The following is a 461,373-nucleotide window of genomic DNA, read 5'->3' as shown; positions in this document are numbered from 1 at the left end:
TCGAAGGCGAACTGCTGCCGGGCGTGCGCGTAGAAGAAGATCAGCATACCCACACCGGGCACGCGATGCCGGAATTTCCCGGCTACTGCGGGGAGGCTAACCCCTCCTTACCGGTAATCAAAGTGAAGGCCGTCACGATGCGTCATCAGGCGATCCTGCAAACCCTGGTAGGACCGGGCGAAGAGCACACCACGCTGGCCGGTTTGCCAACGGAGGCCAGCATCCGTAATGCGGTGGAAGAAGCCATCCCCGGTTTTCTGCAAAACGTCTATGCGCATACCGCTGGCGGCGGCAAGTTCCTTGGCGTATTGCAGGTGAAAAAACGCCAGCCCTCTGACGAAGGGCGTCAGGGTCAGGCGGCTCTCATTGCGTTAGCCACCTATTCCGAGCTTAAAAACATTATTCTCGTCGACGAAGATGTGGATATTTTCGACAGCGACGACATCTTGTGGGCGATGACGACCCGTATGCAGGGCGATGTCAGCATCACCCATCTGCCGGGGATCCGCGGACACCAGCTCGATCCGTCTCAGGCGCCGGACTACAGCCCCTCCATTCGTGGCAACGGGATCACCTGCAAAACGATTTTCGACTGTACGGTGCCCTGGGCGCTGAAGTCCCGCTTTGAGCGTGCGCCCTTTATGGAGGTAGACCCAACGCCGTGGGCACCTGAACTGTTTAAAAAATAGCGTTAACCGGAAAATCTTCTTCACCCTTCACGGGTGAAGAACCTCACGCTGAAATTGCCGCGTCCCCTGCTTTCTTGTAACCTTTGAGCGTTTATCACATCCCCATAAAAAATGAGACTACCGGACGCCTATGACAGCACATGTTTCCAACGATCCTTTGCATGGCGTAACCCTCGAAATGCAGGTTAACGCGCTGGTTGCGCGATATGGCTGGAATGAACTGGGCAACCGAATCAAAATCAACTGTTTTCGCAAGGACCCGAGTGTTAAATCGAGTCTGAAGTTCCTGCGCCGCACCCCATGGGCGCGGGCGGAAGTTGAAGCCCTCTACCTCGACTCCCTTCACGATGACGGTAACGGGGAACAGGACGAACCGGCGTTTAATCCCTGGACGGATAGCCGGACACCCAGGAGCTAACACGCAAATGATGCGACACGTAAAACGGACTGGCGCGCTGCTTGGCTGCGCGCTTTTACTGGTAAGTTGCACTTCCAAACCACCTAAATCACTCGTAACCCCTCTGCCGCAGGCGAAACCTGTACAGCAGACTAAAGAACCCATGCGCGGGATCTGGCTGGCGACCGTCTCCCGTCTCGACTGGCCTCCCGTTTCATCGGTGAATGGCCGTAGCGCGGACCAGCGCATCGCCCAGCAACAGCGGGCGCTGACGGACAAGCTCGATAAGCTGAAAAATCTTGGGATCAACACCGTCTTCTTTCAGGTAAAACCGGACAGTACGGCGCTGTGGGCTTCTAAAATACTGCCCTGGTCAGATACCCTGACGGGGACTATCGGGGAAGATCCCGGTTACGATCCGCTTCAGTTTATGCTGGATGAAGCGCACAAGCGTGGGATGAAGGTTCATGCCTGGTTTAACCCATACCGCGTTTCCACCAAGACGAAGCCGTCGACCATCGCCGCGCTTAACCGCACCTCGTCGCTTCATCCTTCGAGCGTGTACGTCCTGCATCCGGAGTGGATCCGCACCTCGGGGGATCGTTTTGTTCTCGACCCGGGCATTCCCGAGGTGCGGGACTGGATAACCCAGGTGGTGATGGAAGTGGTAAATCATTACCCTGTCGACGGCGTTCAGTTCGATGACTATTTTTACACCGAGACGCCGGGCTCCCCCCTGAATGATGCCTGGACCTTCAGGCGCTATGGCGAAGGATTTGCGTCAAAAGCGGACTGGCGTCGACACAATACGCAGCAGTTGATTGTGCAGGTCTCCAGGGCGATCAAGCAGGCTAAACCTGAGGTCGAATTTGGCGTCAGCCCGGCGGGGGTCTGGCGCAATCGCTCCTTCGACCCGGCAGGCTCGGACACGCGCGGCGCCGCAGCCTATGATGAATCCTACGCTGACACGCGCAAATGGGTACAGCAGGGATTACTGGATTACATTGCGCCGCAGATCTACTGGCCCTTCGCCCGCGACGCGGCACGTTACGATGTGCTGACAAAATGGTGGGCTGACGTGGTGAAACCAACCCATACCCGTCTGTATATCGGGATCGCGTTCTACAAAGTGGGCGCGCCTTCCAGAAACGAACCGGACTGGACGGTGAACGGCGGCGTACCGGAGCTGAAAAAACAGCTCGACCTCAATGATTCACTGCCAGACGTTAAGGGCACCATCCTGTTCCGTGAAGACTATCTTAACCAGCCGCAGACGCAGGAAGCAGTAAATTACCTCCGGGGACGCTGGGGTAGTTGACTGAAAAAAGGCAGAAACGTCCTGTTTCTGCCTTTCTTTTTACGGCTTCGGTCCGAACATTGCCTCAAGCTGTTTTGCATCTGGCATACCCACGACCTGTTGCAGTTCGTTTTGCTCATTCAGGTAATAAATAGCCGGTGTGGCATTCGCGCCGAGACTGTCCATGAGCGTCTGGTGATTTTGCAGGATCTCAACGGTTTCCCGGGACGCCGCTCCTTCAGGTTTCGGCAGCTTTTTACCGCCGGACAGCTCGTACGCTTTCCAGGCCGACACCGGATCTTTCGCATTCAGGATCGCGGAGGCGTTACGCCCGCTGTTCGGGTTAAGAAACGCAACCAGCAGCGTGTTGAGCTGGACCTTGCCAGCCTTCACCCACGGCTGCGCTTCAGCCCAGAACTGCTTGCAGTACGGGCAGAACGGGTCGGCAAAGACGAAGACTTTGCGCGGGGCACTCTCCGCGCCCTCCTTCAGGGGATGCGCCGCATTGAGCTTTTTCCACATCTCGCGGCCCATCGGGGCGTAGATCTCTTTCTGGAAAAAGGCCTCGCTGAGGTTGGTTCCCTTCTCATCATACAGATAGCCAGACACGACGTGCTTTCCGTCAGGGGTCAGAAAGAGCGTCACGCCCATGTCCTGATATTGCCCCAGCCACGCTGGCGCGCCGCCGGGGGCGTCAATTTTCTTAATGATCTTGATGTCCTGCTGTTCACTGAAGTGCTTCACCACATCCGGAAGCGACTCCTCTGCCCTGACCAGCCCCGAAACCATCAGAGCAGAGAGTAACAGCACCTTTTTCTTTGCTAACCGTTGAAGCATAACGACCCCTCTAAAATATTGTTTTTCAGAGTGGTCGAAGTTTATTGCCCTGTCAACGCTTCATAAATATCCTTGAGGCGACTACGCAAAAATCGCACGGCTTTGTGTTTGCGGGATAATAACGCCTGCACACTGTCGCCTGTTTCCTCTGCCAGCACCTTCATGCTGTAGCCCTCAAATTCCGTTTTTTCAAACACCTCGCGCTGAGGTGGCGGCAGTTCCGACAGGGCTTGCCCCAACTCTTCCCATAGCAGCATGTTGAGATACTCCTCCTCCGGCGTTTGCGGTACGCCGAATAACGTTTCTGCAATCTCCTGCTCCGGAAAGTCCTCGTCATCTGCTGTCAGGTACCCCGGCAGTGAAACCTCGTGCTTTTTTCGCGCCCGGTCGATCATCTCATTTCGTGCGGCGCGAAACAGCCAGGCGGCGACGTTCTCGACCGGTTGTTCCACTTTCATCAACTGCCAGGTCACTTCCTGAAGAATATCATCGACATCATCACGAACCGCAGTCCTTCCGCGAATGAAGGCTTTTAGCCGCGTGCGGCAGGCATTGAGTGCCGAGATCAGTAATGATTCCCCCGCCTCACCGGCTTTCATATCGCTCACTCGGCTTCCGGCGCTTTCGCACCGTTATCATCTCGTTTTTCATCCCGGCCATCGTGCCACCGGCAATGACCGTGGCGCCCAAATCCCGCCCGACGCTGCTGAATGAAGGCCTCACGTTGTTCGGGGCTCATATTCATCCATTGTTCGTGCATACGGCGGTGCGCACCGAACATACCGGGACGGAAACCCAGCCCACCGAAAAGAATGCGGCTCAGCAGCAGGATCCCCAACGCCTGCCAGAAGCCAATGGCTTTAACCCCCAGGATGGCCGGGAGCAACGCGTTCCACAGGGACATGACCAGCAGGCCAAGCACCACGAACAGGACTGCGCCAATCACGATGCCCTTACCCATACGATGGCGGCCCAAGCCACGCCCGTGACCTTTTCCGTGCATATCAAAATTTCTCATGTGTGCCTCGTTTATGTTGAATGATTATGGTCTCTGATGAGGTAGACGGATGAGAAACAGAAATATTGCCGGGGAAAGAGAAAATTTATGTGATAGCGGCGTTGTATGGATAACAGTATTGGCTGAAGGAGATTGTGCAGCGGCTGAATACAAACATCAAAAAGGCTCCCTCGGGAGCCTCTCTGAACATCACGCCGTAGCAGGCAAACTAAAGCGCGAGATACTTTGGGACAGCTGCTGCGCCTGCTCCTCCAGCGAGGCCGCGGCGGCGGCGGATTGCTGCACCAGCGCCGCGTTCTGCTGGGTCACACCGTCCATCTCCGTTACGGCCTGCCCAACCTGACCAATCCCGCGGCTCTGCTCTTCTGAGGCAACCGAAATCTGTTCCATCAGCATATGCACTTTATTCACAGAGCTGATAATAGAATCAATCACCTCTCCCGAACGATTCACCAGTTCCGCACCGTTTTTCACGCTGGAAACAGACTGGGCGATGAGGCTTTCGATATCCTTCGCCGCCACCGCGCTTTTCTGGGCCAGTGTGCGCACTTCACTTGCTACCACGGCAAATCCTCGCCCCTGCGTGCCAGCACGCGCCGCTTCAACGGCCGCGTTTAGCGCCAGAATATTAGTCTGGAAAGCAATGCTGTTGATGACGCTGGTGATGTCCTCAATACGCTTCGAATTGGACGCGATAGTATTCATCGTTTCGATGACTTCACGGGTTACCGCTTCACCGGTATGGGCATTTTTCACGGCATCCTGCACCAGCTTACCGGCCTGGAAAACGTTGTCGGTGTTATTCGCCACCGTCGCGCTCAGCTCTTCCATGCTGGCGGCCGTCTGGGTCAGGGCCGAAGCCTGTTGCTCGGTACGGGAGGCCAGGTCGATATTGCCGGAGGCAATTTCCTGCGCCGCATGCGTCACAGTGTGGCTGGCATCGCGCACCTGAGAAATGGTGGAGAGCAGCGCCTGGCGCATCTGCTCCATCGAGGACATCAGGTGATTGATTTCATTCCCGGAATCACGCTTGATCGGTACCGGTACGTCCAGCTTCCCGGCCGCAATCTGGCGACAGTGCTCGCGCGCCAGGTTCACCGGCGCAAAGACCACGCGTTTCATCAGCAGGCTGACGGCGAAAATCACCACCACGAACAGCACCGCAATGCTGGCGATAATAACCAGACCCGACACAAAATTATGGCTCGCCTCCTCGTTCAGCGTTTTGGCGTACTTCTGGTGAACGGAGAGAACCTGATCGAGCACAATTTCATATTGGCGATCGAGTTGAGACACCACGGGAATAAGAGCGTTGAACCGCGACACATCGTGAGCGGCGGCAGCGGCAATCAGCGGTGCCAGTCCCTGATTACGGTAGTTTTGCCACGCCTCCTGGTAGGCAGTGACCAGCGGGGCTTCTTCCTGCAAACGCGGCGAGGCCATAAACGCCGAAAATGCACTATCGGCTTTGGTCAGCGCCTCTTTAACCGAGGCCAGTTTCGCAGACGGGTCGGTAGCGTCCCCCGCTTCCACCATTTTCACATACTCCATAACCCTGACGCGCAGGGTTCGGCTGTGGTTAATGGGATCAATAATGGACAGAACCACCTGAATTTCTTTGTTCACATTATCCAGCGAAGTATTACTTTTAATGATGAGCCCAACGCTGGTGATAGTGCTGGCCACAAAGAAGAAAAGCAGGGAAAACAGGATAATCAGGGATGATTTTTTCAACGACATAACACACCTCAGGGATATAATTTCCCTTTGGTTATCGGCTGAATCCAATCTTTAATTAATTAAAGTTATAGATGTACCTCTCATACGTTACCCTGTCACTCCACGGCCTTGTATCGCCGTTGCAGGGTGGCATCCAGCTTACGCTGGATCGGCTCCGGCGTTTCCCCTTCAATCAGTTTGCCAATCAGATCAAAGCAGTGCCAGGCGAGCTGGCGGTTATCCTGACGAACGGTATCGACAGGAATGGTCAGAGAATCATAGAGATAGTGATCGTCAAAGCTGGCCAGACGCATATCGCTTTGCAGCAGATTATGTTGCCCCATATAGCGCAACACCCCTTCCAGCAGACCGCAGGCGGCGGTAAAAAGGGCTTTTGGCGGGCGGCCCAGGCGTGCGCAAAGCTCGGCAAACATTTCGTAGCCGGAGCTCGGATGGTAATTACCATGAATGATCCACTCCGGACGTAACTCGACGCCAGCGTCACGCAGCCCCTGCTTAAACCCTTCCAGACGGTCACGCGTCGGGGAAAGCCGCGGCTGGCCGCCGAGGAAGTAGAACTCATCCGGATGCTGGCGCGCGATGTCGGCCACCAGTGTGGCGGTTGGGGTAATTGAATCGGTGAGGACCAGCGGCAGAGTACTGTCGTTCATATGACGGTCAAAAAGCACAACGGGCAACTGTTCGCTCAGCTTTTGATAGTCCGCGTCGTTGAGCATGCTGGAGGCGACAATCAGCCCGTCCACCTGGCGGGCCACCATGTTATTGACCACCACCGTCTCCTGGCCCGGATTTTCATCGCTACAGGAGATCAGCAGCTGAACACCCGCCTCGCGGCAGAGGGTCTCCAGCTCATGAGAAAAAACGGCAAACCCGTAGTTGGTGATTTCCGGCACCACCAGACCAATGGTGTGGCTGCGGTTGTCCCGCAGCGAACGGGCGTGAATACTGGGCTGATAATGATGTTCTTTGGCAATCGCCAGCACGCGCTCGCGTGTCTCCTCCGCCACCCGAAGCTCTTTGCTGCGGCCGTTCAGCACCAGGCTGGCGGTGGCTTTTGATACCCCCGCGAGCTCCGCGATATCTTTAATGGTGACGCGTTTTGTTTTTCTCACAACGACTTAGATCCGGCTGCCAAAACCTCTATTCTATCATGCAGCTGCGCAGCGACCAGTAGCGTAATGTGATGTCGGACGCACCTTCGAAGCGTACCTGGGCCGGATGGTCAGGAAAATAGCGGCTGCTCATGACGCCTTCACCGTGATTGATGAAAATTTCGACGCTGGAACGGTCACACAGCACGCGTAAATGATGAACAGTGCCCTGCCAGTAGCGGGTCAGCGTGTCTGCGGTTTTCAGACTGGCGCGTTCCAGACGGATCCCCGCATCATCCACAATCAGTCGCAACGCGCCGGCAAAATCCACGTTCACGCACGAGGCGCTCAGTTCGAACTCAAGACGCGCTCCCACCAGCACCGGGGCATCGCTGGCGCGTCCCTGCCAGTGGTGTTCATCCTCGCGCAGCGTTTCCAGCTCACGGACCGGGGTCTGCCAGAGCTTACCGTCGCGGTAGCGCAGCTCGCGAGGACAGGTCATCTGGTGGATCCAGCCGTGCGCCCGCGTAGGCTGGAGCATCTCTTCGCCGTCCGGCACGCCCATCCAGCCGATGAGGAGGCGGCGGCCATCTTCTGCCACCGTGGTTTGCGGCGCGTAAAATTCGAATCCGGCGTCAAGCTCATGCAGCTCGCCGTGCGTAAATGCAGGGGTTTGATAATCAAATGCCCCGCTCATCCAGACGGCCGGATAGGTGTTGAGATAGCGATGCGGTTCGCGCGCCAGCCCCTGCGGGCAGCAGATCAAGACGTGTGTGCCATCAAGCTCAAACAGATCCGGGCACTCCCACATATAGCCCGCGTCCGTGAGTCCGTTGACGCCGTGACCGGCGATTTCGCCGCAGGACGCCCAGGTGTGTAAATCGGCTGACGTAAACAGCAGCACCTTGCCGCGCTTATGCCGATCCTGCGCCCCGAGCACCATGTACCACTGCCCGTCATGGCGCCACACTTTCGGATCGCGGACGTGCCCGGTATACCCGTCCGGCAGAGGCAACACCGGTCCCAGTTTGGCAAACGTGCCGTCGTCATTTTGCACCGCCAGACACTGCCAGGCGGTGCGGCCGCCATCGTCAAACTTAACGTTGCCGGTATAGCACAGGGTTAGCACGCCGTTGTTATCCACGGCGCTGCCGGAGTAACAGCCGTTGCGGTCATACTCTTCGTCAGGCATCAGCGCCATTGGCTCGTGCTGCCAGTGCACCAGATCTGCTGAGCTCCAGTGTCCCCAGCACTTGTAGCGATGATCGCAGCCCAGCGGGTTCCACTGATAAAACAGATGATAGCGTCCGGCAAACCAGATAAAGCCGTTCGGATCGTTCATCAGCCCCGTCACCGGCGCGGGATGCCATTGCGGATAGTGGCTGTCCGCCAGCGCACGCGGCTGGCCTTGCATCACGGCCTGCAACACGGCAGGCCAGCGGGAAGTTAAGGTCATTATTCAGAGTCCGTCTTATATTTCAGCAGCAGAGAGACGGTGAACGCCACGCCAAAGGCAATCACCATGCCGATAATATAGTTGAGCAGCGAGCTGGCCTGGACAATCGCCATGCCGGGAAGCGCGGTCAGGCCAACGGCGGTCATGTAGACATGCACCGACACCACCCAGGCACCGCCCGCCGCACCACCGATCAGCGCCGCGATAAACGGCTTCACAAAACGCAGGTTGATGCCAAAAATTGCCGCTTCGGTGATGCCCAGCATCGCGGAAAACGCCGACGGTAAGGTAATGGCTTTGATTTTAGCATCGCGGGTTTTGAACCACACCGCCAGACACGCCCCGCCCTGCGCCACGTTCGCCATCGCCCAGATCGGCAGCAGGAAGTTAACGCCAATCGACGGATTACCCAGCAGTCCGGCTTCAATGGCGTGGAAGCTGTGATGAATGCCGGTAATGACAATCACCGAATAGAGCCCACCAAACAACAGCCCGGCCAGCCAGCCCGCGTGGGCAATCAGGGTGCTAAGAATGAAGGAGATCCCGTCGCCCAACGCGCGTCCCGCCGGGCCAATAATCAACAGCGCGATAAAGCCGGAGATAATGACGGTCAGGAACGGCGTCAGGATCAGATCTAACGCATCCGGTATTGCCCGGCGCAGCTGTTTTTCCACAATGCTCATAAACCACACCGCCAGCAGCACCGGGAAGACGGTTCCCTGATAGCCAATCATGGCGATTTCAAGACCGAAGAAGTTCATGGTGTGGAAGCCGGACGCTACGCCCCAGGCGTTGGTCAGCGCCGGATGAGTCAGGATGCCGCCGAGCGTTGCCCCCAGATACGGGTTGCCGCCAAACTCCCGCGCGGCGGTGAAGCCAATCAGGATCGGCAGAATAATAAACGCCGCCGAGCTGCACATATCCAGCATGATATAGAGCGCGTTATCCGGATTAACCCAGCCGTAGGTTTTAACCATCCCCAGCAGGCCCATCAGCAGACCCGAGGCCACGATCGCCGGGATAATCGGCACGAAGATGTTGGAGAGCAGACGCGCGATACGCTGGAACGGGTTCAGCTTGCGGGCCGCAATATCCGCCGCTTCCGATTTACTGGACTCGCTAATTCCTGCCGCCTGAATAAACGCGGCGTAAACCTTATTCACCACCCCGGTGCCGAAGATCACCTGCATCTGCCCGGCGTTGCGAAAACAGCCTTTCACGCCTTCAACCTTGCCGATAGCCTGCTGGTCGGCAAGCGCATCATCGACCAGCACCAGACGAAGGCGCGTGGCGCAATGTGCCGCGCTGGCAATGTTCTCTTTGCCACCGAGCAGCGGAATCAGCTCGCGCGCAATATGATTAAAATCCATAGATATCTCTTCCTGACCTCTTTTTATGGTGTTCGAAACGCCCCCGCGATGCGGGAGCGTGAAGGGTTAAAACCAGGTTTCCATCTGCACCCCAAAGTTCCATTCCCCGCCCGCGTTAAAGCCGCTGCTGCCAAAGGCGTCATCGCTGGCGTAGTTATCCAGCTTGCTGCTCCAGTCCATCCAGGTGGCGAACAGACGCAGCTCCGGACGGCTGAAGAAATCGCCAATCTTGCCCGCCTTTAACGTCGGGGCGAAGGTCAGCTTGTAGAAGCTACCGTTAACCGCATTGCGATCCTTGTAGCCTTCCGGGCTTAAATCCATGTACTGATAGCTGCCCTCGAACGCGAGGGCGAAATTCTGGGTCACCTCTTTGATCAGACGCGTGTTGAGCGTGACCCACTCATAGCTGTCGCCCTTCACGTAGCGGTCCTTACTGCTTTGAGCCAGCACGGCGGGCGCAATGTGCCAGCCACCGCCCAGAGGCGTGACACCGTAACTAGCAAAACGCCAGGTATCGGCTTCTGACAGCAGCGCGCCGTCTGAACCAATGCTTTTCACCTCGGCGCCCAGACCGTGGCCGTAAAGGAGCGCCGTTTTGGCGGAACCTTCCCGCAGGCCGTAGAAGCTCTCGTTATGCAGACCAACCAGCGCATGTACTCCGTTATTGGCCGCGTCGGTTTTAATCGGATCGCCGTTGCTGTCCTTACGGTCGTCGTTATCTTTTGCTCGTAAGCCGCTGACCATCATCTGCACCGGCCCGGCGAAGTGATTCATGCTGAGGATGTAGTTCTGAACGTTGTTGTCGATCTCCTCTTCGCTGCCGAAGTTACGGCCATAAAGGGAGAAGTTACTGCGCAGCGTATCGTTCCACTTCACGTCGTAGACGCCGCCACCGGTCCCGGCGAGAAATACCACGTCGGAATCCAGCCAGTGAATGTCGAAGTTGTCGCGGTCAAAACGCTTACCCGCCCAGAAGGTGCTGCCCTTCAGCGCGCCGGTAAAGTCCGGCAAATCGCCCAGCTCGGCAAAGGCCTGACGAATGTTCAGGTCGCTGCTGTCTGCCGACCAGTCGTTATAGGTTTTCTGACCGTCGGCCAGCATCGCCTTAAAGCGCGTCGTCGCGCCATTCTCCAGCGTCTGTTTGTGCTCAACATTCAGCTCAACGTAGGTATCCGCTTCGTTCCCCAGACGCCCGATGGCCCCGCCCGTTTCCCCGGCGGGCGTCAGATAAGGGCCGCTTTTGCTGCTGGAGGCCGCGTCGTTCATCAGCAGGCCGGAACGGGCGTAACCGTGAAATTCAAAACCGCCTGTCCGGTCGGCTTTTTCTTCCAGCACCGTGGTGCGTTGCGCCACCGCCTGTGTGGAGGTTTGCGCTTCGTGCTGCGCAGCCACCAGCAGCTGCGTTTTCTGTTCCGCTGCCGTGGCGCGCTTTTCAGCAACCTGCGCGCGGGTTTCCGCCTCCTGCAAACGCTGCTCCAGCGCCGCCAGGCGCGCTTCGATACGGGTCATATCCGTCTGGGCAAAAACAGAGGTACTGCCGGCCAGCATGCCTATCATCACGGCAAGTCTGCGTTTTTTATACATTTTGTCGCATCCCTAATAACTATCGGTGAAAGTGCTAAATTGCTAAACCGGTTTAGGCTGGTGATACTAAACCGTTGAATTTTAGATCGGCAATGTTTTTTGCTAAACCGTTTTAGTAAGTGTGATCGAGGCGACAATTCAGGCCGCCGAATGGTGGCCTTGAGAGGTGAATTACAGTTCGTGATGATAAGGCAGCGCGGTCATTGCCCCTTTTGCGGTTGTCGCCAGCGCCCCACAGCGCTGCGCCAGCGTGATGACCTCTGAGAGACGGGCCTGGCCATAACGTGCCAGACCGAACAGTAGCCCGGCGACGAAAGCATCCCCCGCGCCAGTGGTATCAATGCATTCCACGGGTGATGCAGCATAGTGTGTCAACACGCCTTCCTGCCAGGCGGTGACGCCCTCTTTTCCCTGCGTTACCAGCACCAGCCTGGCCGGACAGGTGCGCATCAGCGCCGCCAGCCCCTCATGGACCTGCGCATTTCCGGTTAAGAACGCCAGTTCTTCCTCCGAGATTTTCACCACATCTGCACAGGCTAATGCCCGCTCAAGACACTGACGCAGCTCGACTTCATCGTGCCAGAGATCGGCGCGAATATTGGGGTCAAAGCTGACGAATCCCCCCGCCTGTCTGATCGCGGCCATCGCCAGAAACGTCGCGGAACGGCTGGGTTCGGCGCTGAGCGCGATAGAGCAGACGTGCAGCCACTCCCCGGCGCGGAATGGCGGGAGATCGGCAGCGTCGAGGAATAAATCAGCGCTCGGGCGAACCATAAAGGTAAAGGAACGTTCACCGTCGTTATCGAGATCCACCACCACCGTGGAGGTGCGATGCTGCGGGTCCAGCCGCAGCCATTTTGTATTAACCTGCTCATCTGCAAGCGTTTTTTGCATAAAACGCCCGAAGGGGTCGTCGCCCACCCGGCCTATAAAGGCGCTTCTGCCGCCCAGACGCGCTACCCCTACCGCGACGTTGGCCGGTGCGCCGCCAGGACATTGCAGCAGTTTGCCCTCTCCGTCGGGCAACAGATCCACCACTGCATCGCCAAGTACCCAGATCGTCTCCATATCACCTTCTTAGCTAAATCATGTTAAACCGGTTTAGCTATTTAAGCACAGGCAGGGTGTCGGGGAAATATGGCGAGGGAAAATTTGCTTAACCCACCCGATGGGGCCAGTGGATATCACCCACGCCATTGAGCTGCGGGCGGGCGAACAAAAAGCCCTGGAAGCGGCGAATACCGGCGTATTCAAGCCAGCACCACTCTTCTATCTTCTCAATGCCTTCTGCGACCAGCGTAATCTCCAGATCGGTGCAGCAGCTGATTATCGACTTCACAATCGCCTGCTTGGGCCCGCTCAGGTGGATATCGCTGACGATCTCTCTGTCGATTTTGAGTTTATCCGGCTGGAACCGCGTGAGCAGCGAAAGACCAGCATAGCCGGAACCAAAATCATCTATCGCCAGCCCAACCCCTTCCGCCCGCAGCTGTTTAATCGCGCTGTTAAACTGGTTGAAGCCTGAAATCATCTCGTTCTCAGTGACTTCAATGATTACCTGCTCCGGCTGTAGATTGTGCTTTTTGATCTGCGTTACCAGGAACTCTACCGCGCCCGGCACGTTAACCAGCGACATTGGCAGCAGGTTCACCGCCAGTTTGTGGCTGCCGATGCCGAGCTTTTGCGCCAGCGCAAAGGTCCAGGCTTTGGTTTGCAGGTCGACTTCGTAAATCAGTTCACGATCGAGACTACGGAAGAAATGCTCCGGGCTGCCGCCGTCGTTTCCGCGTATAAGCGCTTCGAGAGAACTGATCTTGCCTTCGGACGGCTCGACAATGGGTTGCAGCGCAAACTGGCAGGGCTGTCCCGCCAGCAGACCTAACCCTTTACCAAACGGCGCGCGCTCTCGCGAAAGCGTCCATTTATCGGGCTCATAGTCCGAAGCGGGTGGGATAGCGGTTTTACCGGTGATAAAGGTCTGAATGAATTTGAAGACCCGATCCTCAGAAGTCAGATAACTTTCCAGCTTGCTGTAATGCAGAACCGACGCCAGAACCGCTTTCGGGGTCTGAACGTCCAGGTCAAACAGCAGCATTCCCACGTCTTCGAAACGTCTGCGCGGGCCGTAATCGCGCATCAGCTCCACTACGCCGGTATGCCGGTCATCAGCACGGATGGAGTTAAAAAGCGCGACGACGCGCTGTTCCGTGCCTTCGAGAATTTGCAGAACGTCACGTCCACGGGAGAGAAGAATGCCTGAGATGCCCTGCTCCGTGTTACGGATCCTGGCCTGTTCAACCAGCGCGCTTAACGCTGCGGAGGTGCAGGTTAAGCTCAGCTGGCTTCGATAAATGAGAGTTGTCAGCACAGAAACGGGGTCCGGTATGGGGTATACGCCTGAACGGTACTGTTTAACACAGTTCCCCGGTGTGACCTAATCTATTCCACGTTGGGCTTAATTATCACCGATACGGCTGTCGATCCGCGTCTGCATATAGTCGTAGAACGGATTCGACGTCACGCGCATCAGCGCATCTTTGCCGACGCTCAGAACCGATGTTTCTCCCCACAGGGCTATCGTCCCGAGGCTGATACCGTAGCGGTTTTTCACCGCAGGATGGCGGCCATACAGATCGTCATCAGGCGGGAACGGAATAGCAACATGTGACAGGGAATAAACCTCCTGCGGATACGCGACCGACAGCGGCATCACCGTTTCCCGGGTGCTGCCCGCTGGCGTTGTCTTTGCCACCATATCAAACCTGTCGGGGCTGGCATTGGTCACAATTGTGACACTGTAACGTCTTTTTGCCTCCGGCAGCAGGTCAGCCACCGCCGTCCAGGATGATGGCCTGAACAGTGGACGGAAACTCCCGGCCTGGTTGATATCAAAAACCACCAGTTCGCTGCCGTTTGCCGGAAGCTGGTCAAACAGCCCGCTGACCACGGCGCGGGTACTGACCGTTGAATCCATGACCGACTGGAAAGCAAGTATCGGCGGAAGCTGCGCCAGTTTGTGATCATGAACACCGCGATTTATCTGCTCATGCAGCGCCTGGGTAAGCAGCCAGGACTGACGTGCCGCATTCACCGGGAACGAATTGTATTTATAAGGATTATATTCTGGCGAAATGTTGAGCCACGCGGCTTTGGCAAACGCCGGTAACATAGCCGGTAGCCCGGCGAATCCGGCAAAGCGCGCAAACGCCGTGACGCCAATCATCGGTGAGAGCAAAACGATCTGCTCAGGTTGACGCAGTGCAGGCGCATCAAGGGCGTCGAGGGCATATTTCATCGCCAGCGCCCCGCCGTTGGAGTAGCCCACCAGATGCAGGGGGAGATCGTTCCCCGTCAGGCGTGTCGCTTCACGAACCGCGAGGCGCGTTGCCGCCAGCCACGCCTCCCAGTCAACGTCTGTCAGCGCGCCCGGTGCCGTGCCGTGTCCGGGCAAACGAGGCACTACGGCCACAAAGCCGTGCTGTTGATAATTCTCTGCCAGATGCCTGACGCTGTAGGGCGAATCCGTCAGACCGTGCAGCAATACCACCCCCCCGCGCGGCTTTCCGGCAGGCATCAGCACGAACGACCGGTTTGCATCCGGGGAAAAGTGTCCTGGCCACACCAGGCTCTGGCGGTAATAACGGTTCAGCGGCGTGCGCTCTGCGGGGGTGACTTTCGCCGTCACCTCAGCGTCGAGAGCGGTGAAGATGGCGTTTTCCCGCGCGACATACGCTGCGAAGGTCGCGTTATCCATCTCCTGCACAGACATTTCATCAGCCCGCCAGGTGTGCCAGTGATGCAGGGCTGGCCCCTGCTGCGAAAGATAAACCCGCACCGAAAGCAGAACGAGCACAATGATCCCGATGACCATCGCTATTTTTTTTGCGAGAGCCATCAGGCGCACGCTGACCCGCCAGGGCAAATTCGCCATGTAAGGCTCCCTCTTTTTTCCCCAGAGCTTTCATCTTACCAAAAAATGTGAAGAGGCTGACGTATTCACCAAATAGATACCCTTCAGCCTGCACACTGCACCAAAAGTGAACTACGCTGCACAAAAGTTGATCACCTGTTAAACAAATATTGCATTAACTTTGCTGCACAGCGCGTTTTCGCCGCAATGTGAACATGGCACGCGTCCTGCATTGTTAATCCGGTAACAGAAACCCGGCCTTTGACAGCCAGTTAACAGCGAGGCGGTATGACGACCAAACCTGAGGTGTTGAGCCGTATCGAAGCGACCTTTAGCCAGCTCACCCCAAGCGAAAAGCGGGTGGCAAGCTGGATGCTGGCGCACGTCGGGCAGATCCCCTTTGAAACGGCAGAGAGCGTGGCGCTGGCCACGGCCACCAGCGGGATCACCGTCGGACGCTTTCTGCGCAAGCTGGGCTACCGCAACCTGGACGACGCCAAAAAAAGCCTGCGCGATCCCCACCAGCCCTGGGGCATTAACGAGCGTCTCGACTCCTGGAAGCAGCAACAGCCGCTGTCGGATCGCCTTCAGAACTCCCTGTCGCTGGAGGTGGACGCCATTGCCCATGTCTACCAGTTGGCGCAAAGCGAAACGTTCAGGCAGGTGGTCCAGCAACTTACCCATGCCGACGCCGTTTTCGTGCTGGGGATCCAGTCCACGCGCGGGATCGCCAATGCGTTCTTCAGCCATCTGGAGTATCTGCGCCCGCGGGTGAGCTATTCAGAAGGGCTCTCCGGTAGCTGGGTGGAGTCGCTTAACTCCGGCTTTGCGAACCCGTATATCGTGCTGACGGATACCCGCGCCTACTCCGCCATTGCCCGCCAGTACTGCCGCGTGGCGAGCGAAAAAGGCCTGGCGATGGCGCTGATCACCGATATCTGGTGCCCGTGGGCGCGGGATTACCCGATTGATTTACTCCAGGTGAAGACCGATACCGGCCATTTCTGGGATTCGCTGGCGCCGGTGAGCTGTCTGTTCAACCTGCTGCTGTCGGGCGTTGTGGAGGCGCTGGGGGATGCGCTGCCGGAACGTCTGGCAATCAACCGACAACTACAACAAGAGTTTGGTCAATTTGAACGCTAAAGGAGCGGAGCTATGCCTGAAGAGAGTCAACTGATTGATGTGGCGAAAACCTTTCCCACGCTGCATATCGATCTGAAATACGCGACCGCCGATAACATCACTGGCCGCCCGATCTACCAGCACGCTGCGTGCCTGTTGCATACGGATGCCGCCACCGCGCTGGCGAAAGCGATCGGCATCGCCGCGCTGGCCGGTCTGAAGCTGGTGGTTTACGACGCCTACCGCCCCCAGCAGGCGCAGTCGCAACTCTGGGATGCCTGCCCCAATCCGGAATACGTGGTGGATGTCGCAATTGGCTCTAACCACAGCCGGGGCACCGCCATTGACGTCACGCTGATGGATGAACACGACAACGTGCTGGATATGGGCGCCGGGTTTGACGAAATGCACGACCGTTCTCATGCCTGGCACCCTTCCGTTCCGCCTGAGGCGCAGCGAAATCGTCTGCTCCTGAACGCCGTTATGTACGGCGGCGGTTTTGTGGGCATCAGCAGCGAATGGTGGCATTTCGAACTGCCGAATGCCGCCAGCTACCCGCTGTTAGATGACCAGTTCGCCTGTTATCCGACCACACACTCACTGTAATTCTGGAGCCCCGCCATGAAAACAACGCTGCTTACAACCCTGATTGCCGCTACGCTCACCCTGAGCGCCCCTCTCGCGCTGGCGGCGGTGCCAAAAGATATGCTGGTGATTGGGAAAGCTGCCGATCCGCAAACGCTGGATCCGGCGGTCACTATCGATAACAACGACTGGACGGTGACCTACCCCTCGTACCAGCGTCTGGTGAAATACAAGCCTGGCACCACGGAGGTGGAAGGCGATCTGTCGACGGGCTGGAAGGCGTCTGACGACCAGAAAGAGTGGACGTTCACCCTGGCAGATAATGCAAAATTCTCCGACGGCACGCCGGTGACCGCCGAAGCGGTCAAGCTGTCGTTTGAACGTCTGCTGAAAATTAACCAGGGACCTTCCGAAGCGTTCCCGAAAGATTTGAAAGTGGACGCGGTGGATGAGCATACGGTGAAATTCACCCTCAGCCAGCCGTTCGCCCCGTTCCTCTACACGCTGGCCAATGACGGCGCGTCGATCGTCAACCCGGCGGTGCTGAAAGCCAATGCCGCCGACGACGCACGCGGTTTCCTGGCGCAAAACACCGCGGGTTCCGGACCGTTTATGCTGAAAAGCTGGCGGAAAGGTCAGCAGCTGGTGATGGTGCCCAACCCACACTGGCCGGGTGAAAAGCCGCACTTCAAGCGTGTCTCGGTCAAGATTATCGGTGAAAGCGCCTCGCGTCGCCTGCAACTTTCCCGTGGCGATCTGGATATCGCCGACGCCCTGCCGGTGGATCAGCTTGCCGCTCTGAAGCAGGAAGGCAAAGTGGCCGTGGCGGAATACCCGTCCCTGCGGGTGACCTACCTCTATCTGAACAACAGTAAGCCTCCGATGAATCAGGTGGATTTGCGCCGCGCGGTCTCCTGGGCGACCGATTATCAGGGGATGGTGAAAGGCATTCTCAGCGGGAACGGCAAGCAGATGCGCGGCCCGATCCCGGAGGGCATGTGGGGCTTTGATGCGAACGCCATGCAGTACAGCTTTGACGAGGCCAAAGCCAAAGCGGCGCTGGAGAAAGTCAACGATAAACCGGCCAGCCTGACGTTCCTCTACTCCGATAACGACCCGAACTGGGAGCCTATCGCCCTCTCCACGCAGGCGAGCCTGGGCAAGCTGGGGATTAACGTCAAGCTCGAGAAACTGGCGAACGCCACCATGCGCGACCGCGTCGGCAAAGGTGATTATGACATTGCGATTGGTAACTGGAGCCCGGACTTCGCTGACCCGTACATGTTCATGAACTACTGGTTCGAATCGGACAAAAAAGGGCTGCCGGGTAACCGCTCATTCTATGAGAACAAAGAGGTCGATGCGCTGTTGCAGGCGGCACTGAAAACCACCGATCAGGCGGAGCGCACCAAAGATTACCAGCAGGCGCAGAAAGTGGTGATTGACGAGGCGGCTTACGTTTATCTGTTCCAGAAGAACTATCAGCTGGCGATGAACAAAGAGGTCAAAGGCTTCACCTTTAATCCGATGCTTGAGCAGGTCTTTAACATCGCCACCATGAGTAAGTAACGGCCCACGCCGGGGGGAAGTGTATGACGTTCTGGAGCATTGTGCGCCAGCGCTGCTGGGGGTTAATCCTGGTGTTGGCCGGTGTCTGTATTATTACTTTTATTATTTCACACCTGATCCCCGGCGATCCGGCCCGCCTGCTGGCCGGTGACCGCGCCAGCGATGAAATCGTGCAGGGCATCCGCCAGCAGCTGGGGCTGGATCAACCGCTCTATATTCAGTTTGGCCGCTATGTAGAGGCGCTGGCGCATGGCGATCTGGGCACATCCATTCGCACCGGTCGCCCCGTTGCGGAAGATTTGAAAGCCTTTTTCCCCGCCACGCTGGAACTGGCCTTCTGCTCTTTGCTGCTGGCCCTGGTGATTGGCGTGCCGCTGGGCATTTTATCGGCGGTGTACCGTAACCGCTGGCTGGATCACCTGGTGCGACTGATGGCGATGACCGGCATCTCGACGCCTGCCTTCTGGCTGGGACTGGGAGTTATCGTTCTGTTCTACGGGCAACTGCAAATTCTGCCCGGCGGCGGCAGGCTGGACGACTGGCTCGATCCGCCCGCCCACGTTACCGGTTTTTATCTGCTGGACGCTCTGCTGGAAGGCAACGGCGAGGTGTTTTTCAACGCCCTACAGCACCTGATTCTCCCCTCCCTGACCCTGGCCTTTGTGCATCTGGGTATTGTGGCGCGTCAGGTACGTTCCGCGATGCTGGAGCAACTGAGCGAGGATTATATTCGTACCGCCCGCGCGAGCGGGTTGCCGGGGTGGTACATCGTGCTGCGCTACGCCTTACCCAACGCCATGATCCCCTCCATTACCGTGCTCGGGCTGGCGCTGGGCGATCTGCTGTACGGGGCAGTCCTTACCGAAACCGTGTTTGCCTGGCCGGGAATGGGAGCCTGGGTGGTGACCTCCATTCAGGCGCTGGACTTCCCTGCCGTCATGGGCTTCGCGGTCGTGGTATCGCTGGCCTATGTCTTCGTCAATCTGGTGGTGGATCTGCTGTATCTGTGGATCGACCCGCGAATCGGGCGCGGAGGTGCCGAATGATGTTAACTCAGGAAACGCCCGTCCCTGTCAGCACCGCTAAACAGCGCATTAACTGGGCAAAGCTATTCTGGATGTTACGCAAAAGCCCGCTCACGCTGATCGGCGGGGTGATTATGATCGTGATGCTGTTGATGATGATGGTCTCGCCGTGGATAGTCCCGCACGATCCGAACGCGCTGGATCTGACCGCGCGATTGCAGGCGCCTTCAGCCCAGCACTGGTTTGGCACCGATGAGGTGGGCCGTGATCTGTTCAGCCGCGTGCTGGTGGGCAGCCAGCAGTCCATCACGGCGGGGCTGGCGGTGGTGGTGATTGCGGGCGGCATCGGTTCTCTGCTCGGCTGTTTGTCCGGCGTACTCGGCGGACGCGGCGACGCCATCATTATGCGTATCATGGACATTATGCTCTCCATCCCCTCGCTGGTGTTGACGATGGCGCTGGCCGCCGCGCTCGGCCCAAGCCTGTTTAACGCGATGCTGGCGATTGCGATTGTACGCATTCCGTTTTACGTGCGGCTGGCACGCGGGCAAACGCTGTTGGTGCGCCAGTTCACCTACGTGCAGGCCGCCCGCACCTTTGGCGCATCGCGCTGGCACCTGATCAGCTGGCATATCCTGCGTAACGCCCTTCCGCCGCTGATCGTACAGGCGTCGCTGGATATCGGCAGCGCCATTCTGATGGCCGCCACGCTGGGCTTTATTGGATTAGGCGCGCAGCAGCCGACCGCCGAATGGGGCGCGATGGTGGCCGTGGGGCGTAACTACGTGCTTGACCAGTGGTGGTACTGCGCGTTTCCGGGGGCGGCAATTCTGATCACGGCGGTTGGGTTTAATCTGTTTGGCGATGGTCTTCGCGACCTGCTGGATCCCAAATCAGGAGGGAAGCAGTCATGAGTGATTCCGTATTATCGATTGAAGATTTGCATCTGAGCTTCCCCATTTTTCGCGGTGACGTCCACGCGCTCAACCACGTCTCGCTGGAGATTGGCCGGGGTGAAATTGTCGGCGTGGTGGGCGAATCCGGCTCGGGAAAATCGGTCACCGCGATGCTGGCGATGCGCTTGCTGCCGGAAGGCAGTTACCATGTTCACCATGGCCGGGTCACCCTGCTCGGGGAAGATGTCCTGAACGCGTCGGAAAAACAGCTTCGTCAGTGGCGCGGCGCCAGGGTGGCGATGATTTTTCAGGAGCCGATGACGGCGCTTAACCCTACGCGCCGGATTGGCAGACAAATGGTGGAGGTGATCCGCCAGCATCAGTCGCTTTCCCGCCGCGACGCGCAGCAGAAGGCGATCGCCCTACTGGGCGAGATGCAAATCCCGGATGCGGCACAGGTGATGGATCGCTATCCGTTTGAGCTTTCCGGCGGCATGCGTCAGCGGGTGATGATCGCCCTTGCCTTCTCCTGCGAGCCGGAGCTGATCATTGCCGATGAGCCGACCACCGCGCTGGACGTGACCGTTCAGCGTCAGGTGCTGCGGCTACTGAAACACAAAGCGCGCGCCAGCGGGACGTCGGTGCTGTTTATCAGTCACGATATGGCGGTGGTGTCTCAGCTTTGTGACCGGATGTACGTTATGTACGCGGGCAGCGTGATCGAAAGCGGCAGCACGCAGACTTTGATCCACCATCCTGTACACCCCTATTCGATTGGCCTGCTGCGGTGTGCCCCGGAAAATGGTGAACCGCGCGAGATCCTCCCGGCCATTCCCGGCACGGTACCTAACCTCAGCCACCTCCCGCGCGGATGTGCCTTTCGCGAACGCTGTTTTGCTGCCGGGGCGAAATGCAGCGAAACGCCGCGCTTAATTTCCACGGGCGCAGAAGGCCAACAGGCTGCCTGCTGGTACCCACAACAGGAGAGACGCCATGTCTGAGGTACTGCTGGAACTGGATAGCGTGCATGTGAATTTTCCTGCGCGCAAAAACTGGCTGGGGCGCGTGACGGAGCAGGTACACGCCCTCAACGGCATGGATCTCCGGATCCATCGCGGCGAAACGCTGGGCGTTGTGGGGGAATCCGGCTGTGGAAAGAGCACGCTGGCGCAACTGCTGATGGGCATGCTCAAACCGAGTACAGGTGCCTGTCAGCGCGCAAATGCGGCAGGCGGTATGCAGATGGTATTTCAGGACCCGCTCTCGTCCCTCGATCCGCGTTTACCCGTCTGGCGCATCATCACCGAGCCGGTGTGGATACAGCAACGCCGCAGCGAACGGGAGCGTCGTCAGCTGGCTGAGACGCTGGCGCAGCAGGTGGGCATTCGAGCAGAATATCTTGACCGCCTGCCGCATGCGTTTTCGGGCGGACAGCGCCAGCGCATCGCTATCGCCCGGGCGCTCTCTTCAGATCCGGACATCATCGTGCTGGATGAACCCACCAGCGCGCTGGATATTTCTGTCCAGGCGCAGATCCTCAATTTGCTGGTTGCCCTGCAACAGCAGCGAAATCTGACCTACGTACTGATCTCGCACAACGTCTCGGTGGTCCGGCACATGAGCGACCGGGTGGCAGTGATGTATCTGGGGCAGATCGTGGAGCTGGGTCCGGCGGACCAGGTGCTGAGTCAGCCGCGGCATCCGTATACGCAGCTGCTGCTTGACTCCGTTCCCCGTACCGGAGAACCGCTGGACGAAGATCTGGCATTACGCAAAACCGATCTTCCCGGTAATCGCCACCTGCCCGATGGCTGCTACTTCCGCGACCGCTGCCCGCTGGCGATGCAGGGATGTGAACGGCCGCAGCCGCTTCAGCCCGCAGCCGAAGGCCGAAGCGTACGCTGCTGGCGTAACCGCTAGATTTGCGCCATCCCGCCATCGACAAACAGCTCCGTGGCGTTAATAAAGCTGGCGGCATCGGACGCCAGAAACGCCACGGCTTTCCCGACTTCGCCCGGCGCGCCCAGGCGACCCAGCGGTACCTGGGCCGCCAGCGCATCGTATAATCCCTGACGCTGTTCTTCGGGAACCAGATCGCCAAGACCGGGCGTTTTCACGGGGCCAGGGCTGACGACGTTGACGCGTATCCCGCGGCCCTGTAAGTCCAGCGCCCAGGAGCGGGCAAAGTTACGCACGGCGGCTTTACTGGCGCTGTAGACGCTAAAATTCGCCGTCCCCTTAATCGAAACCGTCGATCCGGTGAGGATAATGGATGAACCAGATGAGAGCAGCGGCAGCGCTTTCTGGACGGTGAACAGCACGCCGCGCACGTTGGTGGCAAAAATCCGGTCAAACTGCTCTTCGGTGATAGCGCCCAGCGGCAGCATGTCGCCGCCCCCGGCGTTGGCGAACAGAATATCGAGTCGTCCTTCTTCTTTAGCAATCTGCGCGTAAACCGCATCCAGATCGGCCATTCTGGAGACGTCCGCGCGGATAGCTACCGCCGCGGCGCCAATGTCTGCCCGGGCAGCATCCAGTTCGGCCTGACGACGTCCGGTGATATAGACCTTCGCTCCCTGCGCCGCCAGCTCCTGTGCCGTTGCGAGACCGATACCGGTGCTGCCACCGGTCACCAGAGCGATTTTTCCTGCAAGCGTTGTATTCATACTCATAACCTTTTGTTGTGATGTAAAAGAGGAGCGTTTGCCCGCGTCAGGCAGACTTTAGACCTTGCGGGATTAGCGATAAACGGGCAAAAATGAAAATGAATTTTCACAGCAGGAAATAATCAGAGGAGATCTATGTGGATCAGCTAATGGCAATGCGTGCCTTTACGCGGGTGGTTGAATCCGGAAGCTTTACCCGAGCGTCAGACTCCCTGAACATGCCGATAGCCACGCTGAGCAAGCTGGTAAAATCACTTGAAGCGCACCTGGAAACACGGCTGCTGCATCGCACGACGCGCCGGGTGGTCACGACGGCAGAAGGCATGGAATACTACGAGAAAGCGCTACGGGTATTAATTGATATAGAGGACATTGATACCGCCTTTCGCGCATCGTGCTGCACGCCCAAAGGCCATTTGCGTATTGACGTGGGGGGCTCAACCGCCCGGGACGTGCTGATCCCCCTGCTGCCGGATTTTTTTCAGCGCTACCCGGATCTGCGCATTAACCTGGGGGTAGCCGATCGTCCGGTAGATTTAATCAGCGGAAACGTGGACTGCGTGATCCGCGGCGGCCCGCTGGATGACTCTTCGCTTATCGCGCGGCATATCGGTGATGCCGGGATGATCGCCTGCGCGGCGCCGGGCTATCTTAAAGCTCACGGCATCCCTGCCTATCCGCAGGAGCTGCGCAACGGCCATAAGCTGATTAGCTACCTTTCCCCGGTTACCGGACGCGCATTTCCGTTCCGCTTCCTTGACCGGGGTGAGCCCCTGGAGATCAGCGTTCCGCACCACCTTGGGGTCAATGAAAGCAACGCACATCTGGCCGCGGCGCTGGCGGGTTTAGGGATTATTCAGACGTTTGGCTATGCTGCGAGAGCGCATCTGGAAACGGGCGCGCTGGTAGAGATCCTGAGCGACTGGCGTCCTAAGGCGTATCCTTTTCACGTGGTCTATCCCCAGAGTCGGCATTTAACGCATCGCCTGAGAGTGTTTATTGCGTGGCTTGCCGAGGTTTTCCCTGCGGCAGTGAAAGGTTAGCCGGGCATTTGCCCGGCCTGATATCAGTTCAGTTTGTAATCCAGCGTGATTTCGGCTTTCAACAGCTGCGATACCGGACAACCCGCCTTCGCTTTCTGAATAATGCCGTCGAACTGCTGCGGATCGATACCCGGTACCGTCACCTTGCTTTGTAGCGCCACTTTGCTGATGGCAAAACCGCTGTCGGTTTTATCCAGCGAGACATCCGCCGTGGTATCGATGGAATCGGCAGTATAACCCGCTTCGCCCAGCATTAGAGACAGGGCCATAGAGAAACAGGCCGCGTGCGCTGCGCCAATCAGCTCTTCCGGGTTAGTCCCTTTTTCGCCCTCGAAGCGGGTGTTAAAGCCGTAAGGTTGCTGGTTAAGGACGCCACTCTCTGTTGAGACCGTCCCTTTGCCGCGTTTGATGTCGCCAGACCAGTGTGCTGAACCGTGCTTATGAATCGTCATTCTTGCTCTCCTTTTGGCTTACAAAGGGATAAGTATAGGACGCATAATCCATTTTGCAGGGAAGACAGACTAGTCCGAGCGCGTGGCAAGGTGGTTTGCAAGTGCATCCAGGAACACACGCTGCGCCGCAGGCTGATAGTCTCGCGACTGATAAATACCAAAAATACCGATCGGTTTTGGCGTAAAGGCGCCGAGCACCGGCACCAGGCTGCCCTGCCGTAGCGCCGCGTCGGCCTCGCGCTCGGGCAGCATGGCAATACCACAGTGGTTTATCGCCGCCTCCATCAGCAATGACGAGATACTGGCGCTGAGATTGCCGCTGACCGCCGTCGTGACCGACTCCCCTTCTGGCGTCAAAAAACGCCACGACTGACCGGCAAAAAAGCTGTAATGCAGGCAGTTGTGCCGGGATAAATCCTCCAGCTGCACTGGAACGCCCCGACTGGCAAGGTAGTGCGGCGAGGCGCAAAGTACGGACCGACACTCTCCCAGTCGGCGGGCGATCATGCCCGGTTCAGGGTTATCGGTGATGCGGATCGCCACGTCAATTCGCTCGCCCACCAGACTTACCGGATGATTGTTAACATCCAGCTCAATGCGCAGCTGAGGGTAACGCTGCAACAGATCGGGCAGCACCGGAACGATAATATGCATCGCCGTAAAGTGCGCGCAGGCGACACGAAGCGTGCCTGAGGGTAAATCCTTCACTGACTGATCTTCAATTTCCTGAGAAATTTGCGAGAGCGTGCGGGTCTTTTGCAGGACCTTCTCCCCCGCCGCCGTCAGCGTCAGCTTGCGGGTGGAGCGGTTCACCAGCCGCGCCCCGGCCCACTTCTCCATTTGCTCCAGATAACGGCTCACCATCGGACGGGAGATCCCCAGCGCCCGCGCCGCCGCGCTTAAACTCCCCAGCTCACAGATGCGGTTGTACACCTGGGCGGCAATAACGCGATCCATTTTGACCTCCATTTGCTCGATTTATGAAACTAAGCATCTCCTGTTTCAGGAATTCTGGCAAATGAAGAGATCCGTACAATAGAGACTTTCCTGAAGAACAGAGACATGACCATGACTATCGCCCGCCTTGCTTTGCTGACAACCCTTTTCACTCCGGCCGTCTTTGCCGCGCCGTTGACCGTTGATACGTACAACCCGCAGGAAAAAGGCATTTTTGCCGTCTCATCCACCATGGTATCTGGGCCGAAAGAGGCAGTGCTGTTTGACGCGCAGTTCAGCGTGAAGGATGGCGAAGCGCTGGTAGAAAAAATTCGCCACAGCGGTAAAACGCTGAACAAAATCGTGATCACCTCCGGCGATCCGGATTTCTATTTCGGCCTGCAACCGCTGGTGAAAGCCTTCCCTAATGCCAAAGTTGTCGCCACGCAACAGGTGGTGGACCATATCAGGGCCACAAAAGACGCGAAGCTCGCCTTCTGGGGGCCACAGATGAAAGACGGCGCGCCGTCACAGCTCTACGTGCCGCAAGTGCTTGCCTCAACCACCTTTATGATTGATGGTGAAAGAGTGAATATTGAAGAGCCTGAGAGCTATGCGGCGTACGTCTGGATCCCATCCGCAAAAACCATCCTCGGCGGCACGGGCGTCTCGTGGGGTATTCACGTCTGGACGGCGGATACCCAAACGCCGGAAAGCCGCAAACAGTGGCAGCAGACGCTGGATAGCATGGCAGCCCTTAAGCCCGAACACGTTATTCCGGGCCACTACCTTGGGACACCGCCAGCGGGTACCGGCGCTATCGACTTTACCCGTCGCTATCTACATCAGTTTGAACAGGCCCTCATGACACATAAAGCGTCAACCGGCGTCATTAGCACGATGAAAAAACAGTGGCCGAATCTGGCGGAAGCCAGTTCGCTGGAATTGAGTGCCAAAGTGAATACCGGCGAAATGAAGTGGTAATATCCTGATTATCTCCTGCTATATTTAAATTTTTTATAGCAGGAGTTTACTATGCCATCGTCAGTAAGGGGCATCGACCATATCGGTATTACGGTGCCCGACATTGAAAAAGCCACCCTATTTTTTGAACGCGCTTTCGGCGCACAGGTTTTATATCATTCTGTCGATGCGGAAACCGATAATATTGATCAGGCCGCCCAGCAGCACACCTTAAAATTATTTCCCGGCACAAAAATTCACGCCATTCGCATGCTTGTTATGCCCCATGGACCCGGCATTGAACTTTTCGAAATGCATGGCCCTGAACAGGGAATGCCCGCCCGCGCCAGCGACTTTGGCCTCCAGCATTTTGCTGTTTATGTTGATGATTTTGATAAGGCGATAGCCGCTTTCACCGCTGCCGGCGGGGAGATGTTTACCGCGCCAAAGCCGCTCACGTTTCCGGATGAGCAAGGTGAAGGGAATGCTTTCTGCTATGGACAGACCCCCTGGGGCAGTATTGTGGAATTGATCTCCTGGCCGACGCCCATGCCTTATGAAAAAACGACAAATTTACGCCGCTGGAAACCCTGAATTTTATTTGTGTGCCAGGAGAGATGATATTTTTATTTCCAGGACGAATCTGAACCACAACGACGAAAATATTTGCCAATCTGAATGTGAATTACGATTTTGCACGCCGTAACATTAAACAGACAACGACACGGAGGCAGCATGTTTACTTATTACCCGGCACATACCACAGCAGCACAACCCGAACTCGTTAACGCGATTGCGCAGGGTCTTCAGGCAGAGCACGGTGTTGTTACCGAAGATGACATTTTGATGGAACTGACCAAGTGGGTGGAAGCCACAGACAATGACATCCTCAGTGACATCTACCAGCAAACCATCAACTATGTGGTCAGCGGGCAAAATGCACCTTTGTAAAAACCTGCTAAGCTGGATCAGCAACCTAAGGGGTTACATTTCGTTTGCGTGAGCAAACTTGTCCTTAAAACTATCAACGGGATTGAGGAGTTAAAATGAAATCGAACCGTCAGGCACGCCACATTCTGGGACTGAACTACAAGCTCTCTAACAAGCGTAAAGTGGTTATTGAGGAGGGTAGCGAAACGCAGGTTACCCACGCTACCGGCAGAAAACGCCCTTCCGGCAAGTAAGTTCCGGCACGATATTCACAACACCATCGGTAATCCCGATGGTGTTTTTGTTTATGTGTTGCGGTAATTAATATTCAGCTCCTTTATAATACCAACCGACCGCACCCCGTAGCACAGGCCAGAAAGATGACAAACAGCAGTGTCAGGGACGGATCTTCTTAAAAAGAGTGAGTGACATGGACAACAAACTGAAAAAACATCGTTCCCTTTATATTCCTTACGCCGGTCCGGTTTTACTGGAGTTTCCCCTTCTGAACAAAGGCAGCGCCTTTAGCATGGAAGAGCGCAGCAGCTTTAACCTGCTGGGCCTGCTGCCTGAAGTGGTTGAAACCATTGAAGAACAGGCGGAACGCGCCTGGATCCAGTATCAGGGTTTTAAAACCGAAATCGATAAGCACATCTACCTGCGTAATATCCAGGACACCAACGAAACCCTCTTCTACCGCCTGGTGCAGAACCATCTCGAAGAGATGATGCCCGTCATTTACACCCCAACCGTCGGCGCGGCATGTGAACGCTTCTCGGAGATCTACCGTCGTTCCCGCGGCGTGTTCATCTCTTATCAGAACCGTCACAACATGGATGACATTCTGCAAAACGTGCCGAACCACAACATCAAGGTGATCGTGGTAACCGATGGCGAACGTATTCTGGGCCTTGGCGACCAGGGCATTGGCGGGATGGGTATTCCCATCGGTAAGCTCTCGCTGTACACCGCCTGCGGCGGGATCAGCCCGGCCTACACCCTGCCGGTGGTCCTGGACGTGGGGACCAACAACCAGCAACTGCTGAACGATCCGCTGTACATGGGGTGGCGTCACCCGCGCATTACCGACGACGAGTACTATCAGTTTGTGGATGATTTCATCCAGGCCGTGAAGCACCGCTGGCCGGACGTGCTGTTGCAGTTCGAAGACTTCGCACAGAAAAACGCCATGCCGCTGCTGAACCGCTACCGCGATGAGATCTGCTCGTTCAACGATGACATTCAGGGCACTGCGGCAGTGACCGTCGGTACGCTGATTGCTGCGAGCCGTGCGGCAGGCAGCCAGCTCAGCTATCAGAAAATTGTCTTCCTGGGTGCAGGCTCCGCGGGCTGCGGCATCGCCGAGCAAATTATTGCCCAGACCCAGCGCGAAGGCTTAAGCGAAGAGCTCGCCCGCTCCCGCGTCTTTATGGTGGACCGTTTTGGCCTGCTGACCGACGGTATGCCAAACCTGCTCCCGTTCCAGACCAAACTGGTGCAGAAGCGCGAGAACCTGAAAAACTGGGATACGGATAACGAGGTGCTCTCGCTTCTTGATGTGGTGCGCAACGTGAAACCGGATATTCTGATCGGCGTATCCGGGCAGACCGGCCTCTTCACGGAGGAGATCATTCGCGAGATGCATAAGCACTGCGAACGCCCTATCGTGATGCCGCTATCGAACCCGACCTCACGCGTGGAGGCGACGCCGCAGGATATCATCGCCTGGACCGAAGGCAATGCGCTGGTCGCGACCGGCAGTCCGTTCGATCCGGTGGTGTGGAAGGACAAGCTCTACCCCATTGCGCAGTGCAATAACTCCTATATCTTCCCGGGTATTGGTCTGGGAGTGATCGCTTCCGGCGCGTCCCGCATCACCGACGAAATGCTGATGTCCGCGAGCGAAACGCTGGCAGGTCACTCACCACTGGTGAATAACGGTGAAGGCCTGGTACTGCCGGAGCTGAAAGACATTCATAAAGTGTCCCGCGCAATTGCCTTCGCGGTAGGCAAAATGGCGCAGCAGCAAGGCGTCGCGGTGAAAACCTCTGCCGATGCGTTGCAGCAGGCGATTGATGATAATTTCTGGATGCCGGAATACCGTAGCTATCGTCGTACTTCGATTTAAGCATCGCCCCTCACCCAGCCCTCTCCCCAAAGGGGAGAGGGTAAAACCGCACCGGACAGTCCCCTCGCCCCTTTGGGGAGAGGGTTAGGGTGAGGGGAATATACGGCACTTCCCACTAGCCAAACCCATTTTCCCCCGCTACACTCCCTTCATCCATTAACCTACTGAATATATAAGGAGGCCAATTATGCTGTACTGTGAAATTTTCAATGTTTCACATACATTTGGTGATCGCACCAGCTCAAGCGTTATCGGTATCGTGCTGCGATAACTTCCGCTTGAGCGAAGACACTAACCCCTGAAATCCCTTCTCTCGGGCTTACTGAGTTATCGTCAGCGATGTTTGACGAGGCATAAACATGCCTGTAACTCCTGGGTAAGCAACAATGAGCACTCTACTCACTGCACATTCTTTACGTGTTGATACCGCGTTTGGCACGCTCTTCGACTCTCTCTCCTTTACGTTGAAAAAAGGCGACCGCATTGGCCTGCTGGGTGATAACGGCTGCGGAAAAAGTACGCTGCTGAAAATCCTCGACGGGACGCAGTCCCCTGCTGCCGGAACCGTTTCACTGGCGGGACATTGCCTGCTGGCGCGCGTGGAACAACATCTGCCGGAGACCCTTTATCCCCTGACCATGCTGGATGCGGTGCTGGCGCAGCTGCCGACCGGTGAGCGCGACAGTCTTCGCTGGAAGGCCGAGACGCTGCTGGCCGGAATGGGCTTTACGACGCAGGAAACGGCGCTGCAATCCGCCACGCTGAGCGGCGGTCAGCATACGCGGTTGCTGCTGGCGCGGGCGTTGATAAGCGATCCGGATCTGCTGCTTCTGGACGAACCGAGCAACCACCTCGACCTGCCGACACTGCTGTGGCTGGAGCAGTTTTTACAGAGCTGGTCCGGCAGCTTTGTGCTGGTTTCACACGACAGGCAACTGCTGGACGCGGTAACCAACGGCAGCTGGATCCTGCGCGATAAAACATTGCACTACTTCGCCCTTCCCTGCACTGCCGCCCGTCAGTCGCTGAAGGCGAAAGACGAAAGCGATGCGCTGCGGCATAAGGCAGAGCAAAAAGAGATCGACCGCGTCACGGCCAGCGCCAAACGCCTCGCGACCTGGGGCAAGGTCTACGACAACGAAGATCTCTCCCGCAAGGCTAAGCAGATGGAAAAACAGGTCGAACGGCTTAAAGAAAACCAGACGGAACTGACGGCGGGAAGCCCGTGGACCTTAACCCTGCGCGGGGACGCGCTTCGGGCCGACCGCCTGCTGGAAATAACCGACCTCGGCGTCCCCCCGGCGCCGGGTCTGCCAGACCTGTTTACCCTCGTCAGCGCGCGGCTGAAGAGCGGCGATCGCGTGGCAATTGTGGGTCGTAACGGCTGCGGAAAATCGTCGCTGCTGAAGCTTATCTGGCGACATTTTTGCGACGAGATCTCGGACGAGCGGCTTAAGCGTCATCCGCGCGTCTCACCCGGCTACTACGACCAGACGCTGCATCAGTTGCCAGACGATACGGCGCTGCTGGATGCGCTGGAACCTTTCGCGCCAGATCCGCAAACCCGTAAAATGGCGCTCATCAGTGCCGGCTTCTCGTGGGCGCGGCACGGGCAAAAAGTCAGTACGCTCAGCGGCGGGGAACGTTCGCGCCTGCTGTTCGTCGGCCTGACCCTTGCCCGTTATAGCCTGCTGATCCTGGATGAACCGACCAACCACCTGGATATGGAGGGCAAAGAGGCGCTGGCGGAAACGCTGCAACAGTTTGAAGGCGGAGTGCTGCTGGTGAGCCACGATCGTCAGTTAATTAGCCAGTGCTGTAACCGCTTCTGGCTGATTGAGGACGGCAGGCTGAGCGAATGGCACGATGCGGAGGCGGTCTTTGAGCGCCTGCGTGAGGACGCCGGTCCGGTTGTACCTGAGGCATCGAACGCCGCATTGAAGGCACCCTCTTCAGCGTCAGACGATCTGCTCGAACGCCTTGTCGCCCTGGAAACGTTGCTGGAAGAAGATTTGGCGCGTAAGCCCAAACATCAAAAACCGCAGTTGCAGGCGCAATGGCGAAAAGAGATTGAGGAGATAGAAGCCCAACTGTAAGTCTGTACCCGGCGGCCATTACGCCGGGTCTTTTTTACGTCAGTGTTTTTCCCTACTGATTATTAGAGGATCGCCGTATTCTTAATCTGAAACTGAGCTAAATGATGACATTATGTTGCGGTTGCCTTGCATTACAGCGTCAAAGTATTAATCCTTAATGGGTATTACACCTGCTATGCAGATACTCATCATGAAAGGAGAAACACATGAAGGCTGCTGTTGTCACTCAGGATCATCAGGTTAATGTTACAGAGAAAACCTTACGCGCGCTTAAACATGGTGAAGCGCTGCTGAAGATGGAGTGCTGTGGCGTGTGCCATACCGATCTCCATGTTAAGAATGGTGATTTTGGCGACAAAACCGGGGTGATCCTCGGCCACGAAGGGATTGGTATCGTCAAAGAGATTGGTCCTGGCGTCACGTCGCTAAAAGTAGGCGACCGTGCAAGCGTGGCGTGGTTCTTTGAAGGCTGTGGCCACTGTGAATATTGTAATACCGGCAACGAAACGCTGTGCCGTGACGTGAAAAACGCGGGTTACTCCGTTGACGGCGGCATGGCGGAAGAGTGCATCGTAACCGCGGATTACGCGGTTAAAGTCCCGGACGGGCTGGACTCCGCGGCGGCCAGCAGTATCACCTGCGCCGGGGTCACCACCTACAAAGCGGTAAAAGTCTCTGACATCAAACCCGGCCAGTGGATTGCGATCTATGGCCTGGGCGGTCTGGGCAACCTCGCGCTGCAATACGCCAAAAATGTCTTCAATGCGAAGGTTATCGCCATTGACGTGAATGACGAGCAGCTGAAGCTCGCTGCCAGCATGGGCGCAGACTTAACCGTGAACTCCCGCAGTGAAGATGCGTCAAAAGTGATTCAGGAGAAAACCGGCGGTGCGCATGCGGCGGTGGTGACGGCAGTAGCGAAAGCGGCCTTCAACTCTGCCGTTGACGCAGTTCGCGCCGGAGGCCGCGTGGTGGCTGTTGGCCTGCCGCCGGAAGCGATGAGCCTGGATATTCCACGTCTGGTCCTGGATGGGATTCAGGTGGTGGGCTCTCTGGTGGGTACCCGTCAGGATCTGCTCGAAGCCTTCCAGTTTGCGGCTGAAGGTAAGGTGATTCCGAAAGTCACGATGCGCCCACTGGAAGATATCAACGCCATCTTTAAAGAGATGGAACAGGGCCAGATCCGTGGCCGTATGGTGATTGATTTACGTTCTTAACCGCGGCGGCCGGGTAGCGGTTTTCCCTGCCCGGCTTTTCACGTGGACGAACGGCGATCGGAAATCCACTCCTGAACTTCGATCTGGAACGTGTCAGGCGCTTTTCGATACATCTTCCGTGCCAGATCCAGGATGGTATGGCGCCCTAACTCCTCTTCCATCCGCTGCTGCGCGCTGTCCATGACCGAGCGCACCCCACACGGGCCGTCACAGACCCAGGCAGGTGGCGTTTCATCAAACACCGCCAGGCGCTGACGCACTTCCCGACACTCAAACATATTCTTCTCGCCGTCGATGGCGTGCGCCACGTCCAGCACGCTGATCAGCTCGGCCGGACGCGCCAGCCGGAAGCCTCCCCCTTTGCCTTCGGTGCTGATAACCAGCCCCGCGCGTGATAAACGGGTGAAGATTTTTCCAAGATAGTCGTAGGGCACGCCCTGCAAGGCCGCCATCTCCCGGACGCTCATCTCACGTTCATTGCCTTTTGCATCCACCATACACATCAGGCTATGAATGCCATATTCCACACCAGAACTGTAAAACGCCATGGCTCACTCCGGGTCATTGTTCGCTGCATTATAACGATTTTTAACTCAGAAAGAAGTTGTCGCAGTTAACTCCGACAAGTATAGTGGCAGTTATGTCAGACATACAGCCTGACGCACTAAAGGATCGAGTATGAAAAAGCAGATTTTAATTGTGGGTAGTGGGTTTTCCGGTATGTGGGCTGCGGTCAGCGCCGCGCGCCTTTCTGCTCTGGCGGGTAACAATAGCCTCAGCATTGCCGTGCTGGCCCCTGTTGCGGAGCTACGCGTTCGCCCACGCTTCTATGAAGAGAACGTGTCGACGATGGTCGCGCCGCTGACCGAACTGTTTGCTGAGCTGGGCATTACCTTTATTGCGGGCGAAGCACAACGTATTGATACCTCGTCTAAAACCGTTTTATATCGCGATTCAAACGGCGTGATTGCTGAAGTCGTCTGGGAACGTCTGATCCTCGCAACCGGTAGCCAGACTAAACGCCCCCCGATTGCCGGTCTGGCTGAATACGCCTTTGATATCGACCAACTCGACTCCGCCAGGTTATTCGAGCAACATCTTGATTCGCTGGTTTCGCGCCCCTCCACCCCGGAGCGTAATACTGTGGTCGTGTGTGGCGGCGGCTTTACCGGCATCGAGCTGGCAACGGAACTCCCTGCCCGGCTCCGCACTCGCTTCGGCACCCATACAAAGACTAAAATAATCGTAGTTGAAAGGGGTGCAACCATTGGCGGGCGTTACAGCGAGGCGCTGAGAAACAACATTGAAGAAGCAAGCAGCGCGCTGGGCGTTGAATGGCGTTTAAACAGTGAAGTTGAAGCCATCGATGCCAGCGGCGTAACGCTGAAAAACGGAGAACGCATTGCCAGCGCCACTGTAGTGTGGACGGCAGGGGTAGAAGCTAACCCCCTCAGCCTGCAAATTGACGGGGAACGCGACACTCAGGGACGCCTTATCGTCACCGACACATTGCAGGTTCCTGCGCATCCGGAGGTTTACGCGACGGGTGATATGGCGCATGCCAAAACGGACGATGTGGGCAACACGGCGCTGATGACCTGCCAGCACGCGATCCAGTTGGGAAAATTCGCCGGACACAACGCAGCGGCCAGCCTGTTAAATGTGGAGCCGTATCCTTACCGTCAGGTGAACTACGTCACCTGTCTGGATTTGGGTAGCTGGGGTGCGGTATACACCGAGGGCTGGGATCAGCGCATTAAATCCGTGCGCGAGGAAGGCAAAAAGATCAAAGTCGCCATCACCAACGAACTGATTTACCCGCCAGCAGCAGACAAAGCGGTTGCTTTTGCCGCCGCTGACCCGCTGGCGAAATTCGTGTAGTCCACTCCAGCACCCGCGACCAGCGGGCAACATGTGGAATCAGGCCAGCGCTCCTGCGTTGGCCTGACGCTTTTTGGCACATAAATAACCATACATCAACAGAGAGGTCATCGCTGAGAAGGATAAGATCGCTGCCGGCAGCGTGACATAACTCCAGCTAAAGCCGAGCGTAATCATCATTCCACCGAAATACGCGCCAATTGCGCTGCCGAGGTTAAACGCCATTTGTCCGCCTGCGGCCCCCAGCATCTCGCCGCCTTTCGCATTTTGCAGCAGCAGTATTTGCAGCGGCGCAGAGAGCGCAAACAGCCCGGCGCAGCACACGAACCCCATTACCAGTGAAGCTGTTTTAAGCTCGCCAAAGGCGAACAACGCCAGCAGCGAAGCCACAATCACCAGGTCGGTGGTGGCAGCAATGCGCAGCGGGCTAAAGCGCGACGACAGCTTGCCGCTGAAGACATTTCCCAGCACCATGCCCAGCCCCATCAGCATCATGATCGCGGTCATCACGCCCTCGGAAAAGCCTGACACGTTGACCATAAACGGCTTCACGAAGCTAAACCAGGCAAACACCCCGGCATTGCCAAACATCGTAGCGGCAAAAATCAACCACGGTTCCGGTTTCTTCAGGAAATGGAATTGTTCTGTCAGCCGGGTGGTTGTCGTGTCGTGAATGTCTGGCACCCACAGCAGAACAGACAGGATCACCAGCGCGTCAAAGACCGCAATCAAAAAGAAGGTGTAACGCCAGTTAAATTCATGTCCCAGCCACGTCCCGAGTGGCACGCCAAGCAGGTTGGCAACGGTCATCCCGGCAATCATCCCGGCCACAGCGACCGTCACTTTACCCGGCGGTGCGATTTTTGACAGGATTATCGCCCCCACGCCGAAAATCGCGCCATGCGGAAAACCAGAGATTAAGCGCCCCGCCGCCAGCCCCACGTAGGAGTCAGAGAAGGTAAAGAGTGTGTTACCAACGACGCACATCGCCACCAGAAACAGCAGCGTTGTTTTCAGCGAAAATTTGCTGGAGAACAGCGCCACAATCGGCGCGCCGATCACCACGCCAAAAGCGTAAAACGAAATCATATTTCCGGCAGAGGGAATCGAAATGCCCGTATCATGGGCCAGTTCTGTCAGCACGCCCATGATGCCAAATTCAGCCATCCCCAGGCCAAAGGTAGCCAGTGCTAACGAAAAAATTGTCTTTTTCATACCGCGACCACTGTTAAAAAATACGCAGCGTGCATTATTGATTAAACTTGTATGGTGAACCAGTTCAAATCAGCTTTCTGACACATTAATCCATTCATTCAGGCCGATTACACGCTTAGTACGCCCTCGATCCCGCGACCGGACCCATAGGGAGACCCGCCATGGTCAGTAAGAAGAAAACCCGTGTTGTTGATGATGTCGTTAAAAACGCGCCGCTCAAAACCAAAACGTACGAGCAAGAGCTGCGCCGCCTCCATGTTGAACTGGTTAAGCTCCAGCAATGGGTGGTCGCCAAAGGGTTAAAAGTCTGTATTGTTTTTGAAGGGCGAGACGGCGCCGGTAAAGGCGGCGTCATCAAAGCCATCACCGAACGCGTCAGCCCCCGGGTGTTTCGCGTTGTTGCGTTACCGGCCCCCACCGATAAAGAGAAAAGTCAGCTCTATTTTCAGCGTTACGTTCCTCATCTGCCCTCTGCCGGGGAAATCGTTATTTTTGACCGCAGCTGGTACAACCGCGCGGGGGTGGAAAAAGTAATGGGTTTCTGTACTGAAGAGCAGGCCGAAAAATTTCTTGATGGAACGCCGGTAATGGAAAAAGCGATGGTCGATGCCGGGATCATATTGTTGAAATACTGGCTTGAAGTAACGCCAAAAGAGCAGGAACGCCGCCTGCGCGATCGCATTAATGATGGTCGCAAGATCTGGAAGCTTTCTCCAATGGACATAAAATCTTTTAATCTGTGGGATGAATATACCCTCGCCCGTGACGCGATGTTTAAAGCGACCGACACCGCCTGGGCGCCGTGGTTTGTGGCGCGCTCAGAAGATAAAAAACGGGTGCGGCTGAATATTATTTCGCATCTGCTTTCACAGATCCCCTATAAAGAAATTCACGTAGACAAAGTGGATTTACCGAAACGCAAGATCGGCAAAGTGAAGCCTACAAAATATCCCTTCCGGTATATTGCAGAGCGATTTTGATACGGGGAAGCAGGCCAGCACAAGCGCAGCGCCGCCGGACAATGCCGACGGCGCAAGGTTTACTTCAACCCTTCCGAACTCTCTTTTTGCGCTTCAAGACGCTCAACGTCGCGGTACCAGCGCGGATGGTGCTTCTGCGCCCAGCGGCGGCTCACCTTCCCTTCAATCATGCCTTTAATCGATCCTTTCACCCAGAAGGCCATATACATATGGATCAGAATGGCGTGGATCAGAATAATGGCCGAGGTCGCGTGGATCAGCAGCGCATAACGCACTACCTGAATCGGGAAATAGTGCGCAAAATACGGACGCCAGATGATGACCCCGGTCACCAGCAGCACAAAAATCATGCTCATGATGGTCCAGAACATCATCTTCTGCCCGGCGTTGTATTTCCCCACCTTCGCGACTTTATGCTCGTTGCCTTTCAGAACCTCAACAATCCCTTTTAGCCACGGAATATCCTGCTTGTCAGGGATGTTGTGATGAACAAAACGCACGAACATAAACATCAGCACCACGAAAATCAGCACGCCGAAGAACGGATGCAGAATGCGCCCCATCTGCGGTGTCCCGAAGGTTTCCGTGAGCCACTGTAGCGTCGGGAAGAAGAACGATATGCCGGATACCGCCACCAGGAAGAAGCAGATGACTACCGTCCAGTGACAGGCGCGATCGACAAATTTTGTGCGCACTATCATTTTCGACTTACTCATGATGCTCCTCCTCGTCGTCATCCACCTCTTTATTCGGCCCGATACCGATGTAGTGATAAATCAGCCCGGCAAAGGTGGCGATAAAGCCCGCCGCTGAAAGCGGTTTAAGCGCCCCTTTCCACAGGTTGATTGATGTATCGATCGCCGGATCTTTCGGCAGATTATGATACAGCTCCGGCTGGTCATTGTGGTGCAGAACATACATGACGTGCGTGCCGCCCACGCCCTGCGGGTTATAAATCCCGGCCTTGTCATAGCCGCGCGCTTTGAGCTTATCCACCCGCTGCTGCGCCACTTCCAGCATCTCTTTTTTGGTGCCGAAGTGGATCGCCCCGGTAGGACAGGTCTTCACGCAGGCAGGCTCCTGGCCGACGCTGACGCGATCGACGCACAGGGTGCATTTATAGACCCGGTTATCCTCTTTATTGAGACGCGGGATATTAAACGGACAACCCGCAATACAGTAACCGCAGCCGATGCAGTTATCCTGCTGGAAGTCGACGATCCCGTTGGCGTACTGAATGATTGCCCCGGCAGACGGGCATGCCTTCAGGCAGCCCGGATCTTCACAGTGCATACAGCCGTCTTTACGGATCAGCCACTCCAGCTTGCCGTTCTGGTCGGTTTCGCTAAAGCGCATCACCGTCCAGGACTTGGCGCTCAGATCAGCAGGATTGTCATAGACCCCTACGCAGTGCCCCACCTCGTCGCGGATATCGTTCCACTCCGAGCAGGCCACCTGGCAGGCCTTACAGCCCACGCAGGAAGAGACATCGATCAGCTTGGCGACTTCTGCCTTGTAGTCCCGCGCACGAGGCGCGGGCGTTATCGGGTTGGTCGCGGAGCGTTTAATAATGTCTTGTGTTTCCATCGCCATTTAATCGCTCCTTACGCTTTCTCGATGTTGACCAGAAACGCTTTATACTCCGGCGTTTGCGAGTTGGAATCGCCGACGTTTGGCGTCAGGGTATTGGCGATGTAGCCTTTCTGCGCTACCCCTTCAAAGCCCCAGTGCAGTGGTATGCCCACCGTTTCCACCTGCTGGCCGTGCACGTTCAGCGTTTGCAGACGACGGGTGACCACCGCCACCGCGCGAATAAAGCCGCGCTTGCTGCTGACCTTCACGCGATCGCCATTGGCAATGCCTTTCGCCTTCGCCAGGGTTTCGCTTATCTCCACAAACTGTTCCGGCTGCGCGATGGCGTTAAGCCGCGCGTGCTTGGTCCAGGTATGGAAATGCTCGGTCAGGCGGTAAGTAGTGCCGACATACGGGAACTTGTCTTTTTTACCTAAACGCAGCACGTCGTCTTCGTAGATGCGTACCACCGGGCTTGACACCACGTTCGGGTGCAACGGGTTAGTGCCGAGCGGCGTTTCCATCGGCTCGTAGTGTTCAGGGAACGGCCCTTCCGCCAGTTTGTCGATAGCAAACAGACGTCCCAGCCCTTCCGGCTGCATGATAAACGGCCCGGTGTTGCTACCCGGCGCGGCGGTGTTGAAGTCCGGGATATCGTTCCCCGTCCACTTCGTGCCGTTCCACTCGATCAGCATGCGTTTCGGATCCCACGGCTTACCGTTCACGTCTGCGGAGGCACGGTTGTACAGTACGCGGCGGTTTAACGGCCACGCCCATGCCCAGCCCAGGGTGTTACCCAGGCCTGACGGATCGGCGTTATCGCGGTTGGCCATCTGGTTACCCTGCTCAGTCCAGCTGCCGGTGTAGATCCAGCAGGACGAGGCGGTGGTACCGTCGTCACGCAACAGCGCGAAGCTATTGAGCAACTGGCCTTTCTTCGCCACCAGATTGCCGTTGGCATCGTACAGGTCGGCCAGCGCCACACCGTTGTTCTCTTTTGCCACCTCTTCGGACTCAGGATGATCCGGCTGCTTGTAGTTCCAGCTCATCTTCAGAAGCGGCTCAGCGCCTTTGCCGCCTTCTGTGCGGTACATCTCGCGCAGACGATGGTAAATCCCGGCCAGAATTTCGCCGTCATTACGCGCTTCACCTGGCGCATCCTGACCTTTCCAGTGCCACTGTAGCCAGCGGCCAGAGTTGGCAATAGAACCGTCCTCTTCCGCAAAACAGGTCGATGGCAGGCGGAACACCTCGGTCTGAATGGATGCCGGATCGACATCGTTTGATTCACCGTGGTTCTGCCAGAACGTAGACGTTTCGGTGACCAGCGGATCGATAACCACCATGTACTTCAGCTTGCTCAGGCTGCGAACGACTTTGTTTTTATCCGGGAATGACGCCACCGGGTTAAAGCCCTGGCAGATATACCCCGTGACGTCGCCCTTATCCATCATATTGAAATACTTGATGACATCGTAAGCCTGGTCCCATTTCGGCAACCACTCAAAGCCCCAGTCATTCTCTTTCTGCGCCGCGTCGCCGTAGAACGATTTCATCAGACTGACGGCAAACTTTGGATAGTTACTCCAGTAGTTCACCTGGTCCGGACGCGTCGCTTTTGGCGTGTTGGCGTCAAGCCAGCTTTGCCAGTCGGTCTGCTTCTCGGACGGCAGGGTCAGGTAACCCGGCAGGCTGGTCGACAGCAGGCCTAGGTCAGTTAAGCCCTGAATGTTAGAGTGCCCGCGCAGGGCGTTCACGCCGCCACCGGCCATCCCCATGTTGCCGAGCAGCAGCTGGATCATCGCCATGGTGCGAATGTTTTGCGCGCCCACGGTATGCTGCGTCCAGCCCAGCGCGTACAGGAAAGTAGTGGTTCTGTCGGCGGCACTGGTGGAGGCCAGCACTTCACACACTTTCAGGAAGTCCGCTTTCGGCGTACCGCAGATGTTTTCCACCACGTCCGGCGTATAGCGGGAAACGTGCTGTTTCAGCAAGTTCCACACGCAGCGCGGATCGCTCAGGGTCTCATCGCGTTTCGCGTAGCCGTTTTCGTCGAACTGATAGTTCCAGGATGATTTATCGTACTGACGTTTCTCGGCGTCATAGCCGCTGAACAGACCATCTTCGAAGGCGAAATCTTCCCGCACCAGCAGGCTGGCATTGGTGTAATGCTTAACGTATTCCGCGTTAATCTTATTGTTTTCGATCAGGTACAACAGCACGCCGGAAAGGAACGTAATATCCGTACCGGAGCGGATCGGCGCATAGATATCAGCCACCGATGCCGTACGCGTAAAGCGTGGATCGACGACAATCAGCGTCGCATCGTTGTTGTTTTTCGCTTCCATCGCCCAGCGGAACCCCACCGGATGGGCTTCAGCGGCGTTACCGCCCATAACCACCACGACGTTTGCGTTTTTGATATCAACCCAGTGGTTGGTCATCGCACCGCGACCAAATGTTGGAGCAAGACTTGCTACCGTTGGTCCGTGTCAGACGCGCGCCTGGTTATCAACCGCCAGCATGCCGAGGGAGCGCACAAATTTTTGCGTCAGCATGCCGGTCTCATTACTTGCCGCAGAGGCACACAGCATCCCGGTGGAGGTCCAGCGGTTTACCGTGATGCCCTGCTCGTTCTTCTCAATAAAATTGGCGTCGCGATCCGCTTTCATCAGTTTTGCAATTCGGGAGAAAGCGTCGTCCCAGGAGATACGCTGCCATTTGTCAGACCCCGGCGCACGATATTCCGGGTAGCGCAGACGGTTTTCACTGTGGACGTAGTCCAGCAGCCCCGCCCCTTTCGGGCAAAGCGCCCCGCGGCTCACCGGATGGTCCGGGTCCCCTTCAATATGATAAATCGCTTCTTTGGCGTTCTTCGCGCCATCACCCAGGCTATACATTAATAGCCCACAACCCACGGAGCAGTATGTGCAGGTGTTACGGATCTCTTTCGCGCGCAGCAGTTTATAGTTGCGTGCCTGAGCCAGCGCCATTTTGGGAGCGAATCCCAGCATCGCGGCTGTTGTTCCGGCCATACCGCCCGCGCAGATTTTAAAAAATTGTCTGCGGCTGACGTCCATTGTTGTCCTCTTTATCTGATAAGACTTCGCGCGGCAAACTAACAGCAAAGCCCCTTTTTTTATTGCGTCAAATCAAGGTCGCTATACTTAGCCCCCCAAATAGTCACCGCTGGTACGATTTGCTACTCTTTTCGGGGTATCTCCCCAGTAGAAAATTCGCCAGGTGTAGCGGATAGATGCTATAAGTTTTCCCTTTGATTTTTTGAAGACTGGCAGGGTAATGGACAGAAAAAGAGCAACGCTGACAGGCCTGGCGGCCATATTGCTGTGGAGCACCATGGTGGGTCTCATCCGCAGCGTCAGTGAAGGACTGGGCCCGGTGGGCGGCGCGGCGATGATTTACACCGTCAGCGGGCTGCTGTGTCTGGTAACGGTGGGTTTTCCCGATCTTCGGCGTTTTTCCAGGCGCTATCTTCTTGCGGGCAGCATCCTGTTTGTCAGCTATGAGATGTGCCTGGCCCTGTCGCTGGGATATGCCGCGACGCGCTCACAGGCGATTGAAGTCGGTATGGTCAATTATCTGTGGCCAAGCCTGACGATTGCCTTCGCGATTTTGTTCAACGGGCAAAAATCCACCCTGTGGGTCATCCCTGGGCTTCTCATCTCGCTGTTGGGGGTGTGCTGGGTTTTAGGTGGCGAAAACGGTCTGCAACTGAATGACATCATGCAGAACGTCGTTTCAAGTCCGCTGAGTTATGGGCTGGCGTTTGCTGGCGCTTTTATCTGGGCCGCCTACTGCACCGTCACCAGCAAGTATGCCAAAGGGCAAAATGGCATTACCCTTTTCGTCCTGCTGACCGCCCTGAGCCTGTGGGTCAAATATGCCGTCAGCGATCAGCCCGAAATGGTGTTCAGCGTCCCGGTTGTGGTGAAGCTATTGATGTGTGGGGTTGCGCTTGGCTTTGGCTACGCCGCCTGGAATATCGGTATTCTTCACGGTAACGTCACGGTGCTTGCGGCTGTCTCTTATTTCACGCCCGTTCTTTCCGCCGCGCTGGCGGCTATTGTGCTGAGCTCTACGCTTTCATTCTCATTCTGGCAAGGGGCATTAATGGTGTGCGCCGGATCGTTACTGTGCTGGTATGCCACGCGCAAATAGTATTTTTATTTTTTGCCGGGTACCCAATATGCCCGGCACAAAATTAACAATTATTTAATGCGTGATCACACCCTCGAATATAATTGGTAACATTCGAGACAACTAAAATTTCTGTATAGAATGCCCACAGATAGCCAGAGCCGTTGTGGAAGTTGACATAAACTGACAACACAGGTAATTAGTTCAGCGCCAATATTACCGCGCTATATAGCACAAAGTGCAATAGTTTATTTCTGAATATTTCACTTAGAAAACAGACACTGGCTCACCGGAAAATTCATAATCCGCTGTTTTATAATATGTTATCGCGCCCCACACGTTGATACTCTCTGTCAAATTCCTTTAATTCCCCAGAAAAACTAAAACGTCCAGAAATTATTTACAGCCATATTATCGTGCTTTGTTAATAATCAATTTATGTCTATATATTAACCTGATTGAGCGATTTAAGGGCAATTTACCCGATCGGGATCACACTAATTGAAATTATCTTTAATATTTTGAAACTTATTATTGAAAGCAGTCTACGGAATTTTAAAAATAGTCTGCCATTGACGATAAGCCTCGTTTAAAAATCGCTCAGGTGGCTTAGGAAATACCTAAATAAAATTATAAGGATTATTTAAGATGAAACTTAAATTAGTTGCAGTGGCAGTGACTTCCATGTTGGCAGCTGGCGTTGTTAACGCGGCTGAAGTTTTTAACAAAGACGGTAACAAACTGGATCTGTACGGCAAAGTTACTGGTCTGCACTATTTTTCTGATGATGCTGGTAGCGACGGCGACAAAACGTATGTTCGTCTGGGCTTCAAAGGTGAAACTCAGATCAACGATCAGCTGACCGGATACGGCCAGTGGGAATATGAGTTCAAGGGCAATCGCTCCGAAGCTCAGGGTTCCGACGGCAACAAAACCCGTCTGGCCTACGCTGGTCTGAAATTCGATGAATTCGGTTCCTTCGACTACGGTCGTAACTACGGTGTGGCTTATGACATCGGCGCATGGACTGACGTTCTGCCAGAGTTCGGTGGCGATACCTGGACGCAGACTGATGGCTTCATGACCGGCCGTACCACTGGCGTTGCAACCTACCGTAACACCGACTTCTTTGGTCTGGTTGACGGCCTGAACGTGGCTGCTCAGTACCAGGGTAAAAACGACCGTTCAGAGATCACCGAATCCAACGGTGACGGCTGGGGTCTGTCTTCTACCTATGAATTCGACGGCTTCGGTGTGGGTGCGACCTACGCGAAATCTGACCGTACTGACCGTCAGGTTCGTGCTGCAAGCAACCTGAACGCCGGTGGCGAAAACGCAGAAGTGTGGGCTGCTGGCCTGAAGTACGATGCGAACAACATCTACCTGGCAACCACCTACTCTGAAACCCGCAACATGACGGCGTTCGGTAACGGTCACGTTGCCAACAAAGCGCAGAACTTCGAAGTTGTGGCGCAGTACCAGTTCGACTTCGGTCTGCGTCCATCCATCGCTTACCTGAAATCCAAAGGTAAAGACATCGGTTCTTATGGCGACCAGGATCTGGTTGAATACGTTGACGTTGGCGCGAGCTACTACTTCAACAAAAACATGTCCACCTACGTTGATTACAAAATCAACCTCGTGGATGACAGCCAGTTCACCAAAGATGCCAAAGTGGCTACCGACAACATCGTGGCTGTGGGTCTGACCTACCAGTTCTAAGATCTGTTAGTTCAAAAGGCCAGCCCTCGCGGCTGGCCTTTTTTATTACTGCTGCCCTCCGACCTTCGCCAGACTAAACCAGATCCCGACCGCCAGAATCAGCAGCATGCCTCCCGCACTGCCCAGGGCCACGCTGTGCGAGGTGATGAACGCAGTTTTCGCCGCCGTCATCACCGGCTCGGCCAGCGACGGCGTCAGCTCCTGCGCCACCTTCATCGCTTCACCGATGGACGACGAGGCTTTATCGGTCAGCGACGCGCTCAGCCCCTGCGGCAGTACAATAGACGCCGAAAAGCTGCGGGTTAACAGCAAACCGAAAATGGCGATCCCCAGACCAGCGCCCAGCTCGTAGGACATGGTTTCGATCGCGCCTGCGGCGGCCGCTTTCTCTTTCGGCGCGGCAGCCATGATCGCTGACGTCGATGCCAGCAGTGCGCTGGCGGCACTGAAGCCCAACAGCACCATCAGGCTCCACGCCTGCCACTGTTGGGTGCTGAAATCAAGCATCGACAGGCCGATAAAACTGACTGCGCTTAGCCCCATGCCTCCGGCCGCGACAATGCGCAGCCCCAGACGCCCGACCAGCACGCCCGCGATCGGCCCGCTAAATCCGCTCGCCACCATCACCGGCAGCATAAATATCCCTGCTTCAAACGGCGTAAAACCATGCACAAACTGCAACTCCTGCGCCATCAGCAGTTCAAAGCCCACCAGCGCAATCATGGCGGTCATCGCCATGACCACGCCGCTTAAAATAATGCGATGGCAAAACAGACGCATGTCGATCATCGGTACGCGCGCGCGCAGCTGGATACGGACGAAGATAAACAGCATCACCGCCCCGGTAAGCAGCGTAATGGTCACCATCCACGGCGACAGCACCCCTTTCAGGGCGGTTTTGGCGCTATAGACCAGCAGTAAAATCGCCACAATTAGCATAATGGCATGGCTGATATTGAGCGGCTGCTCGGGCCGCCCCTGCTGAGCAGGCACAAAGCGCGCAGCAAGCGAAACCACCATCAGCACGATCGGCACATTAATCAGGAACACCGAACCCCAGTAAAAGTGCTCCAGCAGCATGCCGCCAATCAGCGGGCCAAACGCCGCGCCGCCCGACCCAACGGCAGCCCAGACGCCGAGGGCGATATTACGGTGCCGCGCATCAATAAACAGCGTGCGGATCCCTGCAAGCGTAGCCGGAATAATCATCGCCGCGCCTATCGCCAGCGACGCGCGGGCGGCAATCAGCCAGCCCGCGGACGGCGCAAAAGCCGCCGCTAACGATGACAGGCCAAACAGCACGCTGCCGATCATCAGCAGGCGCTTAAAACCTATGCGATCGCCCAGCGCGCCCATCGGCAGCACCATCCCCGCCATCACCAGCGAGTAAATATCAATAATCCACAGCAATTCGTTGCCGCTGGCACCCAGCGTCATGCTCAATGTTGGTGCCGCCACGTGCAGCACCGTCGCGTCAATCGCCACCGGGATATATACCAGCACGATAATCACTAACGCTAACCACTGACGAAACATAAATTTCCTTTTCAGTTAAAAACTGGACACATGTCCAGATTGCGATCCTACGTAAAGTTGAACACTTGTCCAGCTCTTTGTTACACTCGTTTCGTTGCCATTGAGAGTGAGAAATTATGCGTTATCTGAGCAAGGACGAGCGGCGGGAAGAGATCCTCCAGGCCGCGATGCGCGTGGCGCTGACCGAAGGATTCGCTGCAATGACCGTGCGCCGCATCGCCACCGAAGCGGGCGTCGCCACCGGGCAGTTGCATCACCACTTTGCGTCGGCGGGCGAGCTTAAGTCGCTGGCGTTTGTCCGGCTAATCCGCGATTTGCTGGATGCTGAAATCGTTGGCGAAAACGCTGGCTGGCGCGAGCGCCTGCATGCCATGCTCGGCAGCGATGACGGCGGGTTTGAGCCCTACATTCGGCTGTGGCGAGAGGCGCAAATTCTCGCCAGCCGGGATAGCGATATTAAAGGCGCCTACGTTTTGACTATGGAGATGTGGCACCAGGAAACGGTTGCGATTATCAGGGCCGGGGCGGAGGCCAACGCCTTTACGCTTGCTGACCAGCCGGAAAATATCGCCTGGCGTTTAATTGGTCTGGTATGTGGCCTGGATGGCATATACGTATTAAATATGCCTGAAATGGACGACGCGGCCTTTAATAAGCATCTGGATAAACTTATCTCCCTCGAATTGTTTTAATACTCCCATCGGGGTATTAATTTCCGCAAAAAGTTACAATTAGTAACACATAAAGCGAACCCAGATTCCCATTCCAAACTCAGGGATTCGCTTTTTTATCTATCCTTTCAGATGTATCCCATAACATCCAATAATTCCTACAAGCTATCGACAGGTATCTTTCTGTTTTTATTTAATTTTTTCTCTCCACTTGGGTAAGCAAGAGGGTGATATGTCACATCAAAGCGAGAAGAGTAACCAGCATCTGTTGAGTAACTGGAAACCGGAAAATGCGCAATTTTGGGAGAATAAAGGGAAACATATCGCACGAAGAAACCTGTGGATTTCCGTGGCGTGTTTGCTTCTCGCGTTTTGTGTCTGGATGTTGTTTAGCGCTATTGCGGTAAACCTTAATAAGGTCGGATTTAATTTCAGCACCGATCAGCTTTTTATGCTAACGGCATTACCTTCTCTCTCCGGCGCGATATTGCGTGTCCCCTACTCTTTTATGGTGCCGATATTTGGCGGGCGTTACTGGACCGTGTTAAGCACCGTTATCCTGGTCGTACCCTGTGTCTGGCTTGGGATCGCCATCCAGAATACCGCCACGCCTTACTGGGTCTTTATCATCATCGCACTGCTGTGCGGTTTTGCCGGCGCCAACTTCGCTTCCAGCATGGGAAACATCAGTTTCTTCTTCCCGAAAGCCAGACAGGGCAGCGCGCTGGGCATTAACGGCGGGCTGGGTAACCTGGGTGTGAGCGTGATGCAGCTGGTTGCGCCGCTGGTGATTTTCCTGCCGATGTTTACCTTTCTCGGCGTTCATGGCGTCCCCCAGGAGGATGGCTCGACGATGTGGCTGGCGAACGCGGCGTGGATCTGGGCGCCGCTGCTGATTCTGGCCACCCTTGCGGCGTTTTTTGGCATGAACGACATCGCCAGCTCGAAAGCATCCATTGCCAGCCAGCTTCCGGTACTTAAGCGCTTTCACCTCTGGCTGCTGAGCCTGCTTTATCTGGCAACCTTCGGCTCGTTTATCGGTTTCTCGGCAGGCTTTGCCATGCTGTCGAAAACCCAGTTTCCGGACGTAAATATCCTCCACCTCGCCTTCTTTGGCCCGCTGATTGGCGCCCTGGCGCGTTCGGCTGGCGGGATGATTTCAGACAGGCTGGGCGGCGTACGGGTGACGCTGATCAACTTCGTCTTTATGGCCATCTTTAGCGCCCTGATTTTCCTGACACTCCCCGGGTCTGGTTCAGGCAGTTTTATCGCCTTCTATCTGGTCTTTATGGGTCTGTTTCTGACCGCAGGCCTGGGCAGCGGCTCGACCTTCCAGATGATCGCGATTATCTTTCGCCAAATCACCCTCGACCGCGTAAAAAAACAGGGCGGGAGCGACGAACAGGCACAGCATGAAGCGGTGACCGAAACGGCTGCCGCGCTGGGCTTTATCTCTGCCATCGGTGCGGTAGGCGGGTTCTTTATTCCCAAAGCCTTTGGCACATCCCTGGCGATGACCGGATCCCCGGTGGGCGCCATGAAAGTCTTCCTCGTGTTTTACATCGTCTGCGTGCTCGTCACCTGGCTGGTGTACGGCCGCAAATCCTCACAAAAATAATAACTACATCTTCGCCGGAGCGTGATGCCTCACCCTCCGGCCATGCTATCGAAGCAGGAGAAATGTCATGAGCAAACTGTTGGACCGCTTCCGTTACTTCAAAACAAAAGGCGACAGTTTCGCCGATGGGCACGGGCAGGTGTACCACACCAACCGCGACTGGGAGGACAGCTACCGTCAACGCTGGCAGTTCGATAAAATTGTGCGATCCACCCACGGCGTTAACTGCACCGGCTCCTGTAGCTGGAAGATTTATGTCAAAAATGGCCTGGTGACCTGGGAAACCCAGCAGACCGACTACCCGCGTACCCGCCCTGACCTGCCTAACCACGAACCACGCGGCTGCCCGCGCGGCGCAAGCTACTCCTGGTATCTCTACAGCGCCAACCGCCTGAAATACCCGCTGGTGCGCCGTCGGCTGATCGAACTCTGGCGCGAGGCGCTGGCGCAGCATACCGATCCGGTGCTGGCCTGGGACGCCATTCAGAACGATCCGCAGAAAGCGCAGAGCTACAGGAAGGCGCGGGGTAAAGGCGGTTTTATCCGCTCAAACTGGAAAGAGCTTAACCAGCTGATTGCTGCCGCCAACGTCTGGACCATCAAAAACTACGGCCCGGATCGGGTAGCCGGTTTTTCCCCCATCCCGGCCATGTCGATGGTCTCTTATGCCGCCGGTACGCGCTATCTCTCCCTGCTCGGCGGCACCTGCCTGAGCTTCTATGACTGGTATTGCGATCTGCCTCCGGCGTCGCCGATGACCTGGGGCGAACAGACCGACGTGCCGGAATCGGCGGATTGGTACAACTCCAGCTATATCATTGCCTGGGGCTCGAACGTGCCGCAGACGCGCACCCCGGACGCCCACTTCTTTACCGAAGTGCGTTACAAAGGCACCAAGACCGTCGCCATTACGCCGGACTTCTCGGAGGTGGCAAAGCTCAGCGACCAATGGCTGGCCCCCAAACAGGGTACCGACAGCGCCCTTGCCATGGCGATGGGGCATGTGATCCTCAAAGAGTTCCATCTTGATAACCCGAGCGATTACTTCCTCAACTATTGCCGCCGCTACACCGACATGCCGATGCTGGTTCTGCTGGATGAACAGGCTGACGGTCTCGTGGTGCCGGGCCGCATGCTGCGTGCATCGGATCTGGCCGACGGGCTGGGTGAAACCAATAATCCGGAGTGGAAAACCATCGCCTTTGACGTGGCCGGAAATCTGGTGGCGCCGAATGGTTCCATCGGCTTCCGCTGGGGTGAAAAAGGCAAATGGAACCTGGAGTCGCTGGCCGCGGGACAGGAAACCGAGCTGACGCTTTCCCTGCTCATCACCCACGACAGCGTGGCAGACGTGGCCTTCCCTTACTTCGGGGGCAACGAGAACCCGCATTTCCGCAGCGTGAAGCAGGAGCCGGTGCTGACGCGCCGAGTACCGAGTAAAACCCTGACGCTGGCCGACGGCAGCCAGAGACGCGTGGTTAGCGTGTACGATCTGGTGCTCGCAAACTACGGCCTCGATCGCGGTCTGGAAGACAGTAACGCGGCGACAAACTACGCCGAGATAAAAGCCTACACCCCGGCCTGAGGCGAACAAATTACCGGCGTCCCCGCTTATCTGATAGAAAAAATCGCCCGTGAATTTGCCGACACGGCGCATAAGACCCACGGACGGTCGATGATCATTCTCGGGGCCGGTGTGAACCACTGGTACCACATGGACATGAACTACCGCGGGATGATCAACATGCTGGTCTTCTGCGGCTGCGTCGGGCAGAGCGGCGGCGGCTGGTCGCACTATGTCGGCCAGGAAAAGCTGCGCCCGCAAACCGGCTGGCTGCCGCTGGCCTTCGCGCTGGACTGGAACCGTCCGCCGCGCCAGATGAACAGCACATCGTACTTTTACAACCACGCCAGCCAGTGGCGCTATGAGAAGCTCACCGCAAGGGAATTGCTTTCTCCCCTTGCAGACGCATCGAAGTTTACCGGTCATCTGATTGATTTCAACGTCCGCGCCGAGCGTATGGGCTGGCTCCCTTCCGCGCCGCAGCTCAACCTCAACCCGCTGCACGTGAAAGCTCGCGCCGACGCCGCCGGGATGTCGCCGCAGGATTACACCGTGCAGGCGTTAAAATCGGGTGATATTCGCTTCGCCTGCGAACAGCCGGACAACGGCAAGAACCACCCGCGCAACCTGTTCGTCTGGCGTTCTAACCTGCTCGGTTCGTCCGGGAAAGGCCATGAATACATGTTGAAATACCTGCTTGGCACCGAGAGCGGTATTCAGGGTGAGGATTTAGGTTCAACGGACGACGTGAAGCCTGAGGAAGTAGAATGGCAAACCGCCGCCATTGAGGGCAAGCTGGATCTGCTGGTGACGCTTGATTTCCGTATGTCCAGCACCTGCCTGTTCTCGGATATCGTCCTGCCCACCGCCACCTGGTATGAAAAAGACGATATGAATACCTCGGACATGCATCCGTTTATTCACCCGCTCTCCGCCGCCGTTGACCCGGCGTGGGAGTCCCGCAGCGACTGGGAGATTTACAAGGGCATCGCCAAAGTCTTCTCTGAAGTGTGCGTCGGACATCTCGGCACCGAAACTGACGTGGTGCTACAGCCGCTACAGCATGACTCCCCGGGGGAGCTGTCGCAGCCTTTTGATATTCTGGACTGGCGCAAAGGCGAGTGCGATCTGATCCCCGGCAAAACCGCGCCAAACATTGCAGTCGTCGAGCGCAACTATCCGGAAACCTACGAGCGCTTTACGGCGCTTGGCCCGCTGCTGGACACGCTCGGCAACGGCGGAAAAGGCATATCGTGGAACACCCAGAATGAGGTCGATTTCCTCGGCAAGCTCAACTACGTCAAGCCCGACGGCCCGGCGAAAGGCCGTCCGCGCATCGAGACCGCCATTGATGCTTCAGAGGTGATCCTCGCCCTTGCCCCGGAAACTAACGGTCAGGTCGCGGTCAAAGCCTGGGAAGCCCTCGGCGAACTGACCGGGCGCGATCACACCCATCTGGCGCTGAACAAAGAAGACGAGAAAATCCGCTTCCGCGATATTCAGGCGCAGCCGCGCAAAATCATCTCCAGCCCGACGTGGTCCGGCCTTGAGAGCGAGCACGTGTCGTATAACGCAGGCTATACCAACGTTCACGAGCTGATCCCGTGGCGCACGATTTCCGGCCGCCAGCAGCTGTATCAGGATCACGCCTGGATGCGCGCCTTCGGGGAGAGTCTGGTGGCCTATCGTCCACCGATTGACACCCGCAGCGTTACCCATATGCGCGAAATCCCGCCGAACGGATTCCCGGAAAAAGCGCTTAACTTCCTGACGCCGCACCAGAAATGGGGCATTCACTCCACCTACAGCGAAAACCTGCTGATGCAGACCCTGTCGCGCGGCGGGCCCATCGTCTGGATCAGCGAAACCGACGCGCGCGAGCTGGGCATTGAGGACAATGACTGGATTGAAGCCTTCAACGCCAACGGCGCCCTCACCGCCCGCGCGGTGGTCAGCCAGCGCGTGCCGCCGGGCATGACCATGATGTACCACGCTCAGGAGCGAATCCTGAACATTCCGGGTTCAGAAGTAACCGGACGGCGCGGCGGGATCCACAACTCGGTTACCCGCGTCTGCCCGAAACCGACCCACATGATCGGCGGCTACGCGCAGCTGGCGTACAGCTTCAACTATTACGGCACCGTCGGCTCGAACCGCGACGAGTTCATCATGATCCGCAAAATGAAAAACATTAACTGGCTGGACGGCGAAGGTCGGGATCAGGTACAGGAGGCGAAAAAATGAAAATACGCTCACAGGTTGGCATGGTACTGAATCTCGATAAATGCATTGGCTGCCACACCTGCTCGGTCACCTGTAAGAACGTCTGGACCGGGCGCGAAGGGATGGAGTACGCGTGGTTTAATAACGTCGAAACCAAACCCGGCATCGGCTATCCGATAAACTGGGAAGATCAGGATGAGTGGCAAGGCGGCTGGATCCGCGGTATTCACGGCAAGCTGACCCCACGCCTCGGCGGAAAAATGGGCGTGCTGTCGAAAATTTTCGCCAACCCCGTGTTGCCGCAGATTGACGATTACTATGAACCTTTCACCTTCGATTACCAGGATCTGCACCGCGCCCCGGAGGGGGATCACCTCCCCACCGCCCGCCCACGTTCGCTGATCGACGGCAAGCGAATGGATAAAATCAAATGGGGGCCCAACTGGGAGGAGCTGCTGGGCGGCGAGTTCGAAAAACGCGCCCGCGATCGAAACTTTCAGAAGATCCAGAAAGAGATGTACGGCCAGTTCGAAAACACCTTCATGATGTACCTGCCGCGCCTGTGCGAGCACTGCCTGAACCCGAGCTGCGTCGCCACCTGCCCGAGCGGTGCGATTTACAAACGCGAAGAGGACGGCATTGTGCTGATCGACCAGGACAAATGCCGCGGCTGGCGTCTGTGCATTAGCGGCTGTCCGTACAAAAAAATCTACTTCAACTGGAAAAGCGGCAAGTCAGAGAAGTGCATCTTCTGCTATCCACGCATCGAGTCCGGCCAGCCGACTGTCTGCTCGGAAACCTGCGTCGGACGCATCCGCTATCTCGGGGTGCTGCTGTATGACGCAGACCGCATTGAAGAGGCGGCCAGCACCGAGCATGAAACCGATCTGTATGAGCGCCAGTGCGACGTGTTCCTTAACCCGAACGATCCGGCGGTGATTGAGGAAGCGCTGAAACAGGGTATTCCGCAGAACGTCATCGACGCAGCGCAGCGTTCCCCGGTTTACAAAATGGCGATGGACTGGAAGCTCGCCCTGCCGCTACACCCGGAATACCGCACCCTGCCGATGGTCTGGTATGTGCCGCCGCTGTCACCGATTCAGTCCTACGCGGACGCGGGTGGTCTGCCGCAGAGCGACGGCGTACTGCCTGCGGTAGAAAGCCTGCGCATCCCGGTGCAGTACCTGGCAAACATGCTCAGCGCGGGCGATACCGGCCCGGTGCTGCGCGCCCTGAAGCGCATGATGGCAATGCGTCACTACAAGCGCTCCCAGACCGTGGAAGGCGTGACCGATACCCGCGCCATTGAAGAGGTCGGCCTGACCGAAGCGCAGGTTGAAGAGATGTACCGCTATCTGGCGATTGCCAACTACGAAGACCGCTTCGTGATCCCCACCAGCCACCGCGAAATGGCACGCGACGCTTTCCCGGAGAAAAACGGCTGCGGCTTCACCTTCGGCGACGGCTGTCACGGCTCCGACACAAAATTCAACCTCTTCAACAGCAGCCGCATCGACGCGATCAACATCACCGAAGTGCGCGATCACGGGGAGGGAGAGTAATGCAAATCCTCAAAATCATCGCGCTGCTCATTGAGTATCCCGATGAGCTGCTGTGGGAAAACCGTGACGAAGCGCTTTCCCTGGTGGAACAGGATGCGCCCATGCTGCTGCCGTTTGCGCAGCAGCACCTGAGCGCCCCGCTGCTGGATAAGCAGGCCGAATGGTGTGAAGTCTTCGAGCGGGGACGCGCAACGTCGCTGCTGCTGTTCGAGCACGTTCACGCCGAGTCACGCGATCGCGGTCAGGCGATGGTCGACCTGATGAGCCAGTATGAGAAAGCCGGGCTGGAGCTGGATTGCCGCGAGCTGCCGGACTATCTGCCGCTCTATCTGGAATATCTCAGTATCGTCAGCGACGACGAGGCACGTGAAGGGCTGCAAAACGTCGCGCCTATACTGGCGCTGATTGGAGGCCGCCTGAAACAGCGCGAGGTCGCGCATTACCAGCTGTTTGACGCCCTGCTGTCGCTGGCGGAAACACGGCTTTCCAGCGACAGCGTGGCGAAACAGGTATCCGGTGAAAAACGGGATGATACCCGTCAGGCGCTGGACGCCGTGTGGGAAGAGGAACAGGTCAAGTTTATCGAAGACAACGCCACATCGTGCGACAGTTCGCCGATGCAGCAATATCAACGACGCTTTAGCCAGGACGTCGCGCCGCAGTACGTGGACGTCAGCGCCGGAGGCCCAAAATGACTCATTACCTGAACGTGTTTTTCTATGACATTTATCCGTACATCTGCGCCACCGTCTTTTTCCTTGGCAGCTGGCTGCGCTACGACTACGGGCAGTACACCTGGCGCGCCTCGTCGAGCCAGATGCTCAGCAAGCGCGGGATGAACTGGGCTTCGAACCTGTTTCATATCGGCATTCTGGGGATCTTCTTCGGGCACCTGTTCGGCATGTTAACCCCGCACTGGATGTACGCCTGGTTTTTACCCATCGCGGTTAAACAGCAGTTAGCCATGATTGCGGGGGGCATTTGCGGGGTGCTAACGCTGATTGGCGGCTCTATGCTGCTGATCCGCCGCCTGTTCAACCAGCGGGTACGTGCCACGTCCACCACGCCGGATATTATCATCATGAGTATCCTGCTGCTTCAGTGCATCCTTGGGCTGTCGACCATTCCTTTCTCCGCCCAGTATCCTGACGGAAGCGAGATGATGAAGCTGGTCGGCTGGGCGCAGGGGATCGTGACGTTCAAGGGAGGCTCGTCGGAAATGCTGAGCGGCGTCGCGCCGATCTTCCGCGTGCATCTGGTGCTGGGGATGACGATCTTCCTTATCTTCCCGTTCACCCGCCTGGTGCACGTGTGGAGCGCGCCGTTTGAGTATTTTACCCGTCGCTATCAGGTTGTGAGATCGCGCCGTTAATTTTGTCGGGTGGCGGCTACGCCTTATTCCACCTACGTTCACACTCCCGTAGGCCCGGTAAGGCGTAGCCGCCACCGGGCTATTTCCCCGCCTGCGGATGCGTATCAAACCCCGCCATCACGGCCGTCAGCTCTGCCAGGGTAAAGCCGTGCTTCGGGTCATCAACGCCCAGGCCAAACCGCGCCTGCATCAGCTGATACAGCGCCTCCGCATCCGGCAAATGGATCTGCTCTTCCACATGACCGTTCTGCCAGTGGGTAAAATTAAAGTTGGTCAGCGTTAGCTTGCCCCCGTCCGGCAGGTGGCGACACATCAGCAGGTGATGACGGAAATGGGACTGCGGCCAGTGCGCCGACCAGAAGTTTCCCATCACGTAATCGTTGAAGTACTGGGTCGCCAGGTCAAAATGGTACATCGACTGCCAGTGGTCGTGATGGCGGAATTGCAGTATCCAGTCGTTACCCTCGCTCAGCAAACGATAACGCCCGTGCGGGGTTTCCTGTTCCTCGTTGGCGATCAAACGAATCGGCGCCGTCAGCGTTTGTCCGCCAAATCCCACATCGGCGATCCAGCGCTCGCCGTTCAGCTCAACCAGCAGCAACCGGTGCGTACGCGGCGGCATCTGCGACGGATTGGCCAGCACAACCCGCCCCAGCACGCTGCGCACCGTAAACCCGACTTCGCGCAATACCCGCTCAAACAAGCCGTTTTGCTCGAAGCAATACCCCCCTCGACGTGCGGTGACCAGTTTATCCACCAGACACCCGTCGTCCAGATGGATTTCCCGCGGCAAAACGACGTCGATATTTTCGAAGGGGATCGCGCAGTTATGGTGTAAATGCAGCCCCCGCAGGGTATCGATATTAACCTGTACGGGCTGCTGCCAGCCCGTGCGGGCAAAATAAGCACTCAGAAATGGGGACATGATTTGCTCCAGGAGGTGATATCCCCTGTTTATAAACTATTTTCCCTTTTGCATATGCGTAAAAGTGCTTTTTCGTCATACTCATCGTGTACACGAGGAGATCCTATGAGCCACTTTCGCCCTGTTGAATTACGTCACGCCAGCCGCCTTCTGAATCACGGTCCAACCGTGCTCATCACCAGCCGGGATGAGACCATCGATCGTCGCAATGTCATGGCCGCCGCATGGTCTATGCCGGTGGAATTTGAACCCCCGCGTATCGCGATTGTGGTAGACAAAAGCGCGTGGTCACGGGAGTTGATCGAACGCAGCGGGAAATTCGGCATTGTGATCCCCGGCGTGGCGGCAGCCAACTGGACCTGGGCGGTCGGCAGCGTCAGCGGGCGCGACGAGGATAAATTTAACTGCTACGGGATCCCGGTTATTTATGGCCCTGAGCTTGACCTGCCGGTTATAGAAGAGAAATGTCTGGCTTGGATGGAGTGCCGGTTATTACCTGTCACCTCTGCGGCAGAGAAATATGACACTCTGTTTGGCGAAGTGGTTTCCGCCGCGGCGGATGAACGCGCATTTGTCGCCGGACGCTGGCAGTTTGACGGGGATAAGCTGAATACGCTGCATCATCTGGGAGCGGGTACGTTTGTCGCGAGCGGGAAAATGGTGAAGGCGCTGGAATGATTTTTTAATTATACCCATATGAATTATATAAAATTTCAATGGCATTTTATGTTTATCATGACGATGTTAAACGGAGGATATTTCAGAAGCTGTTGTATAAACAATCTTTCGTAAAGGAAATATCCATGTCATGGAACAAAGATGGCGCAATATCATATGCGAAATCACACGCGCAGCCCAGCAGCACGGGTAATTGTGCTCGTTACGTAACAGAAGCGATCAGAGCGGGTGGTCGATTAAAACTCCCCAACACGCGTCTGGCAAAAGATATGGGGCGCACATTAGTCAATGCAGGCTTTCACCTGGTATATGATCAACCCCATGCTGGTGACGTCGCAGTTATCCAAAATATAGTTGGTCATGATAGCGGTCACGTTTGTATATACGATGGTCAACAGTGGATCAGCGATTTTGTGCAACGCACCATGTATCCTGGGCAGGCTTACCGCAACATACAACCTCATTACGAACTGTTCAGGCATGATTAATGAAACCACTCTACTTTTTACTTTTCGCCCTGTCTCCGCTCGCGGCCGCAGAAAATATTTATGCACCGGGTCAGGCGGCGCTTAAATTCAATCAATGGTATATAGCGCAGTTAGATCAGAACAAACCACCCGTACTCAATCCAGACATTATGAACGAGTACGTAGCCTCAGGGACCATTGCAGCAATTAAAGAAATGTACTCTGGCGACAGTAACGATAAAGATATGCCCGATGCGGATATGTTTATCAAAGCGCAGGACTGGGATGATGACTGGAATCAGATAACCGTCTTACATTCTGATTTTGACGCCGTTTGCACAAACGTCTATGTCGCATTTGGTAAGAAGCAAGATCATGTTATTGCAGATTGTCTCGTTGAAGAGCAAGGAAAATGGAAAGTGCGATCGGCGACGCTAATTAAGTAACAGGCATAAACTCCCTGTCGCGATAATAAAGACACATGGTAGCCAAATGACTACCATGTGCAATTAATTAACTCTTCACACGCTTCGCAATAATCTCATCCGCCACATTCCGCGGAGCTTCCGCAAAATGATGGAATTCCATCGTATACGTCGCGCGCCCCTGGGACATCGAGCGCAGCGTGGTGGCATAACCAAACATCTCAGCCAGCGGGACGTCAGCGCGAATAATCTGGCTGCCGTACTGCTCTGCCATCCCCTGCACCAGGCCGCGACGGGAGGAGAGATCGCCCATAATGTTCCCGGCATACTCTTCCGGCGTTTCCACCTCAACGTGCATGACCGGCTCAAGAATAACCGGGTCCGCCCGCCGTGCGCCCTCTTTGAAGCCGAGGATCGCCGCCATGCGGAAGGCCATCTCCGAGGAGTCAACGTCATGGTAAGAACCAAACGTCAGGGTCGCTTTCACATCCACCACCGGATAGCCCGCCAGCACACCCGTATTCATGGCTTCTCGCAACCCTTTTTCCACCGACGGGATGTACTCTCGCGGCACCACCCCGCCTTTGGTGGCATCTTCAAACACAAAACCACACCCGGCTGCTAACGGCTCAAGGCTCAGGACCACATGACCGTACTGCCCTTTCCCGCCGGACTGTCGGACAAATTTACCTTCAATATCCTTCACCGCTTTACGCAGGGTTTCACGGTAGGTGACCTGCGGACGACCAATGTTCGCCTCAACGCCAAACTCGCGCTTCATGCGGTCGACGATGATCTCCAGATGCAGCTCGCCCATCCCGGAGATAATCGTCTGACCGGACTCTTCGTCCGTGTGCAGGCGGAACGACGGATCTTCCGCCGCCAGGCGCTGTAGGGCGATCCCCATTTTCTCCTGATCGGCCTTGGTTTTCGGCTCAATCGCCAACGAAATAACCGGATCCGGGAACTCCATCCGTTCAAGGGTGATCACCGCATTCGGGTCGGTCAGCGTGTCACCGGTGGTGACGTCTTTCAGCCCGACACAGGCTGCGATATCCCCTGCGCGCAGCTCGTCCACCTCATGGCGATCGTTGGCATGCATCAGCACGATGCGCCCGATACGCTCTTTCTTGCCCTTCACCGGGTTGTACACCGCGTCGCCTTTACGCAGTATGCCGGAATAGACGCGGATGAAGGTCAGCTGGCCGACGTACGGATCGCTCATCAGCTTGAAGGCCAGCGCCGAGAACGGTTCATCATCGCTTGGGTGGCGCTCGGCGTGCTGTCCGTCTTCGTCTACCCCATCAATAGCGGGCACGTCCAGTGGAGACGGCATCAATTCAATCACCGCGTCGAGCATGCGCTGCACGCCCTTGTTCTTGAAAGCGCTGCCGCACAGCATGGGCTGTATTTCACCGGAGATAGTCCGGATCCGCAGTCCTTTGATGATTTCCGCTTCATCCAGTTCGCCCGTCTCAAGGTACTTATCCATAAGCTCATCGCTGGCTTCTGCCGCAGACGAGACCATTTTTTCTCGCCACGTCTGGGCGGTACTCAGCAGATCGTCAGGCACCGGCGCGTAGCTAAATGCCATGCCCTGCGTCGCATCGTCCCACAGAATGGTGCGCATCTTGATGAGATCCACCACGCCGGTGAAGTGTTCTTCTGCCCCCACGGGGATCACAATCGGGACAGGATTGGCTTTCAGCCGCTCCTGCATCATCCGCACCACGCGGAAGAAATCTGCGCCCGGGCGGTCCATTTTGTTGACGAATGCCAGACGCGGAACATGATATTTATTCGCCTGACGCCAGACGGTTTCCGACTGCGGCTGCACGCCACCGACGGAGTCATAGACCATTACCGCGCCGTCGAGCACACGCATGGAACGTTCCACCTCAATGGTGAAATCCACGTGCCCGGGGGTGTCGATAATATTGATGCGGTGCGGTTCAAAGCCTCTGTCCATACCAGGCCAGAAACAGCTTACCGCCGCCGACGTAATGGTGATCCCGCGCTCCTGCTCCTGCGCCATCCAGTCGGTGGTTGCCGCGCCATCGTGTACTTCACCCAGCTTGTGGCTCATCCCGGTGTAAAACAGGATGCGCTCAGTGGTGGTTGTTTTGCCCGCATCGATATGCGCGGAGATACCGATGTTGCGATAACGTTCGAGTGGAATGGGTCGGGGCATGTTATTTCCTTAAGTCTTCAAGACTGGTTTGTGACGACCGGGATGGTCGCGTATTCGTTCGTTTGTTATAATAGTCCCATTGTACGAGTATTATCGAACTATATTTTAACGGTTGACCTATTGTTGATATAGCTCAATCTCACGCGAGACGCAGGAAAACGATGATCCCAAACCACCCGGAACCTGAACAAATAGTGTTGGAAAATGTGCTGTTCGCCCTCGGCAACCCGCTGCGATTAGCGATTATTCGCAGGCTGGCCGACGGCAGCGAACTGAGCTGTAACGCGCTGCGCCCGGAAGAGGTGGTGAAATCCACTATGACTCACCACTGGCGCGTGCTGCGCGACAGCGGCGTGATCTGGCAGCGCCCGCAGGGGCGCGAGAATATGATCTCACTGAGAAGAGAGGATCTGGACGCCCGCTTTCCGGGACTGCTGGCGATCCTGCTCCAGGCTAAGTAGCGGCAGCGTCCTCAAGACGATAAACCGGAATGCGCCGTGTTGTTCCGGTAAGGGTGTCGAACACCTCCGTATCGGACGTCACTATTCTCATCCCGGTCTTCCTTAACCGCTGCACGTCGGCGGCTATGCGCTGGAGGCCAAACCAGAAAAGCCCGTCAAGCGCGGTGACCGCAAGCCCCTGTTCCAGCGCCAGCTGGAGGCGCTCGCGGGGGGCTTTCACCTGCTGAGCGATTTGCCGGTAAGGCACTTCCGAACCGCCGGACGCATCGTTCCGCTGAATACGGGTCTTCAGGTGGTAGGTAAATTCATCTGGAATGCCGTTCAAATCCTGTTTAAGGCTGTAAACGCAGCCAAACCGCTTGCCGTTGAACAGGACATTTTTTTGACTGAGCTGGAACTCATTTCTGATGCCATCAATCAGCTGCGGTGCACGGGTAAGAAGTAACCGGAAGGGAAGCTCAAAGCTGGTCACATAATCCACGTTCAGCAGCGCGAGACGCAGCCGCTCTTCTGCCCCGGATTTCTGGTCATGACACTCGCGCATCACCTCGGCCCACTGGCGCGTCAAACGTTCGGGCTCGCCGGCTTCGGTAAGGAGGTATTTTTCAAGATGATAATCGACTCTTCCGGTCATGTGGGGCATCCCGTCAATGTGGATGCGGTAATTCTATCCAGCGCGGCAGGATTTATAAAGGGCGGAGCGCACCGGCACCCGCCCTGACCGACTACTGCTGGATACTCGACCGGTCCGAAATATCGCTGGCAGATAAGGTTCTTGCAGTAGACGCGACCTGTTTTTTGCGTTTATACCGGTCCGGCTGGCCTTCAGGGCGGGTTTTGAACCGGCGATGCAGCCACATATATTGCTCAGGCGCCATCATCACGGCGCGCTCAATCGCTCTGTTCATTTGCGTGGCCACCGACGCTTTATCGCCTCCCTGCAAGGTATCGCTGATATCTTCCAGAATAAGCAGCTCATACCCTGTGCCATCTGCTTTTCGGCGCGGTACAAACGGGATCACGGCCGGTCTGGCACTTTTCACCAGCATGTAGCTCCCGGCAGTTGTCGCGGCTTCCGGGACGGCAAAAAACGGCACAAACACGCTATTCGTTTTGCCATAGTCGTGGTCCGGGGCATACCACAGGATCTCGTTTTGCTTCAGTGCGCGGATCATGCCCTTCAGGTCATAGCGGTCAAGCATGGTTTTATTGGAACGCAGACGACCGCGCGTTTGCAGCCAGTCGAGCAACGCATTATTGTTGGGACGATACACACCAATACCCGCGTTGAGCATGCCAAAGATGCGTGCGCCTAATTCCAGCGTGAGAAAATGCATGCCAATGAGCACCACGCCCCTACCTTGCGCCCGCGCCTGTTCCATATGTTCGTAGCCGGTCACGCTGAAGTGTTTCCGCACGCGCCAGTTAGGCCAGAACCACGCTATCCCGGTTTCGATGACGCCCATTCCAACCGATTCAAAATTACGCTCAAGTAAACGCTCGCGCTCGTCCTCTTTCATATCAGGAAAGCAAAGCTCAAGATTTCGTCTGGCGATCTCCAAGCGGCGTGGAAGCAGGCGCATAGCCAGACGCCCAAGCCTGTGACCTGTTTTCAACAGCAGCGGGTACGGAAGCTGAACCGTGCACCAGAGCGCGGCAATGCCTGCCCAGCTGAGCCAGTAACGAGGATGAATAAAGGCGAGTGAAAACTGAGGTAATTTTGTCATGGAAAAATTATCCTTTTACTTATTTGTACTTAATCTGGTGCAGTTGCAGTGCTTACCTGCTGATTTAACGAATATTGTTCGGAAGGATGAATTGTAGCGGAATCGTTATGGTTTTTATTATCGATTTTTGCGAAAGGGAATAAAAGTGGGGATCGCCGGGTGAAATTGCACCACCCGGCAGGCAAGTTACATCGAATAGCCGGGCTTCTTAATCAGTTCATCCAGTTTCGGGCCGATCTCGGTATCCCAGACCTGCGCCTTCCAGTCAGCTTCCTGAACCTCCTGAAGCGCCACGGAGATTGAGCGATCTTTGCTGTTCAGGTGGCGGGCGATCGCTTCGGCGATATCCGCCGCCAGGGCCGTTTTTTGTTCGTCAGTCAGATCGCGTGGAAAACATTTGATATCAACGTGTGGCATGGGCAGGGCTCCTTTTATAGGTGAGCGTTCCACGTTATCAGATTATATCGTTAGCTTTTAGCACCTTGTGCAGTTCCGGCAGCGCGCAGACGGCATCCGCGACGGCGGTAAAATTAGGCGTGTTGGTGGCAAACCACTCATGGCGTGGACCCCAGGTACGCGCAACGGCAATATAGACGTCAAGCAGCGTCAGCTGTTTGCCAAACGCAAACGGCGAGGCGCTGAGCTGGCTGTCGAACCACAGATAAAGCGATTTTCGGTACTCAATGCAGTTTTTCTTCAACTGTTCCGGGGCATCAGGAACCCAGCGTTCCGGGTAATCTGCATACGTAAAGGTGGGATAGACGTTCGCCACAAACCAGATGAGCAGGCGCTGAAACTGCTGGCGCTCGGCCTGCCCAACGGGCGGCGCGAGGTCGGGACGTCTGTCGAGCACCATCAGGGCGATCGCCGCGGTTTCCGTCACGATCGCCCCGTTTTCCAGCTCCAGCGTCGGCACCTGGCACAGCGGGTTCAGTTTCAACAGCAATTCGCGCTGCGGGCCGGGCTGGTCAAACCCGTCCACGTTGACGAACTGATACGGGATGTCTGCCAGAGTCAGCATCACTTCACTGATTGCCGATCCCCAGCCAGGTACGCCATAGAGTTTGATCATGTTGCCCCCTCAGGGATGAAAACCCTAAGTGTAGAGCACCATTAGTAGGTTATCCCGGGCGGATTAACGTCTGAAGACGTCACCGCTTCGCCCGCTTCCCCCCAGCGCGCCAGCACCTTTTGATACTCCCCGCGCTTAATCGCACCGTCCAGCGCAGCCTGCAACGCATACACCAGCCCATTATCTTTTTTGGTTGTGGTGGCGACATAGGCTTTCTTCGGGCCTAAACCCACGACGCGGGTTTTGCCGGTTAACGCGGCTTTATAGGCCGAAACGGACTGCGGTCCAAAGAACACATCCGCCCTGCCGGACTGAATATAAAGATTGCCTGAGGCGTCGTCGGTCAGGTAAACCGGCAACGCAGGCTCGCGCCCGGCCTTTTTATTCTCTTCGTTCCAGCCCAGCAGAATACGCTCCTGATTGGTGCCAGACCCGACAATCACCTTTTTCCCGGCCAGATCTTTCGCACTGGTGATCGACTGTACGTTGCTGGTGGATTTCACCGAGAAGGCCAGGGAATCGACGCGATAGGTCGCAAAATCGAACTTCTCCTTACGTTGCTCGGTGACGGCGATATTCACCAACGCCACGTCATAGCGCCCGGAAGTGATCCCCAGCGGCCAGTCTTCCCACGCCGTTGGCACCAGCTTCAGCTTCAGCCCCAGACTGCCCGCCAGCAACCGGGCGATATCCGGGTCGCTGCCAATACGGGTGCGGTTATCACTGGCCAGCAGCGCCAGCGGCGGAGAATTCAGGGCTGAAATCGCCACCGTGAGGGTACCCGGCTCAACAAATTTATAGTTCGCCGGGATTTTCGCCACTGCCTGTTGATCAACCGTCACCGGCAGCGGCTGTTCGTTGGCCTTTAAATCAATGCTGGCGTGGCTCGCCGTCGTGAAGACCAGCCCCGCCAGGAGTCCATATTTCATCTGCGCTCCTTACAGCACTTTTGAGAGGAACTGGCGCGTTCGCGGATGAGACGGTCGGTTTAACACGTCGTCGCTGCTGCCCTGCTCCACAATTTTACCGTCGACCATAAATACCACCTGGTCCGCCACTTCCCGGGCAAAGCCGATCTCATGGGTGACCACCACCAGCGTAGTGCCGGAACGGGCGAGTTTTTTAATCACGTCCAGCACTTCGCCAACCAGTTCCGGATCCAGCGCCGAGGTTGGTTCATCAAACAGCATCACGCGCGGGCGCAGCGCAAGCGCGCGGGCAATGGCGATACGCTGCTGCTGGCCGCCGGAGAGGTGACGCGACCAGGCATCGGCTTTATCGCGCAGTCCTACCACATCCAGCAGGCTGTAGGCGTTTTCAACAGCCTCTTTTTTACTGAACTTTTTATGCGCGATGGGTGCTTCAATCAGGTTTTCCAGCACCGTGAGATGCGGAAAAAGATTGAAGTTCTGAAACACGTACCCAACGTTGACGCGCTGTTTGAGGATCTCTCTCTCTTTTAGTTCGTAGAGTTTGTCACCCTGACGGCGATAGCCGATGTAATCCCCGTCAATCTGAATAAAGCCTTCGTCTACGCGCTCCAGATGGTTAATGGCGCGCAGCAGCGTCGATTTTCCCGATCCAGAGGGGCCGAGGATCACCGTCACGGAGCCCGGCGGGATCTCAAGCGTGACGTTATCGAGCGCTTTATGTCGGCCAAAAAACTTACTGACGCCGGTAATGGAAATGTGTCCTTCAGGAGAGGCTTGCATGAACAGGCTCCTGTGCTGGCGAAGTGGTGACCGAACGCGAGCGACTCGCCGCCCGGTTCTGGTTTACGGCGGAGCGGCGCTCGCTGCGGGCGAGTCCACGCTCAATAACATGCTGGATGGCAGACAGTACGGTGGTGATCACCAGATACCAGACGGCCCCCACCATCAACAGCGGGATCACCTCCTGGGTGCGGTTGTAGATCATCTGGATCGTGTAGAACAGTTCCGGCATCGCCAGCACATACACCATCGCCGTCCCTTTTGCGAGGCTGATAATTTCGTTAAACCCGGACGGCAGGATGGTGCGCAGCGCCTGCGGGAGAATTATGCGCACGGTGCGACGCCACGCCGGCAGACCTAGCGCAGCGGCCGCCTCATACTGACCGTGGTCGACCCCAAGGAAGCCCCCGCGAATGATCTCCGCAGTATAGGCGCTCTGCACCAGAGTCAGCCCCACGATGGCGGTAGAAAACTGCCCGAGAACGTTGATGGTTTCAAAGCTGCCCCAGGTAATGCCGGTAAAAGGCACGCCGAGAGAGAGCGTGTCGTAGAGATAGGAGAAGTTATAGAGGATAATCAGCACCACGATCAGCGGCAGCGATCGGAACAGCCAGATGTAACCCCACGCCAGGCTGCTCAACAGCCATGATGACGAGAGCCGCGCCAGCGCCAGCATGCCGCCAATCACCACGCTCAGTACAGTGCTTATCAACGTCAGCAGCAGCGTCTGGCCGACGCCTTCGAGGATCACCGGGTCGAAGAACCAGCGGGCAAATACCGCCCACTCCCAGCGCGGATTAAAGGCCACGGACTGGATCACGACCGCCAGCACAAACAGCGCCACCACGGCGCCAGCAGCGCGCAGCGGATAACGTGCCGGGACCACTTTTATGGTTTCAACGTTGCTCATCGTCGCTCCTTATGCGGTTTTGCTGAGCGCTTCGCGGATCAGCGTCTTGGTGAAACGCAGCCGACCGTCGAACGGCGGCTGGCTGTACTCTTCCGGGTCGCGGTTGAGATCGAACTGCGGCTGATACCCCTGGCTGAGATAGAGCCGCACCGCCTCCGGCTGACGAAACCCCGTGGTCAGGTAGATGTGGCTGTAGCCCGCCAGCACCGCCCGGCGCTCCAGCTCCTGTACCACGCGCGCGGCCAGCCCCTGCTGGCGCAGCGTTTTATTCGTCCAGATACGTTTGATCTCTGCGGTATGTTCGTCGAAGGGCTTATACGCCCCGGTGGCGATGATCTCGCCATCGCGCTCCAGTACGATAAACAGCCCCTGCGGCGCCAGGTACCACTCTGTCAGCTCGACTTCCGCATCCTTTGAAAAGTAGTCGCCGTAACGAGCAGCGTATTCACCAAAAAGCCCCTCGATAATGGGCTGAAGATCGGTATCTTCTGGCGAAACGTCACGAAATTGTTCGCGCATAGCGCCTCCTTAATCGCCCAGACCCGCCGGGTTAACTTCGGAACTGGGGATACGCTCCACGCCTTCCCCCCAGCGGTTCAGCACCTTGTCGTAATCTCCGTTCTTGATCGCGCCATTCAGCGCGGTTTGAACCGGTTCGACCAGGCCGCTGCCTTTTTTCAGCGTCACCGCGATATGCGCTGCCTTCGGCCAGCCGCCATCGACGCTGCCGACCAGTTTGGTTTTACCGTTAAGCGCCGCTTTCCAGGCACCGATCACGTTCGGGCCAAAGTAGGCGTCCGCGCGTCCGGACTGAAGTGCCAGCGTTTGGGCCGCGTCGTCTTTGGTGTAGATCGGCATAAAGGGTTTAAGCCCTTTTTTGAGGTTCTCTTCGTTCCATGCCAGCAGGATGGCCTCCTGGTTGGTGCCGGAACCCACGATGATGCGCAGCCCGGCGATATCCTCTGCCTTCACAAGCGAGTTGATCGGACTGGTGGATTTCACGTAGAAGCCAAGTGAATCCTTGCGGTAGGTGGCGAAGTCGAACTTCTCTTTGCGCGCTTTAGTGACGGTGATGTTGCTGATAGCCGCGTCGTATTTCCCGGAGGCAACCCCCAACGGCCAGTCCTCCCAGGAGGTGGGCACCACGTTCAGCTCCAGTCCGAGGCTGTCCGCTACCAGACGCGCGATGTCGACCTCACTTCCCAGCAGAGTTTTGTTGCCGTCGGAAAAGACCGTCAGTGGCGGTTGATTCAGTCCCGCCACCGCCACGGTAAATTTCCCCGGCACGGCAAAACGATAGTCTTTCGGCAGTTGCGCGATCGCATCGCTGTTTTTGGCGGTATTGATCGGCGTTTTATTGGCCTCAATGCTCACGCCGGTGCCGTTAATATTGACGTTCTCTGCCCAGACGGCAGGGGTAAAGGCCAGCGCAAGCGCCAGAATAAGCGATGATTTCTGCATAGCGTTTTTCTCTTTTATTGTTGTGTGAACTGATTTTTGGGCTCGTCTAAGCCCAGACTTTCGCGCAGCGTGGTGCCGGGATAGTCGGTGCGGAACAGGCCACGCGCCTGTAAAACGGGCACCACCTGGTCAACAAAGCGCGGGAAGGTGTCCGGCGTGCCGCCCTGAATGATGAAGCCATCCGCCGCCTTCTCTTCGAACCAGGCCTGTAAACCATCAGCCACCTGCTCCGGTGTGCCGGAAAAACGCGGGCGCGGCGATGCGGCTTCCAGCGCGACCTGACGCAGAGTTAAGTTGCGCTCACGGGCGTTACGCTTGATTTCATCGGTGGTGCTGCGGAAGCTGTTTTTGCCCAAATCGCCAATATCCGGGAACGGCGCGTCGAGGGGATACTGGCTGAAGTCGTGATGCTCGAAATATCGTCCGAGGTAATTCAGCGCATCATTAATGGAGACCAGTGCCGCCGTAGTTTGATACTGGTTTTCTACGTCATCGGCGTCGTTTCCAACAATCACGCTGACGCCCTGGAATATATGTAAATCCCCTGCGCGACGGCCGTGACTTTCCAGCTGCTGTTTAACATCGCGGTAAAAAGCCTGGGCTTCTTCCCGCGTGTCATGGTGGGTAAAGATGGCGTCAGCGTGTTTTGCCGCCAGCTTTTTACCGTCGTCGGACGCGCCAGCCTGAAAGACAATCGGACGTCCCTGCGGCGTGCGGCCAATATTCAGCGGGCCGGAAACCTGGAAGAAATCACCGTGGTGATCAAGAGTATGCAGTTTCGACGCATCAAAGAACTGTCCGCTCTCTTTATTGCGGATAAAGGCATCCCCTTCCCAGGAATCCCACAGCCCCTTCACCACGTCGAGATACTCATCGGCAATGCGGTAGCGCAGCGCATGCTCCGGGTGTTTTTCACGTGAGAAGTTCTTCGCTGACCCTTCCAGCGGTGAGGTCACCACGTTCCAGCCCGCGCGTCCGTTGCTCAGGTGATCGAGGCTGGCGAACTGGCGTGCAACGGTGAAGGGCTCGCTGTAGGAGGTGGACAACGTGCCGACCAGTCCCAGGCGCGAGGTGATACTCGCCAGCGCGGACAACACCGTCAGCGGCTCAAAGCGGTTTAAAAAATGCGGAATGGATTTCTCGTTAATATAAAGACCGTCGGCCACAAATATAAAGTCGAGCTTGCCCTCTTCTGCTTTTAAAGCCGTTTCTTTAACGAAATCAAAATTAATGCTGGCATCCGCGACCGCCGCGGGATGGCGCCAGGCAGACATATTACCGGATGCACCATGCAAAATGGTCCCCAGCCGCAATTGACGATGTGCAGTCATATTCACCTCAAATTAATTAAACGTGTTGCAGGGCTTTTTCCGCGAGCTGAGCAAAATAGCGGGCAGCGGGTTCGATTAATGCTTCGTCCGGGTTAAATGCCGGGTGATGTAACCCAAACGGACTGTTGCTGCCAATGCTGACAAACGCGCCGGGTATGTTTTGCAGATAGACCGCGAAATCCTCCCCGCCCATGTGCAGTTCCGCATACCGGGTTTCATATCCCGCTTCGCGCGCGACCGAGGTGGCAAACACGGCCCAGTGCTCATCGTTCACCAGCGCGGTGGGCCCGGCGTACCAGGTGATGTTGATCTGCGCGCTAAAGGCGCTGGCAAATCCGGCGGCGATTTCACCGACGCGCGCTTTCACGTTCTGCTGCACTTCCGTGCGGTGCGTGCGCAGCGTGCCCTCCAGCTCAACGCTTTCCGGCAGCACATTCCAGGTATTCCCCCCGGCGATGCGCGTCACACTCAGAACAACCGAATCCAGCGTGTTGACGTTACGGCTGGCTACGCTTTGCAGCGCTGTTACCAGCTGGCTTGCCAGCACGATGGCGTCGTTGCCTTCATGGGGACGTGCGGCATGAGCGCCTTTGCCGGTCACGTGAATAACGAAGCGATCAACGTTGGCATAGAACGGGCCGCCGCGCGTGGCAAACTCGCCGACCGGCAGTGACGGCTCGTTATGCATCCCGAAAATCGCGCGTACGTCGCGTAACGCCCCGGCACGCACCATGCTTTTCGCTCCGCCGAAATTTTCTTCCGCAGGCTGGAACAGGATCCGCACGCGACCGTTGAGCGAGGCTTCCCGCTCTTTCAGCTTTAGCGCGGCGCCGAGGATCACGCTGGTGTGAATGTCGTGTCCGCAGGCATGCATCACCCCGGCACGCCGGGAGCTAAACGGCACCCCGCTGCGCTCGTCGATGGGTAACGCGTCGATATCGGCGCGCAGCGCAACCAGTGCGTTGCCCGTGCCGATCTCCGCAACCAGCCCGGTCTGGAGATCGTAAGGCAGCGGCGCAATCCCGGCTGCCGTCAGCCACTCGCGCAGGCGGGCCGTTGTTTCGACCTCCTGACCGGAGAGTTCAGGGTTCTGGTGCAGCTCACGGCGCCAGGCAATCAGTTGTTCGCTAAAGCTCATACGGTAACCTCCCTGTTAAGACGCGCCTCGGCCAGCAGTCGCAGGGACTGCACGCGCGTTGCGCCATCAGCGACCGGCGTGTCGATGATAAATTCGTCAATCCCCCACTGCTGATGCAGCGCGTTGAGCTGTTCATGCACCGACGCCGCCGTTCCGGCCAGCAGAGACTGCGCCCGACGCGCGATGCGCACCGGTTCACTCCCCGCCTGCCGCGCAAAGGCGTAGGCCTGTTCTTCGCTGGCGACGGTGACGCGCTGTCCGTTTGCCAGCTCCACGCCCCACACTTCAACCTTCTGCGCCAGCGCATCGGCCTCAGCCTGGGTTGGGGCAACAATGGCCTGCACGGCCACAATCACCTCCCGGACGCTGTGTTGACGCCAGGCTGTGACGACGTCGCGCAGCAGCTCAGGGTCACCATTCAGATGGGCGGCAAAGACAAAATGCCAGTCGAGGGAGGCCGCCAGCAGCGCGCTTTCGGTACTGGCGCCCAGCAGAAATCCCCGGGCAGCCACCGGCGGCAGCGGCGTGGCGCGAACGTCCTCCTCCGCTGACTGATTTTCAGGGCGGATCCAGCGATCAAGCTGCGTCAGTTGGTCCGCAAAGCTGCCTTTTTCCTGCGGATTTAGGCCGTACTGCAAGGCGCGGGTAGAGAGCGGCAGACCGCCGGGCGCTTTGCCAACGCCCAGATCAACCCGGCCCGGCGCAATGGCGGCCAGTACGTTAAAATTTTCGGCGACTTTGTAGGGGCTGTAATGTTGCAGCATGACGCCGCCTGAACCCACGCGAATACGCTTTGTTTGCCCGAGGATCCAGGCAATCAGCAGCTCCGGCGAGGGGCTGGCAAGCTGCGGGGTATTGTGGTGTTCGGCAATCCAGAAGCGGTGATAACCCAGCGTTTCTGCCTGCTGCGCCAGTGCTAAGGTTCGCGCCAGCGCATCGGCGGCTGTTTCGTGTTCTGCGACGGGGCTTTTATCCAGAATGCTGATTCGCCATGACATGTTGCGTTCTCGTTTGACTTAACATGTCGTCATTATTAAAGGCGGATTTCACCTCTGAGAAACAATTAATTTACATTTGGATTGCCGGAAAACGGCAATAGAGAGTCTGTCATCGGCGTGATTTAAGCGAGGCAATGAGTCTTTCGGCATCCTGCCGTCGGGTAATGCGGAGAAAGCGAATGTGTTTGTACTGCGGGTTTTGCATATCCGCTTGATAGCGTTTGCGGTTGCTGCGCCAGGTTTTGATCGTCCAGATGATAATAGAGTCCTTGCTAAGGAACGACCGACGAAAGCTTTCGCGGTTCCCCGTGCCGGGCCAGAGCTCCTGTTTGTGCCAGGCGCGTCTGGAGGCCCGCGTCACCGCTTGCCAGAGCGTGCGGATAAACCCACGATCTATCCACACCACCAGATCGACGTCGCGCCACTTAACGTCGCGTGTGCGGTTGTAATTCCCGTCCAGGACCCAGTCAGGCGAGGCGGCGAGCGCTTTTTCCAGGGTTGCAAGAAACTCATCGTCCGGTGTTCCCTGCCAGTTCGCTCGCCAGTAAAGCCTGTCCATCTCAATGTAAGGGATAGCCAGCGCCTCCGCGATTCGCCTGCCAAACGTGCTTTTCCCACTTCCGCTGGTACCTATGATATTGATTTTCACCGTTCCGCCTGCAAATGCTGAAGAAAACGGATCGAATCATAACGTTAATAATTTGTTTACGAAACGCCAGACTACTCGTTCGGATACTGCTCGTCGGTGACCTTCTCCAGCCACGCCACCGGACTCCCTTCGACCGCTTCTGCGATGGCGATATGGGTCATCGCCGTCTGCGCGCTTGCGCCGTGCCAGTGCTTCACGCCGGGTGGGATCCAGGCGATATCCCCCTGATTCAGCGGTTCCGCCTCTTTCCCCCACTCCTGTAACCAGCCGCGCCCCTGCGTCACGATCAGCGTTTGTCCAAGAGGATGCGTATGCCAGGCGGTACGTGCGCCGGGTTCAAAGGTGACGGTCGCGCCACCGACTTTTGCCGGTTCAGTCGCCTGGAAAGGCGCGTCAATGCGCACGCTGCCGGTAAACCAGGCCTCTGGACCCTGAACGGAAGGTAACGAACCGCTACGGATAATTTTCATGATTTACTCCTCGTTTGCTGTTGCGTTAACAGTAGCGTAAAGCCATGGGGAGCATTAGAGTGCATAATCAGAAAGGAACCATGAGTTCAATTCATAAATCGAGTAAGCCGCCATGTTAAAAGACAACTTCAACGATCTGCTTTCCTTTATGGTCGTCGCCCGGGAGCGCAGCTTTACCCGCGCCGCGGCGCAGCTTGGGGTATCTCAGTCGGCACTCAGCCACGCAATGCGCAATCTGGAGGCGAGGCTGGAAGTCCGTCTGTTAACCCGCACCACCCGTAGCGTAGCCCCTACCGAGGCCGGCGAGCAACTCTTTAGGCGCTTAAGCCCCCATCTGCTGGAGATCGAGCAGGAACTCACCGCGTTGCGTGATACCCGCGACAGACCTGCCGGGAATATTCGCCTTAACGCCGGGGAACACGCCATGTCTACGGTGCTGTGGCCTGTGCTTAAACCCTTTATGGCGCAGTATCCTGACATCAACGTTGAAGTCACGGTGGACAATGGGCTGACTGATATTGTCGATGGCCGCTTTGACGCGGGGGTGCGTCTGGGTGAGCAGGTGGCGAAAGATATGATTGCGGTACGTATTGCGCCGGACATGCGCATGGCGGTTGTCGGGTCAGCAGAGTATTTGCAACGTTTCGGCATACCGAAAACGCCGGAGCAGCTCGATCAGCACCGCTGCATTAATATGCGCCTGCCCACACGCGGCGGATTATATGCCTGGGAATTTGAACGGGACGGACGTGAGCTGCGCGTGCGGGTTGACGGCCAGCTGATCCTCAACAGCCTGCCGCAGCGCATCGATGCCGCCGAAAACGGTCTGGGGCTGGCGTATGTTCCGCAAGATGCGGTTCAGGACGCCCTTGCTAAGGGCCGGTTAGTGGGTGTGCTTGAAGCCTGGTGTCCGGCTTTTACGGGATACCATCTGTATTATCCGAGCCGCCGCCAGCACACTACCGCCTTTGCATTACTCATTGCAGCCCTGCGGCATAAATAGTCTCTACCTATAAGTAACTATTAAGTAAACCTGATGTTTAAATCAGCATTCGCAGACCTTTTTGCCTAAAAAAACGCCACGATTCAGCGCGTTGTGATCCCCGTCTGCTCTGACCACACGATTTCCTTCGACGTGCATCACTTTCGGCACGGTTATATTTTGCGTCGCTTATCAATTGCGGGTAGGATGCCTCGCCATGTTTTGCCTTATCCATACACAGAATGACTGGAAAGGCAGCATGTGTCTGCGCAGAAGCAATCGTTTGTTTCGGCATCTGCCAGGCAGGACTATCACGTTAATGGTTCAGACAGGCAAACAGGTAACTCAATGAAAACAAGCAATAAAAGCGCAGCCGATCATCATGCTGCGAAACGTCGCTGGTTGAACTCTCATGAAGAGGGCTATCACAAGGCGATGGGCAACCGTCAGGTGCAGATGATCGCCATCGGCGGCGCTATCGGTACAGGTCTGTTTTTAGGTGCAGGCGCACGTCTGCAAATGGCTGGCCCCGCTCTCGCCCTGGTCTATCTGGTGTGCGGGATCTTCTCTTTCTTCATCCTTCGTGCGCTCGGCGAACTGGTACTCCACCGCCCTTCCAGCGGCAGCTTTGTCTCTTACGCCCGCGAGTTTCTTGGTGAAAAAGCCGCGTATGTCGCGGGCTGGATGTACTTCGTTAACTGGGCAATGACCGGTATTGTCGATATCACCGCCGTTGCGCTGTATATGCACTACTGGGGCGCGTTTGGCGATGTGCCGCAGTGGGTGTTCGCCCTCGGAGCGCTGGCAATTGTCGGGACCATGAACATGATCGGCGTGAAATGGTTCGCCGAAATGGAGTTCTGGTTCGCGCTGGTTAAGGTGCTGGCCATTGTGATCTTCCTGGTGGTCGGGACCGTATTTCTCGGCACCGGTAAACCGCTGGACGGTAACGCAACCGGCTTCCACCTGATTACCGATAACGGTGGTTTCTTCCCGCACGGCCTGCTGCCAGCGCTGGTTCTGGTGCAGGGGGTGGTGTTCGCCTTTGCCTCCATCGAACTGGTCGGTACGGCGGCAGGTGAATGCAAAGATCCGCAGACGATGGTGCCAAAAGCCATCAACAGCGTGATCTGGCGTATCGGCCTGTTCTATGTGGGCTCCGTGGTGCTACTGGTTCTGCTGCTGCCGTGGAACGCATACCAGGCGGGCCAAAGCCCGTTTGTAACCTTCTTCTCTAAGCTGGGCGTGCCGTACGTGGGCAGCATCATGAACATCGTGGTACTGACCGCCGCGCTCTCCAGCCTGAACTCCGGACTCTATTCGACGGGCCGTATCCTGCGCTCCATGTCGATGGGGGGCTCTGCGCCGAAGTTTATGTCGAAGATGAGCAAGCAGCAGGTGCCTTACGCGGGTATTCTGGCCACTCTGGTGGTGTATATCTTTGGCGTGTTCCTGAACTATCTGGTGCCGTCTCAGGTGTTTGAGATTGTGCTGAATGTCGCTGCACTGGGCATTATTGCCTCCTGGGCCTTTATTGTGGTGTGTCAGATGCGTCTGCGCAAAGCGATCAAAGAAGGAAAAGCGGCTGACGTCAGCTTCAAGCTGCCGGGCGCACCGGTGACCTCCTGGCTTACCCTGCTGTTCCTGCTGAGCGTGCTGGTGCTGATGGCCTTCGACTACCCGAACGGTACCTACACCATCGCCACAATCCCGCTGCTGGCGGTGCTGTTGATTGCTGGCTGGTTTGGCGTTCGTAAACGCGTGAATGAAATCCACAGTACCGCACCGGTTCATCCTGGAGATGACAAACAGGACGGTCCACTGGTGGAAGAGACGTCGCGTTAATAAAAAAGCCGGGTGGCGGCTTCGCCTTACCCGGCCTGCATTTCATGGTTTTTTTATGCCCGGTAAGCGCACCACCACCGGGCAAATCCCACATCAGAGCGCGATACGAATCACATCGTCAGGCTGGGTCGCTTCCTGCTGACGGGTTGATTTCTGTTTCACCGTTACGTACAGCGTTTTACCGTCCGCGGACAGCGCCAGGCTGTTCGGGTAAACCGGGGTATCGTAGGTCTTGGTCACTTTGTAAGTTTTGGCGTCGATCACGCTCACCTTGCCCGCCTCGCGGTGCGTCACATAGGCTTCGTTACGCGCCGGGTTAAACAGTACGGCCAGCGATTCTGGCGCGGCGATTTTCTGCATCACGCTGCCATCTTTCAGATTCACCACCAGCACTTCTGGCTGTTTTGAATCCGTCACAAACGCACGCTGGCCGGCAGTGTCCAGGCTCAGGTTCAGGTAGAAGTGCTCTTTTCCGTCATCCTGCACTTTTTTACGGCTGAGGATTTTGTTGGTTGCCGTATCAATGGTCACCAGCTCGCCGTCCGCATTGGTGGTATACAGGCGTTTTGCCTTCGCATCCAGCGCCAGACCGGTGCTGAACGTGCCGGTGTTCGTGATAGTGTCCTTCAGCTTCAGCGTTGCGCCATCAACAACCCAGATCACGCTCTCCTTGCCGATGCCGGTAATGTACACCGTATTGGTCGTGTCATCGGCCACCAGCTGGCGCGGCTGAAGCGGCTTCACCGTGTCGCTACGCTTGCGATCGTCCAGCACCAGGCGCCCTCTAACCTCGCTCGTTTTGGCGTCAATCGCCGTCACGGCGCTGTTGACGGTGTTACCGAACCACAGCGTCTGGGTGGCGTTATCGATCGTGGCGCCAAACGGCTTGAGATCGTTATGAATCGCCTGCGTCACTTCCAGCGTGACCGGATCCAGACGATAAACCACGCCGCCCTTATCGGTTTTGCGGCTTTGTGACGTCGCAACCCACAGCGCGTTTTCCTGCTGGCTGACGGCCATTTCATACGCGCCCTTGCCGACCGCTTTGCGCAGCATCTCTTCAGCGGCATGAACCTGGAACGTACCGGCAAACAGTAAAGAGCCCAACAGCAGAGACCCACGCAGGCGCGGCGAGCACAGATGACGTAAAGACATAACAATTCCTTTTTAAATGAGGAGATTTACCGCTGACATCACTTCCGGTGGGCAAAGTCATCGCTTTGCCGTTATTTTAATGAGAATAGTAATCATTAATCAGTTGAATGTGGAGTATTTCTTTCCTTCAAAACCTTACATTCACGAAATGTGCGGTTATAGTTTTCATAACATTTACAAAGGATTTAACATATATACACAGGTTCCAGTTGATTTGGTTCGAATTTTTCTTAACCGGTTTACTCCATGAAAATTATTACTGCCCGCAAGGCATCACTACCCCTGCTGTTCGTTCCCGTCATTTTTGGCCCGCTGAGTGCGATGGCCGCGGATGAACAGACCCTGATCGTCAGCGCCACGCCGCAAACCGTCTCCGAACTGGACACCCCGGCAGCAGTCAGCGTGGTGAGCGGCGAGGATATGCGACATGCCACACCGCGCATCAACCTTTCTGAATCCCTTGGGAGCGTGCCTGGCCTGCAAATCCAGAACCGCCAGAACTATGCTCAGGATCTGCAACTTTCCGTTCGCGGATTCGGCGCGCGTTCAACCTTCGGCGTACGCGGGATCCGCATGTACGTGGACGGCATTCCGGCAACCATGCCCGACGGCCAGGGGCAGACGTCAAACATAGACCTCAACAGCATTGAGAGCGTCGACGTGCTGCGCGGCCCCTTCTCTGCCCTGTACGGCAATGCCTCCGGCGGCGTAATCAACATCAACACCCAGACCGGACAACAGCCAGCCACAATTGAAGCCAGCAGCTATTACGGCAGTTACGGCACCTGGCGTTACGGCATGAAGGCCACCGGTGCGGTGGGCGACGGGACTCAGGCGGGGGATGTGGACTATGCGGTATCCACAACCCGCTTCACCACCCATGGCTATCGCGACCACAGCGGCGCACGGAAAAACCTCGCCAATGCGAAACTGGGCGTACGCATTGATGATGTCAGCAAGCTAACGCTGATTTTTAACAGCGTCGACATGAAAGCCAACGATCCGGGCGGACTGAGTTATCAGGAGTGGCAGAACAACCCACGCCAGTCCCCCCGTGGCGATCAGTACAACACGCGTAAAACCATTAAGCAGACCCAGGCCGGGATCCGCTACGACCGTCAGTTGAGCGAACAGGACGACCTCAGCGTGATGATGTACGCCGGTGAGCGTGAAATGACCCAGTACCAGTCCATTCCGGATACCGCGCAGACTGAAAATCCTGCGCATTCGGGTGGCGTAATTGATATGCAGCGCCACTATCAGGGTATTGATACCCGCTGGACCCACCGCGGTGAGCTGCTGGTGCCGGTAACGTTTACCACCGGCCTGAACTACGAAAATATGAGTGAAAATCGCCGCGGGTATGAAAACTTCGTGATGAACAACGGCGTGCCGGATTTTGGCGTGAAGGGTAACAAACGCCGTGACGAACGTAACCTGATGTGGAACCTTGATCCCTACCTGCAAACCCAATGGCAGCTCACGCAAAAGCTGTCCGTTGAGGCGGGCGTGCGTTACAGCTCCGTCTGGTTTGACTCCAACGATCATTACATTACCCCGCAAAACGGCGATGACAGCGGTGACGCCAGCTACCATAAATGGCTCCCGGCTGGTGCGGTGAAATACGCCGTGACCGACGCCTGGAACCTGTATGCCGCGGCGGGACGGGGATTTGAGACCCCTACCATCAACGAACTCTCATACCGTTCTGATGGCAAAGGCGGCCTCAATATCAACCTGCAACCGTCAACCAACAACACCTATGAGATTGGCAGCAAAACCCGCATCGGCAATGGCATCCTGACGGCGGCGCTGTTCCGCACGGATACCGATAATGAGATCGTGGTAGATAAAGACAATGAACGCCGTACCAGCTATAAAAATGCCGGTAAAACGCGCCGTCAGGGTGTTGAAATTGCGCTAGATCAGCAGTTTGCCGAGAACTGGAAGCTGAAAATGGCGTGGACCTACCTTGACGCGACCTACCGTACCAACGTCTGCGATAAAGCAGATTGTAGCGGCAACCGAATGCCGGGGATTGCCCGTAACATGGGGTATGCGTCGTTTGGCTGGGAGCCTGAGGAAGGCTGGTACGCGGGGGCAGATGCCCGCTACATGAGCGACGTGATGGCAAACGACACCAATACCGCCAAAGCGCCCTCTTATACCGTGGTCGGTCTGAATACCGGGTATAAACTCAATTACGGCAAATGGGGAATGGACATCTTTGGTCGCGTCGATAACCTGTTTGATAAAGAGTACGTCGGTTCAGAGATTGTAAACGCCGGCTACAATCGCTATTACGAACCCGCCCCTGGCCGTAACTATGGCGTGGGCCTGTCGGTCTCTTATCGCTTTGAGTAAAACATTTTCCGGCAGCGCACGTTGCCGGTAAAAAATAACATCATTCCCGGTAGCCTTAAGCGCCGGGAATATACTCAGGGAAGTTTAAAACGAATAAAAAAATAAGTGCGCCAGTGCGATCCTTAACTGTAGTATTGCCGTTGCAGGAGGATATTAGCTTCATCAATGGCTCGGTCGATCGCTTCCCGACTGGCCGTCACGTCCCTTTGCTCAAGCGCAGAAAGCAGATCGGCATAATGGTAAGTCGTTGCAGGGATATCTTTCATCTCTTCGTGCAGGTAGTTGATACACGGACCAATCCGTACCCAGAGCTGCTCAATCAGCGAGTTCAGGGTCGGCATTTCGGCATACTGATAAAGCGTAAACCGGAACACGCGGTTGGCATGGATCGCCTTCTGCACGTCGCCCTGATGCATGGCGGTGCTGAAGTTATCTGACAGCGCGCGTAATGCATCCAGTTTGGTCTCGGTCATATTCTGACACGCCGCCGCAACGGCCATCGGCTCAAGCTGTTTTCGAATGGCGTTAATTTCGTTATAACGCTCCAGCGTAACCTCTGGCACCAAAAACGCCTGAGCAGGCGTGGCCTGTAATGCGCCTGCCGACACCAGGCGCAGCAGGGCTTCGCGCACCGGTGTGATGCTGGTGCCTAATTTATCCGCAATCTCTTTCGTGATGAGTCGAGCCCCAGGTTTTAATGAGCCCGTAATTAACGCTCCCTTTAAACTGTTCTCAACTTGCATCGTCAGACTGATTCTTTGTGCTTTTTCCAGGTTTTCCAAATCAAGCATGTTTAATTCCCGTAGCCAAAACAAAATGCCATTTTCAGCGACTGTTTAAAAAAACATCGCCGGTTTGATATATCCTGTATCGTCATGCCTGGTATGAAGGGCGCGCGTTAAAATAAAAATTGTTCAATTAATATTACGTTTACCACTTCTGGCTCAGCTGGGCCGATGGCGCGCAATGCTTATGGATTAATTAAAGACAATATATCGTATCTTCACAAATAATTATGGCGGACTTTGCCCGCCATAACCGATGCTCTGTTTAGTCCGCCGCCACGCGGATCACGACCTTGCCGAAGTTTTTCCCTTCCAGCAGCCCAATCAACGCCTCCGGCGCCGCGTTCAGCCCTTCGGTGACCTGCTCGCGATAGTGTATTTTGCCTTCCTTCACCCAGCGTCCCATTTCCTGCTGGAACTCGCCGATACGATGACCATAGTCCTGAGCGATGATAAAGCCCTGCATGCGGATGCGTTTTTTCAGGATGGTCCCCATCAGCAGCGGCAAGCGATCCGGCCCCTCCGGCAGGTTGGTCGCGTTGTAGCCGCTGACCAGTCCGCAAACCGGCACGCGCGCGGAGGTATTCAGGAGCGGCAGTACGGCGTCAAAGACTTTACCGCCGACGTTTTCATAATACACGTCAATGCCCTGCGGGCAGGCTTTCGCCAGCTGTTCGGCAAAATCATCCGCATGGTGATCCAGACAGGCGTCGAAACCGAGCACGTCGACCGCATGACGGCATTTCTCCTCCCCGCCAGCCACGCCGATGACCCGGCACCCTTTGATTTTACCGATCTGCCCCACCGTTGCGCCAACCGGCCCCGTGGCCGCCGCCACGACGAGGGTTTCCCCTGCCTGAGGCTGGCCGATATCGAGCAGCCCCATATACGCGGTGAAGCCCGGCATCCCCAGCACGCCGAGTGCCCATGAAGGATGCGACGGGTTTTCACCCAGCTTCACCAGCCCCTGCCCGTCGGACAGTTCATACTCCTGCCAGCCGCTGTAACCCAGCACCCATTCACCCTCTTTATAATCCGGATGGCGGGAGGTCTCGACGCGGCTTACCGTGCCGCCCACCATCACCGCACCAATCTCGACAGGAGGTGAATAGGATGGCGCATCGCTCATACGGCCCCGCATGTACGGATCAAGCGAGAGCCATACGGTGCGTAATAACACCTGTCCCTCTGCGGGCGTGGGGATCGGCTGCTCTTCCAGGCGGAAATTTTCGGCAACCGGCGCGCCGTGTGGACGGGAAGCCAGTACCCAGCGTCGGTTTTGCGTAGTTGATTGATTCATTCTTCGCTCCTTACTGCTGAAAATGTCATTCAAGTCTGGCACGTTATCCTGCGGATCGCCTTTGCATTATGAGCCGGACTGATTAAGCCGCACGACCAGATAGAGGCACGATTCATCCGTTTCGTTGATAAACCGGCAGTCGTTCGGCGGCCCGAGTTCCAGACAATCTCCGGCCTTCATTTCATGGCGGGTATCCCCCTCCAGAAAGACCAGTTCACCTGCCTGCAACCAAATCAGCTGTCGCGCCAGCGCGTAAGAGGAAGCGGGCATCGGCACATCGCTGCCTGCGGGTAGCTCCACCTGGACGAGGTCGATAGGCATATCGGTGCGCGGCGACACATGGCGACGCAAATAGTGGGTTTGCGGATCGCGCCAGACGGGCTGGTTCGCCAGACGTAACAGTTTGCCCTCCTGCATTTCCGCGCGCGCAATGAGCGTAGACATGCTAATACCGAAGGCACCGGATAACCGCGCAAGCAGCGTCGCCGTTGGGCTACTGTCACCCCGTTCAATCTTATGGATCATGGCGCGTGAGATACCTGCCCGTTCGGCCAGTTCGCTTAATGACCAGCCACGCGACTCGCGTTCAAGGCGTATGCGGGCGCTAATGCGTTGATTCATATTGTCTGTCATTGTATTCATGACGTCATACTATAGTGTACGGATGGTTTTTCGGGGGAGTTTTGTGACAAAAAAACAGGGATTTTGTCGTAGCGATGGAATACATGAACTGTGTAATATTGTGACAAAACCATACTACTATAGTGAACAACACAGCCAGAGGTTAACCATGATTGTTCGTCATGCCTGCAAAGAAGATTGTGCCGCTATCGGTGAAATTTATAACCACGCGGTGCTGCACACCGCCGCCATCTGGAACGATACAACTGTCGATACCGATAACCGTATTGCATGGTTTGAGGCGCGCACGCTGTTGGGTTATCCGGTGCTGGTCAGTGAAGAAGAAGGTGTAGTGACGGGATACGCCTCATTTGGCGACTGGCGAGCATTCGACGGTTTTCGCCATACGGTGGAGCACTCGGTTTACGTTCATCCCGATCATCAGGGCAAAGGCATTGGTCGACTGCTAATGACGGAATTAATTAAGGAAGCCCGCCAGATTGGTAAACATGTGATGGTTGCCGGTATTGAGGCGCAGAACCAGGCGTCGATTCATCTGCATGAAACCCTGGGCTTTATTACCACCGGAAATATGCCGCAGGTAGGAACCAAATTCGGTCGCTGGCTGGATTTAACCTTTATGCAACTCCAGCTCGATGAGCGCAGCGATCCGGATGCTCTGCCATGAATCAATCGTTGACGTTAGCATTTCTGGTGGCCGCCGGGATTGGGCTGGTGGTACAAAACACCCTTATGGTGCGCATTACGCAATCCTCTTCCACCATTCTTATCGCCATGCTGCTGAACTCGCTGGTGGGGATTGTGTTGTTTGTCAGCATGTTGCTGGTGAAAAATGGCATGGCGGGGTTTAACGAACTGGCGTCAACGGTGCGCTGGTGGACACTGATCCCCGGCCTGCTGGGGTCATTTTTTGTCTTTGCCAGTATTAGCGGATATCAGAATGTGGGCGCGGCAACGACCATTGCCGTACTGGTGGCAAGCCAGCTGATTGGCGGTCTGGTGATGGACATCCTCAAGAGCAACGGCGTTCCCCTGCGCGCGCTGGTTGGCCCGGTCTGCGGCGCAGTGATGCTGGTGGTTGGCGCCTGGCTGGTGGCACGGCGCCAGTTTTAACCCTTACAGGATAGTCCCACCCTGCGTGAGGTGGGCATGGCGTGCCTCCGCCTCTTCTTTATGTTGCTTGCCATGATGCGCAATCGCGGTACGCAGGCGCTGCTGCTGGGTATAACGATCTTCACGGCTGAGCTCTGCATCGTCGCTTAATTCGATCAGCAGTTCGTTCATGTGGGTAATCACGCTCTCTTCGATGGTGGCATCGACGCGGGCGATAACTTTGTTTAAATGTGACATTGTCACTCCTTATCACGTGCCGGGTGCTAACTGTAGGCCGGGTAAGGCATAGCCGCCCCCCGGCAAGAATACGATCAGTTCAGCTTCGCTTTCGAGAAGTCACTGCCCATCAGACTCACGCTGTACCCGGTCACGTTGCTGCGGGTCGCGTAGAACGTTTTGCCGTTAGCTAACGCAATCCACGGTGCCTGCTGATAGAAAATCTCCTGTGCCTGTCCATACAGCTTCGCACGTTCGTCCGGGTTGCTGGTCAGTTTGGCCTTTTGCACCAGCTCATCATACCCCTTATCACACCAGCGCGCGGCGTTAGATCCGGTTTTGATGCTGTTACAACCCAGCAGCACATCGGCGAAGTTGTCCGGATCGCCATTATCAGACATCCAGCCGAACAGCGCGGAATCATGCTCGCCTTTACGCATGCCGGAGAGGTACTCACCCCACTCGTAAGAGACGATTTTCGCCTTCACACCCACTTTCGCCCAGTCAGCCTGGATCATCTCCGCAATGCGTCGTGAGTTCGGGTTGTACGGACGCTGAACCGGCATGGACCAGAGGGTCACTTCCGCGCCCTTTTCCAGACCCGCCTGCTTCAGCAGCGCTTTCGCTTTTTCCGGATCGTAGCCGTAATCTTTCAGGTCTTTATTAAAGCCGAGCATGTTCGGCGGGATCGGCGATTTAGCGACCGTACCAGACCCCATAAAGACCGCGTTCACAATGGCCTTTTTGTCCGTCGCGTAATTCAGAGCCTGGCGCACCAGCACGTTATCAAACGGTTTTTTCTCCGTGTTGAACGCCAGGTACCCCACGTTCAGCGCATCCACCGAGTGCAGGGTCAGGTCTTTGTTTTTCTTGATCGCTTCAAACTGCACCGGCGACGGCGCAGGAATGATCTGACACTCGTTCGTTTGCAGCTTCGCCAGACGCGTCTCAACGTTTGGCGTGATGGAGAAGATCAGGTGTTTGGTCGGCACCTCACCGTCCCAGTAGTTCGGATTGGCGACGTAGCGGATCAGCGAATCCACCTTGTACTGCTGAAGCACATACGGGCCGGTGCCGATTGGCCAGGTGTCCACATTTTCAGGTGTCCCCTTTTTCAGCATCGCGTCCGCGTACTCGGCAGAGAGGATCGAGGCGAAGTCCATTCCCCAGTCGGCCAGGAACGCCGCGTTGGGTTCGCTCAGCGTGAACTGGACGTGATAATCGTCGATCTTTTTCACATCCTGAATGAGCTTGTCGAGGCCCACGTCATTAAAGTATTCGTAATTACCCTGGGAAACATTGTGATAGGGATGCTTAGGGTCTTTCTGACGCATAACGGAGAAAATAACGTCATCAGCGTTAAAATCACGGGTAGGTTTGAAGTATTTATTGCTGTTGAATTTTACCCCTTTACGCAGGGTAAACGTGTATGTTTTGCCGTCTGGCGAAATGGTCCACGACTCGGCCAGAGAAGGCACCGGCGTGTTTTTTACCGGGTCGAAGTTAATCAGACGGTTATACAGCGTTTGCGAGCTGGCGACAAACGAAGGTCCAGAGCTGGCGATCTGCGGGTTAAACGACTCCGGCGACGCCTCGGAGCAGTAGATAATGGTGTCTTTATTTGCCGCCCATGCGGCGCTTGCCGGTAGCAGCGCGCTCAGCGCGAGGGCGAGCACGGTTTTCCCTGTAGACATGGTTATTACCCTTTCGGTTTTATTATAGTGAGCAGTAATAACAGCACAGACGTATTGGCCTGACAAATAACGAATCACTATCAGGTTATTCTAAAGCCGTACATTTCGCTGGTTTTAGCATCACCCCGCAGAAACCGATTTGCCTTAAGGTTCATTATTCGTCAAGCACAACCATCACGATCAATGCCGCAAGAAATCGTCCCTTTTATCGTCTCCTCCGCCGTTTGCTTGCTTAGCTGTTTCGTTAAAGTAATGGCGTGAAGAAGTCTACAGGACCAAATCGTGGCAAAAACACTTTTACGCAGCGGTAATCTGGATGATTTTCAGGCCGTTGGTGGCGGCGGACAGGCCGTTTTTGAATCAGCGCTGCAAATCCGCGAAGCGCTTCGGTTGCGCAAACAACAGGCTATCGTCGACTGTCTGGCCATCCCCCAGGTCTACGACGGCGGCGATCGCGTTGACTGGTACTCCCCGGTTGAGGGAACCGTCTCCAGCTGGAAGGCGGCGGATGAAGATGATCGTTATCGCGCCCTACGCTATCTGGAAAACACGCTCGCCAGCGTGGAGTCTCTGAGTAAAAAATGCCTTCAGTCACCGAAAACGGCGCAGCAACTGTTTGGCTCTCTGCTCTCAAAAGCCTTTCAGTTTCCCGGTGAAAACTTTGTTTTCCTGGTGGATGGCAAACCGGTGATCTGCTTCTGGGGTTTCGTCAATCTTAACGAGAACGCGCGCGACGACGTGCTGGACTGCCTGCGCGAATCGTTGGTCCCTGAACCTGAGCCAGTGGTGATTAACGAGCCTGAACCTGAACAGGAGCAAGAACCGGCCCCGGTAGTGACCTTTGAGCAGGCCGACGCGCCGCTTATCACGCCTGTGGCTACCGTCCGTATCACCGAAGATGAACTGTATACGCCAGAGCCGGTGCGCATGAACGCCGCGCCGCCAGAGCCCGCACCGGCGGCCATGCAGAAAAAACGTCGCTCCCCCCTGTGGTTGCTGCCGGTTGCCGCCGTCATTATTGCGGCCATTGCCACCCCGCTGCTTTGGCCAAAACAGGCCCCGACCGCAGCGCCTGTTGCCACACCAGCGCCAGTGCCTGTCGCCATTGCTCCGGCCCCCGTAAAGACGGTCGAGCCGCTTGAGCTGAAACTCCCGCTGCACCAGGCCGAAGTGGTAGAGCCGAAGGTGAAAACGCCTGCACCGGCAGCCGAACCAGTGGTCATTACCGCGATACCGAAAGATGCGATGGTGATGGAGGCAAACCAGGTCAAAGCGGGGTTAACGCGCTTCCTGAATGGCACCTGGCGCGCGTTTCTCGATGTGCAGGATCCGCTCACCGGCAAACCGCCGTCGCTGCGCTACCAGATCCAGAACAATAAAGGTTTCGCCCGGGTTGTGCATGGCGACAACATTGTCTGCCGGGTAGACGTCTTTTCCGGATTACACAGCAACGGCGAGCTGTTGATCAAAACGCGCGGAAACGCTCGTTGCACCGACGGTTCACGCTATCCGATGCCGGAAGTGACCTGTAAGGCAGGTGCCAGCGACGTGGCGGAATGCACCGCACGTTACGATGCCAACACCATCGTTCCTCTGACGTTCAAGAAAGCAGGTGTCTGATCCTATGCTGGTTAATCTTTGCGACTATAAACAGAGCGTGACGCTGATTGCTAACAGCGGCGTGCAGTTTCTCGATTTTGGCTTGACTCCGCAGGACACTGCCAGCAACGGGCGTTTCGTGCGTAAAACGGCAAATGGCCCGCTGTTGCGCCTGGATTTTGATCTGGTTAACGGCCGGTACACGCTGCCTGCCACCGATGGCGGGCAGCCGGAAGTGGTCAAGCCTGAAAGCACCATTCCACTGCATAACTCCCTGAACGTGCTGGACGGCGTCTGGCTGCCGCTCCCTTTCCTGCGCTTTAACCCGCCGCGGACGTTTGTTGATGGCCCGGATAACTGGGCGCGCGTCCAGGTACGAAAGCTTTCCACGCCCGACGCGGCTGGCAATACGCACCGGGTCACCGTCGCGCTCGACAGCCAGATTGCAGAGCATGCGACGTCTGCGCTGTCGCCGGTTGAAAACGATATCCTTAACGGCACGCGTTTCGCGCTCGCCTGGCGCGACAGTGAGGTTGAGAGTTTCCTTGACCAGACCTGGATTGACGGCTGGCTGCGCGAAGCCTTTACGCAGTTTGCCGACGGGGTTGAAAAACGCTCCGAGCGGGAGCTGCATCAGGCCATGCGCAGCTTTGAATATCAGGCACACTGGCTCAACCTGCTCTCCATGCTCGGGGAACAACTCACCGTGCCGGAAGTGAAGTTTGTCACCCATACCCTGAGCACCCCTGCTATTCCTGTCGATCTGATCCTTGACGTAGGCAACACCCACACCTGCGGCGTGATTATTGAAGATCATGGTGATGCCAACGACGGCCTGCGCCAGACGGCTGAACTTCAGGTACGATCTCTGAGTGAGCCACAGTTCCTGAATGAGCCGCTGTTTACCAGCCGTCTTGAATTTTCCGAAGCGCGTTTTGGCAAGCAGCACTTCTCGGTGGAAAGCGGCCGGGAGGATGCATTCGTCTGGCCGTCCATTGTCCGCGTGGGTGATGAAGCGCGTAAGCTGGCAATGCAGCGTCTGGGCACGGAAGGCAACAGTGGAATTTCCAGCCCGCGTCGCTATCTGTGGGACGAGACGCCGGTAGTGCAGGACTGGCGCTTTAGCCAGATGAACAGCAAAACCCAGCGCGAACCGCTGGCAACTGCGTTTCCGCTGATGAACCTGATGAACGACGACGGGGAACCACTCTTTACGCTGCCGCAGGATGAGCGTCTGCCGGTGTTCTCTCCGCAGTACAGCCGCAGCACCCTGATGACGCACATGCTCTGCGAGCTGCTGGCTCAGGCGCTTGGCCAGATTAACAGCGTGGCCACCCGCTTGCGGCTCGGCTTCCCGGCCTCTCCCCGCCAGCTGCGGACGCTGATCCTCACCCTGCCTTCGGCAATGCCGAAACAGGAGCGCGAGATTTTCCGTCGCCGCATGTTCGAAGCCATCGCCATCGTCTGGAAAGCGATGGGCTGGCACCCGCAGGATGAAGATTTTGCCAGCCGCAAGCAGCAGGAAAAAAGCGTGGTGCCGGTCCCTGAGATCCAGATGGAGTGGGACGAGGCCAGCTGCGGCCAGCTGGTGTGGCTGTATAACGAAGCCATTTCCCATTTCGGTGGCCAGACCGAGGCCTTTTTCGCCTCCCTCGCCCGTCCGGATCGCGCGCCTGAGCCTGGCGTCCTGCCGGGGCGTGCGCTGCGCGTGGCCTCGATTGATATCGGCGGCGGCACGACGGATATGGCCATCACGCACTATCAGTTAGATGATGGTTCCGGAAATAACGTCAAAATCACCCCGCAGCTGCTGTTCCGCGAAGGGTTCAAGGTCGCTGGCGATGATACGCTGCTGGACGTGATCCAGCGCTACGTTCTGCCCGCGCTGCAAACCCAGCTTCAGAAATCCGGCATAGCCGATGCCTCCCAACTGATGGCATCCCTGTTCGGTGATTCCGGGCGGATCGATACCCAGGCGGTCCTGCGCCAGCAGACGGCGCTTCAGCTTTTTATGCCGATAGGTCACGCGATCCTGGCGGCGTGGGAATCGAGCGATGTTGACGATCCGCTGGCCGGGCTGCATGCCACCTTTGGCGACCTGCTTACGCAAAAACCGACGCGCAACGTGATGAATTATCTCCAGCAGGCGATTGACCATGCGTTGCCTGCCGGCTCAGAACACTTTGATCTGTTCAGCGTACCGCTGCACGTCAGCTTTCGGGAGATGCGGGACGCCATGCTGGCGGGTCAGTTCACGCTTGCCGCCCCGCTTCATGCGGTATGTGAGGCGATCTCTCACTACAGCTGCGATATCCTGCTGATCACGGGACGGCCGGGCTGCCTGCCGGGCGTTCAGGCCCTGATTCGCCACCTGCAACCGGTGCCCGTCAACCGCATCGTCTGGCTGGATAAATATCAGGTTCATGAATGGTATCCGTTCAGCCAGCAGGGACGGATCGGCAACCCGAAATCCACCGCTGCGGTAGGAGCGATGCTCTGTAGCCTGGCGCTGGATCTTCGTCTGCCGCGTTTTAACTTTAAAGCAGCGGATATCGGCGCGTACTCTACGGTGCGCTATCTGGGCGTGCTGGATAACACGATCAATACCCTGCGGGACGAGAACGTCTGGTATCACGATATCGACCTCGATAAACCCGGCGCGAAACTGGACGCCCGTCTGCACTTCCCGCTGCGCGGCAACGTTACGCTCGGCTTCCGGCAGCTGGCCAATGCCCGCTGGCCCGCGACACCGCTCTATACCCTGAGCATCAACTCTGCCGAGCTGGCGAAAGCCATTGCGGGCGACGGCGTACTGAACGTGCGCCTGAAGCTGCGTGGCGGCACTAAGCAGGAAGGTCCGGAATCTTTCGAGCTGAGTGATGCCTGGCTACAGGACGGCACGCCAGTGCCGCCGGATGCCCTGACCTTTAAACTGAATACTCTGGCCGATCGCCGACACAGCGGCAGCCACTACTGGATCGACAGCGGGAGCGTATACCTCAAATGACTGCGACGACTGCCACCACTCAGGCCTTAATCGGGTGGATCAACGAGACGCGACAGCACGCCCCGATGCTGGATAACGAAGCCGACGCCCTGCTTGCCCGCCTTAACGCACTAAGCGCGCGTGAAGAGGCGCTCGATCGCGCCCTTGTCAGCCAGGGCAGTATCGGCCTATATGGCCACTCGCAGGCCGCGAAAGCGCACCTGCTGGCTGCCCTGTGCGGCAGCGGGGACGAACGGCTGAACGTAACGCCGGGTCAACGCACTTTTGATTACTTCTCGCATATTAACCCCGGGCATGCACCGACCAACATGGCCGTGCGTTTCAGCAGAGCGTCCCGCGAGGTCGCAGACGACGCGTTTCCCCTGCGCCTGCGCCTGGTAACGGAGGCCGAGCTGGTGCAGCTGTTTATCGCGCGCACCACGCTGGATCCGCAGATCCGCGCGGTGGATAAATCGGTGATTGAAGCCCGGCTTGAGAAGTGGCGGGTGCTGCGTCAACCGCAGAGCGTGCCGGGAATGACGGCGCGGGAAGTCGCGACCATTGCCCGGTTCTGGCAAAGCGTAGTACCCGGCGCTAAGCAGCATATTGATGATGCCCTGTGGCACCAGTTTGCTCTGCTGGTTCCGTCGCTTGATCTCAGCACCCGCGCCAGCGTCTGGTCTCTGCTGTGGGGTGAGCAGCAGGAGTTAACCCAGCAGTGGCTTAAATTCGCCCAGGTGCTGCATCAAACCAGCCATGCCAGCGCACTTGCGGCGCCGTTGAGTCTGCTGGTGGACAGCTTTGGTCTACCCTGCGAAGGCTTTCTTACTCACGGGGCGTTTACCGTGCCGGAAGCACAGGAAACACTGCTTCATCCGGTAAAAAACGGCGAGCTGCTTAACGCCATTAGCCTGCCAGTTGATGTACTGGCATCTCTGACCCGCGAAGTTGTGCTGCCCGTTGAGAACTGCGTGCTGGATACCGTTGACGTCATTGATATTCCGGCCATTTCTGAGGAAAACACGCCGCTGATGATGCAGGCAAAATGCCTGTGGTTGCTGGAGCATTATCGTCAGCACATTCAGCCGGATGTCCTGGTTATCTGCAATGCAACGGCGCACCACCAGCAGACCGCGAAAACGGCAAGGCTCCTGCAAAACTGGGTCAAAGAGACGCAGCCGGTTGAAGAATCCGCGTTGCCGGGGCTGGTCTGGGCCATTACCCCTCATGATGCGCGGTTTACCACAAAGCAGAATCTGGACGAAGCGGTGCAGCAATTGCTGGGCCAGCCGGGTCTGCGCTGGGGCACGCTTCAGGCGCTCAATAGCCACAGCATGCAGCGAGTGATTGAGTGGCTGTCGCAGGCTACCCTGCCGGCACAGCGCCAGAAGCGTCTCCGCGCGCTGAAAAGGCTGTTACTAGAGTCGCTGTCAACGCTGATGCGCCCATATGTCGCGCCTCTCACTCAGGAGCCAGGCGCAGGGCGGGCAATGGCCGAAAAAATGGTCCGAACGCTGCAAGGCAGTGCCGCTCGTCATGGTGAACTGCTTGAGGGGCTTCTGCCGCCGTTAAACGCGTTTGAGACGCTGCTGACCGTCCACCAGCCTCGTGAGGAACAGGTCAACGGCCTGTTTAACGATGTTATCGATCTGTTTGCGGAAGATACGCAGGAAAATCAAGGCGCGTTGCAGACCAAAGACAAAGCGCGGCTGGCCCATAACGTGTGGGTTAACCATCTTCGTCAGTGGAGTCGCAACGACGCGGCGGCTGCCCGTCTGGGCCTGGACGCAGAGGTATTACAGCAGATTGCGGATGTGCTGATCGTTACCAGCTATCGGCTGGATCTGCCGCTGCAACTGCAACGCATTGCAGAAAAAGATAAAAGCAGCGCCGCGCAGCTGCATGCCGCGACAGGCAATTTCATTAGCTGGCTTGGCTATGAACTGACACCCGTTTCTGAACGGCCTGCAAGCCGGATCCGCAAAGGTGAGCCAATTTTTGTGACGCCCGTTGTGAGCAGCGCTTCACCCCGTCTTACCCGACTTGGCGAGCAGCCTGTCCATGCGGCGACAGCCTATGTTTATGACTGGTTGGTTGCGCTCTACACCCGCGCGATTGAGAACGTGGATTATCAGTGTCCGTATGACGTTCAGCCTGCGGCACGGAAAGCCTTGTCTGCCTTGCTGTCTTAATCATTCCAGCCCGCAACAATGCGGGCTGCCCATTCATGAGCCGTTTATGAAGCCAGACAAAGCCTGAGCCAACGCTGACGGGTTTTCCCAGGACATTGAATGGCCCGCATCAGGGATAATTTTTACAGCAACGCCGTTTTGTTGCAGACGATTAAAATCGTCATCAGGCAGGGATCGCTCACCAAAAACTAACATTACCGGGCAGCGCAATGACAAGAACAGGTGTTCCCAGTCAGGTTTAACGCCCTCGACCAGGCTTGTTGCGCCGCGCCAGACGGCCCAGGGGGCATTACTTTGAAGGCTTCCAGCCCACGGCGACGTTTCCGCCCGCAGCATGTCATCATAGCCCTGAGCCAGAAAATGTTGTTCCGTTTGGGCCGCAATTGCCCGGCTGAACATCCCGCCACCCGCATGAAAATTGGGTTCAGACACTATCAGGCCCTTAACGCGCGACGTTAACAGCGTTGCCGTTTCGATCGCGATACTCCCCCCCATGCTATGACCATAGAGCCATAGACTATCCAGGCCGAGATGGTTTAACAGTTCAACCACCACCTGCGCCTGTTCGCTCGTGCGATAACGGTAGTTGTCAGGTTTGTCACTGTAACCGCTACCGGGAAGATCGATCAGAATGGCTCTGCGCCCCCCGAAACGAGTATCACAGACAATACGAGGATATTCATACGACGATGCACAGCCCAACCCGTGGATAAACACAACCGGGTCACCGAAACCGGGAAGATCCTGCCAGCGCACAGTGCAGCCTGCTTGCTGCGAATAGAAACTGTTCATAAGCACTCCATGTATGACAGACTGTATATTTATACAGCCTCAATGTATGGAATGCTATGTCTGGATGCTGATTCTGGAAGCGTGCTTCAGAAAAGAGAGATCAACAGGGCAACAGGAAAGCTCATCGGCCAGGTAGATCCCACCAGGAATGCGCTCAACAGGCGAATACGTTTACGATCTTTAGACAGGAACCAGGTGATTAATGCGCAGATGGAGGCCATGATTGCGTAGAACACCAACATCTTTTGATACAACGTCATTCTGTTTACCTGAGCCGAAAAATAACCGCACGCAATATGCGTCATATGTTGACACAGATCAAGTTTTTTCGTTACATCATAACCACTTAAATACTATGGATAATAACAACTGAGTACCTTGTGTAACAACGCCGGGTAAAGCAAAACGGTTATTATTGATAACATGCAAATTAAATGCACTTTTTGATAAATCCATCCCCGCAGAAAGCAGTTTAATAACAGCAGGCTTTTAAGGGAGGAAACATGCTACGCATTCCGCAGAGTTGTATTCACACCCGTTCCACGCCTTTCTGGAACAAAGAAACGGCCCCCGCCGGCATTTTTAAACGTCACCTGGATACGGGCACGCGTCCGGGCGTTTACCCTCGCCTTTCGGTGATGCGTGGCGCAGTGCGTTATCTGGGCTATGCTGATGAATTTACACCTGAGCCTGACAGCGAGCTCGTCATTGAAGCGGGTCGTTTCGGCGTTTTCCCGCCAGAGAGATGGCACCACATTGAGGTGATGACCGACGACACCCTGTTCAATATTGAATTCTTTGTTGAACCTGAGGTGCTTAAATCCCTTTAAGCACCCGCCAACATGAAGGAAACTATGATGTTACGTATTCCTGAAAACTTTGTTCATACCCGCTCGACGCCGTTCTGGAATAAAGAGACCGCCCCAAAAGCGCTTTTTACCCATCACAACACCAAAGCCGGCGTGTACGGTCGGTTGTCCGTCATGCAGGGTGCGGTGCGTTACTTTGGCTTTGCCGATGGCGACGCCACCGAGCCCGATCTGGAAGTGGTTATTGAGGCCGGTTCTTTTGGCATCTCCCCACCGCAAAAATGGCACCGCATTGAGCTTCTGACCGACGACACCTATTTTAATATCGACTTTTTCGCGGATCCTGCCGTCACGCTCAGCGGTGCGGGCATCGGTAAAGTGGTCAACACGCATAAGGAGTAAATAATGGGTAAGGCTACCTATACCGTGACCGTCACCAACAACAGCAACGGCGTGTCAGTGGATTATGAAACAGAAGCGCCAATGGAGCTGTTGATTCCGGACGTCGCGGCAGATGTCGTGAAGGATCTGGTGAACACCGTTCGCGCCTACGATACGGAAAATGAACACGAGGTATGTGGCTGGTAAGCTGAATCGCCCGGCACTGCGCCGGGCATGAGGGTTTAGTGTTTAAACATGACATGTCGCACAACCGTGTAATCTTCAAGGCCGTAAACCGACATATCTTTTCCGTAACCGGATAACTTCATCCCGCCGTGCGGCATTTCGCTCACCAGCATAAAATGGGTATTGACCCAGGTGCAGCCATACTGCAACCGTGCGCTGAGGCGATGGGCGCGTCCGACGTCTTTTGTCCAGACGGACGAGGCCAGGCCGTATTGCGAATCGTTAGCCCAGTTCAGCACCTGCGCTTCATCCTCAAATTCTGTCACGCTGACCACCGGGCCAAACACTTCTCGCTGGACGATCGCATCTTCCTGCTTCGCCCCGGCCAGCAGCGTTGGCTGGAAGTAATATCCTGCCCCCTCTTTTTTACTGCCACCGGTGACGACGCGGATATGTCCAAGGGTTTTGGCTTCGTCCACGGCAGCACAAACGCGGGAAAGATGCGCTGCGGAGCTGAGCGGGCCCAGCTCGGTTGAAGCATCGTCCGGCGCGCCCATTTTCAGGCTGGCAACGGCTGCGCCCAGCTTTTCGACCAGCGCGGGGTAAATCCCCTTCTGGGCATAGATACGACAGGCTGCGGTACAATCCTGACCAGCATTGTAGAAACCAAACGTACGCACGCCTTCAACCACGGCATCCAAATCTGCATCGTCAAAGACAATGACCGGCGCTTTTCCGCCCAATTCCATATGGGTACGTTTAACTGAAGATGCGGTATGCCCGATAATATGTTCTCCGGTAGCAATAGAGCCGGTGAGAGAAACCATACGGACTTTTTCGTGACCGGTCAGCGGATCTCCTACGGTTTTGCCGCGACCAAACAGCACGTTCAACACGCCTGGCGGGAAGATATCTTTCGCCAGTTCCGCCAGCTTCAGCGCCGTCAACGGGGTGATTTCAGACGGCTTGATGACGACACAGTTTCCCGCCGCCAGCGCGGGCGCCAGCTTCCACGCGGCCATCATCAGAGGATAGTTCCAGGGCGCAATAGAGGCGACAACGCCAACCGGGTCGCGGCGGATCATCGAAGTATGTCCTTCGAGGTATTCTCCGGCAGCCAGCCCGTTCAGGCAGCGGGCGGCCCCGGCAAAGAAGCGAAACACATCGACCACGGCCGGGATCTCGTCCCCCTGGACACAGTGCAGCGGTTTCCCGCAGTTAAGGGATTCCAGATTTGCGAACGCGTCAGCGTTGGCTTCTATCACATCAGCCAGTTTCAACAGACATTCGGCGCGCGTTTTCGGCGTCGTTTGTCCCCACTCTGTGAACGCGCGATCGGCAGCCTGGACGGCAGCGTCCACCTGTGCTTCCGACGCTTCAGCAATCTCCAGCAGCACTTCACCCGTGGCAGGATTATAAACCGCCTGCTTCTCACCTTCGCCGGCCACCAGTTCACCATTAATCAGCAATTGATTTTGCATAGCATCGTCCTGTTGAAATCGACATTGTTTTCGCTGTCAGCACACGTTCTGGCGGACATGTACGTGACAACGTCACGTCACCAATCCGCACTCCCTTACTAAAGGTAGACCGCGCGTCATGTCGCTTCAGGAATTTTCATCAAGGTGTGACTGGGTGCAGCATCATTTCGCGGATTACCCCCGCCAGCTGGACGACCGCCTGCTCCTCCCGCTCGCCCCATCCCCATGAGGTATTGAAACGGAAAAACGGTGTCCAGATATTGGAGGTGGAAAACATCTTGCCGGGCGCAATGCTGATTTGATGGGTTAACGCCTTCTCACTCAACCGCCCCGCATCCAGCTGTTCAGGCAGTTCCAGCCATAAAAAGTAGCCGCTGTCGTTATGATGGATTTTGACGCCGGCAGGCATATGGCGCAAAAGCGATTGCCAGGCCTGCTGTTTGCGTTCAGCAAGCGTGCGTCGCAGGCGGCGAAGGTGGGCGTCGTAACGTTTGGTCGCCAGGTAATCCACCAGCGCCAGCTGCATGGGAGAACTGGTGGATAACGTACTCATCAGCTGCAACTGCTGAATACGGCGCGCATGTTTTCCCGCCGCCACCCAGCCAATACGAAAACCAGCCACCAGACACTTGGAGAATGAGGAGCAGTGCAACGTCATATCCTGCTTATCCCAGGCCTTTGCCGGAAGCGGCTTTTCGCGGCCAAAGTAGAGTTCGCTGTAAACATCGTCTTCAATCAGCGTGACGTTATGCCGGGTTAATAACGCCACCAGCTGAGCTTTCTTCTCTGCACTCAGCGTGAAGCCGAGCGGGTTCTGACTGTTGGTCATCAGCCAGCAGGCTTTCACCGGATAATCATTTAATGCCTGCTCAAGGGCACTGAGATCGATGCCCTCACGCACGTCAGTGGCAACCGACAGCGCTTTCAGTTTCAGACGTTCAAGCGCCTGGAGTGCGCCATAAAAACAGGGATTTTCAACGATAACCCAGTCCCCTGGTTCAGTCACAGCCTGCAAACTGAGGTTGAGCGCCTCAAGCGCACCCGCGGTGATCACAATTTCATCCGGGGAGATATTCATTCCCTGCTGAGCGTAGCGACGGGCAATGGCATGACGTAAGTCGACGTTACCCGGCGGCAGGTTTTCAATCACGCTCATGGCGGTAGCCGTTTTGCTGACGTTAGCCAGCGATCGGTTGAGTTGCTGAAGCGGGAAAAGGCGCGGATCGGGAAACGCCGAGGCAAAAGGGACAACGGAGGGGTCGCGGCTGGCCTGTAGCACGTCGAAGATATAGGTGTTGATGTCGACCACTTCATCGCGCATCACCTGCGCGGGCGGTGCAGGCTGGTGTGTGGTCGGGCGCGCGGCAACGTAATAGCCTGACTGCGGTCTGGCAACAATGCGCCCCTGACTTTCCAGCATCTGATACGCGTGGCCCACGGTCATAAAACTCATGCCGCTGCTTGCCACCTGCTCTCGCAGAGAAGGTAACTTATCGCCCGGCAACCATACGCCAAGCTCAATCTGCGAGATAATTTGTTGCGCCAGACGCTGGTATTTTTTCATCAGATTCTCCTTATTGCTGACAGTGTATATCAGCAGGAGAAAAAGAGAAGATTTTGCTAACTGTTATGGGAAACGCGGCAGATTACTTGCGGTACTCAGTAATGTGATTCTGAGCCGAACGCGCTGCGGCCAGGTGGTCGAGCGTGATCATTGGCGATTTGCAGAAAATGCATTTCGCGCCGAACGGATTTTTGTCAGACACATCAAAAGCTGAGGTGCGGTACTGCGAGCCATGACAGCATGGGCAGCGGAAATGGATATAAGAAGTCATAGGATTCTCCTGTAAACGTAAAAACGTAAATTACTCATGAGCCGATCAGGCAAAAAATGGTTCGATACAAAACTAATCGGAATGTAGATAAAGACCCAAGAGAGGCTGCGGAGAGGCACAACGTGATGAGAACTGCTTTATAAAACTACGTCAGATATTTATTTGGATTCAAAACCAGAAATCCATTAACTCATGTTGCTGGCGACAAAGCAAGCTGTTTAATGCGTAATAATCATAAAAAGAAATTTTTTATTCTTACTTGTTAGCTATATCAGCCAGATAAAGTTCACCTTTTCACACAACTGTTATAGATAAATTATCAATTTCTGCTTCTGATATCTCATTCCCCCCCTCTTTATCATAACAGTACACCGTTTAACATTGAGGCAATGCATGTTTGGTCCAGATGCGTTTCATCTTGCGCGAATACAGTTCGCCTTTACCGTATCCTTTCATATTATTTTTCCGGCGATAACCATTGGCCTGGCGAGCTATCTCGCCGTGCTGGAAGGGCTGTGGCTGAGAACAAAAAATCCCGTCTGGCGATCGCTGTACCATTTCTGGTCAAAGATCTTCGCCGTCAACTTTGGGATGGGCGTGGTCTCCGGCCTGGTGATGGCTTATCAGTTTGGCACCAACTGGAGCGGGTTTTCGCAGTTCGCGGGCAGTATTACCGGCCCCCTGCTGACCTATGAAGTGCTTACCGCGTTCTTCCTTGAGGCGGGGTTCCTCGGGGTGATGTTGTTTGGCTGGAATAAGGTCGGGCCGGGGCTGCACTTCTTTTCGACCTGCATGGTCGCACTGGGGACCCTCATGTCTACGTTCTGGATCCTCTCGTCAAACAGCTGGATGCAGACACCGCAAGGGTATGAAATCATCAACGGTCAGGTCGTTCCGGTGGACTGGTTTGCCGTGGTGTTTAACCCCTCCTTCCCTTACCGCCTGCTGCACATGTCGATAGCGGCATTTCTCAGCAGCGCACTGTTTGTTGGTGCCTCCGCGGCCTGGCATTTGCTGCGCGGAAACAATACCCCCGCTATTCGCACTATGTTCTCCATGGCGTTGTGGATGACGTTAATCGTGGCCCCAGTCCAGGCGCTGGTGGGGGATATGCACGGGCTTAATACCTTAAAACACCAGCCAGCGAAAATAGCCGCCATCGAAGGTCACTGGGAGAATCCGCCGGGTGAGCCTACTCCACTGCTGCTGTTTGGCTGGCCGGATATGGAGCAGGAACGGACCCGTTTTGGCCTGGAAATTCCCGCTCTCGGCAGCCTGATCCTGACCCACAGTCTCGATAAACAGGTTCCGGCATTGAAGGAGTTCCCAAAAGAAGATCGCCCGAACGCCACCATTGTCTTCTGGTCTTTCCGCATCATGGCCGGCCTGGGGATGTTGATGCTGCTCCTGGGCGTGACGGCAATCTGGCTGCGTTACAAACAGCGCCTTTATACATCACGTTCCTTCCTGTGGTTTGCCCTGCTGATGGGACCGTCCGGGCTGATCGCGATCCTCGCCGGATGGGTAACAACGGAGGTCGGCCGCCAGCCGTGGGTCGTCTATGGACTACAGCGTACGAAGGATGCGGTTTCCGCGCATGGCGATCTGCACATGAGCATCAGTTTGCTGGCCTTCTTCGTGGTTTATACCGCGGTATTCGGCGTGGGTTACAGCTATATGGTGCGTCTGATTAAAAAAGGGCCGCAGCCCCATGAATCCTTCGCGACTGAATCCGATGGCCGCCCTGCTCGTCCGCTTTCTGCCGTCACCACTGAATTTAAGGAGTAACCGTAATGGGTATCGATCTTTCCATTATCTGGTTCGTGATTATCGTTTTCGCCACGTTGATGTATATCGTGATGGACGGTTTTGATCTGGGGATAGGCATCCTGTTTCCGGCAACGCCGAATGCGGACGACCGCGACGTGATGGTCAACAGCGTGGCTCCCGTCTGGGATGGCAACGAAACCTGGCTGGTGCTTGGCGGTGCGGCCCTGTTTGGCGCCTTTCCTCTCGCCTATGCGGTTATCATCGACGCGCTAACCATTCCACTGACAATAATGCTGATCGGGCTTATATTTCGTGGGGTCGCCTTCGAATTTCGCTTCAAGGCCACTCCGGCGCACCGCCCGTTCTGGGATAAGGCCTTTATTGGCGGGTCAATTGTGGCGACCTTCAGCCAGGGCATCACCGTCGGTGCGGTCATCCAGGGGTTCAGCGTCACCGGTCGAGCTTACAGCGGTGGTCCGTTTGACTGGTTTACCGCGTTCAATTTTTTCTGCGGTGCGGGTCTTGTAGTGGCTTACGCGCTGCTAGGATCAACGTGGCTGGTAATGAAAAGCGAAAATGCCCTGCAAAAGCGGATGCGTCAGGTATCGAAAGTGCTTCTGCTCCTGCTTCTGGTATTCATTGCAGTAATCAGTATCTGGACCCCTCTCGCCCAACCAGCTATTGCTGCGCGCTGGTTTACGCTGCCGAATCTGTTTTATCTGCTGCCTGTTCCTGCGCTGGTTGCGATCCTGAGTCTGTGCCAGTGGCGCTGCCTGCACGATCCTGCGAGCCATACCCTGCCGTTTATCATGACGTTAGGGCTGGTTTTTCTTGGCTTTAGCGGGCTTGGGATCAGCATCTGGCCGCATATCATCCCGCCGGACATTACCCTCTGGCAGGCCGCTGCGCCAGCCCAAAGCCAGGGCTTTATGTTAGTGGGTGCACTGTTGATCATTCCCGTGATTCTGGTCTACACCTTCTGGAGTTATTACGTTTTTCGCGGAAAAGTACAGCATGGGGAGGGTTATCACTGATGCAACAACCTGTATGGAAACGTTTGATGTGGCTTGCCATCATCTGGGGCGGCAGCGTCCTGGCGCTGGCCTGCGTAAGTATGCTCTTTAAAATGCTGATGGCCGCAGCTGGATTTAAATCGCACTAACTCGCTGACCGGGCGCGCCGCCGCCCGGTCCCTTCCCGCACTTTCAGATAAACCCCATTAACACTCAGGAGGGTATGGTTACACTGAAAAAATATTTACAGCATTGATAGTTTGAGTAGAAAAATGAAAAAGCTCGCGGCAGTAAGTTTAATCAGCCTTGTACTGGCTGGATGCGTTAATCCTGGTAAAGCCTCCGTTCAGACCGATCAGTTAGAGAATCACCGTTTCGTTCTTGAAAATGTGGATGGCAAAGCAGTCAAAGGCGGGAAAACGCAGCCTGACATTCGCTTCAGTGCGCAACCCAATATCAGCCTGATCAACAACATTGTCGTCTCCGGCACAATGTGCAACGGCTTCAACGGCCAGGGTAAACTGTCCGAAGGAGAGTTGACGGTCAAAACGCTGGCAATGACGCGGAAACTCTGCACCGAGCCGCAGCTAAATGAACTGGATCAGACCATCGCCGATATGCTACGCACAGGCGCACAGGTAGACCTGACCGAAGACCAGTTAACGCTGGCGACAGCCAATAAGACATTGATGTTTAAGCGAGTTGAATAACTCAGTAGCTTCCGCACGAACCAACGGCAAGCGACTGCTCACTACAGCGTTTGCCATTTGGCAACGCGCACATGCCGATGGCTGAGCCGTCGAGCTGACGGGCAACGGAGAGTGAACCGCCGATCATTGCGCAGTTGGCCTGACCTGAACTGGACATAGCCGCTCGCATACCCGGCGTAACGTGTGCCGCTGTCGCCTGCTGTACTGGTTCATTGCTGCATGCCGACAACAGTAACGCGGCACATCCGACCCAAAATGCTGAACGCATACCTTCCTCCCCATAATTAACGCGAAACCTATGCATAATAGGCATCACGCGCAGCATCGTCGAGAGCGGATGTGCGTATTTATGCGCCCTGGTAACAATTTCTCGCAATTTTTTAACGCGAATAGCCTTCGAGTCATTGATACAGCGCATACCAAGGACACAAAAGCGAAAATCGTAAAACCTGAGCTTTGCTAAAATACACAGATAATATTCAGGGTCTGTCGTCGTTTTACAGACCCCTCTTTTTGCGCAATGTAAGGGTGTTGTCCTATGCAAACTATTGACGGCAATGGTGCAGTCGCGTCTGTTGCGTTTCGTACCAGCGAAGTGATCGCCATCTACCCCATCACTCCCAGCTCCACGATGGCTGAACAGGCTGACGCCTGGGCTGGTAATGGGATAAAAAACGTCTGGGGCGATGTCCCGCGGGTTGTTGAGATGCAGTCCGAAGCCGGGGCCATTGCCACCGTGCATGGTGCGTTGCAGACCGGTGCCCTGTCGACCTCGTTTACGTCGTCTCAGGGGCTGCTGTTGATGATCCCCACGCTTTACAAGCTGGCAGGGCAATTAACGCCGTTTGTGTTGCACGTTGCCGCACGCACCGTAGCCACTCACGCTCTCTCTATTTTTGGCGACCACTCAGACGTGATGGCCGTGCGTCAGACCGGCTGCGCTATGCTCTGCGCCAGCAGCGTACAGGAAGCACAGGACTTCGCGCTGATATCGCATATCGCTACGCTGAAAAGCCGAGTGCCATTTATTCATTTCTTCGATGGTTTTCGCACGTCCCACGAGATCAACAAAATCGTTCCACTGCCGGACGACACCATTCTCAATCTGCTGCCGCAGGCTGACATCGATGCGCATCGCGCTCGCGCCCTCAATCCGGAACATCCGGTGATCCGGGGTACCTCTGCGAACCCGGATACCTATTTCCAGTCCCGCGAGGCGACAAACCCGTGGTACAACGCGGTGTATGAGCACGTTGAACAGGCGATGGACGATTTTGCCGCTGCGACGGGCCGCGAATATAAGCCGTTTGAATATTACGGTCATCCGCAGGCCGAGCGCGTGATCGTCCTGATGGGCTCTGCCATCGGCACCTGCGAAGAGGTGGTCGATGAGCTGCTGACGCGTGGTGAAAAAGTTGGCGTGCTCAAAGTTCGCCTCTACCGTCCCTTCTCAGCGAAACACCTGCTCGCAGCCCTACCGGACAGCGCGCGTGCCGTGGCAGTACTGGACCGCACCAAAGAACCTGGCGCACAGGCTGAGCCACTTTATCTGGATGTGATGACCGCACTGGCTGAGGCGTTTAACCGCGGTGAGCGCGAAACGCTGCCGCGCGTCATTGGCGGGCGTTATGGATTGTCTTCAAAAGAGTTCGGGCCGGAGTGCGTCCTTGCGGTATTTGCTGAACTGCGCGAGGCAAAACCGAAGCCGCGCTTTACGGTCGGCATTTATGATGACGTGACTAACCTTTCTCTCCCTTTGCCGGAAAACACCCTGCCCTCGAATGCGAAACTGGAAGCGCTGTTCTACGGTCTGGGCAGCGACGGCAGCGTCTCGGCGACCAAGAACAACATCAAAATTATCGGCAACTCTACGCCGTGGTATGCGCAAGGATATTTCGTCTACGACTCCAAAAAAGCGGGCGGACTGACCGTCTCCCACCTGCGCGTCAGCGAACACCCGATCCGCTCGGCATACCTGATTTCTCAGGCGGATTTTGTTGGCTGTCACCAGCTCCAGTTCATTGATAAATATCAGATGGCCGAGCGCCTGAAGCCTGGCGGTATTTTCCTGATCAACACCCCTTACAGCGCCGACGAGGTCTGGACACGCCTGCCCCAGGAAGTGCAGGCAGTGCTTAACCAGAAACAGGCGCGCCTGTATGTCATTAACGCCGCGAAGATCGCCCGCGAATGCGGCCTGGCGGCGCGCATCAATACGGTTATGCAGATGGCGTTCTTCCACCTGACCAATATTCTGCCGGGCGACAGCGCGCTGATGGAACTCCAGGGGGCGATCGCCAAAAGCTACAGCAGCAAAGGTCAGGAACTGGTTGAGCGCAACTGGCAGGCGCTGGCGCTGGCCCGCGAATCGCTGTTCGAGGTGCCGTTGCAGCCGGTCAATGCCAGCAGTCCGAACCGGCCGCCAGTGGTGTCTGACGCCGCCCCGGATTTCGTCAAAACCGTCACGGCTGCGATGCTTGCCGGACTGGGAGACACCCTTCCCGTCTCTGCGCTTCCGCCTGACGGCACCTGGCCGATGGGCACGACCCGCTGGGAAAAACGCAACATTGCCGAAGCGATCCCTATCTGGAAAGAAGAGCTGTGCACCCAGTGCAACCACTGCGTGGCGGCCTGCCCGCACTCGGCTATTCGCGCCAAAGTGGTGTCACCAGAAGCGTTAGATGGCGCACCGGAAAGTTTGCACTCGCTGGATGTAAAATCCCGCGATATGCGTGGTCAGAAATATGTTCTTCAGGTGGCGCCGGAAGACTGTACCGGCTGTAACCTGTGCGTCGAGGTGTGCCCGGCGAAAGATCGTCAGGACCCGTCAATCAAAGCCATCAATATGATGTCGCGTCTTGAACATGTTGAAGAAGAGAAAGTGAATTATGATTTCTTTCTCGACCTGCCCGAAATCGATCGCAACAAGCTGGAACGCATTGACATTCGTACCTCGCAGCTCATCACCCCGCTCTTCGAGTACTCCGGGGCGTGCTCCGGCTGCGGCGAAACGCCGTATATCAAACTGCTTACCCAGCTTTACGGCGACCGGATGCTGATTGCCAACGCGACGGGCTGCTCGTCGATCTACGGAGGTAACCTGCCGTCCACGCCGTACACTACCGACGCAAACGGTCGCGGCCCGGCGTGGGCAAACTCGCTTTTCGAGGACAACGCAGAATTTGGTCTGGGATTCCGTCTGACGGTCGATCAGCACCGCGCCCGCGTAATGCGTCTGCTGGCACAGTTTGCCGATAAGATCCCGGCAGAACTGAATGATGCCCTGCATGCGGAGGCCACACCTGACGTTCGTCGCGCGCAGGTTGCTGAACTGCGCCACGCGCTTCAGGGTGTTGAAGGGGCTGAACAACTCCTGACTGATGCTGACGCGTTGGTTGAAAAATCTATCTGGCTGATCGGCGGCGACGGGTGGGCCTACGATATTGGTTTCGGTGGTCTTGATCATGTCCTGAGCCTGACCGAAAACGTCAATATTCTGGTGCTCGATACTCAGTGTTATTCCAACACCGGCGGACAGGCCTCGAAAGCAACGCCATTGGGGGCGGTCACCAAATTTGGTGAGCACGGCAAGCGCAAGGCGCGTAAAGATTTGGGCGTCAGCATGATGATGTATGGGCACGTCTACGTCGCGCAAATTTCGCTTGGGGCGCAGCTCAACCAGACGGTGAAAGCCATTCAGGAAGCGGAAGCGTATCCAGGCCCGTCGCTGATCATCGCCTACAGTCCGTGTGAGGAGCATGGCTACGATCTGGCACTTAGCCACGACCAGATGCGTCAGCTCACCGCAACCGGCTTCTGGCCACTGTACCGCTTTGACCCGCGCCGTGCCGATGAAGGGAAATTGCCGCTGGCGCTGGATTCGCGTCCGCCGTCAGACGCCCTTGCCGAAACCTTACTTCAGGAGCAGCGTTTCCGCAGGCTGAACGCCCAGCAGCCTGAAGTAGCAGAGCAGCTATGGAAGGATGCGGCAGCGGATCTTCAGAAGCGTTATGACTTTCTGGCGCAACTGGCAGGAAAAGCCGAAAAATCGACCAGTGAATAACCTGTATGCCCGGCTTGTCCGGGCATTTTTTTGCTATAAAAAAGCCCGATGCACGTGCACCGGGCGAATCCAGAAGATCGGTGAAAATTGCCTCAATGTTCTGAACAATATTCACGTGAATTATGGATGAAATAATCTTAAAGGCATATAACGGCGTGGAGATTACCTTGTTTTCCGCGTAATTAATAATTTTTATTTTGTATTGATTATAATAATTCATTCATGACGTTTATCATTATTTCAACCGCATCATTTAGTTTAGATTTTACTTAACCCGTAACAATTATATTTTATTCATCCGCCGCCAGAGTGATTTAGCATGGGACACCTTTCCAGCCCGGAAAGTTCACTAAGCAATAAAAAAATAACTGCAAAGGAATAATCAAAATGCAAAGAAAAGTACTGGCACTGATGATCCCCGCTTTGTTAATGGCTGGAGCCGCTCACGCAGCTGAAATTTATAATAAAGACGGCAATAAACTGGATCTGTATGGCAAAGTAGATGGTCTGCATTATTTCTCTGACGACGCGTCTAAAGATGGCGATCAAACCTATATGCGTCTGGGTTTTAAAGGTGAAACCCAAATCAACGACATGATGACCGGCTTCGCCCAATGGGAATATAACATTCAGGCAAACAACACCGAAGGTTCTGACAATCAGTCCTGGACGCGTCTGGCCTTCGCGGGCGTGAAGGTGGGCGATTACGGCTCCTTCGATTACGGCCGCAACTATGGCGTCCTGTACGACGTTGAAGGCTGGACCGATATGCTGCCAGAATTTGGTGGCGACTCTTATACTTATGCCGATAACTTTATGACCGGTCGTGCAAACGGCGTGGCGACCTACCGTAACACCGACTTCTTTGGTCTGGTGCAGGGTCTGAACTTCGCGGTGCAGTATCAGGGTAATAATGAAGGCAGCAACTGTGACGAGTATGGCTGCTCTCAGGAAGGCACTAATAACCGTTCAGATAACAACATTCGTAATCAAAACGGTGATGGCTTCGGTATCTCCACCACCTATGACTTTGGCATGGGCTTCAGCGCGGGCGCGGCATATGCGTCATCTGACCGTACCAACGATCAGGTTAGTGCTGGCACTGGCGCAGCATCTCAGTATGCAGGAGGCGATAAGGCGGATGCATGGACTGCCGGCCTGAAATATGACGCTAACAATATTTACCTGGCGGCAATGTATTCCGAAACCCGCAATATGACCCCTTATGGTTCAACCGATAGCCAAGATGGCGGCGGTATTGCAAACAAAACCCAGAACTTCGAAGTCACCGCACAATATCAGTTCGATTTCGGTCTGCGTCCGGCCATTTCCTATTTACAGTCTAAAGGTAAAGACCTGGGCAATGGCCAGGACGATAAAGACCTGGTGAAATATGCTGACGTCGGTGCTACCTATTATTTCAACAAAAATATGTCCACCTATGTTGATTATAAAATCAACCTGCTGGATGAAGATGATTCATTCTACAAAAACAATGGCATCGGTACGGATGACATTGTAGCGTTAGGTCTGGTTTACCAGTTCTAATCCCGTTTGCCCGCAGCGATCTGCGGGCTAGTTTTCATCGCTGTTTCGTCTGTTCTTTACGGAAAGAGAGATAGCCAAATACCCCGCTGTCGCCATCCATAGGGTGATTTACTCCATCCATTACCGCCACTTCCGGGAAGTCGAATGGCGTGACATTTTCCAGACAGGCGACATTCACACCATATTCATTGGGATTGGAACGTCGTTGGTGGAACGTGTAAATACCGCAAATCGAACAGAAGAAATGGCGCGCCGTGCCGGTGTTGAAACGGTACTCTGTGAGCGTGTCCGCGCCCTGCGTCACCTTAATGCCCGTCAAAGGCGCTGAAACCACGACCGCCCCACGCATCCTGCAAAACGAGCAGCTACATCGACGTGCGGTATTCAGGCCGTCCGTCAGCTCAACCGTAAATTTCACCGCCCCACAATGACACTGTGCATGACGAATGTCAGCCATCGCTTATACCCCTTTTCTCACTAACTCAGCCGCTTTTAAAAAGACCTCATCTTCGACACCATCCCCCTTCTGCCTGCCGAGCCTTACCAGTTCATCGACAATACTTTCACGGTTGATGATCTTCTGGGATGAAACCAGCCCGATAACGGCGGCACCAATCGCCAGCCCAACTAATCCTGTCTGCTCGTCTTTATTTTTCATAGAAGCGCTCCCTTGTCCCCCTCAAAAGCGTAGCAGGAGAACTGTAAAACGCGCTGGTACGCGGGAATGAGATCCGTGCTTTATCTCACCCGATCATCCGGCAAAAAAGGGATGGATTCTGAGCGGTTATCAGACGACGTTGATGAGGATAACGTGAATAGCGGTGCGCGTAGAGAGGCCGTAATGGGTGTTAAAACCGCCTTCGTAAAGGCGGTTGGTCATTACTCTGGATCTTTATCGCCTGATTCAGGCGCTGAGCCAGGATCATCTTTCGGTTTTCTTCCATCCTTTTCCGGGTTATCCGGGCTGGGATTATAATCAGGATGGTCACCATGAACGGGACGGTCAGTCATTTTCACCTCCGTTTTTACTGCGTAAGCTGTAAGTGTAGACAACCCTTCAGTCTTAACCAAACTTCTCCTGTGGGGCTCATTTGTAAATCGTGCTGGCATTCGGCGCTGCAATCCGTACCATACACGACACACTTTCGCATGCTGGTTTTTACCGGTAGCCGCAAACCCGTCTTTTATCGCTAACCAGATGGGGCACGTAAATGCGCAGATGGTGTATGAAATCTATGCTACATGGATAGAAGAGATGAACACGAAGCTGACGCTTTGAAATCGTTTTCCTCACCCTGTGCCCCATTTGAGATCTGAGTAACGAATAGATGCAACAAAATCAAGAGATTAACAAGAAAGAACAGTACCACCTGAATAAGCTACGCTGATTTTCCCAACTCATTGATATCATTTATTTTCTCCGCTTATTCAATTAGTTATAGCATAATAACTTCTCCCTAAAGCTACCCAGTAATACATTTTCAGTGCCCTTTTTTTGCCTCTATTCCGCATTTTTGCCCCTAAATTTGCCCCTAACTTTACTCAGTACGTACCTCTTTTTCTCCCTGCCCTATACTTTCAGTCTGACTGACTGGAGGTTTCTATGTGTGGACGTTTTGCACAAGCACAAACCCGTGAAGAATATCTGGCTTACCTGGCCGACGAAGCCGATCGTGACATTGCCTATGACCCGGAACCTATTGGCCGGTACAACGTTGCGCCAGGACCCAAAGTCCTGCTGCTGAGCGAACGAGACGAGCAACTGCATCTCGATGCGGTGTTCTGGGACTACGCGCCCGGGTGGTGGGATAAGCAGCCACTGATTAACGCGCGCGTAGAGACGGCGGCCACAAGCAGAATGTTTAAACCGCTATGGCAGCATGGCCGGGCGATCTGCTTTGCAGATGGCTGGTTTGAATGGAAGAATGAAGGCGACAAGAAACAGCCCTACTTCATTCACCGGGTAGACGGGCAGCCCGTATTCATGGCGGCGATCGGAAGCACGCCATTCGAACGCGGTGATGAAGCAGAAGGTTTTCTCATCGTGACATCGGCAGCGGACAAAGGTCTGGTCGACAATCACGACCGCCGGCCACTAGTTTTGTCGCCGGAAGCTGCAAGAGAGTGGATGCGGCTGGACGCTGGAGGGAATAAAGCGTTAGAGATAGCTTCAGACGGTGCAGTGCCCACCGATAAGTTCAACTGGCATGCGGTAACGCGTACAGTTGTAAATGTAAAAAACCAAGGGAGGAATTTGATAGAGCATATAACAATCAAATCTAATATCAGTTAGACCTGCACTTTTTAGCTAGTCTCACAATAGCATATTTTTAAGAAAGAAATATGTTTGCCGCCATTGGACCACTGAGTCCATTTATACGATAGAACTCAACACGAACACTAGGACTTAACGTTTGGCTTTCGCTATTGTTTAATGCAGAGATGTGTAAGAAAACATCTTTACGCCCATCCGATGGTATAAAGAACCCCTTCCCACTCTTGCAGTCAAAACTTTTGACAACGCCTGTCATTTTACGAGTCAAATAATTTCCTTTCGTGAAATCCAATTTGACTATACAGGAAAAATTTGGATTAGCTAATCTAATTTTCATAGCCTCCCAGATGGCTAAAATAAAATTTGCTAAATAGTTTAACACGTGCCTTAATGATCTGGTTAGTTCGATGCAATGTGAATCTGACTTTTTCTAAGTAATCCTCATAACCAGGTGCTATCTCTGATACTCCTCATCTTGAGTCCATACGTATGCCATTATGCGTTTCTTTTCATGAAGTTGTAACTTCTTAAGTGTTCAAGGGGAGTTTTTATGTCTTCAAAAATGATAGGTCTTGTTAAGTGGTTTAACGAAGATAAAGGTTTTGGTTTTATCTCCCCACTCGATGGAAGTAAAGATATTCTTGTTCACTCTTCTTCACTACAGGGAGAGACATTCAAAACTCTTTTTGAAGGACAAAAAGTGAAATTTGTTATCATTGCCGGTACTAAAGGTCCGACAGCTGCAAATGTTACGCTCTGCGATAAATAACCCCCTCAAGGTCCGTTTAAGCTTATACGAATTAAAAAACAAGAAGAGTCATTTATCGTTTGCGAATATCATTACAACAGGCCAGCATATTTTCAGAACCGTCAAGTTTGCTGACCGATGTGATGAAATGCAGGACTGCTGCATGAATAGTCTCAAAGCAGAAGCTAACTGCTTATAAAATATTAAAGTGCGTAAGAGGTTAGGCAGCCTCCAAAAGCATCACTTCTTATTTATTGTATGAGTTTTTTTAGTAACGTTCAGGGGCTTTGAACAAAGCATTACAGTAAGGGCATACTAATTGAGATCCCTTTTGTACACGATTGTAACTATGCTCCGAATATTTTGAGCAGTTTGGACAAGGGCATTTGACTAAATAATTTCGGCGGAATTGATTGTTTTTACGTGCAGACACAGGCTTCTCCAGTTCAAATGGGCTACTACAGTACACGCTAAGGCAGAATATTGCTTGTTTTAATTTCGAAAAACAAACAATACATAGAAAAAAGCAACACTTACCGAACAGCCACGACCGCTAAAAATCGTTTGAATACATGGTGATATATGAAAAAAGTAATCATTTTCTTTAATGGTAAACCAAGTAAGGTTGTCACTGTGCTTAAAGGCGTAACATCAATACTCGAACAGTACCCTGGTGGAGAAGAGATCAATCTTCAGATAATGTCAGCCGGTTTCCCCTCTTTAACAGGGGACCATGAAGTTGTCTATGTTGCATCAGATCGAGAGCTAACCTCTCAGGAAATTTTTGATGCGGCACGAAAGTATCTATAAGCTTCGGTGTTTTTTACCAACATCGCGGAAGATATTGAACAAGAAGCATTATAAAAATAATTAGAAATCATCAGTATTGCCTACCTGGTGTAGGCTTTTTTTTATATAGCAGAAGATACATTTCTTTAATGTTAAACAATACACATTGTCGCTATTTTAACTAACATACCGTTCACATGGTCTGAACCTACCCATGAGATTTCTATGAAAATCATAAGTTATACGGTGTTGCTAATGTTCGAAAGCAAGCCCTTCAATCAAATGGATAACTCCTTGATTGTAGATTTCTTACGTAGTCGTCAGTATTTGGAAAAATCTGGTAGTGGAGTGAGATTTCCTCAAAACACCTACATCGGAATTGAAAAACAAATGGTTTTAGATTGGGAGTCTGAAAAAGACGGCGCAGCCAAGTTAAAACAGCGACTTTATGGCATTCTTCGTAGGATTAAAAATTTAGAGCCTACGCCTATGGTCATTTTTTTGATGATATCACCAGAAGAAAAAACCCTTACATTTGTGCCCAGACTCAAAGGTAAAAAATGAAATAAATGGTGAGGTAGCTTCAAGGATATGGCCAGACTTTTGCGAATTCGCTGATATTTAAGGACTCTCAATTTTGTATGTATGTTTTCATCCCTCGGGTAATTGCTCATTATGAATTTTGTCCAGCCGATCATACTAACCTAAGTAAGCTAGTTTGATGCGGGATAGCCAGCCGCCGCACTCATTACATTCTATGTAGTACGGCATTCAATACCATCCTAACTTAAGTCACATATTTTTAACTGTTTGGAACATTTTTTGATTCACACAGTCTAAAAAATAAAATCATATAAAGGTCATTTATGATAACGCTCATAATCTCTACTATCGTCGTAATAGTTCTGGCATTGATGATATTCTGTCTGGTTAAAGTTGGGATCTGCACATCTAATAATCCTGATGATCTATAATCATTTACGTTTCGCTGATTCCCTTGAGGGCTGGGAATTTCTTATACAAAGTACATACGGCCACATCATAGATAATTGCCACCTGCTTTCTGTCCACGCCGTTTGAAATCAACCTGCCAGCCTGCGCCCATTGCTCCGGTGTTAGCTTTGGTCGTCTGCCTCCTATGCGCCCCTTCTCACGCGCTGCCGCTAATCCCGCCCTGGTACGTTCCACGATTAACTCCCTCTCCATCTCGGCCAGGGCTGACATAATGTGGAAAATGAAACGCCCCATTGGGCTGGAGGTGTCTATGCTGTCCGTAAGGCTTTTGAAGTGGATGCCGCGCTGCCGGAGTTCGTCCACCAGCAGTACCAGGTTCCGCATGCTTCGCCCGAGGCGATCCAGCTTCCACACCACCAGCGTATCGCCCTCATTCAGCGTTCGCAGAAGCTTTTTAAGCGCTGGCCGGTTCGCTACCGTCCCGCTCATTTTTTCCTCAAAAACCTGTTCACATCCTGCGCGTTCGAGAGCTTGTCGCTGAAGATCTGTGTTTTGGTCATTTGTTGACACCCTTACGTAGCCAATTTGCATATTTTTCTCCCAATATTTTCTGCAAAAAAATCAGGTGAAGTTATCGGCATGGCTGCCGCAGGGCAATCTATAAAACGTCGGTTTGGGAGACAGCGCCACCCCCAACTTCGGAAGCCTCGAAATTGGTGCCAAAAAACCTTCTTCTGCAAGCTTTGTGGATTTCCATTTCCTTGGTACTAACGACTATGACGCGCGCATACTGTGCGGCGGTAATTCTAATGGTGCTATGGGGAAAGGAGACTTCACATTTTACGCTGGGAAATACGTTTTCATCGGTGATAGCTTTGAGTTTCGTAATCCTATTACCTGTCAGAATAGCATCAGCGCATCTGCAAAAATTTCGACTACTTCTGATATGGAATGCAAAACTAAAATCGCTGTTTTGGCCCCAGCTGACAATCAAAATGCTCATGTGTGGTTTTATGGTACAGGTGGGGCGTCCAGAGGAGTAATCTATTCCAGCCAAACAGGGATTATTCAGATCCGCCCTGACAATAATGATAACGGCGGCTCCAATGGATACTCTTTTGCATTTGGGGCTGATGGTAAGTTTACCTGCGTCACGATGAATCAGACCTCAGACGAGCGCGTGAAATTCGATAAAGTGCCCGTCAGTAAAGCACTGGAGAAGATTTGTTCCCTGACGGGTTATACGTTCGGCATTCAGCTCACAGAATCGGAGTCGGTACGCAGCGCAGGCATCATCGCCCAGGATCTGGAAAAGGTTTTGCCCGTTGCTGTGAGTTCTGGAGGGACTGGCACTACACCAGCAGGAGAGGAAATTAACGACCTTAAAACCGTGGACTACAGTGCTATGAGCGCCCTGTATGTTGAGGCCATCAAAGAGCTGGCCGAACGGTTAAAAATCATTGAAAAAGAACTGGCCGACCTCCGCGGTCCGACAGTTGCCTAACTTTCTCCGTCACTTTGCAGACTGTACTGTCCACGCCTGAAAACTGAATCAGCGGGCATATCGAGCCGAACATCGATCCAGCTGTTCACCGGCACGTCCATCGGTTCCCCTTTCGTTTTGATAATCTCCCCTTCATCGCTCAGCATGTATTTTCGCTTAAACAGGCGGATAGTCAGCTCGCCGTCAGCGGTTTGTTCAGCTTCAGCCACACCCAGTTCTCCCATGCCGCCAGGGTCCATTGGCGGCAGTAACTGCCATCCCTCTGACGCCAGGCCTGCCGAACCGGTGAGCACGTAAACCCCAACATCGAGGCGGGAAAGGGTTATTCCCTCCGCCTCAGCGTTCGCCGTACCACAGCCGCACCAGACAAACCCTGCTTCGTCGATATCAGTGCGCTGACATTCCTCCAGGCTTTTCACAATACGGGCAACTGGGGATGCAGCCTTAAGTGTACCGTCGCTGGATTTCGAGGTGTTCTGTGTCGAATAAAGGGTATGCGTAGTAGAAAAGCCAACGTTAGTTAGCCCGGAAACAGTCCCGTTTCCCTGACGATACTTGAGGCCCTGCGACGTAGAGGCTAACTGCCATGACGTGTAGCCGCCCCCTGTTGCATCATGCCATCCCCGCAGCGTTAACATGCCGGTATAGACATCTGCACCACTTCCACCTCCCCATGCATTCGCTCCCAGCTGAATGCCGAAAGACATTCCCAGCGGGTATTGAGTAATCAGATCGTACGAAGCGAGTGTCCGGTAATCGCGATGAACCTGGGCCATAACAGCGGCTCCGTTTATGTACGATGACACCGGGGCAAACTGACTATCAACGTCTCGTGTAGCGCTATTTCCCAAACCGACCTTTATTCACCCGCATCGGCAGTCATGGCCAGCTCTGCTGCTCTGATTTTTTGGTTGTATAAAGAATCGGCAGGCATTTCTACACGAACGGATACAAACTGGTCACCGGGAATGTCGATAGGATCACCATCACCCACGCCTTCCAGCTCGTTCCTGGCGAACGCTGGCGCATCAGGGTGAGTACGGTGATAGGTTTTCACCAGCACAGAGCCATCGGCGTAAACTTCATAATCAAGCCAGATAAGCGGCTGCCTGTTTCGATCGGTAGGGATGTCAAAACCGCCATCGATGCCGCCCCATGCTGCGTCTGAATTCAGCCCCTGACATCCTTCAATCAGATATTCGCCTGTGGCCAGACGGTTTACAGTGCAGCCTTCTGATTCGTCATTGGTCTGGTAGGTACCATCCGATAAAAGCTTAATTACAGGAGATGCGGCTTTAAGCGAACCGTCGGATGCTTTTGTAGTGTTTGCGGTAGTGTACATCTCTATCGGGGCTTGCCACGTACCGCCGACCAGTCCCCGAGCGAAAAATCTTATTGAACCACCCAGCCTAAACCCGGTTACAACTTTATTGGACGCATCATAAAAGTAGGGTAAGCAGGCGTAATTGGCCCCATTAGCAGGAAGACTAGTCCCCGACGCAGGTGTCCTGTACCAGCACCCCTGCTGCACATTAGTAAAATCGCTGATCGTGACTGGGTTTATTGAACCTATACCAAAATCACCAACAGATAGCATATCGCCAGATGAGCTGTAGGCGTTCCTTGTCGCGCTACTTCCCAAACCGAGGTTTGTGCGAGCGTCAGCGGCATTCGTTGCTCCGGTACCGCCGTCAGAAACTCCTACCGCCCCATTGCTTCCTTTCTGGACCAGTTTACCGATCGCCGGAATGGTTACACGAGCGCCGTTGATGGTGACGGTGATGTTCTGGTTTGCTGAGGTAGTGGCGAACGTCTCCCACGCGCCAATGTTCTCGTCATACTCGTTGATGAGCTGAGACATGCTCTGCGCCAGGCCGTCGACCGAGAGACTATCAGTAACAAGAATGCCGTACTTCTGGCCTCTCAACGCCGGAGACGCGGCAGGCGTAACCGTCAGTGACGTCGCACTGTTGATGGCCGTGATCTGAAACATCTGTACCGGGTTAGAAAGAACAAATAACGTCTGGCCAACCCGAATCTGGCTGGCGGGTGCCGTCCAGTTCGTGCCGGTGCCGGTTGCAGTGTTTCCGTTAATGGCGATGGTGCCAGTGTTATAAAGCATATTTTCTCCAGGCAATAAAAAACCCCGCCGGAGCGGGGTTTGTTCAAAACTGAATGGGTTAGTGGCAGGTGGTGCTGGTGAACGTGTTGGCGCTCACCCAGGTCCAGTTAAAGAGATAACCGGCGCGGTACTGTGTCTGATTGTTTTGTTTACGGACTCCGTAGATCTGGACGCTGCTTTCCTGCCCGCCGACCAGGGCTGTTCCGTTGCATACAGGTTGCTGCTTGTCAATAACGCCAGCGCAACCGGAGAGCAATACCGCCACCGCCAGGCAAAGAATCATATTTTTCATAGTGGTTATATCCCAGGGCATTCACGAGGTTACACAATAACAATATGAATCAATGGGATATAATTGATTTAATAGATCGGTTTTATCTTATTGATCGCTGAAAACGATGAATCGTAGTTGGCGCAGTTGATGGCCATAATCACGTTCCTCAGATTTGAATACGCGACGTTTTGAAGGTTGCCGCCGGGGGTTGTCTGCGGCCTGGCAAATATCCGCGTATTGCTTCCCTCAAGTTTTGCCATGCTCTTGTATATGGCCGAGTAGGGCTGCGGCTGACCGCCAGCCGATACAACCCCGGTAATTAGTCCCAGCATGGCAGGCATGCAGGCCCACTTCCCCTCCAGAGTTGTATTGATGTTGTATCCTGAGCTGGCATCCACCCCGGCGGTACCGAGGGTGACAACATCGCTCAGCGTGCGCGTTTCGTTTGTTAAAATCAGCGTCCCTGATGCATCCCATACAGCCAGCCCGTAGTCTGGCTTTGTCTGCGGGAAAATAGAGAAAAAATAAACGTACGCTGTGCCGGTTGCATTCGGTCTGAGAAAATCAATCGTGATGGTGTTCCCGCTTATCGTCTGAGTTATTTCGACCTCAACCGTGCAATGAACGAAGGCGACAACAGGCTGACCTGCGGGGAATGTGTGCGTCACTTTGGTATTGAACCCCGATGTTCCCTGAAGTGCCGCTGTCTTTCGCGCCTGTAGAGCGATTGGCGAGCTGTTCGCGGTCACCCATACTTCCCCGCCCGTTGTCGTCAGTAAAACGCCATACTCCGCCATTTATGCCCTCTCGATCTGGAAAATGAGATAAGCCGCTGCCGCAGGCTCAGTCCCTGCTGAGTAGTCGGTATCGCCTGCTGCTGACACTGTTGCGGTTCCCCCTGAAATGGTGATCTTCCTCCGACTCGTACCAAACTGATCACCGTTCATGCTCTGAAAATAGGTAAGCCTGCAACCCGGTGGAAGCGCTACGGAGTAAGAGCCTGTTTTCTGGTTCTGGGCCAGCTGAAGATAGCCACAAACGCTGACAGGCTTAACGCCATAGTTGTTTACCTTGCCTGAGGCGTCCCATGTCTGGACACCATATTCCGCCATCCAGTCCTCCTGAAAAAAGAGGCCCGTAAGAGGCCTCCCGTTACCATGTTCCCGTGATTCTCCCGATCTGCACCCTCAAAACATTCCTGGAGTCCCGCACGCTGATTGTCTGGTTTGTCTGTTTCATTGCCCCCTCACCAGCTGTCGAACCGTAGTTCTCAAACGTACCGCCCTTATCCAGCCTCCACCCGACTGAGCCAGCGACATAGTTATTGGACTGGATGTAGTTGCCGATCTTGGCGTTGCTGATGGTGCCATCACCTATCAGCGCGTCTCTGATGAACACCTGCCCATTCTGGATAACGAACGGAAGGGTCACCGTAGCTCCGGCCTGGTGCGTTACGGCGAAGCGGTCAGCCAGGAAGATAACCTGCGACTGCATACCAGAAGGCGTATTCTCAACGCCGATCCCCATCCCAGCCGCGTAATACTGACCGTTGCTGGATAACCCGACCTTGATGCTGTACATCGCCTTCAGATCCCCGTTAACGTTCGCGATGGCCTGAGCGTTAGTGGTAATGGCTGAGGTATGTCCGTTGATGGTCGCCGTGATGCCGTTTATCTGCGTGGCCGTGGCCTGCTGGTAATCGGAGAACGTCTGGTTCAGGCTGTTGATGGATGCCTTGTTGCCGTTCACGTCAGTCTGCAAACTCAGCAGCGAACGCGCCGTTGCCTCCTTCTCGTTGACGATCACCTCATCAATGCGATCCAGCTGCGCGCTGTTACCGGCGACCGATGCCGACAGTGTTTTGCGCGCGGCCACCTGCGCCAGCCCGTTCTGGATAATGGCAATGGCCGAGTTCTTCACCCCGCTCGTCATGCCGTCCATAGACACGCTGATGTTGTCGATTCGCTGGCCCAGTGCGGTATCAGCCGTCGCAACGGTCTGCTCAAGCTGACTGAGTGAAGACGAAACATTCCCGACCGTGCTGGAAAGCTCATTAACGCTGGTCTGGACCTTCCCGACGTCCTGGGCATTTTTGGCGATATCCTTCGCCTGCTGCTCCAGTTCGTCGTTGGCCTGTTTGATATCGTTAGCCATGCCAGCAATTTTTTCATTGCTGTCCACTGCATTCTCGATCAGGTCTTTGAACGTATCGGAGTCTTTAATTTCCTCCAGAATCACATCTGTGATGTCGGACACATCGATACTGGCCTGACCGCGCACCCATTCTGTGTAACCTGATTCGTTGCCGCTGCGGTCCACCAGCTGCGCGCGGTACCAGAAAATCTGCCCAGCCTTAAGGCCCATCTGCTGATATTTGCGCTGCGGGTAAGGCACATCGGCCAGCAGCATCGCATCGTCCTCGGTACCGGTCAGGCTGTACTGAATTTCCGTCTTCAGCGTGTCGTCGGTATTCGCCGGGAATCCCCAATTCAGCTCGATACCGAATACCACGTTTTCAGAAGCGATGAAGCCGACCGGCTTCGGTGGATTGCCCACTTTCCCCGTCAGCGTTTTCTCTTCTGAATAGCCCCATCCGGACGAGATTTCTGCGGCATTGATTGCGCGCACGCGCACCAGGTAGCGCCCGGCATAAATCCCCGGGACGTCGAATGATGTGGTGGAACTGCGCGGCACGTTAACCCAGTTCCCGTCGTTGCGGCGCCATTGAGCTTCATAGGCGATAGCGTTCTGCGCCTGGTCCCAGCTCACGCGCATCGTTTCGACGCTGATATTTTGCTGCACCACAGAAAACGAGCTGATGACGATATTCGCAGGCGGCGACTGGTTGCCCGGCGGGATCACGCTCACCGGCCGCTGGTCAATGATGGCTCCGGTATCAATGCGATCGAATTTATCCGGATCGTGATTTGCACCGACGATTGTGAACGTGCCGTCGTTATTATCAGTTACCGTAATAACGCGATACTGCTGTGCGTAGAGCTCATCAGACTCAATGACCCATACGGCCTCAGACACAGGCGTTTCGCTATAAGCGGTCGTAACGGTCACTTTATTGCCCGTAATCGACTGAATGGTGCGTGACTGTGAAACACCCGATGGAAGATTGACAATCATCCTGTCGTCTGCCGAAGCATCCGGCGCCCTGTCCAGCGTCAGCACGCGACCATTCACCGCAGAGATACGGCCGCCCAGGTCGCGCCCGGAGAGATTTCGGTCCGCTACAGCGATTACATAGCCAGGCTGCGGAATGTTGCCATCCTCCCCTACATTGAAAGTAACAACGCGATCTTTGTTGTTGGTGAGGATCCCCCATCGCCCTTTCCGATTCGCTTCCGACTGACGGGTACAACCGATAGCCGTTATCTCAAGTTGATTAAACCCATAACGCGCAACCAGCGCCTGCTCAAAAACAGGCTCCATCGCATCAGAATAAGCGTTATCAGGATCAGACCAGGACACCAGCGCATTGGTGTAACGGTTCTTTGTGGTGCTGCTGGAATAGGTAAAGCGCCCATCAATAACGTTCGCATGCGTGTATGTAAAATCTACATCTCTCGGCATGTCCGCCAGCGCCACAATCTGGTCGTCGCCCCAGTAGGTCATCCCACGGAAGATTGCAGCAAAATCACGCAGGACCGTATAAGCGTCGTTGCGTTCCTGAATGTAGACGTTGCAGGTATAACGTGGTTCGGTACCACTTCCGCCTTTGCCATCCGGAACCATTTGATCGCAATACTGCGCAACCTGGTAGAGCGTCCATTTATCTATGTTGGCCGTTGTAAGACGATCCCCAAGTCCGAAACGGTCGCTAACCACCAGGTCGAAGAAAATCCATGCAGGGTTATCGGTCCAGGCCCATTTAAATGTCCCAGCCCACGTACCGCTATAAGTGCGGGTTTCGGGGTCGTAAGTATCCGGTACGCGGATAACGCGGCCGCGGGGCTCGCAGGAGATCTGCGGGATAGAGCCGTTAAACTGGCTGGAATCGAATTCGATATAAAGCAGCGCTGTGTTTGGATAGCGAAATTTGGCGTCAATTACCTCGGTGAAGCTCTGCAGCATCATCGTGTTGCCGATTTTCGCGCTGTTGGCATCAGACGTAATCTTACGGAGTCGGATTGTCCAGGTGCTGCCAGCCTGAGGTAAATCAATACGGTGGCTGCGCTCGTAACCTGACGTCGTTTTGCCGGTCACGCTGGTATTGAGTACCGTCTGCCATGTGCCGCCGTCCGTCTGCAGGTCAATCGCATAATTAACCGAGTAACCGACCAGATCGCCGTCGTCCTCCTGCTTGAAAAGCGAAGGCCATTTCAGGCGCAGGCGAACAGCTGAAAGTTGCGTGTTGGTAAACGTGCGCGTCCACGCTGTAGCGCTCGTTACCTCAGTTCCCACGTTGATTTCGTTTTCGGTACCGGGTATGCCCTGAATATATTTTTGCGCCTGAGTTCCCGCGCGAAATTCCCACGTAACACCGCTGAAGTTTTGAGAGCCGTCAGCATTCTCCAGAGCCGTTCCGTCCAGGTAGATATCTTTCGCCGTCAGCTGCCCTGCAAATTCCCCCTCTCCTAGTGCAATGAGGATTTTTGCCTTTGCTACAGATTGCAGATCATCAGGCTGTTCGGTAGGGATCCGGGAACTTGAGCTGCCGCCCTTGCGGCCTTTTATAGCGATTGCAGTTGCCATATTGCGCCCATAAAAAAAGCCACCCGAAGGTGGCCTGAAAGAAGGTATTTATTTATTGCTGATCTTCGACATAAATCCCGGCAGAAATAATCGCGCCACCGATTCGCCGGCGGCCATAAAGAAGTGGTACCGGATTTCCCTGGGCTGTCGTGTTTGTTACTCCACCAAAGGCGTAGCTGGCTTGGTTATCCGCAGATTGCTTACTGGCGAGCCCGGTTGTCTGTGGAGAAAGCATCTGGACTACGCCGCCGATCGCCATTGATGCCCCAATCCCCGCCACAGCGCCCCATCCACCAGCGAAAGCGGTACCACCAATCCCGATCGCAGCCCCTCCCGTGACGAACGCAGCAACAGCGACAAGGGCAACCCCGAGGATTGTCTGAAACACCCCGGCTCGCTTACTGCCGATGATCACCGGCGCGATGCGGATTTCCTCTGTGCTCCTGTCCATATTAAGCTCATCGTTTAAGAGGTTTCGTTTCCCGCTGAATACCGCATAAGTTAAACCTCGTTGCTTACTGGTATTCAGGAAACGCTCAAAACCCGGAACGATCACACACAATGCTCGGATAGCTTCTTTGGGTGAGGCTACAGAAAGGTTGAACTCACGGCCAAATGTAGCACCGAGAATCCCATAAAGGCGAATGATACGCTTAGGTTCAGCTGCTAAAATCGACATAGTGTTTCCATAAAAGTATTGGCAGAACAAGACAAACGTTATGATGTAATAAGAAAGGATGATCCATTCACTTTTAACGGCAAAATAATTCCAATTAATTCAACATGGCATTTATTTTTTGTGTCCGCGAGCGAATTCAGGATGCTTGATATTGAAAATAACGAAGCTATCTTGGCATTGCTTTGACACCGTTGAATAATAGACCATACAACCATCAGTTTTCACGTCATCTGAAGAATGGTATACGCTATCAACCAAAGATAACGTAGGAGTAAGATACCTCGCCTTTGCCAGTTCATTACTTAAAGATAAAAACTCTTTTGGGTAAGCAGTTGCACATGACATTAGTGCTTTATTAATAATATTTTTATCACCAATGCAATTTAAGGATGCATCAAGATATGCTTCCTGCAAGTCCATACGCAACTTCATCACTTCCGGCTCAGCAAATTTAGCCCCTGCAAAAACACCTATCAACCCCAAAGCTGTTCCAATTGCTGCAAGGATCGAACCATTATCAAAACATAAGTCTCCCCAGACCCAAAATCTAAAAAGAAAATAAGCTACTGAAAAAGAGGTAACCAACCCCCCTAAACCAGCCCATAAATTGTGAGCCTCACCGAAAACGTTCTTACAAAAAACATACACACCGGTAATTAACGATATCAAAACCATCACTTTTACGACATTGAAAAAAAAACGCACTTATCCTAAACACATGAAAAAACCCAAGTAATATAATTATTATGTAATTATTAAACATTCATAGACAAATGGCGAACAATTTTCATCGTCCTTTCTTGCCAGTAGCCACCATAAGGCACGCGCTGGCTCAGATGACCATACAGATGGTGCAGCAGCATATTGCCCTCCAGCAGAATTCCCGCATGATTCCACTTATCAGCCTGAACCTGCATGATTACCATATCGCCAGGTTTCGGCGGCCCGTCGAATTCACGGAATCCGCACTCGTACCAGCAATCCTGATAGAAGTTGTCCGGATATTCGTTTTCCCACCAGGGATAATCAACCCGGTAATCGTGGAGTTCGATACCATGCGTTTGCCGGAAATAGCTCATTACCAGCCCCCAGCAGTCGAAGTGACCAAGCACAAAAGGACGCTCCAGCAGCGGCAGCTCTCCGCGCGGCTGAATGGTGCGTAAATCCCCCTCTGGCCAGCTCACGATATGCCAGGGTAAAAGCGTTGAGTCGCATTGCGCTTTATCCAGTTCGCTCGGCTGCGTAGTGGCGTCAGGGTGGCTGTGAACGATGGCGATCACCGTACCCCAGTCCTCAGCAGCTGCGTAATCTTCCGGGCAGAGGACAAAATTTTCCTCCGGCACCACGGCAAGATTCCGGCACGGGAAATAACGTTCAACACGACTTTTTTGCGCCACCACACCACAGCACTCACGAGGATATTCAGCGGCAGCGTGCGCCATAATCGCATCAATGGTTTTCTGACGCATATCAACTCCTAATCAACGACGTGCCCGGGAATCCACCGAACGGCAGTTCGTTGCCGTCTCCATGCCGGAGCTTACAGGCCGTAAGCGTGCCGGGGCATTCATCCAGCGACGGATCGCTCACCGGGTTGTTGTTTTTATCGAAATAGCGGGTACCGGCATAGTCGCAGCCGTCGCCGGTGCGGTACTTATTGCGCATGCACCAGGTGCACAGGGAATGAAGCTGGCGCGTGGGGATCATCTTACCCTGCAACGACATCGGGCTATCGAGTACGAATTCGATACTTTCGCCCGGAATTTCGCTGCTTTTGCCATCGATGTAAAAAACTCGTTTTCTGACCTGTTGCGGATCAGCTGTTGCGTTACCAGCGAGGAAGTTCTTCGCATCTAGATAATGTGAATAAGTGTCATGGATAGTAACTTTGGCCTGTAGCATATCGTCATAAGCAAGGCACAGCGCTGTAATCTTGCTATCGATATCTGCAACCGTGAGCGTTGGCTGGGCGCTGTTGCCGTCTGTGGAGGCTTCAAGCCCTTCAATTTGATACGGCCAGGCGGCATATTCTTCTCCCTGCCACCAGATGCTTTTCGCCTTCAGCTTTGATTCATCACCACCAGCAGCGGCGATTTCTTCTTCCGTGTGCGGGAGGTTGTACGCGTGAAATCGCAGTACATCATCCACGCCGAACGTAGAGCCATCAACTTCGATAAGCCGGACTTTATTACCGGGCTCAAGGCTTTGATAGTCTGCTGTGATCATGGTACGTACGCCTGTTTGAATGTTGCGGAAATGGTCAGAACGTTGCTGGATAAGGGCTGTGACTTGATTGATTCGGCTTCAATCCGGTAGAGCCCAGTTTCGCCAACTGGCGATGTCCAGATGAATGACTTTATAACGTGAGAACGAAAGAATTTAAGGGCCTGGAGCATGTCCGTTTTTTTGCCCGTTAGGGTTACAGGCCATGACTGCTTTTCAGGGTTGATGCCTTCCCCTGCAATCTGCTCATAGCCATCGCCAAAGGTTGCAGAGCGGGTTTTATGGCTAAACGTTCCTTCCATTCCCGCCTGTATCTGCGTTCGCCAGGTGAACGTTTCCAGTGCCATGTTTGCTCCATAAAAAAAGCCACCCGAAGGTGGCTTGTTACAATATGAGAAGGAAATTAGCGGGTTTCACAACCAAGCTGAGACTTGTCGATAATCTGCGTGCCTTCAACACGGTAACCATATGTGCCGAACAGAAATGCGTGGTTTAATTGATAAATAACAACATCGCTTAGGCCTACGGAACACTTGTCTTTTTCAATAGCCCGATCCATTGCAGTTTTAACGCTTGGAATGCCCAGCGGGAAAATAACAATTGGAGCTTTGTCTTCACCAGTCACACGTTGACCTTTTTCAAACTTAGCTGCGTTCAGGTTGTAATTTTTAGTACTACCAACGGTCATATCAGCAACACGAACAGTACAGCCAGACAACATTAAAGCCCCAAGAGCTAAAGCCACTACCTTCTTCATTTTAAGTTTCCTTTGATTGCAATCGGAAACATCTTAACATGATGAATAATGTGATAAAACAAACACCATGTCTCTTATCTTGATTTTGTTGCATTCCAGATGAGCCCACCAGGCTGAAGTTGTTTCGCAATACCTGCCCGAACAGATTGATCAATAGTCTGCTTGTAAGCGCGAGAAACAGCATCGTTATTTGCAGAAGTCTGCTGCTGTGAATTTTGGTTTTGAACAACTACGGACGTTTGAATACTTACCCCACCGGCCGATGATGACTGAAGCCCATACATCGGAGCGTGGCCAACATAACCGCCATTTGCATAACCCTGTGCGCTTCGCATAAGTGAATAGAGGTTTCCAACCCCCAGCGCACTTGTTGCCTCTTTGGTGAAGACGAATTCGCCACCATGCACCACGCCTTTTGGCTGATACTTTCCTCCATCCCCTGTGTAGCCGCCAGTATCGAATTCCGGAACTGCGCCGCCACTAGAAAATCCGAAAAATGAACCAAATGATGTCCCCCCAAACGCAGACTTCATTCCGTTAACCAGCGCCAACTGTGTCAGCATCCGGGCTGTTCCTTTCAAAAAGGTCGTCAGGAAATCTGAGAAGTTAGCTTTTCCAGTGGTAAAAAAGTCTGTAAGAGTGCTGGCCATACCGGTGAATGCATTGCTGGTAAGTGTCTGCACTTGTGAGTAAACATTGGTTGCGGAGTCCTCAAATTCAGCCCAGCCCTTTTTCGCCCCAGTCAACCAGTCGCCACGCAACCTGTCCTCTGCGGCATAGTAATTATTCGCCGCTTTGAGCTGCTTCTGATAACCAACGTCCTCCAGAGAACCGCCGGCGTTCACCCAACCTGCGGCAAGCTGACTTTTCGCGAGTTCACGCTGAGCTAACCGATCGCTCATTCCAGCTCCACCGACCAAAGCAGCCTGCTTCTCTGCCATCTGCGTGACGTATTTCTGCGAGGTATCCATTTGCTTGTTCAGCTGTTCCTGTTCGGTAATCTGATCACCTAACAGGGCTTTCTGCCGTGCCAACTGAAGCACCTGGTCTTTACTCGCCAGCAGGGATCGTTCCTGCTTTGTCAGGGAACGTGAACGCGAGGCCTCCTCCAGCACCTGAAATTTTGCTTCAGTCGTCCACAGATCTTTGCGCTGCTGGCTGATAGTGTCGTTCAGCCCTTTATGCTGCTGAAGAGCACGCAACTTCGCCTGAAGCGCCAGCAATTCGGCCTGAGCAGCGTCAGTACTGCGGTCGCCAGCCGATACAGTACCCTGTTTTCCTGTTTTCGTTTTTTTGCCAAAAGCAGCGACTCCTTCCCGATCCTTCTGGGTGGTTGCGGTACTTATCTTTCTGGTCGTATAGAGGTATTTACCTGCACTGATATCAGCGGCATCCCAGTCTTTTTTCAGCTGAGAGATGCTGTCGCCATAAGCACCGGCCATTTTTTCGTTGTAGTCCTGCCATCCCTGCAAAGTATCAGTTTTCGCCCAGTCAGGAACGAGATTAATCGCAGCCGCGATAGAAGAAGAAATAATCTGGTTCAGCTTCTGAAAAACTATCGCGACGCTGTAATAAATCGCGTTAAATTCCTTTAGCGTGTTTGATGCCAGCTCAGCTACCCACTGACCGATGCTCTGCATAGCCTCAGACGCCCATCCCTTGATATCCAGCCACAGGCGACCAAACGGTGTCAGCGAGTCGTAAGCCTGCTCCCCACGTTTTGCCATCGTATCGCCAAACAGGTCCATAGCCTGCGTAACGGCAGCGGTCTGGTCTTTCTGCTTAACTAACTCGTCAATGTGCTTAAGCTGTGAAACGGTGAGAAAGTTGAATTGCTCATTAAGGTTCTGAAGAGCCTTAACCGGATCCTTATCAATATCCTTATAAGCCTTGGTAATGTCCTGAGCCGAAACAATACCAGTTTCAACTGCCAGCGCTGTCGCTTTGGTAGCTTTCTCAAGCTGTTGCTGGGTCATTGAGCCGATACCAACCAGCTCTGTCATCAGACTCTGGACAGTACCCACCGTAGCCCCAGTAGAGGCAGCAATAGACTGAGAGGAAGCCATTATCTGGAGCGCTGACGTGCCGGCAATATTGCCAGTCCTGATAATGGCCTTGTTGATTTCGTCGTAGGCGGTGAAGTAGTCCGATCCCGCTTTGGCCGCAATCAGTACAGCGCCAGCCAGGCCACCAATGGCCACTCGGGCAGGAGTCACCATCGACAACATCGCTTTCAGCGCATTGCCTACACCGCCAAACGAGTCACGGAGCTGACCGCCCTGCTGAATAGCAACCATATAAACCGGCATACCGGAAGCCAGTGAAGTCACAATGTCGGTCATTTGCATCGGGAGATAACGCATAGCATTGCGATATTGGCCCGCGCTGATAGCCCCAGACTTCCATGCTTCTTCCTGCTCTTTCAGCTTTGCGATCATTGGTGCAGCACGATCGGATACGCCGAGTTGAGCAGCTTTTAGCTCTAACAGTTCTGCGCGCGTTTTTCCGATTGCTGTGACCTGCTCCTCCAGCGAATCGATAAAGGTTTTGCCCGCTGCAGCTGCCCGCTGCGCTGCCTGAACCTGCTCAATGCGAGCCCGCCCCTCTGCGGTCTCAGACTCCATTACCTGTGCCAGTTTTGCCCGCGTCGTCTCAAGCACGCTGTTGTAACGAGTAAAATCCTCGTCTCCCACCAGCCCTTTACCACGAAACTTAGCCAGGCTCTCTTGGATAGTGTCCAGCTCATCCAGCGCCTTGTTTACCGGACTAATTTTATTCAGCAGGTTCTGCAGTTCCTGACGCTGCTGCTTCAGGCTTTCGCTGTTCTTCTTCTGGTTATCGATGCCGGTGCGGAACGTACTGTTCAGGTCATCCGCTTTACCTGCAGCGGCGGTCGCGGTCTCCTGAAAGCGATCCAGTGCCTGGTTACCACGCTCCAGCTCAGTGGTATTTACGCGCAGGGAAATCGTGGCGATGTCGTTACTCATTCCGCCCTCTCTTTATGCATAACTTTTAGTGCGGCGCTCTCCATGATTCGGATGTCCGAAAGCGCGGTTGCCTCGTCGTCGACGTGGTGCAGGCGCATCACCCAGGGCAGCACGTTGTAATCAAGCCCTGATGCGCCTCCCATGCCCGTGCGCCACTGCGTGCTGACAGCCTGAAACACCAGGAATGAAGGCCATACATCTGGCCAGACGTCGATGTATTGATCGTCGTAGTCATCCGGCGTAAGCCCATAGGGTGCCAGGTCTGCCGCTGTGGGTTCAGGCGTATAGAATGCAGAGGCAACCGCTATCAGTTTTTTTCGCGCTGCCCCATCAGTTCGCGATAGTAGGTTTCAGGGATAGCCTTCATTGCAGCCGGATAGTTTTCCAGCAGCACCGACAGGTTTTCCGCGTTGAATGCATCGGGAAGTGCCCAGCCAGCAATGATTTCCATCAGAAAATCAGTGGCGGTTTTGCCTTCCATTTTCTCCAGATCCGCCAGTTCTTTGAGTGGCTTGTGATTGAATGTGAACGTCAGCACGCCATCCTCATCGCCGGCTCGGGGGATCGAGACATTGGCCTTAAATGTTGGTTTAGGCTGAAGAGTGAATTTGGTCGCCATCGATACCTCTTAACGAAAAAAAGCCTCCGTGATGGGAGGCATGGAATGGTGAAAGCTCTGACGGGTCAGGCGGCAGCGTCAGTCACCTTGTAGAACGTCATCGCCGGTGACTGCAGGTTCAGCACCACACTCACTGTCTCTACCTCGTTAACCGCAGTAGTCGGCGTGTCGTCAAAAGATGCCGTGGCCGCCCAGTAACGGTTCTCCTTCGCCTTCGGCACGTACATGTAAGCCGCCACGGTCTCTTCGTCTTCGTCCAGCTGGCGCAGCAATGGATATACCGGGAGCGTGGAGTCATGCGCGATCGAGTAGGTCTGCGAGACTGCGGATTTATAGGTGTTCAGGTTGCGCTGGCGATCATCGCTGAGGAACTGAATCTGCGTGGTGTTCTGATCACCACCGGATTTCGATACCTCTGTGATTTGTGGCAGTTCGGTCCATTCTTCAATTTTGCGAATAGAGCCGGAACCGCCGCCCGCCGCGTATTTGTTTTTGTTGGTAGTGTTGATGTTGCGAAGAGTGACAGCATTCTCCGCAATCGCGTCGATTTTCGCGATAACGTTATCAATACCCGACCAGTTGCAGTTCACGTGAACGATATCGCCGACCGCAATATCGTCCGCGGCGCTGACGGTGATCACCGTGTGCTCAGCATTCGTCGCGCCGGTGAAAGTAATGGCCGGGCCGTAGCCCGACGCCAGATAAACATGAGCGCCGTTAGGCAATGCAAAGCCCATAATGGTTTCTCCTTCAGAAACAAGATAATCGGCGTTAAGCCGGTCAGGTGTGGGATGTCAGAGAGGGAATCAGCTGGTAATGTCTGCCCGATAATTCAGGCTGACAGGAACGGTGTAGGACACAGGTGTAGGGACGCCGCGGAATATGCCAGGCGCGCTGCTAATCCAGCAGGTTAAGTCTTTGCCTGCAATTTCCAGTCCCTCGGGGAACAATTCCGCTACTCTGCCCGCCAGGGCAACGACGGAGGTACGGCCGGAGCCGGCTGGCGCCACGACATTAATCTGGTACACGCCAGAATAAGTCCAGCAGCGCAAGCCGAGATCGATTGATCGCGGCGTAACGGGCATATCGTGAACGGCCAGGTACATCTCGCTAGCAGGAGGTGTGAACGGCACGTTCTCCCATGCAACCAAAATGCCCTCAGCATCGGCCCAGGCACCCAGTCTGGCAGCCAGTGCAGATGCAATATCAGGAATCACTTAGTCACCTCCCTGACAGCTTCCTCAAAGAAGCGTTGAAACTCAGCTGCAGTAATGCGGACCATACCGCCCGGAGCCTGTGTGGAATGCCCCATTTCAAGCGGGTAGGCATAGGGCACGTTGTTGCAGAAATAAATGGCCTTCATCCCGACTTTGAAGAGCGACAGCGTGTAGTTCCCGGCAGCTTTTGTCAGGTCGCCGGTCTTGTCTATTCGCCCTGTCTCGTCAGTCGTTGGCACATCAAAGGACACCTGCCAGTTACCGCGAAAGCGTCCGCCCGTATACCCCGGCGGTGCTTTGATATCCATCCCATCCACCACCCGGGCTTTTTTCTTCAGTCGCCCGGTTTTGGTCAGGTTGTCGGGATTTGCCCGCTGCGCTTCGTTATGGTCGTAAACCGCGCGATTATAGGAAACGGCTGTCTGGTTAACTTCCCACAACTCCGGGTTGCCCACTGGGGACATCACCACCAGCTGGTTAAGGATTTTGATTCCGACGGCGCGTACCACTGCCTCCTGATTCGTTTTCGCCTTATTAACGAAAGCCGTGATTTCAGCCAGGAAAGCCGCGTTCTCGCCCATGTTAAGCCCTCAGTTGCGCTTTGTAGCAGAGTATCAGTGCGGCGGGTTTTGCCGGGTTCGGTTTGACAACACGGTAGGCTGTGCCGTCAATATCAACCACATCGCCGATTTTAATTTCCTGCTCTGCCGTAAAAACGATCTGCACATCGCCGTTAACGATGACCGTTCCATCAATTTCGCCTGGCGCGTATTCAGTCTTCACGCCCACAGCAGTAAAACGGACCGCTTCAGTTTTATGCTCAACGCCACCAATAACCGTTACCGAACCTTTACGGGTGACGTTGTACTCCATGCCGTTCTGCCTGAGCATGCGCGTCGTTCTGGCCTGCATACGTTGGTAATCAATCGCCATATCAGGCCCTCTCTGCAAATGCATTGATGGCGTAACCACGACCACCAGCGAGGTCGCCCAGCAGCGCCATAACGGCAGGATAGGAAGGGGTGAAGACTTCACCATCGGCAACCGCATAGGTCATGGTTACGGCGCCTTCGACACGTTCGGTTTTAACCGCGGCCTCACGAACGCTTGAAAGCAGATCGCCCTCAATCGCCTCGATAGCCAGCATGCATTGTGCGGAGGTAACCTGCCGCGGCACCTGGTCGGGTGAGAAATCATGACCATCCAGAATGATATTCGCCCGTGGCCAGGCCAGCGGCTGTCGAGGGTCTGCTTTTGAGCCAACCCAGTCCAGCCCCTCCAGGTAATCCATTGCCTTAATCAGCAAAGGTGTAATCTTGTCAGGCAGTTCAATGCCACGTAATTCCGCAAACGAGGCAAGTTCCTCTTCACTGGCGTAGCTGTTGGCATCAGGAGAGGTGATATCGGTATTGATCATCTAATCATCCTGTTTATGGGGCTTTCGCCCCATTCGTTATTCTCCGGCAGGCGCAGTGAAGGTGATCTCATCAGTGGTTTTCGCCACTCCTTCAATAGTGCCGGTTACCGTGAAGGTACCAGCAACGTCTGATGTGAGTTTCACCGTTGCACCACCAGCAGAGCCGGTTTGAGAACTGGCCGTGCTAAGCGTGCCGCCTGTAGACGTCCACACGACGGTTTTACCGGATACACCGGAGCCGTTCAGCGTGTACTTCAGAGAAACAGTTACCGCATCTGTGCTGTCAGCGGTTGCGGAGGTTTTATCCGCTGACAGCGTTACTCCCCCGCTGCGGATTCCAGTTTGATCAGCACGCCTGCCGTTGATTTGTTGCTGGTGAAGTGCTTCTTCCAGTTGCCCGCAGTGCCGATGGCGGTCAGGTCAGGGTTATCACCTTTGGCGGTATCCCAGCTGTAGCCCAGCAGATCAACGTTCACCACGCCTTCAGCGCGATAGCCAACCGCAAGGTTTTCCTGATCGTTGATATCGTAGGAACGGAAGCCCGGCGCCTGAGACTCGGTAACGGTCACTGCGCCGGCTACCAGCCCAAGGATCGCATCAGCATCCATGGTGTCGGTCACCAGCACAGGTTTACCCAACGTACCCGGCTGCCCGCCGTAAACCACCACGCCAGCTTCTTCGTAAATTTTGTTGGCAATCGCCTCATCCACAATGTCGAAGTAGGTCGCGGAGTGCATCACGAACAGAACCACTCGGTTAAACTTGTCGCCATATTTGCGCAGGCCACGCGTCAGGGTCTTTTTACCGTCGGTCTCAATGTCGGCGGTTACGACCATGTCGGCGTTAGCACCAATCGCCGCAGTCAGCGCTTTCAGGCCATATTTCACATAGCCTTCCAGCGTGGCATCTGCGACATCAACGCCGATCACTTCGGAGAACTCATCAACGGAGCGGCCACGGCGTTTAAAGGCCTCTTCCGTGGTTTCATACGGACCGTATTTCCACGGTGCTTTAACGGATACCGCTTCACCGGCACCGATTTTTTTACCTGTGACTTTATCGACAGAGTTCACATTGCGCGATTCAATGGAACCACCAACTTTGTAGAAGGCGCGTTTACGGAAGTCGCCTTCAATCAGTTCGTTATCCAGCAAAATCGCACCGTTGGAGGAAGCGTTGAACACTTCCAGATTGTCCTGACGACGCTCAAGAAACGCGGTCTGCGCCAGATCGTCATAAATAACCAGGTCGGTATTAACAGTCGTTGCCATGGTTTAAATCCCTTATTTCGGAAGTTTGAGGAAGGCCTGCTGGCCGTGTTTGCGGATATAGTCCGCTTTGTCGCTGGCGCTCATTTCGGAACGTTTCAGGCTTCCACCACCGTTTGGCTTGTGTCCGCCCGCGCCCGTGCCTTCTGCGCGAGGGAACAGATGCGGAGCCGTCTCCTTGAGTGACTCCGCCCACTCAAGCGGGCTTAGTGGGGTTTTGCCGTCTTTGCCAAACAGAACATCGCCATTTGCATCAACCGCTACGGCCTCGCCTTCGTCGTTGAGCTGGAATGTGCCTTTGGCACGCAGAATCAGATCGTCAGAAGCTTCAGGCAGCGCGCCCGCTTTAGAGGCTGCTGCACGGATTGCATCCCCGAGGACCCGATCCCGGAATTTGTTGGAGAACGCTTCAGCTTTGTCGGCGCGTTCATTTGCGGCTTTAATCTGCTTATCAACGTCAGCACGCAGACGCTCGGTGCGCTTATCGAGCACCTCATCAATTTTCCCGGCGGCAATCAGCTTTGCCTCTTCGTCGTCGGAAAAACGCTGGAGGATCCCACGTACAGCATCAGGATCGATACCATCGAAGCGTGACAGGGTTTCTTTTTGCTGCTTGATGGTGCCCAGCAGCTCAGAGTTTTTTGATTTCAGGCCTGTGACTTCGCTGGTCACACGCTCATCAATCAGCTTCTGGATTTCTGGCGTGATTTCGATACCACCGCCACCGCTGCCCTCTCCGCCGCTTTCTGGTGCGTAAAATTTCAAGAGCATGTTTCGAATTAACATAATTTCCCCTTGGGATTTTGCCGGGCCTCGCCCATAAAAAAGCCCCGGCGGATGCCAGGGCATGAAGAAAGTAATGGTTGTTAGTAGTCAGTACCTGAGAGCTGTTTCAGACGTTCCAGGCTGATCCATTCGCCTTTGTCAGTGAACATATCAGCTAGGTCGATTTCACCCGCGCGGAACAGACGGCCACGCTCGGCACCCAGAACCTGATCCTGCCGTTGAGCTGGCTGACGCGCGAGCCATTCAAGATACGTGGTATTAGCAGGTACCTGCCCATCCATGCTGGCGCGTGTACCATCATCCATTTCATCGATATCAATGCCGAGTTCGCGCCAGGATTTAAGGATTAGGGTTTCAGTTGAACGGCAGCAGAAATGAATTTTCCCGGGTCCCTGCAGGTAAGGCACCTTATGCCCGACCGGTTTGTTATCCAGGGTGTAGCGCAGCAGGTCACGAATAATGCAGTCATGGCTTGTTTTATTGTCCAGCGTAGACAGCCACTGTTTGCCTTTCACGATATCGCTGTTGGCACTGGTGAAGCTGTTGCGTGCTGTGGCAGCCAGATGATTCACGGCTGTTTTAGCGATGCTGGCAGCGTTTGCCCTGCTCATCTGCAGCGCGCCGTCGCGATAGTCTTTGTTGGCGTGACCACGAACATTGCGCGCGATAGTTTCTACCCTGTCGCCGGCAAGATAACCCCGACGTATGGCGTTCACGATACGCGCCAGCCTGTCCGATTCCAGATTCTCCGCCCACTCACTTAGTAGCCTCCCCTGAAAGGGTTGCGCCATCGCCGCGGCATAGACCATATCGGCGGTAATGGTCTGTAATGGATAGTGTTCAAGCACCTGAGAAGGAAGAAGAGAATCAAACAGACTGAGCTGGTAACTTACTTCGTTCTGTGCGAGAGACATTAACTCTCTTTCGAGGCCAGTTTGCATTGAAGCAACGGCCTGATGATTAAGTTCGCGTACGCTGCCGAGTAAGCTTTCGAGACGTGTAACCGTGAAGCTATCAGCCGGGAGCCTGTCCAGCGCATCCAGTAGACGTGCCGACAGGTCAGCATCCGTCTCGTTAAGCAACTTCACCATCCGGTTTGCCACGCCGGTAGCGTAGCGGCTTAACCAGACGGAATGTGCGATTGATTCATCGCGCAAGCTTTCGTTTACTGTTGCCATATCAGCCACCGGTCAATGTGGGGGCTTGGTTGCGAAGTGCATCAATCACTTCGTCCGGGCTGTCGGCCGGGTCGATAAGGTCAAGCTTCTGCAGTGCGCGAACCATATCGCTGTCGCGCAGCGCACCGGACTGCCAGGCGTTGACGATTGCCGTCACCATGCCCGACTCGGCAACCTTCGCTATGAATTCTTGGTTGATGGTGTAACTCGTCGTTTCGCCCTTAATGCCGAGGTATTTCGCACACCAGCCAAGCGCCAGCGTATAGGCCTCAGAAACGTTTGAAACGCAGATACCGAGCACGGATGTGGAAGATGTTTGCTCACCACTCGCCTGGGTTGCCGTCTTCGCCGTGGCGTTCTGCTCAATCAGCCGCGCGCCCAGCTGCACCATGTAGTCGCGCTTGCTGTCCATGGCCTCTTTAGCCAGCATGTTAGGCTGCGCCTGGGCGTAACCAAACGAGCCTTCTTTGGGAAGCAAAAGCGGTGATCGGGAACCAATTTTCACGCCCTTCTTCTCGAGGTGGTCGCGCCAGTTGGTATCGAGCCCGGTCATATAAGGCTGCACCTGGCCACAGAACCACACGCTGTCTTCATAGTCAGCACTGTTACGGTAATGACCGTGGTTTATTTCCACCAGCGCGGCCAGCGGAGAGTCATCGATCGTGGGATCGTTGTTCTGAGCGCCGACAAAGGTGAACGGGATTTCGTCCCAGTAGTCCTTTCCTTTCGGCTTCGGATGATATTCGCTGTCGACGCTGTAGGTTCCGCTTGCTGTGCTACCGGCCCGGCGCCATACCCGGCAGATGAACCTCCCTTCTTCCAGCGCCAGTTCGCGGTACTGGACTTCATCCTTGTAAGCGTAACCATCCGGCTCTTCTACGCATTCGCGCAGAACCACCAGCACCAACTGATCGCGTCCGTTAATACGCTTTGTTCTCCAGTTGATGATGTTCTCTGCCGGATAGCGGAGGATGATCGCCTCATCGGAGGCTTCAGCGTAATCGACGTAAATGCCCTCTCGCGCAACCTCCAGCACGTTCTCGGTCACCAGTTGCGACTGCTGATAGATGCTGGTACCGGCCCCGTCAGCATTGTCCAGCAGGTATTTCAGCTTCTCAGGACCGTTAAACGTGGGATCCTTGCGATATGCCATCCCAAGCATGCCGATCTTCGTATTGCCGGCAATGGCATAGAACACAGTGCGGCTCAGATAGTCCTCATTACGCTTTTTATTGCGTAATGATTTATCGGTTGGGTCGAGATACGGCAGATACTTATTACCTGCCGCTTTTACGGCCTCGGCCCCTTTGCAAAAGTCCCTGTATTTCCGCCAGGCAGCAGAAGCCGCCCGGTGTTCTGGTCGAACCCAGGTGATGTCGTCGTTTGCCATATCAGAAAGTGGTGTCCATGGTGATTGAGTATGCCGGTTTCACAATAGGGTAATCCTTCACGATGAAGTACCCACCAGCATCATTGGGGTGATCGTTATCCGCTGATTTATCCGGTTCGCCATTTGCCGCCCAGATTTGCTGCTCGAGGCTCTCGGTATAAACCGGGCAGTTCTGGACGTTGACCAGATAGCGGCGTTCGCCGTTGGCGTTACAGAACATGGCGTTCATCGAATTGATACGGTCCTTAACCGGCGGGTTGGCATCATCAACAATGACGCTGAATCCGGCATCGTTGAGCTGAGCAATATCGGTCTTGCTGGCATTCTGCGATTTGCGGGAGTCGCCAGAGGCATCCGGATAAATGTAAATCTCCCGGTTCTTCACATAACGGCCATCTTCATATCGCCAGAACTCTTCCTGGATACGCTTAATCATCGCAGGTGTGTCGTAGACCTTCACTAACTCACGAACAGCGCGCGGCAGGCCGTTACGCTTTACGTGAACAATCGCGGCCATTTTCCCAACGTTGAAGTCCATGCCGATAAACAGCGGATCCCCATCCTGAACCTCATCAGAACAGTTATTGAGCTTACGGTTGAACGTGTGGTAAATGGTCCCGCTGTTGAGGTTGGTGAATTTGCCGCGCAGATAGGCCTGAATCAGTTCGTCAGGGTATGAGCTCAGAAGCGATGGAATGTAGTCAGGCGGCAGGTTCTTCGCGTTGTCGAACGTGCTGGCCTGTATCAGCCCGTACAGAGCAGAAAGCTCAGGCTTTTCACGCACCGCCTTCACAAACTGCTGGTAGACGAATTTGAAGCCCTCCGGCGTAGTCGTTACATCGATACCGTTACGCAACCCGTCGATCTTGTAACGCATACGGGCGATGATTTTTCGCCAGGCCTGCTGCGCTTTAGCAGCCGCCATGACATCCAGCTCATCCACCATCGCGTTACCGATTTTGAAGCCGACTATCGAGCCGGGTTTTTCCATCGAACGGCAGATGGTTGTCCCGCGGTATCGTCTCCCCTCGTAGAAGTGAACCTCTTTGTTCCCCTCGTTGATTTTGACGTTCAAGCCCCAGTCAAAGGCCACCTCTTCAATCGTCGGGTAGAAGATGTCACGAATCTGCGGGTACGTCGGTGCGAAATAACCCTGGTTGATTTTAGGGTGCTCCCACATCCCCTTACAGATGCCGCCACAACCCACCCACGTCTTACCGGAACCGAACCCGGCAACATAGGCTTTGAATTTGTGCTGCATCGCGAGGAAGCGCGCCTGAGGAATGTTAAGTGTCGGGCTGATCCCCATCTTCCGCCCTCGCGTCCACTACATTGATATTGATCTGAACTGGGGTCGGTTCGTCATCATCACCATCACCGGCCAGCTCTTTGCGGAGTTTTTCCACCTCCAGCAGCCGGCGGTCGATTTCGATCTGCTGGAGACGCTGAGCGAACTCGCTATCCGCCAGGCCGAGCCGCTTCATTACCGCTTCAAACATTCGCTCACGGCTGATGGCTGTGATTTCGACACCATTCTTGCCAACCTTCACGCCTGAATAGGCAAGCCTGGAAATAGCCGGGAGCTTGCGAGTGTCTGGGAAATAAGGCTGGCCGATGCCGTCCCCATTACAGCGCGGGCATTCTGGGTTTGGTTCTCGGTTGTGGTCGTAGCCATAGCCGCCGGAATCTTCGGGTTCACGCCTGTCACGCTCAACAGCCTCGAGTCTTTTCTCTTCAAACTCAACTGCATCCCGCCACTGGTAGTGATGACCGAAGCCCCAGCAATAACGACACGCGCCTCGTCGGTATTGTGAGAGTTGGTTTGCATCGAAGGTGGCAAGTTGCCACATCTGCGCGAGGACTTCATCGGCACTGCCAAGCGTGCGCGCAATGGAGGCTTTCTGCTGTTGTGCAATAGCCTGGGCAACTGAAGTTTTCTGAAGGAGTTGATAACCGATTTGTTCAGCAGATTTTTTGCTGTAACCCGCCCTGATAGCGGCTTGTGTGGCGTTACCATCCTTTAGGTATTCTGCGACAAAACGTCTTTGCTGTGCCGTTAATCCATCATCATCCACCAGCTCTTCTGCGCTTTGTTCTTTTTGCGCAGTGCGCACTTTTTTCTGCGCAGATTTTTGCACAGATTGCGCAGAAGGTTTTTTGATATATCGACGTGCGGTAGCATAGTTCAGTCCCTGCGCTTCACACCATTCCTTTGGTGATACGCCGGTTGCGGCATGTTCGGACAGGAACCGTTGCTGAAGCTCGCCCCAGTCCGGTTTTGCCATATAAACTCCAATAAAAAACCGCCCTTAGGCGGTTAAATTTTGAGATTTAAAATTTTGGTGCTAAACCATACTTAGGCGTCTTTATGTTAGCAGCCCAGACTTTGATATCGTTCTGAAGCAACAAAGTGAAATCTGACTTGAGGTGGTTAACCATCTCATTGACCTTGCTTGCATCATTCACTGCAAAGTGTTCAATCCTGTCTGCTCCGACTGATACACAAGTATAAGTTGCAGGCACATCCTTCCCGTTAGCATTAAGCCGCACCTTCTCATCTCCACAGCCACCATCGGATATATAGGATACGAGCATATTAGCTGACTCCCTCCCCGGTTGAGAGATGCTTATCATGACAGGCAATCCCTCTGAGGTCTGGGTAATGTCGTAGAGTACAGCATCTTTTTGATACCAAGTATTGTATTCTCTTTCCTGAAACGCTGCGTAGGATGGCGAAGAAATCGTCGCCAGCAAGGCGATTGTAATAAAGTGAATTTTCATCGGTTGCTATTGTTTTGTTTAGGCAAAGTTATTATCCATATTGTGCCAACAGCAACAACGACGTAAGATTATTCCTACTATTTTTAGTGGTGCTAAATTCTCTTTTAGCAACCGTTAAGTATCCATATATCTCATATCAATAAAGCATTATAAATCCCGGTAATTTGAATTAAGTAAAAGCTAACTCCATGGTAACGAAAAAAATTTGCAATCACCTCTCAATACATTATCAGCATTCTACAGCATCAACCTTATTTTTGGTGAGCTTTTTCGAATGGCGAACTGGCTGCTATGTTTCGTCCATGATGTCTAATAACAAAGAGTCACTTATTAAACAAATAAGCGAGTATGCCAGGCTTAACGAGCAGGAAGAAATCCAGTTGCGCAAGATAATCAGCTGATTGATTCATCCGCTTAATCTTATAACGATTATCAAGCCCACCAGCAGGTGGGCGTTGTAATGGCTGCCACTACCCGGAGTGGCCACGCTCATGCCCTTGAGTTGCTGTCGCTTCATCGCCGCTTATAACCGGTGCGCGTCTGGCGTTCGCGCTGCTTTACCGGAGCATGTCCCCTTATTTACCCTCACAACGGTCTGCTATACCTGCTCGCCATTACGCGACTCGGGGCAGCATCATGGCTGCTGCATGGCCTTATGGCTGCGGTCAACCCGCTTACTGTTTCAAGGTCTTTAGCCCATCCACCAGTGAAAACAATCTGAGGAATTTCTTAATATCCCACGCTTACGCTTGTTGTTATCTGCCTGGCTGCCAGGCTATACATGACTCTGATGCGGAGAATGCCAACTCCGGGGAACATCAATAAAAAGAGCAACGAAACTGAGACTCCTGTAGCCCTCGCTGAGAGGGCTTTTTTTTCAAAAAAAAGCCAGCTCGGACAGAACTGGCTGGGTCTAGCAGTAAGTAGGTATTACTTCGCACTCATTTCGACGTGTACCCTATTCCTTTAGTCAAGCATTCAGACGCCGGGTGCCTCCCGGTGGACTTGCATCACTCCGCAAACCCGCAACACTACGTCCAGCAGTGACTGGTTGCCCCTCCGCTCAGGGGGATTCATCTGTATGGCAGAGATATCGAATCACTCGTGCCATTAAAATGTAGCTGACAGACAAAATAAAGTTGTGAGCATTGTTGAAATTCTTCGCTAATCATTCATCCCGTATACCCATCAGGCATTAGAAGAAAGCAGTTTTTTGTTCCTTTGCATTATTTATTTAATACACCTTTTTACTTTTGAGAAATGGATTACATTTACATTCTCCTTGTAATGATGACCCCTTTGGTCTCCCTTCCGAATTGCAGGATTTCATTTCGGAAGGGACTTTTTTCCTTTCCCGGCTTGCTAAATATTCATTATTTTCTAGACTCTTACATAGACTTTGCTATGTCAGGTGAAGTCGTCGTTTAGGACTACCCGTGTGCTCAAGGATGAGCCACCCTGATTTCTTCAAGCTTTTCCCTGCTAATTAATCATCTGCGCCCCAAGAATTGTCCATTTGTATAACAGAATTCTCAATATTTGCTACGGTTAAAGTCCAGAGGAGAGACTGTGTCCGAACCTCAGGGATGAGGCTCAATTTTTCCCGCAATTTGCTTTCCATGCTTTGTTATGCGCCAGGATGTCTTTCTTCGTCTGGCGGTCCAGAACGTCGATGTCTTGATCCGTCAGGAAGATTGGCTTCACCCAATCACAACCGGTATCAACCACCGCCGGGACGCTTCCATTCGTCACGCAGCTCGCGATCAACATCGTCGCCAGGCATATGATTAACAGTCTGCTGTACATTGCTGGCCTCTTTCGTTGTTTCTACCCTGCGTTCGGCTGCTGCGACCATTGCCGCTGCGTTATCTTCGGTTCGCTGCTGGTCGGCTTTGGCTTCTGCTTTGCTGGTGCCGCGAATATGGCCCAGGCCAAAAGCGCCGGCGATAGCGGAAATGACCAGTGCGGCCAGCCCGATTATTGTCTCGATACCCACACTCACCTCATACCAGAACTGATTTCGCCAGGTTAAACAGCTCGCGGCGCTTATCCAGCCCGTTGCGGCCGCCATTGATTAACAGTGTCACGCGCTCAACGTCGCCGGAATGAAGCAGGCAACCACGGGAGGCATAGAACCATGCGGCTGAGCGCGCGGCGTATTCATCCTGTTCAAGCAGCTCCGGGTGGGTAACAAGGTCCAGTTTCAACGCGTAGCCACAACTGCGATAGTTACTCAGGCCGGTAACCTGTTTCAGCCCGCGACCACGATATTTCCAGCCATCACCGGCAACTTGATTGCCAAGGTGTTCTTTTCCCCACTCACCACCGTATACCAGATTGGCGATCGCTTTCTGGTTTGCCGGTTGCGTTGCCGTTCTGCCAAGTGCGGCGGCCTGCTGTTGTGTGATGCGGTGGCTACCAAACGTCGGTACCAGGTTTTCAACCGCGTAATTCAGGCTCTCCACCAGCCGGGTAAATCTGGTGCTTTCATGCCCCATCTGGGCAATAAACATCGCCTGATCAAGCGGTGCGGTAATGCCGTATTCCTTCATAGCGGCGTCGATATGCGGAAACCAGCGTGCAGCTAACCCGGCGCTGATACCAGCCGCCTTCTGAAATTGTGCTTTGTCCATTAGTGCCTCAGATGATCAACCAGACGTGCAACGTTGCCTTTGACGGCCACCAGCACTGAAAGGAATATGATATTGGCCGCAATGGTGGCCCATGATGAATGCGGGTAAATCCCACACAGGTACGCCAGCGGTACAGCGCTGTAAGTGACGGTAATCAGCCAGGCTAAACGCGAAATCCATGGCCGATGCCGCGAATCACCACGGCGATAAAACATCAGAGTAATCACAACTCCGGCGCAGAGCAGCGCGTTGATAGTTGCTGTTGGGTCATTTAGTACCACCTGAACCTCCCCGGCGCGTTATTAGCGCCACCAGCGAGCCGATGTCCTGTTTATTCAGGAACGTAAGGATTTGAACGGCTAACGCAGAAGCTATTACGGCACCGATAGCATCCAAAGGCTTCTCGGTGTACCCCGTCCAGGAAGTGAGTTTTGAACCCAACAGCCCCGAACAAAGAATGCCGACGATATACGACACGAAGAAGTATGCCAGGCGACGTAACACACTCAGGTCAGCTGCTGTCGCTATGTAAAATACGGCGCCAGCAAATGCACCAAAAACAACACCGTAGTCAGTTCCGGTCAATAGACCGTAGACACTGGCTCCAGTCAAAGCTAAACCGGCCAGCCCCGTGCCGGAAAATGGATCGGACATCGGCCCCCCTCATATTGCTGTGAATCCTCTCAGTAAATTTGAGGGGAAATAAAAAAGGCCACCCTGAGGCAGCCTGTGTTCTTCGAATTATGTTCATAAAGGTGGGGATATTGGGCCTTCCAGAACGACCGCTTCACCGTTATGGCATAGATCGTAGCCACGAGTTAGATGCCAGACGCCTCTGATTATTTTTCCTGTAACCATATCTTCAGTTTTACCGTGCGAAAAGTAGGCGATCTGGACACAGTCATTGTGTCTAATCCAATAATATCCCTCTTTCATAATTCACCTCTTAAATTGTTTCATTTAGAAGTGTATATGACGATTCAGAACCTGGTGGTCGACAAAACGTTTTTTTGAGGATGTGGCGCCGGGTGCCTCCCGGTGACTTATCTCTGGTCGTCAAAGTCGCGCGCATACCTGCACATAGCAGTTAACCAGACGCCCCATCGCTTAGATGGGATTCACCACTTGCATAACCTACTCAGGATATATTCATGCGGTCAATAGTTTATCTCTCTCGGCAAAAAAAAGCCTGCTCGGACAGCAGGCATAGTTGCTAAGTTGGCAATAGCTGAGAGAGTGGTGCCGGGTTCCTTCCGGTGAGAATTACTCCAGCAAACATTCTCGCGTCTGAGAGGTTTCCTTTTCTGGTAATTGCTGGAACGCCCCTCCGCATAGGGGGATTCACCACCAAAATGCTTTCAGAACCCATACATTCCGCAGGATGCTTAAAAAGCATATGTGCAGTACAAAGAATCTGCCAAGTAATCAGATCAATATATTCATTTAAATGGTACAGGTAGAGGGCCTTCAATCACCTCAGCCTCTCCATTGTGGCAAATGTCGTCTCCCTGCGTCAGATGCCAGATACCAGTTATTGTCTGGCCCGTTTCAAGATCCTCAGTTACACCATTGGTGTAGTAAGCAACCTGCACTCTGCCGTTGTGCTGAATCCAGTAGAAACCTTCTGTCATTGCCATCTCCTCACTGTTATTAGTTCAGTTTATAGCAGCGGCGAGAAGCATGGCGTTAGAAATACTTCAAAATGGATTGAGTCAAACATCCCGCCTGATAACGAGGAGCGTTAAGCTACATTTTATCTGTTGGGCCCAATTATGCCCACTAAGGCATCTCCGAAGGCGTTTTTGAAACCAGTAAGAAGCTCTCCTGGTGCGATTTGTATAAACAATCCAAAAACAATAATGGCGACCAGATAGAGTACAAATCCTCGTTTTTGCATGACACTAACCTCAATGGTAGTTAAGAGGTAGTCATTGTCTCATTTTGAATCTAGAGACTTATTCGTATAGCTATGCTTTTTTACGTCTATTCAGGTTGATTTTTGAGAGTGAAGAGAACATTTGGGTAATGCCATGCTTAGCTTATAAAAAAGCCCCGCGGTGATAACCGCAGGGCTTTAAACGAAGGCAATAACCCATCGTTAGAGCAAAATTACCACAGATTCGGGAAAAGTAAATAGCTCACGATAAAATAATGCCCTACTTTGTTATCTGCTTCAGCTGTGCATCAGCCCAGGCCTCTTCGATGTCAAACTTGGTGATTAGCTGATCGTAAAATGGTTTAACAGACTTCTTCCAGGTATCCAAGCTGATTGTATTCGTTATCTGGCACACCGCGGCGTAAGCCTTAGTTGAGGGGATACGCTCATATCCACGTCCGCCGCAGCGCTTGCAATCAGCTAAAACCGGAACGCCCTGCCGTTCTGTAAGAGTCTGATTAATGGCTTTCCCGCGACCATTGCAATCTCTACAGGCGCAACTTACTACCTTCCTACCCTTACACTGAGGGCACAGAACGCGCGCTATCTCCCTGACCTGTCTGCGAATCTCAAACTCAGAAGGTCGAACATCTTCGACGCCCATGAACAAAGACATCTTCACGAACTTCTTCTCTTTTGCCGGAGTGTGAGACTTCGTGCTGAAAACCTCCGCATCAACAAACCCTTCCCCATTGCAGCCATCGCACTGCTTCACGCTGGCGGCGCTGCGGGAATAGTCCTCGAACGCGAAACTGGCCAGCTGATGCATTACCAGTGGCTTAAGCCCGGCGTCCAGTTTGCGCAGCGCAGCAACCCGATCGCATTTGGTCAGCGCGTACTGGGCCAGTAACTCGATCGCCCTCTCCCGGTCATTGTTGCTGATACCCATCTTCCCGAGAAAGGCGCTATAACCCAATGCTGCCCGTTCCTGCGTCATACCCATAGCGGCCATGATATCCGTTCCGGTTAATGAGTCTGACGCCGTAGCGCGCGGCGAGTCGCTAATCATTGTCGATTTTGCGAAGTGATATTTAAGGGTGTTTTCAAGATTCATGCGGTCTCCAGCTCAGTGATGGTGAGTTCTAATTTTCCGCCTTTAACGACAGGCCTTTTCACAACGCGATAGTCGACAACCTGGCAGTCATCCAGCCAGAACCCCGCCTTAGTTAAAGCGTCAAATGCAGCTTTTTGCAGGTTATCCAGATCGCGGCGCCGACGGTCGGGCATGTGACATTCAATTCGGATTTTGAGTGGTGCGGCCGTCCGGATATTAAGACGGGCGCTTCGAATGATACTGGCCACGGCATAGCGGTACGCGACACCATCAGCGCTAATGTGCGTGCGCCCGCGGTTGTGCCGGTAATACCGGTTATTGCTCGGCGGCCAGGGCAAAGTGATTTGATATGTCTTCACGTTCACCCCCACATCCGGTTTCGCCAGCGACTATCCGGGCGCGCTGGTGTATTTGAGGTCGGCAAGAATGCACTTACAGTCCAGGTCACGTAATCCGGATTAAGGCTACGCTCTACTCGCACGCCGCGCGCTTTGTAACGCTTAACCAATTCGTCGGCCTGTTCGGTGCTGCAGTCGGTGTGATGGAACCAGGTAAATTTCATTCCCTCACCCCGCAAAACCAAGCAGCTGAGCGGCAACATTTTCGGCCTCATCACGCCTGCGGAATGAACGGGACAGGACCCATCGCCAGAGGACATCGAGTGCGGCTTTATATAGTTGCTGGAACTCGAGTTCGTCCATGTTGGCGAATGAGATGCTACGTGGATGCTTTTTAAGTGTTCCGTCAGGTAGCTGAATGGCATCAAAGTGCCCTGCCTCGACGATCACCCAGGAGCGGTAAGCATCAAAGGATTTGCACAGACTAATGCCATTTGTGAGGCGCCGGTAAGCAACCTGCTCAAGGTACTGCTCAGCAGCATCAATCAGCGCACCCTCATTCCCGCCGTAAGATGCCAGGAACTTGGCGTAGCCGCAGATCAGCTTCCGCTCGTTACTAGAGATAGCCCCGCCGGTTGGTTCCCAGTATTCAAAACCGAGATTGAGAAGCGCGAAAAAGCGCCGGTGAAATGCCGGGTTTCGTAACCGCCTGAACTCGGCAACAAGAATATCGCCGAGCCGGGTTTTTGATTGCAGGATATCCCTGGTCTCGGGCGTAGCCGGGATCAGTATTCCTGAATGGTGTTTGATAAGTTGTAATTCTAGCGCCATGGTTCTCTCCGTGGCGCATCAGGTATAGGTTGTTCAGGCCTATGAAAGAATAATATCAGACGGTGGTGTAACTCGGTACCCCAGTCGTTTTGCAAATTGCATAAACCCGTTGAGAGTGAATATTTCTTCCTCTTCGAGCAACGGTCGTAATGAAACTATTCCATTTACTCGATAAACCAGATATCTGCCCTCAGCCGGGAAGCTATAGATAACTGCTTTATCGGCCCTTCTGACCACGTCGTACCATTGATCATCTGCATTAAAGGCATCTGCACTACACACTATTTCCCCCAGAGCGACTTATTGACGCGGTAAACAGTAATCGGGAACAGCCAGGGGAACGCAAACAGCGATACTCTTTGAAACTGCTCCAGTGAAATTCACGCGATTAATAAAACCACTCGTCGGCGCTTTCCCAGGTCTCCTGCACGATTTGCTCAACCTCTTTCTTGTCGCCCCCGAAAACACTCAGACCATCATTGCTGTCACGCTTGATCGTTAGCTGACAATTATCAAACTGCTTGCTGAGCCTTTTGAGCAGTTCTGACTCTAGTGCAGGTATAGCTCCATCAGGAAGTTTCTTCATGCGATCAATGGCTAACTCGATTTTCATTTTTCCCTCCGCAATGAACACCTGTATGCATATACAGTATATTTATAAACGTATCTTACGGATTTTGCAACGATTAAAGAGTGTTAGCACGACGGAGCGCTTGCAGACTTGTAGATATCTGCTTTATGGACGATATGGGAGGAATCTCGGATTTGGTGGTCAAAAATCAATAGTTATGTTGAACAGCTTTAAGTGGAGTTTTGTGCAGTTTTGCTACAAGGTTTTGGTTTTGAGGTGAAATTAATAAAATGAAAATTCGGAAAGGCTATTATGGAGCTTGCTATTATTGAGAAAAAATAAGTCAGCAAGCTCTAAAACGACATGAAGCATTACCAAAGCGTAATGTAATCCAACCGGTTATCGAAATTCACTAAGATGCAGGCACTCTATCATCCTGACGGAAAGCCTCGATCCCGACTTTCTGACCATAAGAAAGTTCAAGTGTATTGCCATCAGGATCAGCGAAGAAGACATAATAACCTACCGGTTCGCCTGCCTGAGCCGGTTCTTTTCGCAAGATGCCTTCCATTCTAGCCATCGCTACCTTATTGTCGATTTCTTCAATGCTTGAACAAGCTACTCCCAAGTGACCAAAATTACCTAAAGGGGTGTCAGTCACAGCATCAACCTGGACAAGGACAAGCGCAAAAGGGCGAATTCGGTCACTTAACCACGCGACTTTACGTGCCTCCGGAAGATCAGGCTCTCGACTATGTACGACTTCCATACCAGCATAACGGCTGTAGAAATCAATACTTTTTTCCAAATCTCTAACAACAAACGCAACGTGCGTAAAACCGACATCAATCTCTTTCATTAGGCTAATCCTTTAACTATATCGAGAATCGCCATCTTAAAAGCTCAAGCTAACTTGAGGTCAAGTGCCTTTCAATCAATGCTTTTGCTGGATTTCTTGCACGTATCGTTCAATGTCGTTGAGGGTTGCAGCCTATGCTAACTAGCTCCAGCAAAATGAAGATAAGGCCCGCTACGCAAAGAAGAAGAGATAAAGTTAAAGCCACAATGAAAACCATTAGAACCTCCATGTGATAATTTTTACTACCGCAATCTTAGAATCAATTTTTACTTTGTCACGTGTGCATACCAAGCAAATTTACGTTGCAGAATCGTGAATTTCTCGCAGGATTAAACCACGTTAATTTAATGGTTTTTTGTGAAGCATTGTACTCTTCATGCACAATTTTAACTTTACCGTACTCGTTTTTGTAAATTTTTCAGTTAAATAGCCCTAACTGACCTTTCGTATGCTACTTTAGAAGAAAATCCTTTAAAGTGTGCAACTATGCTTACTACTATCATCTACCGAAGCCACCTGCGAGCTGATACACCAATTCAATCCATTATTGACATGGTCAGTGAAGCAAATTCCCGAAATGAATGTACGGGGGTAACTGGTGTTTTACTTTTCAATGGGATTCATTTCTTACAGCTTCTGGAAGGTGATGAAGCAGCTGTAATGCAAATCTATGAAAAGATTTGCCTAGATACACTTCACTTTAACATTGTAGAACTCTTATCCGATTATGCCCCCTATCGACGATTTGGCCGCTCAGGCATGGAATTAATTGATATAAGACTATTCAGTAAAGAAGAGTGTCTGGACAGGGTTCTTCAACGTGGAACAACCCAACATAAAATGCTTTACAACGACAGAGCCTTAAGGTTTTTCCGTACATTTATAGATTCTGCTGAGACAGATAGCTATTATGAACTTCCTGATAGGTTCAGTTGGTTTTTTTCATCCGATCAAATAGATGTATCATCAGTTGATCCCGCCATTATCGAAGACATGTATGCAGTTATAGACCCTCTCGCTGCCCAGATTCATTCTTTTGTCTTGAATGCTAAATCAGATAATGACGTTATAAAAGCCAATAATTTACTTTTTGATTTGGAATCGAAGAAAGATTTGTTAAAAATTGCAGGGGGTTTCATTACCTCTTCACAACGAGTATCAATAACACTCCTGCCTTTAACCTTACTGAGGGTGCCGAATGCGATTGAGATTTTGCTCGATTACATCAGAGAAAGTAACTTACACCCAGAACAAGTTTTAGTTGAGTTTTCTGAGAGCGAAATAATCCCTGAAATTGATGAGTTCGCGCATTCCGTGCAGATTCTCAAAAGCTGCGGTTTAAGTGTTGCTATTAATGACTTTGGTGTGGGAAATGCAGGTTTATTGTTTCTTTCGAAATTTCAGCCTGAGAAGCTCAAAATACACCCTCAACTAATCCATAATATACATAAGGACGGCTCTAAGCAGGCGATACTACAAAGTTTAATACGTTGCGGCGAACTTTTAGAGATAAGGATTTGTGCAACAGGTGTCGAACAACCAGAAGAATGGATGTGGCTAGAATCCGCTGGTATATTTTGCTTCCAGGGCAATCTTTTTTCAAAATATGATAAAAATGGATATTTGAAGATCTTCTGGCCAGAATCTAATGAATTCATAGAATGTTAAAAAAAAACTTGTAGACTTATTACTTTTTCATAGGCTTAACGCAGTCATAATCGATGGGTGTCAAGCTGGAAGCGGATAAACTAATATATAGTGAAAAGTCAGCGGGCCCGGCGGGTGCAAAAGCAATGCTTCAGTACTCAGCTAAAATGCGGTAAACGGAGCAGGCTTAGATATTTGGCCTCAATTTCGTTTACGAAGAACCAGTTCATCCCTATACCCTCCTACCAGTTTTCATCCAGTCATATTTGGCTTTTATAGCTCAGCTGGTACCGACCGGTAAGCGATACTTGGGCAGCAAACGCTGCCGCGCCTATACAGTATTGGCTTACCTTTTATCTGAAGTGCTCACGCTTTCATCCTCTTTCCCCTTTCGATGTTAATTCTCTCAACGCATTCCCTTAATGCTTTGACTTGCTCCGAAGATAGGTCAGATTCATCAATTGTGGCCAGAAGAGCGTTGAGGGAGCGCTCAATATCGTTTTTAGTCAATCGTAAACAGATAACCTTAACCCAACGTGGCGAGAACTTGCTGAGGCCGATTGCTCTTGTAATGCGCTGTTTCATGAGATGCCTCTTTACCGCCAGTGGTGGCGATTTGTAACTCGGTTATAACACACGTGGAGAAGACTTATGTGACTATTTCGCCTTAGAAATTTCTAAGGGTCGTTTAGCCAGGGTAACCAGGCTTTCAGTAAACGCCTAAATTGGTTTTCCAGCATGTCACACAAGCGCCTCGTCATAACCCGAAGCGGCTTATCAAGTGAAGGTAGTTTTTACGGTCATGCACAGGCTGGGATGTCATTTGTGTGCCAGAAGCAGACTTTAATATAGCTCCAGAGTCCCTTATGGGAGCTATTTACATCTGTCAAGCTTTAGCAAGCGGCTTCATTCGAAAACTAATACCCATACGATTAATGGCATTCATGGTGGCAATAACAATGGTAAGTTCAACCAAATCTTTTTCACCGAATACAGAAAGCGCTGCGGAATATGCTTCATCGGAAGCATGTGTTTCACTAACACGGGTAACTTCTTCCGCCCATGAGAGGGCAGCTTGCTCTATATCCGAGAATAAATAGGTAGCTTCTCGCCAGACAGGCACCAATACAATCTTTTCGACGGACATGCCACTCTTGATAAGATCGCGAGTATGTATATCTATGCAGTGTGCACAACCATTGATCTGGGAAACTCTTAAAAAAATTAAATGGATCAGCTCGGCAGGTAAACCTGTACCAGTAGTGGCGTAATGATGGAGCGCTGCTATAGCCTTGCCACCTTTATCGGAAACTTGAAACCAGTTTGGACGCTTCATCGTTATTTCCACCTTTTTGAGTTGTTTAAAATAAAAAGATGCCTCACAGAATCGCTACGACTGAATGACAGAATTTAAATTAGTACGTCTGCTCAGACGTTGTAATCTTAACCATTGATGTCATAGATAAAAGAGACAAAAAATGAGTAAAACGGTAGGACAATTATGGGATACCTCATGCAGTAAAACTGGATAACAATTTTTAAAAGCAAACCCTGAGTGTTGATAAAATCCACGGTAGAGTCCGCTTCTCGCTCATAACAGACCATTTCCTCACTATGCCCTGCCATCTGCTTTCATCCGTTGATATTTAGCTTTCAAAAGCTCCGCCGGTGTCGGCCCTTTCGGAGCAACTGGCGCAGCCAACGCCCGACGAATAGGCGGAATCGGCTTCCCGGCTAGCACCCGCTTTTCCCACCTATCAAGAATATCACCGGCCTCACGCTCAAGCTCTTTGTGACTGAGTTGGCCATCAGTTCCGCGACGCCGCAGCTCGAGGCAAATGTGGTAATAAACCGGCTTCGGCCAGGGGTACTGCTCACTGCTCGGGTACCGAAACACCAGCTTGCGCCACTTCCAGTATTCAGCCATCACGTCTGCGGTGGTGACCCCCAGCACGCAGCGCCCTTCCCTGCACCACTTGATGAACTGGCCAGGTGACGGCAGGAATGGACGCTCCTGGCGACGCACCATGCGCATGCCTGCTTCAACCTGCTCCATTGTGGTTATCCCGTTTTCTTTGAACGCCAGCACCCATTGCCGGCGAATCTCGTTCACGTCTTCCTGGCTGCGATTAACCAGGCTTGCCGGAAACGCGGCCGCCAGCTGAACGAATAACCCGTTGATAATCTGCGCCACCTGCTGCGTTTGTTCGCGTTCGGTGTACTGCTCAGGCATGTTGTGCGCCACGCGGCGAACCTGTTCCCGGTCAAAATTGCGAATGCTCTCGGCTAGGTTTTTCATTCCAGCACCCCGTCAATCCAGTCGGTGTTATGCAGATCGATGCTGCCCCGGGAAGGTTTTACCGCTCCGGTTGCACGCAGCCGTTTGGTGGTGAGCTGATCCCACTGCTTTCGCAGACTTGAGGGGCTCAGGATGTTGTCTTTCCAGAACTCGTCCCGGTTAGCCCACTGGAACAAATCACAGATTTCGTAGTGAGTCCGATTGTCCTGGACACGCATCAGCCTGATGGTGTTTGCCCATTCAGCCCAGTTGGGTTCAGATAGCGATGCGTTGACGGTAAGAAGCCTGTCGTAAATCCAGCGAGCGGCCTTGAGGTCGTCAGCGGATCCCCATGATTTACCTGCCGGGGTGTATATCCCGGCGGCAGCTTCTGGATGGCGTGAGAGAAACTTTTGAGTTTTCTGGTTTCGGGATTCGTCAGAATTCCGAGACGAGGATCTTTTAATATTGTTCTTGTTATAGTCTTGGGTGTCTACCGTTTCCGGGAAGATTTTTCCCGTTTTCGGTAACACTTTTCCCGTTTTCGGGAAGGTTTTTCCCGTTTTCGGTTTGTCTAAAATCCAGGCTGAAAGGTCAGTATTTATACCGACCGTTTTCATCACGCCCTGCTTCTGACTGAAGATAATTTTACGTTCTGCGAGTGATTTGAGCGCATCAGAAACATGCGAATCACTCAGCCCTGTAAGCTCGGCAATCACCGTGTTCGTCACGCGGTCCTGCTTCTTGTTCCAGCCGTAGGTAAGCCAGATCACCGCTTCAAAACATTGCCACTCCCGGCCTGACATTCTCAGACGAGGCTTGAGCTGTTGGATCTCGTTAGCGACCTTGGTATACCCGTTCGACAGGTCGGCCATACGACCTCCCGGTTGTTCGTTTCTATGGGGGAAATTGATAATTTCAGCTGTGTTTGACATACTTAGCTCCGCAATTACACTCCGTTTTTGCACCTGAAAGCCGTTGGTGTTCGAGCACCGCGGCTTTCGCCTTTTCTGAAGTCTTCACATTGCCCCCAACATGGTTGTGACCATCGCCAACAGCGGCGCCGTAAGGTCCGGATCGACTCTGAACATTTCGAAAATCCCCTCGCCTAACTCCTTCAGTTTTTCCTTCTTCGGTGCATCGAGCATCAGAGCTTGCTTCGCCTCACTCACCTCTTTTTCCAGTCTGGCCATGCGATACGCGAAAGTGTCGTTCTTTACGACACGGTCGCGATACCGAATCGGTAATACAGACATGATCGCGGGCACCAGCTGTTCGACGTTTCTCCGGTACGATGCGGAGTCTTCTTTGTTGTCGAGCCAGCGGAACAGCTTCACGTTCCAGACATCGGCCTGGCCTGAAAAATCCACGCCAACAACTTGAAGTTCTTCCGCTGCTTCTTGAATTTGAAGCGCAACAGCTACGCGCCCTTCTGCCGCTGCCCACGCCCGGACTGCATTACAAATATCGCGGTGATCAATTTCCTGCTCTGCCGGTTCACTTTGATGACACGGGAATATCAGTGGATTAGAGGATGCTCTGCTACTCTGTTGAAATGAAACAGTTTGCATAGTTAAGGCTCCTGTTTAGGTAAACCGTCTGTTGGGTTTGGGTAGAGATCTGGGCGCAACTCGTGCGGAGTTACGCCGGTAACCCCATAAATTTGCAAAACTCGATCTGCCGGGACGACGCCCTGATATCGATTTCGCCAATGACTAACAGTCATGGCGCTTACGGTTAGCAGTTGGGCTAAGCGCGTAGCAGTTCCTGCTTTAGTAATTGCTTTATCAATTGCTTTCATAAATAGCTCCTGTAACAACAACGCAATTAAACATTTTGTTTATGTTTATGTCAACATTTTGAATATTGAGCTAATAAACATTTGGTTTAGAATTCGTCCATGAAAGAAAAAACTCATCAGATTAACCACCCACAAGTTCAGCGGCTTAACGAGGTTCTTGAGCTCAAGAAGTTGACCAAATCAGACATGGCCCGTATTTGTGGCGTCAGTGCTCAATCGGTCAATAACTGGTTCGTACGCGGGACGATTGGTAAAAGCTCAGCGATTAAGCTGGCGGATGCGCTTGGGGTGAGCCTTGAGTGGCTGCTTGGCCAAGATGTTGGCGAGAAAGATGGACTGAAGCCGGACGAACAACGCCTGTTGGAACTTTACCGTCAGCTTCCCGAAGAAGAGCAACAGAACATGCTTCGCATCTTCGCGCTTCGCCTGAAAGAGCTGGACGAACTATATGATAAGTATATGAAAGGCCGGATTCGTTCGCAGGATGATTGAGTAATCCTTTCAGCAATGATTCGTAAAGATCTACTATAAGAAATGGCCATAAAGTGGCCTTTTTTTATGCGCCTCGAATAACTAGCACATCCCTTGTACTAAGCGTCCATTCCCCGGGCTTCCTGCCTGTACCATTTCGTCGAATTTTTTGCCTCCAAAGAACAAAATTTCACTCTCCATAAGCATCATATAAACATTTTGTTTATTTAAAATTACTCATTTTGTTGACTGCAACTTAAACTTTGTGTTTAATCTAACTCAACAAGACGCATCACGTTCCACCAAGGCAGGACGCCCACGAAGTAGCCGCCGATGGCATACGAATATTCGGATGAGGTGGAGAGATTAACGCGCATCAGGTGTAAACGTTCCGCTGGCCGGCGATAAGGCAAACGAGGGTGAGAATGATTGATTTCGCACGCAAACCAGGACGGCAGCAGGCTGTAAAGCTGAACTTCTTCGAGGTGATTCTTCGCCGCCTGTGCTACCTGCTGGCGCAAAAGGGGAATCCAGATGTGTAACTCAACGAAATGCGGGTACTGCGGCAAGCCGGTTGAACCGGCGAAAGTAGTCAAAAGTACCCTTCTCTATTGCAACGGCGCACAGCTGGCGCGCAAAGAAAAAGAATACTGCTCTGAACGTTGTGCTTCGTACGACCAGATGGCCCACGAGGCATAACGTAAAAGCCGCGCAAGGCGGCCCGTACGTCCGGTGCTCCCGACCAAAGTTACACCGGAAAACTACTTAAAAAACCAAAGTTCACCCAATGGGCGCTTTCTCTGGCCCGGGGATCTTACATCCAAAAAAGAGGATCTCACATGGAATTTTTCTATGTAGTTAAGGCTACGCAGAAATCCGGCAAAGAAGACGCAGTGATTTGGTTCACTGCGAAATCAGAAGCCCGTGCCAACCTGCAGCTCGATGTTGAGCTCGAAGATGCCGGTATTGAAACCGGACGCGGTAAGGATTACGCCAAACCGGTTCGCACCGATTTCCCGGTGTATAACGACCTCCCGAAAGAAAGCACCGTGGATTACACCTGGTGCAAACGTTACAAACTGCAGGACGATGGACGCACCTGGCTGCCAAAGGCTGGTGCTGAGTCTACTGGAGCCATGGACAACACCGCGGCATCGGAAACGTCCGTTAATGTCGAAAATTCCGTCGAGAGTGTCCCGCTTGAAAACCGCACTCCAGCGGTCCGTTTTGCCGTCCACCTGACCAACGACAAATACCAGTCATACATCAGTAAAGAGCAGCAGCTGGCTGCCAGCAAAATGTCACTGGATGAAGGCAACACCTATCTCCAGAACCTGCTGCTGGCGAAAAACGACATCCCTGAAGTTGCCGAACTCAGCCTGAACGCTGAGTGGAAACTGGTTCAGGCGATTAAGCAGGTATTCGCGCCAGATGAAGCGCACGAAACTGAAATTATCGCTGCATTCATGGCTGACTGGGCGAGAGCAGATGCCAGCGATCGCAATCAGTTAATTGAAGAGTGGAGAAGCGGAAAGCTTAATCTTCTCAAATCAGAAAGCGCCAGCGAGACCGGTGTTACAACCGATCAGTTTCTGGAACCTGATAACGGTATCCAGATTGACGAGAATGATGACGAAACCACACGTTATCCAGTCGTTCGTATGCCATTTCGCAAGCAGCTACTCGCTCAGTTCACCGCCGACGAACTGCGCCACCACTTGACCCGCGAAGAATACGAAGGTATCAGCGCGCTGGAAATGGACACAGACAACAGCTATGTCCAGAACCTGCTGCTGGCGGCAGAAAACTGCGAAGAGGTGAAGGGTTACGATACCAAAGACCTGTGGCGCTACACCGACGCCATTCGCAAAGTGTTCAGCCAGGAGAAGCGTCACGAACTCGCTTTGGTTCTCCGATTCACCAGAATCTGGGCGGCGACTGATTACATTGACCGCGGCATTCTCGTTCGCGAATGGGCAGCCGGTAACCGCATTAGTAATGTTCAGCGCACCGATTCTGGTACCAATGCCGACGGCGGCTATGTAACGGATCGCGGCGAAGGCGCGCATCACACTCTGGACACTCTCGATCTTGAGATCGCATGCGCCCTACTGCCTATGGACTTCCACCACTTCGAAATTCCTTCGAGCGTGTTACGACGTGCCAAAGAAATCGTGGCGAAGAAAGAAGAACCATGGAAATCCTGGAGCGCCATCCTGCGTAATCAGCCCGGCATACTGGCGGTTAACCGTGCGGCAATCTTCAACTTGATCCGCATCGCGCCAGATAACATCCACCACACGCCAGCGGCTCATCTTGAGTTTGTGAATAAAACCATGACGGCTGAATTTAACTCTGCTGTGAAATTACTGCCGTTGCCTACTCCTGTAGTTGAGACTGGAGCCCCAGCTGAACAACCGCAGGTTGAAAATCTCGGCAGCGGCGTGTTCTCCATCGATGGCCTGATGGGTGGAAATACCGAACCGGTCGTCAATACCTCCTCAAATGAAGTCGAAAACACGAAATACACAGCGGAGACCACCAGCGATGTGCAGATGGAAACGGCTAAGCCAGAGAAAGACGAAGATGTTGATTCGGTACAACCAGGCGAAGGCGCTTATGCAGCTAATACGCAGACAGATTCCATAGCGCCGGAAGAGCAACAGTCAGAGCCAGTAATCGAATACCCGGCCTACTTCGAACCTGACCGCTACGAAGGTCTGCCGAATGATGTTTATCACGCAGCAAACGGCATCAGCTCAACTCAGGTGAAAGATGCCCGCGTCAGCCTGATGTACTTCAATGCGCGCCATGTAGCTAAAACTATCCCTCGCATAGCATCAAAAGTGCTGGACATGGGAAACCTGGTGCATGCCCTTGCATTGCAGCCGGAAAACCTCGAAGCAGAGTTCAGCTTAGAACCGGAGATCCCGGAGGATGCTTTCACCACCACCGCAACCCTGCGCGAGTTCATCGACGCGTACAACGCCAGCCTGCCGGCGCTGCTGAGTGCTGACGAGATTAAAGCGTTGCTTGAACAACATAACGCATCCCTTCCCGCTCCAGTGCCGCTTGGCGCGAGCCTGGAAGAAACGGCTCAAAGCTATATGGCTCTCCCAGCTGACTACCAGCGTATTGAAGAAGGCCATAAACAGACAGCAACGGCAATGAAGGCATGCATTAAAGAGTACAACGCCACCCTGCCCGTGCCGGTTAAAACCAACGGCAGCCGTGATGCGCTACTCGAGCAATTAGCGATCATCAATCCTGATTTGGTCGCACAGGAAGCGCAGAAACCGACGCCGCTGAAAGTGTCCGGCACTAAAGCAGACATGATCCAGGCAGTTAAGTCGGTTAAGCCCGATGCCATATTCGCCGACGAACTGCTGGATGCCTGGCGCGACAACCCTGGCGAAAAGATTCTGGTTACCCGCCAGCAACTGGCCACAGCGCGGGCAATTCAATCTGCACTCCTGGCGCACCCGACCGCCGGCATGCTGCTGACACATCCAAGCCGCGCCGTTGAAGTGAGTTACTTCGGCTTTGACGACGAAACAGGTTTAGAAGTGCGTGTACGCCCTGACCTTGAGATTGAACTGGACGGCGTGCGCATCGGTGCTGACCTGAAAACCATCAGCATGTGGAATGTGAAGCAAGAAAGTCTGCGCGCCAGGCTACACCGGGAAATCATTGACCGGGACTACCACCTCAGCGCAGCTATGTATTGCGAGACCGCGGGGCTGGACCAGTTCTTCTGGATATTCGTCAACAAAGACGAGAACTACCACTGGATCGCCATCATTGAGGCATCCACCGAACTGCTGGAACTGGGCATGCTCGAGTACCGCAAAACGATGCGTGCCATAGCAACCGGATTCGACACGGGCGAATGGCCAGCGCCGATCACTACCGATTACACCGATGAACTGAACGACTTCGACCTGCGCCGCCTCGAAGCGCTGCGCGCTCAGGCTTAAGGGGGATTTATGCATAACACAAACGTTTCCGTTGCTGACCAGAACACCGTTATTAACTCCAACGTGGCTTTGTTCGATTCCCAGTATCTGAACGCCATCAGCACGTTCGCGCAGATCATGGCGCAAGGCACCGCGACTGTTCCTAAACACTTACAGGGTAATCAGGCCGACTGCATGGCGGTAGCAATGCAAGCGGCACAGTGGCAGATGAATCCCTTTGCCGTGGCGCAGAAGACGCACCTGATTAACGGTGTGCTCGGGTATGAAGCTCAACTGGTTAATGCCGTCATTTCACGCAGCGGCGTGCTTGCCAGTCGTTTTGATTATGAGTGGTACGGTCCATGGGAAAAGGTTGTAGGAAAATTCCACATCCGTAAAGGCGATAAAGGCGAGTACCGCGTCCCGGGCTGGACCCTGGCTGACGAAGCCGGGATCGGCATCATTATCCGCGCAACTCTGAAAGGTGAAGATCAGCCGAGAGAACTTGATTTACTGCTGGCTCAGGCCCGAACCCGAAACTCTACCCTGTGGGCTGACGACCCACGCCAGCAGTTGGCATATTTGGCTGTCAAACGCTGGGCGAGACTGTTCTGCCCGGATGTGATTCTGGGTGTTTATACCCCGGATGAACTGGATGATCGCCGTGAAGAACGAGAGGTAAACCCAGCACCGGCGCAGCACGTAAGCCTTGCAGACATTTCAGGTGACAACGTCACTATGACTCAAACGGCTCAGGAATCAGCTCAAAATATTGATGCACTTGCTGATGATTTCCGTGACCGGATCGAGGCGGCTCAGGATGTGGATAGCGCTAAAGCTCTGCGCGCAGATATTGAAACCGTGAAAGTAACGCTGGGTTCTGCCCTGTTCACTGAACTGAAGAACAAAGCTGTGAAGCGTTATTACCTGGTTGATGCTCGTAACAAGGTGGAAGCGGCAATCAACTCCCTACCATCTCCAGATGAACCCGGTGCGGCAGAACGCTTTGGCGAAGCTGAACGCGTGTTGGCATCTGTGAAACGCCATTTAGGAGAGGAACTACACGATCAGTTCAGCATCACCCTGGCGGATATGAAACCGGAATACGTGGACTAACGAGATCGGGAGGAGAAACCCTCCCTCAAGGAGAAGAAATGCGACTGATTAATCGAGGCAGTAAGCAATCCCCTTTAGCTCGCCAGGCATGTGAAATCGCGCTCGCAGCCCACCAGCAAAGATATGGTGACTATGGGCGCAGCAAGATGAAAGAGACCTATACGGTGAGAGTGGAAGGCGTGAAGGTCTGGGTCGAGGTAGTGAACTGCAAGGCAAGCTACGTGGCCACAGCAATGACCGGCATGCGCCGACTGCGTTCCCTGCCCGGCCAGGCAAACTGAAACTGAAATATCAACGACTGAAGACCGGCATATCTATACTCATGCCGGTTACCTGAGGTGAACCATGTCGCAGGTAATTTTTAACGAAGAATGGGTTGTTGGCGCCAGGCTCACAGAAAAAACAGGCCTGACCCAACGACAGATTGAGAAGTATCGCCAGGGCTGCTGGGTAGAAGGTGTCCATTTTAAACGGATATCGCCTTCTGGGGAAAAAACCTTGCGTGGCACAACCTGGTATAACTATCCGAGAATTAATCAGTTAATAAGGGATGCGTAAGATGGCAGCTTTGCCTACAGGTGTCGAAATCAGAAACAATAAGATTTGTATCTGGTTTATGTACCGGGGAAAGCGTTGCCGCGAAATTCTCAAAGGTTGGATTAACACCCCGGCGAACATCAAAAAAGCCGGGAATCTTCGGGCTGTGATCGTTAGTGAGATCAACCTTGGAGAGTTTGATTACCATCAGCGCTTTCCTTCATCGTCCAGAGCAAAAAAAACCGTAACCACTGTTTCAGTTCAAACCTTTTCAGAGCTGTGTGAGCTGTGGACGAGCATTAAAGAAACCGAAATTAGCGCGAATACCATGCGTAAGACTCGCTCACAACTCGGTACGTTAATGCACATCATTAACGGAGATACGCCTGTTTCAACTATACGCCACAGCGACATTCTGAAATACAGAAAGGAGCTGTTGAACGGTGAGACACTTTACCTGGCAAATCCCAGAAGTAACAAACAGGGACGCACTGTGCGTACCGTGAACAACTATATATCGCTTCTGTGCTCTCTTCTTCGGTTTGCACACAAGTCTGGCTTTATCAGTGGCAAACCCTTTGAAGGGATCAAGAAACTACACAAAGGGAAAGTAAAACCGGATCCTTTAACGAAGCAGGAGTTTAGTTTGCTTGCGGCATCCGAGCGTGGCCAAAGCCTCAATATGTGGACGTTCGCAGTTTATACTGGTGTCCGTCATGGAGAGCTTGCAGCTCTTGCCTGGGAAGATATCGACTGGGAAAAAGGTACGGCTCATATACAGCGCAACCTTAATGCGCTAGGAATGTTCGTCCCACCAAAAACCGATGCAGGTGATCGCGTTATCACGCTTTTAGAGCCAGCACTAGAGGCCTTGAAGGCACAGCGTAAGCTGACTTCGTTACAGCCCAAAACCGAGATTGTGTTTCATCACCGAGAGTATGGTGCGATGGAATATCAGAACCTGCGGTTTGTTTTCATGCCCAGGATGCGCAAGGGCATACAGAAGGCCTACTACTCTTTATCGAGTATCGGCTCCAGATTTAACGCAGCTGTAAAACGTGCTGGTATTCGCCGCCGGAATCCGTACCATACGCGGCATACTTTTGCCTGCTGGCTTTTATCTGCCGGCGCTAATCCGTCTTTCATAGCCAGCCAGATGGGGCATGAAAACGCGCAAATGGTTTATGAAGTCTACGGTGCGTGGATTGAAGAAATGAATGGCGAACAGGTGCTGATGCTTAACGACAAGCTCGCACGCTGAAGAATTTTTGCCCCTATTATGCCCCTATTGGCTCCGAAGGTAGTAATAAATGCAAGAAAATCAATCAAATACAAAGAAAGAGCAATACAACCTGAATAAACTGCAAAAGCGACTGCGCCGTAACGTGGGCGAAGCCATTGCAGACTTCAACATGATTGAAGAAGGCGATCGCATCATGGTCTGCCTGTCGGGCGGTAAAGACAGCTACACCATGCTGGAGATCCTGCGTAATCTACAGCAAAGCGCACCGGTGAACTTTTCCCTGGTCGCGGTTAACCTCGATCAGAAACAACCTGGCTTCCCGGAGCATATCCTGCCGGAGTACCTTGATAACCTGGGCGTTGAGTACAAAATCGTAGAAGAGAATACCTACGGCATTGTTAAAGAGAAGATCCCAGAGGGCAAAACGACCTGCTCGCTCTGCTCACGTTTGCGTCGCGGCATTCTGTACCGCACCGCAACCGAACTGGGTGCCACCAAGATTGCGCTTGGCCATCACCGGGACGACATTCTGCAAACGCTGTTTCTGAATATGTTCTACGGCGGCAAAATGAAGGGAATGCCACCGAAGCTGATGAGCGACGACGGCAAACACATCGTGATCCGCCCACTTGCCTACTGCCGCGAGAAAGACATTGAGCGTTTCTCTCAGGCCAAAGCCTTCCCTATCATTCCGTGCAATCTGTGCGGCTCACAGCCGAACCTGCAACGTCAGGTCATTGGCGACATGCTGCGTGACTGGGATAAACGCTATCCGGGCCGCATCGAAACCATGTTCAGCGCCATGCAGAACGTGGTGCCTTCGCACCTCGCCGACGTTGAACTGTTCGATTTCAAAGGGATTAACCACGGTTCAGAAGTGGTGAATGGCGGGGATCTGGCGTTTGATCGCGAAGAGATCCCGATGCAGCCTGCTGGCTGGCAGCCAGAGGAAGAGGATGCGCAATTCGATGAACTGCGCCTGAACGTGGTAGAAGTCAAGTAACCTGGCAGCGTCTCAGATATTGTTTCTGAGACGCGTTTTAAGCTTACTTCAGCAGTCGAACGCGGCAGGTTTTCCCTTTAATCTTCCCGCCCTGCAACTGTTTCCAGGCCTTATGCGCAACCGACTGGCGAACCGCTACGTAGACATGCGCAGGGTGGACCGTGATCTTGCCAATATCTGCCCCGTCGAGACCCATATCCCCTGTTAACGCCCCCAGAACGTCACCGGGACGCATTTTGGCCTTTTTACCGCCGTCGATGCACAGGGTGGCCATTTCCGCCGCCAGCGGAGCGATGCTGATATTACCTGGGGTATTCACCCAGTTGAGTTTCAGTTGCAGCATTTCCGAAAGAATATTAGCGCGCTGCGCCTCTTCAGGTGCGCAGAAGCTGATGGCGAGACCACTGTTACCCGCACGCGCAGTACGCCCGATGCGGTGGACATGCACTTCCGGATCCCATGCCAGTTCGAAATTCACCACCAGCTCAAGCGATTTAATATCCAGACCACGGGCCGCCACATCCGTTGCAACCAGCACGCGAGCGCTGCCGTTAGCGAAACGCACCAGCGTCTGATCGCGATCGCGCTGTTCCAGATCACCATGCAGCGATAATGCGCTCTGCCCGGCATCATTCAGGGCATCGCACACCGCCTGACAGTCTTTTTTGGTATTACAGAACACCACGCAGGACGCTGGCTGGTGTTGGCTCAGCAATTTTTGTAGCAGTGGAATTTTGCCCTGCTGCGATGTCTCGAAGAACTGCTGCTCAATCGCCGGCAACGCATCGACAGTATCGATTTCAATGGTCAGCGGGTTCTTCTGCACGCGCCCGCTGATCGCCGCAATCGCCTCAGGCCAGGTGGCAGAAAAGAGCAGCGTCTGACGCGTGGCTGGCGCAAAGCGGATCACTTCGTCAATCGCATCGCTGAAGCCCATATCCAGCATGCGGTCAGCTTCATCCATCACCAGCGTTTGCAGTGTATCGAGTGAAACGGTGCCTTTTTGCAGGTGATCGAGCAGACGGCCCGGCGTTGCCACAATGATATGCGGCGCGTGCTGAAGGGAATCGCGCTGCGCACCAAACGGTTGCCCGCCGCAGAGCGTTAAAATTTTAGTGTTAGGCAAAAAACGCGCCAGACGACGCAGCTCACCCGCGACCTGGTCGGCCAGCTCGCGCGTCGGGCAGAGTATCAGGGACTGAGTCTGAAACAGGGTTGCATCAATGTGTTGTAACAGGCCTAGCCCGAATGCAGCCGTTTTTCCACTGCCGGTTTTCGCCTGCACGCGCACGTCACGGCCTTCAAGGATAGCCGGCAGCGCGGCGGCCTGGACAGGGGTCATAGTGAGGTAGCCCAACTCATTCAGGTTAGCCAGTTGGGCTTCAGGCAGAACGTTCAGCGTGGAAAAAGCGGTCACAATATACTCTCGTAGTAATGATTGCAGTCAGATGGCGCGTATCCTCGCAGATCTGCGCTAACGATGCGACAATTTAATCGGCTCTTCATCCGGCGGTGGATCAGGCATCGGCTGCGGACGTGGGACAGGATCGGGTATCGGCGTCGGATCGGTGGGCACCGGATCGGACTGCCAAGTGTTCAGGCGTTGCAGGGCAAGTAGAATACTCATCTTTTCCTCCAGATTAGGGTGCTGACCCCTAAAGGGTAGACGCAGATAATCAGGAGGCAAAAAAAAGCCGACTATGAAGTCGGCGTCGTACGAATCAATTGTGCTATGCAGTAATTCAAAAAAAGGAAGTAAGACAATATGGAGCGCAACGCCCATCGCTTGACGTTGCATTCACCTGCGGGAGTAATATTGCACCTAACATGGTCGGAGTTTATTGACTTCGCTCAATTAAAATGTCGTTTTGAAGCCGACTCTGCCACAGAAAAGCGTAAATTTACAGCCATTTACTACGATGCAACCACCACGCAACACCGCCAATCAAAACCACTAACATGACGCAAAATGTCGTGAAGCCATAGTGATATTCACCGCCGGGGATCCCTCCTAGGTTTACGCCAAACAACCCCGTCAGGAAGGTACTCGGTAAAAAGACCATCGCCATCAGCGACATGGTGTACGTTCTCCTGGCTAACGACTCCTGCATTACCTGGGCTATCTCATCCGCCATGACTGCCGTTCTGGCAATACATGAGTCAATCTCGTCCAGACCACGTCCGAGCCGGTCAGCGATATCCTGCATTCTGCGGCGCTGATCGTCGTTCATCCAGCTCATGCGTTCGCTGGCCAGTCGCGCATAAACGTCGCGCTGGGGGGTCATATAGCGGCGCATCACGATGAGCTGTTTACGCAGCAACGCCAGAAAACCACGTGGGGGGATTTGCTGATCGAGCAAGTTATCTTCCAGATCGATGATTTTATCGTGAAGTTCTTCTATAAACTCGCTGGCATGTTCGGTCAACGCATCACACACATCCACCAGCCAGCTGCCGCAATCCGTTGGTCCCGTGCCCTCTTTCAGATCGTTAATGACGTCATCCAGCGCCAGCACTTTTCGCTGGCGGGTGGAAACAATCAGCCGTTCATCCATATAAACACGCATGGCCACCAGCTGATCCGGACGCTCATCCGTACTGCCGTTTATACAACGCAGCGTAATTAACGTCCCCTCACCCATCCGGCTGACGCGGGGTCTGAGACTTTCTCCCGCCAGCGCATCCCGAACGTTGTTGGGCAATAGCGGCGTGGACGCGAGCCACTCGGCGCTGTCCGGGTGCGTGTAGTTGAGGTGCAGCCAGCATGGATGTTCGTTGTCGATATGATCCTGATCTTCAAGCGGCCTTGCGCCGCCACGTCCATCAAACACCCATGCAAAAACTGCGTCAGGTACGTTAACCTCAGACCCTTTGATGCTCTCCACAGCGCCTCCACCGTTTTATCTCTTTCGGTGTCAGTCTAGCTTTCGCCGAGGGTTAAGCAATAATTATGTGAGGCATCGTCCTGAATACGCTCAGGAATTCACCGCCCATTCGCGGCTTCTTAACGCATTGTCAGCCTGGAGCTCATTTTCCAGACGGAAATTACGTGTTCGTGTCTGGAGCTCAATCACCTGATTGCGCAGCACATCTGACGATCCATTGAGTTCTTCAACCATCGACACGTTGCTCTGCGTTACGCGTTCAAGCTCAGACAATGCCTGCGTAATTTGTGAAATACCTTTTTCCTGTTCTGATGTTGAGGCGGATATTTCATCCATCAGTCTGCTCACATTGCCCGAACCGGTAACAATATCATGCATATTTTTTTCGGCTTCAGAGACCACGTTAACGCCCTGTGTCACGTTATGGCTGGTAACTTCAATCAATGACTTAATATTTTTTGCCGCTTCGGCGCTACGATGCGCAAGGCTTCTTACTTCGCCCGCGACCACAGAAAACCCTTTACCATGGTCGCCCGCTCTTGCCGCTTCAACGGCGGCGTTAAGCGCCAGAATATTGGTCTGAAAAGCGATACCGTCAATCAGCGAGATAATCTCTGTCATTTGCTGGGCGCAGTCGGTAATCGACTGCATATTGTTCGCGACCTGCCCCATTAACTCTCCGCCTTTACGCGCCTGCAACGTCGCGAGATTCGCCTGTTCGCTGGCTAAACGGGTATTGTCGGCATTATTTTTTGTACTTGCAGCCATCTCTTCCATGCTGGCTGCCGTTTGCACCAGCGAAGCTGACTGCTGTTCTGTTTTGACGGAAAGCTGCGCGCTGCGTGAAGAGAGTTGATCTGACAGGGTCATCGCGGTTTGCGAGGAGGCGCGGATCTCACGGACCAGCGTTGCAATGTTGCTGGAGAGACTATTAATCCCCGGGATCAGACGTCCCGCACAGTTGTTGCCAAATTCAGGTATCGACACGCCAAGTTTGCCTGACGTCACTTCTTCAATACTTTTTTTCACAGTATTGATCGGCGTCACAAGATATTTTGTCATGTACGCCCAGAGTAAAAATAAGGCGATGAATTGTACAATTATGACTGCAATAAAAAGCGAAGAATTCCGTGAAAATAGTGCTATAACTCCATCACTTACCAAAAATACACATAAAAGGAAATAGACAATGAACGTTCTGACACTAATATTTCTTAGCATACGTTTTCCTGGGGCATTATATTTTGGTTGGCATTAAGGGTTATAGCATTGCCATACGAATTTGTCCTCACGTTCGTCGCTGGTTTGTTGTTTTGCAGTTTGATATGTGCAGTTTTACTTAAGGCGGATAAAAAACATGTGTTACGGTAAATATCTGGCTTGTCGTTTGGTTACTGATACTCCTTCAATAACGGTAATTATATATTTAAGGAGAGATACTGTAGAGTGCCGATGTTTAGTGGTGCTTAATAAGTTAACGTAGTTAATATATATTAACTACGTTATTGCACGCCCCTTCCGTTAGGGTGGCTGACGTTCAGGCCAGACAGTCGATAGTCTTGAAAAAACAATCCTCAGTCATGAGGATATTCTCTTTTGCACTTTGATGCCCGCGACGAATATACCAGCCTGCTTCAGGCGCCATGCTTAAATGGAATATCCTGGCCCCCGACAGACTATCGGGGACAGTAATACTCATCGTCACACACCCCTTCTCCGCCCCCCTGATCACCTGTTCTGGCATAATGGTGACGCTGCGATCCCCATTTTGCAAAATGATCGTCGTAATAGCATAACGACATATACCGCTACTAAGGCTGTAGCCAACCGTACTTAAATCGGTGATATGTTTTTTAGATAAAAATATTTCAATACCAGAACCTTCAAACCATGTAATGATTTGCTGCGCAAGATCCTCCATCCGCTCACAAAACGCCCTGACTTCGGCCTCAGCCGTATTTACATTGATCGGTTTGTCCCCGATACTCTGTTGCACTTTCTTAAAAAAACGCTCTCTTTCTGACATGTCAACTCCGTGTTTTTCGCCAGTCTCATTATTCTTTTTGGTGCTTCAGCAGAGCATAGCTGGCAATCAACTGCTGAAGATGCTGTTCGGTCTGGTTTAGCTGCGCTGCTGACAGGGGTTGCCCGGCAGGTAAAATAGAAAGCAGACGAAGCTGCTCCTCAAGCGGAACGGTATGGCTGAAGGACTGCGACATGGCAAACACGGCTGATTTCAGTTCACTCACCGTCATGTACTTCCCCTTCTGTTCATCCAGCGCGTTCAGCCTGTTCGTCAACTGCTGTAACTGCGTCATCCCCTGATGCCAGCCATTCAGATCTGACTCTGCAAGCCCGGCAACGCTAATCTGCGTGTGCCACTGTTGCGCCAGGGATTTGGCCTCTTCAGGCCACAGCGTCAGCGCCTGCTGCACCAGACGGTCGCCGTAGCTTACTGCCCAGTCTGGTTTCAGATGTAAAAGCTGCGCTAACATCTGCTGTGTCTTACTGATCCCCGGTTCAGGTGGCGGTGACGTTTGTTGCAGCGCCTGCAACTGTGCTGTAGAGAGTCCTTCAGGTATAGGAGCCAGGGACGCGGCCAGCTGCATTTTCGCCGAATCTGGCGCATGCATCATCTGCCATGCCACTGCGACAACACTGGCAGCCACCAGCATGGACAACATACCCGCAGCAAATGGCTTCCACTGCTTCAGGGATACAGGAGGCTCTTTATTCAGCAACGGCTCGGGCTGAACCACATAAACCCTTTTACAACGCTCTGTCGGTTCTGTGAGGTGGAGTTCCGCGGCCCCCACCGCGTTCCCCGGCAGACTTACGCCCGTATTTTCGCTGTTTTCCAGACGCACTGCTGCGTTCTGCATCATCGAGCGCAGGGCATCAAGCTGAGCAGCATGCTTAAGTTCGAGGCGCTGCAACATGTCACTCAGAGCGTTCAGATTCTCCTCAGCCTGATAAAGCTGCCCTAAATCGGCATACGTCAACGTCAGCGTTCTCATCACCTGTTGCAGGCGTTTGCTCAGTGCGCTGAGGATTTCAACTCGCGCATGAACAGGCTGTGGCCAGAGGCTACCCCACTGACGGACGACCAGGGCAGCCAGTAGCGCCAGCCCTTCATTCATGCCGTAGAGTCCGGCAAGATGCGTGCGGGCGAGCGTATACCAGGCAGCCGTTTGTAGCTCCACACCGTTATGCTCGAACAGTGACAGACAGAGCGTTTCCGCATGTTGCCAGTTAACATCCGGGCGTGCCGGATGGGTGAGCTTGTTCATTTCGTCGCGCAAGGCAGCGTAATCCGCAAGCGTGCGCGGATCCCCGCCGGTTTTAAGTTGGCGTTCAGAATTTATTGTCATAACTGTTTTAACCTGAGTAATAACTAGATGGCGGCTCGTGCATCGAGGTATTGCTGTTGTTTCAGATGACGGATTAATACCCTGCCCTCGGGCATAAATTCCGTGCCGTAGCGCACCAGCCCGACCCCCTTCAGCTCCGCATCAATGGCGTAGCGGAGTTCACCGGGCTGAATCTGTTCCTGCATCACCACATTAATCCGGCTCAGGCGCGGCTCGTATTTCAGCAACACGGCCGACAGTGTAGTGATCAGCTGGTGGGCGGTCCCGGGCATTCCCTGGAGGATTTTTGTCATATCCGGCAGACCGTAGTCCGGCAGGTGGGCCAGCGTACCGGCGCGGCAGTTGAGGATGCGCTGCATGTTATCGAGTACTGATAAAATCACCTGATTCTGTTCGCTGACCTGGCTGAGGCTCAGGCCCCCTGAGAAATTACCGCTCAGCATTTCATAAAGCGATGGCGTGTTGTGTCCCTTTGGCATAAGTCATTATATGAACACATTCCGTTTGCAAAGCATCCATTGTTTAGACATTGACGGGTAGGGTTCAGCATTATTCCTGGCTTATTTGCAGCTATAACGCTGCCAGCCCCAATGTAATTCCCTGACTCACGCCTTATTTCCTTCGCGGCTTTAAGCCCAGTGACTGATTCAGGTGTAGTGAGTCCTGATTTTACCTTTCTTTGTCATTACACTGGCCGCCAGAGCAACCTTTCAGTATTCACCCATTTGTTAAGAGTTTATATTCATCCGTATCAGCGATTAGTGTGACCGGATACTGATATGATGCTTACCGTACTTACGGTAATAAGTCGCTATAGCCCATACTATTTCATTGCCTTAATCGCGTTTCCAGGTCAATTCTGACCAAGGGGGCGGAGCGAATTGGCATTTTAAACGTTAACCACACTCTGGAATTTTCCATCCAGCCCACCCTTCACTTGTTGGATACATTGCATATTGCCCGTGCCATTCTGGTGCAACCGAATCAGAGAACTGAGCTTGCCAAAAGTGCCATGCAGAGCTTTTTATTTTATTCCCATTGGAATCATATACAACAAAAAAAGTTTAATTGGAAAACAACCGTAATACTCTCCCAATACCACAATATGGTCGATAGTCAGGAATATAAGTAGTCAGTTCGCATTTATTATCTCGACTCCATATAGAATCATTCTTGATTGCGTTTTGATAAGCCATGATCTTAATCACCATTAGCAAAACGCAAAAGAAGAAAATTGATATCAACATGAAGCAGCACGTTTTTTTTATAAAGCTATGCATTTATATTCACCTCTTTCCAGTAAATATATTCCTCCATATCTACCTTATTCAAATGAATGATAAGGTAGTGAGACTGGTCCTTTGAGGTAGAAAGCCATTCCAGGCGGGTCACCATGCCGTGCACACGTTTGCCGCTCCGCATCCGGAAGGAGGCATATTTCATCAGCACCTGTTCCGGGGGAATGTTCGCCTGAAACGTTGTGAACTCGATGTCCCAGCGGAATGGTTCGCTCAGTGCTTCCATGCCGTAAAAGCGCAGGACATCCGGCTTCACTTCACAGTCATTAATATCCAGAAAGTAACGGGTCTGTCCGTCAAAAAGCGCTGACCAGTTATCCATCACGTCACTTCTTCACCGGCACGAGGCTGAGCCAGCCATCACCCAGTTCAATCGTGCGCGGTTTGTCCGGGTCGAGATCGTCACGGGTCAGTACCAGGCGCCAGCGGTTGTCCTTCTGATCCGGGCGGTTAAACAGTCCCACCACAGCCACGAACTGAGCATCTTCATCCATGGGCATATTGAGCGTCACGCTGCCTTTGGGCATCACCAGCAGCGATTTTGACGCCAGTACGTCGTCTTTAAGGACCGTATCGGCATTCCGCAACAGCGTCTGGTAATCGGCGGCATCAACTGCTTTACGATCTTTGAGCTGCCAGACACGCACCATCGTCGCCAGCGGTGTCTGTGCGCCATCAGCGTTAATAGCCGTACGCGGGGTAAAATCCAGATGCAGCGTTTTAATTTTCTTGTAGAAGATGGATTTCGTGAGGCTGACCGTACCGTCCGTAACGGTCTTTGTCAGAGCGCAGCCTGTGAGCAGACCACAGGCAATAAGCGTCAGCGCCCGCCAGTGGGTTACTGTTGCCATTCAAAGACTCGTACATTTATTGAATAATAAATGTTATTTTAACTTTCTATTTAAAAAAGATATAAAGAAAGTCAAAGATATAACGCAGGCAATGAATAATGACACATTCCTAAACATTTCCACTTCAAAGAAGAGATATGCAGGATAAACAATTAGCAGAATGTATTTAAGTCGCCTTACCACTTTGGATGCGTATGACCCAGAAGATACTTTTCTCAACTGACTATTTGAGAAGAAAACAAATAGATAAGACAAAGAAGAAGAGAAAACAAACAATAACACCCTATATGGCAAATCAGCTCTGAAGATATCCATCCCCAATAGCAGAGTTGAACTTATTGCTACTGTGACACTTATTACTCGCCTAGGAATAACTGCTGATATGAATATGAAAAACACAAGAAACAAATATACATAAAAGCCATAGAGGTTTGTTGATATGTGAATTTTGTGTGGATTAAAAAAAATTGGCATAAAATAAAGAAATTAAAATGGTTATAATTCTATAGATCATAGAGGCTAGTAAACCGATCAGTAATTTACTATTAAGTGAATTTATATTTTTATTTATTCCAATCCGCATATTTAGCATACTCTTCTGAGGTTATCGGGTTACCTAGTGCATCAGCTGATGTACCATTGTCTTGCTCAACAACATTCACCGCAGGGTAAGTACCACCCCCAGATTTAATGCTATATGTAAATCTTTGGCTTGCATATAAAGCCCCTCGGAGCACAAAGAAATTATCATATGTATTAGTTCTATCGGCAACATCAGTACGTTTACCAGTTCCCCATATCATACCTGTTTCAACTGTTGATGGTATATTTTTTGCCATTCTATATGTGTCTATGGCGAAAGGTATTTGCCCAACCGCATCTGTCTAATATGGGATTTTATTTATCATTACGAGGAGATAACTGTCACCACCCACGCGATTATTTTTCCAGTCACCATCGCCTTTTGGACGAAACGCCAGAGGCGTTCTGTCAATAACGGAAAATTCCGCAATATTATCCCAATTGAATATTTTGTAGGTTTTTTTTTGCGTAATCAGCTTCGTTAACATATAACAATTCCCGATAGTTATCAGCTAACGGTTCAAACCATTGATACTGAAATTTATCATACAGATCTTGAGCTATCATTATTGCAAAAGAATCATTTCCCCCACCTCGCAAAACAAATAATACATCAGCATTTTTCCTTGTAATTATTAATATATTTGGCACGTAGATTTCATGTGTTTCCTCATCTTTTTCAGGCGTAGTATGACCTTTTATTCCCAATTCAGTCTTTTCATCTTTTGTAACGATTAGATAAGATTTCCCATCGACTTCAATACTGATTTTTTTCATTGAATTATCACTCAGCTTAAAAAGACCCAGTACTCAGATTCACTATCACTCTTGTCGATATATCCATTTGTATCCGAGCCAGAAAGTAATTTCTCTCCATCTGACGTTTCAACACGATAGTTGAATTTTTGAAGAGAAACTTAACGTTCTGTCGTAATACTGAGTGATCATTGCCATCTGCTTCAATGACGCAAATGGTAGGTCGTTTGCCCCTGCCGTCATCGTCCTTTTCACTTTGCGCAAATACATCGCTGTCGTACCGTACTCAATCTTCCCTGCCTCCAGCCGCAGATAGCTCCCGCCGCCGATAAGCGTGATACGCTTTTTCCCGGCAAACGAGATGTCACTTGCCGAACTCATCGTCAACTTTTTCTCCGCAAACAGCCGCAGACTGGCGTTCTGCGCCTGGACCTCCACCGGCCCTTCCCCTGACTTGACGCTCAGCTGACCGGTACGGGCAAAGAGCCCCAGCTTCTCTCCGGTAAGCAGGGTCAGATTGTCCATAGCGCCTGTGCTGATATCTCCGCCAGCATTAATGGCGACGTTTTTGCTGGCGGCAATTTGCAGATGCTCACCGCTGGTCAGCGCCATCCCTTCCGGGGCGGACATCAGCAGCGCCTCATTGAGCGGTTTCAGCCGCTGTTCGAACATCCGTATCTGGCTGTCAACATCCGCTTTCAGCGCCTGCGCCTGCTCTGCCGCCATTTCCAGCTGTTGCAGTTGCTGATTAAGCCTGTCGATTTCCTTCAGCGCCGCATCCCTGTCCAGGGCCTCACCCTGCGCTTTCGACTGCACAGCCGTAGCAACCAACAGCCCCTTCCCGGCACGGATAACGCCGTGTTCATCGGTGCGCAGTTCGGCACCCTGACCGCGACGCTGTCCCTGGCTGTCCACCAGATGTCCGCTGTTGAGCTGCGTCTTACCGTACTCCGTGGCGAGCTTGATGTGCTCCTCACCACGCCTGTCTTCCATCCGCAGCTTGTTGTTCGCCGGGGTGCAAAGCACGTTGCGGGTGTGGTTGTCACGGGTGACGGGGTCCGGATGCTCAGAGTCGTGCAGCGCATACGCGATGTACGGCAGGTCAATATCGCCGTAGCTGTACGCAATCGCCACTTCGGTCCCGTCGGTGAGCGGCGTATGCCAGCCCATCGTTTCACCGGCATAAGGCTTCGCCATCCGCAGCCACAGATAGCCGTAACCCGGCTCCGTCCCCTCCCGGTCGAAGTCCGGCTTCACCCGGTAGCGCCCCTGCCCGTCAAGCTGAGCGTAGATATCGTTCTTTTCTCTGCTCTCAATCCGCGCCGGAAGCGTGCCGTGAATTTTCGGACGCGGGATTTCCGCCGGGCGGAAACAGTAACGTTCGGTGTAGGGCATGCCCCACACCGACACGTGCAGGCGGGAATCACGGGCTCCCCGGTAGGTCACCAGGGTGAGGATAACGCCTTCCTTCAGGGCCGAGATAACATCCCCCTGCGGCTCCAGCACCTGCCCGGGCGCAAGGTGTGAGGCGTTGCTGAACAGGTGAATGCGGGCTGATTTATTGAGTTCCCGCTCGTGATGAAGCCGGGCATAAAACGCGCCGGTTTCGGTTTCCGGCTCGGGGTCAGTGTCATCGCCCGCTTCACGATAAGGTGCCGCGTAGCGGTAATGCTCCCCGGTGGTGACCGCATCGTTACGCACGCTGACCGCCGCATTCATCGGCGTAGAGGCTCTCCGGTAGTTGTAATCCCGCGTGGCGACGGTGCCGGTGGCGATGTTGTGCCAGGTCCGCACATCCCAGACCGATTCTGCCGCGCCGTCAAACAGGCCTGATGGTTCGCGGTACGGCAACTGCACATCAAACTGGTAGTTAAGCTGGCTGTCGGCCAGTATGTACGTATCCAGACCGCGCACGTCGTCCATCATCGTGCGCCAGTAAATGCCTACCTCAGACAGAATGCGCAATACGAATTCAATGTCGGAATACGTTAAGCTGGTTGTGTGCGTGGCTGTCGGGATAATTGGATTTGCGTCACAATCCTCAGGTTCTGTGGAACGTCATCAACGTGAAATATCTAGGTTAAGCTCCCCACGCTTCAACATCAGACTCTCGCAAAAAATTCATTAAAAACTATTTTAATCTTCATTAAAAGATATCATTTCGTTCGATATATTTAATCACTCCCTTTTTTGCAAATAACATAAAAAGTAGCATCATAGCACCGGATAATATTAATGGAGTAATATAGACTAGATTGACAACCCCACCATATGTTTTTAACAAAACAACAAAAACATTCAACTCAAAAACGTCATAATAGTTTCGTATGTAATTTTTTATTGCGAACACAAGGCTATTTGTGAAATTAAAAAGAAAATAACCAGTCAGGGTGTAAAATCTAAACTTGAAATTATTATGCTTATTTTTTGACAAAAAAATACAGCTCAAAACCAATAAGGAAAAGTTTAAAATGGCAACTATTAAATCAAATCGAAATAAAGAACTCAAATAACTTGATAGCCCTCCCTCATTAACAAGGTTATAATAATATAACTCCCCACGATAATAGCCTACATTTAACGAATAAAACAAAACAATGCTAAGAAGTGTAAGCAATGAAATATAAATTAAAAATCTCATCTTTTATCCTCAATCCATATTTCTTATCGCAGCTCTCACTGGATGGTATTTTTCATACAGCCTCGTTCCGTAGGCTTGCCCTAAGTTATTAGCCTCCATGTCTGATTTGGTGTCATCCCAGCTCCCTCCATTTATTAAATCATATGCTTCCCCCGCATATTGAGCTGTATCTGTTATAATTTGCATTGTATTATAACTTTTCCCCGCACTATATGTAAAATGTTGAATTTTGTCGTATCCTGGGCTTGTGTGTGTTTTAGGAATAAGCGCCTCATAGATATGATAAAAGGCCAGTAGTTCTGACCTCATGTAACTATCCTCCATATTTGTACCAAATATACTGACAATTTCATCAACAACCGAATCAGGATCTTTTGAGTTCTTTAGGAAATATTCAAATGTTTTCATCATTAAATCTCTGTATATTAGTCTTGAATAATCCCCCTTACCTGCATTACTTTCATTTTTTAAACACTCTAATGCATGCTTAATATATTTATTGGCAATTTCACTCGAGTTGTTTATCTTATTTATTGTTTCCTTCGATGTTTTAGATACACCACCAGATCTTCTTTTTATATAATACCCAAGCGTTAAGTTCCGTTCTTTCGCAATTTTTTCAATCTCACTCAGGCCCAGTAAAATGGCCTGATTGCTCTGCTTGTTTATGGCGTATATATTTAACTTTAAGTTAAATGAACACGTATTATCTTGTTCGGCACAGGTTTCTGATACAGTAGATTTTAAAGATATTTCTTTTGTTTTTACATCATCAAAAACGCTTAAATTTATTTTCTTAAGTTCAATGCCCTGAATGTAAATGATTAGCATTACTTTAACGTGCTTATCATTAATACCAATTGACGCGATCGTTTTTGATGAGTCCAGCTTCCCCGTAAGAGGCATTCCTATTTGGTCCATAAAAACAAGTTTATAATTGATATGTTGTTCATCCAAATACACAGGCAAATCAACAACCTTTACGGCCTCAGTGTAATAATTCTTACTATTGCTCATTTTCATCCTCTTGATTTAAGATAATATGAATACTGAATTTTTTCTTTCCATTTGTATAAATGGGATCAGTGTATCCATTTTCATCAGTTATGCCTGACGTTATCTCCCCTGATTCATCAATTAACAAATATCTTGCATGGGGAACAAAATTTCCGACTGTATTGTTTAACTTAAATTGAAGGTTATAGAGGGAGTGAATTTGCTGAATCATTTTTGATTCTATCGGTATTGTATTCGCTCCCGCAGCCATCGTCCGCTTCACTTTGCGCAAATACGACGCTGTCGTACCGTACTCGACCTTCCCGGCCTCAAGTCGCAGATAGCTTCCACCACCAATTAGGGTGATACGTTTTTTCCCGGCAAAAGAAATGTCACTCGCTGAACTCAGCGTCAGCGTCTTCTCAGCAAACAACCGCATGCTGGCGTTTTGCGCCTGAACATCCACTGGCCCTTCTCCGGATTTCAGGCTCAGTTGACCGGTGCGGGCAAAGAGCCCCAGTTTCTCCCCGGTAAGCGTGGTCAGATTGCCCATCGTTCCGACGCTGATATCCCCCCCGGCGTTAACCGTCAGGTTCCGGCCAGCGGCCAGCTGCATATCTTCACCACTGGTCAGCGCCATCCCTTCCGGCGCCGAGAAAAGCACCGCGTCATTGAGCGGTTTCAGCCGCTGCTCAAACATCCGTATCTGGCTGTCGACATCCCCCTTCAGCGCCTGAGCCTGCTCTGCCGCCATTTCCAGCTGTTGCAATTGCTGATTAAGCCGGTCGATTTCCTTCAGCGCGGCATCCATGTCCAGTGCCTCACCCTGAGCTTTCGCCTGCGCATCCGCAGCGACAAAGAGTCCCTTTCCAGCACGGATTGTTCCCCACTCATCGGTGCGCAGCTCAGTTCCCTGACCGCGACGTTGCCCCTGGATGTCCACCAGGTGCCCGCTGTTGAGCTGTGTCTTGCCGTATTCCGTGGCGAGCTTGATGTGCTCCACCCCGCGCCTGTCTTCCATCCGCAGCTTGTTGTTCGCCGGGGTGCGAAGCACGTTGCGGGTGTGGTTGTCGCGGGAGACAGGGTCCGGATGTTCAGAATCGTGCAGGGCATATGCGATATACGGCAGGTCAATATCGCCGTTGCTGTACGCAATCGCCACTTCGGTCCCGTCGGTGAGCGGTGTGTGCCACCCCAGCGTGTCTCCGGCATACGGTTTCGCCATCCGCAGCCACAGGTAGCCGTACCCGGGTTCCGTCCCTTCCCGGTCGAAGTCGAGCTTCACCCGGTAGCGCCCCTGTTCGTCAAGGTGGGCATAAATATCATTTTTCTCCCGGCTCTCGACCCGGGCCGGAAGCGTGCCGTGGATTTCCGGGCGCGGGATGTCCGCCGGGCGGAAACAGTAACGCTCGGTGTAGGGCATGCCCCACACCGACACGTGCGGGCGGGAATCACGGGCCCCCCGGAAGGTCACAAGCGTGAGGACAACACCCTCTTGCAGGGCCGTAATGACGTCGCCCTGCGGCTCCAGCACCTGCCCGGGCGTGAGGTGGGCAGCATTGCTGAACAGGTGGATGCGGGCTGATTTATTCAGTTCCCGCTCATGGTAGATACGGGCATAAAAGGCGCCGGATTCAGTTTCCGGCTCAGGGCTGGTGTCGTCACCTGCGTCACGGTAAGGCGCTGCGTAGCGGTAATACTCCCCGGTGGTGACCGCCTCATTACGCACGCTGACCGTCGCATCCATCGGCGTGGAGGAAGTCCGGTAGTTGTAATCACGCGTGGCGACGGTGCCGGTGGCAATGTTTTGCCAAGTCCGCACATCCCAGACCGATTCCACCGCCCCGTCAAACAGACCCGATGGCTCACGGTAAGGCAGGCGCACATCAAACCGGTAATTCAGCTGGCTGTCGGCAAAAATGTACGTATCCAGACCGCGCACATCATCCATCTCCGTGCGCCAGTAGATCCCCACCTCAGACAGAATGCGCTGAATGAACTGCAAATCCGTTTCCCGCCACTGGGTGATAATCTCACGCGGAGGATATGTGCGCTCCAGCCGGAATTCAAAATCAGGTCCCTCCAGCCCGTGTCTGCGCAGAACCTGCTCCACCACCTCCGGCACGGACTGGTTCTGAAATACGGCGCACTGCCGGGTGTATCCCAGCAGCGCCAGCCGGGAACTGAGCGTGAGCCGGTAACGGGACTGGTCTTTTGATGTGGACAGCCATTCCAGACGGGTCACTATCCCGTGAACACTTTTGCCGCTCCGCATCCGCAACGACGCATATTTCATCAGCACCTGTTCCGGGGGGATGTTCGCCTGCCCGGAGGTGAACTCAATGTCCCACCGGAACGGCTCGCTCAGGGCTTCCCTTCCGCGAAAGCACAGAACATCCGGCTTCACTGAACTGTCATTGATATCCAGAAAATATCGGGTCTGTCCGTCGAAAAGCGCCAGCCAGTTATCCATCACATCACTCCTTTACCGGCACGAGGCTGAGCCAGCCCTCGCCCAGCTCGATGGTGCGGGGGGTATCCGGGTCAAGGTCATCCCGGCTTAGTACCAGCCGCCAGCGGTTGTCCTGCATGTCGGGACGGTTGAACAGCCCCACCACCGCCACGAACTCAGCGTCTTCATCCATGGGCATATTAAGTGTCACGCTGCCCCCGGGCATCACCAGCAGCTCTTTTGACGCCAGCTCGTCCTCTTTCAGGACCGTATCGGCCTTACGCAGCAGCGTCTGGTAGTCTGCTGCATCAATATTCTTACGGTCTTTAAGCTGGTAGACCCGCACCATCGTCGCCAGCGGCGTCTGTGCGCCATCGGCGTTTATGGCCGTGCGCGGGGTAAAATCCAGATGCAGCGTTTTAATTTTCTTGTAGAAGATGGATTTCGTGATGCTGACCGTACCGTCCGTGACGGTCTGTGTCAGACCGCAGCCTGTGAGCAGACCACAGGCAATAAGCGTCAGCGCCCACCAGCGGGTTACTGTTGCCATTCAAAAGTTCCTTTATTGAGAATGTGAATATGTATTTAGTCGAAGCGGTAATGTCCGTCTTCAGCGGGAGGGAACGCAGAACACCGGATCCCTTCATAGCAGCCCAGACTGACAGTCAGTGTTTCCCGGTTATCGCTGAGTCTGCCGTCCTTCAGTCCGAGCAAGCCGGTGCGCCCGAGCTGAATACGCCTGCCTTTGCCCAGGCGCGGCTCAGGCAACAACCACACGGGTACAGTGAGGCGCAGTCGGGCATTGCTGCGGTAACCAAGATAGACGCGCATCAGGACCAGCAAATCGGTATGGAGGATGCCACCGGGTAACCAGCCTTCGGCTTCGCCGGGATCTTCCGTGACCAGTGTCACCAGCACTCTGCTACAGGCTTCCCTGCCCGTTTTACCCAGCGTGGCCCGCTGAGAAAGACGGATGCGGTTCCCTGCACCCAGCCCGCTACGGTTATCGATATGGACCTTCACCGGATCCGGTTCGGTGATAATTGCCCGGGTATTCGGTGCCAGCAGGCTCACCAGGGCCCGGATGCCTTCTGCATTGCGGGTGGGTAATCGCATGGTGCCCAGCAGGGCCAGAAAGCGGGAAACCGGCGTCGCCACCTGCTCAGCCGTTCCCGGTATACCGAGTCCCACCAGCCCCAGCAGACACTGAGATGTGGCATCGCGGCCACCTGCCTCGAAGGTGGCCGGATAGGCGTATTTTCGCCAGATGCGGTAATACTGCGTGGTGATCCGGTGGCTGAAGATATCCAGAAACGAGGTGACCGCCTCATAGCCTTCCCGGCGCTGCGCAATGTCATCCAGATAAGACGTCGGCAGAGGGGAGTCCACGCCATACATCCCCAGAAATGTCGTGCGGACCGTTGGGGGCAATGTCGGGTTGTCTTCGTCGATCTCCACCGCTTTCAGGGTACTGACCGGGAATCCCATACCAGGCCAGGGCCTGAATCGTACCGGATCGTTGGCCGGATGGCTGGTGGTGCCCAGTTTCGGCGCATCCGGATTTTCCTGCTCCAGCAGCTGGCAGAAACGATAAAAATTGGCCCGCCAGATATCTATGTTCAGGACCAGAGTCAGCCCGGTACGTGCTGGCTGTGATTCTCGCGCCATCTCAGTCGTTTCCCTGTTGGTTGCAGCACCAGCGTGAGCTGGTTAAAGAGGTGAATATCGGCATAGAGCGCGAAGAACCGGTGCAGCGTCTCGCCGAAGAGATTCACATCGCCTTCGCCTGTAAAATTATCCATGTTAGTCGTAAGATTAATAATCATTTTAAAGTTGGGGCTTGATGTGGTTTTATTGACAATGGTGAATAACCATTTATTTTTCTCTTGTACCAAGCGTTATTTCCTGTATGCGACTGGAGTCTATCCAAGAGGAGTAAATTGTCCCGTTCTTTGCTTGATATTTAATATGCGAAGCACTCCCTGAGTTGTCTTCGACCTCTACATACTCCCCTGGCAAAATGAATAAACCTTGACTTGGAATAGATAACTTATCATCTTTATAGAACTGCAATCGAGCAGTACCAATAACTTGGTAGACTGTTTTTTGTTCAAGCAGTTAAGATATACTGAAGCATATCTTTCATCAAATTTTAATTTTTCTGGTTTATCTGGGTCAATAGTAATGTCTTCCAAACTGAATTTGAGATAATCATACTTCATCCATAAAAGAAAACCTTCGCCCGGAGTGTCGACGGATTGCTTGTTATTGAATTGAACTTTAGCATATATATTATCATTACTGACACGGTCGATGTCTGCTGTAATCAGATCTCTGTCCACTTTCAATTCATTTATCAGATTTGCATCGCTGGAAGCCACTATTTTATCTAGATATTTCGAGCAATTATCAAAATCATCATCAGTAACACCTGAAAATGCTGAGATAGAGTATGTTAGTAACAATAGAGGAAATACTTTAAACTTGATCATTGTTTAGTCTCGGAAAATTCGTTAGTAAATTTAGGTATAATCGCCCCACATTCTTTTCTATATAACTTTTGTGCTGAGTCTTGGGTTGAATACCACCGAGCATAGTTTCCGTCGTGTTTATTGATGTAATACACAATATATTCCATAGAGCTTTCAACGGAATCGAATACTACAAATTGCTTTGGTTTATCCGTGACTTGGGTATTACCTCCCTGTCCACTTAATCCTTTTCCTTCTTTTTTACTCCAAATCCCCGTTGGCTGATATTCTGGGTGCTGCGCAAAAAAAATCAGAACTCCATCCATATGCTGACGGAGTGCCATGTACTTCCATTCCTGGAGCACCACAATGCTGGTATTGACCAGAAGTAAAATGTGTCGTCTCAATGCGAAACATTCTTTCAACTATTACAGACATGTCTTTACCATATTTATCATATATCTTACGTAAAGCATCTTTCCCGTCTTGTACAGTAAAAAGTCCCGCATGTTGTTTTTTTATGTTAATAATCGCCCCCAAAAACATTATTGGGTGCATATGCCAAAGTTCGGGTCCCAGTTTCTCAGTCGTGACATCCTGCATCCATACCATCTTATCGAGAAAATCTTTGCTGTACTTCTTCCATTCCGGCGCTTCTTTCTTCAGCGCATTCAGGAACGGTTGCCAGATAGCATCGCCTTTTTTGAAGTACCAGTCGCTGGGATGTTTTACGATAGTTTTCTGAATGACCTCACGATAGTCAGGATTATGTAGAGCTCTCCAGTATTCCATTGGAGAATAACGATCGCTTCCACGGTCTATTTTATCAAGAAGGTGCTGATAATTATGCTTTACCAGGGCGTGACTGGTTCGCGTATCACCGGTCGCGGCCTCGTAAAGTGAGTTGATAAGGCTGCGGAAGAATCCAACAGGCTGATTCTTTCCATCAAGGTAATCAAAGCTGGTCGATTCTGCGGTTTCAGTTCTGAAACCAAGCTTTGCCAGATCATACTGTGACAGAAGCTGCGGTTCTGCCTGGCCTTTGGGTACGTAGGCATTCTCTGGTCGCAACTGCCAGTATTCCTGTCTGGTCGATTTATCGACTTTTGCCTGCACCTGTTTCAGTGGCAGGATCCCTGTTCTGGTCGTCACTCTGGTATCCTTTGTGAATGTACCGGTTGCAACATCCTTTTTGTACAGCGCCAGGCCAGGAGTGTATTTCAGCCAGAGCGGATTCTTTTCTCCCGCCTGTTCGGGATTGGTCAGAAACTTTTCCAGATTGTCATCCATGCTCGTGCATTCAATATGTACCTGGTATCGGGCCTCATATCCCCCGTCCTTAGGTGCCTGATAATATCCCATATGACCAACAGGATCACCGGCAGTGATGGAGAACGGAGACGGACACACAACCTGGTCAAATTTCATGGCCTCTTTGGCTGGAGGCATAAGCTTGCGCCACCATGACGGACCAGCGCCGGGAGCGGGTTTAATATTATTATTATCCACTACCACCCAGTAACGTTTACCGAGGATCAATGAGGTACTGACCTTTTGCTTATCATCTGTATTACCATCGGCATCAGGTAAACTTTTCAACGTCACAAGACCATACCGGCGCTGGTTATACCCCGCCGCGTTAAGACTGGTATCAGAGGAGTTCCATTCAACGCCTGCCCCCACAGGCATATACCCTGCAATCTGAGGCTGAAGTTGTTCAGAAGTCAGTTTTGCCGTGAGCCAGTCCATTTCAGAAAACGCTTTAAGTGTATCCTGAGTAATCCACTGATTTTCCGATTCCGACTCATAAGCAGAATACGGAGCCAGGTGCATATACAGGGTATAGAAATGAAGCCCGCTGGATTCCGTTTCACCCGGCTGAATGTAGTGTTTTACCAGGACGAATGAACCGGAGAAACTCAGCGGTCCGGATTCCCATGCAATCGTCTGATAATCCTTGCAGATACGATAAGCAACCACTTCCCCGTCAGCCATGCATCGAATCGCCTGCACACCTTTAAAGGGAACCGGGAAATCCATCGCTTCAAGAGGAGATTTACCACTGAGTGCGCACCACGGGGTCGTGGCTTCGGTGATATGGATCCCGCCATGCCACATTCCACTGCGGCCTATCGCATATTGTCCGGTAGACTCCCCCGCTAAATGGGAAAGAATATCTTCCTGGTTAATAAATTCCTTCCCCCAGTTGTTAGAGGGAATTGGCCAGACAATTTTGGGTAACACAGACACGATTCACACTCCCTGTCAGTCACTAAACGATTTACAGACGACCTGATTGACATTCATGATCTCAGCCAGGTCGAAAACCGACAATAAATCTTCCGCTGTTAACGAATCAGGTTCATCTTTAGCTGGACTTGGGTTCTCGTCCTCTTCACAAGCTATGTCTGCATCAATATGTGTATTCAAACTCTAAGGCATAAGCTGACTCCATTTTATAATTTAGGGCTAACGTCAGCCCGGTACGTGCTGGCTGTGATTCTCGCGCCATCTCAGTCGTTTCCCTGTCGGTTGCAGTACCAGCGTGAGCTGGTTGAAAAGGTGAATATCGGCATAGAGCGCGAAGAACCGGTGCAGCATCTCGCCAAAGAGATTCACATCGCCTTCGCCTGCAAAATTATCCATATTCAGCGTGACCTCTATGTCCACGCCCCGGAGCATAAAGCCCTTCTCAAAACGGCGGATCAGGGTGTGCTTCACGGCGACTATCGCTTCAAGCCGACGGCGGTTCATTTCATCGTCGGTCCAGTCATACAGGGCCAGCGTTCCCCGCAGGACCTCCGGATTGTCCATCATGCTGAGGAAGTTTGAGCCCAGATGACTCATCACCCGCCAGTGAAAGCGGTCGTTTGCCGGGGGATACAGCGGCATCGTCGGTGCTGTGAGGTTGAGGACCCTGACGGGCACCTTGCCGGATTTGACCACCCTGTCCAGCAAGGTACTTTCCAGTGCCTTACGCGGAAGCTGACCGTTGGTCCCGGTTATTCGCATCGAGAGTGACTCCGGTTTTTCGGACAACTGCTCCAGTTCAAACGAGCGGCCACCGAGAATTAACCAGGTGTCATACAGGCCAGAGGGACCGCGTTTCACGCGGGTGTGGTAATAACGTTCAGGGGCATCGTGGCGCATCATACCGCCCCGGTGTCGGAAGCTGGTGAACGGTACATAAGGATGCTTGCCATTCTTCACCGCGCCGTGAATATTATCGACGCTGTAAATCTCGGTGTGACCATCCTGAAGACGCAATGGCCTGAGCAGGTATTCGTTCTCCAGCGGGTTTAGCGTCAGCGGGTCGGCTTCCAGAGTAAAGAGGTTGATAACCGGCACACAGTGCAGCCGGAAGTTTTCCGTCTCAAAAGGCAGATCGGATGACCAGGCTTCACTGAGTACAATGTCGATTTCAAACCAGGTGCTGGCCGCAGTGAGCCCGATGGTGTCGAGGCCGCGCAGCTCAACAAACATAAACTTTGGACGGAAGCTGAAATACTCCAGCAGCAGCTGGTAACCACTGAAGGCTGTGTCGGCTTTCTTCCACAGGCCGTCATTGTCATCAAAGCCCATGGGTTTGCACCAGCCATCAAACTGATGACGTTCGGTATGCGTCCCGGCATGGCGGGCATACATGGCGTGTACACGACGGGTCATTGCCAGATGCAGCGCAGAACTCACCGGACTCTCTGCGTTAAGGAATATGGCGACCTTGTCGATCCCGGCTTTACTCCAGTCCACTTTTTCAGGGCATTCGAAGCGCAGACGGATAGCAGAGCGGCCATCGGTTTCAGTATGCAGGCGGGCATCTGCAAGGTGCAGCGGTTGTAGCGGAACATCGCGGGTCGTCCGATACTGACAGGCGGTTTTATGCGGCCCGACAGGACGTGACAAAACGGAAAAGCCTTCAGCCAGCATTTCGGCCTGACGCAGACCACGCCAGTCAGGCGAAAACTCAACGATGGCCAGAGACGGGATAGTCCGCATATAGTGCGGCCACAGCAGACTCACCAGTCCTTCAGTCAGTTCCGGCAGATCATCATCCAGCTTTTCTCGCAGACGGCCCATCAGGAAGGCAAAGCCTTCAAACAGGCGTTCCACATACGGGTCCCGGGCTCCGGGCTTATCGAGATTGAGCATTGCCGCCCGGTCCGGATGTGCCCGGGCAAATTCTTTTCCTGCCTCGCGCAGATAGCGCATTTCGGCTTCAAAATAGCGCAGGGTTAAATCATCCATGCTCGGTATTCCTGATAGTTAACAGACAAGATTCAGCCACACAGCACCATGGCACGGGCAGGATCGATGGTAATCAGCCCCGCCAGCAGGGCATCCATCTCGGGCATCAGCCGGATTTTATCGGACTCGCTGCGACCGGCTTTCATGCGCAACAGTTTCAGACGGCGGGCCTGAACTTCGAACATCAGGCCCGGCTCCCAGTCCCCCATCGTCAACTGCGCCGCACCGGATGTCAGTTCAGCCAGCAGATGAAGCGCCATGTCGTTACGCCCGTATTGTTCCGCAACACGAGCCATCAGCAGACGTATCAGCCAGCGATTTCGCGGAGAGTCCAGTCCGGGGCGGGTCTGGAGCCAGGTCAGAGCCGCTTCGGGCCCCTCACTGTCACCCTTCTCCATCGCCTCGGCCTCAAGTGACAGCACCTCATCCCCGTTTACCGCCGCGGACACGACCGGCTCGCTACCGAATGACAGCCCTTCCTCATTCACCTTTTCCGCAATCCATCCAGTTGTCACCTCATCGGCAAACGGGGTACCGTCATTCCAGGCCAGGCTTTCAAGCCCGGGCAGACGCCTGAGGAGGAACCGAAGATCCAGCAGGACTGACTCCGCCAGGTTCTCCCAAGGCTGTCCCGCATGGCTGAGTCCCTGCCAGAGGTACCACTGGAGATCGAGCCAGAAATGATTCACCCCTTCGCAGTACATCTGGCTGGCCTGCTCCACCAGCTCAGCCCAGCTTTTTTGCAGGTACAGACGCTTTAGCTGCGCCCGGTACTCTGGTTTAGGCGGAATCAGCCGGGTACGACCACTGCTGTCCAGCGGTGGAATTTGATCGACGGTATCCCAGCGAACGGTTTTCATCAGCCGGTGAGAGGCCAGCCACCCCTGGGGTTGTTCTCCGAGCCAGCGGGAGAGTATCTTTGCCTGATCCAGCAAATCGCGCCCCGACTTTATGTCCGTCAGCAGTGGCGACGGAGAAAAGACAGCGTCATGCCCGCTATCCTGAGTGCTGCTGTTCTGGGGGATTAGCACTGTCACCCCGCCAGAACGCGCCAGACGGTTTTCCAGCGCGCTACAGAGGCCAGCGAACGCGGGTTTTTCATTTTCAGGCCAGTCTGAGACCGCCTTACTCAGCAGGCTGACCGCTCCGGCCGTCAGGCTGGCATCTTCCCGATCCACTTCCGGCCAGCGCGAGAGCGTATCAAGTACTTTTGTACTGTTGAGCCACTCCAGCGCGGCTTTCCGGGCATTCGGGCGCAGCGGATGGCAGTGTCTGCCGTAGCGGCACAACATCGCGACCAGCAGCAGTATCCCTTCCGCCAGGCCTTTCTCGCCGTCACGGCTCAGCCGGGCCTGGGTATACCAGGTGACGACACGGATATCTTTGGCGCTTTCACACAGTATTTTTTCCGCCAGGGTGCAGAGCAGATCCGGATCGGTGCCCGAGAGTTTGTTGATTTCTTCGCGCATCAGCTGGAAATCGTCGTCACTGGCCGGATCGTCACCCGTTTCCGCCCCGGGGCGGACCGGTTTTAACCAGTTCTCCCAGAGGGACAGGGTGCCGGAGGCGCTTTCAGTAAGGCGCAGCTGCGCCTCGTGGTTTGTGGTGCATGCCGATAACAGGGCTTCCGGTGAACTCATGTTTTTCCTTGTCTTATCTTTATTCGACGTCTTCAACGCTGGCCGCAACCGTAAAGATGGTTTCAGGCAGCGTAAATCCCTGGAGCTTCAGCAGGGCAAGCGGACCGTCACCCAGCTCACTGCGCATAACAAACTTCAGCGGATTACCGTCCGGGGTGATCCAGACCAGCTGCGTGCGGCTTGCATCAAGAGGTGTAATTAATGCCTTATCCAGCAGCCGGATGAATCCCCAGTTCCCCTGATGGCTGGTGTAGAGCTGCATCCCGCTGTTCACGCTGCGCCAGCGAAGGCTGACACCCGGATAATATGTGTTTCCCGGCCAGGTAAAGCTCTGCCAGCTTTCCATCTGGTTAAAGAAGTCCAGGTTCTGCTCATCAAGCGTCAGCTGCATACGGGCCACATCACGGGAAGGACGCGCCATTAATTCAAAGTGAACGCCCGCATCGCCCTGGGCAAAAACGATATCCGACAGTTCCGCCAGCTGATTAATCGCCCGGAGAAAATCCGGACTGACAACCATCCCCTGACTTGCGGAAGGATCAACGACCCAGCGATTCCCTTCCTGGTGGAGGATCCCGCCGAGATTCGTTTTCAGGAAGGTCGTGATTCGACCCGAGTCGCTACGCAGGAACTGAGACAGTAGCGGCAGGGAAGCATCGCTGCCGGTGGCTTTAAACGGGTACCGTCCCGCAAAGGCCTTATTCCACTGTTCGACAATGGTCGTCTGCCAGCGGGCATTGAGACTTCCCGCCGCCGGGGCAAGTACCTGCCGCCAGGCCAGATCCAGCGGTTGCACAAATAACGACTGGCCAAATCCGTTCCACTCCTGCCCCAGGCTTGCCGCAACCAGACTGCCATAATCGCGGGTATCGGTCAGATCGATGGCTTTGCCCTGGAACACGGTCTGGGCCAGCATCTGCGACATAGCCTGTGGATCCGGGGCGCTGGTGACCTGCTGAAGTTTCAGCCGCACCTGGGTTACGCGGGCCAGCCAGGACTGGAAACTGAGGTTACCGTTGGCACCAGTGCCCTCTTTACCTTCCATCAGCCCCATCAGCGGTCCAAACACGCCATCGAGCGGACCTTTAGGGCCCTGTGCCTGTTCAATAAACTGTCTGGCATTTTTTTTCTGACCGATCAGTTTTTTCGCTGAGTCCACTATCGAATCAGCCAGTGCCTCACCCTTTTGCCCTGTTTTTCCCTGCCAGGCCAGCGTGTTCATCAGTGCCACCAGCGGTGACTGGCGGACATCGCCGATCAGATTGAGCTGGGCAATCGCTTCGGAAAGTGATGTGGCTTCCTGCCACTGAATGCTGTTGACCATGTTCAGCCAGGCGTTACCAAAATCGGTAAAATAGCGTTCGGTCAGACGGGCTTTCAGCGCCTCCGGGGAGATATCGCTCCCTGTCTGGTGCGTCTTATCCGTCAGTACCCAGTCAATTTCATCACGGCGGGTTTTGACGACCTCGTTAATCGCATCCTGAACCTGCTCTTCCCAGGCCTGGCGTGTAAACATTCCCGGGACGACTTCGTCAGTGCTGAATACCGTTGAGGCATCGGTGTCGCCGGTCATATCGGCAAGCGTTAAATCAGGCCAGTTGCTGGCCACGCGCTTCAGCATGTCCTGATATAACCCGGACTCAGCGTTCCGCTGGCCAATCTGCTTGAGCAGGATCTGACGGACCGTGCTGATTAATTCAGCGTCAGGCTTAAATTTCCATTCCGGATGAGCCGGGAGGTTCTGCGCATAAAAGCCCAGCAGTTTCGGTGCCAGGTCCTGCCATGTGCCATCCGGCACATTCTGACGCTTCGGCCAGGTGACCAGTACGTTTTTTGCCAGCCAGTCTGCGTCTGCTTTGTCAGGACGGGCCAGCATCAGATAACTTTTGAGTACGTCGTAGGTATGCTGTGTGCCCTGCGTTCGGGCATCACTGGCAGGAGGAAGTTGCACAAACGCATTCAGCTGCTGCCTGAGACTATCTGCTGTGGCATCCCTCATCAACTGTACGTTATTTTTCGCATACAGGGGCCAGAGTGCGGCCAGCGTATCGCTGTCCTGATTAAGACCAAAACGGGTGTACCATGGAGCACCGGTCGCCTCACGATGTTGCAGACGGGCAATCGCTTGCTGGAGGACGAGCTGGTTGTGCAGGCGTTCAGCAAGTGGTTTTGCGGTATCCGCTGCCTGCCTCGCTGTTTCCTGTGCCTCATAAATCTGGGTACGGTTAACGATCAGGGACAGCAATGTACCGGTCCCCCACAGGACAATCAGGGAAAGCAGAATTAACCTCAGCAACTTCAGCCAGTCGAAGCCCAGCTTCCTGCCGCTGACGGCATCACAGTCATCAATGACGGCTTTCCATGTCGGTGTGTCGAGGCGCGTGTTCGGTACCGTTCCGGCAACGGCCAGTTCTGGGCTGAACATGACACCGCGGAAACGCAAGGCCGCAGATCCCTGCATCAACCCACTGAGCAAAACAGTCAGACTGGCTTTCAGTTCGTGTTGCAGACGGGAAGATAACTGGAGCAGGCCGTTATGAGCCGGATTATTCAGTAACTGTGCCATACCGACTTTTTGCAGGCGCTGAGACAGCGTAGTCAATGCCTTATCCGCCTCTTTTACAGTGCCTTCCGGTCCGAATATCACCCCTGTCGCAGCCGTGTCCGCGTCCTGATGAGCACCTTTGGCTTTATCAGCCAGCCACAGCCAGACAGGCGCCTGCCAGCCCAGCTGATGATCGGCTTTCTGACGGCAACGCAAGAAAGCATCCCGTTCGCTATCCGTCGGGAGGGCTGAAGTACTCATCACCTGAATAATGCCATCAACCGGCTGGCCAGATCGCAGACGCTTCAGTTTTGAAAGGAAGATCTCATCCGGGAGTGACTGCGCATCACCGCCATAAATCAGTACGTTGCCGTCACCTTCCTGCCAGAGGTCATAGCACAGACCCGGGGCTGCTTTATGGACGTCGTCCGGGTTGCCCATCACCAGCAGGAGTCGCACCTTACGCTGCCATCGGCGTCCATAGCGAAAGCGCAGGTGTTCGGACACGGCGTCTTCGCTGAAGACCGGTTCGTCGTCATCTTCTTCACTGAGAATGGTGTTCGTCACCGGAGTGATACTCTCAGCCTTTTTCTGGCCCCACTGGAAATACAACCCGGATTTACCGGCGAAGTCGAAAGCCTTCTCTGTCAGCCAGCCGAGTAAAAACATCGCGGCAACCATAATGGCGCAGAAAGTGAGTATGCGCTGGCCGTCATACGGTCCAAATCCGGTTGCCGAGGCCACGTTTTCCGGAAAGGCATAAAACAGAAATGCCACGATGGCTGTCAGAAAAAAAGCGACAGTCACAACGGAGCCGATGAGTGTTTTAACTTTTACCTTAGACATTCTTAGGCGATTCCTTGCGAACTTCTTCTTTGGTGATGACGGCGACCCAGATGTCGTCCTTGTCAGCGGCGGGTTGTGCGGCGATAACCTGCGCCCCTCGTTGTTCAACGTCAGCATTAGCAAGCGTGATGGCCAGCCATGGAGCAGCATGGCCGGTAAATCCCAGCACGGGATCGATACTGGAATTGTCTTCTGAAAGACTAAATTCCACTTCACTCTCTTCGCAGGCATTATTCCAGCCGCTGCCCGACGTCAATGTGGGACCGGAGATCCAGCTTCCTTTGAGTTCATTGGGCAGGGTCTTCGACCAGAGCAGCGCCCGGGTAAGTGTCTTTGTAAGCGTTGTTTCTGTTCCCCTTTCGGGGCGATGAAGGCGAAGCGCATCCGGCCAGGCATGGGCTTTGCGGTTGCTCAATACCACCATTGAGACAGCATCAGCATCTTCTTCCCGGGGAGACGCCGGTAACGACAGCGTGATGGCAACCAAAATGCCCCGGGTGTCCCATCGCTTGTCCAGCCAGGCATCAAACGCCCCCAGCCCTTTTCCGGCCATCAGGCGAAAAATCCTGCCCGTCTTGAGTGAGAGATCGGCTTTAAGCTGCTCTTCAAACAGGGGATACAGATCGTTATCACAATCCAGCACCAGCCAGCATGGCAGCTCGGGCGGAAGCGGCTTAACTATCCCCTCTACACGTGTGGTCAGTTTATTAACCGCTGCATTCAGGGCCTTCGTTAAATCAGTCTGATATTCTGGTAATGCCGCGTATCTGACCGGTTTGTCACATCCTCTTGGGCGAGAGAATTCGATAACAGGAGCTGCGACTTTCATTGCCTTCAGCAGGTCATCGGCTTTGTTTCCGGCCGGAGCCTGGATGTGCGTACCGAGGATCCAGGCGCAGCGCTGACCGCGCAGAATTTCACTGTCAATAAGCGCTTCTCGCTCGACATTACGGGACTCGGCCCCCACCTGTTCGGCTTTGTAGGCAAACCGGCGTAAGCCGAAAATAAGCCCCCAGGTGCAAAACGGGAGGCCCAGCGCGGTGAACCAGAAGACAAATCCGGTTCGCTCTGACGTCCAGCACCATAGCGTGAGCGCTATGCCCCCCAGCATGACAAACGCGAGGAATAGCAGCCAACGACCGGTGCAGGGACGCGCTACCTTAGGAGCCTTTTCAGGGATGGCATCCAGCCAGACGGGCATAATCAGGCAACCTTTGCAGCGGCAAAGGAACTGATCAATGTGCAACCACAGGCGCATTTATGACCGTGAAATGCAACCGGGATACCATGATCAAGATAATCAGGATTGCCTTCTACGATAGTTGTAGGGCCATGTCCCGGAACCGGGCAGGACACTTTGTCGCCTTTGCGGGCAACGCCGATACCACCGAATTTCATCGTATCGGAAGCCGTAAGTATCGAGCCGCCGTGGGTGGTTTTATCGCCTTTACGGATAATCTGGAGCATTGAAAAGATCCTATATCAGTTCTAACTAATTTGTATGTTTCAAAGCATTATTAACAGCATGAGTATTAAATTTAATAATAACTCCCTAATGCCTTAATCAAAATTCAAGGGTGTGATGAAAGTGCAATTTCTTTAAATGAAGCGCCAAAACTTTAGCACATCTATAAATGAGGGTGTTATTTGACGATGTTCTTGGTTATTTACCATAAATCTCAATTTCTTTTGAAAGATTACAACCGTTATCATCCTCTTTAATTATGGTATATTCCTTCCCGTCGAAGTTGTATTTTATCGATCTGCACTCTGGTACTGAAAAAAACCCGTTCGCATCACGTAATGGCGCGTTAACGGCGCGTCCTGCAATGGTTAATGATGTGCGATCTTTGGAGGCAATTACTTTGAATTTGAGGCCGTCTGATGTTCCATTATCAACAGCTTCAGCATAGCTATTACCACCTTCTGGAGACGTTGGTAATGTCGAAACAACTTCACCTGTAGTTTTATCAATGACCCAACCACACACCCAATTATCACGAAGGCATTCTTTACCCTGACCGCCAAAGGCGGTATAGATTCTAAAGTGCCCTGCAAAATTAACAGGCTTTTTTAATTCCTCTTCGACTGCATTTTTCCACTGTGACGAGTAATTTTCCTGCTCTTTATTAAAGTGAATATTCCTTTCAAATGGACCGTTGCTTACGGGAACCAGGTAGTCAGAAAACTGAGGATTAGAACTGTCTTGTGAGTACGCTCCAAACGACAAAAGCATACATGACACAAAGAGCAAAAATTTGTTTGATTTTTTATTGCATCCCATTTTGCGCTCATTTCCTTGTTGATATTTTCGCTGGTTCATTTTAGATTTACTGATTACAAAATTTTGTTGATGAATCTTTGTTAGCCACCAGTATCTATTTCACACTCACCCTCAAAAACATTATGGAATGAGTTGTTATTGAATAAGTAAGCGCTGTTTGAGCATTTTTTATCACCTAGCGATATGTTTCCGATTTTACTTTCGGGGATGTTTTCACCACTAATCCAAATTAAATTGCTGTTGGGATAAAATTCCGCAGAAAATAAGGCAGGAGAAGGAGTGCCATTATCAATAGTGGAGTAATACTTAGTATTGCCATTAAATGCTGGCAGCTCAGAAACTACAGCTCCAGTTATTTTATCAACTACCCATCCGCAAACCCAGCCATTAACACCGCAATCTTTAGGTAATTCACCATTCTCGCTTATGTATAGGCGATAGTGCCCTGCAAAATTAGCTTTCTCGGTGAGCTGTTTCTGCATTATGTTTTTCCAAGTTTCAGACTTTTTTAGCTGCTCATATGTTAAGTGTATCTTTGTCTTAAATGGGCCATGGCTTAACAACACATTATGCTCTTTAAATGCTGGAGCATCTCCTTCATTAGCCAGTGTACAAAAACATACGACAGAAATAAAAAGAAAGGGAAGTTTAGGAACCTTCATTTTTTGACTCCTCAAGTACTTTAACCATATCGTCAGGCTTTATGTGCGCTTTATTTATTCCATCATCAGAGTAGTAAGAAACACCTTCTGTTTTGGCATATCTTCTTTTGTGGATTTTGTTTCCTTTCTTGTCCCTTACGAAGGACCCATCTGGGTTTGTTTCAAATTCAGTTTTGGAAGGGCTTATCTCTTTTCCTTTTCTTACCCCAGCAGAGGCAAATTCTTTTGCCCAATCATAAATAGCATCTTCAACATTCCCATTCCCTTCAAGGAAATTTATGATTGCTGGGCGCTTTATCTTTATAAGGTATTCGTTAAATATTTTGTCTTGTGTTTCTTCATTGTAAGTAGAATTGACATCAAGGTTAAGTTTACTCACAGCATCCTTCAGTGTTTTTGGTACCACTTGGAATCGTCCTGTGGCAAATAGACCATTAGAAGTATTATCCTCTTGAGAAGTCATAACTTCTTTTATTGTCATTCCTGTTAATTTGGTTTTGTAATGCGGTGTATATGTAACATGTACATTATAGGCACTATAATCGTTTTTAGATTCCACCTTACCAAGGAAATAACCAAACTTGCTATGTGCCCAACCTACTTTCACTGATTTGCGAAGTGCACCTAAGAACATAAGAGGGTGCATATGCCATAAAGAAGGCCCTAGTTTTTCTGTTGTGACATCCTGCATCCATGCCATTTTATCGATAAAATCTTCACTGTATTTCTTCCATTCTGGGGCATCTTTTTTCAGCGCATTGAGAAACAGTTGCCACATAGCATCGCCCTTTTTGAAATACCAGTCGCTTGGATGTTTTACGATTGTTTTCTGAATAACGTCACGATAGTCGGGGTTATGAAGTGCTCTCCAGTACTCCATTGGAGAATATCGGTCACTTCCGCTGTCAATTTTATCCAGCAGGCGCTGATAATTATGCTTCACGAGAGCATGACTGGTTCGCGGATCATTGGTCGCGGCCTGGTAAAGCGAATCGATGAGGTTACGGAAGAATCCAGTGGGCTGGTTTTTTCCATCCAGGTAATCAAAGCTGGCTGGTTCTGCGGTTTCAGTTCTGAAGCCCAGCTTTGCCAGATCATACTGCGACAAAAGTTGAGGTTCCGCCTGGCCTTTGGGGACGTAAGCATTTTCTGGTCGCAGCTGCCAGTATTCCTGTTTGGTCGACTTATCGACTTCCGTTTGCACCTGACTCAGTGGAAGGATCCCCGCCCTGGTTGTTGCCCTTGTATCTACTGTGAATGTTCCTGTTGCAACATCTTTTTTGTACAACGTAAGGCCCGGAGCGTACTTCAGCCAGAGTGGATTCTTTTCTCCAGCTTGCTCAGGGTTGGTCAGGAACGTTTCCAGGTTATCATCCATACTCGTGCATTCGATATGAACCTGGTATCGCGCTTCATATCCGCCATCCTTAGGTGCCTGATAATATCCCATATGACCAACAGGGTCACCTGCACTGATAGCAAAGGGAGTCGGGCATACTACCTCGTCAAATTTCATCGCTTCTTTTGCTGGCGGCATGAGTTTCTGCCACCAGGAAGGCTGTACCACCCCATCAGTGCCGGGAGACAGGTTATTTTTGTCCACAAGCATCCAGTATTGTTGCCCTGGTTTCAGGGATGTTTTCTTGCACTTTTTCAACGCCTGTTCTGAGAGGCTAATAAAGGTAACAAGGCCATACTCTCGCTTATTAAATGCAACGGTATGGAGGCTGCTGTCTGTTTTATCCCACTCAACAATAGATCCTTTTGGGATCGTGCCCTTGCGATAGCTTTCACTGGTACTTTTATTGTTGGTACTGGCGGTCATGACCCATTCTGGATCGTAGGCAGTAAGCGTATCCTGGACTGTCCACTTTGTTTCCGCCGGATTGACACTATAGGCTGAATAGGGGGCAAGGTGCATATACAGGGTATAGAAATGCAGCCCGCTGGATTCTTTCTCCCCCGGTTGAATAAAGTGTTTAACCAGAACAAACGAACCGGAAAAGCTCAGTGGGCCGGATTCCCATGCAAGCGTCAGATAATCCTTGCAGACACGATAAGCAACCACTTCGCCGTCAGCCATGCATCGCACAGCCTGCTCACCTTTAAAGGGGACCGGAAAATCCAGTGCTTCAAGAGGAGACTTGCCGCTAAGAGCACACCACGGAGTCGTGGCTTCCGTGATATGGATCCCGCCATGCCACATACCACTTCGGCCAATCATATACTGCCCGGTGGATTCACCCCCGATATGAGAGAGGATCTCTTCCTGATTTTTGAACTCACTTCCCCGGTTATTGGAAGGGATCGGCCAGACAATTTTGGGTAAAACAGACACGATTCACACTCCCTGTCAGTCGTTAAATGACTTGCTGCTGATTTTGATTTCCTGAGTGATATCCGTCAGGCTGAAATTGGGTGTTTCGTTGGGGAGATTTGCGCCTGAACCTGGTACCAGATAGTCCGACGTCTTCATAATGAACTCACCTGATGAACCATGCTCAATGCCGTTCTTATTCAGCCTCAGGTAAGATCCGCCACCGTTCAGCGTAAGCGTTTCCGGGGTGCTGATAATAATTTCGTCTTCACTACTGGTCACCGTCAGCTGCTTTTCAGAAAACAGTGCCATCGTGTTGTGCTGAGCCTGAATCTCGATATCTCCCTGGTTTGCAACCAGCTTCGCCCCGTCTTTATGCACAAACATACCCAGGGCTTTTTCGACCGTTACTGAAAGATTTTTCATCGCACCGATATCAAGATGCTGACCGGTATTGATCATGGTGTTGCGGGTGCTGCTGAGCTGAAGGTGTTCACCTGAGGTCAGTGCCACCCCCTGTGGAGCGCTACCCAGCAGGACCGCAGACTGGAGGTCTTTGATTTTGTCGGTTACGAGACTAATCTGGGTATTGATGTCAGAGGCCAGGGCTCCGGCGGCTTCAGCGGCGCTGTTCAGCGCCTGCATCTGGCTGTTGGCCTGGTTAATCTGACTTATCGCAGGGGCCATTTCCAGCACCGGCCCCTGGGCTTTGGCCTGGGCATCCGCCGTCAGGAACAGGCCTTTTGCCGCACGTACAGCGCCATGCTCATCCGTTCGAAGTTCAAAACCGGCACCGCGCTTTTCACGCTGACTGTTGACCAGGTGTCCCATGTTCAGCTGCGTTTTGCCATATTCCGTTGCGAGCTTGATATGCTCTTCCTGGCGCTTATCCTCCATCCGCAACTTATTGTTCGCCGGCGTGCGCCACACGTTCCGCGTATGATTATCACTGGTGACATGGTCCGGGTGTTCTGAATCATGCAGGGCATAAGCGATGTAGGGACGATCCGGGTCTCCGCCGTCAAAAACAACGGCCACTTCCGTTCCGTCGATAAGCGGTGAGTGGAATCCGTACGTATCACCGGCATAAGGCTTAGCCAGCCGCAGCCACAGATAGGCATAGCCCTGCTCAGCACTGTTGCGGTCAAAGTCCAGTTTTACCCGGTATCGCCCGTCCGGATCGAGCCAGGAATAGGTGTCACCTTTCTGTGTGCTTTCCACCCGGGCAGGCAGCGAGCCGGATATCAACGGTCGATTGAGCAATGCCGGACGATAACAGACAGTTTCACTGTAGGGGATACCCTCAAACGTCAGCGTAAAGCTACTTTTGCGTGAACCACGGGTGCGCACGGTGGTGATGACAATACCTGCCTTGACGGAATCGGGTAACGTGCCGTCCGTTTCCAGTACCTGACCCGGCGCCAGATGGGGGCTGGAGGAATGCCCGCTGACGCGATACTGCGCGTTCAGAATGCGTTCGTGACGCAGACGGGCGAAGTATGCCCCGGTCTCTGTACTTTCAGTATCACCTGCTGACAGGAAGGGTTCCGCGTAATGGTACGTTTCCCCGGTGGTGATCCCTTCCTTGCTGAAAATGCTTTCGGCACTGTCCTGAGGTTGTAGCGCTTCACGGTAGTTGTAGTCCCGGGTGGCCACACTTCCGCTCACCACATTGTATGCGGTCTGAATATCCCAGATACTCTCCTGCCCGCTGTCACTCATCCCGGCCTGGTTGCGCAATGGCAGCGTGATGCCAAATTCATACTGCTGCTGACTGTCCTGAAAAATCACCACGTCCTGTTCAAGTCGGCTGTCCATTTCATAACGCCAGTAAATGCCAACTTCCGCCAGCAGGCGCTGAATAAATTCAAGGTCAGTTTCCCGCCACTGGGTGATGAGCTCCCGGGCCGGGTACTCCCTTGAGAGCCGGAACGCAAAGTCAGGACCTTCCAGGCCGTGTTTACGCAGTACCTGTTCAACCACTTCCGTGACCGACTGGTTGAGGAAAATCTGGCTGCCCTTTGTAAAACCCAAAAGCGCGATACGGGGAACGATCTTCAGTGCGTAACGGGTCTCGTCATTTGACGTGGAAATCCGGCGAAATGAATCCACCACCCCATAAACCGTCCGGACCGGCAGCGCCGGTGCCCCGTCAAACATCGGGGTCTGGAAGGTAAATGACGCCGGTTTCAGCAGTAACGTGTCGCAGGCAATATCCGCAGAAGAACAGGTGACTGTCACATCATACCGCCATGGCTGGCTAAGTGACTCAACCGCATTGTAACGCAGAACATCCAGGAAATCGCCGCATCCATGCACATCAACCCGGTAACGTGACTGGCCCAACAGCAGTTGCAACGCATCGGTTGCCCTGTTGATCAGGGAACTGTTCATGACACCTCTCCTTCCGTTTGTTCATCAAACTCCAGCACGATCCCTTCTTCCTCATCCCAGCCGAGCGTCAGGGTATGTGGTTTCTGTTTCGCGGCCATGTGGGTCAGCAGCTGCTGGCTCAGTACCGGCAGAATCTGCTGGTTCAGCAGGCTGTCAACATTGCGCGCCCCGGTGTCCGGCAGCAGGCAGGCATCGGTCAGTGCGTCGTACAGGCTTTCGCTGATATGGGTAGTCATACCGTAGTGACGGTTGAGGCGTCTGCTCACCTGATTCAGCTTCATCTCCACAATGGTGCGCATCGCTGCCTTTGCCAGCGGACGGTAAATCACCGTCTGGAAGCGCGCCAGCAACGCGGGCTGGAAGTGGTCCCGCAGGACAGGGCGCAGCAGTTCGTGCAGGTCGCCTTCGGTGGCGTCCGGATTTTCATCCAGCATCTGCATGATGAGGTCGCTGCCGAGGTTGGAGGTCATCAGAATCACCGTATTACGGAAGTCAATTTCCCGCCCCTCGCCGTCGCGCATGAAGCCCCGGTCAAACACCTGGTAGAACAGGTTCATCACGTCCCGGTGCGCCTTTTCCACTTCATCCAGCAGCACCACGCTGTACGGGCGCTTACGGACGGCTTCGGTCAGAATGCCGCCCTGGCCGTAACCCACGTAGCCCGGCGGTGAGCCCTTAAGCTGCGAGACGGTGTGTGGCTCCTGGTATTCCGAAAGGTTGATGGTGATAAGGGACTTCTCGCCGCCGAACAGTTCATCGGCCAGCGCCAGGGCGGTTTCGGTCTTGCCGGTGCCGCTCGGCCCCACAAGCAGGAACACGCCCTGCGGGCCGTTCTCCGGCGCCAGACCGGTTTTGCTGGCGCGCAGGCGCTGCGCAATGGCATTCAGTGCACTGTCCTGGCCGACCACCCGTACGCCGAGGTTTTGCTCCAGATTCAGCAGTTCGGTCTGTTCGTCCTTCATTAATGCGGAGAGCGGTACGCCGGTCCAGTCGGCGATAACGGTGGCAACCGTACGCGCGTCCACATCCAGCCCCAGCAGCGGGGTATTCTGCTGCACGGCAGTAAGCTGCATCTGAAGGTCCGCAATCTCTCCCTGGCGGGAGATATCCGTGCGGCAGGCAAGCAGTTCCTGCGTCAGCGCCAGCTCCTGGCCGTACCGGGTTTCCCGTTCGTCGAGCTGCAAAATGATGGCGACTTCTTCCTCTCCGATGGCAGCCAGACGCTCGCCGTGGGCGGTATTGCCCACCGCGATATCCTCCAGCAGCGCCTGCTTTTCCATAGCCAGTGCCGTGAGCTGCGCCTTCATGCGTGTCAGCGGCTCCGGAATAGTGTCGAGGCTCATACGGACACGGGCAGAGGCGGTATCCAGCAAATCCACCGCCTTGTCCGGAAGCTGGCGTCCGGTCAGATAGCGTCTGGACAACGTGACGGCGGCTTTAACCGCTTCATCGGTAATATGCACGCCATGGTGCTCCGCGTAGCGTGACTTGAGTCCGCGCAGCATCAGGCAGGCGGTGTCGTCGTCCGGTTCATCAACTTTAACCATCTGGAAACGACGCTCCAGCGCGGCGTCGCGCTCAAAGTACTGTTTGTACTCACTCCAGGTGGTGGCGGCGATGGTTCTGAGCTCACCGCGGGCGAGCGCCGGTTTCAGCAGGTTGGCCGCATCGGCGCCGCCCGCCTGGTTGCCCGCGCCGATAATGGTGTGCGCCTCGTCAATGAAGAGCAGAACCGGCAGGGGTGACTGCTGCACCGCGTCGATGATGTTTTTCAGGCGCTGCTCGAATTCCCCCTTCACACCCGCCCCGGCCTGTAACAGGCCGAGGTCAAGGGTGCGCACCGAGACCGGCGTCAGCGCGTCCGGCACATTGCCCTCATGAATGCGCAGCGCCAGTCCTTCCACGAGCGCGGTCTTGCCGACTCCCGGTTCGCCGACCAGAATCGGGTTGTTCTTGCGCCGCCGGGAAAGAATGTCCACCATCTGGCGGATTTCATTGTCGCGGCCACAGACCGGGTCGATTCTGCCCTCACGGGCGCGGGCGGTGACGTCGAGGGTGAACCTGTCCAGCGCATTCTGCAACGCCGGGTTCAGCTCTCCTTTTATATCCGCATTCACCGGATGGCCGACAAACTCCACCTCATCCCCCTGCGTAAGCTCCGCTTCCTGCTGCACCTCCGGGCGCTCATCCGACTGCGCATCCAGAAGTCCACGCAGGCTCTCAAGCTGGCTCTGCGCCAGCGTCAGCAGCGGCCACAGGCCGTCGCAGCGCAGCAGTTTCGGTTTTTCCACCAGAGCCATCAGGAGGTGAATGCTGCGGATGTGCTCTTCCCCCGACAGCGAGGCGTGCAGCCAGGCGTCCTGCATCAGTGACTGCACGCCCTCCGAAAGCTGCGGACGGCTGCGCACTGACCGTGGCAGGCTGTCCAGAAAACCCAGCATATCCTGCCATATCGTATCCATATCCCATTCGTAGCGCCGCGCCAGCACCGTCAGGTCGCCCTCACCCTGCTCCAGCAGTTTCAGCAGCCAGTGCTCAGGCAGTATTTCCGCATGGGCGCGGGTCTGGCACAGGGAAGCGGCCCCTTCCATCGCGCGGGCACAGTAAGGGTTAAGACGGCGTAACAGGATGGCTGGATTTTCCATGAGACTCTCTCTTTATCAGTTCCGGGCACGCTACCGCCCGTCGCTGTTCCCTGTTATTCAGGAACCCAAAGCGCATCAGGTCGGGCAGGCAGTTTGTGTTTTTCTTTGCTGAGCACCCGTCAGTGCAGGCGCTCAGCAAAAAAAGCAGACGGCTGACCGTCTGCTCGGGGCTCTTACGCAGTGGCGCGTTCGTTCCAGGAATCGGAATGAATAATGTTGCCGTCCTTGTAGGTCCAGGTGATTTTTTCGTAGCGCAGTTCAATCTGCTCGAGGTGGTTGTGCTTCTCGAAAGCAGGATCCTTGATGTCATGCATCTTCGGATTCACTTTCACCAGCTTCACGTTCTCAAGCTTCGTGTTGAAGTACTCCACTTCCTGGCCTGCGTCATTGATTCTGTACCATTTGAACTCGGCCGATTTCAGGGTCTGGCCGGTCGTCACCGCCTTGTACAGGTACGGGCTGGAGGAGTCGATTTCCTTGGTGAACAGGAAAGGCGTGTGGATACGGGTGCCGGTCAGCTTGCCGGTATTGTTATCGGTCGGGATGTACAGGTTGTGCTCCTGGGCCACCACTTCGATACTGCCTTCACGGTCTTTCACGTCCACGGACCCTTTGATGTCCGCGCCGCCGTCGTCCTTCAGCCACAGATAGACTGGAATTGCCATGTTAATTACTCCGTTACATTGTTATCAGCGCCATCATCCTGCGATGACGCATGGGTCGTGCCCGGCGCCTGGCAGGCATTCGCCTGCGGTACCAGACTGATTTCGACACGGCGGTTCAGCGCACGCCCTTCAGCCGTGTCGTTGGTGGCGACAGGACGGCTTTCACCATAGCCCTGCACCGCAAAACAGCTCTCCGGCACGTCGCCGGTATCCCGCATCCAGTCGCGTACCGACTCCGCACGCTTCAGGGACAGCACCTGGTTGGACGGGTCATCCCCGGTGCTGTCGGTATGGCCCGCCACCACAATCAGCCAGCCGGGCTTCGCCTTAATCCCCACCAGTGAGTTCACCAACAGCTTCGTTGAGGCGGGTTTAAGCGCCCACTTTCCGGTATCGAACAGCGACATGCTGTCGAGGCGGATGATTTTCGGTACCGGTTCCATGGCGGGAGCCGGTGGCGGCACATACGTGTCAATCGCCGTCTGTAACGCCAGCCACAGACTCTGACCAGGGTAATAGCCCAGCGCATACCTGAGCGGTTCCCCCTGCCGCTGCCAGCGCTCCAGCAGAAGGGCGTCCTGTTTCAGTGCGGCAAGTGACTGCGCCTTAGGCTCATAATGGTTCATGGGGATGGCATACCAGCGCTGCAGATTCATTCCCACCTGGCGGATCAGCGCCGCGTTATTCATGGCAGAAAAACCAAGAGCAGCAAGAACGCAGGCCAGGACCCACACAATGAGACGGCGGGTGCGCTTCCCGCCCTGAACAGGTGCACAGTAAGGCTTGAGCAACGGTAGTATCGCATCAGGAAAACGACCGGATGCCTCCGTCATTTCGTCTGTCTGCGGCAGAAGCAGGTGTGTCAAGCGACAAAGCCAGAGTGCCCATAAAGACGTATTGCTGGCTGAAGCGCCGCCGCTTTTCAGAGCCACAGCAAACGGGTGGACCGGCGGAAATAACCGATCCTCTTTAGCCAGTTCATCCATAAGAAGGGTGCGCATAAAAGCAAAGCCTTCCCGCAGTACAGGCATCAGCGCCAGACGATTTGCCTGTTGCCAGTCGTCCGTAGCCTGTGGCGTCTCATCAACAGGGTAAACAACCGGTTTGTCACCATGGACAATAACCCACGGGGTTTCAGGGCCGGAAAACTCACCGCTCAGGATCACCGGCGGTGTGAATCCGGCGATCAGGCTCAGCTGTTTCATCTGCTGGCGCAACGCTTTCAGGGTCGCGCGCAGCACCGCTTCATCCTGGTGCCCGTCGGGGTGGGAGGCATACATAACGGCGATCTGTCCGGCCTGGCGCGGCTGCCGCTCCTGAATATCGCGCACGATATCAGTGAGCCTGCTGACGTCATTCACCCGCAGCCACCAGCCCTGCGCTGTTTTACGCAGAGCATGCTCCCCGAACAGGGCATCCAGTCTGTCTCCGCAGACAAGAACAACCGGACCCGCATCAGCAAGTACCGGCAGATCAAAACCAGACCCGCCATTGCCCTGAGCCTGGCTGAAACGGCTTTTTTGCCGGATCTGCCAGACGGCCAGCGCAACAATGCACAGCGTCATCACGCCTTTAAACAGCGTGCCTGCCGGAATGAAGCCCCACAGAAGCCATAAAAGCGTCGCGGCACCCGCCAGTACGTGGAATATCAGTGAAACCATGACCGATTTACGCATTAATGGGGCAACTCCGGTAACTGCGCGGACAGCAGAGCCTGGAGCCAGAGATGACCGCCCCACCATACGGCACCGGTAATTACCGCCGCCGCCGCGATCCAGAACCAGACAGAGCGCAGCAGGCTGTAACGGTGTTTTCCGGTCCTGCGAACCACCAGGGAAAGGCCAGCATCAAGTGGCGGAACCCGCTCAGCAAGCGCTTTCATTGCCTCTTCACGCTGGGTCTGGCTGACAGACCCCATGCTGTACAACCCCTGGAATCCCAGCGCGAGCACCCGGTGATAGCAGGTCAGAACGGCCATGTTTGGCGCTGGCTGGCGCAATACTTCCGCAATACGATCCCACAGGGCTTCACCGGCGTGCAGCGACCCGAAATAGCGCGCCTGTAGCGGCGCTTTTCGCCAGGCCACCTGGCCCGCATCAGCATTTGCCCCGTCATGCAGTTTTCTGCTCATCACCACTTCGTCAAGCAGCGCGCACTGTGCATAAGAGATATGATCGATGCTGGCTTCATCATATCCTGCACGATCCAGCGCCTCGCGCACGCTTTCCACATGTTTGCAGCAAGTGTCGTACAGCACATTCCCGTCAGGCGTTGTTGCCCCATGCTTAAGCAGGGCGACGGTGAGCCAGGTCTCCGCCATCAGGGCATCGATATCGGTTTCTTTTCTCATGATCGCAGTACCGCAAACAGTTCAAGTTCAAGCTGTCCCAGCAGGGCAGGCACATAGAACATACAGATCCCCTGCTCCAGCATGTCCCGTGCCGCAGCACTTTCCATGTCCAGCGCGAAGTACTGGTTCTCCATCCGCACCGGTAACGCAGCAGGCACGCGATTCACGGCAATGAGTGGGATCCCCTGCAGCGCAACGGTGGAAATCGCATTCACATCATCCGGGGAACCCGCCTTGCATAATGCCGGGAATTTCTCCGCCACTTGCCAGGCCGGAACGTCAGACCGGACAGAGAGCCAGAGATCGGCTTCTTCACGCAGCCGAATGTCGTGCAGCGAGGCTTTCCAGGTCTGGGCGTCAGGTCGGGACATCTCCAGCGCTATCACACGGGACGGCAGGCTGGCTTCCAGTAAACCGGCGATCAGTTCAAACAGCGGTGGAAACGTCATTTCAGGCCGGGCGTGGTCATAGCCAGGGATTGCGTCCAGATCGCTGTCCAGAGAAAACGTCAGCATACTGCCCGCAAGCCGCGCAAGCTCTGCCCACACCTGTTCCGGCTGGCGAGCCGGAAAACGTTCAAACTCGACCAGTACCCTGGCATGAGAGTTAAGCGCATTGAGAAGCCAAAAAAGAGAAACATCCGCCACAGCAAAATCCGCCAGGCGCTCATTACTTTCCCGACGCATAGCCATCAACCGTTGGCGGCGGGAGCGAAGCTGGCGGTTCAGTAACACCAGCCTTTCCCGCATCGCCGGGCTGGCAGAAAACAGGGCCATAGGCGGAATGAATGCCGGATCATGACGCCAGCTCCCCTGTCCGTCCCGGATCAGCCGTGCAACCGGACAGCACTGCCACGACGCGTTATCCTCATGCTCAAAACGGATCGCCAGATTAAAGCGGGCAACAGCGACGGACTCCTCTTCGCTGCCAAACGCATCCTGAACATTGACCCACTCCTCACGATAGCGGAGCGGCCGATCAGCCACTGCCGCTTCCTGGAGCACGTTATTTAACCCGGACTGCATCAACGGCAGGGCAATCACCACCGTAACCGCGTCTGAATGAGGTGATAAATCCAGTTCACGCGGTTCCGGCGGCAGGTCGCTGACTACCGTATCCACCAGCGTGCCATCGGGCAGCCAGAGCCGCAGCTGTGAAATCTGTATCAGACCTGTTTCCAGCAGTCTTTCATCAATTTCAACTCGCTCAACGCCCCATGCAAACGGCGAGGCAAGTGCCGCAACGCCTGTGCTGCGAAAAGTTACCCAGTCGGACTGTTGCTGGAATTGTTGAGGGGACAGTAGTGCCCCCTCGTTCCACAGCGGACGATAAATTTTCATCCCTGCTACCGCCTTACGCTTTCGCTTTCGGCATCTGGCTCACCAGAGACAGGTTCACATCCATGCCTTCCACCTGGAAGTGCGGCACCGCAAACAGCTTCACGCGGAAGAAACCCGGGTTGTCTTCGATATCTTCCACCACCACCTTCGCGTCACGCAGCGGATGAGAAGCCTGCAACTCATCGCCCGGATCGGTCATTTCCGTCACCAGACTACGCACCCAGGTATTCAGCTCCAGCTCCAGCAGACGGCGGTCCTTGGTGGTGCCGATGTTCTCGCGCTGGATGAGCTTCAGGTAGTGCGCAATACGCGACAGCAGGAAGATGTACGGCAGACGGGCGTTGATGCGGCTGTTGGCCGTGGCATCTGCGGTGTCGTAAAGCGCCGGTTTCTGCGCGGAGTTCGCCGAGAAGAAGCAGGCATAGTCGCGGTTTTTGTAATACGAGAGCGGAATAAAGCCGAGGCTGGCAAACTCAAACTCGCGGGTCTCCGGGATCATCACCTCAGACGGAATTTTCACCTGGTTGCCGGTGCCGAGATCGTACAGATGAATAGGCAGATCTTTCACCGCCCCGCCCGCCTGCGGGCCACGGATTTGCACGCACCAGCCGTTATTGATGAAGCTCTTCACCATGTTTGACGCGAAGGAGAACGACGCGCTGGTCCACAGGTATTTCTCGTGATCCGGGCCTTTCACCAGCTCAACGTAGTTAAAGCTGCGTACAGGTACGGTGTCCGGGCCATACGGCAGACGCCCCAGCACGCGCGGCATCACGAGGCCGATATAGCGGGCGTCGTCGGTGTCGCGGAAAGATTTCCACTTGATGTACTCGGCGCGGTCGAAGTAGTTGCCGATATCCTTAATTGCAGCGACCTCTTCCATCGAGTCTTTCAGGAAAAATTTCGGACCGACAGAGCCAATAAACGGCATATGTGCGGCAGCTGATACTTTAGAGATGTTGCGCAGCAGCGCCACATCCTGCGGGCTGGCGTCAAATTCATAGGATGAAATCACGGAACCAATCGGCTCGCCGCCCGGGGTGTCGTATTCGGCGGTATAGGTGTGCCAGTAGAGGCCGCTCTGAATAAGTTCCGGGGCGTCTTCAAAGTCCTGACGCAGATCTTCTTTCGACACATCCAGAATTTCGGTTTTCACATTCTGGCGGTAGTCGGTGCTGTCCACCAGCTGCTTCAGGCCGCGCCACAGGGACTCCACCTTCTGGAACTCCTGGTGATGCATTACGGCATCCAGCTGACGGCTGATCTGGAAATCCAGCTCAGCGATATGGTGGTCAATCAGCGTTTTGTCGAGCTTCTCCACCGGCTGACCGGATTTGCGGATGCAGTCCATAAACACCTGCATCGCCGCCGTCAGGCGTTCACCCGCCGGAGCGTCAGAAAGCGCGGCGTCATCCAGAAACGCATTGATATCACCCAGGCTGGAGGCCGGGGTCAGGTTGATTTTTTCAAACAGGGAGGCGTAAACGCCCTCTTTTTCCAGTACGGTGGTCTGCCCCTGCGCGGAGGCGGTTTCAGTATTCACAGACATCAGCATATTCCCGGTTAATCCATTAAATTACACATGCCGCTTATTTCGGGGCCAGTGCACTCATTTCGTCGCGTAATTCCTGAGACAGCGCCGGGTCTTTGAGAATTTTCTCGAGTTCTTTTCTGAAAGTGGCGTTATCAAGAAGATTGGATTTGAGGTCGCGTAATAAATTACGCATGGCCAGCATGGCGCGGAGCTGGGGGATCTGGCGGGCAACCTGTTCAGGTTCGAAATCCTTAATATCGGAGAAATTCAGTTTTATGCTTTCTTCCGAGCCATCCCCGGCCATTGTGTTAGGAACCGTCAGATTCACTTCCGGGTTAAATTCCGAAAGTACGCTGTTGAAGTTATTTTTATTGACGTTAATTTTCTCCCTTTCCGATAATGGGCGATTCTCTTTTCCATTACTGAAATCACCGACGGTGAGGAGTTTAAGCGGCAGTTCGATTTTCTTCTGCGCGCCACCTGTATGCAGAGCCAGCTTTAAGTTTATGCGTGCCTTGGGCACCTCATTCTGGAATGAATCGGCCATAGCAGTCCCTTTCTTTAAAAGAAATAAATGTTAAGTGAGTGACGTTTCTTTACAAAACCATATTAGAGCAAAAGCCCATTTAAAATCAACTTCTCAGATCAAAGATCTACCATTGGACTTTTCTTAAGAATATTACACTAAATTATTGTACTCATAAATGCCATAGATACATGACATACAGTAAAAATTAACTATTTATTCACATTAATTTGGCAGGAATGACTGCTTAGTTTGGAAATATTGAACTTATTATTCCATGAGGTTGAATAATTGATTTACATCAATGCATTTATTAACACAACTCGTAACAGCGCAGTGAAATAAGGTTTTAATTCAATAAATAGCCTGAATATGAAAAAATCCTGTATCGGACAAATTTAATCTTAAAAACAGTAATGACTATACTGCTACAGGAATGGCGAATAAATGACTACGCGTTTTTCGATAAACGGGAGAAAGAATCTCTCTGAAGATATTCATCATGACAATGAGTGATGGGCTGATATGAAGGGGATATTCGGTAATAACCAGGCTGTAAAATCATGCCCCCTGAGAGCGGGCGCTTATGCAGTTAATGGATGTTTACCATAATCACGTAGCGCCCTGACCTCTTTTTAATGCTTTTCAATATACATTGTACGGCTGTACGCAACATCCTCTGGGTTATTTATCGGATAACCTTTAACCCATGGCTTGATGAGACGTCCATTGGTGTACTGATAAATAGGGGCAATCGGTGCTTTCTCGGTAAGGATCTTCTCGGCCATGTTGTAGTCGGCATTACGCGCTTTTTCAGTGGTTTCGAGCGTCGCCTGATGAATAATCTTATCGTAAGCAGGATCGTTGAATCGTGAGATATTCCCGCTATGGGAGGAGGTCAGCAGCGACAGGAATGTCGACGGCTCGTTGTAGTCCCCTACCCACGATGCACGGATGACGTCAAAATTCCCGGTATTGCGGCTGTCGATGTAGGTTTTCCACTCCTGATTCTGCAACTTAACGTCAACACCCAGATTTTTCTTCCACATGGATGCGACGGCAATCGCGATTTTCTGGTGGTTTTCAGACGTGTTATACAGCAGTGTTAATTTTAGCGGACGCTGAGGGCCATAGCCTGCCGCCTGCAACAATGTTTTCGCCTGCGCATTCAGCTCTTGCTGCGACATCTGCTCAAATGGCGAGGTTTCCGGCGTAAAGCCCGCAGTGACATCGGGAGTAAAATGCCAGGCCGGTTTCTCACCGGTCCCCAGGACTTTTTCCGCCATAATACGTCTGTCTATAGTCATGCTGAGCGCGAGACGTACGCGGGCATCCGCGGTTGGGCCTTTTTGCGTGTTAAACGCGTAGTAATAGGTCCCAAGCTGTGGCGGTGTATAAACCTGTCCCGGAATATCTTTAAGCAGCTTCTGGTACATGTTTTTCGGAAACGATTCTGTGATATCGATATCGCCCGCCAGATAGCGTTTGGTCGCCGAGGACTCCTGGTTGATCGGCACAAAGGTGACTTTTTTAAGCACCGTCCTGGCGTTATCCCAGTAATATGAATTCGGCTCAACCACCAGTTTTTCATTCACCACGCGATCTTTCAGCACATAAGCACCGTTGCCAATGAGCGCGCCAGGGCGCGTCCATTCCTTACCGCTCTCCACATTGGCCTTTTGAACAGGATAAAACGCGAAGTTAGCCGTCAGATTACTGAACCAGGGTAGCGGTTTGTCCAGCTGCACGCGCAGCGTTTTAGCATCGACCGCCGTCACGCCGAGCGTATCCGGAGCAGCTTTGCCGTCGATGATGGACTGGGCATTGTTAATGCCCGCCAGCGCCGCAAACCAGGCGAAAGGTGACGTTGTTTTAGGATCAACCAGACGACGCCAGCTATAGACAAAATCTTGTGCCGTCACTGGGGTACCGTCAGACCACTTAGCGTTATCCCGCAGCGTGAACGTCCAGACGCGGTTGTCATTGCTCTGCCAGCGCGTCGCCACGCCGGGAACTAACTCCCCTTTTTCGTTCTGATTTACCAGCCCTTCATAGAGGTCGCGAATCACCTGTATCTCGGGCAATCCCACCGCTTTTGCCGGATCGAGCGAAGCGGGCTCATCTTTGATATGTCGAACCAGCTCCTGCTTTTGCGCCAGAACCGTTCCTTCGGGAACCTCCGCGGCATATGAAAGTGAAGAAAGCCCGCACAGCCACAGCGCAGTACAAAGAAGCGAAACAGGATGCTTCATACGATCCCCTTAATGATGTCAGGTAACAGGCAGATGCGTAATTATTTGTTTCGAAACGGAGAAATGCAAATGCTTCCTCTGGAAAGTTGATGTCAGGCAATTTTCCACACACACGGAAACTATTTGATTAAGCGCGGCTTTTGCACAACACTGCCAGAAGTGACTTTATCATCAGGGTTTACTATGGCAACTACCCGACCAAGAACGGAACGCGGTGCCTTCCCGCCAGGAACTGAACATTATGGACGCTCATTTTTAGGCGCGCCGCTGATCTGGTTTCCGGCCCCCAAGGCCGATCGCAATAGCGGCTTAATCATTGCAGGCACGCATGGCGATGAAAACTCGTCTGTCGTGACGCTCTCGTGCGCGCTACGTACGCTGGCCCCCGATTTACGACGTCATCATGTGATTTTGTCCGTCAACCCGGACGGTTGTCAGCTTGGATTACGGGCGAATGCACGCGGCGTTGACCTGAACAGGAACTTCCCGGCGGCAAACTGGCGCGCCGGTGAAACGGTGTATCGCTGGAACAGTTCGGCGCAGGAGCGAGATGTGGTCCTGCTCACAGGAGACAAACCCGGTTCCGAACCGGAGACTCAGGCGCTGTGCCAGCTTATTCATAAGATCCACCCGGCCTGGGTTGTCTCTTTCCACGATCCCCTCGCCTGTATTGAAGATCCTCGTCATACGGCGCTCGGGCAGTGGCTGGCGGATGCGTTTGCTCTACCTCTGGTGAGCAGCGTTGGCTATGAAACACCCGGGTCGTTTGGCAGCTGGTGCGCAGACCTCAGCCTTCACTGTATCACCGCAGAGTTTCCGCCCATCTCCTCGGATGAAGCGAGCGAAAAATACCTGCGGGCGATGACAGATCTCCTGCGCTGGCAGCCTCAAAGATGAAGTACGCCGGAGGTAAAATTCAGCGCGGGTGAGACGTCAACCGCCAGCCAGGTTGGGCCGTCCAGATCGGCAAAGCGCACGCTGTTCACCAGCGGGAGCGCAGCGCCGATCGCTCTGGACGTACACAACATACAGCCCAGCATCAGAGCAAAGCCTTGCGCCTGCGCATCTTGTGCCAGAGCCAGAGCCTCGGTTAATCCACCTGTTTTATCCAGCTTAATGTTCACCATTTCGTAACGTCCCTTGAGGGCTGACAGGCTCTCACGGGTATGACAGCTTTCGTCTGCACAGACGGGAAGCGGATGAATAAAATTCGCCAGCGCGGCATCGTCTTCTGCCGGGAGGGGTTGCTCCAGCATGGCAACGCCCAGATCGGCAAGCAGCTGACAACGGGCTGCCAGCCCTTCGCTGTGCCATGATTCGTTCGCATCGACGATAAGAGTGGCATCAGGCACCGCCGCACGAATGGCGACCATGCGTTCGCTAATCAGACGATCGTCGAGCTTCACCTTTAATAATGTTGCACCGGTGGCATACAACGCCTGAGCGCTGGCGGCCATTTGCTCTGGTTCACCGATGACCACCGTTTGCGCGGTGACGATCGATTGCGGCAGCGCAACGTCCAGCAGCGCAGGCAGCGGTTTTTGTTGTTTCGCCGCTTCCAGACTCCAGAGTGCGCAGTCAATCGCGTTGCGTGCCGCGCCGGCCGGCAACCGAAGCTGAAGAGCCTCACGCGTCAGGCCCGCCTGCAACTCGGGCACTACCGTCATAATTTGCGCCATGACTGACGCCAGGCTTTCTCCGTAGCGAGGATAAGGGGTACATTCCCCGACGCCTTTTACGCCGTCCTCTTCACATTCAACCACGACCACGCAGGCCTCATTACGGCTGCCGCGCGAGATCACAAACGGGGTGTGCAATGGCCAGGCTTCTTCATAGACCTTAACGCTTCTCATCACTGACTCCTTGCAGGCCGGAAAGGCAGAAAATTGGTTTGCCGTGCTAACTGCGGATGACATACACTAGCCACGACGTTAACTATTTGTAAACAGGAAGATATCTATGTCACAACTCGTTCATTTCCAGGGCAACCCGGTTGCTGTTGCAGGTTCCATCCCACAGTCTGGCAGCAAAGCGCAGCCTTTTACTCTGGTGGCTAAAGATCTGTCTGACGTCACGCTGAGCCAGTTTGCTGGCAAACGTAAAGTCCTGAACATTTTCCCAAGCATCGATACTGGCGTTTGCGCTGCATCAGTGCGTAAATTCAACCAGCTGGCGACCGAAATGGACAACACCGTAGTGCTGTGCATTTCTGCTGACCTGCCGTTTGCCCAGTCCCGCTTCTGCGGCGCTGAAGGCCTGAGCAACGTCATCACCCTTTCCACTCTGCGCAGCCCGGATTTCCTGGAGAAATACGGTGTTGCCATTTCCGAAGGCGCGCTGAAGGGTCTGGCTGCTCGAGCGGTGCTGGTGATCGACGAAAACGACAACGTTGTTTTCAGTGAGCTGGTCAACGAAATCACTACCGAACCGGATTACACCGCTGCACTTGAGGCGCTTAAAGCCTAAACGTAAAAAAGCCTCTGCAAAGAGGCTTTTTTATTTATTCGTCACCCTTCTTCTGATTTAACCCATACTCGCGCAACTTATTCGCAATCGCGGTATGTGACACCCCAAGACGTTTAGCCAGCTTGCGCGTGCTCGGATAGCTGCGATATAGCTGCGTTAACACCGAACGCTCGAAACGGCTGGTGATGTCATCCAGCGAGCCTTCCATTGCCTCTTCGCCTACCGAGACCGTCCCGGCATCGTAATCCGGCAACAGAATATCCTGAGGGCGCAGTTCGTACCCTTCAAGCTGAGTTAATGCGCGATAGACCGCATTTTTAAGCTGACGAATATTGCCCGGCCAGCCGTAACGCGTCAGCACGGTGCCCAGGTCGGCAGAGAGCTTCGGACGCGGCACGCCCTGCTCATCGGCAAAACGGGCCACGAACAGTTCTGTCAACGGCATGATGTCCTGTGGGCAATCGCGCAGCGGCGGAATATTGAGCGTCAGAACGTTGAGACGATAGTAGAGATCTTCGCGGAATACCCCTTTCTGCACCAGCTCCACCAGGTTTTTCTGGGTGGCGCAGATGACGCGCACGTCCACGTGAACTTCATGATCTTCCCCCACGCGGCGGAACGTGCCGTCATTGAGGAAACGCAGCAGTTTCGCCTGCATGCGTGGCGACATTTCGCCAATCTCGTCCAGCAGCACCGAGCCGCCATTCGCCTGTTCAAAGAAGCCTTTTTTACCTTCCGGCGCATGCCCGAACAGCTCACTTTCAACGGCATCTTCAGGAATAGAGGCGCAGTTCAGCGCCAGATACGGTTTTGCCGCACGCGGGCTGGCCATGTGCACAGCATGCGCCAGCAGATCTTTCCCCGTACCGGTATCCCCGGTAATCAGCAGCGGCGCCGTAAGATTTGCCAGCTTGCGCGCCTGGTCGATCACATGACGCATCTTCGGGCTCACCGCAATAATCTGGCTGAATGCGCCGACGTCCTGGCTGGAAAGGTTCTGTAACTGACGCCCCATTCGCACCGTGGAGCGCAGCATGATCACTGCGCCGGTCAGCACCCGCGCGGCATTTTCCCCTTTCAGGTAGACCGGCGTGATCTCCATCAGGAAATTCTGTCCGTTGATGACGACATGCTCGCTATGGGTATTTTGCGGGTTGCTGTCCAGCCAGCGCTGGAAATTAAAACCGGTGATCAGTTGCGTGGCGTGGTGCCCGATAAGTTTTTCCTGAGTCTGCGCAAACAGCTGGCAGCTGGCCTGGTTAACGCGCTCGACTTTATTTTTCAGATCGAGAGAGAGAAACGGCTCCGGCATTGCTTCCAGCAGCGCGCTCAGCGCAAGATGTTCCCGCTCGGACGGCATCCAGGGGATGGTACGTACATCCGTAACGCCAGCGATACGGCGGATTTCCGCCATCAGGCTACTGAAGGTATTAAATTCAATTTCGGCAAAATTGAGGTAAATTCGCCCGACAGGGTCGATCTCTATGCCACGTAAATCAATGCTACGTAAAACAAGAAGATCGAGTAACTCGCGGGTCAGACCGAGACGGTCCTCACAAAAGACTTCCAGACGCATGGGAAATTCACCGTTTAAGCCAATAACAGTAAAATGATATGTCAGATCACGGTGTTCGGGAAGGTGGCTGTCAACAAATATTGACAGCCCGCACGATTAGTAAACAAAACCTCACTGAGCAGGTTTTTTATTGAGCGTCTCTTTAAGCTGGCCAATCAATTCGCGACGGAAATCCCCCAGCCGCGGCTTATCGCCATCGATCCAGGGGAGTGGACGACAAACCTCCATCGCTTTGATACCCAGGCGTGCCGTCAGCAGACCGGCACCAATCCCCTGCGCCGCCCGGGCAGAGAGACGCGCCGCAAGATCCTGCGACATCCAGTCCATCCCGACCTCCCGTACCAGTTCGCTTGCCCCGGCGAAGGCGATATTCAGCAACACCAGTTTGAACAGGCGCAGTCGGCTGTAATAGCCAAGCTCAATGCCGTACAGCCTGGCGATGCGGTTGATCAGACGCAGGTTGCGCCAGGCGATAAAGGCCATGTCCACCATTGCCAGCGGACTGACGGCGATCATCAGGGTAGATTCCGCCGCCGAACGGCTGATCTCACCACGAGCCTGCGCATCCAGTACCGGCTGAACAATGTGCGCATAGAGCGTGACCACTTCCTGGTCATTCTGGGTTTCGTGGATCGCCGCATACCAGCGCTGAAGCGCCGGGTGAGAGTGATCTATCCCGGCCTGAGCCGCAAGCTTTTCACAAAAAGCACGCCCTTTTCCTGTGCCGTGACTGTGCAGCAGATCCCGCGCTTCATCGCGTTCGTGGGCACGCTGACGCAAACGCCAGAGGCGACGCCACTCGCTGACGACTGAGCCAACGCCCGCACCAACAATCAACGCCCCGGCGGCGCATCCCCCCAGCGCCACCCAGTCCTGCGTTTGCCAGGCATTGACGCCCCACTGCACGCCCTGGCCGATTACGCTCACACCAAAAAGGGCTAACCCGGCGGTCACCATCTTACGCCACAGGCTGCGTTTCGGGCGCAGTGCCGCATCAACCACCGCTTCCGCCTGCCCCTCTTCAACCATCGGCTCGTCTGCCAGCACGGGAGCAAAGTTGTCAGCCTGCGGGCCGCTGAAGGTTTGCGCCGTTTTAAACGCCTCATGGGGCGTCTGCTCAAGCTGGCCGGTAAAATCAATGCGAGGTTTTAACGGTTCCGTCATCGCAATTTATCTCCAATTAAAAACTCCAGCGCAGCATCCAGACGGATATGCGGCAATGGCTGATCAACGTTCATGCTCTGCGGACGGAAGGCTTCGAACTGAAAACCCTGGCTTTGCCAGAAAGCCTGGCCCGGCAGACGCGCCGGAACTTCCCCCGGATAGACCGTGAGCGGCTCACCGTCGCTGAGACGGTTGCCCCGCAGGGCCGGAATTTTCTCGCCATTCAGGTCAATCAACCCACTCTGCGTAGCCTGTACGGACGCCAGCCCCAGACAGTCCATGCTGATCCCTTCGAAGGCCGCATTCTGCCAGGCATCCTGCACCAGCTGTTGCAGCAGGGATACCATGTTGGCGTGCTGATCGACCGTCACATGGTCAGCTTTTGTGGCGACAAACAGCAGCTTGTCGATGACCGGCGAGAACAAACGGCGAAACAGCGTACGCTGGCCATAATGAAAGCTTTGCATCAGCTGCGTCAGCGCCAGCCGCATATCATTGAACGCCTGCGGCCCGCTGTTGAGCGGTTGCAGGCAGTCCACCAGCACGATCTGGCGGTCAAAGCGTAAAAAGTGATTTTTATAAAAGCCCTTAACCACCTTCTCACAGTAATAATTGTATCGCTCGCGGAGCATACCGGCGTTGGTGGTCTTGTCCGCCTGCGCCAGTTTCGATTCGCCGATGCTGTCAACGTCCGGCCACGGGAAAAACTGTAGCGCGGGAGCACCGGCTAAATCACCCGGCAGAACGAAGCGGCCCGGCTGAATGAAATGCAACCCCTCCTGCTTGCACTGATGCAGGTAATCCGTCCAGGCTTCGGCTATGACGGCCAGACGGTTTTCATCCGCCGGCGCCAGCGGGTCCAGCCCTTCGCAAAGCTGGCGCCATTTGGTCGACCACTCTGCCCGCTGCCCCTGCAACAAACCGGTCATCTGTCGGGACCAGTTCAGGTAATCCTGCGCCAGCATCGGTAAATCGAGCAGCCATTCTCCCGGATAATCCACAATTTCGAGATAGAGCGTGGACGTTTCTTTGAAGTGACGCATCAGGGATTCATTCGAGCGGAAACGCAGCGCAAGACGGATTTCGCTCACGCCACGCGTCGGGGTGGGCCAGGCGGGAGGTTCCCCGTATAACTGCGCCAGACCTTCATCATAGGTGAAACGGGGGATGCCAAAATCACGTTGCGGTACGCGTTTCACCCCCAGCAACCGCTCCTCGCGCACTGCGCTAAGCAGTGGCAGGCGCGCCCCTGCATGCAGGTTCAACAGCTGATTGACCATCGCCGTAATGAATGCTGTCTTACCGCTGCGGCTCAGCCCCGTCACGGCAAGACGCAAATGGCGATCAACGCCACGGTTCACCAGAGAATTGAATTCGTTTTTAAGTCGCTTCATCGCCGTCCTTCATTGCCTGGAACCCTGAAAAAAGTCACTTCAGAATACAGTAAATTGGGGCAGATCGTTGATTATCAATTCTTAATTATTGCTATTGCCGTTTTCTCTCCAGTAAGATGGGCGCAATTGCTGTCCGTCTGGAGTGAGTAAGGTGTATGTCACCCACCATCTATGATATTGCCCGCGTTGCTGGCGTTTCGAAATCAACCGTGTCGCGCGTTCTGAATAAACAAACGAATATTTCTCCTGAAGCGCGCGAAAAGGTGTTGAAGGCGATAGAAGAATTAAATTATCAACCGAATAAACTTGCCCGCGCACTCACCTCTTCTGGCTTCGACGCCATTATGGTTATTTCGACCCGTTCAACCAAAACCACCGCAGGGAATCCGTTTTTCTCTGATGTACTGCATGCCATAACGGCAAAAGCAGAAGAAGAAGGTTTTGATGTTATTTTACAAACGTCCAAAAGCAGCGAAGATGATCTGCAAAAATGCGTGGGTAAAATAAAGCAGAAGATGATCAAAGGGATCATCATGCTAAGCTCGCCGGCGAACGAGTCTTTTTTCGCGACGCTGGACGAATACGGTGTGCCCGTGGTCGTTATTGGTAAAGTGGAAGGCAATTACCAGAATATCTATTCTGTCGACACGGATAATTTCCACGACAGCGCCATATTAACCGACTCATTTATCAAACATGGTCGCACTAAAATTGCCTGCCTGCATGCCCCGCTCGATTATCACGTTTCTATCGATCGCCTGGCGGGCTATAAATCGAGCCTTGAGAAGCACGGTATTGCGATTAATCCGGACTGGGTTATTGATGGCGGATATACCCATGAAAGCGCGCTTCAGGCGGCCTGTCAGCTACTCTCATCAGACAACCCGCCTGATGCAGTTTTTGCGACGGACAGCATGAAATTGCTAAGTCTTTATCGTGCCGCGGATGAGCTAAATCTGACGATCCCGGAACAGGTCGCAATGGCAGGATACAGCGACCCGATGCTATCTCTCATTTTAACCCCTGCACCAGGCGGTTTTGATATCCCCACAAGAAAGCTGGGCGAAGAGAGCTGCGATTTGTTGTTCAGGTGCATTGCGGGTAAACCTGCCCCGCATAAGGTATTGGTTGAAACGCATTTTTCAGATGCGGCTTCATTACGCTAAAAACCAGGGGCAAACGCCCCTGGTGAAGTGTTATCAAAACGCGTAATTCACGCCGATCCCCGCATAGTGGAAGCGATCGTTTTTACCTTCGTCATGGTTTTCCCATTCGTAGGCATATTCCAGCGTCATGGAAAGGCCATTCGCAAAGTCATAAGCATAGAGCAATCCCAGACGATTGAAATCATGCCCTTCACGTGTCGGATCGTCCTGCCAGTCCCAGTTTGTCCAGCGGTCAAGCCCAAGACGAGTATACGGCGTCAGGGTTGTCTGTCCTAATGAAACAGGCATATACGCACGGATTTCCTGAGTGGAGAATTCACCGTTATTACGTGAACTGTCCATATTGAAACCCCGCTCTAAATAGTAATTAACTTTTGCAGAGACGGTTTCGTTAATTGTCCAGGTAAAACCGGTTTCCGTTTCAACACGGCTGTCAGAATAACCGGTTTTTGCCAGGTCATTCGCAAACTGGTACATGGCAAACCATCCGCCAAAACGCCAGTCATCGGTTAATTTTACATCCCAGTCCGGTTGAATTTTATAGCGCTGCATATTTGCGCTGCCCGCTTTCGCGCCATCCTCATCTTTGAAATGATAGCTGTAATTACGGAAACCACCCGTCAGTCCCAGCGTGAAATCATCGGTACCAATAATACGATAGCGTAATTCTACTTCGGGACGATCGAAATAGGTGCCGCGCGTCATGCTACTGTAATCAACCGGCCCTTCCTGATACATAGCCAGCGAAATGGTCCATGCATCCCAAGTGGCATTAAACCACACGGAGGGTTCATATAATCCATCTTTATCGTCGGCCTGACCTTCGACGTTTTCAATTTCATACATGGCGCCAATATTAAATTCCCACTGTTTGGCTGATTCAGTTGCTTGCGCGCAGCTCACCCCTGCGCACAGGACGAGCGCAGCACTTCTTAGTAGAGTACTCATTAAAATATTCCTTTATAATTAACATACAAAAACCGAAACTTTCATTTCCGGCGAACACCTTTCTTATCTAATAGCTGTTTCAGTATCAGCATCGAAGAAATGGCACTTATTCATGTCGAACTGGATGCCGATATTATCTCCGGCAACGTAATCATCCGCCGCTCCCGCACGGACAACCAGTTCATGCCCACCCACGGTGGCATAAAGCATAAATTCAGCCCCGGTCAGCTCAGCAACGCTGATCTTCGCCGTGATGTTTTCGCCGCTTCGCTGTACGGTGAGAATATCTTCCGGACGGATCCCAAAGACAACCGCTTTACGCTGGTAACCTTGCGCATTCAGTACGGCCAGCTTGTCCTCCGGGATCTCCAGACGCAGCGTTTCCGTCACAAAATAGCGGTCGTCGATTGCGCCACGAATGAAGTTCATCGCCGGTGAGCCAATAAATCCTGCAACGAACATATTCGCCGGCTCGTTGTAGACCTGCTTCGGCGCGCCCACCTGCTGAATGATGCCGTCCTTTAAAATCACGATGCGGGTCGCCATCGTCATGGCTTCCGTCTGATCGTGCGTCACGTAAATCATGGTGGTATTAAGCTTCTGATGCAGCTTGCTGATTTCAGCGCGCATCTGCACACGAAGTTTGGCATCGAGGTTGGATAAGGGCTCATCCATCAGGAACACCCCCGCTTCGCGCACTATCGCCCTGCCTAACGCCACGCGCTGACGCTGACCGCCGGACAACGCGCCAGGTTTACGCTGGAGATAATCGCGCAAGCCCAGGATCTGTGCCGCCCAGGTAACGCGTTCTTCAATGACGGAGGGCGCAATTTTTTGCATTTTCAGGCCAAACGCCATGTTGTCGTAGACCGTCATATGCGGATAGAGCGCATAGTTCTGGAAGACCATCGCGATATCACGGGACTTGGCGGGAACATCATTCATGCAAACCCCGTCAATAATCAGTTCACCCGCGCTGATCTCCTCGAGGCCGGCAATCATTCGCAGCGTCGTGGATTTCCCACAACCCGATGGACCGACGAAGACGATAAATTCTTTGTCTTCAATTTCGAGGTTGAAATCCTTCACCACGTGGACCTGGTTATCATAAATTTTCTGAATGTGTTTCAGAGACAGTTGAGCCATTATTAATTCCTTATCAATACGCCCGGGATGCCCAGAACGCCGTCAGGCGTTCCCAGGTCAGTTCCTGCGTTGAATGAAGTTGTAATCCCGCATGGTTCAGGCCAGGCCCAATCCCGACCGACAGCATTCCTGCGTCGTTGATCGCATCTACCCCTGCGGCGGCATCTTCGATACCAATGGCCTCTTCAGGACGCACGTTCAGTCCTTTACAGGCCGCAAGGAAGATTTCCGGGTCCGGCTTTGAGCGGCTAATACGCGAAGCATCGGCGCAAAAATCGAAAGCCTGATGAATACCCAACGCGTGCAAAATCCCAGGAACATTAAGCGATACGGATGCCAGGCCAATTTTGACCTTCGCGGCGCGAATATCCGCCAGCACGTCGCGAATACCCGGCAGCAGCGAATCCTGCGTCAGTGATGCCAGCGACTGGACGTAAAGCGCGTTTTTTTTCGTCGCCAGCGCCAGGCGCTGCTCGTCACTGAACATCCCCTCTTTCCCGCCATGTATCAGAATGCGCTGGAGGGAGTCCATACGGCTTATTCCCTTCAGCTGTTCGTTAAATACTTCGTCGAAGGTGATACCAATCTCCTCCGCCACGGCGCGCCAGGCCAGAAAGTGAAGATGCGCGGTATCGGTGATCACCCCGTCCAGATCGAATACAACAGCGTTAAGCGTCATGGCGCCCCTCCGTGGTAGCGGTCCCATTAACAGGTACAAGAAAGTCCTTACGCTCACAGACCTTTCGCCCTGAAACATGCAGCGTTTTACCCCACAGCGTCAACGTGACAGGTGCGGTGGTTTCAATGGTTAACTGGTCATCTTCACAGGTAATGTGCATTGTTGCGCCCCGCCACCGCAGCGGGAAGGCGAGTTTCTGCCAGTGAGCAGGCAGCTTCGGCGCAAGATGCAGCTCCCCTTCGCTAATGTGCAGGCCAGCAAATCCCTGAATGGCGCCCAACCAGATCGCACCGGTGGCGGCGGCATGAATACCGTCATCACTGCTGTGCGGGTCGTCCCCCAGGTCGATGGCAATCCCATCGCGCCAGAAGGCATACGCCCCCTCGGTGTCACCGCAGCGTGCGAGCACAATGCCGTGAATGGCTTTACTCAGGGATGAATCATGGATCGTGCGTGGCTCGTAGAACGCCAGATTGGCGGCACATTGCTGCGGCGTAAACCGTTCCGGCAGCAGGTAGTTAAGCATCACCACGTCGGCCTGCTTCAGGATCTGCATCTCGTTCACTTCCGCGCGAGAGTAATCAAGCAGAATGGTTTGCTTACCCGCTTTGGCTTTATAGCGGCTCAGATCGATGGCAGGTTTTGCCATGAAGGTATCATCCTGCGGGATCACACCCTCTGCGTCGGCCTCTGGCAGCCACAGGCGCGCCAGGAACTTACCGGCATTCTCCGTAAAACGCGCATCTTCACGCCCAAATTTCGCCATAAACTGACGCGCGCAGGCCACGTTGTGCCAGGCCAGATAGTTGGTGTAAGCGTTGTTGTTGACATGCTCGGTGTATTCATCCGGTCCGATCACGTCATGGATCTCAAGACGACCATTAATTTCCGTCGCGCGTCCCATCCAGAACGAAGCGGTTTCCATCAGCAGCGTCAGACCCTCATTGCGCATAAAGGCATCGTCGTGTGTTGCCTGCCAGTAAGCGACAACGGCCCAGGCAATATCAGCCACGATGTGGTGTTCAGCGAGTGCGGAGGCGACCTTCTGGCGAACCCCGGTGCGGATGTTAATGGCTGCGAATTCTGGCGTCTCTTCCTCTCCGCTGGCGGCGCTTTCCCACGGGAACAACGCGCCCGGCCAACCGTTACGGCGTGCTTTTTCACGCGCGCCAGAAAGATTCAGCCAGCGATAGCGCAGCAGGCTGCGGGCAATCTGTGGACGGGTAAACAGATGGAACGGCAACAGGAAAATTTCGGTATCCCAGAAGACGTGCCCTTTGTACCCTTCCCCCGTCAGCCCTTTCGCGGCAATGCTGCTTCTTTCGCTATGGGCTGGCGTCATTGTCGTCAGGTGCCAGACGGCATAATCCAGCGCAAGCTGATCCTGCTGTTCTGCACAAGTCACTTCCACCCGAGCGTCACGCCATACCGCTTTCCAGGCGTACGCTGAGCTCTCAAGCAACGCATCGTAGCCTCTTGCCGCGCAGACTTTGAGATCGGCCAGCGCGTTGCGGGCGAAAGACTCCTGTGAGAGCGCTTTATCGCTGCGATGGGTCAGCCAGACGATCTTCTCAAGCGTGACAGTGTCACCTTGCAAGATAGTCAGAGAATGATGAACGCTGAGGCGACGATTTTTGGCGGTGAAGCAGCTGTCGCTCTGAGCGGAGAGCTGACAAAACGCCGAAACAACAACTTCAGACGCCCGGTCCTGCGTTTCATACACACCCTGCATGTAGTGCTGGTCAAAAACCCTGACCGAGATTTCATCCAGATGCTGCCTGCCGCTGTTCGTCTGTGTCGCATCTATGCCGGTTTTCAGCACGGCCTGAGCGGCGCCATCAAGCGGTGTAATCGAGAGCTGCATTGCTACTAAGGGCAACTGGTCCAGCGAAACAAAACGACGGCTCTCGAGGCGATAGCGTTTTCCGTCCGGCGAACGCCAGACAACGTTACGATGCAGTTCGCCGTTAGCAAAGGCCAGCTCGCGTTGCCACTCAAGAATTTCGCCTGAAAGGAGCGTGAAATTGACGCCGTCCAGCTCAACTTCAACCCCGGTGACATCCGGCAGATTGATCAGCTCTGTGGTTTCGTTGCGTCCCGCACGATGATACAGCCCCGCGAGATACATGCCTCTGGTCTGCTGGGTGTAATCTTCTTCATGCGTGGCGCGAATGCCCATGTAGCCATTGCCGCAGGCCATAATGGACGCGTACTTATTCAGGCTATGCGGGCAAAAGCCCGGATCGGTTAATACAGACTGGTTCAGCATAACGTCACGCTTTCCCCTGTTTCCGCGGCTTCATATAACGCCGCGACTAATTGCTGGATCACCAGCCCCTGCTCCGCATCGGCAATCATGACCGGCTCGCCCATTACGTGGCGAACAAACGCGTCCATACTGCGCAGATGTCGGCGACCGTCAGCCTCTTCCCGCTGGGTCAGCGTCTGTAAAACTCCGGCTTCGTCGTTATAAATGTGTGCCGGGAACAGCGTTGCACCCGCCTTCTCACCGCAGAAAGAGACGTTCATGATCGACTGCTCGCGGATATTAAGCGCAAAAGAGGTGTCCAGACGCAGAATGCCACCGTTGCAAAACTCAATCGTGCCAAACAGGGCATCCTCCACGGTAAACTGCGCAGGATCCCATTCGCCAAACTGGCCGGTGTGTTTACGGTTCCCCAGTCTCTGGAAGCTGTGCGCGGTTACCCGCTTCACGGGCGGGAAACCCAGCACATACATCGCGGCATCCAGCATGTGAATGCCGATATCGATCAGCGGCCCGCCGCCCTGGAGCGATTTATTGGTGAAAACGCCCCACCCCGGCACACCGCAACGACGCAGCGCCTGCGCGGAGGTGAAGTAAATTTCACCGAGCGTTCCGTTCATTACCGCATCGCGCAGGAGCTGGGTATCCAGCGCAAAGCGATGGTGAAAATCGTACGCGAGGACTTTTCCGGCCTTGCGCGCCGCGAGACGCATCTCATCCGCCTGGTGCGGCGTCATCGCCGGCGGCTTTTCACACATCACATGACAACCTGCTTCGAGAGCCGCCATCACATGTTCAAAATGGAACCGGTTAGGCGAACAGACGCTCACCAAATCCGGTTTTACTTCCTGCAACATCTCGTGAGCGTCCTGCCATGCCGATGGAATAGCATAACGTTCCGCGAACGCCTGTGCCTGCTCAAGGCGGCTGTCCATGACAGCCACCATTTGAACATCACTGCGCGTGGCGTAATACGAGGCATGCACTTTGTCTGCAACCTGCCCGGCGCCAATGATGGCGACGCGCAGAGGCAAAGGTGTAGAAGCACTCATCACGCTCGTCATCCTTAGCATTCACGCAAGTAAGTGAGAGAGTCCTTATAGGCCTGAGCCGGATCGTCGGCACGCACCCGGCACTCGTACACGACGTAACCCTGATAATTATCGGCACGCAGCTGATCGAACAGGCTGGCGAAATCGAGGCTGCCGCTGCCCGGCTGATAGCGGTGATTATCAGCAATGTGCACATGACCCAGCAGGTCGCGGTTCTGATGCAGCGCTTCCGTCAGGGAGTCTTCTTCAATATTCATGTGGTAGAAATCACCGATGATCTGCACGTGCTTCAGGCCGTTCTCTTCGATATAACGACGCGCGTCGGCCAGAGTGTTGATCATATGATCCTGATAGCGGTTCAGCGGCTCCAGGTAGACGGTAGTACCGGTGCGCGCTGCCACCTCATCCAGCCAGCGCAGGGAAGCGCTGACCGCTTTGCGATCGCCGTCCAGACTACGTGGCGAAGTCATTGGCGGCAGACGGAAGGTAAACATCCCCCAGGCAGCCGGAACGATAATCCCTTTTCCGCCCACTTCTGCCAGCGCTTCCAGAATGCGTTCAATCTGCTGTAGACCGTTCAGGCGGCGTTCTTCAATGAAATCCCCGATCCAGCCATCGTATCCGCCACAGGCCGTCGTGACCGGCAGGCCGGTGGCTTTGATAGCCGCTTTTACTTCGTCGAGGTTTTCCACCAGCAGTCGGCCATCAATTTCGTAGCCATCAAATCCCATCGCTTTGATGTATTCGAATTTTTCCATGATAGCGGTCGGGAAAAAGGCCTGGTTTTGTGTTGCGATTTTCATGATTGCTGTCCTTAGCTTAAAAAGTGACGCCCATTTTGATACTGAGTTCCGGGTGCTGATCGACATACTTCATATAGCTTTCCGGGCTGGTGGTGAAGGTGACGACCGGGTCGATCAGATCTTCGCAATTGAGATAACCGTTCATCAGCAATTCCCAGCAGGTCTCTTCAATACGCTTGCGGCTCCAGCGCGGATAATCCGGGTTGGGTTCACTGCATGCGCGGGAGAAGACAATTTTGGCGTTATTGAAGTGTGCTTCGCGACCAAGGTTGAAGCCTGCCGCAAACGGCTTGGCGAAAGCCACGTAGGAGATCGTTCCACCGTAGGCGAGACCGCGCAGCGCAGATTGCAGCGCATCTGCAAATCCGCTGGTTTCGATGATCACATCGGCGCCCTGCTTGCCGGTCAGTTTCTTAATTTCCAGACCGACATCGGTACCGATTGGGTTCAGGCAGTGGTCTGCACCGTGACGGCGGGCGATCTCACAGCGATGTTCGATAGGATCGACACCAATAACCACTGACGCGCCGGCTTTTTTCGCCAGCTGAATCGCAATCTGGCCAATCGCGCCCAGCCCCACAACCACGACGAAATCCCCTACGCGGACGTTAGCATCACGCACGCCGCTCATGGCGAACTGCGCCGGATCGTAGCAAACGGCGTTTTTCCAGGATGCGCCCTGCGGCATTTTGCGCAGCTTATAGTTGTTCACCGCGTTTACGATGACCGTTTCCTGCAACGGGCCGTAGCAGCAGACGCTGTCGCCGATCTGGTATTCCGTCACGTCCGCACCACATTCGATAATGTCGCCGACGATCATGTTCCCCAGCTGGAATTTACCAAATTCGATGCCGCGCGCTGCACCTTTTTCACGCGGGGTAAACATCTGCCACTCAGCGTTGAACTCTTCATCGATGAACGGGCTTGCCGCGCGGAAATCCACGACTTCGGTGCCGTGTTTCGGGGCACCATAACGGGCACGAATCTTCACCTCATGTGCTGCAACAGGACGATCTTCGTATTCCACCAGCGCCGCTACACGAGGCGCTGTCGCAACTAATTTTTTCATGACTGACTCCTTGTTAATATCGGCCGCCTCAGCCCTTCACGCCGCCGGCGGTCAAACCACTTTTAATGAAACGTTCAGACAGGGCATACATAATGACGACCGGAAGTGCCGTTACCAGCGATGCCGCCATCATGCGACCCCAGATGTAATCTGGCGTACTGAAGAGCGTGTTCAGCCCCACCGGCAACGTGAAGTTGCTGGCGCTGGACAGGAAAATGGAGGCGAACAGATAGTCATTCCACGCCACCATGAAGCAGTAGACAAAGACCGACACCAGACCCGAGATCGCCAGCGGCACGGTGATGCGGAAGATGATTTGCAGGCGGTTCAGGCCGTCCATCATCGCGGCTTCTTCGATTTCGTCCGGGATGGTGTCGAAATAGCTGCGCAGCATAAAGACCGCGGTAGGCAACGTCTGCGTCACCATGGTGATGATCAGCGCCAGTTCGGTGTCATAAATGCCGAGCGCGGTGATGATTTTGAACAGCGGCACCACCAGCAGGATCCCGGAGAACATATAGACGGTGTAGAAGCTCGCATTGATCGTCGTACGCCCTTTAAAGCGCAGTTTGGATAACGCATATGCGCCCAGCGTGCCGAGAAACACCGCAATGACCGAGGAGGTCAGCGACACCACCATGCTGTTACGGAAGTAATCCACAAACGGGAAAATCAGCGGGTTAAAGATGTCGATGTAGTGCTGTAGCGTCCACTCCTGCGGCAGAATGGTCGGGTGCAGCGAGATCGCCTCTTTCGCGCTTTTGAATGACGTCATCAACATTACAAAAAACGGAAACAGCGTGATAATCAGGAATACCGCCAGTCCCAGATAAAAACCGATACGGCCCAGAACGCGTTTATTTGTTGCCATTGAGGTTTACCCTTTTTCTGGTCAGCAGAATGACCGCGAAGATGATCACAAACAGCACAACGGAAATGGCGGCTGCTTTACCCAGGTCATTGAACGCAAAGGCGGTTTTGTAGAGATATACGCCCAGAATGTCGACCTTGGTGGTGAGCAGATACACATCCGCAAACATGTAGAACATCCAGATGGTTCGCAGCGTGACCACCGTGGCCAGCACCGGCATGATGGCGGGCAACGTCACGATACGAAAACGCTGCCAGGCATTCGCCCCGTCCATCTCTGCCGCTTCGTACAATGATTTATCAATGGTCTGCAAAATTGCGAGGAACGAGATAAAGGCGTACGGGAAGTAACGCCAGATGGCGAACAGCACAACCAGGACAAAACTGCTGCCAGGATTATCGAACCACAGCGGCGCCTGATCGTAGAGATGCAGCAGATCAACGCCCAGGTAGTTCACAATCCCGTAGCCGTTGTTGAACATGTATTTCCAGGCAAATACCAGTGAAATAGACGGCGTCACGTAGGACAGAATCACCAGTGAACGTGCCGTTTTCCGCATGCGGAATTCACGGTTAAAGAAGATCGCTACGGCCAGTCCCAACCCGGTGCTGCCGAGCACGACCAGGGCCGTATACCAGAACGTCATCCACAGGGAGTGCCAGAACGCAGCATCGCCCAGAATGCGAATGTAGTTATCCAGGCCGACGAACACCGCATCAATACGCGGGTTCAGCGGTAAACGTAAAAAACTGATTTCAATGTTGGAAATCATTGGCCAGGCCACCAGGCCCCCCAGCAAAATCAGGCTGGGGGCCAACAGCAGCATGGCGAAAGGCATATCTGAACGACCAGAAAACAACGTCTTCATAATTCCCTTCGCAAAGCGCTCCTATCGTTGTGAGATCAGGTCAGTCAGTTTCTTCTGGCTGTTGCTTAACGTCGCATTGAGATCTTTTTGTCCCACCGTTACGTTATGCACCATGGAACTGATAATGCCGGACCCGGTAACATCTCCCATGCGGGTAAAGTTTTTGTCGCCTACGGCGCCAAATACCTGGACGTTCGGGAACTGCGCAATCAGCTCGTAAGGCAGTTGACCAAAGGCTTTGATCACGTCGTTGTTTTTCCAGCTCTCAGTGCCCACCACGAGTTTGTTCACCGGCAGCGCCGCACCAGGGGACATCATCACCCAGTCAGACGCGTTTTGAGCCTGCTCCATCCAGGTCACAAATTTTTCTGCCGCCTGCGTTTCCTCTTCGGTCTGGCCGGTCGTGATAGTCAACGAGGTGATCATGCCGTACACGGCTGATGATTTTTCCGTCGGGACCACGAACCCCAGGTTGGCCGGATTGCCATCTTTGTAGACCGCGGGCAGGATATAGGTGGAATAAACGGCCATCGGCGCAGAGCCGTTCATGAAGGCGTCTTTGATCTCCATAACATCATTCGAGCCCGGCATGGTGTTCGCGGCCAGTGCCCGATAAAACGCCAGCGCTTTCGACATTTCAGGGGTATCGATTTTCACGTTGCCGTTTGCATCAAAGACGTTGGCTCCGCCTGACAACGCAAACTGCGAGAAAGCCTGCTCGGTCATAACGCTTTCTGCGGTTGGCAGCGCGATACCGTAATGTTTTTTCGCCGGATCGTTGAGCGACTGACTGGCCTTCAGCAGTTGCTCCCAGTTGTGCGGTTCTTCGATTCCTGCTGCCGCGAGCGCATCTTTGTGATACCAGACGCCGGACAGCCAGGCGCTAACCGGCACCCCCGTCCATGCCTTGCCGTCTTCAGTGCGAACAACGCGTAAAATGCCGTCATAAAAGGTATCTTCACCGACGGCTTTAATCGCGTTGCCGATCGCGTCACGGTCCAGCAGTTGCTCTTTATCCATGACTTTGGCGTAGTCATGGCTGACTTCAATCACTTCCGGCAGCGCGCCGGTACGGGCCAACGTAATGACCTTGGTGTTATAGGCATCTTCCTCAACGGGTACCTGTTTCACCGTAATAGTCGGGTTCTCTTTCTCGAATTTTTCGATCAGTTTCGTAATAACTGCCTGACGCTCCTGTTCTACCGACGAGTGCATAAACTCAATTGTGACCTGAGATGCTTTATCGTCCTTACAGCCTGATAACAGGGCGCACGAAACCAGTGCTGATAACAGCACAATTTTGGGCATTTTCATTTTAGGGTCCTTTTTAGTTTTCTTTAATCCACATTACCTGCCATGGATTGAGGTTCAGTTCCGTACCGCTAATATCGTGTCCTGATAGTAATTCCCTACCAAAGAGCGTTTGTCCATAAATGGTCTGCATTTTATTGCTAAAATTAAATAATGCTGTCATTCGCTCGCCATTTTCAGCAACACGAACAATTTTAAGAATATGTTCGCCGATTGCGTCAAAAATAGCCTGGCTATCCGGATGGAACGCACTCTCGCCGCGACGAATAGCAATAAGCTCACTCAAACGAGAATAAATTTGATAACGAATACTCTTCTTATTATTGAGTTCCAGATCAACCTGACCTGCGGTGTATTTCTTCCTGTTTATTGCGCGGTTATATCCAAGACGTTCGACACCTTCATAATCGTTACGCGAACCGAGAATGCTTTGAATATATACAGCCGGTACGCCAGGAAAACTTAACAACACAGCATGCGCCAGGATGAACCGCGCAATGCGCTCATCATCTGAGCTGTCTCGCAAACTCAACGCATCAAGATAGGTGACATTAATTTCATAGGGGCTTCGCGTACCGTCAGGATTATTTTTCCAGTTGACCAGCGCGCCTTCCTGCTGAAGCTTTTCAACCAGCGAGAGGATCTCTGATTCCGGAAGGATGCCGCGTAACGGGTTCAAACCGATACCATCATGCGAGGCCAGGAAATTAAACCAGGTGGTATGAGTTGTAGGCAGCGCCAGTGACCCCGCCCACTGGCATAGGGCTTTAACATCCTGACGATGAACAGCATGCAGCACCAGCGGAGGTAAGGAAAACTGATAGACCATCTGGGCTTCATTTTCACCATCACCGAAGTAAGAGACATTGTCTTTGTGGGGAACATTTGTCTCAGTGATGATCACCGTTCCAGGCGCCACAGCGTCCGTAATGGCGCGGAACAGCTGGATAAGGCAATGGGTTTGTTCCAGATGGATACAGGTGGTTCCCGGGATCTTCCACATAAACCCGACCGCATCCAGACGGATATAACGCGCCCCTTCCATGAGGTAATGGAGCAGAACGTCAACCATGGCAATCAGCACCTGCGGCGAGGCGAAATTGAGATCGATCTGGTCATCGCTGAATGTGGTCCACAGATGACGAACGCTGCCATCATGAAGCGTGAACGGCGTCAGCAGCGGTAATGCGCGTGGACGCGTCACCGCGGATAAATCGGTTTCGGGGTCGACAGAAATAAAGAAATCTTCGTAGCCCGGCTTCTGCGTAAGATAATTAGCAAACCATTCGCTTTTCGCTGACATATGATTGCAAACGAAGTCAAACATTAAGCTGGCTGAATGTTTTAATTCCGCGACATCTCGCCAGGTTCCTGTTTCAGGAGCAACCTCGTGATAATCAATAACGGAAAATCCATCATCCGAAGACCACGGATAAAAAGGTAACAGATGGACATGGGAAAACGTACGAGAAAGCCATTCATTATAGAACCGGGTAAATACCGGCAACGCTTGCTCCCCTTTTGTGGAGAACTGATCGGCATAGGTAATCAGCACAACGTCTTTTTCATCCCAGCCTGACTTACGCTTTTCCGTAATATTAGTCGCCGCTTTTTCAAGCTTAGTTAATAACACGTTAAGGTGTGCATCTGAAAATGATTCACCGTAGATATGATTGATGAGTTTTTTAATTTTTGTGTTCACATTATTTTCCATGGTAGCGGTCCCACGGAGTGGCAATCTACTCCCATGAAAAATAACTGTCAACGGACCCGGGGGCAGAAAGCAGCATTCTCAGCGCAGCGCAACGCATTATTGTGAGCTGCCGCAAAGAAAGCAGAAAAGCAGAAGAAACGCAGAAAGGAAAGTCATGCCCCTTCTCTGGGGGAGAAAGGGCTTATGCGGGAGGATCTAGCGTGACAAGTAGCGCCGGGAAACGCGTTTTGCCAGTTTCTGTAACAGCGGCTCCAGAGCGACCGCCAGCATCATTCTGACCGGCTTGCGGGCAACAGACTTGATCGCCCAACCCGCCACACCGGCCGGGCCATAACGTAACGCCGTCATCAGAACCAGTTTACCTGCGATTTTCAGGCCGGGTTTTACCTTCTGACCGGCCTGTTGCCAGTTTTGTTTCATGTAAGTTCTCTCTTAAAGCTGACGAAAACGACTTCTCAGCGTAAAGGTATCGGAGGTGACATAACGTTCCATCTCGCGCAATCGCTTCTCCCCTGCGCTCAGCTGTTCATCCACCGCGTTCAGGAGATCGCTGCTGGTTGGCGTGTTCTCAGCATTCAGCTCACCTTCCGGCATAGGATCGAGTACAAACGACAGAATGATGTATGCCACCAGTGTAATAAAGGCCAGACCGAAGAAAATCGACAATACGGTGACCACACGCACCAGTTTTACCGGGACATCCAGATAGTGCGCCAGCCCGGCGCAAACGCCCCGAACCATGCCCTGCTGTGGGATCCGCCACAGTTTTTTATTCAGATTCAGTCCAGCCATTACCGTTCCCTCCAGTTTGGGTGTTCCGCGTCCAGGATGGCTTCCAGCGCCTGAATACGTTCGCGCATTTTATTTGCCTCGGCAGAGAGCTGCGCCAGCCGCTGTTGTTCACTCTGCGACAGCTCACCGCGTGAAGAGCGGTTGCTGTAGTGCAGCCATAACCATATGGGCAGAACAAACAGCACGAAAATGGTCAGGGGTATAGCCAGAAAAAGCGCGCTCATGTGTACTCCTTGTCTAACGATGCGGCACGCTCAGGTGCCGCAGGAATTATTATTGGTTGTCTTGTTTCATTTTGGCTTTCAGCGCAGCCAGTTGCTCGCTAATTTCATCATCGGCCTTCAGGTCAGCAAACTGCTGATCCAGGGTTTTCTGCTTACCGATGCTGTGGCTTTCGGCTTCCGCTTCCATGTGGTCGATACGACGTTCAAACGATTCGAAACGCGCCATTGCTTCATCCAGTTTGCCGCTGTCCAGCTGGCGACGCACGTCGCGGGACGAGCTTGCAGCCTGGTGGCGCAGCGCCAGCGCCTGTTGACGTGCACGGGTTTCGCTGAGTTTGTTTTCAAGCTCACCAATCTCTTTCTTCATACGCGTCAGAGTATCATCCACCAGCGTCACTTCATGTTCCAGCGTGGCAACCATGTCGGTCAGCTTCTGCTTCTCAATCAGCGCAGCGCGGGCCAGATCTTCTTTATCTTTACGCAGCGCCAGTTCCGCTTTTTCCTGCCACTCGTTAAGCTGGGCAGTCGCCTGCTCGATACGACGTGTTAACTGCTTTTTCTCTGCCAGCGCGCGGGCGGAGGTGGAGCGTACTTCAACCAGCGTGTCTTCCATCTCCTGAATCATCAGGCGCACCAGCTTCTGCGGATCTTCCGCTTTCTCCAGCAGCGAGTTGATGTTGGCGTTCACGATGTCGGCAAAACGAGAAAAAATACCCATAATTCAATCCTCATAGTTCTGTTATCGGGCGATGCCCTGCTGAACAGATAATACAAATCCCATGCCAACTTTTTATCTTATTGATTTTACTCAATGTGATTGATATTTATCCATCCAGCGGCTATTCTCACCTGGTGAATATCACTAAGGAGTGGTTAATTTCATCATGGCTGAATATAAAGATAATTTGCTTGGCGAAGCCAACAGCTTCCTGGAAGTGCTTGAACAGGTTTCGCGCCTCGCGCCGCTGAATAAACCGGTGCTGATTATCGGTGAGCGCGGAACGGGTAAAGAACTTATCGCTAACCGCCTGCACTTTCTGTCTGGCCGCTGGGACGGCCCTTTTATTTCCCTTAACTGCGCGGCGTTGAATGAAAATCTGCTCGACACCGAGCTGTTTGGTCATGAAGCTGGCGCCTTTACCGGCGCACAAAAACGCCATCCCGGACGCTTTGAGCGCGCCGATGGCGGAACGCTCTTTCTCGACGAGCTGGCGACCGCGCCGATGCTGGTGCAGGAAAAGCTGCTGCGCGTCATTGAGTATGGCGAACTGGAACGCGTTGGCGGCAGTCAGCCGCTCCAGGTTAACGTTCGCCTAGTGTGCGCTACTAACGCCGACCTGCCCGCGATGGTGGCAGAAGACAAATTCCGCGCCGACCTGCTGGACAGGCTGGCTTTCGATGTCGTTCAGCTGCCGCCGCTGCGGGAGCGGCGCAGCGATATCATGCTGCTAGCCGATCAATTTGCCATTCAGATGTGCCGGGAACTGGGTCTGCCGCTCTTTCCGGGCTTCAGCGAACGGGCCACCGGGACCCTGCTCGGTTACCACTGGCCGGGCAATATTCGTGAACTGAAAAACGTGGTGGAACGGTCCGTTTACCGGCATGGCAGCAGCGAGACCGAACTGGACAACATTATTCTCGATCCGTTTCGTCGCGAGGATAAACAGCCCCCGGCTCCGGCGACGCGCCAGCAGGATCCGGCGTTGCCGCTCGATTTACGCCAGTTCCAGCATCAGCAGGAAAAAAACTTGCTCGAGCAGAGCCTGAAAGAGGCGAAATATAATCAGAAACGGGCGGCTGAACTGCTGGGCCTGACCTACCATCAGTTAAGGGCATTGCTCAAAAAACATCAAATGCGCTGACATTATCAGCACTTACCCCCAGACATTTTTACGAAGCAGGCGTAAGTGCGATACACTTTGCAGATCGAATCTAAAAACCTTAAAAACTATGCGCCTGGTTTTATCGTCCCTGTTTGCACTCGGTCTGTTCAGCAATCTGGCCTTTGCTGCGCCCGATCGCGCTGTGCCCCCTGATATCCGAGAGAGTGGTTTCGTCTATTGCGTCAGCGGGCAAGTTGATACCTTTAACCCACAAAAAGCGGGGAGCGGCCTGATTGTTGATACGCTGGCCGCACAGCTCTACGATCGCCTGCTCGACGTCGATCCTTATACCTATCGGCTGGTTCCGGAGCTTGCTGAAAGTTGGGAAGTGCTTGATAACGGCGCCACATACCGCTTTCGTCTACGCGATGATGTCGCCTTTCAGCACACTCCGTGGTTTACGCCAACCCGTAAACTCAACGCGGATGACGTGGTTTTCACCTTCCAGCGCATATTCAACCGCAATCATCCGTGGCATAACGTTAATGGCGGGAACTTCCCCTATTTCGACAGTCTGCAATTCGCGGACTCGGTCAAAAGCGTTCGCAAACTGGATAACCGCACGGTTGAGTTTCGCCTGACGCGCCCGGATGCCTCCTTCCTCTGGCATCTGGCGACGCACTACGCCTCGGTCATGTCAGCCGAATACGCGGATCAGCTGACGAAAAAGGATCGTCAGGAACGTCTCGATCGTGAGCCTGTGGGCACAGGTCCGTTCCAGTTAGCAGAGTACCGCGCCGGACAATACATTCGCCTGCAACGCCACGATCGTTTCTGGCGCGGCAAACCGCTGATGCCGCAGGTAATTGTCGATCTGGGTTCAGGTGGAACAGGCCGACTCTCCAAACTGCTGACCGGCGAGTGCGACGTGCTTGCCTGGCCTGCGGCCAGCCAGTTGACCATTTTGCGCGACGACCCACGCCTGCGCCTGACCCTGCGCCCGGGAATGAACATCGCTTATCTGGCGTTTAACACCGATAAGCCGCCGCTGAATAATCCGGCCGTGCGCCATGCGCTGGCGTTAGCGATCAACAATCAGCGTCTGATGCAGTCGATTTACTACGGGACCGCGGAAACCGCCGCCTCTATTCTTCCGCGCGCCTCCTGGGCCTATGACGGCGAGGCGAAGATTACCGAATATAATCCGGCGAAAGCGCGCGAACAGCTTAAAGCGCTGGGGGCAGAAAACCTGACGCTACAGCTGTGGGTGCCCACCAGCTCTCAGGCGTGGAACCCCAGTCCGCTTAAAACGGCTGAGCTGTTGCAGGCTGATATGGCGCAGGTGGGCGTTAAGGTGATCATCGTGCCTGTCGAAGGCCGTTTCCAGGAGGCGCGTCTGATGGACATGAATCACGACTTAACGCTGGCTGGCTGGTCCACCGACAGTAACGACCCGGACAGCTTCTTCCGTCCTCTGCTGAGCTGTGCGGCAATCAACTCCCAGACCAACTACGCCCACTGGTGTAACCGGGAATTTGATGCCGTGCTGCAAAAAGCGTTGGCGTCTCAACAGCTTGCCTCACGCATTGAGGCCTATGATGAAGCGCAAAATATTCTGGCCAGAGAACTTCCCGTGTTGCCGCTTGCCTCTTCCCTGCGCCTCCAGGCCTACCGTTACGATATTAAAGGGCTGGTACTCAGCCCGTTTGGTAACGCCTCCTTCGCGGGCGTCACCCGTGAGAAAGAACAAGAGGTGAAGAAACCATGATTATATTTACCTTGCGTCGGCTGCTGTTACTGCTGGTCACCCTGTTCTTCCTGACCTTTGTCGGCTTTAGCCTGAGCTACTTTACGCCGCACGCCCCGCTTCAGGGCTCATCCCTCTGGGACGCCTGGCTGTTCTGGTTTAATGGCCTGCTACACTGGGATTTTGGCGTGTCCAGCATTAACGGACAGCTCATCTCCGAGCAGCTGAAAGTGGTTTTCCCGGCCACCATGGAGCTGTGTGTACTCGCCTTTGGCTTTGCCCTCATGGTGGGGATCCCGGTGGGGATGCTGGCGGGCATTTATCGTAATAAGTGGCAGGATAAATTCATCAGCGCGCTTGCCTTAATTGGCTTTTCCATCCCTGTTTTCTGGCTGGCGCTACTGCTTACCCTCTTCTTCTCACTGACGTTAGGCTGGCTGCCGGTATCTGGCCGTTTTGATCTGCTGTATAACGTGCAAACGGTGAGCGGCTTCGCCATCGTTGACGCCTGGCTTTCTGATTCAGTCTGGCGCGACGAAATGATCGTGAGCGCGCTGCGCCACATGGTGCTGCCGGTGCTCACGCTGGCCGTCGCGCCGACGACCGAAGTAATTCGCCTGATGCGTATCAGCACTATCGACGTCTTCGATCAAAACTATGTGAAGGCCGCCGCCACGCGCGGACTGTCTCGCCTGACGATTCTCCGTCGCCATGTGCTGCACAATGCGTTGCCACCCGTAATCCCACGTCTTGGGCTGCAATTTTCAACCATGCTGACGCTGGCGATGATCACCGAGATGGTTTTCAGCTGGCCGGGCCTTGGACGCTGGATGATCAACGCCATTCGCCAGCAGGATTACGCGGCGATCTCTGCCGGCGTGATGGTGATTGGCTCCCTGGTCATTATTGTTAACGTTGTTTCCGATATTTTGGGTGCCATGGCCAACCCATTGAAGCATAAGGAATGGTATGCCTTACGATAACGTCTACAGCGAAAAGCGCACGCCCGGTGCGCTACGTACCGTGTGGCGTAATTTTTACGGCGACACCACGGCGATGATCGGCTTTTACGGCTGCATTGGCCTCGTGTTGCTGTGCGTTTTGGGTTCGTGGTTTGCACCGTATGGCATCGATCAGCAGTTCCTTGGTTATCAGCTTTTACCGCCGTCGTGGTCGCGTTACGGGGAGGTTTCGTTCTTCCTGGGGACTGACGATCTCGGACGTGACGTGCTAAGTCGTTTACTGAGCGGCGCCGCACCTACGGTAGGCGGCGCGTTCGTGGTCACCCTGGCTGCCGCGATCTGCGGCCTGGCGCTGGGCATTTTTGCCGGCTCAACCCACGGGCTGCGGTCGGCCGTGCTTAACCATATTCTTGATACCCTGCTCTCTATTCCTTCACTGCTGCTGGCGATTATCGTCGTGGCCTTCGCGGGGCCGCACCTCACCCATGCGATGTTCGCCGTCTGGCTGGCCATTCTGCCGCGCATGGTGCGTTCGGTTTACAGCCTGGTTCACGACGAGCTGGAAAAAGAGTATGTCGTCGCCGCCCGTCTGGATGGCGCCACCACGTTTAATATTTTGTGGTTTGCCGTGCTGCCTAACATTGCCGCCGGGCTGGTGACGGAGATCACCCGCGCCCTGTCGATGGCGATTCTGGATATCGCAGCGCTGGGCTTCCTGGACCTTGGCGCGCAGCTTCCCTCCCCGGAATGGGGCGCCATGCTCGGCGATGCGCTGGAGCTGATTTACGTTGCGCCGTGGACGGTCATGCTGCCGGGCGCGGCCATCATGGTGAGCGTGCTGCTCGTTAACCTGCTGGGCGACGGGATCCGCCGCGCAATCAATGCGGGGGTGCAATAATGCCGTTACTCGATATCCGCAACCTCACGATAGAAATTAAAACGGGCGAAGGCTGGGTCAAGGCCGTGGATCGCATCAGCATTACGCTCGCAGAGGGCGAAATCCGCGGGCTGGTGGGCGAATCGGGTTCGGGGAAAAGTCTGATCGCCAAGGCCATTTGCGGCGTGGCGAAAGACAACTGGCGGGTGACCGCCGATCGTATGCGCTTCGACGACATCGATCTGTTGCGTCTCTCCCCGCGCGAACGCCGCAAACTGGTGGGCCATAACGTCTCGATGATTTTCCAGGAGCCGCAATCCTGTCTCGATCCGTCCGAGCGCGTCGGGAAACAGCTGATGCAGAACATCCCCGGCTGGACCTATAAAGGCCGCTGGTGGCAGCGTTTCGGCTGGCGTAAACGTCGTGCCATTGAGCTGTTGCACCGTGTCGGGATCAAAGACCATAAAGACGCGATGCGCAGTTTCCCCTACGAACTGACCGACGGTGAATGCCAGAAAGTGATGATTGCCATCGCCCTGGCGAATCAGCCGCGTCTGCTGATTGCGGACGAACCAACGAACGCGATGGAGCCAACCACCCAGGCCCAGATTTTCCGCCTGCTCACGCGTCTGAACCAGAATAACAACACCACCATTTTGCTGATCAGCCACGACCTGCAAATGCTAAGCAAGTGGGCGGATAAAATTGATGTAATGTATTGCGGCCAGACGGTAGAAACCGCGCCAAGTGAAGACCTGGTGACGACGCCACATCATCCCTACACGCAGGCGCTGATCAGGGCGATCCCGGACTTTGGCAGCGCGATGCCGCACAAAAGTCGTCTGAATACGCTGCCTGGCGCGATACCGCTGCTGGAATCGCTGCCCATTGGCTGCCGTCTGGGACCACGTTGCCCGTATGCTCAGCGTAAATGCATTGAAACACCGCGCCTGACAGGGCCGAAAAACCATCTGTTTGCCTGTCATTTCCCGCTGAACATGGAGAGAGAGTGAAATGGTCGAAACCTTACTGGAAGTACGTAACCTGAGTAAGACCTTTCGCTATCGCACCGGCCTGTTTCACCGTCAGACCGTCGAGGCGGTTAAACCGCTGAGCTTTACGCTGCGCGAAAAGCAGACGCTGGCGATTATCGGTGAAAACGGCTCGGGCAAATCGACCCTGGCAAAAATGCTCGCGGGCATGGTCGAGCCAAGCGGCGGTGAAATACTGATTGACGATCATCCTCTGGAATTTGGGGACTATTCTTTTCGCAGTCAGCGCATCCGGATGATTTTTCAGGATCCGTCGACGTCCCTGAACCCGCGCCAGCGTATTTCCCAGATCCTGGATTTCCCGCTGCGGTTGAATACCGACCTGGAGCCGGAAGCGCGTCGCAAACGGATTGTCGAAACCCTGCGTCTGGTAGGCCTCCTGCCCGACCATGTCAGCTATTACCCGCACATGCTGGCCCCGGGCCAAAAACAGCGTCTCGGTCTGGCCCGCGCGCTGATCCTGCGCCCGAAAGTTATTATCGCCGACGAAGCGCTGGCGTCGCTGGATATGTCGATGCGTTCGCAGCTCATTAACCTGATGCTGGAGTTACAGGAAAAGCAGGGGATCTCTTATATTTACGTGACTCAGCACCTGGGCATGATGAAACACATCAGCGACCAGGTGCTGGTGATGCACCAGGGAGAAGTGGTCGAGCGCGGCAGTACCGCTGACGTACTGGCCTCCCCGCTCCATGACCTGACAAAACGCCTGATTGCCGGACACTTTGGTGAAGCATTGACGGCGGACGCGTGGCGTAAAGATCGTTAGCCGTTGCGTAACCCGCTTGCCAGCAGAGTAAACACCTCTATGGCATACGGAAGGGTCTTCTGCGGTTCATCACTCGCGGCAATCAGCAGAGCCGCATTCAGCGCAGCGCCGTTCAGCAGATGGGCTGCGACTCTGGCATCCATCTTTTTGATTACGTTGCACTCCATCATTTTTTCGATGGTCTGACGGGTCGACTCAAGGCAGTTGTTCTGGCTGGGCCATTGCGCCGGGTCACCCAGAACAGCCGGGCCGTCAAGAAGGACGATACGCTGAACTTCCGGAACGAGCGCCATTTTGATATAGGCGATGCCCTCCGCCAGCAGTCGCTCCCAGTCATCATCGGCGGCGGCGGCAATCGCTTTCGCGTTTGCTGCCATTTCGCTGTCTATCTGCGCGACCACCGCCGCCAGTAATCCCTTCTTGTCGTTGAAATTATGATATAGCGCGCCGCGTGTTAACCCCACGCTTGCCGTGAGTTCATCCATTGACGCTGCGGCATAGCCTTTTTCAGCAAATGCCTTCCGCGCCGCCTGAATCATTTTCTCGCGATTTTCCTGGGCCGTTTCAGCACGACGTTTTGTAGCCATGGGACTTCCTTCATTAAGCGGTAATTATAATTTGACATACGCGGCGTATGTGGATTACATTTTTGACATACATCGCGTATGTTACTTCTACTGCGTAAGCACAACAATACCTCTGACAGAAAAGGAAAAGCCATGCATCCACGTGACCCCGTCTTTCCGGCTAATCGACATGCCCTCTATGAAGAGCATGGCTATTCAGCAGCAATCCGCTCTGGCGATCTGTTATTTGTTTCCGGTCAGGTTGGCAGCCGCAGCGATGGCACACCTGAACCCGACTTCCCCGCTCAGGTGCAGCTGGCGTTCGATAATTTACGGGCGACTCTGGCAGCCGCAGGGTGTACTTTTGACGATCTGATTGATGTCACGACATTTCATACCGATCCTGAAAACCAGTTCCCCGCCATCATGGAGGCGAAAAAACTGGCGTTTCCGCACCCCCCTTACCCAAACTGGACAGCAATAGGCGTTAACTGGCTTGCGGGTTTTGATTTCGAAATTAAGGTTATCGCCAGGATCCCTACGCCCGCGAATTAACATCTGGCAGTAAACTGATTTACCGTTAAGCTATCACTGACGCACAAATGAAAGACAGCATCAGCAACTATATTCTCTCCTGGGTAGAAGAAAATAACTTTACTATTTTACACATTGGTGATTTGGTTGCAGATATTGGATACAGCAGAAGAACCATCGAAACATGGTTTAAAGAGAAGTATCGGCTCTCTTTAGGTGAATATATTCTCCGACGGAGGTTAAGCCGTGCCGCCATTATGCTGAGAATGACGTCGATTCCGGTGACGGATATTGCGTATTTATTCCATTACCAGAGCAGTCAGGGATTTTCCAGAGCCTTTAAAAAAATGATGGGGCTGACACCCTCTGAGTACAGATGTGCCAGAGGGTGGAATTTTGACATCTTACAGCCCTCTTTTTTATTAAGCGAACATGAAACGCCTGAGCTCGAGGTCTGCTATCTGGATGAAACGTTTATCTATACGCATGAAATTATCGAACACGATCATCTTTTTGATACCTCAGTGCATGATATTACTAAAAAAATCAAAAAGCTCCTGACAGAAAACCGCCATGATATCGATAAAATTATTCTGATGCCCCGCCGCCCCGAGTTAGGCAAAAGCCGATCGTATCTGGTCGAGGTATTAATATCGTACGCGTTACAAAGCGACACGGTGACAAATAAAAAATCCTGCATTGTGCGTGGGAGATACGCAAGAATGCCCTTTAGCGGTAGCTGGGAAATCTACAGCGCGTTTAACAAGATTGCCTTCGTTAAGGCGATGGTAAATCAACGCCTGACGTTGCGTGACGGTATTTACCTGATGAAAATTAATGCGTACAGCGACGATTCTGTCGATTTTGATGTTTTCATCCCCATCCTGTAACCTCAGCTTCATTCAGCCTGTCTGGTAACAATTCTGTTTTTACCGTTGTGCTTAGCCTCATACAACGCCTCGTCCACGTCACGCATAATATCATTGCCGTTGACGTTATTCTGAATGGCTGAGCACACGCCGATACTTAATGTGACCTTTACAGGGAGAGCATAATGATAGCCCGGCCCGGTGCGCTGTTGAACGTTCTGGCGAATACGCTCCGCGACGGCCATAGCCTGCTTACCGTCGGTATCCGGCAGCAGCAGACCAAATTCCTCGCCTCCCAGTCGGGCAAAGATGTCGTTATCGCGAATGCTGTCTTTGATAATATCCACGACCGCCAGAATCACGCGATCCCCCACAAGATGCCCCCAGTTATCGTTAATCGACTTAAAGTTGTCGATGTCCAGCATCATAATGCTGGTCCCCTTTTCTGTCCTGAGGGAGCGGACCCGCGGAAGTGCCTCATAAAAATATTTACGGTTGTAGATCTGAGTAAGCGGATCGCGATCAACCCGATCGCCGAAAATTTTCAACAGGTTAAAGACATGGAACATTAAGGTACAAATCACAAATAATTTGCTGAGGACCTCTACTGCCCGGCTGATATACCAGAGCGACAGATTGTAGGTATCAAGCAGTAAGAGGAAAAAATTGTAAACGATGGCGGAAAGGCAAACCACAATAATACTGTTCCAGATCCCGGACGCCAGGCGTGTCACAGAGATCATATAACAAAGTAAAGCCGACCAGAGCAGGATCAGAACGTTTACGTACCTGATATCCCAGACAGGATAATGATGTTCATCTTCGTATGCTGCAATCGTTAATGTCCAGGCCGGATGGTAGCTGCTGAGATAATGGGCCAGCATCGGAAACATAACCAGTGTCATCATTAATGCTAACGTCATGCTGATCTTATTTCGGAATCTGAGCGTGGATCGTCTCGTGATTTTTTCCACACGGACCGCCAGCGCCAGTAATACGATAAAGCTCAGCTGCCGAAAAAAATAGAATACCGCCGTATCGTTGGTTTTTGCCGCCTGGGTAAAACCAGCATGCTCCGGAATCTGAATGACAATGATCGTCTCAATGAAATAAACCAGCCCACTAAGAAATGCCAGGCTCAGGATGAATAAGGAAAAACGCGATCGGTCGGAGGCATACAGCATCTGGATAAAAATAAAGATAATGGTATCCAGAAAGAACAGCGCAATCATGACGATCAAATAGGTGGTCATAGGCACCCTGAAACCAGGATTATCATTCACGCAAAAGGAGTTCACCGCGATCATAAGCGCAAAAAGCGCCGCACCTGACAGCATGATCAGTTTTTCGGCCAACGTTATATTTTTCATCTTCCTTCTTACCGCACACAGATAAAGACTCAAAATGGCATAGCCGTTATCGACCCTCGCGCAATTTTAAAGCGTTTAAAGGGCTAAACGGATCATTTTGCGCAAAAGGCGCTGGACACATCAGCATGAGGGCGGCGTCACGGTGCCCGCTGGTTGGATGAGGCGAACCCCGCGTGCGGTGATATACTGCTGGGATACACACGAAACGGCCTGATGAAGAGTCAGTTCAACCTCTTCCGTGAGCCCATTCACGGCGCAGGAGCGAGAAATATCGTGACACATGGGGCTGTGAGTGGGCTATAATTTCGAGCTAATTTCGAATGATTTTGAAATACTGCCTGTAACGCTATGAATTACAAGGCAAAATAAGCAATGAATATAAGGATTAAAGCTATGGGTTTTCTTTCCGGTAAGCGCATTCTGGTGACTGGCGTTGCCAGCAAACTGTCCATCGCATACGGCATCGCACAGGCAATGCATCGCGAAGGCGCTGAGCTGGCGTTCACCTACCAGAACGACAAGCTGAAAGGCCGTGTTGAAGAATTTGCCGCGCAGCTGGGTTCCAGCATTGTTCTGGAATGTGACGTTGCACAGGACGAAAGCATTGATGGCATGTTTGCTGAACTGGCAAAAGCATGGCCGAAATTCGACGGTTTTGTTCACTCCATCGGCTTCGCTCCTGGCGACCAGCTGGACGGCGACTACGTGAACGCGGTTACCCGTGATGGCTTCAAAATCGCCCACGACATCAGCTCCTACAGCTTCGTTGCAATGGCAAAATCCTGCCGCGCGATGCTGAACCCGGGCGCAGCCCTGCTGACCCTGTCCTACCTCGGCGCAGAACGTGCTATCCCTAACTACAACGTTATGGGTCTGGCGAAAGCGTCTCTGGAAGCCAACGTGCGCTACATGGCGAACGCAATGGGTCCTGAAGGCGTGCGTGTTAACGCTATTTCTGCGGGTCCAATCCGTACCCTGGCCGCTTCCGGTATCAAAGATTTCCGTAAAATGCTGGCACACTGCGAAGCGGTTACCCCGATTCGTCGTACCGTTACCATCGAAGATGTGGGTAACTCTGCGGCATTCCTGTGCTCTGACCTTTCCGCAGGTATCTCCGGCGAAGTGGTTCACGTTGACGGCGGCTTCAACATCGCTGCAATGAACGAGCTGGAAATCAAATAAGCTTGTCACTCTCTTCCCGCCAGGGAAGAGAGTTTCTCCCCGCCCCGCTCCTCGTTATTCCGTTCTGCTATTTGTTATCACCTAACAATATTTTTCCCCTCATCCGCCTTACGCCAGGATATTGATCGCCATTTTGAGATCAAGGAACGCCCATGGAACAACGCCGTTTTTCCGGCAAAGGCCACTGGTATCATGAAACCCAGTCGAATCATTCGCAGACGGACGTTCTGCCGCTGGTGCCCGAAGCCGCTAACGTCGACGACCGTTTTTTGCTCGATTTAGCCCTGCCCGATGACATTCTCGCAAGCTGTGCTGGTTGGCTTACGCCTGCCCGAACCCTGTGTCATCTTTTGTTCCCGCTTGATACTCCCGTGAACCGTCTGCATACGCTCAGCGCCTACGACAGGCTGAGCACGGCATTAACGGTTGCCCAGGCATGTGGTGTTCAGCGGCTCTGTAACCACTACGCTGCCCTGCTCGCCCCTCTTCCGGGGCCGGACTCCTCCCGGGAAAGCAATCGACGCCTTGCAGAAATTACCCAGTATGCCCGCCAGTTAGCCAGCTCACCCGATGTGATCGATGACAAAGCCCAAAACCAGCTTGATGAGGTTGGACTCACAACGTATGACATTGTGCTTATCAACCAGATCATCGGCTTTGTCGGTTTTCAGGCGCGAGTGGTCGCGGTTTTTCAGGCATTGCTTGGCCATCCGGTACGCTGGTTGCCCGGGCACCACATTCAGCCCCATACGCTGCCGGTCAGCTTCAGCAGATGGACCGCCACGCTACCCGCGGTAGAGCTAAAATATGCCAGTGCGCTTCAGCTTGAGGCGCTCTCACGCTGGCAGGCGGAACCGGCGCTTGAAGCGCTCACCCCTGTGCTGTGTCATGAGCCGATGCTGCTTAATCTGACGGGCGAAATTCTGCTTAACCATCCGCTAAGTGAAGGCCCCGCGTCTTCGATGATCTCAGCCGCTCGTGCGCTGCTCGTCGCCTCTCCGGATCGCTTTAGCGCCGCCCAGTTAACGCCCCTGACCGGGTCAGGTCTCTCGCCAGAGAAGGCCATCAATCTGCTAACCCGAGATGCATTTTATGGCTGGCTGGACCGTCTGCGTGTGGCGCTCGGCAAAGAGGAATAACCATACTCTTTACCTAAAGAGCGCTTGCTGTAGCAGTGAGATTCGCGTAAAACTGTCAGCCGCTCAATGGCTACGAAAATAGAACATTATGTTTCAGGACAACCCGCTGCTAGCGCAGCTTAAACAGCAACTGCATTCCCAGACGCCGCGTGCAGAAGGGGTCGTAAAAGCCACGGAAAAGGGCTTTGGCTTTCTTGAAGTTGATGGGCAGAAGAGCTACTTCATTCCGCCTCCTCAGATGAAGAAAGTGATGCATGGCGACCGTATTTCGGCCGTTATTCATACCGAAAAGGAACGAGAGTCTGCCGAGCCGGAAGCACTGATCGAACCTTTCCTGACCCGCTTTGTCGGGAAAGTGCATAAAAAAGACGATCGTCTTTCCGTCGTGCCGGACCATCCTCTCCTGAAAGATGCTATTCCGTGCCGCGCCGCGCGTGGCGTTGAGCATGATTTTGTTGAGGGTGACTGGGCGGTTGCTGAGATGCGCCGTCATCCTTTAAAAGGCGATCGCGGTTTCTACGCCGAGCTTACCCAATACATTACCTTCGGCGACGACCATTTCGTCCCATGGTGGGTGACGCTGGCGCGCCACAACCTCGAAAAAGAAGCGCCTGATGGCGTGGCGACTGAAATGCAGGACGAAGGTCTGGAACGTCGCGATCTGACGGCGCTGGACTTTGTCACCATTGACAGCGCCAGCACCGAGGATATGGACGATGCGCTGTATGCCGAAGAGACAGCCGATGGCAAACTGCATCTGACCGTCGCCATTGCCGACCCTACCGCATGGATTGTCGAAGGCAGCAAGCTGGACGAGATGGCCAAAGTGCGTTCGTTCACCAACTACCTGCCGGGCTTTAACATTCCGATGCTGCCGCGTGAACTCTCCGACGATCTTTGCTCGCTGCGTGCGCATGAAGTGCGTCCGGTGCTGGCCTGTCGGATGACCATTGCGGCTGACGGTACCATTGAAGAAGATATTGAATTCTTCGCCGCCACCATCGAATCCAAAGCCAAGCTGGCCTATGACGACGTGTCCGACTGGCTGGAGAACACGGGCAACTGGAAACCCGAGTCGGACAACATTGCCGCACAAATTCGTCTGTTGCACCGCGTCTGCCTGAGCCGCAGCGAATGGCGTCAAACTCACGCGCTGGTCTTCAAAGATCGTCCGGACTACCGTTTTGTGCTGGGTGAAAAAGGTGAAGTGCTGAATATCGTCGCTGAGCCGCGCCGTATTGCCAACCGCATCGTTGAAGAAGCGATGATTTCCGCCAACATTTGTGCTGCACGCGTGCTGCGCGACAAATTAGGCTTTGGCATTTACAACGTGCACACCGGGTTTGATCCGGCGAACACCGAAGCGCTGGCTGCCCTGCTGAAAACCCATGACGTACACGTCGATCCTGAGGAAGTGCTGACCCTGCAAGGTTTCTGCAAACTGCGCCGCGAGCTGGACGCACAGCCGTCAGGGTTCCTCGACAGCCGTATTCGCCGCTTCCAGTCCTTTGCGGAAATCAGCACCGAGCCTGGCCCACACTTCGGCCTTGGCCTTGAGGCTTACGCGACCTGGACCTCCCCGATCCGTAAGTACGGCGACATGGTTAACCATCGTCTGCTGAAAGCGATCATCAAAGGGGAATCTGTTGCCCGCCCACAGGATGATACGACATTGCAGATGGCAGAACGTCGCCGTCTCAACCGTATGGCGGAGCGTGATGTCGGCGACTGGTTGTACGCGCGCTTCCTGAATGATAAGGCAGGGACTGATACCCGTTTCCCGGCTGAAATCATTGACATCAGCCGCGGCGGTATGCGCGTTCGCCTGGTGGATAATGGCGCCGTTGCCTTTATTCCTGCCCCGTTCCTGCATGCCGTCCGCGACGAACTGGTTTGTAGCCAGGAAAACGGGACCGTGCAAATTAAAGGCGAAACGGTTTACAAGGTCACTGACGTGATTGATGTCACCATCGCTGAAGTGCGCATGGAAACCCGCAGTATTATCGCGCGCCCTGTCGCCTGATAACCGCGTAAACTTCCGGCCGTTCCGTTAAGGGATGGCCGGGAGTTCTCTCCTGAATTATCTCCCGCAAAATCATCGTTTTTTCTCACACTTTTCTGTTTCCCAACGCCACATTTCTCCAGAATTATCTACAGTAAAAGAGAGCCGTCATTGTCGACTGCAAATGAATAATTTGTGCGCTACTCAGCAGCCGCGGGAGAAAACGTGATGGACGATCTGGAGCAGAATTTGCTGTTTCGTTACATGGGTACGCATAGCCCCTGGTGGCGACTGACAGCAGACAGCAATGCTCTGCATCTTGCTGCCAGTGAAAGCGCTGACATCATTCAGGTGGTTGCGCTGGATGATGAACAGGCCGCGCTGATCCGCCAGCTCACCGTAATCACCTCCAGCATTGCCATGACCCTGCCTTTGTACGGTGTGGACGTTCCCGTTCATCTTGTCGGCCGTAAAATTAACAAAAATGAGTGGGCAGGAACGGCATCAGCCTGGAACGATACTCCTTCCGTTGCGCGCGACCTGGCGCAGGGGCTCTCCTTCGCCGAACAGGTAGTTTCCGAGGCTAACTCCGTGATTGTGATCCTCGACCAGAACGGGAATATTCAGCGCTTCAACCGTTTAAGTGAAGAATATACGGGCCTGAAGGAACAGGAAGTTATCGGGCAAAACGTGTTCAAACTGTTTATGAGCCGCAGCGAAGCCGCGGCCTCCAAACGCAACATCACCGGTTTTTTTCGTAACGGCAGCTCCTACGAAGTTGAACGCTGGATCAAGACCCGCAAGGGGCAGCGCCTGTTTCTCTTCAGAAATAAATTTGTTCACAGCGGCAGCGGAAAAAATGAAATTTTCCTCATCTGTTCAGGTACCGACATAACCGAGGAGCGTCGGGCTCAGGAGCGCCTGCGCGTTCTCGCCAATACGGATACGATTACCGGTTTGCCTAACCGAAATGCCATCCATGAGCTGATCTCTGATGCCATCACCGCTCGGGGTGACACGCAGGTTGGCGTAGTTTATCTCGATCTGGATAATTTTAAAAAAGTGAACGATGCCTATGGGCATATGTTTGGCGACCAGCTGCTACAGGCCGTTGCGCTGGCGATCCTGAGCTGCCTGGACGAAGGACAAACCCTGGCGCGCCTGGGTGGGGATGAGTTTATCGTGATGGCCACCGATACCTCGCAGGGCGCGCTGGAAGCGATGGCGTCGCGAATACTGACCCGACTGCGTCAACCTTTCCGCATCGGGCTGATTGAGGTTTACACCGGCTGCTCGCTGGGCATCGCGCTTGCGCCCCAGCACGGTAACGATCGCGAAAGCGTCATTCGCAATGCCGACACCGCCATGTACACCGCCAAAGAAAATGGCCGGGGCAAATTCTGCGTCTTCTCGCCAGAGATGAACCAGCGCGTATTTGAATACCTGTGGCTGGATACCAACCTGCGTAAAGCGCTGGATAACGATCAGCTGTTAATCCACTACCAGCCCAAAATGACCTGGCGCGGCGAAGTCAGAAGTCTGGAGGCGCTGGTGCGCTGGCAGTCGCCAGAGCGTGGCCTGATCCCGCCGATGGAGTTTATCTCCTATGCAGAGGAATCAGGGCTGATTGTGCCTCTGGGCCGCTGGGTTATGCTTGATGTGGTGCGCCAGGTAGCAAAATGGCGCGACAAGGGGATCAACATGCGCGTCGCGGTCAACGTCTCCGCCCGTCAGCTGGCGGACCAGACCATCTTCAGTGACCTGAAGCAGGCGCTGAAAGACCTGAATTTTGAATACTGCCCGATTGACGTGGAATTAACCGAAAGCTGTCTCATTGAAAATGAAGAACTGGCCCTGTCAGTGATCCAGCAATTTAGCCGCCTGGGAGCGCAAATTCATCTGGATGACTTTGGTACGGGGTACTCTTCCCTGTCGCAACTGGCGCGCTTCCCTATCGATGCCATTAAGCTTGACCAGTCTTTCGTGCGGGATATCCATAAGCAGTCCATTTCACAGTCGCTGGTGCGTGCGATAGTCGCCGTGGCCCAGGCGTTAAATTTGCAGGTCATTGCTGAAGGGGTGGAAAGTGCAAAAGAAGACGCCTTTCTGACGAAGAATGGCGTCAACGAACGGCAGGGTTATCTTTTTGCTAAGCCCATGCCCGCTGCCGCATTTGAGCGATGGCTAAAACGTTATCAGGCAAGGAATGTCCGTTAGCTGGCTTTACGTAAGCCCGTCGCCTGATGGCGATTTTGCAGCATAACCAGCCGCTCCATGTAGGCGATATCCTTCGGTTCAAGGCAGAAGGCGGCATCAACCCAATCCTCAGTAATGTCCATCAACTCGCTTCGCGGAAGTGGCAGCACGCGCGTACGTGCACGCAGCATGGCCCTTACGCCGTTCAGCTTCGGCTGTAGCGTGTCGATAAACGTCCGCACCGAAACATAGCTCTGTAACGGCTCAAATAAAAGATCCACAAGACCATGCTGCTCATACCATTCCGCCGTATGCGTCTCACCTTTGTAGATCAGCGCCTCCGCCATTTTCATGCCGGCACGACGCGCCACCAGTGAATAGCCGCCCATGCCCGGGAACAGATTGAACGCGATTTCCGGAAAGCCTAATCGGGCATCGCGCTGGGCCAGAATGAAATGATGCGCCAGCGCGGCTTCAAACCCGCCCCCTAAAGCGCTTCCTTCCACCATAGCCAGCGTGACAGCGCCGGTATCAAACCCTCGCGAGGCGGCATGAACGCAGTCCACACAGGCCCGGGCATAGGCGCGTAACGCTTCGCGTCGGTTGTTTTTGATGCACTCAACGAAGAACTGTAAATCACCGCCGGTATTGTAGATGTCGGGGACCAGCGATCCGGTGACCCAAAAATCAACGACAAATCCGGACTGTCGAACCAGCCAGGAGAGATTCATGATCTCCTCGATCAGCGCATGGTTGAAGCAAGGCCGTGGCGTGGCGCGTAACATCATCCACACCGTACGCCGTTCGGCCTCATAATAAGCCGCCAGTTGAGTGAATCGTTCAGCATCAGTAAACAATGTGCAGGTTGTCTGGTTGATAACTGTCATAGTCGAATTCCTCTTATAAAAAAGCGCGTTGCGCGCAGTTTTAGACTAATCCACCCCTACAACCCGCAGCAGACGGGGGTTAAATTTATCACTTTCATTTATGGACTTTGGTTATTGCATTTTTTACCTTCTCTTTTGAATCAATTTTCTGCATCATTGATAATATTAACTTTTCGCTTCAGGGTGAGCTTATGTCTAACATTGATGCAACAGCCGTGGCGCAGCGTATTGATACTGTGCTGGATATTCTTGTCGCAGGCGATTATCACTCTGCTATCCGTAATCTTGAGATCCTCAAGTCTGAACTGCTGGCTGAGAACGGCGCTGATAACGCTCCAGAATCCACTCAACCTAAAGCCCCGTGGGAAGTGTAACCACGTCGTTTCCGACCTTGCCTTTTAAATGGATGCTATGAACTCCCGACAACAAATCATTTTGCAGATGGTGATCGATCAGGGGCGCGTAAGCGTGGTCGATCTCGCTAAAGCCACCGGCGTTTCTGAAGTCACCATTCGTCAGGATCTGAATCTTCTGGAAAAACAGAGCTACCTGCGGCGTGCGCACGGATATGCCGTTCCACTGGACAGCGACGACGTTGAAACCCGCATGATGAACAATTATGCGCTCAAGCGGGAGCTGGCGGAGTTTGCTGCATCCCTGGTGAATAACGGTGAGACCGTCTTTATTGAAAATGGCAGCAGTAACGCCCTTCTGGCGCGCACGCTTGCCGATCAAAAAGACGTTACCATCATCACCGTAAGCAGCTATATTGCCCATCTGTTGAAGGAAACTCGCTGCGAGGTGATTCTGCTGGGCGGCATTTACCAGAAGAAAAGCGAAAGCATGGTGGGGCCATTAACGCGCCAATATGTTCAGCAAGTTCACTTCAGTAAGGCATTCATAGGTATTGATGGCTGGCAGCCCGACACCGGCTTTACCGGCCGCGACATGATGCGTTCAGACGTGGTTAACGCCGTACTCGCCAAAGAGTGTGAAGCGATTGTGCTGACCGACAGCTCTAAGTTTGGCGCCGTACACCCTTATACGATGGGGCCGGCCTCGCGCTTCAGCCGTGTAATCACGGATGAGCGTTTGCGTGATGAATATCGCCAGCAATTAGAACAAGACGGTCTGACTGTCGATATTGTAAAAAAAACAGCCTGATTATCCTGCTGCGCCCGAATAATGGGCGCACTTAAACCTTTCTCTGAGAGTATTCCGACCCTTCCTTTAAGAGTTTTTACCTGTTGAAACCGTTCTAAACACGTAAAATTAGTATTAGCGATATAACAGGAAGTGACTATCACCTGCGTGATGATGAAACGCCTGCGCGACCAGCTTTCACGGGAACAGAATTTAAGTATGGATATTGTCTATACTTAAAGTGCATTCCTTTCCGTGAATCGATAATTCAGGAGAAAGTATTATGACCTTTACCAGCAAAAAATTAGCCGCCGCTGTTCTGGCAATCACTGTAGCAATGTCCCTGAGCGCTTGCTCTAATTGGTCTAAACGTGACCGTAACACCGCGATTGGTGCCGGTGCTGGTGCGCTTGGTGGTGCAGTATTAACGGATGGTAGTACGCTGGGTACATTAGGTGGTGCTGCCGTAGGTGGTATTATCGGTCACCAGGTGGGCAAATAATCACCATAACGGCTCTCACCGGCATAATAATATATTAAGTATTTTCAGGTCTGACTTACGCACGTAAAAAAAGAGCCACGGCAATGTCCGTGGCTCATTTATTTTAGCCGCCCGCCAGTTTGACTTTCATTCCTTTGGCTTCCAGCAGCGTTTTAATTAAATCTCGTTTATCGCCCTGAATCTCAATAATGCCGTCTTTTACTGCCCCACCGCATCCGCACTTCTTTTTAAGCTCAGCGGCGAGCTTTACCAGGTCTGCATCATCCAGGTCAATGCCGGTGACAAGGCAAACGCCTTTCCCTTTTCTGCCGCTGGTCTGGCGCTGAATTCGCACGATACCATCGCCTTTTGGACGTTCAGCTTTCTCTTTTGGCTCTTCAATGCGCCCGGTATCCGTTGAATAGACCAGACGACTGTTGGCGTCACGCATTATGCCCCCTTTTTCAGTGATGCATTAATCGCTTTCAGGGTCTCTGCCGGATGAGCGGATTGCGTCACCGGGCGACCAATCACCATATAGTCTACACCCGCGCTCAGCGCCTGCTCTGGCGTCATGATACGTCGCTGATCCCCTGACTCGCTGCCTGCTGGACGAATACCTGGCGTCACCAGTTTAAAATCGCGGCCTAACTCAGATTTGAAGCGAACCGCCTCCTGAGCCGAACAGACCACGCCATCGAGACCACACTGTTGCGTGAGGCGCGCCAGACGCTCTGCATGTTCGGCAGGTGACAACGTCACACCCAGGTCGCGCAGGTCGGATTCATCCATACTGGTCAGCACGGTGACGGCGATCAGAAGCGGAGCGTCATTACCAAACGGCACCAGCGCTTCGCGCGCAGCCGTCATCATGCGTGCCCCGCCCGATGCATGTACGTTAACCATCCACACGCCGAGTTCAGCTGCCGCAGCAACGGCGTGCGCAGTGGTATTTGGAATGTCGTGGAATTTCAGGTCGAGGAAAACGTCGAAACCACGTTGATGCAGATCGCGGACGATTTGTGGGCCGAACAGCGTAAACATCTCTTTGCCTACTTTCAGACGGCAATCGCGGGGATCAATGCCATCAACAAAGGCCAGTGCGGCGTCACGGTTATTGTAATCCAGAGCAACAACTACGGGAGAATCGGTAACTACGCGGGAAGTGGAGGATGTAACAGACGTCATGACCAGCCCTTTTCGTCTATGGGCGCGCAGCGGCGCGGAACAGATAAACGGCGTGCATTCTACCTGCCCTCGGGGTAAATGAACAGAATCGAATGCTTTTCCTGCTGAACCCCAGACCGCACGGTGCTGATGGAATTACTGTAACCATTAGTATGTTGTAACTAAAGTGCAGCGTTTTAAAAAATTACTGTCCGTCCAGACCTCGGATTGGCTTAATGGTGGACCACGCCCGGCAGGAAGGGCAATGCCAGTAGAGCGAATAGGCGGTGAAGCCGCATTTCTGGCAGCGATAGCGCGGTTTGCTGCGCACCTGTTCACCCACCATGTCTCGCAGCACCATCAGGCTCTCTTTAGCGCGCCCTTCTTCTGCGTCATTAAGGTGGTAATCCATCAGCTTATGGAAGACACGCATGGTAGGATGACGCTGCAACTGACGGGTAATGTATACCTGGGCGGTATCGCTCCCTTCATGCTCTTCGACGACATCTGACAGCATCAGCTCGGCTGTGGCACCTGTATTCTCTTCAACACAGCGACGCAGAAACGCAACCCACTCGTCCTGCTTACCGAGCTGCTGATAGCAGGTTTGCAGCATTTCCAACGTTTCGCTGACCAGCTCTTTGTCCTGATCGATAACGCGAAGCAGGCTCTCCACGGCTTTGGCGTAATCACCGTTAGCCATAAAGACCCGCCCCATCATGATCGAGATGCGCGCGCTGTTGCGATCGGCCGCTGCGCCTTTCTTTAACAGTGCCATGGCTTTATCCATGTCATCGCTACCCATCTGCTGGAGAGCCAGCTCGCAATAGAAGTGAGCAATTTCGACGCGCTGTTTGTCTTTGCCGAGTTTGACCAGCCGTTCAGCGGTATCAATCGCTTTTTGCCAGTCGCTGGTGGCCTGATAGATTTGCAGAAGCTGCTGAAGCGCACCGATACGGAAGTCCGTCTCATCCACCAGCTGAGAGAACATATCCTCGGCGCGATCGTAAAGCCCCGCGGCCATGTAATCCCGCCCAAGCTGCTGCACGGCCAGCAACCGTTGCTCATAGGTCAACGAAGCGCTTTCCATCAAGGTCTGGTGGATACGAATGGCACGGTCAACCTCTCCGCGCGAGCGGAACAGGTTTCCCAGGGTGAGATGCGCCTCAACGGTGCCGGTATCCTCTTTAAGCATATCGAGGAACAGATCCACCGCTTTATCCTGCTGATTGCTCAGCAGGAAGTTCACCCCCGCTACGTAGTCACGGGAGAGTCGGTTTGCTTCATCCTGTTTTGTTTGTTGCGCGCTTCTGCGGCCCATATACCAGCCATAGGCTGCGGCGACAGGCAAAAGCAGAAACAACAACTCCAGCATATTCGATTATTCCTTGACTACCGGCACACCAGAGCTCGCCGGAATGTCAGACGCAGGCGTAAGTTGATGTTCAAGTCGTTTAATTTTACGTTCAGCGCGAACAAGAGAAACACGAACCTTAAGCCAGAACAGGCCGCATACAAGCCAGCCGATGACAAACCCCGCCGCGAATAACACAGCCAGCAGGCTCGACACCCGGTACTCGCCCTGCGCCAGCAGATAGTTGAAACTTACCTGTTGATCGTTTTGCGCGCCCAATGTGACTGAAATGACAAAAATCGCCAACACCAGTAAGAAAATGAGTAAATATTTCACATGACTTCCCGTTATGTGGTTCGAGCGTATAAAGCGTGTTCAACTCACTGCAATCAGCCTTATAAGCTACCATTTTAGTGGCGGGCGCGAAATGGAAAAAGTAATGCGCCCTACATGGATTTATGGTCAAAATGCGGAATATCAACCTTCAGGTTCCGCCAGACTCCCTTTCGGCTATTTCTTCCTTCTCTTCCGGCGGCGGCGTCAGGGGTCCACAAAAACGTTGTGCAAGCCAGGTCGCCAGCGTCACCAGTACCCACGAGATCAGCGTTGCCACCACCAAATCACGCGGCCAGTGCATCCCCAGCAGCATCCGGCTGCCCATTACGCCTGTCGCCCAGACCAGCAAAATCGCAATCGTGAGGGTACGCCGACGCGGCCACAGCAGTCCTACGCCAAGTAGCGCCCAGCTGGCAGCAAACATCGTATGCCCGGAAGGAAACGCAAAGCCGGTCTCTTTTTGCCAGTGTTTGCGTAAAAAGGTCGGGATATCCTGCTGTTCCGCAAGTTGCTCCTTTACCAGCGCACCGCGATCTTTACGCTTTAAATTGTAGAACTCATCCACCGGAACATGGTGCGTTTTTTCCAGCCAGACGACGAAAGGACGGGGTTCCTGCACGCGATCTTTCACCCACGACTTCACCCCCTGCCCGATGAGTATGGCCCCGCCGAGAATGGCAAACAGTACCAGCGCCGCACGAAGGCGAAAGCGCAGGCACCACAGGAACCAGCCACAGAGCAGCACGTGTGTAATAATCCCCCACGGCTGGGTGACCGTCTCGGTTATCCAGTATAGGGCTTTCAGCCACGTCTCGTTTTGTCCGGGCTGCCACATCCAGCCGGAGAACCAAACGACCAGGGGTATAACGAGCAATACGGCGGCACCTGCGGCCGTTCGTCTGGCAATCGAAAGCATGTCCTCTCCTTTTTCACTAAGCACCACAATCATAACTGAATTTCTTCATTCTGGTGGATATGTCGGATTGTGCGTTTAACGTTTGTAAAGCGTGGTGGTGATTAGGTGAAGTTGCCGGGCTTGTGGCAAAATAGTCCAATACAGAAAGCATAATGGGGCAAAGGCACGAAACGTGTCAGCCTGGTCTGGAGAATCACATGCAGCTTAAACGTGTGGCAGAAGCCAAACTGCCAACCCCATGGGGCGATTTCCTGATGGTGGGTTTTGAAGAACTGGCAACCGGGCAAGATCACGTCGCCCTGGTATTCGGCGACATTTCGGGGCAAACGCCGGTGCTGTCCCGCGTTCATTCAGAGTGTCTGACCGGTGACGCGCTGTTCAGCCTGCGGTGCGACTGCGGTTTCCAGCTTGAAGCCGCCCTTTCTCATATCGCAGAGGAAGGACGTGGCGTTCTGCTGTATCACCGTCAGGAAGGACGCAATATTGGCCTGCTGAATAAAATCCGCGCCTACGCGTTGCAGGATCAGGGCTACGATACCGTCGAAGCGAACCATCAGCTCGGCTTTGCTGCTGACGAGCGCGATTTCACCCTGTGCGCAGATATGTTCAAGCTGCTGGGCGTGGACGAAGTGCGTCTGTTGACCAATAACCCGAAGAAAGTGGAAATCCTCACTGAAGCGGGCATCAATATCGTGGAACGCGTGCCGCTGATTGTCGGCCGCAACCCGAAAAACGCGCACTACCTCGATACTAAAGCCGCCAAAATGGGGCATCTGCTGAGCGAGTAAACGCAAAACGCCCGGCACATGTGCCGGGCGATTTTATCAGTCCAGCATCTTACGAATTACATAATGTAAAATGCCGTCGTTCTGGTAATAGGTCAGCTCTGTTGCCGTATCAATACGACACCGGCAATCCAGCACTTCTGTCGTACCATCTGCGCGCGTTAATTTCACCGGAACGGTTTTACCCGGTTGCAGATTTTGCAGACCGCTGATATCAATCTGCTCTTCCCCGGTCAGACCCAGCGTTTTACGCGTCACGCCCTGCGGGAACTCCAGCGGCAAAATCCCCATGCCGATCAGGTTTGAGCGGTGGATACGTTCAAAGGATTCGGCAATCACCACGCGAACCCCGAGCAGACGCGGACCTTTTGCCGCCCAGTCGCGACTGGAACCGGAGCCGTACTCTTTACCGGCAATAACGGCCAGCGGCGTCCCCTCCTGCTGATACTTCATGGCTGCGTCATAAATTGAAATGACCTCTGTATCCGGCAGGTGGCGCGTCATGCCCCCTTCCACGCCCGGAACCATTTCATTGCGAATGCGGATGTTGGCAAAGGTCCCGCGCATCATCACTTCGTGGTTACCACGGCGCGAACCGTAGGAGTTGAAATCGCGACGTTCCACGCCACGGCTTTGCAGATACCGACCTGCCGGACTGTCCGCCTTGATGCTCCCCGCCGGAGAGATATGGTCGGTGGTGACGGAATCGCCCAGCATCGCCAGGATCCGCGCGCCGTGAATATCTTTCAGCGGTGCAGGCTCCGCCAGCATTTCGTCGAAGAATGGCGACAGGCGAATATAGGTGGAATCATCCTGCCAGTCATAGGTATCGGAACCCACCACGTCGATCGCTTTCCATTCCGCTGTGCCTTCGAACACTTCCGCATACTCTTTGCGGAACATCTCGGTGGAAACTTTCTCTACCGCGCGCGCAATTTCACGCGATGATGGCCAGATGTCTTTCAGATAGACCGGTTCATTTTTGCGATCGTGACCAATCGGATCGGTCGCCAGGTTAATGTTCATGTTTCCGGCCAGCGCATAGGCTACAACCAGCGGCGGCGAGGCCAGCCAGTTGGTTTTCACCAGCGGATGAATACGCCCTTCAAAGTTTCGGTTACCAGAAAGTACCGCGCCAACGGTCAAATCACCCTGCCTGATCGCCACTTCAATAGGCTCAGGCAGTGGACCAGAGTTACCGATACAGGTCGTACAGCCGTAGCCCACCAGGTTGAAGCCCAGCTCGTCGAGGTAAGGCGTGAGTCTGGCCTGCGCCAGATAATCGGAAACCACTTTCGAACCAGGCGCCAGAGAGGCTTTAACCCATGGCTGTGGCTTGAGCCCCAGTTCTACCGCTTTTTTTGCCAGCAGCCCGGCAGCCATTAACACACTCGGGTTGGACGTGTTGGTACAGGAAGTGATAGCGGCGATCACCACGGCGCCGTCAGGAAGCTGATACTGATGCCCGTTCAGAACATAGTCCACCGGACGGTGATCTTTTTGCGCGGCGTTAACCTCCAGCTCATTGCTGGCGGCAAAGGCTTTGGGAACGTTGCTCAGGGCGACGCGGTCCTGCGGACGTTTTGGCCCTGCGAGGCTTGCCTCAACGGTGCCCATATCCAGTTCCAGCGTACTGGTAAATACCGGCTCGTCACCCGGGTTACGCCACATGCCCTGCGCTTTGGTGTAGGCCTCAACGAGAGCCACCTGCTCCTCGCTGCGACCACTGAGGCGCATATACTCCAGCGTAACGCTATCAATCGGGAAAAAGCCGCAGGTCGCGCCATATTCCGGCGCCATGTTGGCGATGGTGGCCCGGTCCGCCAGCGGCAAGGAATCAAGACCATCGCCATAAAATTCAACGAATTTACCCACCACACCATGCTTACGCAGCATCTGGGTGACCGTCAGAACCAGATCCGTGGCGGTGATGCCTTCGGACAATTTACCGGTCAGCTTAAAGCCCACCACATCGGGAATGAGCATTGATACCGGCTGGCCGAGCATGGCCGCTTCCGCTTCAATACCACCGACGCCCCAACCCAGAACGCCAAGGCCGTTAATCATGGTTGTGTGTGAATCGGTGCCCACCAGCGTATCCGGGTAAGCCACCCACTCTTTATCCTGCAATTCACTCCAGACGGCTTTGCCGAGATATTCCAGGTTGACCTGGTGACAAATGCCGGTGCCCGGTGGAACAACGCTGAAGCGGCTGAACGCCTGCTGACCCCATTTCAGAAATACGTAGCGTTCATGGTTACGTTCCATCTCCAGACGGACGTTTTCGCCGAAAGCATCGTCGTCACCAAAGTGATCGACGGTGACGGAGTGGTCAATGACGAGGTCTACCGGGGACAGGGGGTTAACCTTAGCAGTATCGCCCCCGAGACGCTTAACGGCTTCACGCATGGCAGCCAAATCCACAACCGCTGGTACGCCGGTGAAATCCTGCATCAGCACCCTGGCCGGGCGATAGGCAATTTCTCTGTCTGCATGTGCATTCTTCAGCCACCCTGCCAGAGCCTGGATATCCTCCTCGGTAACCGAGTCGCCATCCTGCCAGCGCAAGAGGTTTTCCAGTAAGACTTTCAACGACTTGGGTAACCGCGAAATGTCCCCAAGCGTTCTGGCAGCCAGCGGTAAGCTATAGTAGCGCCAGGTTTTATTTTCCGCCTGTAATGTGTCCTTACTGGCTTCGCGTAGGGTTAACGACATAAGCTCCTCCTTAAAAACAGGGATGTCCTGACAATCATCAGGGCTGTAATTAAAGATAACACAAAGATGTCGTAACGTTTTGATAACAACCCAAATTGATAAATTTAGGAATGGTCCAACACGAGGGATAAAACAAAAAACCCCGCCGTGGCGAGGTTTTACGATTTAGTGCAAGGCCAGCCAGAGGAGCTGACACCAGAAGAGGATCGACGCTGAGAATACGCCGAGCCATGACCAGTATTTTACGGTTGTCATGTTATTCATCATAGGGACACCAGACTTTAATTATTTAAGGTTGCGAGGTCTGCCCTCGTTCTATATTGCTGATGTGTATTTATTAAGGAGTACAAAAGCGCACAGTCTTTATTCAGACTATTTGCATCATTACGCAAAATTCAAAATTATTGTTTTTTGGGTTCGTCTTCCGCGAACACATCAATAAAGGCCTGCTGCTGTGGCGTCAGTTTCCAGGAAGCTGGCACGCTGGTTGCTGGCGCCTTACGGGCTTTGTGAGCATTGTCACGAAGCTGACACATCTCTTTTCTCGCTTCTGTACGCACCGTCATGACCATAATCAACCCCAGTAATTCCAGACAAGAAGAGCAACCACCACCCAGAACAGGGCAGAGCCAAGAAAGACCGCCAGCCAGGCTTTACGCTTAAGCGCGGGATCCCTTTGCGGTTCTTCACTTCCTGACGGCATTGCTAACCTCATACAATCGACATCGCTTATCATTTAGAGACCAAACAATTGGCACAAGTAATCATCTGATGAGATAAATCCTAAAGAAACTTTAGCCGAAAAGCCAGTGAATTTACGTATCTGGGCCTGGGAAAATTCAATCTTTTGACCCGAAATAAATAATTGAAAAGAATAATTTGCACACCTGTAAATTAGTTTCTACTTTTGTCGCAAATTTGCGACAGTAAAACCATAGTCATTTAATGGGTTATGACGATATATGACAGTGGACGTAGATGATGATAATTCTAATTCAGGTTTAAAGGGGAATGACGGTATCTTTCCGTACCAGAAAGATACCGGGTGTGATTATTTGGCGGGAAGTTTAATGTCTTTAAACATCTCTTCGATGTCTTCATTGGAGCGTAACGCTACAGCTGTATCCACCACGTCGCGCGTTAAATGTGGCGCGAAGCGTTGAATAAAATCATACATATAGCTGCGCAGGAACGTGCTGCGACGAAAACCTATCTTGGTGGTGCTGTGGCTGAAAATATCATGCGCATCCAGACGCACCAGATCCGGGTCTGAGACAGGATCTACCGCCATGCTGGCAATAACCCCAACGCCCAGGCCCAGACGCACATATGTTTTTATGACGTCCGCATCCGTCGCCGTAAAGACAATCCGTGGCGTTAATCCGGCGCGGTTAAACGCGGTGTCCAGTTCAGAACGGCCCGTAAAGCCGAACGTATAGGTCACCAGCGGGTATTGCGCCAGTTCTTCGATTGTCACTTCGCCCTTCCCCGCCAGCGGGTGATCCGGGGTCACGACAATAGAGCGGTTCCAGTGGTAGCACGGGAGCATGACCAGATCATCGTACAGATGGAGGGCTTCCGTCGCGATAGCGAAGTCTGCATTGCCTTTAGATACGGCCTCTGCGATTTGCGTCGGTGAGCCCTGATGCATATGCAGGGAAACGCGGGGATAGCGTTCGATGAAACCTTTGATCACCCCGGGAAGCGCATAACGCGCCTGGGTGTGCGTGGTGGCAATATACAGAGAGCCTTTATCCGGCCAGGTATGTTCCCCAGCGACGGATTTAATGGCGTCGACTTTGGAGAGCACTTCCCGTGCGATGCGTATGATTTCCTGTCCAGCCGGCGTGACCTGAGTCAGGTGCTTACCGCTGCGGGCAAAGATCTGAATACCTAACTCATCCTCCAGCATACGCACCTGCTTGCTGATGCCGGGCTGCGAGGTATAAAGACCCTCTGCGGTGGAAGAGACATTGAGGTTATGATTGACGACCTCAACGATATAGCGAAGCTGCTGTAATTTCATGCCAGACCATCCGATTTAGCGCATGAGTCAATCGCTTAAGACGATTTAATAATAAGAAACGGGTTAACTATAACCACTATATCATTTATAGCCAGGCTGTATAGTACGGAACAAAAAATAATAACTACGTAATAAAAAAGGGCCGGAAGTCCGGCCCTTTCACAGGTAAATTACGGTAAGGGAAGATTATTTCTTGCCTTCAACCCATTTCCCGTCGACGAAGAAGGCTGACCATCCGGTCGCTTTGCCCTCTTTCTCTGCCGCCACGTACTGCTGCTTCGTTTTACGGCTGAAGCGCACCACGGTTTTGTTGCCTTCCGGATCCTGCTGTGGCGCATCGGCCAGGTAACGCAGTTTTTCCGGCAGACGGTCACGGAAGCGGTACAACTCTTCTACCAGCGGCGCACGGGTTTCGCGCGATTTCGGGAAGGTGTTGGCCGCCAGGAATACCCCGGCAGCGCCGTCACGTAGCACGAAATACGCGTCTGACTTCTCACACGGCAGCTCAGGAAGCGGAACCGGATCTTCCTTCGGCGGCGCAACTTCACCGTTACGCAGGATCTTACGCGTGTTTTTACAGTCGTCGTTGGTGCATGCCATGTACTTACCGAAGCGTCCCATTTTCAGGTGCATTTCGGAACCACATTTCTCACACTCAACGATCGGACCGTCATAGCCCTTAATGCGGAACTCACCTTCTTCGATCTCATAACCATCGCAGGTCGGGTTATTGCCACAAACGTGCAGTTTGCGTTTTGGATCGATCAGGTAGCTGTCCATCGCCGTGCCGCATTTCTTACAGCGGCGTTTGGCGCGCAGTGCGTTAGTCTCCGCATCGTCCCCTTCCAGCACGTTGAGAACTTCGTTCTCCGGCACGAGGTTGATGGTGGTTTTGCAACGCTCTTTCGGTGACAGCGCATAACCAGAGCAACCGAGGAACACGCCCGTGGTCGCGGTACGGATCCCCATTTTACGGCCACAGGTTGGGCAGTCGATGCTCGTCAGTACCATCTGGTTCGGCAGCATGCCGCCCTCTTCAGGATCTTTCTCGGCTTTCTCAAGCTGATTGGTAAAATCGCTGAAGAAGCTGTCGAGAACTTTCTTCCACTCTGCCTTATGGCTGGCAACCTCATCGAGGCTGTCTTCCATCTGCGCGGTGAAGTCATAGTTCATCAACTCGCGGAAGTTCGCTTCCAGACGGTCGGTGACAATCTCCCCCATTTTTTCAGCATAGAAACGACGGTTCTCAACGCGAACGTATCCACGATCCTGAATGGTCGAAATGATTGACGCATAGGTGGACGGGCGACCGATGCCGCGTTTTTCCAGCTCTTTCACCAGCGATGCTTCGCTAAAGCGCGCAGGTGGCTTGGTGAAGTGCTGAGCCGGGACCAGATCAACCAGCGACAGCTCGTCACCTTTGTTGACTGAAGGCAGCGTTCTGTCTTCATCACCTTTACGCAGCGCAGGCATCACTTTTGTCCAGCCGTCGAAGCGCAGAATACGGCCGCGCGCTTTCAGGCGGAAATCACCCGCGCCGACGGTCAGCGTGGTGGAGTCGTATTTCGCTGGCGTCATCTGGCAGGCTACGAACTGGCGCCAAATCAGCTGATACAGCTTCTGGGCGTCCGCTTCCATATCTTTCAGCGATTCTGCCAGAACGGAAACGTCAGAAGGTCGAATCGCTTCGTGCGCTTCCTGAGAATTCTCTTTGCTGGCGTACTGATTAGGACTGTCCGGCAGATATTTCTTACCGAAGTTGTCCTCGATATAGCCGCGCACCATGTTGACAGCGTCCTGGCTCAGGTTGGTGGAGTCAGTACGCATGTAGGTGATGTAACCCGCTTCATACAAACGCTGGGCCATCATCATGGTTTTCTTCACGCCGTAACCCAGACGCGTACTCGCCGCCTGCTGAAGCGTTGACGTGATAAACGGAGCGCCAGGCTTGCTGCTGGTCGGTTTGTCTTCACGATCCAGAACCTGATAACGCGCTTTTTCCAGCAGCGCCACGGCGGCCATGGTCTGATCGCGATTTTCAGGACGGAACGGTTTGTCGTTGTGGTGGCTCACCTGCAACGGCAGCGCATCGCCGCCCGGCGTGGTGACATTCGCATCCACTTCCCAGAACTCTTCCGGGACGAACGCTTTGATCTCGCGTTCACGCTCAACAACAAGACGAACAGCAACAGACTGCACACGCCCCGCAGACAGGCCGCGAGCGACCTTTTTCCACAGCAACGGCGAGACCATGTAGCCAACAACGCGGTCCATAAAGCGACGCGCCTGCTGAGCGTTTACACGGTCGATATTCAGTTCACCCGGCTTTTCAAACGCCTGACGAATCGCATTCTTTGTAATTTCGTTGAACACTACACGGCTGTAGCGTTTGTCATCACCCCCGATCACTTCCCGCAGGTGCCATGCGATGGCCTCCCCTTCGCGGTCAAGGTCGGTTGCGAGATAAATGTGGTCTGCTTTTTCAGCAAGCTGTTTCAGCTCGTTAACGACTTTTTCTTTGCCTGGCAGCACTTCGTAATGTGCATCCCAGTTGTGCCATGGGTTAACACCCATGCGGTTGACAAGCGCGCTACGTTCATCCTTTTTAGGCTTTTTAGCCCCTTTGGTGGAGGTAGAGTCTGCGCTCTTTTTGCTGGCTGAGCCACTGGTCGGCAAGTCGCGAATGTGACCAACGCTGGACTTAACCACGTAGTCATTGCCCAGATATTTATTGATCGTTTTGGCTTTTGCCGGGGACTCAACGATGACGAGAGCTTTACCCATATTCACCTTTACCTAATTTAATTCTTCCAGGAATACGCCGCACGTTGATTTCCCTTCCGCTGACGACGAGCCATTGATATTGCGACGTCGTCAGGGGATATCAACCCCTATGTGTTACCGAACGTCAGAATGGCGACATCCAGGTCATTGAGTTTTCGGGTATTTTTCTCACATCAAAGTTCATTCGTGACGAATTCCCGGTCGAATGTCAAGCAATTCTGTTGCCAGAATGACGAAAGCGCACACTGTACCTGATAAAATTCGTTACGCAACTTTATTAGCATGCAAAAGCAAATCCCGCCAGCCAGCCCCTGTTCCTTATCCCCTCGGATAACAGGGAAAATTTGCCCCCGAAGCGACCCAGGCGTAGACTATTGTCACTGTTTAAGGAGTGGAATATGCAGAATACGACCCAACCCATTGACCGAGCTTCACTGCTTATCGAAGCAAACAAACTCATTCGCGACCATGAAGACACCCTGGCGGGGATTGAAGCGACTGGCGTGGAACAACGTAATGGCGTGCTGGTGTTCAGCGGTGAATACTTCCTTGATGAACAAGGATTACCCACCCCAAAAAGCACCGCCGTATTTAACATGTTTAAATACCTGGCGCATACCCTCTCAGAGAAGTACCACCTGGTCGATTAAAACGAAAACGCGAGGCATCTGCCTCGCGTTTTTCTTTACAGCAGCGGCTTTTGTCCGCGCTGCAACCAGCGTAGCAGCAGGCGATCCGCGCTTTCTGCCGCGCTATTGGTAAAACGGTCGAGCAGGCGCTTACGTCGGGTGAAGCGCACCCCCACCAGCTCACGGCCGTCCATCAGGTTGAGCAGGAGGTCGTCGCTGGTACCCACTTCATCCACCAGCCCTTTCTCCTGCGCCTGCGTGCCGTACCAGTGTTCGCCCGTAGCCACCTGCTCAATGTCCAGCGTTGGGCGCATGCGGTGCACGAAATCTTTGAACAGATGGTGGGTTTCGTTCAGATCTTCCCGGAACTTCTGCCGTCCCTCTTCGGTATTTTCGCCGAGCAGCGTCAGCGTACGTTTGTACTGGCCCGCCGTATGCAGTTCAATGTCGATCTCTTTGTTTTTCAGGAAACGATTGAAGTTAGGGATCTGCGCGACTACCCCAATCGAGCCGATAATGGAGAACGGTGCCGCGACGATTTTATCCGCCACGCACGCCATCATATAGCCGCCACTCGCCGCGACCTTATCTACCGCCACGGTGAGCGGGATCTGTTTATCCCGCAGACGTTGTAACTGCGAAGCCGCCAGTCCATACCCATGCACTACGCCACCCGGGCTTTCAAGGCGTACCACCACCTGATCCTGGGCTGTCGCCACGGCCAGCACCGCCGTCACTTCTTCACGCAGTGAGGAGACTTCATGCGCATCCATGCTACCTTTAAAATCGAGCACATAGACGCGCGGTTTTGCGTCAGCCTGTGGCGTGGCGAGTTTAGCTTTCGCCTTCGCAGCTTTGGCGTCCTGCTTATGTTTTTTCTTCTGGGCTTTTAGCCACAGCTTCTGTTGATGATCGTCAAGCAGCGCCAGAGACATCTCCTCCTGCATCTCTTTATACTGTTCGCTCAGGCGGGTAATGCGTAACTCACCACGCTGACGCTTACGCTGCGTCAGGTTGACAATCAGGACGGCAATCACCGCGACAGCTATAACCACCGTCGCGATTTTGGCCAAAAACAACCCATACTGAGAAAGTAATTCCACGCGTTCCACCTTGATTTAACCACGAATCTTTCACGCCAGTGTACAACAGCCCTGCGCAGGCGTCTCGCTCTGGACATTACCTCTGCGAGGCGGCTTCAGGAATCCCCCGTTTCTGGTTTAAATCTTTGCAAATTGTTAATTTCCCAGCGATCTGTCCTGTAGACTGATTGAATTCTGACGCTGTTTCGGGCATAAAGCCGAAAAGTCATAAATAAAGGTGCAAGTCACGCCCAATGCGCCTGAGGAGCCACCGTGCATTATCAGCCACAAAAAAACCTTCTACAGAACCGCATCATTCTGGTTACCGGTGCCAGCGACGGGATTGGTCGCGAAGCGGCGCTGACCTATTCTGAATACGGTGCGAGCCTTATTCTGCTGGGACGTAATGAAGAAAAGCTCAAGGCCGTCGCCCGTGAAATCGAAAACGCCGGCGGTAACCCCACGCCCTGGTATACGCTCGATCTGCTGACCTGTACGCCAGCGTCATGTCAGGCCCTTGCCCAGCGTATCAGCACACATTATCCGCGTCTGGATGGCGTACTGCACAACGCGGGGTTACTGGGCGAAGTGCGCCCGATGGATGAACAGGATCCGGAGATTTGGCAGCAGGTGATGCAGGTTAACGTCAACGGGACGTTTTTCCTGACCCAGGCCTTGCTTCCTTTATTACTCAACTCCGATTCCGGCTCGCTGGTCTTTACCTCCTCCAGCGTGGGGCGTCAGGGGCGTGCGAACTGGGGGGCTTACGCCGTCTCAAAATTTGCCACCGAAGGAATGATGCAGGTGCTGGCCGAAGAGTACCAAAGCCGCCACCTGCGGGTTAACTGTATTAACCCGGGCGGTACGCGCACCAAAATGCGTGCCAGCGCCTTCCCGACAGAAGATCCGCAAAAGCTTAAAACCCCGGCCGATATTATGTCTCTTTACCTGTGGCTGATGGGTGACGACAGCCGTCGTAAAACCGGAATGACATTCGATGCCCAGCCAGGCCGCAAACCGGGGATATCGCAATGAGTGAAGATCGGCATCAGCAGCGCCAGCAGCGTCTGAAAGAACAGGTTGATGCACGCGTGGCGGCCGCTCAGGACGAGCGCGGGATCCTCATTGTGTTTACCGGCAACGGTAAAGGCAAAACCACCGCCGCATTTGGTACCGCCACCCGCGCAGTCGGGCACGGGCAGAAAGTGGGCGTGATCCAGTTTATCAAGGGTGAATGGCCCAACGGCGAGCGTAATCTGCTCGAGCCGCATGGCGTTGAGTTTCAGGTGATGGCGACCGGTTTTACCTGGGATACCCAGAACCGGGAAACCGATACCGCAGCCTGCCTCGCCGTCTGGGAGCATGCTAAAAGGATGCTCTCTGACCCGTCGTTGAACATGGTGTTGCTGGATGAGATCACCTATATGGTCGCCTACGACTATCTGTCGCTGGAGGCCGTGCTGGCTGCCCTGAAAAACCGCCCAGCGCATCAGACGGTTATTGTCACGGGGCGCGGGTGTCATCGGGATATTCTGGAGCTGGCCGATACCGTCAGCGAGCTGCGTCCGGTTAAGCATGCGTTCGATGCGGGAATCAAAGCGCAAATTGGGATTGATTACTGAAGAAAAAAAGCCCGGTGTATTCACCGGGCTTTTCAATTAACCGTTGTTATTACGGCTGCCAGAGCGGCGATTGCTGCTGACCTGGCTGTGACGCTTCACCGCACGGCGGATCTGATTCGCCTTCATGCGACGACGATCTTTCTCTACCGCCACTTTCGACGTGGTTTCTGGCGTCAGGCCAACCAGATCGCGCAGGTAGTTGGTTTGCGGCAGATCCAGCTCGGTATAGCCGCCACGCGGCAGGCCTTTCGGCAGCAGAATGTCGCCATAGCGGACGCGAATCAAGCGACTTACCTGGACACCGACCGCTTCCCACAGACGACGCACCTCGCGGTTACGTCCCTCTGTCAGGGTAACGTTGTACCACTGGTTAATGCCTTCACCACCGGTAAACTTGATGGTTTTGAACGCCGCTGGGCCGTCCTCCAGTTGAACGCCACGCGACAGGTCGCGCAGTTTGTTCTCATCAACCTGGCCGAAAACACGAACGGCGTATTCACGTTCCACTTCACGACTCGGGTGCATCAGACGGTTTGCCAGTTCACCATCGGTGGTGAACAGCAGCAGGCCGCAGGTGTTCACGTCCAGACGTCCTACGGCAATCCAGCGGGCGCCACGCAGTTTTGGCAGACGGTCAAACACCGTCGGGCGACCTTCCGGATCGTTGCGGGTACACAGTTCGCCTTCCGGCTTGTAGTAAGCCAGCACGCGGCAGATCTGTTCAGCAGACTCTTTCACGGAGATAAGATGGCCGTCAATGCGGATCTTCAGCCCCGGTACGATTTCAACGCGGTCACCGAGCGTGGCGATTTTACCGTCCACACTCACGCGGCCTGCTTCAATAATGGCTTCGATTTCACGGCGCGAACCGTGGCCGGCACGCGCCAGCACTTTCTGTAACTTCTCGCTCATTGAGCTTCCTCAGGTGTCGCCTTCACAGGCGTCGAATCAGGTCAAAAACAGGGCGGCGCCCTGCTTTGATGGCCGCGTAGTATATCTGCTTACACCCTTACAAGAAAGGCTTAACATCGCCCACGCCTTCACGAATGACTTCTGGCGCGTCTTCGGTGAGATCCACCACGGTGGTCGGCTGCTGGCCAAGATAGCCGCCATGGATAATCAGCTCCACCACCTTCTCCAGACGATCTTTGATCTCTTCCGGGTCGGACTCGGTAAACTCACTGCCCGGCAGCATCAGCGATGTGGAGAGCATCGGCTCGCCGAGGGTTTCCAGCAGCGCCTGGGCAATCGGGTTCGACGGCACGCGCATGCCGATGGTTTTACGTTTTTCCTGCAACAGACGACGCGGCACCTCTTTTGTCCCTTTCAGAATGAAGGTGTAGTTACCGGGCGTGTTGTTCTTAATCAGGCGAAAGGCCACGTTATCAACATAAGCGTAGGTCGACAGTTCAGAGAGATCGCGACACATCAGGGTGAAGTTGTGGCCGTCCGGCAGCTGGCGGATGCGACAGATGCGCTCCATCGCCCCTTTGTCCTCAATTTTACAGCCCAGCGCGTAGCCAGAATCGGTTGGGTAGACAATAACGCCGCCTTTGCGGACGATCTCCACGGCCTGATTAATCAGACGTGGCTGGGGGTTATCCGGATGGATATAGAAAAACTGACTCATACTTCCCTCTCTTCAATTTGCTGTGGCTGTTCCCAGAGCTGCCAGACAGGCTCAACGCCCGCGGGTAACCAGAGCTTGCGCCCCAGTTCAATCCACGCGCAGGGCTGATGGAAATCTGAACCCTGTGAGCCAAGCAGGCCAAACTGACGGGCGTAGGTCGCGAGCTGCGAACGTTCATTGGGTGCCTGCTGACACTGGGCAACTTCCATCGCCTCACCGCCGCATTCGGCAAAGTGTGCCAGCAGTCTTTTCAGCCATTTAGCTGAAAGATTATACCGCCCCGGATGGGCCAGCACGGCCTTACCGCCAGAATGATGAATCACATCAATAGCTTGTTTTATTGTACACCACTGTGGGGGAACGTATCCGGTTTTCCCGCGCGCCAGATACTTTTTAAAGACATTCGCCATGGTCGTCGCCTTACCAGCGTCCACCAGAAAACGGGCGAAATGGCCGCGCGTCACCGCCCCACCGTTCGCCAGCTTTCGCGCGCCTTCCAGCGCACCGGGAATATGCGCTTTTTCCAGACGTTCGCCAATCATCTCCGCGCGTTGATTGCGGCGTGTTTTTTGTTCTTGCAAAAAAGCACGCATGGCCGGATGTTCTATATCGATGTTCAGGCCAACGATATGAATTTCGTGGTTTTCCCAGACCGTCGAGATCTCAACCCCGGCCACCAGATCCAGCGCCAGTCCGCTGCGGACAATCTCGGCGCGCGCGGCGGGAATGCCGTCAGTGGTATCGTGATCGGTTATTGCCAGCGTGCCGACACGCATTTCAACGGCGCGATGGACCAGGGCTTCGGGTGTCAGCAGGCCATCTGAAGCCTGCGTATGGCTGTGTAAATCATAAATTACGGCGTAGGTGGTATCGCTCAAAGCACTTCCCATAACAGGTTGGAGACATCCGAAGCCCCTATGATACCGACTAACCGTGAAATACTGAAATCAGGGGTTGACAACACGCCATCGAACTAGTTAACTAGTACGCAAGTTCACACGAGAAAGGTATCTGAAAATGACAGCACATTTCGCTCTGCACGGTTGGTGGCGTACTTCCTGATCTTCGGGCAGTGTCACGCGTCTGCGATAAGCAAACAGATACCCAGCCCGCTACCCAGCGGGCTTTTTTTTGAACAGAATATGAGAACAACAACATGCAAACAGCCAAACCCCACCTCGAACTGCTGACCTGCGAGGCGGCCTATCGCCATAACCCTACCGCGCTGTTTCATCAGGTGTGCGGTGCACGTCCTGCGACGCTGCTGCTGGAATCTGCTGATATCGACAGCAAGGACGATCTCAAAAGCCTGCTGCTGGTTGACAGCGCGCTGCGCATTACCGCAGCGGGTGATACTGTCACTATTAAGGCGTTATCTGAGAATGGCGCGTCGCTGCTGCCGCTGCTGGATGCGGCTCTGCCTTCAGGTATTGAAAATGAGCGTCATCCGGACCTGAGAATTCTGCATTTCCCACCGGTAAGCCAGCTGCTGGATGAGGATGCCCGCCTCTGCTCGCTCTCCGTTTTTGACGCCTTCCGTCTGCTGCAAAATTTGGTGGCCGTACCGGAAGATGAGCGCGAAGCAATGTTCTTTGGCGGGCTGTTTGCTTACGACCTGGTTGCTGGCTTTGAAGATTTACCCCAAACCGAGCAGGGTAACCGCTGCCCGGACTACTGCTTCTACCTGGCCGAAACCCTGCTGGTGATCGACCATCAGAAAAAATACACCCGCATCCAGGCCAGCCTGTTCACGCCGTCTGCGTCTGAGAAAAATCGCCTCGCGCAGCGCATCGCCCAACTGCAACAGCAGATGTCGGAAGCACCGCCCGCACTCCCGGTGCAGCGTGTTGAAAAGATGACCTGCGAGGTGAGTCAGACCGACGATCAGTACGGCGCGGTGGTGCGTCAGATGCAAAAAGCGATTCGTGCCGGGGAGATATTCCAGGTGGTGCCGTCCCGTCGCTTCTCACTACCCTGCCCGTCGCCGCTGGCGGCTTACGATGTGCTTAAAAAGAGCAACCCAAGCCCTTACATGTTCTTTATGCAGGACAATGATTTCACCCTGTTTGGCGCGTCGCCGGAAAGCTCCCTCAAGTACGACGCCACCAGCCGCCAGATTGAGATCTACCCGATAGCGGGAACCCGCCCACGCGGCCGTCGTGCCGATGGCTCCCTGGACCGCGATCTCGACAGCCGCATTGAACTGGAAATGCGTACCGACCATAAAGAGCTCTCCGAACACCTGATGCTGGTTGACCTGGCGCGTAACGATCTGGCACGCATTTGCACGCCTGGCAGCCGCTACGTGGCGGACCTGACCAAAGTCGACCGCTACTCCTTCGTCATGCACCTGGTCTCCCGCGTGGTGGGTGAGCTGCGCCACGACCTCGACGTCCTGCACGCTTACCGCGCCTGCATGAACATGGGTACGTTGAGCGGCGCGCCGAAAGTCCGCGCCATGCAGCTGATTGCCGAAGCTGAAGGCCGCCGTCGCGGCAGCTACGGTGGTGCCGTGGGCTATTTCACCGCTCACGGTGACCTTGATACCTGCATCGTGATCCGCTCCGCCTACGTTGAGGACGGCATTGCCACCGTCCAGGCCGGGGCCGGAATTGTGCTGGATTCTGTTCCGCAGTCGGAAGCCGACGAAACCCGCAGTAAAGCGCGCGCGGTACTGCGCGCCATTGCTACCGCACACCATGCACAGGAGATTTTCTGATGGCTGACATTCTGCTGCTCGATAATATCGACTCCTTTACCTACAACCTGGCAGATCAGCTGCGTGCGAATGGTCACAACGTTGTTATCTATCGCAACCACGTTCCGGCCCAGACGCTGATTGACCGCCTGGCGACCATGCAAAACCCGGTGCTGATGCTCTCCCCGGGCCCAGGCGCACCGAGCGAAGCAGGCTGTATGCCTGAGCTGTTGACCCGTATGCGCGGCAAGCTGCCGATTATCGGCATCTGCCTTGGCCATCAGGCGATTGTCGAAGCCTACGGCGGTTACGTGGGTCAGGCGGGGGAGATCCTGCATGGTAAAGCGTCAAGTATTGAACATGACGGTCAGGCGATGTTTGCCGGTCTGCCGAACCCGCTTCCGGTAGCGCGTTACCACTCGCTGGTTGGCAGCAACATTCCGGCCGGGCTGACCATTAACGCCTCGTTTGAAGGGATGGTGATGGCGGTGCGTCATGATGCGGATCGCGTCTGCGGGATGCAGTTCCACCCGGAATCTATCCTGACGTCCAACGGCGCGCGCCTGCTGGAGCAAACGCTCGACTGGGCGCTGCAAAAGCTGGAGCAGACCAACACCCTGCAACCGATTCTGGAAAAACTCTATCAGGCCCAGACCCTGAGCCAGCAGGAGAGCCACCAGCTGTTCTCCGCCGTCGTGCGCGGCGAGCTGAAGCCTGAGCAGCTGGCCGCTGCGCTGGTGAGCATGAAAGTGCGCGGCGAAAGCCCGCAGGAGATCGCCGGCGCGGCAACCGCGCTGCTGGAAAATGCCGCCCCGTTCCCGCGCCCGGACTACCCGTTTGCCGATATTGTCGGGACCGGTGGCGACGGCAGTAACAGTATCAATATTTCCACCGCCAGCGCCTTTGTGGCCGCGGCATGCGGTCTGAAAGTGGCGAAACACGGCAACCGCAGCGTGTCCAGCCGTTCAGGATCGTCCGACCTGCTGGCAGCTTTCGGTATCAACCTGGACATGAACGCCGAGCGTTCCCGTGAAGCGCTGGATGACCTGGGCGTCTGTTTCCTGTTTGCGCCGAAGTATCACACCGGTTTCCGCCACGCGATGCCGGTTCGCCAGCAGCTTAAAACCCGCACGCTGTTTAACGTGCTCGGTCCACTCATTAACCCGGCGCACCCGCCGCTGGCGCTGATTGGCGTTTACAGCCCGGAGCTGGTCCTGCCGATTGCGGAGACGCTGCGCGTCCTCGGTTACCAACGCGCCGCCGTGGTACACAGCGGCGGGATGGATGAAGTTTCCCTGCATGCGCCCACGCTGGTGGCGGAACTGAATAACGGCGAAGTGCTGAACTATCAGCTTGAGGCCGCTGACTTCGGGTTGACCCCGTACCATCAGGACGCCCTGGCGGGCGGCACGCCGGAAGAAAACCGTGACATTCTCACGCGCTTATTACAAGGTAAAGGTGAGGCCGCCCATGAGGCCGCCGTGGCGGCCAACGTAGCCATGCTGATGCGTTTACATGGCGAGGAAGATCTGAAAGCCAACGCCCAAAAAGTTCTGGACGTACTGCGCTCCGGTGCAGCTTACGATCGCGTTACCGCACTTGCGGCAAGAGGGTAAATAATGCAGACCGTTTTAGCGAAAATCGTCGCCGATAAGGCCATCTGGGTGGAAGCCCGCAAGCAACAGCAGCCGCTCGCCAGTTTTCAGAATGACGTCGTTCCGAGCAGCCGTCGTTTTTATGATGCGCTCCAGGGCGCGCGTACCGCGTTTATTCTGGAGTGTAAAAAAGCGTCTCCGTCCAAAGGCGTGATCCGTGACGATTTCGACCCGGCGCGTATTGCCGGTATCTACAAGCATCATGCGTCTGCCATTTCTGTGCTGACGGATGAGAAATATTTTCAGGGCAGCTTCGATTTTCTGCCCGTAGTCAGCGGCATCGCGCCGCAGCCGATTCTGTGCAAAGACTTTATTATCGACCCGTATCAGATCTGGCTGGCGCGCTTTTACCAGGCCGATGCCTGCCTGCTGATGCTCTCCGTGCTGGATGACGAGCAGTATCGCCAGCTCTCCGCCGTCGCGCACAGCCTGAATATGGGCGTGCTGACCGAAGTGAGCAACGAAGAGGAGCTGGAGCGCGCCATCGCGCTGGAAGCAAAAGTGGTCGGCATTAACAACCGCGACCTGCGCGACCTGTCGATTGACCTCAACCGTACGCGCCAGCTTGCGCCGCGTCTGGGCGCGGGCGTCACGGTGATCAGCGAATCCGGGATAAACAGCTACGCTCAGGTGCGCGAACTCAGCCACTTTGCCAACGGTTTCCTGATCGGCTCCGCGATGATGGAACACGACGATCTTAATGCGGCCGTGCGCCGCGTGCTGTTGGGTGAGAACAAAGTCTGCGGCCTGACCCGTGAACAGGATGCGCAGGCCGCATATGAAGCGGGCGCAATCTATGGTGGTCTGATCTTTGTTGAGTCCTCTCCTCGCGCCGTTAATGAGGAACAGGCGCGCAAGGTGATGGCGGCTGCGCCACTGAACTACGTGGGCGTGTTCCGCGATGCGGATATTAACGACGTTGCGGCTAAAGCGGACGCGTTATCCCTGAGCGCGGTTCAGCTGCATGGCGATGAAGATCAGGCGTACATCGATGCTCTGCGACATGCTCTGGCGCCTCAGGTTCAGATCTGGAAAGCGCAAAGCGTTGGCGCCACCCTGCCCGCGCGTAACCTGAAGCATGTTGATAAATACGTGCTCGACAACGGCCAGGGCGGCACGGGGCAGCGTTTCGACTGGTCACTGCTGCGTGGCGAAGTGCTGGACAATGTCCTGCTGGCGGGGGGATTAAGCCCCGATAACTGTGTGGAAGCGGCCAAAACCGGCTGCGCCGGCCTCGATTTCAATTCAGGCGTAGAGTCCCAACCGGGCATAAAAGACGCCAGCAAGCTGGCATCGGTATTTAAAACTCTGCGTGCATATTAAGGAAGAGAAGATGACGACATTACTTAACCCGTATTTTGGTGAGTTCGGTGGGATGTATGTCCCACAAATCCTGATGCCCGCGCTGCGCCAGCTGGAAGAAGCGTTCGTGAGCGCACAGAAAGATCCGGCGTTTCAGGCGGAGTTTACTGACCTGCTGAAAAACTACGCCGGTCGTCCGACGGCGCTGACAAAGTGCCGCAACCTGACCGAAGGCACTAAAACTACGCTGTATCTTAAGCGTGAAGATTTGCTGCACGGTGGCGCGCATAAAACTAACCAGGTGCTGGGCCAGGCGCTGCTCGCGAAGCGGATGGGTAAAACCGAAATCATCGCCGAAACCGGCGCGGGGCAGCACGGTGTGGCCTCAGCGCTCGCCAGCGCCCTGCTCGGCCTGAAATGCCGCATTTACATGGGGGCGAAGGACGTTGAGCGCCAGTCGCCGAACGTGTTCCGTATGCGTCTGATGGGGGCGGAAGTGATCCCGGTGCACAGCGGCTCTGCCACGCTGAAAGATGCCTGTAATGAAGCGCTGCGCGACTGGTCTGGCAGCTACGAAACCGCCCACTACATGCTCGGTACCGCCGCGGGCCCGCACCCGTTCCCGACCATCGTGCGTGAATTCCAGCGCATGATCGGCGAAGAGACTAAAGCGCAGATCCTCGAAAAAGAGGGTCGCCTGCCGGATGCGGTGATCGCCTGCGTTGGCGGCGGATCTAACGCCATCGGCATGTTTGCCGATTTTATCGACGAAACCAGCGTTGGGCTGATTGGCGTTGAGCCTGCCGGCCACGGCATTGAAACGGGCGAGCATGGTGCGCCGCTGAAGCATGGCCGCGTGGGGATCTACTTCGGCATGAAGGCCCCGATGATGCAGACCGATGAAGGGCAGATTGAGGAGTCTTACTCGATCTCTGCCGGGCTGGATTTCCCGTCCGTAGGGCCGCAGCACGCGTTCCTGAACAGCACCGGCCGCGCGGATTATGTCTCCATCACCGATGACGAAGCGCTGGAGGCCTTCAAAACGCTGTGCCGCAATGAAGGGATCATCCCGGCGCTGGAGTCTTCCCACGCGCTGGCGCACGCGCTGAAAATGATGAAGGAAAACCCGGAAAAAGAGCAGCTGCTGGTGGTAAACCTTTCCGGTCGCGGTGACAAAGATATCTTCACCGTTCACGATATTCTGAAAGCACGAGGGGAAATATGATGGAACGCTACGACAACGCATTTGCACAACTGAAAGCCCGCCAGGAAGGCGCGTTCGTTCCCTTCGTGACGCTGGGCGACCCCGGCCCGGAGCAGTCGCTGAAGATTATCGACACCCTGATTGATGCCGGTGCCGACGCGCTGGAGCTCGGTATTCCGTTCTCCGATCCGCTGGCGGATGGCCCGACCATTCAGAACGCAACGCTACGCGCGTTTGCCGCGGGCGTGACGCCGAGCCAGTGCTTTGAAATGCTGGCGGCGATCCGTCAGAAGCACCCGACCATTCCGATCGGCCTGCTGATGTACGCCAACCTGGTGTTCAGCCGCGGCATTGATGCGTTTTACGCAGAGTGCGCCCGCGTGGGCGTTGACTCCGTGCTGGTGGCTGACGTGCCCGTTGAAGAGTCTGCGCCATTCCGTCAGGCGGCAATGCGCCACAACGTCGCGCCGATTTTCATCTGTCCACCGAATGCCGATGACGATCTGTTGCGCCAGATTGCCTCTTACGGACGAGGTTACACCTACCTGCTCTCCCGTGCGGGCGTCACCGGTGCGGAAAACAAAGCCGCGCTGCCGCTGCATCATCTGGTGGAGAAGCTTGCAGAATACCATGCTGCACCGCCGCTTCAGGGCTTTGGCATTTCCTCACCGGATCAGGTTACTGCGGCGATTGACGCGAAAGCCGCCGGGGCCATTTCGGGTTCGGCTATCGTGAAAATTATCGAGAAGAACGTGGATAAGCCACAGCAGATGCTGGCTGAATTACACGCATTCGTCACATCCATGAAAGCGGCCACGCGCAAGGCGTAACCGTTAACACCGTCTGGCCCCGGCGTCAGGCGGTTTTCCCTCCTCTCTTCCTGAAAGAAGCAGGTCAAAATTGATCCTGTCGATATTTTCGGTGTGAATGACTTTCCAAACTTTCGCGTAAGCGTATGATCTGGGCTCTTTTTAGCGTTACCCTTCTGAGTTCAGAGGTTATTCATGTCATGGTATTCCTTCAAACAGACTTACCTGGTTAAGTTCTGGTCACCTGTTCCGGCCGTTATCGCGGCAGGCATTCTCTCTACCTATTATTTCGGTATTACCGGCACCTTCTGGGCTGTTACGGGCGAGTTTACCCGCTGGGGTGGGCAGCTATTACAGCTGGCAGGCGTCCATGCCGAAGAGTGGGGCTACTTCAAACTGATCCATCTTGAGGGCACACCGCTGACCCGCATCGACGGAATGATGATCATTGGCATGTTCGGCGGCTGTTTTGCGGCCGCGCTGTGGGCCAACAACGTTAAGTTGCGCATGCCGAAAAGCCGCATCCGCATTATGCAGGCCGTGGTCGGCGGCATCATTGCCGGGTTTGGCGCTCGTCTGGCGATGGGCTGTAATCTGGCCGCGTTCTTTACCGGCATTCCGCAGTTCTCGCTGCATGCCTGGTTCTTTGCCGTCGCCACCGCCATCGGCTCCTACTTCGGTGCTAAATTCACCCTGCTGCCGCTGTTCCGCATTCCGGTGAAAATGACGAAAGTTAGCGCTGCCTCTCCGTTAACGCAAAAACCCGATCAGGCGCGTCGTCGTTTCCGCCTCGGTATGCTGGTCTTTTTTGCTATGGTTGCCTGGGCGATTTGCACGGCAATGAATCAGCCCAAACTCGGTCTGGCCATGCTGTTCGGCGTCGGCTTTGGTCTGCTGATTGAACGCGCGCAGATCTGCTTTACCTCCGCGTTTCGCGATATGTGGATCACCGGACGCACCATGATGGCGAAGGCGATCATTGCCGGCATGGCCGTGAGCGCAATTGGCATCTTCAGCTATGTTCAGCTCGGCGTGGAGCCAAAAATTATGTGGGCGGGCCCAAATGCCGTGATTGGCGGGCTGCTGTTTGGCTTTGGCATCGTGCTGGCGGGCGGGTGTGAAACCGGCTGGATGTATCGCGCTGTGGAAGGCCAGGTGCATTACTGGTGGGTGGGTCTGGGTAACGTGATTGGCTCTACCCTTCTGGCCTGCTACTGGGATGACGTCTCTCCGGTGCTGGCAACAAACTGGGACAAGGTCAACCTGCTGAAAACCTTCGGTCCACTCGGGGGGCTCCTGGTGACCTATGCCCTGCTGCTCATCGCCTTCTTACTGGTTGTTGCACAAGAGAAGCGCTTCTTCCGACGCGCCACCGCCAAAACTGAAACTCAGGAGAATGCCGCATGAAAGAGATCGTGCCTGATTATCGTCTCGATATGGTGGGTGAACCTTGCCCTTACCCGGCCGTCGCCACGCTTGAAGCGCTACCGCAGCTAAAGAAAGGTGAAATTCTGGAAGTGGTGAGCGATTGCCCCCAGTCGATCAATAACATTCCGCTTGATGCCAAAAATCACGGCTATACCGTGCTGGATATCCAGCAGGACGGACCAACCATTCGTTATTTAATTCAGAAGTGATTTCACGATCGAAAAAGGCCTCTCAGAGGCCTTTTCTAGTTTACTGGCTTTGGCCACCGTCGTCGTCTGAGCTTCGGCAGGCATGAATGAATGGTGAGACGTGTTCCGCAAACGGAACAGATAGCACCGTGAGGTAGGCTATGTGCTGGGCTGAACGTCGTGAACTGAAACTGTTTACCTGCACAAACCGGACACTCAAATTTGATGTTGGGGATATCCCCTCCAGACAGGTGTGTGGAACAACCACCATACAGCAATCACCGGCTGACAGGGGATATATCTTCTGTCAGAAACGATAGCCTGCTGAGAACATAAATACCCACGGATCCAGACGGGTATTGATACTTTGCTGCTGCCCGCCAGCTTTAAAGCGCACGTCCGTATCAATGTCCATATACCAGACAGAGGCGTTGATCAGCCAGTCACGATTAATCAGATAATCCAGACCAACCTGTCCCGCCATGCCCCACGAGTCTTTCAGGCTGAGATCGGAGAGCCCGGCCTCTTTACCGGTATCGTTAAATTTCTCATCAAAGAAGGTGGTGTAGTTAACGCCTGCACCAATATAAGGGCGCACTTTGCTGCTGGAATCTCCGAAGTACCACTGCGCCATCAGCGTTGGTGGCAAATGGTGCACCGTGGCAATGTCCCCGGTCGGTCCTAAACCGACGCGGTGACGGAATGGCGTGGCGGCTAAAAGCTCGACGCCAATGTTATCCGTTGCCATATACGTAAACGTCAGGCCTAACTGGGTGTTATTGCTGACGTTAAACCCGCCCATACCCAGCACATTGTCGGACCCTTCCGTTGGACGTACCGTTGCCGAACCGGCACGAATAAAGAATTCACCTGCTTCATGCGCGTAAGCGCCGCCAGAGAGACTGCTTAAGATAAGGGCTGCCACCGCTAATTTTTTCATATCCGCTCCATCGTTGTGGTTTTAATTGCGGAGGAGAATATACTCACAAATGAGTAATAAGTGATCTAACACAGATCACATTAAAACCAGTAAGTTAACATTCATTGATCTAGGTTAATTTTTGGTGACACCTCATAAAGCAATAAGTTGTTACCGCGTCAATTTTTGGCATTTCATGGTTACAAAATTTTCTGTTTTCCCTCTCTTGCGCTTCCTGTAGCGGCTGGATAATTTATCGCTCTCACAATGTGATTTGATGCGTTCTACTTTTGCAGGTGTGCCATGAGTGATCATAACCCGTGCATGACGTGCGGAGCCTGTTGTGCGTATTTTCGAGTCTCTTTCTACTGGGCTGAAGCCAGCGATGGCGGCGGCACCGTTCCGGTTGATCTCACCGAACCCTTAACCCCTTTTCTGCGCTGTATGCGCGGCACCAACCAAAAACAGAGCCGCTGTGTGGCACTGGAAGGTGAACCTGGGGTATCCACCCGCTGCTCCATTTACGCGGATCGCCCCAGCCCGTGTCGCACTTTCGCGATGTCGGGAGAGGATGGGCAGGTCAATGAGGCATGCAATCGCGCCCGCGCCCGCTATGGATTACCGCCGCTTTACAAAGATATGCTTTTCCATACAAGCCTTGATGCTGCCACCAGCGTGTTATCCGGTGTACAATTGCCGGCTAATTAACACCTGCAATACTCAAGGAGAGTGCATGTCTATCACGGCGAAGTCTGTCTACCGTGACACGGGAAATTTTTTCCGCAATCAGTTCATTACCTTTTTACTGATCGCGTTGTTGTGCGCCTTTATTACGGTGGTGCTGGGTCATGCGTTCTCACCCAGTGATGAACAGATTGCCACGCTGAGCCAGGGGGATCATCTTGCAGGCAGCGCAGGGTTGTTTGACCTTGTGCAGAATATGACGCCTGAGCAACAGCAAATCTTGCTGCGCGCATCTGCGGCATCTACCTTCTCGGGTCTGATTGGCAACGCCATTCTGGCGGGTGGCGTGTTGCTGATGATCCAACTGGTATCTGCTGGCCAACGCGTCAGCGCGTTACGTGCAATCGGGGCCAGTGCTCCGGTGCTGCCAAAGCTGTTTATCCTCATCTTCCTGACCACGCTGCTGGTCCAGATGGGGATCATGTTGGTGGTCGTTCCGGGCGTGCTGCTGGCTATCGTGCTTTCATTCGCGCCAGTAATGGTTGTGCAGGACAAACTGGGCATTTTCACCGCCATGCGCAGCAGCATCAGGCTCGCATGGGCCAATATGCGACTGGTCGCCCCGGCCGTTATCAGCTGGCTGCTGGCCAAGACTCTGCTGTTGCTGTTTGCGCCGAATTTTGCGGTGTTAACGCCAAACGTCGGAGCGGTTGTCGCCAATACGCTGAGCAATCTGATTTCAGCCGTGCTGCTGGTCTATTTGTTCCGCCTGTACATGTTAATTCGTCAGTAACTGGGATCGCAGAATGAAGCAGTTTCTTGATTTTTTACCGCTGATCGTATTTTTCGCTTTTTATAAGCTGTACGACATTTATGCCGGCACGCTGGCGCTGATTGTGGCAACGGCTGTGGTGCTGATTTACAGCTGGGTTCGCTATCGCAAAGTTGAAAAGATGGCGCTCATCACCTTCCTGATGGTGGCGGTGTTTGGTGGCCTGACGTTGTTCTTCCACAATGATGAATTTATCAAATGGAAGGTCACGGTGATTTACGGCCTGTTTGCGGGCGCACTCCTCATCAGCCAGTGGGTGATGAAGAAGCCGCTGATCCAGCGCATGCTGGGGAAAGAACTGACCCTGCCGCAGGCTGTGTGGGGGCGTCTGAATATCGCCTGGGCGCTATTTTTTATTCTGTGTGGTCTGGCGAATATCTATATCGCATTCTGGCTCCCGCAGAATATCTGGGTCAACTTCAAGGTGTTTGGCCTGACGGCGCTGACTCTTATCTTCACCCTGCTCAGCGGCGTTTATATTTATCGCCACATGCCGCAGGATGACAAGCACTGATCCTTCTGGCCAGATCGCCACGCGGTCTGGCCTCTTTTCCCGCCTTCTCTTTTCTCTACATCCTTCCTGCGAAAATGTCTGAATCATGAAGATTTTATGGAGATTGCTGTCACTTTATTGTAATGAGAATGACTATCATTAATATTCGTCATCGCATTTTTAACAAATGGAAATGAGTTGATGAATAACATAATAAGATTTGCCCCGGCTACACTTACGCTCGCCATTTTTTCAACGCTATACCAGAGCGCGCACGCAGCGGAAGATCCTCTCGCCGATGGTGAAACAATGGTTGTTCAGGCCACCGCTGAAGAGGCGCTGAAGCAACAGCCGGGGGTTTCCATCATCACGGCAAAGGACATAGAAAAGGATCCACCGGTTAACGATCTTTCAGAAATTATTCGCAAAATGCCCGGGGTTAACCTCACCGGAAACAGCGCGACAGGCAGCCGCGGCAACAACCGCCAGATCGATATCCGCGGTATGGGGCCGGAGAACACGCTGATTCTGATTGACGGTGTGCCGGTGACGTCACGTAACTCGGTGCGCTACAGCTGGCGCGGGGAGCGCGACACCCGCGGGGATACTAACTGGGTTCCGCCAGAGATGGTTGAGCGCATTGAAGTGCTCCGGGGACCTGCTGCCGCCCGCTATGGTTCGGGGGCGGCCGGCGGCGTCGTCAACATCATTACCAAACGCCCGACCAACGACTGGCACGGCTCGCTCTCCCTGTACACTAACCAGCCTGAAAATGATAAAGAGGGGGCGACGAAACGCGCTAATTTTGATCTGAGCGGCCCTCTTGCGGGCGATGCGTTAACGATGCGCCTGTACGGGAATATCAATAAAACTGACGCAGATGCTCAGGACATCAACACCGCGCAAAATGGCTCTTACGCCGCCGGACGTGAAGGCGTGCGCAACAAGGACATCAATGCCCTGCTCTCCTGGAAACTCACGCCACAGCAGATTATCGATTTCGACTACAGCTACAGCCGCCAGGGCAATATCTACGCGGGTGATACTCAATACAGCAACAGCAACGTCAGCCCTGACGGTCTGGTGTCGTCCCTGTATGGACACGAAACCAACCGAATGTACCGCCAGTCTTATGGCATTACGCACAACGGCATCTGGGACTGGGGTCAGTCAAAGTTCGGTGTCTATTATGAAAAGACCAACAACACCCGCCTGGAAGAAGGCTCTACGGGCAAAGTTGAGGGGATGATCAATAGCGATAAATACGATACCAGCCGGCTGGAGTCATACCGTTCAACGGGTGAGCTGAACATTCCTTTCTTCTGGCTGGTCGAACAGACGCTAACCGTGGGTGCAGAATGGAACCGTGATGAACTGAACGATCCGGCCTCAATGCAGGCGACAAATGTGTCGGGAGAAGTGATTAACGGCGTTCCCGGTACGGCTTCTGAGCGCAACAGCAAAAACAGCGCTGACCTCACCGGCATCTATCTTGAGGACAATATTGAAGCGCGTCAGGGCACCAACCTGATCCCAGGGCTCCGCTTTGATTATCACAATCAGTTCGGCAGCAACTGGAGCCCTAGCCTGAACGTCTCCCAGGATTTGGGTGACATGTTCAAGGTTAAAGCGGGTATCGCTCGGGTATTTAAAGCGCCAAATCTGTATCAATCCAGCGAAGGCTATCTGCTTTCCACCCGCGGTAATGGCTGCCCGAACAACGTTTCCGAAGGAAGCTGTTACCTGTTAGGTAACCCGGATCTGGATCCTGAAATCAGCGTGAACAAAGAGATTGGCCTGGCCTTTGCGCTGGAAGGCTACGAGGCGGGCATAACCTGGTTCCGCAACGATTACAAAAACAAGATCGTTTCAGGAACGGACGTGCTGGGCCAGACAAGCAGCGGCGCAAATATCCTGCAATGGGAGAACGGCGGTAAGGCCGTTGTTGAAGGGCTGGAAGGCAACCTCACCGTCCCTGTTATTCGCGACACGCTAACCTGGCGTACTAATGCGACGTATATGATTCAGTCTGAAAGTAAAGACACCGGTAATCCGTTGTCGATTATCCCCAAATATACCGTCAACACCATGCTGGACTGGGAGGTTAACAGCAAGCTTTCAGCCAACGTAAGCTGGACGATGTACGGCCGCCAGAAGCCCAGAGAAAACGCTGAAATCCGCAAAGAGGAAAATGCGATGTCCAACAGAGAGATCGGCGCGTATTCCATCGTGGGTATCGGCAGTAACTATCAGCTGACCAAAAACCTGCGCCTGAATGCCGGCATCAGCAACCTCTTTGACAAGCAGATTTACCGTGAAAATGACGGTGCATCGACCTATAACGAACCAGGCCGTGCGTATTACGCAGGCGTGACCCTGTCCTTCTGACCCTAAGGCGCCTGCTCTGCGGGCGCTAACCCTATTCTCTCCAGCCAGAAATCATAGTAGCATCCCGCCTGAAGTCTTCAGTTACGAGTTTAAAAACAATGACAACAAATGACGCCCCACAGGGCGAACTGGTTTTACGCACACTGGCAATGCCTGCGGATACGAATGCCAATGGCGATATTTTTGGCGGCTGGTTGATGTCGCAGATGGATATGGGCGGTGCAATCCTGGCAAAAGAGATTGCACACGGGCGCGTGGTAACCGTCCGGGTCGATGGCATGACCTTCCTGCGTCCTGTCGCGGTGGGGGACGTGGTGTGCTGTTATGCACGCTGCGTAAAACGCGGCAATACGTCTGTCTCCATCAACATTGAAGTCTGGGTGAAAAAAGTCTCTTCTGAACCGATTGGTCAGCGCTATAAGGCGACGGAGGCATTGTTCATCTATGTGGCGGTGGATAGCGACGGTAAGCCCCGCCAGCTTCCACGGAGCTGATCCTCAGGTAAAAAAAAGCCTCCTTGCGGAGGCTTCTTTTATTCCATCTGTGCCCCGCCGTTCAGGCGGAAGACAATGTTCACAATCAACCCATTGCCGGGTTTACCGGCTTCATAGCGCCACCTGCGCATGGCCGATTTAACTTCACGTTCAAACATATTCGCCGGCTGTGCGGACAGGATTTCCACGTTATCGACACGTCCATCGGCCGTAACGTCGAATTTCACCCGTACACGCCCTTCAATACGTAACGCCTGAGCACGTGCCGGGTACTGCGGCTGGTTACGGCTCAGCGCGCGCGGGCCTGCTGGCGCCGTTACCGTCGGTTTTGTCGCGGTCGTGGTGTTATTCATCAGCGGACGTGACGGGGCGGCATTTTCAACCGGCTGCGTGGCGCGTGGCTCAACCGGACGCACTTCGCGTTTCGGACGTTCTTCAACCTTTTTGACCGGCTTGGGTTTTGGCTTCGGCTTAGGTTTCGGCTCCGGCTTATGGATCACCACCGGCGCTTCTTTCGGCGGTTCAGGAACCGGCTCGGGCTCTGGCTCCGGCTCGGGTTCAACAACGGGCTGTGGCGGCGGCGGCGCAACCTGCGGCGGCTCAAGATCCGCAGGCGATACCATGGTCACAGAAATTGGCTGCGCTGGCGCCGGCATTTCAATAACCTGATGAACCGAGGTATAGAGCAGACCCGCCACGACAGCACCGTGAATAACGACGGAAAGCAGCGTCGGCCATGGAAAGCGGCGAGGTAAATCAAGGGTCATCGAAGTCATAATCATCAACGTTAAAAAACCGAACCTTGATTTTAAATGCAAATAGCAATCATATTCAATAAGACACTTTGTCCTGGCGCAATTTAAGCGTACATGAGGGCAAAAAAGGGGCATCCAGATCAGGGTTTTAACATTGTTATTATCTTTACATTGCAGTCATTTGTGCTTTCACATAACGTAATTGTCACTTTTACCGGTTAAGGAGCTTTGCCGTGCTTTACGTGATTTACGCTGAAGATGTACCTGATTCTCTGGAAAAACGTCTTTCCGTTCGCCCTGCCCATCTGGCGCGTTTACAGTTGCTACAGGATGAAGGTCGGTTGCTGACCGCAGGCCCGATGCCTGCCGTTGACAGCAACGATCCGGGCGCGGCGGGTTTTACCGGCTCCACGGTGATTGCCGAGTTTGAATCTCTTGAAGCCGCGCAGGCCTGGGCAGAAGCAGACCCGTACGTCGCAGCCGGCGTGTACGAGAAAGTCACGGTTCGTCCGTATAAAAAAGTATTCTGAAACGAAAGGCTCCCTCAGGAGCCTTTTCTTCATTCAGTGCAGCGACGCCAGCCTCGCCGCAAATCCGACAAACAGCAGACCTATCAGCCCGTTCCCCAGCTTCGCCAGTTTCTTTTTGGTTTTGAGGTAACGCGTGACAAACGCGCCTGAGAAAATCAGGAAGCTCATGTACATGAAGCTGATCAGCTCAAGCGTTGTGGCGAGGATCAGGAACGACGTGCCGGTATTCTTCGCATTGACATCAATGAACTGTACGAAGAACGACACGTAAAAGAGAATCGCTTTCGGGTTCGTCAGGCTCAGCACCAGCGAACGCTTAAGGATTGCGCTTGCCGGTTCGGCGCTACTTTCGTGCGCATTTTTTTGACGCATCATAACGGACCAGAGCATTTTCCCGCCCAGCCACAGCAGATAAAACGCGCCCAGATAGCGGACAATATTAAATAATACCGGAGTGGTCTGGATCAACGCGGCGACGCCCGCCCAGGCCAAAAACATCAGCACGGCATCACCAATAAACACACCGGTGGCTGCCAGATAGCCTTTCTTAACGCCGTGGCCAATCCCTGTTTTCAGCACAAACAAGGTGTTCGGTCCTGGAACCAGCACGATAAAAAATGCGCCGACAACATAGGTCCAGAAATTCAGTACACCAAACTCCGCAAACACGTCTCACTCCTTTCGCTCAAAAACAGCGGGGATACCGGGAATTACGGTATCCCCTTAATCAGTTGCGCTATTGTACGCCGTTATAGCCATCAAGATAAGTCGCGGCCAGTTCGTTGCCAAATAATATGGCGTCTTTACTGTCCATGTCCGATGACCATTTATCCTTCGTGTTGCCTGCGAACAATTCCTGAGACGTCGCATTTTCTTTTAGCTGATCGCGAATGCTTTGTGCGTATTCACTGGCTTCAGCCTGAGTCCGCCCTTCCGCGCGGTCAGCTTTGCCCCGGGCATAAAGCTCGCGGAACTGCGCCACGTTCAGCTGATAATTTTTCTGCACGCTGGAGGTGTAATTGCCGCCAGTAAAGCTGGACTGATGCGACACGAAATAAAACGCGTGCCGTTCGGGTGAGGTTTTGCTGCTGGCACAACCGCTTAATATCGCAATCCCAAAGAGTGCTGCCATTACTTTTCCGTTCATCCTTTGTTCCTTTAATAAAGCCAATGTATTCCGCATGCGAAAACATAATCTGCCAATGAGGAAAATGACGAAAGTCCTAAATCTTCCCTGAGCGCATCCAGCGCCAAAAGTACAATAAAAATCCAGAGATAAGGATTCATCTTTTAATATCATGACGTTAAGGGGACTTAGTATATCGCGGAAAGCAGATGGGAAGAGACTGCAAAAATTGATAGCCTGGATGTTTAATGGGCACCTTTACGGTGCCCTTCATGCTTTTCAGATGTCCTGGACCGCGAACAACAGCGCGTTACGGTGTCTGTTCAGGCCACATTTTCTGATGGCGTGGATACGCATATTGCGGCGGGATTGTGCTTCCAGCCAACGAGCCTTACGACGACTCACCTGTCGCAACATGCGCCAGCGCCCAACTTCAGTTCTACTGCGCTTCATGTCTACAACTCTTTCTCTAACAGAGATGCCATTATATGCCTAAGCAGGCGGCAAACCAGCGCTTTTATCTGGTGTTTTTATTTGCCAGATGAATCCTGATGCGTAAACTCATAACAATACGCTTTCAAAAGGATTTTTTATTTATGACAACCTTCTACACCGTGGTGAGTTGGCTGGTCATTTTAGGATACTGGCTGTTAATTGCCGGGGTGACGTTGCGCATTCTGATGAAACGCAGAGCGGTACCTTCCGCCATGGCCTGGCTTCTGATTATCTATATTCTGCCGCTGGTGGGCATCATCGCCTATCTCTCTTTCGGTGAACTTCATCTGGGTAAACGCCGCGCCGAACGCGCCCGCGCCATGTGGCCCTCCACGGCGAAATGGCTTGCAGACCTTAAAGCCTGCAAGCATATCTTCGCTGAAGAGAACAGCAGCGTGGCCGCATCTCTGTTCAAGCTGTGCGAACGCCGCCAGGGGATTGCTGGGGTAAAAGGTAATCAACTGCAACTGATGACCTCTTCCGATGATGTGATGCAGGCGCTGATCCGTGATATCCAGCTCGCACGGCATAATATCGAGATGGTGTTTTATATCTGGCAGCCGGGCGGCATGGCGGACCAGGTCGCCGAATCACTAATGGCCGCTGCACGTCGCGGTATCCACTGCCGCCTGATGCTGGACTCCGCCGGCAGCGTGGCCTTTTTCCGTAGCCCGTGGGCAGGCATGATGCGCAACGCCGGTATCGAGGTGGTCGAGGCGCTGAAAGTGAATCTTTTCCGCGTCTTTCTGCGCCGCATGGATCTCCGCCAGCACCGGAAAATGGTTCTGATCGATAACTATATCGCCTACACCGGCAGCATGAACATGGTTGACCCCCGCTTCTTCAAGCAGGATTCCGGCGTGGGGCAATGGATCGATCTGATGGCGCGGATGGAGGGACCGATCGCGACCTCAATGGGTATCGTCTACTCCTGCGACTGGGAAATTGAAACCGGTAAACGCATACTTCCCCCGCCCCCGGATGGCAATATCATGCCGTTTGAGGAAGCCAGCGGGCACACTATCCACACTATCGCATCCGGTCCTGGCTTCCCGGAAGATCTGATCCATCAGGCACTGCTGACCGCCGCCTACTCCGCGCGGGAATATCTGATCATGACCACGCCCTATTTCGTTCCCAGCGACGACCTTCTGCATGCCATCTGTACAGCGGCACAGCGCGGAGTGGATGTGAGCATTATTATGCCGCGCAAGAACGATTCGCTGCTGGTGGGATGGGCAAGCCGCGCGTTCTTTAGTGAGCTGCTGGCCGCAGGCGTTAAAATTTATCAGTTCGAAGGCGGGCTGTTACATACCAAGAGCGTGCTGGTGGACGGAGAGCTGAGTCTGGTGGGCACCGTTAACCTCGATATGCGCAGTCTGTGGCTGAATTTTGAAATTACGCTGGTCATTGATGACGCCGGGTTCGGTGGCGATCTGGCAGCGGTTCAGGACGATTATATCTCCCGCTCACGCCTGCTGGACGCCAGACTGTGGGCGAAACGTCCGCTGTGGCAGCGAATTGCCGAACGACTGTTTTACTTCTTTAGCCCGTTGCTGTAAAACGTGCCCAACGATGTTTAACAGGTAGTCATCATGGAAATGGATCTGAACAATCGCCTGACCGAAGACGAAACGCTCGAACAGGCCTACGATATTTTTCTCGAGCTGGCGGTCGATAATCTCGACCCTGCTGACGTCATTCTTTTCAACCTGCAATTTGAAGAGCGTGGCGGTGCTGAGCTGTTCGATCCGTCTGAAGACTGGGCCGAACACGTCGATTTTGACCTCAATCCGGACTTCTTCGCCGAGGTGGTGATTGGCCTGGCAGATGAAGACGGCGGAGAAATTAACGACATCTTTGCCCGCGTCCTGCTGTGCCGCGAGAAAGACCACAAACTGTGCCATATTCTCTGGCGCGAATAATAAAAAAGGCTGCCCGCGCAGCCTTTTTTATTTAATCCGGTAAGGCATTTCCACAGCGGTGACAAAACCGCGCGCCGGGTTCATGATTCCCCTGCTGACAATTCGGACATTTGCGTTGCTGCTTGCTGTTCTGGAAGGCGCTGCTCATATGGGTGGTAATTAACCCCGTTGGTATCGCTATTACTGAATAGCCGATCAGTATAAGAACCGATGCCACAATACGTCCGAGCGGCGTATGCGGGGTAATATCGCCATAGCCCACGGTGGTCACCGTGACGATAGCCCAGTAAACAGACGCATTAAGCGTGGTAAACCCGTATTTTGGCCCTTCGATTAAATACATCAGGGAGCCAAAAACGATCATCACGATAGCAATAAACGAATAGAAGAGAATCAGCTGGTGGCGAGCGCTGACAATGGCGACCCAAAAAACCCGCAGCGACGGCATAAAGCGCAGCAGTTTGAGAATTCGTAACACGCGAATCGCCCGCATTGCGCGCCAGGCAAACACATAATTCAGGCTGATCTCAGGCCACAGCCACATGACATACAGCGGCAGGATGGTGGCTAAATCAATAAATCCCCAGAAGCTGAAAACGTATTTCGCCGGATTTGGCCAGCTAATGACCCTCAGCACATATTCCGCGGTAAACACCAGCGTGACAATCAATTCCAGCCAGACGAAAACGTGCCACTCCTCATACGTCATATGGTACTGCGTTCCGGCGCCGGATTCGATAAAGATAATAATGACGCTAATCAGGGCAAATAAACCACACAGGCCTTCGAAACGGCGACCGGAAACCGTCTCAGGATCAAATAAAAGGTGATACAGCCGCTGACGGGCCGACGTGAATAATCGCGACACATTAACCTCGAAAAATAAGGGCTGACATCATGTCAGCCCTTGCGATTATAACGGGTCTACTTTCAGGCAGGAAACCGCATGTCGGAAACTGCCCTCCAGAACCGGCCGTGTTTTTGCACATTCCGGCCCGGCTATTGGGCATCGCGTACGGAATACGCAGCCTGAAGGCGGGTTGATTGGCGAAGGCAGTTCACCTTCCAGAAGCTGAATGGTTTTATTTTTTTCCAGATCGGGATCCGGAACGGGAACCGCAGACATCAGCGCTTTGGTATAAGGGTGCAGCGGATTGTGGTACACCTCATCATACGTACCCAGCTCCACGGCGTGGCCCAGATACATGACCAGCACACGGTCCGAAATGTGTTTTACCACCGCCAGATCGTGGGCGATGAAGATCAGCGACAGCCCCATTTCCCGTTGCAGTTTCTGTAGCAGGTTAACCACCTGGGCCTGGATGGAGACGTCCAGCGCCGAAACCGGTTCATCACAGATAATCAGTTTTGGTTCAAGGATCAACGCGCGTGCGATACCGATACGCTGGCACTGACCGCCGGAAAACTCATGTGGGTAGCGGTTTATGAGGTTAGGTAACAGACCCACCTTGAGCATCATCGCTTTCACCCGATCGCGAACTTCCTGGCGCGGCATCTTCGGATGATAGGTGCGCAGCGGCTCGGCAATGATTTCGCCAATGGTCATACGCGGGTTCAGGGACGCCAGCGGATCCTGGAAAATCATCTGGATGTCGCTGCGCACGTCGCGCCATTCATCCGGCTTCATCCCCAGCAGATCTTTGCCAAGCCAGGCCACTTTCCCGTCGGTGGCTTTAACCAGGCCGATGATCGCACGCGCAAATGTCGATTTGCCGCAGCCAGATTCACCCACCACGCCCAGGGTCTCCCCTTCGTACAGGCGTAGCGTGACGCCATCCACCGCTTTCAGGGTTTTGGCAGGCTGCCAGAACCACTGTTTACCGTCTTTGATATCGAAATGGACCTTCAGGTCAGCGATTTCGAGCAGCACATTTCTTTTTTCGTCGATTGCGTTCATACCAGCTCCTCCAGCGGCTTAAAGCAGGCGCGCAGACGGCCAGGGACAAACGCTTCCAGCGGCGGTGCGCTGTTACAGATTTCCATCGCATGCGGACAACGCGGCTGGAACGGACAGCCTTTTGGCAGACGCAGCAGGTTTGGCGGGTTACCCGGGATAGTCAGCAGCGACTCCCCTTCCGCATCAAGGCGCGGTACGGCATTCAGCAACCCGATAGAGTACGGATGGGCTGGCTGGTAGAACACATCGCGGGCATTACCGTATTCCATCGTGCGACCTGCATACATGACTAACACTTTGTCGCAGATCCCGGCAACGACGCCTAAATCGTGGGTGATCATGATGATGGCGGTGTTGAACTCGCGCTTCAGCTCGTTCAGCAACGTCATGATCTGCGCCTGGACGGTCACGTCCAGAGCGGTGGTCGGTTCATCAGCGATCAGCAGTTTTGGCCGACAAAGCAATGCCATCGCGATCATGACGCGCTGGCGCATACCGCCGGAGAATTCGTGCGGATACATGCGCATGCGCTTACGTGCCTCAGGCATTTTCACCGCATCCAGCATTTTGACGGACTCTTCAAACGCTTCGGCTTTACCCAGCCCCTTGTGGAGCATCAGCACTTCCATCAGCTGTTCGCCCACACGCATATAGGGGTTCAGGGACGTCATCGGGTCCTGGAAAATCATTGAAATCTGCTCGGCGCGCAGCTTATTCAGCTCATGTTCCGGCAAATTCAGGATCTCTTTTCCGTTAAACGTCGCCGAACCACCGATCACGCCGTTTGATGCCAGCAGGCCCATCAGCGCGAATGCGGTCTGGGATTTACCGGAACCGGATTCGCCCACAATGCCCAGCGTTTCACCGGCACGCAGGTCGAAGTTGAGATCGTTAACGGCAGTAACATCACCGTCGGGGGTTTTAAACGTCACGCGGAGGTCTTTAACGTCCAGCAGTGCGCTGGTCCGCTGTTGCGCCTGTGGCGCGGTTGCCGTTTCAATAATAGTCATGACGGCGCTCCTTAACGGTCTTTCGGGTCGAGGGCATCACGCAGGCCATCGCCGATAAAGTTGAAACAGAACAGGGTGACGACCAGGAAGCCCGCCGGATACAGCAGTAACCACGGTGACACTTCCATGGAGTTTGCGCCATCACTTAACAGAGCGCCCCAGCTACTCAGCGGCTCTTGCGTACCTAATCCCAGGAAGCTCAGGAAAGATTCAAACAGGATCATACTTGGCACCAACAGGGAGGCGTATACCACCACCACGCCCAGCACGTTAGGAACGATATGACGCACCACAATATTGGCGGTAGAAACGCCACCAACCTGTGCGGCTTCGATAAACTCCTTACGTTTGAGGCTCAGCGTCTGGCCGCGCACAATACGCGCCATATCCAGCCAGGACACCATCCCGATCGCCACGAAGATCAGCAGGATATTTTGACCAAAGAAGGTCACCAGCAGAATGACGAAGAACATGAACGGGAAGGAGTTCAGGATTTCTAGCAGACGCATCATCACGGAGTCTACTTTCCCGCCGAGGTATCCGGAAAGCGAACCGTAAAGCGTGCCGACGATCACCGCCACCAGCGCCGCCGCGATGCCAACCATCAGGGAGATACGGCCGCCAATCGCCACTCGCACCAGCAAATCACGCCCGGAAGAGTCGGTACCGAAATAGTGCCCGGATTCCATATCCGGCGCGCTGGACATCATGCCCCAGTCCGTATCGAAATAGGTGAACTGAGAGAGCATTGGCGCCAGGGTGACAAACAGCGCAATAAGCACCAGCACGACCAGGCTGGCAACGGCGGCGCGGTTATGCATAAAACGACGGCGGGCGTCCTGCCAAAGGCTACGACCTTCAACCTCCAGCTTTTCACTGAAGTTTTCCAGCGCCTCGCTGTTTTTCTTACTCAACATCATGGCGTGCTCCAGTTAGTAACGGATTTTAGGGTCGATAACGGCATACAGCACATCGACAACGGCATTAAACAGAATGGTCAGCGCGCCCACGAGGATCGTCAGGCTCAGCACCAGCGAATAGTCACGGTTAAGCGCCCCGTTAACAAACAGCTGCCCGATGCCCGGCAGGCCATAAATGGTTTCAATCACCATTGAACCGGTGATAATGCCGACGAAAGCAGGCCCCATATAGGAGAGTACCGGTAACAGTGAAGGCTTGAGGGCATGACGGAAAATAATCCGGCGCATCGGCAGCCCTTTCGCACGGGCGGTACGGATGAAGTTCGAATGCAGGACTTCAATCATTGAACCGCGGGTAATACGGGCGATACTGGCGATGTAGGCCAGAGATAATGCCACCATCGGCAATATCATGAACTTCAGCGCCCCGCCGTTCCAGCCGCCTCCGGGAAGCCATTTCAGGGTTATGGCGAATATCATGACCAGCAACGGCGCAACAACGAAGCTGGGGATAACCACCCCGGTCATTGCGACCCCCATTACGGCGTAATCCCATCGGGTATTTTGTTTAAGCGCGGCGATAACGCCCGCAGTGACACCGAGAACAACGGCCAGGATAAATGCAGCAGCTCCTAATTTAGCCGATACCGGGAAGCTGGACGCCACCAGGTCGTTAACGGAATAGTCTTTATATTTAAATGACGGACCAAAATCACCGTGTGCAAGCTGCTTCAGATAGTTGAAGTACTGCGTGGTGATAGGATCGTTTAAATGGTATTTCGCTTCGATGTTGGCCATAACTTCTGGCGGAAGCGTGCGTTCACCGGTAAAAGGACTGCCCGGTGCAAGACGCATCATGAAGAAGGAAATTGTAATTAGAATAAATAACGTTGGAATCGCTTCAAGACAGCGACGCAGGATAAATTTCAACATTGCCCGTACCTTCTGGCGTGTGCCTGATGAATGTTACAAAATAGACACAGTGGGGCAAGCTCGCTCGCCCCACGTATTGCCATTAATGCTTGATAATATAAAGATTCTTAACGGAAATATTATCCAACGGGTCTTTACCGGTATAACCCCCTACCCATGGTTTCACCAGGCGGGCGTTAACGTAGTAGTAAACCGGAACGATCGCAGAGTCTTTATCGAGCTGTTGTTCTGATTTCGCGTACAGATCGGCGCGCTGGGCGTCATCTGCCACCTTCAGGGTTTCGCCAATCAGCTTATCAAACGCCGGGCTCTTATAGTGTGCGGTGTTGTTCGAACTGTCGCTCAGCATGGTGTTCAGGAATGAGGTCGGTTCGTTATAGTCCGCACACCATCCTGCACGTGCCACGTCAAAGGTTCCCTGGTGGCGCGTATCGAGGAAGGTCTTCCATTCCTGGTTTTCCAGCTTCACGTTCACGCCGAGGTTTTTCTTCCAGATAGACGCGACGGCAATAGCCAGTTTTTTATGCAGATCAGAGGTGTTGTACAGCAGGCTAAAGGTCAGCGGCTTGTCGGCGGTATAGCCAGCTTCAGCCAGCAGTTTTTTCGCTTCTTCGTTACGTTTTTCCTGGGACCATTTGAACCATTCAGGTTCAACCAGCTTCATACCGTCGGTGTAAGGCGGGGTGTAGCTGTAAGCTGGCAGGTCGCCCTGATTCTTCACTTTATTCACGATAATGTCGCGATCCAGAGCCAGCTTCAGTGCGGTACGAACACGTACGTCGGTGAACGGTGCTTTCTGGTTGTTAATTTCGTAATAGTAGGTGCACAGATACGGATCGACGTGAACTTCTTTCGGGATCTCTTTTTTCAGCTTCTGGAACAGTTCAATCGGCATGTTGTTATAGGTCATGTCGATTTCACCACTGCGGTAGCGGTTTACGTCCGTCACTTCAGAAGAGATTGGCAGGTAGGTGACCTGATTGATAACGGTCTTCGCATTATCCCAATACTGCGGGTTGCGCTCCAGCACCATACGTTCGTTAACGACCCAGTCCTTCAGCTTATATGCACCGTTGGTCACGATATTCGCAGGCTGCGTCCATTTTTCACCAAATTTTTCCACCGCGGATTTTGGTACCGGGGAGACGGACGGGTGAACCAGCAGCTTATAGAAGTACGGAACAGGTTCGCTCAACGTCACTTCAAAGGTATTGGCATCGATGGCTTTTACGCCCAGGTCGGTTACTGGCTTTTTACCCGTGATGATGTCATCGATATTGGCAATATGGCCATACTGGAGGTAACTCGCATACGGGGAGGCGGTATTTGGATCCGCCAGACGCTGCCAGCTATAGACGAAATCTTCGGCGGTAACCGGCGTACCGTCGGACCATTTGGCATCTTTACGCAGATGGAAGGTCCAGACTTTAAAATCTTTGTTGTCCCATTTTTCCGCCACGCCCGGAGCCGGGTGGCCGTCTACGTCAGTCACCAGCAGACCTTCAAACAGATCGCGGTTAACGTTAGACTCTGGAACACCTTCAATTTTGTGCGGATCAAGAGACTGCACTTCCGCACCGTTATTACGTACCAGCGTTTGCTTCTCAGCCAGCTGAACACCAGCAGGAACGTCCGCAGCCATTGCAGCGTTGCCCGCGATTAGCGCAGTTAAAATCCCCGCCGCTACCAGACTTTTTTTTGTGATGATGGACATTGTGTTGATACTCCACTCATTATAATGACTGGCCTTCGCCAGTTGTGTAATCCCCTGTTGGGGCCTGTACAGCGCAGGAGTTTTTTTTGCTACTGTCAGGTTCTTTTTTACTTCTTGCTATCACCGACTTCATTATTACTGACCGCTCGTACGGCGGTCTTGCGTCGATTCTTTACACCTTTCCCCTGTCAGAGAGATGCATTGGATATCTTACGTGAGGGCTATATGAAAATAGTTCTCATCAACTTGTTTAATGCTGCAAAATATAAGGCCGGAAAGTACCAAATGGTGCCAACTCTCGCCAATACATTTTGCAAATTTGTTAAGCATTTCTCTTTTACGATGGCTGGCATAACTAAGGCGCTAACCCTGGCTTACGCCGAAATCAACAAAAAGAGATATAATTCATACAGATAAGAAATTTTGTTGCTCCAAACGCGACGACATGGCTTAGTTGAACGAATTTTCACGATAATTTAACAATTGATTATTATTTAGCACATTCGTCTGAGTCAGCATCGAAATTACTAATATCATTTCGGTTATCTGTCAGCAAGCCCCAGAGTATCATGTGAGTAAAATAACAGAGGGTTTGAGGGATTTATGCGCGGCAAGGGGAAATGAAAATAAACAACCTCTTGAAAAACAACAAAAGAGAGTTATTAGTAGAACTTATTATGACTGGCGCCTATTTCAACTTTATTTATATGATTTGCAGATAATCACGTAAAAAAAACGGAGCCGCTGGCTCCGCTCTTTCAAATGAAAGTCAGTGTACTAACCCGGGGAAAATACTTTTTATACCGGTAACGATAAATTCGATGCCCAACGCCATTAACAACAGACCCATGATACGGGTAATCACGTTGATGCCCGTTTGTCCCAGCAAGCGAACCAGCCATGGCGCCATACGAAATACGCCCCAGCAGCACAGCGCGAACAGCGCAATGGCGACGGAAAAGCCAATCAGGTGCATCGGGCTGTGGTAGCGCGTTCCCCAGACAATGGTGGAACTGATCGCCCCCGGGCCCGCCATCAGCGGCAGTGCCAGTGGCACAACCCCAATGCTCTCGCGGATAGCTGTCTCTGATTTTTCCTGCTTGTTCTGTTTATCCTCCCCCAGCTTGCCGCTGATCATCGACATGGCAATCGTCACCACCAGGATCCCGCCTGCTATACGGAACGAATCAATCGAGATGCCGAAGACCTGAAGAATGGCGTCCCCGAGATAAAGAGACGTAAGTAGGATGATCGCCACCGACAGGTTTGCCGTCAGGTTGGTTTTATTTCGTGCCGCAGCCGTCTGATAGCTGGTCATACTGATGAAGACAGGGATGATCCCTACCGGGTTAACAAGAGCAAACAAGCCGATAAAAAACTTGAAATATGTAGGGAAATCAAAGAGCGTTTGAATCACATTAAGCTCCGCAATTGAGCATGTCCAGGGAGAAACTGCGTGTCATGATAAATCCGCGCTGAAGATACGCTTTTTAGCCGCACACTTCACCAGAAATCTGTTCTTAAACGTTATCAATTCATGATGTTAAACATTTGTGTAATCAATGATATTGCCGCTTCCAATAGTTACTTAATTATTTAACAGTAGAATAATTAGCACAAAATAACCCTGCTGAAAGGTATCAGCTTAGGACAAAATTGATCTTGATCATAATTTTCGTACTCAGAAGTGAGTAATCTTGGTTACGCCGCCAGGGAGATCACCTATCAAAAAGGTATGATGCTAAGGTAAGGCTCTTTTAGTAAATTAGTGAGCTGGAGCAGTGAGTAATCCTTTGTTTTACTGTGTGTTACGCAAGTGGGATCGGCTCTGACTATACTGTCAGACGTATCGAGCGCTGGTTTACTAAAAGAGTTTAAACATTATCAGGAGAGCATTATGGCTGTTACCAATATCGCTGAACTGAACGCCCTCGTCGAGCGCGTAAAAAAAGCCCAGCGTGAATATGCCAATTTCACCCAAGAACAGGTTGATAAAATCTTCCGCGCGGCCGCTCTGGCTGCTGCTGATGCTCGAATCCCTCTCGCTAAAATGGCCGTTGCCGAATCCGGCATGGGTATCGTTGAAGATAAAGTGATCAAAAACCACTTTGCTTCAGAGTATATCTACAACGCCTATAAAGATGAGAAAACCTGCGGTGTGCTGTCAGAAGACGATACTTTCGGCACCATCACCATCGCAGAACCGATCGGCATCATTTGCGGTATCGTTCCAACCACTAACCCAACCTCTACCGCCATCTTCAAATCTCTCATCAGTCTGAAGACACGTAACGCAATCATTTTCTCTCCGCATCCACGTGCGAAGGACGCCACCAACAAAGCAGCAGATATCGTGCTTCAGGCTGCCATTGCGGCGGGTGCGCCAAAAGATCTGATCGGCTGGATCGACCAACCTTCTGTTGAACTGTCCAACGCCCTGATGCATCACCCGGACATTAACCTGATTCTGGCGACCGGTGGTCCTGGTATGGTTAAAGCAGCATACAGCTCCGGTAAACCAGCCATCGGCGTAGGCGCAGGTAATACCCCTGTTGTGATCGACGAAACGGCAGATATCAAGCGTGCAGTTGCTTCTGTGCTGATGTCTAAAACCTTCGATAACGGCGTTATCTGCGCATCTGAACAGTCTGTTGTCGTGGTTGATTCGGTATACGACGCCGTTCGAGAACGTTTCGCCAGCCACGGCGGCTACCTGTTGCAAGGTAAAGAACTGAAAGCCGTTCAGGACGTGATCCTGAAAAATGGCGCGCTGAACGCAGCTATCGTAGGTCAGCCAGCGTATAAAATTGCTGAACTCGCTGGCTTTAGCGTCCCTGCTACCACCAAAATTCTGATTGGTGAAGTGAAAGTCGTTGATGAAAGTGAGCCGTTTGCTCACGAGAAACTCTCCCCAACGCTGGCAATGTACCGTGCGAAAGATTTTGATGACGCGGTAGAAAAAGCAGAGAAACTGGTGGCAATGGGCGGTATCGGCCACACCTCTTGCCTGTACACCGATCAGGATAACCAGCCTGAGCGTGTTGCTTACTTCGGTCAGAAGATGAAGACGGCACGTATCCTGATCAACACCCCTGCTTCTCAGGGTGGTATCGGTGATCTGTACAACTTCAAACTCGCACCTTCCCTGACTCTGGGTTGTGGTTCCTGGGGTGGTAACTCCATCTCTGAAAACGTTGGTCCAAAACACCTGATCAACAAGAAAACCGTTGCTAAGCGAGCTGAAAACATGTTGTGGCACAAACTTCCGAAATCTATCTACTTCCGCCGCGGCTCTCTGCCAATCGCGCTGGATGAAGTGATTACTGATGGCCACAAACGTGCGCTCATCGTGACTGACCGTTTCCTGTTCAACAATGGCTATGCAGACCAGATCACCTCTGTTCTGAAAGCGGCTGGCGTCGAAACTGAAGTCTTCTTTGAAGTTGAAGCTGACCCAACCCTGAGCGTTGTCCGTAAAGGTGCTGAACTGGCGAACTCCTTCAAACCTGATGTGATCATCGCACTGGGTGGCGGTTCCCCAATGGACGCCGCGAAAATTATGTGGGTGATGTACGAGCATCCGGAAACTCACTTCGAAGAACTGGCGCTGCGCTTTATGGATATCCGTAAACGTATCTACAAGTTCCCGAAAATGGGCGTGAAAGCGAAAATGATCGCCGTCACCACTACTTCCGGTACTGGTTCAGAAGTGACTCCATTTGCCGTTGTGACTGATGACGCAACCGGTCAGAAATACCCGCTGGCTGACTACGCACTGACGCCAGATATGGCTATCGTTGACGCCAACCTGGTCATGGAAATGCCGAAATCACTGTGTGCGTTCGGTGGTCTGGATGCGGTAACTCACGCTCTGGAAGCTTACGTTTCCGTACTGGCTTCTGAGTTCTCTGACGGTCAGGCTTTGCAGGCGCTGAAACTTCTGAAAGAAAACCTGCCAGCTTCTTACAACGAAGGTTCGAAAAACCCTGTTGCGCGTGAACGTGTACACAGTGCGGCAACAATCGCGGGCATCGCGTTTGCTAACGCCTTCCTGGGTGTCTGTCACTCTATGGCGCACAAGCTGGGTTCACAGTTCCACATTCCTCACGGTCTGGCGAACGCCCTGTTGATCAGCAACGTTATCCGCTATAACGCCAACGATAACCCAACCAAGCAAACTGCATTCAGCCAGTATGACCGTCCACAGGCGCGCCGTCGTTATGCTGAAATCGCAGATCACCTGGGTCTGAGCGCACCGGGCGACCGTACTGCCGCGAAGATCGAAAAACTGCTGGCATGGCTGGAAAGTCTGAAGGCGGAACTGGGTATTCCTAAATCTATCCGCGAAGCAGGCGTTCAGGAAGCTGACTTCCTCGCTCACGTAGATAAGCTGTCTGAAGATGCATTCGATGACCAGTGTACTGGTGCTAACCCGCGCTACCCACTGATTTCCGAACTGAAACAGATCCTGCTGGATACTTATTACGGTCGTAACTTCACTGAAAGCGATGTCGCAGCCGTAAAAGTTGAAATCCCCGCAGTTGTAAAGGCTGAAAAGAAAGCGAAGAAAAACGCTTAGTTGACAGTGTGATAAAAAACCCGCCAGCGGCGGGTTTTTTTATATCTGAGGATCGGTAAAACATTCATGTTATTTTCGATTGTCGCCCTGTAACGCCGTCAGCGAGCCTACAGCCAGCGCCTCTTTATAATGCTTGCGGCAGACCGAGACATAACGTTCATTGCCTCCTATCACCACCTGCTCGCCATCAGCATAGGGTTTACCCGACTGGTCCAGGCGAAGAACCATACTTGCCTTGCGGCCACAAAAGCAGATTGTTTTCAGCTCAACCAGCTTATCCGACCAGGCGAGCAGATACTGGCTGCCGGCAAATAACTCCCCACGAAAATCGGTACGTAATCCATAGCAAAGAACGGGAATATCCAGCTCATCAACGACCTCTGAAAGCGCATGGACCTGCTCACGGGTCAGGAACTGGCTTTCATCTACCAGCACGCAATGGACAGGCTTAGAGGCATGCTCGACACGAATGTCCTCCAGCAGGTCCGTTTCAGGGTTAAACAGCCTTGCAGGCGATGAAAGCCCTATTCTTGAGCTTACCTTCCCTGCCCCAAAGCGATCGTCGATTTCGGCGGTATAAACAACGGTACGCATCCCCCGCTCCTGATAATTGTATGAGGATTGCAGTAACGCCGTCGATTTCCCTGCATTCATTGCCGAATAGTAGAAATAAAGTTGTGCCATTGGCCGAAGAACCCTAATCAATGTGAAATATTCCCGATGGATCATTGTACCATATTTTGTACCGTCATCAGCGGCGAGCAGCACACTCCAGCCTGCCATGCACCCGTAAATCCTTCGCGAGTAGCGCAAAATAATGCGTTAAAACAGGCAGTAAAGGCATTAAACACTGACAATAAGGTGAGACCGCAACCAGAGATAACACTTCTTTTTATAGTGTCTTCTTCGTTCATTAAAATTCACTATTTATTAACTATTCCTGGCTTCGCTGCGTTTACACGGGGTAATACAAAAGGCTGATATTTATCAACCGCAACTATAATTCCTGAGGTAAAAGTCACAAAACAAACATGCAAATGACGCGCTTTTGCCGTTTGAAACGATATCTCGCAGCCCCAACAAACAATGAAATTTAAGTTAGCGTAATTAATAATAGCGTCGTTTATTTTGTATTTTTTGAATTCCTTACATTCCCACCTATTGCACAAGTGAAATTAAGGCTCTATTATTAGGACAACAAACCCACCCCCATTATAAGTTTGAGATTACTACAATGAGCGAAGCACTTAAAATTCTGAACAACATCCGTACTCTTCGTGCGCAGGCAAGAGAATGTACCCTTGAGACGCTTGAAGAAATGCTCGAAAAATTAGAAGTTGTAGTTAACGAACGTCGTGAAGAAGAAAGCGCAGCTGCGGCTGAAATCGAAGAACGTACACGTAAACTGCAACAGTATCGCGAAATGCTGATTGCCGATGGTATCGATCCAAACGAATTGCTGAACAGCATGGCTGCGGCTAAAACCGGTACCAAAGCAAAACGCGCGGCACGTCCTGCTAAATATAGCTACATCGATGAGAACGGCGAAGAGAAAACCTGGACCGGCCAGGGCCGTACTCCTGCTGTAATCAAGAAAGCAATGGACGAACAAGGTAAACAACTGGATGACTTCCTGATCAAGGATTAATCTGGAAAGATTCTGAAAAATCCCGCTTAATGCGGGATTTTTTATGCCTGTAATATTCGCCCGAACATCTCCTTACATTCTGTCATATTGTGAGGCTCCGTATTTAACGTCCTTGACAATCCCCCGCCAATTACAGAGTGACAGGCATAAAAAAACCGGTGGGCGACGCCACACCGGTCTTGTTCACAGGCTGGTGAGTTTATTACTTTATACCCACGCTACCTTTGAGCCAGGCTTTAAATTCTTCACCCAGGCTGTTATGGCGAATACCATATTCGACGAATGCCTGCATATAACCGAGCTTATTCCCGCAGTCATGGCTCTTACCTTTCATATGGTAGGCTTCCACGGTCTCTTTCTCGATCAGCATATCGATAGCATCCGTCAGCTGGATTTCATCGCCCGCACCAGGAGGCGTTTTCGCCAGCAGCGCCCAAATTTCAGCGCTCAGTACGTAACGACCAACAACAGCAAGGTTAGACGGCGCGACGTCCGCTTTAGGTTTTTCAACTACGCCAACCATCGGTACGCTTTCGCCAGGTTGCAGGTCAACACCTTTGCAGTCAACCACGCCGTAAGCGGTCACGTCGTCGACTGGCTCAACCATAATCTGGCTGCTGCCGGTTTCGTCGAAGCGTTTAATCATTTCCGCCAGGTTTTCCTGGGAAAGATCGGACTCGTACTCATCAAGGATCACGTCAGGCAGAATAACCGCGACCGGCTCATCACCCACTACAGGATGTGCGCACAATACTGCATGCCCCAGGCCCTTCGCCAGGCCCTGACGAACCTGCATAATGGTAACGTGTGGAGGACAAATAGACTGCACTTCCTCCAGCAGCTGGCGCTTAACGCGTTTTTCCAGCATTGCTTCGAGTTCGAAACTGGTATCGAAATGGTTTTCGATAGAGTTTTTAGATGAATGCGTCACCAGCACAATTTCGGTGATACCTGCTGCAATACATTCATTCACGACATACTGGATTAATGGCTTATCAACCAGAGGCAGCATCTCTTTTGGGATTGCCTTCGTCGCTGGCAACATCCTGGTACCCAATCCCGCCACCGGGATAACGGCCTTTCTGACTTTCGAATTAAGGGCAGCCATTGAAATTCTCCTGAACTGTTCAAGTTTTGAACTTTTATGCATTGAATAACGCGTTGAGTATACAGTCTCAGCCACTAATACGGGTCTGAAAAGAACGCGTTGCCGATCAATTAAGACAAATACGCATGAAACTTGCAGCGATAGTAGCACTGCCAGCAAAAACACAGGTAAAGCAATCTGAAAAATAAAATCTGACTGCTTACTCCGTGGACAACATTAAGCGTAACCGCCCTCCGGCACCCCAAATTTGGCACTGCCAGGAGGTGCAGCGATGGCTAATTTGATTAAGGTAAGTATTTCCCAGCGTACCCAACGGCACGCCGTTACTCACCTGAATATGGTGTTCGCCAGTATTCAGTGTGGCATTTAATCCCGCAGACACCAGAATAAGGTTATTCAACCCGCTGTGATAATAGCCAACCAGAAGCGGGAACTGCCCCGGTAAATTGGCCTGGCGAAAAAGTTGGTTGACCTGTTTTAGTAAACTGCCTAACTCAGGAAGTCGTTGCCCCTGATGGGATAATTGTTCCTGTAGCAATCCATTAAACAGCGCCCGGAGTAATAAGGCCGCCAGAACGCCGTTATCTCCCGCTCGGGTAACATCCAGGCAATAAAAAGCGAGGTCGGAATCCGAGAGCGGCGCAATATCCAGCACCAGTCCAGGCTGGTCAGCCGCTACCAGCTGGCGATAATTTACTCTGCAATGAGAGATATTTTGCTGCACCGGCGGCTGAAGTTCCTGAAGCAGCTTCGCGGCCGCGAGCGGATTACTGACTAAAGCATCCCAGTCCTGGAAAAGACGTTCTTCTTCTTCCACCCGGGAATTGAACATATTGGGATACAGGCAGGCCAACACCGTTTCGCGCAGACGGTTTAAATCTTTAACCGGTTTGAGCAGGATATCCTGCACTCCTAAACGCAACGCCTTAGCAATATCCGCCATATTTTCGGTGGCCGAGATCACCAGTATCGGTGTCTGATAACCTTCATTACGCAGGTTTTCTACCAGCATTAATCCGTCCATGCGCGGCATCTCAAGATCGCAGATCATCAGATCCGGCGCCATGCTGGCCATTTTTTCCAGTGCCTCGACGCCATCTTCGGCAAGGGACGTGGTTGCACCCAGTGAGGATAACCACGAATCCAGTAGCGATCGGAAAACGGGCTCGTCTTCTACTATCAAAATATGTTTTCCGGCCAATGGCTGTGTCATGGTTCCTCCCCTGGCTGACAGTTACTCAATAGTGGCATGCTATTGGTACTATCGCCTGTCAGATTTTGCTGAAGTAATCAAAAAAGTGCTCAACGTGCTGTACGCACAAAAGGCAACAGTTCATCTATTTTCTTTTCGACGGCTAACGAGCCCGCTGCTATGGCGGCCTCAGCCCGGTGGAAATCAAGGGTAGAGATTTGTGGACAATAGGGTTGAATAAGAATATCCGGAGGATCGCCAGCCATACGGTTTCGCTTCAGGCGATTCTCAAGAATTTGAATAGAGGTCGTCATGATTTCAATGGCGTTCGGTGCGGTCACCGCGCGACGGGCAGCCAGGCGCCCTATTCTGCCGCGTAATCGAGCATGCCAGGCAAGTTTCTCTTCTTCCGCATCATCGCTCTGAAGATTAACCGGCATCAAATCTTGCTGCATGAGGTGAGCATCGTGCTGTAAATCCACGGCAATAACGATATCCGCCCCCATGGCGCGCGTCAGAGAGACAGGGACAGGATTCACTACACCACCGTCAACGAGCCAGTAGCCGTTGTGAGGCACAGGCGCCATTAACCCAGGCATACTACAGGATGCACGAACGGCGAGATGAATATCCCCGTCGGTGAGCCATAACTCCCTGCCCGTACTGAGGTTGGTTGCAACGGCCCCGAAAGGCATTTGGCAGTGGCTGAAGTCAGCGAGGGGCATTATCTTGCGAAACTGATTGAACACGCGTTCGCCGCGCAGCAGGCCGCCACGCTGCCAGGAGAGATCCATCAGGCGCAGCACATCCCAGTAACTGAAGGAGCGCACCCAGCTTTCAAGCTCCGGGAGCTTACCGCAGGCGTACGCAGATCCGACCAGCGACCCGATAGAACATCCTGCAACAATATCAACGTCAATCCCCATCTGGTTTAAGGTATTGATAACGCCAATATGTGACCAACCCCGGGCAGCACCTGAGCCCAACGCCAGTCCAATTTTTACCTTTCTCATTAGCCCTGTTTTACTTCCCCTGGATTCCCGACATAGCGTCAACGCACCTGCTCAGTTAACATATTGCTACCTTAAGCGTTTAACGCCTTATTTTTTGTTCCAGGAAGAGAATCGTGTCTCAACTCTGCCCCTGTGGTAGCGCTCTGGAGTATAGCCTATGTTGCCAGCGATATCTTTCTGGCAAGCAGGTTGCACCAGACCCGTCACACCTTATGCGCTCGCGGTATACTGCTTTTGTGATCAAAAACGCAGACTACCTGATTAAAACCTGGCATCCGTCCTGCCATGCTGCCGATTTTAGCCAAGAGATTGAAGCCGGATTTGCTAACACCGTCTGGCTGGGCCTCACCGTCTTTGAAGCCGCTCCCGGCCGCGATGCGAACGAGGGCTATGTCAGTTTTGTCGCCCGCTTTAGCGAACAAAACAAACCCGGCGCCATCATTGAACGGTCACGGTTCTTAAAGGACAGCGGGCAATGGTATTATATTGACGGCACACGTCCGCAATTCGGTCGTAACGATCCCTGCCCCTGTGGTTCAGGAAAAAAATTTAAAAAGTGTTGCGGCAGTAATGCCTGACAACTCAGACTTCGCAAATACATAAACAGGATTTCCCGGCGATGCAATCATTACAACGTAAAGTTCTGCGCACTATCTGTCCCGATCAAAAAGGGCTGATCGCACGAATTACCAACATTTGCTACAAGCATGAACTGAATATCGTGCAGAACAACGAGTTCGTTGACCACCGTACCGGTCGCTTCTTTATGCGTACCGAACTGGAAGGCATTTTCAACGACACAACCCTGCTTGCCGATCTGGACAGCGCCCTGCCGGAAGGCTCGGTGCGTGAGCTTAACCCGGCGGGCCGTCGCCGTATTGTCATTCTGGTCACCAAAGAGGCGCACTGCCTGGGCGATCTGCTGATGAAAGCCAACTACGGTGGCCTGGACGTCGAAATTGCCGCCGTCATTGGCAACCACGAGACGCTGCGTACGCTGGTAGAACGTTTCGACATTCCGTTTGAGCTGGTCAGTCACGAAGGCCATACCCGTGAAGAGCACGACAACCTGATGGCTGCTGCGATTGAAGCGCATAACCCGGACTACGTGGTGCTGGCGAAATATATGCGCGTGCTGACGCCATCCTTCGTGGCGCGCTTCCCGAACAAGATTATCAACATCCACCACTCCTTCCTGCCAGCCTTTATTGGCGCGCGTCCGTATCACCAGGCATACGAGCGTGGGGTGAAGATCATTGGCGCAACCGCGCACTACGTGAATGATAATCTGGATGAAGGCCCAATCATCATGCAGGACGTGATTCACGTGGATCACACCTACACGGCAGAAGATATGATGCGTGCTGGCCGTGACGTTGAGAAGAACGTACTAAGCCGTGCGCTGTATCAGGTACTTGCCCAGCGCGTCTTTGTGTACGGCAACAGAACGATTATTCTTTAATCCCTCGGAAAATGAATTGATTAGCTTTACGCCTTTACGGATAAAAAGCAGGCAAACAGCTTCATTTTCCTAAAGGAATGCTTTACAGGGGCGTCTCATTTGATATGATGCGCCCCGCTTCCAACAGGAAGCAGGCCAGTTAATAGCATTACCCCGTGGTGGGGTTCCCGAGCGGCCAAAGGGAGCAGACTGTAAATCTGCCGTCATCGACTTCGAAGGTTCGAATCCTTCCCCCACCACCATCTCCAGCTTTACCTCAAAATATGAATTACCCCTGGTGGGGTTCCCGAGTGGCCAAAGGGAGCAGACTGTAAATCTGCCGTCATCGACTTCGAAGGTTCGAATCCTTCCCCCACCACCATCACTTCCAGATGCTACAGCAATCTCTCAAAGCACAATGCCCCATGGTTCTTCAGTGCGGGGAAGGATGAGAAGCTTCGACCAAGGTTCGATTCGAGCGTAGCGAGAAAGCGTTGCCGCAGGCAACGACCCGAAGGGCGAAGCGCGAAGCGCTGAGTAATCCTTCCCCCACCACCATCACTTCCAGATGCTACAGCACTCTCTCAAAGCACAATGCCCCATGGTTCTTCAGTGCGGGGAAGGATAAGAAGCTTCGACCAGGGTTCGATTCGAGCGTAGCGAGAAAGCGTTGCCGCAGGCAACGACCCGAAGGGCGAAGCGCGAAGCGCTGAGTAATCCTTCCCCCACCACCATCACTTCCAGATTCTTTAGCACTATCCAAAAGCACAATGCCCCATGGTTCTCCCATGCGGGGAAGGATAAGAAGCTTCGACCAAGGTTCGATTCGAGCATAGTGAATTCTGTAGGCCGGGTAAGGCGCAACCGCCACCCGGCATCCGCACGAAACCCTGGATCGGGGACAAAAAAAACCCCGCATATGCGGGGTTGTATTAATACAGCGAATCAGCGACGAGCACGCACAACCTGATATTTGCGCGTCAGGTACTCCACCGGCGCACTCCAGATGTGCACCAGGCGAGAGAACGGGAACAGCACAAACAGGGTCATACCCAACACCAGGTGAACGCGGAAGATGAACGCCACGCCGTCCAGATGCTCAGAGGCGCCCCCGCGGAAGGTCACGACAGACTGCGCCCATCCCACCAGCTTCATCATCTCGCTGCCGTCCATATGCTGCGCAGAGAATGGAATGGTCAGCAGACCAAGCGCACACTGCACCATCAGCAGGGAGAGGATCAGGATGTCCGCTCCGGTCGTGGTAGCCCGCACGCGTGGGCTGAACAGACGGCGTTTCAGCAGCAACAGACCACCCACCAGGGTCATCACGCCGCAGGCGCCACCGGCGAGCATCGCCATCTTCTGCTTCACGTCAATCGGCAGCCACGCTTCGTACATCCAGTGCGGGGTCAGCATCCCCAGGAAGTGACCGGCGAAAATCCCCAAAATCCCGATGTGGAACAGGTTTGACGCCAGGTTCATCCCTTTACGATCCAGCATCTGGCTGGAGGCAGCACGCCAGGTGTACTGGCCATAGTCATAACGCAGCCAGCTTCCCACCAGGAACACGGTGCCCGCGATATACGGGTAAATGTCAAAGAAGAACATATTCAGGAAGTGCATTAGTGCTGTCCTCCGTTAGAGATATTCAAATATTGCGGAGCCACCGCTCCGGCAAAACGACGCTGATGCGCGGAGATTTCAGATTCGCCACAGCTCTGGTCAGCAAAGAATTTCACCTGCTCTTCTTCCCAGACGGCATCCAGTGCTTGTGGGGTATCGTCCCGGGCTTCATCCGCGATTTTTTCCGCCACTTTTTGACTGTCAACCGAGGCGTTAGCCAGTTTCACCAGCAGATCAAACAGGACTGCATAGCTGCTCTCACGTTGCTGGAGACGCGCGCCGAGCAACGCCAGAATGGGAGCAATGTCCTGCAACCCGCCCAGCGCTTCCTCTTTCGGCAACTGCGCCAGATATTCCAGATACAGCGGCAGGTGATCCGGCAGCTCGCGGCTGTCGAGTTGCAAACCGTGCTGCTCGTACTGGGCCATCAGATCCACCATCGCCTGACCACGGTCGCGGGATTCACCGTGAACGTGTTCGAACAACAGCAGAGACGTGGCACGACCCCGGTCAAACAGCTGGCTGTAGTCCGCCTGCGCATCAAGAAGATCGCGCGCCAGCAGATCGCGGAGGAAAACGCCCAGCTTCTGGGCATCCTCTTTATCCAGGTTTTCAGATGACGCGAGTGCATCAAAGAGTTCCTGTTGATGCTGCACAAGCGCAGCATCAGGGTACTCGAGCAGACGCGAAACAATGACGAGTTCAATCATTGGTGCGGCTCCGTTTTGCTGGTCACATCCATCGCGTCGATGCGGCGGCTGTTGAACAGGTTGAATTTGCTGTCTGACCCGTGGCAACCGTCGCCAAAGGTAAAGCCACACCCACTTTTCTCCGGGAAGGCCTCGCGAGCCAGTTCACGGTGGCTGCTCGGCACCACGAAACGATCTTCGTAGTTAGCGATTGCCAGATAGCGGTACATCTCCTGCGCCTGCGCTTCGGTCAGACCAACCTCTTCCAGCGCGCGGGTATCGTTCACGCCGTCAACAGTTTCCGCACGTTTGAAGTGACGCATCGCCAGCATACGTTTCAGCGCCAGCAGTACCGGCTGGGTATCCCCGGCGGTGAGCAGGTTGGCCAGATACTGAACCGGGATGCGCAGGCTTTCCACGTCCGGCAGAATGCCGTTGCTGCCCAGTTCACCCGCATCCGCCGCAGACTGAATCGGAGACAGCGGCGGCACGTACCAGACCATCGGCAGCGTGCGGTATTCCGGGTGCAGCGGCAGGGCCAGCTTCCAGTCCATCGCCATCTTGTACACCGGAGACTGCTGTGCGGCGTCAATCACGCTCTGCGGAATACCGTCTTTAAGCGCCTGCTCAATAACCTTCGGATCGTTTGGATCGAGGAAGACATCCAGTTGACGCTGATACAGATCTTTCTCGTTCTCGGTGCTTGCGGCATTTTCAATCGCGTCCGCGTCGTACAGCAGCACGCCGAGGTAGCGGATACGACCTACGCAGCTCTCTGAGCAGACGGTCGGCATACCGGCTTCGATACGCGGGTAGCAGAAGATGCACTTCTCAGACTTACCGCTCTTCCAGTTGAAGTAGATTTTTTTGTACGGGCAGCCGGTGATGCACATACGCCAGCCGCGGCACTTGTCCTGGTCGATCAGCACAATGCCATCTTCTTCACGCTTGTAGATGGCGCCGCTTGGGCAGGTCGCCACGCACGCCGGGTTAAGGCAGTGTTCGCACAGGCGCGGCAGGTACATCATGAAGGTGTTTTCGAACTGGCCGTACATCGCCTTCTGCATGTTCTCGAAGTTCTGGTCTTTGGCGCGTTTTTCGAACTCGCCGCCCAGAATCTCTTCCCAGTTTGGACCGCTGGTAATTTTGTCCATGCGCTGGCCGGTGATCAGCGAGCGAGGACGGGCGATCGGCTGGTGTTTGCTTTCCGGCGCGTTGTGCAGGTTCTGGTAGTCGTAATCAAATGGCTCGTAGTAATCATCGATGCCCGGCAGATGCGGGTTAGCGAAGATTTTACCCAGCAGCATGGCACGGTTACCCATGCGCGGTTGCAGTTTGCCGTTGATTTTACGGATCCAGCCCCCCTTCCATTTCTCCTGGTTTTCCCAGTCGGTCGGGAAGCCGGTGCCCGGCTTACTTTCCACGTTGTTGAACCAGGCGTACTCCATACCTTCACGGCTGGTCCAGACGTTTTTACAGGTGACTGAGCAGGTATGACAGCCGATGCATTTATCCAGATTCAGCACCATGCCGACTTGTGAACGAATTTTCATTTTACGCTCTCCTGTACCTGGTCATTACCTTCGCCATCTAACCAGTTAATATTCTTCATCTTACGTACCACCACGAACTCATCGCGGTTCGATCCTACGGTGCCGTAGTAGTTAAAGCCGTAGGCCAGCTGGGCATAACCACCGATCATGTGGGTCGGCTTCGGCGTAATACGGGTCACGGAGTTGTGAATACCGCCGCGCTGTTCGGTGATCTCAGACCCCGGCAGGTTAACGATACGTTCCTGCGCGTGGTACATCATGGTCATCCCGGCCGGTACGCGCTGGCTCACCACCGCACGTGCCGTCAGGGCACCGTTGCTGTTGAACACTTCAATCCAGTCGTTATCTTCGATACCCAGATCTTTGGCGTCCGCTTCGCTCATCCAGACGATTGGCCCCCCGCGCGACAGGGTCAGCATCAGCAGGTTGTCGCTATAGGTGGAGTGGATACCCCACTTCTGGTGCGGCGTCAGGAAGTTCAGCGCCTTCTCAGGGTTACCGTTTGATTTCGCACCCATCACCGCTTTCACGGAGCGGGTGTCGATTGGCGGACGGTACACAAGCAGGCTTTCACCGAAGTCACGCATCCACTGGTGGTCCTGATACAGAGACTGACGGCCAGAAAGCGTGCGCCATGGGATCAACTCGTGAACGTTGGTGTATCCGGCGTTATAGGACACATGTTCATCTTCGAGGCCAGACCAGGTCGGGCTGGAGATAATCTTTCGCGGCTGGGCCTGAATATCGCGGAAGCGGATTTTCTCTTCCTCTTTATTCTTCGCCAGGTGCGTATGGTCACGACCGGTAAACTCGCTCAGGGCCGCCCAGGCTTTCACCGCCACGTGGCCGTTGGTTTCCGGGGCCAGGGTCAGGATCATTTCCGCCGCATCAATCGCCGTGTTCAGCATCGGCTGGCCTTTCGCCGGGCCGTCCGCTTTGGTGTAATTGAGCTTGCGCAGCAGGTCCATTTCACTCTGGGTGTTCCAGGCGATCCCTTTCCCGCCGTTACCGATTTTTTCCATCAGCGGGCCGATAGAGGTAAAGCGCTCGTACGTTGCCGGGTAATCACGTTCAACCGGAATAATGTGCGGCGCGGTTACGCCTGGGATCAGGTCGCACTCGCCTTTTTTCCAGTCCTTCACGTCCAGCGGTTGCGCCAGTTCGGCAGCGGAGTCGTGCTGGATTGGCAGCGTCACCACGTCGGTCTCTTTGCCCAGGTGCCCTACACAGACTTCGGAGAATTTCTTCGCGATGTCTTTGTAGATTTCCCAGTCGCTTTTTGATTCCCATGCCGGGTCAACGGCCGCAGACAGCGGATGAATAAACGGATGCATATCCGACGTATTCATGTCGTCTTTTTCGTACCAGGTGGCGGTAGGCAGCACGATATCGGAGTACAGGCAGGTACTGGACAGACGGAAGTCCAGCGTTACCACCAGATCCAGCTTGCCGTCCAGACCGTTGTCTTTCCATTCAACTTCTTCTGGCTTCACGCCGCCCTGCTTGCCGAGATCTTTACCCTGAATACCGTTTTCGGTACCGAGCAGGTATTTCAGCATGTATTCATGGCCTTTACCGGACGAACCCAGCAGGTTAGAGCGCCAGATGAACAGGTTACGCGGATGGTTTTTACCGTTCTCCGGCTGTTCTGCCGCGAAGCGGATTGAGCCGTCTTTGAGGGATTTAACGGTGTAGTCAACCGGTGACATGCCCGCTTTCTTCGCCGCTTCCGCAATGCGCAGCGGGTTCGTGCCCAGCTGCGGCGCAGACGGCAGCCAGCCCATACGCTCAGCGCGCACGTTGAAGTCAATCAGGTGGCCGCTGTAGCGGGATTTATCCGCCATCGGCGACAGCAGTTCCTGGGCGGTAACCGTCTCGTAGCGCCACTGGCTGGAGTGGTTATAGAAGTAGGAGGTGCTGTTCATGTGACGGGCCGGACGCTGCCAGTCAAGGGCAAACGCCAGCGGCTGCCAGCCGGTCTGCGGACGCAGTTTTTCCTGGCCCACGTAGTGCGCCCAGCCGCCGCCGCTCTGCCCGACGCAGCCGCAGAAGATCAGCATGTTGATCAGGCCGCGATAGTTCATATCGAGGTGATACCAGTGGTTCAGACCGGCACCGACGATGATCATGGAGCGACCGTGGGTTTTGTCGGCGTTTTCCGCAAATTCACGCGCGATACGGGTGATCTGCGCGCGTGGCACGCCGGTGATCTGCTCCGCCCAGGCCGGGGTATAAGCCTTCACGTCATCATAGCTGGTCGCGCAGTTTTCATCGTTCAGGCCGCGCTCCAGGCCGTAGTTCGCCATGGTCAGATCGTAGACGGTAGTGACCAGAGCAGTAGAACCGTCCGCCAGTTGCAGGCGCTTAACCGGCAGTTTGTGCATCAGAACGTTTTGCAGCTCAACCTTGTTGAAGTGCTCGGAACCTTCATTACCAAAGTACGGGAAGCCGACATCGGCGATCTCATCCTGGCTGCCCAGCATGCTGAGACGAAGTTCCGTCTCTTCACCCGTGGTGCCGTTACGCTGCTCCAGGTTCCATTTACCTTTTTCGCCCCAGCGGAAGCCGATAGAGCCGTTTGGCGCCACCAGCTCGCCGTTGCTGTTGCAGGCGACCGTTTTCCACTCCGGGTTGTTTTCCTGACCCAGCGCGTCCACCAGATCTGCGGCACGCAGCATACGGCCTGCGGCGTAATAGCCGTCACGCTCTTCGAGCATCACCAGCATTGGCATGTCGGTGTAGCGACGCACGTAATCAGTGAAATACTGGCTTGGCTTGTCGAGGTGGAATTCGCGCAGCATGACGTGGCCCATCGCCAGCGCCATGGCGGCATCGGTACCCTGTTTCGGCGCCAGCCACAGGTCGCACAGCTTGGCAATTTCGGCGTAGTCTGGGGTCACGGCAACGGTTTTGGTCCCTTTGTAACGTACTTCAGTAAAGAAGTGCGCATCCGGGGTACGGGTCTGCGGAACGTTAGAGCCCCAGGCGATGATGTAGCTGGAGTTGTACCAGTCAGCGGACTCCGGCACGTCGGTCTGCTCGCCCCAGGTCTGTGGCGACGCTGGCGGCAGGTCGCAGTACCAGTCGTAGAAGCTCAGGCAGGTACCGCCGATGAGTGACAGGTAGCGCGCGCCGGAGGCGTAAGAGACCATCGACATCGCCGGAATTGGCGAGAAGCCTGCCACACGGTCAGGACCGTAAGTTTTCACGGTGTAGACGTTGGAAGCCGCAATCAGCTCGTTCACCTCTTTCCAGGAAGAGCGAACGAAACCACCGCGACCACGCGCCTGCTTGAAGCTTTTCGCTTTGTCGGCATCTTCAATGATGGAGGCCCAGGCATCAACCGGATCGCTGTGCTGCACTTTCGCTTCACGCCACATTTTCATCAGGCGTTTACGCATCAGCGGGTATTTCAGTCGGTTTGCGCTGTAGAGATACCAGGAGTAGCTGGCCCCACGCGGGCAGCCACGCGGCTCGTGGTTCGGCATATCCGGACGGGTACGCGGATAATCGGTCTGCTGCATTTCCCAGGTCACCAGACCGTTTTTAACGAAAATCTTCCAGCTACATGAGCCAGTGCAGTTTACGCCGTGGGTAGAACGGACAACTTTGTCATGCTGCCAGCGTTGACGGTAACCGTCTTCCCAGTCCCGGTTGGTATCCAGAACCTGGCCGTGCCCATCGGCAAAAGTTTCACCCTTCTGTTTGAAGTAGCGAAACCGGTCCAAAAATTTGCTCATCGGGTATCTCCTGTGTGGAGCCTGTGGCTCTCTAAATCGACATTGCTGATTTGCAGCGAAGGTAACGCTATGAAAGATGGTGAGAATTGATAACGATCAAGACGAAGGGGGACTCTCAGGGGTGGTATTAGATCAAATACCACCAAAGCGGTAGCCGTTAATATTTCTTAACCTTGTGATTTATATAGATATATTTTATTTATCGTACAATAAGCGAGGCAAAATTTAACATCTTAGGTATTAAGGGGTAGAAACACCTGTAAAGCGATGGCGATCACAGCGTTACCTGCGGGTGACCACGGGTAACGCCATTAGTATGTTGTAACTATTCAGCGATTAAAAAAAGCGCGGCACTCAGGCCGCGCAAACGGATAATCAAGCTTACTTGTTTTTCTTGGTATTACGGCCATATACCAGCCAGGTGATGACCACGCAGGCGATATAGAAGACGAGGAATACTTTCATCGCACCCGCCGGTGAGCCGGTCAGATCCAGTGAGATACCGAACGCTTTTGGAATAAAGAAGCCGCCAATCGCGCCTATCGCAGAGATAAACCCAAGCGCCGCAGCGGTATCGGTGGCGGCTTCACGCATTGCCTGCTCGTCGCTCCCACCCTGCGCTTTCACGCGGTCCATGGTCAGCTTGCGGAAGATGACAGAGATCATCTGGAAAGTAGACGCACTGCCCAGCCCGGCGGTCAGGAACAGCACCATGAAGACGCCGAAGAAGGCAAAGAAGCTACCCCCCTCACCACCCGCAGGCAGCGTCAGGAACAGCAGCGCACAGAAGATGGCCATTACAACAAAGTTCACCAGCGTAACGCGCGTCCCGCCCAGACGGTCGGAGATCATCCCGCCCAGCGAACGTGCCAGCGCGCCGATAAACGGACCGAAGAAGGCAAACTGAAGGATCTGCACGTCCGGGAACTGGGTTTTAGACAGCATGGCAAAGCCTGCGGAGAAACCGATGAACGAGCCGAAGGTCGCCAGATACAGCAGCGCCATCACCCACAGGTGGCCACGCTTCAGAACCGGCAGCTGCTCGCTCAATGACGCTTTGGACGCGGACAGATCGTTCATGAAGAACCACGCCGCCAGGGTAAAGACCACCAGGAACGGTACCCAAATCCAGGAGGCGTTTTGCAGGAACAGCACGGAACCGTCGGGCTGCGTCACACCGCCGCCGCCAAAGGCCGCAAAGATGGAGACAGAGATCGCCAGCGGGGCAATCAGCTGCATCACGCTCACGCCCATGTTACCCAGGCCGCCGTTAATGCCCAGCGCGCCACCCTGCTTCGCTTTCGGGAAGAAGAAGCTGATGTTTGCCATACTGGACGCAAAGTTCGCCCCCGCAAAACCGCACAGCAGAGAGATAATCACGAACACGCTAAACGGTGTGGAGGTATCCTGCACCGCAAAACCGAGCCACACGCACGGTATGATCATGATCCCGGTACTGAAAGCCGTCCAGCGACGACCACCAAAGACCGGCACCATAAACGCATAAGGAACGCGCAGCAGTGCGCCTGAAAGCGACGGCAACGCGGTCAACATAAACAGCTGGTCGGTGGTAAAGGTAAAGCCCACTTTTGGCAGGTTAACCGCAACCGCACTGAACAACATCCAGACGCAAAACGCCAGTAACAGACATGGAACGGAAATCCACAGATTACGACTTGCTACACGGTGGCCGCGCTGTTGCCAGAACGCCGGATCCTCTGGACGCCAGTCTGTAATAACGGCACCAGTTTCCCTTTCGGGAGCGGAAGAGTGACTCATAGACACCTCTGATTCTCGAATGATGCTGCAAACATTAGGGCTTTAGAGCGGCGGTAAGTTGATATAAATCAAAGGAAAAGTGGGAGGTTTTGCGGCAAAAAAAAAGCCATCACTCTTAATGAGTAGATGCAAAACGTAAAAAAGGTGTGGTTTTTCACGGTGCTGAGGCATCCCTGCTTCGTCCACCCACTAACCGTTACCTCTCTGGCAATTTAGAGGTAATCCTTTATTGGTATGGGTATACTCCAGGGTATGCACCAGAATAGCGCCATTCCTGCAATCAGGTCACGTCAGGAGCCCGGCAACTCTATGTTAAAAAGATGTTTATCTCCGCTGACGCTGGTTAACCAGCTGGCGCTTATTGTTCTGCTGTCCACCGCTATCGGTGTGACCGGCATGGCTATTTCTGGCTGGCTGGTACAGGGTGTACAGGGTAACGCGCATGCCATCAACGAGGCAGGCTCGCTACGTATGCAGAGTTACCGGCTACTGGCGTCGGTGCCGCTGACGCAGGCTGACCAACCGCTTATCGACGAAATGGAGCGTACCGCATTCAGCCCTGAACTGGAAAGAGCCGCCATCCGTGACGGTCAGCAATCTCAGCTTAAGGCGCTTCAGGGCTACTGGCATACCCAGCTGGAGCCCGGCTTAAAGCGGGCGGAAGACCGGGAAACGGTCGCCCAGGATGTCGCCGGGTTTGTGTCACGCATCGATCATCTTGTCTCCTCATTCGATCGCACCACAGAGTTACGCATTGACCGTGTGGTGATGGTTCACCGCGCAATGGCGCTGTTTATGGGTTTGCTGCTGATTTTCACGGTTATCTGGCTGCGCGCGCGGTTGCTTAACCCCTGGAAACAGCTCCTGGCGATGGCCCGCGCCGTCACACAGCGCGATTTTACCCAGCGCACGCACATCAGCGGGCGCAACGAAATGGCGATGCTTGGCGAGGCGCTCAATACCATGTCGGCAGAGCTATCAGAGAGCTACGCGGTACTGGAACAACGCGTCCAGGAGAAAACCGCCGGGCTTGAGCAAAAAAACGAGATCCTCTCTTTCCTCTGGCAGGCGAACCGTCGCCTGCATATGCAGGTACCGCTTTGCGAACGTCTCTCGCCAGTACTGAACGGCCTGCAAAACCTGACTCTGCTCCGCGATCTTGAGCTTCGGGTTTACGACGTTGAAGATGAGGAAAACCATCAGGAATTTACCTGTCAGTCGGACATCTCCTGCGACGATAAAGGGTGTCATCTGTGCCCGCGCGGCTTGCCGCCGCTTACCACCAGCGGCACGACCCTCAAGTGGCGGCTGATGGACAGCCATACCCAGTACGGTATTTTGCTGGCCACCCTGCCCGCCGGACGTCACCTGAGCCACGACCAGCAGCAGCTGGTCGATACGCTTGTTGAGCAGCTCACGGCCACGCTGGCGCTCGACCGCCACCAGGAGAAACAGCAGCAGCTGATCGTGATGGAGGAGCGTGCCACCATCGCCCGCGAGCTGCACGACTCCATCGCCCAGTCCCTCTCCTGCATGAAGATGCAGGTGAGCTGCCTGCAAATGCAGGACGAAGGCATGCCCGAGAGCAGCAAACAGCTGCTCAGCCAGATCCGCAACGAGCTTAACACCTCGTGGGTTCAGCTTCGCGAGCTGCTGACCACCTTCCGTTTGCAGCTCACCGAGCCGGGGCTGCGCCCTGCGCTGGAGTCCAGCTGTCAGGAGTTTAGTGCCCGGCTGGGCTTCCCGGTGAAGCTGGATTACCAGCTGCCACCGCGTTTTGTCCCCTCTCACCAGGCGATCCATTTGCTGCAAATTGCCCGTGAAGCCCTGAGCAACGTGCTCAAGCATGCCGAGGCGACGGCCGTTACGGTCACCGTCAGCTGCCAGGATAATCAGGTGAAGCTCAGGGTTCAGGATAACGGCCGCGGCGTGCCGGAAAATGCCGAACGAACGAACCATTATGGTTTAATTATCATGCGAGACCGCGCGCAAAGCCTGCGCGGTGATTGCCAGGTTCGCCGGGGAGAGTCAGGTGGCACCGAAGTAGTGGTCACCTTTATACCCGAAAAGCCCCTCATAACTGCTCAAGGAGAAAACCATGACTAATCAGGAACCGGCATCTATCCTGTTGATTGACGATCATCCGATGCTGCGCACTGGCGTTAAACAGCTTGTCAGCATGGCGCCAGATATCACCGTCGTCGGGGAAGCCAGCAACGGCGAACAGGGTATTGAACTTGCCGAATCGCTCGATCCTGATTTGATCTTGCTCGATCTCAACATGCCGGGCATGAATGGCCTGGAAACCCTCGACAAGCTGCGGGAGAAATCCCTCTCTGGCCGGGTGGTGGTCTTCAGCGTCTCAAACCATGAAGAAGACGTGGTCACCGCCCTCAAGCGAGGGGCAGACGGCTATCTGCTGAAAGATATGGAGCCGGAAGATCTGCTCAAGGCGCTGCAACAGGCTGCCGCAGGCGAGATGGTGCTGAGTGAAGCGTTAACGCCGGTACTGGCCGCCAGCCTGCGTGCGAACCGCGCCACGTCTGACCGCGACGTCAGCCAGTTGACCCCGCGCGAGCGTGACATTCTGAAGCTGATTGCCCAGGGGCTGCCGAACAAAATGATCGCCCGCCGTCTGGACATCACCGAAAGCACGGTCAAAGTGCATGTCAAACACATGCTGAAAAAAATGAAGTTAAAATCCCGCGTCGAAGCCGCCGTCTGGGTGCATCAGGAGCGCATTTTTTAACTTACTCATCCGGCAGCAACTTCCACCGTGGATCGTCGGCAGGCATTGCGACGAGCGGTTGCACCACGGAAAGCGTGATCTCATTGGAGGAGACACGCTGCCCATCCTTATCTTCCACCACGGCCGTTAGCCGCCATGCGTTTTTCTCCCCTTCTGAATCATCCCATGCAGGCATGATCACACTCCAGCCATCGCTGCTGTTGCCGTTTGCCGGTGAGGTCAGGCTGAGCGCCTGGGTATCACCCAGCCAGTGGATCTGCCGGATACCGTGCTTGCTGCGAATTTGCAGCTTCAGCATCACGGTTTCGCCTGGCTTAAGATCCCACGGCGGCGTGGCCAGATATACCGAGAGGGTTTTGCGCTGACGGAATTCCATCACGGGCAGATTATCGCGCTCAGGTGAATCATAGCGGCTGCCCCGCAGCGAGCGCGTCGCCGCCACTTCTCCGGCGGAAAGCTGTTTCGCCAGCGGCACGCCAAAGCGATAGTTGAGCTTCAGCCCGAGGTTATTCTGGCTAACGCCGCTCTCCCCCTGCTTATGGGCAGCCGTCAGGGTGACCAGCGGAACGGGGGTATAGTTCAGCCCCAGGTTGACCGCAACCGGATTGTGATACCCCGTACCGCTGTTAAACAGATCGACGTTATCGCCAAAATACTGTTCAAAGCTGACGCTGGTGTTCAGGTGATGAAACCAGGGAAGCCAGGCTTTGGCCGTTACGTCGTACCCGCGCGCCATGCGCTGTTCGCGGATGTCGGAACGCGGCTGCCAGCCAGCGAACGGCTGGTAGTAATTGGCCGACAGGCGCAGGTTTTCACCCCACGCCTCTGCGCCCAGCCCGGCACGTTGCAGGTTGTCTTCCAGCAGGTTGTCGTAAAAGGTGTTGTAGCCCAGCAGCCAGTTTCCGGCAACCCAGCGCTGCCCGATCCCGACATTGCTCACCAGCCCATCTGTCTGCTGCGTCAGGCCAAGCTGGCTCCAGCTCAGATAACGGGTGTTGTCGTTCCAGGGGATAAACCAGCTACCGCTGCTGCCGTTAAAGTTGCCGTCGTCATCCACCAGTACATTGACGTTGGCGTTTCCCCAGGGTGAAAGCCAGGATTCAATCTGCTCGTTGACTTCCCCACTGACGGCGTCCCGCACTTTGCCAAACGCGAACTGTCGCGCCTGCTGCCCGGCCGTCAGGCCGTTATCGGTCATACTGGCTTCACCGAAGGCCTTTGCCATTTCAGCCAGATGCTTTTCGCCTTCGGTGGTCGGTTGCGCCATACCGAGATCCGGCAGGCTATCGCCGTTATTATCAAACGGATTCTGCGCCTGCTGCACGAAGGATTTCGGCGCACCGTGAACGGCTCCAGCCGTAAAAAGGGAGAGTAACAGCAAAAAACGGATGCGGGACGATACAGCCTTCAACGTCGTCAATCAGAACCTGTGTTTATGAACAAACACTTATTATGTTAACGCCATAAGCCCTGAAAACCAGTCTTAACAGAAATTTCAGGAATATCCTGAAAAGATTTGTCGGGTGGCGGCTTCGCCTTACCCGACCTACAAATTCGTACCGGTGCGAAGCCGCCAACCGACGCCCTTGCACTATTATCCCAACAGCGCTTTCAGCTCCGGCACGCAGGAGCCGCAGTTCGTGCCGCAGCGCAGCTTCACGCCCAGCGCTGCGGCAGAATCACAGCCTCCGGCTATCGCCTTACGTATCGTATTTTCACCCACGCTGAAGCAGCTACAGATAATTCGCCCGGGATCGGCATCTTCGCCCGGCCGTTGTCCGTGCAGCAGCGCATGGCGTTCAGCGAGTTGTACGGGTGCAGCAGAAAAGGCTTCTTCAATAAACGCATGCGCCAGCGCCGGCAGCGTATGGCCCTCCCAGTAGCCCAGCATCAGCTCGCCGTGATGCCAGGCGAGCACGCTGCTGCGTTCTCCCGTCTGTGCCACCTGTAACTGCCAGCCCCGACCGCTGGCGTACGCCCTGACCCACGACAGCAACGGCTGCTCCCCCGCCACCGTCAGACGTGAGGCTTTACGCCACCAGCAGACCGACGGCGGCAGCGCTGGCAGCTCGCGGGCATACAGTTCACCCTGCCAGGCCGGTAGCCAGGGCATGATCCTCACCGCGGTTTGTTTACTCTCCGGCTGGCCGGAACCGGCATCAATCCGCCCTTCTACCAACGCATTGACCTTCCCCTGCCGTGCAAATTGCGCGTTCCAGTGCATCGGCGCAAACAGCTCGCCCGCACGCTGCGCGGTGGAGATACGTACTCTGGCAACCATCACTCCGCGCGGTGAGCTTACCCGCGCCAGCTGGCCGTCAGTCAGCCCAGCGCGCGCCGCATCGGTTGCGTTCATCTCAACAAAAGGCTCATCAATATGCTGCATCAGGCGCGGAACATACCCCGTGCGCGTCATGGTGTGCCACTGATCGCGGATCCGCCCGGTATTTAGTATCAAGGGGTACAATTCGTCGACGCCTGCCGCATGCGAGGAAGGATCAACCGGTACAAGATTTCTTTGCGGGAAATCACCGGCATGCCACTGATAAGGCGCCAGCGCGTCCCACGCCTCTCGCGACAGCGACGCCAGTTCGCGCAGGTTTAGCGCCCGTTCGCCGTTATTTTCAAACGCCGTCAGCGCCGCATGTTCACAAAATATCTCCTGAGGGTGTTTCCAGGCGAAGGCATCGCCATAACCGAGCTGGTCTGCCATCCGGGCGATGATCCACCAGTCCGGTCTGGCCTCGCCCGGCGCAGGCAGAAACGCGCGCTGGCGGGAGATACGGCGTTCAGAATTGGTCACCGTGCCGTTTTTCTCGCCCCAGCCCAGGGCGGGAAAACGGATATGGGCAAACCGGCTGGTGTCCGTCTCCTGCATCACCTCAGATACCATGACCAGCGGGCAGGCTGCCAGAGCCTGACACACCGCGTGGCTGTCGGGAAGCGACACGGCAGGGTTGGTGCCCATGATCCACACCGCCTTCACCTCGCCGCGCGCAATGGCGTCAAACAATTCCACCGCCATCAGGCCCGGGGTCTGCGCCAGCCGTTCCGTTCCCCAGAAACGCGCCACGCGCGAAAGATCGTCCGGCTCGAAGTTCATGTGCGCCGCCAGCTGATTCGCCAGCCCGCCCACTTCCCGCCCGCCCATGGCATTTGGCTGTCCGGTCAGCGAAAACGGGCCGCAGCCAGGACGGTTGAACTTCCCGCTGGCAAGATGCACGTTAATGATGGCGTTACACTTGTCGCTGCCGGTGGAGGACTGGTTGATCCCCATGGTGTAGAGCGTGATCGCGCGTGGCGCGGTGATAAACCAGTCGTAGAAGGTGCTAATCTCGTCTGAAGGCAGATCGCAAAACGCCGCCACGCGAGGGATCGGCCACTCGCCCCGCCCCTGAATCAGATTGAGCAACCCCACAAACAGCCCGGCGTCGCTGCCGGGTCTGAGCGCGAGGTGGAGATCGGCGATATCGCAGGTGGCGGTTTTACGCGGATCGATCACGACCACTTTCATCTGCGGATTGTTGTGCTTTGCCTGCACCAGCCGCTGATACAGCACCGGATGCGTCCAGGCCGCGTTTGAGCCAACGAGTACCACCAGATCGCTGTTTTCCACGTCCTCGTAGCTGCACGGCACCACGTCTTCACCGAAGGCGCGTTTGTAGCCCACCACCGCCGATGACATGCACAGCCGCGAGTTGGTATCAATGTTCGCCGCCCCGATAAAGCCTTTCATCAGCTTGTTGGCGGCATAGTAATCCTCGGTCAACAGCTGGCCGGAGGCATAAAACGCCACCGCCTGCGGCCCCCATTCGTTGATGATGTTCCGTAGCCGCTCGCCCGCTTCGCCCAGCGCCTGCGGCCATGCCACCTCCCGGCCATCGACCACCGGGCGCAGCAGGCGTCCCTGCAACCCCGTGGTTTCCCCGAGGGCAGATCCTTTTACACACAGACGACCGAAATTCGCCGGATGAGTTTCATCCCCCCGAATGCTCACCTTTTCACCGTCTGCGCTGGCGACCACGCCGCAGCCCACCCCGCAGTAAGGGCACGTTGTCCGGGTTTCGGTCATGAGGCCTCCGCACGCATCACCAGCTCTTCATTTCCAACCCATACCTTGCCGTTTTCAATTTTTACCGGCCAGGCGCGCACCACGGGTTCGCCATTCTCCACCTGACAGCCGTCGCGCAGACGAATACGTTGCTTGTAGAGCGGCGAGATCACCACCGGTTCCCCCGCCGCATCGCCGAGGATGCCGCGTGAAAGCACGTTCGCGCGGCTACCCGGCTCCCGATCGTCGAGGGCATAAACGTTTTTGCCAAAGCGGAACAGCGCGATCGGTTTGCGCCCAAGATGCGCACCGATGCCCGCCTGCTCCGGGATCTCATCGATATTACAAATTTCCTGCCAGCGCTTGTTCTCCTCCGCGGCGGGGACATTCACCGCAGTGCGGAACAGCGCCAGGCGGTCAGGATCGTTAAGGGTGGTTTGCCATTCGCACTGGTAGGTTTCCACCACCCGAGCCATCTCCTGCTCCAGCTCGTGGGCGATCCCCAGGCTGTCGTTGAGGATCACCTCGCGCAGATAGTCGAGGCCGCCTTCCAGGTTATCCATCCAGGTACTGGTACGTTGCAGACGATCTGCCGTGCGAATGTAGAACATCAGGAAACGGTCAACGGTGCGGATCAGCGTTTCGTCGTCCAGATCGCTGGCGAAGAGGTCCGCGTGGCGCGGCTTCATCCCGCCGTTGCCGCACAGATAGAGGTTCCAGCCTTTGTCCGTGGCAATCACCCCCACGTCTTTGCTCTGCGCCTCTGCGCACTCACGGGTACAGCCGGAGACCGCCATTTTGATTTTGTGCGGCGCGCGCAGGCCCTTGTAGCGGTGCTCCAGCCTGACCGCGAGGCCGGTGGAATCCTGCACGCCGTAGCGGCACCAGGTCGACCCGACGCAGGATTTCACCGTGCGCAGAGATTTCCCGTAGGCATGTCCGGTCTCAAACCCGGCCTCCACCAGCGCCTGCCAGATTTCCGGCAACTGTTCGAGCGTGGCGCCAAACAGGTCAATACGCTGCCCGCCGGTAATTTTGCTGTAAAGGCTATAGCGTTTCGCGATCTGGCCGATGGCGATCAGCCCGTCGGCGGTCACTTCACCCGCAGGCATCCGCGGGACGATGGAGTACGTTCCGTCCTTCTGAATATTGGCGAAAAAGCGGTCGTTGGTGTCCTGCAACGGCAGATGCGCCGGTTTCAGCAGATACTCGTTCCAGCAGGAAGCCAATACCGATCCCACCAGCGGCTTACAGATCTCGCACCCGTGCCCCTGACCGTAGCGGCTGATAAGCTGGTCGAAGGTGCGGATATGGTTGACGCGCACCAGGTGGTAAATCTCCTGACGCGAGTACGGGAAGTGTTCGCAGATATCTTTCTTCACCTCCACGCCCTGCTCCGCAAGCTGGAACTCCATCACCTGCTTCACCAGCGCGCTACAGCCTCCGCAGCCGGTCGCCGCTTTGGTGCACTGCTTAATGGCGCCGATATCCGTTGCGCCCGCGCTTACCGCCTGGCAGATATCCCCTTTGCTGACGTTATGACACGAACAGATCTGCGCGCTTTCCGGCAGCGCCGCCACGCCCAGCGCTTTCGGCGCGCTGCCTGACGACGCGGGTAAGATCAGCGTTTCCGGCTCTTTTGGCAGGCTGATGCCGTTGAGCATCATCTGCACCAGCGTGGCGTATTCGCTGGCATCGCCCACCAGCACGCCACCCAGCAGGGTTTTGCTGTCGTGGCTGACCACAATTTTTTTGTAGATTTGCTGCGGCCCGTGCATCCACTGGTAGCTCAGCGCGCCCGGCGTGCGCCCGTGAGCATCGCCAAACGACGCCACATCCACGCCCAGCAACTTGAGTTTGGTACTCATATCCGCGCCGGTGAAGCGCTTCTCCTCACCCGCCAGCACAGCGGCGGCCACGCGCGCCATCTGGTAGCCCGGGGCCACCAGGCCAAAGATTTTTCCCTCCCACAGCGCGCATTCGCCGATGGCAAGCACGTCCGGATCGGAAGTCCGGCAGCCGTCGTCAATACAGATCCCGCCGCGCTCGCCGATAACAAGCCCGCTGCTGCGCGCCAGCGCGTCCTGCGGACGAATACCGGCAGAGAAGACCACCATGTCCGTTTCCAGCTGTTCACCATCGGCAAAGCGCAGCACCAGCCCGTCGTCTGCGGTGGCAATCTCCGTCGTCGATTTACTGGTGTGTACCCCTACGCCCAGCGCCTCAATTTTCTTGCGCAGCATTGCCGCGCCGTCGCTGTCGAGCTGCACCGCCATCAGGTTCGGCGCAAACTCCACCACGTGAGTTTCCAGCCCGAGCTGCTTAAGTGCATTCGCCGCCTCCAGACCCAGCAGGCCGCCGCCAATTACCACGCCGCGGCGAGAGCCTGCCGCATGGGCCGCAATGTTGTCCAGATCGTCGAGGGTGCGGTAGACAAAACACCCCGGCAGATCGTTGCCCGGAACGGGTGGTATGAACGGGTACGAGCCGGTCGCCAGCACCAGCTTGTCCCAGTGGGTCTCATGGCCACTGGCGGTACGCACTACGTGTGCATCACGATCGATAGCAACGATCTGCTGCGAGAGGCGCAGCTCAATGCCGTTATCGGCAAAGAACTCCCCCGCCACCAGCGAGAGCGAGTCCGCGCTGCGTCCGCCAAAATATTCCGACAGATGCACGCGGTCATAGGCGGCATAGCGCTCTTCGCCAAAAACAATAATCTGATACTGCTGATGCAAATTGCGGTTAACGCAGTCTTCGAGGAAATGATGGCCGACCATACCGTGCCCAACCACCACCAGAGTAGGTTTTGTCATAGCGTTCTGTCCTGCAACCTGCGGTTGCGTTGTGAAACGATCGAACAGCCAGTCCGCGTGGGCGGGCGCAGCCGTTGCCAGTAAATCGGTAAAGGTTGCCGCGCTGCGGCAGTCACCCAGCAGCAGCACGCCAGCCAGCGCCCCCTGATGGATCAGTAAACGTCGATAGTGACGGGTCAGCGGATCCCATGAACTCCAGACCACATCGTCCGCCTGCGCCGTCGCGCGCCCGAGGCTGAACAGATCCACGCCGGTCACCTTAAGGCGCACGCCGTTGTCGGTCAGGGTAAACGGCGCGGTGACCTCCCCGGCCAGCCGCGCGGCAAGAATATCCGCCTGCGCCAGACAGGGGGCCACCAGGCCAAACGTCTGGCCGTCAATTTCGCAGCACTCGCCGATGGCGTAGATACCCGGCACGGAGGTTTGCATCTCCTGATCCACCACGATGCCGCGCGCGCAGCGAATGCCGCTGGCATTCGCCAGCGCAACGTTGGGCTGCACGCCGGTTGCCAGCACCACGCGCGTGGCGGCAATGCGGCGTCCGTCGAGCAACGTCACGGCATCGTTAGCGATGGCGGTGATGCCGGAGGCGAGTTCACAGCTAACGCCCCGCGCCGCCAGCGCCTCTTCCAGCAACAGTCCCGCCTGCTGATCCAGCTGCTGTTCCATCAGCCACGGACCGCGATGCACGAGCGTGACGTTGTCACCCTTGCGCGCCAGCGCTGCCGCTGCCTCCACGCCGAGTACTCCGCCGCCCAGCACTACCGCCGGCCCGGAGATATTCTGGATGGCGCGGGTTTCTGCCAGGGTGCGAAAGGTGAACACATGCGGCGCATCGCCGCCGGGGATCGGCGGCACAACAGGGGTAGAACCGGTAGCAAACACCAGCGCATCCCAGCCCAGCGTGCGAGCAGAGGTATGCACTTCACGCGCGTTGACGTCTACTGCGAGCGCCGTTTCTCCTCGCAGCACCGTCACGCCTCGTGCCGTGTACCAGTCTTCATCGTGCAGACAGATGTGCTCCGCCTGCTTTTCGCCACCCAGCACTGGCGAAAGCTGGATGCGGTTGTATGCCTGCTCCGGCTCGTCACCGATGACGGTGACAGCGAAACGACCGGGAACACGCCCGGTGAGCGACGCAATCAGCCGGGTTGCCGCCATACCATTACCGATAATGACCAGTCGCATCGTGCCCCCTCATTACGCCGCTTTCGGCTGTTTTTCGTAGAGGAAATGGAGGATCTGCTGGCGCATGTGGTGATAGCGGCTGTCGTCCGCCAGCTGCACCCGGTTGCGCGTGCGCGGCAGATCGACGCGCAGGATCTCACCCACGGTGGCCGCCGGGCCGTTGGTCATCATCAGTACGCGGTCAGAGAGTAGTACCGCCTCGTCCACGTCGTGGGTGATGAGCACGATGGTGGTGTTCAGCGCCTGCTGGATCTGCATCACCGAATCCTGAAGATGGGCACGCGTCAGCGCATCCAGCGCGCCGAAGGGTTCATCCATCAGCAGGACTTTCGGCTTCATCGCCAGCGCGCGGGCAATCCCGACGCGCTGCTTCATGCCGCCGGAGATCTCCCCGGGGCGCTTATGCAGCGCGTGGCCCATCTGCACCCGGTCGAGATTGTGCTCAATCCACGCTTTGCGCTCGGCCTTACTCATGGTGTGACGGAAGACCTGATCTACCGCCAGCGCCACGTTGTCGAAGCAGGTCAGCCACGGCAGCAGCGAATGATTCTGAAACACCACCGCGCGCTCTGGCCCCGGCCCGGCGATTTCGCGGTTGTCGCAAATCAGCCCGCCTTCCGTCGGCAGCGTGATCCCGGCGATCAGGTTTAACAGCGTCGACTTGCCGCAGCCGGAGTGACCAATCAGACTGACGGTTTCGCCCTCGTGGATATCAAAAGAGACGTTTTGCAGCGCCAGAAACTCGCCGCTGGCGGTGGAAAAACGCTGGCTCACGGCCTGGACCTGAATTAACGGTTTCATCTTCACTCCTTATTTTTCCTGCCAGCTAAAGCGACGGGCGATCAGCATCAGCCCCTGCTCCAGCAGCAACCCGACCACGCCAATGATGACGATGGCGATGAGAATGTTTTCGACGTTGAGGTTGTTCCACTCATTCCAGATCCAGAAGCCAATGCCTAAACCTCCGGTGAGCATCTCGGCGGCGACAATCACCAGCCAGGCAATGCCAATGGAAAGACGTACCCCGGTCAGCACCGCAGGCAGCACGGCCGGGAAAAGAATGCGGCGCATGATGGTCCACTCTGAGAGTTGCAGCACCCGGGCCACGTTGAGGTAGTCCTGCGGAATACAGCGCACCCCTTCGGCGGTGTTAATGACCATCGGCCAGATGGAGCAGATAAAAATAGTCCAGCTCGATGCAGGCTCCGCTTTCTGGAACAGCAGCAGGCCGATAGGCAGCCAGGCCAGCGGGCTGACCGGACGCAGTAGCGCGATCAGCGGGTTGAACATGCGGGAGAAAAAGGTGAAGCGGCCAATCAAAAAGCCCAGCGGAATGCCCGCCAGCGCCGCCAGACCGAAGCCGATGGCGACGCGCTGCAACGACGCCAGCACGTTCCAGCCAATGCCCATATCGTTTGGCCCGTCGCGATAAAACGGATCGGCAAACAGGGTCATGGCCGAATCGAGCGTGCTGAGCGGCGTCGGAAAGCCTTTACTGTTTATCGCCGCCAGCTGCCAGAGCACCACCAGCAGGCCGAGACCGAGCAGCGCCGGGATGACGCGCTGTAAAAAATCATTCATCCGACGCGTAAACGCGGGCGCACGACGGCGAACCTGTAACGGAGGCAGGACTATCACTTCCCCGCTCTCTGACGTCTCTTGTGGTTTTGTATTTTGCAGATGCTGCATACTCAGGCCCCTTTACGGTGAATGGCGAAGCGGTTGGCGTACCCTTCCGGATCGGTGCCGTTCCAGACGGTGCCGTCCATCAGGGTGCTGCTGCGATACGGTGATGACGGTGTGGACATGCCGCCCACGGCGGTCGCGGCATCCTGCCAGACCGCGGTCTGGTTAATGCGCTGTGCAATGCCCGCGTAATCCGGCGCGGCGTTGAGCAAGCCCCAGCGGCGGAACTGGGTTAAGAACCACATGCCATCGGAGAGATACGGGTAGCTCACGGCACCCTCGTTGAAGAAACGGATCGGGTGCGCATCCTGCCAGCGCTGACCGACCCCGTTGTCGTACTCGCCGAGCATGCGTCCGGTGAGATACTGTTCCTTGCAGTTGAGCCAGGCGCGGCGCGAGAGGATCTGCGCGGTTTCGCGTTTGTTTTCCGCTGACGCCTCGATCCAGCGCGCGGCTTCCATCACGGCGCTCACCAGCGCCCGTGCGGTGTGCGGATTTTTCGCCACCCAGTCGCGTCGGGTGCCGAGGATCTTTTCCGGGTGATCGGCCCAGATGGACTGTGACGTGGCGGCGGTAAACCCGATGCGGTCGTTAATCGCCCGCGCGTTCCACGGCTCGCCAACGCAAAACCCGACCATGTTGCCAATGCGCATGTTCATCACCATCTGCGGCGGCGGCACCACCACGGTGCGCACGTCGTCAAACGGGTTAATCCCCGCGCTGGCCAGCCAGTAGTAGAGCCACATGGCGTGCGTTCCCGTCGGGAAGGTATGCGCGAAGGTGTAGGTTCCCGGCGCCTGCTGCGCAATCAGCTTTTTCAGCCCGTCGAGGTCACGAACGCCCTTCTCCGCCAGATCGCTGGAGAGCGTAATGGCCTGACCGTTCTGGTTGAGGGTCATCAGGTTCGCCATCTGCTGCGGCTTGCCCGCGATACCCAGCTCCAGACCGTACAGCAGGCCGTAAAGAATGTGCGCGGCGTCCAGTTCGCCCGCCACCAGCTTGTCGCGCACCGCCGCCCAGCTCGCCTCTTTGGTCGGCACAATAGTAATGCCGTGTTTTTTATCGAACCCCTTCAGGGCCGCGATAACCACGGGCGCGCAGTCGGTCAGAGGTATAAACCCGATACGCACGGTATCCTGCTCCGGCTTATCTGACCCCGCCGCCCATGCGGCCTGCATGACACCCGGCAATAGCATCGCACCACTCACCAGCATGCTGGCCTGCAATAATCGCCGTCTCGACAAATCCGCCATAATTGCTCCTGAAAAAAGGCAAAAAAAAGCGCCCGACGGTGCTGAAGCACCGCTGGACGCCTTTATCCCGAAGACGCATGCACCGCCGTTGGCGCATCGTCGAAAATGGTTAATCTGTTAATGCAAAGGTAATGCCAGCTTTTCATCCCCGGCGTTACGGGGTTTCTGCAAGAAGAGCGCTGTATTACGCACCTCAATCAGGCATAAATTGCCCACTGACTGTGCAACTACTCCCCAGGGGGTATCTTCCACAGATTTTTCACCGTAAGCAGCGCACGGGCGATATCTACCATGCGTTGGTTTTTATCCATCGCCATTTTGCGCAGGGCGGTCCACGCCTGCTCCTCGCTCATGTTCTGGTGCGTCATCAGCACGCTTTTGGCTTTGTCGATGGTCTTACGCTCCTCCAGCGTGTCGCGCAGGGAAGCAAGCTGACGGGAGAGTTGCTCAATTTCACGCGCCTGCTGGCGCACCAGCGGCAGCAGCGGTTTATCCGGAAATCGCGCCAGGATATCGTCGTGTTCATCGTCTGCGTGCAGGTTTTCGCTATAGCGGCGCTCCTCAACTGCCGTCATCAGATCGGCAATTGCCACCTCCTCCAGCGTGCGCAGGTGCTCAAGGCGCGCGGTTTGCAGGGCAAACCATTTGAGGGCGGTATCACCGTTATCTGCCGGAGGCTGGCGGGTGCACGCTTCACGCCTGAGTTTTTCAGTCTCCAGACCCGGCAGGCAGTTGAGGGTAAATGACTCCTGCACGTCTGGAGTGCAATGGGAGATAAAAACCTCAAAGCAGGCCTGCTGGCCATCAATGCGATCCACCAGCCGCTGGCGGGTTTCATCGTCAAAGAATCCCTGGGTGAAACCAATAGCCCCCAGCGCCCGCTCTTGTCCCACAAGTTCTTTGCCCTGCATCAGGCTGTAAAGGGCCACAAATCGGCCCGCGATGTGCGGATCGTCAATGCTGTCGCTGAGTTGGGGTACGATACTGAGCAAATGACGCAGTATGCGGCTGTAATGTTCCATCGCCTGCGGCGCGGTGACGCATTGACCTGTAACGCCATCACGCAGCGCCGTTAGCGTCTCAAGGCCGTGCAGTGCGCTGGCAATACGTTCGCACAGGGCGCTGCCCGGGAGCGGTTCGTTAAACTGAAGGTGCAATGCGGCGAGGTTTTCATCCACCAGGGCCCTGCTGGCCTTGCATTCAGGCGCGTACAATTTGCCCTGCGAGCAGAGCCAGACATTTGACGCACCGCGCTCGCACTGTAGCATATGCACCAGTCGACTGATGCCGTTCACCAGTGCGCCCAGCTGCGCCAGTCTGCCGAGCTGTTCCTCGCGCAACATTCTCGCACGCTGGAACCATTCGGTTGCGCCAGGGGAACTGCCAGCCACTATCGTCATCGTTTCTCTCCCCGATACGTATTCTTCGGTACGAGAAGCAATATTCGTGCCTTTTCAAAGAACAGGAGTCAACATGCAGAAGATTATGATCGTCGCCAACGGTGCGGCCTACGGCAGTGAATCCCTTTTTAACAGCCTGCGCCTGGCAATCGCGCTGCGCGATAAGGAGAGTGAGCTGGAGCTGCGCCTCTTTTTGATGTCCGACGCCGTCACGGCCGGGCTGAAGGGGCAAAAACCCGCAGAGGGCTACAACATTCAACAAATGCTGGAGATCCTGACCGCGCAAAACGTTCCGGTCAAACTGTGCAAAACCTGTACCGACGGGCGCGGCATTACCGGGCTGCCGCTGATTGATGGCGTGGAAATTGGTACGCTGGTGGAGCTGGCTGAATGGACGCTTTCCGCCGATAAAGTATTAACTTTTTAATAATAACCCGCTAAAAATATTATTTTCTTATGGACGCGGTTTCAGCATCAAGTTTACCTGCACCGTTGCCGATAGGCATGGAAACAACACAGCAGGTATTACACTTATGTTCAGATCCATTCGCGCCCGCATCATTGCCGCGACGACAGGCTGTCTGGTCGTCGCCCTTCTTCTTAATACCATTATTAACTTTCAGGTCACGCGCCAGGATAATCAGCAGTCGCAGCGCCATATTCTGACCAGCACCAGCGCCAGCCACAACATGGCGATTGCCGACTGGGTGAACAGCAAAATAACCGTCATCACTTCGGCGCAGTCGGTCGCGCTCAGCGACGATCCGGTTCCGGTGTTTAAACAGCTTGCACTGGCGGGTGGATTTACCAACGTCTACGTGGGTTATGCCAGCAAAACGGCTAAATTTTCTGACCCAACCGGGGTGCCCGCTGATTACGATCCCACCCTTCGCCCGTGGTATCAGCAGGTCGTCAGCGCTGATGGCCCGGTAGTGACTGCACCCTATGTGGATGCGGGCACCGGGAAACTGGTGGTGACGTTCGCGGTACCCGTTAAAGAGCAAGGCGCCCTGAAAGCGGTGGTGGCGGGCGATGTGGCAATGGACAGCGTGGTGGCTAACGTGCGCGGTATTCACCCGACTCCGGCCAGCAGTGGACTGCTTTTGGACAGCAACGGCACCGTAATTGCCGGCAGCGATCCTGCGCTGACGCTTAAGCCGTTTACTGAAACGATCAAAGGGACCGATTTTGCCACTCTGAAAAGCGGCAACCTGGTTGACGGAACGTCAAACGGACGCGAAAAAACGTTCCTGGCCACCGCCGTGCCGGGGACGCACTGGCTGCTGGTTGTGGCGCTTGATAACGGCGATGCCACCGCCGGGATGCGCTCATTGCTTAAAGCATCTGCACTGTCGCTGGCGATCCTCGCCCTGCTGAGCGGAGCCCTCATGCACCTCCTGATTGCCCGCCTGCTTAAGCGGCTGTCCGGTATCCGTGACGCGATGAACAACATTGCCAACGGTACTAACGATCTGTCGCAGCGTCTGCCGGATAAGGGGGGCGATGAAGTGGCGCAAATCGCGCAGGCGTTTAACGCCTTCAGCAATAAGCTTTCTGTGGTGATGGTCCAGCTGCGTGATGCCAGCGCCTCAGTGAAAAACGCCGCGCATGAGATTGCGGCGGGTAATCAGGATCTTTCCGGGCGTACCGAGCAGGCGGCATCAAGCCTTCGCGAAACCGCCAGCGCCGTGGAAGAGATCACGGCCTCCGTCACGCAGTCAAACGAGTCGGCAGCAGAAGCGAATGAACAGGCGAGCAAGGCCTCTGCCGCCGCATCCCGCGGAGGTGACGTCGTCGCTCAGGCCATCAGCACCATGCAGTCCATCGAACTGGCTTCCGCGAAAATCGGCGATATCACCAGTGTCATTGACGGCATCGCCTTCCAGACCAATATTCTGGCGCTTAACGCCTCGGTGGAAGCGGCACGTGCCGGGGAGCAAGGCCGTGGGTTCGCGGTCGTTGCGGGGGAAGTACGTAACCTGGCCAGCCGCAGCGCTCAGGCGGCGAAAGAGATCAAATCCCTTATTGATTCCACCACCGAAAGCGTTGCAACCGGCTCCCGGTTTGTGCACCTTGCGGGCGACAGCATGGATGAGATCCGCGCCAGCGTCGGGAGCGTGTCAGGCATAATGCGTGAAATATCTATTGCCACCCGCGAGCAGATGAAAGGGATCCATGAAATTAACCACGCGGTGACTCATCTGGATCGCATGGTGCAGCAGAACGCCGAGCTTGTTGTACAGTCTGCTGCGGCGGCCAGCGCGCTGCAAAGCCAGGCGGGCGACCTTGCTGAGACCGCAGGCCATTTCCGCATATAATTTTTCCCGGACGCGCGTTAAACAGGGAAAAAGTGCGTCCGCTGAAAGGTTTCAGGGATTTTGTCATTTTTGTTTAATCGTTGCGCCATTTTTTGATCGAAATCAGCATCCCACCCCTGCCCCTTTGGTGTTATGCAATGAGTGAATTGTGAACAACATCACGCTCGGGATGGGCAAAAACGACGGGGTATAAAATGGCACGAGTGAAAACAAGTCTGAAACTGTTTGGTGGGGATACGGTAGTGGTGCGTTGCTCAGAGCGTTGCCGCATCCATCTGATAAGTTCGAAAGGACAGAAACAATCGCAGGCAGATATCCTTACCGTCCAGGACGATAAGGCCTGGCTGACGGTGCCTTACACCGGCACCTGGGATGTGCTGATCGACAGCCACAGCCAGTCGCTCGAACATTCCGTAAGTTACGTGGCGGCATAACCATAAACGCCCGGCCAGCCGGGCGTATTATCAGGCAAAACCTAGCCGCAGCGTATTGCTGAGCGGGTTCCCTTCCAGCAGCGCTTTCACCTTCACCACCAGCTCACTCAGACAGTCGTCCTGCATACCGAGACGCGTCAGCTCCTGATCGAGCGAGAAAAGGTACTGGGCGTTAGTACCCAGCGGTCCACTGGCGGCGGCAATCAGCGGGGCAATCACCTGGGTTCGGGTGTCGGCTTCATACAGCGGGTGGCGCGGATCCATAATGAACACCAGCGCGTTGACGGTGCGGCCGTCATCCAGTTCCAGCTTGCACCAGCTGGGCATATAGCAGCCGGTGATCATCTCGCGCTTCCACAGCAGCGTCAGCTCATCTTCCAGCGTGGTATCCGGCAGCCGGTATGCCACGCCCGTGGTGCGCCCGCCCTCTTTTAGTGCAAGCATGCGTCCTGGCTGACACGCGCTGCCGCGTCCGGCGGTCAGGCGCAAACAGAAGGCGCGGTGCCAGCCAGGCAGCGTTCCGGTTGCCGATTCAACAAATTCGAGCGCCGGGTTCCACATCAGCGAGCCGTAACCAAAGATCCAGACCGGGCCATCATCCGGGCGGCAGGCCAGCGTTGCCGCAAGCGACGCCGCACGTTGTTCAGCCGACCACAGAAGCGATTCCTCAATAGCACCAAATGCCGTCTTACAATCTGCCTTCATCAAGAAATCACGCGTCAACACATTCCACCTCCGCCACTGCATGCTTCCTTGCGACATCTGTAATTCGCCTTCCCGGCATTCTGTGCTGTTCATTTTAACAGCAGTTGAGCAACGATAAGCAATTCGCGGGCCAGATGCAATACAGCGGCAGGTCAACCGCCTGAAATGTCAAAAGGGAGGCAGCGTATTATTCGCGGCTATTTCTTTTTGTGCCATTTATCATCGTCCCCTTTCTCATAGTCATTTTTTACGGCGGCCCAGGCCACCTTATGGGCCGTCTCTTCGTGGCTGGCATCGTCCCGGCGATCTTCTTTATCTTTGTACTGATCCCAGGCGCTGTTAAAGGCTTCTTTGTAGATATCCTGGGCGTGGGCAGGCAATACGTTTTGCACGTTATCTGGTAATTCGCTTTTCGATTTGTATGGCATCGTTAACCTCTCTTTTGGCTAAAAGATAAGTGTGGACGACGATACGCGAGGGTGCCAGCCGACAGAAAGAAACGAACAACTTAAAAATACAACTTATTGTTATTAAACCATTATTTAATGTAGATAGGACATTATAAGCCTCAGGCATAAAAATTATAATAAAGGGTAAAATTAAGTAAAAAATACAGGGTATTTAACAGATTTCTGTTAATTTAATACTTTTAAAATCTATCTATAATTACAAGCACCTGCATTGTTGGAGAAACACATGACAGCAACACACGAGGCGGTGAAAACCCGCCACAAGGAGACCTCTCTCATTTTCCCGGTTCTGGCACTGGCTGTGCTGCTCTTCTGGGGAAGCAGTCAGTCATTGCCAGTGGTTGTGGGGATCAATATTCTGGCTCTGGTGGGTATTTTAACCAGCGCATTTAGCGTGGTACGCCATGCGGATGTTTTAGCCCACCGTCTTGGAGAGCCGTATGGGTCATTAATTTTAAGCCTTTCGGTTGTGATTCTTGAAGTCAGTCTCATTTCCGCATTAATGGCCACCGGCGACGCCGCGCCAACGCTAATGCGCGATACGCTCTATTCCATCATTATGATTGTTACCGGCGGCCTGGTCGGTTTTTCACTTTTATTAGGTGGTCGCAAATTTGCCACCCAGTACATGAACCTTTTTGGCATTAAACAGTACCTGATCGCCCTGTTCCCGCTGGCGATTATTGTGCTGGTATTCCCGATGGCGCTGCCGGGTGCAAATTTCACCACCGGCCAGGCGCTGCTGGTGGCGCTGATTTCCGCGGCGATGTACGGCGTGTTCCTGCTGATCCAGACCAAAACGCACCAGAGCCTGTTTGTTTACGAGCATGAAGACGACGGTGACGACGATGACCCGCATCACGGTAAGCCGTCGGCTCACAGCAGCGCGTGGCACACGGTTTGGCTGATCGTGCATCTGATTGCCGTTATTGCGGTCACCAAGATGAATGCGAACCCGCTGGAGGCGCTGTTAACTGAACTGAACGCGCCGGTCGCCTTTACCGGTTTCCTGGTGGCCCTGTTGATCCTGTCGCCAGAAGGCCTGGGAGCGCTGAAAGCGGTGCTCAATAATCAGGTGCAGCGGGCGATGAATCTGTTCTTTGGCTCTGTTCTGGCGACCATCTCCCTTACCGTTCCGGTGGTGACGTTGATTGCCTTTATGACGGGAAAAGAATTGCAGTTTGCGCTGGGTGCGCCAGAGATGATTGTGATGGTGGCATCCTTGCTGCTGTGCCAGATTTCCTTCTCCACCGGCCGCACCAATGTGCTGAACGGCGCGGCGCATATGGCGCTGTTTATTGCGTATCTGATGACGATATTTGCGTAATTTTTTTGCGGGGTGGCGCTGCGCTTACCCGGCCTACAAAACCCGTAGGCCCGCGCAAGCGTAGCGCCGCCGGGCAAAGAAAAACCCGCCGAAGCGGGTTTTTTTATTAGTTGCTGGTATCCAGCTCGTCGAAGCTCTTCACCAGATCGTCAATCGCTTTGATCTGTTTCAGGAACGGCTCCAGCTTATCCAGCGGCAGCGCGGATGGACCGTCGCATTTCGCGTTAGCCGGATCCGGGTGCGCTTCAATGAACAGACCCGCCAGGCCGGTTGCCATACCGGCGCGCGCCAGTTCGGTCACCTGCGCACGACGCCCGCCAGACGCGGCGCCAAACGGGTCGCGGCATTGCAGGGAGTGGGTCACGTCGAAAATCACCGGAGACTGGTTAGAGACGTTCTTCATCACGCTGAAGCCCAGCATATCCACAACCAGGTTGTCATAACCGAAGTTTGAACCACGGTCGCACAGGATAACCTGGTCGTTACCGCCTTCGATAAACTTGTCGACGATATTACCCATCTGGCCTGGGCTCACGAACTGCGGTTTTTTCACGTTAATCACGGCACCGGTTTTCGCCATCGCTTCTACCAGGTCAGTCTGGCGAGCGAGGAACGCCGGAAGCTGAATCACGTCTACCACATCAGCCACGGGCTGTGCCTGAGACGCTTCGTGCACGTCGGTGATCACTTTCACGCCAAACGTCTGTTTCAGCTCCTGGAAAATCTTCATCCCCTCTTCCAGGCCCGGGCCACGGTAGGAGTGAATGGAGGAGCGGTTGGCTTTGTCAAAAGAGGCTTTAAACACGTACGGGATGCCCAGCTTTTGGGTCACGGTCACGTAGTGTTCGCAGATGCGCATAGCGAGATCGCGGGATTCCAGCACGTTCATACCGCCAAACAGCACGAACGGCAGGTCGTTTGCCACGTTGATATCACCAATGCTAACCACTTTTTGTTTCATAGGATCGCCTTATTCAGGTGTGAATCGGAATTAAGATTAATGCAGTGTAATGTGTTTATGCGCGATCGCGTTGATCTGCGCGCGGATCATCTCGCTGATCGGGTCTTCCGGACATTGTTCGACGAAATAATTTAAATCATTCAGCGCCACGTGCTCGCAGTCGAGCTGCGCATAAATCAGGCCGCGGTCGCGGATTTCGTACGGATCTTCCGGATTGAACTGCAACAGCACTTCGCTTGCGCGCAGGGCCAGCTCCATCTGACGCTCTTCCATCAGCGCAGACTTCAGCGTATCCAGGAGCTTGCGGATCACTTCAGCGTTATCGGCTTCATCGAGATCTTCATTGAACAGCTCAGCTATCGGGCTGATGTTGCCTTTCAGCCAGACGTCCAGCGTATGCTCATCCAGCGTGTCGCCGTTGAACGGATTGATTAACCACATCTCACCGTCCAGCCACTCCGCCCGCAAAATCATCTGCGTCGGGAAAATGACTGGCACCAGTGGAATCTCCAGCTCGTGCGCAACCCACAGTAAAATGGCGCCCAACGCGACGGCGCTGCCCTGACGATTTTTCAACACCTGGTCCAGCCACAGTGCGTCAGACAGGCGGTACACGCCTCGCGTGTCGCAGAAACCCCATTCGCCGTAGAAAAGCTCAATCAGCTTCTCTAATTGCCAGTCCTGCGGACGTGCCTGATTGATCTCTTCGCGCGCCAGGCTGACCAGATTCTCCAGTTCAGCGTAAACGTACTGTGACGTAAAATCGTCGCGGATCATCTCTGAAATCAGGATCATACCATCGCAGAGCGGCACTTTGTTAAATTCGAAATCGGCTAAGGACCTCATGACTTACCCCAGTAACGGTATTCTTGTGGTGGCGAGTTTAATGATGATGTACAGCACCACCAGACCCAGCAAAAAGGCGATAAACCCTGTCTGCTGGCTGCGCGGACGATGACGCCCAAGCGCGATAAAACCCAAAACGATGTAGATGATAACGCCAAACAGCTTTTCAGTCAGCCATGCGCCTTTATCAGTAAATGGCAGATAGCCGGTCTTCCACATTAACCCGGCTCCGGAAAGGAACAGCACCGTGTCGATACAGTGCGGGGCGATGCGTACCCAGCGGGCGTTAATCAGCGGATTGTTGTTGTAGCGCCACCAGTAGCGGGCAATAAAAAAGCCAATGGTCAGGGCAACGGAAACCAGGTGAACGGAGATCAGCAGCGTAAACAGGCTCATGACCGCTGCCCCAGCGTCAGACGTTCATTGCCGCCGTAATCCCGGCAGGTTTCCACGGCAGCGTATCCGGCATGCGTAAACAGCGCTCGCACCGCCTCTCCCTGCGTCCAGCCATGTTCCACCAGCAGCCAGCCACCGGGAAGCAAATGTTGCCGTGACGTTGTCACAATGTGATCGAGATCCGCAAGTCCCTGATTCGCAGCGACCAGCGCGGTCAACGGTTCAAAACGCACGTCGCCCTGCGCGAGATGCGGATCGTCTTCGTCGATGTAGGGCGGATTGCTGACAACCATTTCAAACATGCGGCTTTCAAGCGCGGCAAACCAGCTGCTTTGCAGAACGGAAACATTGTTCAGCCCCAGCCGTTCAACGTTGCGCCGCGCGAGGGCGACCGCATCAGGCATCACGTCTACCGCCGTCACGGTGCAGTCTGGCCGCTCGCTGGCAAGCGCCAGCGCAATCGCCCCGGTGCCGGTGCCGAGATCGAGGATCTGACACGGCTGCGCTGGTAACCGCGCCAGCGCCTGCTCCACCAGACACTCGGTGTCCGGGCGCGGGATCAGCGTGGCCGCTGAGACGTACAGTGGAAGGGACCAGAACTCGCGCTCGCCAACCAGATGCGCCACCGGCTCGCCGGTTTTACGGCGGGCAAGCAGCGTCTCCAGCTGCGATTGCTGTTCAGCGGTCAGCGCGGTTTCGCCGAAAGCCAGCAGATACGTGCGGGCTTTACCCGTCACATGCTCAAGCAGAATTTCGGCGTCGCGCTTCGGGCTTTCACTTGCGGAAAGCTCACTGGCGGCATGGCGTAACCAGCGCTGAAAATCCATTAATCCTGCTCGGACAGTGCCGCCAGCTGGTCGGCCTGGTATTCCTGCACGATAGGCTCAATCAGCATATCGAGCTTGCCTTCCATTGCCTCATCCAGACGGTACAGCGTCAGGTTGATGCGGTGGTCGGTTACGCGCCCCTGCGGGAAGTTATAGGTGCGGTTACGATCGCTACGGTCGCCGCTGCCCAGCAGGTTACGGCGGGTAGAGGCTTCCGCCTGCTGGCGTTTCGCCATTTCCGCCGCGTGGATACGGGCGCCCAGCACGGATAACGCCTTAGCTTTGTTCTTGTGCTGGGAACGTTCATCCTGACACTCAACCACAATCCCGGTGGGCAGGTGAGTAATACGGATAGCGGAGTCGGTGGTGTTAACGTGCTGACCACCTGCCCCTGAAGAGCGGAAGGTGTCGATGCGCAGATCCGCCGGGTTGATATCCGGCAGTTCCGCTTCCGGCAGCTCCGGCATCACCGCCACCGTACAGGCCGAGGTATGAATGCGCCCCTGCGATTCCGTCGCAGGCACGCGCTGCACGCGGTGACCGCCGGATTCAAATTTCAGTCGACCGTACACGCCGTCACCGCTGATTTTGGCGATAACCTCTTTGTAGCCGCCATGCTCGCCTTCGTTGGCGCTCATGATCTCCACGCGCCAGCGACGGGATTCGGCATAACGGCTGTACATACGGAACAGATCCCCGGCGAACAGCGCCGCTTCGTCGCCGCCGGTACCGGCGCGGACTTCCACAAAGGCGTTACGCTCATCGTCCGGATCTTTCGGCAGCAGAAGCACCTGAAGCTGCTGCTCCATCTCTTCTGAACGCGCTTTCGCATCCTGTAACTCTTCCTGCGCCATCTCGCGCATCTCAGGATCGTCGAGCATCATCTGCGCGGTTTCGATATCTTCCTGGACCTGTCGCCAGTCGGTAAAGCATTTTGAAACATCACTTAACTGCGCGTATTCACGCGACAGCGCGCGAAAACGTTCCTGGTCGGCAATGGTCCCGGCATCGCCGAGCAGCGCCTGGACTTCTTCATGGCGCTCGTGCAGAGCTTCCAGTTTAGCGACGATAGAAGGCTTCATAGGCGTAAATGCACCTTGTCTTAGAAAATGGGTATAGGGCGCTATTCCAGCCCGAGGCTGTTGCGCAGAATTGTCAGGCGTTCATCGTCCCCGTCACGGGCAGCCTGCTGAAGAGATTTGGTTGGGGCATGGATCAGGCGGTTGGTCAGTTTCCAGGCCAGATCCTGCATAATCGCCTGCGCGTCGCCGCCCTGTTCAAGGGCCGCTAACGCTTTGGCCGTCAGGTCATCACGCACCTGCTCCGCCTGACCGCGGTATTCGCGGATGGTCTCGCTGACGCTTTGCGCGCGCAGCCAGGCCATAAATTCACTGGTTTCCTGCTCAACGATAGTTTCCGCCTGCACAGCCGCCGCCTTACGCTGGGCAAGGTTGTGCGAAATGATGCTTTGCAGGTCATCCACGCTGTACAGGTAGGCGTTCGCCAGTTTGCCCACTTCCGGTTCGACATCACGCGGAACGGCGATATCCACCAGCAGCATCGGCTGATTGCGGCGGGATTTCAGCGCACGCTCGACCATCCCTTTCCCGATAATCGGCAGCGGGCTGGCGGTAGAGCTGATAATAATGTCCGCCTCTTTCAGACGTTCATCGATGTCGCTCAACGCAATCACCTCAGCGCCCACTTCATCTGCCAGCACCTGTGCACGTTCGCGGGTGCGGTTGGCGATGATCATCTTCTTCACCTTGTGTTCGCGAAGATGGCGCGCCACCAGCTCGATGGTTTCGCCCGCCCCCACCAGCAGTACGGTGACGGTCGACAGCGATTCGAAGATTTGACGGGCAAGGGTACAGGCCGCGAAAGCAACCGAAACCGCACTGGCGCCAATGTCGGTTTCGGTTCGCACACGCTTCGCCACGGAGAATGACTTCTGGAACATTCGTTCAAGTTCGCTGGCTTTCAGATGCCCTTTCTGGGAATCCGCGAAGGCTTTTTTCACCTGGCCGAGGATCTGCGGCTCGCCCAGCACCAGCGAATCCAGACCGCTGGCCACGCGCATCAGATGGCTGACCGCATCGTTATCCTGATGCCAGTACAGGCTGTTGCGCAGCTCTTCTTCGTTGAGGTTGTGGTAGTCACATAGCCAGCGGATCAGCGCCTCGTGAAGGTTGTCCTGCTCCTCCACGCTTAAATAGAGCTCGGTACGGTTGCACGTCGACAGCACCACGCCACCCTGCACCATCGGCTGTGCAAGCAGGCTGTCCAGCGCCAGGTCGAGCGTATCCGGCGAAAACGTAACGCGTTCTCGCAGTGAAACCGGGGCCGTTTTGTGGTTAATACCGAGTGCTAATAGGGTCATGTTGAGCGGGAGTAGTACCAGCGTTAATAAGGTTAGCAGGACGCATCATACAGGATGCGCGAGATCAATAAAAGAGACTGCCCCCTTTCGGAGTAATAGCTTACGCCACGCTTTGAGATAATTTGAACGTAGACGGTGGCACCCTTCAACGCTAGCATTAACAGTTATAACTGCAACGTATCTCAAGGATTTGTCATCATTATGACCCGAATGATTCGCCTGCTGCCTCTGGCGGCCCTGGTTCTGACCGCCTGTTCCGTTCATCAGCCGAAAGGCCCGGGCAAAAGCCCTGACTCACCGCAGTGGCGTCAGCACCAGCAGGACGTGCTGAAATTAAGCCAGTATCAGACCCGCGGTGCATTTGCTTATCTCTCTGACGAGCAAAAAGTTTACGCTCGCTTCTTCTGGCAGCAAACGGGTCAGGACAACTATCGCCTGCTGCTGCTGAACCCGCTGGGCAGCACCGAACTGGAGCTGAACGCGAAGCCTGGCGAAGCGCAGATTACCGATAACAAAGGCCAGCACTACACGGCAACCGACGCCGAAGAGATGATTGGCAAGCTGACCGGGATGCCGATTCCGCTCAATAGTCTGCGCCAGTGGATCCTTGGCCTGCCGGGTGACGCAACCGACTACACGCTCGACGATCAATACCGTCTGAGCCAGGTAAACTACACCCAGGGCGGTAAAACCTGGAAAGTGGTGTACAGCGCGTATGACAGCAAGACTCAACCGTCGCTGCCGTCCAATATGGAGCTGACGCAGGGTAGCCAGCGTATCAAGCTGAAAATGGACAACTGGATCGTTAAATGATGACCCACTGGCCCTCTCCCGCAAAACTGAACCTGTTTCTCTACATTACCGGGCAGCGCGCTGACGGCTATCACACCCTGCAAACGCTGTTTCAGTTTGTCGATTACGGCGACACGATCTCCATCGAACCGCGTCAGGACGGGCAGATTCACCTGCTGACGCCGGTCGACGGCGTGGCGCATGAGGATAACCTGATCGTGCGCGCTGCTCGCCTTCTGATGAAAACGGCGTCGTCGTCGGGTCGTCTGCCAGCGGGAAGCGGTGCGGATATCCGTATCGACAAACGCCTGCCAATGGGCGGCGGTCTTGGTGGCGGTTCATCGAACGCCGCGACCGTACTGGTGGCGCTTAACCACCTCTGGGACTGCGGTCTGACGACGGACGAACTGGCAGCGTTAGGATTGACGCTGGGCGCCGATGTACCGGTGTTTGTGCGCGGCCACGCGGCGTTCGCTGAAGGTGTCGGTGAAATCCTCACGCCGGTCGATCCGCCGGAAAAATGGTATCTGATCGTTCACCCTGGCGTGAGCATTCCTACCCCGGTCATCTTTAAAGATCCTGACCTGAAAAGAAATACCCCGGTACGGTCAATAAAAACGTTATTAAATTGTGAATTCAGCAACGATTGCGAGGATATCGCAAGAAAACGTTTTCGCGAGGTTGATGCGGTGCTTTCCTGGCTGTTAGAATACGCGCCGTCGCGCCTGACCGGTACAGGGGCCTGTGTCTTTGCTGAATTTGACACCGAAACCGCCGCCCGTCAGGTGCTTGAGCAAGCGCCGGTTTGGCTGCATGGTTTTGTAGCGCGCGGGATGAACATCTCCCCCCTACAGCAGGCCATTCTGGCGCAGACTGAGTTTCGGTGACAACGTCACCCTGTTCCAGACGTTGCATCGCGCTCTTTAATACACCGCCTGGATAGCGTTTGCTTAGGCCCCGCAGTTTGCGGCGAACGCTATCCACCACTGGACGCATGCCTGAGGTTCTTCTCGTGCCTGATATGAAGCTTTTTGCTGGTAACGCCACCCCGGAACTAGCACAACGTATTGCCAACCGCCTGTACACTTCCCTCGGCGACGCCGCTGTAGGTCGCTTTAGCGACGGCGAAGTCAGCGTACAAATTAATGAAAATGTACGCGGTGGTGATATTTTCATCATCCAGTCCACCTGTGCTCCAACGAATGACAACCTGATGGAATTGGTTGTTATGGTCGACGCGCTGCGTCGTGCTTCTGCTGGCCGTATCACTGCTGTTATTCCTTACTTTGGCTATGCACGTCAGGACCGTCGCGTCCGTTCCGCGCGTGTGCCAATCACCGCTAAAGTTGTCGCTGACTTCCTGTCCAGCGTCGGCGTTGACCGCGTACTGACGGTTGACCTGCACGCAGAGCAGATCCAGGGCTTCTTCGACGTGCCGGTTGATAACGTATTCGGCAGCCCAATCCTGCTGGAAGACATGCTGCAACTGAATCTGGACAACCCGATTGTGGTTTCTCCGGACATCGGCGGCGTGGTACGTGCGCGTGCTATCGCGAAGCTGCTGAACGATACCGACATGGCGATCATCGACAAACGCCGTCCGCGCGCTAACGTTTCTCAGGTGATGCACATCATCGGTGACGTGGCTGGCCGTGACTGCGTGTTGGTGGACGACATGATCGATACCGGCGGTACGCTGTGTAAAGCCGCTGAAGCGCTGAAAGAGCGTGGTGCGAAACGCGTATTCGCTTACGCCACTCACCCGATCTTCTCCGGCAATGCAGTAAACAACCTCCGTAACTCCGTCATTGACGAAGTTGTGGTGTGCGATACCATTCCACTGAGCGACGAGATCAAAGCGCTGCCAAACGTGCGTACGTTGACTCTGTCCGGGATGCTGGCCGAAGCGATTCGTCGTATCAGCAACGAAGAATCCATCTCTGCAATGTTCGAACACTGATCGAACACGGCCAAAAAACCCGCTACGGCGGGTTTTTTTGTTTATAGTATTTATTTGTATGACTTATGCCTCCTTCACCTGCCATTCATATGACAGATGATGCGCACACGGATGATAGATAATTGTGAAAAAAGTAACCTCCTCACATGTTCTGCCCTTTCGCGCCCTCATCGACGCCTGCTGGAAAGAGAAATACACGTCGTCACGCTTTGTTCGTGACCTGATAGCCGGGATCACCGTCGGGATTATTGCCATCCCGCTGGCGATGGCGCTGGCGATTGGTAGCGGCGTCGCGCCGCAGTACGGGCTGTACACCTCGGCCGTTGCGGGGATTGTGATTGCGCTGACGGGCGGGTCCCGCTTCAGCGTCTCCGGCCCGACGGCCGCCTTTGTGGTGATCCTCTACCCGGTTTCCCAACAGTTTGGTCTGGCAGGCCTGCTGGTTGCCACCCTGATGTCCGGCATCTTTTTAATTCTGTTTGGTCTGGCCCGCTTTGGTCGCCTGATTGAATATATTCCCCTTTCCGTAACGCTGGGGTTCACCTCGGGGATAGGGATTACCATCGGGACCATGCAGATCAAGGATTTCCTCGGCCTGCAAATGGCCCATGTTCCGGAGCACTATTTACAGAAAGTGGGCGCGCTGTTTATGGCGTTGCCGACGGCCAACCTGGGCGATGCGGCCATTGGCATCGTTACCCTCGGCACACTTATCGTCTGGCCTCGCTTAGGCATTCGTCTCCCGGGGCATCTGCCCGCTCTGCTGCTGGGCTGCGCGGTGATGGGCGTCGTCAACCTGCTCGGTGGACAGGTCGCCACCATTGGCTCCCAGTTCCACTATGTTCTGGCGGACGGCTCACAGGGCAGCGGCATTCCGCAGCTGCTGCCGCAGCTGGTTCTGCCGTGGGACATGCCGGGCTCCAGCTTCACCCTGAGCTGGGATTCCCTTCGCGCTCTGCTGCCCGCTGCATTCTCCATGGCAATGCTGGGCGCGATTGAATCTCTACTGTGCGCCGTTGTGCTCGACGGCATGACCGGCACTAAGCATAAAGCCAATAGCGAGCTGGTCGGCCAGGGCTTAGGGAACATCGTTGCACCGTTCTTCGGCGGTATTACGGCTACGGCTGCGATTGCCCGTTCCGCCGCGAACGTACGTGCGGGCGCGACATCACCGGTTTCGGCGGTCATTCACTCCCTGCTGGTGATCATGGCGCTGCTGATCCTTGCCCCGCTGCTTTCATGGCTTCCGCTCTCTGCCATGGCTGCGTTGCTGCTGATGGTGGCCTGGAACATGAGTGAGGCGCATAAGGTGGTTAACCTGCTGCGCCGCGCGCCGAAAGACGACATTATCGTGATGCTGATCTGCATGTCGCTGACCGTGCTGTTCGATATGGTTATCGCTATCAGCGTCGGCATAGTGCTGGCCTCGCTGCTGTTTATGCGCCGCATCGCGCAGATGACGCGTCTCTCCCCGGTTAACGTTGAGGTGCCTGACGATGTGCTGGTGCTGCGCGTGATTGGTCCGCTGTTCTTCGCCGCAGCGGAAGGTTTGTTCAGCGATCTGGAATCCCGCATCGCGGGCAAACGGATTGTGGTGCTGAAGTGGGATGCCGTCCCGGTGCTGGATGCCGGCGGTCTGGATGCCTTCCAGCGCTTTGTTGCCCGCCTGCCGGAAGGCTGCGAGCTGCGGATAAGTAACCTCGAATTCCAGCCCCTGCGCACCATGGCGCGCGCAGGCGTGCAGCCGATCCCTGGCCGATTGTCCTTCTACCCTAACCGTGAAGCTGCATTAGCGGATCTGTGAGTCATCTGATGCAGAGACGCGTCTTTGCATCATCACCCCGATCGCCTGCTGGAGCCATTCAAGCACGGCAGGCGTCATCCACGTGCCTTTCATCAGATGCGGCTCCTGCTGCATGGCGAGGCGAAATTTTTGCTGGGTCTGCGGGTTTGTTCCCGCATAGGACTGGAATAAAACCAGCCACTTTTCTGCCAGCTTTTGCGCATCGTCAGAAGCGGGACTGAGATTATCTCGCTGCGCCTGATGCAGCTTCGCCACCAGCGGCGGCCACTCCATCATCCGGTCAAAGTAGTGCGCCCGGGTAAAGGCCATCTCTTCGGCAGTGAGATATTTCTCCCAGATGCTGAGCTTTGATTCGGCAAACGCCCGCGTGATGTAATCAGTTATCTCCGGCGTAATGCCGGTTTGCTCCTGCATCTGCGGCTCCACGCTGTGCATCTCGTTCAGGCGGGTCAAAAATTCCGGTTTGCCTGCGGTATCCTGCTCCAGGCGTTCCATCCACCGTGAAGCCAAATCGGTCGCCCGCGCGTCCGTGACGCTGACGTTCTGTTCCAGCAAGTGTTTAACCTCCCTCACCAGCCCCGACCAGATATCCGCCAGCGCCTCTTTCTCTACCGCAAACGGCAGTTGCTGCAACTCTTCTTTGCTAAACCAGCGATCGTACATATTCATTAACTCCAGAGTCTGTAGCCAGGATTCCAGATCCGGCGTCGCATCGTCGGTCAGCCCGGTACGCAATTCCACCAGCCGGTTGCGCAGCGTATGGATACTACGCAGTTGCTTGTCCAGCAGAGTGATTTGCCCGTCGAGTAATTCGGCTAATGACAGCGAACGCTGTTTCAGAAAATCCCTGATTTCGGCAAGCTCCAGCCCGGCTTTTGCCAGCGTCTGGATCATATGCAGACGCTGCACATCCGCCAGGTTATAAAGCCGGTAGCCTGCCGCGCTTCTGGCAGAAGGTAACAACAGCCCTGTTTGCTCGTAGTGATGCAAAGTCCGCACGGTGATCCCGGCACGTTTCGCCAGTTCTCCCACCTGTATCAACATAACGGCTCCTTTTGTTCTGCCAGTGTCGTTACTCTGAAGCCTTACGTTACGTGAGGGTCAATGCGTCATGCAAAAAAAAACGACTTCAGATGAAGTCGTTTCGGTGTTCTTTATGGGGCACTAGCTATGCTTGCGCTGGTCGCGGCGGCATCGTTTATCGTAATGACGCACCCACCAGTATTTATCGCAGACTTCCTCATGTCCGCTCACGCGCGCCCCGGCGAGCCACAGTACCGCACCGAGGAAGATACTCAGCACCGCGCCATGCGCAAAGTATTGTGGGAGGTCAAGCTGCGGTAATTGGTTTAAGATTGAATAACCGACACCGGCGACCATCACGAACAGTCCCAACCCCATTAGCACGTTACCGAGCATTGAAGCGTTTTTGCGTTTCATATGTCACCTCCGGAACTTTGGGTTGTCAGGGGAAAAGCCCCTTCTCCTTGTGTGTAAAGTATAGACAACGCCTCTTATATGAGTTGCGTGAATGATCACATTTACTGATAACTCCCGGACAAAAATTTACAAATAAGACATTGAACAGCTTGAAATTCTAATTATTCAAAGAAGAAATTATTCGCATTTCGGTGTACAGCAGGCAGAACTTTGTCAAGCGGCGCGCCAGACAGTAAACTACGCGCCAGATCTGGAACCCATTAGGAAGTAAATCGTGACGATTAAACTGATTGTCGGCCTCGCCAATCCGGGCGCAGAGTATGCCGCTACCCGCCATAACGCCGGCGCCTGGTATGTTGATCTGCTGGCGGAGCGTTTGCGCGCTCCCCTGCGTGAAGAACCCAAGTTTTACGGGTATACCTCACGCATCAATCTTGCGGGTGCTGACGTGCGGTTGCTGGTGCCAACCACCTTTATGAACCTGAGCGGCAAAGCCGTGGCGGCCATGGCAACGTTTTATCGCATCAATCCGGATGAGATCCTGGTGGCCCACGACGAACTGGACCTGCCGCCAGGCGTGGCGAAGTTCAAACTGGGCGGCGGTCATGGCGGCCACAATGGTCTGAAAGACATCATCAGCAAACTGGGTAATAACCCTAATTTCCACCGTTTGCGCGTGGGAATCGGCCATCCGGGCGATAAAAACAAAGTTGTTGGTTTCGTACTGGGTAAACCACCGGTTTCTGAGCAGAAGTTGATTGACGAAGCGGTGGACGAAGCGGCCCGCTGCACCGAGATTTGGCTTCAGGATGGCCTGACAAAAGCCACCAATCGACTGCACGCTTTCAAAGCGCAATAATCGGCGCCCCGGGGCTTTTTTACCGCGCGTCGCGCGGGTTACGTGTATAATAGGCGTAGTTATTTACTTTTCTTCAATCGGTTATCGTTAACGGATTGATTATCAAGATATTAAGGTGATTTAGAAATGGGATTCAAATGCGGTATCGTCGGTCTGCCAAACGTGGGCAAATCCACCCTGTTCAACGCGCTCACCAAAGCAGGTATTGAAGCGGCGAACTTCCCGTTCTGTACCATCGAGCCGAACACCGGTGTTGTTCCTATGCCCGATCCGCGTCTGGACCAGCTCGCGGAAATCGTGAAGCCGCAGCGCATTCTGCCAACCACCATGGAGTTCGTGGACATCGCGGGCCTGGTAAAAGGCGCATCCAAAGGTGAAGGCCTGGGCAACCAGTTCCTGACCAACATCCGTGAAACCGAAGCGATCGGCCACGTTGTGCGCTGCTTCGAGAACGACAACATTATCCACGTTAACAATAAAGTGGATCCAGCTGACGACATCGACGTCATCAACACCGAGCTGGCCCTCTCTGACCTCGACACCTGCGAACGCGCCATTCACCGCGTGCAAAAGAAAGCCAAAGGCGGCGACAAAGACGCGAAAGCGGAACTGGCTGCGCTGGAAAAATGTCTGCCACAGCTGGAAAACGCGGGCATGCTGCGCGCGCTGAAAAACCTGACTGACGAAGACAAAGCGGCGATCAAATACCTGAGCTTCCTGACCCTGAAGCCAACCATGTACATCGCCAACGTTAACGAAGACGGTTTCGAGAACAACCCGTATCTGGACAAAGTGCGTGAAATCGCTGCGGCTGAAGGTTCTGTAGTGGTTGCGGTTTGCGCTGCCGTTGAATCTGATATTGCAGAGCTGGACGACGCCGATCGTGAAGAGTTCATGGCCGAGCTGGGTCTGGAAGAGCCGGGCCTGAACCGCGTGATCCGCGCGGGCTATGAGCTGCTGAACCTGCAAACCTACTTCACCGCTGGCGTAAAAGAAGTGCGTGCGTGGACCATCCCTGTGGGTGCGACCGCGCCTCAGGCGGCTGGTAAGATCCACACCGACTTCGAGAAAGGCTTCATTCGTGCGCAGACTATCGCGTTTGAAGACTTCATCACCTACAAGGGTGAGCAAGGCGCGAAAGAAGCAGGCAAGATGCGTGCGGAAGGGAAAGATTACATCGTTAAAGATGGCGACGTGATGAACTTCTTGTTTAACGTTTGATTTGAATGAAAAAAATCCACGCTTTGGCGTGGATTTTTTTATTGTGAGGTTAAAACACATTGTCTAAGAGATCAGTTTTCATGCTGGAATCTAAGGGAATGATTTCGGCAGACACAAGCCTAACGCCTGAAAAGAGCCCTCGCGCTAGCGCTCTTTAAGAGATGCAGGACTCTCAGATTTAGCGAGAATGACCCCACCAGTTCTTGGGATCCGTCTTCCGGAAGTCAGAAATATCCCCTCTGAATACCCTTTTTTAGTCACTCAACATGAGAAGGTATCGTTGCGTCAACCTCCTCAAGGGGTTTATATACGTCAATATGACAATGTAAACCGTAGTCATCTTTTTCCTCGTAGCCTTTTTTAAACTGCTTGATATAACTGCTGATACAGTTCCTTTTTTGCCACCGGTTATAGTTATCATTTTTTTGGCGCTTTTGAACTTAATACGCAGGGCCCGATTGAGACAACACGTTACGCTTCATATCCCAGGAATAAAACCAATCATGCCAGCCATTTTTTTTTGCTGGATAGCTACATACAACGATCACTTCCTTTGACAGGTTGAATGTTAAGTAATAGAAAGTCGCACCTTCAGGAGGGGCAGACCAAAATAGTTTTTCGCCCTGCACATTGAAGATGGTCAAAACGGTTGGTAATGGCTTAGGCTCGCTTAACACAAAGACTAACTGGCGTGTTAAGTCGACCAATGCATAGCTTAAAAATGGCACACTAACCAGTATGTTACTTTCACCACACGCCCATTGAAGCAGGTCTTTTTCTTTAATACAAATGAGATTTTCAATCATTGGTAAACCTCAACGTTTAAAGTTTGATCTGCTTCAAATCACCTTCAAAAAGCCCCACAAGATATACCCGGTATCGGGCTGGCTGCACTTCTTTATACGTTAATATAGCGGAAAACTCTTTTAAACACTTTGAACATGTGTTTTTCGAAACATCTAATTGGCTTTCATCATAGCTATATTTCTTATGTTCACTATCAAGCTTCACACCTCTCATTTTCTTAACCAAAAAGCATTTTACCTCTTCTGTGAGCGTGTCAAACTCATATGAGTTTACGATAGAGTAGACTATTACCCCCTCGCATTCAGGGCATGTTATTTCCTTTCCATACTCTATGAAATCATTGTCAATGCCATCAAGGACTAATAACTTCTTTTTCAGTCGATTAGTAAGTTTCATTATTTAAATTTTAAGTTTATCAATAAAAAAGTAAGGCTATAAGAAATGGAGGATTTTATTAATCATTAACATCATTTAGTCAAACATTCCATTCTATATAAACACCACAATCGAAGCTTTTTTCATTAGACTGTACAACAATATTTCCCCATTCATGCCTCCATTGAAATCCATATGGGGGATTGTTAATTTTAAGATTAGGCTTTGATGTTATTTCATTCTCAACCCATACTGTCAAACGCTGCTGCTCATCCGATAAATTACTCAGACTAGCCCTTTTATCCCAATCCTCTAACGTTTTATAAAAACTTCCATCCTTACTAGTAAGGAATAATGATGGAGAAAAAGAAAATGCTGAAGGCCTCAGTTCCAAAATGAAAACTTGATCTTTCCATTTAACATTATCGATAGCGAAATAAAAAGGACCTACTGTAGTCAATGGCGAGAAAAACTTGTAAAATGCGGAATTTTTAAAAGTATCAACATCTTTTAATTCGATGGGGTAGTTGTTAATTTCTACAAATCCAGTATGAACATCAAGTTTCATTTCTAACATATCTAAACCACCTTTTTTGGAAGTGACTACTTTATATTCCAAACTATATATACCCCATGATTAAATGACTTTGTCTCATATGAGACTGAAACCCGCCCCCACTCAAAGTTCCACCTAATGATGTCTGTTTCCGTGGTATCAGGCGTGTCCAGGTTCAGTGATTCTTTCAGCCAATCAGACAGGCTTTTCACTGATTCATTTAGCATGTGAACATTAGTTCGTGCATTCCAATCATTTAATGATTTATAGTATTGACTATTTTTATCAACAAGATGAAGCATAAAATGAAAACCATAGCACACCGGGCGTATAGTAACTTGAAATTCTTTATCGAAAAACATTACTAAGTCAACAAGGTAGTGATTCGACATATTTTTATTTACAGCTTTGCGTTTTACTAATTCGTGGTATAAATCACACTTACAAAAGCCTTCTTCAGTATCTATTTTTAAAGGAAGACCATCAAGGTTTAGCTCACCGGTAATCGGGTTGAATTTAAATTCAATCATGCGACCTGAAGCTTATTTTTATTTGTAATAAAAAATGGCACTACAATGCAGCGTTGAGCAGTTTCATCTAATATAAAAGAATTATCTATTTTGATATCGACGTTGGCTCCAAATGCGTCCTCTGGTAATGGGTCGAATATAACATAATCTTTGTGAAGAACAGCACCTTGAGAAACATTGCCTTTTCCCCAGTAATTCAGCTTTTCGTCATAGTCTCTGGATCGCAACAACATTTGACTATGTGAAATCAGTAGCTCAACTATTTGTATTTTTTTATCATTCATTACATTACCTCGATTTTTATTATCGTTCTACCGATAATGTGGGGTCAGTCCATTAAAAATAAAATGCTTGTGAAATTCTTTAAGGGGTTAATGATTAGCTGTAATATGAAAACTGATAGGGGAAGCACCCTTCCCCTGCTGCTCAAACTTTGAGCAGCATGTTAGTAACAAGCGCAAACCCTTAAACCCCCATTATAGTTTAATTAGGATATTCGGCAACAACTAACCGCCTGATTTAGTCCTCTCCATTATACAAATCACCAGCATAATTAAATATTTTCAATTATTTTTTCTGTGAGATCAGCGTAACTAATAATTTCCTAAACGCCATTGCTGATATTTTGATTGCCGGTAAAGATAATTTTCATCTCTTTACCGAGCCATTCCCAACCAAAAAAATATAAAAAACGAACGGAAAAATAAATCCCCCACGTAATTATCTGTCAACAAAAATAAAAGTAAATATCCCGTATTAAATCTCCATCAACTTCATCAAAAGTTCTGGTTTTGATTTTATTAAAGTCAGCTAAAATACCTTTCACTGGCACAGTAGACTTTGATATATCATCATAAAATGCTTTTTGTTGACTTTCCGGAACATATTTTTTTATTAAAAAAACAAGATTCTTTCGTAACTCTTCATCTGTCATCGCTTTTACTCCGGAATTATAGTAACACGTTCAAAAATAACAGGGTAATTACGTTCGATTGGTAGCAACTGTAATACCCCACTTTTACCATACTCAGGATATGCACTGGTAAAAAGCTCATATCCAGGCCCTCGACCACCATTGGCAAGAGGTACTTGCACCTGAGGCACTCCATTTTTATACAGTTGTAATGTATCAAACTCACCTAATAAACGTGCATCACTCCATGAATCAGGATTACCTTTCTCATAAAAAATTTGATAGGCGTCCCTGGCTTCATGTGCAGATTTATATTTCGTATACCCAAAATAACTTAACGGGGCTGATTTATTTTCTATTGTCTGTGGAGCATATTTGCTATCCATATAACGATATGCTGTAGAAGGCATAGTCGAACTAGGGCCATTTGGACCAACATAGAAATCAGGTTTTGTTTTACCGCTACACTCGCGGCTCAACCCCCACGGATCCACCCACCCCAGCGCATTCGGCGCATACTGGTAAAGGTTTATCCCCCCCGCCAGCCCTATCGGGTCCTGCTGCGTAAACCTTCCGCAGTCCGGGTCATAATACCGGAACAGATTGTAGTGCAGCCCTGTCTCACGATCCAGGTATTGCCCCTGCATACGCAGGTTCTGGGAATATCCTGATACCTGCGTCTCGCTTTCCCGCAGCAGTTTGCCCCAGGCACTGTTCACCCCTTCCCAGCGCACCTGCCCTTCGCTATCCGTCATCCGCTCCGGTGTGCCGTTGGGCTGGCAGTGGAACCAGAAGATTTCCGGGGCATCAACGCCGTCAATACGTGCCAGCGGATCGTAGCTGTCCTGATCGCTGTAGACGTAGGTCAGCGGCACATCCCCGTGCACCTCCTGCAACAGCCGGAACCCTTCCCAGACAAACCGGGTGGTGACCGGCTTGCCGGTCGGCTGCCCAAACAGCATCTGGCGGCGCGTTTTGCTGATGCGTCGTCCGAGTGGGTCATAGCGGAAGCTGACCTGCGTCTGCGGCCTGTTGCGGTCCCGCGGCTGGCTGATGACCTCCGTCAGGCGATGCTCGCTGTCGTAGCGGTAGTGCCAGCGGGTCTGGCCGTTATCCTTCTCCACGGTGCGGCCGTGGATGTCATAGCGCCAGCGAATGCCGTTCAGCTGCGTCAGGCGGTTGTGCGTGACCTTCTCAGCAGACTCTTCAAGCGATAAAGGTTCTGTAGTGGTAGCGTTTTGGAACGCGGTTGAATCCGATATCGCTGAAATGAACGACGCCGATCGTGAAGATTTCATGGCCGAGCAGGGTCTGAACCGCGTGATCCGCGCGGGCCATGAGATGCTCAGCCTGCAAACCTACTTCACCGCGGGCGTAAAAGAAGTGCGTGGACCATCCCTGTGGGTGCGACTGCGCCTCAGGCGGCCGATAAAATCCACACCGATTTCGTGAAAGGCTTTATTCGTACACAGACTATCGTGTTTGAAGACTTTATCACCTACAAGGGAGAGCAAGGCGCGAAAGAAACAGGCAAGATGCGTGCGGAAGGCAAAGATTACATCATTAAAGATGGCGATGTGATGAACTTCTTGTTTAACCTTTGATTTGTTTTTAATGGGAAAAAATCCCCGCTTGGGCGTGGATTTTTTTTTACATGGTAAAGAGAATGATGTCGGCAGTCGCAAATTTTAACGTCTGAAAAGGGTGCTGGTGTAAACGCTCTGCTGGTCAGGCAAGTCTCTCACCTTTAGCAGGTATCCCCCCTTTGCGTACGCCAGTTTCAGGCACTCTTGTCGCTGTAATTTTAATGTTAAATGTGAATTTAGTACGAAGGTCCTGATCTAGACAACGCGTTACGCTTCATATCCCAAGAATAAAACCAATTATGCCAGCCATTTTGTATTACTGTAAAATTACATACAACAACCACTTTCTTTGACTGGTTTAATGTTAAGTAATAGAAAATAGCACTTTCAGGAGATGCAGACCAAAATAGTTTTTCACCCTGAGCGTTGAAGATGGTCAAAACGATTGGTAACGGCTTTGTCTCGCTTAACACAAACACAAATTGGCGTGTTGAATCGACCATTGTATTGTCTAAAAATGGTTTGCCGAAAATATATTTTATCCTTTAGCGATCAAAACGCTTCTATGATCAGTTTCATTTTTTATCCAGAACATTTCATCTTGAGGTAACGATCCATTACTGCAAAAATCAACAAGTTCACCTTGCCAACCATCAGGAACATATTCTTGATAATGCATACTCTCAACATATTCCGAATATAATCTTTTATTATCAAAGTCTATAAATAAATCCGGCATAAGTTCATATATATCCCACCAAATTGTTTTTTGCGAAAGCCTTTTATAAAACTCCTCAGCAATGTCATCCTTATCGTATGAATAACCATCGTTAATTAAACCTTCAATGAATATCTGCGCGTTTTCTTCATTTACAACTGGTATGTCATATCTTTCCTTATGGGTATTCTGTAGGTTTATTTCCACCCCACTTTTCACAAAATCCTCTACCCATTTTACTCTGTCTAAGACCCACATTTCCTTGAACGCAACGAACCAATAAAATCTTCCTTCATACTTAACTATCACAAGGAGTTCGTCATCTTTATTGATATTCATATAGTAACCTATCTTACATTCCCGGAGCCTGGAATCGCTACTTCTTCAAGCCATTCTGCCCATATTGATGGTAATTCACACGACCTACCTGGCGTTGTCGGATCCACGCGTAATGTTTGATTTTTTTATAGAGTAACGAACTTATCCCTTTTGCGCAGATAGAACTCTAGATATTTTTTAGGTCTATCCTGAAACGCACGCTCTTTGCTGTAGTTATAAGCATCGTTAAAATATTTATACGCTTCCTCGAATTGATTTAACTCATAACAGACCATGCCGAGATCGATTAAGGGTGCAGTGTCTATATCCGATCCACGTGTCCGTAATGTCGTTTTTCCCCATTTGTTTTCCTCAGCATAATCCGCAAGATCAAAACATGCGCTGTACATGCAGGCAGCGATCCAGTTGGCGAGTTCCCATTCGAGCTTTGGCTCAGGAAGCGCTTGCCAGGCTTTTTGGTTTTGCTCTAAAGCCTCGGCGTATTTTTGGTTGTCGTGAAACTCGTTCCTTTGATCAATAGTATATTGTTATAGATATTATAATACTTAAGATCATGTCCTTTTAAATGAAAAACTTTGCCTAAGAAACCGCCAAAAACACCATGATCTATGGTTAAATTTTATTTAAAATTATAAAGTTATTACATTGCAATCAATCATTTTATAGCAAATATTTTTTAGTATTAAGGACTCTATAACATTCCAATCACCACCACCGAGGCCAGCTCCTATCCTTGGCATTTGTATAGAAAGGCGATTAACTAAAGCAAAGTCAGATAATTTTTCAAGACAAACTTTCAGAGAGTCATAACATACGTATTGTTTTTTGTCGTTGATATTTTTCTTTATACCATCCTGCGCATACATATTCGCAATAAATATCTTCTCCTGAGCATCAACCATAACAAAATCAACCACCCCTAATTCTGGGAAGTTATTTTCTTTGAAGCAACTAAGATAGCTTTTTTTTGCCGCAGGATATTTATTTGAAAGGGACAGAACAAAACCTTTACCCCACTTCCCTTTATTATTCACAATATGAGCAATAACTGTGGATTTTTTCAAAGGTTCCACAGCATCTCCAGACAAGTATTTTATTCGCTTTTTTTCTTGCAATGAACCCGTTGATGTTTGCCAGAAAACTTCAAATTCCTCATTTGAAATTTCTTCGGCGTCACTTAAGTTCAGGTCGCTTTTCTTACCATCATACAGCAGGAAGCCAACTTTTTCTTTTTTATCTAGCAAAGAGGAAGAAGCATAATAATTTCCATCTATAATATTTATTTGTCGCGTGGCTACTTCTCCTATGAACTCATTGAGAATAGTCCCTTCACCTGCAATAAAATCAACACTTCCTTTATAATATTTTTTCACCTCAACCACAACTCCTCCCACTTTTAACAATTCTTTTAGAGACAACGAGATCTTTTGTGTTTAAGATCAAAAATGTATTTTTCCGGGGTTCAATTACATCTAAGCCAGTTACATCTAATTTTACCTGTAACGCTTGATGATAACCCAAAGGATCACTTCTATATTGATTGACTGTTGGGAATGTCACAATGTATGAGGGTAACGGAAGCTGACCTGCGTCCGCGGCCTGTTACGGTCCCGCAGCTGGCTGATGACCTCCGTCAGGTGATGTTCACCGTCATAACGGTAGTGCCAGCGAATGACGTTCAGCTGCGTCAGACGGTTGTGCGTGACCTTCTCAGCAGAGTCTTCAAGCGGTAAAGGTTCTGTAGAGGTAGCGGTTTACGCCGCGGTTGAATCCGATATCGCTGAAATCATCGACGGCGACCATAAAGAGTTCATGGCTGAGCGGGGGCTGAACCGCGTGATCCGCGCGGGCTATGAGCTGCTCAGCCTGCAAACCTACTTCACCGCGGGCGTGAAAGAAGTGAACGCGTGAATCATCCCTGTCGGTGCGACTGCGCCTCACGCGGCCGGTAAGATCCACACCGACCTTGAGAAGGGCTTCATTCGTGCGCAGACTATCGCGTTTTAAGACTTTATCACCTGCAAGGGTGAGCAAGGCGCGAAAGAAGCAGGCAAGATGCGTACGGAAGGGAAAGATTACTTCGTTAACGAGGTTCATGTGGTGAACTTCTTGTTTAACGTATGATTTTTTTTCATTCGATTTAGTTATTATTAACTTTAAAAAAACCCTCTTTTAGAGGATTGTATTTTTTCCCTCCCCAAGGGTCGTCTAATAAAAACTTAGCAGGGATTGCTTCTTTTTCAGGCACAAGAGTAAAATTATAATAAATCTCGTCCCCTTCACAAACCTCATAAAAGAGCGAATAAATCTTGCCGGTTACGTTAATGCTTACATCAAATTTCTCTGTCGCAGATGCGATCTGGATCTTATTTTTATCCGTAATAAAAAATGGAACAACAATGCAGCGTTGTGCATTTTGATCTAATTTAAAAGCATTATCTATTTTGATATTGACGTTTGCTCCAAATGCGTCCTCTGGTAATGGATCGAATACAACATAATCCTTGTGTAAAACAGCGCCTTGAGAAACATTACCTTTTCCCCACTGACTCAGCTTTTCGTCATAGTCTCTGGATCGTAACAATATTTGACTATGTGAAATTAGCAGATCTACTGTTTGCATGATCTTATCACTCATTATATTCCCTAGACTTTTATTCTTGTTCCATATGATTGTTATGGAAAAACATTACCAATACTCGAACCTGCACCAAAATTACTGCTTTTAGATATCAGTTATAAGTTGTGCCGTGCCGTTGGATTGGCAATGGACCCAGAAGATATATGAAGCATCAACACTATCTACACGCGCCAGCAAATCGTAGTTGTCCTGACCACTTTCGTCGACGTAGGTGAACAGCACATCCCCGTGCGCTTCCCCCAGTAGGCAGTCATTCCCAGACACACCGGGTGGTGATGGCTTGCCGGTTGGCTGTCCGCCCAGCTTCTGGCGTCGCGTTTTACTGATGCGGCGACCGAGCGGATCGTAGCGGAAGCTGACCTGCGTCTGCGGTTTGTTGCGGTTCCTCGGGTTTGGCCGTTATCCTTCTCTACAGTGCAAGCATGGGTATTATAACGCCAGCGAATATCATTCAGCTGCGCCAGGCGGTTGTGCGTAATGTTCTCAACAGAACCTTCGAGCGGGTTAGCGGCTGCATCCCAGCCCCCCTGCTCCTCTCCGGCCAGCGTGCCGTCCTGAACCAGGAGACGCCCGGCACTGTCTGTCGTACTGCCAGCGGTACCATTTGAGCGGGTTATCGTCCCGCTCTTCGCGCACCAAGTTATTGCGGTAGTAGTAATCCCAGCGGCGCTGCGACGGGCGCTGGGTATTTTACTTACGACAGTGGATGTCATGACGCCAGAGAATGCTTACCTAGGGTTTTATGTAAAGTAAATAATCCGAGGGATCAACCCTAACCCACACTTCAGCGTTTTATTTTTTGTGGGTTCCAATCAGAGTAATCAGCAACACGGATTTCATTAAGAACAAGATCTAGTGGAACATGTGCAATGCTATCTGCAATTTCATCATATGGCGCTGGCAACTCGAATGAAAAACCAAAGTCGTCATTTATAATAATACAGCCATTAAATATACGCTGTTTGTAAGTCAACCCTATTATTTCCCCCATCGTTTGGCCTGTTTGTAATATTTTATTATACCTCCCCTTATAGTTTACGTTACAACCAATAGAAATGATCGTTCCATCTTCAAGGGTAGCGATTGTCATTGTGTCATCTACAATATATGCAAGCCTTTTCTTATCATCAGGCAAGAAATAATCAAAGTAAGTTACCTTATAGCCAGCATATAACTCGCTTATGTACTTACTGATATTATCCCCCAAAAAAACGTTACCTAGTGCTCTTCCTGATAAAATATCAGCATTAAAATCAATCATTTTATACCCCCCCATTAAGTAAAACTCCGTCAACATAAACAGGTGAATCGGTTATTAAATCATAATTTTTAAACTCTCCATGACCAATTCTCCCATATACTACATCAGCACCATCAACTTCGCGATAAACTTTCCAGTAATCATTACCATGAATATTAGGTTGAGTTGGAGTCCCTCCGGGATGATAATCTAATTTGTACGTAGTACCTGATTTTGTTGTTTTGACATATTGAATATGTTGGATAGCTCCTGGTTTATTGGCTTGTGGATATGTTCTCGTCCAACCTTTGGATGTCAAAATATTATGAACATCAGCGGGTTTTTTCCCTGTTAATCTATCCACCCATCTTTGTGTTATACGATCTTTTTGAGAAAAACCACATTTTAACCCCCACGGATCCACCCACCCCAGCGCGTTCGGCGCATACTGGTAAAGGTTTATCCCCCCCGCCAGGCCTATCGGGTCCTGCTGCGTAAACTGCCCGCAGTCCGGGTCGTAATACCGGAACAGATTGTAGTGCAGCCCTGTCTCACGATCCAGGTATTGCCCCTGCATGCGCAGGTTCTGGGAATATCCTGATATCTGCGTCTCGCTTTCCCGTAGCAGCTTGCCCCAGGCGCTGTTTACCCCTTCCCAGCGCACCTGTCCTTCGCTATCCGTCATCCGCTCCGGCGTGCCGTTGGGCTGGCAGTGGAACCAGAAGATCTCCGGGGCATCAACGCCGTCAATACGTGCCAGCGGATCGTAGCTGTCCTGATCGCTGTAGACGTAGGTCAGCGGCACATCCCCGTGCACCTCCTGCAACAGCCGGAACCCTTCCCAGACAAACCGGGTGGTGACCGGCTTGCCGGTTGGCTGACCGCCCAGCATCTGGCGGCGCGTTTTGCTGATGCGTCGCCCGAGCGGGTCATAGCGGAAGCTGACCTGCGTCTGCGGCCTGTTGCGGTCCCGCGGCTGGCTGATGACCTCCGTCAGGCGGTGCTCGCCGTCGTAGCGGTAGTGCCAGCGGGTCTGGCCGTTATCCTTCTCCACGGTGCGGCCGTGGATGTCATAGCGCCAGCGAATGCCGTTCAGCTGCGTCAGACGGTTGTGCGTAACCTTCTCAGCAGATCCTTCGAGCGGGTTACCGGTAGTATCCCAGCGGTGCAACCAAGAGCACTGAAAATTACCGGTAACTATATCCCGGCGATGCAGGCGGCCAAGACGGTCATATTCGCTGCGGGTTCGTTAGTGTTAGTAGTTTGCGCCACGGTTGAATCCGATAATACTGAACTGGACGATGCCGACCGTGAAGAGTTTATGGAAGAGCTGGGTCAGGAAGGGCCAGGCGCGAAAGAAGGAGGCAAGATGCGTGCATAAGGAAAAGACTACATTGTTGAAGATGGCGATGTGATGAACTTCTTGTTTACGTTTAATTTTTATGAACGGGAAAAATCCACGCTTTCACGTACATTTTTTATTAGGGAGTCAAAAAAATATCTTAGAGATCTGACTTCTTGCTCACCTCCAAAGAAATGATTTGTGTAGTCGCAAGCTTTAACGTCTGAAAAGGCACCTCGATTAATCACTCAACAAGTAAGGCCAGACTCTAATACTTAGCGAGGCTGACACCACCGTTTCTTAGGAGAGGTCTGCCGGTCGACAATAATATATCTTCTAAATCCTTTTTTTGCGAGCGGGAATCGTTAAAAGTTTTGAATCGCATTTTATCATAATAAGCAGGGCCTGATCGAGACAACGCGTTACGCTTCATGCCATTTAAATAAAACCAATCATACCAGCCATTTTGGTTTTCCACATAGCTAAAGACAACAACCCCTTCTTCGTTCAGATGATTTTTAAGTAATAGAAAAATGTGCCTCGTGGCAGTGCAGGCAAAGAAGCTTTTGCCCTAAGCATCAAATAGGGTTACAACGGTTAATAATGGCTTTTTATCGGTTAACACAAAAATTAACTCGCGTGTTGTAAGACCATTGCATAATCTAAAATGGTATGCTGAAAATTTTTTTACCCTTTAGCAATGATAACGTTTCTATGATTTGTTCCATTCTTTATCCAGAACATTTCATCTTGAGGTAACGTTCCATTACCGCAGAAATCAACAAGCTCACCTTGCCAACCATCAGGAACATATTTTTGATAATGCATACTTTCAACATACTCCGAATATAGTCTTTTATTATCAAAATCTATAAGCGAATCCGGCATAAGATCATATATATCCCACCAAGTTGTTTTTTGCGAAAGCCTACTAAAAAACTCATCAGCTATGTCATCCTTATCGAATGAATAGCCATCTTTAATTAACCCATCAATAAAAATCTGCGCGTTTTCTTCATTTACTACGGGTATGTTATATCTTTCCTTATGGACATCCTGTAGATTTATTTCCACCCCACTTTTCACAAAATCCTCTATCCATTTAATTCTATCTAAAACCCACATTTCTTTGAACGCCACGAACCAATAATATATTCCTTCTTTCTTTACTATCACAAGGAGATCATCATCTTTATTAATATTCATATAGTAACCTATTTTACATTACCGGAGCCTGGAATCGCTACTTCTTCAAGCCATTCTGCCCATACTGATGGTAATACATACGATCTACCTGGCGTTGTTGGATCAACGTGCTTAGGAGCCAATCCCCCTTGATTTAACGGATTAAGCATGCGTCAGGGGGTTGTGCGTGTCCTTTCCAGCAAGTCGTTCGAGGTGGATTACCAGCAGACGATCGCAGTTGTCATAATTTCATTATTGCGTACAGCTGGTAAAAGACTTTTAAATGCTCAGAGTCTAATATCTAAAGACTTTACACTTAAAAGAATGAGCATGACGTAAAGAAAAAGGTAAGTTGCGTGCAGAAAGCATAAAATCAAATCGTTAAAAATGGCGATGGGATGAACTTCTTGTTTAAAGTTTGATTTGTTTTTTATGAAAAAAACGAACTTGCGCACCCTTAGGAAAATAGAACTCAAGGTATTTTTCAGCTCTGTCTTGAAACGTTCGTTCTTTGACGTAGTTATAAGAATCATTAAAATATTTGTACGCTTCATCAAATTGATTCAACTCATAAAAAACCATGCCGAGGTCGATTAACGGCGCTGTCTCTATATCCGATCCACGTGTACTAAGTATCCTCTCCCCCCATTTTTTCGCCTCATCGTTCTCCTTGAGAGCAAAGCAAGCACTGTACATGTACGCAGAGTTGCAGTTGGCAATTTTCCATTCGATCTGCGGCTCAGGAAGAGCCTGCCGGACATTTTGTTATTGCTCTAAAGCCTCGGCTTATTTTTTTATCATGAAATTCGTTTCCTTTTTCTACAAGAGATGTAAATATTATTCATGTGTTTATTCATTAGCAATAGCAAATAAACCTCCTCACCTATAAAAAGGGGAATAAGAAATAAATGCTTTTAGAAGCAAGGAGGTATCTAAGACAGTAAATCTTTATTATTAAAAAACTTAAAAACTAACCAAAAAAGAATTTCTTAAACCCTTCAACCTCAACATCTTTTAGTTTAGTTTTAAGCATCACATCGATATCTTCCAGAAAATCTTCTCTTAAATTAAATTCATCATCTGTAGCATCACCATCATAATTATTTTGTTCCATCTCAATAGCAGAACAAAAAGCATTCAAAAAGTCAGCTAAGGAACCAGAAATTATAAAGTTTCGTTTTTGAATGCTACCATAAACAGGAGATGTTAGATTTTGGGTGTCACAAAAAAGAACGTCACCATTTCTTTCAGCAAAGATTATATATTCATCGCGCCAAGCCGTATCATTTTGAACTCGCCAACCGGATAATATTTCGTTGAGATCTTGAGGTTCAATAATCTGTAAATAAAAAGTACCATCAAATGTTGGACTGTCATTTAAAATCAAATGACGATAAAAAAAATCAACCTCCCCATTTAAATTCACGGGAAAAGAAGTCTCATTTTCATCGTCTGTATAGTCTATCTCTCCCATATTCAATTCATTCATTTTAAATTTGTTCACAAGATCTTGGACTGCATTTTTTATGTTCATCTTTCCACCTATAATTGCTTACATCGTTGTCTAGATTTTAGTGTTCTTTCTCTATCGATTAAGCGCCCACGCGTCGAGTTCTTAGTATTCCCTCTATGTCCTTGATCACCATGGACATGCTCATTGAACTTGTCGGGATGGTTATGATTTTTCAAGAATACAATGTTCCTCGGATCACCTTGCCATTTGGAACCAAGTGTACCATTGCCTTCTACCGAATTGATATGATGCCCGGTATAACCTGCCCGGGACATCACAGAGGTTAGGCTCTTGTTGGGAGTCTTCAAAATTAAATCCCTCTCTTGCGCTGTCCAATTTCTTGTGCCAGCCCCACCATCCTGCAATAAGGCTTTTTCTTGCACCCATGCCCTAGAAATAGCAGAGCTTCTAGCTCCACCTTGAGCAGAAAGAGAATCATGTGGCCGGTAACGAATGAGATCGTCAGGAGTCAACCCCCACGGATCTGCCCACCCCAGCGCATTCGGCGCATACTGGTAAAGGTTTATCCCCCCCGCCAGCCCTATCGGGTCCTGCTGCGTAAACCTTCCGCAGTCCGGGTCGTAATACCGGAACAGATTGTAGTGCAGCCCTGTCTCGCGGTCCAGGTATTGCCCCTGCATGCGCAGGTTCTGGGAATATCCTGATACCTGCGTCTCGCTTTCCCGCAGCAGCTTGCCCCAGGCGCTGTTTACCCCTTCCCAGCGCACCTGTCCTTCGCTATCCGTCATCCGCTCCGGCGTGCCGTTGGGCTGGCAGTGGAACCAGAAAATCTCCGGAGCATCAACGCCGTCAATGCGCGCCAGCGGGTCGTAGCTGTTCTGATCGCTGTAGACGTAGGTCAGCGGCACGTCCCCGTGCACCTCCTGCAACAGCCGGAACCCTTCCCAGACAAACCGCGTGGTGACCGGCTTGCCGGTTGGCTGGCCGCCCAGCATCTGGCGGCGCGTTTTGCTGATGCGTCGCCCGAGCGGATCGTAGCGGAAGCTGACCTGCGTCTGCGGCCTGTTGCGGTCCCGCGGCTGGCTGATCACCTCCGTCAGGCGGTGCTCACCGTCGTAGCGGTAGTGCCAGCGGGTCTGTCCGTTATCTTTCTCCACGGTGCGGCCGTGGACGTCATAGCGCCAGCGAATGCCGTTCAGCTGCGTCAGCCGGTTGTGCGTAACCTTCTCAGCAGATCCTTCGAGCGGGTTACCGGCTGCATCCCAGCGCCACTGCTCCTGTCCGGGCAGCGTGCCGTCCTGAACCATCAGCCGGCCTGCGCTGTCGTACTGCCAGCGGTACCAGCTGAACGGGTTATCGTCCCGCTCTTCGCGCACCAGGTTATGACGGTAGTCGTAATCCCAGCGGCGGGACCAGCGGCGCGGCGACGGGCGCTGGGCATTGCCGGTAAAAACGTCCCGGCGGTGCAGTCGGCCGAGGCGGTCGTATTCGCTGCGGGTGGTCAGCAGCCCCTGCGTGCGGCTGGTCTCGCGGTGAAGCTCGTCGCGGGTAAAGTCGGAGACCGACAGCTTATCGAGGGCAATGCTGAGCAGATGCCCGCTGCCGTAGTAGAACTGTTTCAGCTCGCGGCCATCGGGCAGCGTGACGGAGGTGCGGTTGCCCAGCGCATCATATCCCCACGCCAGATCACCATGCTCGCCCGCTTCGCGCGTGACGCGCCCGAGCGCGTCATACTCAAACACAAGCTCCTGCTCTGCCTCGGTGGTCCACACGTCGGCTGAAAGCGCAGGATGAAGCCCAATCCGGCTCAGAAGGCCGGACGGCGTGTAATGGTAGCGGGTCTGCCCTTCCGGCGTGGTGCGGGCGACCAGCTGGCCGCTCGCGCTCCAGGCAAAGGCATGGGTGATGGCCTCCGGATGACCGGCGGCAAAGGTGCGCGCAATCGTGCGCCCGCAGGCGTCATAGCGATACTGCGAGGCCACGCCATCAAGCCCCACCTCTTCCAGCAGCAGCGAGTCTGGCCCCCAGCGGAACTGATACGCTTCGCCGTTCTCGTTTTCCAGGGCAATCAGACGCCCGCGGCTGTCCCAGCGGCGGCGCACCTCTTCACCCTGCGTATTACGGGTGGCGGTTAAGCGCCCTGCCTCGTCGTATCTGAACTCGCTCTCTTTCCCATCGGCGCCCGCATGCTTCACCGGCAGGCCACGTTCGTTCCATTTGAGCGACTCGGTCCAGCCTTCTGGTCGGTCGAGCTGCACCGGACGCCCTGCGGCGTCGTAGCGGTAGCGAGTCTCTTCACCGTCGGCGGCTGTCTCAGCCACCAGCCAGCCCAGCGGATGATAACGGTATTGTGTCACACGGCCCGAACAGTCCGTCGCACGCACCATCTGCCCGGCCTCGTTGTACTCCTGGTAGCGGCTGTTCCCGGCGGCATCGACTTCTTCCACAACCTGACCAAACTCGTCCCGACGCAGCAGCGTGGTCTGCCCCATCGGGTCCACCACGCGCTTCAGCCCGTGATGTTCGTCGTACCAGAACCGGGTGGCGCTGCCGTCAGCTTCGATAATGGCCGCGGGAAGCGCGCGGTGCTCCAGCCAGGTGGTGGTGCGGGTGTTGCCGTCGGCGTCGATCTCCTGCACCCGGTTGCCCATGTCGTCATAGACGAAGGTAACGGCATTACCCAGCGGATCGATGCGACGCGTTAGGAGTTCGTTGTCATCCCACTCGTAGCGCCAGTTCTCACCGCTCTCGTCAACGTAGCGAACAATGAGGTTTTGCGCGTTCCAGTAATGCTTTCGCGTCTGACCGTCGTAGTGTTCGACGGTCGTCAGCCCGGCGGCTAGATCATAGGTAAAGCGACAGCCGTCGCCGGTGCTGGTGCGGTTTTCCACCACGCGCCAGTGGTCGAATTTTTGCCAGCGGTATTCGCTCTCCAGCCCCCCCGGCAAGCGGTGCCAGGCCATCAGGCCGTGGTCGTTGTAACGGTATTCACGCGTCACCACGCCGGAGGCATCCGTCGCGCTCGCCAGCTGGCCGCGCGCATCGTACCCCCACTGCATCAGCGGCCAGGTTTTGTTGCCGTCGAGATGGCTGGCTGCGGTAACACGCTGCGGGAAACGTTCATCGTCATAGCGCAGGGTGACGTCGATGGCCCGCGGCTCATCATGGATACCAACCAGCCTGCCGTGCTCGTCCCACGCCGTCAGCAGCGCATTGCCGTACTCGTCGCTGAGGGAGGCCAGGCGCAGGATGGAGGGGTTAGCGCGGGTCGGTTTATACAGACGCCACACCGCGCCGTCATCGTCGGCTATCGCCACGTCGCCGCTCTCATTGCGGCGGATAATGATGCCTTCGCTGATGCTGTAAAACGCGCGGTCGACCGGCGGCAGTTCAAAGCTCAGCTCGCGCCCGGTTTCATCGAACCAGGTGGCATTGTTTTCTTCCAGCGTCAGATAGCTGTCAAAGGTGGTAGCCCAGCCCAGACCGAAAAGCCCTTCGCGGGTGGTCAGGCTGTTGTAGCTGCGCTGCCAGCGCAGCGGAAAGCGCCCCGGCAGCGAGAAATCGAGTTCGTCGTCGTCATTCAGCACCTTCACGCCGGTAGCAGCGTGAACCGGGTGCGAGGAGCCGAACACGGCGTTGACGGCCATATCAGCCAGCATCCCGCCACCGGCAGCAGCCAGCGCGCAGGGCATGTTTTTCAGGATCTTGCCCGGACGCCCGCGCAGCAGGGAGAGCGCAATCATCCCCAGCGCCAGACCCGGCGTTTTGCCGCTTTTGATGTCGCGGACCGTGAGCGTGTCACCGCCGATGATCACGTTAGGGGAGACGTCGTCGGAAACGGTGCCCTCGCAGGTGGTGCGATCTTTTGCGCGCACCGCAGGCTGTCCGTTGATGAAGACGCTTTTCGAGCCTTCCGCCAGATACTGCGGCCCGGAGTGTTTATCACACGCCACCTTGTCTTCTTCCAGCGGCGAGGTCCCCGCGGCGGCAGAGGCGACGCTGGGCTGCCACATCTCGCTGCCGAACTGTCCGGCAGCGGAGAGCAGCATGCCCGCGTAGTCGGCAAAGCTGCCCGGCGACTGCGGCTCAGGGGACGGGGTATCGGCAGGCGTTAACGTCCCGGCTGCGCGTGCAGCGGGAAGTTTATTTGTCAGAACGTTGCTCGAACCGGTGGTGATTTTGCCCGCGGGCGACGGCGGGAAAAGCGCGTTACCCAGCCCTTCAGCGGCGTTGCTGATATCGTCGGTGATCCCGGCGACGTTCGCCAGAACCCCGCCGATAATGCCGCTCAACAGACAGCTGGATCCAATCGCCGCCACGCCTGCCGCTGCGGCCCCGGCTCCCAGCAGTGGGGCCGCGACGGTCGCTGCTGCGCCCACCGCCGCGCCAATCACCGCATAGGCGGCACCTTCCGCCACAATGCTGGTAATATCAGCAAAAATGCTGGAGTGAATAATCTCGTCGCCCTTACGGGCCGCGTTGTTATCGCTCATGCCTTACACATTCCGGTTGTCGTTTAGCGTCAGACTTTTCTTCAGTGCGCTCCAGCGCGCCTCGTCCTCTTCCGTAAAGGCTTTTAAGGCCGAGAGGGTAAAAATCATCAGTACCGGTTTGCCTGGCGTCTGCACGGCCAGCTGTTTTTGCCACAGGCGCTGGCCGTTACGGTCAAAGGTGGTCTCAACTTCTATCCCATCAATGTTGCCGGCAGGCCCGGCTTTTACGTACTGAAATTCGCTCTGGGCGATCTCACCCATCTGAGGACGCAGCACGTCCCACTGGCGGTGAAACTCTTGTTCGTAGTTGCTGCCGTCCGGGATAACGCCGCGACTGACCACCACGGACAGCCCGCTTTCGTCATCGCGAATGATGTTCATGCTGTTGTCCTGCCAGGCGGCAGGAAAAAGGGTAAAGGAACCTTCCTGGAGGGTGTATTTCATAAGTGAACTCGGGATGATTTATTAGAAAAATAAAATTAAAAGCGCTAAAATTTATACCGCCAATATTAATTACTGCTTAGCGACTCAGAGAAATATGATCATTAGAACGTTAGCACTTTCTTTTTTTCCGCAAAAACTTTAGGGGCAGCGATATTATTAGCCGTTTGATAATTATCTTCTTTCACAGCCCGTAAAATTGCCTCGCAACTTATTGTTCGTAGCGTGACATAACTACCCTGCCCAGGCATTCCTGATTCAGAACTGGAAAGCTAAATGCCCATGCCAGCCCGCGTTCATCGGTAGGGGTGCGATATCCAACTGATTGTCCCGGCGTGTTTCCGCGAGGGATATTAGACAATTTCAGATCCGGAAAATGAGATTTGACTTGATCAAGAGTAATACATGGTTGATTAACTACGAAAGAAACCAAAGATACGCTGTTATCACCATTTCCCCATAAACGAACATCCACATTACTGATCCGTGTGCCATCAGTTAACGTAAAGGGAGCTGAAGTATAACGGTCTTCTTTCTCCTGTGTATTATTAATCAGCGGTTGGTTAAACAGTTTACTGACATCCTCAACTTGTTTACCCCACACTGATTTCATTTCTTTAATCATTTGCCACAACGAATCTTGATTCATTTTATTATGCCCTGCATAGGTAAATATTGAAAATAGTGGAAGAACAATGAGGAATGTAGCTTTAATCATCCTACTTTCCATAGAATCCTCCATAGTAATCATTATAATTTAGATTAGTCCCTGAGGCTATTTCGCCTTTACCATACACTTTTCCTATTGCTTTGGCTGCATCAATGCGAGATAACTCACCACTTACCATTTTATCATAGGCAGAATTATATGCTTTTAGGTTTTCGGCACTTCCCGCTATATCAATATCAATACCGCCGTTTGCAAGGATCTCGCGTTGTATTTTAATGTTATTCAGCGTTGCTCCACCTTCATCCATAAGCTGGCTGTTGATGAAGCTTTCCTTACTCGAAGAATCTACCGCAACAGGATAAGTTGCATGCCCTGCCTCATGTGCCAGAGTTTGCACCGTTGTGGCTGTATCTTCCATGTGTTCAGGGTCCATGACAATCAATTTGTTATTCGTATCAGCGTAACTCCCCCCTCCTGCTGCTCCCGGCTGAATAGCCCACCCTTTATCTTTTAGATCTTTTAATTGTGTCTGAAGCGTTGGTGACTTATTGATTTCCTTAACTACATCTTCACTGAAGGGCATCACATCAGAGTTGTAGGAATTATTTTGATAGACGTAACTCCCTTTTAATGGTGGCGCTGATGCAAATTTTGTTGTTGGTTTTGGTCTGGTTGCTGCTGGCGCTGAAGCTGCGGGAGCCGGATTCTTAGCACTTTTATTCGGAGAAAACTTCTCCTGCACCGCCGCATCAATATCCCCTTTATGCCCCGATCCCGGCGCCGTTGTGCCCGGCTTGGTGCCCGACGTATTCAGATGCAGCTTACCGCCTGTGGTGATATACCCATCCCCTTCCACAAAGAAGTTAAACTCTTTGCCGATCAGGTTAATTTTGCCGTTAGCGTTAAGCTCAATAGCACTCTCGCCCGAGACCAGCCGCAGCTTCGTCCCGGAAGCAATGACGTACTGCTCCACCGCTGCATCCAGCTTGCCTTTACCCGTAAGGATCTCGGTTCCGCCTTTCACGGCCTGGATCTGATTAGCCTCCACGCGATGCAGCTCATTTTTCTTCACGTAATGGCTGCGCGCGCCGCCAACGGTGTGCGTTTCATCATTTTTAACGCTGGTGTCCAGATTACGCTCGGCCTGGATCCACACCTGCTCTGCGCCCGCCTTGTCCTCAAAGCGCAGGGCGTTGGCGTTGTCCACGGAACCGTCTTTTGTCCGGCTCATAAAGCCCATCTGCGTCGCCGCAGCCGGCAGCGCCCACGGCGGCATGCTTGCCTCGTTATACACGCGACCGGTGATAATCGGACGGTCCGGGTCGCCGTTGATAAAGTCCACCACCACCTCATCGCCGACGCGCGGGATTTGCACCCCGCCGTAGCCCTGGCCCGCCCACGCGCTCGACACACGCACCCAGCAGGAGCTGGTGTCATCGCCCTTCGCCAGACGGTCCCAGTGGAACTTCACCTTCACGCGACCGTATTTGTCCGTCCAGATACTCTCCCCCTGCGGCCCCACCACTTTCGCCGTCTGCGGGCCGTAGGTCCGCGGCCACGCCGTGGACTGTGCCGGACGGTAGGACACCGACGCCGGGATAACGGTGAAATCGGTGCGGTGAATGGTCTCCCCCTCACCGCTCGCGTAGCGGTTCTCCTCGAAATGGTAGCCCGCCGCCGTCACCAGATACTCGCCGTTATCGCTGAAGAACGGCGCGTTGGTGAGGGTAAAAATGTGGCCCGGCGCAATGCCCGCCGCCGTGGCCGTCGCCTGAATCTGCTGATGCTCCACCTGCCAGCGCTCCTGACGAATGCGGGCGTAGAACTCCGCATGCCCTGTCTCCACAAAGCGACCCGGCCAGTCGTACACGTCGATGCTGCCCGGTTTCGGTGACGCCGGGTTCTGCTGCGCCTGGAAAAGCCACGCGTTCGGCTTGCGGAAGTCATAGTCATCGAGGCTGTAAATCCCCGGCGTCACGCTGTCCTCCAGCGCCCACTGGCTGATACCCTCTTCGTCCGTACTGCCGCCGGACGGCGTCTGATGGTAAGGAATGACCTCATAGCCGCTGAACGGCTGGTGCTGGGTGGCGGCGTCGGTCAGTACCAGGGTATGCTTGTCCGCCTCGTGGCTGAAGTAGTACGCAATCCCCTCCAGCTCCATCAGGCGGCTGATGAAGTCCAGGCTCGATTCCTGATACTGCACGCAGTAGTCCCACACCCGGTAGCTGCCGGTGAGTTTGTCTTCGAGGTTAACCTGATGCTCACCCAGCAGGGTTTTGACAATCTGCGGTACCGTCTGGCCCTGGAAGATACGCAGGTTACGGTCGCGCTTCATTGGCCACAGGTCCGGCTCCACCGTCAGCTGGTACACCGCATAGCGGGTGCCCGTCAGCTCCACGGCGCTCACCGCCACGCGGGTAATCTTGCCGTTAACATAGCGGGAGGTCAGCAGATTCTGCGTCGGGATGGTCACCGTGACCGGCTGGCCGAGCAGCCTGCTGCGGTCGATGCGCGCGTCTGTGCCGAGCACGGTCAGCGTCAGCGCGAACGACTCGGACATCGCCTCGCGGCCGGAGAGTTTCCAGAAGAGCAGCCCCTCAACCGGGAGCTGGACGGTAATTCGGTTGAGCATAATCTTTATTCCACTATGGACGAATCTCAGTGCCAGAAGTTAACTCATCTCAGTATGCAAAGCGGAAACGCCGTTGATGTGATAATGAGTAGCTGTAAGATTGACTTCGCTTGCCACAAAATAAAACTACTTTTCCTGTAGTTTCATTGAGATAAACAGTTATAAGAAAGTGTCTTCGGGGGCTCTATCGAACAATTCACCAGCCATTTTGGCGATACGTTCATGTTGTACAAGATTGTTTTTCCACTCCTGCGGAATACCGGAATAACCATATAATGCTCCAGCTATTTGTCCCGCCGTCGCCGCAACGCTGTCAGCATCATCGGCAAGGTTGGCTGCCAGCAGAATGGCATCACGGAAATTATCCGTATTCCATACGGACCACATCGCGGCTTCAAGCGTATCGATAACATAACCACTTGAACGAATCTGATCGCGAGTTTTTTGCTTATATTCACCCGCGTTGATAATCATTACGCGTGGCTGAAGCGGCATAACGTGCGGAGAAAAAACAAAATCTTTATTGCTACCGTTAATCATATGCACAAGCAAATAACTTAAATACTGCGTGCTATTGATTGCTTCCGCGGCACCGTGTGTTGCGATACATTGTTTTTTAGCTTCATAAAATGCTTTGCTTAATGACTTTCTAAAAAAAATAGAGACAGGGGCTTGTCTGATAATGGAAGCATTACCCGCAGTTTCTGGAGCAGTATTGCCGCTCCATCCTGGGCCAATTGTTAAATATTGCTCTAAAGCAAATCGCGTTGTATTACCTATATCAAAACAGACGCCATTTGAACTGTTATAACCATGCTGATACCATTCCAGAAGCTTATTCCTGAAACATATAGTATCAGCATCGCCTTTCTCAAGAAGCGTTTCCGCAAGACATAATGCCATGGATGTATCATCCGTCCATTCGCCTGCACGAAGTTGAAATGGCCCACCTCCTGTCATATCTTTGACGTATGCTCTGTCACGAGGCAAAAATTCGAGCGTCGTACCTACAGCATCTCCAACAGCAAGACCAATAAGCGTACCTACCGCACGATCCCGTGATTGCGCTAGTGAGATATTACATGGTGGTGGTAAATCCCATTGTTTTTGTACATCACTATTTAAGGATGACTCTAATGGCTTATTATCATACGTATACTGCATCCTTCGCTGGACTGAAGGTCTGCTAATGGGTAAGTATTTACGATATCTATCAACATATTTTAACAAGGCATTTAAATCAGCATGTAAGTCAATCACCTTTCACCCATAATAAAAAATATTATTCATATGAAATACTAAAATTCATCAGGGAATTTCTTCATGAGGTTTTGTTTCTTTTTATTATAGTTGGTATCGACCTCATGCGGCAGCCTAACCTTTAACCCTCGGCGGATTTGATCCACAATAAACCAGGCATCTGACAACCTTTCAAAAAACAACTCATCAGAATGATCAAACTCCTTCCCTGCATACATACCGAACGTCATATCCCATAATTTCGCTCTATCCTTTTCCTTGCCTTCGATTAAATCCCGTAGAAATAATAATTGTTGTACAATAGAGTCGTACATTTGCAAAAGCGGGGATTGGGGATCACGATTCTTGACGTCTGCATATCTTTTCTGTGCTAAAGTTAATGCTCTATCAACGTAACCAAACATTGTCATTTCATTCATTGCAGTAGATTCAGTTAACTAAAAATTCCATACCTGATCGCAAGTCATCATATGCCCTCGCTTACCCTTGGTAATTCTAACTATAAAAAATTATCCTCAGGTGCTCTATCGAATAGTTTACCCGCCATTGTGGCAATACGTTCGTGTTGTACGAGTTTATCTTTCCAGTCCTGCGGGATAGCGGAATAACCATACAACGCCCCCGCTATTTGTCCCGCCGTCGCCGCAACGCTGTCAGCATCATCGGCAAGGTTGGCTGCCAGCAGAATGGCATCACGGAAATTATCCGTATTCCATACGGACCACATCGCAGCCTCAAGCGTATCGATAACATAACCACTTGAACGAATCTGATCGCGAGTTTTTTGCTTATATTCACCCGCGTTTATGATCATGTTTCTGTGCAACAAAAATAAAACCACATTTCTATGGTTTTATTTAGATGGCCATGAATTAACTTTGTCAGCTCATCGTTTTTCTATGCGAAACGTAGAAAGAATAATTTCCATACATCGTTTATTGGTTTCGTAATAATAATCCCGATGATTACGATGGGGCCCAACCACCTCAACGTAACACCATAAATCATTAATTTTGAAGATACGCATGTCGTAATAAGCCCTGATATTCTCAGCAGCGCTGACAACCTCTCCAGTACAGCTATAAAGATCGCCTGTAAACGTGAGATTGATATCATTTGGAATGCTGGCAATGTCCGACGTCGCAAGAGAGACCGCACTATCGTGACGGTTAAAACGCGCAGTTGCTACTTCGAAAATAGCCTGCGCAGAAGGATAATCAGTCTGACGGAAAAGACAGAAATTAATCACTCCATGGTTGACATTACCTAACGTGTGTTCAATTACCAGACGATTATCATCCAGTGTACTCACCTGCCATGAATCCGGAATTTTAAATCCACTGTCATTTTTGTTGCTAAGGCTAACTGTTTTCAACAGTTCTGAAAGCATCATATTGCTGCGATGCATTAAATCCCAGTTGATAGCAATCAGGAAAATAGTATCGGCGATCGAGTTGTAATCCTTAGAACCACAAGCCGTTTTCAAAAGGAAGTAATTCCCTCCACCATTTACAGGATTATAATCCTTTTGCACCGTATACCGTGAAACGACCTCATCACCCGATGGCATCTTTTTAATGGACAGGATATCCGCAAATTTCCCACTTCCTGAAGGATGCGTAATTATCCTCTGGCTCAGTACTTTCTCGCCCATTAAGTCGAGCTTATTGATAAGCCAGTCTGACGCATTCATCTCCCACTGGCAGTGTTCATACGCAGCCCAGACTTCAATATAGGGGCCGGTGTCATCGGCGATGTATCGTCCAATATTCGTCAGTCCAACCTCCTGAAACGTGACCGGTTTTAACTCTGCTGGCTTAACATTCTGTGGTAACAGTAGCCAGTAATGGAACATCTCTTTTTCTCCGGAGGTATAGAGACATTTCCAGAATTTTTCCCGAATCTCTTTTTCCTGATCCTTCATCTCGAGAGGAAAAAGATATTTTTTTTCAGTAACCATAATGCAACCTCACTCGTCGCGCTTACTTAAGCCATAAACCCGAAAACATAAGGAAGCTTCCGAGGGTAATTAAGCTTTTAGCAAAGATAAGTAAGCCAGGCGCCACGGCACGTGTCATAGATGATAATTTTTCATAATTTTCTGCGTTGTATCTTTTGTGCCCCCCCATAATCCCGGAAAATAACGTGCACAGCAGGACTACTGTGACCTTTAATCCCCAGACGCACAGGAAAGACATGGATAAGATGATCGAATAATGTTTGGCCGTTGCGACGGAAAATAATGACATTGACTGAGCAAGCCATTTCAACGTAAAGCCAATGACGACTGTAGCCACTAGCACCAGAACGAACATCAACCCAGCCAGGAGCCATTGTTTTTTGTTAAATAAATCTTTTCCATTCCAGATTAGCGCTAGCGTCCAAATCATAAAGAGAATAAAGAAAAACCAATGCATTACAACGTTCCCCATTTACACATTTTAATCTCCTACCAGGACTGTAACACAGCCCGTCTTAATCACACCATCGCCACTGCCCGCCGCTGGAGAAGGCTTGCTCTCATCATCGTCATAAATCCAGTCAAGGATCGGTTTGAGAGCCAATTTGATACTGGCATCCCCTCCCAGACCAAGCGCCACTGCAAGCTCACCTGATAACTTGAGGTTAAACGAATAATCTGTACTATCAATCTAGGTTCCCACGCCAGCAGAAGCGCCAGCGCTCCCTGCACTCCCTGAAAGTTTGCCATCGGCAACGACTACGCCATAAAAATCGGCTTTAGCCGTCGCTTCTCCTTTAACCGCCGCTGCTTCTGCGCCAAGTTCCACATTAAAACCATAACGTCCTTTATTACCGTCGTACATTTCACTGACAGCCTTCGCTTCAGCGGTTGCCAGATACACGTCTCCACCAACCCCGCCGTATTGCTCCCCTTCTTTTCCAATGCTACCCGAGGCGCCATATTGTATCGCAGTAGCGTTAGCATTAAGGTTGATAGCCCCGTAATCGGCCCTATCTGTCACTAACGTGCCGCTGGCATTCGCCACCCCTACTTTAGTACGTACCTCGCCTTTATATTTATCCTGGCTTTGTGTATTCCCGACCGTGATATCGGCAAGTGCGAATCCGGCTGAAGCCGTATCGGGTTTTCCAAAGCCGGATTTATCTTCAAGGCTTGCATAGGCGCCAAGCACACGGGCGTCGTAAACATCACCATGTATAGCACCATCTTTACCCGCATCCTTCGCCGCCGTTCCGCCCCAGTATTGCGGAGGTGCCGCTTGAGTGGATGCGACCGCAGGGGTCGCTGAGGTATTGCAACCCGTCTTGTCACCTTCCCTGGCGAGAGGCAAACCGTTCACAAATACCGTTGTTGAACCACTGAGAATACTTCCCTGACCATGTTGGGAGCATGAAAGCGGGTCGCCTTTTCGTGCTGCCGGAAATCCGCCAATAATTACGTTAGAACTTCCGCTTTGAATTGGGCCAGTATGTGCACTGGAATCAATGCGCGCTCTGGCGGCTGGTTTTCCCATAATAGCGTTCTCTGTACGCAGATTAACTGTTAACTTTTACAATCGCGCCCTTAATATCGGTAAGGTTAGTTCCCGTTATACTCACCGTATCATTTGCCTTGAGCTCGGTATTGATCCCATCACCTAGTTTTGTAAGCTCATCACCTTTGAAGATGGCTTGTTCCACAGCCTCTGCTTTGAGGTTGCCTTGGCCTACGTGAATCTCAATGGTATCCGGGGCGATCAGAATATAGTTGTCTTTAACTTTGAGTTTAATCGTGTTCACAGATTCCAGCAGCGCGTTACCTTCTTTATCCATGGTCAAGACGGTTTGATCTTTCCCAACGTTTATAACGTGCTTGTTACCAATATTATGCGTTTCATTATTACCTACATCTGATTTCAGGTTCCGCTTAATCGAAATATTCTCATCCTGTCCGATGGTTTTTCTACGATCGACACCGACATCATGAGTTTCAGAATTTTCAATATCCGTATCCATATTTTTCTCTGCATGGATCCAGATCTGCTCGTGCCCGGCTTTATCTTCAAAACGAAGAATATTGGCATTGTCTTTATGGCCATCTTTGCTGCGGCTATAAAAGCCCATCTGCGTCGCCGCAGCCGGCAGCGCCCACGGCGGCATGCTCGCGTCGTTGTACACGCGACCGGTAATGATCGGACGGTCCGGGTCGCCGTTGATAAAGTCCACCACCACCTCATCGCCCACGCGCGGGATCTGCACCCCGCCGTAGCCCTGGCCCGCCCAGGCGCTCGACACACGCACCCAGCAGGAGCTGGTGTCATCGCCCTTCGCCAGACGGTCCCAGTGGAACTTCACCTTCACGCGGCCATATTTGTCCGTCCAGATACTCTCCCCCTGCGGCCCCACCACTTTCGCCGTCTGCGGGCCGTAGGTCCGCGGCCACGCCGTGCTCTGCGCCGGACGGTAGGACACCGACGCCGGGATAACGGTGAAATCGGTGCGGTGAATGGTCTCCCCCTCACCGCTCGCGTAGCGGTTCTCCTCGAAGTAGTAACCCGCCGCCGTCACCAGATACTCGCCGTTATCGCTGAAGAACGGCGCGTTGGTGAGGGTAAAAATGTGGCCCGGCGCAATGCCCGCCGCCGTGGCCGTCGCCTGAATCTGCTGATGCTCCACCTGCCAGCGCTCCTGACGGATGCGGGCGTAGAACTCCGCATGCCCTGTCTCCACAAAGCGACCCGGCCAGTCGTACACGTCGATGCTGCCCGGTTTCGGTGACGCCGGGTTCTGCTGGGCCTGGAACAGCCACGCGTTCGGCTTGCGGAAGTCATAGTCGTCGAGGCTGTAAATCCCCGGCGTCACGCTGTCCTCCAGCGCCCACTGGCTGATGCCCTCTTCGTCCGTACTGCCGCCGGACGGCGTCTGGTGGTAAGGTATAACCTCATAGCCGCTGAACGGCTGATACTGCGTGGCGGCGTCGGTGAGCACCAGGGTGTGCTTGTCCGCCTCATGGTGGAAGTGATACGCAATCCCCTCCAGCTCCATCAGGCGGCTGATGAAGTCCAGGCTCGACTCCTGATACTGCACGCAGTAGTCCCACACGCGGTAGCTGTCGGTGAGTTTGTCCTCGAGGTTAACCTGATGCTCACCCAGCAGGGTTTTGACAATCTGCGGTACCGTCTGGCCCTGGAAGATACGCAGGTTGCGGTCGCGCTTCATCGGCCACAGGTCCGGCTCCACCATCAGCTGGTACACCGCGTAGCGGGTGCCCGTCAGCTCAACGGCGCTCACCGCCACGCGCGTCACCTTGCCGTTGATAAAGCGGGGAGTAAGCAGGCTCTGCGTGGGGATGGTCACTGTGACTGGCTGACCGAGCAGCCTGCTGCGGTCAATGCGCGCATCCGTGCCGAGCAGGGTCAGCGTCAGCGCGAACGACTCGGACATCGCCTCGCGGCCGGAGAGTTTCCAGAAGAGCAGCCCCTCAACCGGGAGCTGGACGGTAATTCGGTTGAGCATAATCTTTATTCCGTAATGGTTTATGCTGAGAATATTTTTAACGCAAGGCTTTTTAAACGTGAATGTTCTGGTTATTGGCCGTCTTACTCTTTAACCGGGGGCCTTTCCCCTTCATATTTATAAATCCACAGGGAATAGATTTTCAGAAACTCTGACAAAATGAATAAAAATCCATTTAGCCAGACATTCATCACGCCCGTGAAACTTAACACCAGGGGAAAAAGGGAAACTGAGTAGCGAAACCCAACCAGACGCAGTATTTCCTGGTAGAGTGCCAGTCTGCTCGCGTATAAATTCCGGGCGAAGAAGCACCATGCTGAGGCAATAAAAGAGAGCAACAACAAGAAATCGAGAATAAAGAAAAGAATAACCAGAGCGCTATACCCACCAGCAGACAGCGTGTTCACAACCGTACTGAAGGCGTGTATATCAGAAATAAAAGGGATCTTGTCATGCCGCACGGACTGGGCACAATAGAAGACAACGGCCAGGGCATCCATGCATCCCCAGAAAACGAAAACCTTATCTCTGGCGTTCATGACAGTTGAGCAATCACTTAACCGGCGCGGGTGGCCATTCGCCCCCCTTCTGGATGAGCTTCTCTTTTATTTCGTTTAATTTCTCGTATTGCTCACTGCCTCGCTCAAGTCCATTAAGCGCGTCCGCGAGCGCATTGCTCATCGACCAGCCATTTTTGGCCTTAATTGACGGATCCGCTCCACGATCGAGCAGCAACAAGACATGATCGTAAGCCTGGTTATCCAGCGCATCAAACACCAGCGTTTTACCCAGTGAGTTGGTTGAGTTGACGTCAGCACCGCGATCGAGCATGGCTTCCAGCGTCTCTGTATTTTTCGCTTTTAGCGACTGGAAGATGATGGGTTCGTGGAAAACCTTATCTTTCACGTTGGGTGAGAGGCCACCGTCCAGCATCGCGTCGATCCAGTCCGCACTGTCTCCCTTTAGGGCAAATTCGGCAGGACTGCTTTTTCCCTGCGGTCGAGGCTGGAGCGGATCTGCGCCAGCCTTAACAAGCAACATAATCACCTTTAAATGGGGCGATGTCTTTTTATCATTAATCGCGTTGCCGATGGCCCAAAAAAGCAGGGTCATATCCTGCTTTCCCGGTTTATTAAGATCGCTGTCTGGTGCAAGCGTCTTCACCGCGTCGACATCGCCTTCTTCAATCGCTTTCGCCAGTTCAAGCTGCTGACCGCTGAAGTAGTCCTGTGGATTAAGGTCCATATCCTGCTTACACCCCTGAATCATGAATAAAAAACATAACGCGACAAAAGCCTTCAACCCTTTTTTCACAATCGACTCCCGATTATCGAAATATCCTCATCCTTCTGTTGCTCTATGCAATCAATCGCCTGATTAATCCCGTGGCGGTCCAGCGCACTTCCGGTTCCACCGGGAAGGTCATGGGGTATTCCGGCAGCATTAGGGCTCAGCGCAGAGATTTCCTCTTTGAGGATCCACGAAGGGACATGCCCTTTCATCGTTTTCAGATCTTCCCAGGGGTTAACTTCCTGAATCTTCGTCAGCAGTTCACCTTCAACCCGATACGCCTGGATATTATCCGTACTGCCTAATATCTTACCGCCGTATTTTTCTACGGTTCCGGCATTGAGGCCGGCGGCGTTAAACGTCCACCCCGCTTTCCCGCTGCCCATAGAGGTTGCAGAGGCGAGACCACCGCCAAGGGAATGACCGGCAATATCAATATTCTGGCCTGACCTTGCCAGCTCCTTACCGATACTCACGGCCTTTTTATAATAATCTGAAGCCATACCCATGCCCTGTGAGAAGTTGTTCGACCAGTCAGCCCCGTTTACCACCGGCGCCAGTTCCCCTTTGGTCAGTAGAGAGGAGACATTCTCAGACAGAGAGGCGAAGCCAGGCTCGCGCGATCCCCTGAATACCAGCGTGGGGTTCATATCTGCACCAAACACTTCCGGCTTCGGTTGATAGACGCGCGCCAGAAAATTGGGGGACGTATCATCGTCAAAGAGCATGGATTTGTTCAGCCCGAACTTTCCTAACAGCGCATCGTCATTACTGATATCCGTCCATCCCTCCGGCACGCCCGGTGTGGTTTCCAGCGGGTTCACGGTCTTATAAATATTTTCCGCAAGCTTCGCTTTTTCCACCGCGATATTATTCGCCGCCAGACGTTTCGCGGCGATCTGGGCATCCGGATAAAGGCTATTGCTCCCCTTCGCGATCAGATCTTTACGCGCCTGCCAGCGTTCTGCTTTGGTCATCTTCTGTAGCTGCCCGGCATAGGTTTTACCGTCCTTGCCCGGAGTAGGTTCATCCGGCACCTGTGCCGTTTTAGATTTCACCACCTGTTTTGGCAGTACCGTTGGCGCAGGGCGAGATCCGTACGTTCTAACCATGGTTTCGTAGCGGTCAACAATCGTACTCACCGGATACCAGCCCAGGCCGACCAGCGAGGCAGCCTGGAGTTGCCCTTTGGCGTTGATATAAAAAATTTCCGTTACTGATGACCAGTCACGAAAACTTTCGTCAATGGCAACCACTCTGCCCATCTCTAAATCCTGCGCGATCAGCGTACGGGTATCGCGCCCGGACTGATATGGATTCGCACCGGTGATCGTGCGCAGCAGATCGTAGCGCGTGAAGAGTGAGCGCAGCGAATGGTCGGGAACCGACATAATCCACTGTCCGGCAACGGACGGGCGGATTATTTTCGCAAACAGCGCTGGCGAGACGTTCTCGTGGAACAGATAGACAAACTTGATGTTATACATTCGCTCCGTCCTGTTACCCGCAGGCTTACGGATTCACCAGCCAGGTGCCTGGCTTCGCAATATCCAGCGTCTGGGTACGCGTTCTTCCATTGCCTTCCAGTTCAATGCGGGTCTCGCCCGCAGGCAATTTCAGCGATGCATAACCGTTATTCCCCGGACGCAGCGCTTTAGACTCGCCGTTCACCTTCAGCGTCTCGCCATCAAGCATGCGGATGTAGACCAGCGCGACCGGGCTGGCGTCGACAGGCGGCGCACTCTGCTGCGCCGTAGCAGGTGGCGCTACCGGCTCGCTCACGTCTGCCGTTGCCGGTCTGGTTTCCGATTGGGATGAGGTCTCAGCCGGAGGGCTCACGGCAGGGGTTTGCGCCGTCTGCTCTGGCGTTTCCTGACTGCCGCCGCCGAACAGCATCGCACCGGCAACCACCCCAACCAGCACGCCCGCGGCCACCAGCCCCGGAAGCTTGTAACGTCGCCAGTCCAGCGCGGAAGCAGATGCCTCCTCTTCCACCGGCACCAGCATCGTGCCGGTCTTCTTCGCGGTCAGCACCTCGTCGATACCGGCGACGGGCATCTCGATCAGCGCCGCGAACTCCTCAATGGATTGCGGACGGTCTTCCATATGCAGCGCCAGCGCCTTGTCGATGGCCTGTAGCAGCGGGATGGAATAGCCCTGCGGCATCAGCTCCACCAGCGGTTTGCAGGTGTCCTGAATCGAGCGCACCACGCTGACCGGCGGCGGAGAGCCGACGATGAGGGTGCGCAATACGGCGCCGAGCGCGTAGATATCCGTCCACGGCCCCTGCTCGCTTTCATTGTCGTCGGTATACTGCTCGATAGGCGCGAAGCCCGGACGCAGCATGGTTTCCGTCTCATCCGAGAGATTACCGATGGTGCGGCGCGCCGATCCGAAATCGAGCAGCACCGGCAGGCCGTTATCCTGAATCTGAATGTTATCCAGCGAGATGTCGCGGTGCAGGTAGCCCTCATCGTGGATCGTTTTGATGGCGCCGAAGAGCATTGGCAGCATGCGGCGGATCCACGCCTCGTTAATCAGCTCCGGTTTCTCTTCGCGCAGACGCGACAGCGTGGTACCGCTGTAAAACAGCGTCCCCATATAGGCCGTGTCGTTTTGCACCCAGAAACGCAGTACGTGCAGCAGGTTCGGGTGGTTAAAGCGCGCCAGCAGGCGGGCTTCCTGGATGAAGCTGTTCAGACCGGCAGAAAACGCTTTGCCGAAGCGCTCGCTGCGCAGCACCAGCGTCATATCCTCGCCGCGCACGGCGAGGGAGGAAGGCATAAATTCTTTGATAGCGATAGTGCGTTCGAGCTGGTGATCCCAGGCGCGATAGACGATGCCGAATCCGCCGCCGCCAATCACCTCTTTTATCTCAAACTCATTGAAACGGTACCCGACCGGGAGCGCGTTTGGGACAGTCCGATTGTTATCATTATCCGTCATCTTTTACAGTTCTCTTGATGATTATTACGCGGCAAACTGACAGTGGAACTCGCCCTGCTCGCAGGTGACATGCAGACGTCGGTACTGCTGGTCGCTGCGGCTGGCGGTAAGTAAAATCTGGCTCATCTGAGGCAGCAACGTATTGGTCAGAATCGCATCCACCATACGCCCGCCCGACTCAACCTCGGTACAGCGCTGAACAATCTGTTCGACCACGCTGTCGTCAAATTCAGAAATAATGTTGTGATTCTCTTCCAGACGACGCTGAATGCGCCTGAGCTGAAGACGCACAATCTGCCCCAGCATCTCGTCGCTGAGCGGGTAGTACGGCACCACCAGCAGACGGCCCAGCAGCGCCGGTGGGAACACCTCCAGCAGCGGCTGGCGCAGCGCGCCGCTTAAGGCCTCAGGCTCCGGCATGAGGTCCGGATCGGCGCACATGGCGCTAATCAGCTCGGTGCCGACGTTGGAGGTCAGAATAATAATGGTGTTGCGGAAATCAATATGGCGCCCCTCGCCGTCTTCCATCCAGCCTTTGTCGAAGACCTGGAAGAAGATCTCGTGGACGTCCGGGTGCGCTTTCTCAATTTCGTCCAGCAGCACGACGCTGTATGGACGGCGACGGACGGCCTCGGTTAATACCCCGCCTTCACCATACCCTACGTACCCCGGAGGCGCACCTTTTAAGGTGGAGACGGTGTGCGCTTCCTGGAACTCGCTCATGTTGATGGTGATGACGTTCTGCTCGCCGCCGTACAGGGATTCGGCGAGCGCCAGCGCGGTTTCGGTTTTACCCACGCCGGATGGCCCGCAGAGCATGAATACGCCGACCGGTTTGTTCGGATCGTCAAGCTTCGCCCGCGAGGTTTTTACCCGACGGGCAATCAGATCCAGACCGTGACGCTGACCAATAACCCGCTGGTTCAGCGTGTCGGCCAGTTTCAGCACCGCGTCAATCTCATTTTTCACCATCCGGCCCAGCGGGATCCCGGTCCAGTCTGAGACCACCGCAGCCACCACGTTCTCATCCACCGCGGCAAACAGCAGCGGTTCGTCACTCTGTAAGATCTTCAGCGCCTGCTGCTGTTCTGCCAGCTGGCCGCGCAGTTCAGCCGTATCCTCATCTCCCGCCGCAAACAGCGCGGCACGCAGACGGATAATCTCCTGCACCCGCGTGCGCTCTTCTTCCCAGCGACGGGCCAGAGCTTCGCGTTGGGTTTCGAATGCGTCACGTTCGGCGGTTAAGGTCGCCACACGCGCCGGATCGCCCGCCCCCACGCGCGCTTCGCGTTCAGCAATCTCCAGCTCCACGTCCAGGGCCGCCAGGTGACGCAGACAGTCTTCCAGCTGAGCAGGCGGCGCGCTCTGGCTGACGGCCACGCGCGCGCAGGCGGTATCCAGCAGCGCCACCGCTTTATCCGGTAGCTGACGCGCAGGGATATAGCGATGCGACAGTTTCACCGCCGCGCTGACCGCTTCGTCGAGGAGTAAAACCTGATGATGGGTTTCCAGCGGCGACACGGTGCTACGCAGCATCAGTACGGCTTTCGCTTCATCCGGCTCGTGAACCTGTACGGTCTGGAAGCGGCGGGTCAGCGCAGGATCTTTCTCAATGTATTTTTTGTATTCCGCCCAGGTGGTCGCGCCGATGGTGCGCAGTTGCCCGCGCGCCAGGGCTGGCTTGAGCAGGTTAGCGGCATCGCCGGTGCCCTGCTGTCCGCCTGCGCCAATCAGGGTGTGGATCTCATCGATAAACAGAATAATTGGCGTGGCGCTGGACTGCACCTCGTTAATCAGCGCCTGGAGGCGCGCCTCAAATTCCCCTTTCATGCCCGCTCCGGCCTGAAGCATGCCGATATCCAGCAGCCACAGCTGAACGTTTTGCAGCGGCTCCGGCACGTCGCCGTCGGCGATACGCAGCGCCAGCCCTTCCACCACTGCGGTTTTCCCGACGCCGGCTTCCCCGGTCAGCAGGGGGTTGTTCTGCCGACGACGCATCAGGATATCGACCATCTGGCGGATCTCTTCATCGCGCCCCACCACCGGGTCAATCTTGCCTTCCCGGGCGCGCGCCGTCAGATCCTGACCATACTGCGCCAGCGTGCCCTGCGCAGCCGGTACTGCCCCGGCAGGCGCGTCCGCAGCGGCGGCGGCCTGCTGGCTCTCTTTGCTGCTGGCGCAAATGGCGTCGAACTGCTCGACCAGCACCTCAACGTTAAGACGGGTGAACTGCGCCGAAATACTTTTCAGCACGTTAGCCAGATTCCACGTTTTCAATATGCCGATCAGCAAATGGCCGCCGCGGATGCGGCTGACGCCAAACTTCAGCGAGCCGTAGACCCAGGCGCGCTCGACGGCGCTGTCGATATGCTCGGAAAGATCAGACACGGAACTCGCGCCACGCGGCAGGGCATCCAGCGCCGCCACGATATCGCGCGTCAGCTGCTGTTCATCAAGGGCGAAGTGACGGATGACCTGTTGCAGATCGCCATCCTGCTGCTGCATCAGCTGATGCAGCCAGTGCACCAGCTCAACGTACGGGTTGCCGCGCAGCTTACAGAAGGCAGTCGCGCTTTCCAGAGAGGTAAATAACAGCGTATCCAGTTTGCCGAAAAGCACGGCACGGCTAATTTCTGACATGTTAGTTTCCATTAACAATGATTCGGTATACGGAAGGATTATCGCTCTGCGCGATACACCAGATCGCCACGCGGAACAGGCTGAGGCTGAAGGCCGAGCCAGGTGTTGTACCCTAATCGCCCGGCGCTACCGAGCGTGGCGCCCTGCACCGCATCGGCGCGCAGGATCACCCGTGTTTCCCATTCAAATTCCACCCCGGCGTACTGTCGCACCCAGTCGCGCAGCTCGGTGACCCATCCTTCGCCCGGCAGAAAACGGTTGTAGTCGTCTGCGCTCAACGGGCCAATCTCGAGCCGGAATTTATGCTGCACGTCGCGTACCGCAATGCCGAGAAAAGCGGACTCTCCCATGCGCGGCAGGCGACGCCCCTCACCCAGCTGTGCCTGCTCCCGCGTTGAGAGCGGCATCCACTGCGGGACGTTGGCCACCAGCCTGACCGGCACGTTGAAATAGTTGCGCAGGATTTTCTCCAGCCCTTCCGGGTCCCGCCCGTGGCGGGTCAGGTGCCCGGCGTGAGTAAAGCGGGCATGCGCGCTCAGGCTGCCTTTCGACATCTGGGCAGGCTGCCCCATGCCAATCAGCGATGCCAGATACCCTTCGAAGCGCCTGTTGTCGTCGCGATCCAGTGAAACGGCAGGCTGCGCGTCCGCCCAGGCGCGGTAGAACAGCAGCGTCAGGCGGTGGTGAAAGAGGTCGGCAAACGCGCTGAGGCTGTGATCCTGATGATGATGAATACGCTCGCGGGCATACTCAGTCATGTGCACCGGCAGTGGGCCGTTAGGACCAAACAGGCCGAAGCTCAGAATGGAAACCTCATGCAGTCCGTTCTCTTCCCGCTGCCGGACCTCAGCAACCGTTGACGGCGCAAAGCCCATTGAAGGCTGCTGACCAATACGCAGCGGCTCAAATTTAGGCAGCGGCGCGCGTCCCAGCGGGTAACGCTCGCCGCCCTGGGCATCAATGCGTCTTAACAGCTGGAACAGATCGTAGCGCCACGGCGTCTCGCGCACTCCGCGCCAGAACGCATCGGGCAGCGGCGTCAGGCGATGCACGCGCAGCGTTGCAGGGGCAACTTCACTCATACCAGCGCCCTTTTACCCATACGCGGCGCCCAGTAGCCGATTTCGCCGCGCTGCTGGCTCTTGAGCGTGAACTCCGTAAAGCTGTTGATGGAGACCAGGCGGGCAAAAAGGCGTTCCAGCACGCTGCCGAAAAGCCACGGGCTGGCGCCGGAAAAGGCACGTTCGTCCACCGTCAGGGTGATGCCGATCCCGCGGGCGAACACCACCGGGCCGGGTTCCGGCACGCGGCGGTGCACCGGCTCCAGCACGCAGTGACGAACGCCATCCACCTGACGGGCAACCGGCGTCTCGGCGAGGTTGGCGTACAGCCCTAACAGCTGACGCAGCGCGGCAGCGCCCTCTTCGTTTTCGCTGTCCATCAGGCTAAGGTAGTTCATTTGCAGCTGGCTGATGAGCCGCCAGGTGCTGAACCCTTCGGCCAGTGCCGGACGCGGCGGCGTCGGGCCTTTACGCAGGGTTAACGCCTTCACCGGCATGGAGTCGGCCATAATAAACTGCCCAAGCTCCTGCTGGAGCATCAGCGGCAGGTCACGGCTGGTGCACAGCACCTCGGCGGAGATATAGCGCAGGTTTTCCTGCCACGGCGCGTGCTGCGCATCCACCAGCGAGACGAAGACCTCCGAGCCGATATAGCCCGTGCGGGTGCCATAGCGCAGCGCGTGTTCGGAGAGAACGCGCTGCTCACGGCGCAGGGAAAAATAGGCGCCGTAGTTGCCCGCGTCCCCGCTCCAGGTACTCCAGAACGGACGAAACGTCTGGTCGTCCCGCTGACCATCCGCGCTGGCATAGATTTTTTTCACGGCATAAATTTCATAATCCAGCGGGCGGATGTTATCCACCACCAGGTGGTATTCATGCTGGCTTTCGCTCAGCTTCTGCCGGGCCGCCACTTTCGGGAACAGGTTGATCACCGGCGTGCAGTGCAGCGCCAGGTGGCTGGCATCCACCACGCGCTCCAGCTGATCGTCGCTCTTGTCGAGCAGAATGAAGATATCAAACGCTTTTTCGTCTTCGCAGCGCTGGATCAACTTGCCCAGCCCGCTCAGGCTGATGAAACGAAAACGCGCCGGGAACGCGAAGTACTCCTGCAACAGGCGATAGCCGTCAAAGTTACGCAGATCGTCCGGGAGCAGGGCCTGGTCCGCATCAAAACCTTCCTGACGCAGGGCGTCAGACGACAGCAGCTGGCGCTGGGGCTGCTTGCTGACCGTCTGGCAGACGATGCCCGCGTGGTGCTCCATCACCAGCTCCAGCAGCTTCAGCGCCTCGATGTCCGGGCCGCTTAAGAAGAACTCCAGGCGGTCAAAATCCAGGTGCCCGAGATGCTGCGGGCCATCGCAGGCAACGCGGACCCGTAAGGCGCTGCTGATCCCCCGCTGACTCAGGGCGAGCTGGGCCAGCGGCAGATCGGCGGGAACGCCGCCCAGCTCGATCCGCTCAATTTTTAACGGCAGCAGGTTCACCTCGTGCGCCGTGGTATAGCTGCACGTAACGCCGGTTTTTTTCAGCGCCAGGCTGTCCATCATGGTACCGCGCGGCACAATAAAGCCTTTGCTCAGGTCGCCCCGGCTGCTGTCGGGCTGAATTTCAGCGATCGCCATCGACGGCGTAGGCGCCAGATAATTTGGCGCAATCATCTCCAGCATACGCTGTGAAAAGCGCGGGAATTCGGCGTCCATTTTCATCTGCACGCGGGAGGTCAGGAAAGCGAAACCTTCCATCAGGCGCTCAATGTACGGGTCCGCCACTTCGATGCCGCGCATGCCGAGCCGCCCCGCCACTTTCGGGTAGCGTTCGGCAAACTCCGCGCCCATCTCGCGCAGATAGGCCAGTTCACGGTTGTAATATTCGAGCAGTTTGCTTTCCATCATTACCCCGCATCTTTCAGTTCAAAATGGCCGTTTTCCAGATCGACGTCGGTGCGAAAGAGAAACTCCAGCGGATACGGCACACACCACAGGCGGCCTTTGATTTCGATAGACAGAACGTTGTGCAGATCTAACGAGGAGGTATCGGACACGCAGCGAACCTGAAGCCCCTGCGGCAGGATCCGCGGTTCAAAGTTAATAATCGCTTCGGTGAGCTTGCGCTGAATGTCGTGCCATTCGATATCAGACATTCTTTTCCCCGCCAGCGGCGCGACGCCGAAGTTAACGACGGAACGGCTCACCTGCGTCAGCCCGCTCAGATCGCTGGAGGCATCGTGGTTGATGGTATTAAACAACCACTGTAAATCCCGCAGGACGTTACGACGCAGCGCGGCGTGGGTAATCAGATTGCTGTTGGCGGACTCGCGTTTTTTTTCCGGATCGTTATCCGTCAGGCGATCCAGCAGTGAGGGCTGCATTTTGTCGCGCGCCCCCACTTTCTCCTGCCTGCTGCGGGCCTGCCAGCCGCTGCGCAGCAGATCGCCTTCGCCAGCGGTATTACTCATCCGCACCATCCGAGGTAAATGTCACCAGGCTCAGGGTAAGCAGCGGGCTTTCGCTTTGCTCGCTCAGCCAGGCTTTCTGCCCCATGCCTTCATACAGGACACCGTCGTCGTCGAGCGGGAGCCACTCGGTGGTGCGCCCCAGTCTAACGCTATCGGAAGCGCCGTCAGCAAACGGATAACGCGCCGGTATCTGACACACCTGCTCGGTGCCGTCCGTGAGGCGGACCAGCGCATGACGCCACACCAGATCGGTCACGCTGGCCGGAGCCTGAAAACGGATCGCATCGATGGCGCAGAACGGCACCCAGAAATAGCGGCCATTGACCAGGGTTTCACACACCGGCCCAAGACGGGCATCGCCGTCCATCAGCCATTCAAAGGTGTGGCTCTTTTCATTCTCCAGCGTGACCTGCCCGCGGCTTGCCGGGGCCTGTTCGAGTGCCTCCAGGCGCAGCGTTTGCGCTTGCCCAGCGCGTTCGGTCAGCGCCTGGGCTAACGTCGACAGCCACGGCCACTGCGCCTTGGGCATTGCCGGTCGCGCCTCTCCCGCGAACACGCGCGCCCGCTGCTGTTCACCCTGAATGGCCTGCTCCAGCAGCGTTACGGTTGGTTTTGCCTGCGGCTTCAGCGCCAGCCAGCTCTTCAGCTGGGTCAGGGCGCGCGCCCAGTTGCCGCTGAGGCTCAGAAACTGCACAAACGCGGCGCGCAGATCGGCATCCGCCGGACGAGCTTTGATTTCGGCTTCCAGGCGAAGCAGCGCGTCGCTAATCGACTCACCCGCCAGACGTTGATAAAGCGTATTCATAGCCTCTCCTTAATTCGCCGCGCGCCAGGCGCCCACTGCCGGATCGCGAAGCTGCGGACGCAGCGTGTCAATCAGAACAACGTTCAGCTCCGCGCCCGGTGCAACCCATGCGCTCCAGATCTTCTTCACCTCTGCGATACGCGCCTGGAGTCTGGCGTCGTCGCTGGCGATCTCACGGGTGATTTCCACCGCCACCGTGCCGTTGCTCTTCCAGCCGTTCAGAGTGCTGTCGTACGGCAGGATCATCCAGCTCTGGTCGCTGTTCGGGGTGCTGAAGACCATGCGCTCTTTGTTAACGGAGGTGATCAGCGCCTTTTCAGGATCGACCGCGTTGTTCAGTCCCATCACCGGGAAGCCGTGAATGTAGGTGACCGGAATCGCTTTCTGCGTCCCGTTACGATTTTGCGTCACCACGGTGTGGCCGCTGAGCCAGCTACCGTTGCCGCAGCGGGTGGTGTCGGAATCCGGAATAAACAGCGCCGGCGCGGAGGAACCGCCCTCCCAGAAGGTGCGCAGGTGGCAACCGTCCTGAAGGGTGAACTCCTGCCATGGCGTACGATCTGCCGCCACGGTGTGCGTCTCCGGATTCTGGTCAGGCGGCAGCAGCGCGCCTGAGGTGGTGGTCGTTGCCGCCGCCGTTTCCTGCTGTTTCACCACCAGCGCCCAGTCCTGCGCTTTAGCCGCTGTGCCCCGGGCAAGCGTCGTGCCTTCCGGATCGTTAAGCGTCCAGTTCAGGGTATTCAGCTTGCTGCACTGGTGCTCCAGCAGCGAGCCAAGGCGCGGCACGAAGTTTTCCAGCACCGAAACCTCTTTCTTGCCGTTCGCCACGATACGCAGCGCCACGTCCGCCTTACACCAGCTTTGCGGCGTATTGTCTTTAATGTTGTCGATCCAGATATCCAGCTTCTGCGCAGGAGACTGCACGATGCGGAAGTTTTCAGCCTGTGCGGTGGTCGCCACCGTCAGAAGAGCCAAACCCGATAGCCAAAGTTTCATATCAATCCTTGTGTGTCTAATCAGTTCCGCAGGGAAGAAATTGTGCTGCGTCAGAGAGCGTATGCAGCAAAGTGGTGTCCTGAGGGTTGCCCATCCACACCGCCACGGCGGTATAGTTATCCTGAGCATTGCCCTCCTGTTCGGCATTCTTTTGAATGATTTGGTTCATTAAGGTCAGCCACTCCTGTGGCGTATTGACCATGTGCAGCGACTGCTTCATCTGCTCTTCGCTAACGCCGTGCCAGAAACCGTCGGTGCAGAGCAGGAAGGCATCACCGTCCTCGACCTGCACGACATCGCTGTAGCTCGCTTCCGGTCCGCCATTCTCAATACCCAGCGCCAGATACAGCAGGTTGCTGTTGAGATCGTCGGTCTGATGTCCGGCATCCTTCATCTGCTGGACGAGGCTGTGATCGGTGGTGACGTGCCACAGCCAGCCGCGACGAAACAGGTACAGGCGGCTGTCACCGGCGTGCGCCCAGTAGGCCAGACGGTAATCCCTGTCGATAAACAGGCTGACCAGCGTGGTGCCCATCCGGCGATAGTCCTGCACCGCCTGCTGTTCGCTGAGGATGGTACGGTTCGCCGTTTGGACGTAGTCACGAATATGCTGCGCATTAAGGTGCTTGTCGCCGTCAAAGCGGGAAATAATGCTGTTGCGGGCCAGCTCAGCGGCCACCTCGCCGCCCGGCAGGCCCGCGATGCCGTCACAGACGACAAAGCAGGCTGAACGTTCCCCGATGGTTTCTCCCGTCTGATCCTGGTTGCTGGCGCGCGTCCCCTGGCGGGAGAGAGAAGCCGTTGCGATATTCATTTTTCTTCCGATCCGCTTTGTGAGTCTTTGTACTGATTGACCTCCATGTCATAGGCATGGAGGAAGGCTTCGCCAAACAGGGTATGGAAGTCGTCCTCGATCTCGCCCGCCGTCTCGCCATAGCTGCGAACGAAATAATCCCACAGCGCGGCTTTACGGCTGCCCGGCAGCGCCAGGCGTGACGTCATCCCGTTCTGCTTCGCCTGCTCTTCCAGCTGTTCCGGATTAAAGGATTGCAGCATGGCGGCGATAATGGCGCGGATACCGGAGATCATCCCCAGCTGGTGCGCCTGGAGATCGATTAGCGCATCACGCACCGATTTGGTCGGCGGCATAAAGCCCGGCATCGGCGTGCCGAACATCTGGATCAGCACCGTTTTCCCGGTCGGCAACAGTTTGAACGGGTTGTTCGCATCGTCGAGCACCATGGTCATATCGGCTTTCACCCCACGCTTGAGGATGGAGCGCGAAGAGAGCAGCGCCACGGTCCCCTGCGAGAACATGCCCAGGATCTGCCCCAGCTGACGCATATTTTCCCGGTCGAATTGCGGTACCGGCTGCATTTCGCTCAGGCCCATGCCCTCCAGCAGCGCCTCCAGCAGTTCGCCCTGAAGCACCTCGCCCCGCTCGCCGGTCTGCGCGGAGGCAGCAGGCGAAGCAGCGTTTTTAACCGGGTCGATACGCAGGCGGCCTTTAGGCGCCTGCGCGTTGCTGCGCGCCACGGCCTGCGGCGTTGGCATGGTGAAGCCAGCGTAATCGGGACGCGCGGGCTCTTCTTCCGCGCGCGGCGCATCCTGTGGTTCAGTCGGTTCCGGATCGAACAGCGGTGAGCTGGCCAGCGCATCCTCTTCCTGTGCGGCTTGCGGTTCAGGCTTTGGCTCCGGCTTATCGGCCACGATTTCATCCGGATGGGTTAACGGCGCGCCACCCATCTGGCCGAGGGGGTCATCGTGACGCGCGGCAGGTGCGCTCGCCGACCCGCCAAACAGGGCTAACGGATCGAGTTCGTCCGACGCCTCTTCCTTTGGCTGGGCAGGTTTGCTTTCGTCCGGCTGTACCAGCGTTGAAGGGGTGACATCGTCAAAGATGCTCTCTTTTTTAAACAACGCTTCATCGCTGAACAGCGTGTCCGGGTCAACGTTTTTACGTTCAAGCGACGGTTCGGCGTCGTTAAACATTGACAGCGGATCTTCGGCATTCCGCTCCGGGGCCGCAGGCTGAGAGAACGGATCGTGGGATGCCGCGGGCTGTGGTTTTGCCCGGTTGCTGGAGATGCTGTCGGAGATGGAAAACTCCTGCATCAGGCTGTCCCAGATTTCCGACGGCACGGCCGTAGGTTCAGCTTTTCCGCGAGGCGCGGCGCTGGCCGGTTTCGGTTGTGGCGCCGGAGCAGGTGTCGCCGCTGGGCGCGCCTGCTGCATGCTGGCCGCCATGCGGCTTACGGGCTGGGTGTCATGAATGAGTTCGCTGACTTCAATGCGATAATCATCAATACCGAGAATATCCCCGTCCTGAAGCTCAACCTGACGCCCACGCTCCAGCGGGATATCATTCAGTACCACGCGGGTAACGCTGCCGCGGTTCGTGACGCGGCATTCGCCACTGGCGTCGACGTGAACGATGGCCTGCAAACGCGAGATAGTGCGGTCATTGTCCGGCAGCACCAGATTGTTATCCGTACCGCGCCCAATGGTGCCGCCCGGGGCATAAAAATCACAGCTGCTTTGCGGCGGCTGATGACCGGGTTTCGTAGAAATAATCGTGAATCGCATGGCGTATTCCTGCTGGTATGATTAGCGCTCAAACGCTGCCGCTCTCGGGGGTGAAAACGGCGGGGTTTGGGGGTTATGGGCTGATTAAAATTATTTGACTACATTCAGGAAAATAATGCCAATAAGCAGCCATAGCGTGAAAAGAAAGGCCTGAGCTTTATAGCGTCGATGCAGTTTTAATATCCAGCCGATTCTCTCTTCCGGTAATGCCTGAACGAATTTATAGGCATCGTCCTGAACATTTCTGTCTTTGGTAAATTTCATCTTCACGCCTTTGCGAAGACGAACAAACCAGATTATTTTATGATAATTCGCCAGTGAACCAAAAAACGATGCATAATTTGTTATCAGGTCGATATCATAGCCTTTTTGGCGATATTCAGAGAGGAGCCACTTATAATCTGACTCGTGTTTTTTAAAAAACCGAGAACTGTAAACATCCATGATTACAACGTTAATAAATAAAAGCACAAGAAACAATAACGTTATATTTGCCAGGCATAAAGATGACATGCTTTTAGGGTCCTGTAGCAATCAATAAGAACAATAGAAGCATCAAAAAGACAACAAAAAGTGTCATCCTGTAAAACATTTTTATCCATGAGAAATCGTATATCGATGATACTAATGCCTCTGCCTCCGGAGGGAGATTTTTTTTGCTATTTTGCTTTGTGGCTTTTCCAGCCAAAATCCTTTTCATAAGGAACACACGATGCGCAAATCCGGGAAGACCAAGTTGTTCATAAAAAAGATAATCGTTTACATCTAAATATTGCTTATCACTCAAAATATGAAATGATTTTGATAGCTCCAGGGAATATTTACGATAAAAATAAAAATAAAAACACAAAGAAGCAAACAGTCCTAAAAAAACCAATAAAAGCAATATTAAACGCAAATCTCCATACATTTATTCGTCCCCAGAAAAAATCAAGTTACTAATCCCTTCACCCAATTCAGCCCCTCCTTTAGTACCCATCCAGGCTCCCGCAGAAGTAGCGCCTAGTCCTACAACAATTCCACACACAAGGGCACCAGTACCCATCGTAGGTATTCCCATTGCACCGCAAAGAGCCCCAGTACCTAAAGACGCAGCCCAGGCTCCTCCCGCAGCACCAAGCGTACCTCCACCAAACTTACTATATTCAGTAACAGCAACTTTTCCACATTCATCTTCACGATCGACAGTACAGGCTTTATAAACATCATTAGAAGTATTCAAAAAAGAGAAACCTAGTGAGATCCAGCCCCCTGCTTTCATAATACTAGCCGCGCGAGAAGAGCGTACAATATAATCTGAATATCCAGGGATCGCGCCGACACCAACCGTACTCCATTCATGGACGATAGAGCGGCTTGATAAGTTCAATGCTTTTTTAATATTTTCGTAGGTTTGAATCTTAAGTGTTAGCTTGCTTAGGTTATTTAATAAAGGTTTTAGCTGAGAGAATAACACCCTTCTTTCCATATAAAACTGCTGACCAATTAAAGAACCTTGGGATATAAACTGATTCTGATAAGTCCTCTCAATTTTAATGAGTATATTTTCAATTTGCCTGAAATATTTCTCACCTAAATCACCAGCATTCCCAGCTAGTTTATCACCTAAGGAAGTCAATGCGGAAATATTGTCATAATTAGCGTGGAGATACTCTGCAACCGATGTGTTTAATGATGCCAGCGCATGGTTAATTTTCTGTTTTGCCCTGGAAAGAATACTCAGTTGCGATGACTGATTCGTGTTGTCTGGGTCAGCCACTATGAGTAACTGCCCTGGTTTTAACCAAGGTGTGTCATTGTTTATTTGCATAAAGTATCTAGCGGCTTCGCTATTTACATTATTAAACAATAATCGAGCTTGATAATCTAAAGTTCCAGGGTGTTGGACCACACAGTAGCCCGGGCTAACGGTTGAACGATGTGTCATATTTAAACCCTTTAATCAACACACATAGTTGTCCAGAGTTTGCAGTGGTGAATTGTTTAATTATTTTATAATTAAATAAACATTCAAACGCCGATGCACTCTCGAAAACACCGAGGTTTGAAAATTATATCATTCACTTGCCGTTAAAAGTAACTCGCAACTTATACCTTTCTTTAATATTAACCGTGCAGCATATCGAATAGCAGTTTTTTCATTGACAATCTTCAATACAACATCATACTCACTTTTGCGCCAGTCAACCTCATTCAGACGAATACACTCCTCTGTAATCAGATATGCATTGCTGGAAGTTGGTCATGAGAATTAATAGTTTTCCATTGATTACCAACGCGTTTCATTACAGATGGTGCGAAAACTGATACAGGCCCATTAAAATTTGCATCCAGTCTGATATCAAAACAAGGGATTTTGTTTTTTTAACGTAACAGAAAGTTTCTTATACTGTGCAGGTGGTGAAATGCAAGCACTACAGGCTAATGCGATTAATATTACGCTTAACTCTCTAATCATCATTCATCTGCAACATATTTGGAACCAATCATCATGACCGGGGAGGTTCCCCGGTCATGGATGAACAATTACGCTTCTTTGTTCTCTTTGATGTTCCAGCCAGCGCTGCTTTCAGCACCTTTACCACCGGCAGTGGTCTGCTCCCAGTACTGCTGTTTCACTTTCGCAGCCTGGAATGCATAGGTCACGCCAACGGTATCGCCGTTGTCGGCACCGGTGTACTGAACGGAAGTCACGAGAACGTCTTCCAGGGTGATGCGGGTATATTCAACCTGCTGACCACCCGCCTTGCAGACGGACAGTTCAACTTTGGTCAGGTGCTTACCGCTTGCGCAGTGTTTCAGGATTGCTGTAGTGGATTTGTCGATCAGAGCGTTAACGTGCAGATCGTTAAAGTTAACTTTACCGGCACCGCCGCCGCCACCAACGCTCATATTACCCGGCTGGGACGCGCCCCAGGAGAAGGAGGTAATATCAGTCCAGCCGGTGTGGTTAGAATCTTTAGATTCGCCCGTAACACCCTCGACCTTCAGAAACATATCAATAGCCATAATATCTACTCTTCGTGGATGAACAATATTGCTTTCGAAAAAGCCCTTATATGGCAAACAGGAAAGCATGGGGCTGAATAAAACCGTCCATATTTTACCTCTGCCTCATATCAAACGACCCGTGTCATTTGACAGTCTTACATTCCCCCTGAATGAACGGAAAGAATGTGAAGTCTTTTACTACTGCGGATTATCCTGAATCCAGGTACGATCAGGATCGCCAATGATGAGCTGCGGAACCAGTTTATTCAGTTCGTCGCTATGATAAAGACGTAGACAATTTAAGGTTACGCCTTTTACATCAGGTTTGCGCTCCGAGTGGAAACCATTAATTTGGTTTTTATACTTCCCAATAATGGCGTTAACTTTGTCAGTACCGTTTTCAGCATCAAACGGTATCCATTCAATAAATGCACTCGCACTGCGGGCCGCATCAGCAGAAAATTGACTGCCTTTATCTGCTACCTGCGCAAGGCAGCGCGCCAGGACAAAATCTTTAACCACCTGCCGGTATGTTTGCTGCTGATAAAAATCAACGTAAGGGTTGTCACCGCGAGCAGAAAAAGATAAGCAAGTGAGCAAAAGAAATACGGTCTTTAAACACCTGAATATAATTATTTTAATTCCCAAAACCAGATTTCCTGACAGTACGGAAAGCAATCGGAGTTACATATAAAAGAATTATTACTCAGAGGCTCGATAAGGTCGATATGACCACCGCCATACCCATCAATTTTATTGAAGAAAACAACACCTTTTCGGCCCAACATTGAGCGTGCACCAGCCTCGCGGTCTTTAAAGATTTCTGCCTTGCCAAACACATGGGATTTATAAAGCTGATCGGCAAGTAATTTTGCGCCAGGCTCGATTGTTTTTCCCTTATAGGGACCGGTCTTTATGGGTAAACGCCCTGTAAATTCAACATTGCATTTTAACAATGCCAGGCTCATTCTTACCGCACAGGTATTTTCGTATGCCGGTTGTTGCTTGATAATCGTCGAATAATCGTAGCCAATTTCTGAAAAAACCTGTTCACCCGAGGCAAAACCCGCGCGTGTGTGATTTGAAGAGTAATGCTGACGTTTAAGTTGTTCGTATAATGGTCTCATTTGTCACTCTCCTTTTTTGCACGGGCGTAATTCTTTCATGCCGTCAATGATGATTTTTGAAGCGCGCTCCTCGCCTTGCTGTTTCGATAAGTTCGCAAAACGAGAATAGAGAAACTCATGTATTGTATTTGGCAAAAAAGGCCTGCCCTTGCACCATGCAGTGCCCTCAGACGCGTCGACTACGCCGAGAAGATACATATTTGCCTTAATGCGTTCACGTTCATTCGTTTTCGACAGCCAGGCTTTAGCAAAACGCTCTGCACTCAGATTTAAATCGTACCCTGTTAACAGCGTCGGATCGCGTTGGAAGTTCGATGTGTCATCCTGAGGCAATGCTTCCGCTTGAGGGTATTTGTAATTTCCAGCGTCAGCGCTTGCGAGAGTAGAAACTGCCAGCAAACTGGTCGCGATCACAAGTATATGTTTCACCGTCTATCCTTATTCACTGACAGAAATAAGCTAAGCTCTTCCGCTCAGATGGCCGGCCCCTTCGGGCCGGCAATCGTCATTACGCGTCCTTCGTCTTCAGCGACGGCAGTTTAGATACCAGACGCAGGGAAACGGTCAGACCTTCCAGCTGGTAGTGTGGACGCAGGAAGAACTTCGCGGCGTAGTAGCCCGGGTTGTCTTCGATTTCTTGCACCTGCACTTCCGCCGCCGCCAGCGGTTTACGGGACTTGGTTTCCTGGGAGGAGTTCGCCGGGTCACCGTCGACGTAGTTCATCACCCAGTCGTTCAGCCAGCGTTCCATCTCTTCGCGCTCGCGGAAGGAGCCGATTTTGTCGCGCACGATGCACTTCAGGTAGTGAGCAAAACGACAGCAGGCGAACAGGTAAGGCAGACGGGAGGCCAGGCGCGCGTTAGCGGTGGCATCCGGGTCGTGGTACTCGGCCGGTTTTTGCAGGGACTGCGCGCCGATGAAGGCGGCGAAGTCGGAGTTTTTGCGGTGAACCAGCGGCATAAAGCCGTTTTTCGCCAGTTCCGCTTCACGGCGATCGCTGATGGCGATCTCGGTCGGGCACTTCATGTCCACGCCGCCGTCATCGCTCGGGAAGGTGTGGCACGGCAGGTTTTCCACCGCCCCGCCGGATTCGACGCCGCGAATCGAGGTGCACCAGCCGTACTCTTTAAAGGAGCGGTTGATGTTGGCCGCCATCGCATAGGCCGCGTTCGCCCAGGAGTAGCTGTTGTGGTTCGCGCCGTCGGTCTGCTCTTCAAAATCAAAGCTGTCGACCGGGTTGGTGCGAATGCCGTACGGCAGGCGCGACAGGAAGCGCGGCATCACCAGGCCCAGATAGCGGGCATCTTCCGATTCACGCAGTGAACGCCAGGCGGCGTATTCGGTGTTCTGGAAGATTTTGGTCAGATCGCGCGGGTTAGCCAGTTCCTGCCAGGACTCCATCTGCATCACGCCCGGTGCGGTACCGGTGATGAACGGACAGTGGGCCGCGGAGCCAATGCGCGCCATCTCGCCCAGCAGCTCAACGTCCTGCGGGCTGTGGTCGAAGTAGTAGTCGCCTACGATGCAGCCAAACGGCTCGCCACCGAACTGGCCGTACTCCTGCTCGTAGATTTTTTTGAAGATCGGGCTCTGGTCCCAGCCCACGCCCTTGTAGCGCTTCAGGGTGCGGCCCAGCTCCTGCTTGGAGATGCTCATAAAGCGGATCTTCAGCATCTCGTCGGTTTCGGTATTGTTCACCAGGTAGCTCAGGCCGCGCCAGGCGCTCTCCAGCTTCTGGAACTCCTCGTGGTGAATGATCTGGTTCACCTGCTGCGAAAGCTGCTCGTCAATACCGGCAATCAGGTTCTGAATGGTGCGGTAGGTATCGTTTGAGAAGGTCACGGTGTTTTCCAGCGCCTGCTGCGCCAGGGTTTTAACCGCGCTTTCTACGGCAGAGCGCGCCTGATCGGTTTTCGGGCGGAACTCTTTATTCAGCAGCGCGCTGAACTCGTCCTGGCTGAACGCCTGGCCCGCCTGCTGATCGTGTTGTTGAGTCTGGTTGCTCATCGATTATTCCTCGCTACCTTTCGCACTTTCGTCATTTTTCGGCAACTGGCTCAGGGATTTGAGCAGCGTCGGATCCTGAAGGATTTTTGCAATCAGCTCTTCCGCGCCGTTTTTGCCGTCCATGTAGGTCAGCAGGTTGGAGAGCTGGGTACGGGCTTCCAGCAGCTTGTTCAGCGGCTCTACTTTACGGGCCACCGCGTCCGGCAGGAAGTCGTCCATGCTGTCAAAGGTCAGATCGACGTTGAGCTTACCTTCGCCGGTCAGGGTGTTATCCACCTGGAACGCCACGCGCGGCTTCAGCGCCTTCATGCGTTCGTCGAAGTTGTCGATGTCGATTTCCAGGAATTTACGCTCGTCGACGGCTGGCAGGTTTTCCACCGGCTTGCCAACCAGATCGGCCATAACGCCCATCACAAACGGCAGCTGAATTTTGCGTTCTGCACCGTAGATCTCTACGTCGTATTCGATCTGCACGCGGGGAGCACGGTTGCGTGCGATGAATTTCTGTCCACTGTTACTCATTGCCATGATGTTCTCCATCAAAGATGCGCGGTGAAGGTGAAACGGCAGACTCCATGCCTGTCGTCATAATGCCAGGACGCGTCATTCGCGGCGTCCAAAGATGTTTTCCAGTTGGTTAACGCCGTCTGGCGCCAGGTCGCGAATAATGTCCATAAAGTTGAGTTCAGACAGCCGCTGCACCCGTTCAATCATCAGCGGTGCGGGATGGCTGGGTTCGTACTGCGCAAAGTACTGTTTCGCTTTTTCCAGCATTAGCTGCGCGTCGGCGCGGCTGGTCACCTGCACGCTGCGCCAGTCGGTGACCGGCTGAACGGGCTGCGCTGCCGCAGGCTGCGGCTCAGCGTGCTGTTCAGCCTGCGCGTCACGGTTCGGCAGCAGCTTACTGATGTCGGTCACCTGACACGCGCTGGCGACCAGCCCGACGGTTTTCAGCAGCTGTTCCATCTCCGGTACGCCACTTTCCCCGAGATAGCCGGTAAGCAGTTCGCGGATGGCCAGCAGGCGTTCGTTGATCACGATTACCGCTTCGGTGCCGGGCTGATCGCCCCGGGCCAGCTCATCGATCAGTCGTGGACGCCCGCCCGGATAATCCGGACACTCGGTTTTACTGCCGTCAAGCAGCGCCTGGGCGTCACGGAGCGAAATCTCATCGCCGTTTGAGCGGAGCAGTGAGGCGTTACGTACCGCGACCGTCAGGTCAGATTTATCACTCAGCCCGGCGAGGGCGTTGATGCGGTAGAACGGATCGGTTTCGCCATACTCTTCCAGCAGCGGGTAAAGTTGCTCCCAGTAACGGGACAGGGCTTCCTGCACCAGCAGTAGCCCGTCGGCGTAACCTGCCAGCCCGCGACGACGTGTCCAGGCATGGGTTAACGCCAGCATGACGCGAAGATCTTTGGTGCGTCCCAGTAGGCTGGTGGCGAGTTTTTCCACCGTGTTCCAGTCGGCAGGCTCTGCCGGAATGATGGTGTCGCCAAACTGCTGCTCGGCTTTACCCTGACTGGCCTGACCCATGGCCTGGAAATCAGCGTCGTACTCCAGGTTTTCACCGCAGGGGTTATCGGGGCTTATCGGCGCGAGAAATTCATCGATATTCATAAGATCCCTGCTTATTCAAACATAGGCGGGTAAAGACCGTGGCGGCCCGGACGGGCGCCGCCTGCCGGATCGAACAGCAGCGTAAAGAGCTGCCCGGTAAAGTTTCCGCTGTGGACGTGGGTGTACAGCGGATAGCCGTCGCAGCGGTTTGTCCACCAGTAGCTGGTCTGGCGCAGCGGATCAAAACACTCCGCCGCCTGCGGCCAGCCCAGCGTGCTCTGACCCTCGTCGTCATAGCCAATCACGTCGAGAATGTCGGAGCGCTTTTGCGGCTCAACCGGCTGGGGCGCTGGGATGGTCATCAGCATTTCATCCAGCTGGGAGGCAGAATAGCTGTTACGCACCGCGTGCAGCCCCAGACGGCCAAGCTGCTGGTACCAGCTCTCAGCCTGCCCGAGCAGGCGGGATGACCACTCGGCGGGGGTGAAGCTCAGTTGCAGGCATACCGGATAGTGGCGGCCTACGCTGTCACGGCCCGGCAGCAGGCAGCCCATCTGAATCATCTGGCTACCGAGCATCGGCGGGACGACAAAGTTCCACACCGGGGCTTTTGAAAATGGGCGCTCGCCGCTGCGCTGCTCTTCCTGTTGCCAGGCCAGCAGGCCGACCTGGAACCAGTGCGACCACTGGCGTTGCAGGGTATCCGGAAAGCGACGCTGCAAAAAATCTCCGGCGCTGGGTAATTTGCCATACCAGCTATATCGGTTCATCGCAGGGGTATTCGTCATACGGCTGTCCTTGCGGTTATGGGCATGAGAAACGGGGAAGCTGGAACGGATTGCGGATGCTGTTCGGGGCAAACTCCAGCGTGACCTGATGTCCGTCGACGTTGAACGTGGCCTGACGGCTCAGGCTACCCGCGCCAGGGCTGGTGCGCGCCTTGTCGAAAAAGCGGTTGAGCGCCCAGGAACCGTTGGTCACCAGCGTTGCGGTGCTGCCATTGGCCAGACCGAGCTGCATACGCACCTGGTTCGTCCCGCCCGGCCCCGGCCAGGTCATGATCTGCACCGCCTGCGGACCGTGGCTGTAGCGCAGCAGCTGACCGTCCACGTCCAGCGTCAGGTTCAGAATGGTGTTGTCCATCCGCACGGTGCGCACCGTCACCTTAAAGGATGGCGTGGTCGCGCCGTTGGCAAAGAAGGCATCGCGGACAGATTGCGCCTGCTGGAACGGACGCAACAGGCCTTCGCTGCCTGGCAGCGTTTTACCGTCGATGCCCGGCATAAAGCGCCAGTTCGCCTGGGTGGTGTCCACCTTGTTGGTCAGGTTGTCGCGGAAAAAGGTGTCCATCAGACCGGTGCCTGGCGCGAACATGCGAGCCAGGTCGTCCGGCGTCACCTCGGTGCTGGCGCTGCGCACCAGCGGATAACGCCCGGCAATCGCCTGACGGCAGAACCCACCCACTTCCACGTTGATGCGCTTACGCACGTTCTCCAGATCGCGACGCTGGGTATCGCTGCTGGCGCCGACGGCCATATTACTGAACATGGTTTGCAGCCCGCCCGGCAGACGGCCCGCGCTGGCTTGCAGGCGGCTGATGGCATCGCCGCCCGGCGCGGGCATACCGCTGTTTGCTGCATCCTGAACGGCTGTCAGGTAGCGATAAAGCTCGTCAACCTGCTTGAGAAAATCATCAAAGACGATGGTCTTACCGCCCTTCTCCAGCGGCTGCGCCAGCTCAATCATCGGCGCATAGTGGTCGGTCACCAGTTGCTCAGGCGCCTGCGTCACAACCGCGCCCTGCGTCGGGGCATTGTCACCGTTGCTGAACAGCGCTTCCAGCGTACGAGTGGCGCGGTTGCTTTGGTCTTCCGCTTTCTGCGCATCTTCCGGGGCAGGCGCAGTGCGCGACAGGGTCAGCACCTTGCTCAGGTTAAGTACCAGACGGCGCAGCGGCGAGTTGGTGCCTGAAAGCAGGCGCGCGGTGTTGATGCGCTGGGAAAGATCGGCGCTGTTGTTGAGCTGAATGTCAGCGAGAAAGCGATCCCAGTTGACGATAAAGTCGCGCATGTAGAGCTGGCGCACGGCGTTATCGATCTGCTGTTTATCTTCCTGGGCGGTGGCTGCTCCCAGCACCCAGGCATCGTCCTCGTGCAGGGCGGTGGTCACGCTGTCGATCTGGTCGTTAAAACTCTTCCAGTACCCGTCCGGCGTATAGAGCCCCGGCACGCCCTCACTCACCGGCTTGCCGCTCTTACGGGAAAACACCAGCTCGCTCTGCGGGCCGCCAAGATCTGAAAGCGAAACCGGCTTCAGGTTCTCATCATGCTCCAGCAGACGTTTCAGGCGGCCATATACGCGTGTTGAGAGCGGCTGCTGGTTGATGAGCGCCCTTTCACGGGCCACCAGATCCTCATCCTGCGCATACGGTGAAGCCTGAATTTTTGGCTCCAGCAGCTGGGTCAGGTGCCATTCCAGCTCCTGAAGCTGCGCTTGCGTCACGTTCTGCGGCAGGTTGCGTTGCAGGTTGAGCATTACCCATGAGTGCAGGAATTTACCGTCATAGTGCTTCGGCTGGTAGAGCATCTGATAGGCTTTCAGCGCCTCATAGCTGTATTCCACGTCGCTGCCGTTGTCGTTGCGCAGCCAGGTGGTAATGTGCATCGCCACGGCAGGCAGCAGCATCTGATCCAGCGCCTTCTGATACAGAGACTGCGAGGCATCGCTGACGTCATCCCCGCGATAAAGCCCCATGCGGCGGGAAACCGGCGGGTTGTTAACGTCGAAGGCATCGCTTTTCGGCAGATCCACCAGGCTGTTAAGCAGCGGCAGAAGCGCAAACAGATCGCGCTGGGGCTGGTTTTGCAGCGCCTTGCTCTGCTGCTCCAGCATCGGCACTTTTGCGTCCACTTCTTCCAGATAGGCTTTATTTTTAGCGTAGCTGGTCAGCCACAGGCCACCCAGGATCACCAGCAGAGCCAGCAGCGCCGCGTAGCCGGACCACATCACGGCGCGGTTGCGAAGCTCCCACCAGCGGTTTTCCCCGGCGATACCCGCTTCCTGGAAAATCACGTTTTGCAGCAGGTTCTTAATGAAGAAGCTTTGACCCTTCGCGCCCGGGATCGGCGCCTCTTTGCTCACCGAATCCCAGCGCGTGCTTTCCTCCCCTTCAGGTAAGGAGAGCGCGCGGTTCAGCTCGCCCATCACGCGGTCAAACGGCATCCCTTCCTGGGTGCCGCTGGCGAAGTAGATGCCGCGCGGCGAAAATTCGGTTTCGAAGTTTGAGCGGGCAAAGACCGTGCTCAGGTAGTCTGCCAGCAGCGGACGCAGCGCGGCGAACTCCTGCGGGAAGAGATAGGCTTCCGCACGGGTTTTGGCGTCATGCTCTTTGAGCATGGTTTCCGGAAGGCCCGCATCCAGACGCTGTTGCAGCAGGGAAAATTCCTGCTGGAAGTTGCCCATAAGATCGTAATCGGCGTGTTTGGTCTGCTCCCACGGCAGCGTAAAGCCCCAGATCTGGTCGCGCTGGGCTTTGTCGTAATCCGCAAACCAGGCGCGGAAGCCTTTAAGCAGGTCCGCTTTGGTCACCATCACATAAACCGGGAAGCGAATACCCAGCTGTTCATGCAGCTCGGAGAGACGCTGGCGCAGGTTGACCGCCTGCTGTCGGGAGGCCTCAGCGGACTGCGAAAGCAGGTCGGAAATACTGATAGTAATAATCACGCCGTTGATGGGCTGGCGACGGCGGTATTTACGCAGCAGGTTGATAAATTCCAGCCACTCCCCGGCGTCCTGAACCTGCTCACTCTCCTGAGTGGTATAGCGCCCCGCGGTATCCAGCAGAACCGCCTCGTTGGTAAACCACCAGTCACAGTTGCGCGTGCCGCCAATGCCGCGCAGCGCGGTTTTACCGAAGCGATCCGCCAGCGGGAATTGCAGCCCGGAGTTGGCCAGCGCGGTGGTTTTACCGGAACCTGGCGCGCCAATAATGACGTACCACGGCAGCTGATAGAGGTATTGCGTGCTGAAGCGCTGCGTCCACTGTGCGCCATGTCCCGCTTTGCTGAAGTGGGCTTTTTTCAGCATCTGGGCGGCTTCATCGAAACGCCCGGCAAGGATCTGCTCCTCGCTGTTCAGACGTTTCTGCGGATCGGCCGCCTCCGGGCTGGTGGTATTTTCGTTGAGCTTGTCCATCAGCTTACGGTTCAGCCAGGCGTTATACAGCCGCGGCAGAATGTGGCTCTGGGCCCAAATCAGGTAGACCACCGCAATGCTGATGACGCGGTTCTGCTCTGATTCAAGCGGGCGGGTATCTACGATGGACAACAGCGGGCCAATCATCCAGATGACCGCCGCGAGCGCCGTTACGCCCAGGAAGCTCCACAGAATGCGATTGGTCAGTATAGAAAGTAGAGTAGTCAGCATCCTTAGTTTCCTTGCGGCAATCCGTTCAGCTCGGCCTGGGTATTGTCAGGCGACACCAGCAGCGTAATCTCCACGCGGCGGTTACGGGCGCGATTTTCAGGCGTGGTGTTAGGCGCTACCGGGTTGATCTCGCCCCGCCCTTCGGCTTTGACGCGCTCAGGCTGCGAGAGGCTACCCTGGAGCTGTTTTTGCACCGAACGGGCGCGCTCAAGCGAGAGTTCATAGTTGGAGGCGAAGCGTGCGCTGCGGATCGGCACGTTGTCGCTGTACCCCACCACCAGAATTTTGCCGCTGACGTTATTCATCGCCTGGGCGATGCGGTCGATGACCGGCTCATAGCGATCGCGCACCACCGTTGAGGCCGAGGCAAAGAGTCCGTCCCCTTTCAGGATCACCACGCTGCGATCCGCCTCATCCTTAACGGCCACCAGACCGGCATCAATTTCTGGTTTCAGGAAGCCGCGCAGGTTCAGCACCGCCGGCAGCTGACGCGCAGGCTGCTGGATCGTGGTTTCCGGCAGTTGGGACTGGTAAATTTTCGCCAGCACCGGGCTGGTGTTATCACCCAGACGCCAGTTCAGCACGATATAGAACAGGCAGGCGATAAAGCCGACCAGCGCCACGCACGCCCAGAGTGGGATCATCGGCCGCCAGAGCTTGCGCAGAACGGGGCGATCTTCCGGGTGCGGCGAGAGCGGCGGCGGGTAGCTGCCGCGCACGCCACGGATCATCTGCCACAGGCGCTGTTTGATGGTTTCAAGCTGGGTCCGGCCATTGTCCAGTACGCGGTAGCGGCCTTCAAAGCCGAGCAGCAGACAGTAGTTGATCATCTCCAGCAGCAGAATGTGTTCGCGCGGATTCTGCGACAGACGCGCCAGCAGCTGGAAAAACTTCTCGCCGCCCCAGGTTTCGTTATGAAACGTCACCAGCAGACCATTGCTTGACCAGACGCCGCTGCTTCCCCAGGGAGTCAGCGCGGCGGCTTCGTCCAGCGCCGTGCAGAGGCAGTAGCGCGCGCCGACAATCACTTCATACGGTAAGCCCGCCTGCTGGCATCGCACCTCGAAACGGCGAATTTCGTCAATCAGGCGCTGGCGCAGCCCGACCTGATCGTCGTGGGAAACCGAATGACGGATTTGCGGAATCGCATTGAGCAGCGGATTGGCGGCCGCCACCAGCTGATTGTTCCCACTGGCTCCGGTAAACACGGCATCACTGCCGGTATCCTGTCGTTCCTGCATATTAAGCGCTCGCTTTATTATTCTGTCGGGCTACGGATGGCCCAGAACTCCATATCGAGACCCGGGAATTCCCCTGCGAGATGCAGCGCGAATGCCCCGGACTTGTCCATCTCGTGCCACAGTTCGCTGCCCCTTTCGAGTTCGAAATAGCTGTAGCCTGCATGCCACGGGATCTGCGGCGGCGCGACGGGCATTGCCCGAAGCATGATGCCCGGCAGCTGAAGCTGAACCAGATCGCGGATTTTCGAGACTGGCGCAACCTTCATCTGGGCAGGAAAATGGGTTTGCAGGTGTTCGCCGGGGACATTGGCTTTTACCGCCAGCACGAAGCCAAATTCGCGGACCATGCTGGTCTCCGGCACGGTGGCGATGTTCAGACCGTGGGAGCGTTCGTGCAGCGGCAGCTGGATGGCATGATCTTCCATCACCAGCGACAGTCCCTGACGCAGCATCAGCATCAGTTTGCTGAAGCAAACGGCGAGATCGTCATGGTCGTATACCGGCAGTATGCTCTCTGCGGTACGCTGCGGCGTCCAGGTGGCGAGCTCCGTGGCAAACGGCAGCCAGCTGCGCCAGAGCGCTTCCGGATGAAGCAGCGGCAGCGTTTTTAAATGTGAGACATCGCCAAGGTGGCGGTTGATCAGCGAGAGAAGCGTGAACTCAACCATCTCAGACGTATTGAAACGCCCCGGCTGACGCAGGCGGCCGCCGATCTGCTGGCTACGCTGCACCAGCAAGCCGTGCAGGTCATTGATCATGCCGTACAGCTGCGGGCTGTTATTGGCGTTCAGCATTGGCGGGATGTAGCTGTTATCCAGCCGCACGTGGTTGTCGTTACGCTTTTCAGCGACGTACGCCACGCCGATGGCGGTCCATTCTGCCGTCAGATCTTTCTCCAGCATCAGGGTCAGACGCAGGCGGCCAAACTGAACCGTCGCCTCCCCGACCGACATCGCGTTGTCGTCTTCCACCTCTTGTTCAAAGGTAATAAAACGCGCCAGAGAAGACTGCTCCTCGCTGAAAATCACCTCTTCACGGCCACCGCGACGAACCGGCAGCGCAAGCACCACCTTTTCATTGGTGAGATTATCGGGGATTTTTAGCGGAGCCGGACCGTTGCGGTCGCTGCGCACCTGGAAAAAGGTGCCGTCAGGCAGCAAACCGCTACAGTAGCTGAGGGCAATACAGCCCTGGCGAAGCATCGCTTCATCCAGCTCAAGGTCGAGAAAGCCCCAGAGATACGAACGCTGCAAGGCCCCCCACTCACGAACGTGGTTGAGGAGGTAACTTTCTGTCCGCTGAAAATGGTGGGGACGCAGGAACATGCCCTCGGTCCAGACGACCTTTTCTGCTTTCGTCATGATGATCTCTTTCCTGTTATGAAGGGCGTTACTGGCTGATGACCCGGATACCATTTACGTCAAGGAAGACGCTGGCCTGGAGTTCATCTGCGGACCATTTCCAGAACTGGTAAATCGCGTTTTCGCCGGGAACAGGCAAAGGAAGTGAGACGCGCCATTTTTTGCCGTCCAGCGCCTGGTATTCCGCCATCACGCCGATATAACGCGCTTCCGGTGAGCTTTGCCCGCTCAGGGTTTTCGAAAGCTGGCCCGGCATCAGGAAGAACACATCGCTGTTCAGCAGATTCGCGCCAAGCGTGGCTGACGCGTTGTTCTGTAAGGAGTAGAAGTCACTGGACATGAAATCCGCATCGGATTTCAGCAGCAACACTCTGACCTTAAGCGGCGCAGAATCATTGATTTGAGGATGAGCCTGAAACTGAAGATTGTAGCGGGAGGGGTCGCTGTGTGAAGACGACGTACAACCACCGATCAGCGCGAAAATCAACGCAAAAAAAGGGAACCACATCCGATGAAAATTTTTATTATTCATAAAAATATGCTCGTGAAACCCGTTTAGTTCAGGATCCAGGTACCGTTCGCGCTGTCTTTGCAGGCTTTGCTGTTGCCATCGACATCAACACAGGTGGTTTTCTTACGCGCTTTCGGGCGCAGTGCCTGTTTACGCACGGTGGCTTCGTACTGGTCAGCCTTGATCACGGCACGCATCGGCACATAACCAATCAGCTGTTCACTCCCTTCATCGGCCAGCGCCATCCAGAAATGTTCAACCTGCCCCAGCACGACGTAAGTTTTGCCGGTCTCAAGCGTACGGATCACTTTTCCACCGTAGTCAGGACGGCTCATCAGGGATGCCGGGTACATGGCACGATACGGTTCATTCACTTGAGTGAACTCCGCCGGAGGGGTAACAGCGTGACGGTGCGTCAGCGTGATGCCATTCACCTGGCTGGTCACAATCGTATCATCGGTGATCGCTGGTTTTTGCGGCGCCTTACAGCCCGCCACCGCCATAACAAACAGAAGTGATAACAATACACGCAGTTTCATATGCTTTTCCGTAGCGATATTTAGAGGATGAAGAGAGGGGGATAAAATTTGACTTAGGTGCTATTGTTAAAATAGTCGGGATATTTTCAGCAGGTAACTATTTTAAGGCATAGCTACCGCACGAACCCAACAGAAATGGGCCCAGCATGCTCCTGACATATTTTGACAAACGGTAGACAAGTTTACATGAGCTTGTCATCAATTCAATATTTCTTGCCTGCTTAATGGTGTTTAATGATACGCCCAATGCATTATAGGATTAATCTCATAAAAAATGCGCACTTAGCTGAAATCGTCTTTTTCTTAGACGAATTTCTAGCGTAACTGTATGAAAATTAATGGCTAAAAAGGCAAAAGAGAACCACTATCATTAACGTAACCCCTTATTATCGCCACTACCATAATTAGTAGAATTTCATTTTTTCTGTGCGCTGTGGGATATATCTGGGATATTTTCATTGTTGCATCTGGAAGATAACTTTTATTGGGTGCGAGCGTCCCGCATTAACAAATGACGGTGAAGAAAATGGCAGGGATTTAATTTCGCGATCCGAAATAACCTACTCGAAATTATCCTCCGAGGTTATTTTTTGTGCCTTAATAATTAAGCATGGCTACATCTTTTTGTTCTCTTATTGTTCAGAACACTTCATTGCAGCCCATAAACTGGGGGTTTCAGCGGCAGTAACAGTAAACCTAACGCAAAAAGTTTTACCGTTACTACATATTTCTTTTACTTCTTTCCAACATCTGCCGTTCCAGGCTTTCACCCGGCACGCCTCATTTGTCTCTGCGACGGTGTTTGTCTGCCGCTTGACTTATTTTGTGATAAAGGTACTTTTCAGGACATGAAGAAGATCCTGATTATCGTACCTGACGGTGGCATGTTGTTTGAGGCTGCCGGTATCGCCGACATTCTGATGCAGGCCAACCGGCTGCACCCGGACGGCCTGGCGCAGCCCCGCTACTGCATCATTATCGCCACCACCCAGCCTCACCTGGTGATCCACGGCCAGTCCGGCTTAAACCTGCTGGCGGACTATCGCCTGCCGGAGCTGGATCCGCGCGAGCCGCTGGATACGATCATCATTACCGGTCGTGGCATGAATGAACAGGAGAGCACCGCGGTGGTGGACTGGCTGCACCTGGCCGCGCCGCATGCGCGCCGCGTCGCCTCTGTCTGCGGCGGGGCCCTGCTGCTGGCACAGGCCGGACTGCTCGATGGGCGCCGGGCGACGACCCACTGGCGGCTGCTGGAAACCCTGAAAACCCGCTATCCTGCGGTCAACGTTGAGGGCGGCCCGCTCTATATTCAGGATGGCCCCGTCTGGACGTCCGGCGGCGTCAGTTCCGGGTTTGATCTGACGCTGGCGCTGGTGGAGGATGATTACGGCTTCACCCTCGCCCGCAACGTGGCGCAGGATATGGTGATGTACCTGCGTCGGCCTGGCGGCCAGCTACAGTTCAGCCGCTATAAACTGGAGCAGTCCGGCGCGACCGGACCGGTTAGCGAACTGCAAAGCTGGATCCTGCAAAACCTCACCGCAGATTTGTGCGTCGAAAGGCTGGCCGAACGGGTCGCCATGAGTCCGCGCAATTTCACCCGCGTGTTCACGCGTGACGTCGGTGTACCTCCGGCCCGTTATGTCACCGAAGCGCGCCTGGCCGCCGCACGACAGCTTCTGGAGCAGACCTCGTATCCGCTTGAGGTCATTGCCGAAAAAAGCGGGTTTGGGACCAGCATCAACCTGCGCCGCGTTTTTGAAAAGCAGCTTCATCTCACGCCGGGCGAATATCGCCAGCGCTTCCACTGCCGCAGAATGGCGTAATCTGATCCTTTTTTGTCATTTACGCCATCCGACCTGACGCCTAAAGTCACTCCAGACAACACAGATAAGGAGTGCATCATGGTTAAGGTCGGTATTAACGGTTTCGGCCGTATCGGACGTAATGTTCTTCGCGCGGCGCTGGGCAACCCGGATCTCCAGATTGTGGCCATTAACGATCTGACGGACAGTAGAACCCTCGCCCATCTGCTGAAATATGACTCTCTGCTCGGCACGCTGCCGGTGCCCGTTGAAGCGGCGGACGGCGCGCTACAGGTTGACGGGCAACGCATCATCGTATTCAGTGAACGCGACCCGGCAAACATTGCGTGGAAAGACGCGGGCGTTGAGGTGGTAATCGAAGCCACCGGCTTCTTCACCGAACGTGAAAAAGCAGCGGTGCATATCACGAGCGGCGGCGCAAAACGCGTCATTATTTCCGCCCCGGCTAAAAATGATGATCTGACGGTGGTAATGGGCGTGAACCACACGCTGTACGATCCGGCCCAGCATTTTGTAGTCAGCAACGGGAGTTGCACCACTAATGGTCTGGCGCCAGCGGCGCAGGTGCTGCACCAGCAGTTTGGCATTGAACACGGGCTGATGAACACCACGCATGCCTACACCAACAGCCAGGCGCTGCATGACCAGCCGGAAAAAGATCTGCGCGGCGCGCGCGCGGCAGCATTATCGATTGTGCCTTATTCCAGCGGCGCGGCAAAAGCGCTCGGGAAAGTGATCCCCGAACTTGACGGTAAACTCACCGGATATTCCCTGCGCGTACCGGTTCCGGTGGTGTCGATTGTCGATCTGACGGTGACGCTGAGCCGCAACGTGACCGCCGAAGAGGTGAATGACGCGTTCCGTCAGGCCGCCGTCAGCGGGCCGCTGAAAGGCATCCTGGGCTACAGCGATGAACCGCTGGTCTCCCGTGATTATCAGGGCGACCCGCGCTCATCCATCATCGACGGGCTTTCAACGCTGGTGATTGGCGGGAATATGGTGAAGATCCTGTCGTGGTATGACAACGAATGGGGCTTCTCGAACCGTCTGGTGGATCTGGCGGTGCTTATGGATAAAAAAGGGTTGTAGGGCTTAAGCCGGGTGGCTTGAAGCTTACCCGGCCATTCCGTGATGTGGTTAAAAATTAAGTAATCCACCCCCGGTGTTGTGAAAGCGCACCCGAATTATCTGGTTATGTGAAAAATGGGATATTCAACACGCGAAGTTAACGATATTCGTCTAAGGTTTTCAGGTAATTGACAACAGCGGTCACGCTGCTCAGTGAAGACAGGAGACGAACCGATGATAAGACCTCGCGCACGACGCCCCGCTTTTTTACCCCTTGCGTTGGCAGGCGCACTACTCGGTGTTACCGCATTTGGTTATGCTGAAGACCAGCCAACGAGCCAGCAAAGCTCACCTGATATTCTTCTTGGCCCCCTCTTTAATGACGTACAGAGCGCCAAACTGTTCCCGGATCAGAAAACCTTCGCGGATGCCGTTCCCAAAAGCGACCCGCTAATGATCCTGGCGGATTACCGGATGCAGCATACCCAGTCCGGTTTTGACCTGCGCCACTTCGTGGAGATGAACTTTATCCTGCCGAAGGAGGGTGAGAAATATGTTCCCCCTGAGGGCCAGAGCCTGCGCGAACACATAGACGATCTGTGGCCTGTTCTGACCCGCACCACCGACAAAGCGAACAAATGGGACTCCCTCCTGCCTCTGCCAAAACCCTATGTCGTGCCGGGAGGACGCTTCCGCGAAGTCTATTACTGGGACAGCTATTTCACCATGCTGGGGCTGGCCGAGAGCGGCCACTGGGATAAGATCGGCGACATGGTGGACAACTTCGCTTACGAGCTTGATACCTGGGGCCATATCCCTAACGGTAACCGCACCTACTACCTGAGCCGCTCTCAGCCGCCGTTCTTCTCGCTGATGGTGGAATTGCTGGCCACGCATGACAGCGACGCGTTAAAGAAATACCGTCCGCAGATGGAAAAAGAGTATGCCTACTGGATGGAGGGGGCTGATGGGCTCCAGCCTGGTCAGGCGAACAAACGCGTGGTGAAGCTGGATGACGGCGCGATCCTCAACCGCTACTGGGACGATCGGGACACGCCGCGCCCTGAGTCGTGGCTGGATGACGTCACCACCGCCAAAAATAACCCTAACCGTCCGGCCACCGAGATCTATCGCGATCTGCGCTCTGCCGCGGCCTCGGGCTGGGATTTCAGCTCCCGCTGGATGGACGATCCTCAGAAGCTGGATACCATCCGCACCACCAGCATCGTGCCGGTGGATCTGAATGCGCTGATGTTTAAGATGGAAAAACTGCTGGCCCGTGCCAGCCAGGAAGACGGGGATACCGCCAGCGCAAGTAAATATGACGCGCTGGCCTCCGCACGTCAGAAAGCCATGGAGAGCCACCTGTGGAACGATAAAGAGGGCTGGTATGCGGATTACGATCTGAAAACCAGGAAGGTGCGTAATCAGCTGACTGCCGCGGCCCTCTTCCCGCTGTATGTGAAGGCCGCATCACAGGATCGCGCCGATAAAGTGGCCGCAGCCGCATCGTCGCGCCTGCTGAAACCGGGCGGTATTTCTACCACCACCATCAACAGCGGGCAGCAGTGGGATGCGCCGAACGGCTGGGCGCCGTTGCAGTGGGTAGCGGTGGAAGGGTTGCAGAACTATGGTCAGCAGAAAGTGGCGATGGACGTGACCTGGCGTTTCCTGAAAAACGTTCAGCATACCTACGATCGCGAGAAGAAACTGGTTGAGAAGTACGATGTCTCTTCGACCGGTACCGGCGGTGGCGGCGGTGAGTATCCGTTGCAGGACGGTTTCGGCTGGAGTAACGGCGTGACGCTCAGGATGCTGGACATGGTCTGCCCGAAAGAGAAGCCATGCGACACCGTACCGGAGAATCAGCCTGCGGCAAACGATGATGTTGCACCTGCGAAACAGGCGGCGCAGTAGCGCCCCTCACCCTGACCCTCTCCCCAAAGGGGCGAGGGTCAGGTTCCGTGCAATAAAGTGACCCGCTAGCGCCACCGGGCTTTTTTCAGAAGCTGTAACTCGCCCCGACCTGGAAGGTGCGGTCGCGGCCTATCCAGCAGTTGGTCGCGTCATAGCAGGTGAGCGTCTCTTTGTTGGTGACGTTCTGCGCGCTCGCTTTCAGCGTCAGCCCCTCCAGCGATGGCGCCAATTCGCCCATGCGGTAAGATGCCGCCAGATCGTACTGCGTCGTACCGCCCAGCTTGCCTGCGTCGTTGGCTGGCGAGATCTCCATCGGCCCGGTGTAGCGTGCGCCTCCCCCCAGCGTTACCCCTCTCAGCGGCGTGCTGTCGAAGGTGTAATCGCCCCACAGATTAAAGGCGTTCTCAGGGACCTGCGTCGGTCGTTTGCCCTGGTACTTGTCATCTTCGGTATTGATGGCGTGGGTGTAGGCATAGTTGGCAATCAGCGTCAGGTTATCCGTTGGACGACTCATAGCGGAAAGCTCCGCGCCTTTCGATTCCACTTCCCCGGTCTGGCGATAGTTGAGGAAGCCCGGATCGCTGGTCACCACATTTTTCTGACGAATGTTAAACACCGAGGCGGTGAAGGTGGTTGCGTATTCCGCCAGCAGGTATTTCACCCCACCCTCTACCTGCTTGCTGGTGGTGGGCTTAACGTCTTTCGCGGTCAGCGTGCCCTGCGGCGATACTGGGGCGAACCCTTCTGAATAGCTGATAAACGGCGAGAGTCCATTGTCGAAGGCATAAAGCGCGCCCAGTCGTTTGGTGAGGCGATCCTGCGATACCCAGGCTTTGTCACCGTTTTGCAGATAGTTAGTGGTGACGGAACGGTAGTCGTCATAGCGCAGGCTGGCCAGCACGTTCAGCCCGCCAAACGCAATCTGATCCTGGAGGTAATAGCCATTCTGCTGATAGCTGAGACGGTTTTTCTGCGCGGTTTCAAGCCCCAGCGCATCGTTATCGATCTGCGAGTGATCCGGATGACGCATATCGATACCCGGTGTGGATGAGGCGTAACGATAATGGAAGTGAGAGTTCAGCTTCTGGTAGTCAAAGCCCGCCAGCAGATGATGTTTCCAGTCCCCCAGCGCGACGGTTCGGGTGACCTGGTTATCAATATTGAAGCTATGCAAATCTTCATCCGTGGTATAGGCGAAGCGGTTAAGCTGGTAGACCTCGCTGCCCGTCCCGGTGGAATAGGCGCTGCGCTGGTGGGTGTCCACGTCAAAGTAGCGCGCTTTCTGGTTAAAGCCCCAGCCACTGTCAAACTCATGCTCAAAGCTGTATCCCAGCATCCACTGGCGCTGCTTAAAGCCGCTCCACTCATCCCCGGCATAGTCACGACGATCGGCGTATTTAGACCGCAGAAAGCTTAGCGGCATCGGATCAGACGGCGTCAGGCTCGGCGTATTTTGCGCCAGCGCGTCAATGGTCAGGCGCGTTTTGTCATCAGGCTGCCAGGTCACGGAGGGGGCCACCAGATAGTTTTCATAGCGCGTGGTGTGCGCCTGTTCGTCACTTTCCGTCGCTTTGCCCAGCAGGCGATAGTTCCAGTCGCTGTTCGCGATCTGCCCCGTGGAGTCCAGGTATCCCTCTTTCAGATTGCGGTTTCCGGTATTAAAGCCCAGTTCCGTTTTCGCCTCTTTCTGCGGCTTTTTACTCTGAATATTGACCAGCCCGCCCGGTGAGCCGCCGCCATACAGCACGGATGACGGCCCCTTCAGGATATCGACGCTCTCAATCAGCAGCGGATCGATTCGCGCTTTGGTGTTCCCGGTGACGTTATAGGGAAGTTGCAGGCCGTTGTAGAACTCCTGATCGACGTTGAACCCGCGGATTTTGTACTCGCTCATGTAAGAGGTGCTCCCGCGCACCTCCGTGGAAACGCCCGGCGCATAGCGCAGGATCTCGTTTACCGAACTGGCGTGCCGCTGCTCAATCTCTTTAGCGGCGATGGTGTTGATTACCTGCGGCGTTTTACTTTCCGCGACGGCTGATTTCGTGGCGCTATTGGTCCAGGCAGGGAGCGCGCTGCCCTGCTCTGTACCGGTTACCACGATGGTGGGTTCTTCTGCGAAAGCCTGTGTCTGCAATGCCAGCGTGACGGCGCCTGCCAACGCGCATAACGCAAAACGTGAAGTGCTCATAGTGTCGTCTTGTTATTAGATGGTATTGGGAACGGCAATTATTATCATTTCCATTAGCAAATCAATATCGGCGGAGAAAAACAGATCGTTTGTATTAAGTTTCATGCCCGCGTGCCGATAACCCAGAGACAGTCTGTCATCTATCGAGGAGCCATCTGGCGTGAGTAGCTACAGTGAGCAGTTCCTGAAACAAAATCCGCTGGCTGTATTAGGGGTGTTACGCGACCTGAAAAAAGGCGAGGTGCCGCTGCGCATCAACTGGTCAACCAGCCAGTTTATCAGCAAGATCCTGGACGTGACGGCAGAGCACCTGATCGTCGATCTGGGTAGCCAGAGCGATGAAAACCGTGCCGCGCTACAGGCAGAGAATCTCTCGGTGATGGCCGAAACGCAGGGGGCGAAAGTCGAGTTTGTGCTGCCTCGTCTGACCACGATCGCGTACCAGGGTTTGCCTGCGTTTATCGCTCCCCTGCCCGCTAACCTCTGGTTCGTGCAACGCCGGGAGTTTTTTCGCATCAGCGCTCCGCTTCACCCGGCCTATTTCTGTAAGGCAAAAATGCCGGACAAAAAAGAGATCCGCTTTCGTCTCTTCGACCTGTCACTGGGCGGGATGGGCGCGTTAATGGATACGCCGAAGCCGGAAGGGCTGGTGGAAGGTATGCGTTTTAGTCAGATTGAGCTGGATATGGGCGGATGGGGACGCTTCTGGTTTGACGCCCAGCTGATTGCCATCAGCGAGCGCAAGGTGGTGGACAGCAAAAACGAAACCATTACCACGCCGCGACTGAGCTTTCGCTTTCTGAATGTCGGGCCAGGCGCCGAACGCGAACTACAGCGCATCATCTTCTCACTGGAGCGTGAAGCGCGGGAACGCGCGAATAAAGTGCGCTGATAGGCGTCGGGCAGCGTGCTGCCGCCCGACAAAGGCGTTACATGGCGTCCATCGCTTTCTGGACTTTCCAGATATAACGTGGAGCCTGTGCTGACGGATGATTCTTCACAACGTGCTCGAAGAATTCATCTTTATCCATATCGTTAATCTCTTCTATCGCCTCTTTGCGATCGGATGAGAAGGTTCGGAGCAGCGCGCCGGCTCCGTTAACGTACGACACCACCAGTGCATATTGCATCACTTCCGGATCGTCAATCCCCTTCAGAATGCCATGCTCGAGAATGCTCAGGTAAGCGGTTCCCATAGAGATATTACGCTCCGGGTTTTTCAGCTCGCTGGTGGATGGCTGTCCCTTCCAGCCCATGTAGCGATAGACCTCTCTTCCCGCCGTCGAGGCTTTTAACTGCATCAGCCCCACCGCATTCGATTTACTCACCAGCGTCGGGTTGCCGCCGGACTCCACGGCAATGATCGCCGTGATCAGACGCGGGCTCACGCCCCAGGCCTTTCCGGCTTGTTCGCTGATCGGCATCCACTGCATGGCCCGCTTTACCGGCACTTCAGGGTTCCAGGGGGGATTTTGATAATCATGTTTTGAACTACAGCCAGCGAGCAGCACAATCAAAAAAGCAAACCATCTCAATTTCACGTCATCTATCCTTATAGCCGGTCATCGCGGTACGTCGCCCCTTGAAGCAGGCGGCGTATAAGCGGCATGATATAGACAATTAGTTTCTCATTCAGCAAGGAATTGCCATGCCTCAGTTTCATCTCATCGCACCGTCAGGCTACTGCATCAATCAGGAGGCGGCACAGCGGGGCGTTCAACGCCTGCTGGAAATGGGCCATCAGGTAGAAAATCAGACAATTATCCCCCGCCGCATGCAGCGTTTTGCCGGTACGGAGGCGCAGAGACTGAGCGATATCAACAGCCTGGCGACGCTGGAAGGTGAAAACACCATTGTGCTGGCCGTGCGCGGCGGCTATGGCGCAAGCCGGCTGCTGGATAGCATCGACTGGGCCGGGCTGGCCACGCGCCAGCAGCAGGATCCGCTGTTAATCTGCGGACACAGCGATTTCACGGCGATCCAGCTCGGCCTGCTGGCGTTGCATAACGTCATTACCTTTAGCGGCCCGATGCTGGCCGGTAACTTTGGCGCGCCGGAGCTGGATGCGTTTACGCAGGACCATTTCTGGCGCGCCCTGCAAAACCCGACGTTCACCATCGAGTGGCAAGGCAATGGACCGCACTGGGAATGTGAAGGACAGCTGTGGGGCGGCAATCTCGCGATGATGGTGTCGCTAATTGGTACGCCGTGGTTGCCGCAGATCACGGATGGCATACTGGTGCTGGAAGATATCAATGAACACCCGTTCCGTGTCGAACGCATGCTGTTGCAGCTGTATCACGCCGGGATCCTGGATCGGCAGTCGGCCATTGTGCTGGGCAGTTTTAGCGGTTCAGCCCCCAACGATTACGATGCAGGCTATTCCCTGGAAACGATGATTGATTTCATTCGTTCCCGCCTGGATATCCCGGTGATCGCTGGCCTGGATTTCGGCCATGAGCAGCAAACCGTTACGCTGCCGCTGGGCGCCCGGGCGCACCTTGTACACGATAATTCAGGCAGTCGGTTAACAATCAGCGGTCATCCGGTCTTAAAGGCATAAAAAAGCCGTTATTCCCCCTCAATAATACGCAGTTACCGTTGTTAATATGTTAGGGTTTTAATAACAGCGTTCACATTGAGGTGGGAGTAAGACGACATTGGGTGCCACAGCGATAATCAGTCTTTTCATTCTGGGTTCCATCCTGGTAACCTTCAGCATTTTATTAAGTTCATTTTCATCGCGCCTTGGCATACCTATTCTTGTCATTTTCCTGGCTATCGGCATGCTGGCGGGAGTCGACGGAATCGGCGGTATCCCCTTCGATAATTACCCTTTCGCCTATATGGTGAGTAACCTCGCGCTGGCGGTCATCCTGCTGGACGGCGGTATGCGCACCCAGGCAAGTTCTTTCCGCGTGGCCTTAGGCCCGGCGCTGTCTCTGGCGACCGTCGGCGTCCTGATCACCTCCGGCCTGACCGGTATGATGGCGGCCTGGCTGTTTAACCTCGATATTATGGAAGGCCTGCTGATTGGCGCGATCGTCGGCTCGACCGATGCGGCAGCGGTTTTCTCGCTGCTCGGCGGCAAGGGGCTGAATGAACGTGTTGGCTCCACGCTGGAGATTGAATCCGGCAGTAACGATCCGATGGCGGTGTTCCTGACCATCACTCTGATTGAGATGATCCAGCAGCACGAAACTGGCCTGAGCTGGATGTTCGCCTGGCACATCCTCCAGCAGTTTGGCCTGGGGATTATCATTGGTCTCGGCGGCGGTTACCTGTTACAGCAGACGATCAACCGTATTACGCTGCCTTCCGGCCTTTACCCGCTGCTGGCCCTGAGCGGCGGGATCCTGATCTTTGCCGTCACCACCGCGCTGGACGGCAGCGGTATTCTGGCGGTTTACCTTTGCGGTTTCCTGTTGGGCAACCGACCGATTCGCAACCGTCACGCCATTTTGCAGAACTTCGACGGTCTGGCCTGGCTGGCGCAGATTGCCATGTTCCTGGTGCTGGGCCTGCTGGTGACGCCGTCGGACCTGCTGCCTATCGCCGTACCGGCGCTGCTTTTGTCGGCCTGGATGATCTTCTTCGCCCGTCCGCTGTCGGTGTTTGCCGGGCTGCTACCGTTCCGCGGGTTTAACCTGCGTGAGCGGATATTTATCAGTTGGGTGGGTCTGCGCGGCGCGGTGCCGATTATTCTGGCAGTGTTCCCGATGATGGCCGGACTGGACAACGCCCGCCTGTTCTTCAACGTCGCCTTCTTCGTGGTGCTGGTGTCGCTGCTGTTCCAGGGGACGTCGCTGGGCTGGGCGGCGAAAAAAGCCAAAGTGGTGGTACCGCCCATTGGCTGGCCGGTCTCCCGCGTGGGGCTGGATATTCACCCTGAGAATCCCTGGGAACAGTTTGTCTACCAGCTAAGCGCCGATAAGTGGTGCGTGGGCGCGTCCCTGCGCGATCTGCATATGCCCGCTGAAACGCGCATTGCCGCCCTGTTCCGGGATAACGCCCTGCTTCACCCGACCGGCAGCACGCGGCTGCGTGAGAACGATATTCTCTGCGTGATTGGCCGCGAGCGCGACCTGCCTGCCCTCGGCAAGCTGTTCAGCCAGTCGCCCCCGGTGGCGCTGGATCAGCGTTTCTTCGGCGATTTTATCCTCGAAGCCAGCGCCCGCTTTGCGGATGTGGCGCTGATTTATGGCCTGGAAGGTGGACTGGAGAATCGCGATAACCAGCAAACACTGGGTGAAATTATTCAGAAATTATTAGGGGCTGCGCCGGTCGTCGGTGACCAGGTGGAGTTTGCCGGGATGATCTGGACGGTAGCCGAGAAAGAAGATAATGCGGTGCGCAAAGTCGGCGTAAGGCCGATGGAGGAAGAGGCGGAGTAGCTGCTTTTTTGCCGGGTGGCGATAACGCTTACCCGACCTACTTTCGGGCTTTTGTAGGCCGGGTAAGGCGAAGCCGCCACCCGGCACATACACAAGTTACACCGTCACAACAGGCACTCTGGGTGCCAGCGCGCACATCAGCTCATACCCAACGGTGCCCGCCGCAGCGGCCACATCATCAATTTTAACTTCGTTGCCCCACAGCTCAACCGGTGACCCGATCCCCGCCTGGGGACACGGCGTTAAATCAATGGCCAGCATGTCCATTGAGACGGTGCCTACCGTGCCGGTGCGCACGCCATCGACCCACACCGGCGTGCCGCTCGGGGCGATGCGCGGATAACCATCTGCATAGCCCCCCGCCACGATACCGATACGCTGTTCGCCCGCTGCCCGATAACGGCTGCCATAGCCCACCGTATCGCCCGCTTTTAACGTCTGCACGCCGATAATCTCGCTTCGTAACGTCATCACCGGCTTCAGGCCGCTGTTGGCGATATCCTGCCACTGACCTGAGGGTGACGCGCCGTACAGAACGATCCCCGGACGCACCCAGTTGTAGTGCGCTTCAGGATGCCAGAGCGTTGCCGCTGAGTTCGACAGCGAACGTGGACAGTCCAGCCCTTCTGCCGCCTGCTCAATGCGGACCATGGCATCGGCAATTCCGTCCGGCTTTTCCGCATCGGCGAAATGCGCCATCAGCGTCATCTCACCGACATTTTTCAGCGCACGAAGCTGCTGCCAGACCGTGTGCACCCGTTCAGGCTGAAAGCCCAGACGGTTCATCCCGCTGTTCACTTTGAGATAGATATCCAGCGGGGCATGCAGCTTCGCGTCCTGAATCGCCTTGATCTGCCAGTTACTATGAACGCTGGTCGTCAGGCGGTACTTATCCAGCAGAGGCAAATCCTGCGCATGGAAGAATCCTTCCAGCAGCAGGATCGGTCCTTTCCAGCCGCGCTCGCGCAGCAGGATGGCCTCTTCCAGATTCAGCAGGGCAAAACCATCGGTGGCGCCGAGCGCACTCCAGATACGGTCGATACCATGACCGTAGGCGTTGGCTTTCACCACCGACCAGACACGAGAACCCGGCGCAGCACGGCGAACAATTTGCAGGTTATCCTTCAGCGCCTGCAAATCCAGCTGGGCCAGAATAGGACGGGACATTGCGACTCCTTAATTATGCGCGCCGTGCAGGTGTTGTGGACGCGATGGGGTAAACCCTGATTGATAGCGTGCGGCGCTCAAATCGTCAAACGGAATTGCCGGCGTCCGCCCGGAGATCAGGTCGCTCAGCAGCTGGCCCGAACCGCAGGCCATGGTCCAGCCAAGCGTGCCGTGGCCGGTGTTGGTCCACAAATTTTTGTATGGCGTACGGCCCACAATCGGCGTGCCGTCCGGGGTCATTGGGCGCAGGCCGGTCCAGAACGTCGCCTGCTCAATGAAGCCGCCGCGCGGGAAGAGATCGCCCACGACCATCTCCAGCGTTTCACGACGCGGTTTAAGCAGCTCAGTATTAAAGCCCACGATTTCCGCCATGCCGCCGACGCGGATCCGGTTATCGAAGCGGGTGATGGCGATTTTGTAGGTTTCATCAAGAATGGTCGAGACCGGCGCACCGCTGTCCTCTTTCACAGGAATGGTCAGGGAGTAGCCTTTCAGCGGATAGACAGGGATATCCAGGATCCCTTTCAGCATCGCGGTTGAGTAGGAGCCAAACGCCATCACGTAGGCATCGGCTTTGATTACCTCTTCCCCACACTTCACGCCGTAAATCTTCTCCCCTTCCGACAGCAGTTTGTCGACAGAAGTATTGAAGCGGAATTTCACCCCGGCCTGCTCACACATGCGCGCCAGACGCTGGGTGAAAAGCTGGCAGTCGCCGGTTTCATCGTTCGGTAAACGCAGACCGCCCGTCAGCTTGTGCGCGACCTCGGCAAGCGCTGGCTCCACCTGCGCCAGCTGGCTGGCTTCCAGCAGCTGATACGGTACGCCCGCATCTTCAAGCACGGCGATATCGCGGGTCGCGTTTTCGTACTGTTGCGCGGTACGGAACAGCTGAAGCGTGCCGCCCTGGCGTCCTTCATATTCAATGCCCGTTGAGGCACGCAGCGCCTTCAGGCAGTCGCGGCTGTATTCCGCCAGACGCACCATGCGCCCTTTGTTTTCCATATAGTGGCGGGTGTCGCAGTTGCGCAGCATCTGCCACATCCACTTAAGCTGGAACTGCGTGCCGTCGAGGCTGATCGCCAGCGGCGCATGTCGCTGAAACATCCATTTGATCGCCTTCAGCGGAACGCCCGGGGCCGCCCACGGCGCAGCGTAGCCCGGGGAGATTTGCCCCGCATTCGCCGCACTGGTTTCCAGCGCCGGACCGGATTCGCGATCGACAACGGTAACCTCATGTCCCGCCTGACTTAAATACCAGGCGCTGGTTACGCCAACGACACCACTTCCCAGTATGACAACACGCATAGCCACTCCATTATGAGCAAAAGAACAATCATCTAATTACAGATTGATAACCTAGTTGAAAATATTATTCAACATATGACTTTTTTATGGTGACTCAACTCACATATCCCGCTGTATCAGGGGATAGCGCTTATTTGGGATCTCCTGCTGCGCGTTATTTTTAACCAGTAGAAAATTCTGTGAGCACCGCTTTTTTTGCCGTATCGAAAACGTGAAATCGCAAAGAAAAAATTTCTGCGCCCCGCGTATTTGAATGGGGTGATCTATGCTTGAAAGGAGGCTCTCCAGTCAGAGAGAGCGACCAACAACGAGGGCGCGCTAATGGCTACACTAGATTCCATGTCCAGGGACAGCACCCGTCTGAGCGATGGACCCGACTGGACCTTCGAGTTGCTGGATGTCTACCTGGCGGAGATCGACCGGGTGGCCAAACTCTATCGTCTGGATACCTACCCCCATCAGATTGAAGTCATCACCTCGGAACAGATGATGGACGCTTACTCCAGCGTCGGGATGCCGATTAACTATCCGCACTGGTCGTTTGGTAAAAAATTCATTGAGACAGAGCGGCTGTATAAGCACGGGCAGCAGGGATTGGCGTATGAAATCGTCATTAACTCTAACCCGTGTATTGCCTATCTGATGGAGGAGAACACCATTACCATGCAGGCGCTGGTGATGGCGCACGCCTGCTATGGACATAACTCGTTCTTCAAAAATAACTATCTGTTCCGCAGCTGGACGGACGCCAGCTCCATCGTTGATTACCTCATCTTCGCCCGTAACTACATTACCGACTGCGAAGAGCGCTACGGCGTGGACGAAGTGGAGAAACTGCTGGACTCCTGCCACGCGCTGATGAACTACGGCGTTGACCGCTATAAGCGTCCGCAGAAGATCTCCTTGCAGGAGGAGAAAGCCCGGCAGAAGAGCCGCGAGGAGTATCTGCAAAGCCAGGTGAATATGCTGTGGCGCACCCTGCCAAAACGTGAAGAGGAGAAAACCGTCGCCGAGGCGCGTCGCTACCCTTCCGAGCCGCAGGAAAACCTGCTCTACTTTATGGAGAAAAACGCCCCACTGCTGGAGCCCTGGCAGCGTGAGATCCTGCGCATCGTGCGCAAGGTGAGCCAGTATTTCTATCCGCAGAAGCAGACCCAGGTCATGAACGAAGGCTGGGCGACCTTCTGGCACTACACCATTCTGAACCACCTGTATGACGAGGGAAAAGTCTCTGAACGGTTTATGATGGAGTTCCTGCACAGCCACACCAACGTGGTGTTCCAGCCGGCATATAACAGCCCGTGGTACAGCGGTATTAACCCGTACGCGCTCGGCTTTGCCATGTTCCAGGATATCAAGCGTATTTGTCAGTCGCCCACCGAAGAGGACAAATACTGGTTCCCGGATATTGCCGGTTCCGACTGGCTGGAAACGCTGCACTTCGCGATGCGTGATTTTAAGGATGAGAGCTTTATCAGCCAGTTCATGTCGCCGAAGATCATGCGTGATTTCCGCTTCTTCACCGTACTGGATGATGACCGCAACAACTTCCTGGAGATCTCCGCGATCCACAACGAAGAGGGCTATCGCGAGATCCGCTCGCGCCTGTCGTCCCAGTACAATCTGAGTAATCTTGAGCCGAACATTCAGGTGTGGAACGTGGATCTGCGCGGCGATCGCTCTCTGACGTTGCGCTATATTCCGCACAACCGCGCGCCGCTGGATAAGGGGCGTAAGGAAGTGCTGAAGCATGTGCATCGCCTGTGGGGATTTGACGTCTTGCTGGAGCAGCAGAACGAAGATGGCAGCGTGGAGCTGCTGGAGCGGTGTCCGGCGCGGTTGAATACGCTGTAGTGGGATTTTTTGCCCGGTGGCGCTACGCTTACCGGGCCTACGGGACCTGTAGGCCCGGTAAGCGTAGCGCCACCCGGCGAAAAAAAACCTCTCAATCGAGAGGTTTTTTCTTTTACCGGCCCTGAATCGCTAAATCACCCGGCAGCGTTTTCTGCATCCGGTGCCAGATTTCACCGGAGTCGTGGCCGTAACGACGCACGGTTTCATAGACCTGATCGTGCAGCCCTTCGGTGCAGAGTTTACTCAGTTTATGATAGAAGCCGAGCGCCAGACTGCGGGCTTCAGGGTTAGCAAAGTAGTGACGACCAATGCGCGTATATAACCCTTTCATTCCATTCAGGATCAGACCGTAAACCGGATTGCCGGAAGCAAACGCCAGACCACGGAACACGTTGTAATCCAGGGTCGCAAAGGCATCCGCGTGGTCTTCCACCTCATTGGCGGTAGCAAGTACCTTCAGCGCATCTTCAGGGTGCTGGCGAAACGCGGTGCGGATGAAAATGGTGGCGATGTTGGTGCGCACGGAAAGCAGATTATCAATCAGCTGCGGTACGCTTTCGTGATCGAGACGCGCCAGCGTTTCCAGAATGTTCAGCCCGGACGTTTCCCAGAAGTTATTCACTTTAGTGGGTTTGCCATGCTGTATCGTCAACCAGCCATCGCGCGCCAGACGCTGGAGCACTTCTCGCAGCGTGGTACGGGTGACGCCAATCAGTTCAGAGAGTTCGCGTTCAGCAGGTAGAATTGATCCCGCAGGGAAACGATTATTCCAGATGCTTTCAATGATGTACTCTTCCGCGAAACCCGCCGGGCTCTGCGCCTTAATGACCATAGTGAGATTTCCATTACACAGCTTTAGCAAATTACACTCATCATACCAGAGGCGTGCAGAGGCAGATAGCGCAGCAGAGACAGAAAAGAGGGATCGCCGTTTCATTTTTATGAAATTTACAAATGGCTTAATCCCCCGCTCTGCCGCCATTTTTGCGTATACTGATGTCTTGTCTTATTTGACGGGGAAAGGACGTCTGTCGTGGAAATTTCATTTGGGCGCGCGCTGTGGCGCAACTTTTTAGGTCAGTCACCTGACTGGTACAAACTCACTTTACTGGTATTCCTGGTCGTTAATCCCGGTATCTTTTTGCTGGATCCCTTCGTTGCCGGGTGGATGTTGGTCGCCGAGTTTATCTTTACCCTGGCGATGGCGCTGAAGTGCTATCCGCTGTTGCCCGGCGGGCTGCTGGCGCTGGAAGCCGTGGTCATTGGAATGACCAGCGCGGAGCATGTTAAAAACGAGATAGCGTCGAATCTTGAAGTCCTGCTGCTGCTGATCTTCATGGTGGCGGGGATCTACTTTATGAAGCAGCTTCTGCTGTTTATCTTCACCCGTTTGCTGCTGAGCATTCCGTCGAAAACGCTGCTCTCGCTGGCGTTTTGCCTCGCCGCAGCCTTCCTCTCTGCCTTCCTGGATGCGCTGACGGTCGTGGCGGTAGTGATCAGCGTCGCCGTCGGCTTTTACGGGATTTACCACCGGGTGGCCTCGTCTCGTCCTGGCGATAACTTGCAGGACGACAGCCACGTTGAGGCGCACAACCGCGATGTGCTGGAACAGTTCCGCGCATTTCTGCGCAGCCTGATGATGCATGCAGGCGTGGGGACGGCGCTGGGCGGCGTGATGACCATGGTCGGGGAGCCGCAAAACCTGATTATCGCCAAAGCAGCTGAGTGGCATTTTGGCGAATTTTTCCTGCGCATGGCGCCGGTCAGCGTACCCGTGCTGGTCTGCGGGTTAGCCACCTGTGTGCTGGTCGAAAAATTCAACCTCTTTGGGTATGGCGCGACGTTGCCCGATCAGGTCCGCCAGGAGCTGCATAAGTTTGACGAGCAGAGCCGCAAACAACGCACGCGCCAGGAGACGCTGCGCCTGATTGCACAGGGCTTCATCGGCGTGTGGCTTATCGCTGCGCTGGCCTTCCACCTTGCCGAGGTGGGGCTGATTGGCCTGTCGGTAATTATCCTTGCAACCAGCCTGGGCGGCGTTACGGACGAACATGCTATCGGAAAAGCCTTTACCGAAGCGCTGCCGTTTACCGCCCTGCTGGCGGTGTTTTTTGCCGTCGTGGCGGTGATTATTGACCAACATCTGTTCGCGCCGATCATCGCGTTTGTGCTTCAGGCCACGCCAGATTCGCAGCTAACGCTGTTCTATTTGTTTAACGGTCTGTTGTCCTCTATATCCGATAACGTCTTTGTCGGGACGGTATACATCAATGAGGCCAAAGCCGCGATGGAGCAAGGGATTGTCAGCAGTGAACAGTTCGAGCTGCTGGCGGTGGCGATCAACACCGGAACCAACCTCCCCTCCGTGGCAACCCCGAACGGTCAGGCGGCATTCCTCTTCCTGCTGACCTCGGCGCTGGCGCCACTCATACGACTTTCTTATGGAAGAATGGTCTGGATGGCGCTGCCGTATACGCTGGTGCTTACCCTGGTTGGTTTACTGTGCATCAAAATTACTCTCGTTCCCTGTACGCAATGGTTATTGCAAGCAGGTATACTTGCGGCGCATTAAAATTCGTTTACACTGCGCTGTCTAAGCATGTTCCAGGGAAATGATTATGTTGCGATTTTTGAACCAGTGCTCACGCGGTCGCGGAGCGTGGTTGTTGATGGCCCTGACCGCCTTTGCGCTGGAAATGGTCGCGCTGTGGTTTCAGCATGTGATGGGGCTGAAACCTTGCGTACTGTGTATTTATGAGCGTTGTGCGCTGTTCGGCATTATGGGCGCGGGTCTGGTAGGTGCGATTGCACCCAAATCACCGTTACGCTATGCGGCAATTGCCATCTGGCTGTACAGCGCCGGGAAAGGCATTGCGCTTGCCTGGGAGCACACCCAAATGCAGCTTCACCCGTCGCCGTTTATGACCTGCGATTTTGCCGCCCGCTTCCCGAGCTGGCTGCCGCTGGATAAATGGCTGCCGCAGGTGTTTGTGGCCTCCGGTGACTGCTCTGTACGCCAGTGGGAATTCCTGACGCTGGAGATGCCGCAGTGGCTGGTGGGCATTTTTGTCGCCTACTTTGTGGTGGCGCTGCTGGTGCTGATTGCCCAGCCGTTCAAACCAAAGAAACGCGATCTTTTTGGAAGGTAAAAGCAGAACGGCAACGTCAGTTTTGCAGGTCGGGTAAGCGCAGCGCCACTCGACACAATTGTGAACAATAAAAAACCCGCCTCGGCGGGTTTTTTATTATCACCGATTAGGGTGATTCATAATGTGGTCTTCCCAGTCCCGCACCTCGGACTCTTTCACCGCAATGTGGCGCACGGAAATACGTTCGCCGTGCATCGCCGCTTTCGACCCCGTCAACAGCGGATGCCATGTGGGCAGATCTTTCCCTTCCGCCAGCAGGCGATACGCGCAGGTATGCGGCAGCCACTCAAAGGTCGGTAGATTTTCACGGGTTAACTTGATGCAGTCCGGCTCATATTCGAAACGGCGCTCATAGTTGCGGCACTGGCAGGTTTTGATGTTTAACTGCTTGCAGGCTACGTTGGTGAAATAGATCTCGTCCGAATCTTCATCCATCAGCTTATGCAGGCAGCACTGCCCGCAGCCGTCACACAACGATTCCCACTCCGCGTCGGTCATGTCGTCGAGAGTTTTGCTTTGCCAGAAAGGAATGTCGTTCATCGGGATGTCCACACGTCAAAATAGAGCGCACCTTATAACGAGTCTGGCACGTTGATGCAAGTTTTGCCGCCCTTTTCAGGCGGCAAGGTGCTTTTACAGCACGCGGGTTTTCAGCGACAGGCCGTTAAAACTGACATCCAGTTCGTCGCCGCTAAGCAGCGGCCCCACACCTTCCGGAGTGCCGGTGAGGATCACGTCGCCAGGTTTCAGGGTGAAGAAGCGGCTCATGTAGGCAATCAGCGGAACGATCTTATGGATCATGTCAGCGGTCGTTCCCTGCTGGCGGATCTCGCCGTTGACCTTCAGGCTGAGCGGCGTGTTCTGCGGATCGTCGGTAAATTCACTCACCGGAATGAAACCGGAAATCGGGCATGAATTATCAAAACCCTTCGCTTTTTCCCACGGCTGCCCCGCTTTCTTCATTTTGCCCTGAACATCACGCAGCGTCAGGTCAAGCGCGACACCGTAACCCGCAATCGCTTTCTCTACATGCTCTTCGGTCGCCTGGCGCAGCGTCGCGCCGATCAGCACCGCCAGCTCCACTTCATGATGCACCGAGCCCAGTCCCTGCGGCAGAACCAGCGGCTGGCGAATATCGCACAGTGCGGTTTCTGGCTTAATAAACAGAACCGGCTCTTCCGGCACGGCGCTGCCCATCTCCTGAATATGTTTTGCATAGTTGCTGCCCACGCAGACCACTTTGCTGACGGGATAATCCAGTAATGCACCTTGCCAGTTATGATGTTGATACATGGTCGACCCCAATCGGTTGATGAGTTGTTCCCGGAAGGACCCGGGCTTATTTCTTTCCGCTCACCTCAAGATGCTGTTTTAATAAATTCTCCGGTGGCGGCGGAAGCTGTAAATAATAGCCCTGCTCGGTTAACGCCTTTTTGACTTTCTCCAGATCGGCGTTCACCAGCTTCTTACGGCCGTCCAGCGGCAGCAGCATCGCCAGCTGCGGTCGGCCAAAGCTTTTCATTAATTCTTCAGGCACGCGGGAAAAATCGTCTTTCTTTTCGACATAAAGGTAGGTCTGGTCGCGGCTGGTACTTCTGTAGATCACACAAAACATGTTTTTACTCTGAATTAACGGGTGGTTGCTTGCCTCAATATACTCCTGACTATAACATGCCTGATACTCTTCGGAATATCGCGGCGATGTGTTGCGGTTAATAGCAAATTGAGTAAGGCCAGGATGTCAAATACGCCCATCGAGCTTAAAGGCAGTAGCTTCACCTTATCAGTGGTTCATTTGCATGATGCAAAACCCGAGGTTATTCGTCAGGCGTTAGAAGACAAAATCGCGCAGGCTCCCGCTTTTCTTAAGCATGCTCCTGTCGTCGTCAATGTAAGCGACCTTGAGGGGCCGATTAACTGGAAGCGGCTCCAGCAGGCCGTCGCCTCCACGGGGTTGCGCATCGTGGGCATTAGCGGCTGCAAAGACGCAGAGTTAAAAGCCGAAATTGAACGCGCGGGTTTGCCCTTGTTAAACGAGGGCAAAGAAAAAGCCCCACGTGCAACGCCTGCAACCGTTCCCGCTCCCCCGCCTCCGGCGCAAAATGTAGCCCCAGTCACAAAAACGCGATTGATTGATCTGCCGGTTCGTTCCGGTCAGCGCATTTATGCGCCAAACTGTGATCTGATTGTTACAAGCCACGTCAGTGCGGGCGCTGAACTGATTGCAGATGGCAATATTCACGTTTACGGTATGATGCGTGGACGTGCGCTTGCGGGCGCCAGCGGCGATCGAGAAGCACAAATTTTTTGTACTCACCTGACGGCAGAACTGGTGTCTATCGCAGGTGAATATTGGCTGAGCGATAAAATCCCAGCCGAATTTTATGGCAAAGCGGCCCGTCTGCAACTGGCAGATAACGCTTTGACCGTTCAACCGTTAAATTGATCCCTTTTAACAAGGAATTTCTATGGCACGCATTATTGTTGTGACTTCGGGTAAAGGAGGCGTTGGCAAGACCACCTCCAGCGCGGCCATCGCTACTGGTTTGGCCCAGAAGGGAAAGAAAACCGTCGTAATCGACTTCGATATCGGTCTGCGTAACCTGGACCTGATCATGGGTTGCGAGCGTCGCGTGGTGTATGACTTCGTGAACGTCATTCAGGGCGATGCCACCCTTAACCAGGCGCTGATTAAAGATAAGCGTACCGAGAACCTCTACATTCTTCCGGCGTCCCAGACCCGTGATAAAGACGCCCTGACCCGCGAAGGCGTGGAAAAGGTGCTCGACGATCTGAAAAAGATGGAGTTCGACTTCGTGGTCTGCGACTCCCCGGCCGGTATCGAAACCGGCGCGCTGATGGCGCTCTACTTCGCGGATGAAGCCATCATCACCACCAACCCGGAGGTCTCGTCAGTACGTGATTCCGATCGTATTCTCGGCATTCTGGCCTCGAAATCCCGTCGCGCGGAAAATGGCCAGGAGCCAATCAAAGAGCACCTGCTGCTGACCCGCTACAACCCGGGCCGGGTGAACAAAGGTGACATGCTGAGCATGGAAGACGTGCTGGAGATCCTGCGCATCAAACTGGTTGGCGTGATCCCGGAAGATCAGTCCGTGTTGCGCGCCTCTAACCAGGGCGAGCCCGTGATCCTGGATACACAGGCAGACGCGGGTAAAGCGTATGCGGATACCGTTGACCGTCTGCTGGGAGAAGAACGTCCTTTCCGCTTCATTGAAGAAGAGAAGAAAGGTTTCCTCAAACGCCTGTTCGGAGGATAAGTTATGGCATTACTGGACTTTTTTCTCTCGCGGAAAAAAAGCACCGCCAACATCGCAAAAGAACGTCTGCAAATCATTGTGGCGGAACGTCGTCGTAGCGACGCCGAACCGCACTACCTGCCGCAGCTGCGCAAAGACATTCTGGAAGTGATCTGCAAATACGTGCAGATTGACCCGGAAATGGTCACCGTTCAGCTGGAGCAAAAAGACGGGGATATTTCGATTCTGGAGCTGAACGTCACGCTTCCGGAAGCGGAAGAGTCGCGTTAATCCGGTTGTGGTTTTGTAGGCCGGGCAAGCAACGCGCCACCCGGCAATTTCCCCGGTGGCGCTGCGCTTACCGGGGCTACAATTCTTTAGCGCGGATACCCTTCCAGCAGGGTATTCAGGCGTTCGGCCATCAGTTCCCCCCGCCATCCGGCGACCAGCTCCGGTAAACCATTTTGCGGTTTCAACTTCCAGTGCCAGTTCAGCAGCTGGTTAATCTGACGACGTGAAGCCAGCAGTTCGGCACTCAGTTTGCTTTCCCCCGCCACCGTCTGCACCAGCGCTTTGATATCTTTGAACGCCTTGCGGTAGCCCGGCATATCCATCAGGTTAAGCAGTGGTTCTGGCAGTGCGTCCTCCGGCAGCTGCTGAGCTTTCTCTACCAGCGCGAGCAGCGTTTTACCGTGGAAACGGATCTCACTCCCGGAAAGGCCAATGCTGTCCAGTTCGCCAAGGCTACCCGGCATATAGCGCGCCACCGCCCACAGGTGTTCTTCACGCACCACGAAGTTAACCGCCAGATCGCGCTCACGTGCTTTACGCAGACGCCAGTCAGCCAGCAGTTGCAGACAGGCCAGCTGGCGGGTGCGCAGCTGCCAGGCGTTGGTGATGTCACGCCAGGCCTCTTTCGGATCAACCACTTCCTGACGACGCTGCTGCGTCATGCGGCACTCGTCCAGTGCGGCAGACAGCCAGCCGGACGCCTCAGCTTCTTTCATAAGCTGGCCGGCAATTGGAAGAAGGTAAAAGACGTCTGCCGCGGCGTATTCAAGCTGACGCGCCGTTAGGGGACGCGCGAGCCAGTCGGTACGCGATTCGCTCTTATCCAGCGTCAGACCGGTGTACTCTTCCACCATCGCGGCGAAGCCCCAGGAGAGCGGACGACCGCTGAACGCCGCGAGGATCTGGGTATCAATCAGCGGCTGCGGCATGATGCCAAAAGTGTTGAGAAAGACTTCCAGATCTTCACTGCCCGCGTGCAGATATTTGGTCACGGCGGTATCCAGCAACAGCTCGCGCATTGGCGCCCAGTCGGTAATGCCGAGGGGGTCAATCAATGACACGTGTTTGCCGTCATACATCTGAATCAGACCCAGCTGCGGATAGTACGTTCGGGTGCGGACAAATTCCGTATCCAGGGCGATAGCGGGAAATTCACGCGTCACCTCGCACAGCGAAGCCAGCTCGTCGTTGGTAGTGATCATCTGGTAATTCAAATCGGACTCTCTTTTGTTTGCGCCCATAAAAAACGCCGGCTTAACCGGCGTCTGGGCGATTAACGTGAAGCTCAGGCCTTATTGTCCACTTTGGCACGGGCTTCGTCACGTAATTCTCGTCGTAATATCTTCCCGACGTTGGATTTCGGCAGCTCATCCCGGAATTCCACCAGCTTCGGCACTTTATAGCCCGTCAGCTGACGGCGACAGAACGTTATCAGCGCATCCTCGGTCAGAGAAGGATCTTTCTTGACCACAAATATCTTCACCGCTTCACCGCTGCTGCCGGAAGGAACGCCCACCGCCGCCACTTCCAGCACGCCGCTGTGCTGCATCACCACGTCTTCGATTTCGTTCGGATAGACGTTAAACCCTGACACCAGGATCATGTCTTTCTTGCGATCGACGATGCGCAGGAAGCCTTCGTCATCCATCACCGCGATGTCGCCCGTGTGCAGCCAGCCGTCTTTGATGATCTCATCCGTGGCATCCGGACGTTGCCAGTAGCCCAGCATCACCTGCGGCCCTCTGACGCATAGCTCCCCTGGCTCACCGTGAGGCACTTCGTTATCCTCATCATCTACCAGTTTTGCTTCCGTCGACGGGACCGGCAGACCGATACTGCCGCTGTGGTAGTCGATGTCATGCGGGTTAACGCTGACCAGCGGGGCGCACTCCGTCAGGCCATAGCCTTCCAGCAGATACTGCCCGGTGAGTTTCACCCAGCGCTCGGCAACCGCCTGCTGAACCGGCATCCCGCCGCCCGCGGAGAGGTGCAGCGTGGAGAAATCGAGCTGCTGGAACTCTTTATTGTTAAGCAGCGCGTTAAACAGGGTGTTCACGCCGGTCATGGCGGTGAACGGGTATTTCGCCAGCTCTTTGACCAGCCCCGGGATATCGCGCGGGTTGGTGATCAATACGTTTTGACCGCCAAGCTCGATAAACAGCAGGCAGTTCATGGTCAGCGCAAAAATGTGATACAGCGGAAGCGCGGTGATCACCAGCTCCTTGCCCGGGTGCAGCAGCGGCCCGTAGGTGGCGTTAACCTGCTCAAGGTTCGCCAGCATGTTACGGTGGGTCAGCATCGCCCCTTTCGCCACGCCGGTGGTGCCGCCCGTGTATTGCAGGAAGGCCAGATCCTCGGACACGATCTCCGGCTTTACGTATTGCATCCGGTAGCCCGCATGCAGGGCGCGGCGGAAGGAGATGGCATCCGGCAGGTGGTATTTCGGCACCAGCCGCTTAACGTATTTAACGACAAAGTTGACCAGCGTACCTTTCGCGGTAGAGAGCTGGTCACCCATGCGCGTCAGGATGACGTGCTTAACCTGAGTTTTTTCAACGACTTTTTCCAGCGTGTGGGCAAAGTTGGAGACAATCACAATCGCCGCCGCGCCGCTGTCATTCAACTGATGTTCCAGCTCGCGCGGGGTATAGAGCGGGTTAACGTTAACCACGATCATCCCTGCCCTGAGGATGCCGAACAGCGCCACCGGGTATTGCAGCAGGTTTGGCATCATCAGCGCGACGCGATCCCCTTTCTGCAAGCCCAACCCTTCCTGTAAATAGGCCGCAAACGCCCGGCTGCGCTCTTCCAGCTTACGGAAAGTCATCACTTCGCCCATATTCACAAACGCGGGCTGGTCAGCGTAGCGCCGTACCGAGTGTTCAAATAATTCAATCAGGGATTGATAACGGTCAGGATTGATCTCCGCAGGGACATCCGCGGGATAACGGTTAAGCCAAACCTTTTTCAATGCATCACCTCTGAAATGAGTGTTCGTCGTCATCACAGCCCCGATAATAAACAGTTTGTTAACATTATATTAACTCAGCGTACCAGTTTATTAATTGTTCAGATTGCAGGTTGCGAAGCGCGTCACTCTTTTTTTTCGTTTTATCCGTAAAAAAACAGAGACAGCGGCTGAGCCGCTGTCTCTTTCCTAACAATAACAGTAACTTACTCAGTTACTATTGTTTGAACCTGTGCAGGGCCTGGATTGTACCAGCCCCAGCCACCGTAGCCGTAACGATACGGATGCGGTCCCCACATCCACGGATCGATTGGCTGTGGCGGCATCACCACCTGCTGGGCGATACGCCAGCGTTTGTAGCCGTTCACCTGCATGGTCATAAATTTGTATGGCGTATTGCCGATTTTCCCCGCCACCGAACCGGTAATTGGCCCGACGACGGTCACCAGCTGCCCGCGGAAATCTACCGGATCGAGGAAGCCGCTGACGTCAGCGTAGATCCGCCCGCGCGAGGCTTCACCCAGAACAGGCCGCGCGCCGTCGTCCAGTGGAACGGTGGCAATCTCCAGCCGGGTTTTCCCCTGCTGGTTTAGCACTTCAACCACCTTGCCGCCAAACCGTGCTTCCTGCCCGACATACAGCTCCGGGGCATTCATCACGCGTACCAGATCCTGCTGTGGCGTCGGGCTGGTGCCCTTGATCGCATCAGGAACGGTGACGCACCCGCTCAGTGCTATGGCAACCGCGCCTGCCATAAAAAAGCGTACAACTTTAGTCTGAACCGCCATGATGCGACTCCTTTTTCTCAGTTCCTGTTACTGAGATTCACTCGCGGCCAGGAAGTTTCTTCCACGCGACGGTGTTTCGTAAATAAACCGGTTCAGCGTGTTCAACCGCCACGGTTTTTCCTGCGGCAAGCAGCTGACAGGCAATCGGCAGCATATCTTCGGCGGCGGGCAGGAGCATGTTACCGTCCACCAGCGTAAGGCCGGTGTCCTCCGCCATCTCCGGCCACGCCGCCCAGCCGGTTCCGACCGTCGCCCACTCACCGGAGAGCTGTTTCAGGCGCCCGGTGACGGCTTCAGGTTTAAGCACCGCTTCCGTCTCTTCGCCGTGCCAGACGCCGTTTTCGTCACGGGTGTACTCCGCCCAGTAGACTTCCCCCATGCGGGCATCAATCGCAGCCAGCACGCGGGTGGCGCCGGTCATGCGCCATGCTCCCTGGGCCATGGTCGCAAGCGTGGAGACGCCGATCATCGGCAGGTCAGCGCCCAGCGCCAGCCCCTGCGCAATGCCAATCCCGATACGTACGCCCGTAAAGCTGCCCGGACCACGGCCGTAGGCCAGCGCGTCGAGGTCAGTCAGGGCGGTGTTGCCCTCGGTTAAAATGGTTTTTACCAGGGGCAGAATACGTTGGGTGTGTTCCCGTGGGCACTCTTCGAAATGAGCAAAAATCGTACCGTCGTTCCACAGGGCAACGGAACAGGCCTCTGTCGCGGTATCAATAGCCAGAATTCGCATCAGTCGTCGCGCTCTCGCAATGGTCAGTCACAAAATGGCGCGCATCTTAACACACTCCGGGAAGAATTACTCCGCCGTCGGGTTCGCCAGGAAGCGGACCGCGCGTTTAATATCCCGCGTGCGCGGCGCGGGCGGCAGGCTGGCGAGGAAGGTCGCGCCGTAGGGACGCATCACCAGGCGGTTGTCGCAGATCACCAGCACCCCGCGATCGGTGACGTCGCGGATCAGTCGCCCTACCCCCTGTTTAAGCGTGATGACCGCGTCCGGCAGCTGGACGTCGTCGAACGGATCGCCCCCGCGCAGACGGCAGTCCTCCATGCGCGCTTTCAGAAGCGGATCGTCCGGCGATGTAAACGGCAGCTTATCGATAATCACCAGCGAGAGCGTGTCGCCGCGCACGTCTACCCCTTCCCAGAAACTACTGGTCGCCACCAGCAGGGCATTACCGGCGCTGACAAACTGCTGGAGCAGCTGGCCTTTACTGGTCTCCCCCTGCAACAGCACCGGTAGCGTCATGGTGGCGCGGAACTGCTCGGCCAGATCGCGCATCATGGCGTGTGAGGTGCAGAGCATAAAGCAGCGCCCGTTGTTGGCCTCGATCATCGGCTTCAGCATGGCCGCCAGATGTCGCGCCGCGCCCGGCTGGTTAGGCAGCGGCAGATTGCGCGGCACGCACAGCAGCGCCTGTCTCTCATAGTCGAACGGGCTCGGCAGAAGCAGGGATTCCGCCTGCTCAATGCCGAGGCGCTCGGTAAAGTGGTGCAGATCGTCATTGACCGACAGCGTGGCCGAGGTAAAGACCCAGGTGCCGGGCTTTTGCGCCATCACCTCTTTAAATTTATCAGCAACGGTCAGCGGCGTGAGCGCCAGGGTGAAGTGGCGCGAGGTACATTCGTACCAGTAGCTGTAGCCCGGCTGGTTGATCTCTTTCAGCCGCTTCAGCCGCCCACGGTAAAGCGTGGCGCGCTCGAAGGCGGCGTCCAGCAGCGCTGAACGTCCGCGGGACAGCTTCGCCACGTCGTAACAGAGTTCAAGGGCATCATCGAGCAGCAGCAGCGCGCGCTGGATATTTTTGTCTGCGAGCAGTTCGCGCAGGTTGCCGCGATAGCCCGGCTCGCCAAGCTGTAAGCGGAAATCCTGTGCGCATTGCGCCAGGCGGTCCGCGCACTTCTGCAACTGCTGGGTATCTTTGAGTTCGGTGCGATAGGCAATGGTAATATCTTTCGCCAGATCCTGAAGCTGACGGCTGGAAAGCGACTGCCCAAAATACTGGCTGGCGATGTCCGGTAGCTGATGGGCTTCATCGAAGATCATCACCTCCGCCTCCGGGATCAGCTCGCCGAAACCACTGTCCTTGACCACCATATCCGCAAGAAACAGGTGATGGTTCACCACCACCACGTCGGCGTCCATCGCGGTTTTACGCGCTTTCACCACAAAACAGTCTTTATACAGCGGGCAGTCGCTGCCGAGGCAGTTGTCATTGGTGCTGGTCACCAGCGGCCAGGCCGGGGAGTCTTCCGGCACGCTCGCGCAGGTGCTGATGTCCCCCTCCTCCGTCTGGTTGGCCCAGGCGCGCAGGACGATCACATCGCTCAGGGTTTGTACCGGCAGGTCGCCGCCCGCCAGCGCCTGCTGTTCAAGACGCTCCAGACACAGGTAGTTAGAACGCCCTTTCAGCAAGGCCAGACGCCCTTTGTATTTCAGCGCTTTCGCCACCGTGGGTAAATCGCGGCTGTAGAGCTGATCCTGGAGCGCTTTTGATCCCGTAGAGATGATCACCTTCTTTTTCGCCCGCAGCGCAGGAGCGAGGTAAGCATACGTTTTCCCCGTACCGGTACCGGCCTCCACGACCAGCGGCTGCGCCTTGTCGATAGCGTGCGCAACGGCATGCGCCATCTGACGTTGGGGTTCGCGCGGTTTAAAGCCGGGGATAGCCTGTGCTAACTGACCCTCTGGGGAAAAATCGTCTGCCACGGTGTTCTCTCACTGTATTTTTGCACAGGGATTATGTCAGCCCCTTCTCTCCGGTGCCACCCCAAATAGTGACGACGGCGGAACATTATGGCAGTCTTGCCGCCTGACGACGAAAGATAACGAGGATACGTTTATGACAATTACGCGCATTGATGCCGAAGCCCGCTGGTCTGATGTGGTGATCCACAACCAGACGCTGTACTACACCGGCGTCCCTGCCAATCTGGACGCCGACGCCTTCGAGCAGACCGCCAACACCCTGGCGCAGATCGACGCCGTACTGGAAAAACAGGGCAGCGACAAATCCCGCATTCTGGATGCGACGATTTTTCTGGCGAATAAAGACGATTTCGCGGCGATGAATAAAGCATGGGATGCGTGGGTGGTGGCGGGTCACGCGCCTGTACGCTGCACCGTACAGGCCACGCTGATGAAACCGGAATATAAGGTTGAGATCAAGATTATCGCGGCAGTGTAAGCCGGTTATTCTTCATCTTCATCCTCAAAGCGCGCCACGATCCGCTCGCCGGTATGGGTGGCGCGAAGTTCTTCCGCGACCTGGGAAATTGCCTGTCCGCTGCTCATCCCCTGGGACATCAGCTCCTGAATACGTTCAACGGCTTTCTGCTGTTGGTCATGGCTGAGAGAAGGTAAACCTGCAAACATCGTTAACTCCTGCTAAATTATTCGCGCTAATTATTTCACGCTGCCCGGTAGTATGCCATACATGAACATGCGCTTCCCCACTGTTATGACCTTGCCCTGGCGTGCTGACGCCGCGGAGTTCTGGTTTGCCCGTCTGAGCCACCTTCCTTTTGCCATGCTGCTGCACTCCGGCCATGCGGATCACCCCTACAGCCGCTTTGATATTCTGGTGGCCGACCCGGTTAAAACGCTGACGACCGATGCGCTGTCGCCAACGGACGATCCGCTGATGCGGCTTCAGAACGAGATCGATGCTCTGGGCTTAACTGCCACACCGGATCCGGATCTGCCTTTCCAGGGGGGCGCGCTGGGCCTGTTTGGTTACGATCTGGGTCGCCGTTTCGAAAAGCTGCCCGAGCATGCGCAGGCGGATATTTCCCTGCCGGATATGGCGGTGGGGCTGTATGACTGGGCGCTGATCGTGGATCACCGTAAGCAGACGGTTTCTCTGCTGAGCCACCGGGACGTACAGGCGCGTCTGGCCTGGCTTGAGGCGCAACGGCCCGCCGCCCCGGAACACTTTATGCTGACCTCCGGCTGGCGCTCGAACATGAGCGCGGAGGAATACGCGGAAAAATTCTCCCGTGTGCAGGCGTATCTTCACAGTGGCGACTGTTATCAGGTCAACCTTGCCCAGCGTTTCCAGGCGGCGTACAAGGGAGACGAATGGCAGGCGTTTACCCGCCTCAATGCCAGCAATAAGGCCCCGTTCAGTGCATTTTTACGCTTTGAACACGGCGCCATACTCAGCCTTTCGCCTGAGCGTTTTATCCACCTGGCTGACGGTATGATTCAGACCCGCCCAATAAAGGGCACACTGCCGCGCCTTGCCAACGCCGACGCCGACCGCCAGCAGGCGGAGACGCTGGCGGCCTCTCCCAAAGATCGTGCCGAAAACCTGATGATTGTCGATCTGATGCGCAATGATATTGGTCGCGTCGCCGAGCCGGGCAGCGTGCGCGTGCCGGAGCTGTTCGTCGTGGAGCCTTTCCCGGCGGTGCATCATCTGGTCAGCACCATCACCGCACGCCTGCCGGCCTCGCGAACCGCCTGCGATCTGCTCCGCGCCGCGTTTCCGGGCGGCTCCATCACCGGCGCGCCGAAGGTCCGGGCGATGGAGATCATCGACGAACTGGAACCACATCGCCGCAACGCCTGGTGCGGCAGCATCGGCTATGTGAGTCTGTGCGGCACCATGGATACCAGCATCACTATTCGCACCCTGACGGCGTGCGACGGTAACCTGTACTGTTCCGCAGGCGGTGGCATTGTGGCCGATAGCCAGGTCGAGGCGGAATATCAGGAAACCTTTGATAAAGTGAATCGTATCCTGAAACAACTGGAGAACTCACGGTGAAGAAAGACAACCTGACGCTGGATGATTTTCTGTCACGCTTTCAGCTTCTGCGGCCCCAGGTTAGCCGCGCCACGCTGAATCAACGTCAGGCGGCGGTGCTGATCCCGGTCGTGCGCCGTGAGCAGCCGGGTCTGTTGCTTACCCAGCGCTCACCGCATATGCGAAAACACGCCGGTCAGGTTGCGTTTCCGGGCGGCGCGGTGGACAGCACCGATGCATCCCTGATTGCCGCCGCACTGCGTGAAGCGCATGAGGAAGTGGCGATCCCCCCGGAGACAGTCGAGGTGATCGGCGTGCTGCCGCCAGTGGACAGCGTAACCGGTTTTCAGGTCACGCCGGTCGTTGGCATTATTCCGCCCGACCTTCAGTATCACGCCAGCGTCGATGAAGTTTCAGCGGTGTTCGAAATGCCGCTGGAAGAGGCCCTTCGTCTGGGCCGCTATCACCCACTGGATATTCACCGCCGCGGACACGATCATCGGGTCTGGCTGTCGTGGTATCAGCATTATTTTGTCTGGGGCATGACGGCAGGCATCATTCGTGAGCTGGCCCTGCAAATCGGCCTGAAGCCTTGACTATACTTTACATTCCGCCCTTTTCTGGCAGGTTTGCGATCGGCGTCGCGCTATTAGCAAAACCATCGTTAACCATTAGTTTAATTCATGTGAATAGTTAAGCCGAGGTTGGTGTTCCCTCTTACACTATGCGCAGTTATAACATCGTTACTGGAACCCCAGTAACCCTGTCAGGAGTGTGAAAGTGATTAGTATATTCGACATGTTCAAAGTGGGGATTGGTCCTTCCTCTTCCCACACTGTAGGGCCGATGAAGGCCGGTAAACAGTTCGTCGATGATCTGGTCGAAAAAGGATTACTGGAAAGCGTTACCCGTGTCGCCGTAGACGTTTACGGTTCACTGTCATTAACGGGTAAAGGCCACCACACCGATATCGCCATTATTATGGGTCTGGCAGGCAATATGCCGGACACTGTTGATATTGATGCCATTCCGGCATTTATCCGCGACGTGGAAACGCGCGGACGCTTGCTGCTGGCTAACGGTCAGCACGAAGTGGACTTTCCGCAGGATGACGGGATGCGTTTTCGTAGCGACAACCTGCCGCTGCATGAAAACGGCATGACCATCCACGCCTGGAGCGGCGAAAAAGAGATCTACAGTAAAACCTACTACTCCATCGGCGGCGGCTTTATCGTTGACGAAGAACACTTTGGTAAAGAGAGCGCGGGCGACGTCAATGTGCCCTATCCGTTTAAATCGGCCACCGAGATGCTGGGCTACTGCAAAGAGACCGGTCTGTCCCTGTCCGGCATGGTGATGCAGAACGAACTGGCGCTGCACAGCAAGAAAGAGATCGAAGACTATTTTGCTAACGTGTGGCAAACCATGCGCGCCTGTATTGACCGCGGGATGAACACCGAGGGTGTTCTGCCTGGGCCTCTGCGCGTACCGCGTCGTGCCTCTGCGCTGCGCCGCATGCTGGTCACCACCGACAAGTTCTCCAATGACCCAATGAACGTGGTCGACTGGGTGAACATGTTTGCCCTCGCGGTTAACGAAGAGAACGCAGCGGGTGGTCGCGTGGTGACGGCGCCGACCAACGGCGCGTGCGGTATCGTTCCGGCGGTGCTGGCCTATTACGATCACTTTATTGAGCCCGTGACACCGGATATCTATATCCGTTATTTCCTCGCGGCAGGCGCTATCGGCGCGCTGTACAAAATGAATGCGTCCATCTCTGGTGCCGAAGTAGGCTGTCAGGGTGAAGTGGGCGTGGCCTGCTCTATGGCGGCAGCGGGTCTGGCGGAACTGTTGGGCGCCAGCCCTGAGCAGGTGTGCGTGGCGGCGGAAATCGGTATGGAGCACAACCTCGGTCTGACCTGTGACCCGGTTGCCGGTCAGGTGCAGGTGCCGTGCATTGAGCGTAACGCCATCGCCTCCGTCAAAGCGATCAACGCCTCGCGTATGGCGATGCGCCGTACCAGCGAGCCACGCGTGTCGCTGGATAAGGTTATTGAAACCATGTACGAAACCGGCAAGGACATGAACGCGAAGTACCGTGAGACCTCACGCGGCGGTCTGGCCATTAAGGTGCAGTGCGACTAAGCCTTCCTTTCGCCCATCTGCAACAGATGGGCGAATTTTCCCCTCTCGTCTCGTCGCTTCACGTATTCCCCACTACACTGTCACTGTTGCGTCTGGCTTTTCTGGCCGGTGCTTAACAGGCGACCGTTCATGCAAACTGCACAAACGATCATTAAAGACTATCGCCGAAAACGCGTTATCGTCTGTGTCACGGTTGCGCTCGTTACGCTCGTCCTGACGCTGGGCATTCGCTTTATTTCACAGCGCAACATAAATCAGGATCGGATCCACGACTTTACCCACCACACCGTGCGTGCGCTTGATAAGGTGCTTCTCTCGTTAGAGGTCCAGCGTGAAACGCTACTTTCACTGGTTGGCATACCCTGTTCCGAAGCAAATCTGATCCTGCGAAAACAGGCGGCGATCCTCCAGACCGTACGCTCCATCGCCCTCATTCAAGACGGAATACTGTATTGCTCAAGCGTCTTTGGCAGCCGTAATGTGCCCGTCAGTGAGTTTGTGCCGGAGCTTCCAGTCAGTGAATCCAGGCTGCTGCTGTCGACTGACCGGTGGCTGGTAAAAGGCAGCCCGGTACTGATTCAGTGGTCTCCCGTTGCGGGCGACGGCAACGACGGGGTGATGGAGGTGGTGAATATCGATCTCATCACTAAAATGATTCTCGAGCCGCAGCGGCCGCAGATCACCGACGTTGTCCTGAGAGTAGGAGATAACTTCCTCCGCGACGGGCAACAGGTGACGACTACGCCGACCTTCGATGAAAACGCCTCCCTGCTGGAACAGTCGTCACAACATTACCCTTTCAGCGTCACGGTGAGCGGCCCCGGGCCTGGCGAAATGGCGTTAAAAAATCTGCCCACCCAGCTGCCGCTGGCGTTGATGCTCAGCTTACTGATGGGCTATATCGCCTGGCTCGCCACGGCGCGGCGAATCAGTTTCACCTGGGAAATCAACATGGGAATTGCGGCCAGGGAGTTTGAGCTCTTCTGCCAGCCGCTGGTGAATGCCCGCACCCGGGAATGCGTCGGCGTCGAGATCCTCCTGCGCTGGAACAACCCGCGTCAGGGATGGATTTCGCCCGATGTCTTTATCCCTCTGGCCGAAGAACATAACCTGATTGTTCCGCTTACCCGCTACGTCATCAGCGAAACGGTGCGGCAGATAGGCTATTTCCCTGCCTCGCGCGATTTCCATATCGGCATTAACGTGGCCGCCAGCCATTTTCGCCGCGCTGCGCTTATCCAGGATCTCAACCGCATCTGGTTTAACGCCAGCCCTGTTCAACAGTTGATCGTGGAGTTAACCGAACGCGATGCGTTGCTGGATGTGGATTACCGCATCGTGCGGGAGCTGCACCGCAAAGGGGTGAAACTTGCGATTGATGATTTTGGTACCGGCAACAGCTCACTTTCATGGCTAGAAAAACTGCATCCGGATGTGCTGAAAATTGATAAATCCTTCACCACCGCGATCGGCACCGACGCCGTGAACTCAACGGTAACAGATATTATTATTGCGCTTGGCCAGCGGCTGAATATTGAATTGGTTGCGGAAGGGGTGGAAACCGAGGAGCAGTCACGCTACCTGCGCCGTCACAGCGTACATATTTTGCAGGGGTACTTGTATGCGCGGCCAATGCCGCTGCGCGAGTTTCCGAAATGGCTGGCGGAAAGCCACTCTCCGCCAGCCCGTCACAACGGACACATCGTGCCCTTACTGCCGTTACGCTAGATAACGTTACTCTTCTTCATCGTGCGCAGAGTGCTCTTTAACAATACGCACCATATCAACGCGATAGTCGTTGGCTTCGACGATGGTAATTTGCAGCGGCGGCAGCTCCAGCACATCACCGATACGCGGGATCTGCCCGTTAACGGAGATCACCAGCCCCGCCACGGTGGCAATATCTTCATCATCATTGACCACGTTTTCGACGCCCAGCGTGTGCGAGAGTGCGTGCAGGTCGGTGGTGCCTTTCACCAGCCAGCCGTCACCGTCGGCAACGATTTCCGGGGTTTCATCCGCATCAGGGAATTCACCGGCAATGGCTTCCAGCACGTCCAGCGGCGTCACCAGGCCCTGTACCACACCAAATTCGTTGGTGACGATAACAAAGCTCCCGCGAGCACGGCGCAATACGCCCAGCAGGTTGATCGGATCCAGCGTTTCAGGCACCACGATAGCGGGCGACGCGGCCGCTACGGCCTCGACGTTAACGCCCTCTTCCAGCGCCACCAGCATCTCTTTCGCGCGTACCACACCGATGATCTCATCCAGCTCACCCCGGCAGACCGGGAACAGGCTGTGCGGCGAGGAGAGCAGCTGCTGACGAATTTCGTCGACGCTCAGGTTGGCGTCCACCCAGCTGATTTCGCCGCGCGGCGTCATAATACCGCGCAGGGAGCGGGAAGCCAGCGAAAGCACGCCATTGATCATGTAGCGTTCTTCTTCCACAAACGCGCCTTCCGGCACCGGAACCGGGTTGCGGTTCTCGTTATCAGCCTGCACGTTCACCTGACGACGCCCGCCCATCAGTCGCAGAATCGCATCTGCGGTACGGGCTCGCAGCGGCTGATTCGACTGCTGCTTAATAAAGTTACGGCGCGCAATCTGGTTAAACAGCTCGATCAGAATCGAGAAGCCAATCGCGGCGTACAGGTAGCCTTTCGGAATATGGAAGCCAAACCCTTCTGCCACCAGGCTCAGACCAATCATCAGCAGGAAGCTCAGACACAGCACAACGACCGTCGGATGCTGGTTGACGAAACGCGTCAGCGGTTTCGACGCCAGCAGCATTACCGCCATCGCAATCACCACCGCCGCCATCATCACCGGCAGATGGTTCACCATGCCGACCGCCGTAATCACCGCATCCAGTGAGAAGACCGCATCAAGCACCACAATCTGGAGAACAACCACCCAGAAGCTGGCATAACCCTTACCGTGGCCATCATCGTGCTGCCGGTTCTCCAGCCGTTCATGCAGCTCTGTTGTGGCTTTGAACAGCAGGAACAGTCCCCCTACCAGCATAATTAAATCGCGGCCGGAGAAGGTGAAATCCATGACGGTGAACAGGGGCTTCGTCAGGGTGACCATCCACGAGATAACAGACAGTAAGCCCAGACGCATGATCAGCGCCAGCGAGAGGCCGATCAGACGGGCTTTATCACGCTGTTTCGGCGGCAGTTTATCTGCGAGGATGGCGATAAACACCAGGTTATCAATACCGAGAACGATCTCCAGCACGACCAGCGTAAGCAAGCCTACCCAGATTGACGGGTCCATTAAGAATTCCATGACACGCTCCTGCTAAAGGAATGACAAAACGGTGCCCCGCTAATGTCGGGCATTTCAAAGGGAATGAGAGTCGATGCGTGGCGAAGATCGCCGGTGATTAAGGCGCGGAATGGCCTGGAAGATGACTGACGTCGGTGACGGTCCATATAGTGGGCTGTAGCCCTATACTCCTGAATAATTAAACGGACGCTAAACATATCAGAGACAATTGGTTTTTAGCAAAGATTTACGTTCCTTTGCAAACTTCTGTAACACACGCGGATTATCTTAGAGAAAAATCTGTAAGGCGTAGCTAAATTACGGATCTTCATCACATAAATTATTTTTTCACTATCTAAAATAATTCGCGGAAGTCTTAGTTTTTTTGAACTCTAACCCTTATCTGAATCGATTCGGTTCGCCAATACGATTCTCAGTACGCCTGCCTGGCAGACGTATAAATGATAATAAAAGGAGGTAGCAAGTGACCATTGCTATTGTCATAGGCACACATGGTTGGGCTGCGGAGCAGTTACTCAAAACGGCAGAAATGCTGTTGGGCGAGCAGGAAAACGTCGGCTGGATCGATTTCGTTCCCGGTGAAAATGCCGAGACGCTGATTGAAAAATACACTGCTCAGCTTGAGAAGCTGGATACCAGCAAAGGCGTGCTGTTTCTCGTGGATACATGGGGCGGCAGCCCGTTCAACGCTGCCAGCCGCATTGTCGTCGATAAAGAGCATTATGAAGTCGTCGCCGGGGTGAATATCCCGATGTTGGTGGAAACCTTCATGGCGCGTGACGACAACCCAGGCTTTGACGAGCTGGTGGCGCTGGCGGTGGAAACCGGTCGCGAAGGGGTGAAGGCGCTGAAAGCGCAGCCGGTTGAAAAACCTGCCCCTGCCCCTGCTGCACCAAAAGCCGCTGCACCGGCGAAGCCAATGGGTCCGAACGATTACATGGTTATCGGCCTTGCGCGTATTGATGACCGTCTAATCCACGGCCAGGTGGCGACGCGCTGGACCAAAGAGACCAACGTACAACGCATCATCGTGGTCAGTGACGAAGTGGCCGCCGACACTGTCCGTAAAACCCTTCTTACCCAAGTTGCACCGCCGGGCGTCACCGCGCACGTCGTGGATGTCGCCAAAATGATCCGCGTTTACAACAACCCGAAATATGCGGGTGAGCGCGTGATGCTTCTGTTCACCAACCCGACAGACGTTGAACGCATTGTTGAAGGCGGCGTGAAAATCACCTCCGTTAACATTGGCGGTATGGCTTTCCGTCAGGGCAAAACGCAGGTCAACAACGCGATTTCAGTGGATGCGAAAGATATCGAGGCCTTCAACAAGCTGAATGCACGCGGTATCGAGCTGGAAGCCCGTAAGGTTTCCACGGATCAGAAACTGAAAATGATGGATTTGATCGGCAAAGTGGGGAAATAAGCCCGGGCCGGTTTTTCATATAGAGCTTATGTAATAGGAGAAGTGCAATGGAGATTACTACTCTTCAGATTGTGCTGGTGTTCATCGTCGCGTGTATTGCGGGTATGGAGTCCGTACTTGATGAATTTCAGTTCCACCGACCTCTGGTGGCCTGTACGTTGATTGGCGCCGTTCTCGGTGACATGAAAACCGGTATCATCATCGGTGGTACCCTGGAAATGATCGCCCTCGGCTGGATGAACATCGGTGCGGCAGTTGCGCCAGATGCCGCGCTGGCGTCCATTATTTCGACCGTTCTGGTTATCGCCGGTCATCAGAGTATTGGTGCCGGTATCGCGCTGGCCATCCCGCTGGCCGCAGCGGGTCAGGTGCTGACCATTATCGTCCGTACTATTACCGTGGCCTTCCAGCACGCGGCGGATAAGGCGGCCGAAAACGGCAACCTCACCGCGCTCTCCTGGATCCACGTTTCTTCCCTGTTCCTGCAAGCGATGCGTATCGCGATCCCTGCGGTTATCGTGGCGATTTCTGTCGGTACCAGCGAAGTTCAGGGCATGCTGAATGCGATCCCTGAAGTGGTCACCAGCGGTCTGAATATCGCCGGGGGTATGATCGTGGTGGTCGGTTATGCGATGGTCATCAACATGATGCGCGCGGGCTACCTGATGCCATTCTTCTACCTCGGCTTCGTTACCGCTGCGTTCACCAACTTCAACCTGGTTGCGCTGGGTGTGATTGGTGCGGTGATGGCGATTCTTTATATCCAGCTCAGCCCGAAATACAACCGTGTCGCGGGTGCCCCTGCGCAGGCTGCTGGTAACAACGATCTCGATAACGAACTGGACTAACAGGTGAGCGAAATGGTTGATATGACAAAAACTACCACTGAGAAAAAACTCACTCCGGGTGATATTCGTGGCGTGTTCATCCGTTCTAACCTGTTTCAGGGTTCATGGAACTTCGAACGTATGCAGGCGCTCGGCTTCTGCTTCTCCATGGTGCCGGCCATCAAACGCCTGTATCCGGAAAACAACGAAGCACGCCGTCAGGCAATTAAGCGTCATCTGGAATTCTTCAACACCCATCCTTATGTTGCGGCGCCGGTTCTGGGCGTGACGCTGGCGATGGAAGAGCAGCGTGCGAACGGGGCTGAAATCGACGATGGTGCCATCAACGGTATCAAAGTTGGTCTGATGGGGCCGCTGGCAGGCGTGGGCGACCCGATTTTCTGGGGTACCGTGCGTCCGGTCTTTGCGGCGCTGGGCGCCGGGATCGCCATGAGCGGCAGCCTGCTCGGTCCTCTGCTGTTCTTCATCCTGTTCAACGCGGTGCGTCTGCTGACCCGTTACTACGGCGTGGCGTACGGCTATCGTAAAGGTGTGGATATCGTTAAGGATATGGGCGGCGGCTTCCTGCAAAAACTGACTGAGGGGGCGTCAATTCTCGGCCTGTTTGTAATGGGGGCGCTGGTTAACAAGTGGACGCACGTAAACATCCCGCTGGTGGTATCAACGATCACCGGTCAGGATGGTCAGACGCGCGTTACCACCGTGCAGACCATTCTGGACCAGCTGATGCCGGGCCTGGTACCGCTGCTGTTAACCTTCGCCTGTATGTGGCTGCTGCGTAAGAAAGTGAACCCGCTTTGGATCATCGTTGGCTTCTTCGTCATCGGTATCGCGGGCTACGCTGTCGGCCTGCTGGGTCTGTAATAAAATGCGTTACTGACCGGGGGCTTGCCCCCGGTCTTTTTATCTGGAGGATGAATGACTGTCACGGACACCGTACTGGTTTTATTTATTGTTGCCCTTCTGGCTTACGCGATCTATGACGAGTTTATTATGCCTCGCCGCCACGGCGAGACGCTGCTGACCCTTCCCCTCTTACGCCGTGGACGTATTGATGCGTTTATCTTCGCCGGTCTGGTAGTCATCCTCATTTACAATAATGTGACCAGCCACGGCGCAATATTAACCACATGGTTATTATGTGCGCTGGCATTAATGGCGATTTACCTGTTCTGGATCCGCTCGCCAAAACTCATTTTTAAAAAACACGGATTCTTCTTCGCCAATGTCTGGATAGAATATAACCGTATTAAAGAGATGAATTTATCCGAAGACGGGGTTCTGGTGATGCAATTAGAACAACGCCGCCTGCTCATCCGGGTCAGAAATATTGATGACCTGGAAAAGATATACAAATTACTTGTTAAAACTCAATGAGTTATCATTATAGCATCGGCTATATATTGCATTATTCTTGAACCAGCAATATAGCCGGTGCTATATCTCCTCTGTTAATTGACTTATATTTATTAACGATATTTTCACGCATAAATCTAAATGAAAATCGTTATCAACATAGTGGCTATATAAAGCCATCTTCGTTGTTGTTTTATATTCTCAAAATATGTTAAGGTTGCGCCCGTCGTTGGGGAGTAGCCGATTTCCTGCCTGCGGGAAATGTACGTGTCAACATACTCGTTGAAAAACGTGGCGCGTACGGATCGTTTTTAAGCACAATTACTGTGCCAGAAGCGATCAGGCGAGACCATAGATACATCAACTGCTGTTTACTGGGGGCAGTGATGTGTCATATGGATATCCCCGGTCTGGACGCTCTTATGAATATCTCCGCTACGATCCTTCTGGCTTTTGGCATGTCCATGGACGCATTTGCCGCCTCTATCGGCAAAGGTGCCACTCTCCATAAACCTAAATTTTCCGAAGCCCTGCGTACCGGTCTCATCTTTGGCGCTATCGAAACGCTGACGCCGCTTATCGGCTGGGGACTGGGGATGCTCGCCAGCCAGTTTGTGCTGGAGTGGAATCACTGGATTGCTTTCGTGCTGCTGGTGTTCCTCGGCGGACGTATGGTGATTGAAGGTTTTCGTGGCAACGGCGATGAAAATGATGCGCCGCTGCAACGCCACGGCTTCTGGCTTCTGGTGACAACCGCCATCGCAACCAGCCTGGATGCAATGGCCGTGGGTGTCGGTCTGGCGTTTTTGCAGGTCAATATTATCGCCACCGCGCTGGCGATTGGCTGCGCCACGCTGATCATGTCAACGCTGGGGATGATGGTGGGTCGGTTCATTGGCCCGCTGTTAGGCAAACGCGCCGAAATTCTGGGCGGTATCGTGTTGATCGGGATTGGTGCCCAAATCCTTTGGGCACACTTCGCGGGTTAACCTTCGCGCTGCCAGCAATGGATGCTGAAATCCGTCTGGCAGCGAAATTCTGTCTGCGCTGCCAGCGTTTCCCACACCTCTGGTTTTGCCCGCCACGCAAACGGCGTCATTTGCAGTAACGCCACCGCTTCACTTCCCTGCAACGTCATTTCATACGCTACCGACTGCGCCTGCTTTAACGCAAAGCCTGCCAGCTGTTCAGAGTGAGGCGCATGCAGGTGAACTTCATCATAGATCAGCCCTTTTAGCTCCAGCAGATGACGCGGCCCTGGCGTGACGGTGATAACCCAGCCACCGGGCTTAACGACGCGAGCCAGCTCCTCAGCCTTGCACGGCGCATAGATACGCACCACGGCGTCCATACTCTCTTGCTCAAACGGCAGGCGGTGGCTGGAGGCCACGCAGAACGTTACCGCTGAGTAGCGTTTGGCTGCCGCACGGATAGCCACTTTAGATACGTCCAGCCCGTACGTTTCGGCGCCCTTCTCAGCCGCCACGTCAGCAAACGTGGCGGTGTAGTAGCCTTCGCCGCAGCCGATATCCAGCATGGCGGATGCGCCTTCTGTCAGATATTCACGGAGTAAGGCGACAACGGCATCCCTGAGCGGTTGATAATGCCCGGCATCGAGAAACGCCCGGCGCGCCTGCATCATCTCCGCGCTGTCACCCGGGTCCCGGGAGCGCTTGTGCTGTACCGGCAGAAGATTTACATAGCCCTCTTTCGCCCGGTCAAACTGATGTCCCTGTGGACAGATAAACGTTTTCTCCGCGCGCGTCAGCGGCGCGTGGCAAAGGGGACAACTGAAAGACATGACAGCTCCAGGGCGTAAACCAAAAGGCGAAGTGTACCGCTATTCGCCAGGGTTATAAACGGCTGGGTGATGCATCACGATCAGATGGTCAGAATCTGCCGGCAGCCCGTCAGGCTTTACGTTTTCCAGACGCAGAACGTTCCCCATAATTTCGCTGAAAACGGGCGCGGAAACGGCCCCGCCGTAATAGGCACCGTTTTGCGGATCGTTAATCACCACCACCAGCGCAAAACGGGGATCGCTGGCAGGCGCAACGCCTGCGGTATAGGCGACGTATTTATCCACATACTTACCGTGTTCATCGATTTTTTTGGCCGTCCCGGTTTTTATCGCCACGCGATAGTTACGCACCGCCGCTTTGATTCCACCACCGCCGGGTAATGCGACGCTCTCCATCATGTGCTCCACCTCGTGAACAATTTCCTCGGGCATCACCCGCTTGCCAATCACCGGCGGATCGATTCGGGTGATGGACAGAGGCCGTTCAATGCCATAGCTGCCGATGGTGGCATACACATGCGCCAGCTGGAGGGGGGTTACCATCAGGCCATATCCAAAGGCAAAGGTCGCCCGGTCTAACTGGCTCCAGAATTTCCGCTGCGGCAGTAAACCTGCGCTTTCTCCCGTTAAGCCAAGCCCGGTACTCTCGCCAAAGCCAAAGTGTTTATAGGTATCCAGTAACCGTTGCACAGGCATCGCCAGCGAAAGACGGGACACGCCCGTGTCACTGGATTTTTGCAGGATGCCGGTCATCGTCAGCTCGGGGTAGTAGCCCACGTCGCGGATACGATGGCCATCAATAGTGTAGGGATGCGTGTCTATGACGCTGTCAGGCTGTACCAGCCCCTGCTGTAGCGCCGTCATCAGCACCAGAGGCTTAACGGTCGAGCCAGGTTCAAAGGTGTCGCTGATCGCGCGATTGCGAAAATCATCCAGCGTTGCCCCTTCCCGGTTGTTGGGGTTGAAGTCGGGGAAGCTCGCCATCGCCAGAATTTCGCCCGTCTGGATATTAATTAGCACCGACGCGCCTGACTCAGCTTTGTTCCACGCCACGGCATTATCCAGCGCGTCTTCGGTGATAGTTTGCAGGCGTTCATCGATACTAAGCTGGATATTATGTGCAGGTACGGGAGCCACCTCCGTGAGGTTCTCCACCACATGTCCGTAGCGATCTTTCCTGACCAGCCGCACGCCTGCCTTCCCGGTAAGCTGCGTGTTGAAGCTTTTCTCGACACCCTCAATGCCCTGACCATCAATATTGGTGAAGCCAATCAGGTTCGCCGCCACGTGCCCGGCAGGATAAAAGCGGCGGGACTCATCGCGAAGGTTGATACCCGGGAGACGCAGCTTATCGATCCACTTTGCCTGGGAGGGATCAACCTGACGGGCAAGGTAAATAAATCGCCCGTGCGGGTTACTGTTGATTCGCGATGCGAGCGTGCTCAGAGAAAGGTGTAAGGCATTTGCCAGGGCCTGCCAGCGCGAATCATAACCGATCCCCCCTTTTTCCAGCACTGTTTTGGGATCGGCCCAGACGGCCTGGACAGGTACGCTCACCGCAAGGGGTCGTCCTTCACGGTCCACAATCATCCCCCGCGGGGCGTCTATCGCCACTTCGCGCAGGGAGCGCATATCCTCCTGCTTAACCAGATTATCCGGTTTGATAATTTGCAGCCACGCCACGCGGCCCAGCAGAAACGCAAGACTACAAAAGATAGCGAGACACAGAAGTGCAAAACGTGCCGGAGTAAAGTTTCCGGTGGTCGTTATTGTCTTTTTTTTCACCTTAACCCCAGGGCTGTTGATCAACGCCCTGATTTAACGGGAAAAGCGGATAAGAAGGCGGGAAAACAATGCTAATAATCTCGAGGGTTTGCAACAAGATAATAACAGCGGAGGATTACGTAATATTTTGAAAAATAAGCGAATAAAAAAGCCCCGCATCGGCGAGGCTTATGTCTGAGATCGAAGCGCTGAGCGCTTCAGTCAGCAGTGATTCGATCAGATAGCAGTTACGTTAACCGCAGCTGGGCCTTTCTGGCCATCCTGAATTTCGAACTCAACGTTCTGGCCTTCAGCCAGAGTTTTGAAGCCGTTACCCTGGATTGCAGAGAAGTGTACGAACACATCTTTGCTGCCGTCAGCAGGAGTAATGAAACCAAAACCTTTAGACTCGTTGAACCACTTAACTTGACCTTTAATCTTTGCCATTTGCAAAATTCCTTAGAGTGTTTTCTTAGCCCGCAGGCTTTGACTTAGATAAAACTGAGACATTACTGCTTGAGGCACTAATATAAGGTTCGGCAGAGAAGCGGTATTCAACGACAACGTGTTTACTCAGGACTTCTTTACTGAAAATGCCACACATAAACAGAACTGTACCTCGTTTGACCCAAAACGTGTTATCACACACAACGTTTAATATGGCAAGCCATTTTTAAACATGTCTCGATCCGCCGCACAAATTCAGGTGTTACTCCATAACAATCTGCACGGTTATGCGAATTGTCAAATGAAGCGCTACCTGACCTCACTGCCCGCAGGGTGCGTTGACGCGCCCTGTAATCAAAGACTTTTTAAACATAGCTCAATCATTTCAAAGCGTCCATCCCAATCCCTGATTTTCTTTAAAAGAATGACTGAGTTAGAACATTTTGTGAAAAGTTATGCTGAAAACATTGCAACGCACCGACATGTGTCAGGGAATATACGATGTTAATTACATTTTGCTAATTGTATTAAAATCCACCATTTAATTAGCGTTATTCTGCACCAAAATAATGAAATTTTTATGACTCTGCCTCAAAACAAGGCAAGCAAAACGTTTCGATAAAAATAAAACACTTCGGGAAAGATAAAACACACAATTTATTCAACGAAACGGTAATTATCGAATAAGGATAAATATTCACCAGTTTTCAGTATGCTGAAACAATAGTTAACTGCTGCTTAATTATATGTTGGGATGTTGTGGATCACATTTGATAAGGGAGGGGATTTACGCCGTACGTCAGGCCACCTCCCTTTCCGGGCAAACTATCGTTCGGCTACCAGGCGAATGAAGTCTTCCTCGTCCTGTTGTTGAGCAACAGCGTCCTTAGGTACCGCTTTCTCCTCCGGCTCGTTGGCTTCGCACAGACGACGCAGCAACGCATTCTGCCGTTTCTGCTGATCGAGCAATGCTTCCAGCAGTTCAATCTGCTCGTTTGTGCGGGAGCTGGCGCGGTTAACGAAGAACCACAGTACCAGCCCAACGACCAACACCACCAAAGACATTACCAGGGATGCAATGCTCAGCAGCCCCGAATTCAGTAACTCACCCATTTCACCACCTCAGTAAAAACAGTCATTTTACCACTGCCGCCACGTAAGGACATCACTCAGCGTAAAAATGGCCTCTACCAGGGGATAAACTTATTGATTGAACAAATGCCGCTAAAGAATTGTACATCCTGATCGCACATCACATTGATAGTCTGCGTCCACAGCACCACACAAGCTATCAACACTATAATCAGAATTACCCAGCGTATTTTTTTCACTCCACACTCCGTCTTAAGACCTGATGCAGCCAGGTTATCACGGTTATCTTAAACAGGGGCTAACTGTACCTTCAACAGACGCTTTTCGGAATCGTGCACTTGTTTCACTGCGTAAACCCGTTACGCTTACTCCATGACAACAAAGAAAAAAGAGGCAACGATGCGTTTACTTATTCGTACAGTAATTGTACTGGCCATTGTGTGGATCGGCCTGTTATTAAGTGGGTACGGCGTATTAATGGGAAGCAAAGAAAATGCCGCGGGTCTGGGTATCCAGTGTAAATATCTTACCGCCCGGGGGGTAAGCACGGCGCAGTACATTCATTCCGACAGCGGGATCATCGGGTTAACCAACTGTCCTGTGCTGCGTAAATCATCTGATGTGATTGATAACGGTTAATCAGCGTTGAATTTCGCTTACAAGAACGCCGCACTGTTGCGGCGTTTTTATTGAAAGCGTCGATCAGAACGGATAATCGTTATATCCCATCTGCTCTGAAATTTTGCGCGCTGCGGTATGCAGGATCGCCACATATTCATGAAGACGCTCTTCAGAGAAACGCAGCGTTGGGAACGAAATGCTCAGGCCCGCAATGACAACGCCGAAGCGGTCAAATACCGGCACACCGATGCAACGCAGCCCCTCTTCCTGCTCTTCGTTATCTTCCCCGTAACCCTGCTCACGCACGTTATCCAGCACGCTCAGCAGTTCATCCGTACTGGTAATGGTGCGGTCGGTGCTGCGTTTGTACTCCACCCCGTCAAGGATCTGCTTCACCTCTTCGCGATCGCGCCAGGCCAGCAGTACTTTACCAATTGCGGTGCTGTAGAGCGGGTTACGACGACCGATGCGTGAATACATGCGCAGGTTGTACATGGAGTCAATTTTGTGGATGTAAACAATGCTGTCTTCATCCAGCGCACCGAGGTGAATTGTCTCTTTCGTCAGTCGTGAAAGTTCACGCATCTGAATGTCAGCGCTGCGGATCAGATCCACGTTTTGCAAAGCGCGGGCGCCCAGTTCAAACAGTTTCAGCGTCAGAGAATATTTTTCTGATTCTCCTTCCTGCGCGACATAACCCAATGATTTCATCGTCTGCAAAAAGCGATAAACGGTGCTTTTCGACATCATCACACGCTGCGACAACTCTGTAATACCAATTTCACGCTCTTCTCCGAGCGCCTGCAAGATGCCAAACACCTTCAGCACGGAAGAAACAGAATCTGGCTGCTTATCCAAATCTGCGATTGCCATTTATCACCTCATGGAGAGTGTTTTATAAAAATCAGAACCGGTTTTTATTATAAATTCGTGTGATGCGTGCTGCAATCTATCTGGGTTTACTTCGTTACAAATCTGCGACATAAAACCGAAATAACGATGCTAAAATAGTTACTCTGAAAATAATTTCACGCTGAGTCATTCTTTTCCCATGCAAAAAAACGTTTCTGATGGCCTGCCCTTACCGCAGAGGTACGGGGCAATTGCCACTATTGTCATCGGTATTTCGATGGCTGTCCTTGACGGTGCGATTGCCAACGTTGCTCTTCCTACCATTGCAAAAGACCTTAATGCTTCTCCCGCAAGCTCCATCTGGATTGTGAACGCGTACCAGATAGCAATTGTGATTTCCCTCCTGTCACTCTCTTTCCTGGGCGATATGTTTGGCTATCGCCGGGTTTACCAGTGCGGGCTGGTGGTCTTTACCCTCACCTCGCTCCTCTGTGCCCTTTCCGATTCACTGCACACCCTCACCCTGGCGCGTATCGCGCAGGGCTTTGGCGGCGCGGCGCTAATGAGCGTGAACACGGCCCTCATACGGCTTATCTATCCTCACCGCCACCTGGGGCGCGGCATGGGCATTAATTCCTTTATTGTGGCCGTGTCGTCCGCTGCCGGGCCGACGATTGCCGCCGCCATTCTGTCCGTTGCCTCGTGGCAGTGGCTGTTTGCCATTAATGTGCCGCTGGGTATTGTGGCGATCTTCTTCGCCCTGCGCTATCTTCCGGAAAATGGTCCGAAAAACACCATGCCGCGTTTTGACCTGCCCAGCGCCGTGATGAACGCGCTGACCTTTGGCCTGCTGATTACCGCGCTGAGCGGATTTGCGCAGGGGCAGTCTCTGTCGCTCATTGCCGCAGAAATCGTTGCCATGCTTATCATCGGATTTTTCTTCGTACGACGTCAGCTGGCGCTGCCCGTGCCGTTACTGCCGGTGGATTTGCTGCGTATTCCGCTGTTTTCGCTATCCATTTGTACCTCCATTTGCTCATTCTGCGCACAGATGCTGGCGCTGGTTGCGCTGCCGTTCTTTTTGCAGAGCGTGATTGGCCGTTCGGAAGTGGAAACAGGCTTGCTGCTCACGCCCTGGCCTCTGGCAACCATGGTGATGGCCCCGCTGGCCGGTTACCTTATTGAGCGCGTTCATGCCGGGCTTCTGGGGGCGATTGGGCTGGTTGTCATGGCGGTGGGACTGTTTGCACTGGCGCTCCTGCCCGCCTCGCCAGGGGATCTGGATATTATCTGGCGCATGATCCTGTGCGGGGCCGGTTTTGGTCTGTTCCAGTCCCCTAATAACCACACGATTATCACCTCTGCCCCACGTCATCGCAGCGGTGGCGCCAGCGGGATGCTGGGCACGGCAAGACTGTTAGGGCAAAGCACCGGGGCCGCACTGGTAGCCTTGATGTTTAACCTGGCCGGGCAGAATGCGACACACGTTGCGCTGATTACCGCAGGGACACTGGCGACCCTCGCGGCTGTCATTAGCGGTCTTCGTGTCACCCAGCCAAAGGCGCAGGCATAAAAAAACCGGGCGGAGAAGGACTCCTGCCCGGTTGTTTTCAACCCGATTACGTTACTTCAGATATTCGCCGCTACGCAGCGCTTCAATACGTTTATCCAGCGGCGGGTGAGACATAAACAGCTCGCTCAGCGACTTTGACTTGCCGTTGATGCAGAAGGCCATCATGCTGTTTGCTTCCTGCGGCTCGTAGCTGGTTTTAAGACGTTGCAGCGCAGCAATCATCTTTTCACGACCCACCAGTTTCGCGGAACCGGCATCCGCATGGAACTCACGATGACGGGAGAACCACATGGTAATAATGCTTGCCAGGATACCGAACACCAGCTCCAGCACCATTGAAACAGCAAAATAGATCAGCGGGTTGCCGTTGCTCTCTTCACCCTCATCACGGTTGCCACCCATAAACCCGGCAGCAATCTGCGCCAGAATACGGGAAATAAAGATAACGAAGGTGTTCACCACGCCCTGGATCAGGGTCATGGTGACCATATCGCCGTTGGCGATGTGGCTGATCTCGTGAGCAATAACCGCTTCCGCTTCGTCACGGCTCATGTTTTGCAGCAGACCGGTGCTGACGGCCACCAGGGACGCGTCACGACGCGCACCGGTAGCAAACGCGTTGATATCCGGCGCGTGGTAGATGGCTACCTGCGGCATGGCAATGCCCGCCTGCTTTGACTGCTGAGCAACCGTGCTCATCAGCCACTGCTCCATATCGTTACGCGGTTGCTCAATAACTTCACCGCCCACGGATTTCAGTGCCATCCACTTCGACATTAGCAGTGAAATGAAAGAGCCACCGAAACCAAACAGCAGCGCCATAATCAACAGACCCTGAACGCTGCTCGACTGAATTCCCGTCAGGCTTAGCACCAGCCCGAATACCACCATCACCGCCAGGTTGGTGAGCAGGAAGAGCGCGATTCGCATCATAATATTCTTTTAACCTCAGTTTAACAAAACGCACTATGCGATTACCCACATCGTATGGGTATTACGGCTATTTTCAAGCATCCAGACGGCGTAAGTCACCAGAAAGACACAACTTTACACAATTGGAAATCTGCCTGACGGAAGGATGAGGAACAAAAAGAAACAGGCACAATTGCTTGTGCCTGTTGGGGGATTATTTTGTCGGAGCAGGTTGCACAGCAGGTTTCTCTTTTTCCAGCTTCGCGAGATCAAGCGCGATATGCACCGTCTCGTCCAGATACGGATCGGGCTCCTGGTAATCCTTAGGCAGATCGTCCAGTTTTTTGAGCAGAGGCTTGCCTTCACGTTTGAAGCGATCGTTGATACGCGCCAGACGTGTCGCGTCATCTTCATTGTTCTCTTTCTCACGCTGAGCGTAGTTCAGAGACACAATGTTCCGTTTTGCTTTCAGGGCGTTGAAACGCGCGATGTCCTTCATGATGTACTGGAATTCCGGATCCTTCCCGATGCGATCGTTGTGATTTTTCAGCAGTTCCGGTCCGAACTGTTTCATATCACCCGATTTCACGAATGTCGCGGCATCAATGCTATCCCACGGCAGCGCGTTATCTTCAAACTTCTCGCCCGTTTCCGTCTCTTCGGTACCTGTCGGCATCATAATATCCGGCGTCACGCCTTTGCGCTGCGTGCTGCCGCCGTTGACGCGGTAAAACTTCTGAATGGTGTACTGTACTGAGCCCAGCGCCGGCCATTCAGGGCGCAGCATCTGGTCGTAAATACGGTTCAGAGAGCGGTACTGCTGAACGGTGCCCTTGCCAAACGTCGGTTCGCCGACGATTAACGCCCGGCCGTAATCCTGCATGGCAGCAGCGAAGATTTCCGATGCAGAGGCGCTGAAGCGATCGACAAGCACCACCAGCGGCCCCTTATAGTAGACCACACCATCGGTATCCGCATCTTCACGCACTTTACCGTTGTTATCGCGCACCTGTACCACCGGGCCAGACGGGATAAACAGCCCGGAAAGCGAGACGGCCTCGGTCAATGCCCCGCCGCCGTTGCTGCGCAGGTCAATGATCACGCTGCTGACATTCTGCTTTTCAAGCTTCTGAAGCTGCACTTTCACATCATCGGTCAGGCCGACGTAGAAACCAGGGATATCCAGAACGCCAACCTTCTCTTTACCCACGGTTTTCACCGACATTTTCACCGCGCGATCTTCCAGACGGATACGCTCACGGGTCAGAGTAACGATACGGGTTTTGGTCCCCTTACCGGCTGGCAGGATCTCCAGGCGAACTTTGCTGCCCTTCGGCCCTTTGATCAGCGCAACTACGTCATCAAGACGCCAGCCAATCACGTCCACCATGCTCTTTCCGGTTTGGCCCACACCGACAATACGGTCACCTACGCTGATCGCTTTGCTTTTCGATGCAGGGCCACCGGCCACCATGGAGTTGATTACGGTGTAGTCATCGTCCATCTGAAGCACAGCACCGATACCTTCCAGAGACAGGCTCATTTCGGTATTGAACTGTTCGGTGTTACGTGGAGAGAGATAATTAGTGTGCGGATCAATTTCGTGCGCAAACGCGGTCATCGCCAGCGAGAAAACATCTTCACTGTTGGTCTGCGCCAGACGGCGAATAGCGAACTTGTAGCGACGGTTTAACGTCTCACGGATCTCTTTCTCGTCTTTGCCTGTGAGCTTGAGGCTCAGTTCGTCATATTTGACTTTTCCATCCCACAGCGCATTCAGTTCAGCCTCGTCTTTCGGCCATGGCGCTTTGCTGCGATCCAGATTAAAGGTGTCGTTGCCGGTGAAGTCCATAGGACGTTCCAGCACTTTCAGCGCGTATTGATAACGCTCAAAACGGCGCTTTTGCGATAAGTTGTACAGATCGTAGAACAGATCGAGTTTTCCGGAGCGCAGCTCATCACCCACTTCGGATTTGCGTTTAGCGAACTGTTCGACATCGCTGGCCAGCAGTACGTTATGGCTGTAATCCAGCAAGTTCAGATAACGGTCAAAGATTTTGGCCGAAAAGGCCTGATCGAGATCGAACTGACGATAGTGCGAACGAGTAAAGCGCGACGTCACGCGCTCACTCACCGTCGCGTGCTGAGTCTCTTCCTTGAGAACCGGAATTTGATCAACACGCGTAATATCGTCCACAGCGAAAGCGTGGCCTGTTATAGCAAACAGGCCAGCCAGCGCGGTGAGCTTAAAAAAAGTGTTCATGCCAGGCTCGGCCTCCGTTTCAGAACAACAAGTGTTCTGCGCGTACAATCATTGACATACCAGAAGTCAGCTGTACACGAACGCCATCTTTGGTGATTTCCAGTACGGTGGCGTCCATCGCGTTGTTACCCGCTTTCACCTTCAGAGACTGACCTACGCTCAGCGCATTGATGTCAGAAACCGGGGTGTGGCGCGGCTCTTCGCGCGGCGCACGTGGGGCTTTAGCTGCTGGTTTGTCAGCACGCGGTTTGCGATCGTTATTTTCAGTACGACGCGGTGCCGGGCGCGGTTTACGCTCGCGACGAGGGGCGTCTTCCTGACCGTTTGCCGCTGCGGCTTCGCGTTTTTTCGCCTGCTGTTCCGCACGCTGTGCCTGCACGCGAGCTTTGGCTTCTTCAAGCTGCTTACGCGCATGTTCTACGTGCTGCTCGTCCAGCTCACCGCACGGGTTGCCGTCAAGGTCGACACGGGTCGCACCCGGCTTGATACCGTACAGGTAACGCCAGCTCGAGGTATAAAGGCGCAAGGCAGAACGAAGCTGCGTTTTGCTGAGGTTCATCTCCCCCTCAACGCGCGCGACCAAATCCTGAAAGATACCGACTTTCAGAGGACGCGCTTCACCTTCAGCGCTGAAGCACTGCGGGAAACGCTCGGCCAGAAATGCGATAACTTCTTTACTGCTATTCAACTTAGGTTGATTTTCCATGAAATTTCCTGATTACAACGGACGTTGCCAACAAGCGCAGGCATGAACAGGCGACATTATAATGACGCTATCAGTAAATGCTACGTTATCCGTTGATTATCCTGCGACGCTCGCAAAGAATTTATGATAATCGGTCTCTGCCAGAACATTTTCCAGGTTTGCGGCCAGCGCGCGCAGCCCCTGCTCATCCTCGGCAGTAAAGCGACTGAAGACCGTGCTGTCGATATCCAGAACGCCAATAATCTGATTTTTAACCACCAGCGGCAGTACGATTTCAGAATTGCTGCTGGCATCGCAGGCGATGTGGCCGTCAAACGCATGAACATCTTCGACACGCTGAACCTGACGGGTCGCCACTGCGGTACCGCACACGCCGCGACCTACCGGGATACGCACGCAGGCGAGTTTCCCCTGGAAAGGCCCCAGTACCAGCGTGTCGCCTTCCAGCAGATAAAAGCCCGCCCAGTTCACGTCAGAAAGGCGTTCGAACAGTAACGCACTGGTATTTGCCAGAGTGGCTAAGAAACTGGTTTCCCCTGCCATTAATGCCTTAAAATCGCGATTCAGATCCGCGTAGAATTCTGTTTTGTTCATTATTCAATCACTTAGTTATCTTACATAGTTACCGCATAGCCTATTAAAATAAGCATTAAATGCGCTCATGCTCAAGATGAATCCGTTCATGAGTTATTATAACTTTCAACAATACTAATCTGTGTGCGACTGATGGCCCTAAAAACACCCCAAATTACGCCGACACGAAAGATCGTTGTCCGTACGGTAAGCCAGGCTCTGCCCCGTGCACATTATCAGCGTTGTCCCCAGTGCGATACGCTTTTTATGTTGCCGAAGATGAAATCGCACCAAAGTGCTTTTTGTCCATGCTGCGATGCCAAAATTCGCGATGGCCGGGACTGGTCATTGACGCGTCTGGCGGCAATGGCGGTCACCATGCTGCTGCTGATGCCCTTCGCCTGGACCGAGCCGCTGTTAAAGCTCTACCTGCTTGGCGTGCGTATTGACGCTAACGTGTTGCAGGGGATCTGGCAGATGACGCGCCAGGGCGATCCGCTTACGGCCGCCATGGTGCTGTTCTGCGTCGTCGGCGCGCCGTTGGTGCTGGTCGCGGCAATTGCCTACCTGTGGTTTGGCAACATACTGGGGATGAACCTGCGCCCCGTCCTGCTCATGCTGGAAAAGCTCAAGGAGTGGGTGATGCTGGACATCTATCTGGTGGGCGTCGGCGTGGCGTCTATCAAGGTGCAGGATTATGCATTTTTACAACCTGGCATTGGCCTTTTTGCGTTTATTTCACTGGTCCTGCTGAGTATTCTGACCCTGATTCATCTCAATGTTGAACAGCTTTGGGAGCGATTTTACCCGCAGCGTCCCGCGACCCGGCCTGATGACAACCTGCGCGTCTGCCTGGGGTGCCATTACACCGGTTTTCCGGATAAACGCGGGAGATGTCCGCGCTGCCACATTCCGTTAAGATTGCGACGCAACAACAGCCTGCAAAAATGCTGGGCGGCGCTTATCGCCTCCCTGGTATTTTTGTTCCCGGCCAACATGCTGCCGATCTCCGTAATTTATGTGAACGGCGCCCGTCAGGAAGATACTATCCTTTCAGGGATTATCTCTCTGGCGCACAGTAACGTGGGGGTCGCCGCCATTGTTTTCATCGCCAGTATTCTGGTGCCCTTTACCAAAGTGGTGGTGATGTTTACGCTGCTTATCAGCATTCACTTTAAATGCGAACAAGGACTACGCACCCGCATCCTGCTTCTGCGATTCGTGACCTGGATTGGTCGCTGGTCGATGTTGGATCTGTTCGTGATTTCGCTGATGATGTCGCTCATCAATCGCGATCAGTTACTTGCTTTTACCATGGGACCCGCAGCTTTTTATTTCGGCTCTGCGGTGATATTGACTATTCTTGCAGTGGAATGGCTGGACAGCCGCTTACTTTGGGACGCACATGAGTCAGGAAACGCCCGCTTCGCCGACTGAAGCGAGAATTAAAACAAAACGCCGCATTTCGCCATTCTGGTTGCTACCTGTCATCGCGCTGATGATCGCAGGCTGGCTTATCTGGACGAGCTATGAAGATCGCGGAAGTACCATCACGATTGATTTCCAGTCTGCGGACGGCATTGTCGCCGGACGTACCCCCGTTCGCTTCCAGGGGGTGGAAGTGGGTACCGTGCAGGATATTTCCCTCGGCAAAGGGCTGAACAAAATTCAGGTCCGGGCGAGCATTAAGTCTGATATGCAGGATGCCCTGCGCGCCGAAACGCAGTTCTGGCTGGTCACGCCTAAAGCCTCCCTGGCCGGCGTTTCCGGGCTGGATGCGCTTGTGGGCGGTAACTATATCGGCATGATGCCCGGCAAAGGCGAGCCACAGGATCACTTTGTTGCGCTGGACACCCAGCCGAAATATCGGCTGAATAACGGCGATTTGATGATCCACCTCCGCGCGCCGGATTTGGGTTCGCTGAACAGTGGTTCTCTGGTCTATTTCCGCAAAATTCCGGTTGGTCGCGTTTACGACTACGCCATTAACCCGAACAAAGATGGCGTGACCATTGATGTACTCATCGAGCGCCGTTTTACCAACCTGGTGAAAAAAGGCAGTCGCTTCTGGAACGTCTCCGGCGTCGATGCCGACCTGAGCTTAAGCGGTGCGAAAGTGAAGCTTGAGAGCCTGGCGGCGCTGGTGAATGGCGCTATCGCCTTCGACTCACCTGCTGACTCCAGCCCTGCCGCCGCAGAAGATACCTTTGGCCTGTACGCCGACCTGGCGCACAGCCAGCGCGGCGTCATCGTCAAGCTGACCCTGCCGGATGCCAAAGGCCTGAAAGCCGGTTCGACCCCGTTGATGTACCAGGGTTTAGAGGTCGGGCAACTGACAAAATTAACCCTCAATGCGGGCGGCTCCGTTACCGGCGAAATGACGGTGGATCCGAGCGTGGTGGATCTCCTGCGGGAAAAAACGCGCATTGAACTGCGTAATCCGAAGCTCTCCCTCAGCGACGCCAGCATCAGTTCCCTGCTGACGGGAAGCACCTTTGAGCTGATCCCCGGTGAAGGCGCGCCGAACAAAAACTTTGTTATCGCCCCGGCGGATAAAGCCCTGCTGCAAAAACCGGGCGTGTTGACGGTTACGCTGAATGCGCCGGAAAGCTACGGTATCGAAGCCGGGCAACCGCTGATCCTGCACGGTGTGCAGGTGGGCCAGGTCCTCGAACGTAAGCTGACAGAAAAAGGGGTCTCCTTCTCCGCCGCCATCGATCCGCAGTACAGCAATCTGGTTCACGGCGACAGTAAATTTGTGGTTAACAGCCGGGTCGACGTGAAGGTGGGTCTGGACGGCGTTGAGTTCCTCGGCGCCAGCGCCAGCGAGTGGGTTAACGGCGGGATCCGCATTCTGCCGGGCAGCAAAGGTGCGCTGCGCGAGAGTTATCCGCTGTTCGCCAATCTGGACAAAGCCATTGAAAACAGCCTTGGCGACCTGCCGACCACCACGCTGACCTTAAGCGCTGAAACGCTGCCGGACGTCCAGGCAGGCTCCGTCGTGCTTTATCGTAAGTTTGAAGTCGGGGAAGTGATCACCGTTCGTCCTCGTGCGGACGCGTTTGATATCGAACTGCATATCAAGCCGGAGTACCGCAAGCTGCTCACGCCAAACAGCGTGTTCTGGGCTGAAGGCGGCGCGAAAGTGCAGCTCAACGGCAGCGGGCTGACCGTACAGGCGTCTCCCCTCTCCCGTGCCCTGCGCGGTGCGATCAGCTTCGATAACCTGAGCGGCGCGGGCGGCAACATGCGTAAAGGTGACAAGCGGATCCTCTTCCCGTCCGAAACCGCGGCGCGCGCGGTCGGGGGGCAGATTACCCTGCACACCTTTGATGCCGGTAAACTGGCTGAAGGCATGCCCATCCGCTATCTCGGCATTGATATCGGGCAGGTCCAGAAGCTGACGCTGATCACCGCGCGCAACGAAGTTCAGGCGACCGCCGTGCTTTATCCGGAATATGTGCAGACGTTCGCCCGGGCAGGCTCGCGCTTCTCGGTGGTTACGCCGCAAATTTCTGCCGCAGGGGTTGAGCATCTCGACACCATACTTCAACCGTACATAAACGTTGAACCGGGTCGCGGCAACGCGCGTCGTGAATTTGAGTTGCAGGAGGCAACCATCACCGACTCCCGTTATCTGGACGGTCTGAGCATTGTGGTTGAAGTGCCGGAAGCCGGTTCGCTGGGCATCGGTACGCCGGTCCTGTTCCGCGGCATTGAAGTGGGGACAGTAACAAGCCTGACGCTGGGTAATCTGTCCGATCGCGTGATGGTCGGCCTGCGCATCAGCCAGCGTTATCAGCATCTGGTTCGCAACAACTCGGTGTTCTGGCTCGCTTCAGGCTACTCGCTGGACTTCGGCCTGACCGGTGGCGTGGTCAAAACGGGGACCTTTAACCAGTTCATTCGCGGCGGCATTGCCTTCGCGACGCCGCCTGGCACGCCTCTGGCGCCTAAGGCGCAGGCAGGTAAACACTTCCTGCTGCTGGAAAGTGAACCGAAAGAGTGGCGCGAATGGGGAACGGCGCTGCCGCGTTAATCTCGCAGGCTCCGGTGTCAACGCGCCGGAGCCTTTATGTTACACTGCGCACCTGAATGTTTCCCTGTGGTGTGCCCGTGGCTCAAAACTCCGTATTTCTTCCCGAACAATTCCTCGCACAGATGCGCGAGGCGCTTCCAGCTCATCTCTCTTTCGACGATTTCGTCGCCGCATGCCAGCGCCCTTTGCGCCGGAGTATTCGCGTCAATACGCTGAAAATCAGCGTCGGGGCGTTTCTGGATCTCGTCTCCCCCTACGGCTGGCAATTAACGCCAGTGCCGTGGTGTGAAGAGGGTTTCTGGATCGAACGGGATGAAGAGGAGAGCCTGCCGCTCGGCAGCACCGCCGAGCACCTGAGCGGGCTGTTTTATATTCAGGAAGCCAGCTCCATGCTGCCGGTTGCTGCGCTGTTTGCCGACGGGAACCAGCCTGAGCGGGTTATGGATGTCGCGGCGGCGCCGGGCTCTAAAACCACGCAGATTGCCGCCCGGATGAACAACCGCGGCGCGATCCTCGCCAACGAATTTTCCGCCAGCCGCGTTAAAGTCCTGCATGCCAATATCAGCCGCTGCGGGATCCACAACGTCGCGTTAACGCACTTCGATGGTCGCGTGTTTGGCGCTGCCCTGCCGGAAGCCTTTGATGCCATCCTGCTCGACGCGCCCTGCTCCGGCGAAGGCGTGGTGCGTAAAGATCCTGATGCGTTAAAAAACTGGTCCGTTGAAAGCAACCTGGAGATCGCCGCCACGCAGCGCGAACTGATCGACAGCGCGTTTCATGCCCTGCGCCCAGGCGGGACGCTGGTTTACTCTACCTGCACGCTGAATCGCGATGAAAACGAGGACGTCTGCCTGTGGCTCAAGCAACGCTATGTGGATGCCGTCCAGTTTCTGCCGCTGGACACCCTCTTCGACTCGGCCAGCCATGCGGCCACGCCTGAAGGCTTCCTGCATGTCTTCCCGCAGATTTACGATTGCGAAGGCTTCTTTGTTGCCCGTCTGCGTAAAACCCGCGCCGTCGATCCCTTGCCTGCCCCTAAGTTTAAGGTCGGCAACTTCCCGTTCGCGCCGGTCAAAGGCCGTGAGGCGGCACAGGCGCAAGCGGCTGCGAGCAAAGTCGGCCTGCACTGGGATGAGAGCCTGCGCCTCTGGATGCGTGACAAAGAGCTGTGGCTGTTCCCGGTCAACATCGAACCGCTGATTGGTAAGGTGCGTTTCTCCCGCCTCGGTATTCGCCTGGCGGAGATCCACAACAAAGGCTATCGCTGGCAGCACGAAGCGGTCATTGCGCTGGCCGGCAGTGAGAACACCTTTGCCCTGACGCATCAGGAAGCGGAAGAGTGGTATCGCGGTCGTGACGTTTACCCGGAAGACGGCCCGTTACAGGATGAAGTCATCGTGACGTATCAGGGCTATCCGCTGGGGCTGGCGAAAAAAGTCGGCTCGCGGCTGAAAAACAGCTATCCGCGCGAACTGGTACGCGATGGCCGCCTGTTTACCGGTAACAACCGCAGCGCCTGAAAAAAAGCGCATTTTTTTACTGGCGATTTCGCTCTCCTTGTCTAGGATCAAAAATGGGTGACTGCACTGGTCATACCAGATTTTGGGCAACAAACCGGAGAGCATTATGACGAAAACCAGCGTACGCATTGGCGCTTTTGAAATCGACGACGCTGAATTGCGCGGCGAATCACAAGGCGAACGAACGTTAAGTATTCCCTGCAAATCCGATCCGGATTTGTGCATGCAGCTGGACGCCTGGGATGCAGATACCAGCGTCCCGGCAATCCTTGATGGGGAACATTCCGTTCTGTACCGTGAGCATTACGACAGTAAAACCGATGCCTGGGTCTTGCGTCTTGCCTGACCCAAAGAGAACCCGCCCGAAGGCGGGTTATTTATTACTGAAGCTGCGCCAGCGTCAGAAAGCCCCCGAATACTGCCCCCGTATCAATGTAGTGCAGATTGTTAAAATCGTAGCGTTTGTCCACAGGCGTATGTCCAAACCAGAAGTGATCCGCGCCG

428 protein-coding genes, 2 tRNA genes, 2 other RNA genes, 20 pseudogenes, 1 riboswitch and 1 other annotated feature (2 of these 454 running past the window's edge) are annotated in these 461,373 nt (G+C 54.1%); of the genes and pseudogenes, 156 read left to right on the top strand and 296 right to left on the bottom strand.

Annotation, left to right across the window (positions count from 1 at the left end; genetic code table 11):
• The 3 genes from CU081_RS16255 to CU081_RS16245 all read left to right on the top strand — a co-directional run.
• Positions 1-689 carry the 3' portion of a UbiD family decarboxylase gene (locus CU081_RS16255; protein ID WP_039268892.1) on the top strand. 793 nt of this gene lie to the left of the window's left edge, so 689 of the gene's 1,482 nt are visible here — the last part of the coding sequence; the start codon falls outside the window, past its left edge; it ends in the stop codon at positions 687-689.
• Between the two features lie 130 nt (positions 690-819).
• Complete coding sequence (locus tag CU081_RS16250) at positions 820-1,107, top strand: VF530 family DNA-binding protein (protein WP_003857097.1); 288 nt, start codon at positions 820-822, stop codon at positions 1,105-1,107.
• A 7-nt stretch (positions 1,108-1,114) separates the two neighbouring features.
• Positions 1,115-2,404, top strand: a complete 1,290-nt coding sequence (locus CU081_RS16245; RefSeq protein ID WP_022651211.1) for a glycoside hydrolase family 10 protein — start codon at positions 1,115-1,117, stop codon at positions 2,402-2,404.
• A gap of 39 nt (positions 2,405-2,443) precedes the next feature.
• Here the strand turns inward: CU081_RS16245 and dsbG are convergent, their stop codons facing one another.
• The 11 genes from dsbG to CU081_RS16190 all read right to left on the bottom strand — a co-directional run bounded on the left by dsbG (position 2,444) and on the right by CU081_RS16190 (position 15,410).
• Complete coding sequence (gene dsbG, locus CU081_RS16240; protein ID WP_022651212.1) at positions 2,444-3,220, bottom strand: thiol:disulfide interchange protein DsbG; 777 nt, start codon at positions 3,218-3,220, stop codon at positions 2,444-2,446.
• Positions 3,221-3,261: 41 nt separating this feature from the next.
• On the bottom strand, positions 3,262-3,819 hold the full coding sequence (locus CU081_RS16235) for an RNA polymerase sigma factor (protein WP_022651213.1): 558 nt from the start codon (positions 3,817-3,819) through the stop codon (positions 3,262-3,264).
• Positions 3,820-3,824: 5 nt separating this feature from the next.
• The gene (locus tag CU081_RS16230; protein ID WP_015570500.1) at positions 3,825-4,238 is read right to left on the bottom strand and encodes a hypothetical protein; all 414 of its coding nucleotides are present in this window, start codon (positions 4,236-4,238) and stop codon (positions 3,825-3,827) included.
• Positions 4,239-4,427: 189 nt separating this feature from the next.
• Positions 4,428-5,978 (bottom strand): methyl-accepting chemotaxis protein, encoded by a 1,551-nt coding sequence (locus CU081_RS16225; RefSeq protein ID WP_022651214.1) that lies wholly within the window; start codon positions 5,976-5,978, stop codon positions 4,428-4,430.
• Positions 5,979-6,073: 95 nt separating this feature from the next.
• Positions 6,074-7,090: a LacI family DNA-binding transcriptional regulator gene (locus CU081_RS16220; RefSeq protein WP_003857087.1), complete on the bottom strand. Its 1,017-nt coding sequence runs from the start codon at positions 7,088-7,090 to the stop codon at positions 6,074-6,076.
• Positions 7,091-7,118: 28 nt separating this feature from the next.
• The gene (locus tag CU081_RS16215) at positions 7,119-8,525 is read right to left on the bottom strand and encodes a sucrose-6-phosphate hydrolase (protein WP_022651215.1); all 1,407 of its coding nucleotides are present in this window, start codon (positions 8,523-8,525) and stop codon (positions 7,119-7,121) included.
• Complete coding sequence (locus CU081_RS16210) at positions 8,525-9,895, bottom strand: sucrose-specific PTS transporter subunit IIBC (RefSeq protein WP_003857085.1); 1,371 nt, start codon at positions 9,893-9,895, stop codon at positions 8,525-8,527. Before CU081_RS16210 ends, CU081_RS16215 begins: the two co-directional genes overlap by 1 nt.
• 66 nt (positions 9,896-9,961) lie before the next feature.
• Positions 9,962-11,479, bottom strand: a complete 1,518-nt coding sequence (locus CU081_RS16205) for a carbohydrate porin (protein WP_022651216.1) — start codon at positions 11,477-11,479, stop codon at positions 9,962-9,964.
• 171 nt (positions 11,480-11,650) lie between these two features.
• Positions 11,651-12,547, bottom strand: coding sequence for an aminoimidazole riboside kinase (locus CU081_RS16200; RefSeq protein WP_022651217.1), 897 nt, complete (start codon positions 12,545-12,547; stop codon positions 11,651-11,653).
• A gap of 88 nt (positions 12,548-12,635) precedes the next feature.
• Positions 12,636-13,847, bottom strand: a complete 1,212-nt coding sequence (locus CU081_RS16195; protein ID WP_003857082.1) for a diguanylate phosphodiesterase — start codon at positions 13,845-13,847, stop codon at positions 12,636-12,638.
• Positions 13,848-13,934: 87 nt separating this feature from the next.
• The gene (locus tag CU081_RS16190; protein WP_022651218.1) at positions 13,935-15,410 is read right to left on the bottom strand and encodes an alpha/beta hydrolase; all 1,476 of its coding nucleotides are present in this window, start codon (positions 15,408-15,410) and stop codon (positions 13,935-13,937) included.
• 267 nt (positions 15,411-15,677) lie between these two features.
• Here CU081_RS16190 and CU081_RS16185 point away from each other — a divergent pair, with 267 nt between their 5' ends.
• From CU081_RS16185 to CU081_RS26870, 8 genes and pseudogenes are all read left to right on the top strand, one after another.
• The gene (locus CU081_RS16185) at positions 15,678-16,532 is read left to right on the top strand and encodes a MurR/RpiR family transcriptional regulator (RefSeq protein WP_022651219.1); all 855 of its coding nucleotides are present in this window, start codon (positions 15,678-15,680) and stop codon (positions 16,530-16,532) included.
• A gap of 12 nt (positions 16,533-16,544) precedes the next feature.
• Positions 16,545-17,117, top strand: coding sequence for a D-alanyl-D-alanine dipeptidase (ddpX, locus tag CU081_RS16180; RefSeq protein ID WP_003857079.1), 573 nt, complete (start codon positions 16,545-16,547; stop codon positions 17,115-17,117).
• Positions 17,118-17,132: 15 nt separating this feature from the next.
• On the top strand, positions 17,133-18,665 hold the full coding sequence (locus CU081_RS16175; RefSeq protein WP_022651221.1) for an ABC transporter substrate-binding protein: 1,533 nt from the start codon (positions 17,133-17,135) through the stop codon (positions 18,663-18,665).
• Positions 18,666-18,688: 23 nt separating this feature from the next.
• Positions 18,689-19,711, top strand: a complete 1,023-nt coding sequence (locus tag CU081_RS16170) for an ABC transporter permease (protein WP_022651222.1) — start codon at positions 18,689-18,691, stop codon at positions 19,709-19,711.
• Entirely contained in the window at positions 19,708-20,604 is an 897-nt protein-coding gene (gene ddpC / locus CU081_RS16165; RefSeq protein WP_003857076.1) for a D,D-dipeptide ABC transporter permease, read from the top strand. The genes CU081_RS16170 and ddpC overlap by 4 nt, the downstream gene beginning before the upstream one ends.
• Positions 20,601-21,587, top strand: coding sequence for an ABC transporter ATP-binding protein (locus CU081_RS16160; RefSeq protein WP_022651223.1), 987 nt, complete (start codon positions 20,601-20,603; stop codon positions 21,585-21,587). Before ddpC ends, CU081_RS16160 begins: the two co-directional genes overlap by 4 nt.
• Positions 21,580-22,434, top strand: a pseudogene (locus CU081_RS16155) (oligopeptide/dipeptide ABC transporter ATP-binding protein); the annotation flags it as partial. The gene CU081_RS16160 and the pseudogene CU081_RS16155, both read left to right, overlap by 8 nt.
• The gene (locus tag CU081_RS26870) at positions 22,394-22,549 is read left to right on the top strand and encodes a DUF4124 domain-containing protein (RefSeq protein WP_353628926.1); all 156 of its coding nucleotides are present in this window, start codon (positions 22,394-22,396) and stop codon (positions 22,547-22,549) included. The pseudogene CU081_RS16155 and the gene CU081_RS26870, both read left to right, overlap by 41 nt.
• Here the strand turns inward: CU081_RS26870 and CU081_RS16150 are convergent.
• Complete coding sequence (locus CU081_RS16150; RefSeq protein ID WP_003857073.1) at positions 22,503-23,252, bottom strand: SDR family oxidoreductase; 750 nt, start codon at positions 23,250-23,252, stop codon at positions 22,503-22,505. The genes CU081_RS26870 and CU081_RS16150 overlap by 47 nt on opposite strands.
• 137 nt (positions 23,253-23,389) lie before the next feature.
• Here CU081_RS16150 and CU081_RS16145 point away from each other — a divergent pair, with 137 nt between their 5' ends.
• Positions 23,390-24,295, top strand: coding sequence for a LysR family transcriptional regulator (locus tag CU081_RS16145; protein ID WP_003857071.1), 906 nt, complete (start codon positions 23,390-23,392; stop codon positions 24,293-24,295).
• 23 nt (positions 24,296-24,318) lie between these two features.
• Here the strand turns inward: CU081_RS16145 and CU081_RS16140 are convergent, their stop codons facing one another.
• Entirely contained in the window at positions 24,319-24,747 is a 429-nt protein-coding gene (locus CU081_RS16140) for an OsmC family protein (protein WP_003857069.1), read from the bottom strand.
• Positions 24,748-24,816: 69 nt separating this feature from the next.
• Complete coding sequence (locus tag CU081_RS16135; RefSeq protein ID WP_003857067.1) at positions 24,817-25,704, bottom strand: LysR family transcriptional regulator; 888 nt, start codon at positions 25,702-25,704, stop codon at positions 24,817-24,819.
• A 111-nt stretch (positions 25,705-25,815) separates the two neighbouring features.
• Between CU081_RS16135 and CU081_RS16130 the strand changes: the two genes are divergently transcribed.
• From CU081_RS16130 to adhP, 7 genes are all read left to right on the top strand, one after another.
• A complete protein-coding gene (locus CU081_RS16130; RefSeq protein ID WP_022651225.1) occupies positions 25,816-26,667 on the top strand; it encodes a Vmh family MBL fold metallo-hydrolase in 852 nt (283 codons plus the stop codon).
• A gap of 51 nt (positions 26,668-26,718) precedes the next feature.
• Entirely contained in the window at positions 26,719-27,240 is a 522-nt protein-coding gene (locus tag CU081_RS16125) for a VOC family protein (protein ID WP_003857065.1), read from the top strand.
• Between the two features lie 141 nt (positions 27,241-27,381).
• On the top strand, positions 27,382-27,597 hold the full coding sequence (gene bdm, locus CU081_RS16120) for a biofilm-dependent modulation protein (RefSeq protein ID WP_003857061.1): 216 nt from the start codon (positions 27,382-27,384) through the stop codon (positions 27,595-27,597).
• Between the two features lie 95 nt (positions 27,598-27,692).
• Positions 27,693-27,830, top strand: coding sequence for a stationary-phase-induced ribosome-associated protein (gene sra / locus CU081_RS16115; protein ID WP_003857059.1), 138 nt, complete (start codon positions 27,693-27,695; stop codon positions 27,828-27,830).
• 176 nt (positions 27,831-28,006) lie between these two features.
• Complete coding sequence (locus tag CU081_RS16110; protein WP_003857058.1) at positions 28,007-29,704, top strand: NAD-dependent malic enzyme; 1,698 nt, start codon at positions 28,007-28,009, stop codon at positions 29,702-29,704.
• A gap of 386 nt (positions 29,705-30,090) precedes the next feature.
• Positions 30,091-31,800, top strand: a complete 1,710-nt coding sequence (locus CU081_RS16105; RefSeq protein WP_003857057.1) for an ABC-F family ATP-binding cassette domain-containing protein — start codon at positions 30,091-30,093, stop codon at positions 31,798-31,800.
• 206 nt (positions 31,801-32,006) lie between these two features.
• The gene (gene adhP / locus CU081_RS16100) at positions 32,007-33,017 is read left to right on the top strand and encodes an alcohol dehydrogenase AdhP (protein WP_003857056.1); all 1,011 of its coding nucleotides are present in this window, start codon (positions 32,007-32,009) and stop codon (positions 33,015-33,017) included.
• Between the two features lie 38 nt (positions 33,018-33,055).
• Here the strand turns inward: adhP and CU081_RS16095 are convergent, their stop codons facing one another.
• Entirely contained in the window at positions 33,056-33,565 is a 510-nt protein-coding gene (locus tag CU081_RS16095; RefSeq protein WP_015570482.1) for an RrF2 family transcriptional regulator, read from the bottom strand.
• Positions 33,566-33,695: 130 nt separating this feature from the next.
• Between CU081_RS16095 and CU081_RS16090 the strand changes: the two genes are divergently transcribed.
• A complete protein-coding gene (locus CU081_RS16090) occupies positions 33,696-34,898 on the top strand; it encodes an NAD(P)/FAD-dependent oxidoreductase (protein WP_003857054.1) in 1,203 nt (400 codons plus the stop codon).
• A gap of 39 nt (positions 34,899-34,937) precedes the next feature.
• On the opposite strand, the gene araJ is transcribed toward CU081_RS16090, so the two are convergent.
• Positions 34,938-36,113 (bottom strand): MFS transporter AraJ, encoded by a 1,176-nt coding sequence (araJ, locus tag CU081_RS16085; protein ID WP_003857053.1) that lies wholly within the window; start codon positions 36,111-36,113, stop codon positions 34,938-34,940.
• Positions 36,114-36,274: 161 nt separating this feature from the next.
• On the opposite strand from araJ, the gene ppk2 reads away from it, so the two are divergent.
• Positions 36,275-37,093, top strand: a complete 819-nt coding sequence (gene ppk2 / locus CU081_RS16080) for a polyphosphate kinase 2 (RefSeq protein WP_003857052.1) — start codon at positions 36,275-36,277, stop codon at positions 37,091-37,093.
• Between the two features lie 59 nt (positions 37,094-37,152).
• Here ppk2 and fdnI read toward each other — a convergent pair whose 3' ends face one another.
• Genes fdnI through fdnG form a run of 3 tightly spaced genes read right to left on the bottom strand, consistent with a single transcriptional unit; the run spans position 37,153 to position 41,745 of the window.
• On the bottom strand, positions 37,153-37,809 hold the full coding sequence (gene fdnI / locus CU081_RS16075) for a formate dehydrogenase-N subunit gamma (RefSeq protein ID WP_003857050.1): 657 nt from the start codon (positions 37,807-37,809) through the stop codon (positions 37,153-37,155).
• Positions 37,802-38,686: a formate dehydrogenase subunit beta gene (fdxH, locus tag CU081_RS16070; protein WP_003857048.1), complete on the bottom strand. Its 885-nt coding sequence runs from the start codon at positions 38,684-38,686 to the stop codon at positions 37,802-37,804. Before fdxH ends, fdnI begins: the two co-directional genes overlap by 8 nt.
• A gap of 11 nt (positions 38,687-38,697) precedes the next feature.
• Positions 38,698-41,745, bottom strand: a complete 3,048-nt coding sequence (gene fdnG / locus CU081_RS16065; RefSeq protein WP_086528405.1) for a formate dehydrogenase-N subunit alpha — start codon at positions 41,743-41,745, stop codon at positions 38,698-38,700.
• A 220-nt stretch (positions 41,746-41,965) separates the two neighbouring features.
• Here fdnG and yddG point away from each other — a divergent pair, with 220 nt between their 5' ends.
• Both yddG and ompC (CU081_RS16050) read left to right on the top strand, forming a co-directional pair.
• Positions 41,966-42,844, top strand: coding sequence for an aromatic amino acid DMT transporter YddG (gene yddG, locus CU081_RS16055; RefSeq protein WP_003857042.1), 879 nt, complete (start codon positions 41,966-41,968; stop codon positions 42,842-42,844).
• Positions 42,845-43,471: 627 nt separating this feature from the next.
• Positions 43,472-44,545, top strand: a complete 1,074-nt coding sequence (gene ompC / locus CU081_RS16050; protein WP_003857040.1) for a porin OmpC — start codon at positions 43,472-43,474, stop codon at positions 44,543-44,545.
• A gap of 45 nt (positions 44,546-44,590) precedes the next feature.
• Here the strand turns inward: ompC (CU081_RS16050) and CU081_RS16045 are convergent, their stop codons facing one another.
• A complete protein-coding gene (locus CU081_RS16045) occupies positions 44,591-46,081 on the bottom strand; it encodes an MFS transporter (RefSeq protein ID WP_003857038.1) in 1,491 nt (496 codons plus the stop codon).
• A gap of 116 nt (positions 46,082-46,197) precedes the next feature.
• Here CU081_RS16045 and CU081_RS16040 point away from each other — a divergent pair, with 116 nt between their 5' ends.
• The 6 genes and pseudogenes from CU081_RS16040 (at position 46,198) to narI (CU081_RS16015) (ending at position 55,091) form a co-directional block, all read left to right on the top strand.
• Positions 46,198-46,773 carry a TetR family transcriptional regulator gene (locus CU081_RS16040; RefSeq protein ID WP_003857036.1) on the top strand — a complete coding sequence of 192 codons (576 nt, stop codon included), beginning with the start codon at positions 46,198-46,200 and terminating at the stop codon, positions 46,771-46,773.
• A gap of 211 nt (positions 46,774-46,984) precedes the next feature.
• On the top strand, positions 46,985-48,370 hold the full coding sequence (locus tag CU081_RS16035; RefSeq protein WP_003857034.1) for a NarK family nitrate/nitrite MFS transporter: 1,386 nt from the start codon (positions 46,985-46,987) through the stop codon (positions 48,368-48,370).
• Between the two features lie 67 nt (positions 48,371-48,437).
• Positions 48,438-52,178: pseudogene (locus CU081_RS16030) on the top strand (nitrate reductase subunit alpha).
• The gene (gene narH, locus CU081_RS16025) at positions 52,175-53,719 is read left to right on the top strand and encodes a nitrate reductase subunit beta (protein ID WP_058647466.1); all 1,545 of its coding nucleotides are present in this window, start codon (positions 52,175-52,177) and stop codon (positions 53,717-53,719) included. The pseudogene CU081_RS16030 and the gene narH (CU081_RS16025) overlap by 4 nt, the downstream one beginning before the upstream one ends.
• Complete coding sequence (gene narW / locus CU081_RS16020; protein ID WP_022651230.1) at positions 53,719-54,414, top strand: nitrate reductase molybdenum cofactor assembly chaperone; 696 nt, start codon at positions 53,719-53,721, stop codon at positions 54,412-54,414. The genes narH (CU081_RS16025) and narW overlap by 1 nt, the downstream gene beginning before the upstream one ends.
• Positions 54,411-55,091, top strand: a complete 681-nt coding sequence (narI, locus tag CU081_RS16015) for a respiratory nitrate reductase subunit gamma (protein WP_003857027.1) — start codon at positions 54,411-54,413, stop codon at positions 55,089-55,091. The genes narW and narI (CU081_RS16015) overlap by 4 nt, the downstream gene beginning before the upstream one ends.
• Before the next feature lie 79 nt (positions 55,092-55,170).
• Here the strand turns inward: narI (CU081_RS16015) and nhoA are convergent, their stop codons facing one another.
• A complete protein-coding gene (gene nhoA, locus CU081_RS16010) occupies positions 55,171-56,016 on the bottom strand; it encodes an N-hydroxyarylamine O-acetyltransferase (RefSeq protein WP_003857025.1) in 846 nt (281 codons plus the stop codon).
• Positions 56,017-56,121: 105 nt separating this feature from the next.
• Here nhoA and CU081_RS16005 point away from each other — a divergent pair, with 105 nt between their 5' ends.
• The 3 genes from CU081_RS16005 (at position 56,122) to CU081_RS15995 (ending at position 57,607) form a co-directional block, all read left to right on the top strand.
• Positions 56,122-56,694: a flavin reductase family protein gene (locus CU081_RS16005; protein ID WP_003857024.1), complete on the top strand. Its 573-nt coding sequence runs from the start codon at positions 56,122-56,124 to the stop codon at positions 56,692-56,694.
• Between the two features lie 125 nt (positions 56,695-56,819).
• On the top strand, positions 56,820-57,182 hold the full coding sequence (locus CU081_RS16000; protein ID WP_022651231.1) for a hypothetical protein: 363 nt from the start codon (positions 56,820-56,822) through the stop codon (positions 57,180-57,182).
• Entirely contained in the window at positions 57,182-57,607 is a 426-nt protein-coding gene (locus CU081_RS15995) for a DUF3828 domain-containing protein (RefSeq protein ID WP_003857021.1), read from the top strand. Before CU081_RS16000 ends, CU081_RS15995 begins: the two co-directional genes overlap by 1 nt.
• A 67-nt stretch (positions 57,608-57,674) precedes the next feature.
• On the opposite strand, the gene fusA is transcribed toward CU081_RS15995, so the two are convergent.
• Entirely contained in the window at positions 57,675-59,777 is a 2,103-nt protein-coding gene (gene fusA / locus CU081_RS15990; RefSeq protein ID WP_022651232.1) for an elongation factor G, read from the bottom strand.
• Between the two features lie 161 nt (positions 59,778-59,938).
• Between fusA and CU081_RS15985 the strand changes: the two genes are divergently transcribed.
• Positions 59,939-60,238, top strand: coding sequence for an ArsR/SmtB family transcription factor (locus tag CU081_RS15985; protein ID WP_000612740.1), 300 nt, complete (start codon positions 59,939-59,941; stop codon positions 60,236-60,238).
• Here the strand turns inward: CU081_RS15985 and CU081_RS15980 are convergent.
• The 13 genes and pseudogenes from CU081_RS15980 to CU081_RS15915 form a co-directional block, all read right to left on the bottom strand.
• Positions 60,231-60,872, bottom strand: a complete 642-nt coding sequence (locus CU081_RS15980) for a hypothetical protein (protein WP_022651233.1) — start codon at positions 60,870-60,872, stop codon at positions 60,231-60,233. The two genes, CU081_RS15985 and CU081_RS15980, sit on opposite strands and share 8 nt — an antisense overlap.
• 91 nt (positions 60,873-60,963) lie before the next feature.
• Complete coding sequence (locus CU081_RS15975; protein ID WP_022651234.1) at positions 60,964-61,965, bottom strand: Kdo(2)-lipid IV(A) acyltransferase; 1,002 nt, start codon at positions 61,963-61,965, stop codon at positions 60,964-60,966.
• Positions 61,966-62,151: 186 nt separating this feature from the next.
• On the bottom strand, positions 62,152-62,382 hold the full coding sequence (gene pptA, locus CU081_RS15970) for a tautomerase PptA (protein ID WP_003857012.1): 231 nt from the start codon (positions 62,380-62,382) through the stop codon (positions 62,152-62,154).
• 37 nt (positions 62,383-62,419) lie between these two features.
• Positions 62,420-63,037 (bottom strand): glutathione S-transferase family protein, encoded by a 618-nt coding sequence (locus CU081_RS15965; RefSeq protein ID WP_022651235.1) that lies wholly within the window; start codon positions 63,035-63,037, stop codon positions 62,420-62,422.
• Positions 63,038-63,078: 41 nt separating this feature from the next.
• Positions 63,079-63,966: an ABC transporter substrate-binding protein gene (locus CU081_RS15960; protein ID WP_022651236.1), complete on the bottom strand. Its 888-nt coding sequence runs from the start codon at positions 63,964-63,966 to the stop codon at positions 63,079-63,081.
• 9 nt (positions 63,967-63,975) lie between these two features.
• Complete coding sequence (locus CU081_RS15955) at positions 63,976-64,749, bottom strand: amino acid ABC transporter ATP-binding protein (RefSeq protein WP_003857007.1); 774 nt, start codon at positions 64,747-64,749, stop codon at positions 63,976-63,978.
• Entirely contained in the window at positions 64,733-65,659 is a 927-nt protein-coding gene (locus CU081_RS15950; RefSeq protein WP_003857005.1) for an amino acid ABC transporter permease, read from the bottom strand. Before CU081_RS15950 ends, CU081_RS15955 begins: the two co-directional genes overlap by 17 nt.
• Before the next feature lie 9 nt (positions 65,660-65,668).
• Positions 65,669-66,178 (bottom strand): GNAT family N-acetyltransferase, encoded by a 510-nt coding sequence (locus tag CU081_RS15945; RefSeq protein WP_022651238.1) that lies wholly within the window; start codon positions 66,176-66,178, stop codon positions 65,669-65,671.
• Positions 66,179-66,187: 9 nt separating this feature from the next.
• A pseudogene (locus tag CU081_RS26610) lies at positions 66,188-68,451 on the bottom strand (NtaA/DmoA family FMN-dependent monooxygenase).
• 16 nt (positions 68,452-68,467) lie between these two features.
• On the bottom strand, positions 68,468-69,589 hold the full coding sequence (locus CU081_RS15930) for an amidohydrolase (protein ID WP_022651241.1): 1,122 nt from the start codon (positions 69,587-69,589) through the stop codon (positions 68,468-68,470).
• Positions 69,586-70,587 carry an LLM class flavin-dependent oxidoreductase gene (locus tag CU081_RS15925; protein WP_003856995.1) on the bottom strand — a complete coding sequence of 334 codons (1,002 nt, stop codon included), beginning with the start codon at positions 70,585-70,587 and terminating at the stop codon, positions 69,586-69,588. The genes CU081_RS15930 and CU081_RS15925 overlap by 4 nt, the downstream gene beginning before the upstream one ends.
• Positions 70,588-70,696: 109 nt before the next feature.
• Positions 70,697-71,236 carry a shikimate kinase gene (locus CU081_RS15920; protein WP_003856993.1) on the bottom strand — a complete coding sequence of 180 codons (540 nt, stop codon included), beginning with the start codon at positions 71,234-71,236 and terminating at the stop codon, positions 70,697-70,699.
• A gap of 71 nt (positions 71,237-71,307) precedes the next feature.
• Positions 71,308-71,706 (bottom strand): (R)-mandelonitrile lyase, encoded by a 399-nt coding sequence (locus CU081_RS15915; protein WP_003856991.1) that lies wholly within the window; start codon positions 71,704-71,706, stop codon positions 71,308-71,310.
• 112 nt (positions 71,707-71,818) lie between these two features.
• On the opposite strand from CU081_RS15915, the gene CU081_RS15910 reads away from it, so the two are divergent.
• Both CU081_RS15910 and ansP read left to right on the top strand, forming a co-directional pair.
• Positions 71,819-72,709 carry a LysR family transcriptional regulator gene (locus CU081_RS15910; protein ID WP_003856988.1) on the top strand — a complete coding sequence of 297 codons (891 nt, stop codon included), beginning with the start codon at positions 71,819-71,821 and terminating at the stop codon, positions 72,707-72,709.
• 327 nt (positions 72,710-73,036) lie between these two features.
• The gene (ansP, locus tag CU081_RS15905) at positions 73,037-74,533 is read left to right on the top strand and encodes an L-asparagine permease (RefSeq protein WP_022648235.1); all 1,497 of its coding nucleotides are present in this window, start codon (positions 73,037-73,039) and stop codon (positions 74,531-74,533) included.
• Between the two features lie 93 nt (positions 74,534-74,626).
• Here the strand turns inward: ansP and yncE are convergent, their stop codons facing one another.
• Positions 74,627-75,688 (bottom strand): 7-bladed beta-propeller protein YncE, encoded by a 1,062-nt coding sequence (gene yncE, locus CU081_RS15900; RefSeq protein ID WP_022651242.1) that lies wholly within the window; start codon positions 75,686-75,688, stop codon positions 74,627-74,629.
• A 246-nt stretch (positions 75,689-75,934) separates the two neighbouring features.
• On the opposite strand from yncE, the gene pqqU reads away from it, so the two are divergent.
• Positions 75,935-78,052, top strand: a complete 2,118-nt coding sequence (gene pqqU, locus CU081_RS15895; RefSeq protein WP_039268903.1) for a TonB-dependent receptor PqqU — start codon at positions 75,935-75,937, stop codon at positions 78,050-78,052.
• Positions 78,053-78,174: 122 nt separating this feature from the next.
• Here the strand turns inward: pqqU and CU081_RS15890 are convergent, their stop codons facing one another.
• The 3 genes from CU081_RS15890 to CU081_RS15880 form a co-directional block, all read right to left on the bottom strand.
• Positions 78,175-78,843 carry a GntR family transcriptional regulator gene (locus tag CU081_RS15890; protein ID WP_003856981.1) on the bottom strand — a complete coding sequence of 223 codons (669 nt, stop codon included), beginning with the start codon at positions 78,841-78,843 and terminating at the stop codon, positions 78,175-78,177.
• Between the two features lie 259 nt (positions 78,844-79,102).
• Entirely contained in the window at positions 79,103-80,137 is a 1,035-nt protein-coding gene (locus CU081_RS15885) for an NADP-dependent oxidoreductase (protein WP_003856979.1), read from the bottom strand.
• A gap of 66 nt (positions 80,138-80,203) precedes the next feature.
• On the bottom strand, positions 80,204-80,779 hold the full coding sequence (locus CU081_RS15880) for a helix-turn-helix domain-containing protein (RefSeq protein ID WP_003856978.1): 576 nt from the start codon (positions 80,777-80,779) through the stop codon (positions 80,204-80,206).
• 148 nt (positions 80,780-80,927) lie between these two features.
• Here CU081_RS15880 and CU081_RS15875 point away from each other — a divergent pair, with 148 nt between their 5' ends.
• Together CU081_RS15875 and CU081_RS15870 are read left to right on the top strand one after the other, a co-directional pair.
• Positions 80,928-81,446, top strand: a complete 519-nt coding sequence (locus CU081_RS15875) for a GNAT family N-acetyltransferase (protein WP_003856975.1) — start codon at positions 80,928-80,930, stop codon at positions 81,444-81,446.
• A complete protein-coding gene (locus tag CU081_RS15870; RefSeq protein ID WP_003856973.1) occupies positions 81,443-81,892 on the top strand; it encodes a DMT family transporter in 450 nt (149 codons plus the stop codon). Before CU081_RS15875 ends, CU081_RS15870 begins: the two co-directional genes overlap by 4 nt.
• A 3-nt stretch (positions 81,893-81,895) precedes the next feature.
• Here the strand turns inward: CU081_RS15870 and CU081_RS15865 are convergent, their stop codons facing one another.
• Entirely contained in the window at positions 81,896-82,129 is a 234-nt protein-coding gene (locus CU081_RS15865) for a YdcY family protein (RefSeq protein WP_003856971.1), read from the bottom strand.
• 74 nt (positions 82,130-82,203) lie between these two features.
• Positions 82,204-83,802: an ABC transporter substrate-binding protein gene (locus CU081_RS15860; RefSeq protein ID WP_003856968.1), complete on the bottom strand. Its 1,599-nt coding sequence runs from the start codon at positions 83,800-83,802 to the stop codon at positions 82,204-82,206.
• Positions 83,803-84,084: 282 nt separating this feature from the next.
• Between CU081_RS15860 and CU081_RS15855 the strand changes: the two genes are divergently transcribed.
• From CU081_RS15855 to CU081_RS15845, 3 genes are read left to right on the top strand one after another with little or no spacing between them, the layout of a single operon-like run.
• A complete protein-coding gene (locus CU081_RS15855; protein ID WP_022651246.1) occupies positions 84,085-85,422 on the top strand; it encodes an SrfA family protein in 1,338 nt (445 codons plus the stop codon).
• 4 nt (positions 85,423-85,426) lie between these two features.
• Entirely contained in the window at positions 85,427-88,408 is a 2,982-nt protein-coding gene (locus CU081_RS15850) for a virulence factor SrfB (protein ID WP_003856965.1), read from the top strand.
• Entirely contained in the window at positions 88,405-90,579 is a 2,175-nt protein-coding gene (locus tag CU081_RS15845) for a virulence factor SrfC family protein (protein WP_022651247.1), read from the top strand. The genes CU081_RS15850 and CU081_RS15845 overlap by 4 nt, the downstream gene beginning before the upstream one ends.
• Before the next feature lie 33 nt (positions 90,580-90,612).
• Here CU081_RS15845 and CU081_RS15840 read toward each other — a convergent pair whose 3' ends face one another.
• Together CU081_RS15840 and CU081_RS15835 are read right to left on the bottom strand one after the other, a co-directional pair.
• Complete coding sequence (locus CU081_RS15840) at positions 90,613-91,371, bottom strand: alpha/beta fold hydrolase (protein WP_003856961.1); 759 nt, start codon at positions 91,369-91,371, stop codon at positions 90,613-90,615.
• 86 nt (positions 91,372-91,457) lie between these two features.
• Positions 91,458-91,631 carry a GhoT/OrtT family toxin gene (locus tag CU081_RS15835; RefSeq protein WP_003856960.1) on the bottom strand — a complete coding sequence of 58 codons (174 nt, stop codon included), beginning with the start codon at positions 91,629-91,631 and terminating at the stop codon, positions 91,458-91,460.
• Positions 91,632-91,874: 243 nt separating this feature from the next.
• Here CU081_RS15835 and CU081_RS15830 point away from each other — a divergent pair, with 243 nt between their 5' ends.
• From CU081_RS15830 to CU081_RS15820, 3 genes are read left to right on the top strand one after another with little or no spacing between them, the layout of a single operon-like run.
• The gene (locus tag CU081_RS15830) at positions 91,875-92,201 is read left to right on the top strand and encodes a DUF1971 domain-containing protein (protein WP_015570441.1); all 327 of its coding nucleotides are present in this window, start codon (positions 91,875-91,877) and stop codon (positions 92,199-92,201) included.
• A gap of 27 nt (positions 92,202-92,228) precedes the next feature.
• Positions 92,229-92,582, top strand: coding sequence for a DUF1971 domain-containing protein (locus CU081_RS15825; protein ID WP_003856958.1), 354 nt, complete (start codon positions 92,229-92,231; stop codon positions 92,580-92,582).
• A gap of 3 nt (positions 92,583-92,585) precedes the next feature.
• Positions 92,586-92,768, top strand: coding sequence for a DUF1869 domain-containing protein (locus CU081_RS15820; RefSeq protein ID WP_003856955.1), 183 nt, complete (start codon positions 92,586-92,588; stop codon positions 92,766-92,768).
• A 35-nt stretch (positions 92,769-92,803) separates the two neighbouring features.
• Here the strand turns inward: CU081_RS15820 and patD are convergent, their stop codons facing one another.
• From patD to ymcF, 3 genes are all read right to left on the bottom strand, one after another.
• Positions 92,804-94,228 carry an aminobutyraldehyde dehydrogenase gene (gene patD, locus CU081_RS15815; protein ID WP_003856950.1) on the bottom strand — a complete coding sequence of 475 codons (1,425 nt, stop codon included), beginning with the start codon at positions 94,226-94,228 and terminating at the stop codon, positions 92,804-92,806.
• A gap of 139 nt (positions 94,229-94,367) precedes the next feature.
• Positions 94,368-95,792 (bottom strand): aminotransferase-like domain-containing protein, encoded by a 1,425-nt coding sequence (locus tag CU081_RS15810; protein WP_003856948.1) that lies wholly within the window; start codon positions 95,790-95,792, stop codon positions 94,368-94,370.
• 82 nt (positions 95,793-95,874) lie between these two features.
• A complete protein-coding gene (ymcF, locus tag CU081_RS15805) occupies positions 95,875-96,063 on the bottom strand; it encodes a cold shock small protein YmcF (RefSeq protein WP_003856945.1) in 189 nt (62 codons plus the stop codon).
• A gap of 393 nt (positions 96,064-96,456) precedes the next feature.
• Here ymcF and CU081_RS15800 point away from each other — a divergent pair, with 393 nt between their 5' ends.
• From CU081_RS15800 to hslJ, 4 genes are all read left to right on the top strand, one after another.
• A complete protein-coding gene (locus CU081_RS15800; protein ID WP_003856944.1) occupies positions 96,457-97,851 on the top strand; it encodes a cytochrome ubiquinol oxidase subunit I in 1,395 nt (464 codons plus the stop codon).
• 5 nt (positions 97,852-97,856) lie between these two features.
• The gene (cydB, locus tag CU081_RS15795; protein WP_022651249.1) at positions 97,857-98,867 is read left to right on the top strand and encodes a cytochrome d ubiquinol oxidase subunit II; all 1,011 of its coding nucleotides are present in this window, start codon (positions 97,857-97,859) and stop codon (positions 98,865-98,867) included.
• A complete protein-coding gene (locus tag CU081_RS15790; RefSeq protein WP_017693358.1) occupies positions 98,867-98,995 on the top strand; it encodes a DUF2474 domain-containing protein in 129 nt (42 codons plus the stop codon). Before cydB ends, CU081_RS15790 begins: the two co-directional genes overlap by 1 nt.
• A 123-nt stretch (positions 98,996-99,118) precedes the next feature.
• A complete protein-coding gene (gene hslJ, locus CU081_RS15785) occupies positions 99,119-99,556 on the top strand; it encodes a heat shock protein HslJ (protein ID WP_003856937.1) in 438 nt (145 codons plus the stop codon).
• A 1-nt stretch (position 99,557) separates the two neighbouring features.
• Here hslJ and CU081_RS15780 read toward each other — a convergent pair whose 3' ends face one another.
• Positions 99,558-99,824 carry a putative hemolysin gene (locus CU081_RS15780; protein WP_003856935.1) on the bottom strand — a complete coding sequence of 89 codons (267 nt, stop codon included), beginning with the start codon at positions 99,822-99,824 and terminating at the stop codon, positions 99,558-99,560.
• Positions 99,825-100,094: 270 nt separating this feature from the next.
• On the opposite strand from CU081_RS15780, the gene nifJ reads away from it, so the two are divergent.
• Positions 100,095-103,619 (top strand): pyruvate:ferredoxin (flavodoxin) oxidoreductase, encoded by a 3,525-nt coding sequence (nifJ, locus tag CU081_RS15775; RefSeq protein WP_003856934.1) that lies wholly within the window; start codon positions 100,095-100,097, stop codon positions 103,617-103,619.
• Between the two features lie 387 nt (positions 103,620-104,006).
• Positions 104,007-105,167 (top strand): porin OmpC, encoded by a 1,161-nt coding sequence (ompC, locus tag CU081_RS15770; RefSeq protein WP_003856933.1) that lies wholly within the window; start codon positions 104,007-104,009, stop codon positions 105,165-105,167.
• Positions 105,168-105,201: 34 nt separating this feature from the next.
• Here ompC (CU081_RS15770) and CU081_RS15765 read toward each other — a convergent pair whose 3' ends face one another.
• From CU081_RS15765 to CU081_RS26740, 3 genes are all read right to left on the bottom strand, one after another.
• On the bottom strand, positions 105,202-105,624 hold the full coding sequence (locus CU081_RS15765; protein WP_022651250.1) for a GFA family protein: 423 nt from the start codon (positions 105,622-105,624) through the stop codon (positions 105,202-105,204).
• Positions 105,625-105,627: 3 nt separating this feature from the next.
• The gene (locus CU081_RS15760; RefSeq protein WP_003856931.1) at positions 105,628-105,825 is read right to left on the bottom strand and encodes a hypothetical protein; all 198 of its coding nucleotides are present in this window, start codon (positions 105,823-105,825) and stop codon (positions 105,628-105,630) included.
• A 221-nt stretch (positions 105,826-106,046) separates the two neighbouring features.
• Positions 106,047-106,178 carry a hypothetical protein gene (locus tag CU081_RS26740; RefSeq protein ID WP_255301129.1) on the bottom strand — a complete coding sequence of 44 codons (132 nt, stop codon included), beginning with the start codon at positions 106,176-106,178 and terminating at the stop codon, positions 106,047-106,049.
• A 70-nt stretch (positions 106,179-106,248) separates the two neighbouring features.
• Here CU081_RS26740 and CU081_RS15755 point away from each other — a divergent pair.
• Both CU081_RS15755 and CU081_RS15750 read left to right on the top strand, forming a co-directional pair.
• Positions 106,249-106,446: pseudogene (locus tag CU081_RS15755) on the top strand (tyrosine-type recombinase/integrase); the annotation flags it as partial.
• Positions 106,447-106,770: 324 nt separating this feature from the next.
• Positions 106,771-107,460, top strand: a complete 690-nt coding sequence (locus CU081_RS15750; RefSeq protein WP_022651252.1) for an SOS response-associated peptidase — start codon at positions 106,771-106,773, stop codon at positions 107,458-107,460.
• Positions 107,461-107,497: 37 nt separating this feature from the next.
• Here the strand turns inward: CU081_RS15750 and cspF are convergent, their stop codons facing one another.
• Positions 107,498-107,710, bottom strand: coding sequence for a cold shock-like protein CspF (gene cspF / locus CU081_RS15745; protein WP_071787990.1), 213 nt, complete (start codon positions 107,708-107,710; stop codon positions 107,498-107,500).
• A 282-nt stretch (positions 107,711-107,992) separates the two neighbouring features.
• Between cspF and CU081_RS15740 the strand changes: the two genes are divergently transcribed.
• Complete coding sequence (locus CU081_RS15740) at positions 107,993-108,211, top strand: cold shock domain-containing protein (RefSeq protein WP_022651253.1); 219 nt, start codon at positions 107,993-107,995, stop codon at positions 108,209-108,211.
• Positions 108,212-108,458: 247 nt separating this feature from the next.
• On the opposite strand, the gene CU081_RS26605 is transcribed toward CU081_RS15740, so the two are convergent.
• A complete protein-coding gene (locus CU081_RS26605) occupies positions 108,459-108,623 on the bottom strand; it encodes a YnfU family zinc-binding protein (protein WP_213841744.1) in 165 nt (54 codons plus the stop codon).
• A gap of 149 nt (positions 108,624-108,772) precedes the next feature.
• Between CU081_RS26605 and CU081_RS15735 the strand changes: the two genes are divergently transcribed.
• The 3 genes from CU081_RS15735 (at position 108,773) to CU081_RS26865 (ending at position 109,953) form a co-directional block, all read left to right on the top strand.
• Positions 108,773-109,000, top strand: a complete 228-nt coding sequence (locus tag CU081_RS15735) for a hypothetical protein (protein ID WP_032645629.1) — start codon at positions 108,773-108,775, stop codon at positions 108,998-109,000.
• 204 nt (positions 109,001-109,204) lie between these two features.
• Entirely contained in the window at positions 109,205-109,543 is a 339-nt protein-coding gene (locus tag CU081_RS15730) for a hypothetical protein (protein WP_022651254.1), read from the top strand.
• A gap of 302 nt (positions 109,544-109,845) precedes the next feature.
• A complete protein-coding gene (locus CU081_RS26865) occupies positions 109,846-109,953 on the top strand; it encodes a YnaM/YnfT family protein (protein WP_350188533.1) in 108 nt (35 codons plus the stop codon).
• 4 nt (positions 109,954-109,957) lie between these two features.
• Here the strand turns inward: CU081_RS26865 and CU081_RS15725 are convergent, their stop codons facing one another.
• Positions 109,958-110,524: a recombinase family protein gene (locus tag CU081_RS15725; RefSeq protein WP_022651255.1), complete on the bottom strand. Its 567-nt coding sequence runs from the start codon at positions 110,522-110,524 to the stop codon at positions 109,958-109,960.
• An 82-nt stretch (positions 110,525-110,606) separates the two neighbouring features.
• Between CU081_RS15725 and CU081_RS15720 the strand changes: the two genes are divergently transcribed.
• Positions 110,607-111,437 carry a tail fiber domain-containing protein gene (locus CU081_RS15720; protein WP_104468396.1) on the top strand — a complete coding sequence of 277 codons (831 nt, stop codon included), beginning with the start codon at positions 110,607-110,609 and terminating at the stop codon, positions 111,435-111,437.
• On the opposite strand, the gene CU081_RS26600 is transcribed toward CU081_RS15720, so the two are convergent.
• The 40 genes from CU081_RS26600 to CU081_RS15515 all read right to left on the bottom strand — a co-directional run bounded on the left by CU081_RS26600 (position 111,434) and on the right by CU081_RS15515 (position 144,061).
• Positions 111,434-112,213 (bottom strand): phage tail fiber protein, encoded by a 780-nt coding sequence (locus CU081_RS26600; RefSeq protein ID WP_022651259.1) that lies wholly within the window; start codon positions 112,211-112,213, stop codon positions 111,434-111,436. The genes CU081_RS15720 and CU081_RS26600 overlap by 4 nt on opposite strands.
• Positions 112,214-112,296: 83 nt before the next feature.
• The gene (locus tag CU081_RS15710; protein WP_022651260.1) at positions 112,297-113,559 is read right to left on the bottom strand and encodes a phage tail fiber protein; all 1,263 of its coding nucleotides are present in this window, start codon (positions 113,557-113,559) and stop codon (positions 112,297-112,299) included.
• Between the two features lie 58 nt (positions 113,560-113,617).
• Positions 113,618-113,851 carry a phage exclusion lipoprotein Cor gene (gene cor / locus CU081_RS15705; RefSeq protein WP_022651261.1) on the bottom strand — a complete coding sequence of 78 codons (234 nt, stop codon included), beginning with the start codon at positions 113,849-113,851 and terminating at the stop codon, positions 113,618-113,620.
• A gap of 68 nt (positions 113,852-113,919) precedes the next feature.
• Positions 113,920-114,630, bottom strand: a complete 711-nt coding sequence (locus CU081_RS15700) for a hypothetical protein (RefSeq protein ID WP_022651262.1) — start codon at positions 114,628-114,630, stop codon at positions 113,920-113,922.
• Positions 114,631-114,945: a hypothetical protein gene (locus CU081_RS15695; protein WP_022651263.1), complete on the bottom strand. Its 315-nt coding sequence runs from the start codon at positions 114,943-114,945 to the stop codon at positions 114,631-114,633.
• Positions 114,946-114,985: 40 nt separating this feature from the next.
• The gene (locus CU081_RS15690) at positions 114,986-118,537 is read right to left on the bottom strand and encodes a host specificity protein J (RefSeq protein ID WP_022651264.1); all 3,552 of its coding nucleotides are present in this window, start codon (positions 118,535-118,537) and stop codon (positions 114,986-114,988) included.
• Between the two features lie 52 nt (positions 118,538-118,589).
• Complete coding sequence (locus tag CU081_RS15685) at positions 118,590-119,216, bottom strand: tail assembly protein (protein WP_022651265.1); 627 nt, start codon at positions 119,214-119,216, stop codon at positions 118,590-118,592.
• A 111-nt stretch (positions 119,217-119,327) separates the two neighbouring features.
• Entirely contained in the window at positions 119,328-119,921 is a 594-nt protein-coding gene (locus tag CU081_RS15680; protein ID WP_157787723.1) for a hypothetical protein, read from the bottom strand.
• 50 nt (positions 119,922-119,971) lie between these two features.
• Positions 119,972-120,685 (bottom strand): C40 family peptidase, encoded by a 714-nt coding sequence (locus CU081_RS15675; protein WP_022651267.1) that lies wholly within the window; start codon positions 120,683-120,685, stop codon positions 119,972-119,974.
• A 1-nt stretch (position 120,686) separates the two neighbouring features.
• A complete protein-coding gene (locus tag CU081_RS15670; protein WP_022651268.1) occupies positions 120,687-121,442 on the bottom strand; it encodes a phage minor tail protein L in 756 nt (251 codons plus the stop codon).
• Complete coding sequence (locus CU081_RS15665) at positions 121,439-121,786, bottom strand: phage tail protein (RefSeq protein WP_022651269.1); 348 nt, start codon at positions 121,784-121,786, stop codon at positions 121,439-121,441. Before CU081_RS15665 ends, CU081_RS15670 begins: the two co-directional genes overlap by 4 nt.
• Positions 121,787-121,842: 56 nt before the next feature.
• Positions 121,843-122,196 carry a hypothetical protein gene (locus tag CU081_RS15660; RefSeq protein WP_020690998.1) on the bottom strand — a complete coding sequence of 118 codons (354 nt, stop codon included), beginning with the start codon at positions 122,194-122,196 and terminating at the stop codon, positions 121,843-121,845.
• Between the two features lie 74 nt (positions 122,197-122,270).
• On the bottom strand, positions 122,271-125,183 hold the full coding sequence (locus CU081_RS15655; protein WP_022651270.1) for a phage tail tape measure protein: 2,913 nt from the start codon (positions 125,181-125,183) through the stop codon (positions 122,271-122,273).
• Complete coding sequence (locus tag CU081_RS15650) at positions 125,180-125,398, bottom strand: DUF1799 domain-containing protein (RefSeq protein WP_308446515.1); 219 nt, start codon at positions 125,396-125,398, stop codon at positions 125,180-125,182. Before CU081_RS15650 ends, CU081_RS15655 begins: the two co-directional genes overlap by 4 nt.
• A gap of 92 nt (positions 125,399-125,490) precedes the next feature.
• Positions 125,491-125,802, bottom strand: a complete 312-nt coding sequence (locus tag CU081_RS15645; protein ID WP_022651271.1) for a phage tail assembly chaperone — start codon at positions 125,800-125,802, stop codon at positions 125,491-125,493.
• 65 nt (positions 125,803-125,867) lie between these two features.
• A complete protein-coding gene (locus CU081_RS15640; RefSeq protein ID WP_022651272.1) occupies positions 125,868-126,539 on the bottom strand; it encodes a phage tail protein in 672 nt (223 codons plus the stop codon).
• A gap of 69 nt (positions 126,540-126,608) precedes the next feature.
• Positions 126,609-127,019, bottom strand: coding sequence for a DUF4128 domain-containing protein (locus CU081_RS15635; protein WP_058647467.1), 411 nt, complete (start codon positions 127,017-127,019; stop codon positions 126,609-126,611).
• Complete coding sequence (locus tag CU081_RS15630) at positions 127,016-127,600, bottom strand: hypothetical protein (protein WP_022651274.1); 585 nt, start codon at positions 127,598-127,600, stop codon at positions 127,016-127,018. Before CU081_RS15630 ends, CU081_RS15635 begins: the two co-directional genes overlap by 4 nt.
• 1 nt (position 127,601) lies before the next feature.
• A complete protein-coding gene (locus tag CU081_RS15625; RefSeq protein WP_022651275.1) occupies positions 127,602-127,952 on the bottom strand; it encodes a hypothetical protein in 351 nt (116 codons plus the stop codon).
• 1 nt (position 127,953) lies between these two features.
• Positions 127,954-128,436 carry a DnaT-like ssDNA-binding protein gene (locus CU081_RS15620; RefSeq protein ID WP_022651276.1) on the bottom strand — a complete coding sequence of 161 codons (483 nt, stop codon included), beginning with the start codon at positions 128,434-128,436 and terminating at the stop codon, positions 127,954-127,956.
• A gap of 36 nt (positions 128,437-128,472) precedes the next feature.
• On the bottom strand, positions 128,473-128,751 hold the full coding sequence (locus tag CU081_RS26860) for an Ig-like domain-containing protein (RefSeq protein ID WP_225990549.1): 279 nt from the start codon (positions 128,749-128,751) through the stop codon (positions 128,473-128,475).
• Between the two features lie 2 nt (positions 128,752-128,753).
• The gene (locus CU081_RS15615; RefSeq protein ID WP_039268908.1) at positions 128,754-129,707 is read right to left on the bottom strand and encodes a major capsid protein; all 954 of its coding nucleotides are present in this window, start codon (positions 129,705-129,707) and stop codon (positions 128,754-128,756) included.
• Between the two features lie 12 nt (positions 129,708-129,719).
• Positions 129,720-130,490, bottom strand: coding sequence for a hypothetical protein (locus CU081_RS15610; protein WP_022651278.1), 771 nt, complete (start codon positions 130,488-130,490; stop codon positions 129,720-129,722).
• Positions 130,491-130,570: 80 nt separating this feature from the next.
• Positions 130,571-131,668, bottom strand: coding sequence for a phage minor head protein (locus tag CU081_RS15605; RefSeq protein WP_022651279.1), 1,098 nt, complete (start codon positions 131,666-131,668; stop codon positions 130,571-130,573).
• Position 131,669: 1 nt separating this feature from the next.
• Entirely contained in the window at positions 131,670-133,058 is a 1,389-nt protein-coding gene (locus tag CU081_RS15600) for a DUF4055 domain-containing protein (RefSeq protein ID WP_022651280.1), read from the bottom strand.
• 1 nt (position 133,059) lies between these two features.
• Positions 133,060-134,367, bottom strand: a complete 1,308-nt coding sequence (locus tag CU081_RS15595; RefSeq protein ID WP_022651281.1) for a terminase large subunit domain-containing protein — start codon at positions 134,365-134,367, stop codon at positions 133,060-133,062.
• Positions 134,345-135,343: a terminase small subunit gene (locus CU081_RS15590; protein WP_022651282.1), complete on the bottom strand. Its 999-nt coding sequence runs from the start codon at positions 135,341-135,343 to the stop codon at positions 134,345-134,347. The genes CU081_RS15595 and CU081_RS15590 overlap by 23 nt, the downstream gene beginning before the upstream one ends.
• Before the next feature lie 46 nt (positions 135,344-135,389).
• Complete coding sequence (locus CU081_RS15585) at positions 135,390-135,839, bottom strand: hypothetical protein (protein WP_032645635.1); 450 nt, start codon at positions 135,837-135,839, stop codon at positions 135,390-135,392.
• Positions 135,840-137,559: 1,720 nt separating this feature from the next.
• A complete protein-coding gene (locus CU081_RS15575; RefSeq protein ID WP_032645710.1) occupies positions 137,560-137,835 on the bottom strand; it encodes a hypothetical protein in 276 nt (91 codons plus the stop codon).
• Positions 137,836-137,842: 7 nt separating this feature from the next.
• The gene (locus tag CU081_RS15570; RefSeq protein ID WP_022651285.1) at positions 137,843-138,472 is read right to left on the bottom strand and encodes a glycoside hydrolase family 19 protein; all 630 of its coding nucleotides are present in this window, start codon (positions 138,470-138,472) and stop codon (positions 137,843-137,845) included.
• Positions 138,472-138,753 carry a phage holin family protein gene (locus tag CU081_RS15565; protein WP_022651286.1) on the bottom strand — a complete coding sequence of 94 codons (282 nt, stop codon included), beginning with the start codon at positions 138,751-138,753 and terminating at the stop codon, positions 138,472-138,474. The genes CU081_RS15570 and CU081_RS15565 overlap by 1 nt, the downstream gene beginning before the upstream one ends.
• Positions 138,740-139,126 (bottom strand): phage holin family protein, encoded by a 387-nt coding sequence (locus tag CU081_RS15560; RefSeq protein WP_015570936.1) that lies wholly within the window; start codon positions 139,124-139,126, stop codon positions 138,740-138,742. The genes CU081_RS15565 and CU081_RS15560 overlap by 14 nt, the downstream gene beginning before the upstream one ends.
• A 785-nt stretch (positions 139,127-139,911) precedes the next feature.
• Positions 139,912-140,103 carry a hypothetical protein gene (locus CU081_RS15550; RefSeq protein ID WP_022651288.1) on the bottom strand — a complete coding sequence of 64 codons (192 nt, stop codon included), beginning with the start codon at positions 140,101-140,103 and terminating at the stop codon, positions 139,912-139,914.
• 525 nt (positions 140,104-140,628) lie between these two features.
• The gene (locus CU081_RS15545) at positions 140,629-141,462 is read right to left on the bottom strand and encodes an antitermination protein (RefSeq protein WP_022651290.1); all 834 of its coding nucleotides are present in this window, start codon (positions 141,460-141,462) and stop codon (positions 140,629-140,631) included.
• The gene (gene rusA / locus CU081_RS15540; RefSeq protein WP_032645711.1) at positions 141,459-141,821 is read right to left on the bottom strand and encodes a crossover junction endodeoxyribonuclease RusA; all 363 of its coding nucleotides are present in this window, start codon (positions 141,819-141,821) and stop codon (positions 141,459-141,461) included. The genes CU081_RS15545 and rusA overlap by 4 nt, the downstream gene beginning before the upstream one ends.
• Before the next feature lie 2 nt (positions 141,822-141,823).
• Entirely contained in the window at positions 141,824-142,024 is a 201-nt protein-coding gene (locus tag CU081_RS26590; RefSeq protein WP_071787980.1) for a hypothetical protein, read from the bottom strand.
• 4 nt (positions 142,025-142,028) lie between these two features.
• Positions 142,029-142,631 (bottom strand): DUF1367 family protein, encoded by a 603-nt coding sequence (locus CU081_RS15530; RefSeq protein WP_022651293.1) that lies wholly within the window; start codon positions 142,629-142,631, stop codon positions 142,029-142,031.
• Between the two features lie 39 nt (positions 142,632-142,670).
• Complete coding sequence (locus tag CU081_RS26855) at positions 142,671-142,913, bottom strand: hypothetical protein (protein ID WP_224065701.1); 243 nt, start codon at positions 142,911-142,913, stop codon at positions 142,671-142,673.
• Positions 142,914-143,019: 106 nt separating this feature from the next.
• Positions 143,020-143,244, bottom strand: coding sequence for a DinI family protein (locus CU081_RS15520; protein WP_022651294.1), 225 nt, complete (start codon positions 143,242-143,244; stop codon positions 143,020-143,022).
• 370 nt (positions 143,245-143,614) lie between these two features.
• Positions 143,615-144,061: a VOC family protein gene (locus tag CU081_RS15515; protein WP_022651295.1), complete on the bottom strand. Its 447-nt coding sequence runs from the start codon at positions 144,059-144,061 to the stop codon at positions 143,615-143,617.
• A gap of 486 nt (positions 144,062-144,547) precedes the next feature.
• Between CU081_RS15515 and CU081_RS15510 the strand changes: the two genes are divergently transcribed.
• Complete coding sequence (locus tag CU081_RS15510; protein ID WP_039268909.1) at positions 144,548-145,729, top strand: diguanylate phosphodiesterase; 1,182 nt, start codon at positions 144,548-144,550, stop codon at positions 145,727-145,729.
• Between the two features lie 345 nt (positions 145,730-146,074).
• Here the strand turns inward: CU081_RS15510 and CU081_RS15505 are convergent, their stop codons facing one another.
• From CU081_RS15505 to CU081_RS15475, 6 genes are all read right to left on the bottom strand, one after another.
• Positions 146,075-146,293, bottom strand: a complete 219-nt coding sequence (locus CU081_RS15505) for a hypothetical protein (RefSeq protein ID WP_014884019.1) — start codon at positions 146,291-146,293, stop codon at positions 146,075-146,077.
• 301 nt (positions 146,294-146,594) lie between these two features.
• Positions 146,595-147,044 (bottom strand): carboxymuconolactone decarboxylase family protein, encoded by a 450-nt coding sequence (locus tag CU081_RS15500; protein ID WP_014832179.1) that lies wholly within the window; start codon positions 147,042-147,044, stop codon positions 146,595-146,597.
• 276 nt (positions 147,045-147,320) lie between these two features.
• Positions 147,321-148,007, bottom strand: a complete 687-nt coding sequence (locus tag CU081_RS15490) for a replication protein P (protein ID WP_014884021.1) — start codon at positions 148,005-148,007, stop codon at positions 147,321-147,323.
• Positions 148,004-148,921 carry a replication protein gene (locus CU081_RS15485; protein WP_032645637.1) on the bottom strand — a complete coding sequence of 306 codons (918 nt, stop codon included), beginning with the start codon at positions 148,919-148,921 and terminating at the stop codon, positions 148,004-148,006. Before CU081_RS15485 ends, CU081_RS15490 begins: the two co-directional genes overlap by 4 nt.
• 84 nt (positions 148,922-149,005) lie before the next feature.
• Positions 149,006-149,557 (bottom strand): toxin YdaT family protein, encoded by a 552-nt coding sequence (locus CU081_RS15480; protein ID WP_039268913.1) that lies wholly within the window; start codon positions 149,555-149,557, stop codon positions 149,006-149,008.
• A gap of 2 nt (positions 149,558-149,559) precedes the next feature.
• Positions 149,560-149,787 (bottom strand): transcriptional regulator, encoded by a 228-nt coding sequence (locus CU081_RS15475; protein ID WP_022651300.1) that lies wholly within the window; start codon positions 149,785-149,787, stop codon positions 149,560-149,562.
• Positions 149,788-149,886: 99 nt separating this feature from the next.
• Here CU081_RS15475 and CU081_RS15470 point away from each other — a divergent pair, with 99 nt between their 5' ends.
• The 9 genes and pseudogenes from CU081_RS15470 (at position 149,887) to ttcA (ending at position 158,113) form a co-directional block, all read left to right on the top strand.
• The gene (locus tag CU081_RS15470; RefSeq protein WP_022651301.1) at positions 149,887-150,279 is read left to right on the top strand and encodes a helix-turn-helix domain-containing protein; all 393 of its coding nucleotides are present in this window, start codon (positions 149,887-149,889) and stop codon (positions 150,277-150,279) included.
• A 365-nt stretch (positions 150,280-150,644) separates the two neighbouring features.
• Positions 150,645-150,800, top strand: a pseudogene (locus CU081_RS26580) (hypothetical protein); the annotation flags it as partial.
• Positions 150,793-150,957: a YdaE family protein gene (locus tag CU081_RS26575; RefSeq protein ID WP_014832193.1), complete on the top strand. Its 165-nt coding sequence runs from the start codon at positions 150,793-150,795 to the stop codon at positions 150,955-150,957. The pseudogene CU081_RS26580 and the gene CU081_RS26575, both read left to right, overlap by 8 nt.
• Positions 150,958-151,097: 140 nt before the next feature.
• Positions 151,098-154,235, top strand: a complete 3,138-nt coding sequence (locus tag CU081_RS15460) for a RecE family exodeoxyribonuclease (protein ID WP_058647468.1) — start codon at positions 151,098-151,100, stop codon at positions 154,233-154,235.
• A gap of 9 nt (positions 154,236-154,244) precedes the next feature.
• A complete protein-coding gene (locus CU081_RS15455; RefSeq protein WP_022651303.1) occupies positions 154,245-155,330 on the top strand; it encodes a RecT family recombinase in 1,086 nt (361 codons plus the stop codon).
• Positions 155,331-155,368: 38 nt separating this feature from the next.
• Positions 155,369-155,611 carry a DUF4060 family protein gene (locus CU081_RS15450; RefSeq protein WP_020882485.1) on the top strand — a complete coding sequence of 81 codons (243 nt, stop codon included), beginning with the start codon at positions 155,369-155,371 and terminating at the stop codon, positions 155,609-155,611.
• Between the two features lie 64 nt (positions 155,612-155,675).
• On the top strand, positions 155,676-155,888 hold the full coding sequence (xisR, locus tag CU081_RS15445) for an excisionase family protein (protein ID WP_022651304.1): 213 nt from the start codon (positions 155,676-155,678) through the stop codon (positions 155,886-155,888).
• Position 155,889: 1 nt separating this feature from the next.
• Positions 155,890-157,128 (top strand): site-specific integrase, encoded by a 1,239-nt coding sequence (locus tag CU081_RS15440; protein WP_022651305.1) that lies wholly within the window; start codon positions 155,890-155,892, stop codon positions 157,126-157,128.
• 49 nt (positions 157,129-157,177) lie between these two features.
• On the top strand, positions 157,178-158,113 hold the full coding sequence (gene ttcA, locus CU081_RS15435; protein ID WP_003856923.1) for a tRNA 2-thiocytidine(32) synthetase TtcA: 936 nt from the start codon (positions 157,178-157,180) through the stop codon (positions 158,111-158,113).
• A 43-nt stretch (positions 158,114-158,156) separates the two neighbouring features.
• Here ttcA and dbpA read toward each other — a convergent pair whose 3' ends face one another.
• The 36 genes and pseudogenes from dbpA to CU081_RS15255 form a co-directional block, all read right to left on the bottom strand.
• Positions 158,157-159,530 (bottom strand): ATP-dependent RNA helicase DbpA, encoded by a 1,374-nt coding sequence (gene dbpA / locus CU081_RS15430; protein ID WP_003856922.1) that lies wholly within the window; start codon positions 159,528-159,530, stop codon positions 158,157-158,159.
• A 57-nt stretch (positions 159,531-159,587) separates the two neighbouring features.
• On the bottom strand, positions 159,588-159,740 hold the full coding sequence (gene ynaL / locus CU081_RS26300; protein ID WP_163270243.1) for a proline-rich small protein YnaL: 153 nt from the start codon (positions 159,738-159,740) through the stop codon (positions 159,588-159,590).
• A gap of 274 nt (positions 159,741-160,014) precedes the next feature.
• The gene (zntB, locus tag CU081_RS15425; RefSeq protein ID WP_003856916.1) at positions 160,015-160,998 is read right to left on the bottom strand and encodes a zinc transporter ZntB; all 984 of its coding nucleotides are present in this window, start codon (positions 160,996-160,998) and stop codon (positions 160,015-160,017) included.
• A 90-nt stretch (positions 160,999-161,088) separates the two neighbouring features.
• Positions 161,089-162,219 carry a methyl-accepting chemotaxis protein gene (locus CU081_RS15420; protein WP_022651306.1) on the bottom strand — a complete coding sequence of 377 codons (1,131 nt, stop codon included), beginning with the start codon at positions 162,217-162,219 and terminating at the stop codon, positions 161,089-161,091.
• 316 nt (positions 162,220-162,535) lie between these two features.
• Positions 162,536-163,024, bottom strand: coding sequence for a hypothetical protein (locus tag CU081_RS15415; protein ID WP_003856913.1), 489 nt, complete (start codon positions 163,022-163,024; stop codon positions 162,536-162,538).
• A gap of 28 nt (positions 163,025-163,052) precedes the next feature.
• Positions 163,053-164,369, bottom strand: a complete 1,317-nt coding sequence (locus tag CU081_RS15410; RefSeq protein ID WP_022651307.1) for a VasL domain-containing protein — start codon at positions 164,367-164,369, stop codon at positions 163,053-163,055.
• Positions 164,370-164,392: 23 nt separating this feature from the next.
• On the bottom strand, positions 164,393-164,848 hold the full coding sequence (tssE, locus tag CU081_RS15405; RefSeq protein ID WP_022651308.1) for a type VI secretion system baseplate subunit TssE: 456 nt from the start codon (positions 164,846-164,848) through the stop codon (positions 164,393-164,395).
• Between the two features lie 826 nt (positions 164,849-165,674).
• Positions 165,675-165,989: pseudogene (locus CU081_RS15395) on the bottom strand (type VI secretion system tip protein VgrG); the annotation flags it as partial.
• A 4-nt stretch (positions 165,990-165,993) separates the two neighbouring features.
• Positions 165,994-166,518 carry a type VI secretion system lipoprotein TssJ gene (gene tssJ, locus CU081_RS15390; protein WP_003856903.1) on the bottom strand — a complete coding sequence of 175 codons (525 nt, stop codon included), beginning with the start codon at positions 166,516-166,518 and terminating at the stop codon, positions 165,994-165,996.
• 563 nt (positions 166,519-167,081) lie between these two features.
• Positions 167,082-167,357, bottom strand: coding sequence for a hypothetical protein (locus tag CU081_RS26155; RefSeq protein WP_123839387.1), 276 nt, complete (start codon positions 167,355-167,357; stop codon positions 167,082-167,084).
• A gap of 175 nt (positions 167,358-167,532) precedes the next feature.
• Positions 167,533-167,877: a hypothetical protein gene (locus CU081_RS26150; RefSeq protein WP_058647470.1), complete on the bottom strand. Its 345-nt coding sequence runs from the start codon at positions 167,875-167,877 to the stop codon at positions 167,533-167,535.
• Positions 167,878-167,985: 108 nt separating this feature from the next.
• Positions 167,986-169,827: pseudogene (locus CU081_RS15380) on the bottom strand (DUF2345 domain-containing protein); the annotation flags it as partial.
• 679 nt (positions 169,828-170,506) lie between these two features.
• Positions 170,507-171,514 carry a hypothetical protein gene (locus CU081_RS15370; RefSeq protein WP_022651313.1) on the bottom strand — a complete coding sequence of 336 codons (1,008 nt, stop codon included), beginning with the start codon at positions 171,512-171,514 and terminating at the stop codon, positions 170,507-170,509.
• Positions 171,504-173,966, bottom strand: coding sequence for a type VI secretion system Vgr family protein (locus CU081_RS15365; protein ID WP_039268915.1), 2,463 nt, complete (start codon positions 173,964-173,966; stop codon positions 171,504-171,506). The genes CU081_RS15370 and CU081_RS15365 overlap by 11 nt, the downstream gene beginning before the upstream one ends.
• A 4-nt stretch (positions 173,967-173,970) precedes the next feature.
• Entirely contained in the window at positions 173,971-174,495 is a 525-nt protein-coding gene (gene tssJ, locus CU081_RS15360; protein ID WP_022651315.1) for a type VI secretion system lipoprotein TssJ, read from the bottom strand.
• Between the two features lie 35 nt (positions 174,496-174,530).
• On the bottom strand, positions 174,531-175,613 hold the full coding sequence (gene tssG / locus CU081_RS15355; protein WP_022651316.1) for a type VI secretion system baseplate subunit TssG: 1,083 nt from the start codon (positions 175,611-175,613) through the stop codon (positions 174,531-174,533).
• Positions 175,577-175,765, bottom strand: a pseudogene (locus CU081_RS15350) (type VI secretion system baseplate subunit TssF); the annotation flags it as partial. The pseudogene CU081_RS15350 and the gene tssG (CU081_RS15355), both read right to left, overlap by 37 nt.
• 180 nt (positions 175,766-175,945) lie before the next feature.
• Positions 175,946-176,437: a hypothetical protein gene (locus CU081_RS15345; protein WP_022651318.1), complete on the bottom strand. Its 492-nt coding sequence runs from the start codon at positions 176,435-176,437 to the stop codon at positions 175,946-175,948.
• Positions 176,438-176,677: 240 nt separating this feature from the next.
• The gene (locus CU081_RS15340) at positions 176,678-178,666 is read right to left on the bottom strand and encodes a hypothetical protein (protein WP_224743064.1); all 1,989 of its coding nucleotides are present in this window, start codon (positions 178,664-178,666) and stop codon (positions 176,678-176,680) included.
• A 225-nt stretch (positions 178,667-178,891) separates the two neighbouring features.
• Positions 178,892-180,661, bottom strand: coding sequence for a type VI secretion system baseplate subunit TssF (gene tssF / locus CU081_RS15335; protein ID WP_022651321.1), 1,770 nt, complete (start codon positions 180,659-180,661; stop codon positions 178,892-178,894).
• 32 nt (positions 180,662-180,693) lie between these two features.
• Positions 180,694-182,301, bottom strand: coding sequence for a type VI secretion system protein TssA (tssA, locus tag CU081_RS15330; RefSeq protein ID WP_022651322.1), 1,608 nt, complete (start codon positions 182,299-182,301; stop codon positions 180,694-180,696).
• 19 nt (positions 182,302-182,320) lie between these two features.
• A complete protein-coding gene (locus CU081_RS15325; protein WP_039268917.1) occupies positions 182,321-185,692 on the bottom strand; it encodes an ImcF-related family protein in 3,372 nt (1,123 codons plus the stop codon).
• The gene (locus tag CU081_RS15320) at positions 185,685-186,893 is read right to left on the bottom strand and encodes a hypothetical protein (RefSeq protein WP_022651324.1); all 1,209 of its coding nucleotides are present in this window, start codon (positions 186,891-186,893) and stop codon (positions 185,685-185,687) included. The genes CU081_RS15325 and CU081_RS15320 overlap by 8 nt, the downstream gene beginning before the upstream one ends.
• 2 nt (positions 186,894-186,895) lie before the next feature.
• Positions 186,896-187,159 (bottom strand): PAAR domain-containing protein, encoded by a 264-nt coding sequence (locus CU081_RS15315; RefSeq protein ID WP_022651325.1) that lies wholly within the window; start codon positions 187,157-187,159, stop codon positions 186,896-186,898.
• A 196-nt stretch (positions 187,160-187,355) separates the two neighbouring features.
• Positions 187,356-188,015, bottom strand: coding sequence for a hypothetical protein (locus CU081_RS15310; RefSeq protein WP_224743065.1), 660 nt, complete (start codon positions 188,013-188,015; stop codon positions 187,356-187,358).
• A gap of 41 nt (positions 188,016-188,056) precedes the next feature.
• A complete protein-coding gene (locus CU081_RS15305) occupies positions 188,057-188,638 on the bottom strand; it encodes a hypothetical protein (RefSeq protein WP_022651327.1) in 582 nt (193 codons plus the stop codon).
• Positions 188,625-190,976 (bottom strand): hypothetical protein, encoded by a 2,352-nt coding sequence (locus tag CU081_RS15300; protein WP_022651328.1) that lies wholly within the window; start codon positions 190,974-190,976, stop codon positions 188,625-188,627. The genes CU081_RS15305 and CU081_RS15300 overlap by 14 nt, the downstream gene beginning before the upstream one ends.
• A 15-nt stretch (positions 190,977-190,991) precedes the next feature.
• A complete protein-coding gene (locus CU081_RS15295; protein WP_022651329.1) occupies positions 190,992-193,349 on the bottom strand; it encodes a type VI secretion system Vgr family protein in 2,358 nt (785 codons plus the stop codon).
• Complete coding sequence (tssH, locus tag CU081_RS15290; protein ID WP_022651330.1) at positions 193,346-195,994, bottom strand: type VI secretion system ATPase TssH; 2,649 nt, start codon at positions 195,992-195,994, stop codon at positions 193,346-193,348. Before tssH (CU081_RS15290) ends, CU081_RS15295 begins: the two co-directional genes overlap by 4 nt.
• 173 nt (positions 195,995-196,167) lie before the next feature.
• Positions 196,168-196,659, bottom strand: coding sequence for a type VI secretion system effector Hcp (gene hcp, locus CU081_RS15285; protein WP_022651331.1), 492 nt, complete (start codon positions 196,657-196,659; stop codon positions 196,168-196,170).
• 5 nt (positions 196,660-196,664) lie between these two features.
• Complete coding sequence (locus CU081_RS15280) at positions 196,665-198,335, bottom strand: OmpA family protein (RefSeq protein WP_022651332.1); 1,671 nt, start codon at positions 198,333-198,335, stop codon at positions 196,665-196,667.
• Positions 198,335-199,009, bottom strand: coding sequence for a type VI secretion system protein TssL, short form (gene tssL / locus CU081_RS15275; RefSeq protein WP_022651333.1), 675 nt, complete (start codon positions 199,007-199,009; stop codon positions 198,335-198,337). Before tssL ends, CU081_RS15280 begins: the two co-directional genes overlap by 1 nt.
• Positions 199,006-200,349, bottom strand: coding sequence for a type VI secretion system baseplate subunit TssK (gene tssK, locus CU081_RS15270; protein ID WP_022651334.1), 1,344 nt, complete (start codon positions 200,347-200,349; stop codon positions 199,006-199,008). Before tssK (CU081_RS15270) ends, tssL begins: the two co-directional genes overlap by 4 nt.
• Positions 200,350-200,362: 13 nt before the next feature.
• Complete coding sequence (tssC, locus tag CU081_RS15265; RefSeq protein ID WP_022651335.1) at positions 200,363-201,898, bottom strand: type VI secretion system contractile sheath large subunit; 1,536 nt, start codon at positions 201,896-201,898, stop codon at positions 200,363-200,365.
• A 40-nt stretch (positions 201,899-201,938) separates the two neighbouring features.
• On the bottom strand, positions 201,939-202,430 hold the full coding sequence (gene tssB / locus CU081_RS15260; protein WP_003856899.1) for a type VI secretion system contractile sheath small subunit: 492 nt from the start codon (positions 202,428-202,430) through the stop codon (positions 201,939-201,941).
• 614 nt (positions 202,431-203,044) lie between these two features.
• On the bottom strand, positions 203,045-204,661 hold the full coding sequence (locus CU081_RS15255; RefSeq protein ID WP_022651337.1) for a peptide ABC transporter substrate-binding protein: 1,617 nt from the start codon (positions 204,659-204,661) through the stop codon (positions 203,045-203,047).
• 183 nt (positions 204,662-204,844) lie between these two features.
• Between CU081_RS15255 and mpaA the strand changes: the two genes are divergently transcribed.
• Positions 204,845-205,558 carry a murein tripeptide amidase MpaA gene (mpaA, locus tag CU081_RS15250; protein WP_022651338.1) on the top strand — a complete coding sequence of 238 codons (714 nt, stop codon included), beginning with the start codon at positions 204,845-204,847 and terminating at the stop codon, positions 205,556-205,558.
• Here mpaA and ycjG read toward each other — a convergent pair.
• Positions 205,549-206,514, bottom strand: coding sequence for an L-Ala-D/L-Glu epimerase (ycjG, locus tag CU081_RS15245; RefSeq protein WP_022651339.1), 966 nt, complete (start codon positions 206,512-206,514; stop codon positions 205,549-205,551). The genes mpaA and ycjG overlap by 10 nt on opposite strands.
• Before the next feature lie 106 nt (positions 206,515-206,620).
• Here ycjG and tpx point away from each other — a divergent pair, with 106 nt between their 5' ends.
• Positions 206,621-207,127, top strand: a complete 507-nt coding sequence (gene tpx, locus CU081_RS15240) for a thiol peroxidase (RefSeq protein WP_003856889.1) — start codon at positions 206,621-206,623, stop codon at positions 207,125-207,127.
• A gap of 34 nt (positions 207,128-207,161) precedes the next feature.
• Here tpx and tyrR read toward each other — a convergent pair whose 3' ends face one another.
• The 3 genes from tyrR to CU081_RS15225 all read right to left on the bottom strand — a co-directional run bounded on the left by tyrR (position 207,162) and on the right by CU081_RS15225 (position 211,261).
• Complete coding sequence (gene tyrR / locus CU081_RS15235) at positions 207,162-208,703, bottom strand: transcriptional regulator TyrR (RefSeq protein ID WP_003856887.1); 1,542 nt, start codon at positions 208,701-208,703, stop codon at positions 207,162-207,164.
• Positions 208,704-208,814: 111 nt separating this feature from the next.
• Entirely contained in the window at positions 208,815-209,867 is a 1,053-nt protein-coding gene (locus CU081_RS15230) for a YcjF family protein (RefSeq protein ID WP_022651340.1), read from the bottom strand.
• Positions 209,864-211,261, bottom strand: coding sequence for a YcjX family protein (locus CU081_RS15225; RefSeq protein ID WP_003856882.1), 1,398 nt, complete (start codon positions 211,259-211,261; stop codon positions 209,864-209,866). The genes CU081_RS15230 and CU081_RS15225 overlap by 4 nt, the downstream gene beginning before the upstream one ends.
• A 155-nt stretch (positions 211,262-211,416) precedes the next feature.
• Between CU081_RS15225 and CU081_RS15220 the strand changes: the two genes are divergently transcribed.
• On the top strand, positions 211,417-212,427 hold the full coding sequence (locus CU081_RS15220; protein ID WP_003856881.1) for a LacI family DNA-binding transcriptional regulator: 1,011 nt from the start codon (positions 211,417-211,419) through the stop codon (positions 212,425-212,427).
• Between the two features lie 33 nt (positions 212,428-212,460).
• Here CU081_RS15220 and CU081_RS15215 read toward each other — a convergent pair whose 3' ends face one another.
• From CU081_RS15215 to pspA, 15 genes are all read right to left on the bottom strand, one after another.
• The gene (locus tag CU081_RS15215) at positions 212,461-213,375 is read right to left on the bottom strand and encodes an OmpG family monomeric porin (RefSeq protein ID WP_003856878.1); all 915 of its coding nucleotides are present in this window, start codon (positions 213,373-213,375) and stop codon (positions 212,461-212,463) included.
• Between the two features lie 63 nt (positions 213,376-213,438).
• A complete protein-coding gene (locus CU081_RS15210) occupies positions 213,439-214,521 on the bottom strand; it encodes an ABC transporter ATP-binding protein (RefSeq protein WP_003856876.1) in 1,083 nt (360 codons plus the stop codon).
• Between the two features lie 13 nt (positions 214,522-214,534).
• Positions 214,535-215,200: a beta-phosphoglucomutase gene (gene pgmB, locus CU081_RS15205; protein ID WP_039268918.1), complete on the bottom strand. Its 666-nt coding sequence runs from the start codon at positions 215,198-215,200 to the stop codon at positions 214,535-214,537.
• On the bottom strand, positions 215,190-217,469 hold the full coding sequence (locus CU081_RS15200; protein ID WP_003856872.1) for a glycoside hydrolase family 65 protein: 2,280 nt from the start codon (positions 217,467-217,469) through the stop codon (positions 215,190-215,192). Before CU081_RS15200 ends, pgmB begins: the two co-directional genes overlap by 11 nt.
• Positions 217,463-218,521 carry a Gfo/Idh/MocA family protein gene (locus CU081_RS15195; protein WP_086527957.1) on the bottom strand — a complete coding sequence of 353 codons (1,059 nt, stop codon included), beginning with the start codon at positions 218,519-218,521 and terminating at the stop codon, positions 217,463-217,465. The genes CU081_RS15200 and CU081_RS15195 overlap by 7 nt, the downstream gene beginning before the upstream one ends.
• An 11-nt stretch (positions 218,522-218,532) precedes the next feature.
• Complete coding sequence (locus CU081_RS15190) at positions 218,533-219,321, bottom strand: sugar phosphate isomerase/epimerase family protein (protein ID WP_003856868.1); 789 nt, start codon at positions 219,319-219,321, stop codon at positions 218,533-218,535.
• A gap of 16 nt (positions 219,322-219,337) precedes the next feature.
• Positions 219,338-220,390, bottom strand: a complete 1,053-nt coding sequence (locus tag CU081_RS15185; protein WP_003856866.1) for a zinc-dependent alcohol dehydrogenase — start codon at positions 220,388-220,390, stop codon at positions 219,338-219,340.
• A gap of 28 nt (positions 220,391-220,418) precedes the next feature.
• Positions 220,419-221,261: a carbohydrate ABC transporter permease gene (locus tag CU081_RS15180; protein WP_003856865.1), complete on the bottom strand. Its 843-nt coding sequence runs from the start codon at positions 221,259-221,261 to the stop codon at positions 220,419-220,421.
• Positions 221,248-222,129 (bottom strand): carbohydrate ABC transporter permease, encoded by an 882-nt coding sequence (locus tag CU081_RS15175; protein WP_003856862.1) that lies wholly within the window; start codon positions 222,127-222,129, stop codon positions 221,248-221,250. Before CU081_RS15175 ends, CU081_RS15180 begins: the two co-directional genes overlap by 14 nt.
• A gap of 21 nt (positions 222,130-222,150) precedes the next feature.
• Positions 222,151-223,443 carry an ABC transporter substrate-binding protein gene (locus tag CU081_RS15170; RefSeq protein ID WP_003856860.1) on the bottom strand — a complete coding sequence of 431 codons (1,293 nt, stop codon included), beginning with the start codon at positions 223,441-223,443 and terminating at the stop codon, positions 222,151-222,153.
• 13 nt (positions 223,444-223,456) lie between these two features.
• On the bottom strand, positions 223,457-225,154 hold the full coding sequence (locus CU081_RS15165) for a sugar phosphorylase (RefSeq protein ID WP_039268919.1): 1,698 nt from the start codon (positions 225,152-225,154) through the stop codon (positions 223,457-223,459).
• A 195-nt stretch (positions 225,155-225,349) separates the two neighbouring features.
• Positions 225,350-225,574, bottom strand: coding sequence for a phage shock protein PspD (gene pspD / locus CU081_RS15160; protein WP_003856857.1), 225 nt, complete (start codon positions 225,572-225,574; stop codon positions 225,350-225,352).
• A gap of 12 nt (positions 225,575-225,586) precedes the next feature.
• Positions 225,587-225,946: an envelope stress response membrane protein PspC gene (gene pspC, locus CU081_RS15155; protein WP_003856855.1), complete on the bottom strand. Its 360-nt coding sequence runs from the start codon at positions 225,944-225,946 to the stop codon at positions 225,587-225,589.
• The gene (pspB, locus tag CU081_RS15150; protein WP_003856853.1) at positions 225,946-226,170 is read right to left on the bottom strand and encodes an envelope stress response membrane protein PspB; all 225 of its coding nucleotides are present in this window, start codon (positions 226,168-226,170) and stop codon (positions 225,946-225,948) included. Before pspB ends, pspC begins: the two co-directional genes overlap by 1 nt.
• A 49-nt stretch (positions 226,171-226,219) precedes the next feature.
• The gene (gene pspA, locus CU081_RS15145; RefSeq protein ID WP_022651342.1) at positions 226,220-226,888 is read right to left on the bottom strand and encodes a phage shock protein PspA; all 669 of its coding nucleotides are present in this window, start codon (positions 226,886-226,888) and stop codon (positions 226,220-226,222) included.
• Between the two features lie 151 nt (positions 226,889-227,039).
• Between pspA and pspF the strand changes: the two genes are divergently transcribed.
• From pspF to sapF, 6 genes are all read left to right on the top strand, one after another.
• Positions 227,040-228,032, top strand: a complete 993-nt coding sequence (gene pspF, locus CU081_RS15140) for a phage shock protein operon transcriptional activator (protein WP_160858845.1) — start codon at positions 227,040-227,042, stop codon at positions 228,030-228,032.
• Between the two features lie 88 nt (positions 228,033-228,120).
• The gene (gene sapA / locus CU081_RS15135; RefSeq protein ID WP_003856847.1) at positions 228,121-229,761 is read left to right on the top strand and encodes an ABC transporter substrate-binding protein SapA; all 1,641 of its coding nucleotides are present in this window, start codon (positions 228,121-228,123) and stop codon (positions 229,759-229,761) included.
• Complete coding sequence (gene sapB, locus CU081_RS15130; RefSeq protein ID WP_003856845.1) at positions 229,758-230,723, top strand: putrescine export ABC transporter permease SapB; 966 nt, start codon at positions 229,758-229,760, stop codon at positions 230,721-230,723. The genes sapA and sapB overlap by 4 nt, the downstream gene beginning before the upstream one ends.
• Positions 230,710-231,600: a putrescine export ABC transporter permease SapC gene (gene sapC / locus CU081_RS15125; RefSeq protein WP_003856843.1), complete on the top strand. Its 891-nt coding sequence runs from the start codon at positions 230,710-230,712 to the stop codon at positions 231,598-231,600. The genes sapB and sapC overlap by 14 nt, the downstream gene beginning before the upstream one ends.
• Complete coding sequence (gene sapD, locus CU081_RS15120) at positions 231,600-232,592, top strand: putrescine export ABC transporter ATP-binding protein SapD (protein WP_003856840.1); 993 nt, start codon at positions 231,600-231,602, stop codon at positions 232,590-232,592. Before sapC ends, sapD begins: the two co-directional genes overlap by 1 nt.
• 1 nt (position 232,593) lies before the next feature.
• The gene (gene sapF / locus CU081_RS15115; RefSeq protein WP_003856838.1) at positions 232,594-233,400 is read left to right on the top strand and encodes a putrescine export ABC transporter ATP-binding protein SapF; all 807 of its coding nucleotides are present in this window, start codon (positions 232,594-232,596) and stop codon (positions 233,398-233,400) included.
• On the opposite strand, the gene CU081_RS15110 is transcribed toward sapF, so the two are convergent.
• Complete coding sequence (locus CU081_RS15110; protein ID WP_022651344.1) at positions 233,397-233,987, bottom strand: TetR/AcrR family transcriptional regulator; 591 nt, start codon at positions 233,985-233,987, stop codon at positions 233,397-233,399. The genes sapF and CU081_RS15110 overlap by 4 nt on opposite strands.
• Before the next feature lie 132 nt (positions 233,988-234,119).
• Here CU081_RS15110 and CU081_RS15105 point away from each other — a divergent pair, with 132 nt between their 5' ends.
• Complete coding sequence (locus tag CU081_RS15105; protein WP_003856835.1) at positions 234,120-234,521, top strand: RidA family protein; 402 nt, start codon at positions 234,120-234,122, stop codon at positions 234,519-234,521.
• Positions 234,522-234,568: 47 nt separating this feature from the next.
• Positions 234,569-235,390: a helix-turn-helix transcriptional regulator gene (locus CU081_RS15100; protein ID WP_022651345.1), complete on the top strand. Its 822-nt coding sequence runs from the start codon at positions 234,569-234,571 to the stop codon at positions 235,388-235,390.
• A gap of 8 nt (positions 235,391-235,398) precedes the next feature.
• Here the strand turns inward: CU081_RS15100 and CU081_RS15095 are convergent, their stop codons facing one another.
• Positions 235,399-236,739 (bottom strand): sensor domain-containing diguanylate cyclase, encoded by a 1,341-nt coding sequence (locus CU081_RS15095; RefSeq protein WP_022651346.1) that lies wholly within the window; start codon positions 236,737-236,739, stop codon positions 235,399-235,401.
• A gap of 393 nt (positions 236,740-237,132) precedes the next feature.
• On the opposite strand from CU081_RS15095, the gene fabI reads away from it, so the two are divergent.
• The 4 genes from fabI (at position 237,133) to pdeR (ending at position 243,279) form a co-directional block, all read left to right on the top strand.
• The gene (gene fabI / locus CU081_RS15090; RefSeq protein ID WP_003856831.1) at positions 237,133-237,921 is read left to right on the top strand and encodes an enoyl-ACP reductase FabI; all 789 of its coding nucleotides are present in this window, start codon (positions 237,133-237,135) and stop codon (positions 237,919-237,921) included.
• Between the two features lie 152 nt (positions 237,922-238,073).
• Positions 238,074-239,060 (top strand): CMD domain-containing protein, encoded by a 987-nt coding sequence (locus CU081_RS15085; protein WP_022651347.1) that lies wholly within the window; start codon positions 238,074-238,076, stop codon positions 239,058-239,060.
• 88 nt (positions 239,061-239,148) lie between these two features.
• Entirely contained in the window at positions 239,149-241,083 is a 1,935-nt protein-coding gene (locus CU081_RS15080) for an exoribonuclease II (RefSeq protein WP_022651348.1), read from the top strand.
• Positions 241,084-241,287: 204 nt separating this feature from the next.
• A complete protein-coding gene (gene pdeR, locus CU081_RS15075; RefSeq protein WP_003856827.1) occupies positions 241,288-243,279 on the top strand; it encodes a cyclic di-GMP phosphodiesterase in 1,992 nt (663 codons plus the stop codon).
• Here the strand turns inward: pdeR and CU081_RS15070 are convergent.
• Positions 243,276-244,145, bottom strand: coding sequence for a crotonase/enoyl-CoA hydratase family protein (locus tag CU081_RS15070; RefSeq protein WP_003856826.1), 870 nt, complete (start codon positions 244,143-244,145; stop codon positions 243,276-243,278). The genes pdeR and CU081_RS15070 overlap by 4 nt on opposite strands.
• A 191-nt stretch (positions 244,146-244,336) precedes the next feature.
• Here CU081_RS15070 and CU081_RS15065 point away from each other — a divergent pair, with 191 nt between their 5' ends.
• From CU081_RS15065 to osmB, 3 genes are all read left to right on the top strand, one after another.
• Complete coding sequence (locus tag CU081_RS15065; RefSeq protein ID WP_003856825.1) at positions 244,337-244,519, top strand: YciZ family protein; 183 nt, start codon at positions 244,337-244,339, stop codon at positions 244,517-244,519.
• A gap of 37 nt (positions 244,520-244,556) precedes the next feature.
• Entirely contained in the window at positions 244,557-245,309 is a 753-nt protein-coding gene (yciT, locus tag CU081_RS15060) for a DNA-binding transcriptional regulator YciT (RefSeq protein ID WP_003856824.1), read from the top strand.
• A 262-nt stretch (positions 245,310-245,571) separates the two neighbouring features.
• Positions 245,572-245,790, top strand: coding sequence for an osmotically-inducible lipoprotein OsmB (osmB, locus tag CU081_RS15055; protein WP_003856823.1), 219 nt, complete (start codon positions 245,572-245,574; stop codon positions 245,788-245,790).
• Between the two features lie 103 nt (positions 245,791-245,893).
• Here the strand turns inward: osmB and yciH are convergent, their stop codons facing one another.
• The 5 genes from yciH to pgpB form a co-directional block, all read right to left on the bottom strand.
• Complete coding sequence (gene yciH / locus CU081_RS15050; RefSeq protein WP_003856822.1) at positions 245,894-246,220, bottom strand: stress response translation initiation inhibitor YciH; 327 nt, start codon at positions 246,218-246,220, stop codon at positions 245,894-245,896.
• Positions 246,220-246,957, bottom strand: coding sequence for an orotidine-5'-phosphate decarboxylase (gene pyrF, locus CU081_RS15045; RefSeq protein ID WP_003856820.1), 738 nt, complete (start codon positions 246,955-246,957; stop codon positions 246,220-246,222). The genes yciH and pyrF overlap by 1 nt, the downstream gene beginning before the upstream one ends.
• Before the next feature lie 184 nt (positions 246,958-247,141).
• Positions 247,142-248,311 (bottom strand): lipopolysaccharide assembly protein LapB, encoded by a 1,170-nt coding sequence (lapB, locus tag CU081_RS15040; protein WP_003856819.1) that lies wholly within the window; start codon positions 248,309-248,311, stop codon positions 247,142-247,144.
• A 6-nt stretch (positions 248,312-248,317) separates the two neighbouring features.
• Positions 248,318-248,626, bottom strand: a complete 309-nt coding sequence (locus CU081_RS15035; RefSeq protein WP_003856817.1) for a LapA family protein — start codon at positions 248,624-248,626, stop codon at positions 248,318-248,320.
• A 148-nt stretch (positions 248,627-248,774) separates the two neighbouring features.
• On the bottom strand, positions 248,775-249,542 hold the full coding sequence (gene pgpB / locus CU081_RS15030; protein WP_003856815.1) for a phosphatidylglycerophosphatase B: 768 nt from the start codon (positions 249,540-249,542) through the stop codon (positions 248,775-248,777).
• 197 nt (positions 249,543-249,739) lie between these two features.
• On the opposite strand from pgpB, the gene ribA reads away from it, so the two are divergent.
• Positions 249,740-250,330, top strand: a complete 591-nt coding sequence (gene ribA, locus CU081_RS15025) for a GTP cyclohydrolase II (protein WP_003856813.1) — start codon at positions 249,740-249,742, stop codon at positions 250,328-250,330.
• Between the two features lie 36 nt (positions 250,331-250,366).
• On the opposite strand, the gene acnA is transcribed toward ribA, so the two are convergent.
• The 6 genes from acnA to topA form a co-directional block, all read right to left on the bottom strand.
• Positions 250,367-253,042, bottom strand: a complete 2,676-nt coding sequence (acnA, locus tag CU081_RS15020) for an aconitate hydratase AcnA (protein ID WP_022651350.1) — start codon at positions 253,040-253,042, stop codon at positions 250,367-250,369.
• A gap of 165 nt (positions 253,043-253,207) precedes the next feature.
• Entirely contained in the window at positions 253,208-253,306 is a 99-nt protein-coding gene (ymiC, locus tag CU081_RS26570) for a small membrane protein YmiC (protein ID WP_032103392.1), read from the bottom strand.
• A gap of 137 nt (positions 253,307-253,443) precedes the next feature.
• On the bottom strand, positions 253,444-253,608 hold the full coding sequence (locus CU081_RS26295) for a hypothetical protein (RefSeq protein WP_162183706.1): 165 nt from the start codon (positions 253,606-253,608) through the stop codon (positions 253,444-253,446).
• 8 nt (positions 253,609-253,616) lie between these two features.
• Positions 253,617-253,757 carry a YmiA family putative membrane protein gene (locus tag CU081_RS15010; protein WP_213083754.1) on the bottom strand — a complete coding sequence of 47 codons (141 nt, stop codon included), beginning with the start codon at positions 253,755-253,757 and terminating at the stop codon, positions 253,617-253,619.
• A 336-nt stretch (positions 253,758-254,093) separates the two neighbouring features.
• Positions 254,094-255,068 (bottom strand): HTH-type transcriptional regulator CysB, encoded by a 975-nt coding sequence (cysB, locus tag CU081_RS15005; RefSeq protein WP_006810844.1) that lies wholly within the window; start codon positions 255,066-255,068, stop codon positions 254,094-254,096.
• A 186-nt stretch (positions 255,069-255,254) separates the two neighbouring features.
• A complete protein-coding gene (gene topA / locus CU081_RS14995) occupies positions 255,255-257,852 on the bottom strand; it encodes a type I DNA topoisomerase (protein WP_003856806.1) in 2,598 nt (865 codons plus the stop codon).
• Positions 257,853-258,250: 398 nt separating this feature from the next.
• Between topA and CU081_RS14990 the strand changes: the two genes are divergently transcribed.
• Entirely contained in the window at positions 258,251-258,502 is a 252-nt protein-coding gene (locus CU081_RS14990) for a YciN family protein (protein ID WP_003856804.1), read from the top strand.
• Positions 258,503-258,537: 35 nt separating this feature from the next.
• Here CU081_RS14990 and sohB read toward each other — a convergent pair whose 3' ends face one another.
• Positions 258,538-259,584: a protease SohB gene (gene sohB, locus CU081_RS14985; RefSeq protein WP_022651351.1), complete on the bottom strand. Its 1,047-nt coding sequence runs from the start codon at positions 259,582-259,584 to the stop codon at positions 258,538-258,540.
• 252 nt (positions 259,585-259,836) lie between these two features.
• Between sohB and CU081_RS14980 the strand changes: the two genes are divergently transcribed.
• Entirely contained in the window at positions 259,837-260,598 is a 762-nt protein-coding gene (locus CU081_RS14980) for a YciK family oxidoreductase (protein ID WP_022651352.1), read from the top strand.
• Positions 260,595-261,185, top strand: coding sequence for a cob(I)yrinic acid a,c-diamide adenosyltransferase (gene cobO, locus CU081_RS14975; protein ID WP_003856796.1), 591 nt, complete (start codon positions 260,595-260,597; stop codon positions 261,183-261,185). Before CU081_RS14980 ends, cobO begins: the two co-directional genes overlap by 4 nt.
• Before the next feature lie 36 nt (positions 261,186-261,221).
• Here cobO and rluB read toward each other — a convergent pair whose 3' ends face one another.
• The 3 genes from rluB to rnm all read right to left on the bottom strand — a co-directional run bounded on the left by rluB (position 261,222) and on the right by rnm (position 263,705).
• Entirely contained in the window at positions 261,222-262,097 is an 876-nt protein-coding gene (rluB, locus tag CU081_RS14970) for a 23S rRNA pseudouridine(2605) synthase RluB (RefSeq protein WP_022651353.1), read from the bottom strand.
• A 97-nt stretch (positions 262,098-262,194) separates the two neighbouring features.
• Positions 262,195-262,815, bottom strand: a complete 621-nt coding sequence (locus tag CU081_RS14965) for an L-threonylcarbamoyladenylate synthase (protein WP_003856793.1) — start codon at positions 262,813-262,815, stop codon at positions 262,195-262,197.
• Positions 262,812-263,705: an RNase RNM gene (rnm, locus tag CU081_RS14960; protein ID WP_022651354.1), complete on the bottom strand. Its 894-nt coding sequence runs from the start codon at positions 263,703-263,705 to the stop codon at positions 262,812-262,814. Before rnm ends, CU081_RS14965 begins: the two co-directional genes overlap by 4 nt.
• 127 nt (positions 263,706-263,832) lie before the next feature.
• Here rnm and trpL point away from each other — a divergent pair, with 127 nt between their 5' ends.
• From trpL to yedF, 8 genes are all read left to right on the top strand, one after another.
• Positions 263,833-263,877, top strand: coding sequence for a trp operon leader peptide (gene trpL / locus CU081_RS26145; RefSeq protein WP_071524153.1), 45 nt, complete (start codon positions 263,833-263,835; stop codon positions 263,875-263,877).
• Positions 263,854-263,948 (top strand) — a sequence feature (Trp leader region). Its footprint overlaps the gene before it by 24 nt.
• Before the next feature lie 23 nt (positions 263,949-263,971).
• Positions 263,972-265,534: an anthranilate synthase component 1 gene (locus CU081_RS14955; protein WP_022651355.1), complete on the top strand. Its 1,563-nt coding sequence runs from the start codon at positions 263,972-263,974 to the stop codon at positions 265,532-265,534.
• Positions 265,534-267,129 carry a bifunctional anthranilate synthase glutamate amidotransferase component TrpG/anthranilate phosphoribosyltransferase TrpD gene (trpD, locus tag CU081_RS14950; RefSeq protein WP_017384223.1) on the top strand — a complete coding sequence of 532 codons (1,596 nt, stop codon included), beginning with the start codon at positions 265,534-265,536 and terminating at the stop codon, positions 267,127-267,129. The genes CU081_RS14955 and trpD overlap by 1 nt, the downstream gene beginning before the upstream one ends.
• Positions 267,130-267,132: 3 nt before the next feature.
• On the top strand, positions 267,133-268,491 hold the full coding sequence (gene trpCF / locus CU081_RS14945) for a bifunctional indole-3-glycerol-phosphate synthase TrpC/phosphoribosylanthranilate isomerase TrpF (RefSeq protein WP_003856781.1): 1,359 nt from the start codon (positions 267,133-267,135) through the stop codon (positions 268,489-268,491).
• Positions 268,492-268,501: 10 nt separating this feature from the next.
• Positions 268,502-269,695, top strand: a complete 1,194-nt coding sequence (gene trpB / locus CU081_RS14940; protein ID WP_003856780.1) for a tryptophan synthase subunit beta — start codon at positions 268,502-268,504, stop codon at positions 269,693-269,695.
• Positions 269,695-270,504: a tryptophan synthase subunit alpha gene (gene trpA / locus CU081_RS14935; RefSeq protein WP_032609356.1), complete on the top strand. Its 810-nt coding sequence runs from the start codon at positions 269,695-269,697 to the stop codon at positions 270,502-270,504. Before trpB ends, trpA begins: the two co-directional genes overlap by 1 nt.
• 174 nt (positions 270,505-270,678) lie before the next feature.
• Complete coding sequence (gene yedE / locus CU081_RS14930; RefSeq protein WP_022651357.1) at positions 270,679-271,890, top strand: selenium metabolism membrane protein YedE/FdhT; 1,212 nt, start codon at positions 270,679-270,681, stop codon at positions 271,888-271,890.
• Positions 271,887-272,120, top strand: coding sequence for a sulfurtransferase-like selenium metabolism protein YedF (yedF, locus tag CU081_RS14925; protein ID WP_003856774.1), 234 nt, complete (start codon positions 271,887-271,889; stop codon positions 272,118-272,120). Before yedE ends, yedF begins: the two co-directional genes overlap by 4 nt.
• A gap of 286 nt (positions 272,121-272,406) precedes the next feature.
• On the opposite strand, the gene ompW is transcribed toward yedF, so the two are convergent.
• Positions 272,407-273,039, bottom strand: coding sequence for an outer membrane protein OmpW (ompW, locus tag CU081_RS14920; protein WP_003856769.1), 633 nt, complete (start codon positions 273,037-273,039; stop codon positions 272,407-272,409).
• A 282-nt stretch (positions 273,040-273,321) separates the two neighbouring features.
• On the opposite strand from ompW, the gene CU081_RS14915 reads away from it, so the two are divergent.
• The 5 genes from CU081_RS14915 (at position 273,322) to yciA (ending at position 277,909) form a co-directional block, all read left to right on the top strand.
• Positions 273,322-273,726 carry a YkgJ family cysteine cluster protein gene (locus CU081_RS14915; RefSeq protein WP_003856766.1) on the top strand — a complete coding sequence of 135 codons (405 nt, stop codon included), beginning with the start codon at positions 273,322-273,324 and terminating at the stop codon, positions 273,724-273,726.
• Between the two features lie 25 nt (positions 273,727-273,751).
• Entirely contained in the window at positions 273,752-274,495 is a 744-nt protein-coding gene (locus CU081_RS14910; RefSeq protein WP_003856765.1) for a YciC family protein, read from the top strand.
• Positions 274,496-274,508: 13 nt separating this feature from the next.
• Positions 274,509-275,048, top strand: coding sequence for a septation protein A (locus CU081_RS14905; protein WP_003856762.1), 540 nt, complete (start codon positions 274,509-274,511; stop codon positions 275,046-275,048).
• A gap of 180 nt (positions 275,049-275,228) precedes the next feature.
• The gene (locus tag CU081_RS14900) at positions 275,229-277,415 is read left to right on the top strand and encodes a TonB-dependent siderophore receptor (RefSeq protein ID WP_022651358.1); all 2,187 of its coding nucleotides are present in this window, start codon (positions 275,229-275,231) and stop codon (positions 277,413-277,415) included.
• Between the two features lie 98 nt (positions 277,416-277,513).
• Positions 277,514-277,909 carry an acyl-CoA thioester hydrolase YciA gene (gene yciA / locus CU081_RS14895; protein WP_003856759.1) on the top strand — a complete coding sequence of 132 codons (396 nt, stop codon included), beginning with the start codon at positions 277,514-277,516 and terminating at the stop codon, positions 277,907-277,909.
• A gap of 38 nt (positions 277,910-277,947) precedes the next feature.
• On the opposite strand, the gene tonB is transcribed toward yciA, so the two are convergent.
• Entirely contained in the window at positions 277,948-278,676 is a 729-nt protein-coding gene (gene tonB, locus CU081_RS14890) for a TonB system transport protein TonB (RefSeq protein WP_017384230.1), read from the bottom strand.
• 221 nt (positions 278,677-278,897) lie between these two features.
• On the opposite strand from tonB, the gene CU081_RS14885 reads away from it, so the two are divergent.
• Complete coding sequence (locus CU081_RS14885; RefSeq protein WP_003856755.1) at positions 278,898-279,194, top strand: YciI family protein; 297 nt, start codon at positions 278,898-278,900, stop codon at positions 279,192-279,194.
• A gap of 33 nt (positions 279,195-279,227) precedes the next feature.
• Here the strand turns inward: CU081_RS14885 and leuE are convergent, their stop codons facing one another.
• The 4 genes from leuE to CU081_RS14870 form a co-directional block, all read right to left on the bottom strand.
• Positions 279,228-279,863: a leucine efflux protein LeuE gene (gene leuE / locus CU081_RS14880; protein WP_022651359.1), complete on the bottom strand. Its 636-nt coding sequence runs from the start codon at positions 279,861-279,863 to the stop codon at positions 279,228-279,230.
• Between the two features lie 67 nt (positions 279,864-279,930).
• Entirely contained in the window at positions 279,931-280,341 is a 411-nt protein-coding gene (locus tag CU081_RS14875) for an Exc2 family lipoprotein (protein WP_003856751.1), read from the bottom strand.
• Between the two features lie 11 nt (positions 280,342-280,352).
• Positions 280,353-280,481 (bottom strand): KPN_01571 family protein, encoded by a 129-nt coding sequence (locus CU081_RS26850; protein WP_210911827.1) that lies wholly within the window; start codon positions 280,479-280,481, stop codon positions 280,353-280,355.
• A gap of 118 nt (positions 280,482-280,599) precedes the next feature.
• Positions 280,600-280,773 (bottom strand): YciY family protein, encoded by a 174-nt coding sequence (locus tag CU081_RS14870; RefSeq protein ID WP_017384232.1) that lies wholly within the window; start codon positions 280,771-280,773, stop codon positions 280,600-280,602.
• A 143-nt stretch (positions 280,774-280,916) separates the two neighbouring features.
• Between CU081_RS14870 and cls the strand changes: the two genes are divergently transcribed.
• A complete protein-coding gene (gene cls, locus CU081_RS14865) occupies positions 280,917-282,377 on the top strand; it encodes a cardiolipin synthase (protein ID WP_003856750.1) in 1,461 nt (486 codons plus the stop codon).
• A gap of 33 nt (positions 282,378-282,410) precedes the next feature.
• Positions 282,411-282,740, top strand: a complete 330-nt coding sequence (locus CU081_RS14860) for an HI1450 family dsDNA-mimic protein (protein WP_006810881.1) — start codon at positions 282,411-282,413, stop codon at positions 282,738-282,740.
• Positions 282,741-282,771: 31 nt separating this feature from the next.
• Here the strand turns inward: CU081_RS14860 and CU081_RS14855 are convergent.
• The 7 genes and pseudogenes from CU081_RS14855 to CU081_RS14820 all read right to left on the bottom strand — a co-directional run bounded on the left by CU081_RS14855 (position 282,772) and on the right by CU081_RS14820 (position 290,652).
• A pseudogene (locus CU081_RS14855) lies at positions 282,772-283,639 on the bottom strand (ion transporter).
• A 14-nt stretch (positions 283,640-283,653) separates the two neighbouring features.
• On the bottom strand, positions 283,654-284,658 hold the full coding sequence (gene oppF, locus CU081_RS14850) for a murein tripeptide/oligopeptide ABC transporter ATP-binding protein OppF (protein WP_003856743.1): 1,005 nt from the start codon (positions 284,656-284,658) through the stop codon (positions 283,654-283,656).
• On the bottom strand, positions 284,655-285,668 hold the full coding sequence (locus tag CU081_RS14845; RefSeq protein ID WP_003856742.1) for an ABC transporter ATP-binding protein: 1,014 nt from the start codon (positions 285,666-285,668) through the stop codon (positions 284,655-284,657). The genes oppF and CU081_RS14845 overlap by 4 nt, the downstream gene beginning before the upstream one ends.
• A gap of 11 nt (positions 285,669-285,679) precedes the next feature.
• Complete coding sequence (gene oppC, locus CU081_RS14840) at positions 285,680-286,588, bottom strand: oligopeptide ABC transporter permease OppC (protein WP_003856740.1); 909 nt, start codon at positions 286,586-286,588, stop codon at positions 285,680-285,682.
• A gap of 12 nt (positions 286,589-286,600) precedes the next feature.
• Entirely contained in the window at positions 286,601-287,521 is a 921-nt protein-coding gene (oppB, locus tag CU081_RS14835; RefSeq protein WP_022651360.1) for an oligopeptide ABC transporter permease OppB, read from the bottom strand.
• Between the two features lie 82 nt (positions 287,522-287,603).
• Entirely contained in the window at positions 287,604-289,235 is a 1,632-nt protein-coding gene (gene oppA, locus CU081_RS14830) for an oligopeptide ABC transporter substrate-binding protein OppA (protein ID WP_003856736.1), read from the bottom strand.
• Positions 289,236-290,004: 769 nt separating this feature from the next.
• Positions 290,005-290,652, bottom strand: coding sequence for a YchE family NAAT transporter (locus CU081_RS14820; RefSeq protein WP_003856732.1), 648 nt, complete (start codon positions 290,650-290,652; stop codon positions 290,005-290,007).
• Between the two features lie 480 nt (positions 290,653-291,132).
• On the opposite strand from CU081_RS14820, the gene adhE reads away from it, so the two are divergent.
• A complete protein-coding gene (gene adhE / locus CU081_RS14815; RefSeq protein ID WP_022651362.1) occupies positions 291,133-293,814 on the top strand; it encodes a bifunctional acetaldehyde-CoA/alcohol dehydrogenase in 2,682 nt (893 codons plus the stop codon).
• Between the two features lie 69 nt (positions 293,815-293,883).
• Here adhE and tdk read toward each other — a convergent pair whose 3' ends face one another.
• The gene (gene tdk / locus CU081_RS14810) at positions 293,884-294,498 is read right to left on the bottom strand and encodes a thymidine kinase (protein ID WP_032634550.1); all 615 of its coding nucleotides are present in this window, start codon (positions 294,496-294,498) and stop codon (positions 293,884-293,886) included.
• A gap of 550 nt (positions 294,499-295,048) precedes the next feature.
• On the opposite strand from tdk, the gene hns reads away from it, so the two are divergent.
• The gene (gene hns / locus CU081_RS14805) at positions 295,049-295,462 is read left to right on the top strand and encodes a histone-like nucleoid-structuring protein H-NS (RefSeq protein WP_003856724.1); all 414 of its coding nucleotides are present in this window, start codon (positions 295,049-295,051) and stop codon (positions 295,460-295,462) included.
• Positions 295,463-295,664: 202 nt separating this feature from the next.
• On the opposite strand, the gene galU is transcribed toward hns, so the two are convergent.
• The 3 genes from galU to rssA form a co-directional block, all read right to left on the bottom strand.
• Entirely contained in the window at positions 295,665-296,570 is a 906-nt protein-coding gene (galU, locus tag CU081_RS14800) for a UTP--glucose-1-phosphate uridylyltransferase GalU (protein ID WP_003856723.1), read from the bottom strand.
• A 199-nt stretch (positions 296,571-296,769) separates the two neighbouring features.
• The gene (gene rssB / locus CU081_RS14795) at positions 296,770-297,783 is read right to left on the bottom strand and encodes a two-component system response regulator RssB (RefSeq protein ID WP_003856721.1); all 1,014 of its coding nucleotides are present in this window, start codon (positions 297,781-297,783) and stop codon (positions 296,770-296,772) included.
• 89 nt (positions 297,784-297,872) lie between these two features.
• Positions 297,873-298,775 carry a patatin-like phospholipase RssA gene (gene rssA, locus CU081_RS14790; protein ID WP_022651364.1) on the bottom strand — a complete coding sequence of 301 codons (903 nt, stop codon included), beginning with the start codon at positions 298,773-298,775 and terminating at the stop codon, positions 297,873-297,875.
• Positions 298,776-298,888: 113 nt separating this feature from the next.
• On the opposite strand from rssA, the gene CU081_RS14785 reads away from it, so the two are divergent.
• The 6 genes from CU081_RS14785 (at position 298,889) to CU081_RS14760 (ending at position 300,950) form a co-directional block, all read left to right on the top strand.
• Entirely contained in the window at positions 298,889-299,353 is a 465-nt protein-coding gene (locus CU081_RS14785) for a YchJ family protein (protein ID WP_022651365.1), read from the top strand.
• Positions 299,354-299,394: 41 nt separating this feature from the next.
• Positions 299,395-300,237, top strand: a complete 843-nt coding sequence (gene purU, locus CU081_RS14780; protein WP_003856715.1) for a formyltetrahydrofolate deformylase — start codon at positions 299,395-299,397, stop codon at positions 300,235-300,237.
• Between the two features lie 157 nt (positions 300,238-300,394).
• Positions 300,395-300,479 (top strand) — tRNA-Tyr (locus CU081_RS14775).
• Between the two features lie 34 nt (positions 300,480-300,513).
• A tRNA-Tyr gene (locus tag CU081_RS14770) sits at positions 300,514-300,598 on the top strand.
• Between the two features lie 45 nt (positions 300,599-300,643).
• Positions 300,644-300,774: non-coding RNA, RtT sRNA (locus tag CU081_RS14765), on the top strand.
• A 45-nt stretch (positions 300,775-300,819) separates the two neighbouring features.
• Positions 300,820-300,950, top strand: a non-coding RNA gene (locus CU081_RS14760) — RtT sRNA.
• 211 nt (positions 300,951-301,161) lie between these two features.
• Here CU081_RS14760 and narI (CU081_RS14755) read toward each other — a convergent pair.
• The 5 genes from narI (CU081_RS14755) to CU081_RS14735 all read right to left on the bottom strand — a co-directional run bounded on the left by narI (CU081_RS14755) (position 301,162) and on the right by CU081_RS14735 (position 309,600).
• The gene (gene narI, locus CU081_RS14755; protein WP_003856712.1) at positions 301,162-301,839 is read right to left on the bottom strand and encodes a respiratory nitrate reductase subunit gamma; all 678 of its coding nucleotides are present in this window, start codon (positions 301,837-301,839) and stop codon (positions 301,162-301,164) included.
• Positions 301,839-302,549 (bottom strand): nitrate reductase molybdenum cofactor assembly chaperone, encoded by a 711-nt coding sequence (gene narJ, locus CU081_RS14750; protein WP_022651366.1) that lies wholly within the window; start codon positions 302,547-302,549, stop codon positions 301,839-301,841. The genes narI (CU081_RS14755) and narJ overlap by 1 nt, the downstream gene beginning before the upstream one ends.
• Positions 302,546-304,081 (bottom strand): nitrate reductase subunit beta, encoded by a 1,536-nt coding sequence (gene narH / locus CU081_RS14745; protein WP_017384243.1) that lies wholly within the window; start codon positions 304,079-304,081, stop codon positions 302,546-302,548. The genes narJ and narH (CU081_RS14745) overlap by 4 nt, the downstream gene beginning before the upstream one ends.
• Entirely contained in the window at positions 304,078-307,821 is a 3,744-nt protein-coding gene (locus CU081_RS14740; protein WP_022651367.1) for a nitrate reductase subunit alpha, read from the bottom strand. Before CU081_RS14740 ends, narH (CU081_RS14745) begins: the two co-directional genes overlap by 4 nt.
• Before the next feature lie 381 nt (positions 307,822-308,202).
• Positions 308,203-309,600 carry a NarK family nitrate/nitrite MFS transporter gene (locus CU081_RS14735; RefSeq protein ID WP_058647471.1) on the bottom strand — a complete coding sequence of 466 codons (1,398 nt, stop codon included), beginning with the start codon at positions 309,598-309,600 and terminating at the stop codon, positions 308,203-308,205.
• A gap of 309 nt (positions 309,601-309,909) precedes the next feature.
• Here CU081_RS14735 and narX point away from each other — a divergent pair, with 309 nt between their 5' ends.
• Positions 309,910-311,706, top strand: a complete 1,797-nt coding sequence (narX, locus tag CU081_RS14730) for a nitrate/nitrite two-component system sensor histidine kinase NarX (protein WP_003856703.1) — start codon at positions 309,910-309,912, stop codon at positions 311,704-311,706.
• Positions 311,699-312,349 (top strand): two-component system response regulator NarL, encoded by a 651-nt coding sequence (gene narL, locus CU081_RS14725; RefSeq protein WP_003856701.1) that lies wholly within the window; start codon positions 311,699-311,701, stop codon positions 312,347-312,349. The genes narX and narL overlap by 8 nt, the downstream gene beginning before the upstream one ends.
• Before the next feature lies 1 nt (position 312,350).
• On the opposite strand, the gene CU081_RS14720 is transcribed toward narL, so the two are convergent.
• From CU081_RS14720 to nasR, 7 genes are all read right to left on the bottom strand, one after another.
• Positions 312,351-313,769, bottom strand: coding sequence for a YchO/YchP family invasin (locus tag CU081_RS14720; RefSeq protein ID WP_039268920.1), 1,419 nt, complete (start codon positions 313,767-313,769; stop codon positions 312,351-312,353).
• A gap of 174 nt (positions 313,770-313,943) precedes the next feature.
• Entirely contained in the window at positions 313,944-316,421 is a 2,478-nt protein-coding gene (locus tag CU081_RS14715; protein ID WP_003856692.1) for a nitrate reductase, read from the bottom strand.
• Positions 316,418-320,404 carry a nitrite reductase large subunit NirB gene (nirB, locus tag CU081_RS14710; protein WP_003856690.1) on the bottom strand — a complete coding sequence of 1,329 codons (3,987 nt, stop codon included), beginning with the start codon at positions 320,402-320,404 and terminating at the stop codon, positions 316,418-316,420. The genes CU081_RS14715 and nirB overlap by 4 nt, the downstream gene beginning before the upstream one ends.
• A gap of 12 nt (positions 320,405-320,416) precedes the next feature.
• On the bottom strand, positions 320,417-321,205 hold the full coding sequence (locus CU081_RS14705; protein ID WP_003856689.1) for an ABC transporter ATP-binding protein: 789 nt from the start codon (positions 321,203-321,205) through the stop codon (positions 320,417-320,419).
• 9 nt (positions 321,206-321,214) lie between these two features.
• On the bottom strand, positions 321,215-322,093 hold the full coding sequence (gene ntrB / locus CU081_RS14700) for a nitrate ABC transporter permease (protein ID WP_003856687.1): 879 nt from the start codon (positions 322,091-322,093) through the stop codon (positions 321,215-321,217).
• Positions 322,094-322,095: 2 nt separating this feature from the next.
• Positions 322,096-323,343, bottom strand: a complete 1,248-nt coding sequence (locus tag CU081_RS14695; RefSeq protein ID WP_022651372.1) for a CmpA/NrtA family ABC transporter substrate-binding protein — start codon at positions 323,341-323,343, stop codon at positions 322,096-322,098.
• Positions 323,344-323,570: 227 nt separating this feature from the next.
• Positions 323,571-324,743, bottom strand: coding sequence for a nitrate regulatory protein NasR (gene nasR, locus CU081_RS14685; RefSeq protein WP_003856683.1), 1,173 nt, complete (start codon positions 324,741-324,743; stop codon positions 323,571-323,573).
• A 73-nt stretch (positions 324,744-324,816) separates the two neighbouring features.
• Here nasR and CU081_RS14680 point away from each other — a divergent pair, with 73 nt between their 5' ends.
• The 3 genes from CU081_RS14680 (at position 324,817) to CU081_RS14670 (ending at position 327,495) form a co-directional block, all read left to right on the top strand.
• Positions 324,817-325,170 carry a DsrE/DsrF/TusD sulfur relay family protein gene (locus CU081_RS14680; protein WP_003856681.1) on the top strand — a complete coding sequence of 118 codons (354 nt, stop codon included), beginning with the start codon at positions 324,817-324,819 and terminating at the stop codon, positions 325,168-325,170.
• A 106-nt stretch (positions 325,171-325,276) separates the two neighbouring features.
• Positions 325,277-327,061, top strand: coding sequence for a methyl-accepting chemotaxis protein (locus CU081_RS14675; protein ID WP_003856679.1), 1,785 nt, complete (start codon positions 325,277-325,279; stop codon positions 327,059-327,061).
• A 194-nt stretch (positions 327,062-327,255) separates the two neighbouring features.
• Entirely contained in the window at positions 327,256-327,495 is a 240-nt protein-coding gene (locus CU081_RS14670) for a hypothetical protein (protein WP_003856678.1), read from the top strand.
• Positions 327,496-327,525: 30 nt separating this feature from the next.
• Here CU081_RS14670 and CU081_RS14665 read toward each other — a convergent pair whose 3' ends face one another.
• Complete coding sequence (locus CU081_RS14665; RefSeq protein WP_058647472.1) at positions 327,526-328,221, bottom strand: gamma-glutamylcyclotransferase; 696 nt, start codon at positions 328,219-328,221, stop codon at positions 327,526-327,528.
• Between the two features lie 176 nt (positions 328,222-328,397).
• The gene (gene chaB, locus CU081_RS14660) at positions 328,398-328,628 is read right to left on the bottom strand and encodes a putative cation transport regulator ChaB (RefSeq protein WP_022651373.1); all 231 of its coding nucleotides are present in this window, start codon (positions 328,626-328,628) and stop codon (positions 328,398-328,400) included.
• A 268-nt stretch (positions 328,629-328,896) separates the two neighbouring features.
• Between chaB and chaA the strand changes: the two genes are divergently transcribed.
• On the top strand, positions 328,897-329,997 hold the full coding sequence (gene chaA, locus CU081_RS14655; protein WP_100185498.1) for a sodium-potassium/proton antiporter ChaA: 1,101 nt from the start codon (positions 328,897-328,899) through the stop codon (positions 329,995-329,997).
• A 106-nt stretch (positions 329,998-330,103) separates the two neighbouring features.
• On the opposite strand, the gene kdsA is transcribed toward chaA, so the two are convergent.
• The 6 genes from kdsA to hemA are packed head-to-tail and all read right to left on the bottom strand — an operon-like array spanning position 330,104 to position 335,407.
• Positions 330,104-330,958 (bottom strand): 3-deoxy-8-phosphooctulonate synthase, encoded by an 855-nt coding sequence (kdsA, locus tag CU081_RS14650; RefSeq protein WP_003856671.1) that lies wholly within the window; start codon positions 330,956-330,958, stop codon positions 330,104-330,106.
• 36 nt (positions 330,959-330,994) lie between these two features.
• Positions 330,995-331,804 carry an invasion regulator SirB1 gene (gene sirB1, locus CU081_RS14645; RefSeq protein ID WP_003856670.1) on the bottom strand — a complete coding sequence of 270 codons (810 nt, stop codon included), beginning with the start codon at positions 331,802-331,804 and terminating at the stop codon, positions 330,995-330,997.
• A 3-nt stretch (positions 331,805-331,807) separates the two neighbouring features.
• Positions 331,808-332,200, bottom strand: coding sequence for an invasion regulator SirB2 (gene sirB2 / locus CU081_RS14640; protein WP_003856669.1), 393 nt, complete (start codon positions 332,198-332,200; stop codon positions 331,808-331,810).
• The gene (prmC, locus tag CU081_RS14635) at positions 332,197-333,027 is read right to left on the bottom strand and encodes a peptide chain release factor N(5)-glutamine methyltransferase (RefSeq protein ID WP_003856668.1); all 831 of its coding nucleotides are present in this window, start codon (positions 333,025-333,027) and stop codon (positions 332,197-332,199) included. Before prmC ends, sirB2 begins: the two co-directional genes overlap by 4 nt.
• Positions 333,027-334,109 carry a peptide chain release factor 1 gene (gene prfA / locus CU081_RS14630; protein WP_003856667.1) on the bottom strand — a complete coding sequence of 361 codons (1,083 nt, stop codon included), beginning with the start codon at positions 334,107-334,109 and terminating at the stop codon, positions 333,027-333,029. The genes prmC and prfA overlap by 1 nt, the downstream gene beginning before the upstream one ends.
• Before the next feature lie 41 nt (positions 334,110-334,150).
• Positions 334,151-335,407 (bottom strand): glutamyl-tRNA reductase, encoded by a 1,257-nt coding sequence (gene hemA, locus CU081_RS14625; protein WP_003856666.1) that lies wholly within the window; start codon positions 335,405-335,407, stop codon positions 334,151-334,153.
• Between the two features lie 201 nt (positions 335,408-335,608).
• Here hemA and lolB point away from each other — a divergent pair, with 201 nt between their 5' ends.
• The 4 genes from lolB (at position 335,609) to dauA (ending at position 339,963) form a co-directional block, all read left to right on the top strand.
• Complete coding sequence (lolB, locus tag CU081_RS14620; protein WP_003856665.1) at positions 335,609-336,220, top strand: lipoprotein insertase outer membrane protein LolB; 612 nt, start codon at positions 335,609-335,611, stop codon at positions 336,218-336,220.
• A complete protein-coding gene (gene ispE / locus CU081_RS14615; protein WP_003856664.1) occupies positions 336,217-337,086 on the top strand; it encodes a 4-(cytidine 5'-diphospho)-2-C-methyl-D-erythritol kinase in 870 nt (289 codons plus the stop codon). Before lolB ends, ispE begins: the two co-directional genes overlap by 4 nt.
• Before the next feature lie 125 nt (positions 337,087-337,211).
• Positions 337,212-338,159 (top strand): ribose-phosphate diphosphokinase, encoded by a 948-nt coding sequence (gene prs / locus CU081_RS14605; RefSeq protein WP_003856663.1) that lies wholly within the window; start codon positions 337,212-337,214, stop codon positions 338,157-338,159.
• Positions 338,160-338,283: 124 nt separating this feature from the next.
• Positions 338,284-339,963: a C4-dicarboxylic acid transporter DauA gene (dauA, locus tag CU081_RS14600; protein WP_003856658.1), complete on the top strand. Its 1,680-nt coding sequence runs from the start codon at positions 338,284-338,286 to the stop codon at positions 339,961-339,963.
• Here dauA and CU081_RS14595 read toward each other — a convergent pair.
• Positions 339,949-341,007 (bottom strand): MerR family transcriptional regulator, encoded by a 1,059-nt coding sequence (locus tag CU081_RS14595; RefSeq protein ID WP_022651374.1) that lies wholly within the window; start codon positions 341,005-341,007, stop codon positions 339,949-339,951. The genes dauA and CU081_RS14595 overlap by 15 nt on opposite strands.
• A 120-nt stretch (positions 341,008-341,127) precedes the next feature.
• On the bottom strand, positions 341,128-341,403 hold the full coding sequence (ychH, locus tag CU081_RS14590; RefSeq protein WP_003856655.1) for a stress-induced protein YchH: 276 nt from the start codon (positions 341,401-341,403) through the stop codon (positions 341,128-341,130).
• Between the two features lie 274 nt (positions 341,404-341,677).
• On the opposite strand from ychH, the gene pth reads away from it, so the two are divergent.
• The gene (gene pth, locus CU081_RS14585) at positions 341,678-342,262 is read left to right on the top strand and encodes an aminoacyl-tRNA hydrolase (protein ID WP_006810922.1); all 585 of its coding nucleotides are present in this window, start codon (positions 341,678-341,680) and stop codon (positions 342,260-342,262) included.
• A gap of 126 nt (positions 342,263-342,388) precedes the next feature.
• Complete coding sequence (gene ychF / locus CU081_RS14580; protein ID WP_003856650.1) at positions 342,389-343,483, top strand: redox-regulated ATPase YchF; 1,095 nt, start codon at positions 342,389-342,391, stop codon at positions 343,481-343,483.
• Positions 343,484-343,532: 49 nt separating this feature from the next.
• Here ychF and CU081_RS26565 read toward each other — a convergent pair.
• The 8 genes and pseudogenes from CU081_RS26565 to CU081_RS14540 form a co-directional block, all read right to left on the bottom strand.
• Positions 343,533-343,823 (bottom strand): annotated as a pseudogene (locus CU081_RS26565) (YciI family protein).
• 100 nt (positions 343,824-343,923) lie between these two features.
• On the bottom strand, positions 343,924-344,289 hold the full coding sequence (locus tag CU081_RS14570; protein ID WP_003856647.1) for a hypothetical protein: 366 nt from the start codon (positions 344,287-344,289) through the stop codon (positions 343,924-343,926).
• 16 nt (positions 344,290-344,305) lie between these two features.
• The gene (locus CU081_RS14565; RefSeq protein WP_022651375.1) at positions 344,306-344,686 is read right to left on the bottom strand and encodes a hypothetical protein; all 381 of its coding nucleotides are present in this window, start codon (positions 344,684-344,686) and stop codon (positions 344,306-344,308) included.
• Positions 344,687-344,765: 79 nt separating this feature from the next.
• Positions 344,766-345,242, bottom strand: a complete 477-nt coding sequence (locus CU081_RS14560) for a hypothetical protein (protein WP_003856645.1) — start codon at positions 345,240-345,242, stop codon at positions 344,766-344,768.
• A 26-nt stretch (positions 345,243-345,268) separates the two neighbouring features.
• The gene (locus CU081_RS14555; RefSeq protein ID WP_003856643.1) at positions 345,269-345,751 is read right to left on the bottom strand and encodes a hypothetical protein; all 483 of its coding nucleotides are present in this window, start codon (positions 345,749-345,751) and stop codon (positions 345,269-345,271) included.
• Complete coding sequence (gene comJ / locus CU081_RS14550) at positions 345,748-346,035, bottom strand: competence protein ComJ (RefSeq protein ID WP_003856641.1); 288 nt, start codon at positions 346,033-346,035, stop codon at positions 345,748-345,750. The genes CU081_RS14555 and comJ (CU081_RS14550) overlap by 4 nt, the downstream gene beginning before the upstream one ends.
• A 443-nt stretch (positions 346,036-346,478) precedes the next feature.
• A complete protein-coding gene (locus tag CU081_RS14545; protein WP_022651377.1) occupies positions 346,479-346,685 on the bottom strand; it encodes a hypothetical protein in 207 nt (68 codons plus the stop codon).
• Between the two features lie 5 nt (positions 346,686-346,690).
• A pseudogene (locus CU081_RS14540) lies at positions 346,691-347,875 on the bottom strand (RHS repeat domain-containing protein); the annotation flags it as partial.
• On the opposite strand from CU081_RS14540, the pseudogene CU081_RS14535 reads away from it, so the two are divergent.
• Positions 347,871-348,268: pseudogene (locus CU081_RS14535) on the top strand (DUF933 domain-containing protein); the annotation flags it as partial. The pseudogenes CU081_RS14540 and CU081_RS14535 sit on opposite strands and share 5 nt — an antisense overlap.
• A 520-nt stretch (positions 348,269-348,788) precedes the next feature.
• On the opposite strand, the gene CU081_RS14525 reads toward CU081_RS14535, so the two are convergent.
• The 3 genes and pseudogenes from CU081_RS14525 to CU081_RS26845 form a co-directional block, all read right to left on the bottom strand.
• Positions 348,789-349,307: a hypothetical protein gene (locus CU081_RS14525; protein ID WP_022651381.1), complete on the bottom strand. Its 519-nt coding sequence runs from the start codon at positions 349,305-349,307 to the stop codon at positions 348,789-348,791.
• Positions 349,308-349,936: 629 nt separating this feature from the next.
• Positions 349,937-350,725, bottom strand: a complete 789-nt coding sequence (locus CU081_RS14515; RefSeq protein ID WP_044704307.1) for an Appr-1-p processing protein — start codon at positions 350,723-350,725, stop codon at positions 349,937-349,939.
• A gap of 153 nt (positions 350,726-350,878) precedes the next feature.
• Positions 350,879-351,037 (bottom strand): annotated as a pseudogene (locus CU081_RS26845) (RHS repeat domain-containing protein); the annotation flags it as partial.
• Between CU081_RS26845 and CU081_RS14505 the strand changes: the two are divergent.
• A pseudogene (locus tag CU081_RS14505) lies at positions 351,024-351,431 on the top strand (DUF933 domain-containing protein); the annotation flags it as partial. The pseudogenes CU081_RS26845 and CU081_RS14505 sit on opposite strands and share 14 nt — an antisense overlap.
• 16 nt (positions 351,432-351,447) lie before the next feature.
• On the opposite strand, the gene comJ (CU081_RS14500) reads toward CU081_RS14505, so the two are convergent.
• From comJ (CU081_RS14500) to CU081_RS14485, 4 genes and pseudogenes are all read right to left on the bottom strand, one after another.
• Positions 351,448-351,945: a competence protein ComJ gene (comJ, locus tag CU081_RS14500; protein WP_022651386.1), complete on the bottom strand. Its 498-nt coding sequence runs from the start codon at positions 351,943-351,945 to the stop codon at positions 351,448-351,450.
• Between the two features lie 164 nt (positions 351,946-352,109).
• Complete coding sequence (locus tag CU081_RS14495; RefSeq protein WP_370993875.1) at positions 352,110-352,661, bottom strand: hypothetical protein; 552 nt, start codon at positions 352,659-352,661, stop codon at positions 352,110-352,112.
• 71 nt (positions 352,662-352,732) lie between these two features.
• Positions 352,733-353,209, bottom strand: a complete 477-nt coding sequence (locus tag CU081_RS14490; protein ID WP_032628402.1) for a hypothetical protein — start codon at positions 353,207-353,209, stop codon at positions 352,733-352,735.
• A 1-nt stretch (position 353,210) separates the two neighbouring features.
• Positions 353,211-354,434, bottom strand: a pseudogene (locus CU081_RS14485) (RHS repeat domain-containing protein); the annotation flags it as partial.
• On the opposite strand from CU081_RS14485, the pseudogene CU081_RS26560 reads away from it, so the two are divergent.
• Positions 354,393-354,569, top strand: a pseudogene (locus CU081_RS26560) (hypothetical protein); the annotation flags it as partial. The pseudogenes CU081_RS14485 and CU081_RS26560 sit on opposite strands and share 42 nt — an antisense overlap.
• Before the next feature lie 648 nt (positions 354,570-355,217).
• Here the strand turns inward: CU081_RS26560 and CU081_RS14475 are convergent.
• From CU081_RS14475 to CU081_RS14265, 41 genes and pseudogenes are all read right to left on the bottom strand, one after another.
• Entirely contained in the window at positions 355,218-355,736 is a 519-nt protein-coding gene (locus CU081_RS14475) for a hypothetical protein (RefSeq protein ID WP_022651390.1), read from the bottom strand.
• Positions 355,737-356,685: 949 nt separating this feature from the next.
• On the bottom strand, positions 356,686-357,249 hold the full coding sequence (locus tag CU081_RS14460) for a hypothetical protein (protein ID WP_017384278.1): 564 nt from the start codon (positions 357,247-357,249) through the stop codon (positions 356,686-356,688).
• Positions 357,250-357,257: 8 nt separating this feature from the next.
• Complete coding sequence (locus CU081_RS14455; protein ID WP_022651392.1) at positions 357,258-361,682, bottom strand: RHS repeat-associated core domain-containing protein; 4,425 nt, start codon at positions 361,680-361,682, stop codon at positions 357,258-357,260.
• Positions 361,683-361,685: 3 nt separating this feature from the next.
• Complete coding sequence (locus CU081_RS14450; RefSeq protein ID WP_003860000.1) at positions 361,686-362,126, bottom strand: DcrB-related protein; 441 nt, start codon at positions 362,124-362,126, stop codon at positions 361,686-361,688.
• A 208-nt stretch (positions 362,127-362,334) separates the two neighbouring features.
• Positions 362,335-362,841 (bottom strand): hypothetical protein, encoded by a 507-nt coding sequence (locus tag CU081_RS14445; protein ID WP_223831766.1) that lies wholly within the window; start codon positions 362,839-362,841, stop codon positions 362,335-362,337.
• Between the two features lies 1 nt (position 362,842).
• On the bottom strand, positions 362,843-365,425 hold the full coding sequence (locus CU081_RS14440; RefSeq protein ID WP_022651394.1) for a type VI secretion system Vgr family protein: 2,583 nt from the start codon (positions 365,423-365,425) through the stop codon (positions 362,843-362,845).
• Between the two features lie 159 nt (positions 365,426-365,584).
• Positions 365,585-366,685 carry an ADP-ribosylarginine hydrolase Tri1 gene (gene tri1, locus CU081_RS14435; protein WP_039268922.1) on the bottom strand — a complete coding sequence of 367 codons (1,101 nt, stop codon included), beginning with the start codon at positions 366,683-366,685 and terminating at the stop codon, positions 365,585-365,587.
• A gap of 38 nt (positions 366,686-366,723) precedes the next feature.
• Complete coding sequence (locus tag CU081_RS14430) at positions 366,724-367,104, bottom strand: immunity protein Tsi6 family protein (protein ID WP_022651396.1); 381 nt, start codon at positions 367,102-367,104, stop codon at positions 366,724-366,726.
• Between the two features lie 80 nt (positions 367,105-367,184).
• A pseudogene (locus CU081_RS14425) lies at positions 367,185-367,508 on the bottom strand (ADP-ribosylglycohydrolase family protein); the annotation flags it as partial.
• 63 nt (positions 367,509-367,571) lie between these two features.
• A complete protein-coding gene (locus CU081_RS14420) occupies positions 367,572-368,645 on the bottom strand; it encodes a hypothetical protein (RefSeq protein WP_022651398.1) in 1,074 nt (357 codons plus the stop codon).
• 22 nt (positions 368,646-368,667) lie between these two features.
• Positions 368,668-369,102, bottom strand: coding sequence for a hypothetical protein (locus CU081_RS14415; RefSeq protein WP_022651399.1), 435 nt, complete (start codon positions 369,100-369,102; stop codon positions 368,668-368,670).
• Positions 369,103-369,336: 234 nt separating this feature from the next.
• Complete coding sequence (locus CU081_RS14410; RefSeq protein WP_232623487.1) at positions 369,337-370,182, bottom strand: PAAR domain-containing protein; 846 nt, start codon at positions 370,180-370,182, stop codon at positions 369,337-369,339.
• Positions 370,183-370,204: 22 nt separating this feature from the next.
• Complete coding sequence (locus CU081_RS14405; RefSeq protein WP_039268923.1) at positions 370,205-372,163, bottom strand: type VI secretion system Vgr family protein; 1,959 nt, start codon at positions 372,161-372,163, stop codon at positions 370,205-370,207.
• Between the two features lie 83 nt (positions 372,164-372,246).
• On the bottom strand, positions 372,247-372,663 hold the full coding sequence (locus CU081_RS14400; protein WP_224743066.1) for a hypothetical protein: 417 nt from the start codon (positions 372,661-372,663) through the stop codon (positions 372,247-372,249).
• Positions 372,664-372,715: 52 nt separating this feature from the next.
• Positions 372,716-373,477, bottom strand: coding sequence for an ankyrin repeat domain-containing protein (locus CU081_RS14395; protein ID WP_022651403.1), 762 nt, complete (start codon positions 373,475-373,477; stop codon positions 372,716-372,718).
• Positions 373,474-374,940: a hypothetical protein gene (locus CU081_RS14390; protein ID WP_003859977.1), complete on the bottom strand. Its 1,467-nt coding sequence runs from the start codon at positions 374,938-374,940 to the stop codon at positions 373,474-373,476. Before CU081_RS14390 ends, CU081_RS14395 begins: the two co-directional genes overlap by 4 nt.
• A gap of 25 nt (positions 374,941-374,965) precedes the next feature.
• Positions 374,966-376,399, bottom strand: a complete 1,434-nt coding sequence (locus CU081_RS14385) for a serine/threonine protein kinase (RefSeq protein WP_022651404.1) — start codon at positions 376,397-376,399, stop codon at positions 374,966-374,968.
• Between the two features lie 24 nt (positions 376,400-376,423).
• Entirely contained in the window at positions 376,424-379,039 is a 2,616-nt protein-coding gene (tssH, locus tag CU081_RS14380) for a type VI secretion system ATPase TssH (RefSeq protein ID WP_058663715.1), read from the bottom strand.
• A gap of 38 nt (positions 379,040-379,077) precedes the next feature.
• Entirely contained in the window at positions 379,078-380,121 is a 1,044-nt protein-coding gene (tssG, locus tag CU081_RS14375; protein WP_022651406.1) for a type VI secretion system baseplate subunit TssG, read from the bottom strand.
• Complete coding sequence (gene tssF, locus CU081_RS14370) at positions 380,118-381,989, bottom strand: type VI secretion system baseplate subunit TssF (RefSeq protein WP_032645722.1); 1,872 nt, start codon at positions 381,987-381,989, stop codon at positions 380,118-380,120. The genes tssG (CU081_RS14375) and tssF (CU081_RS14370) overlap by 4 nt, the downstream gene beginning before the upstream one ends.
• A gap of 2 nt (positions 381,990-381,991) precedes the next feature.
• Complete coding sequence (gene tssE / locus CU081_RS14365; protein WP_003859970.1) at positions 381,992-382,555, bottom strand: type VI secretion system baseplate subunit TssE; 564 nt, start codon at positions 382,553-382,555, stop codon at positions 381,992-381,994.
• On the bottom strand, positions 382,548-383,360 hold the full coding sequence (locus CU081_RS14360) for a type VI secretion system accessory protein TagJ (protein ID WP_022651408.1): 813 nt from the start codon (positions 383,358-383,360) through the stop codon (positions 382,548-382,550). The genes tssE (CU081_RS14365) and CU081_RS14360 overlap by 8 nt, the downstream gene beginning before the upstream one ends.
• A gap of 9 nt (positions 383,361-383,369) precedes the next feature.
• Complete coding sequence (locus CU081_RS14355; protein WP_022651409.1) at positions 383,370-384,356, bottom strand: hypothetical protein; 987 nt, start codon at positions 384,354-384,356, stop codon at positions 383,370-383,372.
• A 16-nt stretch (positions 384,357-384,372) separates the two neighbouring features.
• A complete protein-coding gene (locus tag CU081_RS14350; protein ID WP_003859969.1) occupies positions 384,373-385,170 on the bottom strand; it encodes a PP2C family protein-serine/threonine phosphatase in 798 nt (265 codons plus the stop codon).
• Positions 385,167-386,942, bottom strand: coding sequence for a type VI secretion system-associated FHA domain protein TagH (gene tagH / locus CU081_RS14345; RefSeq protein ID WP_100185497.1), 1,776 nt, complete (start codon positions 386,940-386,942; stop codon positions 385,167-385,169). Before tagH ends, CU081_RS14350 begins: the two co-directional genes overlap by 4 nt.
• Before the next feature lie 90 nt (positions 386,943-387,032).
• Positions 387,033-387,386: a hypothetical protein gene (locus tag CU081_RS14340; RefSeq protein ID WP_225622224.1), complete on the bottom strand. Its 354-nt coding sequence runs from the start codon at positions 387,384-387,386 to the stop codon at positions 387,033-387,035.
• A 73-nt stretch (positions 387,387-387,459) separates the two neighbouring features.
• Positions 387,460-387,852, bottom strand: a complete 393-nt coding sequence (locus tag CU081_RS14335; RefSeq protein ID WP_032628301.1) for a hypothetical protein — start codon at positions 387,850-387,852, stop codon at positions 387,460-387,462.
• Positions 387,853-388,869, bottom strand: a complete 1,017-nt coding sequence (locus CU081_RS14330; protein ID WP_022651412.1) for a hypothetical protein — start codon at positions 388,867-388,869, stop codon at positions 387,853-387,855.
• A 599-nt stretch (positions 388,870-389,468) separates the two neighbouring features.
• The gene (locus tag CU081_RS14325) at positions 389,469-389,951 is read right to left on the bottom strand and encodes an Hcp family type VI secretion system effector (RefSeq protein ID WP_014884229.1); all 483 of its coding nucleotides are present in this window, start codon (positions 389,949-389,951) and stop codon (positions 389,469-389,471) included.
• A 180-nt stretch (positions 389,952-390,131) separates the two neighbouring features.
• Entirely contained in the window at positions 390,132-390,581 is a 450-nt protein-coding gene (locus CU081_RS14320; RefSeq protein ID WP_022651413.1) for a T6SS amidase immunity protein Tai4 family protein, read from the bottom strand.
• Entirely contained in the window at positions 390,566-391,060 is a 495-nt protein-coding gene (locus CU081_RS14315; protein WP_022648411.1) for a T6SS effector amidase Tae4 family protein, read from the bottom strand. The genes CU081_RS14320 and CU081_RS14315 overlap by 16 nt, the downstream gene beginning before the upstream one ends.
• Before the next feature lie 3 nt (positions 391,061-391,063).
• Entirely contained in the window at positions 391,064-391,489 is a 426-nt protein-coding gene (locus tag CU081_RS14310) for a Rap1a/Tai family immunity protein (RefSeq protein ID WP_022651414.1), read from the bottom strand.
• 79 nt (positions 391,490-391,568) lie between these two features.
• Entirely contained in the window at positions 391,569-393,068 is a 1,500-nt protein-coding gene (gene tssC, locus CU081_RS14305) for a type VI secretion system contractile sheath large subunit (RefSeq protein ID WP_006810956.1), read from the bottom strand.
• 3 nt (positions 393,069-393,071) lie between these two features.
• Positions 393,072-393,596, bottom strand: coding sequence for a type VI secretion system contractile sheath small subunit (tssB, locus tag CU081_RS14300; protein WP_008502644.1), 525 nt, complete (start codon positions 393,594-393,596; stop codon positions 393,072-393,074).
• Between the two features lie 75 nt (positions 393,597-393,671).
• Positions 393,672-394,688, bottom strand: coding sequence for a type VI secretion system protein TssA (tssA, locus tag CU081_RS14295; RefSeq protein WP_003859964.1), 1,017 nt, complete (start codon positions 394,686-394,688; stop codon positions 393,672-393,674).
• 11 nt (positions 394,689-394,699) lie between these two features.
• Entirely contained in the window at positions 394,700-395,416 is a 717-nt protein-coding gene (tagF, locus tag CU081_RS14290) for a type VI secretion system-associated protein TagF (protein ID WP_006810959.1), read from the bottom strand.
• Between the two features lie 16 nt (positions 395,417-395,432).
• Positions 395,433-399,053 (bottom strand): type VI secretion system membrane subunit TssM, encoded by a 3,621-nt coding sequence (gene tssM / locus CU081_RS14285; protein ID WP_022651415.1) that lies wholly within the window; start codon positions 399,051-399,053, stop codon positions 395,433-395,435.
• A 2-nt stretch (positions 399,054-399,055) separates the two neighbouring features.
• Positions 399,056-400,294, bottom strand: coding sequence for a DotU family type VI secretion system protein (locus CU081_RS14280; protein WP_003859963.1), 1,239 nt, complete (start codon positions 400,292-400,294; stop codon positions 399,056-399,058).
• A gap of 17 nt (positions 400,295-400,311) precedes the next feature.
• A complete protein-coding gene (gene tssK / locus CU081_RS14275; RefSeq protein WP_022651416.1) occupies positions 400,312-401,655 on the bottom strand; it encodes a type VI secretion system baseplate subunit TssK in 1,344 nt (447 codons plus the stop codon).
• A gap of 28 nt (positions 401,656-401,683) precedes the next feature.
• On the bottom strand, positions 401,684-402,187 hold the full coding sequence (gene tssJ, locus CU081_RS14270; RefSeq protein ID WP_015570327.1) for a type VI secretion system lipoprotein TssJ: 504 nt from the start codon (positions 402,185-402,187) through the stop codon (positions 401,684-401,686).
• A 23-nt stretch (positions 402,188-402,210) separates the two neighbouring features.
• Positions 402,211-402,705 (bottom strand): hypothetical protein, encoded by a 495-nt coding sequence (locus CU081_RS14265; RefSeq protein ID WP_006810964.1) that lies wholly within the window; start codon positions 402,703-402,705, stop codon positions 402,211-402,213.
• A gap of 848 nt (positions 402,706-403,553) precedes the next feature.
• Between CU081_RS14265 and CU081_RS14260 the strand changes: the two genes are divergently transcribed.
• The 3 genes from CU081_RS14260 to CU081_RS14250 all read left to right on the top strand — a co-directional run bounded on the left by CU081_RS14260 (position 403,554) and on the right by CU081_RS14250 (position 407,519).
• Positions 403,554-404,534 carry a GlxA family transcriptional regulator gene (locus CU081_RS14260; RefSeq protein WP_022651417.1) on the top strand — a complete coding sequence of 327 codons (981 nt, stop codon included), beginning with the start codon at positions 403,554-403,556 and terminating at the stop codon, positions 404,532-404,534.
• Positions 404,535-404,612: 78 nt separating this feature from the next.
• A complete protein-coding gene (gene gap, locus CU081_RS14255) occupies positions 404,613-405,623 on the top strand; it encodes a type I glyceraldehyde-3-phosphate dehydrogenase (protein WP_032609486.1) in 1,011 nt (336 codons plus the stop codon).
• Positions 405,624-405,836: 213 nt separating this feature from the next.
• Positions 405,837-407,519, top strand: coding sequence for an alpha,alpha-trehalase (locus tag CU081_RS14250; RefSeq protein ID WP_022651419.1), 1,683 nt, complete (start codon positions 405,837-405,839; stop codon positions 407,517-407,519).
• An 85-nt stretch (positions 407,520-407,604) separates the two neighbouring features.
• On the opposite strand, the gene CU081_RS14245 is transcribed toward CU081_RS14250, so the two are convergent.
• A complete protein-coding gene (locus tag CU081_RS14245) occupies positions 407,605-409,707 on the bottom strand; it encodes a TonB-dependent siderophore receptor (RefSeq protein ID WP_022651420.1) in 2,103 nt (700 codons plus the stop codon).
• Between the two features lie 160 nt (positions 409,708-409,867).
• Here CU081_RS14245 and ycgR point away from each other — a divergent pair, with 160 nt between their 5' ends.
• Positions 409,868-410,599: a flagellar brake protein YcgR gene (gene ycgR, locus CU081_RS14240; protein ID WP_022651421.1), complete on the top strand. Its 732-nt coding sequence runs from the start codon at positions 409,868-409,870 to the stop codon at positions 410,597-410,599.
• 37 nt (positions 410,600-410,636) lie between these two features.
• On the opposite strand, the gene emtA is transcribed toward ycgR, so the two are convergent.
• A complete protein-coding gene (gene emtA / locus CU081_RS14235) occupies positions 410,637-411,248 on the bottom strand; it encodes a membrane-bound lytic murein transglycosylase EmtA (RefSeq protein WP_017384310.1) in 612 nt (203 codons plus the stop codon).
• A 107-nt stretch (positions 411,249-411,355) separates the two neighbouring features.
• Between emtA and ldcA the strand changes: the two genes are divergently transcribed.
• Both ldcA and CU081_RS14225 read left to right on the top strand, forming a co-directional pair.
• Positions 411,356-412,270 carry a muramoyltetrapeptide carboxypeptidase gene (gene ldcA, locus CU081_RS14230; RefSeq protein ID WP_022651422.1) on the top strand — a complete coding sequence of 305 codons (915 nt, stop codon included), beginning with the start codon at positions 411,356-411,358 and terminating at the stop codon, positions 412,268-412,270.
• A gap of 97 nt (positions 412,271-412,367) precedes the next feature.
• Positions 412,368-414,035 (top strand): annotated as a pseudogene (locus CU081_RS14225) (potassium/proton antiporter); the annotation flags it as partial.
• Here the strand turns inward: CU081_RS14225 and CU081_RS26555 are convergent.
• The 3 genes and pseudogenes from CU081_RS26555 to CU081_RS14215 form a co-directional block, all read right to left on the bottom strand.
• Positions 413,988-414,092 (bottom strand): annotated as a pseudogene (locus CU081_RS26555) (hypothetical protein); the annotation flags it as partial. The pseudogenes CU081_RS14225 and CU081_RS26555 sit on opposite strands and share 48 nt — an antisense overlap.
• A gap of 105 nt (positions 414,093-414,197) precedes the next feature.
• Positions 414,198-415,268, bottom strand: coding sequence for a catabolic alanine racemase DadX (gene dadX / locus CU081_RS14220; RefSeq protein ID WP_003859954.1), 1,071 nt, complete (start codon positions 415,266-415,268; stop codon positions 414,198-414,200).
• 9 nt (positions 415,269-415,277) lie between these two features.
• Positions 415,278-416,576, bottom strand: a complete 1,299-nt coding sequence (locus CU081_RS14215) for a D-amino acid dehydrogenase (protein WP_022651424.1) — start codon at positions 416,574-416,576, stop codon at positions 415,278-415,280.
• 321 nt (positions 416,577-416,897) lie between these two features.
• On the opposite strand from CU081_RS14215, the gene CU081_RS14210 reads away from it, so the two are divergent.
• Positions 416,898-418,430 carry a SpoVR family protein gene (locus CU081_RS14210; RefSeq protein ID WP_022651425.1) on the top strand — a complete coding sequence of 511 codons (1,533 nt, stop codon included), beginning with the start codon at positions 416,898-416,900 and terminating at the stop codon, positions 418,428-418,430.
• Between the two features lie 112 nt (positions 418,431-418,542).
• Here the strand turns inward: CU081_RS14210 and fadR are convergent, their stop codons facing one another.
• The gene (fadR, locus tag CU081_RS14205; protein WP_003859951.1) at positions 418,543-419,262 is read right to left on the bottom strand and encodes a fatty acid metabolism transcriptional regulator FadR; all 720 of its coding nucleotides are present in this window, start codon (positions 419,260-419,262) and stop codon (positions 418,543-418,545) included.
• A gap of 201 nt (positions 419,263-419,463) precedes the next feature.
• Between fadR and nhaB the strand changes: the two genes are divergently transcribed.
• The gene (gene nhaB, locus CU081_RS14200; protein WP_022651426.1) at positions 419,464-421,002 is read left to right on the top strand and encodes a Na(+)/H(+) antiporter NhaB; all 1,539 of its coding nucleotides are present in this window, start codon (positions 419,464-419,466) and stop codon (positions 421,000-421,002) included.
• A gap of 46 nt (positions 421,003-421,048) precedes the next feature.
• A complete protein-coding gene (dsbB, locus tag CU081_RS14195) occupies positions 421,049-421,579 on the top strand; it encodes a disulfide bond formation protein DsbB (protein WP_017693268.1) in 531 nt (176 codons plus the stop codon).
• Between the two features lie 99 nt (positions 421,580-421,678).
• Here dsbB and CU081_RS14190 read toward each other — a convergent pair whose 3' ends face one another.
• From CU081_RS14190 to CU081_RS14180, 3 genes are all read right to left on the bottom strand, one after another.
• Positions 421,679-422,119, bottom strand: a complete 441-nt coding sequence (locus CU081_RS14190; RefSeq protein WP_015570314.1) for a YcgN family cysteine cluster protein — start codon at positions 422,117-422,119, stop codon at positions 421,679-421,681.
• A 93-nt stretch (positions 422,120-422,212) separates the two neighbouring features.
• Positions 422,213-422,872: a fumarylacetoacetate hydrolase family protein gene (locus CU081_RS14185; RefSeq protein ID WP_003859945.1), complete on the bottom strand. Its 660-nt coding sequence runs from the start codon at positions 422,870-422,872 to the stop codon at positions 422,213-422,215.
• 46 nt (positions 422,873-422,918) lie between these two features.
• On the bottom strand, positions 422,919-423,194 hold the full coding sequence (locus CU081_RS14180) for a YcgL domain-containing protein (RefSeq protein WP_006810982.1): 276 nt from the start codon (positions 423,192-423,194) through the stop codon (positions 422,919-422,921).
• A gap of 123 nt (positions 423,195-423,317) precedes the next feature.
• Between CU081_RS14180 and minC the strand changes: the two genes are divergently transcribed.
• Genes minC through minE form a run of 3 tightly spaced genes read left to right on the top strand, consistent with a single transcriptional unit; the run spans position 423,318 to position 425,130 of the window.
• Positions 423,318-424,025 (top strand): septum site-determining protein MinC, encoded by a 708-nt coding sequence (gene minC, locus CU081_RS14175; RefSeq protein WP_022651428.1) that lies wholly within the window; start codon positions 423,318-423,320, stop codon positions 424,023-424,025.
• A gap of 22 nt (positions 424,026-424,047) precedes the next feature.
• Positions 424,048-424,860, top strand: coding sequence for a septum site-determining protein MinD (gene minD / locus CU081_RS14170; RefSeq protein WP_003859938.1), 813 nt, complete (start codon positions 424,048-424,050; stop codon positions 424,858-424,860).
• A gap of 3 nt (positions 424,861-424,863) precedes the next feature.
• Positions 424,864-425,130 carry a cell division topological specificity factor MinE gene (minE, locus tag CU081_RS14165; RefSeq protein WP_003859937.1) on the top strand — a complete coding sequence of 89 codons (267 nt, stop codon included), beginning with the start codon at positions 424,864-424,866 and terminating at the stop codon, positions 425,128-425,130.
• 86 nt (positions 425,131-425,216) lie between these two features.
• Here the strand turns inward: minE and rnd are convergent, their stop codons facing one another.
• From rnd to CU081_RS14140, 5 genes are all read right to left on the bottom strand, one after another.
• Positions 425,217-426,332 (bottom strand): ribonuclease D, encoded by a 1,116-nt coding sequence (gene rnd, locus CU081_RS14160; RefSeq protein ID WP_122959317.1) that lies wholly within the window; start codon positions 426,330-426,332, stop codon positions 425,217-425,219.
• 83 nt (positions 426,333-426,415) lie between these two features.
• Complete coding sequence (gene fadD, locus CU081_RS14155; protein ID WP_003859933.1) at positions 426,416-428,101, bottom strand: long-chain-fatty-acid--CoA ligase FadD; 1,686 nt, start codon at positions 428,099-428,101, stop codon at positions 426,416-426,418.
• 203 nt (positions 428,102-428,304) lie between these two features.
• The gene (locus tag CU081_RS14150; RefSeq protein ID WP_003859931.1) at positions 428,305-428,886 is read right to left on the bottom strand and encodes a Slp family lipoprotein; all 582 of its coding nucleotides are present in this window, start codon (positions 428,884-428,886) and stop codon (positions 428,305-428,307) included.
• 37 nt (positions 428,887-428,923) lie between these two features.
• On the bottom strand, positions 428,924-429,619 hold the full coding sequence (tsaB, locus tag CU081_RS14145; RefSeq protein ID WP_003859930.1) for a tRNA (adenosine(37)-N6)-threonylcarbamoyltransferase complex dimerization subunit type 1 TsaB: 696 nt from the start codon (positions 429,617-429,619) through the stop codon (positions 428,924-428,926).
• 66 nt (positions 429,620-429,685) lie between these two features.
• Complete coding sequence (locus CU081_RS14140; protein ID WP_022651431.1) at positions 429,686-431,596, bottom strand: ATP-dependent DNA helicase; 1,911 nt, start codon at positions 431,594-431,596, stop codon at positions 429,686-429,688.
• Between the two features lie 133 nt (positions 431,597-431,729).
• On the opposite strand from CU081_RS14140, the gene CU081_RS14135 reads away from it, so the two are divergent.
• Positions 431,730-432,074, top strand: coding sequence for a RidA family protein (locus tag CU081_RS14135; protein WP_003859927.1), 345 nt, complete (start codon positions 431,730-431,732; stop codon positions 432,072-432,074).
• A 5-nt stretch (positions 432,075-432,079) separates the two neighbouring features.
• Here CU081_RS14135 and CU081_RS14130 read toward each other — a convergent pair whose 3' ends face one another.
• Entirely contained in the window at positions 432,080-432,262 is a 183-nt protein-coding gene (locus CU081_RS14130; RefSeq protein WP_003859925.1) for a YoaH family protein, read from the bottom strand.
• A 61-nt stretch (positions 432,263-432,323) separates the two neighbouring features.
• Between CU081_RS14130 and pabB the strand changes: the two genes are divergently transcribed.
• From pabB to CU081_RS14110, 4 genes are all read left to right on the top strand, one after another.
• On the top strand, positions 432,324-433,658 hold the full coding sequence (gene pabB / locus CU081_RS14125) for an aminodeoxychorismate synthase component 1 (protein WP_003859923.1): 1,335 nt from the start codon (positions 432,324-432,326) through the stop codon (positions 433,656-433,658).
• Positions 433,655-434,233 (top strand): CoA pyrophosphatase, encoded by a 579-nt coding sequence (locus CU081_RS14120; RefSeq protein ID WP_003859921.1) that lies wholly within the window; start codon positions 433,655-433,657, stop codon positions 434,231-434,233. The genes pabB and CU081_RS14120 overlap by 4 nt, the downstream gene beginning before the upstream one ends.
• 184 nt (positions 434,234-434,417) lie before the next feature.
• Positions 434,418-435,782 carry an L-serine ammonia-lyase gene (gene sdaA / locus CU081_RS14115; protein ID WP_003859920.1) on the top strand — a complete coding sequence of 455 codons (1,365 nt, stop codon included), beginning with the start codon at positions 434,418-434,420 and terminating at the stop codon, positions 435,780-435,782.
• Positions 435,783-435,911: 129 nt separating this feature from the next.
• On the top strand, positions 435,912-437,510 hold the full coding sequence (locus tag CU081_RS14110) for an EAL domain-containing protein (protein ID WP_022651433.1): 1,599 nt from the start codon (positions 435,912-435,914) through the stop codon (positions 437,508-437,510).
• A 6-nt stretch (positions 437,511-437,516) separates the two neighbouring features.
• On the opposite strand, the gene yoaE is transcribed toward CU081_RS14110, so the two are convergent.
• Positions 437,517-439,076, bottom strand: a complete 1,560-nt coding sequence (gene yoaE, locus CU081_RS14105) for a CNNM family cation transport protein YoaE (RefSeq protein ID WP_003859916.1) — start codon at positions 439,074-439,076, stop codon at positions 437,517-437,519.
• A complete protein-coding gene (locus tag CU081_RS26840) occupies positions 439,064-439,222 on the bottom strand; it encodes a protein YoaL (RefSeq protein WP_370883315.1) in 159 nt (52 codons plus the stop codon). Before CU081_RS26840 ends, yoaE begins: the two co-directional genes overlap by 13 nt.
• A 317-nt stretch (positions 439,223-439,539) precedes the next feature.
• Here CU081_RS26840 and manX point away from each other — a divergent pair, with 317 nt between their 5' ends.
• The 5 genes from manX to mntP all read left to right on the top strand — a co-directional run bounded on the left by manX (position 439,540) and on the right by mntP (position 443,695).
• A complete protein-coding gene (manX, locus tag CU081_RS14090; protein WP_022651434.1) occupies positions 439,540-440,502 on the top strand; it encodes a PTS mannose transporter subunit IIAB in 963 nt (320 codons plus the stop codon).
• Between the two features lie 47 nt (positions 440,503-440,549).
• Positions 440,550-441,350, top strand: a complete 801-nt coding sequence (gene manY / locus CU081_RS14085; RefSeq protein ID WP_003859914.1) for a PTS mannose transporter subunit IIC — start codon at positions 440,550-440,552, stop codon at positions 441,348-441,350.
• Between the two features lie 12 nt (positions 441,351-441,362).
• The gene (locus CU081_RS14080; RefSeq protein WP_006810994.1) at positions 441,363-442,214 is read left to right on the top strand and encodes a PTS mannose transporter subunit IID; all 852 of its coding nucleotides are present in this window, start codon (positions 441,363-441,365) and stop codon (positions 442,212-442,214) included.
• 54 nt (positions 442,215-442,268) lie between these two features.
• A complete protein-coding gene (locus CU081_RS14075; RefSeq protein ID WP_003859912.1) occupies positions 442,269-442,727 on the top strand; it encodes a DUF986 family protein in 459 nt (152 codons plus the stop codon).
• A gap of 198 nt (positions 442,728-442,925) precedes the next feature.
• Positions 442,926-443,127: riboswitch (yybP-ykoY riboswitch) on the top strand.
• 1 nt (position 443,128) lies between these two features.
• Positions 443,129-443,695, top strand: coding sequence for a manganese efflux pump MntP (gene mntP, locus CU081_RS14065; protein WP_022651435.1), 567 nt, complete (start codon positions 443,129-443,131; stop codon positions 443,693-443,695).
• On the opposite strand, the gene rlmA is transcribed toward mntP, so the two are convergent.
• The 6 genes and pseudogenes from rlmA to mgrB all read right to left on the bottom strand — a co-directional run bounded on the left by rlmA (position 443,692) and on the right by mgrB (position 448,049).
• Complete coding sequence (gene rlmA, locus CU081_RS14060) at positions 443,692-444,507, bottom strand: 23S rRNA (guanine(745)-N(1))-methyltransferase (protein ID WP_022651436.1); 816 nt, start codon at positions 444,505-444,507, stop codon at positions 443,692-443,694. The two genes, mntP and rlmA, sit on opposite strands and share 4 nt — an antisense overlap.
• 39 nt (positions 444,508-444,546) lie before the next feature.
• Positions 444,547-446,292, bottom strand: a complete 1,746-nt coding sequence (gene ftsI, locus CU081_RS14055) for a peptidoglycan glycosyltransferase FtsI (RefSeq protein WP_003859909.1) — start codon at positions 446,290-446,292, stop codon at positions 444,547-444,549.
• A gap of 216 nt (positions 446,293-446,508) precedes the next feature.
• Complete coding sequence (gene cspE, locus CU081_RS14050; RefSeq protein ID WP_001062678.1) at positions 446,509-446,718, bottom strand: transcription antiterminator/RNA stability regulator CspE; 210 nt, start codon at positions 446,716-446,718, stop codon at positions 446,509-446,511.
• A gap of 12 nt (positions 446,719-446,730) precedes the next feature.
• Positions 446,731-446,875, bottom strand: a pseudogene (locus tag CU081_RS14045) (DUF2627 domain-containing protein).
• A 668-nt stretch (positions 446,876-447,543) separates the two neighbouring features.
• A complete protein-coding gene (locus tag CU081_RS14040) occupies positions 447,544-447,831 on the bottom strand; it encodes a YebO family protein (protein WP_003859907.1) in 288 nt (95 codons plus the stop codon).
• A gap of 74 nt (positions 447,832-447,905) precedes the next feature.
• The gene (mgrB, locus tag CU081_RS14035; RefSeq protein ID WP_003859906.1) at positions 447,906-448,049 is read right to left on the bottom strand and encodes a PhoP/PhoQ regulator MgrB; all 144 of its coding nucleotides are present in this window, start codon (positions 448,047-448,049) and stop codon (positions 447,906-447,908) included.
• A 160-nt stretch (positions 448,050-448,209) separates the two neighbouring features.
• On the opposite strand from mgrB, the gene CU081_RS14030 reads away from it, so the two are divergent.
• Complete coding sequence (locus tag CU081_RS14030; protein WP_003859905.1) at positions 448,210-448,449, top strand: YobH family protein; 240 nt, start codon at positions 448,210-448,212, stop codon at positions 448,447-448,449.
• A gap of 63 nt (positions 448,450-448,512) precedes the next feature.
• On the opposite strand, the gene kdgR is transcribed toward CU081_RS14030, so the two are convergent.
• Positions 448,513-449,304 (bottom strand): DNA-binding transcriptional regulator KdgR, encoded by a 792-nt coding sequence (gene kdgR / locus CU081_RS14025; protein WP_003859903.1) that lies wholly within the window; start codon positions 449,302-449,304, stop codon positions 448,513-448,515.
• A gap of 178 nt (positions 449,305-449,482) precedes the next feature.
• On the opposite strand from kdgR, the gene CU081_RS14020 reads away from it, so the two are divergent.
• Positions 449,483-450,856, top strand: a complete 1,374-nt coding sequence (locus CU081_RS14020) for an MFS transporter (protein ID WP_003859901.1) — start codon at positions 449,483-449,485, stop codon at positions 450,854-450,856.
• A gap of 51 nt (positions 450,857-450,907) precedes the next feature.
• Here CU081_RS14020 and htpX read toward each other — a convergent pair whose 3' ends face one another.
• The 4 genes from htpX to CU081_RS14000 all read right to left on the bottom strand — a co-directional run bounded on the left by htpX (position 450,908) and on the right by CU081_RS14000 (position 455,331).
• Positions 450,908-451,789 carry a protease HtpX gene (gene htpX, locus CU081_RS14015; protein WP_003859899.1) on the bottom strand — a complete coding sequence of 294 codons (882 nt, stop codon included), beginning with the start codon at positions 451,787-451,789 and terminating at the stop codon, positions 450,908-450,910.
• Positions 451,790-451,982: 193 nt separating this feature from the next.
• On the bottom strand, positions 451,983-454,031 hold the full coding sequence (gene prc / locus CU081_RS14010; RefSeq protein ID WP_003859896.1) for a carboxy terminal-processing peptidase: 2,049 nt from the start codon (positions 454,029-454,031) through the stop codon (positions 451,983-451,985).
• A gap of 19 nt (positions 454,032-454,050) precedes the next feature.
• Positions 454,051-454,737: an RNA chaperone ProQ gene (gene proQ, locus CU081_RS14005; protein ID WP_003859895.1), complete on the bottom strand. Its 687-nt coding sequence runs from the start codon at positions 454,735-454,737 to the stop codon at positions 454,051-454,053.
• A gap of 96 nt (positions 454,738-454,833) precedes the next feature.
• Positions 454,834-455,331: a GAF domain-containing protein gene (locus CU081_RS14000; protein ID WP_006811006.1), complete on the bottom strand. Its 498-nt coding sequence runs from the start codon at positions 455,329-455,331 to the stop codon at positions 454,834-454,836.
• A 132-nt stretch (positions 455,332-455,463) separates the two neighbouring features.
• Between CU081_RS14000 and yebS the strand changes: the two genes are divergently transcribed.
• The 4 genes from yebS to CU081_RS13980 all read left to right on the top strand — a co-directional run bounded on the left by yebS (position 455,464) and on the right by CU081_RS13980 (position 461,215).
• Positions 455,464-456,747, top strand: a complete 1,284-nt coding sequence (gene yebS, locus CU081_RS13995; RefSeq protein WP_003859890.1) for a membrane integrity lipid transport subunit YebS — start codon at positions 455,464-455,466, stop codon at positions 456,745-456,747.
• Positions 456,716-459,349, top strand: coding sequence for a PqiB family protein (locus tag CU081_RS13990; RefSeq protein ID WP_003859888.1), 2,634 nt, complete (start codon positions 456,716-456,718; stop codon positions 459,347-459,349). Before yebS ends, CU081_RS13990 begins: the two co-directional genes overlap by 32 nt.
• A 56-nt stretch (positions 459,350-459,405) precedes the next feature.
• On the top strand, positions 459,406-460,869 hold the full coding sequence (gene rsmF, locus CU081_RS13985) for a 16S rRNA (cytosine(1407)-C(5))-methyltransferase RsmF (protein WP_022651437.1): 1,464 nt from the start codon (positions 459,406-459,408) through the stop codon (positions 460,867-460,869).
• 106 nt (positions 460,870-460,975) lie between these two features.
• Complete coding sequence (locus tag CU081_RS13980) at positions 460,976-461,215, top strand: YebV family protein (protein WP_003859885.1); 240 nt, start codon at positions 460,976-460,978, stop codon at positions 461,213-461,215.
• Positions 461,216-461,249: 34 nt separating this feature from the next.
• On the opposite strand, the gene pphA is transcribed toward CU081_RS13980, so the two are convergent.
• Positions 461,250-461,373: the end of a protein-serine/threonine phosphatase gene (gene pphA, locus CU081_RS13975; protein WP_003859884.1), read on the bottom strand. It continues 521 nt past the right edge of the window; the window shows 124 of its 645 coding nt (coding positions 522-645); its start codon lies off the right edge, out of view; the stop codon is at positions 461,250-461,252.

This window comes from Enterobacter sp. CRENT-193 (assembly GCF_002787395.1).
GTDB classification, from domain to species: domain Bacteria; phylum Pseudomonadota; class Gammaproteobacteria; order Enterobacterales; family Enterobacteriaceae; genus Enterobacter; species Enterobacter hormaechei_C.
Note: the sequence above shows the minus strand (reverse complement) of the source record. Positions and strands in the feature narration are given on the sequence as shown.

Coding starts and splice junctions, on each gene's coding strand:
- CU081_RS15845 (WP_022651247.1), top strand. CDS start 88,405: ATGACTGCGACGACTGCCACCACTCAGGCCTTAATCGGGTGGATCAAC.
- CU081_RS15690 (WP_022651264.1), bottom strand. CDS start 118,537: ATGGCAACTGCAATCGCTATAAAAGGCCGCAAGGGCGGCAGCTCAAGT.
- CU081_RS15280 (WP_022651332.1), bottom strand. CDS start 198,335: ATGCGTAAATCGGTCATGGTTTCACTGATATTCCACGTACTGGCGGGT.
- CU081_RS15965 (WP_022651235.1), bottom strand. CDS start 63,037: ATGATCAAACTCTATGGCGTACCTGGCTGGGGATCGGCAATCAGTGAA.
- ynaL (WP_163270243.1), bottom strand. CDS start 159,740: ATGAGTATTCTACTTGCCCTGCAACGCCTGAACACTTGGCAGTCCGAT.
- CU081_RS14340 (WP_225622224.1), bottom strand. CDS start 387,386: ATGGATGTTTACAGTTCTCGGTTTTTTAAAAAACACGAGTCAGATTAT.
- tssC (WP_006810956.1), bottom strand. CDS start 393,068: ATGAGCAACCAGACTCAACAACACGATCAGCAGGCGGGCCAGGCGTTC.
- ttcA (WP_003856923.1), top strand. CDS start 157,178: ATGCAAGAAAATCAATCAAATACAAAGAAAGAGCAATACAACCTGAAT.
- hslJ (WP_003856937.1), top strand. CDS start 99,119: ATGAAAAAGCTCGCGGCAGTAAGTTTAATCAGCCTTGTACTGGCTGGA.
- CU081_RS15600 (WP_022651280.1), bottom strand. CDS start 133,058: ATGGCAAACGACGACATCACCTGGGTTCGACCAGAACACCGGGCGGCT.
- ymiC (WP_032103392.1), bottom strand. CDS start 253,306: ATGAATAACATGACAACCGTAAAATACTGGTCATGGCTCGGCGTATTC.
- hemA (WP_003856666.1), bottom strand. CDS start 335,407: ATGACCCTATTAGCACTCGGTATTAACCACAAAACGGCCCCGGTTTCA.
- CU081_RS15655 (WP_022651270.1), bottom strand. CDS start 125,183: ATGAGTAACGACATCGCCACGATTTCCCTGCGCGTAAATACCACTGAG.
- CU081_RS14675 (WP_003856679.1), top strand. CDS start 325,277: ATGTTCAGATCCATTCGCGCCCGCATCATTGCCGCGACGACAGGCTGT.
- cobO (WP_003856796.1), top strand. CDS start 260,595: ATGAGTGAAGATCGGCATCAGCAGCGCCAGCAGCGTCTGAAAGAACAG.
- CU081_RS15255 (WP_022651337.1), bottom strand. CDS start 204,661: ATGAAGCATCCTGTTTCGCTTCTTTGTACTGCGCTGTGGCTGTGCGGG.
- CU081_RS15835 (WP_003856960.1), bottom strand. CDS start 91,631: ATGACGTTGTATCAAAAGATGTTGGTGTTCTACGCAATCATGGCCTCC.
- CU081_RS15880 (WP_003856978.1), bottom strand. CDS start 80,779: ATGAATACAATGACAGACAATATGAATCAACGCATTAGCGCCCGCATA.
- fusA (WP_022651232.1), bottom strand. CDS start 59,777: ATGCCCCGACCCATTCCACTCGAACGTTATCGCAACATCGGTATCTCC.
- ymcF (WP_003856945.1), bottom strand. CDS start 96,063: ATGACTTCTTATATCCATTTCCGCTGCCCATGCTGTCATGGCTCGCAG.
- CU081_RS15875 (WP_003856975.1), top strand. CDS start 80,928: ATGATTGTTCGTCATGCCTGCAAAGAAGATTGTGCCGCTATCGGTGAA.
- CU081_RS15085 (WP_022651347.1), top strand. CDS start 238,074: ATGGAACAACGCCGTTTTTCCGGCAAAGGCCACTGGTATCATGAAACC.
- CU081_RS14460 (WP_017384278.1), bottom strand. CDS start 357,249: ATGAACATAAAAAATGCAGTCCAAGATCTTGTGAACAAATTTAAAATG.
- CU081_RS15230 (WP_022651340.1), bottom strand. CDS start 209,867: ATGACGGAACCGTTAAAACCTCGCATTGATTTTACCGGCCAGCTTGAG.
- pptA (WP_003857012.1), bottom strand. CDS start 62,382: ATGCCACACGTTGATATCAAATGTTTTCCACGCGATCTGACTGACGAA.
- CU081_RS15885 (WP_003856979.1), bottom strand. CDS start 80,137: ATGAATCAATCAACTACGCAAAACCGACGCTGGGTACTGGCTTCCCGT.
- cls (WP_003856750.1), top strand. CDS start 280,917: ATGACAACCTTCTACACCGTGGTGAGTTGGCTGGTCATTTTAGGATAC.
- CU081_RS26840 (WP_370883315.1), bottom strand. CDS start 439,222: ATGGACCGTCACCGACGTCAGTCATCTTCCAGGCCATTCCGCGCCTTA.
- CU081_RS15065 (WP_003856825.1), top strand. CDS start 244,337: ATGTCTAACATTGATGCAACAGCCGTGGCGCAGCGTATTGATACTGTG.
- CU081_RS15980 (WP_022651233.1), bottom strand. CDS start 60,872: ATGACCGGAAGAGTCGATTATCATCTTGAAAAATACCTCCTTACCGAA.
- CU081_RS16090 (WP_003857054.1), top strand. CDS start 33,696: ATGAAAAAGCAGATTTTAATTGTGGGTAGTGGGTTTTCCGGTATGTGG.
- CU081_RS15890 (WP_003856981.1), bottom strand. CDS start 78,843: ATGCTTGATTTGGAAAACCTGGAAAAAGCACAAAGAATCAGTCTGACG.
- prc (WP_003859896.1), bottom strand. CDS start 454,031: ATGAACACTTTTTTTAAGCTCACCGCGCTGGCTGGCCTGTTTGCTATA.
- CU081_RS14080 (WP_006810994.1), top strand. CDS start 441,363: ATGGTTGATATGACAAAAACTACCACTGAGAAAAAACTCACTCCGGGT.
- gap (WP_032609486.1), top strand. CDS start 404,613: ATGGTTAAGGTCGGTATTAACGGTTTCGGCCGTATCGGACGTAATGTT.
- CU081_RS13990 (WP_003859888.1), top strand. CDS start 456,716: ATGAGTCAGGAAACGCCCGCTTCGCCGACTGAAGCGAGAATTAAAACA.
- CU081_RS15840 (WP_003856961.1), bottom strand. CDS start 91,371: ATGAACAGTTTCTATTCGCAGCAAGCAGGCTGCACTGTGCGCTGGCAG.
- fdxH (WP_003857048.1), bottom strand. CDS start 38,686: ATGGCGATGGAAACACAAGACATTATTAAACGCTCCGCGACCAACCCG.
- sirB1 (WP_003856670.1), bottom strand. CDS start 331,804: ATGAGGTCCTTAGCCGATTTCGAATTTAACAAAGTGCCGCTCTGCGAT.
- CU081_RS15560 (WP_015570936.1), bottom strand. CDS start 139,126: ATGTCCGATCCATTTTCCGGCACGGGGCTGGCCGGTTTAGCTTTGACT.
- CU081_RS16210 (WP_003857085.1), bottom strand. CDS start 9,895: ATGGATTTTAATCATATTGCGCGCGAGCTGATTCCGCTGCTCGGTGGC.
- yedE (WP_022651357.1), top strand. CDS start 270,679: ATGTCATGGTATTCCTTCAAACAGACTTACCTGGTTAAGTTCTGGTCA.
- CU081_RS15945 (WP_022651238.1), bottom strand. CDS start 66,178: ATGCGCGAACAATTTCGTGACGTTTCGCCAGAAGATACCGATCTTCAG.
- CU081_RS26150 (WP_058647470.1), bottom strand. CDS start 167,877: ATGAAAAAAATCAGTATTGAAGTCGATGGGAAATCTTATCTAATCGTT.
- CU081_RS14705 (WP_003856689.1), bottom strand. CDS start 321,205: ATGAAACCGTTAATTCAGGTCCAGGCCGTGAGCCAGCGTTTTTCCACC.
- CU081_RS15165 (WP_039268919.1), bottom strand. CDS start 225,154: ATGGAAAATAATGTGAACACAAAAATTAAAAAACTCATCAATCATATC.
- CU081_RS15345 (WP_022651318.1), bottom strand. CDS start 176,437: ATGATCAAGTTTAAAGTATTTCCTCTATTGTTACTAACATACTCTATC.
- tagF (WP_006810959.1), bottom strand. CDS start 395,416: ATGACGAATACCCCTGCGATGAACCGATATAGCTGGTATGGCAAATTA.
- rlmA (WP_022651436.1), bottom strand. CDS start 444,507: ATGTCTTTCAGTTGTCCCCTTTGCCACGCGCCGCTGACGCGCGCGGAG.
- rnd (WP_122959317.1), bottom strand. CDS start 426,332: ATGATCACTACCAACGACGAGCTGGCTTCGCTGTGCGAGGTGACGCGT.
- tssG (WP_022651406.1), bottom strand. CDS start 380,121: ATGAGTGAAGTTGCCCCTGCAACGCTGCGCGTGCATCGCCTGACGCCG.
- nirB (WP_003856690.1), bottom strand. CDS start 320,404: ATGCGACTGGTCATTATCGGTAATGGTATGGCGGCAACCCGGCTGATT.
- manY (WP_003859914.1), top strand. CDS start 440,550: ATGGAGATTACTACTCTTCAGATTGTGCTGGTGTTCATCGTCGCGTGT.
- CU081_RS15180 (WP_003856865.1), bottom strand. CDS start 221,261: ATGGCAACAAATAAACGCGTTCTGGGCCGTATCGGTTTTTATCTGGGA.
- yciT (WP_003856824.1), top strand. CDS start 244,557: ATGAACTCCCGACAACAAATCATTTTGCAGATGGTGATCGATCAGGGG.
- CU081_RS14420 (WP_022651398.1), bottom strand. CDS start 368,645: ATGGTTACTGAAAAAAAATATCTTTTTCCTCTCGAGATGAAGGATCAG.
- CU081_RS14335 (WP_032628301.1), bottom strand. CDS start 387,852: ATGTATGGAGATTTGCGTTTAATATTGCTTTTATTGGTTTTTTTAGGA.
- CU081_RS15670 (WP_022651268.1), bottom strand. CDS start 121,442: ATGATCACAGCAGACTATCAAAGCCTTGAGCCCGGTAATAAAGTCCGG.
- tssK (WP_022651416.1), bottom strand. CDS start 401,655: ATGACGAAAGCAGAAAAGGTCGTCTGGACCGAGGGCATGTTCCTGCGT.
- CU081_RS14495 (WP_370993875.1), bottom strand. CDS start 352,661: ATGACATCCACTGTCGTAAGTAAAATACCCAGCGCCCGTCGCAGCGCC.
- CU081_RS15455 (WP_022651303.1), top strand. CDS start 154,245: ATGCATAACACAAACGTTTCCGTTGCTGACCAGAACACCGTTATTAAC.
- oppB (WP_022651360.1), bottom strand. CDS start 287,521: ATGTTGAAATTTATCCTGCGTCGCTGTCTTGAAGCGATTCCAACGTTA.
- CU081_RS15490 (WP_014884021.1), bottom strand. CDS start 148,007: ATGAAAAACCTAGCCGAGAGCATTCGCAATTTTGACCGGGAACAGGTT.
- CU081_RS15505 (WP_014884019.1), bottom strand. CDS start 146,293: ATGAAACAGCGCATTACAAGAGCAATCGGCCTCAGCAAGTTCTCGCCA.
- dsbG (WP_022651212.1), bottom strand. CDS start 3,220: ATGCTTCAACGGTTAGCAAAGAAAAAGGTGCTGTTACTCTCTGCTCTG.
- CU081_RS15545 (WP_022651290.1), bottom strand. CDS start 141,462: ATGAATCTTGAAAACACCCTTAAATATCACTTCGCAAAATCGACAATG.
- CU081_RS13980 (WP_003859885.1), top strand. CDS start 460,976: ATGACGAAAACCAGCGTACGCATTGGCGCTTTTGAAATCGACGACGCT.
- CU081_RS15220 (WP_003856881.1), top strand. CDS start 211,417: ATGTCACCCACCATCTATGATATTGCCCGCGTTGCTGGCGTTTCGAAA.
- CU081_RS14545 (WP_022651377.1), bottom strand. CDS start 346,685: ATGACAGATGAAGAGTTACGAAAGAATCTTGTTTTTTTAATAAAAAAA.
- kdsA (WP_003856671.1), bottom strand. CDS start 330,958: ATGAAACAAAAAGTGGTTAGCATTGGTGATATCAACGTGGCAAACGAC.
- ntrB (WP_003856687.1), bottom strand. CDS start 322,093: ATGCAGCATCTGCAAAATACAAAACCACAAGAGACGTCAGAGAGCGGG.
- CU081_RS16230 (WP_015570500.1), bottom strand. CDS start 4,238: ATGAGAAATTTTGATATGCACGGAAAAGGTCACGGGCGTGGCTTGGGC.
- CU081_RS14955 (WP_022651355.1), top strand. CDS start 263,972: ATGCAAACAGCCAAACCCCACCTCGAACTGCTGACCTGCGAGGCGGCC.
- CU081_RS15860 (WP_003856968.1), bottom strand. CDS start 83,802: ATGTCTACAGGGAAAACCGTGCTCGCCCTCGCGCTGAGCGCGCTGCTA.
- dadX (WP_003859954.1), bottom strand. CDS start 415,268: ATGTCCCGTCCTATTCTGGCCCAGCTGGATTTGCAGGCGCTGAAGGAT.
- CU081_RS14990 (WP_003856804.1), top strand. CDS start 258,251: ATGCAGAATACGACCCAACCCATTGACCGAGCTTCACTGCTTATCGAA.
- CU081_RS15420 (WP_022651306.1), bottom strand. CDS start 162,219: ATGCTAAGAAATATTAGTGTCAGAACGTTCATTGTCTATTTCCTTTTA.
- pabB (WP_003859923.1), top strand. CDS start 432,324: ATGAACATGCGCTTCCCCACTGTTATGACCTTGCCCTGGCGTGCTGAC.
- CU081_RS15295 (WP_022651329.1), bottom strand. CDS start 193,349: ATGAACAGTTCCCTGATCAACAGGGCAACCGATGCGTTGCAACTGCTG.
- narI (WP_003857027.1), top strand. CDS start 54,411: ATGACTCATTACCTGAACGTGTTTTTCTATGACATTTATCCGTACATC.
- CU081_RS15520 (WP_022651294.1), bottom strand. CDS start 143,244: ATGAAAATCGAGTTAGCCATTGATCGCATGAAGAAACTTCCTGATGGA.
- CU081_RS14455 (WP_022651392.1), bottom strand. CDS start 361,682: ATGAGCGATAACAACGCGGCCCGTAAGGGCGACGAGATTATTCACTCC.
- yoaE (WP_003859916.1), bottom strand. CDS start 439,076: ATGGAATTCTTAATGGACCCGTCAATCTGGGTAGGCTTGCTTACGCTG.
- CU081_RS15095 (WP_022651346.1), bottom strand. CDS start 236,739: ATGAAAAATATAACGTTGGCCGAAAAACTGATCATGCTGTCAGGTGCG.
- CU081_RS14000 (WP_006811006.1), bottom strand. CDS start 455,331: ATGAACAAAACAGAATTCTACGCGGATCTGAATCGCGATTTTAAGGCA.
- CU081_RS14965 (WP_003856793.1), bottom strand. CDS start 262,815: ATGAGTCAGTTTTTCTATATCCATCCGGATAACCCCCAGCCACGTCTG.
- CU081_RS15310 (WP_224743065.1), bottom strand. CDS start 188,015: ATGAACCAGCGAAAATATCAACAAGGAAATGAGCGCAAAATGGGATGC.
- CU081_RS15595 (WP_022651281.1), bottom strand. CDS start 134,367: ATGGGGATCAGCCCGACACTTAACATTCCTCAGGCGCGCTTCCTCGCG.
- oppC (WP_003856740.1), bottom strand. CDS start 286,588: ATGATGTTGAGTAAGAAAAACAGCGAGGCGCTGGAAAACTTCAGTGAA.
- bdm (WP_003857061.1), top strand. CDS start 27,382: ATGTTTACTTATTACCCGGCACATACCACAGCAGCACAACCCGAACTC.
- adhE (WP_022651362.1), top strand. CDS start 291,133: ATGGCTGTTACCAATATCGCTGAACTGAACGCCCTCGTCGAGCGCGTA.
- sapC (WP_003856843.1), top strand. CDS start 230,710: ATGCCTTACGATAACGTCTACAGCGAAAAGCGCACGCCCGGTGCGCTA.
- CU081_RS16200 (WP_022651217.1), bottom strand. CDS start 12,547: ATGGAGACGATCTGGGTACTTGGCGATGCAGTGGTGGATCTGTTGCCC.
- CU081_RS16235 (WP_022651213.1), bottom strand. CDS start 3,819: ATGAAAGCCGGTGAGGCGGGGGAATCATTACTGATCTCGGCACTCAAT.
- CU081_RS14260 (WP_022651417.1), top strand. CDS start 403,554: ATGAAGAAGATCCTGATTATCGTACCTGACGGTGGCATGTTGTTTGAG.
- CU081_RS15485 (WP_032645637.1), bottom strand. CDS start 148,921: ATGTCAAACACAGCTGAAATTATCAATTTCCCCCATAGAAACGAACAA.
- yedF (WP_003856774.1), top strand. CDS start 271,887: ATGAAAGAGATCGTGCCTGATTATCGTCTCGATATGGTGGGTGAACCT.
- CU081_RS14210 (WP_022651425.1), top strand. CDS start 416,898: ATGGCTACACTAGATTCCATGTCCAGGGACAGCACCCGTCTGAGCGAT.
- CU081_RS14400 (WP_224743066.1), bottom strand. CDS start 372,663: ATGGATGCCCTGGCCGTTGTCTTCTATTGTGCCCAGTCCGTGCGGCAT.
- prfA (WP_003856667.1), bottom strand. CDS start 334,109: ATGAAGCCTTCTATCGTCGCTAAACTGGAAGCTCTGCACGAGCGCCAT.
- fadR (WP_003859951.1), bottom strand. CDS start 419,262: ATGGTCATTAAGGCGCAGAGCCCGGCGGGTTTCGCGGAAGAGTACATC.
- cysB (WP_006810844.1), bottom strand. CDS start 255,068: ATGAAATTACAGCAGCTTCGCTATATCGTTGAGGTCGTCAATCATAAC.
- minE (WP_003859937.1), top strand. CDS start 424,864: ATGGCATTACTGGACTTTTTTCTCTCGCGGAAAAAAAGCACCGCCAAC.
- narI (WP_003856712.1), bottom strand. CDS start 301,839: ATGCACTTCCTGAATATGTTCTTCTTTGACATTTACCCGTATATCGCG.
- CU081_RS15750 (WP_022651252.1), top strand. CDS start 106,771: ATGTGTGGACGTTTTGCACAAGCACAAACCCGTGAAGAATATCTGGCT.
- CU081_RS15760 (WP_003856931.1), bottom strand. CDS start 105,825: ATGAAAAATAAAGACGAGCAGACAGGATTAGTTGGGCTGGCGATTGGT.
- comJ (WP_003856641.1), bottom strand. CDS start 346,035: ATGAATGATAAAAAAATACAAATAGTTGAGCTACTGATTTCACATAGT.
- CU081_RS16170 (WP_022651222.1), top strand. CDS start 18,689: ATGACGTTCTGGAGCATTGTGCGCCAGCGCTGCTGGGGGTTAATCCTG.
- rluB (WP_022651353.1), bottom strand. CDS start 262,097: ATGAGCGAGAAGTTACAGAAAGTGCTGGCGCGTGCCGGCCACGGTTCG.
- CU081_RS15700 (WP_022651262.1), bottom strand. CDS start 114,630: ATGGCGGAGTATGGCGTTTTACTGACGACAACGGGCGGGGAAGTATGG.
- CU081_RS16185 (WP_022651219.1), top strand. CDS start 15,678: ATGACGACCAAACCTGAGGTGTTGAGCCGTATCGAAGCGACCTTTAGC.
- tssM (WP_022651415.1), bottom strand. CDS start 399,053: ATGCTGACTACTCTACTTTCTATACTGACCAATCGCATTCTGTGGAGC.
- CU081_RS15215 (WP_003856878.1), bottom strand. CDS start 213,375: ATGAGTACTCTACTAAGAAGTGCTGCGCTCGTCCTGTGCGCAGGGGTG.
- tdk (WP_032634550.1), bottom strand. CDS start 294,498: ATGGCACAACTTTATTTCTACTATTCGGCAATGAATGCAGGGAAATCG.
- CU081_RS15870 (WP_003856973.1), top strand. CDS start 81,443: ATGAATCAATCGTTGACGTTAGCATTTCTGGTGGCCGCCGGGATTGGG.
- narL (WP_003856701.1), top strand. CDS start 311,699: ATGACTAATCAGGAACCGGCATCTATCCTGTTGATTGACGATCATCCG.
- CU081_RS14040 (WP_003859907.1), bottom strand. CDS start 447,831: ATGGGTGAGTTACTGAATTCGGGGCTGCTGAGCATTGCATCCCTGGTA.
- oppF (WP_003856743.1), bottom strand. CDS start 284,658: ATGAACGCAATCGACGAAAAAAGAAATGTGCTGCTCGAAATCGCTGAC.
- CU081_RS26870 (WP_353628926.1), top strand. CDS start 22,394: ATGGCTGCTACTTCCGCGACCGCTGCCCGCTGGCGATGCAGGGATGTG.
- CU081_RS26155 (WP_123839387.1), bottom strand. CDS start 167,357: ATGGCAAAAAATATACCATCAACAGTTGAAACAGGTATGATATGGGGA.
- CU081_RS16040 (WP_003857036.1), top strand. CDS start 46,198: ATGCGTTATCTGAGCAAGGACGAGCGGCGGGAAGAGATCCTCCAGGCC.
- CU081_RS15010 (WP_213083754.1), bottom strand. CDS start 253,757: ATGAGGTTAGCAATGCCGTCAGGAAGTGAAGAACCGCAAAGGGATCCC.
- CU081_RS14570 (WP_003856647.1), bottom strand. CDS start 344,289: ATGATTGAAAATCTCATTTGTATTAAAGAAAAAGACCTGCTTCAATGG.
- CU081_RS14560 (WP_003856645.1), bottom strand. CDS start 345,242: ATGTTAGAAATGAAACTTGATGTTCATACTGGATTTGTAGAAATTAAC.
- CU081_RS14695 (WP_022651372.1), bottom strand. CDS start 323,343: ATGGCGGATTTGTCGAGACGGCGATTATTGCAGGCCAGCATGCTGGTG.
- nifJ (WP_003856934.1), top strand. CDS start 100,095: ATGCAAACTATTGACGGCAATGGTGCAGTCGCGTCTGTTGCGTTTCGT.
- CU081_RS16110 (WP_003857058.1), top strand. CDS start 28,007: ATGGACAACAAACTGAAAAAACATCGTTCCCTTTATATTCCTTACGCC.
- CU081_RS15175 (WP_003856862.1), bottom strand. CDS start 222,129: ATGAAGACGTTGTTTTCTGGTCGTTCAGATATGCCTTTCGCCATGCTG.
- CU081_RS15615 (WP_039268908.1), bottom strand. CDS start 129,707: ATGGCAACGACTGTTAATACCGACCTGGTTATTTATGACGATCTGGCG.
- CU081_RS15925 (WP_003856995.1), bottom strand. CDS start 70,587: ATGTCATGGCGAATCAGCATTCTGGATAAAAGCCCCGTCGCAGAACAC.
- yciH (WP_003856822.1), bottom strand. CDS start 246,220: ATGCGTGACGCCAACAGTCGTCTGGTCTATTCAACGGATACCGGGCGC.
- CU081_RS15070 (WP_003856826.1), bottom strand. CDS start 244,145: ATGACAGTTATCAACCAGACAACCTGCACATTGTTTACTGATGCTGAA.
- CU081_RS15765 (WP_022651250.1), bottom strand. CDS start 105,624: ATGGCTGACATTCGTCATGCACAGTGTCATTGTGGGGCGGTGAAATTT.
- galU (WP_003856723.1), bottom strand. CDS start 296,570: ATGGCTGCCCTTAATTCGAAAGTCAGAAAGGCCGTTATCCCGGTGGCG.
- CU081_RS15585 (WP_032645635.1), bottom strand. CDS start 135,839: ATGAAAATTCACTTTATTACAATCGCCTTGCTGGCGACGATTTCTTCG.
- CU081_RS14330 (WP_022651412.1), bottom strand. CDS start 388,869: ATGACACATCGTTCAACCGTTAGCCCGGGCTACTGTGTGGTCCAACAC.
- cydB (WP_022651249.1), top strand. CDS start 97,857: ATGGGTATCGATCTTTCCATTATCTGGTTCGTGATTATCGTTTTCGCC.
- CU081_RS15590 (WP_022651282.1), bottom strand. CDS start 135,343: ATGGCAAAACCGGACTGGGGCGAGCTTCAGCAACGGTTCCTGTCCGAA.
- CU081_RS15460 (WP_058647468.1), top strand. CDS start 151,098: ATGGAATTTTTCTATGTAGTTAAGGCTACGCAGAAATCCGGCAAAGAA.
- CU081_RS14245 (WP_022651420.1), bottom strand. CDS start 409,707: ATGAGCACTTCACGTTTTGCGTTATGCGCGTTGGCAGGCGCCGTCACG.
- CU081_RS14525 (WP_022651381.1), bottom strand. CDS start 349,307: ATGAATATCAATAAAGATGACGAACTCCTTGTGATAGTTAAGTATGAA.
- CU081_RS16140 (WP_003857069.1), bottom strand. CDS start 24,747: ATGACGATTCATAAGCACGGTTCAGCACACTGGTCTGGCGACATCAAA.
- rssA (WP_022651364.1), bottom strand. CDS start 298,775: ATGAGAAAGGTAAAAATTGGACTGGCGTTGGGCTCAGGTGCTGCCCGG.
- osmB (WP_003856823.1), top strand. CDS start 245,572: ATGACCTTTACCAGCAAAAAATTAGCCGCCGCTGTTCTGGCAATCACT.
- CU081_RS14410 (WP_232623487.1), bottom strand. CDS start 370,182: ATGGGAAAACCAGCCGCCAGAGCGCGCATTGATTCCAGTGCACATACT.
- chaA (WP_100185498.1), top strand. CDS start 328,897: ATGACAGCAACACACGAGGCGGTGAAAACCCGCCACAAGGAGACCTCT.
- chaB (WP_022651373.1), bottom strand. CDS start 328,628: ATGCCATACAAATCGAAAAGCGAATTACCAGATAACGTGCAAAACGTA.
- ompW (WP_003856769.1), bottom strand. CDS start 273,039: ATGAAAAAATTAGCGGTGGCAGCCCTTATCTTAAGCAGTCTCTCTGGC.
- CU081_RS14595 (WP_022651374.1), bottom strand. CDS start 341,007: ATGTTGATACAGGTGGGAGAACTGGCGAAACGTGCCGGGATCACCGTG.
- CU081_RS16035 (WP_003857034.1), top strand. CDS start 46,985: ATGTCACATCAAAGCGAGAAGAGTAACCAGCATCTGTTGAGTAACTGG.
- CU081_RS16135 (WP_003857067.1), bottom strand. CDS start 25,704: ATGGATCGCGTTATTGCCGCCCAGGTGTACAACCGCATCTGTGAGCTG.
- CU081_RS15105 (WP_003856835.1), top strand. CDS start 234,120: ATGCATCCACGTGACCCCGTCTTTCCGGCTAATCGACATGCCCTCTAT.
- mntP (WP_022651435.1), top strand. CDS start 443,129: ATGAATATCTCCGCTACGATCCTTCTGGCTTTTGGCATGTCCATGGAC.
- cor (WP_022651261.1), bottom strand. CDS start 113,851: ATGAAAAATATGATTCTTTGCCTGGCGGTGGCGGTATTGCTCTCCGGT.
- CU081_RS15800 (WP_003856944.1), top strand. CDS start 96,457: ATGTTTGGTCCAGATGCGTTTCATCTTGCGCGAATACAGTTCGCCTTT.
- CU081_RS16160 (WP_022651223.1), top strand. CDS start 20,601: ATGAGTGATTCCGTATTATCGATTGAAGATTTGCATCTGAGCTTCCCC.
- pyrF (WP_003856820.1), bottom strand. CDS start 246,957: ATGACGTCTGTTACATCCTCCACTTCCCGCGTAGTTACCGATTCTCCC.
- CU081_RS14905 (WP_003856762.1), top strand. CDS start 274,509: ATGAAGCAGTTTCTTGATTTTTTACCGCTGATCGTATTTTTCGCTTTT.
- CU081_RS15725 (WP_022651255.1), bottom strand. CDS start 110,524: ATGCAAATTGGCTACGTAAGGGTGTCAACAAATGACCAAAACACAGAT.
- CU081_RS26850 (WP_210911827.1), bottom strand. CDS start 280,481: ATGAATCCTTATCTCTGGATTTTTATTGTACTTTTGGCGCTGGATGCG.
- dsbB (WP_017693268.1), top strand. CDS start 421,049: ATGTTGCGATTTTTGAACCAGTGCTCACGCGGTCGCGGAGCGTGGTTG.
- tssF (WP_032645722.1), bottom strand. CDS start 381,989: ATGGAAAGCAAACTGCTCGAATATTACAACCGTGAACTGGCCTATCTG.
- CU081_RS14430 (WP_022651396.1), bottom strand. CDS start 367,104: ATGAATGAAATGACAATGTTTGGTTACGTTGATAGAGCATTAACTTTA.
- CU081_RS16250 (WP_003857097.1), top strand. CDS start 820: ATGACAGCACATGTTTCCAACGATCCTTTGCATGGCGTAACCCTCGAA.
- CU081_RS15185 (WP_003856866.1), bottom strand. CDS start 220,390: ATGAAAAAATTAGTTGCGACAGCGCCTCGTGTAGCGGCGCTGGTGGAA.
- lapB (WP_003856819.1), bottom strand. CDS start 248,311: ATGCTGGAGTTGTTGTTTCTGCTTTTGCCTGTCGCCGCAGCCTATGGC.
- sapB (WP_003856845.1), top strand. CDS start 229,758: ATGATTATATTTACCTTGCGTCGGCTGCTGTTACTGCTGGTCACCCTG.
- narJ (WP_022651366.1), bottom strand. CDS start 302,549: ATGATTGAACTCGTCATTGTTTCGCGTCTGCTCGAGTACCCTGATGCT.
- CU081_RS14315 (WP_022648411.1), bottom strand. CDS start 391,060: ATGAGACCATTATACGAACAACTTAAACGTCAGCATTACTCTTCAAAT.
- CU081_RS15820 (WP_003856955.1), top strand. CDS start 92,586: ATGGGTAAGGCTACCTATACCGTGACCGTCACCAACAACAGCAACGGC.
- rnm (WP_022651354.1), bottom strand. CDS start 263,705: ATGGGAAGTGCTTTGAGCGATACCACCTACGCCGTAATTTATGATTTA.
- CU081_RS16045 (WP_003857038.1), bottom strand. CDS start 46,081: ATGTTTCGTCAGTGGTTAGCGTTAGTGATTATCGTGCTGGTATATATC.
- CU081_RS15410 (WP_022651307.1), bottom strand. CDS start 164,369: ATGACAATAAATTCTGAACGCCAACTTAAAACCGGCGGGGATCCGCGC.
- CU081_RS15510 (WP_039268909.1), top strand. CDS start 144,548: ATGCTTACTACTATCATCTACCGAAGCCACCTGCGAGCTGATACACCA.
- yncE (WP_022651242.1), bottom strand. CDS start 75,688: ATGTCTTTACGTCATCTGTGCTCGCCGCGCCTGCGTGGGTCTCTGCTG.
- ompC (WP_003857040.1), top strand. CDS start 43,472: ATGAAACTTAAATTAGTTGCAGTGGCAGTGACTTCCATGTTGGCAGCT.
- CU081_RS14845 (WP_003856742.1), bottom strand. CDS start 285,668: ATGACTATTATTGAAACGGCAACCGCGCCACAGGCGCAACAGCGGACC.
- CU081_RS16215 (WP_022651215.1), bottom strand. CDS start 8,525: ATGACCTTAACTTCCCGCTGGCCTGCCGTGTTGCAGGCCGTGATGCAA.
- CU081_RS15865 (WP_003856971.1), bottom strand. CDS start 82,129: ATGTCACATTTAAACAAAGTTATCGCCCGCGTCGATGCCACCATCGAA.
- CU081_RS14475 (WP_022651390.1), bottom strand. CDS start 355,736: ATGAATATTAATAAAGATGATGATCTCCTTGTGATAGTAAAGAAAGAA.
- ychH (WP_003856655.1), bottom strand. CDS start 341,403: ATGAAACGCAAAAACGCTTCAATGCTCGGTAACGTGCTAATGGGGTTG.
- CU081_RS15210 (WP_003856876.1), bottom strand. CDS start 214,521: ATGGCTCAACTGTCTCTGAAACACATTCAGAAAATTTATGATAACCAG.
- CU081_RS15470 (WP_022651301.1), top strand. CDS start 149,887: ATGAAAGAAAAAACTCATCAGATTAACCACCCACAAGTTCAGCGGCTT.
- yciA (WP_003856759.1), top strand. CDS start 277,514: ATGACAACAAATGACGCCCCACAGGGCGAACTGGTTTTACGCACACTG.
- ribA (WP_003856813.1), top strand. CDS start 249,740: ATGCAGCTTAAACGTGTGGCAGAAGCCAAACTGCCAACCCCATGGGGC.
- CU081_RS14265 (WP_006810964.1), bottom strand. CDS start 402,705: ATGAAACTGCGTGTATTGTTATCACTTCTGTTTGTTATGGCGGTGGCG.
- pgpB (WP_003856815.1), bottom strand. CDS start 249,542: ATGCTTTCGATTGCCAGACGAACGGCCGCAGGTGCCGCCGTATTGCTC.
- CU081_RS16130 (WP_022651225.1), top strand. CDS start 25,816: ATGACTATCGCCCGCCTTGCTTTGCTGACAACCCTTTTCACTCCGGCC.
- CU081_RS14415 (WP_022651399.1), bottom strand. CDS start 369,102: ATGCATTGGTTTTTCTTTATTCTCTTTATGATTTGGACGCTAGCGCTA.
- tssB (WP_008502644.1), bottom strand. CDS start 393,596: ATGGCAATGAGTAACAGTGGACAGAAATTCATCGCACGCAACCGTGCT.
- CU081_RS14555 (WP_003856643.1), bottom strand. CDS start 345,751: ATGATTGAATTTAAATTCAACCCGATTACCGGTGAGCTAAACCTTGAT.
- sapA (WP_003856847.1), top strand. CDS start 228,121: ATGCGCCTGGTTTTATCGTCCCTGTTTGCACTCGGTCTGTTCAGCAAT.
- cspE (WP_001062678.1), bottom strand. CDS start 446,718: ATGGCAAAGATTAAAGGTCAAGTTAAGTGGTTCAACGAGTCTAAAGGT.
- purU (WP_003856715.1), top strand. CDS start 299,395: ATGCAATCATTACAACGTAAAGTTCTGCGCACTATCTGTCCCGATCAA.
- CU081_RS14405 (WP_039268923.1), bottom strand. CDS start 372,163: ATGCTCAACCGAATTACCGTCCAGCTCCCGGTTGAGGGGCTGCTCTTC.
- tssH (WP_022651330.1), bottom strand. CDS start 195,994: ATGGAAAATCCAGCCATCCTGTTACGCCGTCTTAACCCTTACTGTGCC.
- CU081_RS14250 (WP_022651419.1), top strand. CDS start 405,837: ATGATAAGACCTCGCGCACGACGCCCCGCTTTTTTACCCCTTGCGTTG.
- CU081_RS15515 (WP_022651295.1), bottom strand. CDS start 144,061: ATGAAAGAGATTGATGTCGGTTTTACGCACGTTGCGTTTGTTGTTAGA.
- tpx (WP_003856889.1), top strand. CDS start 206,621: ATGTCACAACTCGTTCATTTCCAGGGCAACCCGGTTGCTGTTGCAGGT.
- trpB (WP_003856780.1), top strand. CDS start 268,502: ATGACGACATTACTTAACCCGTATTTTGGTGAGTTCGGTGGGATGTAT.
- narW (WP_022651230.1), top strand. CDS start 53,719: ATGCAAATCCTCAAAATCATCGCGCTGCTCATTGAGTATCCCGATGAG.
- yebS (WP_003859890.1), top strand. CDS start 455,464: ATGGCCCTAAAAACACCCCAAATTACGCCGACACGAAAGATCGTTGTC.
- CU081_RS15685 (WP_022651265.1), bottom strand. CDS start 119,216: ATGTCGATTTTAGCAGCTGAACCTAAGCGTATCATTCGCCTTTATGGG.
- hcp (WP_022651331.1), bottom strand. CDS start 196,659: ATGGCAATTCCAGTCTATCTGTGGCTGAAGGACGACGGCGGCGCGGAC.
- oppA (WP_003856736.1), bottom strand. CDS start 289,235: ATGTCCATCATCACAAAAAAAAGTCTGGTAGCGGCGGGGATTTTAACT.
- CU081_RS16000 (WP_022651231.1), top strand. CDS start 56,820: ATGTCATGGAACAAAGATGGCGCAATATCATATGCGAAATCACACGCG.
- tonB (WP_017384230.1), bottom strand. CDS start 278,676: ATGACCCTTGATTTACCTCGCCGCTTTCCATGGCCGACGCTGCTTTCC.
- tssF (WP_022651321.1), bottom strand. CDS start 180,661: ATGGATGATTTAACCCTGCGCTATTTTGAAGCCGAAATGCGCTATCTG.
- CU081_RS15730 (WP_022651254.1), top strand. CDS start 109,205: ATGAAAATCATAAGTTATACGGTGTTGCTAATGTTCGAAAGCAAGCCC.
- rssB (WP_003856721.1), bottom strand. CDS start 297,783: ATGACACAGCCATTGGCCGGAAAACATATTTTGATAGTAGAAGACGAG.
- ddpC (WP_003857076.1), top strand. CDS start 19,708: ATGATGTTAACTCAGGAAACGCCCGTCCCTGTCAGCACCGCTAAACAG.
- tagH (WP_100185497.1), bottom strand. CDS start 386,942: ATGCGATTCACGATTATTTCTACGAAACCCGGTCATCAGCCGCCGCAA.
- CU081_RS15710 (WP_022651260.1), bottom strand. CDS start 113,559: ATGCTTTATAACACTGGCACCATCGCCATTAACGGAAACACTGCAACC.
- CU081_RS14440 (WP_022651394.1), bottom strand. CDS start 365,425: ATGCTCAACCGAATTACCGTCCAGCTCCCGGTTGAGGGGCTGCTCTTC.
- CU081_RS15630 (WP_022651274.1), bottom strand. CDS start 127,600: ATGGGCGAGAACGCGGCTTTCCTGGCTGAAATCACGGCTTTCGTTAAT.
- CU081_RS16095 (WP_015570482.1), bottom strand. CDS start 33,565: ATGGCGTTTTACAGTTCTGGTGTGGAATATGGCATTCATAGCCTGATG.
- CU081_RS15415 (WP_003856913.1), bottom strand. CDS start 163,024: ATGTCAGAAAGAGAGCGTTTTTTTAAGAAAGTGCAACAGAGTATCGGG.
- CU081_RS15305 (WP_022651327.1), bottom strand. CDS start 188,638: ATGAAGGTTCCTAAACTTCCCTTTCTTTTTATTTCTGTCGTATGTTTT.
- tssG (WP_022651316.1), bottom strand. CDS start 175,613: ATGGCGCGAGAATCACAGCCAGCACGTACCGGGCTGACTCTGGTCCTG.
- CU081_RS15950 (WP_003857005.1), bottom strand. CDS start 65,659: ATGAGCAACGTTGAAACCATAAAAGTGGTCCCGGCACGTTATCCGCTG.
- CU081_RS15740 (WP_022651253.1), top strand. CDS start 107,993: ATGTCTTCAAAAATGATAGGTCTTGTTAAGTGGTTTAACGAAGATAAA.
- CU081_RS14875 (WP_003856751.1), bottom strand. CDS start 280,341: ATGAACGGAAAAGTAATGGCAGCACTCTTTGGGATTGCGATATTAAGC.
- ycjG (WP_022651339.1), bottom strand. CDS start 206,514: ATGAGAAGCGTTAAGGTCTATGAAGAAGCCTGGCCATTGCACACCCCG.
- CU081_RS15665 (WP_022651269.1), bottom strand. CDS start 121,786: ATGGCACTGGAAACGTTCACCTGGCGAACGCAGATACAGGCGGGAATG.
- CU081_RS15780 (WP_003856935.1), bottom strand. CDS start 99,824: ATGCGTTCAGCATTTTGGGTCGGATGTGCCGCGTTACTGTTGTCGGCA.
- CU081_RS14735 (WP_058647471.1), bottom strand. CDS start 309,600: ATGAGTCACTCTTCCGCTCCCGAAAGGGAAACTGGTGCCGTTATTACA.
- CU081_RS15500 (WP_014832179.1), bottom strand. CDS start 147,044: ATGAAGCGTCCAAACTGGTTTCAAGTTTCCGATAAAGGTGGCAAGGCT.
- fdnI (WP_003857050.1), bottom strand. CDS start 37,809: ATGAGTAAGTCGAAAATGATAGTGCGCACAAAATTTGTCGATCGCGCC.
- nasR (WP_003856683.1), bottom strand. CDS start 324,743: ATGACGATAGTGGCTGGCAGTTCCCCTGGCGCAACCGAATGGTTCCAG.
- CU081_RS14325 (WP_014884229.1), bottom strand. CDS start 389,951: ATGGCTATTGATATGTTTCTGAAGGTCGAGGGTGTTACGGGCGAATCT.
- CU081_RS15695 (WP_022651263.1), bottom strand. CDS start 114,945: ATGGCGGAATATGGTGTCCAGACATGGGACGCCTCAGGCAAGGTAAAC.
- CU081_RS26865 (WP_350188533.1), top strand. CDS start 109,846: ATGATAACGCTCATAATCTCTACTATCGTCGTAATAGTTCTGGCATTG.
- CU081_RS14715 (WP_003856692.1), bottom strand. CDS start 316,421: ATGACCGAAACCCGGACAACGTGCCCTTACTGCGGGGTGGGCTGCGGC.
- CU081_RS15640 (WP_022651272.1), bottom strand. CDS start 126,539: ATGGGCTTTGCATTGCCTAACGGCGCTCATGTTTATCTGGCGTCGGGC.
- narH (WP_058647466.1), top strand. CDS start 52,175: ATGAAAATACGCTCACAGGTTGGCATGGTACTGAATCTCGATAAATGC.
- CU081_RS14490 (WP_032628402.1), bottom strand. CDS start 353,209: ATGATTGATTTTAATGCTGATATTTTATCAGGAAGAGCACTAGGTAAC.
- CU081_RS15975 (WP_022651234.1), bottom strand. CDS start 61,965: ATGACAAAATTACCTCAGTTTTCACTCGCCTTTATTCATCCTCGTTAC.
- tyrR (WP_003856887.1), bottom strand. CDS start 208,703: ATGCGTCTGGAAGTCTTTTGTGAGGACCGTCTCGGTCTGACCCGCGAG.
- CU081_RS15850 (WP_003856965.1), top strand. CDS start 85,427: ATGCTGGTTAATCTTTGCGACTATAAACAGAGCGTGACGCTGATTGCT.
- topA (WP_003856806.1), bottom strand. CDS start 257,852: ATGGGTAAAGCTCTCGTCATCGTTGAGTCCCCGGCAAAAGCCAAAACG.
- CU081_RS15110 (WP_022651344.1), bottom strand. CDS start 233,987: ATGGCTACAAAACGTCGTGCTGAAACGGCCCAGGAAAATCGCGAGAAA.
- CU081_RS14360 (WP_022651408.1), bottom strand. CDS start 383,360: ATGAATACGCTTTATCAACGTCTGGCGGGTGAGTCGATTAGCGACGCG.
- CU081_RS14450 (WP_003860000.1), bottom strand. CDS start 362,126: ATGAAATACACCCTCCAGGAAGGTTCCTTTACCCTTTTTCCTGCCGCC.
- CU081_RS16245 (WP_022651211.1), top strand. CDS start 1,115: ATGATGCGACACGTAAAACGGACTGGCGCGCTGCTTGGCTGCGCGCTT.
- CU081_RS15100 (WP_022651345.1), top strand. CDS start 234,569: ATGAAAGACAGCATCAGCAACTATATTCTCTCCTGGGTAGAAGAAAAT.
- CU081_RS15645 (WP_022651271.1), bottom strand. CDS start 125,802: ATGGCGACCAAATTCACTCTTCAGCCTAAACCAACATTTAAGGCCAAT.
- nhoA (WP_003857025.1), bottom strand. CDS start 56,016: ATGTCCCCATTTCTGAGTGCTTATTTTGCCCGCACGGGCTGGCAGCAG.
- pspA (WP_022651342.1), bottom strand. CDS start 226,888: ATGGGTATTTTTTCTCGTTTTGCCGACATCGTGAACGCCAACATCAAC.
- CU081_RS15315 (WP_022651325.1), bottom strand. CDS start 187,159: ATGCTCCAGATTATCCGTAAAGGCGATAAAACCACCCACGGCGGCTCG.
- CU081_RS16105 (WP_003857057.1), top strand. CDS start 30,091: ATGAGCACTCTACTCACTGCACATTCTTTACGTGTTGATACCGCGTTT.
- CU081_RS14915 (WP_003856766.1), top strand. CDS start 273,322: ATGAGTGATCATAACCCGTGCATGACGTGCGGAGCCTGTTGTGCGTAT.
- CU081_RS14150 (WP_003859931.1), bottom strand. CDS start 428,886: ATGGCGGTTCAGACTAAAGTTGTACGCTTTTTTATGGCAGGCGCGGTT.
- CU081_RS15825 (WP_003856958.1), top strand. CDS start 92,229: ATGTTACGTATTCCTGAAAACTTTGTTCATACCCGCTCGACGCCGTTC.
- trpCF (WP_003856781.1), top strand. CDS start 267,133: ATGCAGACCGTTTTAGCGAAAATCGTCGCCGATAAGGCCATCTGGGTG.
- pspC (WP_003856855.1), bottom strand. CDS start 225,946: ATGGCTGGACTGAATCTGAATAAAAAACTGTGGCGGATCCCACAGCAG.
- CU081_RS16205 (WP_022651216.1), bottom strand. CDS start 11,479: ATGTATAAAAAACGCAGACTTGCCGTGATGATAGGCATGCTGGCCGGC.
- tssC (WP_022651335.1), bottom strand. CDS start 201,898: ATGTCTGTGAATACTGAAACCGCCTCCGCGCAGGGGCAGACCACCGTA.
- CU081_RS15325 (WP_039268917.1), bottom strand. CDS start 185,692: ATGTCTAAGGTAAAAGTTAAAACACTCATCGGCTCCGTTGTGACTGTC.
- CU081_RS26600 (WP_022651259.1), bottom strand. CDS start 112,213: ATGGCCCAGGTTCATCGCGATTACCGGACACTCGCTTCGTACGATCTG.
- tssA (WP_022651322.1), bottom strand. CDS start 182,301: ATGAGTTCACCGGAAGCCCTGTTATCGGCATGCACCACAAACCACGAG.
- CU081_RS15530 (WP_022651293.1), bottom strand. CDS start 142,631: ATGGCGCTAGAATTACAACTTATCAAACACCATTCAGGAATACTGATC.
- sra (WP_003857059.1), top strand. CDS start 27,693: ATGAAATCGAACCGTCAGGCACGCCACATTCTGGGACTGAACTACAAG.
- CU081_RS16225 (WP_022651214.1), bottom strand. CDS start 5,978: ATGTCGTTGAAAAAATCATCCCTGATTATCCTGTTTTCCCTGCTTTTC.
- tssE (WP_022651308.1), bottom strand. CDS start 164,848: ATGCCAAAGGGACACAACACGCCATCGCTTTATGAAATGCTGAGCGGT.
- CU081_RS14110 (WP_022651433.1), top strand. CDS start 435,912: ATGCAAACTGCACAAACGATCATTAAAGACTATCGCCGAAAACGCGTT.
- CU081_RS14900 (WP_022651358.1), top strand. CDS start 275,229: ATGAATAACATAATAAGATTTGCCCCGGCTACACTTACGCTCGCCATT.
- mpaA (WP_022651338.1), top strand. CDS start 204,845: ATGGCAACTACCCGACCAAGAACGGAACGCGGTGCCTTCCCGCCAGGA.
- CU081_RS16175 (WP_022651221.1), top strand. CDS start 17,133: ATGAAAACAACGCTGCTTACAACCCTGATTGCCGCTACGCTCACCCTG.
- CU081_RS14355 (WP_022651409.1), bottom strand. CDS start 384,356: ATGAAACTTTGGCTATCGGGTTTGGCTCTTCTGACGGTGGCGACCACC.
- pspD (WP_003856857.1), bottom strand. CDS start 225,574: ATGAAACAAAACTGGCAACAGGCCGGTCAGAAGGTAAAACCCGGCCTG.
- CU081_RS15080 (WP_022651348.1), top strand. CDS start 239,149: ATGTTTCAGGACAACCCGCTGCTAGCGCAGCTTAAACAGCAACTGCAT.
- CU081_RS15915 (WP_003856991.1), bottom strand. CDS start 71,706: ATGAAAATTATCCGTAGCGGTTCGTTACCTTCCGTTCAGGGTCCAGAG.
- tssJ (WP_022651315.1), bottom strand. CDS start 174,495: ATGGCAACAGTAACCCGCTGGTGGGCGCTGACGCTTATTGCCTGTGGT.
- ispE (WP_003856664.1), top strand. CDS start 336,217: ATGATGACCCACTGGCCCTCTCCCGCAAAACTGAACCTGTTTCTCTAC.
- CU081_RS15660 (WP_020690998.1), bottom strand. CDS start 122,196: ATGAAGAAGGTAGTGGCTTTAGCTCTTGGGGCTTTAATGTTGTCTGGC.
- CU081_RS14180 (WP_006810982.1), bottom strand. CDS start 423,194: ATGTTTTGTGTGATCTACAGAAGTACCAGCCGCGACCAGACCTACCTT.
- tssE (WP_003859970.1), bottom strand. CDS start 382,555: ATGAGTAATACCGCTGGCGAAGGCGATCTGCTGCGCAGCGGCTGGCAG.
- tssJ (WP_003856903.1), bottom strand. CDS start 166,518: ATGGCAACAGTAACCCACTGGCGGGCGCTGACGCTTATTGCCTGTGGT.
- minC (WP_022651428.1), top strand. CDS start 423,318: ATGTCAAATACGCCCATCGAGCTTAAAGGCAGTAGCTTCACCTTATCA.
- ansP (WP_022648235.1), top strand. CDS start 73,037: ATGAAAACAAGCAATAAAAGCGCAGCCGATCATCATGCTGCGAAACGT.
- CU081_RS15735 (WP_032645629.1), top strand. CDS start 108,773: ATGAAAAAAGTAATCATTTTCTTTAATGGTAAACCAAGTAAGGTTGTC.
- CU081_RS15475 (WP_022651300.1), bottom strand. CDS start 149,787: ATGAAAGCAATTGATAAAGCAATTACTAAAGCAGGAACTGCTACGCGC.
- adhP (WP_003857056.1), top strand. CDS start 32,007: ATGAAGGCTGCTGTTGTCACTCAGGATCATCAGGTTAATGTTACAGAG.
- CU081_RS14215 (WP_022651424.1), bottom strand. CDS start 416,576: ATGCGTGTTGTCATACTGGGAAGTGGTGTCGTTGGCGTAACCAGCGCC.
- ychF (WP_003856650.1), top strand. CDS start 342,389: ATGGGATTCAAATGCGGTATCGTCGGTCTGCCAAACGTGGGCAAATCC.
- pqqU (WP_039268903.1), top strand. CDS start 75,935: ATGAAAATTATTACTGCCCGCAAGGCATCACTACCCCTGCTGTTCGTT.
- rsmF (WP_022651437.1), top strand. CDS start 459,406: ATGTTTCCCTGTGGTGTGCCCGTGGCTCAAAACTCCGTATTTCTTCCC.
- CU081_RS16005 (WP_003857024.1), top strand. CDS start 56,122: ATGAGCCACTTTCGCCCTGTTGAATTACGTCACGCCAGCCGCCTTCTG.
- proQ (WP_003859895.1), bottom strand. CDS start 454,737: ATGGAAAATCAACCTAAGTTGAATAGCAGTAAAGAAGTTATCGCATTT.
- lolB (WP_003856665.1), top strand. CDS start 335,609: ATGACCCGAATGATTCGCCTGCTGCCTCTGGCGGCCCTGGTTCTGACC.
- xisR (WP_022651304.1), top strand. CDS start 155,676: ATGTCGCAGGTAATTTTTAACGAAGAATGGGTTGTTGGCGCCAGGCTC.
- CU081_RS15320 (WP_022651324.1), bottom strand. CDS start 186,893: ATGCCCGTCTGGCTGGATGCCATCCCTGAAAAGGCTCCTAAGGTAGCG.
- patD (WP_003856950.1), bottom strand. CDS start 94,228: ATGCAAAATCAATTGCTGATTAATGGTGAACTGGTGGCCGGCGAAGGT.
- kdgR (WP_003859903.1), bottom strand. CDS start 449,304: ATGGCAATCGCAGATTTGGATAAGCAGCCAGATTCTGTTTCTTCCGTG.
- sirB2 (WP_003856669.1), bottom strand. CDS start 332,200: ATGAGCCTGTTTACGCTGCTGATCTCCGTTCACCTGGTTTCCGTTGCC.
- CU081_RS14020 (WP_003859901.1), top strand. CDS start 449,483: ATGCAAAAAAACGTTTCTGATGGCCTGCCCTTACCGCAGAGGTACGGG.
- CU081_RS15625 (WP_022651275.1), bottom strand. CDS start 127,952: ATGGCGATTGATTACCAACGTATGCAGGCCAGAACGACGCGCATGCTC.
- CU081_RS15605 (WP_022651279.1), bottom strand. CDS start 131,668: ATGGCAACAGTAAACGAAAGCTTGCGCGATGAATCAATCGCACATTCC.
- CU081_RS16190 (WP_022651218.1), bottom strand. CDS start 15,410: ATGGCGAATTTGCCCTGGCGGGTCAGCGTGCGCCTGATGGCTCTCGCA.
- trpD (WP_017384223.1), top strand. CDS start 265,534: ATGGCTGACATTCTGCTGCTCGATAATATCGACTCCTTTACCTACAAC.
- CU081_RS15930 (WP_022651241.1), bottom strand. CDS start 69,589: ATGAGCTTTAGCGAACAACTGATTGCCTGGCGCCGTGAGCTGCACCAG.
- CU081_RS15985 (WP_000612740.1), top strand. CDS start 59,939: ATGATCCCAAACCACCCGGAACCTGAACAAATAGTGTTGGAAAATGTG.
- ompC (WP_003856933.1), top strand. CDS start 104,007: ATGCAAAGAAAAGTACTGGCACTGATGATCCCCGCTTTGTTAATGGCT.
- CU081_RS15370 (WP_022651313.1), bottom strand. CDS start 171,514: ATGAGCAATAGTAAGAATTATTACACTGAGGCCGTAAAGGTTGTTGAT.
- CU081_RS15955 (WP_003857007.1), bottom strand. CDS start 64,749: ATGCAAGCCTCTCCTGAAGGACACATTTCCATTACCGGCGTCAGTAAG.
- CU081_RS14565 (WP_022651375.1), bottom strand. CDS start 344,686: ATGAAACTTACTAATCGACTGAAAAAGAAGTTATTAGTCCTTGATGGC.
- CU081_RS16125 (WP_003857065.1), top strand. CDS start 26,719: ATGCCATCGTCAGTAAGGGGCATCGACCATATCGGTATTACGGTGCCC.
- comJ (WP_022651386.1), bottom strand. CDS start 351,945: ATGAGTGATAAGATCATGCAAACAGTAGATCTGCTAATTTCACATAGT.
- ppk2 (WP_003857052.1), top strand. CDS start 36,275: ATGGTCAGTAAGAAGAAAACCCGTGTTGTTGATGATGTCGTTAAAAAC.
- CU081_RS26740 (WP_255301129.1), bottom strand. CDS start 106,178: ATGACTGACCGTCCCGTTCATGGTGACCATCCTGATTATAATCCCAGC.
- htpX (WP_003859899.1), bottom strand. CDS start 451,789: ATGATGCGAATCGCGCTCTTCCTGCTCACCAACCTGGCGGTGATGGTG.
- sapF (WP_003856838.1), top strand. CDS start 232,594: ATGGTCGAAACCTTACTGGAAGTACGTAACCTGAGTAAGACCTTTCGC.
- CU081_RS14390 (WP_003859977.1), bottom strand. CDS start 374,940: ATGTATAACATCAAGTTTGTCTATCTGTTCCACGAGAACGTCTCGCCA.
- yddG (WP_003857042.1), top strand. CDS start 41,966: ATGGACAGAAAAAGAGCAACGCTGACAGGCCTGGCGGCCATATTGCTG.
- CU081_RS15225 (WP_003856882.1), bottom strand. CDS start 211,261: ATGAAGCGACTTAAAAACGAATTCAATTCTCTGGTGAACCGTGGCGTT.
- CU081_RS15365 (WP_039268915.1), bottom strand. CDS start 173,966: ATGGATAACTGGCTGGCGCTTTTCGACGGACAGACCCGATATTTTCTG.
- CU081_RS16150 (WP_003857073.1), bottom strand. CDS start 23,252: ATGAATACAACGCTTGCAGGAAAAATCGCTCTGGTGACCGGTGGCAGC.
- CU081_RS26295 (WP_162183706.1), bottom strand. CDS start 253,608: ATGACGGTGCGTACAGAAGCGAGAAAAGAGATGTGTCAGCTTCGTGAC.
- hns (WP_003856724.1), top strand. CDS start 295,049: ATGAGCGAAGCACTTAAAATTCTGAACAACATCCGTACTCTTCGTGCG.
- tssB (WP_003856899.1), bottom strand. CDS start 202,430: ATGGCCGATTCATTCCAGAATGAGGTGCCCAAGGCACGCATAAACTTA.
- CU081_RS15810 (WP_003856948.1), bottom strand. CDS start 95,792: ATGAAAAAATACCAGCGTCTGGCGCAACAAATTATCTCGCAGATTGAG.
- ldcA (WP_022651422.1), top strand. CDS start 411,356: ATGCCTCAGTTTCATCTCATCGCACCGTCAGGCTACTGCATCAATCAG.
- trpA (WP_032609356.1), top strand. CDS start 269,695: ATGGAACGCTACGACAACGCATTTGCACAACTGAAAGCCCGCCAGGAA.
- CU081_RS15440 (WP_022651305.1), top strand. CDS start 155,890: ATGGCAGCTTTGCCTACAGGTGTCGAAATCAGAAACAATAAGATTTGT.
- CU081_RS15170 (WP_003856860.1), bottom strand. CDS start 223,443: ATGAAAATGCCCAAAATTGTGCTGTTATCAGCACTGGTTTCGTGCGCC.
- pgmB (WP_039268918.1), bottom strand. CDS start 215,200: ATGACGCTTAACGCTGTTGTATTCGATCTGGACGGGGTGATCACCGAT.
- CU081_RS14280 (WP_003859963.1), bottom strand. CDS start 400,294: ATGCAGGAACGACAGGATACCGGCAGTGATGCCGTGTTTACCGGAGCC.
- acnA (WP_022651350.1), bottom strand. CDS start 253,042: ATGTCGTTAACCCTACGCGAAGCCAGTAAGGACACATTACAGGCGGAA.
- minD (WP_003859938.1), top strand. CDS start 424,048: ATGGCACGCATTATTGTTGTGACTTCGGGTAAAGGAGGCGTTGGCAAG.
- CU081_RS15960 (WP_022651236.1), bottom strand. CDS start 63,966: ATGAAATATGGACTCCTGGCGGGGCTGGTCTTCACGACGGCGAGCCAC.
- narX (WP_003856703.1), top strand. CDS start 309,910: ATGTTAAAAAGATGTTTATCTCCGCTGACGCTGGTTAACCAGCTGGCG.
- tssH (WP_058663715.1), bottom strand. CDS start 379,039: ATGTCAGAAATTAGCCGTGCCGTGCTTTTCGGCAAACTGGATACGCTG.
- CU081_RS15910 (WP_003856988.1), top strand. CDS start 71,819: ATGTTAAAAGACAACTTCAACGATCTGCTTTCCTTTATGGTCGTCGCC.
- tssA (WP_003859964.1), bottom strand. CDS start 394,688: ATGAATATCGATGAATTTCTCGCGCCGATAAGCCCCGATAACCCCTGC.
- tssL (WP_022651333.1), bottom strand. CDS start 199,009: ATGAGAAAAGAAACCGATATCGATGCCCTGATGGCGGAGACCTGGCTC.
- CU081_RS14350 (WP_003859969.1), bottom strand. CDS start 385,170: ATGAATATCGCAACGGCTTCTCTCTCCCGCCAGGGGACGCGCGCCAGC.
- CU081_RS15570 (WP_022651285.1), bottom strand. CDS start 138,472: ATGGACAAAGCACAATTTCAGAAGGCGGCTGGTATCAGCGCCGGGTTA.
- CU081_RS14740 (WP_022651367.1), bottom strand. CDS start 307,821: ATGAGCAAATTTTTGGACCGGTTTCGCTACTTCAAACAGAAGGGTGAA.
- tssK (WP_022651334.1), bottom strand. CDS start 200,349: ATGAAAATTTATCGTCCGCTGTGGAACGAGGGGGCACTACTGTCCCCT.
- CU081_RS14185 (WP_003859945.1), bottom strand. CDS start 422,872: ATGTATCAACATCATAACTGGCAAGGTGCATTACTGGATTATCCCGTC.
- CU081_RS15450 (WP_020882485.1), top strand. CDS start 155,369: ATGCGACTGATTAATCGAGGCAGTAAGCAATCCCCTTTAGCTCGCCAG.
- CU081_RS15675 (WP_022651267.1), bottom strand. CDS start 120,685: ATGCGTCAGAAAACCATTGATGCGATTATGGCGCACGCTGCCGCTGAA.
- CU081_RS15830 (WP_015570441.1), top strand. CDS start 91,875: ATGCTACGCATTCCGCAGAGTTGTATTCACACCCGTTCCACGCCTTTC.
- CU081_RS15480 (WP_039268913.1), bottom strand. CDS start 149,557: ATGCAAACTGTTTCATTTCAACAGAGTAGCAGAGCATCCTCTAATCCA.
- CU081_RS14910 (WP_003856765.1), top strand. CDS start 273,752: ATGTCTATCACGGCGAAGTCTGTCTACCGTGACACGGGAAATTTTTTC.
- CU081_RS26575 (WP_014832193.1), top strand. CDS start 150,793: ATGTGTAACTCAACGAAATGCGGGTACTGCGGCAAGCCGGTTGAACCG.
- CU081_RS14870 (WP_017384232.1), bottom strand. CDS start 280,773: ATGAAGCGCAGTAGAACTGAAGTTGGGCGCTGGCGCATGTTGCGACAG.
- pspB (WP_003856853.1), bottom strand. CDS start 226,170: ATGAGCGCGCTTTTTCTGGCTATACCCCTGACCATTTTCGTGCTGTTT.
- CU081_RS15550 (WP_022651288.1), bottom strand. CDS start 140,103: ATGACAGAAGGTTTCTACTGGATTCAGCACAACGGCAGAGTGCAGGTT.
- araJ (WP_003857053.1), bottom strand. CDS start 36,113: ATGAAAAAGACAATTTTTTCGTTAGCACTGGCTACCTTTGGCCTGGGG.
- CU081_RS14030 (WP_003859905.1), top strand. CDS start 448,210: ATGCGTTTACTTATTCGTACAGTAATTGTACTGGCCATTGTGTGGATC.
- CU081_RS15190 (WP_003856868.1), bottom strand. CDS start 219,321: ATGAAAATCGCAACACAAAACCAGGCCTTTTTCCCGACCGCTATCATG.
- CU081_RS26590 (WP_071787980.1), bottom strand. CDS start 142,024: ATGAAATTTACCTGGTTCCATCACACCGACTGCAGCACCGAACAGGCC.
- tsaB (WP_003859930.1), bottom strand. CDS start 429,619: ATGCGAATTCTGGCTATTGATACCGCGACAGAGGCCTGTTCCGTTGCC.
- CU081_RS14860 (WP_006810881.1), top strand. CDS start 282,411: ATGGAAATGGATCTGAACAATCGCCTGACCGAAGACGAAACGCTCGAA.
- CU081_RS15620 (WP_022651276.1), bottom strand. CDS start 128,436: ATGATCAATACCGATATCACCTCTCCTGATGCCAACAGCTACGCCAGT.
- CU081_RS14075 (WP_003859912.1), top strand. CDS start 442,269: ATGACTGTCACGGACACCGTACTGGTTTTATTTATTGTTGCCCTTCTG.
- prmC (WP_003856668.1), bottom strand. CDS start 333,027: ATGGATTTTCAGCGCTGGTTACGCCATGCCGCCAGTGAGCTTTCCGCA.
- CU081_RS14385 (WP_022651404.1), bottom strand. CDS start 376,399: ATGACGGATAATGATAACAATCGGACTGTCCCAAACGCGCTCCCGGTC.
- narH (WP_017384243.1), bottom strand. CDS start 304,081: ATGAAAATTCGTTCACAAGTCGGCATGGTGCTGAATCTGGATAAATGC.
- CU081_RS15610 (WP_022651278.1), bottom strand. CDS start 130,490: ATGTTAATTCGAAACATGCTCTTGAAATTTTACGCACCAGAAAGCGGC.
- tssJ (WP_015570327.1), bottom strand. CDS start 402,187: ATGAATAATAAAAATTTTCATCGGATGTGGTTCCCTTTTTTTGCGTTG.
- sapD (WP_003856840.1), top strand. CDS start 231,600: ATGCCGTTACTCGATATCCGCAACCTCACGATAGAAATTAAAACGGGC.
- CU081_RS15790 (WP_017693358.1), top strand. CDS start 98,867: ATGCAACAACCTGTATGGAAACGTTTGATGTGGCTTGCCATCATCTGG.
- CU081_RS14445 (WP_223831766.1), bottom strand. CDS start 362,841: ATGATTAAAGCTACATTCCTCATTGTTCTTCCACTATTTTCAATATTT.
- CU081_RS14670 (WP_003856678.1), top strand. CDS start 327,256: ATGGCACGAGTGAAAACAAGTCTGAAACTGTTTGGTGGGGATACGGTA.
- CU081_RS14130 (WP_003859925.1), bottom strand. CDS start 432,262: ATGTTTGCAGGTTTACCTTCTCTCAGCCATGACCAACAGCAGAAAGCC.
- CU081_RS14680 (WP_003856681.1), top strand. CDS start 324,817: ATGCAGAAGATTATGATCGTCGCCAACGGTGCGGCCTACGGCAGTGAA.
- fabI (WP_003856831.1), top strand. CDS start 237,133: ATGGGTTTTCTTTCCGGTAAGCGCATTCTGGTGACTGGCGTTGCCAGC.
- ddpX (WP_003857079.1), top strand. CDS start 16,545: ATGCCTGAAGAGAGTCAACTGATTGATGTGGCGAAAACCTTTCCCACG.
- CU081_RS15200 (WP_003856872.1), bottom strand. CDS start 217,469: ATGCTGAACCAGTCTGTATTAACCGATCCGGGCTTTTGCCCGCATAGC.
- CU081_RS15995 (WP_003857021.1), top strand. CDS start 57,182: ATGAAACCACTCTACTTTTTACTTTTCGCCCTGTCTCCGCTCGCGGCC.
- CU081_RS14190 (WP_015570314.1), bottom strand. CDS start 422,119: ATGAACGACATTCCTTTCTGGCAAAGCAAAACTCTCGACGACATGACC.
- CU081_RS14135 (WP_003859927.1), top strand. CDS start 431,730: ATGACAATTACGCGCATTGATGCCGAAGCCCGCTGGTCTGATGTGGTG.